Source organism: Psychrobacter cibarius, assembly GCA_030686115.1.
Classification (GTDB): Bacteria; Pseudomonadota; Gammaproteobacteria; order Pseudomonadales; family Moraxellaceae; genus Psychrobacter; species Psychrobacter cibarius_C.
In genome coordinates this window covers 1,786,845-2,248,217 of record CP131612.1, presented here as the reverse complement: position 1 = coordinate 2,248,217, position 461,373 = coordinate 1,786,845, and the positions used below count along the sequence as shown (strand labels likewise).

At 43.2% G+C, this 461,373-nt stretch carries 409 protein-coding genes, 2 tRNA genes, 1 other RNA gene, 2 pseudogenes and 2 riboswitches (1 of these 416 cut by a window edge); of the genes and pseudogenes, 237 read left to right on the top strand and 177 right to left on the bottom strand.

Annotated elements, in window-relative coordinates; all coding sequences use genetic code 11:
• Positions 1-108 precede the first annotated feature (108 nt).
• The 4 genes from Q6344_09515 to queC form a co-directional block, all read right to left on the bottom strand.
• Entirely contained in the window at positions 109-1,605 is a 1,497-nt protein-coding gene (locus Q6344_09515) for a dihydrolipoyl dehydrogenase (protein ID WLG12844.1), read from the bottom strand.
• A 193-nt stretch (positions 1,606-1,798) separates the two neighbouring features.
• Positions 1,799-2,296, bottom strand: coding sequence for a peroxiredoxin (locus tag Q6344_09510; GenBank protein ID WLG12843.1), 498 nt, complete (start codon positions 2,294-2,296; stop codon positions 1,799-1,801).
• Positions 2,297-2,486: 190 nt separating this feature from the next.
• Positions 2,487-2,816, bottom strand: coding sequence for a hypothetical protein (locus Q6344_09505; GenBank protein ID WLG12842.1), 330 nt, complete (start codon positions 2,814-2,816; stop codon positions 2,487-2,489).
• Between the two features lie 236 nt (positions 2,817-3,052).
• A complete protein-coding gene (gene queC / locus Q6344_09500; protein ID WLG15191.1) occupies positions 3,053-3,769 on the bottom strand; it encodes a 7-cyano-7-deazaguanine synthase QueC in 717 nt (238 codons plus the stop codon).
• A gap of 430 nt (positions 3,770-4,199) precedes the next feature.
• Between queC and ttcA the strand changes: the two genes are divergently transcribed.
• Positions 4,200-5,360, top strand: coding sequence for a tRNA 2-thiocytidine(32) synthetase TtcA (gene ttcA, locus Q6344_09495; protein WLG12841.1), 1,161 nt, complete (start codon positions 4,200-4,202; stop codon positions 5,358-5,360).
• A gap of 154 nt (positions 5,361-5,514) precedes the next feature.
• On the opposite strand, the gene Q6344_09490 is transcribed toward ttcA, so the two are convergent.
• The 6 genes from Q6344_09490 to ccoN all read right to left on the bottom strand — a co-directional run bounded on the left by Q6344_09490 (position 5,515) and on the right by ccoN (position 11,765).
• On the bottom strand, positions 5,515-6,096 hold the full coding sequence (locus Q6344_09490; protein WLG12840.1) for a FixH family protein: 582 nt from the start codon (positions 6,094-6,096) through the stop codon (positions 5,515-5,517).
• Positions 6,097-6,431: 335 nt separating this feature from the next.
• A complete protein-coding gene (gene ccoG / locus Q6344_09485) occupies positions 6,432-7,841 on the bottom strand; it encodes a cytochrome c oxidase accessory protein CcoG (protein WLG12839.1) in 1,410 nt (469 codons plus the stop codon).
• Between the two features lie 479 nt (positions 7,842-8,320).
• Positions 8,321-9,457: a cytochrome-c oxidase, cbb3-type subunit III gene (gene ccoP / locus Q6344_09480; protein ID WLG12838.1), complete on the bottom strand. Its 1,137-nt coding sequence runs from the start codon at positions 9,455-9,457 to the stop codon at positions 8,321-8,323.
• Complete coding sequence (locus tag Q6344_09475; protein ID WLG12837.1) at positions 9,454-9,636, bottom strand: CcoQ/FixQ family Cbb3-type cytochrome c oxidase assembly chaperone; 183 nt, start codon at positions 9,634-9,636, stop codon at positions 9,454-9,456. Before Q6344_09475 ends, ccoP begins: the two co-directional genes overlap by 4 nt.
• Positions 9,636-10,274 (bottom strand): cytochrome-c oxidase, cbb3-type subunit II, encoded by a 639-nt coding sequence (gene ccoO / locus Q6344_09470; protein WLG12836.1) that lies wholly within the window; start codon positions 10,272-10,274, stop codon positions 9,636-9,638. The genes Q6344_09475 and ccoO overlap by 1 nt, the downstream gene beginning before the upstream one ends.
• Positions 10,275-10,283: 9 nt before the next feature.
• The gene (gene ccoN, locus Q6344_09465; protein WLG12835.1) at positions 10,284-11,765 is read right to left on the bottom strand and encodes a cytochrome-c oxidase, cbb3-type subunit I; all 1,482 of its coding nucleotides are present in this window, start codon (positions 11,763-11,765) and stop codon (positions 10,284-10,286) included.
• Positions 11,766-12,626: 861 nt separating this feature from the next.
• Between ccoN and Q6344_09460 the strand changes: the two genes are divergently transcribed.
• Complete coding sequence (locus Q6344_09460) at positions 12,627-13,016, top strand: SCP-2 sterol transfer family protein (GenBank protein ID WLG12834.1); 390 nt, start codon at positions 12,627-12,629, stop codon at positions 13,014-13,016.
• Positions 13,017-13,146: 130 nt separating this feature from the next.
• Here Q6344_09460 and Q6344_09455 read toward each other — a convergent pair whose 3' ends face one another.
• Entirely contained in the window at positions 13,147-14,121 is a 975-nt protein-coding gene (locus tag Q6344_09455; protein WLG12833.1) for a hypothetical protein, read from the bottom strand.
• Positions 14,122-14,574: 453 nt separating this feature from the next.
• On the opposite strand from Q6344_09455, the gene Q6344_09450 reads away from it, so the two are divergent.
• From Q6344_09450 to Q6344_09440, 3 genes are all read left to right on the top strand, one after another.
• Positions 14,575-15,810 carry a lipoprotein-releasing ABC transporter permease subunit gene (locus tag Q6344_09450; GenBank protein ID WLG12832.1) on the top strand — a complete coding sequence of 412 codons (1,236 nt, stop codon included), beginning with the start codon at positions 14,575-14,577 and terminating at the stop codon, positions 15,808-15,810.
• Positions 15,811-15,903: 93 nt separating this feature from the next.
• Positions 15,904-16,584, top strand: coding sequence for a lipoprotein-releasing ABC transporter ATP-binding protein LolD (lolD, locus tag Q6344_09445; GenBank protein WLG12831.1), 681 nt, complete (start codon positions 15,904-15,906; stop codon positions 16,582-16,584).
• Positions 16,585-16,919: 335 nt separating this feature from the next.
• Entirely contained in the window at positions 16,920-17,231 is a 312-nt protein-coding gene (locus Q6344_09440) for a hypothetical protein (GenBank protein WLG12830.1), read from the top strand.
• 183 nt (positions 17,232-17,414) lie between these two features.
• On the opposite strand, the gene Q6344_09435 is transcribed toward Q6344_09440, so the two are convergent.
• Positions 17,415-17,990 carry a DUF2062 domain-containing protein gene (locus Q6344_09435; protein ID WLG12829.1) on the bottom strand — a complete coding sequence of 192 codons (576 nt, stop codon included), beginning with the start codon at positions 17,988-17,990 and terminating at the stop codon, positions 17,415-17,417.
• Between the two features lie 323 nt (positions 17,991-18,313).
• Between Q6344_09435 and Q6344_09430 the strand changes: the two genes are divergently transcribed.
• The 4 genes from Q6344_09430 to Q6344_09415 all read left to right on the top strand — a co-directional run bounded on the left by Q6344_09430 (position 18,314) and on the right by Q6344_09415 (position 24,502).
• On the top strand, positions 18,314-21,349 hold the full coding sequence (locus Q6344_09430; GenBank protein ID WLG12828.1) for a ComEC/Rec2 family competence protein: 3,036 nt from the start codon (positions 18,314-18,316) through the stop codon (positions 21,347-21,349).
• A 206-nt stretch (positions 21,350-21,555) separates the two neighbouring features.
• Positions 21,556-22,611 (top strand): signal peptide peptidase SppA, encoded by a 1,056-nt coding sequence (gene sppA, locus Q6344_09425; protein WLG12827.1) that lies wholly within the window; start codon positions 21,556-21,558, stop codon positions 22,609-22,611.
• Positions 22,612-22,746: 135 nt separating this feature from the next.
• Complete coding sequence (locus Q6344_09420) at positions 22,747-23,637, top strand: alpha/beta hydrolase (protein WLG12826.1); 891 nt, start codon at positions 22,747-22,749, stop codon at positions 23,635-23,637.
• A 76-nt stretch (positions 23,638-23,713) separates the two neighbouring features.
• Positions 23,714-24,502 (top strand): CPBP family intramembrane metalloprotease, encoded by a 789-nt coding sequence (locus tag Q6344_09415; protein WLG12825.1) that lies wholly within the window; start codon positions 23,714-23,716, stop codon positions 24,500-24,502.
• 66 nt (positions 24,503-24,568) lie between these two features.
• Here Q6344_09415 and dusA read toward each other — a convergent pair whose 3' ends face one another.
• Positions 24,569-25,543: a tRNA dihydrouridine(20/20a) synthase DusA gene (dusA, locus tag Q6344_09410; GenBank protein ID WLG12824.1), complete on the bottom strand. Its 975-nt coding sequence runs from the start codon at positions 25,541-25,543 to the stop codon at positions 24,569-24,571.
• A 95-nt stretch (positions 25,544-25,638) separates the two neighbouring features.
• Here dusA and Q6344_09405 point away from each other — a divergent pair, with 95 nt between their 5' ends.
• Positions 25,639-26,838, top strand: a complete 1,200-nt coding sequence (locus Q6344_09405) for a tyrosine-type recombinase/integrase (protein ID WLG12823.1) — start codon at positions 25,639-25,641, stop codon at positions 26,836-26,838.
• On the opposite strand, the gene Q6344_09400 is transcribed toward Q6344_09405, so the two are convergent.
• The 17 genes from Q6344_09400 to Q6344_09320 all read right to left on the bottom strand — a co-directional run bounded on the left by Q6344_09400 (position 26,810) and on the right by Q6344_09320 (position 34,616).
• The gene (locus Q6344_09400; protein ID WLG12822.1) at positions 26,810-27,079 is read right to left on the bottom strand and encodes a pyocin activator PrtN family protein; all 270 of its coding nucleotides are present in this window, start codon (positions 27,077-27,079) and stop codon (positions 26,810-26,812) included. The genes Q6344_09405 and Q6344_09400 overlap by 29 nt on opposite strands.
• Positions 27,072-27,317, bottom strand: a complete 246-nt coding sequence (locus Q6344_09395) for a hypothetical protein (GenBank protein WLG12821.1) — start codon at positions 27,315-27,317, stop codon at positions 27,072-27,074. The genes Q6344_09400 and Q6344_09395 overlap by 8 nt, the downstream gene beginning before the upstream one ends.
• Positions 27,310-28,035 carry a nucleoside triphosphate pyrophosphohydrolase family protein gene (locus tag Q6344_09390; protein WLG12820.1) on the bottom strand — a complete coding sequence of 242 codons (726 nt, stop codon included), beginning with the start codon at positions 28,033-28,035 and terminating at the stop codon, positions 27,310-27,312. The genes Q6344_09395 and Q6344_09390 overlap by 8 nt, the downstream gene beginning before the upstream one ends.
• Positions 28,028-28,237 carry a hypothetical protein gene (locus tag Q6344_09385; GenBank protein ID WLG12819.1) on the bottom strand — a complete coding sequence of 70 codons (210 nt, stop codon included), beginning with the start codon at positions 28,235-28,237 and terminating at the stop codon, positions 28,028-28,030. Before Q6344_09385 ends, Q6344_09390 begins: the two co-directional genes overlap by 8 nt.
• A complete protein-coding gene (locus Q6344_09380) occupies positions 28,234-28,542 on the bottom strand; it encodes a YopX family protein (GenBank protein WLG12818.1) in 309 nt (102 codons plus the stop codon). Before Q6344_09380 ends, Q6344_09385 begins: the two co-directional genes overlap by 4 nt.
• 219 nt (positions 28,543-28,761) lie before the next feature.
• Entirely contained in the window at positions 28,762-29,313 is a 552-nt protein-coding gene (ssb, locus tag Q6344_09375; protein ID WLG12817.1) for a single-stranded DNA-binding protein, read from the bottom strand.
• Positions 29,300-29,866 carry an HNH endonuclease gene (locus Q6344_09370; GenBank protein ID WLG12816.1) on the bottom strand — a complete coding sequence of 189 codons (567 nt, stop codon included), beginning with the start codon at positions 29,864-29,866 and terminating at the stop codon, positions 29,300-29,302. The genes ssb and Q6344_09370 overlap by 14 nt, the downstream gene beginning before the upstream one ends.
• 20 nt (positions 29,867-29,886) lie before the next feature.
• Positions 29,887-30,384 carry a siphovirus Gp157 family protein gene (locus tag Q6344_09365; protein ID WLG12815.1) on the bottom strand — a complete coding sequence of 166 codons (498 nt, stop codon included), beginning with the start codon at positions 30,382-30,384 and terminating at the stop codon, positions 29,887-29,889.
• On the bottom strand, positions 30,384-31,367 hold the full coding sequence (locus Q6344_09360; GenBank protein WLG12814.1) for an ATP-binding protein: 984 nt from the start codon (positions 31,365-31,367) through the stop codon (positions 30,384-30,386). Before Q6344_09360 ends, Q6344_09365 begins: the two co-directional genes overlap by 1 nt.
• A gap of 2 nt (positions 31,368-31,369) precedes the next feature.
• Complete coding sequence (locus tag Q6344_09355) at positions 31,370-31,531, bottom strand: hypothetical protein (protein ID WLG12813.1); 162 nt, start codon at positions 31,529-31,531, stop codon at positions 31,370-31,372.
• A gap of 11 nt (positions 31,532-31,542) precedes the next feature.
• Positions 31,543-32,121 (bottom strand): hypothetical protein, encoded by a 579-nt coding sequence (locus Q6344_09350; GenBank protein WLG12812.1) that lies wholly within the window; start codon positions 32,119-32,121, stop codon positions 31,543-31,545.
• On the bottom strand, positions 32,118-32,375 hold the full coding sequence (locus Q6344_09345; GenBank protein ID WLG12811.1) for a hypothetical protein: 258 nt from the start codon (positions 32,373-32,375) through the stop codon (positions 32,118-32,120). The genes Q6344_09350 and Q6344_09345 overlap by 4 nt, the downstream gene beginning before the upstream one ends.
• A complete protein-coding gene (locus Q6344_09340) occupies positions 32,372-32,605 on the bottom strand; it encodes a hypothetical protein (protein ID WLG12810.1) in 234 nt (77 codons plus the stop codon). Before Q6344_09340 ends, Q6344_09345 begins: the two co-directional genes overlap by 4 nt.
• Positions 32,605-32,817, bottom strand: coding sequence for a hypothetical protein (locus Q6344_09335; protein WLG12809.1), 213 nt, complete (start codon positions 32,815-32,817; stop codon positions 32,605-32,607). The genes Q6344_09340 and Q6344_09335 overlap by 1 nt, the downstream gene beginning before the upstream one ends.
• Before the next feature lie 11 nt (positions 32,818-32,828).
• Positions 32,829-33,185 (bottom strand): hypothetical protein, encoded by a 357-nt coding sequence (locus Q6344_09330; GenBank protein ID WLG12808.1) that lies wholly within the window; start codon positions 33,183-33,185, stop codon positions 32,829-32,831.
• A gap of 64 nt (positions 33,186-33,249) precedes the next feature.
• Positions 33,250-33,495 (bottom strand): hypothetical protein, encoded by a 246-nt coding sequence (locus Q6344_09325; protein ID WLG12807.1) that lies wholly within the window; start codon positions 33,493-33,495, stop codon positions 33,250-33,252.
• A gap of 380 nt (positions 33,496-33,875) precedes the next feature.
• Positions 33,876-34,616 (bottom strand): XRE family transcriptional regulator, encoded by a 741-nt coding sequence (locus tag Q6344_09320; GenBank protein WLG12806.1) that lies wholly within the window; start codon positions 34,614-34,616, stop codon positions 33,876-33,878.
• A 115-nt stretch (positions 34,617-34,731) separates the two neighbouring features.
• On the opposite strand from Q6344_09320, the gene Q6344_09315 reads away from it, so the two are divergent.
• The 22 genes from Q6344_09315 to Q6344_09210 all read left to right on the top strand — a co-directional run bounded on the left by Q6344_09315 (position 34,732) and on the right by Q6344_09210 (position 43,499).
• Complete coding sequence (locus Q6344_09315) at positions 34,732-34,941, top strand: hypothetical protein (GenBank protein WLG12805.1); 210 nt, start codon at positions 34,732-34,734, stop codon at positions 34,939-34,941.
• Between the two features lie 2 nt (positions 34,942-34,943).
• Positions 34,944-35,324, top strand: coding sequence for a hypothetical protein (locus Q6344_09310; protein ID WLG12804.1), 381 nt, complete (start codon positions 34,944-34,946; stop codon positions 35,322-35,324).
• The gene (locus Q6344_09305) at positions 35,321-35,476 is read left to right on the top strand and encodes a hypothetical protein (GenBank protein ID WLG12803.1); all 156 of its coding nucleotides are present in this window, start codon (positions 35,321-35,323) and stop codon (positions 35,474-35,476) included. The genes Q6344_09310 and Q6344_09305 overlap by 4 nt, the downstream gene beginning before the upstream one ends.
• Positions 35,466-35,696 (top strand): hypothetical protein, encoded by a 231-nt coding sequence (locus tag Q6344_09300; GenBank protein WLG12802.1) that lies wholly within the window; start codon positions 35,466-35,468, stop codon positions 35,694-35,696. Before Q6344_09305 ends, Q6344_09300 begins: the two co-directional genes overlap by 11 nt.
• On the top strand, positions 35,680-35,937 hold the full coding sequence (locus Q6344_09295; GenBank protein ID WLG12801.1) for a hypothetical protein: 258 nt from the start codon (positions 35,680-35,682) through the stop codon (positions 35,935-35,937). Before Q6344_09300 ends, Q6344_09295 begins: the two co-directional genes overlap by 17 nt.
• A complete protein-coding gene (locus tag Q6344_09290) occupies positions 35,934-36,398 on the top strand; it encodes a class I SAM-dependent methyltransferase (GenBank protein WLG12800.1) in 465 nt (154 codons plus the stop codon). Before Q6344_09295 ends, Q6344_09290 begins: the two co-directional genes overlap by 4 nt.
• Before the next feature lie 8 nt (positions 36,399-36,406).
• The gene (locus Q6344_09285; protein ID WLG12799.1) at positions 36,407-36,577 is read left to right on the top strand and encodes a hypothetical protein; all 171 of its coding nucleotides are present in this window, start codon (positions 36,407-36,409) and stop codon (positions 36,575-36,577) included.
• Positions 36,567-36,773 (top strand): hypothetical protein, encoded by a 207-nt coding sequence (locus Q6344_09280; protein WLG12798.1) that lies wholly within the window; start codon positions 36,567-36,569, stop codon positions 36,771-36,773. The genes Q6344_09285 and Q6344_09280 overlap by 11 nt, the downstream gene beginning before the upstream one ends.
• A 70-nt stretch (positions 36,774-36,843) precedes the next feature.
• The gene (locus Q6344_09275) at positions 36,844-37,500 is read left to right on the top strand and encodes a Rha family transcriptional regulator (GenBank protein WLG12797.1); all 657 of its coding nucleotides are present in this window, start codon (positions 36,844-36,846) and stop codon (positions 37,498-37,500) included.
• Positions 37,500-38,366: a replication protein gene (locus Q6344_09270; protein ID WLG12796.1), complete on the top strand. Its 867-nt coding sequence runs from the start codon at positions 37,500-37,502 to the stop codon at positions 38,364-38,366. The genes Q6344_09275 and Q6344_09270 overlap by 1 nt, the downstream gene beginning before the upstream one ends.
• The gene (locus Q6344_09265) at positions 38,257-38,934 is read left to right on the top strand and encodes a hypothetical protein (GenBank protein WLG12795.1); all 678 of its coding nucleotides are present in this window, start codon (positions 38,257-38,259) and stop codon (positions 38,932-38,934) included. Before Q6344_09270 ends, Q6344_09265 begins: the two co-directional genes overlap by 110 nt.
• A complete protein-coding gene (locus Q6344_09260; protein ID WLG12794.1) occupies positions 38,931-39,308 on the top strand; it encodes a hypothetical protein in 378 nt (125 codons plus the stop codon). The genes Q6344_09265 and Q6344_09260 overlap by 4 nt, the downstream gene beginning before the upstream one ends.
• Positions 39,305-39,628 carry a helix-turn-helix transcriptional regulator gene (locus tag Q6344_09255; protein ID WLG12793.1) on the top strand — a complete coding sequence of 108 codons (324 nt, stop codon included), beginning with the start codon at positions 39,305-39,307 and terminating at the stop codon, positions 39,626-39,628. The genes Q6344_09260 and Q6344_09255 overlap by 4 nt, the downstream gene beginning before the upstream one ends.
• A gap of 135 nt (positions 39,629-39,763) precedes the next feature.
• Positions 39,764-40,153, top strand: coding sequence for a hypothetical protein (locus Q6344_09250; GenBank protein WLG12792.1), 390 nt, complete (start codon positions 39,764-39,766; stop codon positions 40,151-40,153).
• Positions 40,150-40,566 (top strand): RusA family crossover junction endodeoxyribonuclease, encoded by a 417-nt coding sequence (locus Q6344_09245; protein WLG12791.1) that lies wholly within the window; start codon positions 40,150-40,152, stop codon positions 40,564-40,566. Before Q6344_09250 ends, Q6344_09245 begins: the two co-directional genes overlap by 4 nt.
• Positions 40,567-40,648: 82 nt before the next feature.
• Positions 40,649-41,170, top strand: coding sequence for a DUF3310 domain-containing protein (locus tag Q6344_09240; GenBank protein WLG12790.1), 522 nt, complete (start codon positions 40,649-40,651; stop codon positions 41,168-41,170).
• A 34-nt stretch (positions 41,171-41,204) separates the two neighbouring features.
• The gene (locus Q6344_09235) at positions 41,205-41,468 is read left to right on the top strand and encodes a hypothetical protein (GenBank protein WLG15190.1); all 264 of its coding nucleotides are present in this window, start codon (positions 41,205-41,207) and stop codon (positions 41,466-41,468) included.
• On the top strand, positions 41,468-41,863 hold the full coding sequence (locus tag Q6344_09230) for an HNH endonuclease (GenBank protein ID WLG12789.1): 396 nt from the start codon (positions 41,468-41,470) through the stop codon (positions 41,861-41,863). Before Q6344_09235 ends, Q6344_09230 begins: the two co-directional genes overlap by 1 nt.
• Positions 41,856-42,338 carry a hypothetical protein gene (locus tag Q6344_09225; GenBank protein WLG12788.1) on the top strand — a complete coding sequence of 161 codons (483 nt, stop codon included), beginning with the start codon at positions 41,856-41,858 and terminating at the stop codon, positions 42,336-42,338. Before Q6344_09230 ends, Q6344_09225 begins: the two co-directional genes overlap by 8 nt.
• Positions 42,338-42,748 carry an antiterminator Q family protein gene (locus Q6344_09220; protein WLG12787.1) on the top strand — a complete coding sequence of 137 codons (411 nt, stop codon included), beginning with the start codon at positions 42,338-42,340 and terminating at the stop codon, positions 42,746-42,748. Before Q6344_09225 ends, Q6344_09220 begins: the two co-directional genes overlap by 1 nt.
• A 421-nt stretch (positions 42,749-43,169) precedes the next feature.
• Entirely contained in the window at positions 43,170-43,301 is a 132-nt protein-coding gene (locus Q6344_09215; protein WLG12786.1) for a hypothetical protein, read from the top strand.
• A gap of 18 nt (positions 43,302-43,319) precedes the next feature.
• Positions 43,320-43,499, top strand: a complete 180-nt coding sequence (locus Q6344_09210) for a hypothetical protein (protein ID WLG12785.1) — start codon at positions 43,320-43,322, stop codon at positions 43,497-43,499.
• On the opposite strand, the gene Q6344_09205 is transcribed toward Q6344_09210, so the two are convergent.
• Entirely contained in the window at positions 43,484-43,687 is a 204-nt protein-coding gene (locus Q6344_09205) for a hypothetical protein (GenBank protein WLG12784.1), read from the bottom strand. The two genes, Q6344_09210 and Q6344_09205, sit on opposite strands and share 16 nt — an antisense overlap.
• Entirely contained in the window at positions 43,680-43,925 is a 246-nt protein-coding gene (locus tag Q6344_09200; GenBank protein WLG12783.1) for a hypothetical protein, read from the bottom strand. The genes Q6344_09205 and Q6344_09200 overlap by 8 nt, the downstream gene beginning before the upstream one ends.
• Before the next feature lie 171 nt (positions 43,926-44,096).
• Between Q6344_09200 and Q6344_09195 the strand changes: the two genes are divergently transcribed.
• The 23 genes from Q6344_09195 (at position 44,097) to Q6344_09085 (ending at position 61,142) form a co-directional block, all read left to right on the top strand.
• Positions 44,097-44,600, top strand: coding sequence for a hypothetical protein (locus Q6344_09195; GenBank protein ID WLG12782.1), 504 nt, complete (start codon positions 44,097-44,099; stop codon positions 44,598-44,600).
• Positions 44,575-45,972 carry a PBSX family phage terminase large subunit gene (locus Q6344_09190; protein ID WLG12781.1) on the top strand — a complete coding sequence of 466 codons (1,398 nt, stop codon included), beginning with the start codon at positions 44,575-44,577 and terminating at the stop codon, positions 45,970-45,972. Before Q6344_09195 ends, Q6344_09190 begins: the two co-directional genes overlap by 26 nt.
• A gap of 11 nt (positions 45,973-45,983) precedes the next feature.
• Positions 45,984-47,285, top strand: coding sequence for a DUF1073 domain-containing protein (locus Q6344_09185; GenBank protein ID WLG12780.1), 1,302 nt, complete (start codon positions 45,984-45,986; stop codon positions 47,283-47,285).
• A complete protein-coding gene (locus Q6344_09180) occupies positions 47,245-48,165 on the top strand; it encodes a phage minor head protein (protein ID WLG12779.1) in 921 nt (306 codons plus the stop codon). The genes Q6344_09185 and Q6344_09180 overlap by 41 nt, the downstream gene beginning before the upstream one ends.
• Positions 48,166-48,320: 155 nt before the next feature.
• Positions 48,321-48,560 (top strand): hypothetical protein, encoded by a 240-nt coding sequence (locus tag Q6344_09175; GenBank protein WLG12778.1) that lies wholly within the window; start codon positions 48,321-48,323, stop codon positions 48,558-48,560.
• Positions 48,561-48,917: 357 nt separating this feature from the next.
• The gene (locus Q6344_09170) at positions 48,918-50,087 is read left to right on the top strand and encodes a DUF2213 domain-containing protein (GenBank protein WLG12777.1); all 1,170 of its coding nucleotides are present in this window, start codon (positions 48,918-48,920) and stop codon (positions 50,085-50,087) included.
• The gene (locus Q6344_09165; protein ID WLG12776.1) at positions 50,087-50,518 is read left to right on the top strand and encodes a hypothetical protein; all 432 of its coding nucleotides are present in this window, start codon (positions 50,087-50,089) and stop codon (positions 50,516-50,518) included. The genes Q6344_09170 and Q6344_09165 overlap by 1 nt, the downstream gene beginning before the upstream one ends.
• A 3-nt stretch (positions 50,519-50,521) precedes the next feature.
• A complete protein-coding gene (locus Q6344_09160; protein ID WLG12775.1) occupies positions 50,522-51,514 on the top strand; it encodes a DUF2184 domain-containing protein in 993 nt (330 codons plus the stop codon).
• Between the two features lie 64 nt (positions 51,515-51,578).
• Positions 51,579-51,908 (top strand): hypothetical protein, encoded by a 330-nt coding sequence (locus tag Q6344_09155; protein WLG12774.1) that lies wholly within the window; start codon positions 51,579-51,581, stop codon positions 51,906-51,908.
• A complete protein-coding gene (locus Q6344_09150; protein ID WLG12773.1) occupies positions 51,895-52,143 on the top strand; it encodes a hypothetical protein in 249 nt (82 codons plus the stop codon). The genes Q6344_09155 and Q6344_09150 overlap by 14 nt, the downstream gene beginning before the upstream one ends.
• Positions 52,140-52,622 carry a hypothetical protein gene (locus Q6344_09145; protein WLG12772.1) on the top strand — a complete coding sequence of 161 codons (483 nt, stop codon included), beginning with the start codon at positions 52,140-52,142 and terminating at the stop codon, positions 52,620-52,622. Before Q6344_09150 ends, Q6344_09145 begins: the two co-directional genes overlap by 4 nt.
• Positions 52,622-52,999 (top strand): DUF1320 family protein, encoded by a 378-nt coding sequence (locus Q6344_09140; protein ID WLG12771.1) that lies wholly within the window; start codon positions 52,622-52,624, stop codon positions 52,997-52,999. Before Q6344_09145 ends, Q6344_09140 begins: the two co-directional genes overlap by 1 nt.
• Positions 52,996-53,442 (top strand): hypothetical protein, encoded by a 447-nt coding sequence (locus tag Q6344_09135; protein ID WLG12770.1) that lies wholly within the window; start codon positions 52,996-52,998, stop codon positions 53,440-53,442. Before Q6344_09140 ends, Q6344_09135 begins: the two co-directional genes overlap by 4 nt.
• Positions 53,443-53,459: 17 nt before the next feature.
• The gene (locus Q6344_09130; protein WLG12769.1) at positions 53,460-54,236 is read left to right on the top strand and encodes a hypothetical protein; all 777 of its coding nucleotides are present in this window, start codon (positions 53,460-53,462) and stop codon (positions 54,234-54,236) included.
• Between the two features lie 9 nt (positions 54,237-54,245).
• On the top strand, positions 54,246-54,665 hold the full coding sequence (locus Q6344_09125) for a hypothetical protein (GenBank protein WLG12768.1): 420 nt from the start codon (positions 54,246-54,248) through the stop codon (positions 54,663-54,665).
• A gap of 39 nt (positions 54,666-54,704) precedes the next feature.
• Positions 54,705-54,905, top strand: coding sequence for a hypothetical protein (locus Q6344_09120; protein ID WLG12767.1), 201 nt, complete (start codon positions 54,705-54,707; stop codon positions 54,903-54,905).
• 78 nt (positions 54,906-54,983) lie between these two features.
• The gene (locus Q6344_09115; protein ID WLG12766.1) at positions 54,984-56,633 is read left to right on the top strand and encodes a hypothetical protein; all 1,650 of its coding nucleotides are present in this window, start codon (positions 54,984-54,986) and stop codon (positions 56,631-56,633) included.
• Positions 56,630-56,974 carry a hypothetical protein gene (locus Q6344_09110; protein WLG12765.1) on the top strand — a complete coding sequence of 115 codons (345 nt, stop codon included), beginning with the start codon at positions 56,630-56,632 and terminating at the stop codon, positions 56,972-56,974. Before Q6344_09115 ends, Q6344_09110 begins: the two co-directional genes overlap by 4 nt.
• A 1-nt stretch (position 56,975) precedes the next feature.
• Entirely contained in the window at positions 56,976-57,200 is a 225-nt protein-coding gene (locus Q6344_09105) for a hypothetical protein (protein ID WLG12764.1), read from the top strand.
• An 8-nt stretch (positions 57,201-57,208) separates the two neighbouring features.
• A complete protein-coding gene (locus Q6344_09100) occupies positions 57,209-58,108 on the top strand; it encodes a hypothetical protein (protein ID WLG12763.1) in 900 nt (299 codons plus the stop codon).
• Position 58,109: 1 nt separating this feature from the next.
• Positions 58,110-58,439: a hypothetical protein gene (locus tag Q6344_09095; protein WLG12762.1), complete on the top strand. Its 330-nt coding sequence runs from the start codon at positions 58,110-58,112 to the stop codon at positions 58,437-58,439.
• Positions 58,440-58,457: 18 nt separating this feature from the next.
• Positions 58,458-60,905, top strand: a complete 2,448-nt coding sequence (locus Q6344_09090; GenBank protein WLG12761.1) for a hypothetical protein — start codon at positions 58,458-58,460, stop codon at positions 60,903-60,905.
• A gap of 3 nt (positions 60,906-60,908) precedes the next feature.
• A complete protein-coding gene (locus Q6344_09085; GenBank protein ID WLG12760.1) occupies positions 60,909-61,142 on the top strand; it encodes a hypothetical protein in 234 nt (77 codons plus the stop codon).
• Here Q6344_09085 and Q6344_09080 read toward each other — a convergent pair.
• A complete protein-coding gene (locus Q6344_09080) occupies positions 61,139-61,402 on the bottom strand; it encodes an Arc family DNA-binding protein (GenBank protein WLG12759.1) in 264 nt (87 codons plus the stop codon). The two genes, Q6344_09085 and Q6344_09080, sit on opposite strands and share 4 nt — an antisense overlap.
• A 167-nt stretch (positions 61,403-61,569) precedes the next feature.
• On the opposite strand from Q6344_09080, the gene Q6344_09075 reads away from it, so the two are divergent.
• The 8 genes from Q6344_09075 (at position 61,570) to Q6344_09040 (ending at position 67,699) form a co-directional block, all read left to right on the top strand.
• The gene (locus Q6344_09075; GenBank protein ID WLG12758.1) at positions 61,570-62,103 is read left to right on the top strand and encodes a KilA-N domain-containing protein; all 534 of its coding nucleotides are present in this window, start codon (positions 61,570-61,572) and stop codon (positions 62,101-62,103) included.
• Between the two features lie 56 nt (positions 62,104-62,159).
• Positions 62,160-62,480: a hypothetical protein gene (locus Q6344_09070; GenBank protein ID WLG12757.1), complete on the top strand. Its 321-nt coding sequence runs from the start codon at positions 62,160-62,162 to the stop codon at positions 62,478-62,480.
• Entirely contained in the window at positions 62,477-62,794 is a 318-nt protein-coding gene (locus Q6344_09065; GenBank protein WLG12756.1) for a hypothetical protein, read from the top strand. Before Q6344_09070 ends, Q6344_09065 begins: the two co-directional genes overlap by 4 nt.
• Before the next feature lie 92 nt (positions 62,795-62,886).
• The gene (locus Q6344_09060) at positions 62,887-63,534 is read left to right on the top strand and encodes a hypothetical protein (GenBank protein WLG12755.1); all 648 of its coding nucleotides are present in this window, start codon (positions 62,887-62,889) and stop codon (positions 63,532-63,534) included.
• Between the two features lie 12 nt (positions 63,535-63,546).
• Positions 63,547-63,831, top strand: coding sequence for a hypothetical protein (locus Q6344_09055; GenBank protein WLG12754.1), 285 nt, complete (start codon positions 63,547-63,549; stop codon positions 63,829-63,831).
• A gap of 66 nt (positions 63,832-63,897) precedes the next feature.
• Positions 63,898-66,774, top strand: coding sequence for a tape measure protein (locus Q6344_09050; protein ID WLG12753.1), 2,877 nt, complete (start codon positions 63,898-63,900; stop codon positions 66,772-66,774).
• A 46-nt stretch (positions 66,775-66,820) separates the two neighbouring features.
• On the top strand, positions 66,821-67,144 hold the full coding sequence (locus tag Q6344_09045; GenBank protein WLG12752.1) for a phage holin family protein: 324 nt from the start codon (positions 66,821-66,823) through the stop codon (positions 67,142-67,144).
• 51 nt (positions 67,145-67,195) lie between these two features.
• Positions 67,196-67,699 (top strand): glycosyl hydrolase 108 family protein, encoded by a 504-nt coding sequence (locus Q6344_09040; GenBank protein WLG12751.1) that lies wholly within the window; start codon positions 67,196-67,198, stop codon positions 67,697-67,699.
• A 492-nt stretch (positions 67,700-68,191) separates the two neighbouring features.
• On the opposite strand, the gene Q6344_09035 is transcribed toward Q6344_09040, so the two are convergent.
• Positions 68,192-69,493 carry an MFS transporter gene (locus tag Q6344_09035; GenBank protein ID WLG12750.1) on the bottom strand — a complete coding sequence of 434 codons (1,302 nt, stop codon included), beginning with the start codon at positions 69,491-69,493 and terminating at the stop codon, positions 68,192-68,194.
• 321 nt (positions 69,494-69,814) lie between these two features.
• Positions 69,815-71,455 (bottom strand): phospholipase D family protein, encoded by a 1,641-nt coding sequence (locus Q6344_09030; protein ID WLG12749.1) that lies wholly within the window; start codon positions 71,453-71,455, stop codon positions 69,815-69,817.
• Positions 71,456-71,934: 479 nt separating this feature from the next.
• On the opposite strand from Q6344_09030, the gene Q6344_09025 reads away from it, so the two are divergent.
• The 4 genes from Q6344_09025 (at position 71,935) to Q6344_09010 (ending at position 76,011) form a co-directional block, all read left to right on the top strand.
• Positions 71,935-73,224: an O-succinylhomoserine sulfhydrylase gene (locus tag Q6344_09025; GenBank protein WLG15189.1), complete on the top strand. Its 1,290-nt coding sequence runs from the start codon at positions 71,935-71,937 to the stop codon at positions 73,222-73,224.
• A gap of 251 nt (positions 73,225-73,475) precedes the next feature.
• Positions 73,476-73,805, top strand: a complete 330-nt coding sequence (locus tag Q6344_09020; protein WLG12748.1) for a YbaB/EbfC family nucleoid-associated protein — start codon at positions 73,476-73,478, stop codon at positions 73,803-73,805.
• Between the two features lie 119 nt (positions 73,806-73,924).
• Positions 73,925-74,518 carry a recombination mediator RecR gene (recR, locus tag Q6344_09015; GenBank protein ID WLG12747.1) on the top strand — a complete coding sequence of 198 codons (594 nt, stop codon included), beginning with the start codon at positions 73,925-73,927 and terminating at the stop codon, positions 74,516-74,518.
• A gap of 158 nt (positions 74,519-74,676) precedes the next feature.
• Positions 74,677-76,011 carry an HRDC domain-containing protein gene (locus Q6344_09010; protein WLG12746.1) on the top strand — a complete coding sequence of 445 codons (1,335 nt, stop codon included), beginning with the start codon at positions 74,677-74,679 and terminating at the stop codon, positions 76,009-76,011.
• Between the two features lie 39 nt (positions 76,012-76,050).
• Here the strand turns inward: Q6344_09010 and Q6344_09005 are convergent, their stop codons facing one another.
• The 5 genes from Q6344_09005 to gcvT all read right to left on the bottom strand — a co-directional run bounded on the left by Q6344_09005 (position 76,051) and on the right by gcvT (position 82,537).
• Entirely contained in the window at positions 76,051-76,740 is a 690-nt protein-coding gene (locus Q6344_09005) for an alpha/beta fold hydrolase (GenBank protein WLG12745.1), read from the bottom strand.
• Positions 76,741-76,884: 144 nt separating this feature from the next.
• Positions 76,885-79,782 (bottom strand): aminomethyl-transferring glycine dehydrogenase, encoded by a 2,898-nt coding sequence (gene gcvP / locus Q6344_09000; protein WLG12744.1) that lies wholly within the window; start codon positions 79,780-79,782, stop codon positions 76,885-76,887.
• Positions 79,783-79,857: 75 nt separating this feature from the next.
• Positions 79,858-80,640, bottom strand: coding sequence for a nitroreductase family protein (locus Q6344_08995; GenBank protein WLG12743.1), 783 nt, complete (start codon positions 80,638-80,640; stop codon positions 79,858-79,860).
• Positions 80,641-80,899: 259 nt separating this feature from the next.
• Positions 80,900-81,280 (bottom strand): glycine cleavage system protein GcvH, encoded by a 381-nt coding sequence (gene gcvH, locus Q6344_08990; GenBank protein ID WLG12742.1) that lies wholly within the window; start codon positions 81,278-81,280, stop codon positions 80,900-80,902.
• Between the two features lie 69 nt (positions 81,281-81,349).
• A complete protein-coding gene (gene gcvT / locus Q6344_08985; GenBank protein ID WLG12741.1) occupies positions 81,350-82,537 on the bottom strand; it encodes a glycine cleavage system aminomethyltransferase GcvT in 1,188 nt (395 codons plus the stop codon).
• Positions 82,538-82,725: 188 nt separating this feature from the next.
• A riboswitch (glycine riboswitch) is annotated at positions 82,726-82,885 on the bottom strand.
• Between the two features lie 54 nt (positions 82,886-82,939).
• A riboswitch (glycine riboswitch) is annotated at positions 82,940-83,077 on the bottom strand.
• Positions 83,078-83,312: 235 nt separating this feature from the next.
• Here gcvT and Q6344_08980 point away from each other — a divergent pair.
• The 5 genes from Q6344_08980 (at position 83,313) to Q6344_08960 (ending at position 88,777) form a co-directional block, all read left to right on the top strand.
• Positions 83,313-83,633 (top strand): YcgL domain-containing protein, encoded by a 321-nt coding sequence (locus Q6344_08980; protein WLG12740.1) that lies wholly within the window; start codon positions 83,313-83,315, stop codon positions 83,631-83,633.
• Between the two features lie 307 nt (positions 83,634-83,940).
• The gene (locus Q6344_08975) at positions 83,941-84,546 is read left to right on the top strand and encodes a hypothetical protein (protein WLG12739.1); all 606 of its coding nucleotides are present in this window, start codon (positions 83,941-83,943) and stop codon (positions 84,544-84,546) included.
• A 420-nt stretch (positions 84,547-84,966) separates the two neighbouring features.
• On the top strand, positions 84,967-85,830 hold the full coding sequence (locus tag Q6344_08970) for a MoxR family ATPase (protein WLG12738.1): 864 nt from the start codon (positions 84,967-84,969) through the stop codon (positions 85,828-85,830).
• 81 nt (positions 85,831-85,911) lie between these two features.
• Entirely contained in the window at positions 85,912-87,135 is a 1,224-nt protein-coding gene (locus Q6344_08965) for a VWA domain-containing protein (GenBank protein ID WLG12737.1), read from the top strand.
• Between the two features lie 445 nt (positions 87,136-87,580).
• On the top strand, positions 87,581-88,777 hold the full coding sequence (locus Q6344_08960) for a globin domain-containing protein (GenBank protein ID WLG12736.1): 1,197 nt from the start codon (positions 87,581-87,583) through the stop codon (positions 88,775-88,777).
• Between the two features lie 150 nt (positions 88,778-88,927).
• On the opposite strand, the gene Q6344_08955 is transcribed toward Q6344_08960, so the two are convergent.
• From Q6344_08955 to Q6344_08935, 5 genes are all read right to left on the bottom strand, one after another.
• Positions 88,928-89,743: a phosphodiester glycosidase family protein gene (locus Q6344_08955; protein ID WLG12735.1), complete on the bottom strand. Its 816-nt coding sequence runs from the start codon at positions 89,741-89,743 to the stop codon at positions 88,928-88,930.
• A gap of 72 nt (positions 89,744-89,815) precedes the next feature.
• On the bottom strand, positions 89,816-91,618 hold the full coding sequence (locus Q6344_08950; GenBank protein ID WLG12734.1) for an FMN-binding glutamate synthase family protein: 1,803 nt from the start codon (positions 91,616-91,618) through the stop codon (positions 89,816-89,818).
• A 207-nt stretch (positions 91,619-91,825) separates the two neighbouring features.
• The gene (gene rtcA, locus Q6344_08945) at positions 91,826-92,929 is read right to left on the bottom strand and encodes an RNA 3'-terminal phosphate cyclase (protein ID WLG12733.1); all 1,104 of its coding nucleotides are present in this window, start codon (positions 92,927-92,929) and stop codon (positions 91,826-91,828) included.
• A 70-nt stretch (positions 92,930-92,999) separates the two neighbouring features.
• Positions 93,000-94,643, bottom strand: coding sequence for an LA2681 family HEPN domain-containing protein (locus Q6344_08940; protein WLG12732.1), 1,644 nt, complete (start codon positions 94,641-94,643; stop codon positions 93,000-93,002).
• Between the two features lie 42 nt (positions 94,644-94,685).
• A complete protein-coding gene (locus Q6344_08935; protein ID WLG12731.1) occupies positions 94,686-95,957 on the bottom strand; it encodes an RtcB family protein in 1,272 nt (423 codons plus the stop codon).
• A gap of 292 nt (positions 95,958-96,249) precedes the next feature.
• On the opposite strand from Q6344_08935, the gene Q6344_08930 reads away from it, so the two are divergent.
• Positions 96,250-97,254: a DUF4062 domain-containing protein gene (locus Q6344_08930; protein WLG12730.1), complete on the top strand. Its 1,005-nt coding sequence runs from the start codon at positions 96,250-96,252 to the stop codon at positions 97,252-97,254.
• A complete protein-coding gene (rtcR, locus tag Q6344_08925) occupies positions 97,244-98,962 on the top strand; it encodes an RNA repair transcriptional activator RtcR (protein ID WLG12729.1) in 1,719 nt (572 codons plus the stop codon). Before Q6344_08930 ends, rtcR begins: the two co-directional genes overlap by 11 nt.
• Positions 98,963-99,035: 73 nt before the next feature.
• Here the strand turns inward: rtcR and Q6344_08920 are convergent, their stop codons facing one another.
• Complete coding sequence (locus Q6344_08920) at positions 99,036-99,863, bottom strand: IclR family transcriptional regulator C-terminal domain-containing protein (GenBank protein ID WLG12728.1); 828 nt, start codon at positions 99,861-99,863, stop codon at positions 99,036-99,038.
• A gap of 176 nt (positions 99,864-100,039) precedes the next feature.
• Here Q6344_08920 and Q6344_08915 point away from each other — a divergent pair, with 176 nt between their 5' ends.
• The 3 genes from Q6344_08915 to Q6344_08905 all read left to right on the top strand — a co-directional run bounded on the left by Q6344_08915 (position 100,040) and on the right by Q6344_08905 (position 103,706).
• Complete coding sequence (locus Q6344_08915) at positions 100,040-101,224, top strand: acyl-CoA dehydrogenase (GenBank protein ID WLG12727.1); 1,185 nt, start codon at positions 100,040-100,042, stop codon at positions 101,222-101,224.
• A 177-nt stretch (positions 101,225-101,401) separates the two neighbouring features.
• The gene (locus tag Q6344_08910) at positions 101,402-102,601 is read left to right on the top strand and encodes a CaiB/BaiF CoA-transferase family protein (GenBank protein ID WLG12726.1); all 1,200 of its coding nucleotides are present in this window, start codon (positions 101,402-101,404) and stop codon (positions 102,599-102,601) included.
• A 55-nt stretch (positions 102,602-102,656) separates the two neighbouring features.
• Positions 102,657-103,706, top strand: a complete 1,050-nt coding sequence (locus tag Q6344_08905; GenBank protein WLG12725.1) for a histone deacetylase family protein — start codon at positions 102,657-102,659, stop codon at positions 103,704-103,706.
• Positions 103,707-103,768: 62 nt separating this feature from the next.
• Here Q6344_08905 and Q6344_08900 read toward each other — a convergent pair whose 3' ends face one another.
• Positions 103,769-104,533, bottom strand: coding sequence for an IclR family transcriptional regulator (locus Q6344_08900; GenBank protein WLG12724.1), 765 nt, complete (start codon positions 104,531-104,533; stop codon positions 103,769-103,771).
• Positions 104,534-104,795: 262 nt separating this feature from the next.
• On the opposite strand from Q6344_08900, the gene Q6344_08895 reads away from it, so the two are divergent.
• From Q6344_08895 to Q6344_08885, 3 genes are all read left to right on the top strand, one after another.
• Positions 104,796-106,271 carry an NAD-dependent succinate-semialdehyde dehydrogenase gene (locus Q6344_08895; GenBank protein ID WLG12723.1) on the top strand — a complete coding sequence of 492 codons (1,476 nt, stop codon included), beginning with the start codon at positions 104,796-104,798 and terminating at the stop codon, positions 106,269-106,271.
• Between the two features lie 183 nt (positions 106,272-106,454).
• A complete protein-coding gene (gene gabT / locus Q6344_08890) occupies positions 106,455-107,717 on the top strand; it encodes a 4-aminobutyrate--2-oxoglutarate transaminase (GenBank protein ID WLG12722.1) in 1,263 nt (420 codons plus the stop codon).
• A 310-nt stretch (positions 107,718-108,027) separates the two neighbouring features.
• A complete protein-coding gene (locus Q6344_08885; GenBank protein ID WLG12721.1) occupies positions 108,028-109,470 on the top strand; it encodes an APC family permease in 1,443 nt (480 codons plus the stop codon).
• Positions 109,471-109,565: 95 nt separating this feature from the next.
• Here Q6344_08885 and Q6344_08880 read toward each other — a convergent pair whose 3' ends face one another.
• From Q6344_08880 to Q6344_08855, 6 genes are all read right to left on the bottom strand, one after another.
• Complete coding sequence (locus Q6344_08880) at positions 109,566-110,939, bottom strand: NAD-dependent succinate-semialdehyde dehydrogenase (protein WLG12720.1); 1,374 nt, start codon at positions 110,937-110,939, stop codon at positions 109,566-109,568.
• An 83-nt stretch (positions 110,940-111,022) separates the two neighbouring features.
• On the bottom strand, positions 111,023-112,150 hold the full coding sequence (gene aguA, locus Q6344_08875; GenBank protein ID WLG12719.1) for an agmatine deiminase: 1,128 nt from the start codon (positions 112,148-112,150) through the stop codon (positions 111,023-111,025).
• Positions 112,151-112,202: 52 nt separating this feature from the next.
• Entirely contained in the window at positions 112,203-113,075 is an 873-nt protein-coding gene (aguB, locus tag Q6344_08870) for an N-carbamoylputrescine amidase (protein WLG15188.1), read from the bottom strand.
• Between the two features lie 117 nt (positions 113,076-113,192).
• Positions 113,193-114,686 carry a Na+/H+ antiporter NhaC family protein gene (locus Q6344_08865; GenBank protein WLG12718.1) on the bottom strand — a complete coding sequence of 498 codons (1,494 nt, stop codon included), beginning with the start codon at positions 114,684-114,686 and terminating at the stop codon, positions 113,193-113,195.
• Positions 114,687-114,889: 203 nt separating this feature from the next.
• Positions 114,890-116,251 (bottom strand): FAD-binding oxidoreductase, encoded by a 1,362-nt coding sequence (locus Q6344_08860; protein WLG12717.1) that lies wholly within the window; start codon positions 116,249-116,251, stop codon positions 114,890-114,892.
• A 1-nt stretch (position 116,252) separates the two neighbouring features.
• Positions 116,253-117,596: a glutamine synthetase family protein gene (locus Q6344_08855; GenBank protein WLG12716.1), complete on the bottom strand. Its 1,344-nt coding sequence runs from the start codon at positions 117,594-117,596 to the stop codon at positions 116,253-116,255.
• 467 nt (positions 117,597-118,063) lie between these two features.
• Between Q6344_08855 and Q6344_08850 the strand changes: the two genes are divergently transcribed.
• Together Q6344_08850 and Q6344_08845 are read left to right on the top strand one after the other, a co-directional pair.
• The gene (locus Q6344_08850) at positions 118,064-118,804 is read left to right on the top strand and encodes a gamma-glutamyl-gamma-aminobutyrate hydrolase family protein (GenBank protein WLG12715.1); all 741 of its coding nucleotides are present in this window, start codon (positions 118,064-118,066) and stop codon (positions 118,802-118,804) included.
• Positions 118,779-119,537, top strand: coding sequence for a cupin domain-containing protein (locus tag Q6344_08845; GenBank protein WLG12714.1), 759 nt, complete (start codon positions 118,779-118,781; stop codon positions 119,535-119,537). Before Q6344_08850 ends, Q6344_08845 begins: the two co-directional genes overlap by 26 nt.
• A 163-nt stretch (positions 119,538-119,700) precedes the next feature.
• On the opposite strand, the gene Q6344_08840 is transcribed toward Q6344_08845, so the two are convergent.
• The 8 genes from Q6344_08840 to carA all read right to left on the bottom strand — a co-directional run bounded on the left by Q6344_08840 (position 119,701) and on the right by carA (position 131,349).
• Positions 119,701-121,050: a glycosyltransferase gene (locus Q6344_08840; protein ID WLG12713.1), complete on the bottom strand. Its 1,350-nt coding sequence runs from the start codon at positions 121,048-121,050 to the stop codon at positions 119,701-119,703.
• A 149-nt stretch (positions 121,051-121,199) separates the two neighbouring features.
• Complete coding sequence (locus Q6344_08835; protein WLG12712.1) at positions 121,200-122,072, bottom strand: TIGR03915 family putative DNA repair protein; 873 nt, start codon at positions 122,070-122,072, stop codon at positions 121,200-121,202.
• A gap of 57 nt (positions 122,073-122,129) precedes the next feature.
• On the bottom strand, positions 122,130-123,398 hold the full coding sequence (locus Q6344_08830; GenBank protein WLG12711.1) for a putative DNA modification/repair radical SAM protein: 1,269 nt from the start codon (positions 123,396-123,398) through the stop codon (positions 122,130-122,132).
• 117 nt (positions 123,399-123,515) lie between these two features.
• Positions 123,516-124,130, bottom strand: coding sequence for a hypothetical protein (locus Q6344_08825; protein WLG12710.1), 615 nt, complete (start codon positions 124,128-124,130; stop codon positions 123,516-123,518).
• Between the two features lie 184 nt (positions 124,131-124,314).
• Positions 124,315-125,283 carry a hypothetical protein gene (locus Q6344_08820; protein WLG12709.1) on the bottom strand — a complete coding sequence of 323 codons (969 nt, stop codon included), beginning with the start codon at positions 125,281-125,283 and terminating at the stop codon, positions 124,315-124,317.
• A 485-nt stretch (positions 125,284-125,768) separates the two neighbouring features.
• The gene (greA, locus tag Q6344_08815; protein ID WLG12708.1) at positions 125,769-126,245 is read right to left on the bottom strand and encodes a transcription elongation factor GreA; all 477 of its coding nucleotides are present in this window, start codon (positions 126,243-126,245) and stop codon (positions 125,769-125,771) included.
• Positions 126,246-126,640: 395 nt separating this feature from the next.
• Positions 126,641-129,910 carry a carbamoyl-phosphate synthase large subunit gene (gene carB, locus Q6344_08810; GenBank protein ID WLG12707.1) on the bottom strand — a complete coding sequence of 1,090 codons (3,270 nt, stop codon included), beginning with the start codon at positions 129,908-129,910 and terminating at the stop codon, positions 126,641-126,643.
• Between the two features lie 206 nt (positions 129,911-130,116).
• On the bottom strand, positions 130,117-131,349 hold the full coding sequence (gene carA / locus Q6344_08805; protein ID WLG12706.1) for a glutamine-hydrolyzing carbamoyl-phosphate synthase small subunit: 1,233 nt from the start codon (positions 131,347-131,349) through the stop codon (positions 130,117-130,119).
• Between the two features lie 438 nt (positions 131,350-131,787).
• Here carA and Q6344_08800 point away from each other — a divergent pair, with 438 nt between their 5' ends.
• Positions 131,788-132,324, top strand: coding sequence for a gamma carbonic anhydrase family protein (locus tag Q6344_08800; GenBank protein WLG12705.1), 537 nt, complete (start codon positions 131,788-131,790; stop codon positions 132,322-132,324).
• 108 nt (positions 132,325-132,432) lie between these two features.
• On the opposite strand, the gene Q6344_08795 is transcribed toward Q6344_08800, so the two are convergent.
• On the bottom strand, positions 132,433-132,939 hold the full coding sequence (locus tag Q6344_08795; GenBank protein WLG12704.1) for a hypothetical protein: 507 nt from the start codon (positions 132,937-132,939) through the stop codon (positions 132,433-132,435).
• 210 nt (positions 132,940-133,149) lie between these two features.
• Between Q6344_08795 and Q6344_08790 the strand changes: the two genes are divergently transcribed.
• The 3 genes from Q6344_08790 (at position 133,150) to Q6344_08780 (ending at position 135,384) form a co-directional block, all read left to right on the top strand.
• Positions 133,150-133,851 carry an HAD family hydrolase gene (locus tag Q6344_08790; GenBank protein WLG12703.1) on the top strand — a complete coding sequence of 234 codons (702 nt, stop codon included), beginning with the start codon at positions 133,150-133,152 and terminating at the stop codon, positions 133,849-133,851.
• A 116-nt stretch (positions 133,852-133,967) separates the two neighbouring features.
• A protein-coding gene (gene prfB, locus Q6344_08785) for a peptide chain release factor 2 (GenBank protein WLG12702.1) occupies positions 133,968-135,063 on the top strand; the annotation gives its coding sequence in 2 pieces (ribosomal slippage) (positions 133,968-134,039 and positions 134,041-135,063; 1,095 coding nt in all).
• A gap of 36 nt (positions 135,064-135,099) precedes the next feature.
• Entirely contained in the window at positions 135,100-135,384 is a 285-nt protein-coding gene (locus Q6344_08780) for a pyrimidine/purine nucleoside phosphorylase (GenBank protein WLG12701.1), read from the top strand.
• Between the two features lie 108 nt (positions 135,385-135,492).
• Here the strand turns inward: Q6344_08780 and Q6344_08775 are convergent, their stop codons facing one another.
• Positions 135,493-135,945 (bottom strand): GNAT family N-acetyltransferase, encoded by a 453-nt coding sequence (locus tag Q6344_08775; protein ID WLG12700.1) that lies wholly within the window; start codon positions 135,943-135,945, stop codon positions 135,493-135,495.
• A 181-nt stretch (positions 135,946-136,126) separates the two neighbouring features.
• On the opposite strand from Q6344_08775, the gene Q6344_08770 reads away from it, so the two are divergent.
• The 8 genes from Q6344_08770 (at position 136,127) to Q6344_08735 (ending at position 149,032) form a co-directional block, all read left to right on the top strand.
• A complete protein-coding gene (locus Q6344_08770) occupies positions 136,127-137,281 on the top strand; it encodes a DNA topoisomerase IB (GenBank protein ID WLG12699.1) in 1,155 nt (384 codons plus the stop codon).
• 214 nt (positions 137,282-137,495) lie between these two features.
• On the top strand, positions 137,496-139,220 hold the full coding sequence (locus tag Q6344_08765; GenBank protein WLG12698.1) for an AMP-binding protein: 1,725 nt from the start codon (positions 137,496-137,498) through the stop codon (positions 139,218-139,220).
• Positions 139,221-139,309: 89 nt separating this feature from the next.
• Positions 139,310-140,101: an SDR family NAD(P)-dependent oxidoreductase gene (locus Q6344_08760; protein WLG12697.1), complete on the top strand. Its 792-nt coding sequence runs from the start codon at positions 139,310-139,312 to the stop codon at positions 140,099-140,101.
• 143 nt (positions 140,102-140,244) lie between these two features.
• Positions 140,245-140,835: a L,D-transpeptidase family protein gene (locus Q6344_08755; GenBank protein ID WLG12696.1), complete on the top strand. Its 591-nt coding sequence runs from the start codon at positions 140,245-140,247 to the stop codon at positions 140,833-140,835.
• Positions 140,836-141,269: 434 nt separating this feature from the next.
• The gene (clpB, locus tag Q6344_08750; GenBank protein WLG12695.1) at positions 141,270-143,867 is read left to right on the top strand and encodes an ATP-dependent chaperone ClpB; all 2,598 of its coding nucleotides are present in this window, start codon (positions 141,270-141,272) and stop codon (positions 143,865-143,867) included.
• A 189-nt stretch (positions 143,868-144,056) separates the two neighbouring features.
• Entirely contained in the window at positions 144,057-145,310 is a 1,254-nt protein-coding gene (locus tag Q6344_08745) for a PQQ-dependent sugar dehydrogenase (GenBank protein ID WLG12694.1), read from the top strand.
• A 176-nt stretch (positions 145,311-145,486) separates the two neighbouring features.
• Positions 145,487-147,139, top strand: coding sequence for a BCCT family transporter (locus tag Q6344_08740; protein WLG12693.1), 1,653 nt, complete (start codon positions 145,487-145,489; stop codon positions 147,137-147,139).
• A gap of 237 nt (positions 147,140-147,376) precedes the next feature.
• A complete protein-coding gene (locus Q6344_08735; protein ID WLG12692.1) occupies positions 147,377-149,032 on the top strand; it encodes a BCCT family transporter in 1,656 nt (551 codons plus the stop codon).
• Positions 149,033-149,155: 123 nt separating this feature from the next.
• On the opposite strand, the gene Q6344_08730 is transcribed toward Q6344_08735, so the two are convergent.
• The 9 genes from Q6344_08730 to dnaQ all read right to left on the bottom strand — a co-directional run bounded on the left by Q6344_08730 (position 149,156) and on the right by dnaQ (position 158,950).
• Positions 149,156-149,488, bottom strand: a complete 333-nt coding sequence (locus Q6344_08730) for a hypothetical protein (protein ID WLG12691.1) — start codon at positions 149,486-149,488, stop codon at positions 149,156-149,158.
• 319 nt (positions 149,489-149,807) lie between these two features.
• Complete coding sequence (locus tag Q6344_08725; protein WLG15187.1) at positions 149,808-150,164, bottom strand: DUF3144 domain-containing protein; 357 nt, start codon at positions 150,162-150,164, stop codon at positions 149,808-149,810.
• An 87-nt stretch (positions 150,165-150,251) separates the two neighbouring features.
• The gene (gene metK / locus Q6344_08720; protein WLG12690.1) at positions 150,252-151,418 is read right to left on the bottom strand and encodes a methionine adenosyltransferase; all 1,167 of its coding nucleotides are present in this window, start codon (positions 151,416-151,418) and stop codon (positions 150,252-150,254) included.
• A gap of 162 nt (positions 151,419-151,580) precedes the next feature.
• Positions 151,581-152,177, bottom strand: coding sequence for a DJ-1/PfpI family protein (locus tag Q6344_08715; protein ID WLG12689.1), 597 nt, complete (start codon positions 152,175-152,177; stop codon positions 151,581-151,583).
• 327 nt (positions 152,178-152,504) lie between these two features.
• On the bottom strand, positions 152,505-153,200 hold the full coding sequence (nth, locus tag Q6344_08710) for an endonuclease III (protein WLG12688.1): 696 nt from the start codon (positions 153,198-153,200) through the stop codon (positions 152,505-152,507).
• Positions 153,201-153,311: 111 nt separating this feature from the next.
• Entirely contained in the window at positions 153,312-154,160 is an 849-nt protein-coding gene (locus Q6344_08705) for an RnfABCDGE type electron transport complex subunit B (protein WLG12687.1), read from the bottom strand.
• A 109-nt stretch (positions 154,161-154,269) separates the two neighbouring features.
• Positions 154,270-155,295: an NAD(+) diphosphatase gene (gene nudC, locus Q6344_08700; GenBank protein ID WLG12686.1), complete on the bottom strand. Its 1,026-nt coding sequence runs from the start codon at positions 155,293-155,295 to the stop codon at positions 154,270-154,272.
• A gap of 252 nt (positions 155,296-155,547) precedes the next feature.
• Positions 155,548-157,230: a hypothetical protein gene (locus Q6344_08695; GenBank protein ID WLG12685.1), complete on the bottom strand. Its 1,683-nt coding sequence runs from the start codon at positions 157,228-157,230 to the stop codon at positions 155,548-155,550.
• A 160-nt stretch (positions 157,231-157,390) separates the two neighbouring features.
• The gene (gene dnaQ, locus Q6344_08690) at positions 157,391-158,950 is read right to left on the bottom strand and encodes a DNA polymerase III subunit epsilon (protein WLG12684.1); all 1,560 of its coding nucleotides are present in this window, start codon (positions 158,948-158,950) and stop codon (positions 157,391-157,393) included.
• A 448-nt stretch (positions 158,951-159,398) separates the two neighbouring features.
• On the opposite strand from dnaQ, the gene Q6344_08685 reads away from it, so the two are divergent.
• Together Q6344_08685 and Q6344_08680 are read left to right on the top strand one after the other, a co-directional pair.
• The gene (locus tag Q6344_08685) at positions 159,399-159,941 is read left to right on the top strand and encodes a hypothetical protein (protein ID WLG12683.1); all 543 of its coding nucleotides are present in this window, start codon (positions 159,399-159,401) and stop codon (positions 159,939-159,941) included.
• 92 nt (positions 159,942-160,033) lie between these two features.
• On the top strand, positions 160,034-160,339 hold the full coding sequence (locus Q6344_08680; GenBank protein ID WLG12682.1) for a hypothetical protein: 306 nt from the start codon (positions 160,034-160,036) through the stop codon (positions 160,337-160,339).
• A gap of 107 nt (positions 160,340-160,446) precedes the next feature.
• Here the strand turns inward: Q6344_08680 and Q6344_08675 are convergent, their stop codons facing one another.
• Positions 160,447-160,845: a YkvA family protein gene (locus tag Q6344_08675; GenBank protein ID WLG12681.1), complete on the bottom strand. Its 399-nt coding sequence runs from the start codon at positions 160,843-160,845 to the stop codon at positions 160,447-160,449.
• A 254-nt stretch (positions 160,846-161,099) separates the two neighbouring features.
• On the opposite strand from Q6344_08675, the gene Q6344_08670 reads away from it, so the two are divergent.
• Positions 161,100-162,377 carry an LD-carboxypeptidase gene (locus Q6344_08670; GenBank protein WLG12680.1) on the top strand — a complete coding sequence of 426 codons (1,278 nt, stop codon included), beginning with the start codon at positions 161,100-161,102 and terminating at the stop codon, positions 162,375-162,377.
• Positions 162,378-162,410: 33 nt separating this feature from the next.
• On the opposite strand, the gene Q6344_08665 is transcribed toward Q6344_08670, so the two are convergent.
• Complete coding sequence (locus tag Q6344_08665; protein WLG12679.1) at positions 162,411-163,433, bottom strand: helix-turn-helix domain-containing protein; 1,023 nt, start codon at positions 163,431-163,433, stop codon at positions 162,411-162,413.
• A gap of 245 nt (positions 163,434-163,678) precedes the next feature.
• Between Q6344_08665 and Q6344_08660 the strand changes: the two genes are divergently transcribed.
• The 6 genes from Q6344_08660 to arfB all read left to right on the top strand — a co-directional run bounded on the left by Q6344_08660 (position 163,679) and on the right by arfB (position 169,826).
• Positions 163,679-165,484: an acyl-CoA dehydrogenase gene (locus Q6344_08660; protein ID WLG12678.1), complete on the top strand. Its 1,806-nt coding sequence runs from the start codon at positions 163,679-163,681 to the stop codon at positions 165,482-165,484.
• 21 nt (positions 165,485-165,505) lie between these two features.
• Positions 165,506-166,513: an NADP-dependent oxidoreductase gene (locus Q6344_08655; protein ID WLG12677.1), complete on the top strand. Its 1,008-nt coding sequence runs from the start codon at positions 165,506-165,508 to the stop codon at positions 166,511-166,513.
• Between the two features lie 3 nt (positions 166,514-166,516).
• Positions 166,517-167,299, top strand: coding sequence for an SDR family NAD(P)-dependent oxidoreductase (locus Q6344_08650; protein ID WLG12676.1), 783 nt, complete (start codon positions 166,517-166,519; stop codon positions 167,297-167,299).
• 172 nt (positions 167,300-167,471) lie between these two features.
• A complete protein-coding gene (locus Q6344_08645; protein WLG12675.1) occupies positions 167,472-168,233 on the top strand; it encodes an SDR family oxidoreductase in 762 nt (253 codons plus the stop codon).
• Between the two features lie 273 nt (positions 168,234-168,506).
• The gene (locus tag Q6344_08640; protein ID WLG12674.1) at positions 168,507-169,352 is read left to right on the top strand and encodes a CoA ester lyase; all 846 of its coding nucleotides are present in this window, start codon (positions 168,507-168,509) and stop codon (positions 169,350-169,352) included.
• Positions 169,353-169,412: 60 nt separating this feature from the next.
• Entirely contained in the window at positions 169,413-169,826 is a 414-nt protein-coding gene (arfB, locus tag Q6344_08635) for an alternative ribosome rescue aminoacyl-tRNA hydrolase ArfB (GenBank protein WLG12673.1), read from the top strand.
• 101 nt (positions 169,827-169,927) lie between these two features.
• On the opposite strand, the gene Q6344_08630 is transcribed toward arfB, so the two are convergent.
• Positions 169,928-171,127 (bottom strand): sugar transporter, encoded by a 1,200-nt coding sequence (locus tag Q6344_08630; GenBank protein ID WLG12672.1) that lies wholly within the window; start codon positions 171,125-171,127, stop codon positions 169,928-169,930.
• Between the two features lie 404 nt (positions 171,128-171,531).
• Here Q6344_08630 and Q6344_08625 point away from each other — a divergent pair, with 404 nt between their 5' ends.
• The 4 genes from Q6344_08625 to Q6344_08610 all read left to right on the top strand — a co-directional run bounded on the left by Q6344_08625 (position 171,532) and on the right by Q6344_08610 (position 177,216).
• Positions 171,532-172,479 (top strand): LysR substrate-binding domain-containing protein, encoded by a 948-nt coding sequence (locus Q6344_08625; protein ID WLG12671.1) that lies wholly within the window; start codon positions 171,532-171,534, stop codon positions 172,477-172,479.
• Positions 172,480-172,707: 228 nt separating this feature from the next.
• On the top strand, positions 172,708-173,979 hold the full coding sequence (locus tag Q6344_08620) for an aspartate aminotransferase family protein (protein ID WLG12670.1): 1,272 nt from the start codon (positions 172,708-172,710) through the stop codon (positions 173,977-173,979).
• A 175-nt stretch (positions 173,980-174,154) separates the two neighbouring features.
• Positions 174,155-175,555, top strand: coding sequence for a VOC family protein (locus tag Q6344_08615; protein ID WLG15186.1), 1,401 nt, complete (start codon positions 174,155-174,157; stop codon positions 175,553-175,555).
• 170 nt (positions 175,556-175,725) lie between these two features.
• Entirely contained in the window at positions 175,726-177,216 is a 1,491-nt protein-coding gene (locus tag Q6344_08610; GenBank protein ID WLG12669.1) for an aldehyde dehydrogenase family protein, read from the top strand.
• Positions 177,217-177,315: 99 nt separating this feature from the next.
• Here Q6344_08610 and Q6344_08605 read toward each other — a convergent pair whose 3' ends face one another.
• On the bottom strand, positions 177,316-177,438 hold the full coding sequence (locus tag Q6344_08605) for a hypothetical protein (protein ID WLG12668.1): 123 nt from the start codon (positions 177,436-177,438) through the stop codon (positions 177,316-177,318).
• Between the two features lie 69 nt (positions 177,439-177,507).
• Here Q6344_08605 and nhaC point away from each other — a divergent pair, with 69 nt between their 5' ends.
• The 3 genes from nhaC (at position 177,508) to Q6344_08590 (ending at position 181,101) form a co-directional block, all read left to right on the top strand.
• Complete coding sequence (gene nhaC, locus Q6344_08600) at positions 177,508-178,968, top strand: Na+/H+ antiporter NhaC (GenBank protein ID WLG12667.1); 1,461 nt, start codon at positions 177,508-177,510, stop codon at positions 178,966-178,968.
• A 17-nt stretch (positions 178,969-178,985) separates the two neighbouring features.
• A complete protein-coding gene (locus Q6344_08595) occupies positions 178,986-180,272 on the top strand; it encodes an FAD-binding oxidoreductase (protein ID WLG12666.1) in 1,287 nt (428 codons plus the stop codon).
• 373 nt (positions 180,273-180,645) lie between these two features.
• Complete coding sequence (locus tag Q6344_08590) at positions 180,646-181,101, top strand: hypothetical protein (protein ID WLG12665.1); 456 nt, start codon at positions 180,646-180,648, stop codon at positions 181,099-181,101.
• Between the two features lie 144 nt (positions 181,102-181,245).
• Here Q6344_08590 and Q6344_08585 read toward each other — a convergent pair whose 3' ends face one another.
• Positions 181,246-181,884: a TetR/AcrR family transcriptional regulator gene (locus Q6344_08585; GenBank protein ID WLG12664.1), complete on the bottom strand. Its 639-nt coding sequence runs from the start codon at positions 181,882-181,884 to the stop codon at positions 181,246-181,248.
• 316 nt (positions 181,885-182,200) lie between these two features.
• Here Q6344_08585 and Q6344_08580 point away from each other — a divergent pair, with 316 nt between their 5' ends.
• From Q6344_08580 to Q6344_08535, 10 genes are all read left to right on the top strand, one after another.
• Positions 182,201-183,352 (top strand): acyl-CoA dehydrogenase family protein, encoded by a 1,152-nt coding sequence (locus Q6344_08580; GenBank protein WLG12663.1) that lies wholly within the window; start codon positions 182,201-182,203, stop codon positions 183,350-183,352.
• Positions 183,353-183,454: 102 nt separating this feature from the next.
• A complete protein-coding gene (locus tag Q6344_08575; GenBank protein WLG12662.1) occupies positions 183,455-184,663 on the top strand; it encodes an acetyl-CoA C-acetyltransferase in 1,209 nt (402 codons plus the stop codon).
• Between the two features lie 65 nt (positions 184,664-184,728).
• The gene (locus Q6344_08570) at positions 184,729-186,954 is read left to right on the top strand and encodes a 3-hydroxyacyl-CoA dehydrogenase NAD-binding domain-containing protein (GenBank protein ID WLG12661.1); all 2,226 of its coding nucleotides are present in this window, start codon (positions 184,729-184,731) and stop codon (positions 186,952-186,954) included.
• Between the two features lie 52 nt (positions 186,955-187,006).
• On the top strand, positions 187,007-188,110 hold the full coding sequence (locus tag Q6344_08565) for a CaiB/BaiF CoA-transferase family protein (GenBank protein ID WLG15185.1): 1,104 nt from the start codon (positions 187,007-187,009) through the stop codon (positions 188,108-188,110).
• Between the two features lie 71 nt (positions 188,111-188,181).
• Complete coding sequence (locus Q6344_08560; protein WLG12660.1) at positions 188,182-189,867, top strand: AMP-binding protein; 1,686 nt, start codon at positions 188,182-188,184, stop codon at positions 189,865-189,867.
• A 403-nt stretch (positions 189,868-190,270) separates the two neighbouring features.
• Complete coding sequence (locus Q6344_08555) at positions 190,271-191,194, top strand: ABC transporter ATP-binding protein (protein ID WLG12659.1); 924 nt, start codon at positions 190,271-190,273, stop codon at positions 191,192-191,194.
• 64 nt (positions 191,195-191,258) lie between these two features.
• Positions 191,259-192,953: an iron ABC transporter permease gene (locus Q6344_08550; GenBank protein ID WLG12658.1), complete on the top strand. Its 1,695-nt coding sequence runs from the start codon at positions 191,259-191,261 to the stop codon at positions 192,951-192,953.
• Between the two features lie 102 nt (positions 192,954-193,055).
• Positions 193,056-194,060 carry an ABC transporter substrate-binding protein gene (locus Q6344_08545; protein WLG12657.1) on the top strand — a complete coding sequence of 335 codons (1,005 nt, stop codon included), beginning with the start codon at positions 193,056-193,058 and terminating at the stop codon, positions 194,058-194,060.
• A gap of 141 nt (positions 194,061-194,201) precedes the next feature.
• A complete protein-coding gene (locus tag Q6344_08540) occupies positions 194,202-195,344 on the top strand; it encodes a TIGR03364 family FAD-dependent oxidoreductase (GenBank protein ID WLG12656.1) in 1,143 nt (380 codons plus the stop codon).
• Positions 195,344-196,090 carry an HAD hydrolase-like protein gene (locus Q6344_08535; GenBank protein ID WLG12655.1) on the top strand — a complete coding sequence of 249 codons (747 nt, stop codon included), beginning with the start codon at positions 195,344-195,346 and terminating at the stop codon, positions 196,088-196,090. Before Q6344_08540 ends, Q6344_08535 begins: the two co-directional genes overlap by 1 nt.
• A gap of 218 nt (positions 196,091-196,308) precedes the next feature.
• Here the strand turns inward: Q6344_08535 and Q6344_08530 are convergent, their stop codons facing one another.
• From Q6344_08530 to Q6344_08515, 4 genes are all read right to left on the bottom strand, one after another.
• Complete coding sequence (locus Q6344_08530) at positions 196,309-196,839, bottom strand: heme-binding protein (protein WLG12654.1); 531 nt, start codon at positions 196,837-196,839, stop codon at positions 196,309-196,311.
• A gap of 70 nt (positions 196,840-196,909) precedes the next feature.
• Entirely contained in the window at positions 196,910-198,121 is a 1,212-nt protein-coding gene (locus tag Q6344_08525; GenBank protein ID WLG12653.1) for a CynX/NimT family MFS transporter, read from the bottom strand.
• Between the two features lie 152 nt (positions 198,122-198,273).
• The gene (gene cynS / locus Q6344_08520) at positions 198,274-198,744 is read right to left on the bottom strand and encodes a cyanase (protein WLG12652.1); all 471 of its coding nucleotides are present in this window, start codon (positions 198,742-198,744) and stop codon (positions 198,274-198,276) included.
• Between the two features lie 113 nt (positions 198,745-198,857).
• Positions 198,858-199,520, bottom strand: a complete 663-nt coding sequence (locus tag Q6344_08515) for a carbonic anhydrase (protein WLG12651.1) — start codon at positions 199,518-199,520, stop codon at positions 198,858-198,860.
• A gap of 138 nt (positions 199,521-199,658) precedes the next feature.
• On the opposite strand from Q6344_08515, the gene cynR reads away from it, so the two are divergent.
• Complete coding sequence (gene cynR / locus Q6344_08510) at positions 199,659-200,567, top strand: transcriptional regulator CynR (GenBank protein ID WLG12650.1); 909 nt, start codon at positions 199,659-199,661, stop codon at positions 200,565-200,567.
• Between the two features lie 47 nt (positions 200,568-200,614).
• Positions 200,615-201,001: a DUF6122 family protein gene (locus Q6344_08505; GenBank protein ID WLG12649.1), complete on the top strand. Its 387-nt coding sequence runs from the start codon at positions 200,615-200,617 to the stop codon at positions 200,999-201,001.
• Between the two features lie 211 nt (positions 201,002-201,212).
• Here the strand turns inward: Q6344_08505 and Q6344_08500 are convergent, their stop codons facing one another.
• Together Q6344_08500 and Q6344_08495 are read right to left on the bottom strand one after the other, a co-directional pair.
• A complete protein-coding gene (locus Q6344_08500) occupies positions 201,213-201,701 on the bottom strand; it encodes an META domain-containing protein (protein WLG12648.1) in 489 nt (162 codons plus the stop codon).
• Between the two features lie 304 nt (positions 201,702-202,005).
• Positions 202,006-202,455 (bottom strand): PACE efflux transporter, encoded by a 450-nt coding sequence (locus Q6344_08495; protein ID WLG12647.1) that lies wholly within the window; start codon positions 202,453-202,455, stop codon positions 202,006-202,008.
• A 90-nt stretch (positions 202,456-202,545) separates the two neighbouring features.
• On the opposite strand from Q6344_08495, the gene Q6344_08490 reads away from it, so the two are divergent.
• From Q6344_08490 to Q6344_08460, 7 genes are all read left to right on the top strand, one after another.
• A complete protein-coding gene (locus Q6344_08490; GenBank protein ID WLG12646.1) occupies positions 202,546-203,424 on the top strand; it encodes a LysR family transcriptional regulator in 879 nt (292 codons plus the stop codon).
• 646 nt (positions 203,425-204,070) lie between these two features.
• The gene (locus tag Q6344_08485) at positions 204,071-204,961 is read left to right on the top strand and encodes a hypothetical protein (GenBank protein WLG12645.1); all 891 of its coding nucleotides are present in this window, start codon (positions 204,071-204,073) and stop codon (positions 204,959-204,961) included.
• 24 nt (positions 204,962-204,985) lie between these two features.
• Complete coding sequence (locus tag Q6344_08480; protein ID WLG12644.1) at positions 204,986-205,570, top strand: YqiA/YcfP family alpha/beta fold hydrolase; 585 nt, start codon at positions 204,986-204,988, stop codon at positions 205,568-205,570.
• Positions 205,571-205,808: 238 nt separating this feature from the next.
• Entirely contained in the window at positions 205,809-206,450 is a 642-nt protein-coding gene (locus Q6344_08475) for a hypothetical protein (GenBank protein ID WLG12643.1), read from the top strand.
• 74 nt (positions 206,451-206,524) lie between these two features.
• Positions 206,525-207,250: a hypothetical protein gene (locus Q6344_08470; GenBank protein WLG12642.1), complete on the top strand. Its 726-nt coding sequence runs from the start codon at positions 206,525-206,527 to the stop codon at positions 207,248-207,250.
• A 144-nt stretch (positions 207,251-207,394) separates the two neighbouring features.
• The gene (locus tag Q6344_08465; protein ID WLG15184.1) at positions 207,395-208,108 is read left to right on the top strand and encodes a hypothetical protein; all 714 of its coding nucleotides are present in this window, start codon (positions 207,395-207,397) and stop codon (positions 208,106-208,108) included.
• Positions 208,109-208,985: 877 nt separating this feature from the next.
• Positions 208,986-211,322 (top strand): FepA family TonB-dependent siderophore receptor, encoded by a 2,337-nt coding sequence (locus tag Q6344_08460; GenBank protein ID WLG12641.1) that lies wholly within the window; start codon positions 208,986-208,988, stop codon positions 211,320-211,322.
• Between the two features lie 256 nt (positions 211,323-211,578).
• Here Q6344_08460 and Q6344_08455 read toward each other — a convergent pair whose 3' ends face one another.
• From Q6344_08455 to Q6344_08440, 4 genes are all read right to left on the bottom strand, one after another.
• Positions 211,579-212,349 (bottom strand): ATP-binding cassette domain-containing protein, encoded by a 771-nt coding sequence (locus Q6344_08455; GenBank protein WLG12640.1) that lies wholly within the window; start codon positions 212,347-212,349, stop codon positions 211,579-211,581.
• Between the two features lie 100 nt (positions 212,350-212,449).
• A complete protein-coding gene (locus Q6344_08450; GenBank protein WLG12639.1) occupies positions 212,450-212,974 on the bottom strand; it encodes an iron chelate uptake ABC transporter family permease subunit in 525 nt (174 codons plus the stop codon).
• Complete coding sequence (locus tag Q6344_08445; protein WLG12638.1) at positions 212,950-213,144, bottom strand: hypothetical protein; 195 nt, start codon at positions 213,142-213,144, stop codon at positions 212,950-212,952. Before Q6344_08445 ends, Q6344_08450 begins: the two co-directional genes overlap by 25 nt.
• Before the next feature lie 117 nt (positions 213,145-213,261).
• Positions 213,262-214,305 carry an ABC transporter substrate-binding protein gene (locus Q6344_08440; GenBank protein ID WLG12637.1) on the bottom strand — a complete coding sequence of 348 codons (1,044 nt, stop codon included), beginning with the start codon at positions 214,303-214,305 and terminating at the stop codon, positions 213,262-213,264.
• 493 nt (positions 214,306-214,798) lie between these two features.
• Here Q6344_08440 and Q6344_08435 point away from each other — a divergent pair, with 493 nt between their 5' ends.
• The 3 genes from Q6344_08435 (at position 214,799) to Q6344_08425 (ending at position 217,163) form a co-directional block, all read left to right on the top strand.
• Entirely contained in the window at positions 214,799-215,734 is a 936-nt protein-coding gene (locus Q6344_08435) for a TonB family protein (GenBank protein WLG12636.1), read from the top strand.
• Between the two features lie 123 nt (positions 215,735-215,857).
• Positions 215,858-216,547, top strand: coding sequence for a MotA/TolQ/ExbB proton channel family protein (locus Q6344_08430; protein ID WLG12635.1), 690 nt, complete (start codon positions 215,858-215,860; stop codon positions 216,545-216,547).
• Positions 216,548-216,761: 214 nt separating this feature from the next.
• A complete protein-coding gene (locus Q6344_08425; GenBank protein ID WLG12634.1) occupies positions 216,762-217,163 on the top strand; it encodes a biopolymer transporter ExbD in 402 nt (133 codons plus the stop codon).
• Between the two features lie 373 nt (positions 217,164-217,536).
• Here the strand turns inward: Q6344_08425 and Q6344_08420 are convergent, their stop codons facing one another.
• Positions 217,537-218,559, bottom strand: a complete 1,023-nt coding sequence (locus Q6344_08420; protein ID WLG12633.1) for an alpha/beta hydrolase-fold protein — start codon at positions 218,557-218,559, stop codon at positions 217,537-217,539.
• 315 nt (positions 218,560-218,874) lie between these two features.
• On the opposite strand from Q6344_08420, the gene Q6344_08415 reads away from it, so the two are divergent.
• The 3 genes from Q6344_08415 (at position 218,875) to Q6344_08405 (ending at position 222,127) form a co-directional block, all read left to right on the top strand.
• Entirely contained in the window at positions 218,875-219,543 is a 669-nt protein-coding gene (locus Q6344_08415; GenBank protein ID WLG12632.1) for a hypothetical protein, read from the top strand.
• A 138-nt stretch (positions 219,544-219,681) separates the two neighbouring features.
• On the top strand, positions 219,682-220,485 hold the full coding sequence (locus tag Q6344_08410; protein WLG12631.1) for a TonB-dependent receptor plug domain-containing protein: 804 nt from the start codon (positions 219,682-219,684) through the stop codon (positions 220,483-220,485).
• A gap of 511 nt (positions 220,486-220,996) precedes the next feature.
• Positions 220,997-222,127, top strand: a complete 1,131-nt coding sequence (locus Q6344_08405; protein WLG12630.1) for an SIP domain-containing protein — start codon at positions 220,997-220,999, stop codon at positions 222,125-222,127.
• Between the two features lie 612 nt (positions 222,128-222,739).
• Here Q6344_08405 and Q6344_08400 read toward each other — a convergent pair.
• Complete coding sequence (locus Q6344_08400; GenBank protein WLG12629.1) at positions 222,740-223,069, bottom strand: LysR substrate-binding domain-containing protein; 330 nt, start codon at positions 223,067-223,069, stop codon at positions 222,740-222,742.
• Between the two features lie 95 nt (positions 223,070-223,164).
• On the opposite strand from Q6344_08400, the gene Q6344_08395 reads away from it, so the two are divergent.
• Positions 223,165-223,536 (top strand): WG repeat-containing protein, encoded by a 372-nt coding sequence (locus Q6344_08395; GenBank protein WLG12628.1) that lies wholly within the window; start codon positions 223,165-223,167, stop codon positions 223,534-223,536.
• A 305-nt stretch (positions 223,537-223,841) separates the two neighbouring features.
• On the opposite strand, the gene Q6344_08390 is transcribed toward Q6344_08395, so the two are convergent.
• The 3 genes from Q6344_08390 to Q6344_08380 form a co-directional block, all read right to left on the bottom strand.
• Positions 223,842-225,005 carry an MFS transporter gene (locus Q6344_08390; protein WLG12627.1) on the bottom strand — a complete coding sequence of 388 codons (1,164 nt, stop codon included), beginning with the start codon at positions 225,003-225,005 and terminating at the stop codon, positions 223,842-223,844.
• A 222-nt stretch (positions 225,006-225,227) separates the two neighbouring features.
• Positions 225,228-225,842 (bottom strand): nitroreductase family protein, encoded by a 615-nt coding sequence (locus Q6344_08385; GenBank protein WLG12626.1) that lies wholly within the window; start codon positions 225,840-225,842, stop codon positions 225,228-225,230.
• 107 nt (positions 225,843-225,949) lie between these two features.
• On the bottom strand, positions 225,950-226,912 hold the full coding sequence (locus Q6344_08380; GenBank protein ID WLG12625.1) for a DMT family transporter: 963 nt from the start codon (positions 226,910-226,912) through the stop codon (positions 225,950-225,952).
• Between the two features lie 171 nt (positions 226,913-227,083).
• On the opposite strand from Q6344_08380, the gene Q6344_08375 reads away from it, so the two are divergent.
• Positions 227,084-227,602, top strand: a complete 519-nt coding sequence (locus Q6344_08375; protein ID WLG12624.1) for a MarR family transcriptional regulator — start codon at positions 227,084-227,086, stop codon at positions 227,600-227,602.
• A 365-nt stretch (positions 227,603-227,967) separates the two neighbouring features.
• Here the strand turns inward: Q6344_08375 and Q6344_08370 are convergent, their stop codons facing one another.
• Positions 227,968-228,891 carry a LysR family transcriptional regulator gene (locus Q6344_08370; GenBank protein ID WLG12623.1) on the bottom strand — a complete coding sequence of 308 codons (924 nt, stop codon included), beginning with the start codon at positions 228,889-228,891 and terminating at the stop codon, positions 227,968-227,970.
• Between the two features lie 95 nt (positions 228,892-228,986).
• Here Q6344_08370 and Q6344_08365 point away from each other — a divergent pair, with 95 nt between their 5' ends.
• Both Q6344_08365 and Q6344_08360 read left to right on the top strand, forming a co-directional pair.
• Positions 228,987-229,556, top strand: coding sequence for a DMT family transporter (locus Q6344_08365; GenBank protein WLG12622.1), 570 nt, complete (start codon positions 228,987-228,989; stop codon positions 229,554-229,556).
• 392 nt (positions 229,557-229,948) lie between these two features.
• On the top strand, positions 229,949-230,515 hold the full coding sequence (locus Q6344_08360; GenBank protein WLG12621.1) for a hypothetical protein: 567 nt from the start codon (positions 229,949-229,951) through the stop codon (positions 230,513-230,515).
• Between the two features lie 229 nt (positions 230,516-230,744).
• On the opposite strand, the gene Q6344_08355 is transcribed toward Q6344_08360, so the two are convergent.
• The 4 genes and pseudogenes from Q6344_08355 to Q6344_08340 form a co-directional block, all read right to left on the bottom strand.
• Positions 230,745-231,062, bottom strand: coding sequence for a hypothetical protein (locus Q6344_08355; GenBank protein WLG12620.1), 318 nt, complete (start codon positions 231,060-231,062; stop codon positions 230,745-230,747).
• Positions 231,063-231,072: 10 nt separating this feature from the next.
• Entirely contained in the window at positions 231,073-231,366 is a 294-nt protein-coding gene (locus Q6344_08350) for a hypothetical protein (protein ID WLG12619.1), read from the bottom strand.
• Positions 231,363-232,606 (bottom strand): annotated as a pseudogene (locus tag Q6344_08345) (DUF3596 domain-containing protein). Before Q6344_08345 ends, Q6344_08350 begins: the two are co-directional and overlap by 4 nt.
• Positions 232,607-232,622: 16 nt before the next feature.
• On the bottom strand, positions 232,623-232,838 hold the full coding sequence (locus Q6344_08340; GenBank protein ID WLG12618.1) for a hypothetical protein: 216 nt from the start codon (positions 232,836-232,838) through the stop codon (positions 232,623-232,625).
• 196 nt (positions 232,839-233,034) lie between these two features.
• Here Q6344_08340 and Q6344_08335 point away from each other — a divergent pair, with 196 nt between their 5' ends.
• Entirely contained in the window at positions 233,035-233,262 is a 228-nt protein-coding gene (locus tag Q6344_08335) for a helix-turn-helix transcriptional regulator (GenBank protein WLG12617.1), read from the top strand.
• Positions 233,263-233,689: 427 nt separating this feature from the next.
• Here the strand turns inward: Q6344_08335 and Q6344_08330 are convergent.
• Positions 233,690-233,764, bottom strand: a tRNA-Gly gene (locus Q6344_08330).
• A gap of 261 nt (positions 233,765-234,025) precedes the next feature.
• On the opposite strand from Q6344_08330, the gene Q6344_08325 reads away from it, so the two are divergent.
• The 3 genes from Q6344_08325 (at position 234,026) to Q6344_08315 (ending at position 238,215) form a co-directional block, all read left to right on the top strand.
• Positions 234,026-235,696, top strand: coding sequence for a thiamine pyrophosphate-binding protein (locus tag Q6344_08325; GenBank protein ID WLG12616.1), 1,671 nt, complete (start codon positions 234,026-234,028; stop codon positions 235,694-235,696).
• A 193-nt stretch (positions 235,697-235,889) separates the two neighbouring features.
• The gene (locus tag Q6344_08320; protein ID WLG12615.1) at positions 235,890-236,225 is read left to right on the top strand and encodes a GlpM family protein; all 336 of its coding nucleotides are present in this window, start codon (positions 235,890-235,892) and stop codon (positions 236,223-236,225) included.
• A 214-nt stretch (positions 236,226-236,439) separates the two neighbouring features.
• Positions 236,440-238,215, top strand: coding sequence for a potassium/proton antiporter (locus Q6344_08315; GenBank protein ID WLG12614.1), 1,776 nt, complete (start codon positions 236,440-236,442; stop codon positions 238,213-238,215).
• A 32-nt stretch (positions 238,216-238,247) separates the two neighbouring features.
• Here Q6344_08315 and Q6344_08310 read toward each other — a convergent pair whose 3' ends face one another.
• Positions 238,248-239,147, bottom strand: a complete 900-nt coding sequence (locus Q6344_08310; protein WLG12613.1) for a LysR family transcriptional regulator — start codon at positions 239,145-239,147, stop codon at positions 238,248-238,250.
• Positions 239,148-239,380: 233 nt separating this feature from the next.
• Between Q6344_08310 and speB the strand changes: the two genes are divergently transcribed.
• From speB to Q6344_08280, 6 genes are all read left to right on the top strand, one after another.
• Positions 239,381-240,349, top strand: a complete 969-nt coding sequence (speB, locus tag Q6344_08305) for an agmatinase (GenBank protein ID WLG12612.1) — start codon at positions 239,381-239,383, stop codon at positions 240,347-240,349.
• Positions 240,350-240,472: 123 nt separating this feature from the next.
• Positions 240,473-242,206, top strand: coding sequence for a 5-guanidino-2-oxopentanoate decarboxylase (locus Q6344_08300; protein WLG12611.1), 1,734 nt, complete (start codon positions 240,473-240,475; stop codon positions 242,204-242,206).
• 157 nt (positions 242,207-242,363) lie between these two features.
• Positions 242,364-244,181, top strand: coding sequence for a D-lactate dehydrogenase (gene dld, locus Q6344_08295; protein ID WLG12610.1), 1,818 nt, complete (start codon positions 242,364-242,366; stop codon positions 244,179-244,181).
• The gene (locus Q6344_08290) at positions 244,162-245,568 is read left to right on the top strand and encodes a YjiH family protein (protein WLG12609.1); all 1,407 of its coding nucleotides are present in this window, start codon (positions 244,162-244,164) and stop codon (positions 245,566-245,568) included. Before dld ends, Q6344_08290 begins: the two co-directional genes overlap by 20 nt.
• Positions 245,569-245,747: 179 nt before the next feature.
• On the top strand, positions 245,748-247,286 hold the full coding sequence (locus Q6344_08285) for an aldehyde dehydrogenase family protein (GenBank protein WLG12608.1): 1,539 nt from the start codon (positions 245,748-245,750) through the stop codon (positions 247,284-247,286).
• Between the two features lie 185 nt (positions 247,287-247,471).
• Positions 247,472-248,083, top strand: a complete 612-nt coding sequence (locus Q6344_08280) for a helix-turn-helix domain-containing protein (protein WLG12607.1) — start codon at positions 247,472-247,474, stop codon at positions 248,081-248,083.
• A 193-nt stretch (positions 248,084-248,276) separates the two neighbouring features.
• On the opposite strand, the gene Q6344_08275 is transcribed toward Q6344_08280, so the two are convergent.
• The 10 genes from Q6344_08275 to Q6344_08230 form a co-directional block, all read right to left on the bottom strand.
• Entirely contained in the window at positions 248,277-248,930 is a 654-nt protein-coding gene (locus Q6344_08275) for a DsbA family oxidoreductase (protein ID WLG12606.1), read from the bottom strand.
• Positions 248,931-248,958: 28 nt separating this feature from the next.
• Positions 248,959-249,513: a carboxymuconolactone decarboxylase family protein gene (locus Q6344_08270; GenBank protein ID WLG12605.1), complete on the bottom strand. Its 555-nt coding sequence runs from the start codon at positions 249,511-249,513 to the stop codon at positions 248,959-248,961.
• Between the two features lie 236 nt (positions 249,514-249,749).
• Positions 249,750-250,559, bottom strand: coding sequence for a sterol desaturase family protein (locus tag Q6344_08265; protein WLG12604.1), 810 nt, complete (start codon positions 250,557-250,559; stop codon positions 249,750-249,752).
• A gap of 24 nt (positions 250,560-250,583) precedes the next feature.
• Positions 250,584-251,219: a CDP-alcohol phosphatidyltransferase family protein gene (locus Q6344_08260; GenBank protein WLG12603.1), complete on the bottom strand. Its 636-nt coding sequence runs from the start codon at positions 251,217-251,219 to the stop codon at positions 250,584-250,586.
• Between the two features lie 64 nt (positions 251,220-251,283).
• Positions 251,284-251,916: an ATP-binding cassette domain-containing protein gene (locus Q6344_08255; protein ID WLG12602.1), complete on the bottom strand. Its 633-nt coding sequence runs from the start codon at positions 251,914-251,916 to the stop codon at positions 251,284-251,286.
• A 100-nt stretch (positions 251,917-252,016) separates the two neighbouring features.
• Complete coding sequence (locus Q6344_08250; protein WLG12601.1) at positions 252,017-253,804, bottom strand: ABC transporter permease subunit; 1,788 nt, start codon at positions 253,802-253,804, stop codon at positions 252,017-252,019.
• Positions 253,801-255,108, bottom strand: a complete 1,308-nt coding sequence (locus tag Q6344_08245) for an ABC transporter substrate-binding protein (GenBank protein ID WLG12600.1) — start codon at positions 255,106-255,108, stop codon at positions 253,801-253,803. Before Q6344_08245 ends, Q6344_08250 begins: the two co-directional genes overlap by 4 nt.
• A 51-nt stretch (positions 255,109-255,159) precedes the next feature.
• Complete coding sequence (locus tag Q6344_08240; GenBank protein ID WLG12599.1) at positions 255,160-257,346, bottom strand: FAD-dependent oxidoreductase; 2,187 nt, start codon at positions 257,344-257,346, stop codon at positions 255,160-255,162.
• Positions 257,347-257,589: 243 nt separating this feature from the next.
• A complete protein-coding gene (locus Q6344_08235; protein WLG12598.1) occupies positions 257,590-257,994 on the bottom strand; it encodes a hypothetical protein in 405 nt (134 codons plus the stop codon).
• A gap of 377 nt (positions 257,995-258,371) precedes the next feature.
• The gene (locus tag Q6344_08230) at positions 258,372-258,905 is read right to left on the bottom strand and encodes a DUF2058 domain-containing protein (protein WLG12597.1); all 534 of its coding nucleotides are present in this window, start codon (positions 258,903-258,905) and stop codon (positions 258,372-258,374) included.
• Between the two features lie 36 nt (positions 258,906-258,941).
• On the opposite strand from Q6344_08230, the gene Q6344_08225 reads away from it, so the two are divergent.
• From Q6344_08225 to Q6344_08190, 8 genes are all read left to right on the top strand, one after another.
• Positions 258,942-259,139 (top strand): hypothetical protein, encoded by a 198-nt coding sequence (locus tag Q6344_08225; GenBank protein ID WLG12596.1) that lies wholly within the window; start codon positions 258,942-258,944, stop codon positions 259,137-259,139.
• A gap of 62 nt (positions 259,140-259,201) precedes the next feature.
• Positions 259,202-260,065, top strand: a complete 864-nt coding sequence (locus Q6344_08220; GenBank protein ID WLG12595.1) for a universal stress protein — start codon at positions 259,202-259,204, stop codon at positions 260,063-260,065.
• Between the two features lie 124 nt (positions 260,066-260,189).
• Positions 260,190-260,858, top strand: coding sequence for a cupin domain-containing protein (locus tag Q6344_08215; GenBank protein WLG12594.1), 669 nt, complete (start codon positions 260,190-260,192; stop codon positions 260,856-260,858).
• Positions 260,859-261,802: 944 nt separating this feature from the next.
• Positions 261,803-262,774, top strand: coding sequence for an OmpA family protein (locus tag Q6344_08210; GenBank protein ID WLG12593.1), 972 nt, complete (start codon positions 261,803-261,805; stop codon positions 262,772-262,774).
• A gap of 58 nt (positions 262,775-262,832) precedes the next feature.
• Entirely contained in the window at positions 262,833-270,740 is a 7,908-nt protein-coding gene (locus tag Q6344_08205; GenBank protein ID WLG12592.1) for an Ig-like domain-containing protein, read from the top strand.
• A 144-nt stretch (positions 270,741-270,884) separates the two neighbouring features.
• On the top strand, positions 270,885-272,423 hold the full coding sequence (locus tag Q6344_08200; GenBank protein WLG12591.1) for a TolC family protein: 1,539 nt from the start codon (positions 270,885-270,887) through the stop codon (positions 272,421-272,423).
• Positions 272,424-272,469: 46 nt separating this feature from the next.
• The gene (locus Q6344_08195) at positions 272,470-274,713 is read left to right on the top strand and encodes a type I secretion system permease/ATPase (GenBank protein ID WLG12590.1); all 2,244 of its coding nucleotides are present in this window, start codon (positions 272,470-272,472) and stop codon (positions 274,711-274,713) included.
• A 2-nt stretch (positions 274,714-274,715) separates the two neighbouring features.
• Positions 274,716-275,885 (top strand): HlyD family efflux transporter periplasmic adaptor subunit, encoded by a 1,170-nt coding sequence (locus Q6344_08190; protein WLG12589.1) that lies wholly within the window; start codon positions 274,716-274,718, stop codon positions 275,883-275,885.
• Positions 275,886-275,910: 25 nt separating this feature from the next.
• Here the strand turns inward: Q6344_08190 and Q6344_08185 are convergent, their stop codons facing one another.
• The 3 genes from Q6344_08185 to Q6344_08175 form a co-directional block, all read right to left on the bottom strand.
• Positions 275,911-276,600 (bottom strand): hypothetical protein, encoded by a 690-nt coding sequence (locus Q6344_08185; protein WLG12588.1) that lies wholly within the window; start codon positions 276,598-276,600, stop codon positions 275,911-275,913.
• Positions 276,601-276,824: 224 nt separating this feature from the next.
• Entirely contained in the window at positions 276,825-277,568 is a 744-nt protein-coding gene (locus Q6344_08180; GenBank protein WLG12587.1) for a siderophore-interacting protein, read from the bottom strand.
• Between the two features lie 98 nt (positions 277,569-277,666).
• Positions 277,667-279,892 (bottom strand): TonB-dependent siderophore receptor, encoded by a 2,226-nt coding sequence (locus Q6344_08175; protein WLG12586.1) that lies wholly within the window; start codon positions 279,890-279,892, stop codon positions 277,667-277,669.
• Positions 279,893-280,248: 356 nt separating this feature from the next.
• Between Q6344_08175 and Q6344_08170 the strand changes: the two genes are divergently transcribed.
• The gene (locus Q6344_08170) at positions 280,249-281,751 is read left to right on the top strand and encodes a PepSY domain-containing protein (protein WLG12585.1); all 1,503 of its coding nucleotides are present in this window, start codon (positions 280,249-280,251) and stop codon (positions 281,749-281,751) included.
• 116 nt (positions 281,752-281,867) lie between these two features.
• On the opposite strand, the gene Q6344_08165 is transcribed toward Q6344_08170, so the two are convergent.
• The 5 genes from Q6344_08165 to Q6344_08145 form a co-directional block, all read right to left on the bottom strand.
• A complete protein-coding gene (locus Q6344_08165) occupies positions 281,868-283,580 on the bottom strand; it encodes a multidrug ABC transporter permease/ATP-binding protein (protein WLG12584.1) in 1,713 nt (570 codons plus the stop codon).
• Positions 283,581-283,692: 112 nt separating this feature from the next.
• The gene (locus Q6344_08160) at positions 283,693-285,981 is read right to left on the bottom strand and encodes a TonB-dependent receptor (GenBank protein ID WLG12583.1); all 2,289 of its coding nucleotides are present in this window, start codon (positions 285,979-285,981) and stop codon (positions 283,693-283,695) included.
• Between the two features lie 359 nt (positions 285,982-286,340).
• Positions 286,341-287,468 carry a siderophore-interacting protein gene (locus Q6344_08155; protein WLG12582.1) on the bottom strand — a complete coding sequence of 376 codons (1,128 nt, stop codon included), beginning with the start codon at positions 287,466-287,468 and terminating at the stop codon, positions 286,341-286,343.
• Positions 287,469-287,816: 348 nt separating this feature from the next.
• Positions 287,817-289,091, bottom strand: a complete 1,275-nt coding sequence (locus Q6344_08150) for an HmuY family protein (GenBank protein WLG12581.1) — start codon at positions 289,089-289,091, stop codon at positions 287,817-287,819.
• Positions 289,092-289,193: 102 nt separating this feature from the next.
• On the bottom strand, positions 289,194-291,374 hold the full coding sequence (locus Q6344_08145; GenBank protein ID WLG12580.1) for a TonB-dependent receptor: 2,181 nt from the start codon (positions 291,372-291,374) through the stop codon (positions 289,194-289,196).
• A 480-nt stretch (positions 291,375-291,854) separates the two neighbouring features.
• Here Q6344_08145 and Q6344_08140 point away from each other — a divergent pair, with 480 nt between their 5' ends.
• From Q6344_08140 to Q6344_08105, 8 genes are all read left to right on the top strand, one after another.
• The gene (locus Q6344_08140; protein ID WLG12579.1) at positions 291,855-292,988 is read left to right on the top strand and encodes a ChuX/HutX family heme-like substrate-binding protein; all 1,134 of its coding nucleotides are present in this window, start codon (positions 291,855-291,857) and stop codon (positions 292,986-292,988) included.
• Between the two features lie 150 nt (positions 292,989-293,138).
• Positions 293,139-293,996: an ABC transporter substrate-binding protein gene (locus Q6344_08135; protein ID WLG12578.1), complete on the top strand. Its 858-nt coding sequence runs from the start codon at positions 293,139-293,141 to the stop codon at positions 293,994-293,996.
• Positions 293,997-294,043: 47 nt separating this feature from the next.
• A complete protein-coding gene (locus tag Q6344_08130; GenBank protein ID WLG12577.1) occupies positions 294,044-295,030 on the top strand; it encodes an iron ABC transporter permease in 987 nt (328 codons plus the stop codon).
• A 15-nt stretch (positions 295,031-295,045) separates the two neighbouring features.
• Positions 295,046-295,903 carry an ABC transporter ATP-binding protein gene (locus Q6344_08125; GenBank protein WLG12576.1) on the top strand — a complete coding sequence of 286 codons (858 nt, stop codon included), beginning with the start codon at positions 295,046-295,048 and terminating at the stop codon, positions 295,901-295,903.
• 332 nt (positions 295,904-296,235) lie between these two features.
• The gene (locus Q6344_08120) at positions 296,236-297,477 is read left to right on the top strand and encodes an efflux RND transporter periplasmic adaptor subunit (protein ID WLG12575.1); all 1,242 of its coding nucleotides are present in this window, start codon (positions 296,236-296,238) and stop codon (positions 297,475-297,477) included.
• Entirely contained in the window at positions 297,474-298,757 is a 1,284-nt protein-coding gene (locus Q6344_08115) for an ABC transporter permease (protein ID WLG12574.1), read from the top strand. Before Q6344_08120 ends, Q6344_08115 begins: the two co-directional genes overlap by 4 nt.
• An 88-nt stretch (positions 298,758-298,845) precedes the next feature.
• A complete protein-coding gene (locus tag Q6344_08110; GenBank protein ID WLG15183.1) occupies positions 298,846-299,553 on the top strand; it encodes an ABC transporter ATP-binding protein in 708 nt (235 codons plus the stop codon).
• A gap of 360 nt (positions 299,554-299,913) precedes the next feature.
• Positions 299,914-301,596 carry an NAD-dependent malic enzyme gene (locus tag Q6344_08105; protein WLG12573.1) on the top strand — a complete coding sequence of 561 codons (1,683 nt, stop codon included), beginning with the start codon at positions 299,914-299,916 and terminating at the stop codon, positions 301,594-301,596.
• A gap of 242 nt (positions 301,597-301,838) precedes the next feature.
• On the opposite strand, the gene Q6344_08100 is transcribed toward Q6344_08105, so the two are convergent.
• The 7 genes from Q6344_08100 to Q6344_08070 form a co-directional block, all read right to left on the bottom strand.
• Positions 301,839-301,915: transfer RNA gene (locus Q6344_08100), tRNA-Ile, on the bottom strand.
• 95 nt (positions 301,916-302,010) lie between these two features.
• On the bottom strand, positions 302,011-302,196 hold the full coding sequence (locus tag Q6344_08095) for an SDR family oxidoreductase (GenBank protein WLG12572.1): 186 nt from the start codon (positions 302,194-302,196) through the stop codon (positions 302,011-302,013).
• Complete coding sequence (locus Q6344_08090) at positions 302,190-303,377, bottom strand: tRNA nucleotidyltransferase (GenBank protein ID WLG12571.1); 1,188 nt, start codon at positions 303,375-303,377, stop codon at positions 302,190-302,192. The genes Q6344_08095 and Q6344_08090 overlap by 7 nt, the downstream gene beginning before the upstream one ends.
• 208 nt (positions 303,378-303,585) lie before the next feature.
• The gene (locus tag Q6344_08085; GenBank protein WLG12570.1) at positions 303,586-305,907 is read right to left on the bottom strand and encodes an NADP-dependent malic enzyme; all 2,322 of its coding nucleotides are present in this window, start codon (positions 305,905-305,907) and stop codon (positions 303,586-303,588) included.
• A 359-nt stretch (positions 305,908-306,266) separates the two neighbouring features.
• The gene (locus Q6344_08080) at positions 306,267-307,733 is read right to left on the bottom strand and encodes a YdiU family protein (GenBank protein ID WLG15182.1); all 1,467 of its coding nucleotides are present in this window, start codon (positions 307,731-307,733) and stop codon (positions 306,267-306,269) included.
• A gap of 323 nt (positions 307,734-308,056) precedes the next feature.
• Positions 308,057-309,235, bottom strand: a complete 1,179-nt coding sequence (locus Q6344_08075; protein WLG15181.1) for a fatty acid desaturase — start codon at positions 309,233-309,235, stop codon at positions 308,057-308,059.
• Between the two features lie 449 nt (positions 309,236-309,684).
• Complete coding sequence (locus tag Q6344_08070) at positions 309,685-310,413, bottom strand: glycerophosphodiester phosphodiesterase (GenBank protein WLG12569.1); 729 nt, start codon at positions 310,411-310,413, stop codon at positions 309,685-309,687.
• Positions 310,414-310,851: 438 nt separating this feature from the next.
• Between Q6344_08070 and Q6344_08065 the strand changes: the two genes are divergently transcribed.
• Positions 310,852-311,787: a hypothetical protein gene (locus Q6344_08065; GenBank protein WLG12568.1), complete on the top strand. Its 936-nt coding sequence runs from the start codon at positions 310,852-310,854 to the stop codon at positions 311,785-311,787.
• Between the two features lie 156 nt (positions 311,788-311,943).
• Here Q6344_08065 and Q6344_08060 read toward each other — a convergent pair whose 3' ends face one another.
• Positions 311,944-312,540 (bottom strand): cob(I)yrinic acid a,c-diamide adenosyltransferase, encoded by a 597-nt coding sequence (locus tag Q6344_08060; protein ID WLG12567.1) that lies wholly within the window; start codon positions 312,538-312,540, stop codon positions 311,944-311,946.
• Between the two features lie 217 nt (positions 312,541-312,757).
• Between Q6344_08060 and cysS the strand changes: the two genes are divergently transcribed.
• From cysS to pdxH, 5 genes are all read left to right on the top strand, one after another.
• Positions 312,758-314,218 carry a cysteine--tRNA ligase gene (gene cysS / locus Q6344_08055; GenBank protein ID WLG12566.1) on the top strand — a complete coding sequence of 487 codons (1,461 nt, stop codon included), beginning with the start codon at positions 312,758-312,760 and terminating at the stop codon, positions 314,216-314,218.
• Between the two features lie 239 nt (positions 314,219-314,457).
• Positions 314,458-316,470 carry a mechanosensitive ion channel family protein gene (locus tag Q6344_08050; GenBank protein WLG12565.1) on the top strand — a complete coding sequence of 671 codons (2,013 nt, stop codon included), beginning with the start codon at positions 314,458-314,460 and terminating at the stop codon, positions 316,468-316,470.
• Between the two features lie 402 nt (positions 316,471-316,872).
• Positions 316,873-318,345 carry an IMP dehydrogenase gene (gene guaB / locus Q6344_08045; protein ID WLG12564.1) on the top strand — a complete coding sequence of 491 codons (1,473 nt, stop codon included), beginning with the start codon at positions 316,873-316,875 and terminating at the stop codon, positions 318,343-318,345.
• A 213-nt stretch (positions 318,346-318,558) separates the two neighbouring features.
• A complete protein-coding gene (gene glmM / locus Q6344_08040; GenBank protein ID WLG12563.1) occupies positions 318,559-319,929 on the top strand; it encodes a phosphoglucosamine mutase in 1,371 nt (456 codons plus the stop codon).
• A gap of 43 nt (positions 319,930-319,972) precedes the next feature.
• Complete coding sequence (gene pdxH / locus Q6344_08035) at positions 319,973-320,617, top strand: pyridoxamine 5'-phosphate oxidase (protein ID WLG15180.1); 645 nt, start codon at positions 319,973-319,975, stop codon at positions 320,615-320,617.
• Positions 320,618-320,768: 151 nt separating this feature from the next.
• Here the strand turns inward: pdxH and Q6344_08030 are convergent, their stop codons facing one another.
• The 7 genes from Q6344_08030 to Q6344_08000 form a co-directional block, all read right to left on the bottom strand.
• Positions 320,769-322,058, bottom strand: a complete 1,290-nt coding sequence (locus Q6344_08030) for an HlyD family secretion protein (protein WLG12562.1) — start codon at positions 322,056-322,058, stop codon at positions 320,769-320,771.
• A 107-nt stretch (positions 322,059-322,165) separates the two neighbouring features.
• A complete protein-coding gene (locus Q6344_08025; protein WLG12561.1) occupies positions 322,166-323,782 on the bottom strand; it encodes an MFS transporter in 1,617 nt (538 codons plus the stop codon).
• A 503-nt stretch (positions 323,783-324,285) separates the two neighbouring features.
• Positions 324,286-324,915 carry a glutathione S-transferase gene (locus Q6344_08020; protein ID WLG12560.1) on the bottom strand — a complete coding sequence of 210 codons (630 nt, stop codon included), beginning with the start codon at positions 324,913-324,915 and terminating at the stop codon, positions 324,286-324,288.
• Between the two features lie 46 nt (positions 324,916-324,961).
• Positions 324,962-325,639: a type 1 glutamine amidotransferase domain-containing protein gene (locus Q6344_08015; protein ID WLG12559.1), complete on the bottom strand. Its 678-nt coding sequence runs from the start codon at positions 325,637-325,639 to the stop codon at positions 324,962-324,964.
• A 240-nt stretch (positions 325,640-325,879) separates the two neighbouring features.
• Positions 325,880-326,929: an NADP-dependent oxidoreductase gene (locus tag Q6344_08010; GenBank protein ID WLG12558.1), complete on the bottom strand. Its 1,050-nt coding sequence runs from the start codon at positions 326,927-326,929 to the stop codon at positions 325,880-325,882.
• A 156-nt stretch (positions 326,930-327,085) separates the two neighbouring features.
• A complete protein-coding gene (locus Q6344_08005) occupies positions 327,086-328,306 on the bottom strand; it encodes an iron-containing alcohol dehydrogenase (GenBank protein ID WLG12557.1) in 1,221 nt (406 codons plus the stop codon).
• A 208-nt stretch (positions 328,307-328,514) separates the two neighbouring features.
• Positions 328,515-329,117 (bottom strand): TetR/AcrR family transcriptional regulator, encoded by a 603-nt coding sequence (locus tag Q6344_08000; protein ID WLG12556.1) that lies wholly within the window; start codon positions 329,115-329,117, stop codon positions 328,515-328,517.
• 420 nt (positions 329,118-329,537) lie between these two features.
• On the opposite strand from Q6344_08000, the gene Q6344_07995 reads away from it, so the two are divergent.
• On the top strand, positions 329,538-331,028 hold the full coding sequence (locus Q6344_07995) for an aldehyde dehydrogenase family protein (protein ID WLG12555.1): 1,491 nt from the start codon (positions 329,538-329,540) through the stop codon (positions 331,026-331,028).
• Between the two features lie 94 nt (positions 331,029-331,122).
• On the opposite strand, the gene Q6344_07990 is transcribed toward Q6344_07995, so the two are convergent.
• Complete coding sequence (locus tag Q6344_07990; protein ID WLG12554.1) at positions 331,123-331,353, bottom strand: hypothetical protein; 231 nt, start codon at positions 331,351-331,353, stop codon at positions 331,123-331,125.
• A gap of 200 nt (positions 331,354-331,553) precedes the next feature.
• Between Q6344_07990 and Q6344_07985 the strand changes: the two genes are divergently transcribed.
• The 3 genes from Q6344_07985 to Q6344_07975 all read left to right on the top strand — a co-directional run bounded on the left by Q6344_07985 (position 331,554) and on the right by Q6344_07975 (position 335,216).
• Complete coding sequence (locus Q6344_07985) at positions 331,554-332,966, top strand: DASH family cryptochrome (protein ID WLG12553.1); 1,413 nt, start codon at positions 331,554-331,556, stop codon at positions 332,964-332,966.
• Between the two features lie 198 nt (positions 332,967-333,164).
• Entirely contained in the window at positions 333,165-334,406 is a 1,242-nt protein-coding gene (locus tag Q6344_07980) for an NnrS family protein (GenBank protein ID WLG12552.1), read from the top strand.
• Positions 334,407-334,706: 300 nt separating this feature from the next.
• Entirely contained in the window at positions 334,707-335,216 is a 510-nt protein-coding gene (locus Q6344_07975) for an Rrf2 family transcriptional regulator (GenBank protein WLG12551.1), read from the top strand.
• A 94-nt stretch (positions 335,217-335,310) separates the two neighbouring features.
• Here Q6344_07975 and Q6344_07970 read toward each other — a convergent pair whose 3' ends face one another.
• Positions 335,311-336,057, bottom strand: coding sequence for a hypothetical protein (locus tag Q6344_07970; protein ID WLG12550.1), 747 nt, complete (start codon positions 336,055-336,057; stop codon positions 335,311-335,313).
• A 301-nt stretch (positions 336,058-336,358) separates the two neighbouring features.
• Here Q6344_07970 and Q6344_07965 point away from each other — a divergent pair, with 301 nt between their 5' ends.
• On the top strand, positions 336,359-337,150 hold the full coding sequence (locus Q6344_07965; GenBank protein ID WLG12549.1) for an ankyrin repeat domain-containing protein: 792 nt from the start codon (positions 336,359-336,361) through the stop codon (positions 337,148-337,150).
• A 136-nt stretch (positions 337,151-337,286) separates the two neighbouring features.
• On the opposite strand, the gene Q6344_07960 is transcribed toward Q6344_07965, so the two are convergent.
• Positions 337,287-338,276, bottom strand: coding sequence for a hypothetical protein (locus tag Q6344_07960; protein ID WLG12548.1), 990 nt, complete (start codon positions 338,274-338,276; stop codon positions 337,287-337,289).
• Positions 338,277-338,688: 412 nt separating this feature from the next.
• Between Q6344_07960 and Q6344_07955 the strand changes: the two genes are divergently transcribed.
• The 8 genes from Q6344_07955 (at position 338,689) to mmsB (ending at position 350,280) form a co-directional block, all read left to right on the top strand.
• Positions 338,689-339,888: an MFS transporter gene (locus Q6344_07955; protein ID WLG12547.1), complete on the top strand. Its 1,200-nt coding sequence runs from the start codon at positions 338,689-338,691 to the stop codon at positions 339,886-339,888.
• A gap of 177 nt (positions 339,889-340,065) precedes the next feature.
• Complete coding sequence (locus Q6344_07950) at positions 340,066-341,736, top strand: fatty acid--CoA ligase (GenBank protein WLG12546.1); 1,671 nt, start codon at positions 340,066-340,068, stop codon at positions 341,734-341,736.
• 207 nt (positions 341,737-341,943) lie between these two features.
• On the top strand, positions 341,944-343,998 hold the full coding sequence (locus Q6344_07945; GenBank protein WLG12545.1) for a propionate--CoA ligase: 2,055 nt from the start codon (positions 341,944-341,946) through the stop codon (positions 343,996-343,998).
• A gap of 349 nt (positions 343,999-344,347) precedes the next feature.
• The gene (locus Q6344_07940) at positions 344,348-345,832 is read left to right on the top strand and encodes a CoA-acylating methylmalonate-semialdehyde dehydrogenase (GenBank protein ID WLG12544.1); all 1,485 of its coding nucleotides are present in this window, start codon (positions 344,348-344,350) and stop codon (positions 345,830-345,832) included.
• Positions 345,833-345,895: 63 nt separating this feature from the next.
• Positions 345,896-347,056 (top strand): acyl-CoA dehydrogenase family protein, encoded by a 1,161-nt coding sequence (locus Q6344_07935; GenBank protein WLG12543.1) that lies wholly within the window; start codon positions 345,896-345,898, stop codon positions 347,054-347,056.
• 81 nt (positions 347,057-347,137) lie between these two features.
• Positions 347,138-347,920, top strand: a complete 783-nt coding sequence (locus Q6344_07930; protein WLG12542.1) for an enoyl-CoA hydratase — start codon at positions 347,138-347,140, stop codon at positions 347,918-347,920.
• Positions 347,921-347,981: 61 nt separating this feature from the next.
• A complete protein-coding gene (locus Q6344_07925) occupies positions 347,982-349,211 on the top strand; it encodes an enoyl-CoA hydratase/isomerase family protein (GenBank protein ID WLG12541.1) in 1,230 nt (409 codons plus the stop codon).
• A 124-nt stretch (positions 349,212-349,335) separates the two neighbouring features.
• Positions 349,336-350,280, top strand: a complete 945-nt coding sequence (gene mmsB, locus Q6344_07920; GenBank protein WLG12540.1) for a 3-hydroxyisobutyrate dehydrogenase — start codon at positions 349,336-349,338, stop codon at positions 350,278-350,280.
• 75 nt (positions 350,281-350,355) lie between these two features.
• Here mmsB and Q6344_07915 read toward each other — a convergent pair whose 3' ends face one another.
• Positions 350,356-351,114, bottom strand: coding sequence for an IclR family transcriptional regulator (locus Q6344_07915; protein WLG12539.1), 759 nt, complete (start codon positions 351,112-351,114; stop codon positions 350,356-350,358).
• A gap of 627 nt (positions 351,115-351,741) precedes the next feature.
• Between Q6344_07915 and Q6344_07910 the strand changes: the two genes are divergently transcribed.
• The gene (locus tag Q6344_07910; protein ID WLG12538.1) at positions 351,742-352,635 is read left to right on the top strand and encodes a hypothetical protein; all 894 of its coding nucleotides are present in this window, start codon (positions 351,742-351,744) and stop codon (positions 352,633-352,635) included.
• Between the two features lie 119 nt (positions 352,636-352,754).
• Here Q6344_07910 and Q6344_07905 read toward each other — a convergent pair whose 3' ends face one another.
• The 3 genes from Q6344_07905 to Q6344_07895 form a co-directional block, all read right to left on the bottom strand.
• Positions 352,755-353,555, bottom strand: coding sequence for a 4'-phosphopantetheinyl transferase superfamily protein (locus Q6344_07905; protein ID WLG12537.1), 801 nt, complete (start codon positions 353,553-353,555; stop codon positions 352,755-352,757).
• Between the two features lie 121 nt (positions 353,556-353,676).
• The gene (pal, locus tag Q6344_07900; GenBank protein WLG12536.1) at positions 353,677-354,195 is read right to left on the bottom strand and encodes a peptidoglycan-associated lipoprotein Pal; all 519 of its coding nucleotides are present in this window, start codon (positions 354,193-354,195) and stop codon (positions 353,677-353,679) included.
• A gap of 155 nt (positions 354,196-354,350) precedes the next feature.
• Positions 354,351-354,947 carry a DUF6231 family protein gene (locus Q6344_07895; protein WLG12535.1) on the bottom strand — a complete coding sequence of 199 codons (597 nt, stop codon included), beginning with the start codon at positions 354,945-354,947 and terminating at the stop codon, positions 354,351-354,353.
• Positions 354,948-355,342: 395 nt separating this feature from the next.
• Here Q6344_07895 and pepN point away from each other — a divergent pair, with 395 nt between their 5' ends.
• Complete coding sequence (gene pepN / locus Q6344_07890; protein ID WLG15179.1) at positions 355,343-357,943, top strand: aminopeptidase N; 2,601 nt, start codon at positions 355,343-355,345, stop codon at positions 357,941-357,943.
• Between the two features lie 150 nt (positions 357,944-358,093).
• On the opposite strand, the gene Q6344_07885 is transcribed toward pepN, so the two are convergent.
• Entirely contained in the window at positions 358,094-359,176 is a 1,083-nt protein-coding gene (locus tag Q6344_07885; protein ID WLG12534.1) for a 3-deoxy-7-phosphoheptulonate synthase, read from the bottom strand.
• A 427-nt stretch (positions 359,177-359,603) separates the two neighbouring features.
• Between Q6344_07885 and lpxB the strand changes: the two genes are divergently transcribed.
• From lpxB to Q6344_07870, 3 genes are all read left to right on the top strand, one after another.
• The gene (gene lpxB, locus Q6344_07880) at positions 359,604-360,911 is read left to right on the top strand and encodes a lipid-A-disaccharide synthase (protein ID WLG12533.1); all 1,308 of its coding nucleotides are present in this window, start codon (positions 359,604-359,606) and stop codon (positions 360,909-360,911) included.
• A 73-nt stretch (positions 360,912-360,984) separates the two neighbouring features.
• Entirely contained in the window at positions 360,985-361,839 is an 855-nt protein-coding gene (locus Q6344_07875) for a ribonuclease HII (protein ID WLG12532.1), read from the top strand.
• 272 nt (positions 361,840-362,111) lie between these two features.
• Positions 362,112-363,335, top strand: a complete 1,224-nt coding sequence (locus tag Q6344_07870; protein ID WLG12531.1) for a CAP domain-containing protein — start codon at positions 362,112-362,114, stop codon at positions 363,333-363,335.
• A 287-nt stretch (positions 363,336-363,622) separates the two neighbouring features.
• Here the strand turns inward: Q6344_07870 and Q6344_07865 are convergent, their stop codons facing one another.
• Positions 363,623-364,288: a DUF924 family protein gene (locus Q6344_07865; GenBank protein WLG12530.1), complete on the bottom strand. Its 666-nt coding sequence runs from the start codon at positions 364,286-364,288 to the stop codon at positions 363,623-363,625.
• A gap of 90 nt (positions 364,289-364,378) precedes the next feature.
• Between Q6344_07865 and Q6344_07860 the strand changes: the two genes are divergently transcribed.
• Together Q6344_07860 and Q6344_07855 are read left to right on the top strand one after the other, a co-directional pair.
• Positions 364,379-365,617, top strand: a complete 1,239-nt coding sequence (locus tag Q6344_07860; protein ID WLG12529.1) for a carboxynorspermidine decarboxylase — start codon at positions 364,379-364,381, stop codon at positions 365,615-365,617.
• Between the two features lie 285 nt (positions 365,618-365,902).
• Positions 365,903-367,177: a saccharopine dehydrogenase family protein gene (locus Q6344_07855; protein ID WLG12528.1), complete on the top strand. Its 1,275-nt coding sequence runs from the start codon at positions 365,903-365,905 to the stop codon at positions 367,175-367,177.
• A 104-nt stretch (positions 367,178-367,281) separates the two neighbouring features.
• Here Q6344_07855 and htpX read toward each other — a convergent pair whose 3' ends face one another.
• Positions 367,282-368,196 (bottom strand): protease HtpX, encoded by a 915-nt coding sequence (gene htpX, locus Q6344_07850; protein ID WLG12527.1) that lies wholly within the window; start codon positions 368,194-368,196, stop codon positions 367,282-367,284.
• A gap of 325 nt (positions 368,197-368,521) precedes the next feature.
• On the opposite strand from htpX, the gene Q6344_07845 reads away from it, so the two are divergent.
• The 4 genes from Q6344_07845 (at position 368,522) to Q6344_07830 (ending at position 370,599) form a co-directional block, all read left to right on the top strand.
• Positions 368,522-368,983, top strand: a complete 462-nt coding sequence (locus Q6344_07845) for an isoprenylcysteine carboxylmethyltransferase family protein (protein WLG12526.1) — start codon at positions 368,522-368,524, stop codon at positions 368,981-368,983.
• Between the two features lie 61 nt (positions 368,984-369,044).
• Complete coding sequence (locus tag Q6344_07840) at positions 369,045-369,374, top strand: DHCW motif cupin fold protein (GenBank protein ID WLG12525.1); 330 nt, start codon at positions 369,045-369,047, stop codon at positions 369,372-369,374.
• A gap of 73 nt (positions 369,375-369,447) precedes the next feature.
• Entirely contained in the window at positions 369,448-370,254 is an 807-nt protein-coding gene (locus Q6344_07835; protein WLG12524.1) for a PhzF family phenazine biosynthesis protein, read from the top strand.
• A 12-nt stretch (positions 370,255-370,266) separates the two neighbouring features.
• Positions 370,267-370,599, top strand: a complete 333-nt coding sequence (locus tag Q6344_07830; protein WLG12523.1) for a YnfA family protein — start codon at positions 370,267-370,269, stop codon at positions 370,597-370,599.
• An 88-nt stretch (positions 370,600-370,687) separates the two neighbouring features.
• Here the strand turns inward: Q6344_07830 and Q6344_07825 are convergent, their stop codons facing one another.
• Complete coding sequence (locus Q6344_07825) at positions 370,688-370,810, bottom strand: hypothetical protein (GenBank protein WLG12522.1); 123 nt, start codon at positions 370,808-370,810, stop codon at positions 370,688-370,690.
• Between the two features lie 397 nt (positions 370,811-371,207).
• Between Q6344_07825 and Q6344_07820 the strand changes: the two genes are divergently transcribed.
• The 11 genes from Q6344_07820 to radA all read left to right on the top strand — a co-directional run bounded on the left by Q6344_07820 (position 371,208) and on the right by radA (position 382,337).
• Positions 371,208-371,831 (top strand): 6-carboxytetrahydropterin synthase, encoded by a 624-nt coding sequence (locus Q6344_07820; protein ID WLG12521.1) that lies wholly within the window; start codon positions 371,208-371,210, stop codon positions 371,829-371,831.
• Positions 371,824-372,348, top strand: a complete 525-nt coding sequence (gene tsaE, locus Q6344_07815; GenBank protein ID WLG12520.1) for a tRNA (adenosine(37)-N6)-threonylcarbamoyltransferase complex ATPase subunit type 1 TsaE — start codon at positions 371,824-371,826, stop codon at positions 372,346-372,348. The genes Q6344_07820 and tsaE overlap by 8 nt, the downstream gene beginning before the upstream one ends.
• Positions 372,349-372,438: 90 nt before the next feature.
• On the top strand, positions 372,439-374,289 hold the full coding sequence (gene mutL / locus Q6344_07810) for a DNA mismatch repair endonuclease MutL (GenBank protein WLG12519.1): 1,851 nt from the start codon (positions 372,439-372,441) through the stop codon (positions 374,287-374,289).
• 86 nt (positions 374,290-374,375) lie between these two features.
• Positions 374,376-375,524 (top strand): tRNA (adenosine(37)-N6)-dimethylallyltransferase MiaA, encoded by a 1,149-nt coding sequence (gene miaA, locus Q6344_07805; GenBank protein ID WLG12518.1) that lies wholly within the window; start codon positions 374,376-374,378, stop codon positions 375,522-375,524.
• 487 nt (positions 375,525-376,011) lie between these two features.
• Entirely contained in the window at positions 376,012-376,542 is a 531-nt protein-coding gene (hfq, locus tag Q6344_07800) for an RNA chaperone Hfq (GenBank protein ID WLG12517.1), read from the top strand.
• Between the two features lie 229 nt (positions 376,543-376,771).
• Positions 376,772-377,764 carry a KpsF/GutQ family sugar-phosphate isomerase gene (locus tag Q6344_07795; GenBank protein ID WLG12516.1) on the top strand — a complete coding sequence of 331 codons (993 nt, stop codon included), beginning with the start codon at positions 376,772-376,774 and terminating at the stop codon, positions 377,762-377,764.
• A gap of 99 nt (positions 377,765-377,863) precedes the next feature.
• The gene (locus Q6344_07790) at positions 377,864-378,430 is read left to right on the top strand and encodes an HAD hydrolase family protein (protein WLG15178.1); all 567 of its coding nucleotides are present in this window, start codon (positions 377,864-377,866) and stop codon (positions 378,428-378,430) included.
• Entirely contained in the window at positions 378,427-379,011 is a 585-nt protein-coding gene (lptC, locus tag Q6344_07785) for an LPS export ABC transporter periplasmic protein LptC (GenBank protein ID WLG12515.1), read from the top strand. Before Q6344_07790 ends, lptC begins: the two co-directional genes overlap by 4 nt.
• A gap of 186 nt (positions 379,012-379,197) precedes the next feature.
• Positions 379,198-379,680, top strand: coding sequence for a lipopolysaccharide transport periplasmic protein LptA (gene lptA / locus Q6344_07780; protein ID WLG15177.1), 483 nt, complete (start codon positions 379,198-379,200; stop codon positions 379,678-379,680).
• Between the two features lie 79 nt (positions 379,681-379,759).
• Positions 379,760-380,539, top strand: coding sequence for an LPS export ABC transporter ATP-binding protein (gene lptB, locus Q6344_07775; protein ID WLG12514.1), 780 nt, complete (start codon positions 379,760-379,762; stop codon positions 380,537-380,539).
• 358 nt (positions 380,540-380,897) lie between these two features.
• Positions 380,898-382,337 carry a DNA repair protein RadA gene (gene radA, locus Q6344_07770; protein WLG12513.1) on the top strand — a complete coding sequence of 480 codons (1,440 nt, stop codon included), beginning with the start codon at positions 380,898-380,900 and terminating at the stop codon, positions 382,335-382,337.
• A 171-nt stretch (positions 382,338-382,508) separates the two neighbouring features.
• On the opposite strand, the gene Q6344_07765 is transcribed toward radA, so the two are convergent.
• On the bottom strand, positions 382,509-383,123 hold the full coding sequence (locus Q6344_07765) for a septal ring lytic transglycosylase RlpA family protein (protein WLG12512.1): 615 nt from the start codon (positions 383,121-383,123) through the stop codon (positions 382,509-382,511).
• A 920-nt stretch (positions 383,124-384,043) separates the two neighbouring features.
• Entirely contained in the window at positions 384,044-385,186 is a 1,143-nt protein-coding gene (rodA, locus tag Q6344_07760; protein ID WLG12511.1) for a rod shape-determining protein RodA, read from the bottom strand.
• A 263-nt stretch (positions 385,187-385,449) separates the two neighbouring features.
• Here rodA and Q6344_07755 point away from each other — a divergent pair, with 263 nt between their 5' ends.
• Both Q6344_07755 and Q6344_07750 read left to right on the top strand, forming a co-directional pair.
• Complete coding sequence (locus tag Q6344_07755; GenBank protein WLG12510.1) at positions 385,450-386,394, top strand: D-Ala-D-Ala carboxypeptidase family metallohydrolase; 945 nt, start codon at positions 385,450-385,452, stop codon at positions 386,392-386,394.
• 183 nt (positions 386,395-386,577) lie between these two features.
• Positions 386,578-387,153, top strand: a complete 576-nt coding sequence (locus Q6344_07750; protein ID WLG12509.1) for a hypothetical protein — start codon at positions 386,578-386,580, stop codon at positions 387,151-387,153.
• 154 nt (positions 387,154-387,307) lie between these two features.
• Here the strand turns inward: Q6344_07750 and Q6344_07745 are convergent, their stop codons facing one another.
• The 3 genes from Q6344_07745 to Q6344_07735 all read right to left on the bottom strand — a co-directional run bounded on the left by Q6344_07745 (position 387,308) and on the right by Q6344_07735 (position 390,685).
• The gene (locus tag Q6344_07745) at positions 387,308-388,855 is read right to left on the bottom strand and encodes a pitrilysin family protein (protein WLG12508.1); all 1,548 of its coding nucleotides are present in this window, start codon (positions 388,853-388,855) and stop codon (positions 387,308-387,310) included.
• Positions 388,856-388,924: 69 nt separating this feature from the next.
• A complete protein-coding gene (locus Q6344_07740; GenBank protein ID WLG12507.1) occupies positions 388,925-390,436 on the bottom strand; it encodes a pitrilysin family protein in 1,512 nt (503 codons plus the stop codon).
• A gap of 84 nt (positions 390,437-390,520) precedes the next feature.
• Complete coding sequence (locus Q6344_07735; GenBank protein ID WLG12506.1) at positions 390,521-390,685, bottom strand: hypothetical protein; 165 nt, start codon at positions 390,683-390,685, stop codon at positions 390,521-390,523.
• Positions 390,686-391,551: 866 nt separating this feature from the next.
• On the opposite strand from Q6344_07735, the gene ftsY reads away from it, so the two are divergent.
• Complete coding sequence (gene ftsY, locus Q6344_07730; GenBank protein WLG15176.1) at positions 391,552-392,463, top strand: signal recognition particle-docking protein FtsY; 912 nt, start codon at positions 391,552-391,554, stop codon at positions 392,461-392,463.
• Between the two features lie 78 nt (positions 392,464-392,541).
• Positions 392,542-393,114 (top strand): methylated-DNA--[protein]-cysteine S-methyltransferase, encoded by a 573-nt coding sequence (locus Q6344_07725; protein WLG12505.1) that lies wholly within the window; start codon positions 392,542-392,544, stop codon positions 393,112-393,114.
• A gap of 101 nt (positions 393,115-393,215) precedes the next feature.
• On the opposite strand, the gene Q6344_07720 is transcribed toward Q6344_07725, so the two are convergent.
• Complete coding sequence (locus tag Q6344_07720) at positions 393,216-393,965, bottom strand: YebC/PmpR family DNA-binding transcriptional regulator (protein WLG12504.1); 750 nt, start codon at positions 393,963-393,965, stop codon at positions 393,216-393,218.
• Between the two features lie 400 nt (positions 393,966-394,365).
• Between Q6344_07720 and Q6344_07715 the strand changes: the two genes are divergently transcribed.
• On the top strand, positions 394,366-395,196 hold the full coding sequence (locus tag Q6344_07715; protein ID WLG12503.1) for an ion transporter: 831 nt from the start codon (positions 394,366-394,368) through the stop codon (positions 395,194-395,196).
• A 48-nt stretch (positions 395,197-395,244) separates the two neighbouring features.
• Here the strand turns inward: Q6344_07715 and Q6344_07710 are convergent, their stop codons facing one another.
• Both Q6344_07710 and aroQ read right to left on the bottom strand, forming a co-directional pair.
• Complete coding sequence (locus Q6344_07710) at positions 395,245-396,546, bottom strand: AarF/ABC1/UbiB kinase family protein (GenBank protein ID WLG12502.1); 1,302 nt, start codon at positions 396,544-396,546, stop codon at positions 395,245-395,247.
• A gap of 134 nt (positions 396,547-396,680) precedes the next feature.
• A complete protein-coding gene (gene aroQ / locus Q6344_07705) occupies positions 396,681-397,217 on the bottom strand; it encodes a type II 3-dehydroquinate dehydratase (GenBank protein WLG12501.1) in 537 nt (178 codons plus the stop codon).
• A gap of 477 nt (positions 397,218-397,694) precedes the next feature.
• On the opposite strand from aroQ, the gene Q6344_07700 reads away from it, so the two are divergent.
• Positions 397,695-397,910, top strand: coding sequence for a cold-shock protein (locus Q6344_07700; protein WLG12500.1), 216 nt, complete (start codon positions 397,695-397,697; stop codon positions 397,908-397,910).
• Between the two features lie 291 nt (positions 397,911-398,201).
• Positions 398,202-399,356 (top strand): DEAD/DEAH box helicase, encoded by a 1,155-nt coding sequence (locus tag Q6344_07695; protein ID WLG12499.1) that lies wholly within the window; start codon positions 398,202-398,204, stop codon positions 399,354-399,356.
• A 149-nt stretch (positions 399,357-399,505) separates the two neighbouring features.
• On the opposite strand, the gene Q6344_07690 is transcribed toward Q6344_07695, so the two are convergent.
• The 9 genes and pseudogenes from Q6344_07690 to ilvA form a co-directional block, all read right to left on the bottom strand.
• Entirely contained in the window at positions 399,506-400,408 is a 903-nt protein-coding gene (locus Q6344_07690) for a sulfite exporter TauE/SafE family protein (protein WLG12498.1), read from the bottom strand.
• Positions 400,409-400,616: 208 nt separating this feature from the next.
• The gene (gene ccoS, locus Q6344_07685; GenBank protein WLG12497.1) at positions 400,617-400,913 is read right to left on the bottom strand and encodes a cbb3-type cytochrome oxidase assembly protein CcoS; all 297 of its coding nucleotides are present in this window, start codon (positions 400,911-400,913) and stop codon (positions 400,617-400,619) included.
• A gap of 125 nt (positions 400,914-401,038) precedes the next feature.
• Positions 401,039-401,812: a YdcF family protein gene (locus Q6344_07680; protein WLG12496.1), complete on the bottom strand. Its 774-nt coding sequence runs from the start codon at positions 401,810-401,812 to the stop codon at positions 401,039-401,041.
• Complete coding sequence (gene murB, locus Q6344_07675) at positions 401,802-402,908, bottom strand: UDP-N-acetylmuramate dehydrogenase (GenBank protein WLG15175.1); 1,107 nt, start codon at positions 402,906-402,908, stop codon at positions 401,802-401,804. The genes Q6344_07680 and murB overlap by 11 nt, the downstream gene beginning before the upstream one ends.
• A 134-nt stretch (positions 402,909-403,042) precedes the next feature.
• A complete protein-coding gene (locus Q6344_07670; GenBank protein ID WLG12495.1) occupies positions 403,043-403,540 on the bottom strand; it encodes a low molecular weight protein-tyrosine-phosphatase in 498 nt (165 codons plus the stop codon).
• A gap of 206 nt (positions 403,541-403,746) precedes the next feature.
• Entirely contained in the window at positions 403,747-404,187 is a 441-nt protein-coding gene (locus Q6344_07665) for a S4 domain-containing protein (GenBank protein ID WLG12494.1), read from the bottom strand.
• Between the two features lie 125 nt (positions 404,188-404,312).
• Positions 404,313-405,005: an FMN-binding negative transcriptional regulator gene (locus tag Q6344_07660; GenBank protein WLG12493.1), complete on the bottom strand. Its 693-nt coding sequence runs from the start codon at positions 405,003-405,005 to the stop codon at positions 404,313-404,315.
• 29 nt (positions 405,006-405,034) lie between these two features.
• Positions 405,035-405,187 (bottom strand): annotated as a pseudogene (locus tag Q6344_07655) (excalibur calcium-binding domain-containing protein).
• Between the two features lie 353 nt (positions 405,188-405,540).
• Complete coding sequence (gene ilvA, locus Q6344_07650) at positions 405,541-407,094, bottom strand: threonine ammonia-lyase, biosynthetic (GenBank protein WLG12492.1); 1,554 nt, start codon at positions 407,092-407,094, stop codon at positions 405,541-405,543.
• A gap of 199 nt (positions 407,095-407,293) precedes the next feature.
• On the opposite strand from ilvA, the gene Q6344_07645 reads away from it, so the two are divergent.
• The 5 genes from Q6344_07645 (at position 407,294) to rpiA (ending at position 411,037) form a co-directional block, all read left to right on the top strand.
• Positions 407,294-407,650, top strand: coding sequence for a metalloregulator ArsR/SmtB family transcription factor (locus tag Q6344_07645; protein ID WLG12491.1), 357 nt, complete (start codon positions 407,294-407,296; stop codon positions 407,648-407,650).
• 55 nt (positions 407,651-407,705) lie between these two features.
• Positions 407,706-408,110, top strand: a complete 405-nt coding sequence (arsC, locus tag Q6344_07640; GenBank protein WLG12490.1) for an arsenate reductase (glutaredoxin) — start codon at positions 407,706-407,708, stop codon at positions 408,108-408,110.
• Complete coding sequence (gene arsH / locus Q6344_07635) at positions 408,100-408,846, top strand: arsenical resistance protein ArsH (protein WLG12489.1); 747 nt, start codon at positions 408,100-408,102, stop codon at positions 408,844-408,846. The genes arsC and arsH overlap by 11 nt, the downstream gene beginning before the upstream one ends.
• A gap of 81 nt (positions 408,847-408,927) precedes the next feature.
• On the top strand, positions 408,928-410,238 hold the full coding sequence (locus Q6344_07630) for an arsenic transporter (GenBank protein ID WLG12488.1): 1,311 nt from the start codon (positions 408,928-408,930) through the stop codon (positions 410,236-410,238).
• Positions 410,239-410,377: 139 nt separating this feature from the next.
• A complete protein-coding gene (gene rpiA / locus Q6344_07625; GenBank protein ID WLG12487.1) occupies positions 410,378-411,037 on the top strand; it encodes a ribose-5-phosphate isomerase RpiA in 660 nt (219 codons plus the stop codon).
• Between the two features lie 132 nt (positions 411,038-411,169).
• On the opposite strand, the gene argF is transcribed toward rpiA, so the two are convergent.
• The 3 genes from argF to dnaB form a co-directional block, all read right to left on the bottom strand.
• Positions 411,170-412,087, bottom strand: coding sequence for an ornithine carbamoyltransferase (gene argF, locus Q6344_07620; GenBank protein ID WLG12486.1), 918 nt, complete (start codon positions 412,085-412,087; stop codon positions 411,170-411,172).
• A gap of 189 nt (positions 412,088-412,276) precedes the next feature.
• On the bottom strand, positions 412,277-413,383 hold the full coding sequence (gene alr / locus Q6344_07615; protein WLG12485.1) for an alanine racemase: 1,107 nt from the start codon (positions 413,381-413,383) through the stop codon (positions 412,277-412,279).
• A 149-nt stretch (positions 413,384-413,532) separates the two neighbouring features.
• The gene (gene dnaB, locus Q6344_07610) at positions 413,533-414,936 is read right to left on the bottom strand and encodes a replicative DNA helicase (protein ID WLG12484.1); all 1,404 of its coding nucleotides are present in this window, start codon (positions 414,934-414,936) and stop codon (positions 413,533-413,535) included.
• Between the two features lie 338 nt (positions 414,937-415,274).
• Between dnaB and pdxA the strand changes: the two genes are divergently transcribed.
• The 3 genes from pdxA to Q6344_07595 all read left to right on the top strand — a co-directional run bounded on the left by pdxA (position 415,275) and on the right by Q6344_07595 (position 419,242).
• Positions 415,275-416,363, top strand: coding sequence for a 4-hydroxythreonine-4-phosphate dehydrogenase PdxA (gene pdxA / locus Q6344_07605; GenBank protein WLG12483.1), 1,089 nt, complete (start codon positions 415,275-415,277; stop codon positions 416,361-416,363).
• Between the two features lie 1,076 nt (positions 416,364-417,439).
• The gene (gene rsmA / locus Q6344_07600) at positions 417,440-418,303 is read left to right on the top strand and encodes a 16S rRNA (adenine(1518)-N(6)/adenine(1519)-N(6))-dimethyltransferase RsmA (protein ID WLG12482.1); all 864 of its coding nucleotides are present in this window, start codon (positions 417,440-417,442) and stop codon (positions 418,301-418,303) included.
• 96 nt (positions 418,304-418,399) lie between these two features.
• Positions 418,400-419,242 carry a symmetrical bis(5'-nucleosyl)-tetraphosphatase gene (locus Q6344_07595; protein WLG12481.1) on the top strand — a complete coding sequence of 281 codons (843 nt, stop codon included), beginning with the start codon at positions 418,400-418,402 and terminating at the stop codon, positions 419,240-419,242.
• Positions 419,243-419,343: 101 nt separating this feature from the next.
• Here Q6344_07595 and Q6344_07590 read toward each other — a convergent pair whose 3' ends face one another.
• From Q6344_07590 to Q6344_07555, 8 genes are all read right to left on the bottom strand, one after another.
• On the bottom strand, positions 419,344-421,824 hold the full coding sequence (locus Q6344_07590) for a site-specific recombinase (protein ID WLG12480.1): 2,481 nt from the start codon (positions 421,822-421,824) through the stop codon (positions 419,344-419,346).
• A gap of 405 nt (positions 421,825-422,229) precedes the next feature.
• Positions 422,230-424,014 (bottom strand): acyl-CoA dehydrogenase C-terminal domain-containing protein, encoded by a 1,785-nt coding sequence (locus tag Q6344_07585; GenBank protein WLG12479.1) that lies wholly within the window; start codon positions 424,012-424,014, stop codon positions 422,230-422,232.
• A 320-nt stretch (positions 424,015-424,334) separates the two neighbouring features.
• Positions 424,335-426,128, bottom strand: coding sequence for an acyl-CoA dehydrogenase C-terminal domain-containing protein (locus Q6344_07580; protein WLG12478.1), 1,794 nt, complete (start codon positions 426,126-426,128; stop codon positions 424,335-424,337).
• 393 nt (positions 426,129-426,521) lie between these two features.
• Positions 426,522-428,234 carry a sensor domain-containing phosphodiesterase gene (locus tag Q6344_07575; GenBank protein ID WLG12477.1) on the bottom strand — a complete coding sequence of 571 codons (1,713 nt, stop codon included), beginning with the start codon at positions 428,232-428,234 and terminating at the stop codon, positions 426,522-426,524.
• Positions 428,235-428,288: 54 nt separating this feature from the next.
• On the bottom strand, positions 428,289-429,182 hold the full coding sequence (locus tag Q6344_07570; GenBank protein ID WLG12476.1) for a 16S rRNA (uracil(1498)-N(3))-methyltransferase: 894 nt from the start codon (positions 429,180-429,182) through the stop codon (positions 428,289-428,291).
• 178 nt (positions 429,183-429,360) lie between these two features.
• Complete coding sequence (locus Q6344_07565) at positions 429,361-430,206, bottom strand: methylenetetrahydrofolate reductase (GenBank protein ID WLG12475.1); 846 nt, start codon at positions 430,204-430,206, stop codon at positions 429,361-429,363.
• Positions 430,207-430,219: 13 nt separating this feature from the next.
• On the bottom strand, positions 430,220-431,644 hold the full coding sequence (gene ahcY, locus Q6344_07560) for an adenosylhomocysteinase (GenBank protein ID WLG12474.1): 1,425 nt from the start codon (positions 431,642-431,644) through the stop codon (positions 430,220-430,222).
• 354 nt (positions 431,645-431,998) lie between these two features.
• Entirely contained in the window at positions 431,999-433,945 is a 1,947-nt protein-coding gene (locus Q6344_07555; protein ID WLG12473.1) for a TonB-dependent receptor, read from the bottom strand.
• A gap of 502 nt (positions 433,946-434,447) precedes the next feature.
• Here Q6344_07555 and Q6344_07550 point away from each other — a divergent pair.
• Positions 434,448-436,367 carry a mechanosensitive ion channel gene (locus tag Q6344_07550; protein WLG12472.1) on the top strand — a complete coding sequence of 640 codons (1,920 nt, stop codon included), beginning with the start codon at positions 434,448-434,450 and terminating at the stop codon, positions 436,365-436,367.
• A 159-nt stretch (positions 436,368-436,526) separates the two neighbouring features.
• Here the strand turns inward: Q6344_07550 and Q6344_07545 are convergent, their stop codons facing one another.
• From Q6344_07545 to Q6344_07525, 5 genes are all read right to left on the bottom strand, one after another.
• A complete protein-coding gene (locus Q6344_07545; protein WLG12471.1) occupies positions 436,527-437,159 on the bottom strand; it encodes a DNA-3-methyladenine glycosylase 2 family protein in 633 nt (210 codons plus the stop codon).
• 157 nt (positions 437,160-437,316) lie between these two features.
• The gene (locus Q6344_07540) at positions 437,317-438,048 is read right to left on the bottom strand and encodes a Smr/MutS family protein (protein WLG12470.1); all 732 of its coding nucleotides are present in this window, start codon (positions 438,046-438,048) and stop codon (positions 437,317-437,319) included.
• 68 nt (positions 438,049-438,116) lie between these two features.
• The gene (trpC, locus tag Q6344_07535) at positions 438,117-438,995 is read right to left on the bottom strand and encodes an indole-3-glycerol phosphate synthase TrpC (GenBank protein WLG12469.1); all 879 of its coding nucleotides are present in this window, start codon (positions 438,993-438,995) and stop codon (positions 438,117-438,119) included.
• Between the two features lie 70 nt (positions 438,996-439,065).
• Positions 439,066-440,187, bottom strand: a complete 1,122-nt coding sequence (gene trpD / locus Q6344_07530) for an anthranilate phosphoribosyltransferase (protein ID WLG12468.1) — start codon at positions 440,185-440,187, stop codon at positions 439,066-439,068.
• Positions 440,188-440,295: 108 nt separating this feature from the next.
• Positions 440,296-440,919, bottom strand: coding sequence for an aminodeoxychorismate/anthranilate synthase component II (locus Q6344_07525; GenBank protein ID WLG12467.1), 624 nt, complete (start codon positions 440,917-440,919; stop codon positions 440,296-440,298).
• 771 nt (positions 440,920-441,690) lie between these two features.
• Between Q6344_07525 and glnA the strand changes: the two genes are divergently transcribed.
• Both glnA and Q6344_07515 read left to right on the top strand, forming a co-directional pair.
• Entirely contained in the window at positions 441,691-443,100 is a 1,410-nt protein-coding gene (gene glnA / locus Q6344_07520; GenBank protein WLG12466.1) for a type I glutamate--ammonia ligase, read from the top strand.
• Between the two features lie 193 nt (positions 443,101-443,293).
• Positions 443,294-444,091: a DUF4124 domain-containing protein gene (locus Q6344_07515; GenBank protein WLG12465.1), complete on the top strand. Its 798-nt coding sequence runs from the start codon at positions 443,294-443,296 to the stop codon at positions 444,089-444,091.
• A gap of 160 nt (positions 444,092-444,251) precedes the next feature.
• Here Q6344_07515 and Q6344_07510 read toward each other — a convergent pair whose 3' ends face one another.
• The gene (locus Q6344_07510; protein WLG12464.1) at positions 444,252-444,968 is read right to left on the bottom strand and encodes an SIMPL domain-containing protein; all 717 of its coding nucleotides are present in this window, start codon (positions 444,966-444,968) and stop codon (positions 444,252-444,254) included.
• Between the two features lie 265 nt (positions 444,969-445,233).
• Here Q6344_07510 and ffs point away from each other — a divergent pair.
• The 12 genes from ffs to msrB all read left to right on the top strand — a co-directional run.
• Positions 445,234-445,330, top strand: an RNA gene (ffs, locus tag Q6344_07505) — signal recognition particle sRNA small type.
• 196 nt (positions 445,331-445,526) lie between these two features.
• Positions 445,527-446,123 (top strand): LemA family protein, encoded by a 597-nt coding sequence (locus Q6344_07500; protein WLG12463.1) that lies wholly within the window; start codon positions 445,527-445,529, stop codon positions 446,121-446,123.
• 58 nt (positions 446,124-446,181) lie between these two features.
• Positions 446,182-449,274 carry a M48 family metalloprotease gene (locus tag Q6344_07495; GenBank protein WLG12462.1) on the top strand — a complete coding sequence of 1,031 codons (3,093 nt, stop codon included), beginning with the start codon at positions 446,182-446,184 and terminating at the stop codon, positions 449,272-449,274.
• Between the two features lie 135 nt (positions 449,275-449,409).
• Positions 449,410-450,273: a hypothetical protein gene (locus Q6344_07490; GenBank protein ID WLG12461.1), complete on the top strand. Its 864-nt coding sequence runs from the start codon at positions 449,410-449,412 to the stop codon at positions 450,271-450,273.
• Between the two features lie 122 nt (positions 450,274-450,395).
• Entirely contained in the window at positions 450,396-451,505 is a 1,110-nt protein-coding gene (gene serC, locus Q6344_07485; protein WLG12460.1) for a 3-phosphoserine/phosphohydroxythreonine transaminase, read from the top strand.
• A gap of 251 nt (positions 451,506-451,756) precedes the next feature.
• On the top strand, positions 451,757-453,589 hold the full coding sequence (locus tag Q6344_07480) for an extracellular solute-binding protein (GenBank protein WLG12459.1): 1,833 nt from the start codon (positions 451,757-451,759) through the stop codon (positions 453,587-453,589).
• A 105-nt stretch (positions 453,590-453,694) separates the two neighbouring features.
• On the top strand, positions 453,695-454,474 hold the full coding sequence (gloB, locus tag Q6344_07475) for a hydroxyacylglutathione hydrolase (protein ID WLG12458.1): 780 nt from the start codon (positions 453,695-453,697) through the stop codon (positions 454,472-454,474).
• A gap of 90 nt (positions 454,475-454,564) precedes the next feature.
• On the top strand, positions 454,565-455,632 hold the full coding sequence (gene yejB, locus Q6344_07470) for a microcin C ABC transporter permease YejB (GenBank protein ID WLG12457.1): 1,068 nt from the start codon (positions 454,565-454,567) through the stop codon (positions 455,630-455,632).
• A gap of 68 nt (positions 455,633-455,700) precedes the next feature.
• A complete protein-coding gene (locus Q6344_07465) occupies positions 455,701-456,732 on the top strand; it encodes an ABC transporter permease (protein ID WLG15174.1) in 1,032 nt (343 codons plus the stop codon).
• A 109-nt stretch (positions 456,733-456,841) separates the two neighbouring features.
• Entirely contained in the window at positions 456,842-458,464 is a 1,623-nt protein-coding gene (locus tag Q6344_07460; GenBank protein ID WLG15173.1) for a dipeptide ABC transporter ATP-binding protein, read from the top strand.
• 222 nt (positions 458,465-458,686) lie between these two features.
• Entirely contained in the window at positions 458,687-459,985 is a 1,299-nt protein-coding gene (locus Q6344_07455) for an iron-containing alcohol dehydrogenase (protein WLG12456.1), read from the top strand.
• 255 nt (positions 459,986-460,240) lie between these two features.
• Positions 460,241-461,373 carry the 5' portion of a peptide-methionine (R)-S-oxide reductase MsrB gene (gene msrB, locus Q6344_07450; protein ID WLG12455.1) on the top strand. Its footprint extends 73 nt past the window's final position, so the window shows 1,133 of its 1,206 coding nt (coding positions 1-1,133); it begins with the start codon at positions 460,241-460,243; the stop codon falls past the right edge of the window.

Sequence of the window (461,373 nt, the reverse complement as noted above, 5' to 3'; positions counted from 1 at the left end):
CCATGCAGAGTTTTTTAAAGTATCTCAAGTCGTCAGTGCTACCAAACACAACATGAGTGATGATTAATACGGCACATCCTTGTTTTGAAAGTGTAGCTGAGCTGATGCTTAAAAGCTATCTTCCTGTGTGTCTTGGTACTGATAAGGTATTGCCATTTTGTGTTGAACATCGCGTAACGCGGTACGTAAGCCCTCTAATATCGTAGGATGATAAAAAGGCGTATCGAGCATGGCCTTAACACTCAAATCATTGGTAATCGCTGCCGCTAAAATGTGTCCAATATACTCGGCATCAGGACCCACCATACTAGCGCCTAAGATTCTATCAGTTTTTTTACAGCCATAGATATGTAGTAGACCACAGTTGACGCCCATCACGCGACTACGTCCTTGATTGTCGAAGCTAACGCTACCGATGACATATTCTAAGCTTGTATCCTGCTGAATGTCTGGTAGAGACATGCCGACGTTAACGATTTGCGGTGAGCAAAACACAATCGAGAAGGGCGTGGCGGGCGGGCGAATATGAGCGGCGTCTTCATTTTCGCAGACCATACTTCCAGCGCTATAGCCTTCATCGCTGGCCACATGCAATAGTGGAAGGTTGGCGTTGGCATCACCAACGATATAGATATCTAAATCACCAATCTGACCTGTTTTTTTATTCAAGTGCTTTGGACGATTTTTGTCGTCAAGTTTAACGCCTAAGTGTTCAACTCCCAGCGGCTTGATATTATTGCGGCGACCAGTCGCAACCAGTACATACTCACCTTGCCATTGTTGCGACTCTCCAGCACTGTCTTCATAATCGATGAACGCGGCTGAATGGTCACTATCCGTGGCTGTTTGCACGCCGACATCGTTGATTTTGCTACCCAAATGCATGGTCAATTCGCGGCTTAAGCAATCGATAGCTTTGTTATTGATATCATCGTCTTTGAGACCTGCAACACGTTTGACACGATTAAACAAAGTTACTTCTACGCCTAAGCGTTTAAAGGCTTGCGCAAGCTCTAATCCGATAGCACCTGTACCGACGACGGCCATTGTTTTTGGTAAATTTGTGAGCTCAAAGATCGTATCAGAGGTGAGCATGGCGTCACCAAGCTTATCTGCCCAGCCATCTGGGATAAATGGAGAGCTGCCCGTGGCGATGATGATTTTGTCAGCGGCAATCAGCGCATCATTGACTTCAATAAATCCTTGGTTATTGATATGAGCGCGTCCTGAGATTTTTTTGTGATTAGGCCAGCTATCTACTTGAGCTATGACGTAGCTAGCAAAATGAGCACGCTCGTCCCGAACGCGCTGCATGACTTGCTTGCCATCTATCTGGACAGTGGCATGGACGCCAAATTCAGCAGAGTGATTGGCTTCATACGCGCGATCAGCGGCGGCAATCAATAGTTTGCTTGGCATACAGCCGACCGCAATACAAGTGGTCGTCCAGAATCCATCATTAATAATAACAACATCATCATGGGTTTTACTGGCTTGACGAAAAGCATTTTGCCCAGCAGTACCTGCACCGATAACGGCAACAGATACTTGGCGAGTAGCTTTGGATGCTGTGTTATCCGCTGCAGTATCGGATTGTTTATTCATATGATTCTCAAGTTATAAGATGTTTAGTATTCAGGGCTGTTTTTTAGATGAGTTTTTTAAGAGATTCCTCTGATAAGAGATTGCTCCAAAAAATTATTAAAAAAACAATTTTAGCCTCTATTATCCAGCGTTTATCCTAATGATTATTAGCGTCTATTTTAAAATGCTTTTTTATGATTCTTGGCTTTATTGGTTAAGGTGCTAAAGTTTCAAGCAAACGTTCAGTGTAGCCTTTGGCACGTAAATTTCGCTGAGCATGAGTGAGCGTGCCATCTTTATCAAAGACAAAGGCTGAACGGACCAGCCCTAACGTTATTTTGCCGTACATATTTTTTTCTTTAATAACGTCAAAGTATTGGCATAATTTTTCGTCAGTATCGCTGATAAGGGCAATGTTTAAATCATATTTGGTGATGAATTTCTCGTGAGATTCAACACTATCACGTGAGACGCCGATAATGTCATAGCCTAAATCATCAAACTCATGGAGATGAGCAGTAAATTCGGTTGCTTGAGTGGTACAGCCTGGCGTACTGTCTTTTGGATAAAAGTACAGAATAAGTCCTTTATCAGTATTGGCAATCATCTCTTGGAGATTGATTTCATCATGGATAAAGTTGCCGGCAAGCTTTCGTACTATCGTCACTGGAAAGTCAGGTAAGGTTAGGTTTTCTGTGGTTGGTTTTGCCATTATAAAATCCTTATTCATTTTTGTTTATATCAGTATTTACGTCAGTGCTTACGTCGATTGATAATCTATGCTGTGTACTTATTATAAGCAGATTAGCAGCGATTCATAATCAGTTTTACACTTTGCGCCTGTATTGACAACAAAAAAGACTGGCAATAGCCAGTCTTTTGTATATCAAACGAGATGTGTATTACGCTGGTTTTTGTGGCTGTTTTAAATCTAAGCCAACGGTGCATTGCTGCAAATCTTTTTGCATTTTTTTGACGTAAGGCAGTCCAGACGGATCTTTTTTGTCTTGGGCATAGCTCTCAATTTCCCACATCTGACCGATGGTCATGTTGCTACGCACGCCAATAGTGCAATTGCATAGTTTGGTCGCATCGCCTTTGTCAGCGACTTTATACTTGACCGCACCATTAACGCAGGTATTGATGTTATTTTGCTTAATATCGGCAGCGTTTGCTTGTGGCATCACAAAAATGGCAGCTAAAGCTAGGGGTAATAATGGCAACAACTTCATAAATATCCTCTTACGGGTAGCATCAATTTTCTAAATCTTGTACTCAAAGTAAAGCAAAAGTACTCATAGCTCGTTGACTAATGTGGTTACTTATATCTTGTGATAAATACAATCGCTCATACCATAACAAGTATGTGAGTTAAAATACAACGGCGGCGTGCTGTGTTAATGCAAGCGAATGTTTCGCTAATGTTGATTGCTATCACGCTTTCATGCAAGTGCAATCCCATCATTAACTAAGATTGATAATGGGTTGGGTCAGTGATGCCCGCCTGAGCAAATCCTTGACGGCGTAGGGCACAGCTGTCACATACACCGCAAGCAAGACCTTGTGCATCGGCTTGGTAGCAAGATATGGTTTGCCCATAATCGACGCCCAATGACAATCCAAGCTCAATGGTTTTTGCTTTTGACAGTTGCTGTAAGGGCGTTTGAATGGATAAGTGATGACCGGTAACGCCTGCTTTGGTGGCAAGATTGGCCATATGCTCGAAGGCGGCAATATACTCTGGACGACAGTCAGGGTAGCCTGAATAATCGACGGAGCTGACGCCAATGACGATATGATTGGCATCGGTCACTTCAGCAACGGCTAGCGCATAAGACAAAAATATCGTATTACGTGCAGGCACGTAGGTGTTAGGAATAGCGTCGTTATCGATCTCATCACGCTTTTTATTAGGGAATTTATCCGTATCGCCATCAGGAACAATCATACTGTGATCTGTCAGCGAAGAGCCACCAAGCTGAGCGATATCAATATCAATGATTCTATGATTGACCTCGGCAGTCTCAGCGATGGCTTTTGCCGCGACCAGCTCACTATTGTGGCGTTGACCATAATTAAAACTGACCGCAGTCACCGATGCATAACGTGCCTTGGCCCAATACAAACAAGTCACCGAATCAAGCCCGCCTGACAGTAGCACAACGGCATTTTGGCTTTTATGCAGAGCATTTAAGTCAGTATCGAAGGCTTGATTATTAGAGGTACTTTGCGAAGTAACATTAGTCATAGTGGTATCTATTATTGGTTTGCGAAATGGGTTTGCGAAAAACGCCTATTTTAGCAAAAATACGCTCATTACAGAACCACGAAGCCATTATAAATACGATATGAAACCTTAATCAGCTCAAAAGAGAAATTTGTTTATAAAAGTGTGGAGCTATCAGCAGTGCTATGGTCGAATGTTCAGCATGCCCTGAGCTAAGCCATAAAAAAGACTGAATATTTAATCTGATAGTTTAATCTCATCTTTTCAATCTGTTAGCAAATTTTGTTATAATCGCTGCTTTTAGAGCCACTGTGCTATTACTTCCTTGCTAAAGGCTTTATCCTTCCATTTTTTAGCAAAATTCCCTTGTAAAGATATTGAGTAACTTATGACCGCAGCAACCTTGTTTACGCCACAAATTACGCCTGAAATCGATGATATGTCAGCTGATACAGGTTTGGATAATCATGCTTGGGACACTGATGGCGATAGTATGGAATATGAGGATGTTGCTGACGATCATACAAATGAAGAAGACAGTATCGCCGCTGCACCGTCAACGTCTACTGAATCAGCAGAGTTCCGTAAACTACAAAAGAAGCTGCGTAGACAAGTCTCTTGGGCGATTCGTGATTTTAATATGATCGAAGACGGCGATGTGGTGATGGTCTGTGTTTCAGGTGGCAAAGACAGCTATACCTTGCTGGATATTTTACTATTACTCAAGCGTATCGCCCCGATTAACTTTGATATCGTCGCGGTCAATCTCGATCAAAAGCAGCCCGGTTACCCTGAAGATATTTTGCCGGCTTATTTGAACGAGCAGGGTATCGCGCATTATATCTTAGAAAAAGACACTTATAGTATCGTTAAGAGCGTGGTGCCAGAAGGCAAAACTTATTGCTCGGCGTGTTCACGTCTGCGCCGCGGCTCGTTATACGGTTTTGCTAAGCAGATTGGCGCAACCAAAATTGCGCTGGGTCATCATCGCGATGATATGTTGGCGACTTTCTTTTTGAATTTATTTCATGGCGGCACTCTTAAATCGATGCCACCGAAATTGCTCAGTGATGACAAGCAAAACCTACTTATTCGTCCACTGGCTTATGTCGAAGAAAAAGACATCATCGAATATGCTCGCTTAAAAGAATTTCCAATTATTCCATGCAACTTATGTGGCAGCCAAACCAACTTACAAAGGGCCATTATCAACGATATGTTGCGGGAATGGGATGATGCTCATCCGCAGCGTTTGGCCTCTATTTTTAAGGCCATGCAAAATGTTGCGCCCTCGCAATTGGCGGATCGTGAGTTATTTGACTTTGAAACCTTGAGTCTTGATCGTGATGACAATGAGCGTTTGTTTGAAGGGGATAACATTCAAGCTGGGCAGACCGAGAGCTTGGCTGAAATTGGCTTACCTGTATCGCCAAAAACCCAAGCGTTCAATCCGAAGTTTGATCGTAAGCTGCTTTCGACAGAGTCGGATAATTCAGCAGAAAATAAGCATACGAATCAGAAAATTCCAACAATAAATCCTGTTATTTAACGATTCGCTTATTCGATATTGTTCAATGACATTTATAAAAAATAGCATAAACCGTTAGTGTAAAAAACCAGCTCATTATTGATAAATGGCTGGTTTTTTTTATGTGTTAATAAATTGATTATTAATCATGGTTATAACAGAAATTTTGTTAAAATCAACTTTCTGCAAAAACAGGTAATGGGTCAAAGCTAACTTTTGAACGTGGTAATTTCGCCACATCTTGCATGCGCCAGTCATCTTTACCATCACTACTTACTTGTAGATAATATTTTGCTTTTAAAGGATCTATATCTACCTGCGCACTGTATTTATTGCCTTCGACATGTTGAAGTACGACATCGTGATCTTTTTTGATATCGGTTGCATGCGAGATAGACAGCTCTAGTTTTTCAGGATAAGCCAGAGGACTACCATTCAGCAGTTTACCTGATTGCAGACTCTGTTCAGGATAATTTAGATAGAATACAACATCACCATTATCTGCAAACTGCATTTCGCCGTGCAAATCTAAGTCATAAGTCAGTTTGTCACGTGACACATCATGATAAAGCGTCTTACCATCCATATACCAGTCGTCACGTACCACGCTATCCCGAATTTGATAAGAGTAATAAACAAAAAAGATACAGGCCACTACGACAAATGCTGGCATGCCAATAACAAAAATAACCACCATGTAATTCTTATACCATGGCTGAGTATCTTGATGCTTAAAATTTGATGCTGGAGTAGACATAAAATACCTATTAATCAGATATCTGCTTATCAGATATCTATACACTGTATCAATGGATAAGCTGACAGCGAAACAGCTGCCAGTTTAATGATAAATCGTCCACCTGCTAGCCACTGACTCACAGGTGAAATATAGAATTATATACTAGGGCGCATCCTCAGTCTGAATGAAAGCACCTAAATGGATTAAAAATGGTTAAATTTTGCCAAACAGCTGGTTAATATACCGATATTATCTATACTATTTTCCCAGTTTGGCTGCCATTTATTGCATTTCTATTACCACTTTTAAAATGAGGACGCGCCCTAGCTAAGCTATCAATCGCTCATAAAAACCTACTGCCCTTGAGTAGTAAATACGTTTTGTTTACTGACTTTATACTGACCATCTTCACTGGTCACATTTAGGGTCACTGATGTTTGTTCAAAATCGATGACCTTAGGATCGCCATAAATACTCACAGGCATATCAAAGCTTTCACCTGCTTCTAATGGTACATCGTTGAATCGCAGCGCCAAGCTCAAACCTTCTTGTGGAGCAAGGGTTATTGTATAGGTATGCGGCTCTTGTGTTTTATTAGTCAGCTTGACGATATAGCTGTTTTCAATCATGCCTTGATTATTCACTGAAGACAACTGATTACGGTCACGGCGAATATCAATCTCTAACGGTACACGGTCCGTCAATGCATAAATAACGCCACCACATAAAATAGTAATAACGGCTAAATAAGCAAATAGACGTGGACTGATGACGCGGGTATTTTCTTTTTCTGACAACTGTCGTTCTGTCGTATAACGAATGAGTCCACGTGGATACCCGACTTTATCCATAATTTCATTACAAGCGTCAATACAAGCAGCACATTGGATGCAACCAACTTGCAAGCCATCTCGAATATCAATTCCAGTCGGACAAACCTGTACGCACATGGTACATTCGATACAATCCCCTAAATGTTCAGGATGGGTGCCTTTTTTACGTGCCCCGCGAGGTTCGCCACGTTCATAATCATAAGACACAACTAACGTATCTTTATCAAACATAACGCTCTGAAAACGACCATAAGGACAGATCTGTACGCACATCTGCTCACGCATGTAGCCCGCATTGGCATAAGTGGCAAAGGTAAAGATAAACATTGATACCCATACCCATGTTGGCCAATCAGGAATAGGAATAAAACCAATGGTTTGCCAGCTTTGATATAAATAATCTGTGCCAGCGACGTAACTGACAAAGGTTGCCGCGGTAATCACTGAAAATACTAACCAAATAAAATATATCAAAGAACGTTTAAAGGCTTTTTTTGCACTCATCGGTTCTTTATCAAACTTAATACGCTTATTACGATCACCAATGACCCACTTTTCAACATATTGATAAAGATGTGTCCAAATCGTCTGAGGGCAGGCATAGCCACACCAAACACGCCCTGCATACACAGTCACCATGAATAAAGTGAATGCGGCAATAATCGCAAAGGCGGCAATGAAGTAAAAATCTTGGGTCAAAAAAGTCATGCCAAAAATATAGTAATGCTGCGACGGAACATCAAGCCATATTGCTTGCCTACCATTATAACGTAACCACGGCAAAAGCAGAAAAGCGGCTAAAAGCGCATACATCGTGACGACACGAATGTTTTGATAAAAACCGGTGACAAACCTAGGGTGAACTCGATGCTTGGTCGCATCAAGGTCAATTTGCTGTACAGGAATTTTATTGGGTTGTGGTGCTGACATAAACGTGCCTCTTTTAAAAAAGAATCAGTTTGCTGGCATGATGAACAAACATCTTTAATCATCAGATGTATGAGTGTGTGATGTTATCAATGTCAGTAAGTAGCGGATAAAATATTGAACAGAAAAATATTTTAACCCATCTACCAAATGATCGATTGCAAATAGCTTAATGAGAATGGGTGACTATCTTCTAAATTCGCCACTAATAAGTGGTTTTTAGGTACTGTCATTTTAGCATTCTCCCTATTATAAATGGGGTAATAATCTTAAAAACCAATCAATATATCAGCATAATGATCGATATATTGGTCGTGCTATATGCAGTATTAAACCGCATTTCATTTACTACTCAAATTTTGATAATGCGGTAGCAGTTAATAAACTCTCATCAAAGAATTTATAAAAAAAGGAGAACTGCAATAACAGTTCTCCCTTTATCAAATCTTATCCACTGATGCTATGACAACTCTCTTTAAATATTAGTTAGCCGTCGTTTCTACAGTGGTTGCTACTTGAGTAGCGGTTGGTGCTTTAGCAGCAGGTTGAGGGGTTTTGTCTGATAATGAGTAAACATAAGCTGCAAGCAGCATAATACGCTCATTACCCAGTTTGGTTTCCCACTCAGGCATCACACCAGCACGACCATAACGTAAGGTTTCGCGGATGGTCTCACGATCACCACCATATAACCAAATGTCATCTGTCAAGTTTGGCGCGCCAGTAGAAGTCATACCTTTGGCGTCTGCACCATGACAAAGTACACAGTTAGTCGGCTCATTAAAGATTGCCTCACCTTGAGCGACTTGAGCTTTATCAAGCTCGTAACCAGGTTGGTTGCCAGATATTGATAGCACGTATTCAGATACCGCACGTACCCCATCTTCACCGATTTGATCACGCCATGCAGCCATACCACCAACTCGACCTTTATGTAGCGTGGTCAAAATGTTTGACGCTTCTCCGCCATATAACCAGTCATTGTCAGTTAGATTTGGATAGCCTACCGCACCTTTGGCGTTAGAGCCATGACAGACCGCACAGTTCTGTAAGAACAAACGACTACCAACTTTTAAAGCATTCGGGTTTTCTGAAAGCTTTTCTACATAAGGGGATAGTTCTGCAGTTTTCTCATCAATTTGAGCTTGCAGATCTGCTGGTGGTGTTTCACTGCGGCGCATCGTTGCCTGTAACTCAGCAAGTGCCGCTAAGGTCTCTGTCGCACCACTAGCATCCGCTTTTGCTAAAATGTTTTTCTCAAAGTTATCCGTAAATACTTTGTTATTACTCTCAAGCTCGCTATATAGCTCGTTCTTAGAGGTCCACGGTACAATTTCGCCATCGACTTCTACAGTGGCAATACCTTCCCATTTTGATGGGAAAATACCTGGGAAAAATACCCAATAGGCAACACCCCAAGCGATAGAGCCAAAGAATATTACGAGCCACCATTTAGGTAATGGCTTGTCGTACTCTTTGATACCATCATAAGCGTGGCCTGTCGTACCGTCATCTTCTAGTTCTGGCTTGTACTTCAATACCATTAGTAAGACACCGAGGATAGCAGCCCAACACATGATACTTAGTATGGTAATCCAAGAACTCCAAAAAAATGTCATCGTTTATCCTTATTGCGCTGCTCTTCAGACAGAGATTTTATATCCTCGTCATCAAGCGCAAGTTGTGCATCTTCTTCGAAGCGTTTTTTGTTTTTTGGCGAATACGCCCACCATGCAACACCTACGAAGGCAACAAAGGCAGAAACGGTCGCAATTGTTTGTAATTCACCAATACCCATTAGCGCTGTCCTTCCATCGCGGTGCCCAGTTGCTGTAGATAAGCAACCAAAGCATCAAGTTCAGTGGCACCAAGTACAGCATCTGGTGCTCCTTCGATATCCTCTTCAGTGTAAGGTACACCAAAGCGATCACGGAATAGACGCATTTTAGTTTGAACGTTTTCACCATTCACTTCGTTGGTAGCAAGCCACGGGAAGCCAGGCATTACTGATTCAGGTACTAGTGAACGTGGCGCAATTAAATGCTGCTTTTGCCAGTCTTCAGAATAACGACCGCCAACACGTGCTAGATCAGGTCCAGTACGTTTTGAACCCCATAAGAATGGGTGATCCCACGTAGATTCAGCAGCACGTGAGTAAGGTCCATAACGTTCAACTTCAGCACGTAGTGGACGAATCATTTGAGTATGACAAACGTGACAACCTTCACGAATATAGATGTCACGACCCTCAAATTCTAGTGCAGTCCATGGCTCCATAGAGGGCAGGGGAGCATTCACCCCACCTTCTTCAGGACCCTTGTTGTCATATATCAATGGTACGATTTCAACTAGCGTTGCAAAGCTAATAGCAATAACGATACCGATAACCAACAAGCCTGTATTTTTTTCAATAATTTCATGCGGTGTACCAGACATGATCGCTCCTTATACGTTAGCTGCTGAAGGTTTATCAACACTAGGTTCATGATCAGTAGGATCTGCGATATCGACAGGCTTACCTTCTGGCATTTTAAGTGTTTTATAAACGTTATATGCCATCACAAACATACCCGATACATACAAGAAGCCACCAAAAGCACGACCAATATATGGGAAATGTGAGAACTCAACTGTATCAACGAAGCTATATACCAATGTACCGTCTGGATTAGTAGCCAGCCACATCATGCCTTGGCCAATACCTGAAATCCACATAGATACGATATAGAAAATAGTACCCGCTGTCGCCAACCAAAAATGCGTGGTGATTAAGCTGATAGAATACATCTTAGGTTTGTTATAGATACGTGGTAACAGTACATATAGCGAACCAATGGTAATCATACCTACCCAACCAAGTGCACCTGAGTGTACGTGACCGACTGTCCAATCTGTATTATGCGATAACGCATTCACTGTCTTAATCGACATCATTGGACCTTCGAACGTCGACATCGCATAAAACGACAATGCCACAATCATAAAGCGAATGATCGGATCGGTACGCAGCTTATCCCAACTACCTGATAGTGTTAGTACACCGTTAATCATACCACCCCAAGATGGCGCAAATAGGATGATTGAGAATACCATTGCTAGAGACTGCGTCCAATCTGGAAGCGCTGAATAATGCAAATGGTGACCACCAGCCCACATATATGACGCAATAAGTGCCCAAAAGTGAACGATAGACAAACGGTAAGAATAAATAGGACGACCAATCTGTACTGGAACGAAGTAATACATCATTCCTAAGAAAGCTGCCGTTAGATAAAAACCTACCGCATTATGTCCATACCACCACTGTACCATCGCATCGGTCGCACCGCCAAATAACGAGTAAGACTTAAATGCGCTAACAGGAATCGCCATGCTGTTTACGATATGCAGTAATGCAATCGTAATAATAAAGGCTGCAAAGAACCAGTTAGCCACATAAATATGTGAGGTTTTACGTTTGATGAGCGTACCGAAGAAAACAATGGCATAAGAGATCCATACCAAGGCAATCAAAATATCGATTGGCCACTCAAGCTCAGCGTATTCCTTGGTCGATGTTAAACCTAAAGGTAGGGTAATAACCGCTGATACGATAACGGCTTGCCAACCCCAAAAGGTAAACCAAGCTAAATAAGGAGCAAATAACCTTGTCTTACAGGTACGCTGAACAATATAGTAAGACGTTGCGAACAGGGCAGAGCCACCGAACGCAAAAATGACCGCATTGGTATGTAGCGGTCTTAAACGACTAAATGTCAGCCATGGAATGTCAAAGTTAAGTGATGGCCATGCTAACTGTGAAGCAATGAACACACCAATACTCATGCCGACGATGCCCCATACCACGGCCATTATCGTAAAGAATCTTACGATAGTAATTTCGTACTCACGGTCAACTGGGGCGACTGCTGTGTTTTGTAAACTCATTGGATGATTCCTTTACAGCCCGAATTATCAACAGAATTAACTAACTCTCCGCGCTATCTGCATCATAAAAGTAATAGTCAGATAAAAATAGAATCGCGGTACATGCTGTTTTTTGTCTCGCTTATCACCACAATATTATTAACTATCAATCTAAGCTTTCGCTTTATATCAGCTGGTATTGAGGCATAAAGGCGTTTTAAACGCCCGACACTCACAGCTGGTCGATAGTAGGATTGTTAATAAATCATTAAGGTGAATAAGAAGATGCGCCGTTTTTGAGCATCAAACATCTAAAGAGGTGAAGTATTTATCTTAATTATTACCAAAAATTCTGTACTAATGAAGATAGATACCAATATCCATAGGGCCATAAAAAGTTACTGACCATAGACGTATGCTAGCGGCGGCTGACAAAAAAACATGTTTGCGTAATGTTTAGTTAAAACTCCCGACTCTGTTTAAGGGTATTGTAACGCAATCCTAATCAAATATCATCAGAACTATGCGGCAAAATACAAACTCTTTGGTAAAAATCTTAGCAAGCAACTTATTATAGCTATGCAATTTGTCTATTTTATACTCAATTTTATCACGATTCTAGGAATACATTTTGGTGATAGAGGGACAGTAATTACTGCGCTTAGATATCATGACCAGCAGCATTTTTGTAACAATGGCCGCATAGGCACTCTAAATAAGTTTTACTTATCATCAAGTCGACCCTTATAATGAGGCTAAATATAAGTGATGATAGCAGTTTTCATACTGCTATTATGAGCAACTATTTTATCACTTGATATCCAGTCAGGCGAGTGAGCCAAACAACGGTAGCCTGAAATAACATCAATTAAGGACAATAATATGGCAGTTTTTTTGACAGATGAGTGGTTTGAGCAAGTTGAGCAAATGGGTAATGAGGCAGGCGAGCTAAATTTGCCGCCAGCACTGGCGAATATGATCGTCAATCTAAAAGTATCTGACACTGAGCAAGACATCGAAGCGAACTTTGCAAACGGTTTATTGCATCGCGGCTTGAACGACGCCGCGACAACCACATTGTTGCTTGACCGCAGTATCTTGCAATCAATCATCACTGATTTCGATACCAATGAAATTATGGGTGCTTTTATGGGTGGTAAAATTCGTGTTGAAGGCGATATGTCACAACTGATGGCAGTACAAACGGCACGCCCAAGTGCTGAACAAAAAGAGCTATATACTCGTATCAAATCAATGACGACCATGGCTTAATTTTATATTTTCAGGGTTTTATCCTGACGATTGTAAGAAGACAAAAAGCCCCTAATGCTTATTAGGGACTTTTGATTTGATGATACATTTAATGGTCATTCTTAAAAGTAGTGGATGACTCGTAAAGTAGTTAACTGGCTTTTGATTGCTGCGCTGCACTTTGCTGGTTTTCTTTATAGATGGCAGCTTGTAGCCAGACGTTCGCTTGTACGTAGTCATGCACTTTAATAGAAGCCGTCTCTGGCGTGTTGAGCGCGCCGATACGAATCACGAAAGGATCGGCATCTTGTTCGCGTAGTATCACGACATCAAACAGGATAATGGATTTATCATTAAATGTTGTTTCTTGCTTGCCGAGCACCTGACCTTGGCACCATGCTTCATCTTCTTGTCCCAAAGTATCACCAAATAGATAGGCACACATGTGACCCAAGTTGATCTCAACTGGCGCCATTTGTGCTTTGGTCTCTGGTTTCCATTCTTTGATTTGCTCTTGCAGATCATCGGGTATTTTTCCATCATTGGCGGCAACGATGTCGTTAAATGCACGGTGGTAGCGGATCGCTTCTTGATCTTCGACCATGATGACTTCGTTTTGCTCACTTAGCTTAATCTCATGTGCCCAAGCGCTAAAGTTCACAAAGTAAGACGTGTCTCGCTGATATAAATGGCGATTGGTGGTGTAGAGCTGGTCAAAGGCGTAAATAATACTGCCATCAGCGGTACGCAAGCGTAATACAGCATCGTGTGAATTGTCATTGGCAATGATGCGCTCAATCTTACAATTGAGTCCATACGGGCTATCGACACAAGGATAAGCATTGATAAAGCATTCAGGCTTACCATTTTTCATGGCTAATACTTGATTGATATGACAAGGCTGATTTTCAGACAGCAATAGGCAGCTGTCTTGAGCGCTGACATTACTATTGAGACCTTTAGGCATGGCCGCCTTTTCGATCATTTTTTGTAGCCATTCTGGCACGTCATGACTCATGTCATCGGTCAGAATACTCCAATGATCGGCGTGACCTGCAGATTGCTCATCAGTCATGGTGATTTTGGTGGGAGATTGGACGTTTTTATATTGATAATTAATGGTCATGAAGATACTCAAAATTAGTCAGCGTGAGGTTTGGACCTGAAACGGCTATTGCTGGCTATCATAAGGCTTTATTTAACACGATAGATTTATGATAGTTGGCAACGTTGTCATCAGTAAAGGGTCAACAAACCACAATGAATGGTTAATGACAATTGTCCTTAGCATACAATATATAGGTATTGACGCAAGTAATAGCAAGCCCCTCATAAAAAATAGTAACAAAAGCCAGTTTTTTATTAAAAAATACGCCCAGTTTTTGCTAATGACTGGCACATATCAGCCAAATTGTGTCAAACTAGCTCCCTTTTGACGGCTGTCTTTGGCTCGTCTGAAACCCTGTTTTTGTGTTCGATTTATATGTGACTATGGCAAGTGCAGGTGTGAGATGCATTTGCTGTTGCTCGTTTTATAGTATATATAAAGTCGCACGTAGATAAGATAAAGAGTTTGAATATGTTTCGTCCTTTAGCGTTGTTTATCGGCTTACGATACACCCGAGCAGAGCGTAGTAATGGTTTTATCTCCTTTATCTCGCTTATCTCGATGATTGGTTTGACTCTTGGGGTTGCCGTATTGATCACGGTGCTATCAGTCATGAATGGTTTTGATCGGGAGTTAAAAACCCGTATTTTGGGTATGGTCCCGCAAGCAACGGTCGTTTCCACCGAGATTATCAGTGATTGGAAGCAATTGGCTGATAAAATTAAAGAAGATCCTGAAGTGGCAGCTGTAGCGCCCTTTATTCAACTGCAAGGGATGTTGACGTCAAACGGTCAGGTTGCAGGGATTATGGTCACTGGTGTCGATCCTGAATACGAAAAAGATGTCTCTATTATCAATGAACATATGGTTCAAGGCAGTATTGATACTTTACAAAGTGGTGAGTTCAATATTGTGCTGGGTGAAGAGATGGTACAGTCTCTAGGTCTGCAACTGGGTGATAAAGTGACGCTAGTGCTGCCAGAGGCATCGCCTTCACCAGCTGGCGTGATACCACGATTCAAGCGCTTTACCTTGACAGGTATTTTTACCATCAGTCCAGAAGTGGATAGCCTCATGGCATTTATCCCGATGGGTGATGCGGCAAAACTGTTGCGTCTGCCAGATGGCGCGCAGGGTGTGCGTATGAAGCTTAATGACATCTTTACCGCGCCGATGGCAGCAGAAAAAGCTGCCGCTATTGCCCCTCAGCAATTGTATCCTAATGATTGGACACAAACGCATGGCAACCTATTTGGTGCGATTCAGATGGAAAAAGCCATGGTCGGCTTACTGCTATTTTTAATTATCCTAGTAGCAGCTTTTAATATTGTTTCAAGTCTAGTGATGCTCGTTACCGACAAAAAAGCGGACATTGCGATTCTAAAAACTTTTGGTGCATCTCCTCGTTTGATTACCCAAGTGTTTATGGTGCAAGGTGTGGTGATCGGTGTGATTGGTACGATTGCTGGTACGATACTGGGCGTGATATTTGCGCTTACAGTGAGTGATATTTTAGGCTTTATTAATCAAGTCTTTAATTTGAACTTGTTTGATGCGTATTTTGTTAATTATTTACCATCAGAGTTGCGTGTACTAGATGTGGTATTGATTACAGGTGCGTCTTTCGTACTGAGCTTTTTGGCAACCATTTATCCGGCACGCCGAGCGGCTAAGATTCAGCCTGCCCAGACACTACGCTACGAGTAATCTCAAATGCCTAAGTATGGGACTAAATACTGAACTAAGTATCAGACTCAGTATTGAAATCAGTATCGAAAAAAATAAAATAAAGGAAGCGCTATGTCAGCCATTTTAGAGGCGAAAAATATCAACAAGATATATGATGAAGGGGCGGTTAGTACGCAAGTACTGACTGGCTTGGATTTGACCGTCCATGCTGGCGAGCGCATCGCCATCGTTGGCACCAGTGGTTCAGGCAAGAGCACTTTGCTACACTTGCTTGGTGGTCTTGATACGCCAACCAGCGGCGAGGTCTGGCTACATGGTCAATTGTTAAATAGCATGAATGAAACTGAGCGCGGTGCCATGCGTAACAAGCATTTGGGATTTATTTATCAGTTTCATCATTTGTTAGCCGAATTTACTGCCATTGAAAACGTTGCAATGCCGTTATTGATGCGACCAGAGGTCTCAACGACTTCAGCAAGAGAGCAAGCAATTGCGATACTAGAAAGTGTCGGACTTGAGCATCGTCTGGCGCATAGACCTGGTGAGCTATCGGGCGGCGAGCGTCAGCGTGTGGCTATTGCCCGTGCTTTGGTTACGAAGCCGTCGCTTATTTTGGCAGACGAGCCAACTGGTAATTTGGACTATGACAATGCGCAAAGCGTGTTTGGATTATTATCAGAGCTGCAAAATACCATGCAAACCGCACTATTAATGGTGACACATGATCGCAATCTAGCAGCGCTGGCGGATCGTCAGTTATTGCTACGTAATGGTCATTGGGAGCAGTATTAACTGTTTTTTAACGCTGTATTTTTTAGCGCTTTAAGTTTAATAGCGTAAATGGTTATGGTTGCTAAGTAGTAGGGTGTGTCCTGATTTAAGTCAATGGATATCTACATGGGCTAAACTTTATCAAACGTCGTTGAACTGAACTGCTGGTTAATATCACTATGATCTGTAGTGTTTCTCTTGTTTGACGGCAATTTGTCTCGCTTTTATCATCATTGCTAAAGTGAGGATATACCCTAGAACGACAAAATTTATGTTCAACAGGCACTAAGTTTTTAATAAAAATAAACGCAAAATGGGGCTGCAAAATGCCGCCAATTGATTGAAGAAGGACTATTATGATGGATAGAGATGACGACCCAATCGCTGCTTTTGGCAGTGCCGAAGAAGGCAATGAACCGTTAAAACCCTATATGGATGCGACGTTATTCGAGACAATTGATAAACAGGCACAAATAGATCTATTAACACCCGTTTTTGATGCCATTACTTTGGCTGGCGTTGATTATGATCTAAAAGCTCAAGACAGTGCAACGGGCAAACGCTATACATTGCTTAAAGATGAAAAAGTGGTTGAAGTTTTCGTGATGGACACTAGCCTTACGGACAACATCCTTGCGGCCATAGAAAAGAATAAAGAAGCAGAGTGATTGGTATCAACAAAGAAAATGGCTTTTGTTTTTAGGTCATAGCCAGCTTAAGGTGATATCGAGACATAGCATAGAAAAATCGAGGATAGATGGTGACCTAGATTGCTATCGTTAGCGAATGGTTAGCAGTAAAAGGTGGTTCGCTACGTTATGGTTACCATGACTTGATAACAGCAGCATATATTAGATTTTAGGTGATTTATCAGAAGGTTCTTGCTGACGTTTTTGCCAGCTCACGACGGTTTTGTAGCGCCAAACCGCCTTAAATGCCAGTCCACAAACGATGCTGGTCACAATCGCTAAGATCGTCAAGCCTATGCAAAAAGCAGCAATCGATACCGTACCGCGATAGGTAATAAATGGATTTGCGCCATCTGACAGTGCCCATAAGCTAAAATCAGCAATCATCCTGCCGATAAGCCGCAGACTAATCATCGGTACGTCAAGGATTTTGGCACCGATATAATAGCCTGCATAAAAGATGGGCAAGCTCGTGAGTGGATTGGTAATCCAAGTCAAGCCGAGTGCCATGGGAACATTGGCACGAAAAATTAATGAGCCAACTAGAGCCAGTAGCATCTGCCCTGGCAATGGGAAAAATGCACTAAGCACCCCGATATAGACCGCTTTATTTAAGCTATGTCGATTAAAGTGCCATAATCGTGGATCAGCCAAATGCGGTGCGAACAGTTTTAAGGTGCGACTTTCTAAGATTTTCTCTGGCGTAGGAAGCAGGTCTTTCAGACGTTTTTGGGGCACAGGATCGCCTTTTGTAATCGTTAGCTACAGTCCGCTCAATCGCATTGATGGTCTGCTATAAAGTAATATTATTCATAAAGTGTACAGCTGAGGATATAGAGGATAATGATGTCAGATTATCATCATCGCAATATGTCAGTCAGTATAGGGTAATAGTTATATAAATGCTATTGCATGACGTATCAGTTGTTGTTTCTGGTTTTAGTATCAATCTGTTTTTTAGCATTCCGGTACATTTTCGTCGTATTAAGTGGCTATTTATCATAATAAATGGCTTTATTTAGGCAAAAACTAATATTCACCTCATCAAGCAAGGAGCGCTGGTGTACTGGTTGATTGGTAGCTTGATTATTATCGCCATGATGGGCGTTTTGGCAGTCGCAGATAGTATGGCGATACCCACTAGTTCATCGTTAATGGATATATTGAATACTCCCACCTTATCTTTGTCGCTCATTATTTTTGCTATTATACTGATTGTTATTGCCCAGTTTAATGTACCTTCTGCAAAACCCAGCCATTTATCGCAACATACTGCGGGTCTCTCTTCACGTAATCCTTCATATAATATTTCACATAAATCTAAACTCTTCTTTCGTATCTTGACTCATGTTTTAGTTGCTGTATTGGCAATTGGATTAATCATTGGCAGTGGGCTGCAAGCCCTGATTAGCCATCAGCAAGCAGAACTAACAGAAATCACTGAGCCAATGCGTGTACAAGCATTAGTCACCATCGAAGGAATAAGTGACAGCGTTTATGACGTCGCCACGGACAGTGGCTATCGACAAGTTGCTGTCATTAGTGATATATCACCCTTGGTGTCGGCGTTGGCGGTTGAAGATTTAGATGCCATGACCAGTAACTTTCTAATAGATGAAAATAATAGCCTAAGCAATAATAGATTGTATGAAAATAACTTAAATAACAATAACAATAACAATAACAATAACGGTAAGGATGGCACGTACCGTGTATTGCTCAATGGTTATCCAAAAAATCCATCAAAACAATCATCCAAGAAAAATTTGGACAACAATCCGTTTGACCGCTTAAATTACTTACAACCTGGCGATCAGCTGTTTATGAGTTTAGCGCTTGCACCACTGGCGACCTCTGAGCAAGCGTTGAGCAATCCATCTGGTTTTGACAGTTATCGCTGGCTGCGAGGTCGTCATATTGATGGAGTCGCTAATATATTGACCGTTGGCACATCAAATGTCACCAATACTGAGGTATCAAAGCCAGCATTTTCCTCTTCTTCATATCTGCAGCGTTTTCAGACTTATATCAACCAAGGACGTTGGCAATTACGCCAGTATTTTTATCAAGATTGGTCAACACAGACCACAGCAGCGCAACAGGCAAAAGCGGTCACTTTAAGTTTGCTCACAGGTGATCGCAGTTTAATCAATCGCGATACCAAAGATCTATATCAGCTGGCTGGTATTTCACATTTGCTGGCTATCTCTGGCACTCATGTATTGTTTTTAGCGATTATGCTGGCGGGTGCGGCGGTGTTGCTTTTTGATCGGTTATGGCCAAGGATTTATCGTTATGTACCGCGTTGGCAAGTGCGCTGGTGGGTGATGATCGCTGCTGCTTTTATTTATGCGTTATTTACTGGTTTTGATGTACCTGCTGCTCGTACCGCATGGATGTTATTCGCGATAGGTTTGGTACGTTTAACATTATTGCCGGTTAGTACGATGCGGGTGTTGTTTGCCTTGGCAGTGTTGATGGCATGGCTTGATCCCTATGTATTATGGCAGGCAGGGTACTGGCTATCTTTTATCGCAGTGGCATTACTCCTTAAATATGATGATGCATCATATACGCAATCAGCTGTCGTATCAGAAACGGCATCTGCTCATAATGCCAGTGTAGTAGAGACTGCGTTCAAGCATATTTGGATAATAGGCAAACGTGTATTCAAATTACAATTTTGGCTATTTATTACTTTATTACCTATTACATTGCTATTATTTGGCAAGGCGTCGCTGTGGGGTCTTGTCATCAATCTATTTGCTATCGGTTTATTTGGTTGGGTGATTGTGCCACTTAATCTGTTGGCAGGGCTTTGCTATCTTTTATCACCTGCTATTGCTGATAGTATTTGGCTGCTTGTTAGCGCCATTGTCGCGAAATTGCATGAACTGATAACGTGGTTAACCTCATTACCAGTATTGTCAGAAGCGTGGCTTTATACCCCCGTGAATGTCGCCATATTGCTGATGGTACTATTAAGTATGTTGCCATGGCTACTACCACGAGGATTTATCAGTCGTTGGCTGGCACTGCCGCCGCTAACCTTATTAATGATGACAGTATATGCCAATCAGCAATCACTAACGACGATACCGACCTTGTATATCTTACCAACGGGTGACCCCTATATAAGCGCTGCTTTGTTACAGTATCCTGTTACCAATAATAAGCAGTCATCCACAACAGATACGCATAAGAACAACATCAGCTGGCTATTTTTATCTGACCACAGACCCAATGTCGCACGAACGATGCCCAGTAATCTAACGGCGAATAAGCTGTCGATGACATTGGCGCAGCAGCTGGGTAGCTTGTCAGTTGATACACTAGAAGGTATAGTCGTGCAGAGTAGTAGTGCTGGATTGACGGATACGCTTACTACTGATAAGAAGTATTTAGCTTCTAATGCTTCTGCTTCTGCTTCTGCTTCTACTAATGCTAGTGCTTCTGAGCTGTTGCCTTTGACGGTTTTTCAGCTTAATCAGCATTTACCTATTAGTCAGTATTGGCAAGCAGGGCGCTCTGATCATTGGTCTGCATTTCAGCAAGCCTATAAAGTCACTAGCCAATCCAAGGACATTACGAATATTAGTGTGCAACGTTGTGAACAAGGCAAAACGTGGCAGTTGGGCAATGGTGGTTTGTCCATACAAGCATTGACAGGGTGGAGCAACATAGACAGTCCGAGTGTTTGGGATTGTACGGTGGCTATAGATGCCAGCTTGCCCATAAGGGTATTAAAATATAATGCGGCTGATCCACTCAAATCAATACCTGCCACTGCGCAGACACTCACATCAAGTAGCCAGCCACCGACTCATCAAGCCAATATGCCTCGGGCACGTCTGATATTAAATGCAGATACTCATCAGCGTATTTGGCAAATGTGGACATTGTTATGTCCAGTTGAACCACCTGAGCAACCACGCACTTTTCGTAATGTGACATGGGTAGGACATAGCACATCACAGATAACTGCTAAGGTGATAAGTCGTCAAACCATCAATGAAATGATCACTTATGACGACAAAATGCCAGAAGCAACGTTGTCTCTCAATGCGGCAGTAGATACTACCAATACGATGCCATAAAAATATTGCTTATCTAATCAATGTTACAATATAGTGATATTTCGCAGTTATACTATTGAACCATGATTGAAATACCACCATACTTAGCAGCCTATGAATATAGATGACTGTGACCGTATTTGGAGTGAGAAGCAGCTCCTTATTACTGACTGTATTTCTATCTTCTCTTTTTATTGCTTTAGACTGTTTCTGACTTAGGAAGTTATATGCCCAACTGGCCACCAGACCCTAACAAACGTCCTGACAATTCGGCAAATCAGCCAGTACCGATGTCGCCGCCAAGCCAGCCGAGTGGACAAGAATGGCAATTGCTTGAAAACACTTTATTGGCTAGTGTGGTCGAGCAACGCCGCGCCCGTCGCTGGAGTATCTTTTTTAAACTATTGACCTTTGGTTATATTTTACTGATATTTCTGACGCTTGGTCGTAGTTGCAGCAGCAGCGCGCCAACGGGTCTAGATGGTGTTGACACTAGCAAGCCGCATTTAGCCGTGGTTGAGCTACAAGGTGTCATTAGTAGTGGCGATGTGGCCAACGCTTATGATGTCAATGAGGCATTGACCCGTGCTTTTGAAAACAGCAATTCAAAGGCGGTAGCATTGGATATCAATTCACCTGGTGGCTCACCAGTACAGTCTGATGAGATTTGGCAGACTATGATGGATTTGCGTAAAGAATATCCAGACAAAAAACTCTATGCAGTGATTGGTGATATGGGTGCTTCTGGCGCGTATTATATTGCTTCTGCGGCGGATGAGATTTATGTAAACCCATCAAGTTTGGTTGGCTCTATCGGCGTGATTATGCCAAGCTATAACATCAAAGGTTTGATGGATAAAGTTGGCGTAGAAGATCGGACGATTACTGCTGGTGAATACAAAGACATCTTAAGTTTGTCACGTCCGTTAACGGATTATGAAGAAAAACATGTCGAAAAAGTATTGGACAACACCCACAAGCATTTTATTAATGCAGTGAAAGAAGGTCGCGGTGATCGTCTCAAAAATCCTGAACAAAATAAGCTGTTCTCTGGATTATTCTGGACAGGCGAGCAGTCGATTGAGCTTGGCTTAGCCGATAAGAAAGGCAGCATCGCTAGCTTAGAAAAGCAGTTAGAGCTGGGTAATGTCATCAATTATAGCCCAACAGATCCGTTCCAATTATTCATGGACCGCTTTGCTGTTAAATTGGGTGCGGGCATTGGCTCTAGTGTCAGTCTTGATGTTTTACCGCAAGAAGAAGGTAATGCGCAGATGCGTTAAGCGTTTTATGTTTGAGATTTACTGTGTATGATTGTTGAGGCTGAGCGTATGATTATGCTCAGCCTTAATTGTATATGAGATTCAATGATTATAAAAAATATCCTAAATAGCGACTTAAATCGAAGAGAGCTTGTCATGAGTGATGAAATTAATTTGCCAACTTTTACTGCTTTACCTGTCTCTACAATAACCAACAAACCTGTCCTGCATTTTGCTCATGCTAATGGGATGCCAAGTGCTGTTTATCAGCCATTTTTTGAGAAGTTAGCAGAATTTTTTACCATTGAATATATTGCCATGCTGGGTGCAACGCCTGATTATCCAGTCGATGATCATTGGCGTAGTCTTACACAGCAGATTATTGATAGTGTCAAAAATACCTGTGAGAAGCATGGTGTGACGCAAGTAGTGGCAGTGGGCCATTCGCTGGGTGCAATGTGTACCTTGCAGGCATTGTATCGTGCGCCGCAGTACTTTGCCCAAGCGGTACTCATGGATCCACCTTGGATTTATGGCAAAGTGAGCTTGCTATGGCATTTGGCAAAGACGGCGGATAGATTGCCGATGATGAATAACCGCCTGATGGATAAACTGTCACCAGCTGGCGTGTCTAAGCATCGCCGTGATGTCTGGGAGAGCCGCGCAGATGCATATGATAGGATGCGGCATAAAGGCTTTTTCAAAAACTTTGATGAACGCAGTTTTCAAGGCTATATCAAGCATGGACTACATGAGCGTGCGGATGGCAAAGTGACATTGGCGATTCCGAAAGCCAGTGAGGTCGCTGTCTTTCGCACCAATCCATCTTGGTATTGGCTGGCACCAAATCATGGCCCAAAGCCGCCTGTTACTTTGATTATCGGTCAAGACAGTATCTTTTTAAAACGCCGATTTCCGCAACAAATAAAGTCGCGTTTGAATATTCCTTATGAGACCCATGCCGGTGGTCATATGTTCCCACTTGAGTATCCAGAGTCGGTCTCTCAGCAAGTATTATCATTGATTGAGCAGCAACTACCAACATAATCGCTGATGACTATTTATGCTCATTATTGCTTATGTTAATGCGAGCTGACAAAATATCCGTTTGAGTAATGACTTTATGCTAAAAAATGCTACTGGTTCGCACAATCTTAATACGCCGCCTAAGCGCACGCCGCTATTTTCACGATTGGGTGTCTTTCTACTGACTGTTGGTATGCTGATGGCATTTTTTATGAGTCAGCTGCTAGGCGTGTATATTGCTGGCAAGTTAGTATTACCGGCTTCTAAAAATTCAACCATGGCTGATATCTTCTTTTTTGGTAGTAACGATGGCACCGTGGTCAGCCTCTCTATTATTATAGGCTGCGTGCTATTGATCGCTATTAGCCTTTTGGTGATCCGTGTAAGAGGCGGCGATAGTCGGCAGTATTTAGCGTTAAAGCCGTTCTCATTTGCGGTGGGTATGGGATTGCTTGGGCTGCTATTGATATTTATGATTGGCAGTCAGGCATTGACTTATTTACTTGATAAATCGCCACTGCTCTTCGTCGATCCTTTATATCAGTCTGTCAGCTCAGTATGGCTGTTGATGTTTGCAATGGTCATTGTCGCGCCAATCTATGAAGAGCTGATATTTCGTGGCCTATTATGGTCAGCGATCGCAGAGCAATTTACCTCGTCAACTTATTCAAAGCATCGAGGGGCGATCGTAGCAAGTGTCGTGACCAGCTTGATATTTGCGGTGATCCATGTGCAGTATGGTATTTATGAAATCAGTACCATTGTGGTACTGGCATTGATATTTTGCTACGCGCGTATCAAGTCAGGCTCGCTGTTACTGCCGATATTATTGCATATCGTGAATAATGGGGCGGCGATGTGGCAATATATTGCGCAAATCGCCTAAATAAACAATGGCTATTTCGGCGTTATTATTACACTTTTATAGCTGTCATCATAATGATGAATTTTCTTAAGTATCAGGATTTAGTAGTAACACCTCATCCGCTGCCCGTTTAATATCATCGATTGTTAGCTGAGGTTTGCCACTTAACGCCTGTCGCCATTTGCGCGCACCCGTCAGTCCTTGAAACAGCCCTAAATAATGTCTTGTCATCGTTGGCAGTGCTTCACCTTTAGCAATCTGCGCCTCCATATACGGATAAAGCTGCACTAAAATATCTGAGCGCTTAGGTGCTGGTTCGTTCCATAAGCTATTGGTTTCTGCTAATAGGTAAGGGTTGTGATAAAACGCGCGACCAATCATCACGCCATCCACATGCTGCAAATGTGCTTCGATGTCTTTAACGGTATCGATGCCGCCATTAATCTCGATATCAAGCTGTGGAAAGTCTTGTTTGAGACGATAGACATCCTCATAACGTAGCGGTGGTATCTCGCGATTTTGCTTGGGGCTAAGCCCTTGTAGCCATGCAGTACGTGCATGGACAATAAAGCGTGTACAACCCGCTGCTGCCACTTTTTCTACAAAATCCACCATAAACTCATAACTGTCAAAATCATCGATACCAATACGATGCTTGACGGTTACTGGGATATCGACCGCCGCTTGCATGTGTTTGACCAAATCAGCGACTGTATTAGGCTCTGCCATGAGGCAAGCACCAATCTTATTATGCTGTACGCGATCCGAGGGACAACCAACATTGATATTGACCTCATCATAGCCATGCTGCTGAGCAAATTCAGCGCATTGCGTCATCTCGCTAATATCTGCGCCGCCCAGCTGTAGTACCAGCGGATGCTCAAGCGTATCAAAGCGCAGATGCCGTGCACGATTGCCATGTATCAGCGCGCCCGTACTGATCATCTCGGTGTACAAATAAACATGCGGATTGAAAAGCCGAGCAAAATAACGATAATCCGTCGTTGTCCAATCAATCATGGGTGCAACTGATAGGCGCTTATTATTCATTAAATCAAGCATTTAGCATTAAAGCCTTATTTGGTATAGGTTTGATGGTAATAATCATCGTGGGTTTGCGTGTCTTTACATGACTTTGCGTGACTTTACGTGTGATTATGTTGTACCGTATTTGCACCACAACCGCAAATATGAGAATGGTACAAATGGGAACGATAGCGCAGCGCAAAACTAAAGATGGTACAACACGGTATAGGGCAGTCGTTCGTATCGACCGTGACGGTTATCCACCTTTTAGTCAATCAAAGACATTTAGCAAAAGAGCGTTAGCCGCCGCTTGGATAAAAAAGCGTGAATCGGAGATTGAAGCTAATCCCGATATTATGCTCAATCGTGAAGCTAAGTCAATGCGATTGCAAGACGTTATTATAAAGTACATTGACGAGCTTGGCGATCAGTTTGGACGTACTCATAATTTGAGCTTGCTACTGATAAGTAGATTGCCTATTGCAGCAAAGCAAATTGGTAGTTTGAGGCGTGAGGATTACACCGCATTTGCTGATGGTCGATTGTCAGGCAAGTATGAAGGTTTATCACCTATCGCACCTGCTACTCTCAATGGTGACATGATAGGCTTGCGCTCCGTACTTAAGCAAGCAAAATTAGCTTGGGGTTTAAATGTCAATCTAGCAGAATTTGAGGATGCCATGCTTGGCTTAAAGTACAGCCGCAAGGTTGCAGCAAGCAAACAGCGCAATAGAACACCAACCAGTGACGAGTTGCAAGCATTGACCACGCACTTTTATAAAAACTTTCGCCGTGGTAGATCAGCATACCCTATGCACCTGATTATTTGGCTTGCTATCTATACAGCCAGACGACAAGAAGAATTAATACGATTGCAGATATCGGATTATAAAGACGGCTGGTGGCTCGTTAGAGACGCAAAAAGCCCACAAGGTTCTATCGGCAACCATATCAATACTAAGGTCGGCGATAAAGCTGTGGGCGTAATAAATGCGCTAATGGCGGATGATATAAAGGCTAGTATGAGGCGCAACAATTTGTTGTGGGATGACAAGCGACTGTTGCCATTGTCAAATAGAAATATCTCGAAAATGTTTACCGATGCTTGCCGTATGCTCGCTATCGATGACTTGCGATTTCATGATCTGCGACACGAGGCGGCAACCAGATTATCAGAGCAAGGGCTAACTGTGCCACAAATGCAACAGGTGACTGGTCACGAATCATGGTCAAGTTTGCAGCGATATGTCAGCGTAAAGCCTCGCAAAACCGTGTTGGATTTTGACGAGGCGATGATGGTTGCTATGCGTTCATTGCATGGTGGTCTTTAGCGGCAACCTCTGCTGCATTATCAATCCACTGTACCAATGCCTTGACATGGACATGGTATGTAGTTGCCTTGCCTTTGCCGTTAATTACGACTGGAAAGGGTAGGTTGCTGTCACGCGCTTGCTTCTCGTACTGCTTGATAGTCGTATCTCTAAGATAGTCTTTAGCGACCAAATCAAGCGGTATGAGTGGGTTAAACCCATAGCGCATGATTAGCATTTGCTCTGTGTTAAAGTTAGTCATCTGTCACCTCATCTAATTTAATCATAATGTCGCCATACTCAGGCGTGCTTGGTTCAGGTAACTCTTGACCACTAGCCGCATATATTTTTAGTGCGTCCATACAGGTGTGTGCAGCATCAACAAAAGATTTATTTTGACCGCCACTAATAAAAGGCATATCTCGCAAAAATACTCTGTAGCGAGTTCCACTTATTTTGCTAGTCATTTCTTTAAATTGTGCTGGGTATAATTTACTCACAATCACCCCTTTTATGCAGATTTTGCATAGTGCTAATAAATGGCGTTAAATCAGGTTTGCTATAACTGTCAGGCTTCATAATCTTGCCGTTAGCATCAAACTCAAACTTGCCTTTGACCATCTTACTATTGTTTGAGCGTATGACCTCTTTCAATGCGCCTTCAATATCAAAGCCCATCATATAAGCAACACCAGTAGCGGTCACGATTTGGTCGCATAGCGCGTCTAGTAGTTCGATGTGGTCATGTGGTTGCGCTGAAAAAGCTATTTCTTCTAAAAAGTTCTTATAACCTCTAGCGCAGTTGTCAACGGTTTTTGATGCTAGATGTTCATCACCATGACAAGCCACCATCATTTCGCTAACTTCTTCATAATGGCAGCCGATTTGTGTCAGCCTATCTTTATCAGTCGGCTCAGGCTTTGCTCTCTTAAACCAGTCTGTAATATCGGTTATCGAGTCGGGCTTAAAATACGGCTGCATCTTGCTGGGGTAGTGGTCGGTTTCAATCCAGAGCTTAACTTCTTCGATTGATTCAAACCCTTCCTTCTTTCCGTGCGAGCCTTCCATTTGGTCATGCCAACGTGTGCCAAAGTCGCTGTCAACTGCACCATAAACGGTATAAAAGACACCTGCGCCTTGTGCGTGTTCTACAAATATTCGCTTATCTTCTGTGTGCATAGCATTCCACGGCAACACCTTCAACGGTAAATTACTCATTGTTCGCTCCATACTTATTATGATAGTTTTGCGCCCACTGCTTAGCTGCTTGTACGCTGTCAAAATCGCTTGATTGAAAAGCAGGGTAGTCGCCTTTTGCGCTGTAAATCACACGATGACTATTGCCTATCGTTTCGATTCGATAGCTATGACTATCGGTATTCGCTACATCGTTTTTTGACCAGTTTAGTTTTTTAGTCATTGGTTTTGCTCCAAAAGTTCGGGGTTTTGATGGATGTTGCCGATGACAGGCATTTTCACGCCACGATTCCATTCTGGGTTTTGTATGACCTTGCTATGCTGCAACTTAAATCTCGCCCAAGCGCTATCAAAAACAACCAAAAAGCGTTGATCGCCTTCTTCTAGGATATCGCCCTCGTAAATCTCAACACCGTTCTTGTCTTTCAAACCTGTGAATTGCATAAAAGAAAACACTTCATCACTAACTAGGCTTTCATTAAGTTTTCTATTGTTGTGAATAGTTAGCAACTCCTCGGGACTTATCATTTCTTCCGCTTCATGGTCAAAACATCTAAACTTAATCTGTCTCATTTTTATTATCCTCATTAATAAATAGATGACCTGTATCGTAGGTCAATCGGCTTTGCCTCGACTGCTTTTTCAAAGCTCATGCTAAGCACGTAAGGAGTGTCAATCTCAGCTGCTGATGTTATGCGTCACTGTCAGCGATAACGGCGTGTATTAGCTCCCACGCAGGATAATTAGTTAAAACTGACCGTCGTAGAAAGGTGCGAATGGGATATCATCATCTGTTGGACCCGGCGGCATAGTTGATTGCTGCTGATTGTTCGCTGGCACATTGCTTGGCGCACTATTGCCTTGCTGATTTTGCTGTGGCGGCTGACCTTGATTGCTCGTTTGATTATTAAAACCTTGTTGCTGGTTTTGTGGCTGGTTGTAGTTACCTTGCTGATTATTACCGCTAGCACCATCTAACATTTGCATCTGGTCGGCGCGTATCTCAGTCACGTAGCGGTCACTGCCGTCGTCAGCCTGATACTTGCGAGTTCGCAGGCTGCCTTCGATATAAACCTTTGAGCCCTTACGCAAGTATTGCGCTGCAATCTCACCCAAGCGGTTAAATAATGAGATACGGTGCCACTGAGTATCTTCGCGTTTCTCGCCACTTTGCTTATCTGTCCACTGCTCAGACGTTGCGACTGAGATATTGGTCACGCTACCGCCGTTATTAAACTGACGGTGTTCAGGGTCATTGCCAAGATTACCGATGATGGTTACTCGATTAACACCTTTCATATATATATTCTCCATTCTCATTACGTTGTCGTTGTTTACCTGCTATTTCGTCTTGTAGTCTGTGCAACTTCATGTGACCAGAAAGCGTCATCAAGCAAAGATTGTCTATATCGTTATTCGTCTTACTGCCATCAATATGATGTACGCACTCACCATCAACCAGTTTTCGACCAAGCCATGTTTCCATGACAAACCTATGCACAAATTCACCTTTATTTTTACCGCGTGTAAATCTCGCATATCCTTTGGATGTATCTATTCCAGCGCTATTTTTCTCACCAGCCGCAACCTTTGCTTTTGCTAAGTTGTCGCACCATTCCTGAGTAAATTCTCGCCTAACACCCTTATTGCTAGACATCCTACCTCTATCAGCAGCACCTCTAACGCCATCTGCTCGACTTCTTAATATCCCAGCTTTCTTAAACCTAAACCTTAGTGTTGAAAGCGGTATTTCTGTGCGCTCACTTACTTCAGGTATAGACATTCCGGATAGGTACATATCAAATTCATCCCACCCCGTTTCATCGATGATTACTTTATTAACTCCGCGCATAATATTCTCTCTTATTTGATTTAGCCAAAACGGATGTGCTGACCTTTGGTGATTGTTACGCCTTGAATATCAAGACTGTCTTTGTCTGCTAGCAATGCCTTTTTATCGGCTTTAATCTCTAGCACTTGGTACTTACTAGGCAAGCTATTTGGGTTCTCAACCGTTACGCTATACTGGCTATTTGCTTGCAGACGTACTGGCATAATATCGTCATGCACCTTGTCGATTTTTAGCAGCTCCATAGCAGCGATAGCAGCGTCTTTGAGTGCTTTGATGTGGTTATCAATACCGCGCTTACGAGCTTGCAATCTAGCCACCTCTGCGCTAATAGCTGAGCTACTGGCATCAAGGTTTTTAACGTACTTGCCGATATTGACGACCTTTGCACCGATGTTATCTTGCAAGTCGAGTAGGGCGATTGCTTGCTCATTACTGACCTCTTGACCATCTTGTAGCAGATAACCCAACTTAGTGAGTCTTGCTGTATAGTCGTCGGTTAATTCATAGATAGTTGCCATCAAGCACTCTCCTTGTTTCGCTCCATAGCAGCACTATTTAGCAGCTCTTGATTATCCATTGGCACATAATCACCAATCGCACTAAGAGCGATATCATCATCAACTTGGTTTGCTTGCTCAATCTTTGCCTGTTCTGCTTCGTGCTTATCAAGCATAGTCTGCAATCCGTTGTCGATAGTTGAGAACTTGCTATCAGGCTCATTTGCAAAGTTTGGGTACTTGGATCTAACGAGTAGCTGTTTGTCCTCTGGTAGCTTGTTTAGCTGCTTATTCAGTGCTACAAGGTTGTCATCACTCATGTAGTAATTACTGCTACTGTTGAGCCAGTCGTTTAAGTTCGCGCCAGTTTCAGGTGTTATCAAAAATGGCGTGTTTTGGTCAAACAGACTGGTTCTGTCTTTGCTGACCATTGCGTAATGGCCTTCGTGTGATAAGTCAAAAACGGTTGTAAATTCATACTCAAAGCCGTCACGCATGATGTACTTCATACCAACTTTGAAAACCTTGTTGCCTTCTTTGACGATTTCAGCCTTACTACGCACAGTTGCTATCAAGTGGATTTTGCTAGTAACAATCTTCTCTAGTAGCTTTTGATGACGTGGTGTAACCTCATTCCACGCAGCGTATGAGTTGTTTTTGTACTTGGTGCTAGCTAACATAGCGTTAATCTCTAAACAACCACCTGTACCGTCCCACTCATGCGACATACTATCTATAATTACCGTCTCATAACCTGCCTTCTCCGCTGCCTCAATAGCCTCAATATATCGCTCAGGCGTGTAAGGCGCTTCGAGTTCCAGCACGTCAAAATCAAACTTGTCTGAGTAAAGGCTAGATGATCCATTCTCAGTATCAATCATGGCGATTTTGCCACCTAAACCTCTTGCGATTTGAAGTGCTGCTGTGGTCTTACCGCTACCACTTACGCCAGCTATTGCTAATCTCAACTTTGAGCGTTTGCGCTCTGCTTTATTAAATTGCATGATTAAATTCCTTGTCTTATATTCTGTGTTTGTTGAGCTTCGATAATCACATCATCAAAGCTCTCTGATTGCTGCCACGCGCTGATTAACTTGCGTTCCTCATCATCGGTCAGCCTGAACGTCAGCGTGTCGTGATGGTCGTACGCTTGCCATTGGTGGCTCATAGTCTTATTCCTTATAAACCTACATCGGCTGCTGTTAGTGGTTCGCCTTGGTTGTTGATTGGGATAGGGTTTTCGTACATAGCGCCAAAAGAGTAGAACTTGCCGTCTTGAAGTGTGTCGATGATGACGAGTGCTCTTAAAGCTCCAACAACACACATAATGTAATTATCCCCACGCTCCAACATCGCCCTGCATAAATCACTACCCGTCAGCTCACTACTCAAATCAACCTCTAGTAGCTCTTTTGCTATGTCACGTTCGATTAGCGAGTTTTGCTCAACTGTATATTCAGATATAGCTGCTTCTAAATCAGATATTGCGCTATCGTAAACTTTGTCTAGTATGAATTCAGATTCATTGTTTGATGCTGCTTGTAAGATCTGTCCAACAGTATCGTCTCCTTGCTCATCGCATAAATCTCTAGAAAATCCGTGAGCAAAAAAAGATATGAAGCAAGACGCTCTGCCTTTTTCTTTTATGTTGCTAGCTATAGTTTTTCGCTCTGCAATTAATTTATTTTTCAGCTTAATAGTCTCTGCAAGCTCTAACAGCTCGTTTTCACCGATAGACCCAATCGTTAAATTTCTCATAACTCACCACCCTTAATTTTTCTCAATGATTCATTCGCAGCCTTAACCGTTTGATACTGCTCAGACTGCAAATATTCGTCCGTGTAGCCTTGCTCAGTCGTTGGTTGCCACTCATTGCTCACAAGTAGCTCACCGTCAATCTCAACGAGCGTGTAGGCTTTGTCGTCAACGATGACCGTTTGAGCCATCGCTAGTGACGCAGCCATGGCGCCAAAAGCAAAGTAGATAGCCATTGCCAGGATTAGTTGTTTCATCGGCAGAACTCCCTATCTATTGCGCTGTTTTGCCAATCGGTTGTATTAGACAACCTGCCAACATACTTAGACTGACGCACTATCCATGGACGTATAACGTGCTCGTTGTCTACTCGAGATAACTGGTCTTTTTTGACGTTATGCCAATAAACTTTCTTATCAGCATTGACAGCCGCACTTTTAACCAATCTAGGCGCATTAGCAAAAATTGATTTTGGTAGCTTACTCATCACACCACCTCGCTTTCATAAACCACAACATCAAGACCAATCTCACGACTCAGCATCTTGCTAAAGTTCTTGATATCCCAATCATCAGTAAGCGGAAAGCGTACCGACTCAGCACCGCCAAGCTCTAACTCATGAATGACGGCTGTATCACCGTCAGTCTCGTAGTAAAAGATTGCGGAGATAATCCCCATATCTACTATTTTCTTTAACATGGTCGCGCTCCTTATGCTGCGTAGTGGTCGTAAGCTGGTTTGTGTTTTGGCTCGATGTAACCGCAAATCACCGCCTTGATTAACTTGATAACCTGAACCTTGTCCGATTCGCTTATCACTGTGCTATCGAGTGCAAAATCATCATCAGTTTCAGGGTCGTAAACTCGTGTGATTTGCAGATTGCGAACATCGTCAACCTCAATCCAACTATCACCCTCAACCGCTAGATGACCGCCCCAATACTCACCGCGCTCACCATCTTCGTGATAATCAGCATCAAACTTGACCTCCATGCCGATATTGTCTTTGATGACGTAAACATAGTTGTCATCACTATCTGCTTGTGGGTCTAACATAATCTGTGTCATAATTACCTCGCTTATTAGTAAGTAAAGCCCTGCGTCTTGGTCGATGTTCAGGGCTTTTTTGTGCCTACAATTTAGTGTTTATTGTCACGTATAGCTCAGCTATACCTTGTGCTTCGTATTCATACAGACTATTAATGCTCGGGTTTTTCTCGATGCTTACTGAGCAAAAATCACAATAAACAGTTAAATCAGCTTGAATACCCTCTGCTGAAAAAACAAAGCTACCTTTTTCATAAGTCTGAAAATCTAGCTCTTGATTTTTTTGCTCGCTTGAAAGATTAGCTAGCAAGTCACGAAGTCTCTCAACCATACCTTTATCTCCTAGTTAGTACGCGATAGCCGTCCGTGAACGGCTATGACTTAATAACTTCTTGTTGTCTCCGTCTGTTAAATAACTAATCGCTGCATCGTCTGCGTTGTTCGTTGCGATGTGGTTATAATATCGTGATTACGATATAATGTAAACCCCTATGATGATATTTTTAACGTATTTACGATATTATTATGTAAGTGTATTGTTATTACGATATTGATAGGTACAAAAAAACCGCCCAAAAGGACGGCTTTATTGTTTGTTTGAGCGATCAGTCTAAATCTATAGCCTCTCTATAGACGCACCAACCAAAAGGAAGTTGTTCAATCAAGTGCGAGTGCTTAACTATATGGCACACCCATAAATAATCCCAGCTATTAGAATTCGACATATTTACCCACCACTTTACCTACTAGATTGCATTCACCCATGGGCACCATTTTTTGCTCATGCCAGTTTGGGTTAAGAGGGCGCAAATACATATCTTCTGATTTTTCACCTAAAACCAACTGCTTGAAAGTCGCTTCTGTGTCGTCATTGCATTGGACTATAACAAGATCATTATTCTTTAATGCAAAAAGTCCAGTCTGAGGCTCAACGTAAATAATATCCTCTGGCTCAAACTTGGGTAGCATGCTTTCACCCCGAACGATTAACGCAAAACCTAACTTTGATAAGTTGGGCGGCTTGGGCGCTTTACCTAAAGAGTCCGACATTGTCACTGGATCAACATTTGACCAGCTGCCAGCGGCAACCCAGCTAAGTATTGGAACTGTACTGGAATCACTGGAAATAGATATATGCTGCGTGTCTGTAGGAGCATCAAACAGGTCACCACCACTTTGCTCCTGCATAGCTTTTATTTGTGCTCTTAAGTCGTCAATAGATGGCTTCTTGTCTACATCAAGCATTTCGCCTTGGTTTTTAATCAGCCAGTCGGTACTTACGCCAGTAACTTTGGCAATATCATACAAACTAGACGAATCTTTATTTCTACCGTTCTCAATATCAGATATAGCACCTTGTGATGTATCGACTTTTTTAGCGAGCTGAATTTGGGTTAGACCTGCATGTTTACGGGCTTTTCTAACCCTATCTCCGAGCTTTTCGTTATTCATTTTAGTACCCCTTATCAAATATCGTAATTATGATACAAATAAATATCGTTTTGACGTTTGATTAAATAACGTAATTACGATATTATGATTATTATTAAACGTTGGAGCGATAATTATGACTAACACTATTAACTGGACGTCTATTGTCCGAGACCTATTGAAAGACCGAACGCAAATTGAGCTGCAAGAAATCACTGGCGTACATCAAGGTGTTATCAGTGATTTAAAAAGCGGTAAGCCTAAACCACACCTTACATACATCAATGGCGCTGCACTTATTAAAGCCCATCAAGAGCTATGTCAAAACGAACTAGAGGAAGCCTAATCATGTCCACAAAACGATTATCACCTGAACAAGCCGCATGGTCACGCAATATGCAATCTCAGATATTGCAAGCCATTGATACCACAGGGCAGCTCGTTGTAGCTAATTGCCTCGACGTTGACAGCAGCACTATAACCAAGATGAAACAAGCACACGGCACAGCAAAGCACAGCGACATAGAGCGTCTTTGTCACTTACTTGCAGCTTGTGGATTAAAGGTTGTCGATAAGGATATGCAGTGCTACGCCAAAGAGCATGTCAGTTTGTTATTTGGCATGGCAAAGCTCGGCATGAACCGATCAATAGACGTTGATGATTTTTTACATGCAGACGCAGCTATGCAGATTGCAGAGGGTACATATCAACCACGGAGCGACCTATGACCTGCAACGACTGTCCAAACCAAGCCGATGAAGCCGCCTTTGTGCGAGAAATGCAACACGCAGAAATGATGAGCAACGCCCGACCGCTAACCATACTCGAACTTATCGAGCTAAAACGAAACGAAATTAAGGACGACAACAATGAAAAATGAGTATGACGAAATGACTAGCTGCAACAAATGCGGTGGGCATAACAACTATAACGCAGAAGCATTAGACGGTTACACCATTTTAGAGGCATTTACTATTTGCAGCGTTTGCAAGTTTAAAGATTACTGGGCTTATGGTGCTTTTGAATCGCGCTTAGAAGGCTTTGATAACTCTAAAAAATATACCACTGAGCAGGACGACAACAATGAAATCAACCGATAAAAATCTATTTGCTTGCGAGACATGGAGTGAATATCAAACCAATTTACTGCTAGAGCAAGATAAAAAGTACGTAGCACAAGATGTTTTACGTGAGCGCAATCATCGCTCAGAGCTAAACAAGCAGCTTGAGAAACAGCGAAAGAATAGCGAATTTTGGCACCGCGTCATGAATGTGCTGACAGTGATCGCAATAGCAGTTGTTATTTACACACTAATTCATTTTGCATGGGAGTCGTTATGAAAACAATACTCGACCCATGTTGTGGCAGCAGAATGTTTTGGTTTGATAAAAAGGATGATAGAGCAGTGTTTACAGATAAACGAAGCGAGCAGCACACGTTATGTGATGGACGTGAATTGATTATTGAGCCGGACATGGTAATGGATTTTACCAATTTGCAGTTTGATGACGAGCAATTCCACATGGTCGTTTTTGACCCACCACATTTAGACAAAATCGGTGACGGTGCATGGATGGCCAAGAAATACGGAAAGCTGGATAAGAATTGGCCATTGATGATTAAAGATGGTTTTGCAGAATGTTTTAGAGTTCTCAAGCCCAACGGTACATTGATTTTCAAGTGGAATGAGACGCAGATTTTAACCAAGGACATTTTAGCGTTGACAGACCAAAAGCCAGTGGTCGGACACATAAGCGGTAAGCGAGCCAATACACATTGGATATGTTTTTTAAAAAACTAGGAATCGTCATGTCAACCAGTCAATCAGACGTAGAGCAGCACATTAAGCGTCACGGAGTTAGACAGCTCACAGCAGCAGACAACACGGGGCTTTACTGCAAATCAAACCACTACAGCAAAAAGACTAAGCAGATTGTGATTAAACAAACAAAGAAATGGAGTAAGAGTAATGGTCGGTAGAGCGATTAAATCAGGCGCACGTATCAAGGCAGAAAAGGCGGTCATCGAAGGCACAAACAATGAAGGGTTTTTACCTAAAGACAAGGTTAATCACCTGCTTAACAAAGAAGTGCTTAGAGGCGTTTTGGTTAGATGGGGTTATTCAGCCAAGTACAACCATTTGAATGCACCGCAAGGCTGGATTTGTAAAAGGTAATAAAAAAGCCCTAATCAGATGCAACTGATCGGGCTTCAACAAACTTAACACGTAATCGGAGTATATATTCATGCAAAAAATTATGCAAGTAAACGAAATCAATAAAACCATGAGCAGCCGTGAAATAGCCAAGCTAGCAGATAAGCAGCACGGGCATGTTGTTCGAGATATTGAGTTACTCAATGAAACTCTGGCTCAGGAGTCACTATCCATAATTGGAGAGTCGTTTTTTACAGCCGATAACGGTCAAACCTACAGAGAATTTTTACTAACCAAAGAGCAAACCATCGACTTAATGACTGGGTACAACAGAAACTTGCGAGTTCGCATCAATCGCCGCTGGGCTGAACTAGAGCAAAAGACACAACCACAAATACCGCAATCATTCGCTGAGGCGTTACAGCTTGCAGCCAACCAAGCTCTACAGATTGAGCAAAACGCACCAAAAGTCGCGCATTACGACAAGGTGGTTGACCGTCACACGCTACTCACTGCTACACAGGTGGGTCAAAAAATCGGTCTATCAGCAATCATGCTTAATCGCGTACTTAGCGAAATAGGCGTTTATAACAAGGCTCACAAGCGCGGTAAAGCCTTTAAGCAATGGTTTGTCGATAAAGGGCTTGGCGAGATGAAACAAACTGATATGGGCTACTCACAGCCGTTATTCAGCCTGAAAGGTGAAGCATGGGTAATTCAGCACCTAGCAAGTGAGGGGGTCGCGTAATGCAAGCAATTAAGAGGCAAACAATGAAAGAGACAGGTTACACGCGAGTAGACAACAAGATATTTGACGCGCAGCCGTTCTTATCGCCAGTCGCGTTTAGCGTGTTAATGCGAATGGTAAGAATGATTGATGGTTACGGAAATGACGATAAAGGGCTGTCTAATACCTTTCTTCAATCTAACTGCAATATGAGCAAAAACACAGTTTCAAAAGCTGTAAAAGAGCTAATCGAATTTGGTTTCTTAGACCAAAAAAGACAGCAGAGAACGACGACTATTTACAGTTTAAATTATGAAAATATTGCTGATTTTGATGCTGGAAAACATGGTCAGAATTTAGCATCCCAAAATCTAGCATCCCAAGATATGACCATTAGATTCCCAAAATCTGACCATCAACTAGGTCAAAATTTGGGAGGTAATAAAGAAAAGAAAGAAAAACCTTTAAAGAAAAATATAGAAAAAAATAAACCAAAAAAAGAAACACCGAAATCTTACTCACCTGAAAAACCTGAATCGGTATCTGATCAGATTTGGAATGATTTGTTAATTCTCAGAAAAGACAAAAAGACTTCAAACACCAAAACAGCTTGGACAACGATTTTCAACGCATTGGAAAAAGCTCAACAGGCAACTGGTCACACACTGGATCAAATAATCGCCTTTTGGATAACCAAGGATTGGAAAGGATTTAACGCTGATTGGTATCTGAACGCACAGCCAAAACCACAGCAAACAAATTATCAGGGGAATAATCATGCAAACCATCAATCAGCTAATACCCAACATCAGCCAAAACAATCAGCAGCCGATATTTACGCAGCAAACATTGCAAGAGAACTCGAAGAATACGAAGCAGCTCATTAGCAAGCAGCAAGTAGGCGAAATGTTTGCCAAGTGGAAGATTTACTTCAAGTCAAAAATGAAAGATGAAGAATGGGGTTTAACGAATATCTTGCTATGGACAGCGGTACTCAATGAGTTTGATGTGACAGAGCAAGAGTTGATCGAAGGTACAACCAAGGCATGTTTTGCAAGAGAGCTTAACGGTTGGCCTCCTACCACAGCCACAGACTTTATCAATATTTTTAGAGTAGAGGCAGCAAGCGAATATCCAACAGCACAGGCAGCATTTACCACAGCTTGCCAAAATTGCGGCATGAGAGGCGACGTTAAGCGCAACTGGAAGCATGAGGTGATATACGAGACAGCAAACCGCATTGGTTGGGGGTCGCTAGCCAGTGCAACCGACCGTTACTTCAAGACCTTTCAGGGCGTGTATGACGAAGTGGTCAGAGAGCATAAGAACGGTACGCGCTTTGAGGTACCGCAAGAACGACAGTTGGCTTACGAGCGCACAGTGGTTAAAGCAGGTAGTGACGCGGATAAGCAAATCACAGCGAAGTTAGCAGAACTACGGAGATTGAGCGCATGAGCAACTTAATAGGTCGATGGGTTAGAAAAAACAAGAATGTGCAAGTGGTGTGCAGCTCTTTTGATGAGCATAGAGACACCTCGAACCATACCGTTAGGCTCTTATTTCGTAATGGTCACGTCAGACATATGCAAGAACAGCAATTCTTGGACGAGTTTATCAATCTTGACGAGCTACTAGCAGATATAACCGAAGGCACTAGATGGGTAAATATTGAGCATGGGTATTCAATCCAAGTGTCTGATGTGAGAGTGAGAGCCGCAGCTGTTATGTACCGCATTGATGGTGTGGCAGAAGAATACTCGTACGGTGGCGTTGATATTCAGCGGTTCAAGAAAATGTTCAAGCCTGAGACAAGCGGAGAGCAAGCATGAAAAACACAAGAGTTGATTGCGGACTAGGTGTTGAGCTTAAAACTATACGAATGAACAACAACATGACGCTGTTAGATATGAGTAGCGCGATGAATATGACCCCTGCTCAACTATCAAACTATGAGCACAACATAGGCGCATTGAGCAACCCAGTACATGCAACAGCTATAGATAGATGGTGTGTCGAAACTCGAAACCTGCTGTCTGATAGCGCCATTATCTTATCGTACAAGCCAGTGATAACTGATATTAGCAAGTCACTAGCCATGGTTGAGCGTTGGCGCAATGGGGATTTTAGTGACCAAGAGGGTGAGTTATGAAAAACATAATCAACAAAAAGACGGTGCAAAGTACGGAGTGGATTAAAAGCGAAACCGTGGTCATCACGTATAGCGACAGGTCAAAAGAGACCATGAGTAGAACGACGTTTAATTAGATTGTTAAGGGGTAGGGTGATGTTAATTGTTGAAACAACAAAGGCGATACTTCCGAGGTTTAAGCGATTTACTAGCCAGAGCGTGACAGGCGGCGCTAACAATTATCTTTGTTTTGCGATGCTTGGTGTGCAAGTCACAGTAGTGCGTGATGCTAAAGCGTTTCGTGATGCGGTCAGGCGCTACGCACAAGATGATTGGTCTGAGCATAGGCAAGTGCGACTGGCAGCTAAGAAAGCACGCAGCAAGGCGAGAGCACAAGAACGTAAATGGGTCGCCGAGGATTTGCAGAGATGGGAAAAGCTTTTTAGTGACGAACGAGAGGCGCGAATGAAAGCGGATGACCTTGCATGCGAGCGCTATAAGACTATCCAGGCGATGAAATTGACGTTTGAGGAGTTGCAAAAATGACCGAGCCGTTTTTCAAAGCGAACCTGCCAATGCCACCATCGGTCAACCACTACTGGTCAAAATCAGTTAAGCGAGCAAAGGGCAAACAGTACGTCCACGTCAGATTGTCCGACAGAGCGACGAAGTTTAGAAATGACGTAGTTGCACAGGTAGCAGATATTGCACAGCGTCACGGCTCGATTAGGACGCATAACGGACGAATTAAGGCAGTGGTTACGCTGCATGGAGCGACTAAGCGTAGTTTCGATGTTGATAACTATGGTAAGGGGCTGTTTGACGCTCTGACTTACTGCAAGGTTTACAAGGATGATAGTCAGATAGACCAGTTAGAGATTAAGCGGGGCGAAGTTATCAAGGGTGGTCGAATAGATGTTGAGCTGTACGAGCTAAAACCGCAAGCATTGCAAAAATAACAAGGGTACACGCGCTTTAAATACCTGATTGATGCAAAGGTACTGAAAGTGATTTAAGGCAGCGCAAAACGGAGATATGGGAATGAGTGACAAAGTAGAAGTTAATTTACCGTCGGTTGCTAGCATTTCTTGCATGAGGTGCAAAGAGGCTCACCCGATAAACTCGATTGAATATGCGTGTTTTATGGATGGTAACTGTCAGAAGTGCAGAGCAGAGCTAAGCGGCAAGTTTGCAGATGGTAAGTCGCTAATGGTTGGTGCAGACATGGTAAACCATCCGCCACACTACAAAGACGCAAGCGGAGTCGAGTGCATTGAAGTGACAAGGCATATGCAGTTTTGCGGTGGCTCATGTTTTAAATATTTATATCGCTGTGGCAAAAAGCATGACGATATCGAAGATTTAAAGAAGGCGGTTAAGTATGCAGATTGGGCGTGGGAGAACGAAGAAGTGGTGCTGATAAAACCTATGCGCTTGATTGAGAAAATAGCGGTACATCGTGAGGGCAATATTAAGCAAGCCATGCTGTATATCGCAGAGGATTTTTGGGCGATGGCTAAGCGGAGTATTGAAGCTGAAATCGCAAGGCTAGAAAGTGAGTAAGCGCGATAACGACAGGCTAAAGAAAATAAGATTGATGGATTGCTGCGAGTGCGGCGCTGATGCACCAAGTCAAGCCGCACATTCAAACTTTGGGATTCATGGCAAGGGCAAAGGTGTTAAGGCGGATGATAGATATACCTTGCCGATGTGCCAATCCTGTCACAGCAAGTTTGATAAGTACGAAATGGGTATGAATCGTGAGCAGTCACTTGAATGGTTTATACAGAAATGGCGTGAGACAAATCGATTGCTGAAATGGCAGGAACGGAAGGTTGAGCAAAACGGAGTTGATTACTAATGAGATTAAACAAAGTACAGCGCGAAGATTTAAAGAACAAGTACGGCGGCCACTGCGCTTATTGCGGTGAGACTCTAGGTGATAAATGGGATGCCGACCATTTTATACCAATCAAAAGAAACTGGATTATTAAAAACGGCAAACAAGTAACCACAGACTGCATAAACCCCGAGAACGACTGTATTGCAAATATGATGCCGTCTTGTAAGTCATGCAATAACGATAAAAGCAGTTTAAGTATCGAGAGCTGGCGCTCAATGATTGCTAATAAAATAGCTTGCTTAAACAGGGACAGCGCAACTTATCAAAAAGCTAAGCGATATGGATTAGTGGTTGAGACTAATATCGAAGTTGTTTTTTACTTTGAGAAATGCGAGGCAGCTTCTAATGAGTAAGAAAATAAAGCGATGGATTAAAACCGATGACGACAGGCAAACACTAATCACGTTTATTGAAAACCAACCATTACCATTTACGAATACGATTGAAAAGGGCGTGATAGAAAAACGCTCAACGGATCAGAACAGACTACAACGACTTTGGGTGAATGAGGCTGAGCAGCAAGGTGATATGACAGCAGAGGAATACCGCGCTTACTGCAAACTTCACTTTGGTGTACCAATACTGAGAAATGAGAGTGACACGTTTGCAGAGCTTTACGATTCAAAGATTAGGGATAGGGTGCCGCCATATTCTTATGAGCAAAAGCTGGAGTTTATGGCAATCCCGTGGGATATGCACGTAACAAGGCTGATGACGATTAAGCAGCACGATAAGTACCTAAACATGATGCACGACCACTTTACGAGCTTAGGTATGATTTTAACAATACCAAACGACATTGATTGGGAACAAGGACGGGATTACTGATGATTAACGATATACAAGAAGTATTGCACGCTTGGGGTGCTTGGTGCCGTGATGACAGCATGAGCTTAGACAGCAAGAGTCCTAGCGAAATAATTATGCGTTCAGCACCTCATGCCGAGGCAAGCGAGACAGCACCAGTTACACGCTGCCAGAGTGATTATATTAGTGATGACATGGCTTTACGGATAGACCGCATAGTAACAGTGCTTTTGAAGTATAAGCCGATAGAGGGCAAATGCTTGCGTATGAGGTACATACAAGGCAAGTACCCAGAACATATCGCACACACCTATCTGTCAGAGTTGAAGTACGGAAAAGGCAGTAAGCGCAAAGTAAGTAAGTACAAGGCGAGTGAGTATATTGCAAGCGCAGAGGGATTTGTACTAGGTCGGATATTAGATGCGATTTAGTGCTTGACAAAGTATCTTAGCTTTGCTAAAGTTGTGCAACGCTAAGGGATTTATCACAAAGCGAACTAATAACACAGCCGTAACGCCTATCTAAGAAGCGCAACCTTTACGGCTATTCTAATTAAGTGCGGACTCTAACGTAAAAAGAGAAAGCCTAATTGACTGACAAAGCGTCCGATTGATACCGTAAGTTATAGCAGGTGGTGAAATAAGCGGGAACAAAGCGAAATAGACGTAGGAATCGGCTAGCCACCAGTGAATTGTAGATGAAGCTTTAGTGATGAAGCAGTAGAGGTGTCAATCGATTGGCATACAACTCTAGGAATACGGTTAAACTCCGTGCGTCTACCCCAATTACTTAACGCCCCATTATTAACGTGATGGGGCTTTTTTATGTCTAAAATTTAGCGAGGGATTGATTATGGGTCACATAATTGCAGAGCAAAAAGCAAAGTCAGCAGCATGGTCTGCAATGATGAGTAGTGGTTCTATCGCAATACTGCCTAAAGTCGACGCTAAGTTGCCTGACGGCGATGGCAAGCAACATAAATAACTAATTGGCAGGGATGCTATGAGCGATTACTCGAAATCACATGAGTGGGTCTATAACGAATACCACAAGACAGAGAACGTGGTCACTAAGCGGTCTTATCTCGACATACTGATTAGACGCGCAAATAATGGCAGTAAGAAAGCCGCTGAGTTAGTCGCCAAGATACAAGGCGAAAAACCCCGCTATTTAGCGAGGTAGTTTGTAACTTGGGTGAGTAATGATTGCCAGTCTTGCCATTTCATTGTTCGTGAGCCGCTAGAGTGATGATAAAACGTTTGCTCTGGTATTTTAAATTGGCGGTAAAAATCAGCATTGGATAACTTTGTTAGCTCAACCAATGCTTTGTAATTATTAGGCGTATAGCCTTGTTCGGGTAGATTAAGCATAAACTTCGCTTAATGGTTCTTCGATATAGACCCATAAGTCTTGGCTTGTTGAGTAATTGCGCTCTGCGTCTGCTTTTTCGTATGCTGCGATGCAATCAACAATCATTTGCGCTTTTTCTTCGCTTAGGTTGATGTCGAACGCACCGTCTGCATAATCAATTAAATACTCTTTAGTTAATTCGCTGCGGCTGTCTGCTTGATCGTTTGCTGCTTCGTAGATTTCGTATAATGATTTCATGATGTTTGCTCCGTTATGTTGTTGGTATTGCTTAGTTGATGAGTACATAACACTATCCATTTTGGATAGTGTCAATAAATTAACGCAAATAAATTAAAATCATTTAATAACCAGTTTGCCTGCTATTGATTTAGACGGGCATTTTTTATACCGATGAACGCTGGAGGGCGTATGAAAGACGATATGCTCGACAGCGTTGTGAGTGAAGAAGTAAACAAGGGCGGTAGGCCAACAATCTACAACGAGGAAGTGTCTCAAGATATTTGTCGCTTATTAATGGTTGGTAAGTCATTGCGAAAGATATGTGATTTAGAGGGAATGCCTTCGATTACTACTGTAATGCGATGGCTGTCAGAAGAAAAAGGCACGTTTCGGGAACAGTACGCACACGCAAGAGATATTCAGGCAGAGTACCTATTAGATGAAATGATTGATATTGCCGACGACAGCATTAACGACTACGAAATAGTTGATGGTCAAGAGCGTGTTAATCATGAGCATTTAAACCGATCAAAACTTCGTATTGACGCTAGAAAGTGGGTTATTGAGAAACAAGCGCCTAAGAAGTATGGCAGTAAACAACAGATTGACCACACCACAGGTGGCAAAGAGATTAAAGCAGGCTTAGGCCACTTCTACGGCAGGGGCGATGATGACGGAGATAGCGACACTTAACCCAGCACTAGAGGATTTTTGGAAGGCGCCAGCACGCAACAGAATACTATACGGCGGCAGAGCATCATCTAAATCATGGGATGCGGCAGGTTTTGCAATCTACTTGGCTAACACTTATAAATTGCGGTTTTTATGTGCAAGGCAGATTCAAAACAAGATTGAAGAATCGGTTTATACGCTGCTAAAGACGCAGATTAACCGCTTTGGACTGCAAGCTAACTTTACCATCTTAAAAAACAAGATCATAAACAACGTAACAGGCACCGAGTTTGTCTTTTATGGCCTATGGCGGAACATTGAGGAAATCAAATCGCTTGAGGGTATTGATGTCTGCTGGATTGAAGAAGCTCACTCATTAACTGCTAAGCAGTGGGAGATACTAGAGCCGACGGTGCGTAAAAACCATTCGCAGTTTTGGATATTATTTAACCCTGATTTGGTCAGCGACTTTGTTTATCAAAACTTTGTGATTAATACGCCGCCTGACACCATAAAGCGCCATATCAATTATTTAGAAAACTCTTTTTTATCCAAAACAATACTCAAGGTCATTGAGGCTAAAAAGCAAAAAGACTATGAGGATTATGAGCACGTCTATCTTGGCGTACCCAAATCAGATGACCAGTTGGCTATTATCAAGCGCTCATGGGTCAGTGCTGCAATAGACGCGCATATCAAACTAGGATTTGAGCCAGTAGGTAACAAGACGTTAGGTTATGACGTAGCTGATGCTGGTGAGGATAAGAACGCCACAGCAGGCGCTCACGGCTCAGTATTGCAATCGGTTGATGAATGGAAAGGCGGCGAGGACGAGCTACTTAAAAGCTCTACTCGCGCTTATGGTCAGGCTAAAGACGCCAGTGCCAAGATTATCTATGATGCTATTGGTGTTGGTGCTAGTGCAGGGGCTAAGTTTGAAGAACTAAATAAAGCGCCTGAAAATATCAATCTCAAAGACATTGAATACGCTAAGTTTGTGGCTGGCGCTGGGGTTGCCAATCCTGATAAAGAGTACGAGCCAAAAGTAACCAATAGAGATATGTTTGCCAACCTAAAGGCGCAAGCATGGTGGGATGTTGCAAGGCGATTAAAGAACACAAAAGACGCTATCGACAATGGCACGGTTTATGATCCAAGCGACTTAATAAGTATATCAAGCAGTATTGGCGCTGATTATCTTGAGCAGCTAAAGAACGAGCTATCAACGCCAAGACAAGACCGTGATAACACAGGGCGTGTCAAAGTTGAGAGTAAAGCAGACCTCAAGAAGCGCGGTATTGACTCTCCCAACGTGGCAGATGCTGCAATCATGGCCTTATCTCCTCATTTGGTCGCCTTTAAGAAAAAATCCGTATTCGATGTCGTAGGCTAAGAGATAACTTTATGCTAAACAAATTATTTAACATTGCTGACAGCACGCTGGTTAATCTAGTGAGTAAGCTCGGCACCAGTAGAGATAAGGCAAGTCATGACCAGTTCGCTTGGCATGTGCCTAAGTCGGTTTTTGAGCTTGATAATATTTACAAGTCCAATGCCACCGCATCAAAAATTGTCGATAAGCCAGTGCAAGATATGTTTCGTCAGGGTTATTACTTTGGCGGTATCGCAGGTAAGGAGCTTAAGAAATTAAGCAATGAGTTTGACCGATTAAAGTTAGATGTACATTTAAGCCGCGCTATGCGCTTATCACGTTTGCATGGTAAGTCTTATATCCTACTAGCCACTGCTGACAACATGGAGCTTAACGAACCACTGAATAAGGTTAACGAGCTTAGCTACATCACCACATTATCAGTCACGCAATTAGCTGCTGGTAGTGAGATGCGTCCAGCAAGTGAGGCAGGTGGTTGTTATGACAAGCCCGTTTACTATCGATTGCAAAAAGGTATCGGTTCGACTGGCACTGAGATTATCCACCATAGCCGCATCATTGAGATTAAATGGGCGGATGGTGACAGCGTGTTACAGCCGTTGATAGATGCCGAGCTTATCCGCTTTGCAAGTGTCAACGAAAACACTGCGTCACTAGTCCATGAAGCTAAGATTGACATTATCAAAACGCCTGACTTAGCCAATCAAATTCAAGACAATGCTGATTCAATACTAAAGCGATTTGCATTGGTCGGTATGCTCAAGGGCAACAACGGCACAGTATTATTGGATAAGGAAGAAGATTTCCAAAGCAAGTCTTATAACTTTTCTGGCCTGCCCGATTTAATGCAAGAGTTTGCTATTCAGCTATCAGGTGCGGCAGATATACCTTATACAATCCTATTTGGGCGCTCACCGTCTGGGCTTAGCGCTACTGGTGAGCACGACTTAAAAAACTATTACGACACGGTAGGTAGCTATCAGCGCGATTATCTGCGACCAGTGTTGCAAGAGCTGCTGAATATGATTAGCGGTTATCTGCTACCCAATGAAGATATTACTCTGATATTTAGCCCGCTGTGGCAGATTGACGAGAAAACGCTATCAGAGATTGAGAAAAACAATGCTGAGCGTGATGTTAAATATCTTGAGAATGGCATTATCACCGAGGCTCATGTGGCTAAGCAGTTAGTCGAGCAAGACACTTACACGGTCATCGATGACGAGCATATCGCACTGCTAAGCGGTTTAAACTTTGATATGGGGCTAGACGATGTTAAACCAGTTAAAGCCGTTAATACAGCAGCAGAGTAAGTCTAAGCGAGGTCGTAAGGCTAAAGCAAAGCCTATCCATGTCTCACGTAAGCTAGAGCTTGACTATACAAGGGCATTGCTCGCTATCGTTGATGATATGCACACTGAGGCAGTCAAGGCGCTCATGCCGTTAATTGAGCAGCCTAGTGTTGGTGATAGTAAGCGCATTGTGAATGACGGCTTATTCAGCGACTTTAAATCCGCATTTAGCCAATTATCTCTATCTATCAGAAACAAAGTGTCGGGCATTGCGTCGGCTTTGGTAGAGGTTATTGTAGGTAAGCAAGCAGCTGAGATAGACAAACAGCTTGTCGATTTAATTAAAAAGCAAACTGGCTTAGGGTTAAGCGGTTTAGTGGCAGATGATGCGGTAAAAGAAGCTATGGATGTGGCGAAAGAAGCTAATATCGCGCTTATCAATTCGATACCACAGCAATACCTCGATAGGTTAGAGCAAGCCGTAACTAACGCCATACAAATAGGCGCAAGCTCACCGCTAGATGAAATAGATGCGGCTATGGATGATATTCTTCGTATCACTAAAAACCGAGCTAAGTTAATAGCAAGCGACCAGCTAGGTAAGATCACTGTTGCTATATCAAGGGCTAAGCAAGCCGCACTGGGTATAACTCACTATACATGGGTGACAATGCGAGATAGGTCAGTTAGGGGTAATCCTAAAGCGACTTACCGCAGTTTTTACAGTCACTACAAGAGAGATAACAAGGTTTTTGCTTGGAATAATCCACCGCCCGACGGACACCCTAGTTTCCCAATTAACTGTCGATGCTTGGCGATACCTTATGTCGGTCATCTAACAGGTGGATTGACAGGCGAGGAAATGATGGCTCAGCAGCCACCAATGTCAGAGTTGATGTAACGGAGTGATTTATGGATAAGCGACAAAAGATAATTAAAGCGGTATTGCTACTCGCTGATATAGCGCTGACGCTGTATTCCAAAAGACGAAATAAAGATAAGCCATAGCCGCCTTAATTGAGCGGCTTTTTTATACCTAAATATTAAGGAACGACAATGAGCTATTTTCTAGTGCTAGGTGAAACTTGTGTTAACGCAAGCAATGTCTCTCAAATTATATTAATGCCTTTAACAAAAACCAATAAAGATGATGCCTTTACCACTACTAACTACCGCGCTGTGCTTACCAAAAGTGACGGTTCAACAATCGTGCTCATACAATCCGAAGATAGAGCGCAAGTGCTTAAGTTTATAAATGAATCTTGTGGCAAGTTAAATGCCGCAATAGATTGTTAGGGTGGATAATTTGATAGGTGCCGATTCATTTAACTACTGCGGCGGCTTGATTACTGGCTTTGCTATAGGTGCGCTTGGATATTTGCTTATCAGTTACTTCAGAAGGTGAAATATGAAAATAAAAATTAATTGGCTAAGGCGCTTAATTTGCGATTGCGATTGCCAAAAATCACAGCACAAGAAGCGTAGTAAGTACGCACCTGAGCGAGATATTGACACAGTGCAAACTGGTGGCTATACGCCTCGATCAATAGCAGGTGAGCGTCCAAAAAAAGAACCTATGGAGCCGGACTACGATACTCCCCCTGCATTAGACGAATGCTATTTAAGGCCATTGCCACCGGGCAAGGAATAAATATGAAAATCAAAACTAATCAGGTCATCGACTTAAAGCCGACAAGCCGAATCAAGACACCGCAAGGTTTTATGATTTGCAAAGACGTAACACTCGCAAAGCCAATGGTCAAAGAGTATTACGCGGGTGAGCTAGGTATTGTTGACGGGTTTGAGCCGACCGACATTATCAATATCTACACGCCGCCTGATGTGCTGTTTGGTCAATCAGTGATAGACGGATTTACCGCGTCCGATGTGGCTATGCAGCACCCTAAAGGCAATCAACTTAACAGCGACAACTACAGAGAACATGTGATTGGTACGGCTAAGAATGTACGAGCTGAGAACGGTTACCTAGTTGCTGACTTGACCATCAAAGACAAGTGGGCGATTGAGTCAATCGAGCATGAGGACGTTAAACAAATATCTTTAGGTTATGCCGCTGAGCTTGACATGACAGCAGGTACGACTGAGGCAGGACAGGCATATCACGGGCAATGGGTAGGCATGGTTGCTGACCATGTTGCTGTTGTCCCTGAGGGCAGATGTGGTGATGACTGCAAAATAGGCGACAAACAAACTGTAATTATTCCAGAGGCAAAGAGTATGAAAGTAAAAATCGGTAATTTAGAGTTTGATGTGGGCGATAACACTACGCTTGCACAAGCAATCCAAGCGCAAAGCCAAGAGCTTGATGCACTAAAAGGTAGTGAACTGAAAGTGGGCGACCAAGCGTTTAGCTTGTCTGAGCTGACAGCGACACAAGCCACTATTAATAAGTTAGTAGGTGATAACAAGTCGCTATCAGATGCTAACAAAGAGCTGAGCGAAAAACAGACCACGCCTGAGCAAATCGAAGCATTGGTTGCTGACCGTGTGGCAACCATCAGTAATGCTAAGAAGCTGAACGACGCTATCGTAACTGATGGCAAGTCTAGCGAGCAGATCCGCCGTGACGTTATCGCTGCAAAAGCTGATGATAATTTAGTTAAAGCTATTGTTGGTGATTCTGTTGCCGATGCCGAGCAATCAGCTATTGATACAGCATTTAAGGCACTGTTAGCTACTGCTGATAGTAAGCCACAAGTTAACGCTGCTGATAGTGCGCTTAACGGCTTAAATGACAAACAAATAAGTGATGGTGCAGACAAGCCATTTGACAAATCTAAAATGTGGGAAGGAGTTAAATAATGACACCATTACTAAAAGGCGATGACGCTATTGCTGTTGCAGGTATGCGCGTCAAGTCAATGCCAGAAGAAGTATTAAGTTTGCCATTAATGGTTGACCCTGCTTATCCAGTTGTTGACGGCTCGGTTATCTATCTGACTGATGACAAGAAAGGCTGCACCACGACTCAGAACGTAAATGCTGGTTATGTTGGTATCGTCGTTCTTTATGGTCCAGTTGATAGCTACAAGAAAGGCGATGTTGTGCCAGTAATGGTCAAGGGTAAAATCTGGTCGCCATCTGTTGCTAAGATTACCGACCTAACAACCGTTGTTGGTGCTAATGCCACAGGTCAAATCACAGAAACCACAACAGCTGTTGAAGGTATGCGTTTTGGCGGAACATCGGTTGGCAGCCAAAACCTAACCGTTATTGAAATCTTGGGAGCTTAAAGAATGAATAAATTACAACACATGATGCTACGGTTACAGCCAGTAGCAGATCACATTAAAGCAAGTCCATATATTGGCGACGCATTCAATCTTGAATCATTAGCTAAATTGATGGTGCAAGTAGAAAGTATTAACGGCATGACTCCGCAAATGATGGAATTGATGGAGTATGCAAAATACATTCCAGTCAACGACAACATCAATGCTGTGGTCGGCACTTCGCACAGCTTACAACGTAAGCAAGGCGTTGGTGAGGGTAAGGCGTTTAGCGGCACTGGTATGGATATTCCATTAGCCGAAGTCGTATTCGATGAAATTTCGCTACCTACCAAGATGGGTACTATTGGCTATCAATACTCTATCCATGAGATTGCGACGGCAATGGCAATGGGTATCAATCTTGAAGCTGACAAAATTGCTGCTGCACAAATGGGCTTTGAGCGCCATATGAGCAAGGTTGCTTGGAATGGTGAAGCTGAGACAGGCATTAAAGGCTTTTACAACCAAGACGGCGTAGCACTTGATACTCGCACCCTAAACTTTGCGACTGCGCCAGTTGCGGCAATCATGGATTTAATCAACACGATTATCTATGATAGCGCCGATGCGTCTGCTTTTGATAGTGATGTGGCAATCAATACTGTTATCTTGCCGACTAGCATTGCGCGTGAATTAGCAGGTCGTACTGTGTCAGCCACCAATGAAACGCCGCTTATCAAGTACATTCGTGAAAACAACGAAGCAGCACTTGAAGGCAAGCAGATTGAAATCACAGCCAATCGCCGTGGTAATGGTGCAGGTGCTACTGCCTCTGACCGTATCGTGTCGTACAACAAAAACCCTAACTGCATTGAGATGCGTATTCCGCAAGAGCTACAGTTCTTGTCAGCACAAGCTAAAGGCTTTGATGTGTTTGTACCAGGCTCTTACACCTATCAAGGCGTATGGCTGAAACGTGTTGACTCAATGCGTTACTACGATACCAAGAAAACCTAAATAAAACGGTAATTAAGCGTCTATTAAGGCGCTTTTTTATTGTCCAGAATTCGAGGTAATAATAATGAGTAAGTTTACATATAACGGCAACAACAGCTCTATTCGGGTGGCTGGCTTTTTGTTCGTAAAAGGTGTTGAAACTGAATTGAGCGACGAGCAAACCGAATTATTGAAAGCAGATGGATTTGGCAAGGCGTTTTTAGAAGACGGTAGCTTTGTCGAGACCGAGCAAGCTGATAAAGAGCCTGACGCTAAACCAGTTAGCAAAATGAAAGTTGAAGAACTTGAGGCTTACATCATTGAAAACGGCGGTGAGTTTGCCGAGTCTGACAATAAACCTGAGCTTTTGGTTATCGCTCAAGCCATAGAGGAAGCTAAAAATGCCAAAGATTAAATACGTGGGCGCACATGACAGCTACACGGTAGCAGATATCGCCTTTAAAAAAGGCGTGGCTATCGATTTAGCAGATGACCAGATTGCCAAAGTTAAGAATAACGGCATTGGTGCCAAGCTATTCGCAAACGGTGATTTGGTTGTAGATAAAGCCGCCAATAAAACCGTGGTTAATCCTGATCTGAAACCTGCGCCTAAAGCCACAGTAAAGGCAGACGCTAAGACCGAAAAATGATAGTCGCTCAGGTCACTCAAAAAGACAATGGTCTTTTAGATCGCATCCGAAGCATAACCAACAAGTATCAAGCCACTATTGAAGTTGGTTACGACGCAAGGTCAATGTACAAACACCCGATAGGCGCAAGGCGTGATCCGAACCCCGACCCGATATCTATGAAGGATTTGGCACAAAATCATGAGGAAGGTCGTGGCGTTCCAGCCCGACCATTCATGCAGCCCGCGCTTGATGCCAATAGGCGTAAGTACGGTCTAATGGTGAAAGCCAATATTACACCAATATTTAGGCGTAAAAAGACGTTGCAAAGGTCTTGGAATGAATTAGGGCTTGTTGCTATCGAAGATATTAGGTCTTACATGAAGGTTCGAGGCAACTTCAAACCGTTAGCAGAAGAGACTATATATCGCAAGCAGGGCAGCACACCATTACTAGATACTGGTCAGCTACGCGAAAAATTGCAATTCAAGGTGAAATAATGATTACTAGAGATGATTTAGTAGACAGATATGGCGAGGCTGACATCGCAGGGTTAGAGCGCAATATCAATGACCCTGATGCGACTGCTACGCGCATTGCTGATGCCACAAGGTACGTTAACAGCTACGTGTCCGATTACTTGCCACTAACGACCATTCCAAGCTCATTAAAAGATGCTACGGCTTTGGTTGCTCGCTACAAGCTATTCAAAAACAAGCGTCCTGATGATGTTAATGAGGATTACAAAAACCTTGTTTTGTGGCTGGACAAAATAGCGTCTGGGAAATTAGCTTTGATTGATGATGACAGCAAAGTGATTGACAAGACAGGTGATTTTTACGATGAAAGTTTTAGATCGGGGGCAATGGTCGTATGAGCACCTTAGAGTATTTTGCTGTTGAGCCGATACTGGTTGAGCACATAAAAGCCAATGTTGCAGGGCTTATCGATGTTGATACGCCTTTTAGTATTGATGAGATGCTTGATAATCGAAATAACGCGCCATCCGTCAGCATTATCTGGTATGGCGAACGCTTTAGCGAGCAGGTAGGGCGTAATGGTCCAGCTAAATCAATCCAGTATGACCAATGGCTAATCGTCTTAAAAATCAATGATACATGCGCTCAGTCTGTCGATACCCATAGCATACGAGCACTTGCTGACCCTTACATCATGCAGCTACACGATTGCATGATGGGCTTTAATCCAGAGCTAAAAGGTTATGGCCGCTTTGATAAAACCGCCTCACCAGTAACCAATGGCAGTGATAGCGGCTTTGCTTACTTTCCGTTCATGTTTGAAATTTTACGCAAAATCTAATTAAGAGAGAAAATACCATGGCTAGAAATGAACATTTTAAGTCGCTACAAGGCTCGCTGATGATTGCGCGTATTGTAGATGGCAAACGTACCACAATCCGCGAACTTGGCAACCAAACGTCGGTTGAGCTAAGCGTATCTACTGAAAGCACGACCATCAAAGAAACTAAAACTGGCAAACGTGCAGACGCTAAAATCCTAACCACTGGTCGCACGGTTGAGCTATCAGCAACGACTAACGAGCTTGTACCGGCAGACGTAGCACTGGCATTTGGTGCTGAGCTAATCAGCAAAGGCTCACATGCTGTTGTTGATGAGGTGATCGCTACCGCATTGGCTGGTGAGTCGGTTAAGCTGAACGGCGTTAATATCTCACTGTTAACTATTACCGATAGTACAGGCACACCTGGCACGCTTGTCGAAGGCACTAACTACACACTAGATGCGGATTATGGTGTAATTACTTTCAAAGAATTAGGATCGTTTACGGGTCCATTTAAAGCCAGTTATACCGAGGGCGATATCACGGTATCTGAATTTTTCTCAATGCCTGATAATGCTGAATACTATGTGTTCTTTAGAGGTGTTGATTCATTCGGCGGTGATCCTATGTCGTTTGAGTTATATCGTTACAGCCCGAAAACTGATAACTCGATGCAATTTATCAACGAAGAAGTTGGTGAACTTACATTTGGTGGTACGGCGCTTATTGTGCAAGACCAAGTACAATCAGATGGTAGCTTGCTAGATGGCTATGGCCGCATTATCAACATCGTTAAAAACCCTACACCTTAAGGATAACTCATGGACACCAAGCTCACTAATACCATCACAGGCGCTATTATTGAGCTTGATGACGAGTTATACCCTAGCGACGAGCATGAGTGGTCGTCGCTGGCATCAAGCACCAAGTACGCATTAGACGGTACTATGATTGTCGAGCAGTCTATTAGAAAGGCTGGCAGACCCTACACGATGCAAGCGCCTAGTGATATGGGTTTCCTCACACGTAGTACGGTCAATGCGCTCAAAGCAGAGCGTGACAAGTTGGGCGCTACCTTTTGGCTTGATTATCGAGCCGATGGCACAGTTAAGCGCGTAAAAGTCATGTTTGACACGACAGGCGAGGCTATCAACGCCAAACCGCTTAAAGATTTTATCAGCCCATCACTGGACGACCTATTTTCTGTAACGCTTAAGTTTTTAGAGATACCGAGCGTGTGAGGTGGTATAATTGGTTATAATTTACAAGGAGTTATAGCCATGAGTGATAACAAAATTCAAATAACCACCAACGATCAGAAACGTCCAGAGTGGCTAGATGACGATGACAAAAAGCTGCTAGGCGATATTGATATGACTCTCAATGCAACATGCGATAAAGATTGGATTTATCATGCAAACGGTGAAATATGGGGTAGGTGTATCATAAGGCCGCTAACAGAAAGTAGTAATAGTATTTAATAAAAACCTAATTAGCAAAACCACAGCCCACCCTAACAAGGTGGGTTTTTTAATGCCCAAAATTTGACGGATGATGACATGGCGATTACTCAAAACGATTTAGAAATACTAAAAAGCGAGGTCATGGCAGATACGCCTGATGGCGGCGGATTGCCTACAGGTATTGACGTCATCGATGGCGTGTCTAACAATCTATTCCCTGATGTGTCAGACATTGACGCACTAGAGGGTCGTGTGCGCTTGCGTAAAGTATTCCCGTCCGTCTTAACGCCTAGCACTGACTTACTACAAGCGTCACGTGTGTTGATTACAGAGATACCTAGCAACCCTAACGCTTCGGTGTTTATGTTTGCTGCCACAAGTTTTGCTGATAGACGTACTGATGCTGTGGAATACATGCAAAGCTATACTACAGCTGATATTAATATCCCTATGCGCTACTTGGGCAAGCAGTACAAAGGAGTGAGAAGTATTGAGTTTATTGCAAACAATATTATCGCCATTCAAAATCTTGCGATAGGTGATGTTTTGCTGTTGACGCAGCCAGACGGCATGGCAGAGGGTAAGCAGCAATACGTGAAAATCACAAGCGTTGTTAAAGAGCCTTATGATGACACACAGTATGAGTCGGGGATGAATCAAAAACTAACAATAGGATTCGACCAATATTTAAAATTTGATTTTGGGCAGATAGAAACAGCGACGCCCGGTGTGATATTCGCAACAAGTAGACCTCCTGATTTGCGATTTTACAGCGCTTCAAGACTTGCAGCGTCGGCGGTTACTGGTGAAACGTCTATCTCGCTAACATCAAGCAACGTTAGGATTGCACCGTCAGGCATATCTTTATCTAGCGAAAAGGTTGGCGTAGATTTATTTCGATTGCCAGACGACGGTTTGATTGAGTTTGTTGTAGCAGGCGACTTAGTAACAATTACTGAATTAAAATCGATGCAGCTACCAACCAACGCGCCAAACGACACGTTTGATTTGGGTTTTGAGCGTCTATCCGATGTAAATGTGGTTGATGCCAATGATGCAAGGGTTAGCTTTGATTATCTTGATATTGATTTAGACGCGGGCACATTGCAGCTAAACGGCATGTTTGATATGTCAGGTTATACAGCGCCATTGACTGCTAAATATCGCATCATGGACTTAGGTAAAGTGGCATCAATTAGCGATCAAACAGTCAATCTACTAAACCCTATTACCCACAACTATACAGATGCAGCAGTATTTAGCACCATGTTGCTTATGGGTGATATGCAAGCACGAGCGTTTAACGTCTTTAGCCAAAAGTCGTGGACAAAAGAATTTAGCGATCAGTTGATTGGCGATAGGGCTGAGGCTCAATTACAGATAGCTAATAACCCTATTGTTGTGACTAATCGTGATGCGATTGAAGAACGATGGGCGCTAGTGTTTACGAGCGCTACCGCATTTCGTATCGTTGGTGAAACAGTGGGTGAGATTGGCACTGGCTCAACAACAACACTGACAGCACCTATTAACCCCATGACTGGCTATCCGTATTTTACGATACCAGTAGCAGCATGGAGCACGGGTTGGTCAGCAGCTAACGTGGTGCGACTCAATACCGAAGCAGCAAAGAATCCCGTATGGTTCGGCAGCGCTATCCAACAACATCAGATAGACAGCTTAAATACTTACGACTTCACTATTGGCTATCATGCCAACATTGACCGTGTGCGAGGTGCAGCATGATATTAAGTGCTGATGCAAAAAATGCAGCCCTACAAGGGATTGCTGATAGATTAAATGCCGGTACTAATTCGGTGTTGTCGCTCTATGTAGGGGCAACACTTGCCGCTGAGTTTGCGCTACTCAATCCAGCTCAAGAGTCGATTACCAATGCGGTCATGACGTTTAAAGTGCCGCCTAAAGTCTTAGCTGTCACATCGGGCGTACCCACGGCGGCTAAAATATTTGCAGCTGATGGCACGCTAGAGGCGACGCTTGATGTGGCAACCGAGCTATCGCTTGACAAGCCACAAGTATATCAAGGCGGCTATGTGACATTAACGGCGCTAACAATGGGCGTGTGATATGGCAACGATAAACGGTAGAGCAAAGCGATTTGACGGCACAGCGATTGATTACGTGTCTATATTCTATTGGAAAACAGGCAAGTGTATTGCTCAGATGATACCAGATGGTGCTGGCAATTGGTCGTTTGAGTACGATGCAAATATGATAGTTGGCATTACTTACGTTGCTGATGGGTGCGAGCCGATTACACACGGACCATATGAGTTCGTACTAAATAAATAAGGACAATTATGAGTTTTTTAAATCCAGTAAATGAACCAGTGCTACGCTTTAAAAGTACCGATGCAGGTGCTCCGCAGATTAACTATAACGCGCGCGTGGCAGGTGACGTAAAGGCTGTGCTAAAGGCGTGCTTGGTTACAGGCTACGGCGCTGTAACGAGTGCTGGATGGTCAATCGTCAATGAGGTTGGCAGTGTTGCTGAGTTTGTAAGTCCTAGCGCAGCTATGAGCGACTATCGCTTGAAAATTAGCGACAGCTCTACTGGCACCACCACATGGAGTTACTTTTATCAAGGAACCGCTACAAGCTTTCCAAAGGGAGCTGTGTCCAAAAGCTTCTCCAGTATGGATAAAGCATCTTCAGAAAATGGTTGGCAACTACTTGTTACTCAGTTAGGTGTATTGTTTGTTGAGATTTTAGTCAACCCTTACAACAACAAGCGCATGGCAAGGGTGACAAACTGGGGGCAAATCAAATCTGCCGCAGCTAGTGATACTGGCGCTAACATTGGGTTTTGGCATGCAGGGGTTTCGGGTTCAGCAAACTTTACTAACGATTTTTACGGGTACGCCGCTGAGACTTATTATAATGTTGGCGGCGTAAAAACTACAACGCTATCATCTGCAAATATCGTTGCGCTAACCAAGACAAACGAATCATACGGATTAATAAACGTTGATTTAACGAGCGACCTATATCTATATTCAGGCGCTACGCTTATCGGACAACAAGTCGGCTTGTTAGTCGGCACGGTAGCACAAGAGGTTGATTTGTTTGGTGTGTATGATGACACTTTGGCTGGTCGCCCAGTGCTAAAGCTGTGTCTAGGGCGCGATGACTCACGTAAAGATTATTTAGTTAAGTATTGCAGCGTCATGTATTTACATCTCGACTATTGGGGGTATTGATATGCAGGTAATTGCAAAGGTCTATACATCGCTATCGCTTGCGCATAGCGGTTATATTGCAGGTAGCGGCGATGGAATCGTGACAGTGGCTGGCAAACCTGCATCTCGTAAAATATGGCTGCTCAACGCACAAACAATGGCAGTTGAGCAAGTCATTACTTCGCTTAAAAACGGTCATTATATGTTTTTGGGTCTTAATGCTGCTAGCAGGTATTTAGTGATAGTGCGAGATTATAAAAAAGAGTTTGAGCCGTTTGCGTGGGACGAAGTACCACCTGCTAATGATTTAACCATCATTGAGCAGCAAGCTCTTAGGGCAACTTGGCAGTAACTTAAATTGAGGTGTTAAATGTCTAATCAGTTACGCCTCTTACTTGAGCGCTACCTATTAGCACAACCAAAAGCCAACAAGCTATCGTTATCGATTGATCGAAATATTGGTGACATAACGTGCTACAAGTATGTTTTAGCTAATGCATTACCGTTACGTATGGAGCGATTAAGCACCGACCAACCAAGTGCTAATGCGCTCACTTTATCGATGGTTCAGCCGCTAGGTACGATAGCCCCACCGATTTACTTTATATCGAGCAGCTTGCCGCTCCCCTTGTCTTTAGAGGCGAGCGAGCAACCAGCATCAATCGAATTACCGCTAGGGATGACGCGCAGACTTGGCACAGTTGTTGGTGTGCCAGTTACACCGCCTGATGTTAGTGATGATGTGACGATTGCTATCACTGCCATAGCTAATATAACGCCTACAGCGTCAGCTACATTGACAGTTGATGAATCTGAGAACGATGTAAACGTTAGCATTGTTGCTTATGGAAATCTAAACCCGACAGCAAGCGCTGCTATCAGTTATGATTCAAACGTAGAGAGGTCATCTTTTTTTGAGATAGGCATCAAGTTTGAGCAGTCAAAAACAACTGGTATTAGTAAGCAGTCAGGATTTGATTGCACTGCAAGACTTAGTGACAGCGTAACAAGCAAAGCTGAGCAATCAAAACTCGTGGGCGACACGGTACAATCAGGTTTTGATAATAATGATCAGCTGCATATCAATCTTAAGTCAAAGACTGAGCAATCAAGATTAATTGGTCTGGGCCAAGCGCAGGGTTTTGAGTCTCAAAAGCTCATAGGTAAAAGTAAGGCTATTGACACCGAGCAATCTGCGTTGGTTGGTCAAAGCAAGTGGTATAGTTTTGAGTCCATGGCTAGGCGTCAAATTGCCAGAGCGATACACACCGAGACCGCAAAGCTAATAGTAGATAGCAATAGGATTGTCTTTGAAAGTAGCACGATCCTAAGTCTGCAAGAAGAAGTGCTAACCGAGTTTGCAAGGCTGCCATTCTCAAAACTGCGCTACGTACCGCCTAATTTATCACAGACAGTCATACTCAAAGAGCAAATAATTGAAGGTTGGGAGTGTGGGTCAGGTGCATTACGCCACTATGTTTACAATGACGAATTAGCATTACCAATGACAAGACGCATTGCTGATAGGGGTGCGTCTAGTAGTTTAGCCATGCCGTTATCCATGCCACGTGGCACATTGTTAATGTCAGCTACTGATGCTGATGCCATGGACACGTATTTATGTAAGCGCAAAACATTGGCAGTCAATCCGACGCTTGATGTTGTGATGTGCAAGCCCAAAGTGTTTGGTCAATCATCGGGCATGGCGGTAAACGCAAATACTACGTTTGACGCAATCGCATGGCTCAGTCTGCTCATTGGCGAAAAAGGCGAGGCATATAACAAAGGAGTTATATTTGTGACAAACAGTGTCTCATTAACGCGCTCCGATGATGGGCGTGAGATTAAGTTGCTAGGCTTTAGCGTTGGCATTGATAGTAATAGCTATACATGGTCATTTAGTGCCACTGTGCCGCTGTCAGAGCTATCTAAAGTCAATACGGCATATGAGCAACAGATAGGCGTGGAATTTACTTGTAACGGCAATCTGTGGCGATTCATCTTAGATGGTTGTGATGACAGCGCGTCATTCGGTGAAAGCTCATTGACCATCAAAGGTAAGTCACGCGCAATGCTGTTGGCACATCCGTATTACAAGCATCGTGGCTTTAAGTACGACACGCCCATGACAGCTAGGCAGATTGCAGATGAAGAATTAAACCGCTTTGGTGTGCCGTCAGGCTTTACACTTGACTGGCAATTAGCAGGTGTAAACGGTTGGGATGTGCCAGCCAATACTTACAGCTATACAGGTCGAACGCCGATCAATAGCTTGCAATGGATAGCGGAGGCGGCAGGTGGGTTTATCAACGCTCATATGAGCGAAGATATTATTCATGTGCTGGCTAATTATCCGATACCATCATGGGAGTGGGCAGCGCAAGAGCCTAGCATTAGCTTGCCAATATCGCTTATCACCAGTCGTAGCCGCGGTCGTATCAATAAGCCTAGCTACAATGGTGTGACGGTATATGGCGAGCGTGAGGGCAGCATAGGCGCGTTGGTTAAGCGCACAGGTACTAGCGGAGGTTATCAGCCATCAATGGTCACTAGCGACCTAATAACCGAGCAAGCAGCCGCAATTAGCCGAGGTATATCGATATTGAGTGACACTGGTGATATTGGTAACATCGGTATATCAATGCCATTGCATCAAGATATCGGTGTGTTAAAACCATCGACCTTGATTGAGGTCAACGATGGTGAGCAATGGGTTGGTATGGTCAGGGGTACGACTATCACAGGTCGTTTATCCAGCAATAGAGCGTTAGAGATTGACCAGTCCATCGAGGTTGAGCGTCATTTTGATAAGGGGTAGATTATGGCTAGTGGCAATTTATGGGCGCTATTTAAAGGCGTGACCGAGCAGGGCGCTAAGCAATTAGCAACCGTCACTGCTCGTACTGGCTCAAACTATACCGTCACCATGCAAGGTGGCGGTACTACGGTCGTACAATCAAGTGGTGCTTACGAGCTACAATCAAAAGTCTTTATTCGTGATGGGCAGATTGTAAGCGATGCGCCCGACCTGCCCTATGTGGAGATTGATGTTTAATTAAAGGTATTGAGTATCGCGCTATCTCTTAGTGCTAGGTCGTCACGATTGATGGCATCAATTAAAGCGAGCTTTGCTTGATTGTATTCACTGTACGCGTCACGAACATCGCCATGCTTGACCTCGTTATCAAACGAGGCTTGCAGACGGTTTATAATCTCATTGGTAGTCGAGCGATCATTAATGGTTGCCGCTTCCTCAAGTTGGTCTTTTAGTGATTGAGGTAAGCGAAAATTTACCTGTGCTATCTGCTTTGACATTGTTATTCCTTATGTGCTTTATTGATGTTGCATGACTAGGGTTTGTGTTATATACTATACTTGCTTTAACGATAAAGCACAATATCAGCAAGACAATAAAAAGCCCCATAACATTACTTTCGACGGAATTGTTATGAGGCTGCTAACCCTAGTCTAAAGGAATTAACATGAGTAGTTTAACAGCTATAGAACCAAAAATCACTATTCTTGACCAAGATGTAAATATGGTCGATGGTCTTTATTCGCTTAATGATATGCACAGAATAGGCGGAGGTGAGAAAAGACACCAGCCGTCACTATTTTTAAGAAATAGAGAAGTGATTGATTTGGCAGATGAAATAATCCACTCTACGAATATGCAGAGTGACCAAGTATTAAGGCGTATCAATGGCGGTGAAAATCGCGGTACTTACGCTTGCAAGGAAATAGTTTATCGCTACGCCATGTGGATAAGCGCCAAGTTTGCACTTGTGGTTATTCGCACATTCGATGAAGTGATGACCAAGCGACTAGCAAACGAGCAGCTTAATAACCTATGCTATGATTTGTCGCTAGTCACTCAGAGCCTAACACACGCAGGTCGCTATCTGTCAGTAGGCGGCAATCAGATTAAACCTGCGTTAGAAAAGCAAATTGACTTACTGATGAATGAGATACAGCCGCAACTTACTGGCTTTAATGATGCAAAACTAATTAATTAAACATTACAGCTCAGGTGAGTGTAATGTGAGTTGCACTCATGGGCTAGGGGATTGAAATGGAACGCAAAGATATTATTATTGACGCATTAACAGCGCAAATTGAAACCATGAAAGAGGATAGCGAGTATCGAATCGCTGACCTAGAAACCACGCTAGAGAGCGCTAATAAAATGCTTGATATAGTGCTTTATTATTTCGCTCACATTAATAAAAATGCGTTTGCTGAGCTAGAGGCAGATATAGACAAAAAAGAAATCTCAGTTAATGGTTACATTCTTAGCCAAGCTAAAGCCATGATTAATTACAGAGTTACAGAAGAATTAGGCATCAACCTTGAAGATATAGCGAACCAAAACAACAAAGGCGGTGAGCTATGAGAAAAATAAGCGTAAGCCATGTAGAAAAAGGTTCTTATGGTGACGGATCTGATAAAGAGTATATTAAATCGCTTAATCACAAGCGGTTGGTTGTGCCTATATCTCATGCACTTTTTGACCATATTAAAAACACACTAAATGACTATATTTACATAGTTAGGTTTACTGGCACAGTCTGGCGAAAGACAAAGCGAAAAGACTATTATGAATATTATGATGAAGATAACCATGAGTGGCTTGTTGATAGCAATATGGATGATAGTTACCTCGAATACATGGACTGGGGCGAAACCCTAAATAGATTTGTAAAGTAACAACCCTTTTGTCAGCTAGGCAGCGCAGCCGAAACCACGTTACGCTAACGTGTGCTGACAATCCTATTAGCGATTACAAGGCGAGTAATGACATGAATATAAAAATGATGGCTGCGATATTATCGGTCACACTATTGCTATCAGGTTGTTCAGACCCGAAAAATGTTAAATTACCGCAAAACGTAAATGAATTTAAAGACTTCCAAGTTGAAATTGAAAAGTTAGAGGGTGAAGATAAGCGCCTGATTAATGATTTTATGGGCGATAACTTTTTAGCCATGTCTATTGGTAATGTACCGTCAGGCATGACAGTTGGTGACGCTATCGCCATGCAAAAACAGCAAGAGGATAAAGCAAAGGCAAAAGCGGCAGCCAAGCAGGGCGCAGTAAAAGCCATGAATGACGTTATTAATGTCGAGTATGTGCATTATGATAAATCTGATGCAGCAGGTTATTCTGTTTATCAATTTACAGTCGAGATGACCAACAAACAAGCTAAGCCAGTTATCGGCGTTAAGGGTAGATTGATATTTAAAGATTTGTTTGGTGAGGACGTTGGTAATATCGGCGTTGAGTCTCAAACATCTTTAGATAAAGACCAACCTAAGTATGTAGAGATAAGATCAATGCCGCTTGCCACTCAAGGCGATAGTTTCAAAGATGGAAATTACAAACCTGAAGATGTGCGTTTTGAACCAGAGGTTATCGTTTTTGCTGACAAAACAACATTGTCACTATAAAGGATTGATAAGATGATAGATACAAACTACGTTACACTTGAGCAATTCCCAAAAGCCCACAAAGAATGGGGCGATAAAGGTTTTGAGCGTATCAACAAATTATTGGATGATGCCGTACATTTGATTAGCGTACTATCAAAGCGTGACGACTTGGATTATGCGGGATTATCTGAGGTTAAAAGCCAAGATAATAAGCCGGTCGTATTTATAAATTTTGATAATTTAGATCGTTACTACGTTGACGAAAAAGACGTCAAAGACTTTAAATTACCCAAGTTAATTAAGTCAGGATTATAACTGCCACCAACCAAAACCAAGCCCTCTTAATCGAGGGTTTTTTATTGCCCAAAATAAGAGACGACTATGGCTGACCTTGATTATCTCATTAACTTTAATTCGAACACCGCTGGAATTGACAAATCTAAATTTGCTATCAATAAGTTGGCTGGTGCAATGGCTGCGCTCGGCGTGGGCTTTGGCGCTAGTGAGCTTGCAAGCGTGGCTGACGAGTTTAGTAATATTGCTGCATTTGTCAATATTGCCGTTGGTGAGACTGGTGACTTTGAACAAGCAATGACAGGTGTGAAGGATGTTGCACTTGCGACCAATACCAACTTAACAGCCACCACTCAGTTGTTCTATAAAATCAACGAAGCTGGTAAGCAGATGGGTCTTACACAGCAAGATAGTTTAGAGCTTACTGAAACCATCAACAAGGCTATGCAGCTGGGCGGTGGAGCAGCTGCATCGAACGAAGCGGCAATCATTCAGTTGACGCAGGCATTGCAATCCGGCGTATTACGTGGCGAAGAATTTAACTCCATCATGGAGCAAGCACCTGGCATCAGTAAAGCATTAGCAGCGTCATTGGGCGTAACCACTGGCGACCTTAGAGCCATGGCGAACGAGGGCAAGCTATCAGCCCAAACGGTCATATCAGCACTACAAGAGCAGTCGACGGTTATTGCAAGCGAGTTTGACAAACTACCTATAACAGTCGATAAAGCACTACAAAACATCCGCACTCAATGGACGGTGCTAATTGGTGAGTTTAACCAAGAAAGCGGAGCGACAAGCAAAGTCGTCGAGTGGCTTGGTGTTCTTGAAGACAATATGTCAGTGCTGGAAACCGTCCTAGCTGATGTTGGCGAAGGTATCTCATGGGTGGGCGACCAGATAAGCGGTATCGACACTGGCACCATCGTAGCAATGAAACAGGCGTTTGAGTCAGCTTATGAAGCGCTCAAGTCTATGGCCACAGCAGCTGGCGAAGGTCTTTTGCTTGTTGGCGATACCTTAGAATTTACATTAGGCATGCTGTTTGATTTTGAAAGCGGCTTAACCGATGTGGAATCTAAAACAGCGGGCTTTACCAAAGCGATTCAATTTCTAAATGTTGCACTAGGTTTTATCAGCGACGGTTTTGTAGGTATCACTGTCGCGTCAAAACTAATCACTGGCGCATTTTATGAGATGGCGGCATCATTTCAGCAGCTAAAATCTAACTTTGTTACAGGCTCATGGAAAGACGAAGCTATAGCAAATATGAATGCTATGCAGGTCAAAGCACAGGAGATGTATGACAGTGCAAGCGAAGCAGCGCTTAATTTTAAATCTAAAGGTATTGAAGCGCTTGAGGATATAAAGAAAACAGAGGCGCAGGTAAATGCTGAAACACTAGCAGACTTACAGGCAAATTTCGCAGAGAAGGCTCAAGCTTATCAAGATTTTACTAGCTTTGAGACCAACTATGCAGCCGAAATGATCGCGCTTGAGCAAAAAATTAATGAGGCTCGAAGTAATGGTGACAGTGCTCGTATCGCTGAATACATCACCCAACTTGACATAGTTACAGAAAAAGAGAAGGAATCGGCGGAAGCAAAACTCTCTTTTGAAAAGTCAAAAACAGAGGCAGCGCAAGAATACGCGCAACAAGCCATTAATTCCAATAAAGGTGTTTTGGATAGCGCAACTAAAATTGAGTTAGCCACTCAAAACTATATTGCGACGGTTGACGAGGCTGGCAAAGTAACCGTCACGGCTTTTGGTGGAATTGAGAGTGCTGCCAATGAGGCTGGATTATCGATAAAAGACGTTGCACTAAATGCCGCTAAAGGCTTGGGCATTGATGTAACAGAGGCGCTCAATCAGGTATCAAGCGGTTTTGATCGTAACGCTGAGGCAGTTAGGCGGGTCGCTGATGGCTATGGCGAGCTTAAGCGCGATGGTCTGGACGCCAGTGGCTTGTTGTATGCCAGTCTTGAAAAGCTACTTGCAGGTGCAAAAAGTCAGGCTGAAATTGACGAAGTTAGAAAGCTATATGTGCATTTTGGTAAAGACGGCAAGATATCTACTGAGCAAGTCGAGCGCGGTATTGACGCAATTAACGGCAAGCTCGAAAAGACACCCGAGTTACTGGACGAAACAGCGAGAGCGTTTAAAGAGCTGGGTATCATCAGTCAAGCCGAAGCAGACAAGCAAGCCAAAGCCGCCATTGCCAACTACGAGTTAGTTAAAAAAAGCGGTCAAGCGAATGCCGGACAGTTAAGTGAAGCGCTAGACGGTATTTACAGTAAGATTAAGACTAGCGGCGATAGTACGCTTGAGACTTGGTATAACAATCAAACAGCGTCGCTAGGGTTTAGCAACTCGCTAAAAGAGGTTGAGCGATCGGCAACTAGAGCCACGACAGCTATCAAAGAAAACACCGCTGCCAGAAAAGAGCAATCAACCGCCACATGGAACGCTAAATTTGCAACTGATGAAGCGACTAAGAGCGAAAGCGCAAGCCTTGCATTTACGCAGCGGAATACGCAAGTCATTAAAGACAAGATTAGCGCCTTAAATGCACTAAGCGGCACAGCAGACACGACTGATGAGTCATACGAAAAACTCATGAAAAGCATGGGTTTTTACGAGGGCTACAAATGGCTAAGCCTAGCAGACTATGCTCGTGACATGGAGCGAGTCCAAGCTGCCGTTGATAAGCAAGCTGAGAGCTATTCCGAGAAAAACAACAAGAAACATCGTGGCAGCAGTGAAAACCCTACTACCAACGCAACTCCAAGTACCAGTCAGTACGCGCCTACCAGCACCACAAGCGCACCGGCAAAAACAATAGTGGTGGAGCTAAGGTCAAATACTGGCACAGTCAATGCAACAATACCAGAATCACAAGAGGCAATGCTTGATGCGTTCGTTAAGCAGCTGCAAGAAAGCAAGGCATTAGCAGGTCAATAACCACTCATTGAGTGGTTTTTTATTATCTAAAATTTGAGGACGGCGTATGCTCGACAAAGACCCAACAACCTATAGCCTATTGACATATATATGGGTATTTTTACTAGCAGTGACGGGCGGACTGGTCGCATTTATCAGACGACTAAATCTATCACGAAAACCGCTGCCACTAACGGAGGTGTTTGTGCGATTACTTGGTGAGCTGATTATCAGTGGCTTTGCAGGTGTTCTAACATTTTATCTATGTGAGTATTGGGAGTTTGACCAATTGCTTACGGCAGTGCTGGTTGCTATCAGCGGTCATTTAGGCGGCGGTGCTATTGATAGAATCGCCAAGGTATGGGGTGCGCTAATTGAGAAAACACCCTAACAATCAGTATTAAATACCGCTCCTTTTTAGGGGCTTTTTTTGGAGCTAAAAATGGCTAATTTTGAGAGTTTATTTAATAGGCTGATGGAACATGAGGGCGGTTATGTCAATCATCCAAGTGACCCTGGCGGTGAAACGATGTGGGGAGTAACTAAGCGTGTTGCTCGTGCTTATGGTTATAATGGCTCGATGCGTAATTTGCCAAAAGCCACAGCTCAAGCGATTGCCGATAAAAACTATTGGCAGGTTGTCAGAGGTGAGGATTTGCCAGATGATGTCGCTTGGCAAGTTTTTGATGCAGCTTACAATCACGGCAACCGTCAGGCTATCAAGTTTCTACAGCGAGCAGTAGGCATTACCGGTAAAGACGTGGACGGTATCATCGGCAATCAGACGCTAAACGCAGTCAAGTGTATGGATTCAGACCGCATTGTTATGCTATTCATTGCTGAACGCTTAGAGTTTTTTACCAATCTTGGCACATGGGCGACGTTTGGTAAAGGTTGGTCACGTCGTATCGTCGGTAACTTGCGATGGGCAGCTAAAGATAATTAGCCGCATTTAGCTACGTTTAGCTGCTATAATAGCTATGTTGGCTTGGTCGCCGGGACTGTGTGAAAACTCGAGTAAAGTAGCGCAGAAAAAACTAACAAAGCCCATTCGTTAATTCGGATGGGCTTTATTTTTTTGCCTGAAATTTGGTACCCTCATTCATGACGGTACCAAATTATAACTAACGAGGATTAATCGATGGTTGGTCTAAAGTCGTCTAAGTTGGTCTAAATGCTTGCACCATATTTACACCATGAGATATTGTCGAGACCGTTAAAGCTATGCCAGATATGAGTTTAAAAACCTTGGTAGATACTATCAATCATGGGTGCAACGGAAAGACGTTTGTTGGTCATATCAACCATGGTTTTGAGCCTTAATATTTTAATATTGGTGTCTTAAATAAATGAACAAGGTGCAATGTATGAGACATACGATTGCACCTTAATTTTTTAATTTCAATCGTTATGCAGATAATAGGCAGCTACCTACTAGCTAAATAATGTGGTCGATTTTTTTGAATTCAGGCAAATTATAAAAATAAATACCCATTATTATGCCGATAAAACCGATAAATGCAATGTAGAGCGCTGGTGAGAAACTCACATACAGAGTGGCATAACCCAGTCCAAAAGGCACAAGCACTCCAACAATACCGTAGGCGATATTATAACAAAAAGCCATTCCTGTTAGTCGTACATTGGTCGGAAATAACTGTACAAGGATGGCAGGTATCATCCCAACGATGCCAGCACAAAAGCCTAAAAGCGCATACATAATGAGGATGTAGTCACCGCTGGCTTGCAGATGGTAAAAAAAGGCAAACATCTGAGCGATCAAAAGAATAGAGCCAACCGTCAGAATCTTACCGAAGTTTTGATGGTTGGATATTATCCCATAAAAAATACAACCAAAAACCATGAACACAATACCCAGACTGTGTGAGAATCCAAATAAATCGCTGTCTAAGGTAAAACGTAATTCAATCAAATCGGGTAGCAATAGCACAACAACGGTCGTGATGCTAGAAACAATAAGCGTGAGAACCATGCCGATAAATAGCGAGTGTTTACAATGCTTAAAGAGTAAATTGAAGGGTTTGGCAACATAATCGCTTGGTTTTGAGTTTTTCATTTCCAGAAAAAAGGGTGACTCATCTATCCATCGCCACGCCAATAATGGTAATAAACTCAGAATAGCCGCGATGAAAAATGGCAAGCGCCAGCCGTAATTAGCCAATTGCTCAGTCGTCATAGAATTGGTTAACCAAAGAAAAAAGGCATTAGAAAACAGCACGCCTACATAAAAACTGGCGGTGACATAGCTACAAGATACTGACGAATATTGGCGTGGTACATGCTCTGCCACAAAAACCCAAGCGAGTGGCACATAAAGACCAAATGCCATGCCTTGTATCAGCCTCAAGACTATAAATAAGGTTGGTGCAATCAGCCCCCACTGTCCATAGGTCGGTAAGCATGCCATCGCCAACAAGCTGACCGCCGTCACTAATATACTGATCAATAGTATGGGTTTTCGGCCTTTGATATCACCATAACGACCAAAGATGATACCGCCAAGTGGGCGTGCCAAATAGCCAATTGCAAATAGACCAAGCCCTTGCACCTTCGTAATAGCTGGGTCGATATTAGCAGGGAAAAAAGCGGTCGCCATGATATCTGCTAGATATAAATAAATCAAAAAATCAAAAAACGCGACTGCGCTGCTAAAGCAGATAAACAGTACGGTGTTTCTGTCTTTAGAAGACATCATTGCATATTGAGAACGAGAAGGCATAATAGGTCGCGCATCCACATATAATAGTATTCGTTAAGCCGATTATTATCTGGATAACCGGCTATAATAAAAAACGACAAATCAATATGAAAAATAATGATTTGCCGAAAAAATAAAGACGTTTGAGCTAAAAGTTTTTGGGCAACAAGCCTCGGAGTTAAAAGCACTTGAATGAATAGTGCTTAAATGAAAAGTACTCAAATTAAAAAGTACTCAAATTAAAAAGTATTCAAACTAAAAAAAATTGGGCAAAAGAATCACTCGATAACGCTGTTATTATGTAAATATGACTAGGTTTTAAAGTGCTTTTGATGGTGGCAGCTATAGCAACCAATCAATAGGTAGCCATGACATGATAGTCAGCCAGACATGATCGCTGATATCGACGCGTGGCTCTGAATCATAAACCACTTTTTTATCGTCTTCCATAGTATGCCACTGTAGCTTACCATTATCTGATAGTTTGACTTCATAAGCCTGGTTTAGCAGGTCATCGCTCAGCGCACCATGCAATTGTTTTGCCAGCTCATCATCATTGATGATCACACCCATCTCTGTATTGATATTGGCAGAGCGAGGGTCGACATTATAGGAGCCAATGAACACTTGATAGTCATCAACGGCAAACGTTTTTGCATGTAAACTGGTTGAGGATTGACTACGAGCTTTCCAAAGCTTGTTTTCGCGTTTTTCTTCAGAGGCGGTGGATTTTAGCTCGTATATTTTGACACCGGCGCGCAGCAAATTAGGTCGCCATTGACTATAGCCAGAATGCACAGCAGTCACGTCGGTCGCATCAAATGAATTGGTCAAAATCTTAATCTCGATACCAGCTTCAGCCAATTGCACTAAAGTATTGACACCATCTTTGGTGGGTACAAAGTAAGAGGAAATGATGGTTAGCTTTTTGGTTGGACTGCCTAATAAGGTACGCAATTGATGCACCAAATTGGTATCCGCTGGTACTGTTTTGCTTAGTTTGCCCACATCATCACTCAAAAACTGCATGTCTGTCCAGCGAAAAGGCACGCGTTTATTGACCAAGTCACTATCTATCGTTGACTCTTCTAGCGCTTCTTTATACACCGTCAAATGATTGTCGCTACCTTTTTCATCCTGACCGAGCTTGTCCAGTGCCGCTAGGAAATCAGGCGCTGTATTGTTATCAGGCTTCACTAAAGTTTCGATGTCAAATGACAAAGGCGACGACCAATAGCTTGAAAAACTGTTGTCAATATCTGCGACGACTTTACCGATGAGTAAAACATCCAAATCCGCAAATTGACTATTTTGGTCATTGCTTAAATATTCATTGCCAATATTACGTCCCCCAATGATGGTAATCTGCTTATCAAAAGTCATGCTTTTATTATGCATGCGGCGATTGATACGTGGCAGACCTGTGACGTAGTTTAATGTTTGAAACTTACGATGCATCAGCGGATTGATGATTCGTACCGCGATATTCGGATGACTGGAAAAACGTAATAAATGCTGATCGAAAGTGGCATCATTATTAAAATCATCTAATAGTAAGCGTACAATGATGCCGCGTTCAGCCGCTTCCCACAGATCTTTCAATAGTAGCTGACCAGCTTGGTCATTATGCCAAATATAATACTGCGCATCGATATTACGTGTGGACATGTCCGTTAATATGCTGCGAGAAGCAAAAGCATTGGCACCAGTTACAATGGGGTGATAGCCAGATAAATCTGGGTGAATATCATTCTGCTCGCTAATCGATGCTACCAAATCAACGTCATTGGTTGCTACTGTGTCACTTTGTCCAGTTTCTTGATTGTCTTCTTGTTGATATAAATCATGTACTCGTGCTGATAATGCTTGGCTCTCAGGTAAGTGTGGCTGTTTTGGCAAAACCTGACATCCACTAAGACCTAAGGTTAGTCCGAGTGTTAGACTCAACGATAAGTTGCTTGGTTCTATACTGAACATCGACATAAATGAATTACCTTAGTGTGCCTTACATAAAGAAGTATTTGTTAAAAAGTAAGCGAGAGAGCACGTCCTTATTTTTAGCCCATTAAAAAGACTATCAATTGAATGAAGGACATGCGCTAGTGCATCGTTTATTTTACCGATGATAGCACTGATTACGAAGCGTATAACAATATCGCCCAAGGCAAAAATTAAATCGCCGCTAAGCTTATCAGCTGTCGTCATCTATGCCTATTATAAATACGTTATTTTTGTTAGATTCAGCGACTTATTCAGTCATTATTTACTTATCGTCTCTCTTTCATCTGTTGTTGAGAAAGAGATAGATGTGTATTCAAAAATAATATTTAGCCATCGCTTGAAACCAGCTGTGTGGAATAAGTTGACATGATATGATAACGCTGATGCATTCGGTCGATAATCAGAAGAATAAGCAGTCATTTTATATCAATGAAAATACCAATCAAAGCAACGGAATATTTATGAGTCAGTCGCAAGCCCATGATGATAAAAATGTAGATAAATTAGATCCAAACTGGCGCAGTGACGCGCTCAATTTAGCTCTCGATTATGGTATGCAAACCATTGCTGTACGGGCAGGGCAACATCGTACCGATGAGGGTGAGCACTCAGAGGCTATTTTTACCACCAGCTCATACGTTTATACCTCAGCGGCAGATGCCGCGGCACATTTTAATGGAGACAAGACGGGCAACGTGTACTCACGCCATACCAATCCGAGTGTGCGTACCTTCGAGCGTCGTTTGGCAGCGCTTGAAAACGGTGAGCGCGCAGTGGCGACAGCCTCTGGCATGGGGGCGATTTTGACTATGTGCTTGGCATATCTGAAAGCGGGCGATCATTTGCTTGCTGCCAATCAATTATTTGGCTCATCGATTGGTCTATTTAATAATTATATGGCAAAGTTCGGTGTGGAAGTCAGCTACGTTGATTGCTTCGATAATGAGGCGTGGGCAAACGCCGTTCAACCAAATACCAAAGTCATTTATTGCGAAAGCCCTAGCAATCCATTGGCACAGATTTGTGATATCGGCTTTTTAAGCCAGCTGTGTAAAGCTAATGATATCCTACTCGTTGTGGATAATTGCTTTGCTACCCCAGCTTTGCAGCGTCCGCTTGATTTGGGTGCCGATGTGGTGATTCATTCTGCAACTAAGTATCTAGACGGTCAGGGTCGAGTACTCGGCGGCGCATTGGTCGGCAGTGATAAGCTCATGCAAGAGGCGTTTACCGTGGTACGCTCGGGCGGTATCAGTATGAGTCCATTTAACGCATGGGTATTTACCAAAGGGTTAGAGACGCTGAAACTGCGTATGCAAGCGCATTGTCAAAATGCCAATCAAGTGGCAGAGTTTTTGGTTAATCATCCCAATGTTAGTGCCGTACATTTCTCAGGTTTGAGTGATCATCCCGCTCATGAGCTTGCGACGCGTCAACATCATATGACAGATGGCTATGGTGCTATCATGGGTTTTGAAGTAAAGGCTTCTGACAGCACTGATTCAAATAGTCGTGATTCGAAATCTGCCGCTTGGCATGTCATTGATTCCACCCAAATGGTTTCTATCACCAATAACTTGGGCGATGCCAAAACGACGATTACCCATCCTGCAACAACGACCCATTTTCGTTTGAGTGCAAAAGAGCGCGCAGAAGCGGGCGTAAAAGATGGTCTTATTCGTTTGTCAGTAGGCTTAGAAGATGTAGAAGATATCATCAAAGATTTGGCGCGTGGTTTAGACAGTTTGTAAAGATAACGGTATAATCGCGGTTAGCACTTTATATTAGGGCGTGTCCTTATTTCAAAAATGGTGATAAAAATGAGATAAATTGCCGTCAAACGAGGAAAATAGCGCAGATAATATCGGGATATTAACCAGCTATTTAACGATGTTTGGCAAAATTTAGCCATTTTTAGCCCGTTTAGATATGATCAATTGAATTGAGGACACGCCCTAGTAAAATATCAATCATTTATGATTAAAAAACAAAAGAGGCAACTATGAATATTCAAGCATTAATGCAACAAGCACAAACGATGCAAAAGAAAGTCGAAGCAAACGTTGAAAATGCTAAGAAAGAGCTTGCGAATAAAGAAGTACAAGCTGAAGCGGGCAGTGGTCTGGTAAAAGTCACCATGACGGGTCGCCATGTGGTTAAGCGTTTAACCATCGATCCAAGCTTGCTAGAAGATGAGCCAGATATGATCGAAGATCTTATCGCTGCTGCTATCAATGACGCCGTTCGTCAAGCAGATGCGCTATACGAAGAAACCATGGCTGGCGCGACCTCAGGCATGGGTCTACCACCTGGTATGCAAGGTATGTTCTAAGTCGTTATTTTTTAAGCCAAACACGACATATTAAAGATAAAATGGGGTTGTTATCGACATGATACGACCCCATTTTCATAGCTACGGTTTATAAATTAAGTTAAATAAAGGAAGATGCTTTGCTGACAGCCAAATTTGATCAGCTGGTTAAACAGCTGCGTATTTTGCCGGGTGTGGGTCAAAAAAGTGCCCAACGTATGGCACTGCATTTGCTTACCAAAAAACGCCCACAAGGCATCGCACTCGCCCAAGCACTTGATGAGGCGATGCGCGATATCGTCGAATGCCAGCGTTGTCACAGCTTCAGTGATGATCACATCTGTCCGCTGTGCCAAGATCCGCGCCGTGATGATGCCTTGCTATGTGTGGTCGAAACGGCAGCAGACGTGATGGCTATCGAACAAACCGCAGGCTACCGTGGCCGCTACTTTGTGTTAGGTGGTCATTTATCACCGATTGATGGCATTAGCGCTGATGATTTGAATATTGAACAACTGGTCTGGCGGGTCAAGCAAGAGCCTGTTGAAGAGTTGATATTGGCGACTGGTACGACTGTCGAAGGGCAGACCACCGCGCACTTTATCAGTGCAGCGGTTAGTCGTCATGTTAATAAGGTCACACGTTTGGCACAAGGTGTACCAATGGGCGGCGAGCTTGAATATCTTGATAGCATGACCCTTGGACAAGCGATACAAAATCGTTCATTTTTATAGCACACTGACATTTTTTCTATAACTTCTTTATAAAAACCAAGTCTTGTCCATTTTATTTCATGAAATTGTTATAATTGATTCACTAGTATCTTGTTATCTACTTTTATTGAGACGCCCTTTAGCGTTTTATTTTTTCCTATTTATGCAGGTATCTGCCCGTGTCCAACCATGCTCCAACAGCTTCAACTGCTGCCATCCAATCAAACCTTGCAGACAACATTACCATTGCTGCTTCTGATGATTTATTAGAACCATCAATCAATTCTAAAATAGAGTCAGCAGATATACCTTCAGAGCCAGATATTGAGGCGCTGCTAGATAGTGCCGACGAAGCTGCTGTCACGTGGGTGCGTGAGCAAAATGGTTTGGCTGAAGTTATCGATGCATTGGCAACTTGCGGTCGGGTAGCGTTAGATACCGAATTTATCAAACGTGATACTTATTATCCGCGCTTGGCATTGGTGCAACTAAATACTGGCAATCATATTTATTTATTAGATGCCCCTCAGTTGCAACTGACCGAATTGTGGCAGGCACTGGCCAAAGTTGATGTGGCGATTTGGCATGCCTGTGGTGAGGATTTAGGGATTTTTTATCTACTCTCTGGTTGTCCGCCATTGACCAATATATTTGATACGCAAATTGCGTTGTCTTACTTAACGGGTCAATTGCAAATGGGCTATCAGCAAGCGCTTGACGACCAGCTAGACATGCACATTGATAAAGAACAAAGCCAGTCGGACTGGCTGCAACGTCCGCTCTCAGATGAGCAAGAGCAGTATGCGATTGATGACGTACGCTTTTTGCCAGCACTCTATTTGAGTCTTGAATATGCGCTAAAAAAGCAAGGTTTGTACGATTATGTATGGGCAGATTGCCAGCTTTATGCCAGTGATTTGTATGATGCTCAGCATGTTGAAGACAGCGCAATGTACCTAACAATGGCAGATTATCGTTATACTTCACAGCAGATGGCGATACTGCAGGCGGTTGCGACGTGGCGCGAGGAGCTGGCGCGTTCGACCAATCAGCCACGTACGTTTGTGATTAAAAAACAAGCAGTACGTGAGATCATCACTGAAAGACCAAGTAATATGCGAGAGCTTGCGCACAAAACCACGATGCATCGCAGTATGTTACGCTTATACGGCGAAGAGCTGCTAAAAGTGATAAATCAAGCAAAAAACCTGCACCCTGCTGAATTTCCTGATTGCCTATTACCGCCGTATCGCTCAAAAAATAAAGTACTGTCAAAAGCAGTGCAGCAAGCGATTGATGAGCATGCACGTACTATCGGCGTTCCTGCTAGTGTATTGATGCGTAAAAAATGGCTAGGGCAGTTATATGAAGTCATTGCCTTTGATAAGGAATTAAGTGAATTGCCAGAGGGCTTAAAAGGTTGGCGGAATGACTGGGTCATGAATACCCTGATTCCAGTCATCAAAAAACATAAAACTGAGTTGCAGCAGGGTATGGGGATCAATGTTCGATAAGCCATAAGATTCTATCATTGATAAAAGATGATGCTTTTCTCAAGACGTAAGCTTGTTATGCTCGAATTGTCCATGTTGTAAAAAGTATTTGGTTTGCGCGGCCACGGTTTTATCGACCAGCATCCCAGTATGCGACACTGGTAATACGATATGATCCGTGGCTGCTTCTATTTTGGTTTCTGCTACATATACGGTGCCATCATGTAGCAGATGTTCTACTGATGGCATATTATCTGCTCGACGCAATTTTCGATTATGATACTGTAAAAACAGCTGACCCAAACCGTAGGGGCGATTACCCGCAATCACACCTAAGGTAATATGCTCCGGTAAGGGTGCGACCGTTCCATCTAGCGCATCGATGTAGGAGCGCCCCACCACAGCTGGGGTCAAGCGCCAAATGTAGTCAGCACATACACTGCCTACATGCGGTGTTCCAAGCGTTACGCAGCGTCCGATTTGCCACTGCGGATATGCAGTGACAAAATCACGAATAATCAGACCGCCCAAACTATGACCAACCAAATCTATCGGTTGGTCAGGGTGATGATGGTTTTCTAGCCAGTTATTTAGGCGGGCACTATTGGTTTGAATACCGTCACGCATACTACGATAGCCAAATTGATGAGTGTCAAATCCTGCTGCTTGCAAGCGTTTGGCCAGTGGTCGCATGATCCAAGCGGTTTGGTGCAGACCATGGATGAGAATGACAAGATTGTTTTTCTGCATAGTTAATTCTAACCAAGTAAATAATGTGAATAGATTGATAGCCATTTTATTATAGCGTTAAATATTAGCCGCAAAATAAACCTCCAAGTCAGCAGCTGATTTGGAGGTTTATTTTTATATTAACTGTACATACTTATTTGAAAACTACATATAGTTTTCGATGCTTGGGCAAGAACACATGAGGTTCTTATCACCATAAGCGTCATCGACACGTGCTACACTCGGCCAGAACTTATGGGCGCGGATATAAGGCAGTGGGAATGCTGCTGTGTCACGGCTGTATGGGTGCGTCCATTCGCTGTTGGTGACCATCGCCGCGGTATGCGGCGCGTTGACTAGTGGGTTGTCTTCTAACGTCCAACCCTCTTCGCCAGCTTTGGCTTTCATTGCTTCGGCTTTGATAGATTTTAGGGCACTGATGAAACGATCTAATTCTTCTTTAGATTCAGACTCAGTTGGTTCAATCATCAAGGTACCCGCAACTGGGAAGCTCATCGTTGGTGAGTGGAAACCGTAATCCATCAAGCGCTTAGCAATATCGCTTTCACTGATGCCCGTCTCTTCTTTCAACGGACGAATATCGATGATACATTCGTGAGCAACGCGACCGTTTTTGCCCGTATAAAGGACAGGGTAGTGGTCTTTTAATTGAGCAGCGACATAGTTAGCATTTAATAGCGCAAGCTCAGTGGCTTTTAGCAGACCATCACGACCCATCATGGCAATGTACATCCATGAAATTGGTAAAATACTTGCTGAACCATAAGGGGCTGCTGATACGGCCGAGCAGTCTTTTTGCGCATTATGCACAGGGCTCAATGTATGATTGGCCATAAAGGGTGCTAAATGCGACTTCATGCCGATAGGGCCCATGCCTGGACCGCCGCCGCCATGCGGGATGCAGAAGGTTTTATGCAAGTTCATGTGTAATACATCAGCGCCAACGTCAGCCGGTTGCATCATGCCAACCTGTGCATTCATATTGGCACCATCCATATAAACTTGACCGCCATGTTTATGGATAAGGTCACAGATTTTACGGATGCCTTCTTCAAACACGCCATGCGTTGATGGATAAGTAATCATCAATGCACCTAGATTGGCACTGTTTTCTTCACACTTAGCAGTTAGATCATCGATATCAACGTTACCATTGTCATCAGTTTTAACCACGATTACTTTCATACCCATCATCATAGCCGTCGCAGGGTTGGTACCGTGCGCTGACTGAGGGATTAAACAAACATCACGGTCAGTTTCACCCAATGATTCGTGATAACGGCGAATCGCTAGCAGACCAGCATACTCACCTGAAGCGCCAGAGTTTGGCTGCATAGACACATCATCAAAACCAGTAATGGCTTTCAACTGGTCTTGCAAGCTATCAATCATGGCAACATAACCTGTGACTTGGTCACGTGGTGCAAAAGGATGCACATTAGCAAATTCAGGCCAAGTAATCGGTAGCATTTCACTGGTGGCATTCAGTTTCATGGTACAGCTACCCAATGAAATCATGCTGCGGTTCATTGCCAAATCTTTGTCTTCAAGCGATTTTAAATAACGCAGCATTTCATGTTCGGTATGATGCGAGTTAAATACTGGATGCGTCAAGATAGCGTCAGTACGCAAGTGCGCACTATCAAGAGAAACGCGAGCGTCTTCTGGTAGGTCATGTGCTTTACTAACAAACAGCTGAGTTAATACGCTAAAGTCATGTTGATCGCTGGTTTCACTAAACGCGACGCTTAATTTGGTTTCACCAAGACGCCATAAGTTATAGCCTACATTGTCAGCATTTTCGAAAATTTGAGTGGCCAGTTTTTCTGATCCACAATCAACGACGACGCTGTCAAAGAATTGGTCATGTACGACATTTAAGTTGCTGTCGTTGGCATTTTTGATGATATCAGCAAAGGCAGTCGCAAAGGCATGGATACGAGTAGCGATACGCTTCACGCCACCTGGGCCATGATAAACGGCATACATACCGGCTAGGTTGGCAAGCAATACTTGTGAGGTACAAATGTTTGAGTTGGCTTTTTCGCGGCGGATATGCTGCTCACGAGTTTGTAGTGCCATACGTAGGGCAGTATTACCTTGTGAGTCTTTAGAGACGCCGATGATACGACCAGGAGCTGAGCGCTTAGCTTTGTCAGAGAAGGCAAAGTAAGCAGCATGTGGACCACCAAAGCCCATTGGGATACCAAAACGCTGCGTGCTACCTAAAGCGACGTCTGCGCCCATATCTGCTGGTGATTTTAATAATACTAAGCTCATGATGTCACTGACGACACTCACGTAGGTTTTGTTTTTCTTCACAGCAGCGATGACGTCGGTTAAATCTTTAACATCGCCTTCAACACCGACATATTGGAATAGCGCACCAAAATAATCGCCTGATTTAGCCAGTTCGAAATCACCAACCACCACTTCCCAACCAAAGTACTTGGCACGGGTATTAATAACATCTAAGGTTTGTGGATAGATACGGTCATCAACAAAAAACTGCGTTGATTTGCTTTTGCTGACACGCTTTGACATTGCCATGGCTTCTGCGGCAGCCGTTGCTTCATCAAGCAAGGATGCGCCAGCAAGCTCAAGACCAGTCAAATCAATACATACTTGTTGGAAGTTAAGCAAGGCTTCTAAGCGACCTTGGGCAATCTCTGCCTGATAAGGCGTATAAGCGGTATACCAGCCTGGATTTTCAAGTACATTGCGCTGAATGACCGCAGGCATACGCACAGGCGAGTAGCCTTGACCGATATAGCTTTTATTAACAGTGATGTCATCTGCCATGGTACGCAATTTGGCAAGCGCGGCATGCTCACTCATCGCCACTGGCAAATCTAGCTCTTTATGCAAGCGCACGGGCTCAGGCACGGTATCGTTGATGAAGCTCGCCATGTCTTGATAACCAACGGCACTGAGCAGGTCAGCTTGCTTGGTCTCATTAGAGCCTAGATGACGATAGACAAATTCAGCTTCGTTGAATAAACCTTTAAAGGTATCAAACGTTGGGTTTTGCGAGATAGTCATGACAATCCTTGGTTAAGGGAGTAATAAAGGGTGGCTAAAATAAATAGTAATAACAACTAATGACGATTTAAGATTTTATACGTAATGAACAAATTGTTTTTGGTCAAAGCGGAACTGGCTGTTGTAAACGCCATTATCAGCGCGCTCACCAGCACCAATCATCATAATGATATGTTGATCGTTACTTAAATTTAATAAGCGCTTCATGGCAGGCTCATCAAAGCCACCCATCGGACAGCTATCAAAGCCATGCGCGCGTAGGGCAAGCATTAGGTTTTCAGCCGCAAGGGCAGTATTGTTGGTTGCCCAGTTTTTGGTGTCTTCAAAAGTATAGTAAGGTGATTTAATCGGACCTTTTACCCGTCTGACCACTTGAGTCGCACCCCATTTAGCCGCTGATACCACATTGGCAGGTCCTCGTAAGAAGTCCATGGCAACGACTTTGGTATAATAGTCTTTGACTTTTTTTGGTACTGGCTTATCAGGGTATTCGCGCAATATTTGCTTGGCATGGTCATGCCACACATCGGTGCGCGCAACGACTGCGATTAAACGAGCGGCGGTTTTCGCTGCATTTTGATTCATGCAGTTTTTCACCGCGCGTTTGCGCTTGTCCGCATCATCAATCACATAAAATTCCCACGGCTGTAGATTGCTAGAATTTGGCGCAAGCATGGCCAAACGCAAACAGTCTGCTAACACATCATCAGGTATCTTTGTGTCGGTAAAGCGGCGGACTGAACGACGTGATTCAACCACCTCGCGAAACGCTTGTAGCTGCGGTGTATTATCAGGCGTGGCAAATTTTTCTTGAGAACTTGCTTGAGCGTTTGCTTGATTATCAGTGTCAGGGGTCATATGAGAATCCATGCTGGAGATTAAGTGATCAACTTGGGGCAGTATTGAGTACGTCTCTTTAATAGCGCCTGACAAGTAATTGATATGAATAAATCAGATAGCGATTGGACGCAATAAATTGAGCGATAAGCATTCTAAGAAAAAGTGTACAGATATCAGCTGACGCCAATATCTGTCATAACAAGCTATGTTTTTTAAGGTTATAAGTAGCGGCATTTAAATAAAACATCGCTTTTAAAGCGAGAGAGTGAAGCTGATATTACAGCTCGCTTTCGTACTCATCAGCGGTTAGCAGTGCTTCATAGTCAGCGATGTTGTCAGGCTTCATTCTAAAGAACCAACCTTCGCCATATGGGTCAGAGTTGATGATTTCTGGATCGTCTTCTAGGGCTTCGTTGATCGCAACGACTTCACCTGAGATAGGCGCATAAACGTCAGAAGCAGCTTTTACTGATTCAACAACAGAGATTTCGTCATCAACAGCGATGATGTCGCCCACGTCTGGTAATTCAACAAACACCACGTCACCCAATAGGTCTTGAGCATGGTCAGTGATACCAACAGTGATAGTACCGTCGTCTTCTAAGCGTAACCACTCGTGGCTGGCGATGTATTTTAGTTCTGCTGGGATATTGCTCATGGTCTCTCTCCTAAGTGATAGAGGATGGTTAACAAAAATAGTGGACGTTAATAATAGGGTTTATAATGCCTACGAGTCAAACTGCTGTTTGCCATTACGGACAAACGGTAGCTTAAGAACACGCACATCAACGAACTTGCCTTTGCCGCGCAGATCGACCTGAACGCTATCATCATCTGATACGCTGGCAGGCACACGGGCAATCGCAATTGAGTTTTTTAGGCTAGGGGAGAAGGTGCCACTGGTGATAATGCCCGTTTGCTCATTGTCCGTGCCTTGATTGATGGTGACTGTCATGCCTTCACGCAATACGCCGCGCGTCGTTAGCAATAAGCCAACTTGCTTCATGGCAGAGCTATCGTCTTTTGACTGTTGGCGTTTACTAACTAAAGCATCACGACCGACAAAATCACGCTCGTCTTTAAGCGCGAGTGTCCAGCCCATGTTGCATTCGTAAGGACTGACGTTGTCGTCCATGTCATGACCATAGAGGTTCATGCCAGCTTCCATGCGCAAGGTATCACGCGCGCCAAGACCGGCAGGTTTGATGCCATTGGCTTTTAATTGTTCAAAAAACGCTGGTGCATCATCACCATGCATAATGACTTCGACGCCATCTTCACCGGTATAGCCAGTACGAGCGACGAACCAATCTTTGCCTTCGATGTCCGTTAAATCAGCACCAACGAAAGGCTTAAGACCAGCTAAAGTATCTGCCCAGCTAGGTTTGGTTTGCGCGAGTTTTTCAACAGCGTTTGGTCCTTGCACGGCAATCATCGCAAGCTCTGGACGCTCAGTGATGCTGATGTCAAAACCTTCGGCGACTTTATCAAATTGCGCCATGTCTTTATCACGAGTAGCAGCGTTTGAGACGATACGATATTCAGTAGCGTCTTCGTTCATTAGGTAAACGATTAAGTCATCGATGACGCCACCTTGCTCGTTGAGCATGCCAGAATATAGCGCTTTACCGACGGTTTTGAGTTTATCGACATCATTGGCCAGTAGCTTTTGTAGCCATGCTTTGGTATCGCTACCTGTGACATCAGCGACGACCATATGTGAGACATCAAACATACCAGCATCAGTACGCACCGCTTCGTGCTCTTCGATTTGCGAACCATAATGGATTGGTAATTCCCAACCAGAAAAATCCACCAGCTTGCCGTCACTATCAACGTGAGACTGATAAAGAGGTGTGCGTTTAGGGGTTGAATTGTTGGCGCTTTGAGCAGTATTATCTTGAGTAGTGGTCATAACAAATCCTTATGTGGACATCAGCTGCATTCGATAACCAGTCGTAAAAACAAGTATCAAAGTATGAGGGCTGATGTGCCTTATCATAGTAGCGAGAAGCAATATTGCAAGGTGCAAACATTGCAACCAAGGGTAGCACAGAAAAATAGCGCAATCCGCCAAACAAACGCTGAACGTCGGTTTAAGCAAAAGCCCTATCTGTCCTGTAACCTGAGATTTTCAACACGAACCATCATTGCACGTTTTTAAAAGCATCAGCCTTAAAAAACCAAATTAAATGATGTCGCATTTTCTCCCCTTCGGTGGGTAAGGCGTCGTCCGTCCTTACCGCTCTCCAGATTTGTTATGCCTTATGTTTGGGTGTGCTACGCAATTGACGGTAGACAGTGAAACAGTCGTGACATGTGTTTTTCAGTCCTTTTACCTGAGCGATTGGCAGGGTGGATGCGCCTTCGGTGGTCAAGTAGCAACTATCAGCGCCAGCTCATTAATATGAACGCACCTGATATTGTGCTCAAGACTCTCTCCTGAAAAACGCTTTTATTATGAAAGGTTCACCGCGCTTTTACAAGTCATCTAGGCGATTAAAGTGAATAATTTTGGCAAAAATGATTTTTTGTGAGAATAATCAATACCGTATCGATAAGTAAAGCGTTTTACGTTTGGTAGGTAGTAGTCAATTTAGCACGAATGCCCATCGTAAAACGTAAAGCGACTACTGATATTCACCCAAAATATGCTAATCTATGGCGATAGTTTCTGGTAGGTCATTATTATGCATTGTGATATTTATAAATTCCCCAAACATAACGATATGTATGTCTATATTGCCCGTCCTGATTATCCTGACGATACCGACGAGATTAAAGATTGGCTTGGCGTATTACCAAAAGATTTTCGTGCCAGTTTAGGGCGCAGTAAATTTGTGATGCACTTGGACTTAGCCACTACGCCGACGCTTGCGCGCGTTGATAAAGCAGAGGTACTGGCAAAATTACAGTCGCAAGGGTATTTTGTACAAATGCCACCGCAAGATGTGATGCGCCGCCAAGCGGAATTACGTGCGCGTGAAGCACAAGACAATATTTATGATTAATGGGTATTTTTGAAGCGAGTTTTTAATCAGCCTCTTTTGACTATGTTGCATGACAGCCAGCAAGAAAAAGTTTACGACACATTTGCGCTCATGCATTTTGGTAGAAAGTCGTGATAAACTAGCAGGCTATATGAGTGACAAGACAAAAAATACGTGGCGAGGCAAAAGGTCGTTTTTCAAGTGCTTATGTCTTAATTGCTTTTGACGATAATGTATTCGATATTATGGTTCGTTGAAATAGCACACTGTCTATCGTTAAGCGCGTAAACGCGCTGCACAATTTATAAACGCAGGTAACTACACACGCATGGACTGGTTAAAAGGTATTATAAACAGCTTACCGCTGGAAGCCATTAGTGATATTCTCGGCGAAATTGCTATTTGGTGGGGACAGCTGGTAAAAGACGTGCCACCCGCAGACTTACCGATGTACGCGTATTTGGGTGGTGTCGTTATTGTGTTGGTATTGTGGTTGCTGGTCGCTCGTATGCTGCCGCGGCCGTTGGGCGGTATGAGTTGGATGATATTGTTTGCTGTGTTATTGGCACCAGGTACTGCCCTTGGCGATCCAAGTGTGATTGCCCCTGCTAGTATCGCCGTGGTTTATGCGATTATGATGAAGGACACGGCTGGCGCGATTACCAATATGCTGCCGATACTCGTCGTGTTAGTGGTTGGCTTGTTTGTGGGCTTCGTCTGGCAGCTTATTCGCGGTGCTTTTGAGTCAAGTCTAGACAAAGCGCGTAGTCGTACCGCAGAAGATACACAAGCGACCATGCAGCTGACGACTGGCAATTATTTGACAGAAGGCACGACTTTAACCGACCAAGCCACTGTGGCTGAACCGTCGAATAAAACGCCTTTAGCGGCTAATCCTAAAGCAGACGTTAGCTTAAAAAAAGACAGTAGTTGAGCTAAAAAGCCTAATATGGAAAAGCTTGATAAGTAGTAAATTAATATTAACAAAGTGTCATCAGAAAAATGACGTCAGTAAAGTGATATTAAAGTTTTGCTAGCGATGGTTGGATCTGTGCTTTAGGTTCATAGTGGCTACATAAAAGACGCTATCAATAAAAATATTGTGAATGAAAAGCACCATAAAAAAGACACCATGCGTGTCTTTTTTTATGAAAAAATGTTTTATGACTGTGCCGACCAACCGTCAAAAGGCGTTCAAGGCATCTATTGTTTTTCAACAACTGCGAACGCATGAGTATTTTGGCAATCAATCATGCTGTGCTAATCTAAATGATTATTTATTTGCCATCAATTGCCTTTAATTCTTTCCTGGCTCTTGATAGCCCTAATCTATAACAATAACTGAGACTTGATTATGAGCACGACTGATAAAACGAAAAAAAGCTTTACTGGTACGCAAAATTATATTGCCACTGACGATTTGCAGTTGGCGGTCAACGCCGCGATGACGTTACAAAAACCACTATTGATTAAAGGCGAGCCGGGCACCGGTAAGACATTATTGGCGGAGGAGGTCGCTGAAAGCTTAGGGATGCCGCTGATTACATGGCACATTAAGTCAACCACCAAAGCGGAGCAAGGGTTGTATGAGTACGATGCCGTATCGCGCTTGCGTGACTCGCAACTGGGTGATGATAAGGTTTATGAGATTGGCAATTATATCAAACCCGGCAAGCTATGGGAGGCATTTACCAGTAACGAGCGTAGTGTGTTGTTGATTGATGAAATTGATAAAGCCGATATCGAGTTCCCAAATGACTTGCTGCATGAGCTTGATAAAATGTCTTTTTATGTCTATGAGACGGGAGAAACCATCACTGCTGCGCAGCGTCCTGTGGTCATTATCACTTCAAACAATGAAAAAGAGTTGCCCGATGCTTTCTTGCGTCGTTGCTTCTTCCATTATATTGACTTCCCAGAAGAAGAAACCATGCGTCAAATCATCGACGTTCATTTCCCTAATATCCAAGAAAAATTGGTCAATGATGCGCTGGATATTTTTTATAAACTGCGTAATGTCCAAGGGCTTAAAAAGCCACCATCAACCTCAGAATTGGTCGATTGGCTGACGCTGTTATTGGCTGATGATATGGCTCAAGCAGAGTTAGAAGAAAACTTGCGCGGTGAGAAGTCTATTCCGCCGTTATATGGTGCGCTACTGAAAAACGAAGCCGATGTGAGTTTATTGCAGCGTTTTGCCAATATGATGCGTCGTTAAGCAACAGCTCGTTTGTCATCATTGACGCTAATGAAGCAGTCCAACTCATAACTAGATCAGCCAATAAGTGATGCGACTTTTATGTTTATCAAATTGTTCTATACCTTGCGTACTTACGGCGTGCCAGTCAGTACGCGTGAGCTGCTTGACCTAAATGCTGCGTTAGATCAAGGGCTGATGATGCAGCCGCATCCTGAAAACCCCGAGCTGTCTACCTTTGGCAGTCGCGAGGATATGTATCGACTGATTCGGCTTTGTATGGTCAAAGACGAGCGTCACTTTGATAAATTTGACCGTGCCATGGCAGATTATTTTGAGGGTGTCGACAGCCTTGATATGGATGAGCTGCTCGCAAAGTTGACGGACATTCCTAAAGAGTGGCTGGAGTTAAAGCTTGATCCAAAAAATCTGACCGAAGAGCAGCGGCGCTTGCTAAAGAAATACGGTTCATTAGAGGAGCTAATGAAAGCGCTAGAAGAGCGTCTGAAAGAACAAAAAGAGCGTCATCAAGGCGGTAGTAAATGGGTCGGCACTGGCGGCACATCACCATTTGGTGCCTATGGTGACCATCCAGAAGGCGTGCGCGTTGGCGGTGAGTCGCGTAAACGTAGCGCTGCTAAAGTCTGGGAGCAGCGTAAATATCGCAATCTCGATGATGACAATCAGCTTGGTACCCGTCAAATCCAAATGGCACTACGAAACTTGCGCCAGTTTGCCCGTACCGGCAGCGCCGATGAGCTAGATATTCACGAAACCATTAAGCGCACCGCCAAAAAAGGCGTGCTCGATATCCATATGCAAGCTGAGCGCCGCAATCGCGTCAAAGTACTGATGCTGTTCGATGTGGGCGGCAGTATGGATGTTCATGTTGAAGCCTTAGAAAAGCTATTTTCAGCGGCTAGAAATGAATTTAAAACCTTAGAGTTTTTTTACTTTCATAACTGTCTTTATGACTATGTTTGGAAGGACAATGATCGTCGCCATAGTGCCCCCATGCCAACGTATGAACTGCTCAACAAATACGGTCGCGAGTATCGCGTTATCTTCGTCGGTGATGCCTCAATGTCGCCATATGAGCTGATGACAGTTGGTGGCAGCGTTGAATATATGAACAATGAGGCGGGTATTGTTTGGCTCAAGCGGGTGCTCGCGCATTTCGATAAAGTCGCTTGGCTCAACCCTGAAGATCCAGCGTACTGGCAATATACCCAAACCATCGTTGAAATTAAGAAACTATTCGACAATAAAATGTATCCGATGACTTTACATGGGATAGAAGAGATGACCAACTATCTAGCGCGTTAATTTTGACGTTTGGATAAAGATACGCCCTAATTTATAAAACCTGTTAATCCCTATATTTTCTGATAAAAGCAGCCGTTATGACAGCATAGCGGCTGCTTTTTTGTCGAAAATAATCAGTTTTGCAGTCACACGGCATTGGTATAAGCAGCAAAATATGATAACATTCATTTTAAATGAATCTTCTAGAGGCGTTTTGACTGGTTCGGCAAAAAATTTGATGACAAGAATTTGATAATTGTTTGTAAAAATCAGTCGTCGTTACTTATTTAAGCACTTCATTTTTCATATGTAAATCAACCAACCAACCAATCAATGTAATGAACTTATGCCATTTCCAATCATTTTAGTAGCAAAAAAGCGCGTGCAAGTACTACATTCAGTAGACTAAACGAGTTTGACAGCGCTCCTCATATGTTTTGGAATTGGTACTAATAAGAGAGACAGTATGGCTTCACCAAAGACTTTAGAAATCGTCACCGCAACTGTTCCCGTCCTTGAAGAGCATGGAACGGCAATCACCACGGTGTTTTATAAAAATATGTTTGAAGAGCATCCTGAGCTGTTGGACATCTTTAACGAAACCAATCAAAAATTGGGTCGTCAACAGACGGCTCTAGCGACGACCGTGTTAGCCGCTGCTAAGCACTTGGATAAATTGGCGACGTTATTGCCACAGGTCACGCAAATCAGCCATAAGCATCGTGCTCTACAGATTTTGCCTGAGCATTATCCTATCGTTGGTAAGCATTTAATCGGTGCAATCAAGGAAGTGCTGGGGGAGGCTGCCAATGACGATATCATCGATGCTTGGACTGAAGCTTATGATGAGATTGCCTCAGTATTTATCCAGATTGAACATGGCATGTATGAGGAGGCGATGTGGCAGGGTTTTGCGCCTTTTGTAGTGACTAAAAAGGTAGCAGCTGCTACCGATATTGCGGCCTTTACAGTTGTACCAGCCAAGGATAATGCAGAAAGTCATCAAGAGATCGACCTGAGCAAATTGACTTTAACCGCAGGTCAGTACATCACAGTGAAAACAGATCCAAAAGACAGTGACCATGTTGCGCTACGTCATTACTCTTTGTACTCTGCTAGTACCGATGCAGGCATTCAGTTTGCGGTCAGACGCGATAACCGCAATGAGCATCATGGTTTGGTCTCTAACTATATGCACGACCAATTAGAAGTGGGTGACACGGTTTTATTATCGGCACCAGCAGGTGACTTTGCGCTCAATCAAGACTTGGTACAGCAAAATGAGATTCCGCTAGTATTGATGAGTGCTGGTGTTGGTGTAACCCCTGTGCTATCTATGTTGGAGGCACAAGTATTAGCCAATCCAAAACGACCTATTATCTGGGTTTATGCTTGCCAAAATGATGTGCATCACGCTTTCAATACTGAAGTGGAGACGCTGTTAGAAAAGGCTGAGACTGTAGAAAAGCATGTCTTCTATTTTGAGTCTGGACAACTATTAGATGAGGCGTGGCTTGCTCAATTACCTAAGCCTGCTGATATTTATGTCTGTGGCTCGATGCCATTTATGGAAAGCATGATCGATGGGCTAGTGACGCTAGATCATGGCGTCGATAGCGTTCATTATGAACCGTTTGGTCCCAAGATGAGTTTGGGCGGCTAATTTTAGCTATTGTTAGCCATTAACTGTTGCTATTAATAAAAAAAGCACTTGGATGACAAAGTCGTCTCAAGTGCTTTTTATTCAGTGCAATTTATCTTATTTTTATCACTATTTTAAAAATGGATACATCTTTAAAAACAAATACATCGCCTAATCTTTATTTTCAACCAATCCAACCATCACACCCATCTCTTTTTTATCATGCTTATCAATGCTGGGCGCATATAATGCTGACGCAATCCCGCCATCTAAAAACAGAGCATTCGGACAGTTTAAGTCATTCTTAAATAACGATGCAAATTGATAAAATGTCACCGGCTCATCGCTATTGACAAATTTTATGTGGCCGTCATCGCAAACACCTGCGCCATTACGAATCTTGAATGAGGTGCTATCAGGATTAAACTGTGGATGTATCTCGTTATTGATAACCAACATAGGACCTGATTGGGTGGCATACCAAGGCTTCGCTTCGCCGCTGTTAAGCTGCTCGTTTAAGGCGTTGCTTTCCGTAATTTGCACGTTGCCCAATTTATCCCACCACATCACGCCGTTGGGTAATAAGTGAAAATTGCCACCGCCTTCTTTGAGATTTAGCGATTTGATCTCTTCACCATCAATGATGGTATAACCAATCGGTGCATAGTTCTCATTGTACATACCTGCATTCATAGCAAAGCTCAGCGCTTGATTTGAGGGCAATGTGGCTAATAACGTCTCAAAGGTGAGTAACGATTTCGTACTATCAGGCTGCTGCCAAAACAATTTCAATGAATAGCGGCCATCCGTCAAAGCTTCAGCATCAATGCTACAAACACTATAAGAAAATGGTGCATCTTGAGTCTGACACGACCATTTTTGTATCTCGCTGTCAGCAGCATCAGTGCTTATCGGTTGGCAAGCACTGACACTTAGCAAGAGTAGGGCGACTGCTCCTAAAGGTAAGGGAAGAGCGAAATTTGGCATCAATGATATATCTTTTATAGTATGGAGTGAGATATAAATAGTCAGGGCTCACGGATTTTTAATCGCTATTTCTTAATCACTGCTAGGCGGAAATTCGCGAAAAGTATTGTTGACGTTACCGATTAACTGCCCACCGCCAGTGATACTCGCAAAGTTGCCAAGGCTCTGTTCCACCGATGTGGTGGTTTCTCTACCTTTATCCCGTGAGTCTTTATTATAAGCAATGAGGGCGTCATCATTGGCTAAAAAGCTATCTGGGTTCGCCATTACCCACATCTGATTAAATACATCTGCGCGGGCGCTATTATTGAGTAGCGCTCCCTTATCCGTAAAATAAAAGAACTTCGATAATAGTTTTATCTGCCCATCATCGAGGCGGCGCGCGATATGATACGGTTGTAATTGGCTTGGGTGTTGTAAGCCGACCGCGCCAACGATACTGGCTAGGGATTTTAGGGTGTTTTTATGGAAGCTTGCGACGCGCTCAGCTTTGCTTGGTACATCCAGCGCTTTTTGACGATACGGGTCTTGGGTGGCAACGCCAGTCGGGCAAGTGTTGGTATGGCACGAACGTGACTGAATACAGCCAACAGCAAACATAAAGCCGCGCGCTGAATTACACCAGTCTGCGCCCAAGGCAATCATACGAGCAATATCGAAACCAGAGACGATTTTACCGCTCACACCAAGTTTGATTTTATCGCGAATGCCTGCGCCGACTAAAGTATTGTGTATTAATAAAAACCCTTCAACCATCGGCATGCCGACATTGTCCATGAATTCGACAGGCGCCGCGCCAGTACCACCTTCTGCGCCATCGATGACGATGAAATCAGGGTAGTTATCGGTTTCGATCATGGCTTTCACAATGGCCATAAACTGCCAAGGCTGACCAACACAAAGTTTGAAGCCCACAGGTTTGCCGCCTGATAACTCGCGCAGTTGTTGCCAAAAAGCCACCAATTCTCGCGGGGTACTAAAGGCGGTATGCGACGAGGGCGACACACAATCTTGACCTGTCGGTACTTGACGGGTATCAGCGATTTCTTGGGTGATTTTCTCCGCGGGTAGCACGCCACCTTTACCAGGTTTTGCCCCTTGAGATAATTTGATTTCAATCATTTTTACTTGTGGATCAACCGCTTTTTCGGCAAAAGACTGCGGGTCAAAATTGCCACTATCATCACGGCAACCAAAATACCCTGTACCTAGCTCCCAAATCAAATCACCACCGAACTTGCGATGATAAGGGCTGATAGCCCCTTCACCCGTATCATGAGTAAAGCCGCCCATTTTTGCGCCTTGATTGAGCGCCATAATCGCGTTAGCCGATAAGCTGCCAAAGCTCATCGCCGATATATTAAATACCGACATATCATGGGGCTGCTGACAACGCTCACCGCCAACCATAATACGAAAATCTTTGTTTTCTAAAGGTTGGCTAATCGCTGATTGTAAAAACCATTCTTTACCATTGGTGTATAAATTATCTAACGTACCAAAGGCATTGGTGTCGCTGACGTTCTTAGCACGTTGGTAAATTAGCGCCCGCTGCTGGCGTGAAAACGGTACTTGCTCTTTATCATTTTCTAGTAAATATTGACGAATTTCAGGACGAAAGTCTTCAAGCACATAACGAATATGTCCGGCAACGGGATAGTTTTTCAAAATAGCATGCTTTGATTGTATGACGTCATAAATCCCCAAGCATACCCCAAACCCACCGAGAATAATTAACCACCAATTTAGCAATAGTAGACCTGCTAAAAATATTAATATAGCAGCGCCAAAGGTGCTATAACGCAGCAATAAGCCGACCAAATACGGAGAGTTGGTTTTAGGTTCAGGATTTAGATTGGTACGAGATTGGGGCATGGCTACACTCAACAGTAATACATAAATATTAAAAAGGTGACAATGATTTAAAGAGAGAGTAGGGTAAAAACCACCCTCTTATGACCATTATTGTTAGACACTGACAAAGCGCTCAGATTTATCGCCTACATCATACACATATGATATCACTGCATAGCAGTAATTGGGTAACAGAGTGCTACTGTTAATGTTGCTAGTGGCGTGATTTTAACAGACAACTTGTACCAAAGTTTTCTGCTCGTCGATCACTTTAAGCTTAATCTCAACGGGCAAAAATTGCTGAATGAGCCATGCTTGGGTTTCAGTGTGCTTACTAACGACACGCGCGGTAAACTCGCCACCGCCTGCTAAAGTCAAGGGTAAGAGTAATTGATCGGTTAAGTATTCATCGACCAGTGAGTCGGTGTTAAATATATAACGTTTGACTAAGCCTGATAAACGACAAACTATCTTTTCCGCTGAGCTGCGTTTTTCTCCTAGTAAAGTAAACACCTCGGAGTGATATTCTTTATGATTTTGGGTGTCAGAAACCTCATGAGTGACTTGTGCATAGCAGCTATTGCCTTCACCAATGCCTTGCAATTTATGACTATGAGTGGTTATCAGCGTTTCATCAATTCCCGATTCGACCAATGATGCTTTTGCGCTGGCAAGCTCACGTTTGCAAATGTCGTACTCTAGATTGAGCACGCTCGCGACCAGCTCTATACCGATAAGCTTACCGCGTTTAGTCAGGTTAAATTGTGAAGCGCTTGCATGGCGCATAAATGGCGTTATCGTCGCTTTAATCATGCCGCCACCAATAGGCGCAAACCCTGCTTGCACGCATTCGATACCCACGTGCATACCCAATTTCGCTAATGTAGGGACGAACGCTTGCTGCAAAAAGTCCGTGGTTGGCGCGAGTGGATTGTGCGTGCCGCCTTTTATTGTTACGGTTGATACCGTTTGCGTGTTGGTATTGGCAAACAATAACGTTGGCAATAGTGTTTGCAGCACAAGACTGGTGCTGCCTGCTGAGCCAATATCAAACGTATAATTGCCAGATTGTATAGTATTAGGAGTAAAGCGGAACGATGCGCTGCCCAAAACTGCACCTGTCACGGTGGCATTTGATATTTGCTGCGAGGCTTGTACACACATCAAGTGCTGACGCATCAATCCCGATTTGGCTCGCCCAGCGCGGATATTAAACATTTCAATGGGTATACCTGTCAACATCGATAATGATAGAGCGGTACGAATGATTTGTCCGCCACCTTCGCCAGTGCTGCCGTCGATTTTTAGGGTTTTGGGTTTTGTTGTAGTCATGATTATTTATTATCTTTATTGGCAAATGAATAGGGCTTCTGCGAGTTTCATTTTGGTTCTCTCTTATTTTTCATTTTCTAAGTATATTTTTTTGTTCAAGAAACTTATTTTTAATTAAAATATCAGGGATGTTGTTAAGAGCTTCCCTCTCAGATTTGATCCTAACTGCAAAGACGAAGGAAAAAATAGCTGAACGCGTCAATTGCAAAACATGTTCTACACTTTCAATAAATTCGGACTCAGAAATAAAAACTGGTTCTTCATAATAAGTTAATGAGGCTTCAGTACTTTCAGGTTTTTCATTCTCATAAACAAATACGAAGCTATGTTCCAAGGCGTTTCGCCACTGCTTGTAGAAACTAAGCTCGCCTTCCAACTTATGGTTTAAATCACAAGCTATACTATATAGACCAATCAAACCTTCATTATCATAAGCTTCGAACTTTTGCAGTCTGTCTTCATTTTCAAGTTCCCAGAAAGTATGAAAAGATGAATGTCTGACTTTACCTTTATTGTTTTTAGACTGTAAATCAAACAATAAGGCTACAGCATTACCTATCTTGTCTAAAATACCAAAGCAAACTCTAAAAGCAGTACGGAGCTTTTCGATGTTTGTTCCTAGTAGCTCGTTGTCATATAGCTCTGCATAGCAAGCATCATCGTCGATATCGATATCGATATCGCTCTTAGCAAATTTATATTCATATAACATTAATCTGGCAAGACCAAATTCAGATTTAAGCCTATTTAGTACCTTTTCCATTGGTAATATGAAATCCCCAGAAATTGCTCTAGTAGGCATTGGAATATGTAAGTTATCACTTGCACTTCCATAGCATTTACAATATAAACCGTGTTCACTAAGGCTGAGAAAATTATCTAAACACCATCTGCGAAATTCTGATAACGATTGGTATTCCTGCTTATCTAAATGGCTATCATCTTCTATAGCTATTCCCATATCCAAACAATCTTTTTCAATATCACTATCTATTTTCTTAGCTCTTACGAGATAGGATTTCGCCCAATCAGGAGGTATACATTTTGATTCGCTTGCTTTTCTGTAACCTAAAGCTATTTCTTTACCCTGCTGAACACTATGCATTTTAGTAATACTATTCAGTGAAATTAAACATTCGCTACGGTTTACCCAAGCTTGAGCGATATCCAAATTCATTGCAATAACTTGATCATATAAAGCTAAAGCCTCAGAAAATCTATATTGCTGTTTAAGATTATTTGCTAAATTCACTAAGTATTGCGGTTGAACATCTGTTCTTTCTACTCTACAAGTTAATATAGCCTTCAAAAATAGAGAGCTAACTTCTGAGAGCTGCTTTATTAGCTTTACATTATTATGGCCCTGCTTATCAGAGGGTCTCTGAATCAAATTGCTCTTCGCATTTCCCAAATTATAGTAATAACTATTGCGAGTTAAACAGCTTTCAAAGCTATCAGATTCCATTATTTCTAAACCTACATAGCTAGCTTCATTTTTTGAAGCCATGTGGCCTATATCGACAAACAACATTCCTAGCTTATAAAGTAAGTAAGAATATTGAATATCATCTTTGTTCACCGTAGTACGTAAAGTTGTATGTATATCTAAACATAGCTCAAAACTTTTTGTAAAATTTCCTAGGTCAATCATTCTTGAAGCACTTTCTATCTGAAAATTTATATTTTCAAAATCATTTTTATCGTGATATTCCATGGAACTATCTCCAGTTTTTTGAACTATATATGTATGCTCGATTTAACCTTTAACACAAACCACCTGCCGCAAGGTATGTACCACTTCTACCAAATCACTTTGTGCTTGCATCACATCATCAATATTTTTATAAGCCGCTGGAATCTCATCAATCACATCCACGTCCTTTCGGCATTCTACGCCCGCAGTCTGTGCAATTTGATCGGCGACTGTAAATACCTTTTTCGCCTCAGTACGTGACATGATACGACCTGCGCCATGCGAGCAAGAGCAAAACGATTCTTCGTTTCCTTTACCGCGCACGATAAATGACTTGGCACCCATTGACCCCGGAATAATTCCGTATTCACCAACACGGGCACGCACTGCGCCTTTACGGGTCACAAATACTTCCTCGCCATAGTGTTCTTCTTTAGCCACATAGTTGTGATGACAGTTCACCGCTTTTACCGCAGCATCAAACGGCTTAGGTATGATGTGACGTAGGGCTTTAATCGCTTTTTCCATCATGATTTCGCGGTTTTTAAAGGCAAAACGCTGCGCCCAACCAACCGCAAACCAATAATCATCAAAGTGCTCTGTACCCTCGGCAAAGTAGGCCAAATCTTTATCTGGCAAGTTGATAAACCACTTGCGCATGTCCTCACGTGCCAGCTCAATAAAGTAGCGTCCGATGGCATTACCCACACCGCGTGAGCCTGAGTGCAACATGATCCAAACTTGGTTGGTTTCATCAAGGCACACCTCGACGAAATGGTTACCCGTACCCAGCGTACCCAAATGATTAAGGTTATTGGTATTTTTAAGTTTAGGGTGCTTTTGAGTTATATAATTAAAGTCATCAACCAGCGTTCCCCAACCGTTCATTACCGTGTCGTCAGGGTTTGCCCATGCACCGACATCACGGCGTGACCCGCGACCACGCGTTTTACTACGACCATGTGGAATCGCTTTTTCAAGCTCCGTACGCAGACCAAGCAAACTATCTGGCAAATCGTTTGCGGTTAGAGTAGTTTGCACTGCCATCATCCCGCAGCCAATATCGACACCAACGGCAGCCGGAATGATCGCGTCTTTGGTGGGCAATACCGTACCGATCGTCGCGCCAATCCCAACGTGTACATCGGGCATCACCGCAAGCCATTTATATACAAACGGCATTTTTGAGGCTTTGATCAATTGCTCGTGTGCTTTTGGGTCAACGGGTACGCCCTTGGTCCAAAGTCTGATAGGCGTTCCACCGTCTTGAATAATATGATGAGTAGTTGGTTGCATGTTATGTTCCTTAGCATTGCAAAGTTTGTTTATAGTCATTCCCCTATAAAAGTATTACAGCGTTACCCTCGCTTGAAGTATCACATATACATCTACACTCGGTTGCCTTGTACTACTTTTAAATTGAATCGACTATATTATGAAAGAGGATGCTTGCTTTATATAATGCTAAGGGTGTGCCAAGTTTTTAAAATAGTTGGAATTTATTTATAAGTATTTGATATATTTAAATAAATTAAAAAATTAGAACTGATTGTTGACATAAGTTATAATTAAGTGAATATAATATTTTATAAAAATATAGAAAATTAACTATAAAAGGACGGTGTATATGGATAAGAGATACCAAGTATTTGTGAGTTCCACATTTGCAGATTTACAAGATGAGCGAAGCAATGTTATTCAAACACTTATGGAAATGGACTGTATACCCGCTGGGATGGAGCTATTTACTGCTCTAGATGAAGAACAGTTTGAATTCATAAAGAAAGTTATTGATGATAGTGATTACTACCTACTTATCGTAGGTGGTCGATACGGCAGTTTGTCTGAAAAAGGTATTAGCTATACAGAAATGGAGTATGACTACGCAATTAAACAAGGCATTAAGGTTGTTGCGTTAGTTCACGGTAGTCCTGAAAAATTAGCGGTTGAAAAAGTCGAAATGGATTCTGAAGCACGACAAAAACTACAAATTTTTAGAGAGAAGGTAACGACTAATCGTTTGGTAAAATTTTGGGATGATGCAAAAGAGTTATCTGGTTTAGTTGCGCTTAGTTTGCCCAAAACGATTAAAACTTATCCAGCTGTTGGATGGATAAGAGGAAATGAAGCAACTGATAATACTGATTTATTAAAGCAACTGAATAAACTTAGACAAGAAAAAGATGAGCTTGAAAAACAGGTTCAGGTTTTACAAGCAAATAATACTGAAATATTAGACTTAGCTCAAGGTGAGGATATTTTGACTATTAGTATTAGACATAACGTTAATAGAGGAGGTAAAAGAGAAAAAGTAAAGTTAGAATACTATATTTCATGGAATGAAATACTAAAGTTTATTGTTCCTAAAGTTTTACAGCCTTATCCTGAAAGAGCTATTCATGCAAATTTCACAAGTTATATAGCTTCTAAATATCCGGATGATTTTGATATTGTTTCAATAGATACAATAGACTTTGAGAATATTAAAATTCAATTATTAGCTCTTGAATATATAAGATTATTAGGCGATCCGATGGATATATTCTGGGAGATTATGCCTAGTGCGCGAAAAAAAATAGTCAGGTCATTGGCTTTAAAAAGATATGAGAGTGACCTAACTAATGATGAATAAAACCGCCGTCATCGGCTTCCTCGGTACTACTTTAGACAATGGTTTTAATGATAAGCGTTGGCAACGATGGCGGCCAACCGTGAGCTTAGGTATGCATGATGAGCTGTTGGTCGATGAGCTGCATATCTTGTATAGCAAGCGTGATAAGCGGCTGTTTAAAATAGTTGCCGATGATGTGGCGCAGGTTAGCCCTAATACTAACGTGATTGGTCATCATGTGGCATTGAGCAGTCCGTGGGATTTTGCCGACGTTTATGCTGAGCTGTATGATTTTGCCGCAGGGTTTAACTTTCAGGACAATACCGACTACTTACTGCATCTGACCACAGGTACGCATGTGGCGCAGATTTGCTGGTTTTTGTTGGTAGAAGCAGGATTTATTCCAGCAGATTTGATTCAAACCTCGCCTTGTCCAAAGCCAGACCAAGCTGATCCGAAAGGTCGCTATCAAGTGATTGACTTGGATGTCTCACGCTATGATGGACTACGTGAACGCTTTGAAGCAGAAAAACAGCAACATTGGCAAACCTTGCAAGCCAATCTAGTCACCCAAAATGCCGCTTATCAAAAGCTCATCTCCGATATTGAAAAGGTGGCAACGCGATCAACCGCACCCATATTATTGATGGGCGCAACAGGGGCGGGCAAGTCTCAATTGGCAGGCCAAATCTACGCGCTCAAAAAAGCCAAAGCTAACAGCACGCAAGGCAAAAACACGCTTGAAAAATTTGTTGAGGTAAACTGCGCCACGCTGCGTGGTGACACCGCCATGAGTGTATTCTTCGGTCATGTCAAAGGTGCCTTTACGGGCGCTGCGACGAGTCGAGATGGGCTGCTAAAATCAGCTGATGGTGGTTTGTTATTCTTAGATGAAATTGGTGAGCTTGGGCTTGATGAGCAAGCGATGCTATTGACCGCACTGGAGGAGCAGCGCTTTTATCCGCTTGGTAGTGATACACCGATTAGCGTGTCGTTTCAGCTCATGGCAGGCACTAATAAAGATTTGCGGCAAGCGGTCGCTAATGGTGAGTTTCGAGCGGATTTATTTGCGCGTCTTAATACATGGACGTTCTTTTTGCCATCACTCAAAGATAGGTTGGAAGATTTACCTGCCAATATCGATTACGAGCTGGCGCGCTTGGGTAGCGAGCAACAGCAGCAATATCGATTTACGCCAGAAGCAAGACAGCTGTATGAAGCTTTTGCGATGAGTGCAAATGCGACATGGCAGGGGAACTTTCGTGATTTGACTGCCAGTATGATTCGCCTAACCACGCTGGCTGAAAGTAAAGTGATTCGCAATGATGACGTACAAGCGGAGATTGAACGCTTAACACATCTTTGGGAATTGCCTGACAGCTTGAATGGCTCGAATAGATTGAGTAATGATAATAAAGGCAATAACGCAAATAAAAATAGCCTAAGTAATAACAGTCCAGATGCTACTTTAAATAGCGAAACTATCGAGCAGGGTAGCCATAACATCTTACGCCAATATCTCGATGAAGACATGCTAACAACTATTGATCTATTTGATGCAGTGCAACTGGCGTATGTGATTGAGGTTTGTATCAATCATAAAAACCAAGCGGCGGCGGGGCGCTATCTGTATGCCAACTCACGCGATAAGCTAAAAAGCCCTAATGATAGCGATAGATTGCGTAAGTATCTAATGAAGTTTGGGCTGAGGTTTGATGGGTTAAAATGAAGCATTTTTCATAAAATAAAACCCATCAATTAAGCCAAGATGCTCGTACTATAGATTTATGGTCTATTGTCTTTTAAACGCCCGAACCAATCCGCTCCGCCAACGCCTGTAATTTCGGCACTATCATCGCAGCATACTCATCCGCTTCCCAATTAGCGCTTGGCACACTGGCATTGAGCGAATAAGTATATTGCCCAGTCGCGACATCATATACCCCAACCGCGACTGCCAGTATGTCGTTAGAAAATTCACCATCTGATATCGTATAGCCGTATTTTTCATAATGCTCTGCCGCGCTGGCTAGGGCGGTTTGTGCATGGTCATAATCCTCGGTAGATAACTGTTCTTGTAGATTTTTAATGATGACAGCCTGTCTCGCTTGCGTACTTGTCGCATAAAAAGCACGTCCGATGGCAGTGCGTGCCACAGGTACAGCGGAGCCAACCTGTAAATTGACCGATAGGCGAGCAGGGCTACGACAACAAGCGTGATAGCGCATTTCTCCTTCGACTTCGGTCGCCAGATTCACTGATACTTCATTTTCGCTAGCGAACTGACGCAGTAAGGGCTCAGCCGCTGCGACCATGTCGTGGCGACTCCACGCGGTCGCACTTAGACGTACAGCACTACTGCCCAATTGATACTGTCCGTGCTCAGTGACACGTAAAAACCCAAGGGTCATTAAGGTATGGATAAGGCGAGTAATGGTCGCTTTTGGTAGCGCTGTCATCTGACATAATTGCTGATGAGTGAGCCGATCATCATGTTCAAATGCTGCGAGTAAAGACAGCCCGCGACCCAGTGCTGTAACGAACTGTCGATCATTATCTTCCTTGCTTTGCTCAAGCAAGGTCGTCATTCGTTCCAATAGCGGAGTAGCTGTTGATAAGGATTTTGTCATTTTATGCTCATATTTTTTGTATAAAGGTTTACAGCGCGGCGAAAGTTTGCTTAAATGGTTTTAAATTATGAAACAAAGTTTCGCACAGCGGAATTATGAAGTCAATAGCCTATTAATCCAAACCCTTTATTAATCACTACTCGTCGGTCAGGATGACTGATATCAAGGAGCTCCACATGGCAACATCTACTCGTCCAAGTTTTGATTGGGAAGACCCATTTTTATTACGTGACCAGCTCACTGATGAAGAACGCATGGTGACCGACAGTGCGCGCCAGTTTTTTCAAAATGAGCTCATGCCTGGTATTTTAGAGGCCAATCGCCACGAGAATTTTGACCGTAATATCATGCGTCAAATGGGTGAGATGGGCTTACTTGGCGTCACGATTGAAGGTTATGGCTGTGCCGGTTTATCTAGTGTTGCTTATGGTTTGATTGCTAAAGAAGTAGAAGCCGTTGATTCAGGCTACCGCTCAGCGATGAGTGTGCAATCAAGCTTGGTGATGCATCCTATCCATGCATACGGTACTGAAGAGCAAAGAGAGAAATATTTACCTAAGCTTGCTACTGGCGAATATGTTGGCTGCTTTGGTCTGACTGAGCCAGATTCAGGGTCAGATCCAGCCTCAATGTCGACACGTGCACGAGCGGTTGATGGCGGTTATGAGCTGACCGGTAATAAGATGTGGATTACCAACAGTCCTATCGCTGATGTATTTGTGGTTTGGGCAAAAGATGATGCTGGTGAAATTCGTGGTTTTATCTTAGATAAAGGTGTGAAGGGTTTATCAGCACCGAAAATTGAAGGTAAATTCTCACTGCGTGCTTCAGTCACGGGTGAGATTGTGATGGACAAAGTATTTGTCCCTGAAGCCAATGCTTTCCCAGATATCCGTGGACTAAAAGGTCCATTTGGCTGCTTAAATAAAGCGCGTTATGGTATCGCATGGGGCGCGATGGGTGCGGCTGAATTTTGCTGGAAAGCTGCTCGTCAGTACACGCTAGATCGTAAGCAATTTGGTCGTCCACTAGCCGCGACGCAATTAGTGCAGCTGAAACTTGCCAATATGCAAACAGAAATCACACTAGGTCTGCAAGCAGCGCTACGTGTTGGTCGTCTGATGGATGAGGACAATGCTGCTCCTGAGATGATTTCACTTATTAAACGTAATAACTGCGGTAAAGCGCTAGATATTGCGCGTGTTTCTCGTGATATGCATGGCGGTAATGGTATCTCTGATGAGTTCCATATCATTCGTCATGTGATGAACTTAGAAGCAGTGAACACTTATGAAGGGACGCACGATATTCATGCGCTCATCTTAGGTCGTGCGCAGACTGGCATTCAAGCGTTCTTTTAAGTACTTTTAGCTCATACAATTGTATTCTACGACGGACGTTGCTGCTTGGCTTCTTGTTAAAAGAGCATTAGCAATAGCGTACGTTCTTCAGTTGTTCTTCATGATTTAACTACTGAAAAATTACATCCTGAAGAACAATTTTATTGTCAAAAATACGCGACACAATAAGGGATTATTATGACGGATATGGCAAAAGGTGCATTGCATGGTATCAAGGTGCTTGATTTATCGAGAGTGTTGGCAGGTCCTTCTTGTACTCAAGTACTCGCAGATTTGGGCGCTGAAATCATCAAGGTTGAGCGTCCGCATATCGGTGATGAAACGCGCCATTGGGCACCGCCAACATTCAGCGATGACACCTCTGCTTACTACGCTACCATCAATCGTAATAAAAAATCTCTCACCGTCGATATCACCACGCCAGCAGGACAAGCTATCATTAAAAAACTGGCCATTGACAGTGATATCTTGGTAGAGAATTTCAAAGTGGGTGGTCTGAAAAAATATGGCTTGGATTATGACAGTCTAAAACAAGACAATCCGCGCCTGATTTATGCGTCATTGACAGGGTTTGGTCAGACAGGGCCAGATGCCGCGCGCCCTGGTTACGACTATATTATTCAAGGGTTGTCAGGGCTGATGAGTATCACGGGTCCGAGCGATAGCGAACCGCATAAGGTTGGCGTGGCAGTGGTTGATTTGTTTGCAGGCTTACAGCTGACCATTGGTATCCAAGCCGCTCTATTGGCGCGTCAACATACTGGACTTGGACAGCATGTCGATGTGGCATTACTTGATAGTGCGCTTGCGATGCTCGCCAACGTTGGTATGAATTATTTGGCATCCGACAAAGTCCCGCCAAGACTCGGCAATCAGCATCCTAATATTGTGCCTTATCAAGTATTCGCAGGTCAGGGCGAGCAGCACTTTATCTTAGCCTGTGGTAATGATAGTCAGTTTGCCAAACTTTGTGATGTTCTTGCAGTTGATTGGCATACCGATGAGCGCTTTAGAACCAATCCACAACGCGTTGCCAATCGTATGCTGTTGTGTGCTGAGCTGAGCAAAAAATTTGCCGAGCAACCACGTACTTATTGGTTGGAGGTGTTAGATCAAGCGGGTATCCCATGCGGAGCGATTCATAATGTCGCTGAAGCCTTGGCAATGCCGCAAGCGCTGGCACGTGAGATGGTGGTTGATTTTGCCACGCAAGGCAGTCCGGTAAGAGCACTTGGCAATCCTATCAAGTTATCCGCATCACCCGTCACTTATCGGACACCGCCACCGAAGTTGAGCGAGCATACCGATAGTACGCTTGCTGATTTGGGCTACGACAGCGACATGATAGCCAAGCTTAAAGCCGATGGAATTGTTTAGTTAGGCATCAAAAAAAGCGCCATTGGAAAAAATGTTAAACAAAGGAATGTTGAGCATGAAAATATATAGCCATGAAAACCTAAGCTTGCACAGACCACTCCCTTATTTTTCTTATGGAAAGATGCATGAGCCGTTAGAGATACCAGAGCGTATGGTTGAGTTCTTAAAAGCACCAGCAGCGTTAGGGTTAGAGGTGACGACAGCTACTGATGTCGGCATTGGGCCTATATTAGCGGTTCACGATTTTGGTTATGTGGCTTTTCTCAAGCATGGCTATGATCAATGGATGGCAGTTGAAGAAGATTTAGGCGCGCAGGTACAGACGGGGATTTTTGTGCCGTATGACAATCCCGGTATCGGTATCATGGCAAAAGCAGCAAAGTATCAAGCGGATGATAGCGCGCCTATCAGCGAGCATTCTTGGACATCTATTTATTGGTCTGCGCAGACTGCACTCAATGCGGCTGAAGCATTGCTGAACGATGATTTATCAGATACCGAGCGTGCCGAAACTCATATACAGCTTTGCTTCTCACGGCCTCCTGGTCATCATGCTCGCAAAAGCGCCGCTGGCGGATTTTGCTATCTAAATAATGCAGCCATCATCGCCGAACATCTGCGGCAGAAATACGCAAAAATCGCCATTATAGATACTGATATGCATCACGGACAAGGTATTCAGGAGATATTTTATGATCGCAGCGATATTCTTTATACCTCGGTTCACGGTGACCCCGTTAACTTTTATCCCGCAGTGACAGGGCATGCGTTTGAAAGGGGCACAGGCGTGGGTGAAGGCTATAACGTTAACTTTCCAATGCCGCACGGCACCGATGAAGCTGGGTTTTTTGAGTATGTTGATAAATCTATTGAAGCGATGACGCTATTTGACCCTGATGTCATTGTGCATGTCTTAGGCTTTGATGTTTATGAAAATGACCCAGAAGCCAGATGTGCGGTCAGTACAGAAGGGTTTAAGGTGTTGGCACAAAAGATGAAAGCGTTAAATAAACCACTGATTGTTTTAGTCGAGGGCGGTTATTACTTGCAAAAGCTCAATGACAATTTGCAAGCATTTTTATCAGGGCTTATTTCAGAAGGTTAACAGTTATCATCAAAATAACTGAAAGAGTTTGAAGTAAGCAAGAAACTAGCAGCGTTTTAACTTTATTTATTATCAATAAAACCCAAACGCTGCTCAATTTGCTGCGCCAATTCAATCAATACCGCGCTGACCTCAGCACGCTTGGACTCATATTCGCCTTGCAAAAAGCTAACCGCCATACCCGCAACGGCATTACCTGACGCATTGCGAATATAAGTACCCAAACAATACATCCCTTCGCGAAGTTGCCCATCATCGAGTGAGATGCGACTGTTTTGAATGGAGGTCAACTCGGTGGACAAATCGCTAAAGTTATCAACACCGTGTTGGGTAATAGGTGCGGGGAAACCGGTAGCGTAGATAGATTTTATATTGTCCATAGAAAAGGTTGAGAGCATGGCTTTGCCCGTGGCAGAGAATACCGCTGGTACGCGAACACCAGCGCGAAAGGTAAAGCCAAGCGGGGCAGGCGCTTCATGACAGGCTAAAAACACCACTTCACCTAAATCAAGCTTAGATAAAGTGACTGTATGTTGAAGAAGAATCGGATACTGGACAATGAGGTCTTTAAATAACTGGATGACGCCTTGCTGCTGCTCATACTTACCCGCCCAATACATCAAATAAGAGCCTAAATGAAAGCGGCTATCGCTGTCTTTATAGATGACATGCTTGGTCAAAAGACTTTGCAAAATATTGTGGGTTGAGCTACGTGGTAGATTGAGCTCTTTCGCAATATGAGCTGCCGTCAAAGGCTGCGAGCTATCAGTAATTAAATCTAAAATCTGAAAGGTTTTGTCCAAGGCAGGAACAGCAGTTGAGCTCATAAGGAACCTATAAAAGTCAGTAAAATTGGGAAAATATAAAAATAACACGATAAATCATCATTAAAATGAGAATAGGGGTTGCAAATAGCTGGCTATCATTCTTATAATGATGTCTCATATATAGAATATATGTTCAGTATATTGAACAATTAACAAGTTATCAATAATTATTTAAATCATAACCTTCTATTTATTGTCATTCACTTATCGCTATAAATCTGCGAATCCTATTTGCAAACCTCAATTGACAAGGAGCGTCACAATGTCACAACTGTCACAGTCTACGCTACAGCTATCGAACCCAGATCTACTTAAACAGCAGTGTTTCATCAAAGATGGCTGGCATGCCGCTAGTGATGACTCGACTATTGATGTGAGCAATCCTTTCAACGGCGATATCATCGGTACGGTACCAAGCCTAACGACCGACGATGTGAACGACGCGGTTACCGCCTCTCATGAAGCCCAAATCCTTTGGGCAGCCAAAACCCCAAAAGAGCGTGCTGAGCTACTACAAAAGTGGGCAGACCTCATCGATGCCAATAAAGAAGACTTGGCTATCATTATGACCGCTGAGCAAGGCAAACCTCTAAACGAGTCGCGCGGTGAAGTGGGCTATGCCAATAGCTTTATCCGCTGGTTTGCCGAAGAAGGCAAGCGTGTTTATGGCGACGTTATCCCTGCCAATAGCTCGCAGCTACGTCATGTGGTACTCAAGCAGCCCGTTGGCGTTTGCGCGGCGATCACGCCTTGGAATTTCCCAGCAGCGATGATTACCCGTAAAGCCGCGCCAGCATTGGCAGCAGGCTGCACGATGATTATTAAACCTGCGACTGAAACGCCATTTTCTGCGTTAGCACTCGCTGCACTGGCTGAACAAGCAGGTATTCCAGCAGGCGTTATCCAAGTAGTGACGGGCAAATCCTCAACCATCGGCGATATCCTAACGGGCGATGCACGTATTCATAAGCTTTCATTCACAGGCTCTACCGAAGTCGGTCGTACCTTGATGGCTCAATGTGCGACAACCATCAAAAAACTGTCATTAGAGCTGGGTGGTAATGCGCCATTTATCGTCTTTGATGACGCTGATCTGGAAAAAGCGGCTGAAGGCTTAATTGCTTCTAAATATCGTAACGCTGGTCAAACTTGTGTTTGTGCCAACCGTGTCTATGTGCAAGACAGTATTAAAGATGAATTCCTAGATGTGTTTGTGAAAAAAGTCGCTGAGCTAAATGTCGGTAACGGTATGGATGAAGGCGTGGATATTGGTCCTTTGATTAATCAAAAGGCGCTAGAAAAAGTGCAAGCGCTACTTAAAGATGCTTTAGACAAAGGCGCGACGCTTATCGCTGGCGGCAGCACCAATGACGCCTCAGAGCTTACTTACAATCCAACGGTCATTACCGATATCAGTGCTGAGATGGATATCGCGCACGAAGAAATCTTTGGCCCTATTGCGACTATCTTTACCTTTAAAGATGAAGCAGACGTTATTCGTCAAGCCAACGATACTATCTACGGCTTGGCTGCCTATTTCTACAGTGGCAATTATGCACGTTCATGGCGCGTCACTGAAGGTCTTGAATACGGCATTATTGGTCATAATACGGGTCTGATTTCTACCGAGGTCGCCCCATTTGGCGGTGTCAAGCAGTCTGGCTTTGGCCGCGAAGGCTCAAAATACGGCATCGAAGAATATATCGTGACCAAATACTGGTGCTCTGACGTCAGCTAACCGTTTAGCGACATGCTCTCTCTTTTAAGGTTCTAATTGTCACACCGTATCGAACGGGATTTAGCACCATGAATCCCCTCTATAGCTAGCAACTAATAATTGTTAACTATTAGATAAACCATTCCTCAAAACCGCCATTCAATCATTGGCACTTATGTTAAAAATAAAGAAAAGGACATTCCTATGACGACTACCAATAAATCACTACTTGAGCGCCGTAAAGCTGTGTTACCAACAGGACTTGGCGTTGCTTATCCCATCTTTGCAGAAAAAGCCAAAAACTCAGAAGTTTGGGATGTTGAAGGCAATCGTTATATTGACTTCGTTGGTGGTATCTCAGTACTGAATACTGGTCACAGCCATCCAAAAATTACCCAGCGCGTGCATGAGCAACTTGACAAGTTTACCCATACTGCGGCGCAAATGATCAACTATGAATGCTATGTAGATCTTGCCGAAAAACTTTGTGAAAAAGCCCCTATCAGCGGTGAGAAAAAAGCCTTCTTTTTAACGACTGGTGCAGAAGCCGTCGAAAACTGTATCAAGATTGCTCGTGCGAAAACTGGTCGTCCAGGTATCATCTCTTTCGTTGGTGGTTGGCACGGTCGTACTTTAATGTGCATGAGTTTGACAGGTAAAGTGCTGCCGTACAAAAAGAACTTTGGTCCAATGCCAGGCCCTGTATTCCATGCGCTATTCCCAGCTGAAGAGTTGAATGTCACAGAAGCACAAGCGCTGCATAGCCTTGAGATGATTTTCCAAGCGGATATCGATCCTAGCGAAGTGGCAGCGATGATTATCGAGCCAGTACAAGGCGAGGGTGGCTTTCATCAAGTCACCCCATCATTTGCCAAATCTCTACGCGATATCTGCGACGAACATGGCATTGTCTTGATTTTTGATGAAGTGCAATGTGGTTTTGCCCGTACGGGTACGTTGTTTGCCACCGAGCAGTTGGGCGTTGAGCCGGATCTAATGACCAGTGCCAAGAGCTTGGCGGGTGGTTATCCTATCTCTGCGGTTATCGGCCGCGCTGATATCATGGATGCGCCGCAGGTAGGCGGTTTGGGCGGTACATACTCTGGTAATCCACTGGCTTGTGTGGCTGCACTCGCTGTCATGGAAGTCATCGAAGAAGAAAACCTACTTGAGCGCAGTATTGAGATTGGCGACAAAATCGAAGCCTTCTTGAAGGGCTTAAACTTAAGCAGTATCGGTCATATTCGCCATAAAGGCGCGATGCTCGCGTTTGAATTAATCGATAGCGAAGGTAAGCCTGATGTGGAAGCGACGACTAACCTAAAAGCCAAAGCGTTTGAGCAAGGTTTATTATTAGCATCTTGCGGTATGTATGGCAATGCCATTCGCGTGATGGTGCCATTGACGGTTGAAGATGAAGTGCTCCAAGAAGGTCTAGATATTATCAAAGGTATCCTAACCGCTTAATAAGTATTCAGTATTTATTTATAGTGAAATACATCACTTTTAATCAAGCCTCGATCTTGGTTAGAAGGTTGTCTCTAATAGCACAGCAAGATTGCCCATATGGCACTCGCTTTGAGTACATTTTTTACAACGGCGCCTTGCAAGTCAAGACGCCGTTGCTGTTTGTACTATTTGAATATGAAACAAGTAGTGCCTAACAGCTTCGATCAAAAGGTATATATGATAATTATGATGGGTACTATCCCACTAAACAAAAGATAGTGTGACCGTCAAGGGTTAACACGGATGACACACAGACAAGGAGCAGGTTATGTCTGAATTAAAAAAATCGTTAGGGACGCTAGATATTATCGCCTTAGCATTCGGTGCTATGGTTGGTTGGGGCTGGGTAGTCTTGGCTGGTGGTTGGATTTTATCTGCGGGGACGTGGGGCGCAATGCTGGCGTTCTTGATAGGCGGTTTGGCAGTGATACTGATTGGTGTGACTTATGCCGAGCTTGCCGCATCGATGCCGATTACGGGCGGTGAGCATACCTATACGCATAGAGCACTGGGGGTAAATGTCTCCTTTATCTGCTCATGGAGTATTCTATTTGGGTATTTTTCGGTGGTCGCGTTTGAGGCGGTTGCCTTGCCGACAGTCGTAGAGTATTTTATCCCCAATTACAATCAAGGGTATCTCTGGACCATCGCTGGTTGGGATGTTTATGCCACTTGGGTGGGCGTTGGGATGCTAGGCTCAGTCATCGTCACTTGGCTAAATATCCGCGGTATGGAAGTCAGTGCGTGGTTCCAAAAGACGGCCGTATTGGGCATCTTATTTGTGGGTACGTTGCTGTTCATTGGCGCAGTCATGTTTAATCCTGAAGGCTCGAACTCAGTACAAGCACCTGCATTCATCGGTGGTATTGGCGGTATGATGGCCGTTATTGTCATGGTGCCGTTTATGTTTGTCGGCTTTGACGTTATTCCGCAAGCGGCAGAAGAAATTGATCTGACTCGTCCTAATATTGGTAAATTTTTGATTTTATCGATTGTCGTTGCGGTAATGTGGTATGTGGGTATCGCTTGGAGCGTTGGCACGACCTTGCCACTCTTACAAGCCGAAAACTCAACGCTCGCCACTGCGGATGCGATGACCAATGCTTGGCATGGCAAATGGGCAGGTATATTGTTAGTGATTGGCGGTGTGCTTGGTATTTTATCAAGTTGGAATGCCTTCTTGATTGGTGGTAGCCGTCTACTTTATGCCATGTCAAAAGCACGTATGTTGCCCGCATTTTTAAGCAAGCTACATCCAAAGTATAAGACGCCGTCGAATGCCATTTTATTGATCGGTGGTTTGGCGACACTAGCACCCTTGTTTGGTCGTAAAATGCTAGTGTGGATCGTAGATGCTGGTGGCTTTGGTATCGTTATTGCTTATACCTGTGTCGCTATCTCATTCTTAGTACTCCGCTACCGCGAGCCTGATATGGTACGCCCATTTAGAATACCAGCAGGTAAGCTCGTTGGCATGGTCACGATTGCGCTAAGTTTTGGAATACTCATGCTGTATATGCCAGGTATGCCATCCGCACTAACCCCTATCGAGTGGTGGATTTTCTTTGGCTGGACGGTCTTAGGCATTGCGTTATATGGCTATGCAAGGGTGAAGTATCCAGGTATTAGCGAGTCAATTATGGCAGAAGAGCTACGTGAATTAAAAATCGTCAATCAATTATGGTTAAAAGACAATCCACCTAAGCAATAGTTTTTTCGATGGGTTATTTTTAATAAAATTGTCCTACAAAAAAAGCCTAACAGTCAATGTTAGGCTTTTTATTTTTCTAAAAATGACTCTATCGATTACGACTTATCACGAATCAACTTATAGTTTAAAAACTCAGTAATACCAAGAGTGCCAAGCTCGCGACCAAATCCTGAGCGTTTAACGCCGCCAAACGGGGTATTGGCTTCGCTACCAGAAGGCGCATTGATAGTGACCATACCGACTTCTAATTGCTCAGCAATCTCAGCAGCTAGCGCAGCATCTTGTGTTTGGATAGAAGCGCCAAGTCCGAAAGGCACATCATTAGCTATCTTGATGGCATGATCGATATCACAAGCTTTATAGACGACTGCCACAGGACCAAATAACTCCTCTCGATAAACATCCATGGATTCAGTTACATCTGTTAATACTGCAGGCTTAAACCACGCACCCGGGTTGTCTTTGATCATGCCGCCTTCGACCAATACGGTCGCGCCTGCTTGAATGGCGCTATCGAGCTGTTCTTGCAAGTTAACTGCGGCTGCCTTTGAAGACATTGGACCAATGAAAGTACCTTCATCAAGTGGATCAGCGAGTGCCATGTTACTGACGGCATTAGTAAACCCTTCAACGAATTTATCATAAACAGATTCGACGACGATAAGGCGTTTGGCAGCATTACACGCTTGTCCTGTATTGCCAAAACGACCAGAAATAGCCCCTTTTATAGCTTGTTTGATATCCGCATCAGCTGCAACGATAAAGGCGTCTGAACCGCCAAGCTCTAGCACGACTTTTTTCAGCGCGCCGCCTGCTATTTTAGCAACCGCTTGACCGGCGCGTTCAGAGCCTGTTAGCGAAACGCCTTGTATGCGGTTGTCTTCGATGATTGTTGCCGCTTGCTCATTGGTAGCAAACACATTGTTATAGACACCCTCAGGTAAGCCGGCATCTTTTAGGATGTCAGCGATGGCTTCTGCAGTCTTAGGACATTGCGGTGCATGCTTTAGAATAACGGTATTGCCCGCCATAAAGTTTGGCGCGACAAAACGTGCCACTTGATAGTGCGGGTAGTTCCACGGCATGATACCTAACAGAGCGCCCACAGGACGTTTTTCTACTGAAGCTGACCCTGAGTCAACATCAATGGTACTAGGTGCAAGTAGCTGCTCAGCGTTGTCTGCATAATAGCGATAGATATCGGCAACTAGACCGATTTCACCTTTTGCTTGTGCAACGGGCTTGCCCATCTCATTGGCAACGATGCGAGCCAGCTCGTCTTGACGTTCAAGATAGATATCGGCAATTTTATGAAGTATGGCACTGCGCTCATCCAATGAAACCTGACGCCAATCTTGATAAGCGGTATCGGCTTGTGCAATAGCGTTCAGGATGTCCTGCTCAGTTGCCGTAGGGTAGGTGGCTTCTACTTCGCCAGTGGCTGGGTTATTAACTTGATAATCGCTCATAGCTATGTCCTTTTTTAAAATATTATTGGGTTCAAAATCCATTTGGGTATATATTTTTATGCGTGTGTTTTTAATTGATGATTTTAGTTAATGCTTTTAATTGATGATTTTGGCTGCTGCTGAGTAATACAGTGAATATTACCACCGCCAAAGACAATCTCCTTTGTGCGTACTCCCACTACCTGATGCTGAGGAAATACTTTTTCAAGCTGCTCGATGGCTAATGAATCATTTTCATCATCATATTGCGGTACGATGATAGCCTCATTACAAATTAAAAAATTGGCATACGAGGCGATACAAACATCGCCAGTATGACGCGCCTTGGCATCGTCAGATTGTTCAATATCATGATGTTCAGGTAAAGTAACAGGTTGCTCGGTACAGCAAAGCTTATGGACTTTTAGGCGGCGACCTTTGGCATCGGTCATATTTGAGAGCTGCTCATAGGCTTTTTGTGTTGCTTTATAAAATGGATGCTTAGAATCATCAGTGTATAAACAAACCACTTCACCAAGGCGCGCAAAGCAGGCAATATCATCAATATGACCAGTGGTTTCGTCAGGATCGATACCGTCATCAATCCACAGTACTTTTTGCACATTGAGATAGGCTTTTAACTTGTCTTCAATTTGATCTTCGGTTAGGTGCGGGTTACGTCCAGGGCTGAGCAAACACATACGTGTGGTCAGAACCGTGCCTTCACCATCGACATGAAATGCACCGCCTTCCATCACAAAGTCATTCGTTCGATAGCGTTTGATATCTAGATGGTCACATAAGCGTTCAGCCAGCTTATCATCGTCATCCCACGGCGAGTATAGTCCGTCATAGTCGCCGCCCCATGCATTGAATGTCCAATCACAAGCGCGTAGCTCACCTGCTTCATTGATTAAAAATGTCGGCACAGTATCACGCGCCCAAGCATCATTGCTAGGCATGGCGATAACGTCGATGTCAGCAGGTAGACTATCGCGGCATGATTGATAATTATCAGGATTGACCAGTACGCCAACCTCACAAAATCTGTTGATTGCTAATGCGACATCAGCATAAGCTCTCTGAGCAGGAGCGGCTTGCTGTCGCCAGTTATCAGCACGATATGGCCATACCATCCATATTTTTTGTATAGTCTCAAATTCTGCTGGCATGTAAAAGCCGTCTTGCTGTGGTGTTGAGCCAGTGATTAATCGGTTCGGTAATAATGACATATAGAGCACCTTATTCGACGATAGCGCGAGTGAGCTTGCTTGTTAACAAACTTTATCCATGAGTCAGCAACGTGCCATACATCGATGGACGACGATCACGGAAAACGCCCCATTGCTGACGTTCGATAGCCAGTTGATCTAAGTCAAAAGTCGTACTAAGTATCTCTCCTTTATCTTTAGATGCTTCTTGGATGATCTCACCGCGGCCATCCGTGATAAACGAGCTACCGTAAAATGCCATGACGCTATCGTTTCCGTTTTGAGTAATCGTCTCAGTGCCAATACGATTGGCAGCTACGACTGGCATGAGATTAGCAGCAGCATGACCTTGCATACAGCGTTGCCAATGGCCTTTTGAGTCGATGTCCAATGTTGGCTCATCACCAATCGCAGTCGGATAAAACAGTATTTCTGCACCCATTAATGCCATGCTACGAGCACACTCAGGAAACCATTGATCCCAGCAAATACCGACACCGATTTTGGCATACTTGGTTTGCCAAACCTTGAATCCAGTATCGCCGGGGGCAAAGTAGAATTTTTCGGCATAAGGAATGCCATCTGGTATATGCGTTTTACGATAAGTGCCAAGTATCTCGCCATCGGCATCAATCACGGTCACGCTATTAAAAAAGGTATTGCCTGATTTTTCATAAAAGCTAATAGGCAATACTACATCCAAGTCTTTAGCCAACTGCTTGAAGTGATTGATGGCCACATTATCCTCAACTGCGGTCGCAAGGCTAAAGTAATCAAAGTCATGAACTTGGCAGAAGTAAGGCGTCTCAAACAACTCTTGTAGCAAAATGATATTGGCACCCGCTTTGGCGGCTTTGGTGACCAAGTCAGTAGCAGTGGCAATATTTTGTTGTATATCCCAACCACATGCCATTTGAGTCGTAGCAACGGTAACATTGCGCATGATCTAAATCCTTATCGTATTTATTAGTGACTACCATATAAAAGGGCTGTTTTTATTGACTAACGAACCATCTCTCATTGCCCGTTAGTCAATGATTAAAATAATAGCGCTAAGGTTGGCTTAAGCCATCATATAACCCAATCCTAAGAAGGTGACGACGGATAAACCCGCACCGAGCATAGCATAGGGGAACTGGGTAAAGGCGTGCTGCATGGGGGAGCAGCCAGCACCTTGCGCGGCAAGTAGCGATGAATCACTAAAGAAGCAAGCATGGCTACCAAATGATGATGCTGATAACAATGCGCCAATCATAAGAGGAGTGCTAACGCCTAATGCAATAGAGATTGGAAAGACAATCGGCATGGCAAGGACATACAGCCCCCAGCTTGATGATGTGGCAAAAGTTAAAAAAGCCATGACGGCAAAAATGACGGCAGGGAAAATAATAATCGTCATATAAGGCGTGATAGCCTCAATCACATATGAGGTCATACCAAGTTCATCATTGATGGCTTTTAAGAAAAAACCGCCGATGACGGTTGAGAGCGGATAAAGCATGACTTTAAAGCCTTTAAAGATGGCTTCAACTTGCGTCTCAAAACTTAAAATGCCTTGCATCCAATAGACAACGACGGTCACAAAACAGGTCAATAATGCACCGCGTAATAGATCGATTTCGAAGTAAACCGTCGAGACAATTAACAAAATCATTGGGAAAGCAAAGTTTGCGATATTGGCTTTGAACGACAGCTTACGCTTGGCTTGGACGTTTGAGATCAGTTGCTCTTCGACAAAGGCTTCAGGAACAGGATTACCCGCTTTGGCGCGTGCCTCGGCTTTTTTCATCGGTCCCCAGTCACCCAAAATGCCATAGGCGACCAAGAATACAATCAAAAGTGCAAACCAAGCATATGCCATATAAGGAATCGCGCTGATATAAAGCCCAATACCTTCGCCATCGCCAGCCACACCGTTTTCTTCTAAAAGACCGGCAAAGTAGACCGCCCAAGTAGAAATAGGCACGATAATACACATCGGTGCGGCAGTTGAATCGACGATATAAGCAAGCTTCTCACGAGAAACGTTATAGACGTCAGTGAGTTTTTTGACGGAGGTTGATACGGCTAGACAGTTTAAATAATCATCAATGAAAACCACCACGCCCAAAGCAAAGGTGGCTAATAATGACTGACGGCGTGACTTAATGATTTTTTGTAGCCATTCACTAAAGCCATCTAGACACCCACTGATCTCAAGCAGTTGAATGAGACCGCCCATCAGACCGCAGACCAGAACAATCCAAATAATGGTCTCATTACCTAGCACCATCGACATGTTGTCTGCAAAAGGGGAGACCAAATCAAAAGGATTGAGCATCACAAGGCCAGCGACACAGCCTGCGATCATGGATTCGAATGGTCGCCTAGAGACAATGGCCGTGACTAATACTAGTAATGTTGGTAGTAAAGATAAGGCGCCCCAAGATTGGTCTGGGGCACGGCTGGTAGATAGCCAAGCAAAAGCCAGATAGATGACGACGGCTACTATGACGGTGAGAAATACTCGCTTATTATGATACTGTCCTTCGACTGCATCATTGAGCTTCATGTTCATATTTACGCTCCCTGTAAAACCTCATTGTTTTTTTAAACAAGCTCTATTCTATGGTTGACGCGCGACAGACAGTAGGACAGTAGCGAATCAACTGTCTATCGCGCCCCATCACAACAATCCGTTGCTATGATAGGTCACTGTAACGACCGCTTTTAAAATAAAAATACTTTATTCAATGTTTATTATTCAAAGCTTTTATGTGTTTACATGCCAGTGGTATCTTTTAGCGCATACCACCATGAGCCCATGACAGAGTAAGGGACTCGCAGCGCTCGACCACCTGGGAATGGAATCCAAGGAATTTGTGCAAAAGCATCGAACTCTTTGGTTTCACCATTGATAGCATCGGCTAATATTTGTCCAAATAGATGCGAGCCTGTCACGCCATGACCACTATACCCATGGGCGAAATATACTCGCTCATGTAGTTTGCCCATTTGTGGTACGCGAGAAAAAGACAACGCAAAGTTCCCACTCCACGCATAGTCGATTTTGACGTCACGTAACTCTGGAAAAATCTTAGTCATGTTTGGTCTAATTTTAGCTGTGATGTCGGCGGGGTCTTGACCACCGTAGACTGTACCACCGCCGAATAACATGCGCTTGTCTGCTGAGAGGCGATAGTAATCCAAAATGTAGCGGACATCTTCGACACAAACATCGGTTGGCAGTAACTGGTCTGCTAAATCACCCAGCGGCTCGGTGGCGATAATTTGCGTCGATACCGGCATAACACGGTCAGTCAGTTTAGGGATGACTTTATTGAGATAGGCATTGCCGCATAGCACCGCTTGCTTACAAGTTACGGTGCCAAACTCGGTGATGACTTTGATAGCATCGTCAGTATACTCAATATCAACCACTAAGGTGTTTTCATAAATGGTGCCGCCGCCTTGCTCAATGGCCGCTGCCTCACCTAGAGCAAGATTCAATGGATGGAAGTGTCCACCGGAGTGATCGATGACTCCGCCCACATAGGCATCTGATTTTATATGCTCTTGGATACCGCGCTTATCGAGCATTTCTCGATCATGCATACCATGGCTCTCCCATAGTGCATGCGTTTCTTGCAAGTCTTTTAGCTGTCCATTATTTAATGCCGCAAAGATATTTTTTTCTTTGAGATCACAGCTGATATCGTAGTCTCTAACAAAACGACGAATAATTTTGCCACCGCGGGTCACGAGCTGACCGACGAAGTCTGCATTTTCTTGACCATAAGACTTTTTGATTTTTTGTAGGCTCGCATTTAGACCATTGACAATTTGACCGCCATTACGCCCTGATGCGCCCCAACCAATTTGCGCGCCTTCCAGTACCACGACTTCATGGTCGGTTTCAATGAGATGCAGGGCCGTGGATAAACCGCTATAGCCGCCGCCAACCACACATATTTCCACTTGGATGTCATTCTTTAGTGTTGGTCTATCCGGCTTAGGATTACGACTGGCTGCATAATAGCTATCAGGATATTGTCCTTTGTCTGAATAATGCGGAATATTACGCGTATTATTCGACGATAAGTTTTGGTTCGTTGCTGCATTGCTATTTGAGTTATTTGACATATCAAACATCCTGTAAATAGGTGAGGTATTCAAGGTTGGTCACTTGCTGAGCAAAGCGTTTGGCTTCTTGCTTTTTGACCGCGATCAACAGCTCAATCATCTCGCTTGGGAACAGCGAATCAATCACATCACTGCTTTCAAATTTGCGGATGGCGGACAGCCAGTCTAATGGCAAGGTCTTAAGTTCGGCTTCGTCGTAAGTAATGCTATTAATGGGTTCTGGCGCTTCCAGCTTGTTCTCGATGCCATACAGCATACCTGCCAGTACCGCACTACAGACCAGATAAGGATTGGCGTCAGCGCCAGAGACACGGTGCTCGATACGGCGCGCTTTTGAGTCACCACCAGGGATACGTACTGCCGCCGTGCGGTTTTCATAACCCCATGACACATTGTTTGGCGCTAGCGTACCGGGTGTAAAGCGGCGATAAGAATTCACATGTGGGGCAAACAACAATGTGCAATCTGACATGGTCTTTAACAATCCAGCGACTGCATGGCGCAAGATATCTGAGCCTTCATCTGACCCATCATCAAAGACATTATTGCCGTTTTTATCTAATAAGCTGCAATGCACATGAAAACCATTACCCGACTGCAGACCAAAAGGCTTTGCCATGAATGTCGCGGTGAGTTTACGGCGAGCAGCGACGGCTTTGACGACCTGTTTGAACAAAATCGCATCGTCAGCGGCTTTTAGTGGATCGTCTACGTGTAATAAATTAATCTCAAACTGGCCACAGCCATTCTCTGCCAAAGCGGCATCTACTGGGATATCGAGCTTTTTGCACTGTGCATAAACTTCGTCTAAAAATTCATCGAATTGTAATAGATCATTGATGCTCAAAATTGAGGTTTTATTCAGTCTTAGCCCGCTTTTGGGGCGGATAGGTGGTCTTGGGGTTTCGCCTTCAGTATAGTCAACCAAATAAAATTCCAGCTCAGTTGCCATCACTGGAGTCAAACCAAGCGCTTTGAATTTTTTGCTAATGTAATCCAAAACGTGTCTGGCATCACCGTAATAAGGCTCGTTATTTTCTGTATAAAGCCAAACGGGCAATAGCGATGAAGGCGCACTAGTGTTGAGAAGTGGATAGGCGGCACGACCCGTAGGACGGGCAATGGCATCTATATCGCCATTACATTGAGAAGACTCGATGACATCAGCACCCCAAATATCAACGCCTAAGATAGATAAAGGCAGTCGTATCGCACCGTTTTCTGCTTTTTCCATTTGATTGAAAGGGATGCGCTTACCACGAAGTAAGCCATTAATATCACCTGCCGCAACATACACGTATTCTGTGTTGTTTGCAGATTCGACCATTCCATTGGTTGTCGTCATGTCTATTCTTCCTATGAATTTTTAGAATTACTGGGATTATTGTCAATACGGATACTGCTGGCGCATCGTCTTTTAGTGATATTTCTGACCAATGCTTGGTAAAACAGCGATTGATTACCTCTTATTTAAACAGTCTTTATGTGTCTCTTTATGTTTCTCAAAACAGATTTTATTAATAATATGAATTCTTTAGATTTCGCTGTTCTTAGCCCTTAACATCGAGATATAAACATCAACCCTTGTTTAATGTCTCGCTGATGACTTCCAATATATGTGTGAAAAATATAGTTGTCAATTTTTATTTAAAATTATCTTAAATTAATGCATTTATTCGATTTTATTATTAATATCGGCAATATTGAAATTTATAGTTTACATTTTATGGGGTTCTGTGTTAAATTTTAGCTAAATAAAGGATTGAGCAATATAGACTATGAGGTCTATTTGTTATAACTAGGGAAGACGGTATGAAAAATTCTAGACCTATTATTGCTATTGTTTCTTGTCATAAGATGGTTGATGGGCAGCCAGCACAAGCGGTGTATCAAAAATATATCGATGCCGTGAATTTTTATGGTGGCAATCCCATACTGCTGCCAAACACTGCTGCCGATAGCGAAAACTTTGAGGCGCTACTGGATATCGCAGATGGGATTTTGTTAACGGGCAGTTATAGTAACGTGGCACCAACGCGTTATGGCGCGACGCATATCGAAGCGAAACAAGACTTGGGTCGTGATGAGCTGAGCTTTAAATTGTTGGATTATGCAGACAAGACTGGCACTCCATTACTGGCAGTTTGCCGAGGATTGCAAGAGATGAATGTGCATTTTGGTGGCACGCTACATCCTGATTGGCGGGAAGTAGAGGGGTTTTGTGAGCCACATTTAGAGGACAATACTCAGCCACTTGAAGTGCAGTATCAGCCAGTTCATGACGTGATTATTCAAGCAAATGGCAGGCTTGCCGCCTTTGGTGAAAAATGGCACGTTAACTCGCTACATAAACAAGCAATCCATAAAGTAGGCAAGCGTTTATTGGTTGAGGCTCTAGCGCCTGATGGTTTGGTCGAAGCCGTCAGCTTGTTGCAACATCCATTTATGATTGGTGTACAATGGCATCCTGAGTTAAATTATGCACAAGACGACTTGTCCAAATTTCTATTCACGGAATTCATTCACTATGCCAGCAAACCCCAAACTGAATAGCACTACTGAAGGCAATGTAGACAATGCCAGCACTGACATTGATATTAATAACAGCATTGACGCTGATGTTGCCAGCGATAAGGCGGCTGATATCGATACAGATGACGACATCAGTGGTGATGATGAAGATGAGCTGACAGACTCTGAGACAGCGATGTCAGCCGAAAATGACGAGTCGCCAGAAGAGGATATCGGTAAAAAGATCAATCAGCTGCGCCTCGCAAAAGGCTACTCGCAACGTAAGCTTGCGAAATTGTCGGGATTAACCAATACTTCTATCAGCTCCATTGAGCGCAATAAAGTCAGTCCAGCAGTGAATACGCTAAAGGCAATTTTGGCGGTATTGGGTTCTGATTTGACCACGTTTTTTAGTGATGAATGGAAGGAACCAAAGGCGAGAGTCGTGGTAACGCCAAAGGATTTGTTGGAGCTGAGCGAACCGAGTAGCAGAGTGTCACTAAGACAGGTATATAACTGTAGCACTACCAAGAATTTGGGTTTTTTGATTGAGGTGTATCAACCGAACAGCTCAACGGAAGAAAAAATCGCCCACGAAGGTGAAGAGATTGGCACCGTTATTGAAGGCAAGATTCTTATCCGTATCGATGAGACGACGTATTTATTAAACCAAGGTGATAGCTACGTGATTGATACCATTCGCCCGCATACTTTTATCAACCCTACTGATGGCGTGACTCGCATTGTTAGTGCGCACACCCCGACGACTTATTAGGTGAGCATTTTAATAGCCATTTAATTTGATGTTTAAATAACCATAGTGATTTCCCGCACGGCTTTTAAAAATAGAAGCCGCGTTTTTTTGTATGAACTAATTCATTTTGAAAACACGCCCCAGCAAGCTGTTAGATATTAGCCTAAGTAACAAAGTGGTAGGCTTACAGGTCTTTATGATCTTGAAGCGTTTCTGAGTCAGTAAGCGGATTTGAAGTACTCATCGCTTTAGGTTTTTCTTTGATAAGCTTTACTTTAGTTTGTTTATCGGCTGGTGCAAGCGCGACATAAGCAGACTCAGGCTTCTTACTAGTGGGTTTAGAGGACTTTTTTAGCGTCTTTTTAATTCTTTTGACAGCAGCGGCATCGCTTGCAGCTTGTTCCTCTGCGAGCGAGTCGTCGTATAAACCTTGGTAGACAGCGAGGGTTTCTTCAATCATCTCACGCATGGTGAATTTATTGGTCATTTCAGGGCGTGTGATGCTTTCTAATTGATTTCTCACTGCTTTACATAGCGCATTGGCATTGTATTTTTTGACCAGCCCTTGAGGATATAGCGGCTGTAAAATCTCACTAAATGCGGCCTGATCCCAACCAATAACGGGCGTGCCTAAATGAATCGCTTGTAAGGCGTTGATGCCGATTGATTCAGGTTCATTCGCAAGCGCCATCACGATATTGGCGGCTGAGAGCCATTCACGCATGTCATTACGTTTGCTACCTACATAAGTAATTCGATCAGCCAACCCTAATGTATTAGTGCGTTGGCGGAAATCTTCATGCGCGACGTCACCATCTCTATAATCATCATCCATGATAATGACGTGGATGTTAGGGAACTGCTCTTGCAAGTTGCCCAAAATATCAATCAGCCATTCCTGACCATATTCGTTGCCAATAATGGTTGGAAATACCAGCCATTTTTTATGCTCAAGCTCAGGATATTCAGCAAAAGTATGCCGTAACCAATAAACAGATGGATTATGACGATAAGGATAGCGGCGCGTATCGATACCACGGTAGATGCGTTTGATGACTTTGGGGTCTGCATCTTCTCGGCGCAGGCCTTTTTTTAGATAATTGGTCACACTATCGGAGACAGTAATGATGGTATCGACATCGAGTAAGGCTTGAGAGTATTTATTGATTGGATAAAAACCATACATGGTTGACACTAGCTTTGGTATCCGCTTGACACGGGCGCGGCGCAATGCCAAATGCAGTATCCATGCAGGTGTGCGTGAGTGCACATGGATCACGTCAGGATCGTACTCTTCAATTAAACGCCGCAGCGCCGTGACTTGTAGTAACGACAGCCAAGACTTTTTATTCATGTGTAGCTGATGATAGTTATTGCCATCACGCTTTAGGCGTTTGACCAGATCATTATCTTCATCGGCGCTAGAGACGATGATGGAGGTATGGCCATTTTTGACCAATGCGCGCCCAAGATGAAAAATACCGCGCTCGGATTCATCATGCTTTAAAGACGATAATAAGCGCATAACTTTCATAATGGCATTGGTGACCAGTTGATAATAACAAGTGGCTATTGTCAGTTAAAAGCCGCCAAAACTCAACCATCAAGATAAAAAGATAAGGTTATATGGTCGAGTTTCTAAGAGAGAGACGCATAAAGGCTTGAATCGAAGGATAAAAGTCATTAGCGACGTTTCTGTAAATGCTCAGCATTGGGAAGTACTTGTTTTTCGCTTAAGTATTTCCAATAGCGCTGCGGCAAGTATTGCTTATGCAAACGTGGGTTTTTACGCTCTTTGATATTGACGTTGGTAAAGTAACCTTGCCAAAATTTTTGATAGAGCTGCTCATCCTCGCTATGAATACTGGCAGGATTGCGCAGCACGGTATCATCTAAATCAGTGATAGTTTGCAAGGTCGCAGGTCGTGATGGCGTGCTTTGGCTCTTGTCATAATAAATGCCATAGCCACGGGATAAATCATAAATCGCCCAGTGTTGGTCTTGGTAGCGCTGACGAAAATGCTCACCAATCAGCGGCAATACATTAAAATCAGGCTCTACTCGCGCAAAATAGATATCGTCAGTGGTATGCTCAAAACGTACAAAGGCTTCCATACGATGCTTCTCACGACCAACAGACTTGACCGTTTGCACCAGCTCTAAGACATTGAGATTACCCAAGTCTTCCATAATAGGGCGCCTAGGATAATCGATAGCATATTTGACCACTTGAAATAGAGTCGTGCCGATATTGTCTTTTTCGGATAAAAATCCCCACAGAATATTGCGCATACCTGAACGACCTAATAACTTATGAAGCTTGGTCAGTACGCGTTCGGCATTGTATTCATCAGTAGTAACGCTAGTCGCTTGTGCGATTAATGAAGGTAGATAGCAGTCTTGAGCGATTAACTGTAGAGAATCATCATTTTGCAATTTATTGGCATAGACATAAAATACCGCACTCAGCCAACCCTCAAAACTTGGTTCGTAAAGCACGATGTTGGGTGTTAAGTGACCGACAGTATAGTCGTGGCTTTGCAGCAGTTGTGACATCTACACTCCTATTTAAAATAGTAATTATTGAAATAATGCTAATTACAACAGTGCTATTTAAAACAAAGCCAGTTGCCCATTACGCTGGTCTTTATACTTGGTCTGCGTCTGTGCCAATACATATTGCCGGAAGTTATAACGCGTTAAATGCGCTAAATGTTCGTTCTTACCCGTCGTCGCGATAAAGTACTTAGCACGATTGACCGCTGCGCCCATTTTCTTCAAATGATAAAGTGTCAGTTGATTAAATTTGCGTGCTTTCACTATTTTTTTAGCCGTTTTGGTGCCGATACCCGGAATACGCACAATCATCTCGTAAGTGGCGGTTTGAATATTAATGGGGAAGTGCTCACGATGGCGGATTGCCCAAGCAAGCTTTGGGTCGCAGTCTAAGTCTAGAAATGGCGAGTCTGGTTCAACGATTTCATGCGCGCCAAAACCATAAAAACGCATCAGCCAGTCCGCTTGATAAAGACGGTTTTCACGTATCATCGGCACTGGCGTTCCAATCGCTGGCAGGCGACTGTCTGACAACATCGGTACATAGCCAGAGTAGTAAACGCGCTTAAGATCATACTGTTTATAAAAATGACTAGATAGCTGAATCACTTGCAAGTCAGTCTCGTTACTCGCGCCAACAATCATTTGACTGGTTTGACCTGCTGGCACAAATTTCGGTGCTTTTTTATGGGTTTTACGGCTCTCTTTGATCGTAATAATTTCAGTTTTAACCGTTTCCATCGGTGCTTTTAATTCATCATGTGATTTTTCTGGGGCGAGCAGTGCTAGACCTGATTTGGTCGGAATCTCGATATTAACGCTTAAGCGGTCAGCATACAGACCAGCTTCTAATAGCAGCTCTTTTGATGCACCGGGAATGGTCTTTAAATGGATATAGCCATTAAAGCGTTCACGTGTCCGCAATATCTTAGCGACCTCAACCAGTCGCTCCATCGTATAATCGCCACTTTTAAAAATACCTGAGCTCAGAAACAGCCCTTCGATATAGTTACGGCGATAAAACTGCATGGTTAAGTCAACGACTTCTTCGACACTAAAAGCAGCACGCGGCGTGTCATTGCTTTTGCGTGAGGTGCAATACGCGCAGTCGTATATGCAATGATTGGTTAAGAGGATTTTTAACAAGCTGACGCAGCGACCATCTTCAGTGTAGCTGTGACAAATACCAGTTGCAGAAGCATCGCCAAGCCCACCGCCTTGGTTTTTGCGCGTACCAGCGGAGGATGAGCAAGAAACATCATATTTAGCAGCATCCGCTAAAATATTGAGCTTGCCTTGTAGTCGTTCATAATTGATGGTTGCCATAAGATTACCAATTCATTTATTAGCTATTATTTTAGCAAATAGGATTGTAAGTCACTGTAATTATTGAAGAAATATTGATTTAATGCGACAACTGTTGTCGTGCGATTTATGAAGTTTTTAATGAGAGGAGCAGGGGTTAGGCAAGGTTTGAACCACTTCCTCTGAGAAGTGGTTTTTGATAATCAGACGTCCTTTTTTATCGAACTCAGCATCGTACTTGGGATAAATCGCAGATTCACTATTGCCATGAGTTGAAGATAAAGCTACCTCTTTATCGGAGAAAAAATGACGGGCAACCCAGAGCTTTTGGTCATTGTTATACTCAACACTACACTGACTTTTTGTATCAAAGTCAAAGTATAGGTCAAAATTTTGTTTTTTATCCCCACGACCAAATAGTATATTAGTGCCGCACGGACTACCACAGCCGATATAGACATGATAAGTATCTTTATCGATTCTTTTGAGCGAAGTATGGTTCCAGCCGTAGCCACCCATGTCATCCATAAGCACGGTTTCTATTACTTCGCCATTATTTAAGGTTTCGCTTTTAAGGATATAACCATCATCGCAATATTCATGACCGTCTTTACTCATATATACAGTACAAATTTTCGACATATAAAAGCTAGCATCAAATTTTGGTTCGGCAGCTTCAGCCCAAGATATAGAACTCAAAATACAGCCATAAATGATAAAAGCCAATGAATAGAGAGGAGTAAATTTATACATGGAAATAATGACCGGATATTTGTTTTGAGTTAATAGCACTATAGCAAAAGGTTGGTTGTTAAGGAATGAGGTACGCTCATCAAAAAGGTCTTGCTGACTAGGAAATTAGCCGGCAAGACCTTTTATTAATTTTAAGATTTATTAAATAACAATACTTTCAAATCTAAACTTTCAAATTTAATTTTTACTGAACCTTCGCACGTATAACAACCGTTTGCGGTGCGTTAGCAGGAAGATCTACCAAGTTCCATTTGAGTCCAGAGTAATTTTCTGTGATGACTACAGTATTGCCCACTTGTTGGATAGTCTGATAACTGTCGCCGCCTGTTGTCGCAAGCGTTGGTAGTGGGCTATTCAATGATACCAATTGCACGCCATTTGGTAGTGACACCATGGCATTGATGTCAGTGACGGGTTGTGCCGTGGTATTGGTATAAGTGGTGTGGTATTCGATGATGTCGCCAGGTGCAATATGGTTCGCAGGTACAGCCACTTCACGACCATCTTTGTTTTTTAATATTTTCATCACTTTGGTTTGTGCATTCACCACGTCAGGCGTACTAAAGGTCGGGGTCAGTTGCAGAGCATCTAAAGACGTAGATACTATTTGCGTCGTTGCAGGTTGGTTCGTCACTACGGTTGTCGTTGGCGTATTGATGACTGGCAATTGGGTAGCCGTCGTCACAGGCAATACTTGCGTCACGCTAGTCGTCGGCACAGCTATGACATCAACTTTGCTTGTTTGATTAGTGACTTGGTTGGTCACAGGTACGCTCGTAACCGTGGTGCTGCCTTGGGTGACGACTGTATTGCTCGCACCATTACTGGCGACTTGGCGAACCGTATAGCGAGGAACGTTAGTTACTTGAGTCACAGCATAAGGCATGCCATCTTGCATGGTGATGCCGTGTGGTGTCGCCGTAATGGTCGCAGTTTTACCGTCAGAATACTGCTCAACGACGGTAGTGCTACTACCAGCAGACGAAGTGATGGCGATTTCAGGCGCAGCATGTGCGGTAGATACCGTCAATAAAGCGCCTGCTAAAATTGTTGGAATAGCAGTGCTTATCACGCTTTTTTTGATGAGGCTGTGCTGGGTAAACGCCTTCTTATCTATAGTCAGTAACGCTGGCATATCGATGTGTATGGTCATAATAGATTCCTTTAAAATAACAGTAAATAAAGCCGCTAATGTAGTAGCAAAAAGCAAAGCGTAAAAAATAACGCTTAGAAAACAACACCTAGAAAAGAAAAACCCCCGTCAAATGAGCATGTAAACCATGTCAAATAACGAGGGTAAAGATACTAATGATAGCCAACGTTCGCTATCTCTCCATCATTATTTTAGTCAGTTGCTAAGCACTTATGTCTAATGCTTATCATGAGACACTTGTAATAGTCACAAGGCTCAGCATCTATACTCGAGCAATTATGCGCTAAAACAAACAGACTAAAAAAGCAGCGTTGTGTAACTTCTACTCTATTCATAATGAGGTTGTGTACTGCTTTCTACGCTCATTTGCTAAGCAAATTTCTAGCTTGTTCGCGTTAAAATACTGCTGTCATCAAAAGCTTTTTGTTTATCAAAGAATTGCCTATCAAAGGCTTTCTATCCAGATATTTCTCAAATCGGGAAAATTAATCGTAAATCACTTTCATGATTTCGTATTCGACCACGCCTTTTGGCGTTTCAATACGGGCTTCGTCGCCTTCAGACTTACCAATTAAACCACGCGCGATAGGCGAGTTGACTGAGATTTTGCCAGCTTTAAAGTCTGCTTCGTCATCACCAACGATTTTGTATTGTTTTTCTTCTCCGGTGTCCATGTTTTCGATAACGACGCTCACGCCGAATATCACACGACCATCTTTTGGTAATGTTGCAGGATCAATCACTTGCGCGCCGCCAAGTTTGGCTTCGATATCACGGATACGCGCTTCACAAAAACCTTGCTGTTCGCGAGCAGCATGATATTCAGCATTTTCTTTCAAATCGCCGTGTTCACGGGCTTCAGCGATAGAAGCAGTGATGCGTGGACGGTCGATACTTTTTAACTGTTTTAATTCGGCTTCTAGAGCCGCATGTCCTTGCGGAGTCATGGGATAACGTTGCATGTTTTTTCCTTAAACCAATAACACCACACCATCTCCTACTCTTAGTGAATAGTGAGATGGTGTCAGTGTTGTTGCAATGAGTATGTGAAGATATAAAAAGAATGAGGTTTAGACTGCGTAACAACTAAACACGCGCTTATCTGTGAGCATGGATACACTGACAAACAAGGCACTTTAACCTTACGTAATAAAAAGCATAGTCGCAGTTTAGCCACTATGCTTTTTAGGTCTATCTTTTTAAAACTTTATTTTTTTAAAGTACTGCTTTTTTAAGCCGTACGTTTTTTTAAAGCACTACTGTTATATAAAAATCGATAACAAGTTTTGCATCCGCTGTTAAACGAGCGTTGCCGTTATGCTTAATCTACTGAAATTATGCTGCTAAGTCAATAGAGCTAGGCAATAGTCTTTGCTTGTTCGTGCAAATCTTGTAGCTTATAGACCTCAAACGGTAGGTCAATGGCATAAGATTTACAAACCGCGTCTGCCGCCCCTAAAGTCGTCACATAAAACACTTTACCTTGCAGGGCGCTACGGCGGATAGAGAATGAATCCTCTTGTGCCTGTTTGCCTTCAGTGGTATTGATAATAAGGTCGATTTTACCATTTTTCAAGGCATCGACGATATGTGGGCGACCTTCGGTAACTTTATTGATTTGCTTACACTCGATACCGTTATCGCTAAGTACTTTTTGCGTACCCGTGGTGGCAACGATTTTGAAGCCATAGTCGATAAGCTGACGGGCGATAGGGGCGACTTGTTCTTTATCGCTATCACGTACCGAGATAAAGACAGTTTTGGTTTCGCCCTCAACAGGTAGACCTGGCAGACGCTCGTTACTACCGATAACCGCTTTGTAGAATGCTTCGCCAAAGGTTTTACCAACGCCCATCACTTCACCGGTTGATTTCATCTCAGGGCTCAAGATTGGGTCAACACCAGGGAACTTAGCAAATGGGAATACTGCTTCTTTTACCGCGAAAAATGCAGGAACAATTTCAGTGGTAAAGCCTTGGTCTTTTAATGACGTGCCAGCCATACAGCGCGCCGCGATTTGTGCTAATGACGTACCGATACATTTAGAGACAAACGGTACGGTACGCGCCGCACGTGGATTGACTTCTAAGATATAAACCGTTTCACCTTTTACCGCAAACTGGACGTTCATTAAGCCGACAACACCAAGCTCTTTTGCCATCGCCACGGTTTGCGCGCGCATCACATCGCACAGCTCATCTGATAATGAGTAAGGTGGCAATGAGCAAGCTGAGTCACCAGAATGCACGCCAGCTTGTTCGATATGCTGCATGATACCGCCAATCACCACGTCTGTACCGTCGCTAACACAATCGACATCGACTTCAATAGCATCATCTAAGAAGCGGTCTAATAATACGGGCGCTTCGTTTGATGCTTGAACCGCCGTACGCAAGTAGTGTCTTAACTCATCTTCGTTATAGACGATTTCCATCGCACGACCACCAAGGACATAAGACGGGCGTACGACCAACGGATAACCAACGTCTTTTGCTTTGACCAAACCATCTTCTAAGCTCGTCGCTAAAGCATTAGTTGGTTGGATAAGATTCAACTGTTGAATCATATGCTGGAAGCGTTCGCGATCTTCAGCGCGGTCAATCGCATCAGGACTAGTACCGATAATTTTTACACCAGCGGCTTCAAGTGCGCGGGCAAGTTTCAATGGCGTTTGACCACCGAACTGTACAATCACGCCATCGGGATTTTCGATACGGACGATTTCTAACACGTCCTCTAACGTGATTGGTTCAAAGTAAAGACGGTCGGAGGTGTCATAGTCGGTTGAAACCGTTTCAGGGTTACAGTTGACCATGATGGTCTCGTAGCCGTCTTCGCGCATCGCAAGGGCTGCGTGTACACAGCAATAGTCAAACTCGATACCTTGACCGATACGGTTAGGACCGCCACCGATGACCATGATTTTCTTGTTATTCGTTGGGTTTGCTTCACATTCGCTATCGTATGTTGAGTACATATAAGCGGTGCTGGTGGCAAATTCTGCGGCACAGGTATCGACGCGCTTATAGACTGGATAGACGTTTAAGTCCCAACGCTTTTTACGTAGTTGCTTTTGTGAGACACCAAGGAGTTTTGCTAAACGTAAATCTGATAAACCTTTACGTTTAAAGCTGCGTAAGTTCTTCTCAGTTAAACCACCAAAACCCAATGCTTTCACCGTTGCTTCAGTTTTCACGATATCTTCGATTTGTACCAAGAACCATGGATCGATTTTGGTTAAGTTGAATACTTCATCGACGCTCATACCGATACGGAAAGCATCGGCAATATAATAAATGCGTTCAGGCGTTGGAATGGTCAAGCGATTGGTAATCTCGCTTCGTGCCTTTTCAATGCTCAGATTACCGTCTTTGATAGCAGCAAAGTCAATTTGCTCATCAAAACCATCATTGCCAGTTTCCATACCACGTAATGCTTTTTGCATTGATTCTTGGAAGTTACGACCAATCGCCATGACTTCACCAACCGATTTCATTTGGGTTGATAAAACACTATCTGCTTGTGGGAATTTTTCAAAGTTAAAACGTGGAATTTTTGTGACCACATAATCAAGCGCAGGCTCAAAGCTGGCTGGCGTTTTGCCACCTGTAATGTCATTTTGCAATTCATCAAGCGTATAACCAATGGCTAATTTTGCTGCGATTTTAGCAATCGGGAAACCAGTGGCTTTTGACGCCAATGCTGATGAGCGTGACACACGTGGATTCATCTCGATGACGACCATACGACCAGTATCAGGGTTAATACCGAACTGAACGTTTGAGCCGCCTGTTTCAACGCCGATTTCACGCAGTACTGCCAATGAGGCATTACGCATAATTTGGTATTCTTTGTCGGTCAAAGTTTGCGCTGGCGCAACTGTGATTGAGTCGCCAGTATGCACACCCATTGGGTCAAAGTTCTCAATCGCACAGATGATGATGCAGTTATCATTTTTGTCACGAACCACTTCCATCTCATACTCTTTCCAACCGATTAATGATTCATCGATGAGCAGTTGATGGTTTGGCGATAAGTCAAAACCGCGTTCGCAAATCTCGATAAATTCATCGCGGTTATAAGCGATACCGCCGCCTGAGCCACCCATGGTGAACGACGGACGAATGATACACGGATAGCCCATTTTTTCTTGGGTCGCAAATGCTTCTTCCATCGTCTCAGCGGTTTCAGCGCGCGGGCATTCAAGGCCGATACGCTTCATGGCTTTATCAAATAAATTGCGATCTTCTGCCATCTCGATTGAGTCTTTGGTCGCGCCAATTAATTCGCAGTTATACTTGGTCAACACGCCATGCTTGTCTAATTCTAAGGCACAGTTTAGCGCCGTCTGACCACCCATGGTTGGCAAGATCGCGTCAGGACGTTCTTTAGCAATGATTTGTTCAACCGTCTGCCAAGTAATTGGCTCAATATAAGTCGCGTCCGCCATGGTAGGGTCAGTCATGATAGTTGCAGGGTTTGAGTTGACCAAGATGACGCGATAGCCTTCTTCTTTTAGTGCTTTACAGGCCTGTGCACCCGAATAATCAAACTCACATGCTTGACCGATGACGATAGGACCTGCGCCTATGATAAGAATGCTTTTTATGTCGATACGTTTTGGCATAGTTAGGGCTACCTTCGTTAGTATGATATTTTAATTGATTTATATTCGGCTAAAATCGTATTTGAACAGTGCTATATTTTAATAAAACACCACTTTAATAAAACGATATTTTGCGTGGCTCAGCTTAAACCATCATGCGTGATCTAAGCTGCATAACGAATACTTACTGTGTGCTAATGACTGATACTTAAAAGCTGATTAACTGCTTAAGCTTTAGACTTTGCCATCATATCTGCAAACTTATCAAACAGTGGCGCACAATCATGCGGGCCGGGGCTGGCTTCTGGGTGACCTTGGAAGCTAAAGACTGGCTTGTTGGTCAGCTCGATACCTTGGTTGGTACCATCGAATAATGAGCGATGGGTAGATTTAACGTTAGCAGGCAGCGTGTCTTCATCAACCGCAAAACCATGGTTCTGACTGGTAATCATCACCGTGCCAGCTGCTAAGTCTTGAACTGGATGGTTGGCGCCGTGATGACCGGTTTTCATTTTAATGGTGTTTGCGCCGCTAGCTAGACCAATCAGCTGATGACCTAAGCAGATACCAAAGGTTGGCACATCAGTTTTTTCAATGATATGACGTACGGCATCGATAGCATAGTCGCAGGCTGCAGGGTCGCCAGGACCGTTTGATAAAAAGATACCATCTGGGTTCATCGCCAGCACATCTGCGATAGGCGTTTGTGCAGGAACGACGGTTACATGACAGCCGCGGTCAACTAGCATACGCAGGATATTGGTTTTGCTACCGAAGTCATAAGCGACGACATTGTATTTAGAATCGATGTGAGTGCCGAGTTGCTTGAAAAATCCGCCTGTACCGCTATCATGACTGCCAATGGCATCACGGTTAAGTAGGGTATCTGATAAATCCCACGTACCTGCTGTCCATTCGAACGTCTCTTTAGTACAGCATTCTTTTGCCAAGTCCATGCCTTCGATACCAGCAAACTCTTGTGCCAATTTGATGGCTTGTTGCTCGTCAGCAGCGCTGATTGTCTCGCCGTCTGAGGCGGTCATAATACAGCCGTTCTGTGCACCTTTATCACGTAATAGGCGGGTCAATTGGCGCGTATCAATCTCAGCGATTGCAACGGTATCGTTACGTGATAAATAGTCGCTTAATGATTCTGAGTTACGGAAGTTAGAAGTAACCATGGTGGCATCACGGATGATAAGACCGTCGGCCCATACTTGATGACCATTGCCAGACTCAGTGTCCTCGCTATTGGTACCGGTATTGCCGATGTGCGGATAGGTTAGGGTGACCAGCTGGCGCGCATAACTTGGGTCGGTTAGGATTTCTTGGTACCCTGTCATGGCTGTATTAAACACCACCTCACCGACACGATGACCGAGACTGCCGATACTCACACCGCGAAAAATCGTACCGTCTGCTAATGCCAAAATTGCTTGTATTTCTGCCGATGAATTCAAGGTTTGCCTCCGCTGTTATTAGTGAGTGCCATAATTTTTTATGATGTAATTTTGGATTGAACGCGGCTTTTTGTATCGCAAAAATTGCTATTAATGGATACTAAAAAATGCCTAAACCCAAAATTTTTCCACAAAAAAGCGAGAAGACATTATTGATGGAAACTACAAAACCCACTAGATAGTGAATAGGTAACTTGCATCATGTCCGCTCGCTTAGGCACAGATTTTGCGCATTATATACAATATGCCCGCAGATAGCCAGCCGATTTTTAGATTGAAAAGTATGCCTTTAATTATTAGCCATTAATAGCGCTGGATTTTCCCTTTTGGCTTTGCCACAATGGACAGCAAATCAAGATATCTGGTTTTCATGATTAGTTTTCATGACTAATTTTCATGATTGACCTATTTCATTACTATATATAACAAGGAGCCGTTATGATTTATCAATATTTAGACAAGGTGCCCGAATTCGCGGTACCTTTTAATGGTTGGGTCGCAGACTCAGCACAGGTTATAGGTGATGTATATTTGGGGAAAAAAGCCAGTATTTGGTTTGGGGCAGTGCTTCGCGGAGATGTCGGTCACATTCATATTGGTGACTATAGTAATGTACAAGAAAACAGCGTTATTCATACTGATGTTGGTATAGAGGTTAAAATCGGCAACTATGTCACTATTGGTCATTTAGCGATGCTGCACGGCTGCGAAGTCGGTGATAACAGTTTGATTGGTATTGGCGCAGTGGTATTGAATAATGCCAAAATTGGTAAAAACTGCATCATTGGTGCTAAGGCATTGGTCACCGAAGGCAAGGTGATTCCAGACAATTCACTCGTCATGGGCGCCCCTGCCAAGGTGGTCAAAACCTTAACGGACGAGCAAGCCGCCATGCTAAAAATGTCAGCGCACCATTATGCTGAACTTTGTGAGACTTATAAAGAAGGGTTGACTGAAATTCCACTGCCTAAATAAAGCGCTAGCCAAATCATAGAGTCACGCAAAACATAAGCGAACTGTCTGATATTGATCTATTCTCTATGTTTATGCAAATGATGCAAACGCGCCTTATATAGAGGTTCTTTATGTCATCAGCATCATGACCAGCCAAATGATGGCAAAAATGATAATACCAATAATCAGTCCGCGAAAAATATCGTGGCGTATAGAATAGTCATTAAGGTAAGCGTTATGATTGGCTGTTTCGTTGATGTTGAGCGCATTGACGCTTTCAGCGCCAGCATTTTTACCAACGATAAAACCCATGATTGCGCCTACGACCAACATAAATGGGGTGAATAACCAAAAAACGTCGCCATTACCTATACCAGCTATTGAGCGAATAACCACGATAGCAAGATCGATCAGTAAACCGCCAACGCCGTACATCACACCATTTAAGAGCGCATACAGTATACGGTCGAAAGGTGATTGATAGCTTTTACCCAGCTGACGTTGTCTGATTTCTTTGATCGAACGGGCAGGGCGACGCGTTTTACTTGGCAAGACAGTTTTGACATCAGGCGCTTCCATGCGATTCTCTATTTTTATGATGAAGTAAGCAAAAAAGATACTAGGGCGTGTCACCATTTTTAGCCCATTTAGGCGCTTTCGTTCAGATTGAGGACACACCCTAACCACAAGTTATATAAATAAAGTTACCATAATTTTGTTTGGTAAACAGTAGCATTCACGAAAAATTATTGAGAAATTTTTCATATAAATATCTATCTCCAAAGCGGAAGTTATTAAAAACCAGTTGTATTTCTATCTTTCAACAAACAATAATAAGGTCTCATTATGCAGGCAACACAAGCACAAATTTTTCCAAAAGAGCTGGCACTTTTTGATTTAGATCATACTTTGCTCGACGTCGATAGCGACTATTTATGGGGCGAGTATATCGTCAAACACGACCTCGTCGATGAAGCGCAATACCGCACGGCCAATCAAAAGTTTTACCAAGACTATATCGAAGGTACGCTTGATGCGACGGAATATAATGAATTTGTGGCGCAGTTTTTGAGTAGCTTGCCGATGGATAGATTGCATGAGCTACGAGAAGACTATATTAAAAGTGAAATTGAGCCGCACATACGCCCAAAAGCGATGGAAGTGCTCTGTCAGCATGTTGAAAAAGGTCATGAGGTGGTGATTATTTCTGCGACCAATGATTTTGTAGTATCAGCCATTGCCAAGCGTTTTGGTATCGAAGGTGCCAATGTGCTATCAACGCCGCTTGAGATAAAAAATGAGCGCTATACGGGTAAACTTACCGACAAACCAAACTTTAAAGAAGGTAAAATTTACCATCTGAATAAATGGCTAGAGAAGCAGCAATCAGCGGGCACGACTTTTGATAAAACTTATGCCTATTCAGATTCCAAAAATGACATTCCATTGCTTGAGTGGGCGGATGTGGCTATTTGTGTGTCACCCGACGATGCGCTACATGCTCATGCGTTGTCGCATCGCTGGGCAGTGGAGGATTGGTCGATTTAGGCTGTTTAACGTTATTTAATATAAAGCCAGTCATAATTAGCCAACTATTTATCGTCAATCTCATTTAAAATAGCGCCATATCAGTGAGATATTTATTTAAAAAGACAGGAAACCTTATGGAAATCAATCCGTATCAAGAACGAATCAAAGATTTATCAGAGCGTGGGCAGGACTTGCGGAGGTATCTTTGACTTCGATGGTAAGCAAGAACGCTTAGAAGAAGTCAATTTAGAGTTAGAAAACCCCGAGCTATGGAATGATCCAGAGCGTGCGACTAAAATTAATAAAGAAAAAAGCCAGCTTGATGGCGTCATCGATGTTGTGGTGTCGCTTGAGAGCACATTGGAAGATGCGTCTGCCATGCTGGAGCTGGCGGTAGAAGCAGAGGACGAGTCTTTGCTGGCGGATGTGCAAGCAGAGCTCGACAATGCGGAGAAACGCGTCGCGGATTTAGAATTCCGTCGCATGTTTAGTGGTGAGATGGATCCTAATAACTGCTACTTAGATATCCAGTCGGGTAGTGGCGGCACCGAAGCGCAAGATTGGGCGGAGATGCTGTTGCGTATGTATACCCGCTGGGCGGAATCGCATGGCTTCAAAGTTGAGGTCATTGAGGTATCTTCTGGTAGCGTGGCTGGTATTAAATCAGCAACGATTGAGATTAAAGGGGATTACGCTTTTGGTTGGTTACGTACCGAAATCGGCGTGCATCGCTTAGTCCGTAAATCACCATTTGATAGCAATAACGGTCGTCATACCTCGTTTGCTGCCGTTTTTGTGTCGCCTGAAATTGATGATAATATCGAGATTGATATCAATCCAGCAGATTTGCGTATTGATACTTATCGTTCATCTGGCGCAGGTGGTCAGCATGTGAACACGACCGATTCTGCGGTACGTATCACCCACGAGCCAAGTGGCGTGGTGGTCACTTGTCAGAACGAGCGTAGCCAGCATGGGAACAAAGCGACGGCGATGAAGTTGCTGCGTGCTAAGCTTTATGAGCTTGAAATGCAAAAACGGATGGAATCTCAGCAAGCGGTCGAGGATGGCAAGTCAGACGTCGGTTGGGGCAGTCAAATTCGCTCTTATGTGCTCGATGATTCACGTATCAAAGACTTGCGTACTGGCGTTGAAACCTTTAATACTGGTGCGGTACTCGATGGCGACCTCGATCAGTTTATCGAAGCGAGTCTAAAAGCAGGATTATAAAATAAAATAGTAACTAATATTTAATTAAGGAAAATTATGCCAAGCGTTAACAGTTATTTTGATAATAAAGTCACTTCTATTGCCTTTCAAACGGCAACTAAGCCTGCAACAGTTGGCGTGATGGAAATTGGCGAGTACGAATTTGGCACCAGCGAATTTGAAACCATGAGCGTGGTCAGTGGTGCATTGACGGTCAAATTGCCAGAAAGTGATGAGTGGCAAACCTTTAATGCAGGTGAGCACTTTACCGTTGAAGCCAATCAGAAGTTTCAAGTAAAAGTAGCAGTAGAAACGGCTTATTTATGTGTTTATGGTAAATAAGCATTTTTAGAGTAGTAGTCAACAGATTAACGCCAAGTGTTTAACGCTTGGCGTTTTTTTATGGTTGCATTTTGAGATAAATTTGAGTCATAAAGCATTGGACAACCATTATAAGTTTTTACGATATTGCACCATATCTGTTTGAGTGGCGATTGCGTCATAGAGTTTGCGCGCCGTGGTGTTGCCCTCTTGTGTCGTCCAATACACACGGTTGCAGTTTTTACTACGAGCGAACTCATATACCTTTTCAATTAGTGCGCGTCCCACGCCTTGCCCGCGCACAGACTCACTAACATAAAGATCCTCTAAGTAACAGCATTCAGTGATATTCCAAGTATTGGGGTGTAGCACCACATGGGTGATACCTACTAACTTGTCGTCCTGCCAAGCACCAAACCCATAAATCGGCACGTTGCTATCGAGCAAACTGTGCCACGTGTTTTGGATGGTACTTGATGGCAAACTGGTCTCATAAAATTTTAGATAGTTTTGCCACAAAGGTAACCAAAATTCGTAATCGTCTTTAGATAATGCTGCTATCTTTATAGAAGTATTTTTCATTGTGTTTTATTCAAATTAAAATGTGATTGTTGTCAAATTATGGCTCAAAAGCTCATTATTTAGAACCCTTTTAAGCATGTTTTTTTACACATCGATTACACTTTGCTCGTGGCAAATAAACAGCAAAAACCATCGCAATTCATTATGCTAAAACGACTATTTTATCAATCGAGTATCTATTATGGCGACGCTAAATGACCAAACAACCACGCAAGACATACGCCATGATTATGAAAAACTCGCTCGCCTTGCTAATCTGCGCTATGTCAGTGATGATGAGCTTGGGTTTACGCGTAGGCGTTGGGGGCGCGGGTTTACTTATAAAGATGCCACAGGCAAAACGGTCAAAGACAAAGCCTTGCGACAGCGTTTTAATGCGCTAGTGATACCACCGATGTGGTCAGAGGTTTGGATATGCCAAGATGATAAAGGGCACTTGCAATCGACAGGGCGCGATGACAAAGCACGAAAACAGTATCTGTATCACCCTGAGTGGGATCGTGTACGTGACCAAGCCAAGTTCGATGCCATGATAGGCTTCGCTAGAGCATTGCCGAATCTACGTGCGCAAGTCGAAAAAGACTTGAAAGCTAAATCATTATCCCGTGAAAATGTCTTATCAGCAGTGGTCAAACTATTAGAAACGACCTTGATTCGTATCGGCAACAGCCGCTATGCCAAGCTCAATAAAAGCTATGGTTTGAGTACTCTACGCAGTAAGCATGTGAGCGAAACTGATAACGGACTGGCGTTTGATTTTGTCGGTAAAAGTGCCAAAGAGCATCATATTGAATTGCAAGATGAGCGTTTGATTGAGATTGTACAGGCATGTTCTGAGTTACCTGGTTATCAGATTTTTAAATATTTAGATGACGATGGTCACAAGCAAGTCGTCGACAGTAGCGATATCAATGACTATCTACGCATGCATACTAGCGGTCATAGTCATAGTCATAGTCATAGTCATAGTCATGACAGTGAGATGTATAGCGGTAATTTATATAGCGCAAAGGACTTTCGTACTTGGATGGCCAGTGTCCTTGCTGCCAGTTACCTGCATGATGAGCTACAAAGCGCTCAGGGCAAAGCAATATTAGCCAGTGAACCTGATAGTAAAGCGCGTCAGCAGCTGGTGACTGATATGGTAAAAAGTGTGGCTGATGAGCTGGGCAATACCCCTGCTGTCTGCCGCTCTTCTTATATTAATCCCATTATTATAGAGCGCTTTTTGGCGGGGCAGTTCTTTGAACCTTATAAACAAGCGCGCCGTGGTCGTACTAAACAGCATCAAAGTTATGAAGAAAAGGCGCTGCTAGGATTTTTAAGTGGCTGCTGAGTGCTTTGAAATAAAGTTCCATCAGGAGTTTGTGATTGAATTATAAAAATGATACGTTATGTATTGAAATAAATATTAAAATGCGTTACTAATAGAGTCTATGCACATTGATATGTGCGAACAAGCAGAAAGAACAGTTGCTAGGATATGCCTGTTTTTCTGCTGACAATTCTCTTATTTCGCCCGTTACCTTCTATTGCTAAAGGATTAGCTTATGAACACCTCTTCTTCCGACCCATCATTCGTAAATACCGCTTCAAATCATACTGCACACCCGCCAATGAGCTACAGCGATTACTATCATAACTTTGATATGAACGCGCTATTGACAGAAATATTTGGCGAGCATTTAGACGATCGCTTGAATGCTTATATGGCATGTTGCGGTCGTCATGTGCGTGATGGTCGCGGTGATAATATTGCACTGGTGCACGAAGATACAGCGGGTAATGTAACGCGCATGAGCTTTGCTGAGCTTGATAAGGCAAGCGCACAAGTCGCCAATTTATTGTTGTCTTATGGCGTAAAAGCTGGTGACCAAGTGGCAACCATGCTACCTCGCACTCCTGAGCTGCTCACCATTGTACTCGCGACTTGGCGGATCGGTGCGGTTTATCAACCGTTATTTACCGCCTTTGGCTATGATTCGATTAAGTATCGGATGGACAAAGCCAATACCAAAGTAGTTTTTACCAATCAAGAAAATCGTGGCAAGTTTGACGACTTGGCCAAACAAACCAAAATGGTGCTGGTTGGTAGCAAGGTAGATGCGCAAAGCTGGGGTGATGATAACTACGCTGAAAAGGTCGCAACGCAGTCGCAAACGGTAGAACCAGTATCGCTAAATACTGATGCACCATTTTTACAGATGTTTACCTCGGGTACGGTTGGCAAATCAAAAGGCGTTAGTGTGCCGCTAAGTGCGCTCTCAGCGTTTTATCTCTACATGCACTATGCGATTGACTTGCGAGCGGATGATAATTACTGGAACATGGCTGATCCAGGCTGGGCATACGGTCTTTATTATGCGATTACAGGACCTTTGTTATTAGGGGTAACAACGTATTTTAATGAAGCTGGCTTTGATGCACAAAATACTCGCGATTTTATGGTCCGTCATAAGATTAGTAATTTGGCGTCCTCACCGACAGCGTTTCGTATGATGAAATCGAGTGGCGTGTTTGAAAAATCTCACCATGACAATAATAATGACAATGAGGCTAAACTATCACTGCGCTGTGCCAATTCAGCAGGCGAGACCTTAAATACCGAAGTGGTCAATTGGGTTGAAACCTATTTAAACTGTAAAGTCTGCGATCAGTATGGGCAAACCGAGACTGGAATGACTTGCTGTGAGCACCATGCATTAGCACATGAATGTCCGGTTGGCTCGATGGGCATGGCGCTACCGGGGCACACATTGGTAGTGTTAGATGATGATATGAATATATTGGCTGATGGCGAGCAAGGACAGCTTGCCGTAGTGGTCAGTCAATCGCCCGCGTTTTATTTCCGCGGCTATAGCTGGAACGAAAAAGATGCTTTCGCTGATGATTACTATTTAACAGGCGACGTGGTTGAGCGTCACAGTGATGGCAGCTATTGGTTTTCAGGGCGTGATGACGACATTATCATTACCGCAGGTTACCGAGTTGGACCAACCGATGTTGAAAATACCGTGCTTGAGCATGAAGCAGTCGCAGAGTCTGCTGCTGTCGGTGTGCCAGACGAAGTGCGTGGTCATACCATTAAGTCGTATGTAGTACTAAAAGACGGTATCGAAGGCACAGACGAGATTGCTAAAGAGATTCAAGACTTGGTGCGCAGACGTTTATCAACTCACGCTTATCCACGTGAGGTTGAGTTTGTAAAAGAGTTGCCAAAAACCCCAAGTGGTAAAATTCAGCGCTTTTTGCTGCGCAGTTTGTCTGCGGCTTAATAAAGCGTAATGCATTCATATCGTCAGGTTAAGATAAAAATCGATGACTGATAAAAATAACAGTAAAAAAATTAATAAAAGGAATAATTATGCACATTGAACAACAGAGCTTTTTGGTCACAGGCGGTGCATCAGGTTTGGGAGAGGCAGTGGTTCGTGCTATTGTCAAGCAAGGTGGTAACGTCGTCATCGCAGATCTGAATGAATCAGCTGGTCAAGCGTTGGTGGCGGAACTAGGCGATAACGTTCGCTTTACACGCTGTGATGTGACCAGTGGTGATGAGGTGCAAGCGGCTGTGGATACAGCTGAAAAAGAATTTGGCGGTTTGCAAGGGTCTATCAACTGTGCGGGCATCGCTGTGGTACAAAAGCTGCTGGACCGTGATAATAACCCAGCAGATCTCGATGCTTTTAGTCGCGGCGTCAATATTAATCTTGTCGGTTCTTTTAATGTCGCGCGTTTGGTCGCAGCCAGTATTGCAAAGCGTTTAGCAAATGCCAATAACGCAGACAGCTCTGTAGAGAAGAACGCTGATAATGGCGTCATTATTAATACGGCTTCTATTGCCGCTTTCGATGGGCAAGTAGGACAAGCAAGCTATTCATCGTCAAAAGCAGGTGTCGTCGGTCTGACTTTACCGCTAGCACGTGAGCTGGCACGTCATGGTATTCGCGTCATGACTATCGCGCCGGGCGTCTTTGCCACACCGATGATGGAGACCATTCCTGAAAAAGCACGCGAACAACTAGAGGCGGGCGTACCTTATCCTAAGCGTCTGGGCAATCCCAATGAGTTTGCCAAGTTGGTCATGCATATCATTGATAATGCCTATCTCAATGGAGAAGTCATTCGCTTAGATGGCGCGATTCGTATGGTGTAATGGTATTAACGAAGTTTTTATGTCCAAAAGATCCTAATGTTATCCATGAAATTTTCACAAAAACTGGCATGGTGCTTTGGTAAGTTAATAGCGTGGTATGTTGCCATTTCACTCTCTAACGCTAAACGGAATTATTAAAGCCTATGTCATTTTTTTCTCTGAATTTCAGCAAAAAGCCGCGTCGATTGTTCGTTGTGATAGGACTGGGACTGACCACTATTATGAGCACCAGTGCGATAGGGTATGTCAAAACAGCCTCCTCGGATGCAAAAAGTACAGGCAATAATGGTCAGCCTATTTCTAGTACGGTGGTTATCGATAAAGTTTTTGTAGATAAATCCGACCGTATTTTGCAGCTATTGAGTGGTGATAAAGTGATTAAATCCTATCGTATTGCGCTAGGGGATAGTCCGGTTGGTCATAAACAGCAGCAAGGCGATGAGCGCACACCCGTGGGGGCGTACATCTTAGATTATAAGAATGAGAACTCTATTGCCCATCGCTCCATCCATATAAGCTACCCCAATGCTGCGGACAAAGCTCGGGCACGATCACGCGGCGTCCATCCTGGTGGCGATATTATGATTCATGGGCAGATGAACGGCTTCGGTCATCTAGCGTGGATTAACCAACAACGTGATTGGACCGATGGTTGCATTGCCGTCACTGATAATGAGATGGATGAGATTATGGCGGCAGTTAATGTTGGCACATCGATAGAAATTGTAGAATGAGCGTTATGTTAATGCTGACTATCGTGTAGTACATTTCTAGCAGTTACAGCGCATTAAAATCTCTGCTATCGCTGTCTCTTGCTTGCCTTTCATTGTTGAGCAAGCCTCTCTTTTAGTTGTTTTTTTTATTTATCCTCTTGAAATACTCTCTTAGTGTGCCTATTGATAGTTTGTGATAATATCATTGCTATGGGTAAGGTTTTTACCTATATAAAATCTTACTATCTTTCAGTATTTACTAATAAGTCATAGAAATTGATTGACAACTTGCACAAGTAGGTTGAAATCTTGTATGTTATACCCTATATATATAACAACTAACGGTGATTGAAGCACGATAAAACTAACGATAAGCGCTATGTTTAAATGCTGCGCGTTCGGTGTTTTATGTTGCATCCACTGACTGATAATACTAATTATAAAAGGATACAATTATGAGGTTCGAAAAATTTACCCAGAAACTACAATCAGCCATTCAAGAAGCACAGAGCCTAGCATTGGGACGTGACCATACAGGTATTGACCCTGTGCATCTGCTTGCAGTATTGCTACAGGATGAGTCTAATTTATCTATCTGCCAACAAGCAGGCGCGTCTATCCCTGCGCTAAAGAATGGTGTGGCAAAGGCGCTCGACAATCAAGCAACGATTAGTGAGCCAACAGGTGATGTAAATTTAAACCCAAATTCGGTTAAAATTTTGAACTTGGCAGACCGTCAAGCGCAGAAAGAAGGCGATGATTTTATCGCCACTGAATGGGTGATGTTGGCGCTCGCTGAGCAAGGTGAAACCAAAAAGATATTTGAGAGTGCGGGCGTAACAGCGAGTAAATTAAAAACAGTCATTGAGCAATTGCGAGGTGATGATACCGTGAATAACCAAAATGCTGAAGATCAGCGTGATGCGCTGAATAAATATACGATTAACTTAACTGAGCAGGCGGAACTTGGTAAGCTTGACCCTGTGATTGGTCGCGATGAAGAGATTCGTCGTACCATTCAAGTACTGTCACGTCGTACCAAAAATAATCCAGTACTGATTGGTGAGCCAGGTGTTGGTAAAACGGCTATCATTGAAGGTTTGGCACAAAAAATCATCAATGGTGACGTACCAGAAGGACTACGCCGCAAAGAAGTGTTGTCGTTAGATTTGGGCTCATTGATTGCGGGTGCAAAATTCCGTGGTGAGTTTGAAGAGCGACTCAAAGCGGTACTCAGCGATTTATCAAAGCAAGAAGGCAATGTCATCTTATTTATCGATGAGTTGCATACTTTAGTAGGTGCTGGTAAAGCCGATGGTGCGATGGATGCCGGTAATATGCTAAAGCCTGCGCTTGCGCGTGGTGAGCTACACTGTGTCGGTGCGACAACTCTCGATGAGTATCGCCAGTATATCGAAAAAGATGCGGCTCTTGAGCGTCGTTTTCAAAAGGTACTGGTCGATGAGCCAACGGTCGAAGACACCATTGCGATTTTGCGTGGTCTAAAAGAGCGTTATGAGCTGCATCACGGTGTTGATATCCAAGACAGCGCGATTATTGCTGCTGCGCGGATGAGCCATCGCTATATTACTGATCGCAAACTGCCGGATAAAGCGATTGATTTAATTGATGAAGCGGCGAGTCGTTTACGTATGGAGATGGACAGCAAGCCTGAAGCCTTAGGTAAGCTTGATAGTCGCTTGATTCAGTTGAAAATGCAGCGCGAAGTGCTTAAAAATGAAGAAGACGCTGGTGCTCAAGCCGAGCGTAAAGTGCTTGATGCACAAATTGAAGAGCTAGAAAAAGAGTACGCTGACCTTAATGAGATTTGGCAAGCAGAAAAAGCATTGGTCAAAGGCAGTCAGCAGCTAAAAGACGAGCTGGATAAAGCGCGTATCGCCTATGACAAAGCCAGTCGTGAAGGTGATTACGAGACCATGAGTAAGCTGCAGTATGAAACGATTCCGCAGCTAGAGCGTCGCATTACTGAGTCTGATTTGGCAGAACAAAAAGAGCAGACAGGCGAAGGTAGTGGTGTAAAACTACTACGTAATAAAGTCACGGATAATGAAATTGCCGAAGTCGTAGCGGCAGCAACAGGTATTCCTGTGAGTAAAATGATGCAAGGCGAGCGTGACAAGATGATAGCGATGGAAGAAAAGCTCCATGAACGCGTCATCGGTCAAGACGAAGCTGTCGAAGCCGTTGCCAATGCGGTACGCCGTAGCCGTGCTGGTCTGTCTGATCCGAATCGCCCTTCAGGTTCGTTCTTATTCTTAGGACCAACGGGTGTTGGTAAGACTGAATTGACCAAGTCACTGGCGAACTTCTTATTCGATAGTGAGGATGCGATTGTTCGTATCGACATGAGTGAGTATATGGAGAAGCACAGTGTCAGTCGTTTGGTGGGTGCGCCTCCAGGTTATGTGGGCTACGAAGAAGGTGGTGCATTAACGGAAGCGGTACGCCGTAAGCCTTATAGTGTGATTTTGTTTGATGAAGTTGAAAAAGCGCACCCTGATGTGTTCAATATCTTGCTACAAGTATTGGACGATGGTCGCTTAACGGACTCACAGGGTCGCGTGGTGGACTTCAAAAACACGGTCATCATTATGACCAGTAACTTGGGTTCGCACAAAATCCAAGAGATGGTCGGTGAAAGTTACGAAGACATCAAAGCTGAGGTGATGGAATCAGTTGGGCAGCATTTCCGCCCAGAGTTTGTCAACCGTATCGACGAGATTGTGGTATTCCATCCGCTCGGTATGTCGCAGATGTCAGGTATTGCTGCGATTCAGTTGGATCGCTTGCGCCAGCGTTTGCATGAGCGTGAGATGGATATTGAGTTATCAGCTGATGCGATGAACAAACTGGTTGCGATTGGTTATGATCCTGTCTATGGCGCACGCCCACTAAAACGTGCGATCCAACAGGAAATTGAAAACCCATTATCATTGAAGCTATTGGCTGGTGATTTTGGCGCAGGAGACATCATCAAAGTCGATGTCGGCGCAGATGATAAGTTGGTGTTTGAGAAACGTAGCATGAATTAATATCTAACCCTAACTGACCGTGGTTTAAAACCAACCTCTTACTTGCCTATTTTTTCTACAGGCAGGTAAGGGGTTTTTTTGTGCGCTATTATTATTTACGGTTTGAGTGCTTTGACTATGTTATAAATAAACTAAGCACTAAAAACTAAGCAATAGGAATAAGACGTCAACAGTTACGGAGACGACAAAATGACGATCATCAGTATGCAGTACCTAAGCACGCCATTAATGTTACCGATAATGATCAGCGCACTGCTGTTTAGTGCTCCCGCTTGCTCCAATCAAACTGCCGTCAATACCCATGAAGACCTGACAGACTATAAAGAAGGGCAAGCCTCTGCTAGTGAATCGCTAGCAAGTACCGAAAAACCTACCTTTATCACCAAAAAAATAGCCACGTTTGATGAGCCTTGGGCAATGACAGCATTACCTACCGTTAATAATAAGCCCCCTAAATTACTTGTCACCCAAAAGACAGGAGAGTTATTCATTGTTGATACGGCAACAGGTGCCAAGACAACCATCAGTGGTATACCGAAAGTGGCTTATGGTGGGCAAGGCGGTCTTGGCGATATCGTTCTTGCACCAAATTTTGCTACTACTAATCATGTCTATATGAGCTACGTTGAAGCAGGGAATGGCACTGATAGTAATAAGTTTGGTGCTAAAGTCATCAAAGCGACATTGATAGGGTTGGATACAGCCAAGCCTCGTTTGCAGGATCTTACGCCCATTTGGGAGCAAATACCGAAAGTAAAAGGGCAGGGGCATTATAGTCATCGCTTGCTTTTCTCGCCTGACAGAAAATATTTATATATCAGTTCAGGCGAGCGCCAAGAAAAAACACCAGCACAAGATATGAGCGTCAATTTGGGCAAAATTATTAGATTAAATCCTGATGGCTCAGTGCCAGCAGACAATCCTTTTGTAGATAATAGCAATGACATTGCCGCACAGTTTTGGAGTATAGGACATCGTAATGTATTGGGTATGGCATTCGATGAAAAAGGTAGGCTTTGGGCGCATGAGATGGGACCACGGGGCGGTGATGAATTTAATCTGATTGAAAAAGGTCATAACTACGGTTGGCCAATCGTCTCAAATGGGCGTAACTATACAGGAACGGATATTCCTGACCATGAGACGCGTCCTGAGTTTACGCCGCCCAAAATTAGTTGGACGCCAGTGATATCACCGTCATCGATGAGTATTTATAACGCTGGAAAATATAATGATTTCCCAGCGTGGCAAGGTAATGCGCTCATTAGTGGTTTATCATCTAAAGCACTGATAGTCGTCGATTTTGATGAAAATAGCCGCGCGACTGAGCGCTATCGCTATGATATGGGCGAGCGTATTCGTAGTGTGTTAAATGTAGATGGACAAGTTTGGGTATTAGAAGATGGCGATAATAGTGGATTATTACAATTGATTCCGCAGTAGTGATTAGTAGCCATTGCTCTTCAACTTTCCAAGCGTTTGCACTATTGTAGGTTAGGCTGATAAATGGTTTGGGTCTATTTCTGTCAATAAGAAAAACGTAAATAGCTAATTAGATTTGATAGTTGAGAGGTATCTTGTTAAGGTATTCTTCCTAAAAAACTAAGGCTAACAAACAAATGCATCATGTAAAAGTTGGCAGGTTAGGCCCTTTTCCACGGGTAAGTAAACCTGTGTTTATTACTTCAGCGCTACTTATTATTGGATTTATTATCTTTGGTGCATTCTTTACTGAAACCGCTGGTGTGTTATTTAGCTTTTTGCAGAACTTTATTACGGATAAGTTCGGCTGGTTATTTATTATTTTAGTAAATTTAGCATTGTTGCTTTGTATTTATCTCGCGATGAGCCGTTATGGCGATATTCGTCTAGGTGCACAAACTGAGACGCCACAGTACAGTTTGTTCTCATGGATAGGGATGTTGTTCTCTGCTGGTATTGGTATAGGATTGGTGTATTGGGGGACAGCTGAGCCCTTGTATCACTTTATGGCACCACCACTCGGAGAAGCGGAAACGATAGAAGCCGCTAAGCAAGCCATAAATTTTACATTCTTGCATTGGGGCTTACATGCATGGGCGCTATACGCGATTGTTGCATTGTCTTTGGCTTATTTTCACTTTCGCCGTGGCTTGCCGTTATCGATTCGCTCAACGCTTTATCCTCTATTGGGGAAAAAAATCTATGGCTCGTGGGGACACGCCGTTGATATCTTAGCGGTATTTGGTACGATGTTTGGTGTGGTAACGTCGCTTGGTCTTGGCGTTATGCAAATTAATTCAGGACTTGAGCGACTATTTGGTGTTCCTAATAATCTAACGATACAGATCGGTCTGATTGTTTTCGTTACTATTTTAGCTGCTTTTTCCGTCATGATGGGCTTAGACAAAGGTATTAAGCGCTTGAGCGATATTAATATCGGACTGACGGCAATCCTACTCGGGTTTATGGTCATCTTAGGGCCGACGCTTTTTATCTTTGATAGCTATCTTGAAAATGTTGGCAATTATCTGTCGGTAGTTGTACCGCTAGGTCTGTGGGGTGAATCGTATGAAGGTCAAGAAAACTGGCAGTCATCATGGACGATATTTTATTGGGCATGGTGGGTAAGTTGGGCACCGTTCGTTGGCGTATTTATCGCACGTATCAGTCGTGGTCGTACTATTCGTGAGTTTATATTGGGTGTTTTATTGATTCCCATGCTGATTTTGTTCTTTTGGTTCACCACTTTCGGTGGCGTTGCTATCCATATGGAGCTCTTAGCTGCTATTGATCCCGCTATGGCCAGCCCAGGATTGCTAGAAGCCGTGCAAACGGATTTTGGTAGTGCAATTTTTAAATTGGTTGAGTTTTATCCATTGGCACAACCAGTCACCTTAATGATTGTCGTTATGATTGTCCTTTGGTTTGTGACGTCATCCGATTCAGCAAGCTTTGTGATTGATATGTTGACCGCAGGTGGTGATACCAACCCACCAAAAATCCAGCGTTTATTCTGGGCAAGTACGGAAGGTATCATTGCTGCTGTTCTGCTTGCTGCTGGTGGACTAAGTGCATTACAAGCAGCGGCTATCGTTGCAGGATTACCCTTTGTTTTAGTAGTATTTGCGATGATGTATGCGTTACTTCGTGGTTTGAGCCGAGATCGTTTGATACTGTATCGCGCTCAGCAGCACTTTATCACCGAAGAATCCGCAGATCACAACTCAGCCAATGAGTTTGCTGATGAGCACTTATTAAAAGGACCACCTAAAATCGTGAAAGGTGATTAGCAGATTCTATATATCAGCTTTAATACTGTTTTTATGAAATGAATCAGGCAGTTAGCTTCTTATTTTTTTACGTAAAAACACAATATAACAATTGTGATTTGAAATCCTAAGATGCATCGTTATCTTAGGATTTTTTTTATTTGTTGACCAATAGCAAGGTTATAAAGTGTCTGATTCGATTTGATAGTTGTGCAGTATCTTGTTAAGGTGAGCCCCTTCAAAAATTGAGATGACTAAATGGATCATGTAAAAGTTGGCCGCTTAGGCCCTTTTCCACGGGTAAGTAAACCTGTGTTTTTAACTTCAGCATTATTAATTCTTGTGTTCATTATTTTTGGTGCTCTTTTTAATGAGCAAGCAGAATTGTTGTTTGGTCATGCCAAAGCATTCGTGTCTTTGCGTTTTGGCTGGTTCTTTATTGTGGTGGTCAACTTAACGTTGGTGATGAGTATTTACATGATATTTAGTCGTTATGGCGATATCAGGCTTGGTCATCAAAATGAAAAACCAGAGTATAATATAGTTTCTTGGATTGGCATGCTATTTTCCGCGGGTATCGGTATTGGACTGCTCTATTGGGGTACGGCCGAACCCTTGTACCATTTTATGGCGCCGCCATTAGGAGAAGCTGAAACAGTGGCTGCCGCCAAGCAAGCGATGAATATCTCGTTCTTGCACTATGGTTTACATGTGTGGGCACTCTATGGCATGGTCGCGTTGTCATTGGCTTATTTCCATTACCGAGTGGGCTTACCGCTGGCCATCCGTTCGACACTATATCCTATATTGGGCAAAAAGATTTATGGTGGCTGGGGTCATACGGTCGATACACTAGCGGTATTTGGTACGATGTTTGGAGTAGTGACCACTTTAGGTCTTGGGGTATTGCAAATTAACTCAGGTCTTGAGACGTTATTTGGCATACCCAATAATATTACAGTGCAAATTATTTTGATTGCCTTAATCACTATGTTGGCAGGTCTGTCTCTATTTATGGGGCTAGATAAAGGGATTAAGCGCTTAAGTGATACCAATATATTATTTACTGTGATATTGCTCAGCTTTGTGATTATTTTAGGCCCGACCCAGTTTATCTTTAATAGCTTTGTAGAAAATATTGGCAATTATTTGCATCAAATTGTGCCATTAGGTCTTTGGACAGAATCGTATGATGGTCAAGAAAACTGGCAAGCGTCATGGACGATTTTCTATTGGGCATGGTGGATAAGCTGGTCGCCTTTCGTCGGTGTGTTCGTAGCTCGTATCTCTCGTGGTCGAACCATTCGTGAGTTTATCTTAGGGGTGTTATTAATTCCTATTACTATTTTGTTCTTATGGTTCACCGCTTTCGGTGGTTCAGCCGTTAATATGGAATTAATGGCAGCCGCTGATCCCAACCTCATCAGTCCTGGCTTGATTGAGGCTGTCCAAGCAGATACTGGCAGTGCCATCTTTAAACTGATGGAATCTTATCCATTTACGTCAGCTTTGAACTTGCTTATCGTAGTGATGATTGTGCTTTGGTTTGTCACGTCATCGGATTCGGCCAGTTTTGTCATTGATATGTTGACCTCAGGTGGCGATGCCAATCCACCTAAAATTCAACGCCTATTTTGGGCAGGTACAGAAGGTGTCATCGCTGCCGTACTATTAGCAGCAGGTGGCTTGAGTGCGCTACAAGCGGCTTCCATTGTGTCAGGTTTCCCTTTTGCGATTGTGATAGTCGTTATGATGTACTCCTTATTACGCGGCTTGAGTCGAGATCGTTTGATACTGTATCGCAACCAGCAGTGGTTTGTCACCGAAGAGTCAGCAGAGCATAATTCAGCCAATGAATTTCGTGATGAAGATTTACTGACAGGTCCACCTGATATTGAAAAACCTGAAGGTTAGATTTTATTGATCTGAAAAATAATAAAAAAGCACCCGCCTATGATTAAGCGGGTGCTTTTTTATATGATTTAATTGTCTTTTTTAGTTTGATATAAAGTATTTACACAAAGTTATAAAGCAAGGTTATGAGCACTGTCCTTTAACATAACCTACTGCTGCCGTTGTGCCACATGCCGAACATGAGTTGCCTGCAGTGCGATAACTAAATCCTGAGCTGGTTTTTACTTTGACACACACAGGATCATATTGCGCGGTACACATCGTTTGCTCAGGGTTGTAAGGTGGGCACTTGATAAAAGGGTTGTCGCTGTTCTGTTGGCTGTGCCCAGTGCTATGAATAGGGGCGGTGTCAGGCGTATCGATGCTTTGGATGTTATTACAGCCAGCTAAGGCAATAGTGACTGATAACCCTAATAATGACAGGCATAATCGCCATGATTTGAATAAGTGGTTCATAATCATATGTCCTTATAAATAGTGTTCGGTAAGTCCCTGTTATCGATAGCTGGTTGCAACCATGTGATGAACAAGGTGGTTTTAATTGATAGTAGCCTATTTATCAGCAGTCATCTACCAAATCATGATTAATAAAAAACCCAAGCCTATGATTAAGCTTGGGTTTGAGCATCACTATAGTCATTCCACTATAAAAATATTACTGCGTTAACCTCGCTTGAAGTATTAAATATACGTCTACACTCGGTTGCCTTGTACTACTTTTAAATTGAACCGACTATACCAGCCGTTTTATAAATGCCAGCTAAAGGCGATAGAACTATTTGGCTGCTTTGTCATCTTGATTAAGCTGAACATATTTATCAAAGTTCTGCGCATAATCAGTCAGGTTGTCGCTCAGCATTTGGCGATATTGTTTGACATAAAATTCAACGATATCATCTTTTTCTTTGGCAAAGTCATCGCCTTTGACAAAGCCGATAGAAGCGACTGACGCGCTATAACGTGCGGCTGCATATAATAAAGAAGCACCTACTTGTCCTGAATGCGCTTCAGAACCCAACTGACTGTTTGCGATACCGATAATGGCATCAGCACGTTGATAAAATGCCTGCATTTCAGGGGTAATCTCAATGTTAGCGTCAACATTGCTGTCTTGAATGTTGCTGTCTTGCATATTGTCTTGAGACATAAGCGACTCCTAATAAGTGTCGGTAATTTTAAATTTATAAAGAGGGTTTGTAGGTGGTGCAAAGTTATATTTTTACAAACCAGCGTCTGCTTTTAAGATCTCAGCTTTGTCTGTTTTTTCCCACGTAAAAGCAGTTTCAGAGCCAGGACGACCAAAATGACCAAAAGTCGCCGTTTGCTGATACATTGGTTGTAATAAATTTAGCATACGGGTAATGCCATAAGGGCGTAGATCAAAATGGGTGCGAATCAGACGGATGATTTCATCATTGCTGATTTTATTCGTACCAAAAGTATTGACCGAGATAGAGGTTGGCTCAGCGACACCGATGGCATAGCTGACCTGTATTTCACAGCGCTCAGCAAGTCCTGCAGCAACGATATTCTTAGCCACATAACGCACGGCGTACGCAGCACTACGATCGACTTTCGATGGATCTTTACCACTGAATGCACCGCCGCCATGACGCGCCATACCGCCATACGTATCAACAATAATTTTACGACCTGTTAATCCAGCATCACCTACAGGCCCGCCAATCACAAACTTACCCGTTGGGTTAATATGATAGCGCGTGCCAGCATGCAATAATTCAGCAGGCAAGACTTGTTTGATGATAGATTCCATTATTGCTTCTTGCAGATCTTTTTGCGAGATACTTGGATCGTGTTGTGTTGATAGCACCACAGCATCAATGGCAACAGGCTTGCTACCATCATATCTTAACGTCACTTGCGCCTTGGCATCTGGACGTAACCACGGCAACTCGCCTGCGCGGCGCAGCTCAGATTGGCGTTCCATCAAGCGGTGAGCAAATTCGATAGGGGCTGGCATCAAGACATCAGTTTCATTGCTGGCATAGCCAAACATAAGACCTTGGTCACCTGCGCCTTGCTCTTCAGGGTCGCTACGATCGACACCTTGAGCGATTTCAGGAGATTGTTTGCCGAGCATATTGATGACCGCGCATGTTTCGCCATCAAAGCCTAAGTCTGAGTGGTGGTAACCAATACCGTTTACAGTATCACGCACGATACGTTCAACATCGATATTTGCCGTCGTGGTGACTTCACCTGCTAGTATCACAGCACCTGTCTTAACCAAGGTTTCGCATGCCACGCGTGCATGCAAATCTTCACGTAAGATGGCGTCAAGGATGGCATCTGATATTTGGTCAGCCATTTTATCAGGATGACCTTCGCTCACAGATTCTGAGGTAAATAAGTTGTATTCACGCATAATGGGATCGCTTAATTGCAGGGACTGTATTCTACGAACTCAGTCATTATTAAATGTATATAAAAATAAAAGGCGAAAACGAATAAAAAAATTAGCACATTTTACCGTGTATCGAGGTAAAACTCTAGCGATGGATAATACTAAGAAGTAACTAGGCATGGATTAACCATGGTAAAAGTCATCAATCTCGCTATTTTCTTGCCAGCGATATTCAGTATAGTGAGCGATCTGGCGCGCTGTATCGATGTCATGTCTGTCGGCGATAAAACCAAGCGCCATGTCCATACCTGCACTGACACCTGAGGACGTATAAAATTTGCCATCAACAACCCAGCGTGCTTGCTCAGCCCAATGGACTTTGTCAGATTGCGCTATCACCCATTGCCATGACAGTTTATTAGACGTTGCGCGCTTGTCATCTAAGACGCCAGCCTTAGCCAACAATGCGCTACCCGTACAAACGCTAAGTACCCAATCAGCATGGTCAACCAAGATTGTTAACGTCTGCAAAAATGGTCGGTGATTGATTTGCTGGCGAGTACCCATGCCGCCAACCATCAATAAGATATCAGTCTGATGCGCTAACTCGCTGATAGCGACTGTTTGCATCGCAACGCCATGTTTACTATGAATAATGCCGCCGTTTAAAGAGGAAAATTGCAGACGATAATGCTCAGGTAAGCAGCCAAGCATCTCGATAGGTCCAAATAGATCTAAAGTCTCAAAATCATCGAATAATAGCGCGGTCAGTGTCTGCATCTAGCTTCCTGATTTTTAAAATAACGTTTACAAAGATAAGTGGCGGTCTATGGCGTCTTGTAACCACGAGATTTATGTTTTATTCATATAAAGTAGATCAATTAAACCTTTTATAACTAGGGCGTGTCCTCATTTTAAAAATGGTGATAAAAATGAGATAAATTGCCGTCAAACAAGGAAAATAGCGCACATAATATCGAGATATTAAGAAGCTGTTTGACGATGTTTGGCAAAATTTAACCATTTTTTGCCCATTTAGAAAGTAATCGATTGAATTGAGGACACGCCCTAGAGCAGTTATCGTTCTAAAAGCGATCGTTCTAAAAATTATAGCTCCAAAAACTTGGCTTTGTCTTTAAACATACATTCGTCATAAACAGGACACGCCCCGCATTTGGGTGTACGGGCTTGGCAGGTATAGCGCCCGTGCAAAATAAGATAATGATGCGCATCCACGATGAAGTCATCTGGGATACGCTCGACCAACTTATTTTCAACGATCAAGACGTTCTTGCCAGTGGCAAGTCCTGTACGATTACCTACCCGAAAGATATGAGTGTCGACCGCCATGGTTGGCTGACCAAAAGCGGTATTTAAAACCACATTGGCAGTTTTGCGCCCAACGCCAGCGAGTGATTCTAAATCTTTGCGGTTATCAGGGACGGTGCTGTCAAATTTCTCAATTAAGTCTCGGCAAGTTTTGATGACATTTTTGGCTTTGGCATTATATAAGCCAATATTTTTGATATAAGATTTTAGACCGTCTTCACCCAATGCCAAGATTGCTTCAGGTGTATTTGCTACGGGGTATAATTGCTTGGTGGCAATATTGACGCTCACATCCGTCGCCTGCGCAGACAAGATGACCGCGATCAGCAGCTCAAAATTACTCTTATAATTCAATTCCGTAACTGGCTCATCAATCGTCGCTGCCAGCTTTTCAAAAAATGGACGCACGTCACGATTGGGCATTCGTCTCGATGGCGGGGTATCGGCAGTTTTATGTTTGACGGTTTTACTCATAGTATTCTTACTATTTTTTGGCTATTGATAGTTAATAACTGATACAAGATATCGGGATAAATTCATTTTAGCGATGTTGGGTAGACTGTCTAACAAATGATAATTACGCTGTTAAAGCTGACTTAACTCCACTTGCAACGCGTCAAGCTCTACTTGTTTGCTCTTATTTGGACGGACACTTAGCTGCTTTTCTAGCTTTTTAATTTTACTACGAAGCTTCGCTGCGGCAATGGTGTTTTTTGCCTGCGCTTCGCTGATATTCAACGATTGACTAGCGGCATTGTTCAGTTTTGCTTCAACCATGCTGACCACAGGTCTACTATTGCTACTATCAGCCAGCTGCTCGGTGACGCGTCTTAAATGAGTATGATAGCGCTGTCTTAAATCTTCTTGCTCTGTGGTACGTTCAGAGCTAGACAGCTCCCGTTCAACAGTGACCAAGTCGATACAGTCGACTGGACAAGGAGCGATGCAAAGCTCGCAGCCCGTACATAAATCCGTAAAGATAGTATGCATGTGCTTACCAGTACCGACAATAGCATCGACTGGGCAGGCAGGTATACATTTGGTGCAGCCGATACAATCATCTTCACGGATCACCGCACGTACCTCAGTCGGACGTTCAGAGGTTGCATCTATTGGCCACTGAGAAGGCGCCGCGCTAAGTATCGCTTCATTACTATCTATATTAATAATTTGAGCAATGGCCTTGGTAACGGGTTGACCACCGGGTACACATTTATTGTATGGCTCATTGTCAAGCACGATAGCGGCGGCATAGGGCAAGCAGCCGTCTGGGTGCTCGCAAAGTCCACATTGTGTTTGCGGTAGACAAGCATCAATATATGAGATTTTCGCTTGTATGTCCGCAGGTAAGCGCTCTATATCCAAAGTGTCGAACAAGATTGGCAAATTGGTGAGACGGATGTGGGTGCTATTTTTACTAGTGGTGCTTTGCATATGCTTTAAAACCTTAATATCAGTGCTAAGTGCTAAGTGTGCTCTGAGCGCTGACATTAGAATAATAGGATAATAACGATATTGATAAATGCTGCATTGATATTATAAATTAAAGCAAAATACCTTGCTCATTGGCAATTTGTGCGATCAGCTCGTAAGCAATGCTACCTTTTGAGGGTATTTTGGGCAAATTTGATAGATCAAAAAAATCGGCGTGCGACAGCTCATCTTCTTGGATAACAATTTCGCCAGCTGCGTAAGAAGCACGAAAGCCTAGCATTAAATTAGACGGAAATGGCCATGGCTGACTGCTGACGTAACGAATATCTGATAGGCTGATATTCACCTCTTCTGCCACTTCACGCACCACCGCGTGTTCTAGGCTTTCACCCACTTCTACAAAGCCTGCAATCAAACCGTATAGTAACGGTTGTGGCGACTGTAATAAATGAGGCGCTGTTTTTCGCTGTCCATAACGATGATGATGGGCTAGCAAAATCTGCATTTCACCGGTTTGCGGATTCGGGCGAGTAATAGCTGTGATGACACAGGGTTGTACACGTGGGTATTGGCGCAATCGGCACACTGGACAGACCATCGCACGCTCATCTCGTTTGGCATGAATGGTTGGGGCAGCACAGCGACTACAAAACTGTGTATCTGTTTGCCAGCGCAATAACTGTATCGCTTGGCTAAGCTGATCGGACAAAGCTGCGGGCAACTGAGTAATCAGCTGGCGATAAGGAACAAACGCATTGCCGCTGCCCTCAGCAATGATGGGCAGTGCAATATGATGTGCAATTGCATAGTCATAAGTAATGGCGCTAGCCGCTTGCGCAGTAAAGGTGTGGGGAGTATTAATCGAACTGTCGGCACTTTCTAGAGTATCGGAACTTTCTAAAATATCGGCATACTTCAGAGTATCTACACTCGCGTTAGTATGCTTGACATCAGGCGACCAGTGACGCGGTGCTAGGCTTTCGAGTAGCGTGACATGACCAACTTGATAAGCAAGCTGGGTCTCCTCGTCTGAATGTGTAGCGGATGGGGGTAATTCAAGCTGCACTGGCCACCATCCATTAGGTAGCTGGCGGCATAAAACAGTATCATCACTAAATACAAAAGCGCTGGTCATAGGTAAAATTCCAAACCGGTTACGGTCAGTACGCATCAGTGTTGATACAGACTTTTTTTAATTGAAGTAAAGTCAATCCTATATCATTCGGATACGGTGTCAGTCAGGCTCGCTCAGCACTACTATTTTTTGTAGTGCTTTCACTCACCTTGTTTATATCCAGATTATATGGGATTGACTATATATAAATGAAGGGCTATGGCAGCAAAGCCGCCATTTAAATATCATTTTAGTGCTTAAGCGTGATAGAAATTAGGCTGCCAGTAGATGACTCAAGCTCTGCTGTCCCACATCTAATGCTTGTTTGCTGACCGGACGATTATGCTCAAAACCATCTAGATGATGATCGACGGCCATAATGACATCAGCGATACAAGCGAGCGTACTGTCTTCAATACGTTGTCCACCTTCGATACGTTGCTGAAGATAATTGGCCAATTGACTGAGCATGCTGGCAGGTGTTGGTAGCTGTAAGAAGCGCACAGCCCCTGCCACTTGGCGCATCATCTCAGGTATGTTCTGAATATTGAGCATATCGCGCTCTGGCTCAGCCAAATAATCGTTAATGGCTTGTTCTGCACTGGCAATAGCGGAACGACTTTCTTGTATCAAAGTATCATTAGCCGTATTGAGCTGATGTAAAGAGATATGCGGGTTATTCAGTGGCAAATAGATGGCCCCTGGTGTGTGCATTTCTGCCATTGCAATAGTGGCGTTTTCCGCATGCATTAATGCCAATAGCAAGTGATCGAAATCATCAGGCGAGGGCGTTTGCCAATGACTAACAGCTTCTGCTGCTACGCTGAGACTATTGGCTGCATTTGATAAACCAAGCAAGCGTAACGCTGAGCTCAATTCTGTTAGCTCTTCGATAATCTGTGCGGTTTGCATATCGACAGGGTTCAATGAATCACCACGTGCGTAGCTATCCACATTTTCTTTGATGGTATTAATTTGAGTCTGAATGATGGTGTTCAGCGTATCGGTCAGGGCGCGATTAGGACCGAATAAGAAACGTTTCATTTGCTCAAGTTGCGCGCTTTCCAAGTGGTTGCTGGCATATTGCTCACGCAGTCGTTGCGCCGCATCACTGTCACGCTGGCAAGCAAAACTGACCAAATCAGCAAACCGTTTGTCCATCACAGGCAAGTAGCTTTGAAATTGCTGCTCTAAATAAATCAGTGTGTGTTTTTGACTCAGGTTTAACGGTAATATTGTGGCAATGTCCGTGACAGCTGCGGTGGCCGCTTGCCAAAATAGACTGCTGGTGTTTGATGCTATCAAAGCACACGCTGCACTCATGGCGTCAAGTTTCTGCTGATCGTCTGAGCTAACGTTGCCATCTTGATTGAGCAGAGCGACTCCAAGACCACTACGATAAGCATAAGTTAGTAGTTCAGTGTCTAGGTTAAGCTCGTCAAGTGGTTGGAAGTTTTGTTCAGGGTTGGCAATGATGACACTACTGCTACCAAAGGCTGCAAAATAGTCTGCTGTGATAGGGGTTTCTTGCCCGTGAGCATTGAGTTTATTGATAACAGGCAGTAACAAGGTTGGCTCTACCGACTCTGTCAAAAGTACAAACTCGATATAGCGATCCAGTGTCATAATGGCTTCTGATAAGTCCATAATCAAGCTGGTATCGTTATTATCACCATTATCATAGAGGCGCTGTAAACCATTGACAATAGCGGTATTCAAAGCCTCTGCACCAACCAAAGATATCAGCTCAAAGATGCAAGACAGCTGCTTTAGCACAGTGATAGAATCTAATAATAAAGGGGCTTGACTATTATCATCATTAAATTCACTCAGATGAATCTCAGTATCTTTTAAGGTTACGATGATCTCATCATGCAACAAATGTAGCGATGGTAGATTGAAATCAGTAACACTAAGCGTTGGGGCCGTTAACTTCATTTGCGCAGACTGGTTCATAGGTGTTTTTCCATAATGTACTGATGAGAATGGCGATGGTTTAGATGATGATCGAAAAAGCACTTGCTGGTAACGTTTTAACGCTTAATATAACAATAATCAAGCCTATATTATACAAATGTTATTGCTCAAAGATTGATATCATCAGCTTATACGGCGACTACATATTGGCTTTTAGCTCAGGATACGCTTCTGCGAGCGCGGCATACCACTCTTGATTGGTATTTTCATCCATAGAAGACTCTAGCAACAAAGACGCTAAATTGGCAAAACTGGCGTGTGCTGTCTGCCCGCCATCTGTTTGCGTGTCTTCTTCAATGGCGAGTGTAACCTGCCCACCTGTCATCGCCAGATAAACTTCTGCTAAAATCTCTGAATCAAGTAAGGCGCCGTGAAAAGTACGATCTTGCTTTCCCACATTTAGGCGACGCACTAAAGCATCTAGGGTGTTTTTTTGCCCAGGATATTGCTGCTTTGCCATGACCAGCGAGTCAGTCACTTGTACGCGCTCGGCAAAGTCGTTCATACCAACTTTGGCAAACTCCATGTTTAAGAAGTTCATATCAAAAGTGGCGTTATGAGCGATGATTTCTGCGCCGTCCATAAAATCATAGAGCGACTGAGCAACTTGATCGAAGGTAGGTTTGTCGGTCAAAAATGCCTCAGAAATACCATGGATACGAATGACCTCGTCATCCATGCCGCGCTGTGGATTGATATAAACGTGGAGCTTTTCACCCGTAAATTTACGCCCGATCATCTCCACGATACCGACTTCGATAATACGGTCGCCTTTTAACGGATCAAGACCTGTGGTTTCAGTATCCATAATGAGCTGGCGATCAGACTCATGACGATGGATAGGTTTGGGTAGCAGCGGTATGAAATACGGATTGGCACGGCTGGTGTCGCCGTCAAATTTTGGTGTATTAGCTTCTTCTATGCCAGTAACGGTAGCAGGCACATGATCATTTATCGTTGCATCAGTCATAGACGTTTGGGTTTCCGGCATCTCTATTTTACTCATCATATCATCGGCAGGGTTTGTATCGTTATCAGTGTCTATGACATCTTCGTCAAGCTCATCATCTGTCATATCCAGACCCAGTGGATCGAAACTTAGCCAGTCATCGTGAGCAGCATTTTGCGCTGTATTAGGCATTATTTGCCCTTTTTTTTTAGCCGTGTCTTGCGGCTCTATGCTCGATAATTCTTCACTGCTGGACGTCACGCCTAAGTTTGCCAGCTCGTCCGCTTTTTCATTGCCTGCATGTCCTGCGTGACCTTTTACCCAATGCCAGTCAACATCGCGCTGCTGGCATAGCTTGTCTAATTGCTGCCAAAGGTCTTGATTGGCGACGGGTTTTTTACTTGCCGTTTTCCAGCCTCTTTTTTTCCAACCCTCTATCCATTCGGTGATGCCTTTTTTGACATAGCTTGAGTCTGTCCAAATCTCGAGGTTGTGCTCATGCGGGCTATGGGTCAATGCTTGTATCGCGCCCATCAACTCCATGCGATTATTGGTCGTCTCTTTATCACCGCCGTACAAATCTTGTGTACGTCCATCACTAAAAATGAGGTGTGCGCCCCAGCCACCCGCGCCTGGATTGCCTTTACAGGCACCATCCGTATAGGCCACGGTGGTGTTTGATTTGGCGGCCAACGGATTCATCGCGTTACTGGTGTTGAATGGCTGCGCTGAGGTGCGATTGTCTGACATAAAAAATTATTGACCTAAAAATTGATAAAGATAGGGAGGGTTGGAGGGATTTTGCTAGCGTTGTTTTTACACCAGCGATTCCGTTATATTTTGGGAATGAGTATAACAAATCTATCGTTGATGTGGGCAATCGTAATGCACAAAGTCGCCAAAAGCACAGATCATAATAGTAACCTTGCTATTTTCTGTTAAAATGAGCTGTGTTGCGACACACAGTATCAAACAGTATTGACTACGCAGCAGAAAAAAACAGTGGTTTTCAGGCGTCAATTAGTAGCGCAAATCATTCGACAGTGCTAATAGTTGATGAAAACATGCCCTTAGTTGATGAAAACATGCCCTAGAAAATCACGTTAATATTAAGATTGTCGTCATCACTGTTTAAAGATAGTTTTTTTAAAGACAATTTTCATAAAAGTTTAATGCATGAATGCAGGATAACCCTATTATGTCCTTACGCTCAAACATTTTTTATAAAAGGCTGATGTGCTTACCAGTCGGCATAGCGGTGAGCAGCGCACTATTTTTAAGTGCTTGCAACGATAGCAACATTCAAGCTGATACTGGAATGGTCGAAGCGGCGACAGACTTATCGGTTTTTGAAGGTTGTTACACGGTTAGTCATGACGAGCCTGCCCAAATAAAAATCAGTCAACAGGATGGCTCGTGGGTGATGCAGATGAAAGAGCCGGCAAGTGCGAAGCGCGTTTGGGATGACGCTGAGCCGCTAGAAGTGATTGAAAATAGCGAAATCCCGCAGTTTTTCTCTATTGATCCTGACAATGTCGATGCAGTGATTGGTCGTCCTGATCGCGTGCTGGTATTGGCTCATGTGAAGCCTGCCTATGCCAATATCGATCCACTCTTAGATAGTGAATACTTATCCTATATTTATCGCGGTGCCAATACCATCTATCGTGTCGAGTGTGATGATGTTAATACCGATATTTTAGCCAATATTGTGATTGATAATGTTAATGAGAGCCTCTAAGCAAGCACGGCTCATAAACAGAATTGATGATCGCTAGTGTAGATTTTAAACAGTGTTTTGCTATAAACCGTACGTCATTAGAGTTAAGCAATATGAATTTTTTTAGTTACGTGGTATTGGGCGGATTTTCTTATGCGGCTGGTTGGGCAATCAGAACCTATGTACTTGATAAGGAGCCTGAACCTGAGCAACCTTATAATCTAAAGCATCCTGCAATTTTGGCGTACTTAGGCGGTTTCTTTATTATTATGCTGATTGTCTCGTGGCTGATTGGTCGCTATGCGCTTGGGCATGCTGCTATCGATTTGCCGTTTATTATTATCAATAGCCTCGTTGCAACCTTTGTCTATTCGTTCGGTCTCAATCCAGAAAAAACGCGTTATGATGTTCCAGATTAACTCATATAAATAATTGTTATTAATGAATAAAAAAGCCACGGCTGATACATTGATTGTCAGTCGTGGCTTTTTATAACGATCATTTCAGGATGCTAGCTTGTACAAAGTTACCTGTTTTTCTTTAAGTCAGTAGCGGTTTGTTTTTTTTTCCAAGTTTGATATTTTTGCAAATCTTTTTCGACCAACTTCAAGCAAAAGGTGAGGACTAGCGCATCGTCAATATGACCGATAAAAGGTATGAAATCTGGAATGATATCGATTGGATTGAGAGTATAGAGCAGTCCAACCACACCTGCTGAAATGGTTTTATAGGGAATATCGCGATAGTTTCCTTGATAATAGTCTTTAATCAAGCTCATGAATAGCATCAAATCTTTGGCAAAACGCTCAAGATGGCTACTGTCTTTTAGCTTTTCTTGCAGTTTTTCTTCTTCGTTAATGAGGTACTCTAAATCGGTATCCAATATGTCCTCTTTTTTCTGTTTATCAATCGCTTTCTCAGCCATTATTATTATCCTTATTTAACCGAAATCGGTATTCTCATACTACAACAAAGTCGCGGAATGTGCCAATAAGGCTAGGTTTCTGGTATGTATCATGGCTAGCATGGCGAAAAATTAAATAGTGGCAAGGGTTGGGCAACTATCATAGCCAAAAAAGCGTTTACAATATGCTGCTGTGCGGTTTAAGCAAGTAGCCTGCAAAAATAAAGATGATGCAAAAGTATATTAAAATAAAAATGATAAGGTGGCAGAGAGAGATGTTTTTTAAGAGTCAGTTATTAACAGATGATAGAAACAAAAATGAGCATACAGCGATTGCAACAACATCTGGGCTAAACCGTCGGCAGTTTTTGCGTCGAGTGGGTATCAGTGCGGGTACTGCTGCATTGGCGACGCAAGGTGTTTCTCAGGTATTTGCCGCCAGCCCTATCGACCCTAATAATAGTCCGCAGCTCACCAAGGATGATTTGCCAACCGCGTTATTGGGTGAGCGTTCATCATCACAGCCGTCACTCACGCAAACACGCTGTATTACGCCAACGATTGAGACGCGGCTGTTTGCCAGCTCCAATGTTGGGGGTAGCGATGACCGCAATCAATTGGCATTAGATCGTGTGGCCTGTGCAGGTTTCAAAGTAAATAATCCTACGATTACCAATCGGCAGTATCTGCGTTTTGCTGGTACGGATTCGCAGCGAGCGAGTGACTTACAGAATATCGCTACGGGTGCGATAGCCGCTCCAAAGCTGTTGTTGGGTGTGCGCGGTGGTTACGGTGCCATGCGTTTGTTGCCGATGGTTGATTGGTCGACGCTAGGACGTATTATGAAGGAGCACGGCACGATACTGGCTGGCTTTAGTGATGTGACTGCTATTCAGTGTGCGCTATTGGCAAAGGGTGATATGAGTTCGCTTGCGGCACCGATGCTCTATAGTGAATTTGGCAAAACTGTCCCTGATCAAGTCAGCTGTCGACAGTTTGTTGAAGCGCTCACCAATTCCAATCTAACTATCAACATATCAGACGCGTCTTTAACCAGTCAGCAACTGCCTAGCATCTTGACAAGTACTGAGCCAAAAACCATCACTGGCAAGATGTGGGGCGGCAATCTAAGCGTGGTGTCAGCGCTGGCAGGTAGCGAATATTTACCACGTATTGACGGCGGCATTGTATTTTTGGAAGATGTGGGCGAGCAACCTTATCGTATCGAGCGCATGCTGTACGACTTGTATCTAGCAGGTATCTTTAAGTATCAACAAGCCATTGTGTTTGGTGCATTATCGGGTACAGGGGAGGACAGCTACGACAAATGCTATGATGTCGCGACAGTGATTCGCCAGCTGCATAAATTAACAGGGTTACCCATTTATAGTGGCATGCGCTTTGGTCATATTGGACAAAAACACAGCTTTCCACTCGGAGCGACTTGTCAGCTGACGCCTAATATCGATGGCGGCTACCAGCTAGCATTTACAGATTACCCAACCATTAAGACTGATGCTATCCAAGCAGAAGGCTTGTGGCAGAATGCTTAAGCACTAATCTCTAACTACTATGCATTGCCATAACTAAATCGCTAACCGCGAAAATTTATCTTGATATTCTTTGGGAGTTAGCTCTGTCGCACGTTTGAATAGGCGTGTGAATGAGGAGATATCATCATAGCCAACTTGCTCGGCAAGCGACTTTATCGATACATCGCCTAATTCAAGTAAGCGTTTGGCCTGCTCAATGCGCACCGCTTGAATATACTCAATCGGGCGCATCGCAACGCAGGACTGAAAGCGTCTATTTAACGTGCGTGGGGTGATATTTACCATGGCTGCCAAGCCGCTAACTTGAATAGATTGCTTGAAGTTTTCCTCGATAAACTCTTGTACTTGCTTAACCAGCTGATCTGAATGTGGTTTATGCAACGTCACATTGGTATAGCTGTTTTGATTGCCTCGTTTACTATCGATGATTTGGGTTTTGGCTACTTGAGTAGAAATCTCACGTCCGCAGTAACGCTCTATTAATAACAATCCCAAATCATAAAATGCACTACCGCCCGCCGCACAAAATATATTACCCGACTGGCTATCTGACTTGCTCCTTGAGTGAGTGACAAACTGGTTTTCTTGTAAGTCAACGAGTGGAAAATCTGCCTTGAATTTACTGGCGTAACCCCAGTGCGTGGTGGCGATTCTATTATCTAATAATCCTGCTTTTGCCAAAAAGAAAGCACCGCTACAGTTGCTGGCTATATCTGATTTAGTGTCTGCCAACCGCGTTAGATGGGGTATCAAATCTGCATTTTGGCTCAGTGCCTTATCGATTGAATCACCAATCGTCGGAATCAATAGTAAGTCGCACTCGGCCACGTCCTGAATATCGCAATGCGCTTGCATGATTAAGCGGTTGCTACATCTGATATCTACGCCACCAACGCTTGCTATCTGCACGTTGAATCTTGGTTCTACTGGCTCATCTAAAAATCGTTGCCAGCTGACACCCGTAAATGAGAATAAATCTAACGCACCTGTCAATGCACTGCCGAGCACACCATCGAATCCAATGATGATGACTTTAAAGGGTTTGAAATAGGGCATAGATGTCTATTCTCCTTTTACTTGGCTGACCAAAAATATCAATTTTTTGACCAAAAATATCAATTTTTTGACCAAAAATATCAATTTTTTGACCAAAAATATCAATTTTTTATCTAAATTTTATAATTATAAGTACTATTTATGTCGTATTTGACCATAATTATGTCATAAATGACAATACGGTAAGGCGTTAAATTAGATTAATATCGATTGATAATCAAATTTAATCAGTTAACGAGAATACTATGGCAGCAGATACGCTAATCAATGACTTTGAGTTACCGTTCCAATTGTATGATGTATTGGGCACTGAAAATTTAACCAAGCATGCTAAGTTTGCAGAACATAGCCGCGAAACGTTTGACGCAGTACTGGATACGGCCAATAAAATTGCGACTCAGCTGTTTTTGCCGCATAACCATGTAGCAGACAAGAACGAGCCACAGTTTGATGGCAAAAAAGTCAGCATGATAAGTGATGTAAAGGTCGCTTTTGATGCATTCCGCGAGTCAGGGTTCATCGCAGGTCGCTATAGTTTTGAAGACGGCGGTATGCAGCTGCCTGAAACGGTAATGACAGCCGTGGCAGGTTATTTTATGGCCGCCAATCCTTCAACCACTGCGTATCCGTTTTTGACGACTGCTGCGATTAATGTCATCTCGCATTTTGCTAGTGATGAAATTAAAACTGCCTTTATGCCGCGAATGCTGACAGGTGAGTTCACCGGAACCATGGCATTAACAGAGCCGCATGCAGGTTCCTCACTGGCAGATATCAAAACCACTGCGGTAAAACAAGATGATGGCTCTTATCGCGTCAAAGGCAGCAAAATTTATATCTCAGGTGGCGATCACGAACTGTCTGACAATATTGTCCACTTAGTGTTGGCCAAAGTGCCAGGTGGTCCAGGTGGCGTGAAGGGTATCTCTTTATTTGCTGTCCCCAAGTATCGTTTAAACGATGATGCATCGGTCGGCGAGCGTAACGATGTGCATTTGACAGGACTCATTCATAAGCTGGGCTATAGAGGCACGACGTCGACGGCATTGAGCTTCGGTGACGAAGGCGAGTGTTATGGTTATCTGATCGGTGAAGAGCATTTCGGCCTGCGCTATATGTTCAAAATGATGAATGAGGCGCGCATCGCTGTTGGTTTTGGCGCATCGATGGTGGGTTATCGTGGTTATCAGTATTCACTTGATTATGCCAAAGATAGAACGCAAGGCAGAATCGCCCCGAACAACAAGCCTGAAGATGCGGCAACCGCCATCATCAATCATGGTGACGTAAAGCGCATGCTACTGGCGCAAAAAGCGTACTCTGAAGGCGGTATTTCACTGTGTTTATACGGCTCAAACCTGATTGACCGTATCAACACTTGTGAAGACGAAATCCTAAAAAACGAGCTAACAGAATTACTAGACTTGCTAACCCCAGTACTTAAAGCATGGCCATCTGAGTATGGGCCAAAAGCCAATGATTTGGGTATTCAAGTATTGGGCGGTGCAGGTTATACGCGTGAGTATCAGGCTGAGCAGTTTTGGCGTGACAATCGTCTCAATCCCATTCATGAAGGCACAAATGGCGTGCAAGCGTTAGATTTGTCATTCCGTAAGTTATGGCAAAACAAGGGTCTTGGTATTCAAATCCTAAAACGTGAAATCACACAGGATTTGGAAAGCATCACTACACCAGAAACGGCTCAATTGGCAGGTAAATTGATGCCTTACATGGGTCACTTGCATGAAGTATTGGTGCATCTCAGCAAAGTTCTACAAACTGAAGAAGCAGTGACATTGACGGGCAACGCGCAAGCACTCATGAATATCTTTGCCTCGATTGTGCTGAGCTGGATTTGGATTCGTCAAGCGAGTAAAGCTGAGCAGCTATTAAGTACCACGCAAGATGCTGAGCAACAGAATTTTTATAAAGGCAAGATACAAGCGGCCAAATATTTTATCGATTGGGAATTACCATTAGTTAAACGCGACATCGAATTATTAATCAACACCAACTCTGTTTGCACTGATATGCAAACAGAATGGTTCTAAAGACAACTCAAGGAAAGAGACATGACAACGATAAATAAACAGTGGCGATTAAAGGCGAGACCGGTAGGCGAGCCTAGTGCCGAGACTTGGGATTATACCGAGACAGAAATACCGACTATCACCGATGGTCAGCTACTGATTAAGATTGAATATATCTCTATCGACCCGGCGATGCGTGGTTGGTTGAACGATGCCAAATCTTATATCGCACCTGTACAGATTGGTGACGTCATGCGCGCCGGTACTGTAGGCGAAGTGATTGAAAGTAAGCATGAGAAGTTTGCGGTTGGTGACTATGTCGCAGGTCACGATGGCGTGCAGTCTTATGCCGTCAGTGATGGTGCTAATCTGTATAAAGTTGATCCAAATCTAGCACCACTGTCTTACTATTTAGGCGTACTCGGTATGCCCGGTATGACAGGGTATTTCGGTCTGCTAAAAACAGGTCAGCCAAAAGCGGGCGAGACTGTAGTCGTCTCTGGTGCTGCTGGTGCCGTTGGTAGCTTGGTTGGTCAGATTGCCAAGATCAAAGGCTGCCGCGTCGTTGGTATCGCGGGCGGTGCTGAAAAATGTAAATTTTTAGTCGATGAGCTTGGGTTTGATGCGACGATTGACTATAAAAACGAAGATGTGAAAAAAGCACTAAAGAAAACTTGCCCAGATGGCGTCGATGTGTACTTTGACAACGTAGGCGGCGATATCTTGAATGACGTGCTCACACAAATAAATCTGCATGCGCGTATCGTTATTTGCGGTGCGATTAGTCAATATAACAACACCACAGAAGTCAAAGGCCCCTCGAACTATTTATCATTATTGGTCAATCGTGCCCGCATGGAAGGCATCGTGGTATTCGATAATCTCAAAGAATATCCAGTCGCCATGAAAGACATCGCTGGCTGGATTCAGTCAGGTGATATGAAAGTAAAAGACCATATCGTTGAAGGTATCGAGACGTTCCCAGATACCTTGATGATGCTCTTTAAAGGTGAAAACTTCGGCAAACTAGTACTTAAGGTAGAGGGATAGATCATGACACTGAATACAAACGGAATTGCATCAGATGTAACGGGCAAACGAATTTTGATTACTGGCGGTGCCTCTGGTATCGGTGCAGCAAGCGCGCTATTACTAGCCAGTCGCGGCGCAAAAGTCGTGATCGGTGATATGGCAGAAGAGATGGGGGCTGCGGTTGCTAAGCAAGCTCAAGACGCTGGTAACAGTGTTGTCTTCAAAAAAGTAGACGTGACCAGTGGCGACGAAGTGCGTGCGTTGTTCGACTTTGCAGTAGAAACGCTTGGCGGTCTAGATGTGGTGGTAAACAATGCTGGTATCGACCATAAGCCTTCGCCAATGCACGAGCTAAGCGATGAAGATTTTGACCGTAATATTGCGGTTAATTTAAAAGGCGTCTGGCATTGTATGCGCGCTGCGGTTACTTGTATGGCGACCAATGGCGGTGGTCATGTGATTAATGTCGCGTCTATTGCTGGTTTGCGTTCTGCACCATTACTGTCAGCGTATAGCGCTGCCAAACATGGCGTGATGGGTCTGACCAAGTCAGCTGCCCATGAGTACGCGCGCGCCAACATTCGTTTCAACGCGGTATGCCCAAGCTTCATTGATACGCCAATGGTTCGCAATACCATGGCAAAAATGGATGAGCGCGCGCAAAAAGCCACTATTAATGCCAGTCCATTACGCCGTTTGGGAGACGTTAACGAAGTGTCAGGCGCGATTGCTTGGCTGGCTAGTGATGAAAGCAGTTTTATGAACGGTCATGCGTTTACCCTTGATGGTGGCATGTTGGCTTAATAGTCAAATAACTGCTAAATCATTACGGTGTTAGCCTCGCTCGATGTACTATGCGTACTATCTACGCTCAGCTGCCTTGTAATGGATTTGCAGTTTTTCGACTATAATTTATTAAGTGGTTACGATAAAAAATTGAAAACTGAATAGCTAATTCAAAATATAAGGGATAACGATGAAAGATTTATTCGATTTAACCGGCAAGATTGCTTTAGTCACTGGTGCTAGCCGCGGTATTGGCGAATCTATTGCTCGTTTATTAGCATCAAGAGGCGCGCACGTTATCGTCTCTAGCCGTAAGATTGATGCTTGCCAAGCAGTCGCTGATAGCATCGTCGCTGACGGTCACAAAGCCAGTGCCTTTGCTTGCCACGTGGGCGAGATGGCGCAGATTGATGCGATTTTTGAGCATATCAAAAGCGAGTTTGGCCAAATCGATATCTTAGTTAATAACGCCGCAGCCAACCCATATTATGGTCATATCTTAGATACGGATTTAGCCGCTTTTGATAAGACGGTTGAGGTAAATATCCGCGGTTACTTCTTTATGTCGACAGCCGCTGGCAAAATGATGAAAGAGCAAGGTGGCGGCGTCATCTTGAATACCGCATCGGTCAATGGCTTGGTTGCAGGCGACAAGCAAGGTATCTACTCAATCACCAAAGCAGCTGTTATTAGCATGACTAAAGCCTTTGCCAAAGAATGTGGTCCATTGAATATCCGCGTTAATGCTTTATTGCCAGGCTTGACCGATACTAAGTTCGCCTCGGCGTTGACCACCAATGATAAAGTGTTAAAGATGGCGCTGCATGCAATTCCATTAGGTCGTGTGGCTGACCCAGATGAGATGGCAGGCACCGTATTGTATCTAGTGTCTGATGCGTCAAGTTATACCACTGGCGCAACGATAGTCGTTGATGGTGGGATGTTGGCCTAGTTAATTTCTCGTAAATAAAAAGTAGATTTATCTTAAAACCGTATGCTTATAAATGGCATACGGTTTTTTATTTAGTTATAGTAAGTACTAATGCTTTAAATATATTAGAGTCACTTTAAAACCAATACAACACTGCTGAGATAAATTTTTCTTGCTTGCTGTGTGCTTCGCACTACAGAGGCTACGAAAAATTTATCTCAGCAATACTTGTTTATCAATGTATCGATTTTATATCGTACTGACTATAAATAGTATTTATGAGCGGAGCCAAGCATGCAAGTATCTATTATTAAAAATTTTTCCAATATTAAAACATGGTTATTTGTTCCCGCTACTCGTATAGATAGAGTGGCAAAGGCGTTTGCTAGTGGTGCTGATGCGGTGATTGTTGATTTAGAAGATGCCGTTGCTGACGTTGATAAAATACAAGCTCGTACATCAATAAAGAATTATTACGATAGTAAAGACTATCAGCCTATTTGGGTGCGCATTAATCAAGCAGGTAGTACAGATTTTGAGGAAGACTTAAAAATGTGCCAGCAGATGCCAAATCTTGCTGGACTGATACTACCTAAAGCAGAGCAATCAGCAGATATTGAACAGCTTCATCACGCGACTGGTTTGCCAATTATTGCATTGATAGAGACAGCGCGTGGTTTATATCAAATCGATAGCATCGCAAAAGCATCAGGACTGCTCGCGTTTAGTTACGGCTTTCTAGACTTATGCAATGATTTGCGAGTACAAGTGAATACATCTGCTGCTGATATCGTTGCCAATCAGATTCGCTATCAGTTGGTGTTGACCTCTAAAGTACATGAGCTAGCAGCGCCCATAGACACCGTTTATCCTGATTTCAATGATGAAGTAGGGCTAAATGCCCGAGTGCAACTATGGTCACAAATGGGTATGTTAGGAATGCTGTGTATTCATCCCAAACAAGTGGCTGTTGTGCAGCGCGCCCTTAAGCCGACAGAGAGTGAACTATCATTTGCTAAGCGTGTGGTCGAAGAATATGAGCGAAGCGGGCAGGCAGTGTTTGAGATAGATGGTCAAATGGTAGACGCGCCAGTGATTGAGCGTTGTCGCCAGCTATTAGGTTATTTATTGACGAAGTAGAAGGGGAGCAAATAATGGTTTATTATGCATCATACTTATTTATGATTTAAAAAGAGCTCTATGATTTTTATTAGTAACAGTATTAGCCTGAATGATAGTGATGTCGAGATTAGCGCCATACGCGCACAAGGCGCTGGTGGACAGAATGTCAATAAAGTGTCGTCTGCTATCCATCTGCGTTTTGATATTCATACCTCAAGCCTAAGTGATGAGCACAAACAGCGTTTATTGGACAGTAAAGACAGCCGAATCACCAAAGAAGGCGTGTTTGTGCTTAAAGCGCAGCAGTTTCGTACGCAAGAGCGGAATAAGATAGATGCCTTTGAGCGGCTGCAAAGCTTTATTATAAAAGCCACTCATGTCAATCAAACCAGAAAGCCGACTAAACCTAGCAGAAATGCTAAGCGTAAACGCGTGGATCAAAAGACCCAGCGCGGCAAAACAAAAGCCTTGCGCGGTAAAGTGAATTTTTAAATGGGTGGCTTATTTCTTATTTTTAAATGAACGAGAAAGCAAAATGCCCGCCCATTTAAGTGGCTGGCATTTTTTATGCTTATTTACTATCAAGTTTTTAGCTAACCAAGTCTTCTGCTTAATTCAGGAAAGCGCTTTATCATAAATAACATCAAGAGCAGCGACACACTGGCGATAGCGGCGCCGACATAGCCGACGCTTGATATTGAAATATGGGTCACTGCATAACCACCAAACAGCGCACCGGCGCCAATTCCTAAATTAATAATGCCTGAGAACATTGACATCAGCATGTCTTGTGCTGTGACATCGACCATGATGACTTTGGCTTGCATGGAGATAATCAGCAGCATAAGCGCCGCGCCCCACAGTAACGCAATCAAGCTGAGTGCCCAGATGGAGGTCACGGCAAACAATAGAACCAGCATAGAGATTAACATTAATATTATCGATATCAGCATCAATCTGGTATTAAAACGATCACCCCAGCGACTGAATATCACACTGCCCGCAATTCCTGCCACCCCAAACAATAGCAAGACAACAGTTGCGGCGTTTTCACTGATAGCGCCGACTTGACGCATAAAAGGTTCGATATAAGAATAAGCGGTATAGTGGGCGGTAAAGACCAGTAAAATGAGTAGATACAAACAGACCAATAAGGGGTTTCTAAGCAATTCTGGAATCTTTCTAAACGAGCCTTCAAACATACTTGGTAGCGTTGGCAATAGCCTTGCTTGTAGAATAAATACGATGAAAGCAATCACGCCAATACCACCAAATGTTGCTCGCCAGCCAAACCATTGACCGACCAAGCGCCCTAATGGCACGCCAAGTACCATCGCCAATGAAGTGCCGGTCGCAAGCACACTAAGTGCCAGTGCTTTTTTGCCTTCTGGTGCTACGCGTATCGCAATCGCCGCGGTGATTGACCAAAATATCGCGTGTGATAGCGCAATACCAACACGACTAATAAGCAATACATCAAAGCTCCAAGCAAATACGGACAATACATGACTGGCAATAAATACCACAAACAAGCCCAAAAGTAAGCTTTTGCGCTCAAAGCGGCTGGTGAGCAGCATCAATGGCAATGACATCGCCGCGACAATCCACGCATACAGCGTCAACATCCAGCCAGTTTCTGCTGTAGTGATGGAAAAATCTTGGGCAATGTCACTTAATAGGGCAACGGGGACAAATTCGGTGGTATTCATAATAAAGGCGCTGACGCCCATTAAGAATACTTGGAAATACTGAGTTCGGCGAGCATTTGCGCTCACCTCAAGGTTATGTTTCATATGATCCAATACAAATAAAGAAGGCGCTAATAGTGCAAATTAGCTGAAAAATAATTCATGAGTTTAAGAATAACGGCGGCATAGGTCGTAATGATGAAAAAGAGGAGGGCAAGATAGCAAATCAGTTGCGGTATGTGAGAGCCTATCATCAGACCCTACTATTTTATCAGCAATCGACGGTGTTTTTTGTAGGAAAGTCTTTAAAATTAGTGACCGAATAATTGGTTGAATGCTTAAGTAAATCCGATAATGACATCAGTGTCAGTTACATAGTGCTTATAGTGAGGTATCGCTATTTACGCTTGAGTATAGGTATGATGACGCCATAGGCTAGGAATGCCTGATAACGTGATTTTAAATAATCATTGATATTTTATTAAGATGGGATAAAAGAAAAACAATCTATGAAAACAGACACCAATAAACAATTAGCCTTTAGAAGATACCCTTCAACGACGGCGCTGCAATGTTTTGAGACCGCTGCCCGTCATTTAAGTTTTACCAATGCGGCGCAAGAGATGCACATGACCCAAAGCGCCATCAGTAAGCAAGTGGCGCAGTTGGAGGAGATGCTAAACCTGTCTTTGTTTTATCGGACGCCGCACCGGATTTCATTGACCCCTGCTGGCAAGTCATATTATCTTGAAGTGTTAGAGATTTTAAAACATATCGAGGTGGCAACCACCAATTTGATGTCGCATAGTAGTAATACTGAGCTGCTAAAAATTGTCTCGCATCCGACATTTTGTGCCCGTTGGTTGATTCCAGCACTCAGTGGCTTTAGTCAAAAATATCGGCTTATCAACCTAGATATCAAAGAGCTGGTAGGGCCGTTTTTTTCTGAAGACCAAAATGTTGATATTGCTTTTTTATATGGCGATGGCATGTGGGGCAATATGGAGGCCATAAAATTGTTCGATGAATATTGCGTTGCGGTCTGTCAGCCGCAGTATTTGCGAGATAAAACACTGAGTACCGAGTGTTTAGATGACTATGTCCTATTGCAAATAAGCTCGCGTTTAAGTGCGTGGTATGAGTACTTTAAGCAACAAGATATCAGCGTCGACGGCACCTTTGTAGGACCACGTTTTGAGACTTTTCATGCTTGCATCTCTGCCGCCTTACTGGGCTATGGTATAGCCTTGGTGCCGTTGCGTTTGGTTGAGCCTGAGCTACAATCAGGCGCTTTAGTCATGGCGTGGGATTATGCGGCAAAGGGTCGCGGCAGCTATTATGTGACTTATCCTGTTTCTTCGGGACAATCGCATAAGGTCAAAGCAGTTTTAGAATGGATTACGGCTTATTTAACAATCTCAGATCAGCGTGAAAAGGCGTTAGGGCTTGCTTTATAGTTTATATCTTATTATTGTATTCTACAAAGTTATCTGCTGTAAGAATTTAACAAGCTAAACAAAAAAACTGCCTTAATACGCAGTTTTTTTGTTTTTTAAAGGATTCGTTTAGGAAGTTGATTCACTGGTAATGACAAAAAGGAATGCCACCACAACTATTATTCGTTTGCTGCCGGAATGATGTTTTGTTGAAATGAGTCTAACTCAAGGAAGAGATAGAGATTCATCATGGACAAGTTTTATAACGTGACCGATGCCTTTACGATGGTGCATCCGCTCACGCTCGTCAAAGGCAAAAATGCCAGAGTTTGGGACAACAATGACCGCAGCTATATCGATTTTGTTGGCGGAATTGGTGTTTTAAACTTTGGTCATTGCCACCCTCACATCGTTGACGCCATCATTCATCAAGCCCAGTCGCTGATTCACTATGCCTACAATGCGGCAGCACATCAGCCTTATCAAACCTTTATGCCTCGATTGTGTGAGCTGGTGCCTATCAACGGCGAACTGGCAGGCATGCTGACTAACTGCGGTGCAGAAGCGACCGAAAATGCCATAAAAATCGCTCGTCTAAAGACAGGGCGCACAGGTGCCATTGCCTTTGATGGTGGCTTTCACGGGCGCACACTGGCTGCTGTCAATCTAAACGGTAAAGTTGCGCCTTATAAGCGCGGGCTTGGTGCATTAGGGAGCGGCGTTTATCATATTCCTTTTCCCAGTCCCGATAACAATATCAGCGACGAGCAAGCGATTGATGCGCTCCAGCGTTTATTTATGGTAGAAACCGATATCGACAATATCGGTGCCATTATCGTCGAACCTGTACAAGGGGAAGGCGGTTTTCAATTGCTGTCGCCCACCTTTGCGCAGTATCTACGTAAGTTTTGTGATGAGCATGGCATGTTACTTATCATGGACGAAATCCAATCCGGTTATGGTCGTACGGGCACGCCGTTTGCTTTTACCCATTTAGGGATTGAGCCTGACCTTATTTTACTTGGCAAAAGTATCGCGGGCGGCTTGCCATTAGGCGCAGTCATCGGCAAGGCTAGTGTGGTCAATGGTTTGCCTAAAGGCAGTTTGGGCGGCACTTATTCGGGCAATCCAGTTGCTTGCGCCGCTGCCAATGCCACGCTTGACATCATGCAAGCCGATGACGTCTGGCAGTCAGCCAAGCATTATGCCCAGACAATTGAGATGACCATCAGCCAATGGCAACAAGAAGGTATCTCGCCTTGGTTATTTGGACTTACCGGTATCGGTGCCATGCGTGGTATCGAGCTGCGTCATCCTGAGCATGATGTGCATCCGAGTGTGATGGCGCAAGTATTAGTGCAAGCACGCAAGCGTGGATTGCTGCTGATGCCAAGTGGGCAATATCGCCATATCATTCGGTTATTGCCGCCACTAACCATAGAACCTGACACCCTAAAAGAAGGGTTAGCTATTCTAAAAGAGGTGCTTATCGCGCTTCCTGATGGATTGCCTGCCGCTTAATGTTTAGGAGTGCTTAGGATAGATAGCGCATCGTCATAACCAAATGCTCGAAATCAAATATCAATTACTTAAAAATTTATTAACTCTATTACAAGGATGTTTATTTGTGAAAAATAGTAGCGTCAGTCCAGATAAGGATTTTATCTGCAGCGATGATATCCGCCATCATTTTTCTATGGCCATGTCAGCGATGTACCAAGATGAGGTGCCGCTATACGGCGACTTGGTTGATTTGGTCAGTGATGTCAATACCGAAGTATTAACCTCACATCCCGATATTAAATCACAACTGCTACATACGGGTGAGATTGAACGTCTAAGCATGGAGCGCCACGGGGCGATTCGGCTAGGTACCGCAGCAGAGCTGAGCATGATGCGCCGTCTTTTTGCCGTGATGGGTATGCACCCTGTCGGCTACTACGATTTAGCGCCTGCTGGTGTGCCCGTGCATTCAACAGCTTTTCGCGCACTTGACTCGCATTCATTGCATAAAAGCCCCTTTCGCGTTTTTACCTCGTTATTGCGTTTAGATTTGATTGCCGATGACACCTTACAACAAGAAGCCACGGCCACATTGGCGCAGCGTCAGATTTTTACTGCCGGTGTCATTGAGCTTATCGAGATTTTTGAGGTGCAAGGTGGTTTAACTTCTGAGCAAGCACAGCAGTTTGTCCAAGAAGCGCTAGAGACATTTCGCTGGCATGATAAAACGCCGGTGGCAAAAGCGCTCTATCAGCGTTTATTAAATCAGCATCCGCTCGTCGCTGATGTGGTTGGCTTTAAGGGTCCACATATCAATCATTTAACGCCTAGAACCTTGGATATTGATGCCGTACAACAAGGCATGCAAGCTCGCGGTATACCCTCAAAAGCCATCATCGAAGGGCCACCGCGCAGAGCTTGTCCTATCTTATTAAGGCAAACCAGTTTTAAAGCGCTACAAGAAGCGGTTGGCTTTAAAGTTGCTGATAATTTAGACGCTAGCCATGAAAAGTATGAGCAAGGGCATCATACCGCGCGCTTTGGAGAGATTGAGCAACGCGGTGTGGCGTTAACACAAAAGGGCCGCGCGCTTTATGATGAACTACTGGCCGCAGCTCGCCGCCAGCTTGGTGCGACCCCAAATGAGGACAATGCGGCTCAATACAATCAAATTTTGACTGAGATATTTACCGCTTTTCCTGATGATTATCAAACTCTACACGATGAGGGGCTGGCGTATTTTTATTACCAGTTGACGGATAGCAGCCTTGATTCTGAAGATGGTCAAGCATTATTGGCCACTACATTAACCAATGATGATTTGAATAAAGTGCCTAATGCTAAGTTGACTGCTCTGATTAATGACGAGGTGCTTCGCATTGAACCTATCGTTTATGAGGACTTTTTGCCCGTCAGTGCCGCCGGCATTTTCCAATCGAATCTGCAACAGGCGCAGCCGAGTCACTATGACGGTTACTCAAGCCAACAAAATTTTGAGCGTGATTTGGGAGCAGCTATTCACGATGAGATGGCATTGTATGAAGCGATGCAAGCTCAAAGTCTTGAGCAGTGCCTGTCTAGTGTCAGTGTTTAGTAAAATTTAGCCTAGAAATGTCTAGCGTATAGCCGACTTATTAGCACGTCATTCCAAAAAGGAATGACTGCAAGAAATTTATTATTTTGCAACTTAGTAGGTAGCAGGGTAATTTTATAAGTCAGTCAAGGACGTAGTAAACCATTATACCAATATGCAAGGGATTGATTATGATTAAGCAATATATGTCTGCAATGGGCGTAGAAGAAGCACACTATCAAAATGGCGACTTTGAAGTCACCACCCCAATTGATGGCTCAGTCATCGGTAAAGTCACGTTAGATACAGTGGCTGACGTCGATACTAAAATCCAAAATGCCAAACAAGCCTTTCAAGAATGGCGTGTCGTTCCTGCCCCTAAACGTGGTGAGTTGATTCGTCTGTTGGGTGAAGTCCTGCGTGAGCACAAAGAAGACCTAGGTATCTTAGTATCATTAGAAGCCGGAAAAATCAAAGAAGAAGGCCTTGGCGAAGTACAAGAAATGATTGATATTTGTGACTTTGCCGTGGGCGTATCACGTCAGCTTTATGGTCTAACCATCGCCTCAGAGCGCCCAGGTCACCACATGCGTGAGACATGGCATCCACTCGGCGTCATCGGCGTCATCTCTGCCTTTAACTTCCCCGTTGCCGTTTGGTCTTGGAACACGGCATTGGCCATCGTTTGTGGCAACCCTGTTATCTGGAAACCTTCAGAAAAAACCCCACTTGTCGCCTTAGCTTGCCAAGCGTTATTTGAAAAAGCCTTGGCAAAATTTGGTGAAGCACCAGCACATTTATCGCAAATTATATTGGGCAAAACCGATATCGGTAATGCGCTGGTTGAGAATAAAGACATTGCTTTAGTCAGTGCCACCGGCAGTACGCGCATGGGCCGAGAAGTCGGGCCAAAAGTTGCTGAGCGTTTTGGTAAATGCTTGCTTGAGCTTGGCGGTAATAACGCCATGATTTTGGCACCCACTGCCGATTTGGATTTGGCGCTACGAGGCATTCTATTCTCAGCAGTAGGAACGGCAGGCCAGCGTTGCACCACCTTACGCCGTCTGTTCGTTCATGAGTCGGTCAAAGACGATATCTTACCGCGCGTTAAGTCTGCTTATGAGACGGTGAGCATTGGTCATCCGCTGGAAGGCAATTTGGTCGGTCCACTGATTGATGAAGACAGCTTTAATAACATGCAAGCGGCGTTAGAAAAAGCCCGCAATACTGGCGGTAAAGTCACAGGCGGCGAACGGGTGCTGATGGATAAATTCCCCGATGCTTATTATGTGACCCCTGCGATTGTTGAGTTTGATGAGCAAAATGACGTAGCACGTAGTGAGACGTTTGCGCCGATTTTATATGTCATGCCTTATAAAGAGTTTGACGATGCACTAGCGATGCAAAACGATGTGCCACAAGGATTGTCTTCTTGTATCTTTACCAATGACTTACGTGAAGCTGAAACGTTCCTCAGCGACCGCGGTAGTGATTGCGGTATCGCTAACGTCAACATCGGCACCAGTGGCGCTGAGATTGGCGGCGCATTCGGCGGCGAAAAAGAAACCGGCGGTGGCCGTGAATCAGGTTCAGACGCCTGGAAAGCTTATATGCGCCGTCAGACCAATACAGTCAACTATTCAACCGAGCTACCACTGGCGCAAGGCATCAACTTTGGCTAATAACAATGTGACGTGATGTGATGTGAGACTTGTTAAGTAGGCTCAGCGCCTATTTAGCAAGCCAACTATCAGTTGTTTTGGTCGCCAATTATTAAGTATTTATTGTTTTAGTATGAAAGCCTGCGGAAGTGATGAATAACTATTCATGATTTCAAAAACAGGCTTTTTTACTCCCTTTGCCGTAATCTTTTTCGCACTTTTTTCAGCATTATCAGCAGCCATGGATTGGTTGTTTCCACTACTGTTATATCTATGACAGCAGTATCCACTACTAAGGAAGGTAGGTGTCTTATGATGGATGATAAACCTTATGACGAAGCTAAAGATGGCTACGGTCCGTCTTCTAGTTTTTTATTAGATATTGCACCTCTGGTGTTGACTGCCATTATTCTGATGGTGCAGTTTTTTGTATTCAAAGATTTTACCCCTCACATTCCCTTAGCTTGCGGTATTTTAATCACCGGCTTGTTTATGAAGCTGCGTGGCCGTGACTGGGATGGCATGGAACAACGCTTTTTAAAGGTTGTCAAAATTGGTCTACCGGCCATGATTATCTTGATGGGCGTTGGTATGCTCATCGGCGCTTGGATTATCGCTGGTACCGTTCCTACAATTTTATACTATGGTTTTAGCGTTTTTTCTCCTTCATCATTCCTAGTCTCTGTCTGTATCATCTGTGCCATTATTTCTGTCGCCACAGGCACTTCGTGGGGCACGGTTGGTACGGTCGGTCTTGCCATGATGGGTATTGGACTAGGCTTGGGTATTCCGCCGTCACTAACGGGCGGTGCTATCGTCTCTGGTGCTTTTTTCGGTGACAAGATGTCTCCTTTGTCTGACACCACTAACTTGACGCCAGCGGCTGCTGGTGTTGACCTTTGGGAGCACATCCGCGGTATGTTGCCAACCACGGTACCTGCCATGGTAACTGCATTGATTATCTATGCTTGGATTGGTATGGGTTACGGCGCAGAAAATGTCGATTTAACCTCAATTAAAGAAATTCAAACCTCGCTAGCGGCCAATTATAACTTGAGCATAATTACGTTATTACCTGCTGTTGTCGTTGTCATTGCAGCGGTGATGAAAATGCCTGCTATTCCAACGGTATTGTCTGGTGTGGTGGTCGCAGGATTGGTCGCGTTTTTTATGCAAGGCGTGGGTGTGCACGACATTTTTACGGTCTTACAAAATGGCTTTGTCAGTGAAACGGGCTTTGCTGTCGTGGATCAACTGCTGTCTAAAGGCGGCATTATGTCGATGACGTGGGTCGTGACTTTGACCATCTTTGCTTTAGCATTCGTCGGCTCAATTGAGCATTACGGTACGCTAAAAGCCATCATGGCAAAAATTAATAAGATGGTGAAATCGAGATTTGGTTTAGTAATGACCACGTATGCCAGCACGCTTGGTGTCGGTACGCTCATCGGTGACGTCTATACCACCCTGGTGTTGCCAGGTCGTTTATTAAAAGACAAATATCAAGAAATGGGCTACAAGCGTACCACGCTTACTCGCTCTATTGAAGATACCGGAACCCTGTTATCTCCGCTTATTCCTTGGAACATGGGTGGTAGTTTCGTCGCGGCAACACTAGGTATTGCGACACTCACTTATGCACCATTCGCCTTTGCCTGTTGGTTATCACCGCTATTTGGTTTGTTATGGGTGTTCTTAGACAAATTTATCCCCCGTGAAGAACCTATCATCAATAACGACCCAAGCGCGCTCTCCACTGTAGACAATGCGTAATTTAGAAGGAGTATGAGATGTTGCAAGAGCAATGTTTGTGGAATATGACTGCGCCCCTTATTGATACCTACAATCAGATGACTAGCGACACCGAAGCGACTATTTGTATCATAGGCGGCGGTTATACAGGGTTATCGGCGGCGATTCATTTGGCCGAAAAAGGCGTCAAAGTTATCTTGCTTGAAAGCCAAGCAATTGGTAATGGTGGCTCAGGTAAAAGTGTAGGATTGGTCAATGCAGGCACTTGGGCGCGCCCTGATGATTTGAATATTGCGCTAGGCGAAGCGGCAGGTGAGTGTCTGACAGAAGCCCTTGGACAAGCGCCAAGCTTAGTGTTTGATTTAATCAAGCGTTATAATATCGACGCCCAAGCCACTCAAGCCGGTAATATCCACATGGCACATAACGCCAAAGGTGAAGCAGATGTCGATATCAGATATGAGCAGTTGAGCCGCCGCGGTGCGAATGTTGAAGTGCTAACTGGCAGTAAATGCCATGAATATTGCGGGACGACAAGTATCAATAAAGCATTACTAGATCATCGGGCTGGTACGATAAATCCGCTGGCTTATGTCAGAGGACTTGCAAAAGTAGCAACCAGTCTTGGTGTCACTATTTATGAGCATTCCGCCGTAGAAGCACTAGAAAAAGTAGACGGTCATTGGTATGCAAGGACTTCTAAAGCGCGCGTGAAATCTGAGCGCGTCATTATTGCGACTAACGCCTATACCGAAGGCGAGTGGACAGAAATCAAAAAGACATTTTATCTGGTTTATTACTATCAGATTGCATCAGAGCCACTTAGTGGCGAGGCGGCAGATCGTATTTTGCCATATAAAACAGGGGCATGGGATACACGCTTGGCCTTGTCTAGCTTTCGCCGTGATGACGACGATCGCCTATTATTGGGAACGGTGGGTGGTACACAGCTTAAACCAAAATCCTTTTATCAATCATGGGCCAATGCGGTGCAAAAGAGCTATTATCCAGATTTGCCAGCATTTAAATGGCAGTATGAGTGGACGGGTAGCTTTGGTTTTACGCAAGATCATATTTTTCGAGTCATGGAGCCCGACGAGGGCTTGCTGACCGCAACGGCTTATAATGGTCGCGGCATTACCACAGGCACGCTAATGGGTAAGTGCTTCGCAGACTATATAATGAGCGGTAATAGAGATAGTATTCCCTTACCATTTAAGACCTTAGAAGAGGCAAAAGTTTCTTTTGGCGGGATGAAATCTGGCTTTACTGAGTTGGGGCTAACTTTATATCATGCAGGACAATGTCTAAAAATAATTAGGTAGCTTTGTTGAGTCATTATCTAATTTTTTCTACCATTTTTAAATATAAAAGTATTCAGACTTTGACGGCGATAGAGAGACCGTAACAATCGTGTGATTACCAAAGCGTATTAATATCAGTATTTATTTTCTATTATCTGATATGCTATCATCTTTAAGTCATTATCGTGGGTTTAACAGTTTTGTCATCGCCAGCCATTATCGTTATAAATGGCGGCGTACAAACCTTGCAACTTCCAGCACGATATAAAATAATTCTGGTAAAGCGCATGAGCCTGTACTCCGACATCCTCATTTGTGCCTGATTTTATTTGCCTATTTGGGCGTATTTCACCCTTTTTCGTCGGAGTTACAGGAGTCTAAGGTGTTCAATATCATGAGCCACATTGCTAACCAATCCAAATATACCCGTCATTACCACCCACGCCATCTTCTTGCCCAGTATGCGATCAATCAGATAGCGACACTTGAGCTGCGTTCGCAAGATATTGTTAAAGCCATGGGCTATCCTATCAAGCATACTATCCCTGCTTGTGAGCGCCTACGTCATGTATTATCGAATAAATACCTTGGGCTTGATGGCAGCTATATGGATAAATATTTTACCGCTGAAGAATTTTTAGCCACGCTATTTGCTGTGCTGGATATCCCTTATACGCCGTTTGCAGAAGACATTGCCCAGATCAAAGATGTTGCTGTGCACGCTCAGCATGATAATAAAAATTCGTCCTATGGTAGTGTGAGCAATGGATATCAACAGATCAGTGAACAAGATTATGAAATGGTTGATAGGGTAGAAGAATATAAGCTAAAAAAATCTAAGGAATGTTAATTTCTAAGCATTAGTTTTTAAGCATTAAGTAAAGCCTCACTACAAAGTGAGGCTTTTTTTCGTTGTGATCTTTAATGATGAAATTGAAAATTGGCTGGTATGAATATTTCATAATATCGTACAAGTGATTGTATATCGAACTGATTATATGTCAGGCTTTGATATGGCTCGCCATAAAATGACGAACAGCGCATCAAACTCTGCATTAATGGGTGTATCGGTCTGGCGAATGATATGCATCAAGCCAAGACGGCTGATAAAACCCATAAACACATCAAAAAGTATATAAAGGGGCACGGTGTCATTTAGTACCCCGCGGTTTTGACCATCTTCTAATACATTCAAAAATGCGCCAATCAGCTCTTTATTCTCATAAATTGCAATATTACGTATACGCGATGCCGACACCGAAGACAGTACCATCACCGCATCGGGATGTGAGTCTACAAAGTCAAAACAGACCCATAATGTCTTGCGCAGCCGATCTTGCACACTATCAATGCCTTGCAAATGATCCATGATGCGCGCCGCCAACCTGCCTAATACAATATCCATGATGGTATAAAACAGTGTTTGCTTATCACCAAAATATTTATACAGCGTCTGTAGTGAGACATTGGCAGACTTTGCAATCTGCGCCATGGTCACCTCATTAGAGTCAAAACCTGCAAACACTTTACGAACGGCTTTTTCAATTTTTTCTAAAGTAGCAGGGCGCATATCGGATAAGGGTGCCAAAGCTCGGGCTGTATTCATACTAGATGTCTGATTGATAGATTGCATGCTTGATGATTCCTGTACGGTGAGAATTTTTAGACTGTGCTACAGCGTCTTATTTAACGGCTGATAAGCTAGAGTTGAAATAGGTAATATAAATTACCATTGTTTGTTAATAGGTTGCGCATTGTCTTTCACTGTCCTAGTATAAGTCTTGCATGATATTAAATATAAAGAATACTGAGATTTTATATAACGGTAATTAAAATTACCACAAATAATATGCTTACACTCAATAGTATTTTATATTAGGGTGTGTCCTCGTTTGAATTGAGGACACGCCCTAGCTACTATCAACTTCCCCTCGTCAAGGATAGACAATATGAGTATTGAAAGTTTTACCCCGAATTGGATGACCGAAGAACATCAAATGGTGCATGATAGCGCGCTTAAAATGTTTCAATCGTGGGAGCCAAAGGACGAGCAGTGGCGCAAAAACGGCATGATTGACCGCGCCGCGTGGGAAGAGGCAGGTACGATGGGTTTTTTATGTGCATCGATTCCAGAGGAATATGGCGGCGGCGGTGGTGACTTTGGTCATGAAGCGGCGCTTCTTTATGCGCAGGCTGAGGCCAATCAATCTGGATTCGGTGGCATGGTACATTCAGGTATTGTCGCGCCTTATATCTTGAGTCATGGTACGGAAGCGCAGAAAAAAGAATGGCTACCTAAGATGGCGACGGGTGAGTATGTGGCTGCGATTGCTATGACCGAACCGGGTACTGGCTCAGATTTGCAGAACATCAAAACCTATGCCGTAAAAGATGGTGATGATTACATTATTAATGGCTCAAAAACCTTTATTACCAATGGTCAGCATGCCAACCTAATTTTGCTCGCCTGCAAAACCGATCGTGAAAAAGGTGCGCAAGGTGTTTCGCTTATCGTGGTAGAAACGGACAAAGTAGAAGGGTTTGAGCGTGGTCGTAATCTCGATAAGATTGGTCTGACCTCACAAGATACTTCGGAGTTATTTTTCAGCAATGTACGTGTGCCGCAAACAAATTTGCTTGGTACAGTAGAGGGCATGGGTTTTATTCAAATGATGCAAGAGCTGCCACGTGAGCGTTTAATTATTGCCTTAACGGGCGTTGGTGCGATGAAGCTCGCGATTAATTTGACCCTAGATTATGTCAAAGGCCGTGAAGCGTTTGGTAAGCCTATTTGGAAGTTTCAAAATACGCGTTTTAAAATGGCAGAATGCTACGCCGATTATCTCGCTGCCAGCACGATGTGTGATGCCGCTGTCGATGCCATGTTAGAAGGCAAGTTGACCGTACCGCAGGCGTCTTTGATTAAATATTGGGTGACGCAAAAGCAGTGTGACGTGATCGACGAATGCGTCCAGCTGTTTGGCGGTTATGGCTACATGACAGAATACCCGATTGCTCGTTTGTACGCTGATGCGCGAGTACAAAAAATCTACGGCGGCACCAATGAAATCATGAAAGAGCTGGCGTCACGCTTTATGTAAGCGGCTGATTTGCTTTTTGGTTCTACTTCTTGATTCTAAGACATAGATTATATTGCCATCATCCATCATGGTTATTTATTCAAAAAATAAAAAGGGATTTTTATGACTGAGACTGCTTACATTTATGATGCTATCCGTACCCCGCGTGGTAAAGGCAAAAAGGATGGATCTTTGTATCAGGCGTCACCGATTTGGCTTGCCCGTACCTTGTTAAAGGAAATGCAACAGCGCCATCATTTGGATACCAGTTTGGTCGATGATGTGGTGCTTGGTTGCGTGACACCCGTTGGCGAGCAAGGTTCTGATATTGCCCGTATAGCCGTCATTGATGCAGGATGGGCGCAAAGTGTCGCGGGTGTCACTTTATCTCGGTTTTGTGCCTCAGGTCTGGAGTCTATCAATCTAGCTGCCGCCAAAATCATGTCAGGTATGGAGGATATGGTAGTCGCAGGTGGCGTTGAGTCCATGAGCCGCGTACCGATGGGATCTGATGGCGGTGCATGGTATATGGATCCACGGGTTAATGAAGCGACGCATTTTGTCCCGCAAGGCGTTGGCGCTGATACCATAGCGACGCTAAAAGGCTTTAGCCGCACCGATGTTGATGCGTTTGCTACCGAGTCACATCGCCGCGCCGCGCATGCTTGGGAGCAGGGCTATTATGATAAATCGGTCGTTCCCGTCACCGATATCAATGGCATGACATTATTGGATAAAGACGAAACCATTCGTCCTAACACCAATGTCGAAACTTTAGCTGGTCTCAATCCTTCTTTTATTATGCCCGGCAAGATGGGCTTTGATAGCGTTATCTTGGACAGATATACCACCATTGAAAAAGTAAATCACGTGCATCATGCGGGCAATTCGTCAGGCATCGTTGATGGTGCTGCAATTTGCTTAGTGGGTAGCGCTGCTGCTGGCAAAAAAGCAGGTCTAAAACCACGTGCCAAAATTACGATGGCTGCAGTGATTGGTTCAGAACCCGCCATTATGCTGACAGGGCCAACGCCTGCCTGCCAAAAAGCGCTCAAAAAAGCAGGTATGCAAGCTTCAGATATAGATCTATGGGAAATCAATGAAGCCTTTGCTGCCGTTCCGCTGAATACTGCCGATGACTTCGGACTCTCGCTTGATATCGTCAATGTCAATGGCGGCGCTATCGCTATGGGTCATCCCCTTGGCGCAACGGGCGCGATGCTCATGACGACTGTGCTTGACGAGTTAGAACGTCGCGACCTAAAAACCGCGATGATCACCTTGTGTGTCGGTGGTGGTATGGGCATCGCTACTATCATTGAACGTATATAGATAGCTCAGCATAAATATATATTGGCAGTAAAATCTTATATAAAAGATCATTTAAGGGATATAAAATGACGATAAATAACGATACAACAGACAGCGCCAAAGCGGGTGTTAAAAATAATATCAAAGACAGTGTGGCTACTATTAATCAGCTAGCGAATTTCTCTGCCCAGCGTGATGATGATGCCATTATCACCGTTACGATTGACCAAAGTAGTCGCAAAATGAATGTCATCGGCGACGGTTTCACTGATGCTTTTGCAGTGATGACCGATAGCTTTATTAACGATGCGTCTGCCAAAGGTTTGATTTTAACCTCTGGCAAAGAGACCTTTGTCGTCGGTGCTGATATTGATCTGTTGGCTAATATTAAAAATGCTGAACAAGCCTTTGAGCTGGTCGAAGAGCTGAAAGCTAGCTTACGCAAACTAGAGAAATCAGGTAAACCTGTCGTCGCTGCTATGACTGGAACGGCACTTGGCGGTGGTTTGGAGTTGGCATTGGCCTGTCATTATCGTATCGCGATTGATGCTCCTAAGACTAAATTGGGTCTACCTGAAGTCAAGCTGGGTTTACTACCGGGTGGCGGAGGTACTCAGCGTTTACCGCGATTGGTTGGTATTCAATCAGCGTTAGAGCTTATGACCCAAGGTAAAGAGCTACGTCCAACGGCTGCTAAAGACATGGGTTTAATTGATGCTGTTGCCACTGACAAAGCAGATATGCTCAAGCAGGCGACAGACTGGATTAACGCCAATCCCAGTGCCCAGCAGCCATGGGATAAAAAAGGCTTTAAAATCCCCGGCGGGGATAGTAAACATCCTAGTATTGTACCGATATTTTCTATTGCACCAGCCATGGCCAATCAAAAGTCACATGGCAATTATCCTGCGATTACCCATATCATGTCTTGCGTATTCGAAGGCTGCTTAGTGAATATCGATACCGGTCTTGATCTTGAGTCGCGTTACTTCGCCGCTTGTGTGCTGTCTGCTGAATCTAGAAATATGATCAACACGCTATGGACGCAGCTGAATAGTATTAAAAAAGGTCAATCTCGTCCTGATGGTTTTGAGCGGACACAAACCAAAAAAGTTGGCATTCTAGGTGCTGGCATGATGGGTGCAGGTATCGCTTATGTCTCAGCCAAAGCAGGCATAGAAGTGGTACTTTTAGATACCGAAATGGCAGGCGCTGAAAAAGGCAAAGCATATTCTGCCACCATTTTGGATAAAGCCATTAGCCGTAAACGCTCAACAGAAGATAAAAAGCAAGCGTTACTCAATCGCATCAAGCCGACAGTATCTTATGATGATTTGGCAGACTGTGACCTTATTATTGAAGCGGTGTTTGAAAATCGTGAGATTAAAGCCAAGTGTACTCAGCAAAGCGAGGCGGTGATTCCTAACACGGCTGTCTATGCGTCTAATACGTCGACACTGCCCATTACTGGATTGGCTAAAGCCAGCACGCGTCCCAATCAATTTATCGGATTACATTTTTTCTCTCCAGTCGACAAGATGCCGTTGGTTGAGATTATCATGGGCGAGCAAACGGATGACGCCACTTTAGCAAAAGCCTTTGATTATGTGCTGCAAATCGGTAAAACACCTATCGTCGTTAATGACAGTCGGGGGTTTTATACCTCACGAGTATTTGGTACTTATGTGTCAGAAGGGGTGGCGATGTTAGGTGAAGGCGTCCATCCGCGCAGCATCGAGGTTGCTGGCATGAAAACCGGCATGCCCATGCCGCCACTGGCATTGCAAGATGAGGTGTCATTAAGTTTGGCGTTGCATGTGAGCGAACAGCAGCAGCTGGATATGGCAGCAGAAGGTAAACCCATTGCTGTGCGTCCCTCGTACGAGATACTGAAAACGCTGGTCAAAGAACACAATCGCGAGGGCAAAAAGAACGGCAAAGGCTTTTATGTGTATGCCGATAAGGGCGACAAATACTTGTGGCCTGAGCTGATGAATTTATACCCATCAAAATCAGAGCAGCCTTCTCAGCAAGATTTAATCGATCGTTTGATGTTTATCCAAGCCAACGAATCCGCTAAATGTTATCAAGAAAACGTCGTCCGCTCTGTCGCTGATACCAATATCGGTTCCATTTTTGGTTGGGGCTTTGCGCCACATCAAGGCGGTACGCTACAGTTTATCAATGCGATGGGGTTAGAGACGTTCATCACGCGTAGTCGTGAACTTGCGGCTCAATACGGTGAGCGTTTTGAGCCAGCAAAAATTCTGCTAGACATGGTAGATAAAGGCGAGGTATTTTCTGATGAATGAGTTGATGGTTAATTCTACGATTCATTCTGCGATTAATACGAGCACTGGTTCAATGATAGATTTAATGGCAGATTGCTTACAAGGGCTGCGCGTCGTTGATTTGACTCGTAATTTACCGGGACCCTTTGCCACACGTTTGCTTGCAGATTTGGGCGCAGAAATTATTAAGATTGAACCTAAAAATGGTGATCCTGCCAGAGCCTTTGGCGAATTGTTTAAAGCATTAAATCACGGTAAAACTACTGAAAGTCATGACTTCCGTGACCCCCAAGGTATTGCTGCGATCAAAGCGCATCTTAAAGATGCTGATGTGATGTTAGACAGCTTTCGCCCTGGTGTCCTAGAAGGTATGGGGCTAGATGCCAAAACATTGCATGCGATTAATCCAAAGCTAGTCATGGTATCGATCACCGGCTATGGAATCACGGATAAGGCATCAGAATCTGAGAGTGGTACCAATCATAAAGGAATTAATCATAAACAAATCAATCATGACTGGGCTGATAAAGCTGGTCATGATATTAACTTTATGGCGATGAGCGGTGTTTTAGACCAATTAAAGACGGCGAGTGGCGAGCAGGCGATGCCTAACGTTCAATTTGCAGATTTGGCAGGCGGCAGTGATACCGCTGTGATTGCACTGCTTGCTGCTGTATTCGCCGCCCAGCGGACGGGCAAAGGTCGTCATGTTGCCGTTAGTATGACGCACAGCTTGTACCAGCATATGGTCATGCCAAAGGCAACGGGAACGCTGGTGAAAAGTTTCTCAGGGCAACAACCAGCACCGCAGCATGATTTTTTGGGTGGATCATTGCCTTGCTATCGCCTATACAAAACTTCAGACGAGCGCTATATGGCCGTTGGTTCGTTAGAGCTGAAATTCTGGCAGGGCTTGTGTAGGGCATTGGATTTGTCTGCGCTCAAAAACAGCCATTGGCAACTTGGAGTTATGCCAAATACCTCTGAAAGCCAAGCGGCGGCTAAGACGGTAAGCGATAAATTTGCCAGTCAAACATTTGAGCATTGGCAGCAAGTTTTTGCGCTCGCTGATGTCTGCGTCACCCCTGTGCTTAGCCTCAGTGAAGCAAAAGCACATCCCTTATTTGCCCATCAAGATGCGTATGATGCAACGTCAGGATGGCAGCAGGTTCAGTAGTTATGTTTTTTATGAGAAATGCTTCAAAGCCATTGAGTTTTTCATAAGTTGATTACCAAGGAAGGTAAGTTATGGATCAGTTTTGGACGCAGCATTATCCTAAAGGGATAAATGCACAGATAGCGCCGCCACATAATACATTGATTGACATGTTTGATGACAAATTAACAGAATATGCCAGCCATAAATTTATCACCAACATGGGTGTTACTTATTCTTATGGGCAAGTGGATAGCATGTCATTGGCTATTGCGGCTTGGGTTCAAAGTCTGGGTCTAGCAAAGGGTTCGGTCATAGGCATCATGATGCCCAATGTCAACCAGTACCTGCCTATTGTCATAGGGGTAATTCGCGCTGGTATGGTCACAACGCTCATCAATCCGCTGTATAGTCCTCGTGAATTGAGACATCAATTGGCTGACTCAGATACTGCTGTATTATTTATATTAGAACCATTTTGCAAAACGTTAGAGAAAATTATCAAAGACACGCCTGTCAAAACCGTGGTCATCAGCAAGATTGGCGATATGTTAGGAGTAGTGAAAGGTGCGCTTGTTAATATCGCTGCCAAATATGTCAAAAAAGCCATTCCCCGTTATCAGTTGAAATCCAATTCTCATTATACCGTGACTCGCTATAAAGCCGTTTTAAAACGCGCCAAAAAATTAAGTTATTCTCGTCCTACCATTCAAGCGGACGACTTATTAATGCTGCAATATACTGGCGGTACGACAGGTGTTGCCAAAGGTATTTTGATTACCAATCAAAATGTTGTGACCGCCACTTACCAGTTTGTCGAATGGTTCAAGCCAGTCTATGACGCCATGTCTGATAGTACTCAAATAAATACCATTGTCGCTTTACCGCTGTATCATATTTATGCGTTTATCTGCTCAATAGTTGGGTTGAGTGTGGGTCAGCATCTCACACTGGTTACCAATCCACGTGATATTGAAGGGTTTATCAAGATATTGCGCAAGCGTCCTTTTCATCTATTGCCTGGTGTTAATACTTTGTTCCAAGCCCTGCTGATGAACCCAAAATTTAAGGAGCTGGATTTTTCCGCATGCAAATTAACCCTAGTTGGTGGTATGGCAGCGACCCCTGAAACCGCTAAGCGCTGGCGTGAAGTCACAGGTCTGCCTATCCTCGAAGGCTGGGGTATGTCTGAGACGCTAGGCGTGGGTACCGCCAATCCATTTAATGGCACTGAATATAGTGGCAATGTAGGGTTACCACTGCCTAGTGTCGATATCAATATCCGTGATGACGATGAAAATATTCTCGCCATAAATGAAGTTGGTGAGATGTGTATCAAAGGTGACAACGTCATTACTCATTATCATAATATTGACAATACGACGTTTTTTACCGCTGATGGTTACTTAAAAACAGGTGATATTGCTTCTATGAACGAGCAGGGTGCTATCAAAATATATGACCGTAAAAAAGACATGATTATCGTCAGTGGCTTCAACGTTTATCCTAACGAAGTAGAAAACATCATTGAGGAGCACCCTAAGGTTGCCGAATGTTCAGTGGTGGGTATCGATGATGAGTTGCAGGGTCAGTCGGTCAAAGCCTACGTTGTAAAATCTGATGACAGCTTAAATGAGGATGATATTAAAGCGCTGTGCCAAGCAAATTTGGCCGCCTATAAATGCCCGCGTCATATCGAATTCATAGACGAGTTACCCAAATCAACTGTCGGAAAAATACTGCGTCACAAGCTGAGAAAATTGGCTCATGAAGCGTAACAACTACTCAAGAGAAACATTGCATGACCATTTTACTACTACAGCATGACCATCATCAGTCGCAATAATTAATCACCAATTACCATTATTTATACCGATATTCAATGAGAGTAAAAGCTCTTGATACAATTTACCGCCTCCAATCAATGACGCTCACGGTTAGTTTGTTCCGTCTGAAAATGTAAATGATCGATTCGCCAGCTATTTCCGTAAGACCTCATTTAATGGTATTAAATGAGGTCTTATTTTTAGCCCATTTAGAGAGTAATTGATTGAATTGAGGACACGCCCTAACGTTGTTTGATGTCATCGTATTGTCATGGCTCTTTAACCAAAATGTCACAACTACTGGCTACACTGCTGACCTAGGCAATACAAATAATAAATGATCAGGTTGGTTGATATGTTAGAGCTTAGAGGTGTGACGAAAAAGTATGAGAATAAAGTTATCTTTGAAGATATTTCCCTCAAAATTAATAAGGGCGAAATTGTCTCAATCTTAGGGCCTTCTGGCTGTGGTAAAACGACTTTATTGCATATTATCTTAGGTTTGACAGGTATCAATGGCGGTCGTCTTGCTTATAACGGCGAAGACATTACACGAGTGCCGATGAAAAAAAGAGGCTTCAATATTGTCTTTCAAGACTATGCACTGTTCCCCAATTTAAATGTCAAACAAAACATCGAATACGGTTTACGCAATAATCCCCATATTAGCACGCAAGCAGAAGTCGATGAACTGGTCGACTTACTCGATATCAAAGCCCACCTAAATAAACGTATCAACCAGTTGTCAGGCGGTCAAAAGCAACGCGTGGCACTCGCACGCACTTTGGTGATGAAGCCTAAAATTCTGTTATTAGATGAGCCTTTATCTGCGCTAGATGGTGTCATCAAAGAAACCATCAAAGCACGTATTCGCGAGATTTCCGTTCGCTATCAGTTGACGACTTTAATAGTCACTCATGATCCAGAAGAAGCCATGACGTTATCTGATCGTATTTTACTGCTCTCAGACGGCAAAGTGGCACAGTTCGCGACCCCAACGGAAATCATTCGCAACCCAGCCAATGATTTTGTCAAAAACTTCATTCTCAATCAGCTCAATATTAAGCGTCGCAATATCTTAAGTTTATTCGCGGATGATGGCGCAAACATCGACCCCTTAAGCAAATATACCCAGCGCCAACATTACGGTCAGGATGACAGTGTGGTGACTCATCGTTATGACGATATCGATGGTATTGACACTATCGATAATACCGACGATCTTAACGTTATTAAAGACAGCGATCAGCAAAAACGAAAAGATGCCACCATCAATTAATATTGATTAAAAATAAAAATGTTGTGAATGAACGTATTTGACCATTTGATCGTCTTGGATATTTATGAAATTGAGCAATTCACCCCTCGTAAAAGCAATTTGGCTATTCGTTGCTGTTTTATTCGTTATGTTTATGTTTGTGCCATTAGTCAAGCTGCTGGCACTGTCTTTAAATGTCGGTGATGCATTAGGGCTAGAAAACTACACCAGTATTTTGAGCAGTGATGGCTTTTTGCAGACCATGCAAAACAGCTTTTTTGTGGCGACGATGAGTGCGCTTAGCGCGACGTTTTTGGGCTTTATTTTGGCTTATACCGTGCATTGGACCAATTTGCCCAAAAGTTTTAAACAATTTATTAAGCTAGCGGCATTATTTCCTATGTTGTTGCCAACCGTCACCTATGGCTTTGCCATTATTTATACCTTTGGCAAACAAGGCTTGCTGACTCAGATTCTTGGCTTTCAGCTGTTTGAGGACATATATGGCTTTTATGGCATGTGGCTTGGTTATACCATTTATACCTTGCCCATTGCTTTTTTATTATTGAACAATACGTTCCAATATTTGGACAAAAAGTTTGTCGTTGTATCAGAGTTGATGGGAGACTCTCCTTATCGCCAGTTTGATATGACTGTGGTGCGCCCTCTAATCGGCACCTTTGCAGCAGCGATGATTCAGTGTTTCTTTTTAGCCTTTACAGACTTTGGTATTCCAGCGTCGATTGGGGGGCAATATAGCGTCATCGCCACTGAGCTTTATACCCAAATCTTAGGCGCGTCACCTTCATTCGAAAAAGGCGCAGTGGTTGCGCTACTTATGCTGGGGCCATCCATCCTAAGCATCGCCATACTATGGTACGTGGCACGCTTCAATGTGCGCTATGACTCAGTTGAAATGATTGATCTGCCCACCTCAAAAATCAAAGACCGTGTTTTGGCGGTGTTATCGAGTGTGATTTTAGCCTCACTGTTACTGGTATTTGCCGTGATATTCATCATCCCATGGATTAAATCATGGCCTTATCAGATGGTCTTCACCACCGAGATTGTCAGCGAGGCTTTAGAGTCTGCCAATCTGATGCGGGTCTATAAAAACTCATTACTTGTGGCGGTATTAACAGCGGTGTTTGGCACTTTGATTACGTATTTTTCAGCCCTGTTATACGAGCGCTCAAGCCTTTTTAAACTGGGTAAATTCAGTATTGAAAGCTCGGCATTAGTGACCAATACGGTGCCTGGAATGGTCGTAGGTATTGCCTATTTGATGGTGTTTTCGGGGTCGGCGGTCGCCAATACTATTTTTATCATCGTGATTAGCAACATCATTCATTACTTTGCCACGCCTTATTTGATGAGTAAAAACGCACTGTCTAAAATGAATTTGGGCTGGGAGACGACGGCTGGTCTGTTGGGTGACTCATGGTTTACATCGTTACGCCGCATCGTCGTGCCCAATTCGTTTTTTACGCTGATTGAAGTCGCTTCATTCTATTTTATCAGCGCCATGGTGACGATTAGCGCGGTTATCTTTATTTCAGGTGCCAAAACCATGGTACTCACCACCAAGATAGTCGAGCTACAGCACTTTGCGCGCTTCGATGAGATTTTTATCTTGTCGCTGATGATATTGCTGACCAATATTGGCGCACTGATGTTGTTTGCTATTGTCCGTCATATTTATAGCAAAAGGCTCTCTGGTACAACGGCAATAAAAACCAAGAAAAAACCTAAGTCAATGGTGGTACCAACGTCTTCTTAGTCTTACCCATCGGTCAAGTGCACTGATAAGACTTATTTTCTTTTTATATTTTAAGCAACAATTTTTTCATTATTAAAACATCAACAAATAATAGGAAAAATAATGTTTTTATTCAAAACGTTAGTGGCAAGTTTCGCGTGCGGGATTGTCTTGGTAGGTTGTAGTTCACCTGAGTCGGAAGGAGGTGCTTCTAGCAATATCGAAGAAGTCGTCATTTATAGCAATGCCGACGAAGAAGCGGTCGAGGTCATCCAAGAGGTTTTAGACGAAGCAGGCTATGAGGGTCAGTATGTCTTTCAGTCTTTTGGGACAGGGGAGTTGGGTGGGCGTTTGCTGGCAGAAGGCGATAATACAGAGGCTGATATGGTGACGATGAGCTCGTTCTACTTAGAAAGTGCCCAAGCCAAGCATCCTATGTTTAAAGAATTGACCTTTGACGTTGACCCGCAAGTGGCGGTCCCAAATTACTATGCACCAATACTGGGTTTTACGGGCGCTATTATTTTAAACACAAAAGAGATGGCGGCGCAAAATCTGCCCAGACCAACCAGTGCCAAGGATTTAGCAAATCCGATCTACAAAAATAAAATTGCGATGGTGGATCCTAATGGCTCATCGACAGGTTGGCTCTTTATTCAAGACGTCACCGCTACTTATGGAATGGGCGCTGAAGGGCAGAAAATTATGAACGATATCCGCACCAATGCGGGTCCAAACTTGGAGTTGTCAGGCTCAGGTCCGATCAAAAAAGTGATGGCAGGTGAGGTACCGATTGGTTTTGGCTTGCGTCATCAAGCAATCGCAAACAAAGCACAAGGCTTGCCTATTGATTATGTTGACCCAAGTGAAGGAAATTATACGCTAACGGAATCGGTAGCCGTTATTGATAAAGGCGAGAACACCAATCCAAATGCGATGAAAATGGCTGAAATCATTGTTGAAAATGCGCGTCCAAAATTATTGACGATATACCCAAATGTGATTTATGACGGTGAAACAGTCGCTCCTGACAATCAAATAAAAAACAGTAAAACGTACGGCGAGCCACTGACGGCTGAGCTGTTAGATAAGCACAGAGCGTTTTTCCATGGACAAACTGAATCGTAAATGAATCCATAAAAACCGTGATGAGTAGTTATTGTTCAATTGCACTATTTCATTGGCTAGTGAAATCCTTAAAACAAGGATTGAGCCGCTAAAACATAAATTGAGTATCATTTGTAATCAATCATAAAGAAGAAAAAAGCTATGACAGGGACAAGTAAATTATCAGATAAACAGTATGATGTGGTCGTCGTTGGGGGCGGTATCGTTGGTCTTGCCAGCGCTTATGCTGCCGTAAAAAAAGGGCTGAAAGTGGCGCTGGTAGAGCGTGAAGCACAGAATAAAGATGCCTCGATTCGTAACTTTGGCTTTGTGACGGTTAGTGGTCAGCGTAGCGGTGAGCATTGGCAACGTGCCATGCACTCACGCAATATCTGGGCGGACATTGCGCCAAAAGCCGGTATCAAGGTTGAGCATACCGGTCTGCACATGCTGGTTCAGTGCCCTGAAGCGATGAGCGTTGCCGACGCATTTTTGAAGACTGAAATGGGCGAGTCCTGTCGCTTATTGAGCCAATCAGAAATACAGGAGCAGTCGCCTTATCTTAGAACAGGGTTGGGCGTTTTATATAGCCCGCACGAGCTGAGAGTCGAGTCAAATACCGCGATTGGCAAATTGGCGGACTGGTTAGCACAAGTGCATGGCGTGGATTTTTATAACAAAACCACGGTTCAGGTGGTTGACTTGCCCACTGTTCATACCAGTCGAGGGACATTACATACGGCGCATTGTGTGATCTGTCCTGGGGCAGATTTACATGGCTTATATCCTGATACTTTAGCGCAGTCTGATGCCAAACTCTGTACCCTCAATATGATGCGCGTGATGCCAAGGCAAGCGTTCAAACTAAATGCTGCTGTCATGTCAGATCTGAGTTTTGCTCGTTATGATGGGTTTGCGCAGCTACCAGAAGCTCGTGCGCTTATCAGCTTACTAGATGACACCCAAGCTGCTGAGCGCAAGGCTGGCGTACATTTAATCGTTGTTCAATCAGCGGATGGCTCACTTATCATTGGTGACAGTCATAATTACTGTGATAAAGAGCTGCCCTTTAGAGACACTTATCAAGATAACTTAATCATCAACGAGTTCAAAAAAGTCATGGATATCGGTGAGGTAGACATCACCCAGCACTGGTTAGGGGTCTATCCAAGTGCCGACAATGTCGTGTTTAAAGCATTACCAGAAGCAGGAGTTGCCATCGGTACCATCACAAGCGGCACAGGCGCATCAACGGGATTTGCCTTTGGTGAAGAGTTAATTAATTTAGTATTGGAGTCAAAATAATGAATACAGATATTCATCGTATCAAAGCGCCATTCGACGCGATCAAACTGTGTGTCTTTGATATGGCAGGCACGACCGTCAATGAAAACAATTTGGTTTATAAGACCGTATGTGATGCGATCAATCACACCCTACAACAGGTTGGTCAAACAGACATTCAGGTTAATCTAGAGGTGTGTTTAGAGTTTGGGGCTGGCAAAGAAAAGCGACAAGCCATTAGCGATATACTCAATGAAGTATGCAAAAATGACAATACCGCGACCGCTGATAGTGAAAAATGGACGGATGCTGCCTTTAATACGTTTAAATCAGCATTGGCATTAGCCTATACCAAGGACACGGTAGCAACCTTCGATGGTATGCTAGATTTTTTCAATCAGTTAAAGCAGTCAGGTAGAAAAGTCGTGCTAAATACGGGCTACGATATTCAGACTGCCAATAAAATATTAACCATTTTAGGATGGTCAGTGGGTCGTGATATTGATGCTTTGATTACAGCGGATGATGTGCACAATGGTCGTCCTGCGCCAGATATGATTACCCTTGCTATGGGCAAGTTTGGGATTGAGCATTCGCAACAGGTATTGAAAGCAGGGGACAGCGGCATCGATATCGAAGAAGGCAAAAATGCCCATTGTGGTCTATGTGTTGGGGTGCTGACTGGTGCTCAAACCCATGTGCAACTGGAGAAATATTCACCAGATATCGTGCTTGAGCAGCTCACGGACCTAGCGGCATTGATCTAGAGTATATCCTCAATTTAATTGAGGCGTCTATATGGGCTAAAAATGGCTAGATTAAGACATGGGGTGCTTTAATGGCGCATTTTAGAAGGAGAGAAATCATTACATGGTTTCTCTCCTTCTTCTTTGATAGAAGTAACGATAAAGATAAGGACAGGTAGGCTTATCAATTTTCGAACAGCATAATGTGTGGGATATTTGTCTTAATATTTTAGCCCGCGCTACTGCTGCTCTAATGCTTTTAGACCCGCTTTGGCGATGTGTACATCTTCGCTGCCATGTGCGCCGCCTACCCCGATACCACCGATATAAATGGGTACGCCGCCATCTAAGATAAGGATGTTTTCATCCAGATAGCGTAGGTCTTCAGGAATCGTGCCGTCTTTGATGCCTTTGGCGATGACCGCCGTTTCTCTTTTTTGTGAGTTTGCGGTATAGGCTTTTTTATAACTGGCACGCACGGTATGCACGCCTGCGCGGTGATCTCTGAGCACTGCTAAGGTTTGTCCAGAAGCGTCAACGACGGTCACAGATACCATCAAATTGTTGCTTTTGGCTTCTAATGCGGCGGCATTCACCATTTTTTGTGCCATCTCGCCAGTCAATAATGGAATGGTTGCCATCTCTGCTCCTTGGGTTATTACGTTTGATTTAATCGCTTGCGCTTGATACTGTGAGTGCGAAGTGTTGGCACACGCGGAGATGGACAACAGTGAGGTTGCAAGCGCGGCATAGATAACGAGTTTTTTCATAATCAGTCCTTTCATAGTTAATACTTGAGGTTGTTTTGAATATCGTATGACGTGACTCAATACGCCTGAATCAAAGCTTAGACAAGTTAATTGCCTGATGATAACTTGCTGGGGCAAACTTGATGGTGACAAACAGCATGCCGATAAGGCTGATCAATAGCATCCACCAAACCGCTTCAAAACTGCCAGTCGACTCGCGCAGCACACCTGCGATATAAGGCGCGATGGCGGTAATAATAAAACCAATGCCTTGGACAAATGCTGCTAGTGCCCCAGCGAGTTTGGGCTTGAACAAGTGATCTAGCGCGACGGTCAATGTTAATGAAAAGCAGGCACCAAGACCACAGCCGATCAAAGCAACCCACAAGATCAGCAAAGCTGCTGGCAGTGTAATCAGACCTATAAATCCAACGATCTGTATCCCTACGGCAAAAAATAACCAAGGACGACGGTCGAGACGATGAGCGGACAACATTGGAATAACCAGAGCACCAACGACCTGGAAAATCGTCATGATACCGATCAGCTCGCCACTATTTTGCGCGCTCCAGCCCAAAGTCTGCGCATAGCTTGGCAACCATGCAATCATACAAGCATATCCAGCGTTTGCCAGACCGAAATAACTTGCCAATAGCCAAGCACGGCGATTGCCAAAAAAGTTGATTTTTACCCCATCGTCTCGATTTTCCATCTGCTCAGAGGGGCGCCGCCACCAAAGCACGAGGGCAAAAACTGGCACTATCAGCCAAATACCCAAACCGGATTGCCAACTGCCGTAATGTTGAGCGACTACCGGACTCAAGATAGCGGCAACCCCGCCACCGGTCATCAGTGCGGCAGAGTAAACGCCCATAGCAAGTGGCACGCGCGCAGGATACCAGCGTTTGACCACACCAGGTGCCATTGCTTGCACGATGGCGATACCTGTACCACCTATCAAGGCGCTGACAATCAGCATCCCTCCCGTGTCTAACCACAAGCGCCATAAACCCGCTAAGGCAATCGCCAACAGACCGCCTGTGATCCATGCACTTTCACTAAATCGTCGCCCAATCCAAGGCAAAAGTAGCGGAAATATACCCATACACAGCATCGGCAGCACTACCAATAAAGAGGCGGCTTGCAAACCCATACCTGTGCTTAGGCGAATCTCTGTCAGCAATGGACCAGTAGAAGTGATCGTTGGACGCAGCGTCATCGCCAACCCAGCAATCACCAGCATAGGAAACAACAAGGTCAGTATCGACGAACGCGCCGTGGAGGAGATATGATCGGTACTCATGAATAATATAAAATCCGTATTAAGAAAGGCAGTACCAAAAAATCACCGCCTGAGTCGCCAAAAAAGCCGACGTCACTATATGCCGAACGCCGACTTTTTCAATAAGTGCTACTTTTACAAACCACTGATTAAACTGCTGTTTAAAGCGTCATTTAAAAAGGTTTGAACGGTAGGAATTTACCATCTAGAGTGATCACTGCGCGGTCACCACCTTCAGGGTCAGCCACTTTTTTGATATCCATTTTGAAATTAATGGCACTGATGATACCATCACCAAATTGCTCATGAACCAAGGCTTTTAGCGTGGTGCCATATACCTGCATCATCTCATAAAAACGGTAGATTGTCGGGTCAGTAGGAATCTCACTACCAACGCTGCCTCGTGATGGAATGCATTGTAGTAACGCGATGGCGTCCTCATCAAGTCCTAAAGTTTCACCAACTTTTTGGGCGGCATCAGCAGGTAACGGATGCTGACCTAGCAAAGCGGCGGTGATAAAGACATCACTCAAGCCTGTTCCTGAAGCGATTTGCTCAAATGACAGGTTCTTTGCCGCTTTGGCAGCAATGATGGTGTCAGTTAATGTTTGACGTGCGGTGTTGCTTACTTGAGACTGAATCATAATAATACCTTTTGAGGTTGGTGGTGGTTATTGGGTTAATGATGCTTATGAATCATTTGGGTTAATTGATTTTCTGATTATGCATAGTCATTGATAATGACAGTTATATAATGCTAAACGGCGACTGCCAGCGGCGATATCGGATAAGCACGAACCTCAGTGTGCGTTGCCAATGAGACAAATTCATTGGTCACGCCATCTAAGGCATCGATGTCACCGGACTCGATATCGTAAACCCAGCCATGTAGTGCCAAACGATTTTCTCTTAGCGCCAAACGTATAGACGGATGGGTTTTGATGTTTTCGATTTGAGCGATGACATTTTCACGAACCATAGAGGCGACTCGCTCGCTATCACTGCCGTGGTCACGGGCTTCATTGACCACTCGTGCTGAGTCGGCGTAGCGAAGCCAGCTGCCCACCGCTGGCATATGATCCATGCAGCTGCAGTTAGCAATTGCAGTCATCGCACCGCAGTCAGAGTGTCCGCAAATCACCACATCCGTGACTTTCAAAGCGGTAATAGCATACTCAACTGACGCCGATACCCCGCCAGGCTCAGGACCATAAGATGGCACAATGTTGCCCGCATTGCGAATCACAAACAGACCACCGGGTTCGTGTTGAGTAACGAGCTCTGGCACTAAGCGGCTGTCTGAGCAAGAAATAAACAGCGTGCGTGGGTTTTGTTTGGTCGCTAAGTTTTTGAATAAATTGGCGCGCTTAGGATAGGCGTCACTGTGAAATTTTAGAAAACCTTCAATAATATCTTTCATCGCGTTGGTCTCTGTGGAGTCGATAAAAGGAATGATACGCCGCTATCGTTATAAGGTAAAATACTCGTATGTTATGATGTCGATAATAATTACTTATGAGAAAACCTTGATCAATCCCTAATCCACACGAGATGACCCATGATTCTTCGGCACATTAAGTATTTCTTGGCAGTGGCAGAGTACCAAAGCTTTACCCAAGCAGCAGCGTCTTTATACGTGTCACAGCCAGCGTTATCACAGCAGATTAAACAGTTGGAGGAGGGTCTAGGCGCGACTTTATTTGATCGCTCTGGTCGCCGTGTCACATTGACCGATGCCGGTGATGTCTATGCGCGCTATGCCCATAGAGCCTTGCAGGATTTGGAGGAAGGACGGCGCGCCATTCACGATGTGCAGGATCTCAGTCGCGGTGCGTTGCGGATTGCGATTACGCCTACTTTTACCACGTATTTGCTTGGACCTTTAATCAAAGCGTTTCATACTCGTTATCCGAGCCTTACGCTAAGCGTGCAGGAGATGTCACAGGAGCAGATGGAAAAGCAAATACTCGATGATGAGTTTGATGTGGGTATTGCTTTTGAAGATGTGCAGTCTGCCGATATCGATACACAAACCTTGCTGATAGAGACGCTCGCACTGGTTGTTAGTAAACATCACCCTCTTGCCAAGCAAGCGGCGATTGATTTGCCAACGCTAAACGCGCAGTCACTGGTATTGCTGAGCCGCGAATTTGCCACGCGCGAACAGATTGAGCATTATTGTCGTCAGCATGACATTGCGCCAAACGTACTGATGGAGGCAAACTCGCTAAGCGCAGTGATCGAAATGGTTCGCCATACTCAACTGACCACCTTATTACCTTCCAACATCGCTCATAATTATGATGAGCTGGTGGCGATTACCTTAGCGCCGTCTTTGCTCCAGCGTACAGCGGTATTACTACAACGAAAAGGTGCGTATCAGAGCGCTGCTACTAAGGCATTTGTTGCGTTGGCACATGAGGTTTGTTCGAACACGGTTGAATCCAAGGCACTGTTTTTCAAATAGAATAAACTTAGAAAACGAACGGTCACGATGAGATAGGCAAAAGGTCAATGACGCAAACTTTAATTCACTACTTTTTTCACTTCGGCATGCCTTTAATCGTGGCTTATGTGTTTTTCCGCAATGATTACAAAAGGGTTTATCTGATACTGCTCGCCACTATGTTGGTTGATTTGGATCATCTGCTAGCAACGCCTATTTTCTCGCCCAATCGCTGTAGTATTCACTTTCACCCACTGCACAGTTATTATGCAATGGCAGTATATGTGGCTATGTTAGTGCTGCCTAAGCCATATAGAGTCATAGGTTTGGGCTTACTATTGCATATGCTGACGGATCTGAATGACTGTGTTATGACGTATGCCCAAATCCCCCAAGCGTTGGATAATGCGCCAGCTCGTGAGCTGGTCATATGGCTAGCAAATAGGTTTAAGTAGTATTTTTAACTTTTCATCGCATGCTCATTAATTCCGTATTTATTATGGGCACACTATATTTTCTAAAGAATCGGATTATTTACTGAGGATTTAGTTCTGCGCTAAGCCTAAATTCAGTATTCAGACAATAAATATAGACAAAAAAAGCCTCACTATTAATAAGTGAGGCTTTTTTATTGAGTGGCTGGTTTAGCATTCTATACGGCAATAACTATTTAGCAACCGCTTTAAAATTCGCTACTTGGTTCGCATTGGTAATGGTCAAGACAGGCACGTTATTGGCATTTTTGCTCATGCTATATTTACCATTTACGGTTGCTAGTGTGGCACTATCAAAGCTGGCTTGTGGGGCAGGGCAAGCCATTCTTGTGCTTCTTACTGGACCCAAGGTTACCTCGCCATTTGCTACCTTATATTCAGCACTCATATTGTTACAAGTATTCATCAAAGTAACGATATTGCTCCCATTCGCCGTCACAAAATCGAGGGTTAATGGTTCGGCTGGATTAAAGAATAATGGAGTAATGGTCTCGCCCTTGGTGTTTTTGGCATCCACGAGTTGCCAATGATAGGCTTGCAAGGCATCCGAGGTAATAGGCTGGGTAACGGGTGCACTTGGCGTAGATGTGGTTTGACAACCTGCTGCCAATGTTCCCACTGCTAAAACGCTTACCATCATTACCTTGGTCATATTTTTCATATAAAGTCCTTTATTGCTTCAATTATGATATAGAGACATTTATCTCAAAATTATTATGCTCGCTGCCCCAATAACTGACATGAGACACTAGCAGATGCAGGCATTATTACAAAGCAATGATAGCGATACAAGCGCCAGTAACCATTTAAATACCAAGTTGTTTTTATGTTGATATAGTTGGTTCAATATAATTTGGATACAAGGAAGGCAAGCGAAAGTACTACAAATAGTAGACTAAGCGAGCCTGACACCGTATCTGATTTATATAGGATTGACTATAAATCTTTAGCACGGCTCATTGCTATTAGGCGACCACATCATTACGTTGAGATAGCAGATGGTTTGCTGGAATAGGAAACACATTGTCATAAATCCAGTTATAAACAAAAGCATGTACCAAGTAGAAAGTAGCCATTGTAATATCCATGAGAAAGGCTTGCCAAAGGCTGATGCCTAAGTGCCACGCAATTATTGGTAGGAATAATAACAGCAGACCACCTTCAAATAAAAACGCGTGCAACATTCGTAGTGGAACCGTCTTATGTACATTGCCGCGTAGCTTCAGCATGCTGTGGTCAAACAACAGGTTGTAAAAGTAGTTCCACAACGTCGCGATAATCGAAGCAGCCACGGCGATAAGACCTATCGACTGAATATCAAAGCCAAATAACCAGCTTGCCAACGGTACAAATATAATTAAACCTATTATCTCAAAACCCAAAGTATGACGAATACGATCTTTCACGGTGCGCATGAAGCTTCCTAGTTGAATCAGTTATTTTCGCGCCTATTGTATCTGTTAAACTATTACAACCAAGTTAGAACCTATAGGATTTTTAGATAGATGAGCCTTTCATTAGAGCAACTGCAAGCCTTTGTCGCCACGGTAGAGACCGGTTCTTTCTCAGCCGCCGCCCGTTATCTAGGCAAGGCGCAGTCTGCTATTAGCACGGCGGTATCAAATTTAGAAATTGATTTGGACAACAGCTTATTTGTCCGCAGTGGACGCTATCCAATCCTGACGCCAGCTGGAGAGCGCTTACTGGTAGAGGCGCGAGTGATACTAGAGCGTTGTGAGCATTTTCGCGGGGTGGCCAAAAGTCTGGGCGAAGGAGTAGAGAGTCGATTGGTACTGGCGGTTGATGAGCTGTACCCCGAAGCAACGCTAGGCGGCTTGATGGAAGAGTTTTCGCGCCGATTTCCTAGTGTGGAGCTGGAACTATTGTTTCCGCTGATGGAAGATGTCAGCCGCTTGGTGTTAGAAGATCGCGCCGATTTAGGCATTATGTGGCGTCAAGAGATACTACCTTCAGCGCTGAATTTTCATGGGCTTGGTTGGGTGTCGATGAAAATGGTGTGCGCGCCGAACCATGAGCTAGCTCGTCAGCCAGTGGGGTGGGAGGAGTTGAAACGCTATCGGCAATTGATGGTGGCAACACGCAATCATAGCGAAGAAAAAGCACGGTTGCGAATAGCATCTGATGTCTGGTGGGTTGAGAGCCAGTGGGTTATCGTTGAGCTGGTACAGCGCAATCTAGGCTGGGCATTCGTGCCCGAACATGTGGTAGCCAGTGCCTTGGATAATGGTTTTTTAGTCGAGCCAATATTGGACTTTAACGATCATGATTGGCCAGTGGCTTTAGAAATTGTATGGCACAAGCAGCGTCCTCTAGGTAAAGCGGCTGCTTGGTTGAAGTCGGCTGCGATTGCGCTAAATAAGTGATATTAAGCGGTCAATAATAGCGAGTTTTAAAGGGTCGTCCATTTATTGCGGGTGTACTATCTATAAAGTTCATAATTTGCCGATAGATTTTAATAGGCTATAAGTTTGAGTAGGTTATAAATATATAAGTGCTTTAGTGGTCAAGTTATACTCTGCTTCAATCCAAATTATGTTTTTAACTTAAGTATTCGATACCGCTGAGCGACAGCAGTTGTCGCCCGCTTTAATTAGACGCTTTATCTTTCTCAATTTTTATATTATAGTTACTGAGTTAGGACGTAATTCAGTCAGGAAAACAGCAACATAGAGTTAACCCTCGAGGCGCAACGCTTCACCCTATAACTTCGCTATTGCTGTTAAATATCAATACTCTGGCTGGCATGAATCATTATTTTTCTAATCAACTAAACCCAAGCTACTCATAAATTATAGCTGTCATATCAATGATGGCACAGATTTCATATTGTTAAAAATAAGTTTAAATAACTTCTAAAATAATCATTGAAACACTCATTTTACTTTTTAACGTTGCTCTAAAAGCGGCGGACAAGCTCGGCTGACTTAAATTTGCTTTGAGAATCAAAAAAAATTAAAACTACTACAAGCTACTGATATTCAAAATAAATTAAAAAATAAGGACAATATTATGACAAATATAACCAACACTTTTGAGCAAAAACGTATCGATAATTTAAATTGGTCAAGTGGATCAAAACTGCCTAAATCCATTCAAGATAAGGTCCAAACTAAACCAAAGATACCGTTGTTTTATCTGCATAACGAGTCTATCGATAACTATGAAGATGATATCTACTTTGTGAATAATAGCGATGAGACATTGAGCTTTGTTGCTCCTTATGAGCTGATGAAGAGAGATTTAGATTGTTCTGAGGTAGTGGTTGCCGCCGAACCAAGTGAACGTGACATATCCCTCACTTATACTGATGTATTGCCCAAGCAAGGCGTGAGAATTGATCGTCAACATATCATCTATGATAGTGATTATCTCAATCAGATTATTGTCTATACCATGAGTCGTGCTAGCAAGGAGATGTGGGGAATATGGCGTTTGAATATGTGTGAAAAAGGCATGTTTTCGTCATCGTACCCATTGCTCTGGGAGGAGGGTATGAAACCCTCACACGTTGTAAGTGCCGATAAACTGAATGATCCCAAAGATCGTCCTGTTTTGCCTTGTGTATTGCCCATACGTCAGCAGTTATACCAAGAGTGGATCAATCATTATGATAAGGCGAGTGCAAGCTTGATGAGGTCTATCACCGATATGATCTATCGTTATGACTTTGGTATTGTGGGATGTTATTACAATGATACTTGGGATGAGTACAGCAGTGAGGCGGAGCAGATTGCTAATCGTCTGATTCAAGGTGATGCCGATAGCGCAGATGAGGTTCTCGCGATGATGACTAGGGTCTATGACGTGTCATTTGGTGCTGGATATACGAGGATTCCTATGGATGTCGCTGAGCGCATTTATGGCCTATGGTTGAAGCATAAAAGTAATGCTAATAAATAAAAAAATCCTTAAAAGGAGAGGACTATGATGTTTCCCATTGAAAATAATGACACGTTTTTACTGTTCTTTCACGGTCTTGATTCGAGTAATGAGACCAGTAAATATAGTTGTATTAGCCGTGAGCCCAAAACCTGCCAAACCGTCAATTATCGAGATAATTTCAACGAGATTTTCGATATTTATGAGGCGTTAATTTTAGAAAAAATGCGCGAGTATCCTCGAGTCGTCTTGGCAGGGCATTCACTTGGTGGCTGGTTCGCCAATTATTTCGCCCACAAATACAATTTGCGTGCGCTATTAATAGCGCCTTGCATTTATCCCAGTGAGGTTTTAGCAGACCGCATACCAAAAGTGGCTGATATGAAATTGTCATTTCCTACCTCGAATACTGAGATGATAAGAGTCATGGTTGAGGTTGATGATGAATGCTTAGATGTAGCCGTCGCCAGACGCACGTTGGTCAACTTACCTGAGAGCTGGGAAGTGGAGTATTTTGAGCGTGGTCATCACCGTATCGCCCGTAGCGAAGACATTTGGTATCACTTGGTTCATCTGTGCGAAGACCCCATTATCTGGATGGATGACGCGACATATCATGGTGAAGATTAAATACCATCAGCCTTGCAGTAAGGCCTTATTAATTACTATTATAAAGAACTAAAAAACTATCGTGGGTTTAACGGTTTGCCAAGTTTTTCAAAAATCGCTTAGCAAACATTGCAACTTCCAGCACGATATAAAACCACTCTGGTAAAGCGCATGAGCCTGTACTCCGACAAGGCTATCCATGCCTGATTTGACTTGCCTATTTGGGCTTATTCTTATTGTCGGAGTTCAGGAGTCACTGATGTCTCATATCAATAGCCAAAATCTCACGCCTTCCAAATATACTCATCGTTATACGCCGCGGCATCCTTTGGCAAAAGAGGCGGTTAGCCAAATAGAGAAATGTGAACGACGTTCGCAAGATATTGTCCAAGCCATGGGTTATCCGCCAAAACATATCATATCTGCCTGTGATCGTCTGCGTCATGTATTGTCTAGCGACATACTAGGACTTAATGCGACAGATATTGATAGCTACTTTACTGCTCATGAATTCTTAAAAGCACTATTATCCGTGCTCGATATAAAGTATGACACCTTTGCAGAGGATATTGCGCAAATCCAATATGACTTGGCGCATTATCCTTATCCGCTACCGCAATATCAATTGCGAGCGGTCATCGACTTTACATGGAGTGAGGGCGCTAACTGGATGTCGCGCGGCGTGGCTAGCAGTAAAGCTGTTGCGTATTTACCGCAAAATATTGCCAAAATGAATGCGGCAAAGCGTGAGTTGGTGATTCAACAATGTCTGGCTGCGCATTATGCAGAATATAACGGTCACTTGCCGTATAATGGCATGATTAACGGTTATCAACTTATCATTGAACAGCGTCATGAGATGGTTGATAGCATCGAGTATGATCTGCCGCAGTGTGAGTAGGATGTGATACATCACTCATCAATTGGTAGCATTAACATTTAACACAGCATACCCAAATAAAAAGGCCGTCCCAAATGACCGATACTAATCCTTATAACCCGTATAATTTTGCACCTTTGCAGCCAACTGGTAGAAACGAGACCAATACTACCAATACCTATGCGCCTGAAGACATGATTAAAATATATGAGCAGCAGTTTCTTATTCCAGTACCTGAAGAAAAGCTGACCGAGTTTTTACCCGCGCTAAAAAGCTTCTATGATATTGACGATCATACGTTAGATGTCAGTGCCATTATTTTCGACGCAATCGCAGACGCCTCTATCATTTACAACCATAAGGTCAAAGTGGGCGACTATCAAATATTAGGTGGATTGATAGAGGAAGCAATTGAATACGATGAAGACAGTGATGAAAACAATAAAGATGACCAAGCCACTGAAGACAAAGACATTCAAGCCTATACACTAGAATGTAAGCGCACTTTTTTCATTAATGAGGTAGAGATACCTTATCATTTCAACTTGTTTATTTATGGTGACGGTTATTCTACTTTAACCAAAAAAGAAACCGTGCTAGAAAAAATGTACTGGTTCGTTAGAGGGAGATTTGAAGAGAATCTATTAGACGAGACTGAAGATAATGACAGTTTAGACTCGATCAATGAGCAGCTAGCCAGTTTGGGTATTCGGGAAATGGATTTGACCACGATAGACGAGATAATAAGCTATGTGGAAGACAGTATCATAGATGATGCCATGGTAGAGGCGCTTAACAAGTTATTAGATGCTGCTGAGTAGGTAGCTATCCGTAAAATTGATGTCAAAACAATACGTTTTAATGTCAGTTTTTATAAGAGCCGTTGTAAAAGAATATTTATATAAGACTAGCTATAAAAGACTATTGATATAAGGCACATTGCTATGCAACAAACACAGAATTCTGTGGATCAAAGACAAGATATTGTAGAACACAGACCCGTATTTATGCCGAGAACCAACAGTGACAATCTGGTAAAAACAGACATGGTTAGATTTGAGCGGCATGTGGGGTTTGCCAGTCGCCAAAAGAAAAAATCCATCAATGATATGCATCAAGTCATTCGCAAAAAGTATGGCTTTAGTCATGTCCTTGAGCTATCGAGCAAGTCTGGTAATAAATTGAGTTTTCCGCTGAGTCCATTGAGCTTGAAGCTAACGAATGAACAAGATGGGCAGCAGTACAGTGTCGAAAATGCCTTTCAAAGCAGTATGGTTTTTGAAGATGGTGGCCCCTATACTGACTTGTTAAGTGCGCCGCCAAGACAAGCCAGAAAGGACGAGCGCTTAATGACCTCGGGTGAACTGATTGGCTATAATTATTTTGGCATAGAGTGGAGCGTAGAGCCATTGACCACATTTTATGATTGGCTCTATGTGAATGCCCTAAAGCAAAACCCGCATTTGCATGAAGAAGTTGTGCAATATCAAGCCTTTACGGATCGTGAGTTTAATCCTAAAAAGTCTATCCATTGTGCGGCTTATGCACTGGCGATGTTTGTGGCGCTCAATAAACGCGAGTTGCTCGATAACATTGAAGACCCCGCAGTATTTTTTAATTTATATCATGAATTCAAAATAAGTAATACTGAGCAGCTTTTAGAAGCGGGTTGGGTTTGATCGTTAAAGCGGTAATTTATGTAGTAAAAATTATCAAGATAAACTTATGCTAACCAAGTGACTTTATAATATATGAGAATAGCCAAGCTTGTCTTGGCTTTTTCATGCCTAAAAATTTTCATACCTAAAAAATCAAGCACCTTAGTCTGGTTGATTTTAGCGTTATATATTTCAACAGAACGCTTATTACTCTTAATTATGTAGATGCGATGTAAACTTACGAATACTAGGGCATGTCCTCATTTTAAAAATGGCGATAAAAATGAGATAAATTGCAGTCAAACAAGGAAAATAGCGCAGATAATATCGAGATATTAAGAAGCTATTTGACGCCGTTTGGCAAAGTTTAGCCATTTTTAACCCATTTAGATAACTATCGATTGAATTGAGGACACGCCCTAAATATGACTATAACTCTAGAAAATTAGACAAAAAAATCCCCACTTATTATTTAAGAAATACGCGTTTTAGAAATATAGAAGAGGCGCGACAAGTGACCTATCCCGTCAAATCCGTAGACCTCAATTTGGGAAACTTTAGCTACATGATATGAAGATAGGTGTAGTGGTTAACTGACTTAGTATACATAAAAATAATGCAAATACTAATGATAACTATTATCATTAGTATTTGCATTATTTTTATAATGTTGCTAAAGTGTGCACTCTTTATTAATAAGCATCGATCAGTTCTTTGCGTGCTCTATTTTCAAGGTCTTATCGATATCAATGCTTCATTTATTCTGTTGTTATAACATTAAAAAATAACCACTTTTGCATGCTTTTCTAGTGCTTACCCATAATGTTATAGCGAATCTGCTCTATCAGAAAATTTGCAAAGTATTGGTAAACACTAAATATTTCTAGGATTTTCATCTATGCCAACATTACCAATTTCTTCTGCTTCTATAAATGCTCTTTACCTACCAAAGCCGTTACGCTTAGCGACTGGCAAAGCTTTGCTTGGCATTGCTATCGCTTCTATTTTGAGTACAACTGCATTCGCTGCTGAGATAGATAGCCGTAACGTACCACAAATAGCAGCGCAAGAAATTGATGAACAGCAGGCAATGCCTTCTGTTGAGCTAGATACCATTGTTGTTAAGGCGGCAAGAGAGGAGCTTGAACAAGCAGCTGGGCTTTCAGTGATTAGTGAAGAGGCTATCAAAAAAGCTTCTATTTCCAATGATATTGCAGAGATCGTGCGCAAAATGCCTGGGGTTAACCTATCTGGCTCGTCTACTTCTGGTCAGCGCGGTAATCAGCGCCAGATTGACCTACGTGGTATGGGCCCGAATAACACGCTGATTTTAATCGACGGCCGTCCTGTTACTTCTCGTAATGCCGTTCGCCCTGGTAGGGCTAGCGAGCAAGATACCCGTGGAGACTCGCAATGGGTGCCGCCGAGCGCTATTGAACGAATCGAAGTATTGCGTGGTCCAGCCGCGGCTCGCTATGGTTCTGGTAGTATGGGCGGGGTAGTCAACATCATTACTAAAGCGCCTACTAAAAAAGAATTTTCGGTCACTGGTCACTACGAGTCCCCAGAGAGTGACTTGGAAGGTAAAGACTGGCGCACCAATATCAATATGGCTGGTTCTTTAAGCGACAAGCTGTCCTTCCGTACTACGCTTGGTTACCACGACAGTGAAGGCGATGACCCTTATATCAATGCCGAAGACGCCCAAATTGTAGATGGGCGTGACGGACCAGTCGCTTCTATTGCAGCTGGGGTTGAAGGCGTAGAGAATATAGATGTCCGCCAGCTCTTTGAATACGCTATGGATGCGATGAACACGGTAGGTTTTGAAGTCAACTATAGTACCCAGGATAATCGCTGGGCGGGCGACTCACAATTTCAAAATGTCAATAATGATTTGGTCGAAACCTTAGCTGGAGAATCTACCAATAAGATGCGACGCTATGGTGCTGCCATCACGCACCGTGGTGATTATGACAATACCCGTAGCAATAGCTATTTAGAGTTTAGCCGTACCAATAATGAGCGTTTGGCTGAAGGCACGGCTGGTGGAGGTGAAGGTCAAATTAAACCACCAGCCGCAGGCGAGGACTATAACTGGAACGAGGCGACCTATGACACACTAAACGCCAAGTCAGAGTGGGATATATTCTTTGATCGTCATACGTTGACTGCAGGCGCTGAGTTCCGTGGTGAAAAACTGACCAATCCTTTAGTGTCTGACTTAACCTTTGATGATGGTTTTGACTTCGGCGATGTCGAAACTGACCCTGCTAAGCGTGATCCAAAATCAGATGCTTACCTCGTCGGTGCTTATGTAGAAGATAACTACCAAATCACTCCAGACTGGTATGTAACGCCAGGGTTACGTTTTGATTATCACAGTGAAGCAGGGAGTAATTGGTCACCAAGTATCAATACCACGTGGGATTTTAGCCCTAACTGGTCAGTTAAAACCGGCATTAGTCGCGCTTTTAAGGCGCCTGAGCTCTACTTATTAGATCATAACTACATCTATTACACCAAGGGTAATGGCTGTCCTTCTTGGGTGCCTGAAGATCAACGGGGCTGTCAAGTGCTGGGCAACCCTGATCTTGAGCATGAAACTTCTTGGAACAAAGAGCTGACTTTTACCTATGATGATGGCACAGGGCTGAATGCGGGCTTGACGTATTATCATAATGCCTATGATAACCGTATTGGTGCGGGTGTAGACCGGGTAGCAGTAGATTCGGCGACTAACCGTTCTATCTTCCAGTGGGAGAACCAAGGTGAAGCCATCATTGAAGGTCTTGAAGGCTTTGTCACAGTTCCAGTGACTGACGCACTCTCTTGGTACACCAACGTTACGGGAAATCTGCGTTCAGAACGTAAAGATACGGGTGAGCCGCTATCGCTAATTCCTAAATTTACTGTAAATTCCAATGTTAACTGGGACATTACCTCTCGCTGGAATGCCGACTTAGGCGTCAGCTATTATGGCACCATTGATGCACCTGAAATTTCGGTTACTACTGGTGATGAACTGAGTACCTTAAAGTTAGACCGTAAGCCTTATGCGCTGGCAAATATCAGCACTCGCTATAATCTAACCGACAGTGTTACCGTTGGAGCAGGGATCAAAAACCTATTTGATAAGCAAATTAAGCGCGAAGGCACGGGTACCAATGCGGGTGCTCGAACCTTTAATGAGCCAGGCCGTGCTTATGTGTTTGATGTTAGTTTTGATTTCTAATCTTTAGATATAGTATTTTCTTTAGGACGCAAAAAGGTCTGAACTAATTGTTCAGACCTTTTGATTTGTACAACCAATCTTACTTATGATCTTACAAACAATCATTAAAACAGATAACACATAGCCATCATCTTGTAGTTCTTAATTGAATTTGGTTGAAAAAATAGTTAACAGTCATTTCTATTAAAATATTACCTATATTTTATGAACAGCATTTCTTATATGGATTCATCTTTTTAATTTATTAGACAGCAGGTTATAAGCTATCGACAATCACTGGGCGACCTTGATGATTGAGTACGGTAACATCGACGTTATACAGATCCTTCATGGTTGTTTGGGTGATGACCTCTGCAGGTTGACCGACAGCCATTACCTGACCCTCTTTCATAGTGACCACGGTATCGGCGAACTGCGCAGCTTGATTGATATCGTGCAGCACAATGACCACGGTTTTTTGCTGGCTATGACTCAATTCGCGCAGCTCACGCATCAGGCGACCAGCATGATACATATCTAAATTATTGAGCGGCTCATCGAGCAATAAGTAAGGCGTATCTTGGCAAACAATCATCGCAATCAATACTCGCTGACGCTGACCACCTGATAGTGTCGATAAAAAACGCTCGGCTAACGGCGCAAGCTCAAAACGTTCGATAATTTCTTGCACTTTTTGCTGATCATCAGCCGTCGGTTGCCCTTGATGATAAGGATAACGCCCAAACATCAGCAGCTCATGCACGCGAAGTCGTCCTTGTACTTGGTTGTCTTGTCCAAGCATCGCCACAGTTTTGGACAAGGTTCGCGCATGACAACTAACAATATCACGTTCCTCATTATCTACAGCGAAACTGACCTGTCCCGACTGTAGCGGTTGCAAGCGTGCCATGACCGAAAATAAAGTAGATTTACCTGCGCCATTGGGACCAATCAGGGCAATCACTTGTGCGCTTGGTAACGACAACGTAATGTTATGAAGAATTTGCTGTTTGCCAATATGGTGCGAGATGTTATTGAGTTTAATCATAGTGGTTCTTATTTTTACAAAGGATCTGATTTTTCATTACTATATCAATGGTTTTTAGATGATTGGCTACTAGGTCAGTGATGATTAAATAAGCACGATATTAACGACGCTGAGTCATAAAAATTAATATTAAGAATACCAAGCCACCAGCCAATTCAATGACGACCGATAGCACACCCGCCATGCCCAATAGTTGCTCAAATATCGTCTGACCGAGTACCAAGCAAATCATCGCCACCAAACAGACCAATATCAGACGCTCGCTGTGATACATATGCCGAGCGATACGATTGGTTAGCGCACAAACCAACAGCCCAAAGAAGGTCACTGGACCGACCAATGAGGTTGCCGTGGCGACCAATACCGCAATGACCGTTAATAGCCCAAATGCCAAGCGTTGATAGTTGATACCGAGGTTAATGGCTTGTGATTTGCCAAGCATCAATACGTCACATTGATAACGCCAGCGCCAGATAAACAGTGCGCTAATGGCACAGATAACAATGCTGATACCAAGCAGCTGAGGATTGACTGTATTGAATTGTGCGTAACTGGCAGATTGCACGACGACGAAATCATCAGGATTGATCAATCTGGCAATCAGGGCTGATAAGCTGCGAAACAAGACCCCATAATAATGAGGCTGCCCGTGTTGATGACCCACGGCGGTATAGAAGCACGGCGATTTTTAGAACTTAGACCACGGCTTGCGCTTTTTTGCCAACTCGTTGATGCGGCTGGTAAAGTAGGGCGGGCTTTGACGCTGGTCTGCGCACGAGAGGAAAATAATGGCATATCAGCTACTGGCTTAAAGTGAGGGTTGGCAACTGACAGTGATGACAGTTGCCTAAAAACGAATGACGCTTATTTAACATGTTGCTTGTTTAGCATATTACTTATTTAACGCATCATTTATTTAGCGTTAGCAAAAGCCTCTTTAATGGTCGTCAAATCCTGCATCCATTGATAATAACCGCCAAAGGCAAGGTATGAGTCTGGGCTAAGATAGACCACTTGATTGTTACTCCATGCGTTGGTTTGCGCGACCAGTGGATTGTCCAATACGGCTTTGGCACCAGCACCATCTTCACCAATGGCAGCACTGCGATCGACGACGAATAACCAGTCTGGATTGGTTTTTTGTATGTATTCAAACGAGATTGGCTGACCGTGATTACCATCTTTAATTTGATTATCTGCTATTGGGATATTAAGTACGGTATGAATAAAACCATAGCGTGACTCAGTACCATATACGGACATTTTATTGCCATTGACCATGACCACTAAGCCTTTACCTTTATCTTTGGTGGCAGCTTTGGTTTCTGCTAACAGACCATCGATGTCACCTTGTAGTTTTGCCGCTTGCTCGCTTTTACCGAATAAAGCGCCTAAGTCAGACAAGCGACGTTTGCTCGATTCATAAATATCGGCAGTATCGACACTCATATCAAGAGTAGGAGCAATACTTGCTAATTCATCATATTTTTTAGCAGTGCGACTCCCAATCAATATTGCCTGTGGTTGTAGTGCATTCAAGGCTTCAAGATCCGGTTCAAACAATGTACCTACTTCTTTTGGCTCCGGTTGATTTTTTGCTTGCAGATTGTCTAACAACATATTGCTTGGCATACCTTGAATAGGTACTTCAAGAGCCGCTAAATCTTGCATTAACGTCATGTCATATACTGCAATGGGTGACGGATTAACTGGTAAGCTTATCTCACCTTTTGCAGTATCAATTTTTATACTAGTGGTAGATTCGCCATTATTCGTAGCATTCGATACGGTATCTGCCGTTTCATTCTCTGTTGTAATCGTTGCAGTTTCAGAATCGCTAGAGTCGGGTGAGGTACAGCCTGTCAAGCTGGCGGTAGCTATTAATGTTGCCATCATAGTTGTTAATAAAGGACGTTTGAATACGGGCACTGGTATAGAGAGTAAATTAGTAAACATAGGTAACTCATTATATTACAAGTTATAGAAAGTTGATTAATCAAATGACTGCAAAATATGGGATGGTTAGTAAAGAGGCTGCATAGCAGTATTCATAACGGCGCTCTTCGCCATTTAATTTGTCTTTAAGGCTATTGACTACTTCAGGATTAATGCTTACTTGAACTTTTTTAAAGTTCAAAAGAGTAAACAGCGATTATCATAAAGTAGTTAACAGTATTTATCAATGATAATGAGAATTATTATCATTTTTGATTTTATAGCTTCATAGGCTGAGGTATTTAGCTCTAGCGAGAATTTTCAGTAGTGACTTAGTGGTAGGAAGAATTCTTCTTGAGTACATGAAGATGAGAGAGGGTGCTTTGTAAGCGGGAATAAATATTTAAAAGATAGTTATTAAATTTATTGATAATAGTTATCATTTGCATTAACATTGCTATTACATTTTGTTTAATAAAATTATTAGGCTGTTATGGGTTCAACAAGTTTCAATATGCCATCAGTTAAATTAACATCCACAGTTATGGGTTGTGTTGTCGCATTACATTTGCTGACAGCAATCGTATTGGTGATGGTCAAAACCCCTGTGATTACTATTAAGCCACTTGAAATAACACCGCCTATAGAAATACAGTTTGTGTCAGAAGTTACGACAATTGCAGAGCCAGTGATGGCAGTCGCAGAAGTCGAACCTATTAAAGCGCCTAAACCACAATCTGTTAGCGTACCTGAGGCAAAACCAGAGCCAAAAAAAGCAGTGCAACCAGTTGTGAGGAAGGAGAAACCAAAGCCTCAGGTTGATACTAAGCCAGATACTACGACAACAAAAATAGTAGAGAGCAAGCCTGTCATCAAACAACCAATAAAATCACAAGAATCAGACGCAGCAGCTCAAGCAAGCGCTTTAGCAGCCGATAACGAACGTAAAATATTGGCAGCACAGACTGAAAAGGCTAATCAACAAACGCATGCTAAAGCTATGCGCGAGGCTCAGGCTGCAGCGGATACCAAAGCAAAGGCAGATCGTGAAGCGCAAGCCGTATCCGATGCCAAAGCTGCACAAGCCGCCCGTGCAAAAGCTGAAGCCGCGACTCGTGAGAAAGCTAATCAACAAGCTGCTGCTGCAAGTAATACACCAGTCAATTTCACTGCGACCAACGCTAACTGGGCATCAGCACCGAGTTTTAGTTTTCCTGCTCGTGCCAGACGAGGTGCTAGATCAGGGGAAACCTTTAGAGTTGTCTTGGTACTACAAGTTAATAAGCAAGGCAGCATAGATAATGTGAGCTTAGCGCAATCTTCTGGCAACGCCGCACTCGATAGGGATGCTCAACAACAAGTACTTTCTGGTAAATTTAAACCCTTTACGAAAAATGGCGTACCAGTGGTGGGTAATGTAACTTTACCTATCAGTTATGCAGCACCATAAAATTTAGTTATTTAACGAGCCTATTATTTTTAGAGCATCATTACTGATGATTTTTCATGATAAGTGGATATGCGGTACTCGCAACAAACTCATATGATTGCATAACATATTAAGGAGTCTGATATGAATTTTACAAGCTACTGGCAATACAGCGATTTGGTGACCAAAAGCTTGTTTTTCTTGCTATTGGTCTTATCGGTGCTCTCTTGGGTAACTGGTATTATTCGTATATTACAAAGCCGAAAATTGGCCGCCTGTGTTGCTGATGATTTGAGTCAGCAGGTTGAGATGAAGCGTTCAGCTGTGATTAACTCTGATGCTGCTATGCATCGATTAGTCATTGAGCAAGCATTATTAAAGCATATCGGGCGTTACCGTTTTGCTAGCGAACGCGGCCTACCTATTTTAGGTACCACTGCAGCGATCGCGCCATTTATTGGGTTATTTGGTACAGTGTGGGGTATTTTTCACGCGTTACATAATATCGGTACCAGTGGGCAAGCAGGACTTGGACAAGTGGCAGGACCAGTTGGCGAGGCGCTCATTATGACAGGTCTCGGTATTGCCGTCGCAATTCCAGCAGTGGTGTTTTATAACCTTGCCGTACGTATCAATCGACGGGTAATGTACCATGCCAATGATAGAGCCCATGATTTATTGGCGCAGTCTGTTGATTTAGCAGCAATGCAACCTTCAATGGAGCCTCATAATGTAGCTGAAAAGCAAGGCATAACCACTAATGTCACTTTTAGTAAGAGTGCTCATAGCAATAGTAGTATTCATACTGATACACAAGAGGCTTACCAACAGTAGCATTGCTAGATTTTATTTATAGTCAGAGCACTTTTAAACCGATACGGTGTTGCCCGCCCTAAATGTACTCAGTGTACTATCTGCGGTCGGTCGCCTTGTAGCGTTTCTAAAATTCCTTGACTATATAAAGTTGTTGTAAATGCCAGCGCTGGATGGCTTTTTTAAAGCAAAAGTTTATGATTTTGTATAAGACTGACACACGATAGAGAATATTATGGCATTTCAGTTAAGTGATGATAACGTCCAAAGTATGAATGAGATGAACCTCATTCCACTGATTGATATCATGTTGGTATTGATGATTATCTTTTTATTGACAGCGACTGTTTTGAATCCAACAGTACCGCTCGATTTACCCAAAACCAGTGCGCTAATCAATGAGCAGCCACCTGAAGCAATCCAAATTAGTATAGATAAAGATGCTGGTATTTTCTGGGATAGCGATCCTATTAGTATGGAAGAACTAGGGGTGCGTCTACAACAGCAAAGTGGAGCTGGTAAAGACCCTTCCGTGCTATTAAGAGCAGATAAAGAAAGTAGATATGAGACGGTGGCGCAGGTACTGGCGGTAGCCAGTCAAGCAGGGCTGAGCAAAATAGCCTTTGTAAATGAATAGTAATGAAAACTAGGAGCTATTTAGCAGAGTTGGCTTTCAATATAATCAATCCCGCTATTATTAAATACAAATAAGATAATAATAAACATAAATATCATAACAACCTTTCTCTCCCGCCTTGCTTGGGTAACCTAGCGAGGTTTTTTTATCTAGTAGATAAGGTCTGAGTGCTAAATGTATCTTGAACATACTCAATCTTAAAATCACTCATCGCTAGGAGGTCTAAACCATAATTATTAAGGTAATGATTTTTTAAGAAATAGGTATCATTCCAATTGATAGGGGGAGTTGAAGAGTCTTAAAGTATAGGTTTTAAAATATCTGCTATAGATCAATAAGAATAAGCCTACAGTTTTTCTATTAAAAGTCAGTCTTAGAAACGTTTTAAGCTCTCCAATAGAGAGGTTGTAAATACTTCTCCGTGTGATTGATTGTAAAACTGATAACTACAACTCTTCTCAAAGTGGTCACAGACTTCCTTGGCGAATTCTTTTTTACTCATCAGAGCGGGCGCTACTACTGGCATAGTGGTTTGCTCTGCAGAGTGACCAAAAGTGAGTCGTATCTGTTTGTGTTTATTATTGGATATATCTGCAAGTTGCGCTTCAGGAAGGTTTTGATACGCTTGCCAATAGTTAATCATCTCTCCATCTTGCCACCATAGTGAAGGATCAGCACTGAAGTACTGCTGATAAGCTTCAGGGTGCTTGAACAAATTATACAATACAAACAAACCACCGTAAGAGTGTCCCCAAATGGCTTCTTGCTTCGGTTTCTCGCCCAACTGTTCATATACCCAGGGTTTAATTTCTTTTTCAATCAACGCATAAAAGTGTTCTGCACCGCCATTTAATCGCTCTCTACCTTCTTCTTGAAAAGCACCGTTATCTGCAGTGTTAGCTAGCAAGGGTGGTGTATAGTCATACGCTCTGGCATCGACATCAAAGCGATAAGGTATTTGGTAACCTATAAGGACCAAAGCAGGCGCTGATTTTTTTGGCGTAGACTTGGATAAGGCGCGCAGCGTTTCTGTATCTAAATCATCAATAGCCGCATTACCATCAAGCATATAAAGTACTTTACTAGGAGTTTTTACAGAATTGTTAGAGAGTTGATGATCGGTTGTTTGCTCAGGAATAGCTAACCATACTTGATAATGACGAGGTTTTGCATAGGCTTGCAGCGTTTTCAATTGTGAATCTGTTACGCTATAGGAGGGTAGTTCTGGTGCAGGTGTAATGAAGGTATGATATACGAAACGATATCCGGTATCTTTGGCATGCAATAAGCTCATATCTACTGTCTTGGTCAAGTCAGGTTTAGCATAGCTTGGTGACATCATTACTCCTGCTATGGTTATCGTTATAATTGCAAGTTTTGTCTGAAATTTTGACATACCTATCCTTTATCATATTCAAAAAGCCTTGAGCATAGTATTGCTTATATGAAAACTGTAAGAGAATTAACAAATGTATTTTATATCCTTGATAAGGATTGACAACTAGTTACATTATCGTAATAATAATGCATATGATAATCGTTATCAATTACAATTTCTTTCTAGTAGTTCTGCATTTCACAAAAATCCTTCTTATGAGATTAAATTATGTCACGTTCAACTCAGTCATGTTTCAGCAAAAATCTATTATCTAAATTTTCAGTTTTATCTATTGCGCTGTTATCTTTAGGGATTGTAGGATGTCAAAATACGATGTCACCATCGAGCGCAACGCCTGTATCTACTTATCACTCTGTGACAAACGGTCTCATGAAAACGCAAAGCAGTTATGCTGATACTCGTTATTTGACGATTGACGGCAAAGACTATCCCGTTTCTGAAAACTCTGCTCGAGTAGTCATCAATAAAGCGAAAAATGCACCAGAATTGGTCGCAGATATTTTTGATGGAAAAGGTAAAGTTGTGGTACCAGGTTATAAAGTGATGTTGATGGCTCGAACCAATTCAGTCGCTGTAGAAGCCAGAAAGCTAGATAATGGTAAAGTTATCGATAATCGCATGATTCACCGTGGCAGCAAGTCTCTTGTTGGTATTCCTGTTGTCAACGGACAAGCAAAACTTGATCAGGCACAATTATTAGATTTCGATATTATTTATGATGATTTAACGAAAGTCGTTGCAGAGGGCGAAGTGGTCAAACCACGGGGTACAAAATTAACCAAAGCAGAGACACCCATTACCAATAAGAAAGTGGTCGTGCATTCACTGACCTTGCCGAACATTGCTAGCGGTGAAAGTGCAGGTGGTGGTGTTAATTTCGAAGCCAGTGCAACGGTAGACGGTAAAGTTGTCAAAACTGGCGCTAATAGTGCCTTCAATATCTTTTATACCGCTACTAGTGATAATGCTAGAGGATTTTAGTTGTTGAGTGCTAACCGGTAAGAGCAGGCTCTGACTTCACCAGATGAAGTTAGAGTTGTTTTTATTTAATAGCTATCTGTTTTTAATGCCATTAACAAACCCAATGGGTTATCTACTATGGCTTTAAGGAATACTAACGTGATTCATAATACCTCAAATCAATCCTCGAATTTCAGACTGTCACCGCTGTGCTATTCTATATTATTTTTACTCTTTATGTCGTTACCAGCGATAGCGGCTGAATCAGAAGATAGTGCTGATGCATTGCCTAGTATCACTTTAGATACGATTGTGGTAACCGTGAACCCTTTATATGCCGTTGATCCAAGTGAAGATAATGACTTATATAATGCCAATGTCGCGAAGGTCGGTACCAAGATACCAGATTATCTAGAAAATATTCCCCAGTCTATCAGTGTGATCACCCAAGCAAAAATTGATGACTTAAATCTTGATACGTTAGACCAAATTGCTAAGCGCACGACCGGTTTACGAGTTCTGAAAAATGATGATGGGCGCTCATTTATTTACTCTCGTGGTTATGAATATGATCAATATAGTATTGATGGGCTCGCATCTCCCATGGCAAGTATCAATGACACCTTGCCTAATTTAGTCGCATTTGACCGAGTAGAGGTTATGCGCGGAACTTCTGGCTTGTTTAACTCAGCGTCAGAGGTGGGCGGTGTGGTGAATTTGGTTCGAAAGCGTGGTAAAGCCAATATTAGCAATCCAGAATGCTATGGCGTATCTGCTGGTCTTCAGGGCAGCTTGAGCGCCGATGAGAGTCTCGTTGGTCGCACGGTGCTGCAATACAATCAGCGCTCCAATTCAGTAGTTGATGACATCTGTGGTAAATACAATCAAAACGGTACGACCTACGTCAGTGTTGATAAGCAATTGAATGATACCAGTAAATTTGGTCTGGGTTATTTGATGTAAGTTCGACAAATCACCCCCAATAATGGTCTGCCTACCTTTGCTGATAAATCTTTAATCTCCCTACCTAATAATGATTTTTATGGGGCTAAGTGGAACGACTTTAACAGTCAGAGCCATGATGTGTTTGCTGATTTTGAGCATCGTCTGGCTAGTGCTGGTGTCATAAGTGTCGGTATTCGCTATTCTGATAGAGAGGCTGATTATCATTATGCCTAAGTTGCAGGTATCTGGTGGTTATAGCTATCTAGATAGTGATATCAAACAGACCTCAATACCGGTCAATTAAACGTTTATAACCTGTTAAATAAAGACCGTTATGTCCGCGTCGGCTCACTCAATACCTCTAATATGCCAGGTGATGAGCGTGAAGTAAAAGCGTCGCTGTCTTATAAGTTCTAGTTTTGATTCTAGTTAAAAGTATTGTTATCACACAATATTAATGGATCAGGCGATTGAGTGAATCATGCGCCTTGTCTTTTTTATAAAACCAACTTTTTATAAAGGGTGCATTATGTCCCAAGTTTTTGATCAACATCATACAGACAAAATGCCATTACCCATGGTAGCTAAAATAAAGTTCATGAACCATGTCAATGATGAACACCAAGACGAATTGGCGCTGTTTGTAGAAGCATTTGCTGACACCAAGCTCAGTAATGATATGGCAGTTGTAGTAGCAGAGGTTTATAGCAATGGATTATTGCTCGAAGCATCAGTCCAAAATGTAGAAGCTTTGCCAAATCACAAAGTAGAAATGTTATCTGATGGCATCAGCCAGTTTTTTATTGAATTTGAAAATGTGATTGATGAAACCATTACTTTGAAGTCGCAATATATTAACCTTTTGCAAGTGGCTTCAAAGAAACTTGGCAAGCTCGCGATAAAACAGCAAGAGCGTTATTTCACTGTGATTGATGGTTATTACGCCAGCCCGAATATGTTCCGATTGGTAGTCGCTGCACCTGCTGATACGCCACTGAATTATGCAGGATACGCCTATCTGTTTGAAATGAATACTGACGTATCAATTAGTCATAACTCTGCCGCCGCCTCGGAGAAATTACAGCGTTACTATACCTTGCGAAAAGCATGGCAAGATGCAGAAACTCAGCAAATACAGGGTTGGGTGGATATTTATATTCATGGGGATACCTCTGGTGGTAATTGGGCGAGAGCGGTTCAAGCAGGAACACAGCTTAAAAGTGTACGCGATTATCCAGAAAGGATTGCGCATTTAAATGATGGTCAGTGCCTGCTTCTGTGCGACGAAACATCTATGCCGACAGTCGCTAATTTATTAGAAAACTGGCAAAATCCGATAGCGCCAATCGTCATTGTCATGACGAATGATGGTGCAGAGCTGTCTTATCTACAAGAGATCGAATTAAGTCAGACATTGGCAGAGATAAATAGTTTTAAACAAGACAATATAGTGCATATTTTGAATACACCTTCTATTGATCTTCCTGATGCTATTGTCTCAGCTATAGATACACGTTTAGAAGACGGCTCTATTCTTATAGAGAAGGTTTGGGGCGCGCTTAGCGCAGCTGATGCCAAAATATTAAGGCGCCAATTAAAAACTAAGTTTGATTTATCTCGCCAAGATATGGTTATGAAGGTGTATTGGCGAACGTCTTAAGGAGTAGGTGTATCTTATTATTGAATCTCATACTTATTCAAATAAAAATAAGGCTAATAAAAATAAGGCTAATAAAAATTTGTATTTTCAAAATTACAATAAGGAGATAGTCATGGATAGACGAAGTTTCCTCGAAATTGGTTCAGGATCTTTAGCGATCAGTGCAATGAGTATGAATAGCACTGCATCGGCTCTGCTCAATTGTAGTTTACATGACTATTAAGGCATACAGCAATGTGATGCTAGTATAGATAGTAGACTAGCTTTTATGAGTGCAAGAGTCCAAAGAAATACTCAGTGGTGCTGGTGAGCTATGCTGAAGGAATCTTGGAGAAGAAGTTGGTAAACTAACGACTCTATGAGGAGTTTATCATGACTAAGAAAACCAGAGTCTATAGTACAGTTTCCAAAGCTGAAGCTGTTAAATAAATAGAAGGCAACAACAGCAATGTTTCACTGACTGCAAGGCAGCTAGACATATCGGGTCTTCGACGGTACTGGTGCTGTTCAGTTATAAGTGGTTCCATTATACCAATCTGTTATAAGTGGTATGTTAATAGGTTTGAAGGGTGAAATAGCTGGTTCCCTTGGGGTATAGCTATTACAGACTAATCAACCAATAACCAAGTTTTCAATAAACCACTCCCATACCGCATCTACAGCAGGTCGTGATACTGATGTGCGTTTACGAATAAGGTAGTAATCAGGCTCAACAGTTAAATCTAACTTACTAACTTGTACCAAACGCCCCGCAGACAAATCTGCTTGTACGAACGCCTGACAAGTAATCGCAACTCCCTGTCCTGCTAAAGCAGCATCTAAAGACAGCGCGGTTTGGTTAAATACTGCACCTGACAGCTTATCTGCCGTGTTAAGAAAACGTTGCCAATGGTTGTGTGAATCATGTAGCAGTGGCATCCCTTTTAATTGCTTGAGTGACATAGGAACCCCTAAATTTAATACCCATTGTAGCAGTGTTATATAGGCCAGTTTTTATCAATGCTATATCGTTTCCACACCTTATAACCGAGATTAAGATGAAAATATATAATAAAAAAACGTCACTGGTTTTAGGTCTCTGTGGCGTATTTGCGATATTACCTGCTGTAGCCGCATTGCAGAGTTTTGAGGTAGAGAATAATAATGATTTTAAGTGTGGCTATAAAAATGATAATGGGAAGGTTTTTGTACCTGCAAACTATTATAGTTGTGGTGATTCCTCTGAGGGCATGGCTCGTGTCTCATTAATGAAAAAGGGCAATGTCAAAGGTTACGATGGCGCTGAGGATTACAAAGACTATTTATATATGCAAGGCTATATCAATGAAGCTGGCAAACTAGTCATACCGGTTGAACATCAAGCACCGCTTTTTTATGGGGTGATTATTGACTATCGTGACTTTAAATAAGGCTTGGTTGCCGTCTACAAAAACGGTAAATATGGCTACATGAATAAAACGGGTAAAATGGTCATACCCTATGCTTACCAAACGGTAGGCGATTTCAGTGACGGTAGGATAGTCGTCAGTAAAAATGATAAGTATGGCGTCATTGATAGAACCGGTAAGACCATAGTACCTTTTAAGTTCAGTTGGTTAGACGATTGCTATGAAGGTTTGGCTAGATATAATACCTTGAGCATAGCTCAAATAAATTGGTGTCCATAATTAGAATATATCCTTTCTTTTAGTTCCCACTTTTATCTTAAAGTATACTAATAACGAACCACAAAATCTTGTGGAGAGAATTTATTACAAATAGTGAATAACAGCAAAACCCCAATAATCATTCCAATCCATGCTCCCGTTAACTCACTTGAAGCATCAATTAAAACACCTGCCATGAACGGGAATACTGAAGCAATTAAGTATCCACCACCTTGCACAAAAGCTAATAAAGTCACGGCTTGCTTGGTGTTAGAGGCGTAATCAAGCGCTATGATTAAAGATAAAGGAAATAAAGCACCAATCCCTAACCCTAAAATTATGACGGTTAAAAATGCAAGCTTTGAGGGGATATAGATAAGCAATATTAAACCAACTAATATGAGCGATAGAGTGACAAACAATGGCTTTCGGCGATCGTTGAATTTTTTGATAAATATAGAAATTAAGATGCCAGAAACTACTTCTGCCACCGTTAAAATACTTAATAAAGCGCCAGAAGCACCTCTACTCCACCCAAGCTGGGTGTAATTTAGTGGCAACCAAGCTAGAACCAATGTGTATGCACCTGTCCCTATGCCAAAGAAAAGCATCAACAGCCATGCATTTCTAGATTTTATAGGTAGAGGCAAATAGCCGTTTCTACTGCTCTTGATATGTGGCATACCAGAGCAAAACAGTATAATTGCCAATATGGCAGGGATAGCCATAATCGATAAAGCGATATTCCAGCCAAATACTCCTTCTAAAGGAGAGGTTGTAGCAGCTGATATTGCAGCCCCAGCCATAATACCTGTTGTAAATAACCCCATAAAAACGCTAGCATTGTCTGGCGCAATTCTTTTTAAATAGGCGGGCATTAGAGTTTGGATGATTGCTATACCAATACCTCCAATGAGAGAAGTCAGTAGTAGAAGTAATGTAGAGTCAGCAAAAAATCGGTAGCCACAAGAAAGCGCTATCGCCAACAATCCAGCTAATATACCTATATACTCGCTTACTCTAGATTGAATTCTGGGACCTAAAAGCGCAAAACAACCCATCATTGCAACTGGCAAAGTAGTCAATAATCCAGCAGTTTGATTATTGATTCCTATAGCATCTGCTAAAACGGGTACGATTGGAGATATCGAGGCCATAATAGGCCTAAGATTAAGACCTACGATTATTGTTATGATGGCTAATATCCATTGGTTATAACCAAACTTACTCATTTCTTACCTCGCACTATCGGCTATGTGTCTTTTTTGAGTTATGAGTCGATGCAGCATCACAACTTTAATTGGTTATCTTTTGCAGTAGCAATAATCAAATATACGCTAGCATTTTAGATCTAAAAAATCGTAAAAATTAAGGGCTCTGTCTACTGTATATATTCGAGACAATCTGACTTTAGGATGTCCGGACATACTGACATTAGCACCAAGGCCTTGTTACTACAGTCCAAACACTCTGATACGCTCACTGGCTGACTGATAGGTTTTTTCGCCAGCTGGCTCAACGATGTTACCAAATGGCATTTGAGCAACCAGTTCCCACTGCTTAGGAATTGAAAAAGCTGATGCAATATCATTATTGATTAGTGGATTATAATGCTGAAGATTTGCACCAATATTTAAAGCACTTAATTCTAGCCACATAGCATATTGATGCATTGCTGAGGTTTGCTGCGCCCAAATAGGAAATCTATCAGCATATAGCTCAAACTTATCTTGCAACGATTGTATAACCTCCTTATCTTCGTAAAACATAACTGTACCCACAGCCGCACGAAAACCATCCATTTTTTGTTTACTACCTGAAAAGTCGTTCCTGCCAACTGCCTTACGTAAATGGGTTTCGGTGATATCCCATAGCTGCTTATGCTGCTTACCAAACAACACTACCAGACGTGTCGTCTGTGAGTTGAAGGCTGAAGGGGTATTTAGTATTGTGCGCTCAGCAATATCAATAATTGCTTGTGGTTTTACTGGTAAGTTGCCACCTAAAGCATAAATGGACCGACGTTTAGTGAAGGCTTGTTGTAGGTTGGCTGAATTGGATTGCGGCATATTTTTATCCTTTTAAATTTTGTTAAATAGAATGTTATTTATATCGTGTGATTAAGGTTGGTCAAGCTTATTGAATAAACTTACAAAGGAAATCAAACTTTTTAAATTCAGGTCTTATCAGGCACTTCAAGTTTTTGTTTCGATAGTGTCATCATTTTCATACCACCCCATGTAACAAGTGCTACACCGAGTGCAATCAAAGAGGCGCCTAGAATGAGCCCGTCCGGTGGAGATTCACCTTGTAAAAAAACAGCGACAGGGACACCTACAATTGCTCCAACAGATCCTAATAAGCTTAATAAAACCGGGCCACCCGTTTTTTGAAGTAGAAACAATAATTGAAACTGACCGGCGAATATGAAGGCCTGTAAGGTAATTAAACCAAGTGGCAGGAAACCTCCCAGTGGAACAGTCAGTGAGAAGTTCGGTAGGAGGCTTGTTGCGCCAAGTAATATTACAGCCGCAATAAGCATGCCTGGAGCAAGCGCATTGGGAGACACTCCTTCCGGCCAACGCAATGTACGATAGAGATTGCCAATAGCGAGCAAAACAGGGCCACAGAGTGCTATCAAAATCCAAAACACACTGGCATCTGGTGCAGAAAATTTACGGGCAGCTAGTACACCTGCACCGGCAAGTGCAGCTGCAACCCCAAGAGCTCGAACCGTCTGAAATCGCTCCATCCCTAACGCTAGTGCCCCAAGATAGGTAAGAAGTGGTGGTAAGGAGATAATTAGGGCTACAAAACCGGCACCGACATGGGGAATAGCAGAGAAGAAAAGTAAGTTAGAGCCTGCAACGCTGACCAAAGCAGAGATAAAGTAATATTCAAAGCTGCGTTTATTGAGAGGTGGAAGTTCATGGCGTAGTAACGCAATGACCAACAAGATTGTGGCAGCACCAGCAATTGACCAAAATAAAAAGGCAAGCGGAGATAAACCGATTTCACCCGCATATTTTGCAACGTTGGTAGAGATACCAAGTAACGCGCCTCCAACTAGAAGACAAATTAAAGGAACTAGCCATACACTTTTACAAGGAGAGCTATTTCGCTCTGTAAACTTAGTCATATAATATCCTAACGGCCGGAAATGACCTTGATGTCAGAATACCATTTAATATCTTGATGTCAAGATAAAAATATTGCTATTATTACTGCTTATAAGCAGTTTCTCAGTAGGTATAGACGTTTTAATATCTCCAAAATCATAAGTGTTTTGATCATAACGAGGAGTAAATCAATGCAAACTGAAGGGTGTACACCAGAAGATGCAGTACAGAAGATTATTAGCCAGTGGCAAAACCAAGGATTTGCTACTGATAGTTTGTTAGCAATGGAGACTATAGGGCGTATAAAGCGGTTAGAGGTGATATTAATGCGAAAGCTATCTGCTAACTATAAGATAAATTATCAAATATCACATTGGGAGTTTGATGTGTTGGCGACATTACGACGCGCAGGCACCCCATATCTAATGAGCCCAACCGTTTTATTTGATAGCATGATGGTGAGTTCTGGTACGATGACCAATCGCTTACAGCATTTAGAAAGGAAGGAGCTCATTGAGCGTATTGATAACCCAGAGGACAAACGAAGTTTATTAGTCAAACTAACCCCAAAAGGTCTTGAATTGATTGATAGAGCCGTCGCATCACACGTGCAATTGGAGAATGACTTGATGAGTGATATGAGTGAGGAAGAGCTACTTATTCTCAATTTATTATTAAAGAAAATTGAGAATAACCTGCCTATTGTTTAGATATAAAAAATATCTTTATGTAGAGATAAATAGTAGGTAATCGAAAACAATTGAACTTATCCTCGAAAAGCTTACTTAATGTGCATTACAAGTAAACCGTAATTCCATACCTTACGGAAGATATCAGTAGCCTACAGCCTAATATACAAGTCCTCACTAAGGTACAGAACTTATTGAATCAGTTCAGCAATTATCAGCTCATTAAATTGATCAAGTGGAATGTACAGTCATCGAAATATTAATGTTATTTTCTACATATTTAACAGCATAGGTCAGAAAGCGCTATGAATACATTGATGATCAGCAGGCTATTATTAATAATAGGTATACGTTGTTAGATTGAGTCATTGTTCTAGATAGTTCTATTAACTTCTTTCGTTAAGTTCTGAATTAAGCACACTAATAATTAATTGCCTCAGCCAGTTATGCGCCGCATCACCCTCACGGCGTTGATGCCATAGTAATTTAAAATCGAATGATGCAATTGGAAAAGGCGGTTCGAATATTTGGACCTGTGAGTTGCTATCAGTCATATCAAAGCTACGCCGCGCCGCTGTCAAAATCAGATCGGTACCAGCCACTAATTGATTGGCAATTCCCCAATGTGGCAAAGTCATTACAACATGACGACTTAACCCTGCGTCACTAAGTGCGCGTTCAATTTCATTATTAGCACCTGATTGCATGGCAACGAGGATATGCGGTCGAGCCAACCAACTATCTTTATCGAGAATACCAGTCTCTGGCAAAGTTTTTTTGTCTGCTAAACAAGCAAAAGACTCAACAAATAAGGTGTGCATACGAAGCGCTTCTGGCACTTTATCTGGGAATACACCGAAAGCCATGTCAGTTTCACCATCGAACACATCCGCCATCATCGCTTCGCGGCTTCCTTGACTCACCTCAAGCTCAATGCCAGGCGCAAGCACTCTTAATGAGCGCACCAAACTAGGCATAAATACACGCGCGCCATAGTCAGACATAGCCAGACGAAATACTCGCTTCGCACTGAGAGGGTTAAATTCTGGGGTCTCAATCAACGCACCGAGCTGCTCTAGAACATCAGTCAAGGGCAGGATTAACTCGCTCGCTCGCGAAGTCAATTCCAATTTTCCTGAACGTCGCACCAATAGAGGGTCATCAAATAGGGTACGCAAATGGGCCAGCGCGTGGCTAACTGCCGGCTGACTTTTATGTAACCGGAGAGCGGCTCGTGATACGTGCTTTTCTACTAATAATGCGTGCAACGTCACGAGCAAATTAAGGTCAATACGTCTTAAGTTATTCATATGACGAATAGTGAAGTAAAAAAACAATAATTTCAATTCAAATTTTTAATATGAAATAATTATTCCAGAAAATTAAATAAATCTGGAGCAAACGTATGAATCTATCACTTACTGGCATCTCTTTTGCCATTATCGCCTTAGTTGCTGGCGCTTTAGTCCCTCTCCAAGCTGCGAGTAATGCTGAATTAGGCCGTGCTCTTGGACATCCTCTTTGGGCAACGGTAGTGTCGTTATTGGTGAGTGTATTTATAGCGATACCTGTCATTCTTTCTATGCGTGTCCCTACGCCCATATTGAGTGAAATCGGACAATTACCAATGTGGGTCTGGTTTGGTGGCATAGCTGGCGTCATCTATATTACATCCGCATTAATTCTAGTCCCTCGTTTAGGCGCAACTCGCTTTATTGTTTGCGTGATAGCGGGTCAAATGCTTATTTCATTAATATTAGACCAGTACGGTCTTATGAATTTACCGGTGAAAGAAATAAATGCTGGGCGTTTAGTAGGTGTTACTTTTGTTCTACTAGGCATGATCATGGTGCTGTGGCTCACGCCCTCATCTACCAATTCAAGTAACGTTAAAGCTAGCATAGCTGGCAATTTAAATACCATAGAAAGTACGTCGACAAGTAGTGCTAAGTCTGTTTCTCATTTTGAAAGCTAGTCATATCTATATCAATGCGTAAACAATGAGAATTAATTATTCAAATACTATTTGGTGATCTTGTTAAGCCTGTATTTGAAAAAAGATAACTGGGGTATGCTATTAAGTCCCTAGAACCAAACTTGGGAGATTTTAATCAAGCGGCGTTGCAATAAAACTCATGATAAACCTGTCTAGGTGATTTTATCCCCAAATCCTTTTGAATTATAGTTTGATTGTATTTAAGCTCAATATAGAGCTTGTAAGACTTGACCAAACCTTATCAGGTTATTATTTTAATAAGTAATTTTAGAAAAAATTATTTAACTTAATTTATGTAGAATTAAACAAATGTACTTACCGTACTATAATTTCCGTTTTCTGTACTGACCGCTATTAAAAAAGGAATTCTTATGAAAAATCTTGCGGCTTATCTTTGTTTTGCCTTGGCTTGCATCTCTACTTCTCATGCTGAAACCATCGCTGGTTACAGCTTTGAAAAATACCCGGCTAAAATCTATAACGCTAAACAAGCACCCTTAAAATTAGGTGACTGGAGCTCTTTTCGTACTCGACTGAAAGCAGCTCATAAAGATGGTGAAATTAACTTCGCGGGTAACTATATCGTAACAACCTGGGGCTGTGGTACAAGCTGTGTATCAGGGGCTATGATTGATAAACGTACTGGCAAAGTATACGGTATCCCACTGGGTGAAACTGAGGATAGTGTAACCCCTTATGAAAGTGGCGCAGAATGCTTCGCAGACGGCGCAGAACTTGATGACAACGAGCGTTTGGCTTTCTATCCCAATAGCCGCTTATTTATCAGCCGCAATTGTGAAGGCGAGCAAGTCAACGAAACCACCGGTAAACAACTTATCACCTATTATGTCAACATTTGGGATGAAAAGACCAAGACATTCAAACTAAAAAAGGTTCAGCAATCTAAACTCGTTAAAGTGGACTACAGTCAATTTTAAACTAACTTTTTCCTGTATTTATCTTTTAAAGCCAAGTTTTTAGCCTAAACTTGGCTCATACTGCCCTCTACCTTTTTTAGAGGTCTTAGCTTGGGCTATCTTGACCAAAAAAATAAACCATCTCGACGTTGTAGTGGCACACTAAATTTAAGCTGTATTTAAGAGAAGATCTGCTGCCCACAAAAAAGCCAGGCAACTCAAGCTGCATGGCTTTAAAATTTCTAATAATTTATCTATGATTATGTTCCCGCCACACAGCATGCTCACATACCTCACAGCACCAACGCTCTTTTGAGCGCATATACGGAATGTCTGCTGGTATCTGTAAAGGGCACACATAGCCGCAGTACTCACAAAGCACATCATCTAAATAAGCAAAACACTCACCGATTGTCTTGAATAGTACTTGAGGGCTAATCTCATACTTTTCACAGACGGTTTCTACATGCGCGATATAATCACCTTTATTATCATATGCCCAGTAATCCTCACATATTTTGATATCATATGGGCTCTGCATCATATTAGGCTGAAGCTTTATACTCATCATTTTATCCTCAATAGCCGACATATTCAGAATGCGGTAATAGCTCATAGAGCTCGCTCTGAAGCTGACAATGCATATCCTCAACCACATAGCCAAGACTCGCATCCAAGCGCTTCTGCACCCATATACGCATCGCCATATCGTTATCAAAGCACCGCTTCACTCCTAAGAAGCGTGCTATATTATGACCAGAGGAGATACACAGATCACGTATTAATGAGTTAGCAATCTCATTCGCATCCTCACTGATTGCACCATCCCGTTTAAACTCAGCAAACAGCTCTTCATAATTGATGGTTGTCATTGTGACGTCTCCTTGTCAGTCTGTTTATTCCTGATGAGTGCTTCAGTGTCAGAGCTATTCGATGCGCTTGTCAGTTTCTCCTTACTCGCAAGCAGCAAGTTATCCATCGCTGAGCCATCTTGACGGGTAATATCAGGTACATAACGGCTATACACCCGAAACAGCATCTCTGTACTACTGTGACCCATTTGCCGAGCTATCCACTCAGGGTTCTCACCAGCAGCCAACCAAAGCGTCGCTGCCGTGTGCCGAGTCTGATAAGCACGCCGGTGTTTCAGGCCAAGTAAGGCAAGCGTGGGTTTCCATACCCATCTATTCACATTACGGTACTCCATCGGATTACCTTGTGAGTTGCAGAAGATAAACTCAGACTTACCAAAGGTGCGCGTCTTCTGCTCTAGTAGGGCGTCATAGACCAACTGTGACATCGCAATATCACGCTGTGAGCCTAACGTCTTAGTCGGACCCATCTCCCCATTCACTAATGCCCATCTAATACTAATCTCACGTCGATCAAAGTTAATACAGTCCCACTTAAGCCCATCAATCTCACTGGTACGCATTCCTGTAAAGAAGCGAATAGTGTAGTAAGGCCTATAATCAGCACGAACATGCTTTAAAATCAGCCATACCTCACTCAATGTAAAAGGATTCACATCGGGTCGCGCTTGCTTGAGATTCTTAATATTCTTGTAAGGCATCTCAAACTCATGGCGATCTGACGCTTCTTCTAGTATCATACGAAGAAGTATCATGATCTGGTTGATTCGTGCTACTGACAGACTTGACTGACCCTCTTTACCGTAACGAACTTTGGCGAGGGAGCTACGGAAGGTCAGCAAGTCTGGTTTTTTATGGCATGTACCGCTTTGCCACCAAACTCAGGTAGTAAGTACTTATTTAAGATAATCTGCGTCTTTTGCCGATAGCTCGGCCGCCATTCAATCTTCTTCTCCTCATACCAAATCTCGGAAAACTGCCTAAAGGTTGGATTACGACTGATACAAGCTTCCGCTCTATCAGCCAGTGCTGTCATTTCCTGCGCTCGTTCACTCTTTGGGAAGTAAGACGCGTAGTCAAAGATACCTAGGGTGATTTCAGCTTCCATTTTTTTCAAGACTTGCGCTAATTTTTTACGATTAGCTGGATAGTCTTCTAAACTGGTCTTTTCTCGACAGCGCTTACCTAAGTAGCGGAAGTCAACAACCAGCTTGCCAAACCGTCCTCGCATAGTAGCCATAGTAATTCTCCTTTTATTACTGAAGTGCCATACCGTTGATGGCGCTCATAACTGGCTTACACATGTCTTCCTCGATACGCTCCCATACGTACAAAATCTTGCGGCCGCCGAAAGGACGAATGTAATGGATGTTTTCAATCAAAACTGTGTCTTTCATTTGATTGCGGATAGTACGTGCGTCGTACTTGATACGGTCGGCTAACTCATCGGTTGTTAAATAAGTATTGCTCATAGTGTTTACCTCTTTTCAGTTATTAAGTCGTTGCATTAAGTGATAGAATGAAAACTATTTTATCAGCCTGTAAAAATGCATCTTTGAAGTATCAGCTGTTATTTACCCGCTTAAAGGTAATTAATAACCGATTTGTGTAATATATTACCTTTTTACCGCAATGTAAAGCATTTTTACCCGAAAAGAGGTAACAATTATGATTGTGTCTAAACTCCCTGTGATTCTGGCAGAGAAAAAGTTGCGTGTAGCAGATGTTGTAAGAGCAACAGGTATGAGTAAATCAACACTTCATAAGCTATACAATGAAGAGTCATCAAGAATTGACTTCAATACCATCGACCAGTTATGTGAGTTTTTAGATGTACAGGTGGGTGACTTATTTATTTATAAGTCAAATAATAATAAAGATGATGAAGAGTCTTGATGATCTACAAAATTGAAAAAGATGTGCAGAGGAATAAGTGGTAGAGCCTTATATATATGACGTTCCAAGGCCTAAAATTAAGGTTGGGGTTATTTTAAAAACTTACTTTTTCATGATTTGGTCACGTTTTGGTCACGCTATGAGGTCAATCTACAAAAGTAATGGAAAAGAAAAAACAACGTTAAGAAAATATTTTTTAGCGTTGTTTTTTATAAGGGTAGGAATGTAAGTTGGGGTCAATTATAGAATCAGTGTTTATAGCGTGGGCACGAAATGGTCACGTTTTGGTCACGGTGCTGATTTTTGAGCTTTTAATATATTAGATAAACTTAGCAATTAGACTGAATAACTAATACTGGAAAACGCTGTAGCCCTTAAAACTCGGACAAAAAAAAGCCTCACTGTTAAGTGAGGCTTTTTAAGTATTTGGAGCGGGAAAAGAGATTCGAACTCTCGACCCCAACCTTGGCAAGGTTATGCTCTACCACTGAGCTATTCCCGCTAATTATCAATTAACTATCGTCAGTTGATGAAGGCGTATTATACGCAGTTTTTTGAACGTGTCAACAGTTAGTATGAAAAAAAGTAAAAGATAGTTAATTGGCATATTATCCTAGCCTTCATCTGTGATATAACAGATTGTTGTAATCTATATTCCAAAAGCTTTGCTTTCTATAAATAGGCTGGAATACAGTTTTATAATGACTTTAACCATATTAATCATTTTCATGATTTATAAAGATAACACTTAAGGATAAGTACTATGAGTCAACAATATACCATCGCTGATTATTTGTTTGATCGTGTCGCAGAAGCAGGCGCATCAGAGATATTTGGCGTACCTGGTGATTTCAACTTAACGTTTTTAGACAATATTATTGCCTCTGATAAGCTGCGCTGGGTGGGTAACACGAATGAGTTAAATGCAGGTTACGCAGCGGACGGCTATGCACGTGAGCGCGGCTTTGCGGCGATGGTGACGACCTTTGGGGTGGGAGAATTGTCAGCGATTAACGCGACCGCAGGCTCTTTTGCTGAGTATGCACCAGTGCTACATATCGTGGGCGCGCCAAGTACGGCTCTACAAGATTCAAAGCGCCGCATCCATCACTCACTTGGTGATGGCGTGTTCAATCATTTTATTAAAATGGTAGAGCCGGTCACGGTAGCACGAGCACAGCTTACCCCTGAAAATGCTGCCTCAGAAATCGACCGTGTGATTCGTTTAATTCTTAAAAAACATCGCCCAGGCTATCTGTTACTATCGCCTGACGTTGCTCGTCAACCTATTTATCCACCGACTACAAAGCTTGTTGATAGCCAAGAAGACATCACCAGTCAAGCAGCATTGGCAGACTTTAAGCAAGCGCTCATAGAGTTTTTGCCAAACAAAACCACGACGCTGATGGCAGATTTGATGGTGCATCGTTTGGGACTACAGCCGCAGCTTAAGGCGTTAATTGCCGATACGGATATTCCTTATACGACGTTATCGTGGGGCAAAACTTTGCTTGACGAAAATAGTGAGCGCTGGGCAGGGACTTATGCTGGCGTGGCATCACGTCCCGTGGTCAAGGATGCAGTCGAAAACTGTGAGTGCTTAATAAAAATAGGTGTGCAATATACCGATACCACGACGGCAGGTTTTAGCCAAGACATTGATGAAAATACAGTGGTTGATTTGCATTATGAGCGCGCGAGCATTGCTGGCAAAAACTTTGCGCCCATTGCCTTAAAAGACGCCCTAAAAACGCTACATGAAGTCTTGACCTCAGATATTAATATTGTGCCAAAGCAGTTCTGTAAAGAAGTCAAGCCGCATGAGCAGCAGGGTAAGGACAGCGAGGCTATTCTTCAAGATGATCTATGGCATATCATTGCCGATCATTTAGACCATAATAATTTGGTGTTTGCAGAACAGGGAACGGCGTATTTTGGCATCAGTGATGTGCGTTTACCAGAAGGCGTGACTTGTTATGGACAACCAATGTGGGGTTCGATTGGTTATACGCTACCGGCAAGTTTGGGTGCGGCTATTGCATCGCCAAATAAGCGCAGTGTCTTATTGATTGGTGATGGCTCAGCATTATTGACCATTCAAGAAATCGCGGTGATGATTCAAGAGCATATCAATCCAGTGATTGTACTGATTAATAATGATGGCTATACCGTGGAGCGGGCGATTCATGGCGAAAACCAGCGATATAATGACATTCCTAAGTGTAACTGGCAGGTGATGCCAAAAGCTTTTGGTGCCACCGATGATAATAGTCTGCTGCTAAAAGCAGAAACAGCAGGCGAGTTAAAAGCGGCTCTTACGCAAGCAGCGGCTGTAAAAGACAAGTTGGTTATGTTGGAGGTCATCGCTGATAAGCATGATATCCCGCCACTACTCGCCGATATCAGTGCCGCACTGAAGCCAAAAAATGATTAAGTGATTAATAAAAAACTCGCTTCATAAAAATGAATAGCCCCATTTAGCACCATTGCTAGATGGGGCTTTTTGCACTTTTTTATCATATAGATTAATTAATCAGCTATCACTCTTATGTCGGTTTGCAGACTTTAGTATCATGGTGGATTGGGCTATTTCCAGCCCTTATCATTCCATAGGAGATGACCCCGTCGTGATTTGGTTAAAAATGCTTATTGGTGCTCTAATGGTATTGGCGATTCAATTATTCGCGCAAACCAGATTTTTTTATTTGGCAGCACTCGCGCCACTGTTCCCCACATTTACATTAATCAGTCACTTTATTGTTGGTACTGAGCGTAGCCCCGCTGATTTAAAAGTCGCATTAATATTTAGTATGCTCGGTGTCATACCGCACCTTATTTATACCTTTGTGGTGTTTTTTAGCATCGGTTACGTCAGCTTATATAAGGCATTACTGTTCGGCGTTGTCGCTTGGACAATAGCCGCAGCGATTTTGGTCCTTACATGGCAGTACATTCAGGCTTAGTTGTGGTTAGAAAAAAACGTAAACTCTGTCAAAGGGCAATATATCAAAGGTATATATAAAATTCGGTACATATTTCTACAGATAATTTTTATAGATTCGGTCGTAGATGTTATGCTTAAGAGCGATTTTATGGTGTGACCTGTAGCAAACTAAGATTAGAATTATCACGATAACTCCACTCATTACAATTTATAAAAATAGGGCTTAAAAAAAGATGGATACCTTAAATATCATCTATCTCGTAGGGGCATTGTTAATTTTCGCCAGTATTATGGCAAGTACGTTATCGGCGCGCTTGGGCGTTCCGCTATTGCTGTTGTTTTTGATCGTAGGGATGTTGGCTGGCGAAGATGGTATTTTAGGTATCGAGTTCGCCCAATACGGGCTTGCTAATTTCGTTGGGCAGGCGGCTCTTGCTTGTATCTTGTTGGATGGTGGGCTACGCACGTCTTTTAAGTCATTTCGAGTGGGTCTCAAGCCTGCTATTACCTTAGCCACTTGGGGCGTACTTGCGACGGTAATAATACTGGGTATATTCGTCACTTGGCTACTCGATGTCGATTGGCGACTTGGTTTGTTGATGGCGGCCATTGTTGGTTCAACCGATGCAGCAGCGGTGTTTTCATTGCTGCGTAATGGTGGCGTCAAACTCAACGATCGTGTACAGGCTACATTGGAGCTAGAATCGGGCGCGAACGATCCTTTGGCTATTTTGCTGGTGACAGGATTAATCGCTTTAAATGTTGATCCCGCTGGACAGACAATACTGGGCTTTTTAGGGTTGTTATTACAGCAGCTTGGCTTTGGTTTGGGCATGGGCTTACTGTTTGGTTATTTATTGGCAAGGCTATTACCAAAAATACACTTGGCAGAGGGTATGTATGCCATTTTGATCATGTCTGCGGGCTTGGCAGTTTTTGCCGCGACTAATCTGATTGGCGGTAGCGGATTTCTGGCAATTTATCTCACTGGTGTGCTAATTGGCAACCATAAAGTGCGCTCAACTGAGCATGTGATGCGGGTGATGGATAGCTTTGCGTGGTTGTCACAAGCGGTATTGTTTGTGGTACTAGGGTTATTGGTGACGCCATCGCATGTGATTGATGTTTGGTATTACTCCGTCGCGATTGCCGCTTTTATGATTTTTATTGCTCGCCCTATTGCGGTCTATATCAGTGTGAAACCCTTTAAATTTAAAGATAGAGAAATCGGCTTTATTTCTTGGGTTGGCTTGCGCGGTGCGGTTCCTATTACGCTTGCCATATTACCGGTGATGGCGGGAATAGATGGCGCTTTTATGTTGTTTGATATTGCTTTTGGCGTGGTGGTTTTGTCTTTGGTTTTACAAGGCACAACCATTCCTTTTATGGCAAATTTATTCAAAGTGCGTATTCCTAGTAATAAAGACCCAGAAGAAGAGCATGAGGTTTGGGTATCTGACAAAGCAAGCATTACTTTATATGAGTTTGAAGTAAAGTCAGGGGCATTTGCGATTGATCGTCATCCAATGGCCATCTCTAAGCGCATAAGCCCTAATGAAATAAGTGTCTTTGCCTTGGTACGCAGGCAGCATATTATCGTTGTTGATGAAAATACCAAGCTCAAATGCGGTGATAGGGTGTGGTATGCGATGACAGGGAACCACGCCACCCAAATTGCTAAGATTTTCAATGACACGACCCTTGACCATAAAGCCATGGATGATTTTTATGGCGATTGGCTGCTATCCCCAAGTGTGAAGCTTGGAGATTTACCGTTTTTTACCAGTATTATGGCGTCTGAGTCGCTTGTCGATAAACTCAAATCCAAATCTGAAGACAGCGCCAAAAGCATGTGGGATCAAACAGTCGCTGAATATATCAATGATAGCTTAGAGATAAAGCCAGTATCGGGTGATACGGTCGATATCAATGACGAATGGTCGTTGGTCATAAAAGAAGTGGATGATAAAGGAAAGCTTAGAACGATTGGTTTAAAGCATCTAAAGTGATTAACAGTAGGGTAGCTATTTGCCGTCATTATTCACAAAAGACGCGTCATTTGACTTAAGAATTCGGCGACTTGTTTGTGTAAGTTTTCTCGATAAGCCCAATGATGCTTGACCTCGTAACTGGCCTCATTGGGCAGTAGTATTTTCATCAGCCCCATTTCTTCATAACGCTTGGCTAAATCATTGGGCAAGTAACCAACATGATGACCCGCCAGAATGAGCTGCGCAGTTGCCTCCATGTGATAAGTGGTGGCACTCAAAGTTTTTGGGCGGACATGATTGATACTCAAATCGGTAATATAGCCTCGTTTTATCCATGGATAGTTTTGTTCCAAATCCTCAAATGTTAACCCTTCTGATTCATAAAACAATCGATGCTCGCGCCCACAGCACACCACTTGTTTTTCAATAAACGCTGGTTGAAAAGTGAGTAGTGGTGGAAAACTGCCAAAATATCCCACACCAATATCACTCTCGTTGCTTAGCAGCTTCTCTAGCATGCTTTCAGGGCTTTGCACATCGATAGAAAAGTGAATAAGGGGATTGTCACGATAGCTAGCAGCCAAGCATTGGCGCAAGGCGTCATAAAAAAACGTCGGCATCTGGTCAATGAGACACAGTCGGATATGACCGCCACGCACCGAATCCAATTGGCGAATATAGTGCAGTTGATGCTGAAAACTGGCAACCGCTTCGGTAAAACTCAAGCAAGCTTCATATACTGCTGCACCATCTTCTGTGAGCTTAAAACCCGCGCGTCCGCGATGACAAAGCGTCATGCCTAAGCGATCTTCTAAATGGGTCAAATGACCACTAATGACAGAGGTCGTCACATTTAAGCGAGACTGTGCGGCTGTCACGCCCTGACATTCTACGATTGCCATAAAGCTACGCAAGGTTTTGATGTCTATTTTTATCAATTCATCTAGCATCGGTCATTATTCCTCAGTACCTCTGATGCCCATCAAAACGCATCTTCTATTTATCACTTTTCTAACATCAAATTTATATCAAACTTCTGATAATAACGGTTAAATCTAAATTACTACGAAAAATCAGAAGTTTACTTCTAAATTTTACCATGGTCTGACTTCAAATATTTAGGTATTGTCAAAGCATATAAAAAATTGCCTATTTTAAACAAACTGAAACAAGGATGTGATTTATGAAATTCAATCAACCATTAAGCGGCAACGATATGCCAAGATTTGGCGGTTTTGCTTCTATGATGCGCTTGCCAACTCAAGCTGATGCAGAAGGGTTAGATGTGGCGTTTGTGGGTGTGCCTTTAGATATTGGTGCGTCAAACCGTAGTGGTGCGCGATTGGGTCCACGACAAATTCGTGATGAATCACGTATGATTCGTCCCTATAATGTCGCCACTCGTGCTGCGCCTTTTGAATCTTTACAAGTTGCTGATATCGGCGACGTGCCTATCAATACTTTCAACTTGCTAAAAAGCATTGATATCATCGAAAAATTCTATACTGATAAAATCGTGAATCATGGGGCTATTCCATTGACTTTGGGCGGCGATCATACCATTGCCTTGCCTATCTTGCGTGCGCTTGCCAAAAAACACGGCCCTGTCGGCATGGTGCATATCGATGCGCATGCAGATATCAACGATGAGATGTTTGGCGAAAAAATCGCTCATGGTACACCGTTCCGCCGTGCTGTCGAAGAGAACTTAATCGATGGCAACCGTGTGGTACAGATTGGCTTACGTGGTACAGGCTATAGCGCCGAAGAGTTTGATTGGTCAACCCAACAAGGCTTTCGTGTTGTCCCTGCCGAGGAATGCTGGTACAAGTCTCTGACACCATTGATGGCAGAAGTACGCGAAAAGCTCGGTGATGGCCCCGTCTATTTAAGTTTCGATATCGATGGTATTGATCCTGCGTTTGCACCGGGTACGGGCACTGCTGAAATCGGTGGCTTGACCTCAACGCAAGCGATAGAAATCATTCGCGGTATGCGCGGACTTGATGTGGTGGGTGGCGATTTAGTAGAAGTGTCACCGCCGTATGATCCATTTGGTAACACCTCAGTATTGGCGGCAAACTTGCTATTTGAGATGCTATGTATCTTACCGGGTGTGCGCTATGACGATAAGGTAAAGGCGGTGTATTAAGAATGATTTGTAATCGCAAACTGCTTTTATTAAGCTGCTTTTTATAAGGGATTAAAGAGCAGTTTGGGTTTAACACTGAACAACTTATTTAAACGCGATTGAACTTTTTAGGATGATTAACTCATGACGCAAACGCTTCAAACATCTTCTTCAGCGCCCGCCACGCCGTCTCTGACATGTGGTGAGTTGCTCGTACAGTGGCTAGAGTATTATGGGGTAGAGACCGTATTTGGTATTCCGGGTGTGCATACGGTCGAGCTATATCGTGGTCTGCCAAACACCAAAATTCGCCACGTGACACCGCGTCACGAGCAAGGTGCGGGGTTTATGGCTGATGGCTATTATCGCGCGTCTGGTAAAGTGGGGGTTTGCTTTATTATTACAGGCCCCGGTATGACCAACATCATGACCGCAATGGCGCAGGCGTTGGCAGACTCCATTCCGATGCTAGTGATTTCTAGTGTTAATAAAGTGGCAGATACGGGCAGCGGTGAAGGGCACTTGCATGAATTGCACGATCAGCAAGGCATGGTCAGTAAGGTTGCACTCACGAGCAAAACTATTTGGCAGCCTGAATCGTTACCCAAGGTCATCGCTGAAGCGTTTGCATTATTTAATGGCGCACGTCCGGGGCCAGTGCATATCCAGTTACCCATTGATGTGATTACCGCCGATGCCAGCCATGTCGCAAAGCCTTCTGATTTAACTCCTTATTTAAATAACTTTGTAAAAAATTCAACTGATGCACATGGTTTAACGTTACCTCAAGTAATGAGACCGCTGCCCAATCCTGCGCAATTAGATTTGATCGTTGAATCTCTAAAAGCGGCAAAAAATCCAGTGGTGCTTTATGGCGGTGGCTGCGTCGATGTCGATCATGACGCGCAAAACCTAGCAGAGCTTATCGATGCACCGACGTTTTTGACCATCAATGCCAAAGGTTTGCTGCCACCTAGCCACCCATTAAGTTTGGGTAGCAATCAGTCATTAGAGGCAGGTCGCGCCGTTATTGCTGAGGCTGATTGGGTGTTGGCGATTGGTACTGAGCTGGGTGAAACTGATTATGATGTGTTCTTTAATGGTGAATTCAAAATCAATGGCACGCTGATTCGTATCGATTGCGATGCCCAGCAATTACAGCGTCCTTTTAGAGCCGATATCGCGGTATTGTCCGATGCGCAAATGGCGGTAAGTGGTCTATGTAGTCGTTTAAAGGGTCAGGCGTTAAATCATCAAGCGGCATCACGAGTAAACGAGGCAAAACAAGCACTATTAGCAGGAATGACACCAGACTTTGCTGGGCAAAATGCGCTACTTCAATTGATTCGAGATGAAGTGAAAGACGTCATCTTCGTTGGTGATTCAACGCAGCCTGTCTATAGCGGCAATCTTGGTTTTGAGGCATTGGCGACGCGTCGATGGTTTAATTCATCGACTGGATTTGGCACGTTAGGTTATGGTTTGCCTGCTGCCATTGGCGCCATGATTGGTTCCAACAGTCCAGTGGTCAGCTTGATTGGCGACGGCGGTATTCAGTTTACCATCGCAGAACTTATCTGCGCCGCCGAGCTTGAGCTGCCATTGATTGTGCTGCTGTGGAACAACCAAGGCTATGGCGAAATTCGTCGTTATATGGAAGAGGGTGGTTTGCCACTAATCGGGGTTAATATTAAGACGCCGAACTTTGAGCCGCTGGCAGCAGGATTTGGTGCAGGTTATCGCAGAATCACAGCCAAACAGCAATTGCTCGACGCTTTAAAAGAAGACATCAAGGGCAAGCAACCCATCATTTATGAAGTTGATGAAGCCGACGACTTTTTGATTGAAATGGGTATGACGTTTACCTGCTTTAGCTAACAATATAGTTAATCCTATATAAATCAGATACGGTGTCAGGCTCGCTTAGTCTACTATTTGTAGTACTTTCACTCGCCTTCCTTGTATCTAAATTATATTGAACCAACTATACCAACACTAAGCATAATAAAGGCTGGTCGCTCAAGGAAGAACGTCTATGATGCCACATGCTAACCGCTCGTCTGGTCGCTTAAGTACCTCGCTGGCAAGCTTGTTAATGGATTTATCCGCCGTTGTTGGCACGACCAATGTATTGACCAAACCCAGCCAGCAGCAGTCGTATACACAAGGGGCGATTGCTTCTATCACGGATGTTGTCGCGGCAGTTGTGATACCAGACTCTCTTGTGGCACTATGGCGCGTCATTAATCTCTGTGCGGCGGCTGATGTGATTATTATTGCACAGGCTGCTAACACAGGGTTGACCGGAGGCTCGACACCGTATGGAGAGTACGATCGAGCAGTCGTTGTGATTTCTATGCAACGATTGGGCGGTGTTCATCTGCTCAATGATGCAGCAGAGCTTATTGCCTTGCCAGCAGCTAGCCTTCAGCAGCTTGAGTCTGAGCTTGCGCCGTTAGGGCGTGAGCCGCATTCAGTGCTGGGCTCAAGTTGTGTTGGTGCTTCGGTGATTGGCGGTATTTGCAACAGCTCTGGCGGTATGTTGGTGCAGCGTGGTCCGGCGTATACCGAGATGTCGCTATTTGCCAAACGTAATGCCATGGGTGAGTTTGAATTAATCAATCACTTGGGCATTGATTTAGGTGCAGATCCAGAAGAGATGCTTAGAAACTTACAAACTGGCACGTTCAATAAAAATCCAGAGAGTGCCAACAGTAAGTCCTGTACAAACCACCATTATCAACACAAGGTGCGCGATTGCGTGGCAGACACACCTGCTAGATTTAATAATGACCCTAACGGATTATATGAAGCCTCTGGTTCAGCAGGCAAAGTCATCGTCTTTGCGGTTCGAGTCGCGACATTTGCCAAACCGACGCAAGAGCAAACGTTTTATATCTCGACCAATGACGCCAATACTTTGACCACACTCAGACAACAGTGGTTAAAAAGCGAGCTAAACCTGCCTATTTTGGCAGAATATATGCACAAAAATTACAACGATATTACCATGCGCTATGGTCGCGATACTTGTTTGAGTATGCGAAAACTGCCAGCCAGTAAGATAGGAGCGCTGTATCGGTTACAAGCCAAGATTGGCTATTATTTGGATAAATGGCGACTGCCTCAGACTTTACCAGATCGGATGCTACAAATGACTGGTGTTTTCATGCCGCCGTCATTACCCAATTCTTTGGCAGAGCAGGCGAGCTCCTATCGTTATCATTTAATCATTAAAGTCGCGGATGGCAATAATACGGACGATGATAATAGCAATGGCAATAATAGCGGCAGTCATGGTCATATTGCCGCCGCTCAAGCATTTCTACAGTCCCATATGCAGCAGCATCAAGGCGTCGTGCATCTCTGTACAGCAGCAGAATCCCAAGCATTATTGGTGTTTCGTAGTGCGGCAACCGCTGCCATGTTTCGTTATCACAACCTTAACCACACAAAGTTTGGAGAGCTGTTGTCTACCGATATTGCCTTACCAAGGAATGCCGTAGATTGGGATGAAGTGCTACCTATTGACTTACAAAAGCAGGTCAGTAAAACATTTTATTTAGGACATTTTTTCTGTCATGTCATGCACCAAGACTATCTGCTACACCCTGAAGTAAATGCAAAAAAATTCAAGGATGAGCTGTTGGCGTTTTATGATCGACGTCGTATAGAGTACCCTGCTGAACACAACGTGGGTCATGTCTATACCGCAAAACCTGCACTACATACTTTTTATAAAAAACTAGATCCGACCAATTCGCTAAATCCAGGCATTGGTCAGACAGCAAAATGGAAAAATTGGCGATCGTCGCCCATCAAGGAGGAATTAAATGACGAATTATCTCGATAAGTCGCAGCAACCGATATTAGGAAACGATGTTGTCGATTCAGAAACGCCGCAAGGAGAGCAGTGGCGTGCGTCAATGTGGAAGTTTTTATTGTTTTCAGCATTGGGTATTGCACTATTTATAATACCGTTTCAATGGGACGGAAAGGTTACGATTTTATTGGGTGTGTTAACGGACGCTTTGCAAGCTTTGCTGGGCGGTTCTGTCGTTTATGTGGCAATGGCAATCGTGACGACTTCCTTTCTTGGGGCATTGGCTGTGAAGGTGTTAAAGCCCAACCTACATGAAGACGCTATGGTCAAAAAACTCTTCGATGTTGATTGGTTTTGGCTCACTGCCCGATTGTTAGGGATGGTGTTTGTCTGGATGATTTATCTCCAAGTCGGCCCTGAGTTTATTATTAATCGTAATACGGGCGGCGTCATTTTCGAAGATTTGATTCCAATTTTGATTCCTTTGTTTTTCTTCGCCATTTTATCGTTACCGTTTTTGACGGATTTTGGTTTGATGGAGTTTTTGGGTACACTGGCGAGCAAAATATTTGTCAAGCTGTTTAAGTTGCCAGGACGCTCAGCGGTAGATGCGATGTCCTCTTGGTTTGGCGCAGCTTCTATCGGTCTACTGGTCACTATGCAGGAGTATGATAAAAGCTACTATAGCCAGCGTGAAGCGGCGATTATCGCGACGACTTTTTCGGTGACTTCGATCGCTTTTACTTATGTCGTCGCCAAAACCATCGGCGTGGACGATAACTTTGTTTATTTTTATCTGACCATTGCTTTAACAGGCTTTATCGCTGCGATTATTATGCCGCGTATACCACCACTTTCCTTAAAGCCTGACACCTATCATTCTGGAAAAAGCATGCTCGATGAAGGGATTCCTGCTCAGTACACGACCTACCAATGGGCGGTCAATCGTGCTGTGACGCGCGCGCACTCAATGCCAAGTCTGGGTCAAGTGTTCAAACGTAGTGTAAAGAATTTATTCGATATCTATTTTGGGCTAATCCCCGTAATTTTCGCAATTGGTACGATTGGTCTGGGCTTAGCCGAATATACGCCTGTGTTTAAATGGTTGTCTACACCGTTGGTACCGCTGCTTGATTTGTTACAAATTCCAGAGGCAGCAGAGGCGGCTCCAGCGATGATTATGGGCTTTGCGGATATGTATTTGCCAGCCTTGGTCGGCAAAAGTATTGAGAGTGAGATGACAAGATTTATCGTTGGTGCATGTTCTATTACTCAGATTATTTATATGTCTGAAGTGGGCGCGCTGATTTTGAAATCAAACATTAAGCTTAATGTGTTAGAGCTGTTTATGATTTTTATTCTTCGTACTCTGATCAGTTTGGTGGTGATTACCTCCGTGGCGCATTTACTTTATTAGCCATGTAGCCAATATCAACCCAGCCTCTAGCATAACGATAATGTGCCAAATAATTGGTTTATCTAACTAAAGAATAAACTGATTATTTAGCGAATGATTTATAGAAACACTTATAAATGCAATTAAAGACAATAGGTATAACAACAATTATATCAAACCATATAAGGTGATTGACCATCATGGAAATGACGAATGCTAACAGTTTAACGAGAGAAAGCGCCATCCAAACGGTTCACGATGAAGTGATGTTAAATGCAGCCTATATAGATGGCAAATGGATGACTATTATTGAAGCGCCTGCTACCGATACTGCTGACGCTGATAGCTATGATTCGAATCATGATTCAAGTTATGATTTATATGATTCAAATTCGGGAACAATCATCAGTACTACTCGATTGTGTACCAAGGTACAGGTAGAAATGGCAGTCAATGCGGCTTCTGCGGCGTATCCATCTTGGTCGCAAACCGCCGTAAGCGAGCGCGCATCGTATCTCAATGCCATTGCCGAGACGATGGAGCAGCAGTTTGACAAATTGGTTGGATTGTCTGTGTTAAATAATGGTAAGCCCATTGAAGAGGCAAAAATAGACGTGAGCGATGCCATTGCCTGCTATCGCTATTATGCCAATCTCATCACAGCACAAGCGACTTGGTCGGAGGTATCTACTAGCGAGTCAGGCATACGTTTGCTAAAAACGTATGCACCTATTGGTATTTGCGCCCTTATTGTCCCGTGGAATTTTCCAATGGTGACCACTGCTTGGAAGTTAGCTCCTGCATTGGCTGCAGGCTGTACGGTGCTATTAAAGCCCTCCGAGGTGACATTATTGCCAGAGTTGATGCTGGGCAATATATTGTCTGCTATTAAACTACCGAAAGGAGTCGTTAATATTTTACCGGGTGCAGCTGAAGTGGGCGCAGCCATGACCTGCCATCCATTAATCGACAAAATTTCTTTTACTGGTAGCAACGCCGTTGGTGAAAAGGTAATGAGCCAAGCGGCAAAAGGTATCAAAGATATCAGTCTAGAGCTGGGCGGTAAGTCAGCCATCGTCGTATGTGCAGATGCTGATATCGACCACGCTTGTGATTTAATCATCGGTGGCATATTTACCAATGCCGGTCAGATCTGTTCAGCCACCTCAAGACTGCTCGTTCATGAAAGCATTGCTCAGTCGTTGTTCGATACATTAAAAGTTAAGACAGAAAATTTGCAAATGGGTGATGGCTTTGACACTGACACGCAAATGGGTCCACTGGTTAGTGAGCAGCAACTAAATCAAGTAAAAAAATATTTCGACCTTGCTACTGCCGAAAACCTGATTTGTCTCACAGGTGGTGAGGTCTTAAATCGGCAAGGGTATTTTGCGATGCCGACGATTTATACCAATGTTCCAGTGACCAGTCAGTTATGGACAGAAGAGGTTTTTGGGCCGGTCTTAGTGAGTCAAACGTTTACCGACCATGCCGAGGCGATTGCTTTAGCCAATGATAGCCAGTTTGCTTTGGCCGCGAGCATTGTCAGCGCTGATGAAACGGCGGCCGTAGAGATGGCGCTACAGATTCAAGCGGGTCATATCTGGATCAATGAACAGCAAATTGTACTGCCAGAATCAGGATGGGGCGGGTTTAAGCAAAGCGGTATCGGTCGTGAGCTGGGTGTAGATGGCTTGTCTGCGTATCAAAAAAGTAAGCATGTGCTGTTGAGTCATTAAACGTTGGGTGCTTTCATATCTTATTTAGCCAGTGACATTGTTACCAATGGCTAAATAAGATATTTGCTTTGTAAATTAACTTTACTGGACTAAGAATGCCATTCGATATAAAATTGAGCAATCATTCAAATTTTATCGCTGTGCTTATTTTTATATGAGATTACAGCTTTTGAGATGGAAAAACTATGTCACGTACCGCACTTTATAACCGTCAGGATGCCTTAGAACGCGCGTTACAGCTTTTTTGGCAAAAAGGCTTTCATGCTACTTCGTTAAAAGACATAGAAGAGGCGCTCGATATGCGTCCAGGAAGCATTTACGCTGCGTTTGGCAGTAAAGATGGATTATTTCAAGAAGCGTTAGACTACTATGCTCGCCTAGGTTTGAGTGAGCTTGAGCGGGTAATGGGCGCTTATCAATCGCCGCTGTTGGGGTTAGCCGCTTTCGTGCGTCAGCTGGGCGGTATTCGTGATAAAGGGCTGCCGAGTCAGGCTTGCATGTTGGTCAAAAGCTTACTGGAGCTTGGTGCTCGTGAGCAGACAGCGCTACAAAAAGTTGAAATGCTGCTGGCAGGTATGGAGCTGCGTTTTATAAATTACTTTAACGAAGCACAGCGGCTGGGTGAATTGGATAGTAAGTTGGATCCGACTAGGCTTGGACGACGACTACAGGCGGAAATCATGGGGCTGCGTGCTTTTGCGCAGCGTGATGTCGAGAGTGCAGCGGTGCAAGCGTTGGCTGAAGATATGGCGCTCTCTATAGAAGCGCTGCGTATTGATGAGCCTGTTGGCGAGTAGTGCATGTTGACTATTTGCAAATAAGCACTGCTAAAGGGTTATTGCCGATTAAGTAAGGCTGATTGCTAAGATGTTTTTGGTATGAAAAAAAGGGTTTTAGAGTTACTGTATAGTCTCGGGCTATACAGTAACTCTAAAACCCTTAGCTTTTCTAAAACTCTCAGCTTTGAAGACTAAACCATGACTTCATGGTTTAGTCTGGCATGTCAGCTAACTGCTGCAAAATGCTTTTATAATTTTCAATACCTTGTGCGCCGCTAATTAAATGACGCTCATTGAAAACCATAGATGGCACACTTTGAATGCCTTGTTGCTGCCAATGCTGCTTTTCTTTTTCTACCGCTGCAGCAAATCGCTGCTCTTCTAAGACCGCTAATGCTTCGCTACGATCCAGTCCAACATCGGCCGCAACATCGGCAAGCACACTATAATCTGATATATTTTGATTATCGACGAAGTGTGCGACGAACAATGCTTGCTTTAGCTCGTGCATACGCCCTTGTTGATCAGCCCAATGCAGCAACTGATGCGCATTAAAAGTATTGTAAGTACGAAAGTCATCGGTAAACTGAAAATTAAATCTAGCTTCAGCACCTACTTCTGTCATTCTAGCTCGGTTCTCTTGAATGTCCTCAGCAGTCGTACCGTACTTCTCCATGATATGCTCACGATAGTTTCGTCCTTCGTGCGGTGTATTAGGATTTAACTCAAATGGATGCCAGTGAATCTCGTGTGGAGTGTTGGTTTGTTTTAATGCCTCGGCTAGTTGACTATAGCCGATAGCGCACCAAGGGCAGACCACGTCTGACACGATATCTATTCGTAATGGTTCTTTTAAATTACTCATAGTGGCTCCTTATTTGGTTCTTATATAATTAGACAGCTTTATGCCATTCAAACTTTTGGAAAGGCTTGTCGATTGGCGTGTTGGCCAAATGGTTGGTGTAGTTACTCATCACTTTTTGAGCCGCTGCAAGAACCACTTCCAAAATCTGACGTTTAGTAAAGCCTGCATCTAAGAACGCTTGCACTGCGTCATCATTTACATTACCACGATCACGAACGACCGATAGCGTAAAGTCGCGTAATGCTTCTAGTTTTGCAGTTGGTAGAGGTGTCTCATTACGTAATGCTTCAGTAATGGCGTCGTCTACTTTCATGCTTTTTGCGATACCAGTATGAGCGGGTACACAGTAATGACACTCATGTTCGACGTTGATGGTTTGCCATACGACCGTGACTTCCTCATCATCAAAACTGCTGTCTAAAAACAACTGATGCAGACGTTGATAGCCTTCGAGCAAGCCAGGCGCTTCAGCCATGACGGCATGTAGATTAGGTACCATACCAAACGCTTTGATAGAAACGTCAAGTAAGTCTTTGCTTGCTGCTGGGGCTGTGTCTTTGTCGTGTAGGGTAAATTCAGTCATATTAAAACCTTTTAATCATTATTAGTGAATTTTTATAAAAGTAAGTGTATAAGCGACTTGAGAACCTATTATATAGTTGAGTGAGTACTCAATTATATAAGTGAGATTTTCGTGAGTCGCTCAACAACTGCAGCCACTATAATCCATTTTGAGCAATCGTTCAAATAATATTTGAGAGAATGCTCAAGTTGTTTGTAAATTTCGTTTACATTCAAAGCTAGGCGGCATCACGACAGTTATTTGTTTTTCTTAACCAAATTATTGCTAAATGGCATGGTTAACAATCCCCATAGCGAGGCATTTTGTTTGGCTGCTGGGTATTCTTTTAGCCCAATATCTAGCTCATTATCAGACTGCTTTGCTTTACCCTTATAACTACCAAAAATCCAATCCCACCAAATGACACTAAAACCATAGTTTGAGTTGGTCTCACTAACGCGTTGGCTATGGTGAATACGGTGCAAAATCTGCGTCATTAATATTAGGCGCAGCGGTTTTTCAAGCGCAGGTGGCAGGCGAATATTGGCATGGTTAAATATCGCTAAGCCATTTAAAGCAATCTCAAATATCAATACGGCGATGGCAGGAACACCCAATAAGCTGATGGCAACGAGCTTCACTAGAATGCTTAAAACGATTTCAATGGGATGAAATCTAAGTCCTGTACTGGCATCGACATGTGCATCAGCGTGATGGACTTTATGTAAACGCCATAGCATAGGCACGCGGTGAAATAATCGATGCTGCCAGTAAATGATGATGTCGAGCAATATTAAGCTTAGTATGACGACGACGATGCTTGGCAAATTGATGATATTAAACAGACCAATCCCATGCTGCTGATTATACAGCGCCGCAGCCGTTAGACCGACAGGCACCGCTAGACGAGCAATAAATGACGAGATAAAAACCAAGCCAAAGTTAGCGAACCAGCGTTTGCTGCTTTTGATCGGTGCTTGACGTGCAGGCATGCGCCATTCTATCAGCATCATAATCACTAAAATGCTTAAAAAGAACCCAAGCCGCCACCATACTTCGTTAGTCATTAGCTGCCTCTTAACTTATTCTATTTATATACTGTTTTTATCTATTTCTAGCTGTTTAAGGGTATGGTAGCCGCCATGGATACGGGTAAAAATCGTAATCGCGCAGGCAGTGGCAAAAATGCTGGCGAGTAATACAAAGTGCTGTGGCCACAGGCAAAAACCGACAAACAGTGCGATGGTTTCGGTGCCTTCCGTCAAACCGTTTAAATAATAAAAGCTTTTATATTTAAACTGTGGTTTATCCAGTGTAAACTTTTCCGCAGCAATGGCAAACGCTAAGAAGCTAGAGCCTGTGCCAATAAAGGTCGCGAGTAATAAAGCGCCAGCAATGGCATTCTGTTCAGGATTTGCCAATATAAAACCTAGCGGGATGGCGGCATAAAAGAGAAAGTCGAGCGTAATATCTAAATAGCCGCCTGCGCTTGAGCTTTGCTTTGCATAACGGGCTAAAGCGCCATCAAGACCATCAAAAATACGATTCAATGCAATGGCTGCCAGTGCGCCATACCAAAGCTCAAATGCGAGTAACGGCAAGGCTAACATACCGATTAAAAAGCCTGCCACCGTGAGTTGATCAGCCGTAATACCGCGTTTATGCAATACAACGACGACAGGGCTTAGTATCGGCTTAATCATGGGCGTAAGAAATTTATCTAGCATGCGCTTGCCTTTTGTATTTCGCTTTGACGTTTAAGATTTTATGTATAAAACTAGAACTCTAAAACTACAGTTCTAAATGAATGACTTTACCGTTTGCGGCTTCAGCATCGCTATAATCGTGGGTGACCATGATGGCGGGAAGTTTATGAGTGCGGATTTGCTCAAACACCAGTTGCCGCGTATCTACTCGAAGTTGGGTATCAAGCTTGCTAAAAGGCTCATCGAGTAGTATCGCTTTTGGTGCGCTCAGTAGCGTTCTAAGTAGTGCCACTCGCGCTTGTTGTCCACCCGATAAATTATCGGGATGGCGATTTCCCATGCCTGCTAAACCAACTTGTTCAAGTGCCTGCTCTATTTTTTTACGGCGCTGTTTTCTATCACTTTTAGGCATCGCAAAAGCAATATTACCTGCGACCGATAAATGCGAAAACAGCAGAGCATCTTGATACAGTACCCCAATATGGCGCAGGTGCGTCGGCAGATGGCTTACATTTTCATTATTTAACCAGACCTCACCAGTAGCGGTGAAACTACTTGATAAGGTACCTGTTAGCCAGTTCAATAAGCTCGATTTGCCACTACCAGACGGACCCATGACGGTTAGTATTTCACCACCAGTAATCTGCTCATCTAGGCTCAATAATAGCTCGCCTTGTCGATATAACTGCAAGTTTTTTATCTGTAAAGAAGATTGCATCAAGAGCCCTTTATCTGCGTTTTTATGGTGAGTTGTTTTTCAAAATCAGTGCTATTTAGAATCAGTGTTCTTCAAAACGAATGTATTTTAAAAAACAGTTTTAACGACTGCTATTTTTACCACTTTTAAAGAAGTACTTCGGCAATACCCACGCCAATATAAACCCAATTAACGGTAGCGCCATTTGGATGATGGCATACACCGCACTGGTGCGTCTACTGGCACCATTGGCGAGGGTTACGGCTTCTGTGGTGATGGTGGCGATACGTCCGCCGCCTGCTAATAATGTCGGTAAATATTGACCAAAGCTAATCGCCAAACCAAGAGCAATGGCTATTAATAATGGCGCAAACAGTTGTGGTAATTTGACCTGCAAAAATACTCTAGCAGGAGTTGCACCAAGGCTTGCCGCTACATGAGAAAAACGCGGGTCTAGACGTCGATAACTGCTAGCAAGCGATAAAAAAACATAGGGCAGCACAAAGAGCAGATGGATAAATGCCACATTAAAAAATGCCGTTTGATTATTTACCAGTTGCTGTAGCCATACTAAGCCAAATAAAAAAGCAATGCTCGGCACTAAGAGCGGCAAATAGATAATGAAACTGGTAAATGTTGAAAGTGGCTTTTTACTTAATTGCTCAGCTTCTAAACACAATAAAGTCAGCACAATGGCAAATATCGTACTCACGATACCGATAGTAACGGTATTAAATAACGGTGTACCCATTTGTGTAAAGGCGCTTTGAAAATGCAATAACACCAACTGCTCTGGCAATACGGCGGGAAAGCGCCAAAAACCAGCCACTGACCACATTGCTAGACCAATGAGCGCTAGCAAGATAAAGCCAATTACCACAGTGGTCAACGCTGCGGTGATTTTTTGCCATATGACATCGGCATAGTGGCGCTTGCCGTTTATCAACGTACCATTAAAACAAGTTTTAATGATTCTCTCAGCGCCTAGCCACAAGCCGATTAAACCACCCGTCAAAGCCAGCTGTAATAACGCGCCCGCCGAGGCTTTTATACGTAGGTTTAAATCTACATCGTTAAACCATTGCATGATAGTGACCGCCAGTGTTGGCGGCGTGTTTGGACCGAGTATCAATGGCATCTCTACGCTGGCACTGGCATAGGCAAGCACGGCTAAGATAGGCAAACGTAAAAATGGATAGAGGACAGGAAGTACCGCTTTAAAAAAGGCAGTGATGGGATAATAGCCGAGATTTAGCGCAACTTTATACTGCTGCCGTAGCTTTTTACCAAGCTCAGGTTGTGCCAAAGCGCCCAGTGCCATGAGTAATAAAAATGGCAGCTCTTTTAAGGTTAAACCCAAGATAATGCTGATGCCGTAGGGATCATATGGAAATATACCGTCCGGAGCCAATTCCCAGCCACTTAGCCATGGTGATATAAGGCGTGAAAACATACCAGAAGGCGCAATTAAAAAACCAACCGCAATGGCTGCCGCTGCATGAGGAATGACCAAGATTGGACTCAGTAAACGCTCAATACGAGTCAGCCAAACGCTATTAAAAAACGCCGCCAAAATCATTAAGGTCATGACAAAAGCGAATAGCGTGCTGATTAATCCAGTAGCGATGCTTAAAGCGACCATTTGGATAAGACCGGGTGTCTGCCAGAGATCATGGAAGCCTTGTAGATTAACAGTCGTTTTCTCAAGTGCAGGCACCCAGCTAAAGGCAGGTAACAGCACGCACACCAAACCACCGAGTACCGGTAATATCAGTAGCAGCAGTAAAAATGTCGGACTCAAGGATACAATGCGCGTAAATAGGTCTGTTTTATAAGGCGCGGTTATACCAGTAATTGTTGCAGAATAGACTTTTTCCTTAGTCGTTTTATTATTAGAATCTTTACTCATGGGCTAACCCCATAACGCGCTTGCCAGCCTTGCATAATGGCATCAACCCAGCTTGGATGTGGTTCACTCACGGTACGTTTGATGCTATCAAAGGGCAGGGCGCTAGGGTGTGGTTTATTGTCTTTGAATAGCGCTTGTTGCTCAGGGTTGAGCGTAGAGGGAACGAGTACGGTTTTATCACCCCATATATCAGGGGTTTGCTTTTTGGCCTGTGCTTCTGGACTCAGCAAAAAGTTGGCGACCAGCTGCGCGGCTTGCGGATGGCTGGCGTTATAAGGAATGGCCACAAAATGGGTGTTACTTAAGCTGCCATCACTCATTGCATAGCTACGAATGCTCTCGGGTAAGTCATAACGCTGCACGGCCGCGGGTACTTCAGGTGCAGAAAAAGTAAAGGCCAAACTCAGCTCGGTATCATCGACCAAACGCCGCATGTGCGCGCCCGTTTGCACAAATTGCTCACCCTTGCGCCATAAGGTGGGATGCAAGTCATCTAAAAACGTCCATAAAGGAGCTAATATAATATCTGTATTTTGCTCAGTGGCTGGCAAGTTGAGCTGTGCTTTGGTATTTTCGCCTGTTTTCGCATCTTGCTGCTCGTGCAGCATGACTAAAGCATATTTTAAAAAGCTCATGCCTAAAAAGTCAGGCGGCTTTGGATAACTAAAACGCCCGGGATTTTGCGCTGTCCAATTGACTAGCTCATTTAAAGTGGTTGGAGGCTTATTCGTCGATAAACTGTCGTAATAAAAGGTCAGTGAGGCTTGACCCCATGGTGCTTCCATACCATTGGTCGGTACACCAAAATCAAAGTTAACGGCAGGATTATTCTCTGGATCGGTCAAGGAAAAGTTAGGCAGCTTGTTCGCCCATTGTTTTAGCAATAATGAATTCTCACTCATGGTGGCAAAGTTGGCGCCATTTATCCAGATGAGATCAACGCTGCCTTTATCGTTGTTGTTGGCGGACTTTTCTGCAAGTACACGACTGACGGCTTCACTGGTGTCGCTCAGTTTGACATGAACCAAGTTAATATTATATTTGTCATCGACTTGTTCGGCGGCCCACTGTAGATAGGCGTTGATCTGTGGATCACCGCCCCATGCATAAAAGTAGACGTCTTGGTTTTCCCCTTGCGCCTCTATTTGTTGCCAAGATGATAAATTTTGATTAAGGTTACCAGTAGTGGGTGAGGCAGTGCTTGCTGATATACCAACACAAATGCTAAGCACCATAGCATAGGTGCTATAGCGGCTTAGATTTTTTAACGTGGTCAAAGCGGGTAGAGATTTAATAACGTACATTTAAGTTTCCGTTATGATGATATATTTTTAGCGCAGTGAATAAAAAACCAGCTAACCTCGACGCCATGTATGGTATTTCTCAAGCCAGTTTAATACCGTTTCGGGCGCATGATTACGTTTCCATTCACCAGCCGCGTATTTATTAGCCTCTGCCCACGTTGGATACATATGGATAGTGCCGAGTATTTTGTTCAGCCCTAAACCGTGCTTCATCGCCAGTATAAATTCTGGCATTAAATCCCCAGCATGTTCAGCGACGATGGTCACGCCAAGTATTTTATCTTTGCCTTTAGGGGTAATGACTTTGATAAAGCCATCGTTGGCGCTTTCCGTCACCGCGCGATCTAAATCTTTAAAGTCGTAGCGGGTAATCTCAAAATCGATACCTTTTTCGATAGCCTCTTGCTCATTTAAGCCCACGCGTGTGACTTCTGGATCGATAAAGGTTGTCCACGGAATCACGCGGTAATCTACTTTAAACTTCTTTAAATGTCCAAATAAACCGTTTACGGCAGCGTACCATGCCTGATGGGAAGCCACATGAGTAAATTGATAAGGGCCGACGACATCACCTGCGGCGTATATATTGGGGTAGAGAGTTTCTAAATAGTCATCCGTATCGATGGTACGTTCCGTTTCGATGCCCAAATCTTCAAGACCATAACCTTCTAAGCGAGCACTACGTCCAACGGCACAAAGCAATTCGTCATATTCAATCGCGATTTCTTGCTTATTTTGACGGTCTTGCTTAACGGTACTGCCGCCTTGCGCTTCAACGATAATGAACTTTTTACCATCGCGAGCTTCACAGCGAATCGCTTGATGCGAGGTTAAAACGTTTACGCCGCTCTCAACGAGGACTTTCTGCGCAAATTCTGAGACTTCCACGTCTTCTTTTTTCATAAGACGCGCGCCTCTTTCGATTTGAATCACATTAGAGCCTAAGCGTGCAAAAGCTTGTGCCAGCTCAGAGCCAATTGGTCCGCCGCCAAGTACCACCAGCTTTTTCGGCGCTTCTTCTAATTCGGTAAATTTATTCCATATGGTGTCGCTAGTCACATAGCCGGTTTCTTCTAAACCAGGTAAGTCTGGGATAAATGGGCGCGCACCAGTAGCGATAACGATGGAACGTGCGGTGAGTGTTTGCGTGCCGCCATCGTTTAACGCAATCTCTACTGTCCATGGGTCGATGAATTTGGCATAGCCTTTTAATACTTCGACACCCAAGTCTGTATAGCGCTCGACGCTGTCATTTGGCGCGATGTCAGCGATGACTTTATGGATGCGGGTCATAACGTTCTTAAATGAGAACTCTGGTGGTGTATTTTCCAAGCCATAACGCTCAGCATGGCGCATTTGTTCTGCGACTTTTGCGCTTTTAATCAGGGCTTTACTGGGTACACAGCCATAGTTTAAACAGTCGCCACCCATTTCACCCGCTTCGATTAAGGTCACTTTTGCTCGGACGGTCGCCGCGATATAGCTAGTGACTAGCCCGCCAGCACCTGCGCCAATCACGATCATGTTCCGATCGAATTTTTTAGGTTTTCTATAGTTTTTATAGACGCGGCGTTTTTTTAGCATATTTAATATGCCTTTTGCTATTAATGGGAAGAAACCTAACAATGCAAATGAGACAATTAAATTAAACGATAAAATTCCTGACAAACTGTCAATTTGCGCCAATTGCGTACCAGCATTAACGAATACAAAAGTACCCGCGAGCATACCGATTTGGCTTACCCAGTAGAATGTCCTTGCTTTAATCGCGGTGACACCCATGAGTAAATTAATCAAAAAGAACGGAAATATCGGCACTAAGCGTAGGGTAAATAAGTAAAATCCGCCTTCTTTTTCAACGCCAGCATCAATGGCTGCTAAGCGCTCAGGAAAGCGCTGTTTAATCGTATCACGCAGTAAGTAACGTGAGGTTAAAAAGGCGAGTGTTGCACCAATACTGGAGGCAAATGAGGCGACCAGTAACCCTTGCCATAAACCAAATAATGCACCAGCTGCCAACGTTAAAATAGCGGCACCCGGTAAGGATAGGGCGGTGACGACGATATAAAGTAAAAAGAATCCACCGATAATCAATAATGGTGATTGCGTTTTATAGTCGTTAAATTGCGCCATTGAGCCTTTTAAACCGTCAAGCGTCAGTAATTGATTGAGGTCAAAGTAGAAAAAGCTTGCTGCCAATATTAATATTAACAGTATTAACAATATTCTTTTAATCATAAAATATCCGGCTAATTAGTAGAGCGAAGGCTAAAGTCATCGTCATTCTTTTATGATTAAGAACCTTGACCATGTTAGTGGTAACGACAATTACGTTAAGTTTTTTGCATGGTTTGTGCATTTATATACAATAAAACAGCTCACTCAGTAGTCTTTATAGTATAGAGCTTGAGTTTCGGAGGCTAGTATTTATATTTTTGCATGTTCAGCCCAGCCCAATCTAACGATAAATATGACTGATGTTTAGGCTAAAGAAACTTTTTTGCCCAAGGTTAAGGTATCCCAATCTCTCATTAAGAAAAGCGCTAAACACGCAGCCAACATCGGCCATGCTGCAAAGAACAACAAGTTATCAAAAGGCTTGAGGTATAAGCCGAAGGTTGAGAGCGTTGAAATCGCATGAAGTAGCAAGATGATGCCGTAAGTCCAAGTTTTGAATAATCCTGTGACAAACAACAGAATGAGGATGAATTGAGCCGCGCCAATGACATAAAACACGGTGTCGCCTATACTTTCAAAACCATAAAAACTAGAAAAGACGCCTGCGGCATGATCAGGATTAATCAGCTTATCTAAAGTCCAAACTAAAAAAACAATGAAAATACCCAGTCGAAGCAATAACAGTGAAAGAGGGAGATGTTTTGGCATAAGTTATTTATTCTTAATAAGCGTTAAAAGTGAGTGCAAAAGAGCTTGGCAAGTCTAATCAATGAAATATCTGGCAATGACTACTATTGTCAGGCAGTAAGCATGAATAAAGTGTTTATTTTGAGTGATTACTCAAAATTAGACAAAATATTACCGCTCAGTAGGTTAATAAACCGCATTGTAGTTGTTATTGAATGGTTGTTCAAGTTCGTAGCCTCAAGCATGCTACTGTTCCAGAGCATCGTTACGTTTTTCAACCAAAGCAGCAATGCTGGGTTAAAGGTTGTTGCTTTTCGTACAATAAAAAGCCCTTCATAGACTGGGATAGTCCATGAAAGGCTTTTGGCTTATATCATAAGTATGATGAAATTAAGCGGTTACCACATCAAATCATCTGGAATCACATAGGCGGCATAAGGATCATCTTCTGCCAGTACTTCTTCTGATGTATCGTTAGACACGACCATGAAGCCCTCCATTTTTGCATCGATGCGATCTGCCAACGGACGAGGAAGTAGGGCATAGCCTTCTTCTAAGCGTGCAATCACCACATGACCGGCGACGATTTGGTCATATAGTTTTTGAGTGACAAAGATTTTTTTAACCTTAGCATTATCGACAAATTGATAATTAACATCGCCATTGGTATCGGCAATCTGATGCTGCTTAATCATTTGGACGATATTAGCCTTGAGCATCTTCTCTTCTAAAATACGTTGCTTTTCTTGATTGAGCTTTTGATCTTTCTCTAGTTTTTTTGCTTGGGCTTCTGCCAACGCTTTTTTCGCTTCCATGCTTTCTGAGTCACCAGTACGCTTGGCATGCTGAGTCTGCTTGCTGATTTTCTTGGCTTTTTTGCTATCCACCAATCCCGCTTTTAATAACTGAGCCTGTAGGGCATTTTTTGCCATAATTCTATCACCTAGATAAGGATACTTAAATCATAAATGCTAAAAAACCATTGTAGCAAAATTCGCTACGGCATGTTGTTAGACGATGACAAGACTTTTTTAATTATGGTAGAAGTGGGCACACATCGCTGGCTGAAGCCGTTTAAATTGGTTATTATCAAGGCAATGGATATGATTTTTTTGCCGCTATGTTCTTTGGTAACCATGTTCTTTGGTAACTATGTTTTTCGGTGACCATATTTATAGTGGGTATAGAAAGCTGTATAGGATTAAATCGTTAAATTTAAGGATGGAATATGACAACATCACAGCACATTTTAGCCTGTATAGACGGCTCGGCAGTGACTGAATCGGTTTGTGACTATGCAGCATGGTATGCCAGAAAGTTAAATTTACCCGTAGCATTGTTGCATGTGAGTGAGGTTCCAGCCTCCACCAGACGCGATTTGTCAGGCGCAATAGGAGTCAATAGCCGCCAGTTTCTATTAGAAGAATTGACGCAGTTAGACGAGCAAAGAGCGAAGGTGGTGAACAGTTATAGCAATGCTTTGGTACAAGACGCAAAAAGCCATATCCAAGGCAACTTTACTCAAGTCGATATTCGTATCTATCAACGTCGCGGCAAGCTGTTACCTGCCATTGAGCATTTTAAAGCAGAAAATCGTGCCATCGTCATGGGACGCCGAGGTGAAGATCACAAAAGCAGCCGTATTAATATCGGTAGCCAAATCGAAACCGTTGCCCGCGCATCTGACGTTCCTATATTGATTTGCTCAGAGACGTTCAAAGAACCCAGCTCATACATGATAGCTTTTGATGGTAGCAAAACGGCTATCAAAGCAGCATGGATGGTTGCGAGGAGTCCTGTGCTAAAAGGTTTACAAGGGCATATCGTCATGATAGGCAATCATAACGACGCGTCAAAACAAAGCTTAAGCGCCGCAGCGGCACAATTGGAGGATGCAGGTTTTAGCGTCGCGGCACATCATTTATCTGCCTCCGATGCCGTCGACGGCTTGTTAAGGTTTCAGGTAGAAAACAACATTGATATGATGGTGGTGGGTGCTTACGGGCATTCGAAATTGCAACAATTATTCCTTGGTAGTACCACGACAGAAATTATCGCCAGCACGCTATCTCCTGTGATTTTAGTACGTTGAAAACTCGGTAAGGTTTATAATAGCGAGGTGCAATCATTGCGCCTTTAGCTGTCGATGACGTTCAGTGAGCATATCTGACGTTTGCTAAAGGATCATCTCATCATACTATTTTTGGACATGGTTTATGCTTATTAATGCAGACTTTACTCGCCGCGCTGCCCTTACACCTGAACAACACCAGTGGATTAAGTCACCACAAAATGGGGTAGAGCGCGTGATGCTTGACCGTGTGGGTGCAGAAAAAGCACGTGCCACTAGCCTTGTACGCTATGCACCCAATTCTTATTTTCCGCATCATCTACATCCATATGGTGAAGAGATTTTAGTATTGTCAGGTACTTTTTCTGCAGATGACAAACATTACCCAGCAGGTTGGTATTTGCGCAATCCACCGACCTCAGGACACAAGCCCTATAGTGATGAAGGCGCAGTGATTTTCGTCAAGCTACGTCAAATGCCAGCTGATGAACCTCATTATGTGGCTATCAATACTAAAGATAAGGCTCATTGGCAACAACAGGGCAGCCGTGATGTTTGTCTTCTATTCTCGGGTGATAATGAGCAAGTGAGTTTGCAGCGTATCAAGGCAGGCGAGTTACTGTTTAATGAGGCAGTCTGTGGCGGTGCAGAAATACTGGTGTTAGCAGGCGAGTTGATAGATGAGGGTCAAGTTTATCAGCGCAGCGGCTGGATACGTCTGCCAGCAGGTGAGCATGCGCAAATACAGGCAGGATCTGAAGGAGCTACAGTGTATCTCAAGACAGGGCATTTAATGCAAGTGATAGGGTTGTAAGCATTTTTCTGAGCTGAGCATGCGGTGCGCGTGAATAATCCATAACCAAGTTGTTTGGTTGTAGATTATTCACGCTGGCTTTAGGCACTATATTATCTACGTACAATCAATGCCGCACTATCAAAGTCGCTTTCCACTAAAAATCCTATCTCATGAGTATCAAGTGACAGTGACCATTTCATATATTATTCAATATATAATATTCGACTAATCATAAATTTTATTTATACCTATATAGCTTTTTTATTAAAAAAATTGTTGAATAGCCATATCTAATGGGTATTTTCCAACAACCATTCCTTTCGTTTACTGGTCTTTTTATTAATAAAAAATCCTAGACAACGACACTTTCTCTACCGAAGTAGTGCGATAAGTCGTCATGCTGAGTCATTGATTGAGATTTCTCATCTAACTTTTTATACCTTATCGCTTTATCGGTACTCACTTAGCAGTTTTATGATAAATATTTACGTCGAAAAAATTCAGCTACCAGCTAAGCATTCCTGCATGAGAAACGATCTTAAGTCCCCTATATCTCGGTGATAAAAACGCATCCTCAGTTATTAAAAAAAGCCTATAGGAGTTAATCTATTCTTATATATTCACATATTTGAATAAATTAATTTCAATGATAGAAAGCGAAGAATAAACAGTAGGTTATGCCAATTAATGATTTCCATAGATTTAATGATTGATCGTACAAAGCTAGCTCAAACAGTTTTTTTATATTCGAAAATAAGAATATTTATAAAATTTAAAAAAATTATATGATTGCAATAAAAATATAGCGAGCTATAATAAAGTTTATGTTGTGGTAATAATAAAAAAGTAAGCGCTTTATAAAAAAGCGTATTAGATTTTTTTGTTTGGTTATCTAGAAATACTAAGGTGAAAATAAAGGGATAGATCTTTACTGAATTTTTCGTTTATTAGGATGAAATGCTATGGATAGCAGAAATTTACTATTACCAGTAACACTTTGTGCAGCAATGAGCCTATTAGGCTGTCAAACGGTAAAAAATGAGCGAATGTCATTTGATTCTGACTCTCATTATCAAGTTAAACAAGCTGTGTGGGACAAAAATGGCGAATTGTTTCGCGTACCCATCGACAGTAATTTGAAAACCAATGAGAGTAGGATTGTTGTTTTTCGTCATGCTGATGATAGTGAGAATCAAAATAATATCAATATAAGTATTGGGCGTGATGAGGTTTTTCATACCAGTCTACAGAATGGCTACTATTCAGAAAAAATTATTTGCCATGGCTCTCAGCTTATCAGTGCTTCTATCTTAGATAAAGAAAGCGGTAAGATTGTTTCTTATTCTGAGAGTTATCCGCTTGTACCTCAAACAACGACGTATTTAAAAATAAGTCTATCAAAGGCAGGTAACCCTGCTATTCAGCAAGTATCAGCTGATGAAGCCTTGTCATTATTAAATCAAAGTATGCGTCAAAACCATCAAATAAGCCGTGTTTTATCAAATTGTAATACGGCAAACCAAATGCTACCGCAAACCTCTCTCCAAAGTTCTTCGACTAACAATCAAATAAAAATTAAAAATCCTAAGCAATTCAATATATTGTTTGATTTTGATAGTGCAGATATGACAAGTAATAATCATGCTGTGCTAGATGGTATGGTGGATTTTATTCATTCTTATCCAAAATCGGACGTTACCTTAGAAGGTCACACCGATAGCAGAGGGTCTGAAAGTTATAATCTCAAGCTTTCTCAGTCCCGTGCAAACCTCGTTAAAGATATTTTAATAGATCAATATGGTATTGAAGCTATGCGTTTAAGCGCTATAGGTTATGGCGAATCTATGCCTATCGACACCAATGACACTGAGCAGGGACGGCAAAATAACCGCCGAGTTGTTGCTACTGTTAGCCAAGACAACCAACCAAATTAACTCATCATTCTAAATTGATACTTATTTCATTTAGAATTAATTAATCAAGGATGATTTTATGAGCACTATCACTGTCAAAGTAAACACGCAAAATGAAACGGTTGCTGAACACAAGGTCGTCACAAAGCAGGGCACACCTACTACAATAAAAGCCGCCGATAAAATTAATTATGAGCTCCTTGATGAAACAACTGGTCGAGCTCCGAACCATATTGTTACTAAGCGAATAGATAAAGATCTTCATATTTCTTTTGAAAATGACAGTCTAGATCCTGATCTCATTATTGAAGGATTCTATGATGATGTTGATAGCGCGCTCATTGGCGTCGCTGAAGATGGTAGTTATTATTACTATGTTCCTGATACAGGTGAAGTGGCAGATTATGTCACTGAGCTACAGATAGGCGATATACAAGGTCAGGCGCTAGGTGGGAATGCCCAAGCGACTCCTTGGTGGGTAGGTGCTACAGAAGCTGAGAGCTTTGATGCATTGCCATGGCTAGTTGGTCTTGCAGGAGTAGGGTTAATAGGCGCTGCTCTAGGTAGTAGTGATAATGATAACAATAATAGTGACAATAGGCCTTCAATTGATATCACAGCTCCCGATGCGCCAACAGATTTAGTAATCAGTGAAGATGGTAGTAAAGTAACGGGTAAGGGTGAGCCAGGTGCCAACGTTGAAATAACAGATCCAAATGGTACTACCATTGGGGAAGGTATAGTTAATGAAAATGGTGAATTTGAAGTTGACTTGGTTCCACCGCAAGTAGATGGAGAAGAAATAGAAGCAACCTTAACAGATAATGCAGGGAATACTTCTGATTCCACCAATATAGTGGCTCCTGATTTAACCGCGCCTGATGCGCCAACCGCTGAGATTAATCCTGAAGGTACGCTTATTACAGGAACTACTGAGCCGGATGCCATTGTTAGTGTAGACACAAATGGTGATGGCGCTCCTGACTATACAGTGACTGCCGACGAAGATGGTAACTATGAGGTGGACACCAGTGATATGCCACTAGTCGATGGTGAGACTATCACTGTGACGGCCACTGATATAGCGGGGAATAAGTCTGAGCCTACTGATATTTTGGCAGAAGACACCGCCGCGCCTGATGCGCCAACCGACATTACCGTCGGCAATGGTGACGGCTTCCTCAGCACCGCAGAAATTGATATTGATGGCAACGTAGACGTTGTCATAGGCCTTCCTGATAATGCCGTCGCTGGTGATACCCTCATCGTCAATGGTGAAGAGCAAGTGATAACCGACGCCGACATCACCGCAAATCAGGTGACCGTAAAAGTCCCAGCACCAGCTGAAGGAGACACCCTTGATATCACTGCCAGCATTAAAGATGCTGCTGGTAACGAATCCGCAGCATTGACCGAAACCATCGGTGTGGTAGACACCACCGCGCCTGATAACACCAGCACCACAATCACCATCGACAGCCTAACCGATGACAACATCATCAACAGCCAAGAAGCCGCCGCTCAGGTCACGATTACCGGTCAAGTGGCAGGGGACGTCACCATAGGCGATGCCGTTACCGTAACCGTGAATGGCATCAAGAGCACTGGTATAGTTGGTGCTAATGGCCTATTCAGTGTTGAGGTTGCCGGTAGCGACCTTGCTGCTGATACCAACGTGCGCGTGAGCATTGAAGCCACGGATGCAGCAGGCAACACAGGGACAGTGACTCAGGACAAAGCCTATACTGTGGACACCGCCGCGCCTGATGCGCCAACCGACATTACCGTCGGCAATGGTGACGGCTTCCTCAGCACCGCAGAAATTGATATTGATGGCAACGTAGACGTTGTCATAGGCCTTCCTGATAATGCCGTCGCTGGTGATACCCTCATCGTCAATGGTGAAGAGCAAGTGATAACCGACGCCGACATCACCGCAAATCAGGTGACCGTAAAAGTCCCAGCACCAGCTGAAGGAGACACCCTTGATATCACTGCCAGCATTAAAGATGCTGCTGGTAACGAATCCGCAGCATTGACCGAAACCATCGGTGTGGTAGACACCACCGCGCCTGATAACACCAGCACCACAATCACCATCGACAGCCTAACCGATGACAACATCATCAACAGCCAAGAAGCCGCCGCTCAGGTCACGATTACCGGTCAAGTGGCAGGGGACGTCACCATAGGCGATGCCGTTACCGTAACCGTGAATGGCATCAAGAGCACTGGTATAGTTGGTGCCAATGGCCTATTCAGTGTTGAGGTTGCCGGTAGCGACCTTGCTGCTGATACCAACGTGCGCGTGAGCATTGAAGCCACGGATGCAGCAGGCAACACAGGGACAGTGACTCAGGACAAAGCCTATACTGTAGACACCACCGCGCCTGATAACACCAGCACCACAATCACCATCGACAGCCTAACCGATGACAACATCATCAACAGCCAAGAAGCCGCCGCTCAGGTCACGATTACCGGTCAAGTGGCAGGGGACTTCACCATAGGCGATGCCGTTACCGTAACCGTTAATGGCATCAAGAGCACTGGTACAGTTGGTGCTAATGGCCTATTCAGTGTTGAGGTTGCTGGTAGCGACCTTGCTGCTGATACCAACGTGCGCGTGAGCATTGAAGCCACGGATGCAGCAGGCAACACAGGGACAGTGACTCAGGACAAAGCCTATACTGTGGACACCGCCGCGCCTGATGCGCCAACCGACATTACCGTCGGCAATGGTGACGGCTTCCTCAGCGCAGTAGAAATTGATATTGATGGCAACGTAGACGTTGTCATAGGCCTTCCTGATAATGCCGTCGCTGGTGATACCCTCATCGTCAATGGTGAAGAGCAAGTGATAACCGACGCCGACATCACCGCAAATCAGGTGACCGTAAAAGTCCCAGCACCAGCTGAAGGAGACACCCTTGATATCACTGCCAGCATTAAAGATGCTGCTGGTAACGAATCCGCAGCATTGACCGAAACCATCGGTGTGGTAGACACCACCGCGCCTGATAACACCAGCACCACAATCACCATCGACAGCCTAACCGATGACAACATCATCAACAGCCAAGAAGCCGCCGCTCAGGTCACGATTACCGGTCAAGTGGCAGGGGACGTCACCATAGGCGATGCCGTTACCGTAACCGTGAATGGCATCAAGAGCACTGGTATAGTTGGTGCCAATGGCCTATTCAGTGTTGAGGTTGCCGGTAGCGACCTTGCTGCTGATACCAACGTGCGCGTGAGCATTGAAGCCACGGATGCAGCAGGCAACACAGGGACAGTGACTCAGGACAAAGCCTATACTGTGGACACCACCGCGCCTGATGCGCCAATAGCATCCTTTATTGTTACTGATAACGTTGCCAATGATGGCAGTGGAGATATCTTAGATATTCCAGAAATCATCCAAGCAGGTGAGGTCACCAATGACAACACCCCAAGTATCACCATTCCTGCTGGCACCTTAGGCGTTGATGAAATTGCTCAACTAGTTGTTGATGGTAAAGTGGTTGAGGCAACCATCGTAGAAAATGCTGATGGTACCATCACCTTGACTCCAAATACTGCCTTAGCAGAAGGTACGCATGATATCAGCTACAACCTTAAAGACAGTGCTGGAAACGAAAGTGGCAATGGCCCAGTAGTGAATATCACCGTCGACACTACTGCACCTGGCGGTCAAGACGGCGCCACCCAAGTTGCCCCAGTCATAGCCATACCAGAAGCTGAGGAGGGCATCAACGCTGACGAGATTGCCGATGGCATTCAAACTCAAATTACCCTGCCGACAGGTACTCTAGCAGGTGATAGCATCACTCTAACCGTGACGCCAACGGGTGGAGGCGCTCCAATAGAAGTCACGCACACTGTCACAGCTACTGAAGCCACATCTGGCATCTCAGATGTCACCATACCTAGTGACCCTAACGGTATTATCGAAGATGGCGATTATAGTATTGTTGCCACGGTAACAGACAAAGCGGGTAACAGCAGCACGCCAAGTACCGCATTAGATATCATCATTGATACGGTTGCAGTATTAACTGTCGACAGACCTATTGCAGGCGATAACGTCGTTAATGCTGACGAAGCCATCGATGGCTTTAATGTGACGGGTACTGGTACGGCAGGCGATACGATTACCTTAACTTATGGGATAAATGGTGAGCTTGGTACAGCCGTTGTAGGAGCTAATGGCAAATGGTCTATTACTGTCACTGAGCAAAACATTGCCAACATGAATCAAGGGCTAGAAACCTTGACGATCACTGCTAACGATCCAGCAGGTAACGTTAGTTCTGAGACCGCTGATATTACTATTGTTCCAGCTACGGCCTTGACTATTACCTCTCCAATTGCTGGTGACAATATTGTCAATGCTGATGAAGCCGTTAATGGCTTTAATGTGACAGGTACTGGTGCGGTAGGCGATACCATCACTTTAACCAACCAAGCAGGCGATATTATTGGCACTGCGGTTGTGGGAGTCAATAACAAATGGAGCATTGCTATTGGCTCGGCACAAGTTGCTGCCATGGGAGAAGGCGCTGAGATTCTGACAGCGACATCTACAGTTGGCTCTGATGTTACTAAAGCGACGATTACTATCGATACCATTGCTCCTAATGATACTACTACTGAGATTATCATTGATGATGTGACTGGCGATAACGTTATCAATGCGATAGAGGCGGAAGGTAGTATCGCTGTTACTGGCACCGTTTCTGGTGATTATCGTGAAGGCGACGCTTTGACGATGACGGTTAATGGCGTGATCTATTCAGGTGTGGTAGACCTTGCTGGTAATTTTAGTATTGAAGTGCCAGGTGCGGCTCTGGTGGCCGATGCTGATAAGCGTATTGAAGTGAGTATTACAGCAACCGATAAAGCAGGTAATACAAGTATTGTAAATACCACCAAAGACTATGTAGTTAATACTACTGAAATCATCGCCGCCGCTGATAATTTTGTGGATTTACAATTAGTTGCTAATCCGCTAGAAATACCGAATGAGAAACCATCAGATTTGAATAAGACAGGCTTTACCGTGGTTGGTGCAAGTTTAGGGCCAGTACTAGGAGCAGGCGTTGTCGCTGATGTCATCAAAAACTCAGTGGTACTTGAGGTAGGTGAAAATCAAGTGCGCGAAGTGACTGTCAAAGGTAATGCTGGCGGTGTACAGGTTGTTGGCACTATGGACTTGAGCTTATATAAATTGAACGAGTCTACAAATGAATGGGAGCTACAGGAAGTAAAAGAAAACTGGGTGGTGTCCTATTTATTAGGTGGGGTGTCCAAAGATACTGATTTTAGCTTAGATGAAGGTCAATGGCTCTTTGTGATGTCTGGTGGTGAAGGTGTCTCGGCACTGACAGGTTATACTTTACAGTTTGAAAAAGATGTGGTTTTAGACTATTCCCAAGCAACGGAAGTCAGTGGCTCAGTTACAGGAAATATTTTAGATGATGAAGACTCCAGCTTTAGTTATGACGAATTGCCAAGTGGTACCACAGTTATTTCAATAACTTCTGTGAATGGTGTAGAAGAACTTGAAACAGGTAGTAACACCATTCAAGGACAATATGGAACACTGACAATATCGCCTGATGGTACTTATGATTATAAGGTTAATGACGACTTCCGTGGACCTTATGGCAGTGAGGAGAGTTTCACTTATACGATTGCATCACCAGACGGTAATACCGCGTCTGCAGATCTCACTATTCAGTTGAATATACTCCCTGCTGACAAACAAATTAAGATAGATGAAAGCTTAGTCGTCGATATTGAGCCCACCGTAACCTTAGATACAGCGGATTCTGACATTAAAGATGCTGTTGGTTTTGGGGTTCTTGACTTAAGTCTTGGATCGTCGTCAGTGTTGGATCTTGAGCTATTAGGAGGCAAGCCGCCACTTGAGTTTACGGTCGGTGATAACCAAGTGCGTGAGCTCACCTTACATGGTAGCGGTGGTGGAGTAGATATTGCAAAAACTTACAGCATGGCTGTTTATAAGCTAGATGAAAGTACGGGGCAATATGTACAAGTGCACTTTGAGAAAAACTGGTTCAATGTTCCATTGCTTGGTGGAAGATCAGATCCATTGACTCTAAAGTTTGGTGAAGGTGACTATAAAGCCGTTTTATTAACCGCAGGCGGTGTCGGAGTACTCAGTGGCAATGGCTTATATGTAGATTACGATAAAATCTATGACTACAACTCACCATCTAGTTTTATGGGTCAGATAGCAGGGGATGCAACCCCAGATGCTAGTACCGTGATACTCAAAGTTGGCGAAACGTTGGTCACTTCAGGCTCGCCTATGACTTATCAAGGTAAGTACGGACAGCTCACCATCGATGCAAATGGCGAGTACACCTATAGCGTAAACAATAATGCTAGTGATCCTAATTGGCAGCCGCCGTATGGTGAGGTTGACTCATTCAGGTTAGTGACTAAAGACGCCAATGGTAAAGCTACGGTTGAAACTCTAAATATCAAGATCAGCACTCATACTGCGGTTGATGATTTTAATAAAGTGGCAGTACAAACGCAAAATACGGTAACCAATATCAGTATTAATGAACCAGACAAAATAGGTGATTATGGCAAATCTTATTCAAAAGAATTTGAGATCGCTGAACATGATGCCGCTGCCCCAATTGTTATAGAAGCTACCGCTAGTTCTCTTAATATTCTTGGTGGTTCTAATATAACTATTACCTATACATTATTAAATACCACAACTGGTGAGAGCTTTACTGGATCAGTGGAAGGGACAAAAGCCAGTGCATCATTGAGCGCTTCATTACCTGATTTGCCTGCAGGTAATTATGAGCTGACGATTACTACTAACAAAGGCAACTTACAGAGTATATCTTTTGATACCACAGTCATCCATTCAGCAGATTATACAGCCGATGACGTGATTGCTGTTGCTGGCTCCTTGATTGCTGGTAATGATAATGATCAAGGGCTGAGTAATATCACTGAAATCAAAGTTGGGAATAAGTCTGTCTTTATCAGTGACCCAAATCAAGGCGCAAAATCGATTGATATCGAAGGCTTGTATGGCACTTTGACTGTTTCTAAAGATGGTAGCTATAGCTATCTACCAAATGGTGAGAGCTTTGGGATTGAAAGTTTTACTTATCAAACCACCTCTGTGACAGGTGTCAAAGGAACTGCTTCATTAGAAATAAATGTTGGCAAAAACATAACAGCTTCTATTTATGATGATATCGCAGTTGGATCTGCTGCCGATGATAGTTTCACTATGGGGTCAGGTGCTGACACCTTAATATTTAATAATTTAAATGGCACAGAAGGTGGTAATGGCAATAACGGTGTTGATATCTGGACCGATTTTAGCGAAGCGCAAGGTGATAAGATCGACCTTACTGGATTACTTGATGGTAACCAAACATCAGGTAATATCGGCGACTACCTTGCTTACGAAAATGGCGTTCTTATGGTAGATCGTAATGGTAATACCGAATATGAAGCGTTGTTGCAAGTGACAGCGACGGATCTCAACGAGTTATTAAGCAGTATTGATTGGCAAGTCGGTGTGACAGGCAGAGCAATTGGTGAGGACGGTATCGAGACTGCCAATAACAATGCTGACGTATCATTTATGAGCTTCAATGAAGACACTGATGTTTTCAATTTGACGGGATCTGAGCAGACCATCAGTTTCTCAGATATCTTTGAAACCGAAATGATTGATATCAGTGGAACTGGTGCCAATACTTTAAATATTCGAGAGGAAGATATCGTCAACGCCAAAGTGTCAAATCCTATCTATGTTAAAGGTGACAGTGACGATACTGTTGACTTGCAAGGTAGCGATTGGGCAAATACAGGTCAAACAGTGACTGATAATGCAGGACAGACATATAACGTATGGCAGATAGAAAACAACCTTTCTTCTCAAGTTTACATTGATACTGAAATTGCCAACGTCATCTAATTTAATTGCGATTTTAAAAGCGCTTCCAGTAAGGGAGCGTTTTTTACACTTGTCTTTTGCTACTAGCATTAGGAAGTGCTTAGTTTATAAAAATCACATAATCACACAGAAAAATATTTATAGAATCACTCACTGAATCCTAATATGAAAAACCTGTTCAGCCCGAAAAAATTATCTCCTGTCCGAATGTTATGCCGTCAGATTGCGATTTTGGCAGTTGGTACATGTTTTGCCATGAGCACACATGCAGCCGTAAACGATTTACGAGTCGACAGTTTAATTACGCAAGCCATTCAGACGCATCCTTTAGTCTGGTCAGCCAAAGCAAATCAACAATCGACGATAGAAGGTATTAATGCTGCCAAATTAAGTCTGTTGCCGACGCCAAGTGTAAGCTCAGGCTACGATAGAGACAATGATTTTGTCTCACAGGTAACTGTCCGCCAGCCGTTATGGACAGCTGGTAAGCTGACAGCTGATGTCAATCAAGCGATATTCGATGATAAGGCCGCGGTAGAATATATTTATGAGCAACAAAACCTAGTGGCCAAAACGACGATCGATGCTTGGCAGAGTTATATTCAGGCCATCGCACAACAAGAGATTCATGCTAATGGCTTAAAGTCGCTTAACGATTTTGAAGCCATGATGCAGCGCCGTGTCAGTCAGGGTGTGTCTGCTCGGATTGAGCTTGATTTAGTGACTAACCGTATATTGCAGGAGCAAACTGCCTATCAAGCGGCCGTTGAACAGCAACGTATCGCCGCCGCCAGACTTGAGCAGATTATTGGTCAGCCACTGTCTAACGCCAGTGCAATGAGTCTACCGAATATCAAGGTGTTGGTGGATCAAGCCAAACAGCAGTCAGCGGATTTTGAAAAAATGGCTTTTGATCAAATCAGTTTTTATAACCCCATCATCGTAAAAGAACACTTTCAAATTGAATCCGCCAAGCAAGGCGTTGAGGCACAGCAGGCAGCACGATATCCTACTATTTATGCCCAATACGAACATGCTTACTATCATGAAGACAGTGAAAATGATGGAAAATTCTCATTAGGCATGAGTTATACACCAGGGGCTGGCTTTTCTAACCTTTCGTTAGCACGAGCATCACAAGCACAAGTTGATAGCCTAGTGCAAACCCAAGAAGCATCGCGCCGTGGCGTAATAGAGAACATTCAGGTGCAATATCAGCAGTTTGTGAGTGCCAAAGACCGAGAGACCTCATTAGTCGCTGCCGTGGCAGGTGCACAAATTGTGGTGAGCTCTTATCGTAGGCAATTTATTGCTGGCCGTAAATCGTGGCTTGAAGTGTTAAATGCCGTGCGTGAACACAATGATTATCAAGTACAGCTGGCGCAAACACGTGCAGATATACTGGGTGCTTTCCATAGATTACAAGTAGATTTTGGCATTATGCAATGGCAGAAATTTGGACACAACCGTAAGCCTGTGACACTGTTTAGACCGATAGATCCCGTAAAAGAATGGCTCAACAAGCAAGATAAAAAAAATTCGAGCCCTACCATGGGTTATCGACCAGAGATGAATGAAGAGTATATAGAAATCAGGCTGCCTGCTGCTATGGAAGAGAGTCTTAATAAAGGCGACCTTATTATGCTGAATGAAGATTACAGCATTACACCTATAGTTGACCAAAATGATGTCAGAAATAATTAAGGCTTCTACGCATGTGTCTGCCCCAAATATTAAATAAGCGATGAATATGAGTCCAAATTTGCAACCGACAGAGGCTGTCTCTATCCATCATGATGATCAGCCGTCCAATCTCGATCAAACCTCGACTCTAATAGAAGCGATCAGACATCTACTTAGTCAACAAGGCTATCCGGTAGATAATATACGTCTAAACGATATTGTAAAACAGCATAGTGAGTTGCCTAAAAATAAAGGCCAAACCATTCACCAACTAAGCGGTATCATTGCGATTTTGCAAGGTATCGGCATAAAAGATATGCCGGAGATATTAGAGCAGCCAGATGCTGCCTTTTTGCCTCTATTGGCATATCGAGCAGATATAGGGTGGGGCATTATCGACAGTCAAACCCCGCAAAAGAGCTGGAATTTCAGGCAAGAACACAACCACGTACATACACTTGCCAATCAGTTGTCATTAATTCTAAGAATTCGTTTGAAAGACGACCCTATTAAGCAGCGCAAAGTTTCTTTTTCTGAATTATTGAAGTCTGATTTAGGCAATTACAAAGGTATTTTATTCGAAGCTATTATCGCCACTTTTTTAATCAATATGCTGGCATTAGCTGTGTCGTTATTCTCAATGCAAGTATATGACCGAGTTATCCCAACACGTAGTGAATATACGCTTATTATCTTAGCAAGTGGTGTGTTTATAGTCATTATTTTTGAAGCATTCATGAAGTTTTCACGGTCAAGAATCATGGACAAGGTAGTCGTGGGACTCGATCAATACTTGTCTCGCGAAGTTTTTCAGCGACTGCTCAAAGTTCGTATTGATCAGATGCCAGGATCGGTCGGTTCTATGGCAGCACAGCTGCGTGGTTATGAGCAAGTACGCAGTTTTTTCACAGCCAGCACCTTGTTTGGCTTGGTCGACTTACCAATGACCATTATTTTTATCAGTTTAGTGGCTTTTATAGGATCGCCACTTGTTGCTGTTGTTCCCGTTATTGCCGCAGTGGTTGCTATTTTGATGGGATTATCGGCACGCAAGCGTATTGATGCGATTGCTGCTGAAGGGGCCACTGCTTCTTATTATAAAACAGGTTTGTTAGTCGAGGCTGTGGAAGGCGTTGAGACGATCAAAGCAGGCGGTGGAAACTGGAAATTTTTGTCTCGCTGGCTCGATGTGATGAATACCACCATCAAAAACGACTTAGACATGAAGCACGCGAATGATAATTTAACGTACTTTACTCAACTGCTACAACAGGTTAGCTATGTCGGTATCGTGATTGTAGGCTCATTTGTGGTGATGCAAGGTGATATGACCATGGGTGGACTGATTGCCTGCTCAATATTAGGCGGAAGGGTGTTGGCGCCTGTTATGATGCTGCCCAATTTACTGGTTCAATACTCACATGCCAAAGCCGCTAAGCTCAACATTGAAACTTTGTTTGAGTTAGAGCAGGACAACCATGGCGTCGCTTATCCTTTGTCACCCAGTCGTATTAATGGTTTTTATCAATGTGATCATTTGGTATTTAACTATAAAGACAACGATAGACCCGCGATCAATATCAATAAACTAACGATTCGTCCTGGTGAGCGCATAGCCATACTTGGGCCTATAGGATCAGGAAAGTCTACCTTGCTCAAAGTGCTGGCAGGTCTGTATGCACCTACTAAAGGACAAGTTTTGTTAGATGGTTTAGACATACATCAAATAAGTCGTGAAACCTTAAGTGAACGTTTGGGGTACTTGCAACAAGACCATCGCTTGTTTCAAGGCACCTTAAGAGAAAACTTGCTCATAGGTATGGCGGCACCTGATGATGATGTGCTCCAAGAAGCATTGATAAAAACAGGACTGATCAATTTGGTTGCCAGTCATTCAAGCGGTCTTGATTTGCCCATTAGTGAAGGCGGGCGTGGACTATCAGGTGGACAAAAACAGCTTGTGGCTTTTACCCGCTTATTATTGACGAAACCCAATGTATTCCTACTCGATGAGCCTACCGCTTCTATGGATAATCGTCAGGAACAGCGCTGCTTGCAAGTGCTTAAGCAAGCATTAATAGACGGGCAAACCTTTATTGTGTCCACTCATAAAACAGCGTTATTAGAATTGGCAGATCGGCTTATTATTATGGACAATCAACGCATCATTATAGATGGCCCAAAACAAGCTGTGCTTGATGAATTAAGAAAAAATGAGCAAATGAAAAGTCAGACAAGCCGATCGGATAATAAGCCAATGAAGATTAAGTCTATGACGACCAAAACTTCAATAAATGCTCAAGGTAAGTAGATATGGCAGACTACAAATATACACCCACTAAGCTTGAAGTTGGCCGTTCGAGACTGAGTATCTGGATTGCGTTAGTTGGTGTAACTGTTTTAATTATATGGGCTTCTTTTGCCAAAATCGATCAAGTGACTCGTGCCAAAGCAACAGTGATTGCCAGTGCCCGAACTCAAGAAATTCAGGCATCAGAAGGTGGTGTATTAACAGAGCTTGCAGTTGTGGAAGGTCAAGAAGTTAAAGCAGGGCAGTTACTTGTCGTGTTAGAAGAGGAGCGAGCAAAAGCGGCAGTAGATAACTCTGCCTCTAAAACAGCTGCATTGAAAGCCAAATTAGCACGACTAAATGCGGAGATTTTTGAAAAACCTTTGATTTTTACGCAGGATGTTAAAGATTACCCAGAGTACGTACAAAACCAAACGGCACTTTATAATCGGCGTCGCCAAGCCATCAATGAAGATGTCTCGTCTTTGGAAAAAATGTTGGTCTTGGCTAAGAGAGAGCTTAGCATGAATGAGCCGCTACTGACGTATGGTGATGTCAGTCAAGCAGATGTGATAAAACTGCGTCGCCAAGTCGCAGATATTGAGGCGCAGATTAATAATAAGCGCAATAAGTATTTTGAAGAAGCTCAAGCAGAGATGACCAAAGCCCAAGAGGAGTTAGATACAGAGCTTGAGCAGTTAAGAGACCGTCTGCAAGTCTTAGATGAAAAACGTCTATTGTCACCCACAGAAGGTAAGATTAACAATATCAATGTGACAACTATTGGCGGTGTGGTCAAGCCAGGCGAGGTCATTATGCAGATTCTACCAACCAGCAGTGACCTTATTATAGATGCAAAAGTCAGCCCTGCAGACATTGCTTATATAAAAGAAGGGCAAGATGCAACAGTCAAGCTTGATGCCTATGATTATTCAATATTTGGGGCAATGACTGGCACTGTAAGTTACATCAGCCCAGATACTTTAATGGAGAAAACACCCAAAGGAGAAGAGCCATACTATCGAGTATTAATCGTTATCACGGGTGCTGAATTTAAAGGTCGAGAAGATAAAATAGTCATCAAACCAGGCATGACAGCTTCTGTCGATATAAAGGCGATGGAGCGCACAGTATTGTCTTACCTAACAAAGCCTATTACTAAAACGTTATCGGAAGGTTTGGGTGAAAGGTAGTAATGTATAATAAAATCGCAATTAATCACTGAGTAATGGTTTGATGGTCTTTTTTGTCAAAGTCATTTTTTAGTTGCTCCATCTCATTAATCTTTTGCTGATTACGCTTTTTCACTTCATTGATGGCTGAGCTTAATTGATGGTTAATTTCTTCTGCTTCAGACTTTACCGAAAGATAGTTTTTATCTGTATTAATCGCATTTTTCTCTGTTGGAATGTCTATATTTAATAAACCTGCCCTGTTTCTCATATCCTCTATAGACTCGATATTATTTGCCGCTAGAGACACAGTTGTTTCGTTTGCTGGATATTTTAGCGTGTCACTTTCTTGAATTCTCTCTTTCGGTAGGATTGCAGGTGTTTTATAAGGAGTAGGGCTGTTTTTTTTAGAATCTAAAGAAGAGATTGTTTTTGCTTCATTGGATGGTGCCATTGTGTTTTTATGGGTTATTTGCTTCGTGTCTTTAGGGTCATTATCAAGGTTGTTAGGAGTTGTAGTCTCACTGAGGGTAGGCAGATAGGTTTTTCTGGTGATGGGTTGAGAGTCATGGTTTAGCGCTTTAGCCGCTGATGGTTTAGCGGTATGTGCACTGCTACTGGTCAGCTGCGTCGATGTTTCCTTATGTATATTGAGATAAAAAAGGTAGAAAACTCCTATGTGCACCAATATTGCAAGACATAATGCCCATAGCCATTTTTCACGGAGTTTTAGCATGATTTGGCTTTACCTCTTCGATAGTAGAGCATGTGGCAGATATATCGAGATTATCAAATAATGAGGCTCATTACTATTGATAGGAATAATAATCAATGTTGAGTTTGGGCATATTATTTAGGGCATCTTGCACTTGAAGAAAGGTTTTTAGTTTGAGAAAAGCGATAAATTTAAGTGGTTCATCGCTTTTAAAACAGTTCAAAAATACAAAACGTCATTGTTTATCATTCTATACTTTCGGCATCCTCTCGTTTGACAATTTTATGCTGGTCTTCTGTGCTATCGACTTTCCAATAGCTAGATATGTACAAATGTGTTTTAGGTATTGGGCGATCTACCTTAAAATAATGGCGTAGAGCGCGCATACTATGGAACTCGCAAGCCGCCCAGACCGCAGGTTGTCCTGCTAGCCAAGTAAGCGCTTTAACGTGATCAAGCAATGGGCTGCTTTCTGCATTTGGATGTGCATTTATCACCCAATGAATGTCAAGGTTGTCTGGCTTTTCGAGTAGTTGCTTATCTGCTTCAGTGGTAATCTCAAGGACTGCATAGCCATGTGCGTCAGCAGGTAGCTGGGCAAGATTGACGGTAATCGCCGGCAGCGCTGTCATATCACCGATCAATAAAAACCAATCAGCCTCATTGTTAATCAGCTTCTTTGGTCCAGGACCGCCTACCGATATTTGCTCACCCACTTGGGCGTTACGTGCCCATGTTGAAGCAGGGCCTTCTGTCTCATGCAACGCAAAATCGACATCTATTTCGTTATCTCGTTGAACGCTGACGGTATAGGTGCGCATCAATGGTCGAGCCTCATCGCCTTGAGGGAATATCAGCTTAATGTAAGCGCTTTCTTGATCTGCCGGAAAATCAGTCAATCCAGCCCCGCCAAGCGTGACGCGGCACATATGTGGCGTGAGGTATTTACTGCCAATTACATCTAGCATTCTTGGGGTAGGTTTTGCCATATTAATACTTTCCTTTATTTAACTGTTTCATATTTTTAGCCCATTTATTAGATTTGGTTCAGATTGATATTCTCTGGTAATGGTAAGTTCTACATTGCCTAAAAATTGGCTTTTAGGCTGACGGACATTTGGCGCTCAGGTCCCATCCAGCAATTGTTAATATCGTAACAAGCGCCGACATAGGTCTTATCAAAGAGATTGTTGACACTCGCGCCGACAGTGAGCATCGGATTAATTTCGTAATTGCCACCGATATCTACCAAAGTCACGCTTGGTAATTCGTCTGAGTTTTGCTTATCAAGTTGCATACCGCCTTCATAGCGCACGCCAGCATTGAGACTGAGCTTGTCAGTAGCATAATAATCTGCCCACAATGTTGCCTTGTGCTTAGCCGTTTGCGCAGGGGTATTGCCGACCACATCAGGGTTGTATTCATCTTCTGTAATCTCAGCATCGGTATAGCTGTAGCTTGCCGCGACATCTACCCAGTCGTTGAGCATATGACTGCCTGATATCTCAAAGCCTTTGGAGGTAATTTCACCCGTTTGAACTTTTTGTTGATAATTAGATGGGTTCGTCACTATGACATTTTTTTGAGTGATATCAAATACCGCAAGCGTTCCTTGTGTGGCGCGATTGGCAGAGAGATATTTGACACCAGCCTCTAGCTGATCGGCAGTCGTTGGCTTAAATGGCGCATTGGTAATAAAGTTACTACCGACCACTGGCTGAAACGACTGCGAGTAGCTTGCATAAGGAGATAGTCCATTATCAAAGTCATAAATGGCTGCGAGACGACCACTGGTTTCTGACGCATCATTGTTAATTGTTTTTTTATTATAAATGACGCCTTTAGTGGCTTCGGTTTGCTCAGTACTACTGTCAAAATTATCGTGACGTAAGCCTGCTACCACTGTCAAATCTTGCCATTTCATCTCATCTTGTACATAAAAACCAAGCTGGCTTTGTTCGATGTCTTCATCTTGACGGTAAGCATCTAAAGGCAACGTATCGGCATTGATTTGCGAAAAATCTGGGTTAGATAAGTCAAGATTTGGCGTGCCATCTGCACCAGCATCATAATAAGTGGCGGTGCTGTCGGTCTCTTGATACTCGATACCGAACAATAGATTGTGTGAGGTGTTGGCAGTATTGAACTCATAAGCAAGTTGATTGTCCGTGGTCCAGTTGTTCATGCTCTCATCGGTAGTATAGGCTACGCGGTTGAGTATCTTATCACTGCCGTTTACAAACCCGCTGTTGTACATATTACGTTGCTCTGCCTCGGCATCGGTATAGCGTAGGATATGCTTGAAGGTTAATTTGTCATTGATAGCCCAGTTGACAGTCACACTCGGCATGAGTACTTCTTTGCTGAAGTGATTCCACTCATCGCCGGCATAGGCGTCACTGCCTAATTTGCCATAGCTGGCATGGTAGACAGTGCCAACGGCAGGCAGTGGGGTGGAAGGCACCATTTCTGGATCATCTTGATAAAACAGATTGGCAAGAACGGACACATCTTCTGTCGGTCGCCATTCCAGTGACGGATTGATCAGGGTACGTTCTTCTTCTGTGGTCTGCATCTGCCCATCTTTTTGTCGTTTTAACGCCACCAAACGATAATTGAGCGTGTCTGAGATAGGTCCTGTCGTATCGACCGCCACTTCTTTTAGGTTTTGATTGCCAACTCGCAACTGTACCTCAGATGCTTGAGTGCTTTTTGGGGTTTTGGCGACTTGATTGACCATGCCACCTGGAGATGCATAGCCATAGAGTGAGGATGCGGGCCCTTTGACTATTTCGACTGCTTCTGTTGCGTAGATATCGACTTGCGGCATCAGATTCCAAGCTCCATCGTAGGGCAGTCTTAATCCATCGTAAAAATTGGAGTAAGTTTTAAAACCGCGAATATTGTATTCATCAAAGATGGACACGGTACCGCGACTCTCAGTACTCACCCCTGGTTCATAACGTAACGCTGCATTGACACTGTCTGCTTGACGCTTTTGTAACAGCGCTTGATCGATTCTCGTATAGCTCATGGGCGCGTCATTGGGATCTAATGCTGTTTTGGTGCCCGTACTACGGTAGTTGTCGGCATAGACAGTAATGGTATCCAAGGTGGTCGATGGTGTCACGGTCTCATTATTATTAACATCATTACCAATATCATTATCGACGTCGTTCTCAACACTATTTTCGATGTTATTCGGCATTGTCTCAGCATAAGCTGCATGGCTCAAACCCATTGCCAATCCCAGTTGCACGGCGAGAGTTAAACGTTTTTGACGAATGGATGTAGACGTTGAGATAAAACGCATCATATTTCCTTGTAAGTTATCAAATGCCGAAAGCGAAAGAAAAGGAATAATAACATTAATGATTATCATTATCATTAAAAATTTACAAACAAAGCGTTCTTAGTAAGATGTCGAGTGAAGTAGCCTCATTTTTAGCCCATCAAGATAACTATGATGCAAACATGAAGATTGAGGAAACGCCCCAATATGACGATAATTTTTGACTATAAGCAATGGTGTTTACAAGGCTTTTCTCGTATGATGCAGCCGTCTATTTGGAATCAACTTTTAGATCAACAGGCAGACAGGATTTATTACTACTATTAATAGGTCTAGGTCGTTCATTGAGCAACCAAAGATTGTTAAAGGTCATATTTATGAACAGACATACAAGTCAATCAACCAATACTCAACGCTATTTTACGGTATGGCGTTGGCATTTTTATGCGGGAATGTTTATAGCACCTTTCTTAATTATCCTAGCTTGCAGCGCACTTGGCATGCTGTTGATGTCTAACATTACAGGTCGTGATGATGACCGCCTCACCATTACCACCCCAGATTCAGCGGTGACGGCACCTATTTCTACGCAAGCTAAAAACGCGTTGAACACTTTACCTAACAGCACGCTGGTGAAATATATCGCGCCTCGTGATACGGACACTGTTGCCTTGTTTCAAGTTAAGTCAGCCAGTCATGAGAATATGGTGGCGGTGAATCCTTATACGGCTGATATCGTCAAAAGCACGCCGACTAATAGTGGTCTGTACTATACCTTTAATGATATTCATGCTGATTTACTATTGGGCAAAGTCGGTGATTATATCCAAGAAACCACTGCCTCATTGACGATTTTAATGATTCTAACGGGTTGGTATCTATGGTGGCAAAAACGCAAATCACTCAAAGCCATGCTTATACCCAATGATGCTGTAAATAATAAGAAAAAACGCTCATTCATACGTACCATCCATGCGACATTGGGCAGTTGGATATCTGTGTTGCTACTGTTTTTCTGTATTTCAGGAATGGCATGGGCAGGCATCTGGGGCGAGCGTATGGTACAGGCATGGAGTCAGTTTCCTGCGGGCAAATGGGGCGTTGCGCCAATGCCGCTTTCCATTGATCACAGTCAACATCATGTTGGTATGGATATGAATAACGCTGAAGCCACGCCGCACGTTCATGGAGCAACACCAGCCACAGCACCCACGCATGGTGATGCACTAAATACGGGTAGTACCAAAGATGTGCCTTGGGTGCTTGAGTTGACACCAATGCCAGCATCTGGCACTGTCGCTGGCAAGGATGGTATCGCGTCCAATATACCGATTATGATCGATACTGTAGATCGATTTGCCCGTGAGATTGGTGTTGTCGGACGTTACCAATTAAATATGCCACAGGGTAGTACGGGTGTCTGGACGATTAGCCAAGACTCAATGAGCTATGATATGAAAAATCCAATGGCTGATCGTACGGTACATATCGATCGTTATTCGGGCAATATTTTGGCAGATATTCATTTTAATGATTATAATGCTTTTGGTAAATTTATGGCGGCAGGCATTGCGATTCATATGGGGACGCTTGGATGGTGGAGCGTATTGGTCAATGCCCTATTTTGCTTATCAGTTATTGCTATTTGTGTGAGCGGTTACATGATGTGGTGGCAGCGCCGTCCACGTCATGCCAGTGAAAAGGTTGGACTGAATCCACCAGCGCGTGGTCTCAGTTTTTCTATATGGTGGCCGTTTGCCATTCCTTTGTTAGCAGTGGCAATCATATTCCCAACCGCCATCATCGCGATTATTGCTATCGGATTACTAGATTTCTTAGTCATTTCACGGGTTGGTTTTTTACAGAAACTATTATTTTAAAATTAAATAAAAGAGCCATTCAAAAATTCATTCTTATTTACACAAAATCGGGGCAACTTTCTAAAAGATGCCCCGATTTTTTATTGTTCGCCATTAATTTTTTACTAAGCCAGCATTTACGTCAACATAGCAATAGCATCGGCACTAGCACGTTGCCGCTCTTCAGCATTTAACTCAATGAGTCTGCCTTCTTTCATCAGTAATAATCGATCTGCATGCTCAAAGTAACCATCATCATGACTGATGATAAACAGCGTTTTACCCAAGGCTTTGAGTTCAGGTATCAGTGTTTGGTAAAACACTCGGCGAAAGGCAGGATCTTGGTCAGCCGCCCATTCATCGAGTAGCAGTATGTCTTTTTGTTCAGCCACGGCAATGAGCATGGCCAAGCGCTTGCGTTGTCCTTGTGATAGCTTGTCGGTCGATAATTGGTTATCAGTTACGCTGACTTTATCTTGTAAATTGAGCTTGTGTAGCCATGTATTTACGAGTGCTTCATCAGGCTGCTTTCCCTCTCTACCAATCAGTTGTTTAAAAAGATGCTGATCGCTAAAAATGGCAGAAAAAAGCTGTCGATAATCGGCATTATTCTGTGAATCAACGCGCTGGCTGTCTATTTTTACAGCACCGATGCTAGGGGTGAAAATGCCTGTAATAATCTTGGCAAGCGTAGATTTTCCGCTACCATTTGCCCCGATTAAAAACACCACATCGCCACGTTTCAAAGTCAGATTAACCGATTTTAGGATATCGGTAGAATTTTCATTTTCTTTGACCACTACCTCGTTTGCATCGGTATCAATACTTGCATAACGATAGCCAATATCATTGAATGATATGGACTGCCAGTTGTTTACCACAATATCCGTCGTAAAGGTTGATTGGTACTCCGCCAATTCTAAAGATTGTATTTTATCCAGCGCCACTTGTGCCGTTTGTAAGGTCGGATACGCACCGACGGCATGGAGGATGGGTGATTGCATGAATAGGATGGTTAAAGAGAAAGTGGTGGCAATACCCATTGGAATAGCAAGATAATTTGACACGGCAAACACCACACCAATGGCTGCGAACATCATAATATTCGACCAATTCACTGCGGATAAATGATAGGTATCCGATTTAATCACTCGATGTTGATAAGACTTGGCATGATTTAAAAAATCATGTTTGTAGAGTTTTTCGGCGCGGTGTTGATTAAGCGCCAGCTCTTTGCGACCATCTATAATGGATTGATAGTCCTCATATAAAAGATCATTGATCTCTCTGAGCTCTCTTAAATGAGTATAGACATGCTTCACTAAAATGGTGCTTATCCAAATCGTCATCGCAATCCAAAACATGACAATCAATAATAATGGCAGCGACAGCCAGCCTAAATAAAGGGCGACACCAACCGATAAAATAACGCCTTGCACCAGCTCTGGCATACGCACAAAGGCGACGGTAATTGATTGGATGTCTGAGGACAGGCTGGCGAGTAATCGTGCGCTACCCAAATGATCTATTTGCGGAACTTTAGTGTCGATGATTTGTTTGACCAGCTTGGTTCTAAGCTCGTAGACGAACTGATGCCCCAAACGAGTCAGTGCATATTGTGATGCGAAGGTCGTGACTAACAGCAGCACCACCAAAGCTGAAAATTGACCCAAGCTCGCCCACGATAAGGTATTAAAAACAGGCTGACTGATAAAGGTGTGATTGATATAGGCAATGATGCCCACACTGACCGCCGCATTCACCAAATTAAGGAAAATAACTTTAAGAAAGGGCAGGCGATAGTGTGCCCAAATCATCTGATATAAAGAAACGGTGGCGTGAGAGGACATAATGGCTCAATAATAGAATGGTTTTTTGCGTATTTTTGATGGCATAAAAGGGAGTAGGTTGTGCCTAATCCCTTTTATTTAAGTCTTATAAACGTGGTTTAATCTGCATGTCTTAAAAGTCGAAAGTCGCTGATACTTTTAGGGCAGTAGGCTCACCGGCATTTAAATACCCAGCACCCGCATAACCACCCACTGATTGCCAATAGTCTTCACCAGTAATATTAGTAACTACTCCTTTTAGCGTCACGTCTTGTCCAGCGAGCATGGTTTTGTAGCGAGCACCTAGATCTAGCGTGGTATAACCGTCAACTTTTAAGCTGTTGGCGGCATCGGCATAACGTGCGCCTGTGTGAATGATATCACCGGTCACCGTCAATCCTTCAACTGCTGCTAAATCATATTCTAGGTTGACGTTGCTTTGTAGTGTGGGCAGTCCGATGACTCGGTTGCCGTCGAACGTCACATCGCCCGTGTCTTTTTGCTCAGCATTTAAGTAAGTAACACCAGCATTGAAGCGCATGTTTTCGCTTGGGCTACCAAATACAGTCAATTCCACCCCTTGATGTCGATTTTCTCCAGCAGCGGTAAACGTATTGGCGTCATTGAAATAAGCACGCGGCTCATTAGTGCGGAATATTGCCAAACTACTGCCAATCAAACCATTGTCATACTTAACGCCAACTTCAGTTTGCTCACTCACATAAGGGTCTAAATTTTGACCACCATTGGTGACAGCACCACCATTATTAGTCAGAGGTGCCCTTGCACCTGGCGCTAGGCTTTCGATATAGTTACCATAAACAGACCAGTCCATGCTCGGTTGATAGACAATACCAATACTTGGTGTCCACTCGCTTTTATCGTAATCAGCAGTTTGTACTTGAGTATTAGGATCATAGCTGGTGGTTTTTAAATTCTGATGACGCACGCCTAAAGTGGTTTTTAGTTTGTCATCGAACAGTGATATGGTATCGGCTAGCGCAAAGCTTTGGAATTGCTTCTCGTTGGTTAGTTTTGGATCGTCTAAGTTACCACCGAAGATTGCTGTGCTTGTAAAAGGGACCTCAGCGTAGTCGGTGGGATGGTACAAATTGGTTGCGGGTTGATTACCAAAATCATAGGCGAACGCCCCTTTTTCTTCTTGGTCATAGAGATCCGCTGCTAGTACCCAATTATGAGCCACTTCACCTGTTTGCCATTTACCACGCAGACCGAGCTCGGCACTTTGTACCAAATCTTTTCTAGAATTATCAAAGCGATAAAACGTGCCCGCACCATCAACATTGTTGACGGTTAGATTGGCCAGTGAGTTTTCTTCCTCGCCTCTTCGCACACCGTAAGCACCATAAGCGGTGACGTTATCATTAAAATCATATTCTCCTCGAATGGTACCAAAGACATCTTCTTCATCTGAATACGTCCAAGGCTGCGCCCAATTCTTTGAGCCGTCTGGTGCTTTTGGTACTCTAGAAACACCAGCAAGTGTGACACTAGGACGGGTCTCTTTGAGTTTGTTGTCTTGCCAGCCCAAATCAGCTGATAGTCGATACTGATCGCCTCTATAATCTAATCCTAACGCTGCCAGACCCAGTGTTGAAGATTCATCATCAATCGCGCTGTCGCCATCTTGATAAGCGGCATTAAAGCGAACGCCAAACGCATCATCAGTACCAAAGCGATCACTGACGTCTACGGCAACTTTGCCTTGATCGCCCTGACCATAACCGAGTGTCACCTTACGTAGCGGGTCATTGCCAGCTCGTTTGGGCAGCAGGTTAATCGTACCACCGGCGTTACCACCACTGGGTGCTGCGCCATTGAGCATGGCGGATGCCCCGCGCTGAACCTCAACACGCTCGAACAATTCCGTTGCGATATACTGCCTTGGCAATATGCCGTATAGACCGTTATACATAGTGTCATCAGAGGTTGTGACAAAGCCGCGCATAAAGTACGCTTCTTGAAAGTTGCCAAAGCCTCTAGCGACACGAACAGTCGGGTCTTTTTTGAGCAGGTCGCCCACACTTTGGGCTTGTTGATTGCCGATATACTCATTGGTATATGAGGTAGTGGAGAACGGCGTGTCCATGATGTCTTGATTGCCCAAGATTCCGACGCGGCTTCCGGTTGCTACTTGACCACCTTCATAGGCATCTGGCAACCCATCGGCTGATGCATCAGCACTACTGGTCACGACAATCTCATCGAGTACCACGCTTGGGGTATCGGATTGAGCGTCAGCATTTAAATCTGTTTGTGCCCACGCGGCTTGGCTTGCACCCAGTAGTATTACCGATGTGGACAGACAAGATGAGCACAGTGATTTTAATGACAAGGGATGACGAGACATATTCAATAGAGTAGGGCGAAATAAAGCAGAGTATAAGCGAGACAGTTGCATGAATATTTCCAGCACATAAGATTAAATGCTTATTATAATGATAATCATTTTCATTACAATATATTACTGGATTAAATCTCAATATATTTTTATCGTATTAAGTGTACGTTTTCGTTAGGCAAAGTAGTAAGTCGTCTAAAGTTGGTCAGTCACGCTATGTTGATTAGTCGCGCTATACCAGCAGCAACGATTGTTATTAGCTCAATTTAGCAGTCAGCATAAGCGGTCGGTACGTGGCTAAATGCTTTCTGTTTATGACTACATGTTTGCTACTTATTAAATGTTTGCTGTTTACAAAAAATGCCACTTATGAAAAGGTGCTGTTTATAGAGATATGCTACTTACAAAAAACATAATGATTATTGAGCTCGCCAATAGACTTTAATAACCATATCCTGACGTGATAACCTAAGGGTTGCCTTTAGTTGCTGTCGTAATGATTTGATATCCGCTGCTTCTAGCGCGCCCCATACTTTGTCAATTTTGACAGGCAGTCGCGCAAATTGTGTATTTAATAATGCCATTATTTGCTCAGTAATATTAGTTGTTGGGGTATTAACCAGCTGGCACACATTATCTTGCAAAAAATGCGCATTATGGCGTAGTTGATTACTGAGTGTGAGGGTGTGTAAGTAACGGATATCGTCTGGATCATTAGTGATGGCAATGACGAGGGGCGGCAATGGATTCTGCCAGTTTTCCAATAGATTGGCCACCGTAGGCAAAGAGGTTTCATCACAGATGAGTAAGCACTGACCAGTGCTGAGATGTTCTATTTTCTCTGGATATTCACGTACTGTTTTGATTTGAGTGCCACAGTCAAGCGCGCGCACCCAATTGCCTCCTGCCGTATCGCCATGAGTATAAACGTCTATCCACGCTTGGACGGACGAGCTGCTCGAATCTCGCCATGCTTTTCGCAAGGTATAGTAGCGCTGTAAAGGTTTGTCGCTATCTTTGGGCTGGTGCTTTGTAGCAGATAGACCGTCCGCATCCAGCTCAAACAAATACGCGTAGCCCGGATGAGAGAGTGGCGTACTATCGGGTGCGGTTACCAGCAGTCGATACATATTGGGGCTGGCATAATAGCCATTAATGACCGTAAAACGCTGTTCTTGAAGCTTAATCGTGCGCTTGCCAAGCTTATTGGCAGATGTTTGCAGTAGCGTTATATATTGCTCTTGTAGCGTCATAGAGTCACTAATAGGAACTGTAAAATCGATAAAATATTGACGGCTGAGCTTGCTGCTGTTTGTTAAGGTATCGTAGTCATGATGGGCGGTTGTGACATCCATTAGTATCCCATCAGTATACAGCTCTGTTATCGAGGCGATCTCGTGCTCACTCACTGCTGTGGTAGTAAAGGCATTGATAAACATCGCGAGTTCATCTTGATGCTCTTCATTGACATGACTCATAAACTGGGCTTTGTCAGCCATGTCGAGCAGTGTTTTATCGAAATCGTACTGAGTAAGTGGTTGAGCCATAAGATGTCGTCCAAGCCAAAATTCAAATAATTGTTCAGCAAAATTTTTTTTAAAAATGATTGGCTGCTGGTTAAGGGCAAGATGGAAATGTAATAGTTAATAAGCATAAAACATGAAAATGTTAATGATTATTAATGTCATCTAGATTTTTATTACGATAATATACCATAGGTTAATTTATTTACAATCATAAAAGGACTGGTGTTATCGAATGACTAATAGCTTTCTTGTAATGATTGGCAGTGGTGACTCTTAAACTGTATATAAACGTTATCACCCAACCCGTTTTTGCAAGGTTTGATAGCTTACAAAAAAGGGTTGGGCGAGCTAAAGTCGAACAGTAGAGTGTTAAGGAGCAGGCTGAATGTCTATTTTAAATTCCCATGAGGTCGCAGTCGTCGCTGAGCTATCAGGGTAATTGATTTTATCCAAACGCACGCGGGCATAGCTATTGCCTTCAGCAGATCTAATGAGCGCGCCTTGAGCGCTGTCAACCGCTTTGGCATTTAGTTGATGGGTCATGCCATTGTAGGTATACCAGCCAAAGTCTAGGTTCGGGAAATTACCCGTATAAGCAGGGTTGAGATCCGAGCCTTTACTATCAATGACCCAGCTTCTGGCACTCATCGGTTTATCGTACACAGCGGTGTTGGTAAGGTCGGTTAAAGTCGCCGCACTACCATCGGTCATAAACTTACTGACAATGGGTTCACCTTTATCATCATAATACCCTATTGGTGTTTTTGATAAGAAGCCACCAACTTTGCCTTTATTAGTGCCAATCGCAGAATCGCCACCATTTAAAATGACGCTATTACGCTTAAAGCCAATCTGCCAAGAGCTGTTTTTATCGGCGCTACTTTGTCCTGTGGTTAGATCAAAATAGACCCAGTTATCATTGTTTGAGGCATCGATAGTTTTCGTCTGTACCTTGTTCGGTAGCGCCGTATCAATCCAGCGCAGAGTAGGGTAGCCCGAGGTTCCAGCATTATTATAGTAGTTGGTAATCTGCATGGCATAAATAGGCTGCTGGACGCTGCTGTCTGTCATGGCACTGCTATTATCTGTGGTGACAAGGTAGACACGATTGTTCGGGTAGAGCTGATGGTTGTCTTTTAAATTGTATTCAAACCAAGGCTGTGCATCAAAAATACCACCACTACGGTCTTCATTGTAGTGCATGGTAATATCACGACTGGTATCAGGATCTTGAGTTGCATTGCTATAACGACTCAGATCTGACCAATCGATTAAACCAAAAACGCCGCCTTTACCTGCGCCAGAATCACCGCTATTTGACCAAAGCTTGACCGAACGCGCTTGGTTATCAAACTTGATATCCCACTTATCCTCAGCACACGAGCTTTCAGCTTTGGCATCAAAGTCATAACAGGTTGCAGTATCAGGCGCTAGATTGGTGACTTGCCAAGTAGCCGTTTCGCTAAAGCTGGCAGTGCTAACAGGCGGCGTGTTACCACCATTATCGCCATTTCCGGTATTGCCACTACTCGAGCCATCACTGCCGCCTCCGCAACCGGTCATGCTGAGTGCTAAAATACTGCCACTAAACAGTAATGCCAATTTGGTCGGCTTGGTGTGAACTGCTGGGAGAATGAGGGTCATATCAGCTTCCTTGATGGTTGTGGTTTCAGATAGAGGGTACAAAATAAGGGTAAAAATAGCGGTACAAATACACTTGCTTTAGAATGATTGTGACGTAAAAGCTTACCAATGGTAGCTGGCGCCAAGTAACCACTCGCGATTATCAATGGGACGGTAGTCACTGGTATCGGTAACATCACGCTGCACATCAAAGATATTATTAATCGCTGCATACAAGCTCAAGTTTGCAGTTGCGTCATAATTGAGCTTGCTATCGAGTGTCCACCAAGAGGGTGAATACGCTTGCTCGCTGGTACTAATCAGCTGTTTGGATTCATAATTGAGGCGCGGGATCAGCTGTAATTTGTCATTGATTTGATAATCTAGTGCCAGCATCGCTTTGTGATTGGGCTTATAGGTCAGCTCGGTATCGGTGACATTGTTATGCGTCTTGAGGTAAGCGTAGCTGGCTTGTAGTTTGGCGCGCTCGTCCACTTGCCAGTCAAGGCCAATATCGCCGCCATAGGTTTTGGCACTATCGACGTTCATATATTTATAAATGGCGATATTTCCCTCAAAGCTCGCATTGTCTTCATCGGTCTGAATCAGGTCATCTATCTCGTTATAAAAACCATTGACCGTCAAATTCATGGTGTCGCTCAGCTGACCTTGATAGCCGATCTGGTAACTGGTTGAGGTTTCAGGCTGCAAGTCGGGGTTGCCCATGACTTTATAACCCAAATTGCTATGGTCAAAGACGTAGTAGCGTTCTTTCAGGTTGGGCACGCGATAACCACCGCCAATGCTGCTACGAAAGACATGGTCGCGCCCGCTTGCATCCAAATGGTTGTATTTGAGTGACACTTTTGGTGCAGTATGGCCACCAAAGTCTTCATCGTTTTGATAGCGAATACCGCTCAATACTTCCCAGTTATCGCCGATCAGCCAATCATCTTGTAGATACAGCTCACCGACATCACGGCTGACGTCATCGCTGATAAGCTCGCTGACTTGGTTTTTCGTTTGGCTTAACTTGTCTTGCTGAACCTGACCGCCGACTTGGATAAGATGAAGGTGCTTATCGGATAGCAATAGCTCAGGTAGATCGAGCTGGGCTTGCGCCAACGTCGTACTAATCTCTGTATCACGGGCACTAGTGATGGCTTGTTGTGTTTTAGTATTGGATTCGCTTTGATATTCCTCATGCAGCGCTTGAGCTGACAATCGATAAGTCTTGCTGCGATCATCGACATGCGGCGCGATATCAGCGCGTGCCCCGACACTAAAGCGCTGCTTGGTGATGTGCTCATCTCTTTGCTGTGCCAAATAGCGCGGCGCGACATAATAATTAAAGCGACTAATATCATCTTCTTTATAGTGGCTGGCTTCTAGCCAATATTGAGAATTTTTGACCAGTCGGCTATCGTTGCGGTCATTGTTATTACCTGATGTGTCGTTACCGTCAGGGCGGTAGCTGAGGCGGGCACTGACTTGTGATTGCTCGCTGGCATCTTTTAATCTGGGCCATGCTTCATGATCTAAGCTTAAACCATTATTGTCCAGATACGAGCCTGATAGACGCGCGTGAAAGCGCTGGTTTTTATCCAAAGCCCCTTCCACGCTGGCTTCTACATAGCGCTTATTGGCATCTAGCTTTCTACCAGATGGATTTTGCTGCCCATTGCTGGCAATCTCGGTGGTGATATGTCCTGTTGCCGCGCCAATGGGTTTGGTGATGATATTAATGACACCGCCCATCGCTGCGCTACCAAACTGCGCTGATGCCGCTCCTTGTACCACCTCTATCTGTTCGATATCCATATTCATATATTGATTCAAGTTTACTGTCGAGCCAGTGCTTGCTGTAATCGGTAAACCGTCAATCAACACCAATACTTGATCACCTGTGAAGCCTTGCATGCTGACTTCGTAACCTGTCTTGCCGTGGACTTCACGTAAGTAGACATTGGGCAACAAGGCCAGCGCTTCTTTTAAAGTATGAGCATGGTTGTCATCGAGCTGCTGGCGGCTAAGTACTTGCAGGGCAACTGGCGAATCACTTAAAGCGCGCTCAGAGCGAGTCGCCGTTACCACGATAGGGTCTAAACGTGTGCTCGGCATGGCTGCATCGTCGGTCATATCACCATTCGTCTCTGCGAAAATAGGCGCTGCTTGGGCTAAAACTGACGTGAATGCAAACAATGCTAATGCCACACTTATGGCTAATGGGCTACGACGCAGCAGTGAGGGATGGGTGTCTAGTCCCGTATGAGTCAACGATAAATCAAACGCTAAAATTGACATAAGTAAAACAGCCATCGTAAAAAGAGAAAGTAAGAAAGTCGCGCTGCTTAAAGACCTTTTGCTACAAAAAGAGCGATCTAAAGCGACCGTTTCATAGTATTAATTATTAAAGGTTTGGTTACTTGATTCACTAGATTAAGTAACAAAGCCCAGACATAGTATTTCAAACGATAATAATTATCAAGATGTAAATGATAATTATTATTATTTACAAAGTGAAAAAATGTTGCCATAATGATTTCGTCTGAAGCCTAGAGATAAAATTATAAATGATGAAATAGAAGCGATAATTGCTAACAGCCTGCTTGATAAATATACCCTTGCTGCATCATTGCGGGCACTGTAGTACAGCAGGCATTATTTTTATCAAATATTAATCATAGGCATCGTCGCTGCTATTTTCTGAAGATGTTCATATCTCAATACTACATAGCCAAGATCATTGGCTTTTTTACTGCTATTTATTTTATGGAGACCATCATGAGTCAACCGTTATCGTTAACCAAAAAAAATACTGAGCTGTGGCAACAGTACCAAGCATTAAAAGCAAAAACGCCGATGCTATTTCCCACAGAAGGCGCGGCTGCATTAGGTATCAGCGAGTTTGAACTGATGTTAGCCTCGCCTTATAGCCAGTATATTGGTGATCAGTGCAAAACTGTATTAAAGCAATTTGAGAACTTTGGTGACATGGAAAGCATCGTCAGAAACGAGCTAGCCGTGCATGAAAAAACCGCGCCATATCATAATCTTAAGCTTGGTGAAAAGATGGGATTGGCACTCAATGTGGGTGGTCTAGATTTGCGATTCTTCATGTGGCAATGGCAGCATATGCTGGCGGTAACGGATACCAGCCGCGCCGATAAACCCTCTTATAGTATTCAATTCTATAACGCGCAAGGCGGTGCGATTGATAAAGTCTATCTACGAGAGTTAAGCGCTGAGACTATTGCGCGCTGGCAAGCGATGATTCAGGAGCAGCAGCAAACGGTGAATAATGAGACGCTGACGTTAGAGGCACAAGAGCCGCTAAATGACTGGCGTTACAAGGCATTAAGTGAAGAGGAGCGTACGCAGTTACAGCAAGGCTGGCAAGCAATGACAGACGTGCATCAATTCCACTCATTATTAAAAAATCTCGATATCGATCGTGCTAGTAGCTACTATCAAGCACCAGAGCAGATGACGCAGCAGCTTGATATTAGCGCGGTCGAAGCGGTATTTGAGCAAGCGCGTGATGCGAAATGTCCGATTATGATTTTTGTCGGTAATAGCGGTCTGGTGCAGATTCAGACTGGCACCGTGCAGACGCTCAAGCGCATGGGCGATTGGTTCAATATTTTAGATAAAGACCATAATGACTTTACGCTGCATTTAAAAGACAAAGCATTGGCGCAACTGTGGAGTGTCAAGCGCCCAACCAAAGACGGCATCGTGACTTGTATCGAAGGTTTTGATGATCACGGCGTCAGTATCTTTAGCGTGTTTGGTCAGCGAATTGAAGGCACGCCTGAGCTTGAAGCCTGGCAGCAAATTGTCTCGACGGTCATCGAAGCGCATCCATATGCAGAAGCCTTAGCAGCAGTTGCAATGCCTGAAGAAGAGAGCGTGTAAACCCGTCATAAAAAATCAGCAAATTTTGCGATATTGACACTCACATAACGGATAAGTCATAGCTGTTGTGTGAGTTATTTGGGATGCTTAATACACGTTAATGGTTCTGTTAATAGTGTCATTTTTTACGTTAGCAAATTAGGAATGCTTATGTCTTCTGCATTATCAAAAACAGTAATCACTCACGCAGTGATAAATAAAAAATTGATGAGTCGTGCTATCAGTACTGCGGCTATTATTGGCGCATTTGCCGCGCCCTCACTTTCTGCCCAAGCTTATGATCGTATTGTCGCGATGAGCCCCGATGTTGCAGACGTCGTGGTGGCACTAGGAGCGACCAATAAGTTGGTTGGTAAAGATGCGACCAATCATAATCCAGCGTTAAAGAGCGTGCCAGCCGTGGGTATGCACCGTAATATCACCGCCGAGTCTGTGTTGGCGGTCAAGCCTGATTTAGTGCTCGGCAGTTATATGGTACAGCCAGTGAGCATTTATCAGCGCTTAAACGGCTTAAAAGTTAAAGCCGTCAATGTCGCGCCTAAAGAAGAGGTAAGCACCTTTGCCAACAGTATTAAATCTATCGGCAGTTATGTTGATAAAAAAGCTGAAGGGTCGCAGCTTGCGAAGCGTTGGAATACAGGGATGAGTCCAATGGCAAAGACGGGTAAGCGTTATTTATTAAGTTACGATGGTCGTATTGTTGCAGGTAAGGGTACGGTAGGGGATGAGTTGATTCGCCGTGCGGGTGGGATAAATGCTGCCAATGTATCTGGGTTAAAACCCATGTCACGTGAAGGCTGGCTGGCAGCCAAGCCCGATGTGATCATTATTGCTGATCATAATCAGGCAGTGGTCGGCGGGGTCAGTAAATTTAGCAAACGTCCAGAGATTGCAGCAAGTGCCGCAGGCAAGAAGGGCGGCGTACACTTTTGGCCAGCCGATGACTTTCTGCGTTATGGCTTGCATTCGCCTGACGTCTTAAAAAAGCTGAACACTGTAGCAAAATAGCCTAAGCAAAAATCCTTTATCTCATATTCAACAAAATGACATCTCACATGGCAAATACGATTTCTGCTTCTATCTCTACACAAACTGGAAAACATAAACCTAGCATCTACTATATTACTGCCGCTGTCATATCTGTGCTACTAATTTGGTTGGCGCTTGGTATTGGCTTTGGCGAATGGTCAAGCCCTAGCCATCTTGACGATACTATTTGGCAGCTGCGTTATCCGCGTGTGGTGACGGCATTACTGGTTGGTATGGCGTTGTCAGTTAGTGGTGCAGCATTACAGGCTTTATTTGAAAATCCTTTAGCGGACCCTAGCTTAATCGGTACATCAGGTGGCGCAGCGCTTGGTGTTGTTTTGGTTCTGGCATTGGGGTTTGGCGGCATTGGGATACCGCTTGCGGCGTTTACTGGAAGTGTATTGGTGTGCTTGTTTATTCTCGCTTGTCATCGGTTTTTGGGTGGTGGGCAGATGGGCTTGCTGATATTGGGATTTGTCATCAGTGCTTTTTGTGCGGCGGTGGTCAGCCTAATTTTATTCATGTCTGATGACATGGTGCTGCGTTCCGCGACCAATTGGCTGTCAGGCAGTATGGCGGAAGCGGGCTTTGTACCGCTGCGTTATTCGATTGTCTCTATGTTATTGGGGTTAGCAATTTTATTGCCATTAGGTCGTCAGTTGGATGGACTGATGCTTGGTGAAGCCGCTGCTAAATCTTTGGGTATCAAAGTGGGTGTGGTTCGTTGTTTGGTCGTGATTGCCTCGGCATTATTAACAGGGGCAGCGGTGTCTTTAGCAGGCGTCATTGGTTTTATTGGCATGATGGTACCAAACCTATTAGCTATTCTGTTTGGTGGCGGACGTATGCGTCTCATGATTTGGTCTGGCTGGCTTGGGGCGATATTATTACTCGTCATTGATGGCGCGGCGCGGCATGTTGCTTATCCAGTGGATGTGCCCGTTGGCATCGTTTTAGCGTTGCTTGGCGGTCCATTCTTTATTTGGCTGTTTGTGCGTAGTAGCCGCCGCTAATTGGAGAGAGTATTTATGTTTCATTCATTTTTTACGGCTATATCAAAGACATCACCAGCGAGTCGAGACAGTCGTATAAATAGTAGTGATATCAAGAGTAGTGATGCAGGCGAGCTGTTGTCGATGCAAGATATTCATATCTCGCATGGTCATAAAACATTGTTAAAGATAGACAAACTAACCGTGCCAAGCCAAAAGCTGGTCGCCTTTATCGGACCAAATGGCGCGGGTAAAAGTACGTTGTTGCATACGGTTTTAGGTCAACACACAGGAACCGCGCTTAAAACGGATGGTCACATTACGATTTACGGTCAGCCGATCAACGAGGTCATGAATGATGGTCATATCGCTTGGGTTGGACAACATGAGCGTTTTGAGCTGCCGTTAACGGTATTGGATTATGCGCTGTTAGGAGTCTCGCCAAATCTTGCATGGTATCAGCGCCCAAATAGCCATCATGTTGAGCGCGCGCAACGTTTACTACAAGATTTTGAGTTATCAAGTTTGGTCAGTGCCCGCGTGCAAACCTTATCAGGCGGTGAAAAGCAGCGCTTGGCTATCGTAAGGGCGCTAATGCAAGACACTAAAATCATGATGTTTGATGAGCCGACCAATCATCTTGATATTCGCCATCAGCGTTTTTTACTTCATTATTTGCATAATTTGGTGCGACAGCAACGCAAAAGTATCTTGGTTGTGTTGCATGATTTGACCCATGCGCATCGCTATACTGATGAAGTGGTGCTATTAAACGGTGGACAAATGGTTGCACAAGGAACGCCTAGTGAAGTGATGACACGCTCGCAACTAAGCGATGTTTATGATGTCGACATTAAGGTGCATCAAACTGAAGATGGCTTGGTGTTTGTATGATTCTGAGCACTTGAGCTATTATTTTGACTTTACGATAGGTATTTGATGATCAACTTGGCTTTTTAATCTGTATATATCGCACTGATTTATTCGGCAGTAAAAACCCTTTCATGCTATATAAATAATAGTATGAAGGGGTTTTTTACATCTTAACTATTGTAGTGAATCAAATACTCTTAATATAACCATGCAAAATATAACCATACTAACAGGATGATTTTCAGTTAATAAATAATTTTAAACCTAAAAAATGTTGCAGTAAACTCGCATAACGATCGGATTTAGTAGAAACTGTAAACCACTAGATATTTGTTCTGAACGGGAGAAACTCATTGCGCGCTATTCCTTATAAACTGATTGTTAGCGCACTACTGCTCATCATTGTTGCGGGCTTTTTTGCCTTTCGCTGGTGGCAAGGACCACTATTACCAAGCTATAGAATATCTTCGATGCCTTTGGTGCAGACGGTCGTAGCGACTGGACGGATAGTTGCCGTATCGAATACTGACATTGGTAGCGAGATATCAGGTGTTATATTAGAGCGACGGGTAGCAGAAGGCGAACAAGTCGCTGCAGGAGATTTATTGTTGGTACTAAGCTCCGATGACGTTGCAGCCCAAGTGCGGCAAGCAGAAGCCGAGTTGGCGGAATTGATTAGTAGCACTCGTCCACAAGCAGTGGTGGATTTGACCAATGCCAAAGTAGCGTTGGCGCAAGCTGACCGTAATGTCGAGCGTAGGCGCGAATTGGCTGCTATCTCAGCCATCTCTGATGAGGAAATGGAGCAAGCGATTCAATCCCAAGCCCAAGCACGCAATAATCTTGAAAATGCACGCCTGAGAGCGAATGCACTCTCCTCTGGTGGTGTTGAAGAAGATTTATTACGTGCTCGTATCGCAGCATTGCAGGCTCAGCTCAATAAAGCGCAAGTACGTAGCAAAGTATCAGGCACTATTCTGACCCGTAATGTCGAGGTAGGTGATTTGGTGCAACCAGGTCAGAGCTTGTTTACTATTGCCCTCGATGGTAAGACTGAAATAAGAGTACCGCTTGATGAACGTAATTTATCTCGGTTGGCTTTGCAGCAACCAGCTGTTGCTATTGCCGATGCCTATCCGGATAAACCGTTTCCCGTACGTATTAGTTTCATTGCACCAAGTATAGATCCGCAACGCGGTACGGTAGAGGTGAGATTGTCCGTCGATCCTGTACCTGATTTTTTGCGTCAAGACATGACGGTATCAGTGAATATCGAAACGGATCAACGCGCAAAAGCCTTAGTCATTCCTAATGATGCACTAGCCAATGTTAAAGAAGACAGCGCCGAAGTATTATTATTGCGTGATGGTAAAATACAACGTCGAGTAGTGAAATTAGGGTTACGCGGGCTATCAGCATCAGAGGTGCTCTTAGGACTGAGCGCAGGCGATGAGATATTGGGTGATGCGACAGTCTCACTGGCTGATGGAAAAAGAGTGAGAACCGCGCTTCAAGCAGCACCTTTTGCCGCTCCTGATGCTGACAAGATGAAGACTATAAGTGATAAGAGCCAAGCAGCGGAGACAGTCAATTGACGGCTTTTTTCGGTAGACTATGGATTGATGCCAACATTGCCATCAGTTTTTTACGCGAGGGACGCATACAGTCGTTGATGATTACTCTTGGAGTGGCGATAGGTGTTGCCGTTATTATATTTATCACCGCACTCATCCAAGGATTACAGACCAACCTTATTGACAGTACCCTCGGCAGTCAGGCACATATTCGCTTAGTAGCGCCAGACGAAGTCAACCTAATAGCGCCATCTGCTGATGATACGCTGCAACTGATACAAGAAGACAAGCGTCCACAGCGGCTACGTTCTATTAATAATTGGCAGCAAATCACTGACACGCTAGATCAACTGCCCTTATTAACTGCCGTATCGCCAAACGTGTCTGGGCCTGGGTTTGTCCGGCGTGGTGAGGCATTAGAGTCGGTAATACTAGTAGGTACTGACTTGGTGCGTTATCAGAATATAATCCCACTTAATGAATACTTAATCAGTGGTGAGCTGCGAGTGGGCGCAGATAATGTATTGATTGGTAGCGAGCTGGCTAAAGATTTGGGTGTAGAGGTCGGTAGTAAACTGCGCTTAGATACTGGTCAAGACGATGGCGATAGTAGTCCCAGTAATAATTTGAGTAACAACCTTGGTAGCAACATTAATAACAACAGCGCTGTAGTCAATATCGCTGGTATATTCGAGCTCGGCGTACGAGAGCTTGATGCGCGCTACGTGTATCTAGACCTAAAACAAGCGCAGTCATTACTCAACCTACCGGGCGGTATCACAGTCATTGATTTGACGGTTGAAGATATCTTTGAGGCGGAGGAAATCGCTGCACAAGTGGGTCGTTTGACCTCATTGCAAGCAGAAAGCTGGATTGAAACCAACGCCCAACTGCTGAGTGGTCTCACGGCTCAAAGTTTATCTAGTAATATGATTGTCGTTTTTGTGGCGATCTCAGTAGCTTTTGGCATTGCCAGTGTGCTGTCGGTCAGTGTGGTTCAGCGTACGCGCGAAATTGGTATCTTACGAGCCATGGGTGCAACTCGTCAGCAAATCCTACGAATATTCTTAATTCAAGGGGCTATATTTGGCTTGTTAGGCTCTATTGTCGGTAGTGGTGTCAGCTATGTATTGGTCTGGTCTTTTAATACTTTTGGGCCCGACATATTTACCATTCCCATATCGATAAACCTGATCTTAGTGACTATGTCGTTAGCCACGCTAACTGGTGTGATAGCAGCTGCTATTCCAGCGCGGCGCGCAGCAGCACTTGATCCAGTGGTGGCTATTCGTTATGTCTAATCATGATTCTAGCGACACTTTTAATAATGAATTTAACAGTGAATTTAACAATGTTTCTGCCAATCCTTTTAATAAGACGTCAACTCCTATGTCCAGTCAATCTCACGAAGTTCTGCGTTTAGAGGCACTAAAAAATTCTTATAATATCGGTCAACCTAATGAGATTGAGGTGCTGCACGGTATTGACTTAACCATCAGCAATAACGACTTTGCTGCCCTGATTGGTCCTTCTGGTTCAGGTAAAAGCACTTTGCTAAATGTACTAGGGTTACTAGATCAGCCAACCAGCGGTGAGCTATATCTATTGGGTCAAGCAACCAGCGCTATGAATGATGCTGGTCGCACCGCTTTGCGTGGCAGTAGTATTGGCTTTGTCTTTCAATTTCATCATCTGATTCAAGCGTTTAGTGCATTAGACAATATCTTAATGCCGCTAACATTGACAAGGGGTCGTCCAAATAAGCTTGCTATCCAAAAAGCGCGCGAGCTACTGGCAGCGGTTGGGTTAGAGCGCTTTGCTGACAGTAAACCTAACGAGCTATCAGGTGGTCAGCAACAGCGTGTTGCCATTGCACGCGCCTTGATAACCGAACCGGCATTGCTATTGGCTGATGAACCTACAGGTAATCTGGATACCGTGACGGCTAGAGAAGTGTTTGAGTTGTTCCGCAAAGTCAATCAGGAACGTGATTGCGCGGTATTGCTGGTCACCCATGATCCACGCTTGTCAGCATCTTGTGATCGAACGATTAATTTGGTTGATGGTCGTATTGATAGTGATAGTTTAAATAATTGAAAAATATCGTAGTGATAATAAAAGTCATATTGGCGGATTACTTATCTGCTTAACAAAGATTTCTATAAATACCGCCGTCAATACTGACATCAATAAAGGTAGCGGCTTCGATTGTATGAAATCTCATAGAAAACACCCAATAATCAAAAACCCTTTTTTATAAAAACTTAAGGTAAAAGCTAAATATATCTATATTTCTAGGTCAATGTATTCGTGCCATCACCTTTAGAGTCATGTTCATTCAAAATGATTTTGTTATCTATTGTTAAATACCAGTAGATGCTATGTATAATGCAGCACTAGCATAGCTTTCACTCAGTATGGCTTTCACTCATATGCCTTTAATAAGAAGATTACATTATGTCAAACAAGCGTCCTTTATATATTCCCGTTGCAGGGCCCGCTCTTTTAGAGACTCCTTTACTAAATAAAGGCAGTGCTTTTTCATCAGAAGAGCGCGATAGCTTTAATTTAACTGGGCTATTACCTCATAACATTGAGACAATTGAAGAGCAATCACTACGCGCTTATCATCAACTGCGCTCATTCACTAATGATATGGATAAGCATATTTACTTGCGTAACATACAAGATACCAATGAAACCTTATTTCACCATCTAATTGAGCAGCATATTGAAGAGGTTATGCCGCTCATTTATACCCCGACGGTTGGTCAAGCATGTGAAAAATTCTCGCAAATTTATCGCCGTAAACGTGGTTTATTTATCTCATATCCTGAGCGCCATAAAATCGATGACATGCTGCAAAATGCTACCAAACAAAATGTGAAGGTAATCGTTGTCACTGACGGCGAACGTATATTAGGTCTAGGGGATCAAGGTATTGGTGGTATGGGTATTCCCATTGGTAAATTGGCTTTGTACACCGCTTGTGGTGGTATTAGCCCAGCTTATTGCCTACCAATTTTGTTGGATGTTGGTACCAATAATCAACAGCTACTTGACGATCCTATGTACATGGGCTGGAGAAACCCACGCATTTCTGGTGATGAATATAATGAGTTTGTCGACTTATTTATTCAAGCCGTTAAACGTCGTTGGCCTGAGGCATTATTACAATTTGAAGATTTTGCCCAAGAGAACGCGACACCATTATTGAATAAATATCGTGACCAATTATGCTGCTTTAATGATGACATTCAGGGCACTGCTGCGGTTTCAGTCGGTACTTTAATCGCTGCGTGCTTAAATAAAGGCCAAAAGCTTAGCCAACAAAAAATCGCATTTTTAGGGGCAGGGTCTGCTGGTTGCGGTATTGCTGAGCATATCATTCGCCAAATGCAGCGTGAAGGGTTGACGGAGGCGCAGGCTCGCAGCCAAGTATTTATGGTTGACCGCTATGGCCTGCTTACTGATAACATGACGGAGCTACAAAAGTTCCAAGAACCGTTAGTACAAAAAGAATCCGCTATTGAAAGCTGGGATAAAAGTAAGAAACTCGGTTTAGCGCAAGTGGTTAAACAAGCAAAAATAACCGTATTATTCGGCGTCAGTGGACAAAAAGGTCTGTTCACCCAAGAGGTGATTGAATCTTTGTGTGTTAATACTGAACATCCTATTGTATTACCACTTTCAAACCCCACGTCTCGTGTGGAAGCGACCCCGCAAGAAGTGACTAATTGGAGCAAGGGTCAGGCAATTGTTGCAACAGGTAGCCCTTTCCCTCATACCACTTTTGAAGGTCAGTCTTTCGAGGTTTCTCAGTGTAATAACAGCTATATTTTCCCCGGTATTGGTCTGGGTGTTTTAGCAGCACGGGCAACGGGTATCAGCGATAATATGCTCATGGCGGCAAGCCAAGCCCTTGCAGATATATCAATGGAATACGAAAAAGCACCTGGTGCCATCCTACCGCCGATTAAAGTTATCAGAGAGATCAGTGAAAAAATAGCGTATGCGGTGGCATTGCAAGCGGCTCAAGATAAGCTAGCACTACCTATCACAGCGGAGAATTTACAACGTCGATTAAAAGCGAATTTTTGGTTGCCTGAATATCGTAATTATCGCCGTACTTCTTTCTAATGTTAGAAATTAGATATAACAAATTCTAATATTAGGCACATTATCTAAGTAAAACACTAAATGAAAAAAGGTTGCTAACGCTATATTACATATAGTGTTGGCAACCTTTTTTACTGCTATCCAATCTATTAGTTTAGCAAGTTTACTTTTACCGGTTTTTCAGCATAGTTCAATGATTGTTTTCTATTAAATTCTAGACAATAAAAAACCCTTACAAGCCAATGGCTGTAAGGGTTTGAATTTGGTGGGCCCAGTAGGACTTGAACCTACGACCAAAGGATTATGAGTCCTCTGCTCTAACCAACTGAGCTATGGGCCCTAACGCTAGACGGACAATGATACCTGAATTTTTTAATTTTTCAAGTAAAAGATAGGTAGTAATCAAGATATTTTTTATGATGCTCTACTTTTCTATCAAATATGACTATCAGCCAATGTCAGGCTGCGACCACCATCAACAGTAATAATCTCAGCAGTAACATAATTTGCCTGTACTAGGTACAACACATGATGGGCAATCTCGTCAGGTCGACCTATACGCTGCATAGGAATTGAGTCAATGATATCGCGCTGCTGCATCTTTTTAAATTTTCTTAACATTGGTTTCGTACTTGCAAGTGCTCAATTCTGGCTTGTCGTAATGCCGTACCAATCGCAGGGCCTGTTAGTGCTGAGTCAATATCCTGCATACTAATGGCATGAAAGCTATTCAGTGCTAGCATCATCTGACGGTGCTGTGTTGCCAATTGCAACACGTGGCTGGTCACTAATAGCTGCGATAACTTATCAGGCTCTTTATGAGCGCCGCAAGTTTGTATGAGATCAATTTTTTCAGCCGCGCTTAAATGGTGTATTGTGCTTAGCTTTGCGACTTGCTGAGCGAAGAGAGTCGAAAATTGAGTGTGTGCCTTTGGTACCTTAGCGGCGTTGCCTATACCATTGATACCTTTTATATTGGCTGCTTTATTTACGTTTTCATTTGTATGTTCTGAGGTAAATAAAAATGAATTAAGGCTACTCATTAATAGCGCCCAACGTTGTGACAAGTTCAATTTCATTTGCCCTGCGAAATATAGCGCAGTCTGTACCGTTTCACGTATCTGAGTATTAGTCCAAGCTTCATGTAGTGGGGCAAAATATTCTGTGAGCGCACCAATCTCAAACAGTTGTTGCCAGTATACGTGCGGCGATAGCTGCATGGTTGCACGGCTAGATTCTTGCCAAATGCGCTCTGCACTTAAATGCGCAAGCTCTCCAGAGTCAACCAATTGGCGCATCAACGTCAAAGTTTCATCAGCAATGACAAAACCTAGGTCATAATAACGGCTATAGAAGCGAGCGGTTCGAAGCACTCGTAGAGGATCTTCGCTAAATGCACCTGATACATGACGCAAGGTTTTGCTTTCTATATCAGCCATGCCACCATAATAGTCAATGACGTCACCGTTGATAGGCGTATCATCAGTTAAGCTGGTGACTTCTATCGCCATGGCATTAATCGTCAAGTCTCGACGTTGTAGATCCTCTTTTAAGCTGACGTCAGGACTGGCATGTACGCTAAAGCCTTTATACCCCAAGCCTTCTTTGCGTTCAGTGCGTGCCAGTGCGTATTCTTCATGGCTACTAGGGTGCAAAAATACAGGGAAATCTGCACCCACTTGCTGGAACCCTGCATCAAGCATTTCTGCTACAGTTGCACCAACGACGACAAAATCTTTATCTTTAATAGGACGTGCTAACAGTTGATCGCGTACCGCACCGCCGACAAGGTAAATTTGCATGAATGCCTCTATCTTTTATTTTTATTGAGCAAGTGATGACTGATATTGAATAAGGCTACGTTGCGTCTTAGCCAATGTATAACAAGCAAAAAAAACCAGCCAACGCTGTTTAATAGCATTGACTGGTTTTAGTATAGCAGACGGTCTCTATAAATGAATAATAGAGACCATCTCGATAACACATACTACCTAGGTAGCGCAGGATGAATTACTGATTTTCGCTCGCTAAATCTTGAGCTTCAGTAACGGAAAGAGCAGTCATATTGACGATACCACGTGCAGTTGCTGATGGTGTGAGAATATGTACCGGTTTGCTAGTACCTAATAAAATAGGACCAATAGAGGCACTACCAGTTGCTGTCTTGAGTAAGTTGAAGGCAATATTTGAGGCGTCAAGTGTTGGTAAGATGAGCAGATTTGCAGCACCTTTTAATGGACTTGATGGCATGTTGTTTAAACGAATATGTTCATTCAACGCGGCGTCACCTTGCATCTCGCCGTCGAATTCAAAGTCTACATTCATGTCTGTTAGCAGTTCATAGACCTTGCGCATTTTTACAGCACTGGTGCGATTTGAAGCGCCAAAGTTAGAATGAGAAACGAGCGCGACACGTGGTGTAATGCCAAAGCGACGTAATTGATCAACCGCCAAGACAGTCATTTCAGCCAATTGTTCAGCCGTTGGATCTTCGTGGATATAAGTATCGGCGATGAAAATATTACGATCTTGCATGAGTACCGCATTCATAGCATAGAAGTCGTTCACACCTTCTTTTTTGCCAATAACGCTTTGTACATATTTTAAGTGCAACTGATAATGGCTAAACGTACCACATACCATGCCATCTGCAGCGCCATTTTCGACCAATAGTGAGCCGATCAATGTGGTCTTACGACGAACATCACGACGAGCAAGTTCAATACTCACACCAAGACGTTTGTTCTTCTCGTAGTAACCCTGCCAGTAGTCTTTATAACGAGGATCGTCATCGATATTGACGATAGAGATGTTCACACCATCTTTTAGACGTAACCCTAATTTTTCGATATTGGCTTCGATGACTGAAGGACGACCAATTAAAATAGGTTGGGCTAGCTTTTCATCAACGACCACTTGCACAGCAAGTAAGATATTATTGTCTTCACCTTCACAGTAAACGATACGTTTCGGATCGGCTTTAGCGCGAGCAAAGATTGGTTTCATCACGAATGCAGAGTTATAGACAAACTCAGACAGACGCTGACGATAAGCTTGCATATCAGCGATAGGTAAGGTTGCAACGCCTGAGTCCATCGCAGCTTGAGCGACCGCAGACGCGATCTCGATGATTAGGTTTGGCTCTAAAGGTCCTGGAATTAGGTAATCACGACCGAAACTTTGCATTTTTTCAATGTTTCTAGCGCTGGTGGTCGGCGTTGCTTCAACGTGTGCCATCGCAGCAATAGCTCTTACACAAGCAACTTTCATCTCTTCGTTAACAGTCGTGGCACCAACATCTAATGCGCCGCGGAAGATATAAGGGAAGCATAAAGCGTTGTTTACTTGGTTTGGATAGTCTGAGCGACCCGTTGCCATGATGACATCTGGACGTACGGCGTGCGCCAATTCTGGCATGATCTCAGGCGTTGGGTTAGCAAGTGCAAAGACGATAGGGTCTTTTGCCATACGGCGAACCATATCTTCAGATAACGTACCAGGCATCGATAGACCAAGGAACATATCGACATCATCCATCACTTCGTCGATAGTGGTCGCAGTCGTCTCACGCGCATAGCGCTGTTTGGTTTCGTCAAGATTTTCACGGATAGTCGTAATGATACCGCGTGAATCTGAAACAAAGATATTATTTTTGTTTACACCAAGTGCGCAAATAATATCTAAACAAGAAATGGCAGCAGCACCAGCACCTGAACAGACGATTTTAATCTCTTCGATTTTTTTGCCAGTAATCAATAGCGCGTTGAGCATCGCTGCTGCAACAATGATTGACGTACCATGTTGGTCATCATGAAATACTGGAATGTTCATGCGCTTACGTAATTCACGCTCAATTTTGAAACATTCTGGTGCTTTGATGTCTTCTAGATTGATGCCACCGAAAGTAGGCTCAAGAGAGGCAACAGCTTCGATGAATTTGTCTGGATCATTTTGTGCAATTTCAATATCAAAAACATCGATACCTGCGAATTTTTTGAATAGAACCCCTTTACCTTCCATTACAGGCTTCGATGCCAATGGCCCGATATTACCTAGACCCAGTACCGCTGTACCGTTGGTGATAACACCAACCAAGTTGCTACGGGCGGTATATTTAGCCGCTAACGTCGGATCTCTTTGAATCTCAAGACAAGGAACTGCCACACCTGGTGAATAGGCAAGTGCTAAGTCACGTTGGTTTGCCAACTGCTTAATAGGGGTGACAGAGATTTTGCCTGGACGTGGGAACTCATGATAATGTAAGGCAGCTTGTTCAAACTGCTCTTTTTCTGTACTAAGGTTATCCGTATTCAAAGTGGTATCGTCATTCATAATAATTGCCATGGTTAGAATAAATTGGAATAAAGTAAATGGAGATAAAAATAACGTTTTACCCTCAAAAAATCATGGAATAATAATCCTCTAAGGGCAACGTGACGCTAAACAGTTAATAATTTAAAGTGTCAGGAGTAGCGATTAAGCATTGAGCCAAAAAAGTAATCTAGTGGAATAGTTATTCTAGCACTATTGCCAATTCACTGCCTAGTCAGCTGCCGTGAACGGCGAGAATAATATAGTAAAATGATATTCATTATTTAGCCAATTAATAATGCCAAAAAATAGGGTTAAATATCAACCTTAATCTCATAATGTTTCAAAATATTACAGAATAGCAGTTTAATAACATATCATTAAGACGAGCAACTAATCGGCATTTGCGGCGCATGTGGGGTAGGCGGCATTGTGTCGAGAAGGGTAGCGATGGCTTGTACCTGATAAGGGTTAGCCAGTAAATCGAATACTCGACTCACTTCTTCGAACTGTCCTTGTTCTGCTGCCGTAATGGCACGCTGCGCCATACTATTACGCAGTACATAAACAGGATTGTTGGCTGTCATATCATCGATAACTTGCTCAAGTGGCAGCTGTTGTATTTGAGCCACATAACGAGTCGACCAATCTTGCCAGACTTGCTGGGCATCATCGCTAAGCTCATTCGTCATGATTGACAATAGGTGCTCTTCATAATGGTGCTCATTCGGCGCGACCAAACCGAGTAGCGCACGGAAGCTATTGGTATAGTCCAGCAAGTTGTCTTCTAACAAGGTTAGCCATTCGAAAGCCAAGGTTAGACTCTCTTTTGCATGCGGCAGCCCAAGTCTACGGCACAATCCTTGCTGATAATGCTGCATAAAGGTAGCCTCATAAGGCGCTAGACAGTCCGCTAACGCCTCACGCGTTACGCCCTCTAAGCGCATAAAATGTGGCAGCCAAGCATTGAGATTCCAGTGACCAATAGCAGGTTGATTCTGATAAGCGTAGCGACCAGTATGATCAGAGTGGTTGTTGATCCAAGCAGGGTTGAAGCGCTCCATAAAACCAAATGGACCAAAGTCTAAGGTGCTACCAGTGATAGAGAGGTTGTCAGTATTCATCACGCCATGCGCAAAGCCAATCAGTTGCCAGTCAGCGATCATTCGTGCGGTTCGCTCAACCACCGTGGTTAAAAATGTCAGTATGGGAGCGTCACTATCACGGCACTCTGGATAATAAGTGTCGATCATATAATCAGTGAACTCAGCGAGCAAATCAGGAGCAAAGCTGGCAATCCACTCGATATGACCCAAACGAATGTGACTATCAGCCACGCGCATCAATGCCGCACCTGCTTCCATGCGCTCACGGCGCACCCTCGTGTCGGAGACAACAAATCCCAAAGCATTAGAGGAGGGAATACCCAATTGTGTAAGGGCATGACCACATAAATACTCGCGAATAGTGCTGCGCAAGACAGCACGCCCATCACCCATCCGCGAGTAAGGCGTCAGACCAATGCCCTTAAGGTGCAAGTCTTGCAATTGATTATTGTTATCGAGCACTTGTGCCATCAGCAAGCCGCGCCCATCACCCAATTGACCTGCCCATTGCCCAAATTGGTGACCCGCATAAACCATGGACAATGGCTTAAAATCCGCTGGCACGTATTGGCCACCAAGTATCTCTACCCAATGTGTCATTAAATCTTCATCATCTGTCCAGCCTAACTGCTGCGCAACTTGCATGTTGAAGTGTCCAGCACGTGGATTGTCCAGCGGCGTCGGCGGTTGCTCATGATAAAGGCGAGTGTCTAGATTGACATAGATATTTTGATAGCGCATACAAGCCGTTCCTGCTTTTGAAGTATAAGTAAAGTGTAGCGGAGATAAAAGCACTATAGCATAGCCTTGATATTACATCGTTTCACTCTGTCCATCTCTTGTAATAGCGCACCCAAAAACCATGAGTAATATTGAATGCATTTAGCCTATCAAACAAAGATATTGCTTCCACTTGTCCTTTTTATTTTTATAAATCAATGTTCGACACGATCTATAAAGGATGAGCAAAAAAATCCCTCTATCTGCTACAGATAGAGGGAAGGAGAAGCTTTACAATTATCGTTCATCACAAAGGTAATAAAATACAGTTTAATAATCAGCGATTATGCCGCTTTTTTACTGATACCAATCGAGCGAAACGCGGTTTTTAAATTGCTATTATGCTCAAGAATTTTTTGTTCAATCTTAGCATAGTCGTGCTTTAGCTCATCTTCCACTTCATGCAAGCGATCGGCATATTCTGTCTTTTTCAGCTCAATCGTTTTGGCTTTGAGTGCCTGCCATTCTTCAACAGTCTGCATAAAGGCATCATATTCAAACTTAATACGATCTTGGAAGCTTTTCATGGCATGAGGAAGATCAAGACCGCCCACTGCTGCCGTATCAATCTGCTGCTGAGCCGCTTTAAATTGCATTTGTACTTCTGCATGCTTGATAGTGGTGTCATCAACGGTACGTAGCTCACTGGTTAAGCCCAGCTTCGATAGGCCAGAAATCAACCATTTAGTAGGATCATACTGCCACCATTTTACCCCGTTACGATAGTCGTATTGGAAGAAGTGATGGTAGTTATGGTAACCCTCACCCCACGTAAAGATAGCTAAGAAGAAGTTATCACGGGCAGTATTGGTATCCGTATAAGGACGCGTGCCAAACATATGACATAGCGAATTAATAAAGAAGGTAAAGTGATGCGTCAGTACCAGACGTAGTAAGCCTACGATGACCAAAGTACCCCAAACATCACCCAATAACCAACCGATCGCAGCGACCACACCGATGTTCAATGCCGCAACCCATAAACCGTAATATTTATGCTGAATTTGCAGCGTTCTATCTTTGGTTAGGTCAGGGATATTTTTATAGTCAAATTTACCGCTAGGATAATTGCGTAGCATCCAGCCCATATGACTAAAGAAAAAGCCACGCTTTGCTGAGTACGGGTCTTCTAAGCGGTCATCGACATGACGATGATGCGTACGGTGACCAGAAACCCAATCAAACGCTGAACCTTGTACGGCAAAGGTAGAACCTAGCAATAAAAAGTTTTTGACGATTGGATGCGCTTTATAAGCACGATGCGATAGCAGGCGATGATAACCCGCGGTAATACTAATGCCTGTCCATACCATAAAGGCACCAAATACGCCCCAAACTGGCGCGCTAACATCATGAGTAAACAAATACCATGGTGTAATGATCGCAGCAGCAATAGGTGTGGCTACCAAGATAGTCGCTGGAATCCAGTTGATCGGCGCTTTTGTAAACTCAAACTCGCGCATATCAATGCTGTCTTCTTTAGTAGAGACATCTTGCTCTCCCGCAACATGAGCGTAGTTGCGTTTGGCAACAGGCTGCTCATTAAGCGAGCTTGCAGTTTTACTCTCGTCAAAACGTGTCTTAAAACGTGTGGCTTGAGTGCTGGCGGCTTTGATAAGCGTATCACCAGATTTGATAGCGAAACGTAAGCCTTTAAGCGGTAAGCCAAGTGCTTTTTTTGCAATCATATAATATCCCTAGCGGTATTAATTTAAGCCTATATGATACCTTAAAAAATCAATAAAGTGAACAGTTATACACTGTAAAAATATTGCTAAATAACAATAACTTGTATCGATTATGGAATGTATTGACGAAAATAATGGATGACTTATCAGGCATTGAGGAGAAGTGTAAGTAACACCGTAGATATGTAGATGATTTTAAATAAATCAAATAAAGGCGATGCTTATTAACCCAGCAGTAAATGACTTGGATAATCAGTGATGATGACGTCAGCTTGCCATGCGATCAGCTGTTTAATCGTGTCAATATCATTGACCGTCCACGCACTCACTGGCAAGCCATAACGGTGGCTATGTTCAATGACTGCTCGACTAATCAGCGGATAGTGGATACCTAATTGAATACAGCCAAGTTGCAAGGCGGTATTCGGTGCAGTCATTAAGACTTCAGGTGTGCGAATGAGCAAGCCGCGAGAGATAGGCTTTAGTAATGGATGACGTTGCAAGCGAACATGTAGCTCTACATCAAAGCTGGTCAGCACAATGGGTAGTTTGGCAAGTGGGCTATCGATAAGGTTGCGTGTCAATGCTTTTACCAATTTAGCATAATCAGTACGGTCATGCGTTTTAATCTCCAGTTCAATATTAGTAAAGCCCTTTAGCAACGGTGCTACCTGCCCTAATGTCATAATCTGATGACCAAACTGCGAATGGCGTTGAATCTCAGTAAGATTCAACTGATCAACACGTGCTTGCTGACCACACATGCGTTGCAGCGTGTCATCATGAAACACGATTAAATGACCATCCGCGCTCAGTTGTACATCAAACTCAACTCCTGCTAGACCCTGAGTGTTGAGACGTTGAGCGTACTCAAAGCCTGAAAAGGTATTTTCTAATGCTTCGCCACGCGCACCGCGATGACCCAATAAAAGCGTGTTTTCGAAATTTATCATAATTTATATGGTTGGTTAGTGATACGCGCAATCATATAGTGCTAAAACAACAGCGTCTAATAAAATTTGCTTAGTAGAGCAATATTACTATGTGGTTCTTTTTATCCAAAAACTTTATAGATATGAGCTGAGCGAAATCTTAGAATATGTTTAATGTCTATCAAGCATTCAACAGACCTTAGTTGATCGCGGTAGTCTAAAAGCGTATTTATAGCGAATTCATAAGTATGTATTTGTTATGTTTTTGCAACTAAGTACAGGTTTTACCTATAATGAGGGGCGTTATTTGTATATCCATGGGCTACACTAATGAACATTTTATTTAAACACCGTATAATAATCTGGTTTTCAAACCTAGGGCAGCTAGGGTTGCGGTTTGAACATCAAACACTGTCCATCAGTGGCGGTACGTATTAGTAAATTGGGAGCAAAAGAAATATGAGCGTAGCAAATAAAAACGTGAGCAAGTGGTATAAAGTGGCTGGTATTGGCATGGTATGTGGTTTAGCGCTTGCTGGCTGTGATCGCTCAGAGAAGGAAGATACCACCGAGACGGCAGAGCTCACAGAGCAAGAGTCTGCGTCTACTGAAAACACCGCAGCTACTGCGGTGAGCTGTGATGACCCAATGGTACAAGATCGTCTCAAAACGGCTCTGAAAAACACGCTTAATCAACAAGCACAAACGCTGGCTGTCAACTACGCAAATGATGCAGAGATCAGTCTCGCTAGCGGCGCTATCACTAATAAAACCAACGGCATTGTGATTGATGTACAAAATGCAGCAGTATTACAAGCAGCCAATGACAATGGTATGACGACTTGTCAGGCAAGCGTGAGCATGACGTTACCAAGCGAAGATTTGTATCAAGCCAGTCAAGTACAAGCAGCCAACAATCTACCGAGCCTACAATCACGCTTAGCGCAAAATAACATCCGTATCAATAACAACATGTTGGTTGATGATGCCTTTACCTATGTCGTTGGTACTCAAGGCGGTCAAGTACGCACACGTATTGCTGGGCAGCCAGCATTGATTACTGTGGTCGCCGATGTGATGGCAGGTTCTGTATTTAAATCAGCGATGGATGAGCAGCGCGCCCAACTTAGCGCAGAGCGCCGTGCAGCACAAAACGATGACAGTCAGTCAGCACCCGTTCGTCAGCCTCAAGTAGTCAAGCCAGTTGAGCCGATTCGTCCTACTCAGCCTGCCACGCCGCCGACTATTAATAATCCAAGCAGTAGTAATACGGATAGCAGCGCGTCAGCCACTCCTGAGGTCAAAACTCCAGCCACACCAGCTGTACCGAAATCAGTACCTAAAGATGAAAGTATCGATATGGTCATTATTGAAGATGACAGCGCTACTTACTAATTAGTAAGATTTAAGCTGTTTTCGAACCATATTGTCGTTACTGAATAGTATCGATTAGTCAATAAAAAGCCCGCAGTGTTAAGGTTGCGGGCTTTTTTATATTTTATTCTAGGGTTTGCTTTTAGCGTTTTAGTCCACTAAAGTAGTCCTGCGTAATTATTTTTTATCAGCGAATTTTTGTAATACCTGACTGTCCCATAAGACTTCAGAGACTTTGTTGGGATCTGTACAAAAGCGAGCAGCGACAAACAACCAATCCGATAAGCGATTGATAAAGCTCACGGCCGTACTGCGAATCGCTTGTGGACGCTCTTGCTGTAATAGCACTGCTTGGCGCTCAGCACGGCGACAGACTGTACGCGCAACGTGCAGTTGGCTGACCAATACCGAACCTGTGGGCAAGATAAAATCTTTTAGCGGCGGCAAGGTCGTATTCATCGAATCAATTTGCTGTTCTAACCATGTAATGTGAGTGGCATTGACGCCTTCATATTCTGGCATAGCCAGCTCACCACCGATATTAAACAATAAATGCTGAATGATGACTAACGCTTGAGAAAACTCTTTCTCTATAGATTGCCCTTTATTATGCTGTAACTGAGCACGTACCAGACCAATGTGTGAGTTAAGCTCGTCGATATCACCCATTACGCTAAATAGATTGTCTGCTTTGCTGACGCGGCTGCCGTCTGCCATGCCAGTGCTACCGTCATCTCCAGTACGCGTATATATTTTGCTTAAACGATTGCCCATATCTAAATCCTTAACAGTTTTTATGATTGAATGATGTTAGTTGCGGGCTCATTGTAGTATTTTATGGCTGTTTTCGCTAAGATAATGGGTTAGGTTTTATGTTGCCGTTGTTTTTACAGTTATAACGACCATAGTCAGTGCTGTTTAATATCCAAACATTGATTATATTTTTGTTTTTATTTTATCTATTTTATTTATATTAAAAGGCTTTTTAACCATGACCACACCACTTGCCGATGCGATGTCTCAGCTTGCTATTCATGACTCACTGACTGGCGGAAAACGTCAGTTTGTACCACTCAAATCAGGGCAAGTAGGCATGTATGTGTGCGGTATGACCGTTTATGATTATTGTCATATTGGGCATGCGCGGGTGATGGTTGGTTTTGACATGGTAGTGCGCTGGTTGGCTCAGTTAGGCTATGACGTTAATTATGTGCGCAATATCACCGATATTGATGACAAGATCATCGCTCGTGCCACCGAAAACGGCGAAGAGATTGGTACGTTAACGCAGCGTTTTATTGAAGCCATGCACGAGGATGCAACCGCTCTTGGCTGCGAGATGCCAGACGCTGAGCCGCGCGCGACGGATCATATCGATGATATGCAGCAAATGATTGAGACCTTGGTCACAGGTAATTATGCGTACGCAGGCGACAATGGTGATGTCTACTATGCCGTCGATAATTTTGCAGATTATGGTAAATTGTCTAAGCGTAATCTCGATGAGATGCAAGCAGGTTCACGTGTCGATGTCGAAAATGATAAGCGCAATCCGTTTGATTTTGTCTTATGGAAGGCGGCAAAACCTAATGAGCCACAATGGGCGTCACCATGGGGTCAAGGGCGTCCAGGTTGGCATATCGAATGCTCAGCGATGTCGACTAAGTGCTTAGGTAGCACCTTTGATATTCATGGCGGTGGTCATGACTTGCAATTTCCGCATCACGAAAACGAGATAGCGCAGTCTGAAGCAGCGACTGGCTGTGAATACGCGCGTAACTGGATGCATGTCGGTTTCATTAATGTCGATGGCGAAAAAATGTCCAAGTCGTTGGGTAACTTTTTTACCATTCGTGACGTGATGGCAAAATATTTACCTGAAACGGTGCGCTTTTTCTTATTATCAAGCCATTATCGCAGCCAAGTCAATTTTTCTGATAACGCATTGGATGAAGCACATAATAGCCTAAGCAGATTATATAATGCGTTAAAATTGGCCGAACAACAAAAAGGGCGGGCGCTCGTCGTCAATGATACGCTGATAAATGATGCTTATAGCAGCAGTGCTGGACAAGATTTCATCAAAGCCATGAACGATGACTTTAATAGTTCAACGGCGATTAGTGTATTGTTTGGGCTGGCGCGTGATATTAATAAAGCTATTAAAGCCGAAGACGTAGACACCGCATGGCAATTAGCAGAGCAGCTCAAAACGTTGGCACAGGTACTCAATATTTTACAGCAGCCAGTTCAACAGTTTTTGCAAGCAGTGATTGGTGACAAGGCGGATGATGGTTTAACCGATGACACTATCGATGGTTTAATTATTGAGCGTGCGGACGCCAAAACCAACAAAAACTTTGCGCGTGCTGATGAGATACGTGAGCAACTAAAAGATGCTGGTATTGAGCTTGAAGACAGCCGTGCTGGCACAACATGGCGCCGCGCTTAAGGCAATCATGTTACAGAACACTCATATAGATAGTCATAAACTAAGTCAGCTTTGAGCTGGCTTTTTTTATAGGCTAAACTAGGGTATATCATCATTCTAAAAATGGTGCTAAAAACAAGATAAATTGCAGTCAAACAAGAAAGATGAAGCTAAATTGGCTATGTAATATATGTAAGAACAAGCTTTGTAGGCAAACTTCAAGAGATGCAAACATCAAGTGAATTAATGGCTTTTAAAATATGAATATTCTCAAAAAAAGCATTGTTGGCGGTCATTGTATAGCAATTGATACCGACAGTGACCACTATGCTAACCCCCAGCGTTGGAATGTGCGCGCCAGTACCTTGTCATTACTATTGGTTTTTTTTATAGTCAGCATGAGTGCTGTGTTTGCACCCGCTAATGCCGCAAGCACTAGTGATAGGCAAAGCGATAGCGAACAAGCTGCGGATGAGCAGTCTAGCTCGTCATCGAATTCAGTCAGCAAGCCCGATAATCTGGCTGAATATGCCACTCAAAAAATCAATACAATTAAAGACGAAAGCCTCAGCATCTCTGGCGTTGCAGAAGAAATATTTGATCCTACCGAGCGCAATGCAGTAGAGCAAGCGGGTAATTTGCAGGGCGATTCTGGACTGACGGGTGAATACAATGAAAGTTATTATTTGCTAGACAAGCTCAATGTAGGCTTACCGCCGTTGTCTGAGCTGCCAAATTTGACCACGCCACTGGCGACTTTAGAGTTTTTTCAGTCAGCGGTCATGAAGCAACAATACGACTTGGCTGCTTATGCACTTAACATGAATTTAATCGATCAGAAAATTCAGCGTAACCACGCGCTCGAGTTATCAAAACGGTTGGATTTTTTGTTAACGGAAAAAGAGCTTTACGTTTTTGATGATCTGCCAGATCGCCCAGATGGTTTAATCGAGCCGCCGCTTGGCAATACCAGTAGTATTATGGGCATTCCTAGACGTTCGATTCAGCTAGGCTATATTGACTATCGTGAGCGCCGTGTCCCCATTTATTTGCAACGAGTACGGGTTGGTGAGGCTGCGCCTATTTGGGTATTTTCTGCACAGACAGTTGATAATATCGACAATCTCTATGAGCAATATCATCCAGCGGAATTTGAGCGTTATTTACCTGGATGGTTAAAACTTAAGATTTTTAGTATTGCACTATGGGAGTTTTTGGCATTAGCATTGTTTTTCTTAGTGACCATGGGAGTAGGGTGGTTACTCAGTAAAGGCACGGAAAAAATAATCAGCCGTTATATCGATGATGAGAAATATAGTAATTATGTTGTTAGTACTAATGGCGTGGCAGATTTGGTTAATAAGCTGACCGTGCCGTTGACTTTTACCATCAGTTTTTTGCTCGTCTTTACTTTGGTGTCAGGCGGTTTTCCTTATTTGGATGCAGTAGCTTCATCGACTCGTCCGCTTATCTGGATTGGGCTAGTATTTAGCACCTTATGGCTTGGCATTCGTGTTATTAACTTTTTTGCTAATCGCTATCAAAGCCTACAAATTGAAAATCTGGCTGAAGAGCACTTTGATAAAGAGCGCCGTCGCCGTACTTATGTATCGATATTTCGCCGCGTCTTTATTTTTGTCATGATTTTGGGCAGTATTTGGATTGGTCTCAGTGAATTTGCCAACATGGAAGGCCTTGGCAAAACGCTATTGACCTCGGCTGGTATCGCAGGCGTGGTCATCGGAATTGCCGCGCAGCCGATACTGGGTAACATCATTGCTGGGGTACAGGTGGCAGTGACCCAGCCGGTACGGATTGGCGACAGTGTGATAATGGATGGCAATTTTAGTACCGTTGAAGACCTGCGTTATACGTATGCGGTACTCAAAACATGGGATGAACGTCGATTGATCGTGCCGATGCGCGAACTGATCACCGAAATGGTAGAAAACTGGTCACATACCGAGGTACATCAGACCTGTCCTGTGTTTTTATATGTAGATTATGGTGCAGATATTGATGCCATTCGCCAGCAATTTATATCGGCGGTTAAAGACAATAAGCTTTGGGACAACAAAACTGAGCCTGAAATGTTTGTCGTTGAGGTGACTGCCAACATTATTCACCTGCGCGGCGCTGTTTCAGCGGTAGGTCCCATAGAAGCATGGACACTGGCCTGTGAGATACGTGAGCAGATGCTGAATTATCTATATAGCAAACAAAAAGCTTATCTGCCTGCTGAACGTTTGATATTGAAAGGTCAAGACCAGTAACCGACGATTGAGTATATTTTCTATGCTTTTAAATAGCAGAGCTTTACAGACGTCGATATTGATAGATAAGCGCTAGCAAAATAAGCTGACAAATATAGCATGCGATTTGTCTGATTATTTGTTATAATATGGCGTTATTTTTAAGGGATAAATGAGCGATTAAGAGTAGGGGCGCGCTATATTTGTGCAAACTTATTAGCATCAATCAATTGCAATTTTCGAGTGTCTCTGTTTGTTTAATCACAAACATCGGCTGGCTCATTGCTGATTATCTAAAACTTTGTGATACGAGGTCTTTAATTTTGAGACTTTAGCTTCATAAAGTCATATCGGTGATTTTGGTTGATTGTCTTAATGCCAAAAATATCCCACCCATCAAAATAACCACCACTAGGGGTCTGTATGTTGCGAATTGTCGATGAAGCCTTAACCTTTGATGACGTTTTATTGTTGCCAGCTTATTCTGAAGTCTTGCCAAAAACTGCCGATCTGACGACCCGTTTGACCAAAAATATCACGCTGAATCTACCGCTGATTTCTGCCGCGATGGATACCGTGACCGAATCTGAAATGGCCATTACCATGGCACAGCTAGGTGGTATGGGTATCTTGCACAAGAGCATGGATATCGCCAAGCAAGCCACACAAGTACGCCGCGTCAAAAAATTTGAAGCAGGTACGGTCGTAGATCCGATCACTGTGCATCCAGAGATGACGATTGGTGATCTGCTACAGCTGACGCAAGACAATAATATCTCAGGCGTACCTGTGGTAGAAAGAGGCACTGATAATGTCGTGGGTATTGTGACTCACAGAGATTGGCGCTTTGAAACCAATCTGTCTTTGCCAGTTAGTAAAATCATGACGCCAAAAGATCAGTTGGTGACAGTACATGAAGGTGAAAGCAACGAAAACATCAAGCGTCTGCTACATGAGCACCGCATTGAAAAAGTCATTGTTATCGATGATTATTTCCGCTTACGTGGTTTGATTACGGTTAATGACTTTGCAAAAGCTGAAAACAATCCAAATGCTTGTAAGGATGAGCAAGGTCGTCTGCGTGTTGGTGCTGCCGTAGGTACGGGTGCAGATACTCAAGCGCGTGTTGAAGCGTTAATCGCTGCTGACGTCGATATCATCGTGGTTGATACCGCACATGGTCATTCAAAAGGCGTGATTGATAAGGTGTCTTGGATTAAAAAGCACTATCCACACGTACAAGTCATCGGTGGCAATATCGCAACAGGGGATGCTGCACTTGCACTACGTGATGCAGGCGCTGATGCGGTAAAAGTCGGTATTGGCCCTGGTTCTATATGTACTACGCGTATCATCGCTGGTATCGGTGTGCCGCAAATCTCAGCTATCGATAACGTCGCTAGCGCATTAAAAGACAGTATTCCACTGATTGCTGATGGCGGTATTCGCTATTCAGGTGATATGGCAAAAGCCATCGCCGCTGGTGCTTCGTGCATCATGGTAGGCTCATTGATGGCTGGTACTGAAGAAGCGCCGGGTGAAGTTGAGCTGTTCCAAGGTCGTTACTACAAAGCTTATCGCGGTATGGGTAGCCTTGGTGCGATGTCAGGCTCAAATGGCTCATCAGATCGTTACTTCCAAGATGCTAAAGATGGCGTAGAAAAATTAGTGCCAGAAGGTATCGAAGGCCGAGTTCCTTATAAAGGTCCAGTTGCTGGTATTGTTAATCAGTTGGTTGGCGGTTTGCGCTCATCAATGGGTTATACTGGCTCTGCGACCATCGAAGATATGCGTACCAATCCGCAATTCATTAAGGTGACATCGGCGGGTATGAAAGAGTCGCATGTCCATGATGTACAAATCACCAAAGAAGCACCGAACTATCGTGTGAACTAAAAGGTGTTTTATAGTCCTGCATTATCTCAATGATAGCTATTTTGCAGGGCTGCAGTGACCTTAAGATACAAACAGCCAACAATGCCTTGTTATTGTTGGCTGTTTTTTTTGTAAAATACACAAGCGGATTATAATAATAACTACTTAGACTGTTTATACGTTATTGTTTGCGTATTCGTCTGGTTTTCACTCTTAGATTTGGGAGCATACATAATGAGCTACTTTGGCACCGATGGTATTCGCGGAAAATTCGGTGAGTCGCCGATCACACCAGACTTTATTTTAAAATTGGGCTATGTGACGGGACGTGTGCTGATAGAGAATAATGACAATCCTGCGCGCAAGCCAAGCGTGGTCATCGGTAAGGATACGCGGCTGTCAGGTTATGTGATTGAAGGCGCATTGCAAGCGGGGTTTAATGCCGCTGGTGTCGATGTGCATATGCTTGGACCATTACCCACACCAGCGATTGCGCATTTGACTCGTAGTTTTAATGCAGATGCTGGGGTAGTTATTTCAGCGTCGCACAATCCTTACTATGATAACGGTATCAAGCTGTTTTCAGGTGATGGCAAAAAGCTGACTGATGAGATGCAAAACTCTATTAATGACAAGCTAAAAGCGATTATGAGTGCCTCTGAGGCGGACAATAACGTGATCATGCCTATTCTTGATCCTGCACAATTGGGGAAAAATAATCGAATCAATGATGCCAAAGGTCGCTATATCGAATTCTGTAAAGGCAGTTTTCCCTATCAGTACGACTTGAGTCATCTGACTGTCGTCGTAGATTGTGCTAATGGTGCAGGCTATAGCGTGGCACCAAGAGTCATGCGTGAGTTGGGTGCCAATGTGATTGCTATTAACAATACGCCTGATGGCATCAATATCAATGCCGACTGCGGCTCTACCCATCCTGAAGGCTTACAGAAAGCAGTGATTGAGTACGAGGCAGATGTTGGTATCGCACTAGACGGTGATGGTGATCGTATTGTGATGGTTGATGAGGCTGGTAATCTGGTTGACGGCGATGGCATTTTATACGTACTTGCTACCCAAGGTCAGACTAAGGCGAAAGGTGTGGTTGGTACGCTGATGAGTAACATGGGCTTAGAGCTGGCACTCAAAGCAGCAGATATTAAATTTACGCGTGCGAAAGTAGGCGATCGTTATGTGATGCATGAGCTTGAAGCGAATGGCTGGATACTGGGTGGCGAACCATCGGGTCATATTCTATGTTTGGATAAGAGTCGTACGGGCGATGCCATTATCGCCGGCTTGCAAGTGCTTGCGGTGATGGAAGCACGTGGTAAAGCGCTCAGTGATTTGACCGAAGGCTTTGAAAAATTGCCACAGAAACTGGTCAATGTACGCTTAAGTAAAATGCAAGATCCGTTTGAACATGAAGAGCTGGTTGCTGCTTTTGCAAAAGCACAGGCTACTTTAGAGGGTCGTGGTCGTCTGCTCATTCGACAGTCAGGTACAGAGCCTATGATACGTGTGATGGTTGAGTCGGATGATGAAATAGAATGTGATGTATTGGCAAATGATTTGGCTGACCATATCAAAGCAATATTGGGTTAAAGTCATAATATAGTTATATTAAAATAAGGAATATTTTATGAGCATGGATTTTACCGATCAGCGTTTGTCATACGAAAAAGGTGAGCTTGATCAACAGTCCGTCCCAGACTCTCCATTTGAGCTACTAAAAGAATGGATGAATGAGGCAATAGCACAAAAGGTGCAAGAGCCTTATGCGATGAGCTTGGCGACGTGCGGTGCTGATAATAAACCTAGCGTGCGCATCGTACTTATGCGTGAGATTACTGAAAATGGTGTGGTGTTTTATACCAACTATGAAAGCGCTAAAGGTCAAGATATTGCCGAAAACCCGAATGTCGAAGCGCTATTCTTTTGGCACGAGCTGGAGCGTCAAGTACGTATTAGTGGCAGCATTGCTAAAATCGATGCTAATAAGTCAGCTGCTTACTTTCAAAAGCGTCCTCACGACAGTCGAGTGGGTGCGTGGGTCAGTCAACCTCAAAGTGGCGAAGTTGCTGATCGTGAGGTGATGCAATCCAAGTTTGATGAGCTACAAAACCAGTATCCAGAAAGTAGCCAAGTGCCAACACCAGAGTTTTGGGGTGGTTATGAGATTAGCATTCATGAGATTGAGTTTTGGCAAGGTCGTGCCAATCGTATGCATGACCGTATTGTCTATACTAAAGACAATGGTGAAAGCTGGACTACCAAGCGCCTTTTGCCGTAACCTAAGCGCGCTATTCATATTTTCATAGAAGTAAAAAAAGCCAATCTAGGCGTCATAGTGATTATGACATCTGGACTGGCTTTTTATTTTGCGGTTTGTCTGGAGCAATTTTAGAAAATAGCAGTGCCTATTTGTGAATGTCCAACATGCTCTAGTTCGGTTTAGTATCGACATCGACCGATACCGACATACCGGGGCGCAATTGCGCAAGCTCAGGTTGTCCTTGCTCCAAATCTATTCGTACCGGAATACGCTGAGCGATTTTAATATAATTGCCAGTCGCAGGGTTTGCCGCGCCCGCGCTAAATTCACTGCCAGTCGCTGGCGAGATATTGCTGACATGACCTCGAAACGTAGCGCCGCCTAGCGCATCCACATGAATCGTTGCAGGCTCACCGACAGTCATATTTGCCACTTGGGTTTCTTTAAAGTTGGCAATAATCCACACGCCTTTTGGCACCACATACATGAGCTGTGTGCCCGCGCTGACATATTGCCCCGCTTTGACGCTGACTTGACTCAGTTGTCCTGATTCCGGTGCTCTGATAATAGTATTGTCTAAATTAAGCTGTGCTTGCTTAGCAACTGCTTCTGCATTTTTAATATTGGCATCGAGTGATGAGCGGCTACCACTGGTTTTTTTGCTGGCCTCAAGGGCGACTTGTAAATTGGCTTCTGCTTGCTGCACGCCAGCTTGTGCTTGAGCGAGCTGAGCTTGGGCATGAGCAACTTCTGCTTTGGATACTGCGCCAATCGCATCAAGTCCTTGATAGCGCTTTACATCTTCGCGTGCACTATCAACGCTGACTTTGGCACTATATAAGTCCGCTTTACGTGCTTCGATTTGTGCCTGACTGGTGCCCGTATCTTGCGCATTGCTTGAGCGGTCGGTCATAGCGACTTCGATATCGGCTTGTGCTTGTTCGAGCTGCTGCAAAAAGGCACGGTCGTCTATCTTGACCAATAAATCACCTGCTTGTACATTTTCAAAATCTTGCACTGCCACTTCTGTGACATAGCCAGAAACTTGCGGGCTGATAATCGTTGTTTGACCTTTTACAAAGGCATTATTAGTCTGTTGAACCGTAGGCGTAAAGGGCGGTAGCTTCCACGCATAAAGAATCAAAAGGACGCCAATAATGATTAGTGCAATCAATAAGCCTAGGTTAAAGTAAGATTTCTTTTTAGGCGACCAACCTGTAGCGTCAGGAATAGGCTCTTTTGGCGGCATTGGCGTTTCATCAGCATCAGCAACGGACGTTATTATCGAGTCCTCTGTTTTCGGTATAGTCACAATATCATCATTTTTTGATTGGCTTAGAGGAATCTCTATTGCTGCTGCCTTGGATGATGTCTGATTGTTTTTAGCAGTATTTTGGGTGGCATCTTGAGCGGTGTCTTGATTATGGTCATCAAGATCATTTAACTTGTCTTCGCTCATGATGCGCTCCTAAAGAGATTAGTAAACATAGTGGATAACTTTTTAAAATATAGTAATTAGCATAAGAAGAAAAGGTAACAGCAAAAAATCGATATTATTGTCACCTGTTATTTTTTGCCCATCATTTCTGCCAATGCGGCAAGTTCTTTACCAAGTGGATTGCGTTTATGATAAAGGTAATAAAAATAAACCATCAATAAATATAGCGCGGTGATAGTGGCGCCCACGGCCATCAAAAAGAATAAATCATCATAAGCGGCGACCGTTGCTTGACGTTGCACACCCTGTAGCATTTGGGTCATCGTAGCAGGATCAGTGGTATTCATTGAACTGACCATATCGGCATAATGCATCTGAGTACGAATGGTGGTAAATGCTTGAATACCTGCCGCGCCTGCCAAACCGCCGACAGTTTGTGAGATACCAAAAATCACCGAGAAGCTAATAATATAGGCAGGTCCGTTAGCAATGGCGCGAAACATACCTTCAAATACCATTGGTCCCATGAAGTAAACGGCAGCAAAAGCGATTATAAACTGACTGAAATAGAACATATAAGGGGCAGAGTTTAGTGACACACCCGTATCTATCCATGCACCAATCGCAATCAATGCAACCGCAAAAATCACGGGTCGGCGCAGATCCGTCGCTTTGGTGGTAAAAATGCTAATCACTAATGCCAGTATGCTAGCCACCAAGATGATGGCATAAAAAACAATCAGCTGGTCATTACCATAACCAAGGTTTGCTAATAATCCTGCGGCACCCACACTTTGCTCAGACAGCAAAATGCGCATGACGGCACCAGTAATCATAAAGGCAATAATGGTGCGACTACGCATCCAGCGCACTTGTAGCATTGGGTTTTTGCGATGGGTCTCAATCCATAAAGCAATCGAGATAGTCACGACGGCAATGATCAATGGATAGCTAAGCCAAGGCATCGTCCACCATTGAATTCTACCTTGTACTAAAAATACCGATAGGGCGGCAAGACCACTGGCAAAAAAGCCAAAACTCACCAAATCAAGTTTTTCAAAGACCTTTTCCGTGTTGCCCGGTGGTAGCTCAAGAATGTTAATAAGCCCAAAGCAAATCAGCGATAATCCCACTTGAAATAAAAATAAACCTTCAAGCTGACCATCAACGGCTAAATAAGGCGAGATAATCCGTGACAGTGGAATGCCAAACTGCACCAAGCCGAACCCTAATATCAGTCCGCTGATACGCCGAGCAGTTGGCATGCCTTGTAGACAATAAAAAATAGACAATACCGTCATCGCACTAGCCACCACACCACTAAAGCCACGGGCGAGCAGTTCTAAATAATAAGGCTCAATGCTAATCCCAATCGTCGTACTGAGTAGATTGCTACTGACCAACCACTGCATACTGGTGGCTGCCAATAAAAAGAACAAAGTGATTTTGCTAAATAACGACATGCCAAATTGCTGGCGAATTTTGTACAGCAGCACCGTGACACAAGCATTGGTCATATTGTAAGCGACTGATATCCAGCCACCTTCTACTGGTGTTAAGCCCATTTCACCTTGGATTTGAGTGAGATTTGCGACCAATAGACCGTTCTGAAAGCTGGCAGTTAAGCCTATAAAAATACCAATCAGTAAATAAAATACTTTACGGCGCACAGGGTGATCAGGGGTGGCAGGCGAGCCAAGCATGAATGGTCGTTCATGGGGCTTAAACTGGTATTCAGTACTCATGGATGGATAATCTGCGTAGAGGGATAAAATGGTATATAGCAGTTGTTAAACAAGCATCACGCTCGTCGGATAGTCACGAAGCTCAAGACGTTCAAAGTCATTTAATAAAAAGCCATTTAACAGAAAGTCATTTAGTAGACTGATAAAACCAAAAAAGTATTCTAAACCCTGTTTTGAATATTTTATCATAATTTTTGTTGAGCATTTATCACGCATAACTAACACATTGAAAATCAAGTTAAAAGATAGATACAGCTGTCTGTCAATGATAGACGATAAGAAACACAGTGCTATAGTCAGAGCACTTTTAAACCGCTACGGTGTTACCCGCCCTAGATGTACTCAGTGTACTATCTGCGGTCGGTCGCCTTGTAGCGATTCTAAAATTCCTTGACTATATGTCACATAGCTACGACTCAGGTCATTTTTACCCATAAAAAACAGCTCTATAAAGAGCTGTTTTTTTATACATTAAGTAGTCGATAAACAGTTAGACCATGGTACTAAATTGAGTGATCATAATTCGCCTCTAAACGCATGCTGCGCTGATAGCTATCAAGACTGGCAAGCTGTAAAGCATACTGCTTGATATGCGGATAATCATCTAACGCTTCACGCTTAGCCAGCATGATTAAGTCAAAAGACAGCATAAAGTCAGCGCCGCTTAGCTTATGACCAACGATAAATGGCTTATCTGCAACTTCCTCGTTTAGATAGCTCAACAGTCTGTGTTTTTCTTGACTGATATAACCATCTAAAAACTCGTTATCGACAATACCGGCTTTTTTGGTAAATAGCTCCAGTAATAACGGCAACATGAGCGAGCTTTCAGCAAAGTTAATCCATTGCAGATAATGGCCATAGTCTACGCTATCAGTCGTAGGACGTAAGCGCTCTGGCGCAAATCGCTCAATCAATAACTCAGTGATTGCACCCGACTCGGCATAAAGTTGACCATCCATCTCGATAACCGGAGATTTACCGAGTGGATGTACCGCCTTTAAACTGTCTGGTGCCAAATGAGTATTAGGATCGCGTTGATGACTAATGATCTCATAAGGCACGCCCAGCTCTTCTAAAAGCCATAAAATACGTAATGAGCGAGACTGGTTGAGATGATGTAAGCGAATCATGATAGTGGCCTTTTGCATGGTCTATTATATTAACGTTAAAAAGATATTAACCTTTCAGCTTAGTGATTAAGCGCTTGGCAGCTTCTTCTGATGACGCTGGGTTTTGCCCAGTAATCAGCAAGCCATCTTCGACCACAAATGATTCCCAATCAGCGGCTTTTTCATAGTTACCACCATTGGCTTTTAGTGCATCTTCTACTAAGAATGGCACGACATCTGTGAGACCAACGGCGTCTTCTTCTGAATTGGTAAAGCCAGTCACTGTTTTGCCTTTGACTAAATACTCACCGTCAATTTTGACATTTTTAAGAGCGGCTGGAGAATGACAAACAAAGGCGACAGGTTTGTCTTGTTTGACGAAAGTCTCAATCAAATTGATCGAATTTTTATCAACTGCCAAGTCCCATAGTGGACCATGACCGCCTGGATAAAAGACTGAATCAAAATCTTCAGCGTTCATATCAGCGAGTTTTTCAGTATTGGCAAGATGCTTTTGAGCGTCGCTGTCTTCTTTAAAACGCTTGGTATCTTTCGTTTGCGTGTCTTCAGTATCGCTGCTCGGATCAAGCGGTGGCTGCCCGCCAGCAGGAGAAGCAAGTGTCACATTGACGCCCGCATCGATAAAAGCGTAATAAGGCGCGGCAAACTCTTCTAGCCAAAAGCCCGTTTTTTTACCAGTATCGCCCAACTTATCATGTGAGGTTAGTACCATTAAAATATTCATAGTCGTCCTTATTTATTATTAATGTTGTTCTTAAATCATGGGTTGTTAGCAGTCATGCTTAATTGGTCATCTGTAATCAATATGAGTATTTGCAATGACTGCTAGCGGTATTCATAGAACTGCTAGCGGTATTCATAGAACAGTATTCATGGTTGAGAGGTCATTTTCAGTGGTTGTCTTAGCAAGTTATGTTGTTAAGTCGTTATTTGCGATTCAACCAACTGATAACCATTGGCTCTGTTATTCAACCTCAGAAACTTTAACCACTGTTTTACCAAAGTTATCGCCATTTAGCATGCGAACAAAGGCGTTTGGTGCATCGTCTAAGCCTTCAGCGATATATTCTTTGGTTTTAACATCGCCTGACTCGACCCATTTACTCATGGTTTTTAAGAATTCTGGGAAGTGATCGCCATATTCTTCAAAAATAATGAACCCTTTAATGGTGAGACGACGGCTTAGAATGTTGCCCATTAATACGCCTAAACGATCTTTGCCATCAGGCAGCTCGGTGGCGTTGTATTGCGAAACCAGACCACAGACTGGGATACGTGCATGCGCATTTAATAATGGCATAACGGCATCAAATACTTTGCCACCGACGTTTTCGTAATAGATATCGATGCCATCTGGGCAAGCCGCTTTTAATTGCTCGGCAAAGTCATCCGCTTTATGGTCAATACAGAGATCAAAGCCTAGCTCATTGACAGCAAAGTCACATTTCTCTTTGCCACCAGCCACACCAACGGTACGTAAGCCATATTGGTTGCCAACTTGACCTACTGTTGCACCAACGGGACCCGTTGCAGCAGCGACGACCAAAGTTTCCCCTTTTTGCGGCTTACCGATGTCGGTCAAACCCATGTAACCGGTAAAGCCGGGCATACCTAGTACACCTAAACCATAAGAAGGATTTGACATGTTTTTGTCAAGCTTTAAGACGCCTTCGCCATCACTGACGCTATAGTCTTGCCAGCCTGAGTTTGAGACCACTAAGTCACCCACAGCAAATTTATCGATATTGGATTCAACGACTTGGGCAACCGTGCCACCCATCATGACGTCACCCACTTCTAGCGGATCAGCATAGCTTTTTGCATCGCTCATACGTCCACGCATGTATGGATCTAATGATAAGTAAACGGTACGCAGCAGCATTTCATTGTTATTTGGCGATGGGATATCGCTGGTTACCATATCAAAGTTTTCAGCTTTTGGCTCACCTGTTGGACGGCTTGCCAATTTGATTTGACGGTTTATTTTTTGATTTTGTTGTTTATCAAAGCTCATTATCAGATTCCTTTTCTATTTATTGATTTTAAGATTCTATTGATTTTAATATTTACTGGTTTTGATATTTAATAGTGAATGGAGTAGTTACTCAGTGCTGAGCAACTACTATAAATAGCATAACAATATGTGTTTCTTATTACGGTGGTGTTTTTATTAAGCAGCTTTGCTACTAATAGCACGTTGTAGAATACGGCGTGATACTTCTAAATCATTGTTGCTGTGCTCGCCCAGTTTCACCATGTTGTGTACTTCAAGCTGCTTGATAATCGGGTCAATAGCTGACGCATCAAGTTCTGCATCTTCTAAACTGACGGGCAAGCCAAGCTCGCGGAAGAAGTTTTCTGTACGGACAATAGCGTCTTCAATGACAGCGTCTTCGTCTTGATGAGTATCATCGAGCGTAATATTCCAGACATTATGTGCATATTGAAGTAGTTTCTCTTTTTTGCTGTCTTTCAACTCACGCATTACTGAGGGTAATAAAATGGTTAGGGTGCGAGCATGATCGATGCTGTGTAACGAGGTTAGCTCATGACCGATCATATGTGTCGTCCAGTCCTGCGGTACGCCTGCACCGATTAGACCATTGAGTGCCATGGTCGCTGTCCACATAATATTCTTACGTGTTTCTAAGTTTTCTGGATCTTGTTTAACGATACGACCTTCATCAATAAGGATTTTCAGTAAGCTCTCAGCAAAGGCATCTTGCACTTTTGCATTGACTGGATACGTTAGGTACTGTTCCATGACATGGACAAAGGCATCCGCAACACCATTCATCACTTGACGCTCAGGTAATGTCAATGTTTTGATTGGATCTAATATTGAGAACTTAGGGAAGGCAAGTGCGTTGCCAAATGGTAGCTTAGCTTGACGTTCACTATAATTGATGACTCCGCCTGAGTTCATCTCAGAGCCAGTGGCTGGAATGGTCAAAACAGCACCCAAATCGTTGGCAGAATCAATGTCTCTGCAATAGCTGGTTAATGCATTCCATGCTTGTTCGCGTGAGACTGTCGTGCCATCTTCTTCAGTAAGGGACGATACCAATGCCACAAATTTACTACCATCAATGACTGAGCCACCACCGACCGCTAGCAAAAAGTCAATATTGTGCTCATTGACCATGTCTGCTGCTTTTAAAAGAGTCGTGAATTCTGGATTGGCTTCAATACCACCAAATTCGAATACGGTACGTGTACCACTTGCAACCAAGGCTTCTTTTACTTCGTCTAGCGTACCTGTGCGCTGTGCCGAACCGCCACCATAAGTGATAAGCACACGGGCATCAGTCGGGACCAATTCTGATAGTTGTTTGATTTGACCCTCACCAAAGACGATACGTACTGGATTGTAATATTGGAAATTATTCATAGTATTCCTAAAATTATTAAATATTTGTGTTGGGCGTATGGGGTGCAAAAATCTCAGTGGCAAATTAGCCATTCATTTTTGCAACTGTGGGCATTGTACATTAAATAGACCAGTCGTCTAGTATTTTTTACAAAACTCTCTTATAACTCAATTTTTTGCTTTAGATATAGGGATGTATAAATGGCTAAAAAGCGTTTAACGCACGAAATTAGCGTCCCAATTGAGAAGTAGTCATCTGCCATACTTCTGCAAGCGGTGTATTGGTTTGGCTAATCTTGGCGATTAAACTGGCACCAAGCCAAGCAAAATACCAACGTTTTGCCATGCTCTCGGCCGCGATATTGTCAGGCTGTGGTACAGAGTCATCCGCCCAGCCTGCTTTGATTTGTTCGGCAAGCCAGCTGATGGTCTGCTGGTAACCAGCATTCAGTGCGATGCGCATAGGTTCAGACAGATCTGCAACCTCAGCGCTGAGCTTCACCACCAAGCACTTTTCATGATCACAGCCATTTTGCTGGGTGTCATACCAGCTTTGAAAGTAATCATAAATCTTTTGCTGAGCATTAACTTTTTGACGACCAATGGTGTCTAAGCGTATCTTATAGTCAGTGAAATAATGACTGATGATAGCTTCACCGAACGCTTCCTTTGAGGCAAAATAATGGTAAAAAGAGCCTTTAGGAATACCGGCTGTGTCTAGTATTTGTTTGATACCGACGGCAGTAAAACCTTTTTTGGAAATCAGTTGATAGCCTGTTTCTAACAGATGCGTTTTGGTATCTGGTGGGATTGTGGTTGAGGCCGCAGACATAATGGTAATGTCCTCCTATATTTTTTATGAATGTATTTCAGAGATAAGGTATGGCGAATAATGCTACTTAGCGCGCTATTAACAATTATTCATGATACTTTCTATGGGTCGATGCAGATTTTTATCTTTGCTTATAATGAGTGCTTATTGTAAGGGTTGATTTGTAAGGGTTGATATGGTCACGTTACGTTTTTTCAACAATACTTGCTGACGAAATACGCTTATTTGTATGAGGTCTATGGTAGCATTAGACCAGTCGTCTAGCAAGTTTCGTTTTGATGTGCTTAATCAAATGTCGCGAGCGCAGGCTATTTAATATAAATAACTTTGTTAATAGTTATTTTTTATCTGCCTCAATTTGCTAGTCATACTGTTTTATTGACAACCAACATAACATCCATAAAATAAATGAGAAAAATTATGTCACCTGATACCGATAATACCAAAGCCAATGCCTATAATGATTTCCACCTACAGTACATTGCAGGGGAATGGCAAATTGGTCAAGACGATAGCGTCAATACCAATACCAACCCCTACAATGGCGATACACTTGTAAAGATTCAGCAGGCGACAGAAGCGCAGCTTAATGAAGCTTATCAAGCAGCAAGTGCGGCACAAAAAGAGTGGTCACAGCAAACGCCAGCGACACGAGCAGGTGTGCTATATAAGGTGGTTGAGATTTTAGATCAGCGCCAAGATGAAATCGTCGATTGGCTCATTAAAGAGTCGGGCAGTACCCGTGTTAAAGCCATGGTTGAGTTTGCTGCTACCCGCGCCATTACCCTTGAGGCTGCGACTTTCCCCAGTCGTGTACATGGCGAGATTCGTCCCTCTAACACCCCTGGCAAAGAAAACTTTGTTTACCGTGAGCCCATCGGTGTCGTCGCTGTCATTAGTCCGTGGAACTTTCCATTACATTTGACCCAACGTTCTATTGCACCAGCTTTAGCACTTGGTAACGCTGTGGTACTAAAGCCTGCGAGTGATACCCCAGTGACTGGTGGTTTGTTGCTAGCAAAAGTATTCGAAGAAGCAGGTTTACTAAAAGGCTTGCTCAACGTGGTGGTTGGCTCAGGCAAAGAGATAGGAGATGCTATCGTTGAACACAAAACCCCAAGCTTTGTATCATTTACTGGCTCTACTTCAGTCGGTAAGCGCATTGGCGAGTTGGCCAATGGCGGCGACTACATTAAACAAGTAGCGCTTGAGTTGGGTGGTAACAGTCCATTTGTGGTACTAAAAGACGCTGATATTGAGCAAGCGGTCAAAGCAGCTGCCTTTGGGAAGTTCTTACATCAAGGTCAAATCTGTATTGCTATTAATCGTATTATCGTTGAAGACGAGATTTATGATGACTTTGTTGAGCGTTTCTTGGCGCACGTCAAAACGTTAAACGTCGGTGATCCGAGCAAACAAGACACGGCGGTTGGTCCGATTATTAATAAAAAACAAGTCGAATCGTTGAAAGAGAAAATCGCTAATGCGCAGCAAGAAGGCGCAAAAATGAGACTAAGTGGTGAGATTAAAGGTCAAGTGGTACCGCCGCACATCTTTACTGAAGTGACGCGCGAGATGGATTTGTCACGTAATGAGGTGTTTGGACCATTGGTCGGTATCATCCGTGCCAAAGATGAAGAGGATGCATTATCGATCGCCAATGACTCAATGTTTGGTTTGTCGAGTGCGGTATTTACAAAAGATATGGCAAAAGGCATGCGCTTTGCTCGCGGTATCAGAGCGGGCATGACCCATATTAATGATATTTCAGTCAATGATGAAAGTAACTTACCATTCGGTGGCGAGAAAAACTCAGGTATTGGTCGTTTTAACGGTGAGTGGGTGCTAGAAGAGTTCACTAGAACGCACTGGATATCTATGCAACATGAGCCACGCGAGTATCCGTTTTAAGCGATGTATATTTTCAATGCTCTAAATTAAAGTTTTAATAATAAAAAAGCCTGCAAATAAGCGGGCTTTTTTTATGGGAACGTTGAAAGTGTGATTATTTAAGGTGAAAGCCTAGCAAGCCTTGTATCTCCTCGACGGTCATATGTCTAACGAGCGCCTGATCTTCTACCGACAAGCGATGAGTGTGCTCTTTTATCATAGTATGGATGCTACGAGCGACCTCAGAGGTGCTAGCATAATACATTTGCGGCTCTTCTTTGGTGAGTTTCATCAAAAACTTATCGATGATTTTGCGCTTTTCATGGGAAGCGTGTTCTTGAGTCATGACATTCTCCTAGTTATAAACCATCTAAGCAGTCAGCTCAGTGATAGTCAATGCTTATGGCTAGTATAACGCAGATAACAACGAGGGTAGCGACTTAAGTTGAACGGGTAACACGCTTTATACTGTGTGTCACATTCTAAAATATTATAGTTTAGACTCAGCTTCAAGTGAGCGCGTTTAACTACTTGGGAATCGAGAGTATGTCAAACCACCAATCAGACAACGCATCAAATAAGTCAGTCAAAAAAGCGGTATTGGTCTTATTTCATAACGATTTGCGCATAGAGGACAATGAAACGTTAGTCAAAGCGGCGACATTGACTAAAAGTAATCAAGGCAACCTGATGCTCATCTATGCTGATTTTTTGGCTGATTGCATTGAACCGAAAGAGAGCCGTCAAGCTTACCACTTTAATGAGATGGGTGCTGCTCGTCAGCAGTTCTTGTCTGAGAGCTTGGCTGATTTGGATCGATCGCTTCAGCGCCTTGGTAATCGATTGCTGTATCTGTCGCCAAGCTATTTATCAAAGAGTCAGTTGTCACCAGATAAGGTGGAGTCTGCCTTAAACACCTTTACTCAGTTATGCCAGCTCATTGAGCAGCAACAAGTCACCGATATCTGTGTCAGCCACACGGCAGATTATAATCAAAATAAAGGCTATGCTGCCTTGCAGAGCAAATATCCGCAGATAATATGGCACAGGCAATCAACCAATACGCTATTCGCTGATTTAACGACACAAGACCTGCCCAAAAGCTTTACCCAGTTTCGTAAAAAGGTTGAAGCAAGCCATGATTTATTGAATGCTGACGATGAGGTGGCTGTTTCTCCTACACCAAAGTCGCTGCCGCCAATGCCTGATGCGTTGATAGCTCATAGTAAATATCTTTTTAAAACAAAACCATCTGATGAGCAAGCACAGCAAGCGCTTAGCTTTAAAGGTGGTGAAACAAATGCAATGCTTCATTTAACTCACTATTTTGATTCTGCTGCGCCGCGCACTTATAAAACCACACGTAATGCACTGGATGACTGGACGCATTCCACTAAATTCTCGCCTTGGCTAGCAAATGGTTGCTTGTCTGTGAAAATACTGTTGAATCGCTTACGTCATTATGAGCGTGAGGTTATCGCCAATGAGTCAACGTATTGGATATGGTTTGAGCTGCTGTGGCGCGAGTATTTTTATTGGTATGCGATTGAACATGGTAGTAAGCTATTTTTGTTTAAGGGGATTGGTCATCAATTACCAGCTACTCATTTTGACGATCAGCGTTTGCAGCAATGGCAGAATGGCAGCACGCCATATCCTATCGTCAATGCTTGCATGAATCAGCTAAAGCAAACAGGGTATATGTCCAATCGAGGCAGGCAAATCGTTGCTAGCTGCTTTATTCATGAGCTGGGTTTAGACTGGCGTTACGGTGCAACCTATTTTGAGCAGCATCTTATCGATTATGATGTCGCGAGTAATTGGGGGAATTGGCAATATCTAGCGGGCGTAGGCGCTGATCCAAGAGGATGTCGGCAATTTAATCTTAGCAAGCAAACCCAACAATATGATTCCAATAGTGGGTTCATTGATAAATGGCAAGGCGGTCATATAAGTTAAAGCGGTTTATGGATTTTAGAGCACAAATACTAAATAGCACGTGCTAAACCGCTAATAGTCTTATCAGTGGTTGTTTTTTATGCTAATAGCAAACCGTTATAATGAGTTATAAAATTATCCCTATTGTATAACCTATAACATTCATTTAAAATGAATCTTTAAGTTAAACTCTATTCACATGCTTCTAAGAAGAGTGCCATGCAATCGATCAACTTACCCAGCAAGCCGCCCAGCTCTCCGCATCCTATTCTGAACTTAAGCTTTCGAATATTTTTTAGTGCTGCCGCGCTATTTGCCGTGATAACGATGCTGCTATGGTCTTTTGTATTTACTGGTCATACAGATATTGACGCACAAGCACTGAACCCATTGTATTGGCACGGTCATGAGATGGTCTATGGTTATGCCTTGGCAGTCATTGCAGGATTTCTCCTCACGGCAGTGAAGACGTGGACAGGGGTAATGATGCCGCATGGTTATAAGCTGCTGGCTATATTTGGCTGTTGGCTGTTGGCACGTTTGAGCTGGGCAGGTTTTGGGCTTGGTATGACGGTTGCGGGTAGCAGTATATCGTTGTTATATGTCGCCGCAGTATTTGACTTATTGTTTATCGCCTCGATGGCATTTGTGATATGTCGAGCGGTATTACAGGTCAAGCAGTATAAGCAAATGGGTATTTTAGCGAAATTGGCATTATTGACCGTTGGCAATGGAATCTGCTACTGGGGTATTATCAATGCCGATATGAGTATGACTAAAATAGGTATTTATCTAGGGTTTTACTTAATTATCGGCTTCGTGCTGACCATTGGTCGCCGCGTGGTGCCATTCTTTATTGAACGTGGTCTGAGTGTTGGAACGACGGAAGTCATCAAGTTGCGCAATAGTAAAGTACAGGATATTGCGAGTTTATTGTTTTTCTTAGTCTTTTTTATCAGTGACTTGTTTTATCCTAATCAGTATCTGCTGACTATTACGGCGCTTGGCGTAGCAGTGGTTAATATCGTCCGTTTGGTAGGCTGGTATCATCGCGATATCTGGCAAAAACCATTGCTTTGGTCATTATATGTTGCATTTTTGGGCATGTGTTTGAGTTTTCTGCTGTATGCGCTGCAACCATGGTTGGGCTATACTCATAGTATTGCGATGCATGGGCTTGCCATTGCATGTGTTGGTATGATGACCGTGGCGATGATGACGCGGGTATCGCTTGGCCATACGGGACGCAGCATTCATCAGCCGCCCAAGACGGTGAATATTATGTACGGTCTGATGGTATTGGCATTTGTCAGTCGCGTGCTGTTGCCGCTTGCCGATATGAGTCACTATCTACTATGGATCATGATTGCCCAAGGGGCGTGGATTGCTTGCTTCGTGCTATTTTGCATCAGTTATTTGCCGATGCTGGCACGTCCTAGACCTGATGGTCTGTTTGGTTAGAGTCTGTAGAGCCGTTATAATACTATCGCCAAAAGAATAGGGGATTTATCCAAGTCTATCGACTGATTGTTGACGTTTTTGAGTAGGTTGTTTTGCAAATGTTATAAGGTTTTGAGACCTTTGTTTTCCAGACACTGTTTGTTTAAAATACAGTTTGTTCAAAATACCGTTTATCCGAAATACCGTTTGTCTGAGACACTGATTCTTCAAGACTCTCATTTTCAAACTCATAGAATTACATTGCTAAAATTTAGGCTGATACATACTTGAGAGATTTATATAAAATAGGAGCGCAAATAAATGCGATTGACCAATTATAGCGATTATGCACTGCGCTCATTGATTTACTTGGCAGTGAGACCAGAGCCGCCATTACTCGCAAATATCAGTGATATTGCCGACAGTTATGGCATTTCTAAAAGTCATTTGACCAAGATTATTCATCAGTTGGGTCAGCTTGGTTATATAGAAAGTGTGCGTGGTAAAAATGGTGGTATACGTTTGGCTCGTGCGCCAAAAGACATCAATTTGGGTGTATTAATTAAACAAATAGAGCCAGACTTTGATTTGGTCGAATGCTTTGCGACCCCCGCGAATGGCAAGAGCAGTGATGGTCGACAGACTGGTTTGCCTATTACGCTTATTGATGAAACGACAAATAATGCTAGAGGCTGTGTCATTAGCCCAGCATGCCAACTAAAAAGTGTGTTCTTTGAAGCGCTGACGGCATTTATTAACGTCCTTGAACGCTATACCTTGGCAGATATCATCAATAACGAAGATGAGCTAGCGTCTTTATTGTTTCGTTAATAACTTTTGATGTTGATGGCATCATTGCAAAAAAGGGAGCGACCATCTTGGTCACTCCCTTTGTTATGCTTCTAATATGAGATTATACGGTCAATTAAGCTTTTTCTAATTTTGGACGGGCTTTATCAATGGCTTTTAATAGTGCCACTTCAAACTCACCGTCATTGAATGTCACTAAATAGGAATGTGCAGCGCAGAAATTACGCACATCGCGCCATTCATGTGCCAAATTGCTTGCCCAATCGCAATATTGCTTGCCTGCATTGGGCTCATTTTTTAGCGCTTTTTTGGTCGTTGGGTGTAGTATCAGTTCAGGTAATATCGCCTCTAATAACTTCATCGGTGGACTCATAAAGGTATCATCGACGTGCAAGCTTTGACTGGTAGGATGATAGGCTAATAGTGAGCCTGCATGAATCATCTCATTGGGTGAGATATAGTGGATGCCTTGTGACATTGAGAACTTAAGCTCAGGGTAACGCTTGGCGACCGTATCGCTTTCAACCAAGTCATCTGCCCATTTTACTTCAGGTGCTTTTTTATGGTGGCGGCTACTGCCATAAAAGGTCGCCTGCGGGAAGTCTTTTGCCATTTGTGCACAGTGCACCGTATGGAATGGGTGGACGTTCAGTACTGCTTCGACATCTTGACCATTATTGGTTAATGCCATCACCTCATCGCGTACGTCACCAGTCAATGAATAACTATCCAAAAATATAAACTTTCCTGAGTTTAACTGTATAAGTGAGCAGTGAGTACCAATGTTTAGAACACCACCAATGCGAAAAGATCCGCGTATATTCCAAAATCCTGCCCCTAAATCATGAATTTTATCGGTCATCGAAATTATTCCTTAGTGTTTTTATTTGAGTTTCTTGATGTCTTAGCAATTTTAATAATGAATATTTCTCATCAATAAATGACAATTTATTATAAACGACCTCTTATTATGGTGAGTCATGTACCTAAAGTCTGTTATAAAAAAGATGTTGATTGTTAGGTTCAGTGTATAGCGTTAAAGTCTGATATAAGCCTATATTAACCGAGGGTCATTGTCATTCATAGCTTATAATTTATAGATTGTTATTTAATGAATCTGTATAATACCTCTCACTATTTAATTTGTATTTGAAGGTTGAGTGATGAGATTTTTTGGAAAAATGAGCGCATCAGCGGTTATGGCAACGATGTTATTAGCAGGTTGCTCAAGCCTAAACAATGATAACAGCGTCACTAAAATGGACACTATCCAAGCTGCTCAAACTGCACCAGTCCCACAAGTGGGTTTTCGTTTCAGCACTACTGAGAATTTTGATCTTGCCAATCAAAACAAACTTTCTTGGCGTGTGTTTTATGACAAACCTTCTACAGGTGCAGATGCTACTTGGTTTGACGCCGTAAAACATGGTGATCTAGCCACGGTCAAATACATGGTTAACAATGGTCAAGACTTAGAAGTAAAAGATACAGGTAGCCTAAACCAAACGGCGTTAGGCTGGGCTGCCTTTATCGGCTATGAAGATATGGTAGATTATTTAGTCAGTAAAGGCGCTGATATCTATGCTAAAGATGACGGTGATGTGTATAACGTCATGAAATCTGCTGTACTGGGAAAAAATACCAATATTGTCAAAAAAGTACATACGTTATTGAATGAAAAAGCGCCTGTGGACTTAAATGATCAGACGGTAGAAAGTGATGGTGAAACCTTGATTATGGTTGCAGCTAGTAATAATCGCCTTGAAACTGTCAAATATTTATTGGCGCAAGGTGCTAATCCAAATCTAGTGGCAACGACCAAAGACAAAAAAATGGGCTCGTATAATCAAGGTACCTATTCATATGCGTGTTCGCGAGATTTGGTTGATATGCAAAAGCTATTAGCCGCCAATGGTGCTGTGAATCATCGCACTGGCAAAGCGAGCTGTGAATAATTGCGTCAATGACTTTACAAAAAAGGCTGCCATTTCGGTAGCCTTTTTCTATGCTAAGCGCTCCTAAGTCAGAGATTGACCAGCAGATTGTTTATCAGTACCTAGTTTATAAGTGCTTTTCTCATGAGTGCCTTGTTTATGAGCAGTTTTTATAGTCGTAAGCGGATATACGAGGATTGTTGCCATAGTTGTCGTTACTACATAAAAACTGATTAAAGCGGATATCGCCATTAATATAGCGATGCATCCAAGCAATACCTGGCTTGCTCAGCAATATCTCATTAAAACGATAACTTGGACAAAAATGGCTACCATTCTTTATCTCAATCTTCATTTTTGCGCCTGTAGCTTTATCATAAAAACGACTGCTGTATTTTTTATTTGAGGCGATACGGTCATTTTGGCAAGTAATGAATAAAGCAGGCGTGTTCATTTCGCCATAGTCTTTATCGTGATAGGGCGTTTGCGGAATAATCGCTCGAACCGTCTGACGTTTTGTCGCTAGCTCGAGTGCACCGCCGCCGCCCATTGACCAGCCAATAGCACCCAAGCGCGTACTATCTATCTGAGCGCCTACCGTATCGTCATGAAGCATATGATCAAGCGCGGCACTTAACTGCGCCGCACGGCTCTCTGGGTCATCATAAATGGAGTTGGTATCGATGGTGATAACCACAAATCCCCAAGATGCCAAACGCGGCCCCCACCATTTAATAGAAGATTCGTAGGACACATAACCGGGTACTACCGCGATTCCGCCTAACAGACCACAGCCACCTGCATCGGTTGGATAATAAATGGTTCCGCCACCAAAGCCATTGGCTAACTGACGAGGAACAGCTTTCTTAGCCACCGAAAAAGGCCCCTTATCACGCGTATCTGACAGATTAGCCGCTGTAATAATACTGTCAGCGATACAGTTTGACGGCACGGCTGGTGTTGATACAGGCGATGTTATTGCAACCGCTGACGCTATCGGGGTGGATACTATTTTGGTCGATTGCTCTTTAATTATGAGCTTGTTCGTTGCGGCTACTTCGTCTAACGTAACTGCCGACGCATTTATAGAAAAAACCAGTGCACCTATAGCGACAATCCATTGCGAATAAAAAGGGTATTTGGGCATGATAGAGAATCTGTTATAGGTGAGTTGGATTTTGTCGCAGGTTATATTTTGTGGATATAAGTTTTTGTGAATCGCATTTATATATAATAGATCAAAATAATAGTAGACAGTAATCTGCTTGCTGTCAAAAATATACGTCACCTACGCAGTATACAAAGCAGCAATTTTTAGTGTTCAACAGACCCTAAGCATAAATAAAGCAATACCGATAACACACCGAAACCAGAGTCTGGTATTTGGTGTGCTAAAATCATACATGACGGCTATCCCTAGCATCAGCCATTATTGTCATCATTGTTTTTGTCATTATTTCAGCTATTATCGTCCTATTTCTATTACTCACGCCAGATCATCCGCGTCCAACATAGCCTGTATCCCTGTGAAAAATACCATCAGTAAACCCCAAAATAATATGCCAGAACCTCTATCTACGCCAATCAATAATGCAACATCGTGGGTCTTAAAACTTACCGTTGGCTTGATTGGGATGTTTGCTTTTTTGCAAGTGTATTCTATTCAGGCCATTTTGCCCGTATTAATGGTAGACCTTTCTGCAACTGAAGTGCAAGCTGGCATGATCGTCGGTGCAACGGTGATGGCGATTGCTATTATGTCGCCATTCTTGGGCATGCTGTCTGACGCTGTGGGGCGTAAATCCTTTATCGTTGGCGCGTTATTATTTTTAGCGATACCAACTGCTTTAATTGCCCAAAGTCCGAGTATTGGTTGGATGGGCATGTGGCGGTTTATGCAAGGGTTATCTGTACCGGGCATTACCGTGGTGACGATTGCTTATATCGGTGAAGAGTTTGAGGGACGCGCTGTCACGGAACTGATGTCGTTCTATGTCTCAGGCTCGGTACTTGGCGGCTTCATGGGGCGATTTTTGCTTGGGCATTTGCACGAGCTTATCGGCTGGCGTGCAGGCTATTATGTGATGGCAGCGATGACCCTTATTGGTGCGCTGTGGGTCGGCAAGATGCTGCCATCATCACAGCAGTTTGTGGCCAATCCGAATTTTCGTTCCGCGATGCAGACGCTCGGTGAGCATTTAACCAATCGTTATGTGGTAACGGCGTGTCTGCTAGGGGCGTGTGTTTTATTCTCACTCGTGGGTTGTTTTACCTTTATCAATCTACATCTTGCTAAGACGCCATATGAGTTGAGTACGGGTGCGCTTGCCAATATTTTTGCCGTTTATTTGATAGGCGTTGTCATCACGCCATTGTCGACGACTTTGCTACGTCGCTTTGGTTCAGCGCGCACAGTACGCGTGGCTGTTTTCGTTTCTATGATTGGGGTGCTGTTAACACTAGTGACGCCGTTATGGGGCATTATTATTGGTCTTGCTATTATGTCCTCAGGTGTCTTTATCACCCAAGCTGCCACCATCAGTTATATCGCCGTCAATGTCAAAAAAGGGCGCTCATTGGCGTCTGGTTTATATTACATGGGGTATTATGCTGGCGGTACGATGGGTGCGTGGTTATGCGGCATGACTTATGCGCGCGGGCAGTGGTCGCTCACAGTATGGCTGCTCTTATTTGTACAGATTTTGGCATTACTGGTTGCCAGTTTTGGTATGATTAAAACAAAATCACGCGCGGCTTGATGGCTGTTTTTGAGCAATATTCATCAAGCTATTGCAGCTTAGGATGTTTACGTAAGGTCGCTTTACATAGCACCGATTTTTTCTTACTATCGATATAGCCTGCTCAATACGCCATCAATTATCCATGATTCACCCGCATAATAACTTATCCGCATGACCAACAAGGACGTCACATCTATGTCAAATATTTACCACAGCGCCCCTTCTGCTTACGATTATCCCTTATTAGTCAAGCAGCTATTGAACCGTGCCAAAACGGTGTCGCTTGAGCAAGAAATCGTTTATGCTGACAAAAAACGCCTTACGTATAAAGATTTATTCAATCGTATCAATCGCTTGGCCAATGTCTTAGCAGGTTTAAATCTAGATGCAGGTGATATAGTGGCGGTGATGGATTGGGACAGCAATCGTTATCTGGAGTCGTATTTTGCTATACCGATGTCAGAGTATATTTTACAAACCGTTAATATCCGCCTATCGCCAGAAAAAATTCTTTATACCATCAATCATGCTAAGCCAAAAGTGCTGCTGCTCAACTCTGAGTTTGCGCCATTGGTCAAAAGCTATCAGTTTGAAAACTCTAGTATTGAGCACATTATTTGGCTAGATGATGATGGTGCGACATCTGAAGGAGTCTTCGGTGGTAATCAAAACCGCGTAGTAGGTGAGTATGAAGAATTATTACAAGCTGCTGATAGTGAGTTTGACTTCCCAGATTTTGATGAAAATACCATTGCCACAACGTTTTATACCTCAGGCACGACGGGCGATCCAAAAGGCGTGTTCTTTAGCCACCGCCAGTTAGTATTGCATACTCTTACCGAAGCGGCGACACTAGGTATGCTGCCCGACAAGCAAGGCGTCAGTTACGGTGATGTCTATATGCCGATGACGCCGATGTTCCACGTTCATGCATGGGGCTTTCCATTTACCGCGACCATGGCTGGTCTGAAGCAAGTGTATCCAGGACGCTATGCACCAGATGTGTTAATGGATTTGATTATTAATGAAAAAGTCAGTATTACCCATTGTGTCCCAACGATTTTGCAAATGGTGCTCAAAGAAGCGCAAGATCGCGGTGCTAGCTTTAATGGTTTAAAAATGATCATCGGTGGTTCAAGATTGACTGAAGGTCTGGCAAAAACCGCCATGGCACAAGGCATCGAAGTATATACTGGTTATGGTATGTCAGAGACAGCGCCCCTTATTAGCTTGACAGAATTTAGTCTCGACGAGCCTGAAATGAGTGAAGATGAAGATATCACTCGCCGTTGTATGACTGGTAAGCCAGTATTGATGGTGGATGCTCAAATATGGAGTAGCAATAATGAGTCGGTTGGTACCGGTCAAGACAATACTGGCGAGCTGGTATTACGCGCACCTTGGCTAACGCAAAGCTATCTAAAAAATGACGATGCGGGCAAAGAGCTGTGGGAAAACGGCTATATGCACACCCAAGACATTGCTTATATACGTCCTGATGGTTATATTAGAATTACTGATCGCTTAAAAGATGTCATTAAGTCAGGCGGCGAGTGGATATCGTCATTAGAGATTGAGACGATTTTGTCGTTACATCCAGCGGTCGCTGACGTATCTGTGATTGGGGTACGTGACAAACAGTGGGGCGAGCGTCCATTGGCCTTGATTGTGTTAAAACCTAATGCTCAAGACACGAGCGTTGATGATATCAAAGCCATTGCTGAGAAAGCTGTAGAGCGGGGTATTATCCCGAAATATGGTGTGCCAAGTCAGTTTAAGTTCGTCAATGAGCTACCAAAGACTTCTATTGGTAAACATGACAAAAAAGTGATGCGTGAGATGTATGCTGATCAAACTGAGGTATAGGCTTAAAGTGGCTTAACTATTGAGCAGATAACTGGCTTAATAGTTGACCTTTATTGTTAGCTCTGCTACATTTTAAACCGATACCTACTAAATCGATACGTAGTGTATCGGTTTTTGTTCTATTAGAGATAGCTGGCAGGGATAGCCAATCTTTACTATGACAATATTACATCGTATTACCCATCATTTATGCTAAGGACAGCTATTATGAGCGAGCAAACCGCCACTTCAGTGACCAACCAATCGTCAGAGCAAGCTCAGACTTCTCAAGCGTTATCTAATACCACTCAAACCTTTGCTGAGATTTATCAGTCTTCTATTGAAAATAAAGAGCAGTTTTGGGCAGAGCAAGCAAAGCGTGTCTATTGGCATAAAGAGCCTGAACAAATCCTTGATGACAGCAATCTGCCATTTGCGCAGTGGTATGTCGGTGGCGAGACCAATCTTTGCTATAACTGTGTGGATCGCCATCTTGCAGAGCGCGCAGAGCAGGATGCTTTTATCTGGTTATCCTCTGAGATTAACCAAGAGTTAATCGAAACCTTTCCTGCAGTCGTCGATGCGTTTAAAGACTTGGGTAATAACGTTGAGCTTTATACGGACTATACCAAGCGTCGTCTGACCTATAATGACCTATATAAAGAAGTCAATTATTTTGCTGATGTGCTACAGCGTCATGGTATTGGCAAGGGCGATCGCGTTGTCATTTACATGCCGATGATTCTAGAAGCCGCTTATGCCATGTTGGCTTGCGCTCGTATCGGTGCGGTACATTCGGTGGTATTTGGTGGTTTTGCGGCTCATAACTTAGCCATTCGCATGGATGATGCCGAAGCGAAAATGGTCATCACGGTGGATGCAGGTTTGCGCGGTGGTAAAGTTATTAATTATAAAAATCTTGTCAATCAAGGGGTCGAGCAAGCAACAGTTAAACCCGAGCATGTATTGGTCATTAATCGTGGCATTTTACCATTTGAGCCAAAAAATATTGATGTTGATTATGCAACCCAGCGCCGTATCAGCTGTGAAGCCAATGCGATTGTCGAGCCAGTTTGGCTTGAGTCAAATACGCCATCATATTTACTTTATACCTCAGGCACTACGGGTACGCCAAAAGGTGTGCAACGTGATACCGGTGGTCACGCGGTTGCGTTAACGACGTCGATGGACTATATCTACGATGGCAAGGCGGGCGAGACATTTTGGGCGATATCAGATATCGGCTGGGCGGTTGGGCATTCTTACACCATTTACGCACCATTGCTGGCGGGCATGACGAGTGTGATGTATGAAGGTCTACCGCATCGCCCCAACCCCGGTATTTGGTGGCGAATTGTCGAAGCAAACAAGGTCAATATCTTATTCACGGCACCGACGGGTGTCCGTATGCTGAAAAAACAAGATGAGACATGGATGACACGCTATGATGTCTCCAGCGTAAAATCCTTCTTTTTGGCAGGTGAACCACTGGATGAATCGACAGCCAACTGGCTGACTAAGCATTTAGGTGTGCCAATTTTAGACCATTATTGGCAAACAGAGTCTGGCTGGCCCATTCTGAGTAACACGCCCAAATTCAATCATAAGCCGCACAAACAAGGCTCACCTGGTTATCCCATGTATGGTTATGATGCGCATGTCATTAATGAAGAAACTGGCGAACCTTGTAAAGCTGGCGAAAAAGGACTGCTCGCGATTCGTGCACCATTGCCGCCCGGTTGTCTGACCACGGTATGGCGAAATGACGAACGCTTTATTAGCAGTTATTTTGGTCTGTTTGATGGCAAGCAATATTCAACCTCAGACTATGCCGTGACTGATGAGGAGGGTTATTTTTATATTTTAGGCCGCACTGATGATGTGATTAACGTCGCCGGTCATCGTATTGGCACGCAAGAAATTGAAGAAGCGATTAGTACGCATCCAGAGATGGCAGAATGTGCGGTTGTGGGTATTCATGATGAATTGAAAGGAGAGTTGCCGATAGCCTTTTGTGTGCTGAGAGATCATGAACAAGTCACAACCACCGAAAATCGTTTCCGTATTGAGCAGCAGGTCATCGGTGCTGTGGTCAAATCCCTTGGCGGTATCGCAAGGCCAGCGGCAATTTATTTCCCGCAAGCACTACCAAAAACGCGCTCTGGCAAAATCTTACGTCGAGCCATTCGTGCTTTAGCAGAAGGCAACGAAACAGGAGATATGTCAACGCTTGATAATCCAACAGCGATTGAGGCGATTAAGCAGTCTATGAAAGACTACTAATACGATGGCGTATTAATTGAAAAAAGCCATCTAACGTTAATATTGAAAAAAAGCTCATGCACAATCATGGGCTTTTTTGTTTTCAATTTAAGGCGTCTCCTAATTTTTATCACTACTTAGTCGCTTTCGCTCAAACTGAAAATATACCTTACATAAAGTTTTTTTCGTTAACATAAACTCAGATAAAATTTTGACAAAGCGCTTGACCCTAAAAATGGTTTATTGGTATAGTCAATAACGATACGAAATAAATCATTTTAAAATTATATAACAAAATGATAAATTCAAAACTTTCAAGATTCTAAGACGTCACCTAATGGCAGTCTTGCAAACAAGATAAGGATATCTTATGCACCACGTTCAGCAGCTTATAAATGGTCAATTTGTTGATTCTAATACCAGCGAATGGATTGATATTACCGATCCTGCTACTCAAGAAGTCATCGCCAAAGTCCCACAAACCACAGATGATGAAATCAATCAAGCGGTCGCTGCCGCTCAAAAGGCATTTCAAACGTGGCGCAAAACACCGATTACCACACGTGCCCGTATCTTTTTAAAGTATCAAGCACTGATACGCGATCATATGGATGAGTTAGCAGAAATCCTGACCGCAGAGCAGGGCAAGACTATTGCTGATGCACGCGGTGATGTGTTCCGTGGTTTAGAAGTAGTTGAGCATGCAGCGGGTATTGCCAACTTACAGATTGGTGACTTCGTTGAAAACGTTGCTTCAGGCGTGGATACCTATAGTATTTGGCAGCCACTGGGTGTTTGTGCAGGCATCACGCCGTTTAACTTCCCAGCGATGATTCCACTGTGGATGTTCCCAATGGCGATTGCCACGGGTAATACTTTTATCTTAAAACCTTCTGAGCAAGACCCAATGGTAACTATGCGTCTGGTTGAGCTAGCCGTTGAGGCAGGTTTACCTGAAGGCGTGCTAAACGTCGTGCATGGCGGTAAAGCAACGGTTGATGCGATTTGTGACCACCCAGATATCAAAGCGGTTTCGTTTGTTGGTTCGACCAACGTTGGTAAACACGTTTATGAGCGTGCCAGTCAATCAGGAAAACGTGCGCAGTGTATGATGGGCGCAAAAAATCATGGCGTTATCCTGCCAGATGCCAATAAAGAGCAAACGCTAAATCAGCTAGCAGGTGCTGCATTTGGTGCTGCTGGTCAGCGCTGTATGGCGCTATCTGTCGTTGTCCTTGTCGGTGCAGCCGGTGAATGGATTGATGATATCAAGGCCAAAGCTGAGGGTTTAATCGTTTCAGCAGGTAAGCATGATAAAGATCTGGGTCCATTGATTTCTCCTGCGGCAAAAGCGCGTGTTGAGCATTTGATTGGTACGGGGGTAGAAGAAGGGGCGAGCTTGATACTTGATGGTCGTGGCATTACGGTTGAAGGTTATGAACAGGGTAATTTTGTTGGTCCAACTATTTTTGATAATGTCACTGCAGATATGCAAATCTACAAAGAAGAAATCTTTGGACCTGTCCTGTGTATCATGCGTGCCAATAGCTTAGATGAAGCGATTGAGCTGCTCAATGCCAACCCACATGGTAATGGTACGGCTATCTTCACTCAGTCAGGGGCTGCTGCGCATAAATTTCAACAAGATATCCAAGTCGGTCAAATCGGTATTAACTTGCCGATTCCTGTGCCACTACCGATGTTCTCATTCTCAGGCTCACGTGCTAGTAAGCTTGGTGATTTGGGTCCTTATGGTAAGCAAGCAGTGCAGTTTTATACCCAAACTAAGACGGTTACGGCGCGCTGGTTTGATGATGAAGCAAGTCGCGGTGTTAATACGACTATTTCAATTTAATGCTGAATCACCTATATTTGCATTGACGACTTAACACACTCTATTCAGCATAAGGATGACCCCATGGATTTTTCATTAACCGATGACCAAATTGCCTTTCGCCAAACCGCTAGACAGTTTGCCCAAAAAGAGCTAAAGCCCAATGCTGCTGAATGGGATCGTACTTCGCATTTCCCAATTGATGTGATTAAAAAATCAGGCGAGCTCGGCTTTTTAGGGTTATATACCAACCCTGACTATGATGGCTTGGGTCTGCCGCGTCTAGATTCTGCGATGGTGTTTGAGGAGTTAGCATGGGGTGATACGGCTGTTGCTGCTTATATGAGTATTCATAACATGGCTGGCTGGATGATTGGTGAGTTTGGCAGTGATGCGCTGTGCAAAAAATATTTGCCAAATATGGTTAGTGGTGAATGGCTGGGCAGCTATTGTCTAACGGAACCTAATGCCGGTTCTGATGCCGCATCACTGCGTACCAAAGCCGATAAGCAAGGCGAGCATTATATTCTTAACGGCGAAAAAACCTTTATCTCAGGCGCAGGCTCCACCGATGTGTTGGTCGTTATGGCTCGTACGGGCGGCGCAGGCCCAAAAGGGGTTTCTGCATTTGTGGTAGACGCTGACAGTGCTGGTATCGAATACGGCAAAAACGAGCATAAAATGGGCTGGAAAGCACAGCCAACGCGGACGATTAGCTTTAAAGACGTCAAAGTGCCAGTAGAAAACCTCATCGGCGAGGAAGGCCAAGGTTTTCGTATTGCTATGAAAGGCTTAGATGGCGGCCGGATTAATATTGGTATCTGTGCAGTAGGGACAGCGCAAGCGGCGCTTGAGACAGCGACCAATTACGTGCAAGAGCGTAGCCAGTTTGGCAGCCCGATTGCTAGCCTACAAGCAGTACAGTTTAAGCTTGCTGATATGCTGACTCAAACTATCACTGCACGGCAAATGCTCTATTTGGCAGCTAGCAAAGTCGATAATAATGATGCACAGGCCTCTACTTATTGTGCAATGGCAAAGCGTTTGTCTACTGACTTGTGTTTCGATGTCGCCAATGAAGCTCTGCAACTACACGGTGGCTACGGTTATCTCAATGAGTATCCGCTTGAACGTCATGTGCGAGATTTGCGGGTCCATCAAATCTTAGAAGGTACCAATGAGATTATGCGCGTGATTGTCTCGCGTCAGCTCTTACAAGATAATGCGTTAAGCCAGTTACGCTAATCATTTTATATGAATAGATGATTTGCCTATTCGAATTTATGGATAAAGCAGTTTTATAAAAAATTATAACAAGGATATTTCATGACGGATTATACCAACTTAAAACTATCAATTAATGGTCATATTGCGACGCTAACCCTAAATAACCCACCTGCTCATACGTGGACGATGGATAGTCTACAGGCGCTTAAGCAACTGGTCACTGACCTCAATACCAATGATGAGGTATATGCACTAATTGTTCATGGCGATGGCGAGAAGTTCTTTTCAGCAGGCGCTGATTTAAATAATTTTGCCGATGGTGATAAAGGCCGCGCGATCAGTATGGCGATCGCCTTTGGTGAAGCATTTGAGGCACTGTCAGCCTATCGCGGCGTTAGTATAGCGGTTATCAATGGTTATGCGATGGGCGGTGGTCTTGAATGTGCGCTCGCTTGTGATATCCGTATCGCAGAAGACCATGCCCAAATGGCATTGCCTGAGACTGGCGTCGGTTTGTTACCTTGTGCTGGCGGTACGCAAAATCTAACAGCTTTAGTAGGTGAAGGCTGGGCGAAGCGCATGATATTATGCGGTGAGCGCGTCGATGCGAACACTGCCTTGCGTATTGGTTTGGTTGAAGAAGTCACTGCAAAAGGTGGCGGTTTATTAGCAGCACAAGCACTGGCGCAAAAAGTTGCTAAGCAATCACCAGTTGCCGTCAGTTATTCCAAAGCGCTTATTCAAGCAGCAAGACACACACCGCCTGCGCAAAATCTTATCCATGAGCGTGAAGCCTTCGTTAAATTATTTGATACCAAAGATCAGCGTGAAGGCGTGCAAGCATTTTTAGAGAAGCGTAAGCCCGTTTGGAAAAATAAATAAACGCCATAAAATCAAACTTAATGATACTATTTTTTTCTTTTAATATTTGTAGGTCACCTTTATGACAACAGCTATAGAAGGCAAACTAGAAGCGCCTGTACTATTCAGCACCGAGCCGACAGATTGTGGTCACCTGATTGGAATAATGATGTTAAACACACCCAAATCTCTTAATGCCCTTAGCGTTGAGATGTGTCAGTTATTAGCCCAGCAGCTAGAGCAGTGGCAAAATGACGATCGGATAGTAGCATTGGTATTAAAAGGCGCAGGCGATAAGGCATTTTGTGCTGGCGGTGATATTCGTAAGCTTTATGACAGTATGTCTAGTGATGCACCGCTACCGAATCCTTACGCGACAGAATTTTTTGGTCATGAATATCGTCTTTATCGGCAGATGCACTTTTATTCCAAACCACTAATACTCTGGGGTGACGGCATTATTATGGGTGGCGGCATGGGCTTGATGGCAGGTTGTAGTCACCGCTTGGTCACAGAGCGCACGCGCTTTGCCATGCCAGAAGTGACTATTGGGCTGTTCCCTGATGCTTCTGGCAGTTGGTTTTTGCAGCGTATGCCAGCTAAGACGGGCTTGTTTTTAGGGTTAACGGGCGCGATGTGTAATGGCAATGATGCGCTATTAGCCAATCTTGCAGAGTATGCCGTCGCCAGTAGTGACTATGATGCCGTCATACAAAGTTTAAAACAGAGTGATTGGCAGGTTGCCGCTAGTCGTACGGATAAATGCGATAACAATAGTGCTCATAGTATCGTTAGCCGTGTGCTTGCAGCGCAACCAATTGCCGAGTTGCCTGCTAGTAAATTGGCAATCCATTGGCAACCTATCCAGCAGTTGATGAACAGCGGCGGACTTGGTGATATCGATGCTTTATTACAAAGTGATGCAGCACTCGAAAAAATAGATACAGAGTTTGCTAATGATAGCTGGACGCGGCGAGCAGTAGACACTTATCGCCATGGCTGCCCAGTGACTGCGGCGTTGACCTATGCGCTTTATTATAAAGTCACTGACTTATCGCTAGAGCAAGTTCTGTATTTAGAAGCCAATGTAGCCGTACATTGTGCCGCCAATCCTGACTTTAAGGAAGGGGTACGTGCGCTGCTCATTGATAAAGATCGTAATCCACAATGGTCGCGTTCACTAGCAGACTGCCTGAGTAGCGAAGGGCAGACGTACATACAGCAGCATTTTGTGAATCCTTATGCTAAAGATGCGCATCCGTTAGGCGATTGGTTGGGTGATAATGCTTTAGGCAGTCAGTCTGTGCGTTAAAAATTGAATTTATCAATTCAATATAGACATCAAATTAAAATTACACTCAATTAAATAGTTTACAGCTATATGTGTAGCAATGCCTGCACGCATGATCAATACTTAACCATCAAGGAATGATGAGATGAATACAAAGGATGTGAATGTCACCAGTAGCGATACTACTAAGCCAAATATCGCCTTTATTGGGCTTGGTAATATGGGCGCACCGATGGCAGAGAACTTTTTAAAAGCAGGTTATACGTTATCGGTTTATGATTTATCCGCAGAGGCGACCACGCGCTTGCAACAAGCGGGTGCTAATGTAGCAGATAGTCCTAAAGACGCTGCACGTCATGCACAGGTCGTTATCAGTATGTTGCCTGCTGGCAAGCACGTCCATTCAGTCTATCTAGGAGATAATGGCGCTGACGGTCTACTTGCAGAGTTACCGAAAGGTACTTTAGTCATTGATAGCAGTACCATTGCAGCGGCTGATGCAAGAACAGTGGCGGAGGCGGCAAGCAAGCTTGGCATAGACTTCTTAGATGCCCCAGTCTCTGGTGGTACGGGCGGTGCTATCGCTGGTACGTTAACCTTTATAGTCGGTGGCAGCACTGATGCCTTTGCCAAAGCTGAGCCGATACTGGCTGTGATGGGCAAAAATATCTTTCATGCAGGCGAGCATGGCGCAGGACAAGTGGCAAAAATCTGTAATAACATGCTGTTAGGTATTCTGATGGCAGGAACGGCAGAAGCAATTAATCTGGGCGTCAAAAACGGTCTCGATCCAAAAGTGCTATCGGATATCATGCTACAAAGCTCAGGTCGCAACTGGACGTTAGAGGTCTACAACCCTTATCCGCAAGTGATGGAAAATGTCCCCTCTAGCAATGGCTACCAAGGCGGCTTTATGAGTAAGCTGATGCAAAAAGATCTTAACCTTGCCATGCAGACTGCTGAAGATACTCAGGTAGAGACGCCGATGGGCGCTAAAGCGACTGAGCTTTATGCTGCACATACTGTCGAGAATGGTGATAGAGATTTCTCGAGCATTATGGCGCGTCATGACAGCTCTGTATTGACTTAAATTATCAAAGTACCTATGAAAAAGGTCTGCATTATTATCTTAATGCAGACCTTTTTTTTGCTTATATTGCATCATCTAGCTGGGTAGGTCATAGACTAGAGACTGAATATCTTGCGCTGCTTTTTGCAGTCGTGGGACATGGGTTAAGAGATCATCTAAAGACACTCGTATGGTCGGTGCATGAAGATATAGCGAAGCAAGGTAGCGCGACTTTCTATCCCGTATCGGTACGGCGATTGCGACCATCTCAGAGATAAACTCCTCATTATCGATACCGATACCTGTTTCAGCGATGCGATCAAGCTCAGCGTTTAGCGCATCGATATCGGTGATCGTATTTTTGGTAAACTTATCCAATGAAAGGTTTTGCAGTATTTTGTCGCGGCTTGTGCGCGGCAACTGACTTAAATACAGCTTACCAGTCGCTGTACACCACATTGGTGATTTTGCGCCCACTGGCAAATAAATCTGTATCGGCAAGGTCGTATTTGCACGGTTGGTATAGATCATATTCATCTGATAAGGCACACCGATCCCGCAGGTCTCTTTTAGCTCATCAACCAGCTTTTGCAAAATCATTTGTCGCTCATTAAAGAACAATCGCTGCTGCCAAAGCTCAACACCCAAGTTTCGTACTCGCTTGCCCGGTATAATGCCGCCGCCAATATCCACAGTCACAAACCCTTCATCGAGCAGATTTTGAATCAATCGATGAATGGTCGGCTTGGGAATATCAAGCTCTTGCGATAGCTCAAGTGGCGAGAGCGGTTTTGAGGCATAGGACACCGCCTCGATAATCTCTAACACACGGGTAATCGACGATACTTTAGGCATATGAGTGGCTCAATAAGAATAAAAAGAATACAGTAGGAAATACAACAAGGCATTAACAGATAAAAGTAAATACGCAGCCTTGCGACACATTTTCCCTAACCTCTAATTTAGCATAATATCAAGCCTAGACAAGATCTAGTTACTCTATATGCCAATACTAAATGTATCAATACTAACGTCACACAGTCATACAATATTGAAAACTGATACCAATACTTTTTTCTGAAAAGTTTTCTAAAAGCAATAATTACTACACCATCTCACAAAATACAACAAACTGTAGTAATAAGCTATATAACTGTTATTGAGTTAAATAAAGAGGTAGGTCATTATAATGACATATTTTGTAATATCCTTACATGAAGATTAAGCTAACCAATATTCATGTTTGCGCTGCTGAGTTACTTTAAGAGCATTGTGTAACAGAAAGTCGAAGTTTTGCGGATTGGTGTAGTAATTATTACAATATCTATGCAATCTTTACATAACGGCAAATAAAAAGCGCTCCTAGAGGGGTGACTTTTCCGGCCAAAATTGTTTTAATCTGCTCAACAAAATGATCGATTTAAAAAAAGCTAAATTGTCATTTTTTATGGGCGACTTATTCCACACTTTAGGAGAGTATTTATGAGACTTATTAAATTAACAGCAATTTCTGCTGCCGTTTTAGCGTCAACTGCTGCACTAGCTGCTGAACCTGTTATCGTTGTTGATGGTAACGATGCAGTTGTATATGAAGCTGAGCCTGTTGCTGTTGCATATGAAGCTGAGCCTGTTGCTTATGCATACAATGCTGACGCTGGTATCGTTCGCAATACTACTGGTGCTGTTGTTGGTGGTACTAAGACTTTCTTCCAAACTGCTATCAACCCAGCTTCTGTTAGCGCTGAAGTTGGTACACTAGGTTATGGTGCTAACATCGGTTGGTCACTAAATGAGAAAACTGAATTACAAGCTGGTTGGGCTGGTGGCGATGTTGCTGACCTATTCGGCGGTGACTTTGACGCAAACGACGTAAACTATGACGTTGATTCTGACTTCAGCAACCCGTACCTAGGTGTGCAATTACGTCCTACTGGTAACTGGTTTACAATGGGTGCTGGTATCATTGTACCTGACAACGACATCGACGTAACTGCTAATCCAGATGGCGGCGTATACAAAATTAACGATAGAACGTTTGTTGCTGATGGCGAAAACGGTGTAGGTTCTTTACAAGGTACTATGGAACATCGTAACAAACTAGCACCTTATGGTACTATCGGTTTCCGTCCTAACATCGGTAACAACTGGGGTGTATTCGGCGAAATCGGTGCAGCCTATATGGGTAAAACTAACGCGACTGTAAATGCAGTTGACCCAGAAAGAAATGTGAATATTGATAATGGTGTTACTCCAGGTGGTGTAGATTCAGGCTTAAATGCTGGTCAAGTTGCTAAACTTGCTGAGCGTGAGCTTGAAGATAAAGACTATCTTGAGTGGATGCCAATTGTTAAGCTTGGTGCAACTTACCGTTTCTAATCTAATCACAGTTTAAGTACTGTTATTAGAAGAATAGTAAGAAAAAACGATCCTTTTTAGGGTCGTTTTTTTTGTTTGTGAAAGGGTAGTTGTTAGAATGAATCATATGTATAAATAATCTAGAAAATAACGATGGTTTGTTGCGCTGACAATACCGCGATACGGTAATCGGACTTAATGTCTGCTATGACCATTAAAGGTGATGGTTCTCTAATAGCATGAATCAAATCAGCAATCAGGTAGGAGTAATCTACTCCTAACCCTTGTGCCAGTTTGTATTGATAAATTTTGATAAAACTTTCTTTTATTTGCCATAGTAATTTAGCGATAGTCTCACGCTGAAGTGGTGATAGTGCTTGTAAAGCAGCTATTTCATGCTTAGAGTAAAACCGATGTGCTACGTGCCATGCTACATGATTGGTTTCAATATCAATACCAATGGGACGGTGACGACTAATGACCACTGTTACTTTACTGTTCAATGATTTATTGATTGTCTGAACAGTATTTTGATTAATATCATGATTCTTGCTGCCTGTATGACTAAAGCATACGTAATATTCACTGCTGCTAAGCCGATACGGGAAATTTGACTCATCCAAAGTATCGCGCAACTTTAGCTCAGCCAGTAATTGTTGTAGCAATAATCGAACGCCTTTGCGTTGTAGGCGACGTTGATGCTGCGCCATTTCACGTGTTGATAAACTTACTGGTGACAGGCAGTAATGCCAATTAAGCTCGTAAAATTTCTGAAAATTTACTTGCGATATATTGTTAGCGGATGACCACAGTAATTCATCCCACAGTCTTTTGAAGTTGAGGAATGAACGCTCGCTCACTTGTGCAGTGGCGCACCACGTTGCAGGATCGAGCTGGGTATATTGGACATGGGTCAGGTTTAAGATAGAGCTTGGCATCATTGATTATATCTATTGGATTCGTTCGCTTAGTAATATGCAAAAAGCCCAGCGATATATTATTGCTGGGCTTTCAATTATAAAATATGTTGAGCTTTATCGACTGTGATTAGTTTTACTGGTGTTAGTAAGACAATTCAGCACGGCGATTTAGTGCATAAGCTTCTTCAGTATTACCAGCGGCAGCAGGGCGCTCTTCACCATAGCTGATGACGCGGATATTGTTTACTGCGACGCCTTGAGTAGCAAGGTAATCACGTGCTGCAGCAGCACGGCGCTCACCTAGTGCCATGTTGTATTCACGGCTACCACGATCATCAGTGTTACCTGCGATAACAACGCTGGCTGCTGGATTTGAGTTGAGCAAGCTGGCATGTTGATTAAGAATGCTTGCTGCTTGTGAAGTAATTTCGCTGCTATCAAAAGCAAAGTAAACAACCGCCTGTAGGTTTTCAGCGCCCATAATAACCGCGCTTGAGTTATCTACGATGACTGCGCCAGTGTATCCAACTTGACCACCTGGGATACCTAGTGGGGCAACCACGACTTCAGAGGTAGCACGTTTGGTCGCACAACCTGTGGTTAGTGCCACAGCGCTTGATAATACAGCGAGGGCTGCGATCTTAGAAAAACTGGTTGACATAATGAGCTCCTAAAATTTTAATTAATTAAAATTGTTTTTTTGAACTGCTTACGATAAAACTTAGGCAATTGCTATCTATCATATACTAAATGTTACTTTATGTAAGTAGTATTACTGTAAATAATGCTAGAATTTACAGATAGATATGAGATCTACTACCAGCGGTGCTTGCCCCAATTTTCAGGATTGGCCCAATAATCCGCATTTAACCAATTTGGCAGCTGTTTATAATCATATAAATTGAACTGCCAAAGTCTGGCGGACGCTGATGACTTTACAGATAAAGGCTGCTCTGTTTGCTCAGTAGTATTCATCTCTAAAGATGGCTCATGCAAGATATCAAATGGGGTAAAGCCATAAGCTTTTAAATCTAGGGTGCCATCAAGGGCGATGAGCAGGTGTGCCGCATAAAGATCTCGATAGCGCATGAGCAGCGGAATATACTGCTGCAGCAACTCTGGTGAGAGTGTGGGTAACCAAAAACAGGCGAGCTCATAACGTTCAGGCAATTGTCGTTGATTGAGCTCTAATAGTGTCGATATTTGTGGTGAGCGGGTATTTTTTAGTAGTGTCTTTAATGCTAACCGCGCATTTTGGTCTGGGACGACCCACAGCAACTCAGTGTCATTATCAGTAGATTCAATGGTTGTGGATGCGTTCGCTTGTATGGTTAGTGAGGGCAAAAGAGCTTCAACGTAATCTATCAATAATGGTAACGTAATGTCTGAGCGACTGGCAGTTTGCTTTATCATATAATAGGCCGTTTATCGAGTGTTGGTCATCAGTGACCCTATTAAATCATTTTAATCGCGATTATCCAATGGGTGATTGATGCTGATTATGCTGCTCTTTTAATATGTCGACTCTCTCATTCTTTTGATATATCGACTCTCTCATTGCCATCGCATTTTGATAAGTGTCATGGACGATGGACATAATAAAATTGGGACCTGCTCTTGAAATTTGGCAGTTTAGGTCAATGTAGCAAGATACCATTATCATGTTGATGGTCATAAGATTATGCTAATTGACGACCTGCCTTAACCTAAATTATCACGCTTTTTACCATATATATTTTTTGCCATAAATAATAATAGGAATACCCATGTCTATTGCTGAAACTGATGCTCAAATCATTAATCCTGATATGCCAGATGTGCCACCGCATACACCAAGTAAAATTAATTTAAAAGATTACCAGAAACCTAGCTTTGATGTGGAAACGGTTGATTTAGATATTAAACTGTTTGAAAATCATGCACAGTTAGACAGCACACTGAAGATGGTACGTCAAACAGCAGGAGATCTCGTATTGTTTGGTGAGGAGTTGGAGCTGATCGCCATTACGATGAATGATAAGCCATTGACGGCTGAGGATTATCAACAACAAGCAGGCACGTTGACGATTGCTAATGCACCTGATGAGCTTGTTTTAGAGATTCAAGTACGCATCTGTCCGCAGACCAATACCGCACTTGAAGGGTTCTATATGGCGGGAAGTGGTGATGAGACGATGTTTGTCACCCAGTGTGAGCCGGAAGGTTTTCGCAAGATTACCTTTTATCCAGACCGCCCCGATGTATTGGCGATATTTACCACGCGTCTTGAGGCGGATAAGCGTTATCCAACACTATTGGCCAATGGTAACTTGGTTGAAGCGGGTGAGGTGGCAGATGCCCCAGACCGTCATTATGCGATATGGCATGATCCAACCAATAAACCAAGCTATCTATTTGCCTGCGTTGTCGCTGATTTAGACGTATTAACGGATTATTATACCACCAACGAAGGTCGTGAGGTGTTGCTGGAAATATACGCAAAGTCTGCTGACATCGATAAATGTGATGTCGGTATGCAAGCGTTGAAAGATTCGATGAAATGGGATGAGGTCAATTATGGTCGTGCGTATGATTTAGACCGTTATATGATTGTTGCCGTGAGTCAATTTAATATGGGCGCAATGGAAAACAAGGGTCTAAATATTTTTAACACCGCTTGTGTGTTATCCAGTCCTGAGACGACAACGGATGCGCGTAGCTTTAGTGTGAAAGCCATCATTGCCCATGAGTATTTTCATAACTGGACAGGCAATCGCATCACTTGCCGTGATTGGTTTCAATTGTGCTTAAAAGAAGGCTTTACCGTTTACCGCGATCAATCATTCTCAGCGGATCAGCAGTCGAGTGCCGTACAGCGTATCGACGATGTGGCGACCTTGCGTGCTCATCAGTTTGCGGAGGATGCAGGACCATTGGCACACCCGGTACGCCCTGAGAGTTTTGTCGAGATTAATAATTTTTATACGACGACTGTTTATGAGAAAGGCGCTGAAATCGTACGCATGATTGCCAATACGTTAGGAGCCGAGAATTTTCGTAAAGGCACGGATGAGTATTTCCGTCGTTATGATGGGCAAGCGGTGACGGTTGAGGACTTTTTGTCAGCGCTTAGCATCACGGATAGCAAGATTGAAAGCTTCATCGACTGGTATCGTCAGCCGGGCACACCAATGGTTTCTGGTCATCAATATTATGACCATGCAGCGCAGACACTGATGATTACGTTAAGTCAGCAAACCCGTCATGTCAGTGGCTTTGCTGCGCCAAAACCTTTGCCTATTCCGGTAGCGACTGCGCTATTTGATAAAGACACTGGTGACATTGTGGCTGAGCGTATGCTGCTACTCGATCAAGCCACGCAAACCTTTACCTTCGAACATGTAGCGCGTGAGCCTGTTGTATCTTTGCTACGTGATTTTAGTGCGCCAGTACAGCTCAATTATGATTATCAAGATGCAGATTTGGCATTTTTGCTCAAACATGAAACTAATGGTTTTAACCGCTGGCAAGTGACGCAGATGCTGGTCAATCGTATCTTGCTGCAAGGTCAAGGCGAGAAGAGCAGTCCTGACATCTATCTGCAAGCACTAGCGCAGACATTGCCTGTGCTCGCGGCTGAGGATGCGATGTTGGCTGCCCGCTTGCTTGATATTCCATCAGCGCAAGAGCTGGCGTCTGCTATTCATAAAAATTACGATCCAGCATTGGTGAAAGCGCAGCGCGACGACTTGTATCAGCAGCTTGCAGAGGCGCTAAAAGATCAATGGTCTGAGCTTTATGAGCAGCTACCTATGCAGTCTTATGAAGATAATGCCGAAGCTCGTGGCATCCGTGCCTTGCGTAATGTGGTGCTCGATATGGCGCTGACCGCAAATGTCGATGGCGCAGATGAATGGGCGCAGCAGCAGTATGATGATGCAAGCTGTATGACAGAGCGTTTCGGTGCGTTGAAAGCGATGGTCAATCATCAACTGCTAAATGCTGATGAGTATTTGGCGGACTTTTATAATCGTTTCCAAAATAATGATTTGGTCATCGATTTATGGTTTAGTGTGCAAGCGTCTGCTGATACTGTCACCGCTGATACTATCCAATCCTTGATCGCTCACGCAGATTTTGATTGGAATACGCCCAATCGTGTACGCTCAGTGGTCAGCGCCTTCACCTCGCAGCCAACGACTTTATGGACGGCAGAAGGGTTAGAGCTTTATATTGGTGTGATTAAAAAGTTGGATGATGCCAATCCTGTTTTGGCGTCGCGCTTATTGCAAGTGCTAGCGCGTTGGAATACCTTGGCTGAGCCACGTCGTCAAATGGCGCATGAGCGGTTGATTGAGTTGCAAAAGCAGGCTTCTTCTAAGCATGTACTTGAAAGTCTAAACAGTGTTTTAGGATCAGCGAGCGAGTAGGGTAAATTAAATGACTCTATAACAATAAACTAAATTATTTTATAAGAAAAAGCCCGTCCGATAATAGTATCGGACGGGCTTTTTTATTGAACGCTTAATAATGCTTAAAAAACTTAATAACCTGTGTTTATGGGCAATCGTTATTAAAAATTAACGATTCGGCAAAACGTCTTTGACCATATCACGTAGATTATACAGGGCAGTGACCGTACTATCCCAATCTAAGCAACCGTCAGTGATAGACTTGCCATATTCGAGCTGGCTTAAGTCAGCCGTCAGTTTTTGATTGCCGCCCTTTAGATGACTCTCAATCATCATACCAATGATAGATTTATTGCCGTTTTGAATTTGCTCTGCAACGTTTTGGATAACCATCGGCTGTAGATATGGGTCTTTACCTGAGTTGGCATGGCTTGAGTCAATCATAATCTTGCTATTGGTTTTGCCTTTTGCCAGCTCGTTTTCCACTTGTGCAACCGCAGTCTCGTCATAGTTGGGCTTGCCGTTACCACCGCGAAGTACCACGTGCGCGTAAGGGTTGCCTTTAGACTTGATGATTGAGACTTTGCCATCTGCAGATAAACCCAAGAAGCTATGACCTTCTTTTACGGCTTGCATTGCGTTAACAGCGACCGTCATGCCGCCGTCTGTTCCATTCTTGAAGCCTACTGGGCACGATAAGCCTGAACTCATTTCACGATGCGTTTGGCTCTCAGTGGTACGTGCGCCAATCGCTGACCAGCTGATCAAATCCTGCATGTACTGCGGGGTATTCGGGTCTAATGCTTCGGTGGCGCAAGGCAGACCTTTTTCATTCAAATCGAGCAGTAGCTTACGGGCAGTACGCAGACCTTTTTCAATATCGAAGCTATCGTTCATATCAGGGTCATTAATCATGCCTTTCCAGCCAACGGTTGTGCGCGGCTTTTCAAAATATACGCGCATCACAACGAACACGCTATCTTCGATTTCTTTTGCTAATATGGCCAAACGATCGGCATATTCGTGAGCGGCTTTGATATCATGAATAGAGCAGGGGCCGATGACCACAAAGAGGCGCTTGTCTTTACCGTCCAAGATGTTTTGGATGGTATTACGACCGTTTAATACGGTTTTATAGGCTGCATCTGATAAAGGTAGCTCAGTTTTTAGCTCAGCGGGAGTGATCAAAGGAATGAACTTTTCAATATTCACGTCGTCAATATCTGCATTATGGGTAACTGATGTTGTCATGGTTATATATCGTCTAGCTGATTTATAGGGAGTTTCATTATGCGGACAAAAGTGTTGGTTGACAAGGGCAGTCGCGCAGTTAATTGACTGATAACTGGAATGAGGAAACCAAAACTTAGTTATACTTGTTCAGCGCTAATCGTATATGAGCGCTTCAACAAGCAAGATTGTTACTCAATTTATCTGTCCGTATAGAAAAACGAACTAACCCGTTAAGTGGTCATTTCTGGCTTTTATCAGCTAATTTAGCTATTTGTATCATCGTCACGTATGATGACAATATAAAAGGTATGACGATAAAATAGTGAGTATGGCGAATGCTTAGGTATCACAGAGCTTTCGCGCAGATTTTATGCGTCGTATTTTATAATAATCATTCATTTATTTTATATGCATTTATTGTATTTTTTAATATCGAGAGCTTGTCATGACAGATTCTGCTACGCCTGATCAATATCATAACTTTATAGACCAAACAGAGACTGAAATTCGAAGTGCTGAATTACAGACTGTGCCATTGGTCATCGGTATCGTCGCAGGTGAGGTGTCAGGGGATAGCTTGGGCGCAGACTTCATGCAGCAAATGAATAATCTACGCGATGATATTGTGTGGGTCGGCGTCGGTGGTACAAAGATGCAAGCGCAAGGGCTGCACAGCATTTTTCCGTTAGAGCGTTTGGCAGTAATGGGTTTGGTAGAAGTCATGGCGCAATTACCTGACTTGCTTAAAGCGCGCCGTGAATTACTGAGCGCATTTAAAGCCGCTGATATTGATTGGTTTATTGGCATTGATGCGCCTGATTTTAATCTTAGAGTGGCTAAAAAATTAAAACCGCAAGGCGTATTCTGCGTGCAGTATGTCAGCCCTTCTATTTGGGCATGGCGTGAGTCACGTATTCATAATATCAAAGCGGCGACCGACCTTGTGTTGTGTTTGTTCCCCTTTGAGCTGTCCGTTTATGAGCGTCATAATCATCCAGCAATATGTGTTGGTCATCCGCTGTTGCGTACGATCGATCAAACATTATTAGAGACACCGATCAATCAGCGCCGTAGTGAGCTGGTTTGGCACAACGATGGCTTGCAGCAGTTTTTTATTGAACGATTTGACGATGTCAGCCAGCTTATTTGTGTGATGCCAGGCTCTCGGCGCGGTGAAATCACGGCTATTTTGCCATTGATGTTAGATGGTATTCAAAAGTTGATATTGCTTGACCCCAAGCTGTGCTTTATCATTCCGACCGTCGATCAGAATCACCAATATATCGTCCAAGATGTTATTGATCAGCGCTCAGAGCAACTACGTGCTGCCATCGTTGTGGTTTATGATGTTAGCCAGCCAGCCTTTAGCCAACAAGCGATGGCAGCCTCAGATATTGTAATGCTAGCATCTGGCACTGCAACGCTAGAGGCGATGCTGTTAGAGCGACCGATGGTGGTGGTTTATCAATTAAATAAGCTCACCTATCAGATTGCCAAACGCTTGGTCAAAGTGCCTTATGTGGCGCTGCCCAATATTTTGGCTAATACTGCAATCGTTCCTGAGCTGATCCAAGAGCAGGCGAGTGGTGACAATATCTGTCGTACGGTCATGCGGCTATTGCAACCGCGTGCCTATGCTGAGCAATTAAAAGATCTCGTCGCCACAAAGTACTTATTACAACAGCAGAGTAATCATGATCCTGCTAATAGTGTGATTGAGCAATGGTTTATCCAAGAGAAACATCGGATTTAAGCCATTATTGATTGCGATCATTTCTTCTTCTATTAATTACAAAGATACCTAATAACAAAGATACCGCGCCCCTATGAGTAACCAGTACCAAACCCACAACTCTGTCACCCCGATTGAAGTAAGTATTGAGCAAATTGATATCAAAGGTCAATATCTACAGCTGGTTGAGCCTATTCGTTTATCGGGTCAGGTATATATTGATGAGCTACTTACTCAGTATCCGATCAAGGTGGAACAAGGCTTACAGCAGTCAACGCTACAAATAGGCGTTGATGAAGCAGGACGTGGGCCGTTGCTCGGTAGCGTCAATGTGGCTGCTGCGATATTGCCTAAAACTTGGTCAGGATTGATTGAGATGCAGCCATTAAAGGACACGCCATTATCTATCTTGACCGACTCCAAGCAGCTGAGTGAAAAGAAGCGTGACCGTCTTTATCCGTTGGTTCAGCAGCATGCTATTGGTTATGTTGTCGCCGAGATCCCAGCAGCGGTCATCGATCAAGTCAATATCTTGCAAGCGACGATGCTCGGTATGCGCTTATGTACCGAAGTGTTGTTAAAAGCCATTGCTCATCATCTTGTCAACTCTATGAGGCAGGTTGAAGTTTTGTTCGATGGTAATCGCTGCCCTGAATTAAATGAGGTAATGCTCGCTGAACTGGGTATAGAGAAATCGATTATCGATTGCCAAGCGTGGGTAAAGGGCGATGCGCGTCATACCAGCATTGCTGCCGCCAGTATATTGGCTAAAGTCAGCCGTGACAAAGCCATGTATGCGCTTGATGCTGAGCATCCAGAATATGGTATCGCCAAACATAAAGGCTATCCAACACGCGCACACATGGAGGCAATCGAAAAATACGGCGTATTATCTGCGCATAGACGTAGTTTTGCACCAGTCAGGAAGTCATTAGAGAAAGCTACTTAAGAACAAAGCACTTAAAAATAAACGTTGAGCTGAGCGTGCTTCTTTAAAGTAGCCTAAGTGGAAATAGTCATAACTAAAAATAAGACAGTCTATAATGAACGTATCAGTATTCAACAAACACCAAGTAAAAATTTTTGGACTGTATTACAATGTCATAACAAATAAACTCAATACTGTGATATTAGCAGTTTAAGTCTACTTAGCTTATATCCGCATATTTAACGCTGGCTTTTATTGACTTATATACGCGCTATTATTCTATAGGATAAAAAATGACGCTCAGTACGCTATTAATCAGTACACCACAGAAAAATCTTGCTGCAGTGCTTTTTTTGACAGTATTTATAACGGCTTGTGGTGGTGGCTCTGATAGCAGCTCTAATACCAATGCGCCAAGCCCGAACCCACCTGCTATCGAGCCAAACGATCAGCCCAATGGTAATACAAGTGACAATTCAAGCGATAATGTTGGCGACCAACCTGATAGCACTATTGCTACTAATGATGAGGCAAAGGCTGCATTGATTACCAACAATAAGTTCAGTTTGGCGCGTACCAGCTGTGGTCTGAGCGGTTTATCTGTTGATACCGCGCTTGATGATGTTGCCATTAAACATGCAAATTATATTAAATACGTCTTTGCCAATAGCTCACCGACCGCATTCAGCGCGCATTACGAAAATAAGATTGCAGATATTTCGGGCGTTACCAGTAGCAATAATCCATTTTTTGGTGGGTTAAGTTTTACCGATCGCTTATCAAATGCAAATTACCCAAATGTACGATATGGTGTGACTGAGAATATCGCCCAATCTATTCACTATAGTTCAGCAGGCAATCTTATTCGCTCGGATGTTGTGGCAGGCTCGATGGCAAAGTCCTTGCTGGCAGCACCTTACCATTTGCGTTCATTAATGATGCCTAGTGCAAGCGTGACGGGTACTGGCGTGGTTATCTATAAGCCATACAATAAAGAGGCGGCGAATAACCAAGGTTATGTATTGGTCAACCATGCAGCAGCAACCCAAGCGACTAAAGATAATACGGTTAAAGGCGTATTCACTTATCCATGTGAAGGCGTGACGGATACAGTAACCGCGCTATATAATGAGACACCAGATCCTGTCAAGCATACAGGGCGTGACTTGAGAGTGGATCCTATCGGGCAACCCATTTATATCAATATGCCAGCCGCTCAAACGATTGATATCAGCAATGTGAGATTTCATGATATCCAGCGAAATATCGATGTACCGATTGAGCTGCTAGACTATCGCCAAGATCCCTATAAAAATACGGCAAATGCGCTGCCAGCAAACGAAGCTTTTATATTACCAATCACTGATAATTTAAAAAGCTGCCAGATTGCCAGTAAAAAAGGCAAAAACTGTGGTTTACATGGCAACAGTGACTACCGTGTCAGCTTTGATATTTTAGTGGATAATAAAACTATCGAGCGTGAGAGCTTTACCTTTATGACAGGGATAGTCAACTAATAATTAGGTGTACTAAGACGTGTTCTTAATCTGAATAAAAGCACCAATCTGAACGAAAGTATCTAAAGAGTAAGTAAAATAAAGCAAGGGCTGAACCAGTTATCTGATTCAGCCCTTGCTTTATTACCATAGTCAATCCCTTGCACTATAAAAGAGTTCGGCGTTCCTCTCGCTTGAAATAGTGTATATGCCTATACTTGGTTGCCTTGTACTTCACACTTCTTTTGAGTCGAAGTAACTATATTACAATAAATCATATTGCAATCAATCATATAGATATATAAGCGCTAAAACGATGAGTTCGGTTGTTGCAAGAAGGCTTCTTCTTCATCCGTTGACTCGCGATCTAAAATGTCATTGCGATGCGGATAGCGACCGAATTGTTCAATGATATCTTTATGACGATTTTCGAAATCCAGCGTATTGTCATCATGTAATTTTTCAAACAATGGTAAGTAGCGCTTATGGATCATCAATGATTCAGAATGCATAAATGGCATGATGATAAACTTGCGCCATTCAGTCGGTAACGTATCAAAGTGTGGTTGTCCAATAGCCTCTTGTGCCAATGCGATAGCCATACTATCTTGTGCAAAAGCGCCTGCTTGCCCGCGACATAAATTACGCGAAAACTGATCTAAGACAATAATTTCTGCTAGTCTGCCTGCCAACGCCGTGATGGAGCTATTGCTATCGGTTGGCGCGTTTGCGATACGCCACGTCACGCATTCACCTTGCTTTGCCGCGTGCCAGATGTCACTGAATTTATCCTTTATCTGCTTATCAAAAGCATCATTTTGCGCAAACCAATATTGCTCATTTTCTTTGTCAAACCAAAACTCCAGTACTGCACGCGCATTAGCATCAAGATGCTCTAAATGAATATTTTTTGGGTCGAGCTGCGATGAATAAGCTTGGCTAGTAGCAGTGGAATAATCGGTTGATAGTGACATAAGATATTCTAATTATGATGAATTTAGTCTACTATAGCGCAAATATTTATGTCTGTCATGATGCCAACAGCAGCTATTAGGTAACCTCTTATGAATACAAAAACTTCACTAAACACCACCCAATCATCTCTACCGCCCACGCCTTATTATTTGCTCGATGAAGCGGCAATCGTTGCCAATATGCAGATTATCTCACGGCTGTGTGAGCTATCAGGCGCTAAAGCATTATTGGCGCTCAAATGCTTTGCCACTTGGGGCGTGTTTGATGTGATGCAGCCTTATTTGCACGGCACAACCTCATCGTCACTCAATGAAGTGCGTTTGGGCTACGAGACTTTTGGTAAAGGTAAAGACAGTGATAATAAAAAAGAAACTCATGCTTACAGCGTCGCCTATAGTGCTGATGAGATCGATGAAGTATTGAGCTATGCTGATAAAATTATCTTTAACTCTATCTCGCAACTAAATGCTTTTAAAGATCAAGCGGCGGCAAAAAATATACCAGTGGGACTGCGCTTAAACCCAAAGACCAGCAACTCGTCATTTATCATCGCTGATCCTGCGCGTCCTTTTAGCCGTTTGGGTGAACATGATAAAAACAAGATTGCAGTGGTACTTGATGACATTACTGGGGTAATGATTCATAACAACTGTGAAAATGACAGCTTTGAAGCCTTTAGTGCAAGCTTAGCCGATATCGAAGACAGATTTGGTGATGTTTTAGCGCAGCTTGAGTGGGTGAGTTTGGGCGGTGGTATTCATTTTATCGCGCCTGATTATCCACTAGAAAAACTGGCTGACAGGTTAAAAGGCTTTAGTGAAAAATATGGGGTGCAAGTTTATCTTGAACCGGGTGAGGCAAGTATCCATGGTGCTGGGTCATTGGTCACGACCGTCTTAGATACCATGCATAATGAAAAAAATCTCGCTGTAGTAGATTCATCCATTGAAGCGCACATGCTTGATTTGTTAATTTACCGTGAGTCAGCGCCGATAGCGGCTGTTAATAGTGATTTAATGAATATTGCCTCTCTTGATATCGACCCGACCAATATTGCACCCATAAGCGAAAATACTGAATCAGCTGATAATACCATTATTTATGGTCGTTCTTGCTTAGCAGGTGATATCTTTGGTGAGTATGCCTTGCCAAATAACTTAACAATAGGTGATACCGTAACCTTTGGTAATGCCGCAGGTTATACCATGGTGAAAAAGAACTGGTTCAATGGTGTTAATATGCCGGCGATTGTGATTCGTCGTCTAGATGGCAGTATAGATGTGCAGCGCGAATTTGATTATCAAGATTACAAAGCCAGCTTGTCTTAGTTTAATTGTGTCGATAAATTGATTTAAATTTTAGAAAACAAAGACTTAAGTGTGTTTTTGAATGACTTTAACTCGTCTGTTTTTTATACATTATTTTTACCGATGTCTTCATAAAAATTGTTATAATCGCCACGGGCAAAAGCCAACAATCAAATGGTGCTTTGCCCGACGGGTGCGTGGGTTTTCCTCGGTCTTCCTTTTTAATTCACGCATATCATTCACTCGTTTCTGTTTTGACTCGCCACTATCGATGGTATCGACAGAGACACAAAGGAGGATTGTTCATTGAACACAAACCAACAAGCCAAATCTAGCAAAAAAGACGTACTCATCATCGGAGCCGGCGGTGTCGCTCAAGTGGTCGCGCATAAATGTGCGATGCATAACGATATCCTTGGCGAGATTCATATTGCCTCGCGCACGCAAGATAAATGTGATGCCATCGCCCAAAGCGTGAAAGATAAGAATAGCTTCAAGCAGCCTGCAGTATTGCATACGCATCAAGTGGATGCTATGGATACTCAAGCGCTGATACAGCTGATTCAAGAGTCGGGTATCCAAATCGTCATCAATGTCGGTTCGGCATTTATCAATATGACGGTATTGGAAGCTTGTATCGAGACAGGTGTTGCTTATATCGATACTGCCATTCACGAAGATCCACGCAAGATTTGCGAGACGCCACCATGGTATGACAATTACGAATGGCAGCGCAAACAGCGCTGTGCGGACAATAATGTCACGGCGATTTTAGGGGCAGGATTTGACCCCGGTATGGTCAACGCCTATGCGCGTCTTGGCTATGACATGATGGATGCAGGTTCGGTGACGGATATCGATATCATTGATATCAATGCTGGCAGCCACGGTAAATACTTCGCTACTAACTTCGATCCTGAGATTAACTTCCGTGAATTTACCGGTACGGTTTACTCTTGGCAGGACAGCAAGTGGCAGTCTAATAAAATGTTCGAAGTGAAGCGTACTGACGATTTGCCAGTGGTTGGCGTGCAAAACAGTTACTTAAGTGGTCATGATGAAGTGCATTCGTTATCCGCCAATTTAGACGTACCAAATATCCGTTTTTGGATGGGCTTTGGTGAGCATTATATTAATGTATTCACTGTGCTACAAAGTTTGGGTCTACTCTCTGAGCAGCCGGTGATGACTGCTGAAGGGCAAGAAGTAATTCCGTTAAAAGTAGTGAAAGCGGTTCTGCCAGACCCAAGTTCACTTGCGCCAAACTATACGGGCAAGACCTGCATCGGTGACAAAGTCAAAGGCAAAATCAACGGCGTTGATAGCGAGGTATTTATTTACAATATCTCAGATCATAAAGACGCTTATAACGAAGTCGGTAGCCAAGGTATCTCTTATACCGCAGGCGTACCACCCGTCGCTGCTGCGATTCTGGTCGCAACTGGTGAGTGGGATGCTGGCAAGATGGTCAACGTTGAAGAGCTGGATGCCAAGCCATTTATCAATCTGCTAAATAAGATTGGTTTGCCAACGCGTATCAAAGATAGCGAAGGCGACAGAGCGTTAGCGTTTGATATTTAAATAACGAGTTTGATTTAGAAAAGCCTATCTTTAATAGATAGGCTTTTTTTATGTCTGGGTTTTTACGTTAATTTTACGAGGAGGTAGGGGAGCTGATCCTGTCATTACCCTTCATTAGGATTATAATTTCTCAACGCCGCAATACGGTCATCAAGCGTTGGATGTGAGCGGAAAAGGTTTGCGATACTAAAGCCCGTAGACTGTCCTGATGAAATAGCAAATGCTTTCATGCTCTCAGGCATTTGATCTGGACGCTGCTCGGAAGGACGCAAGGCATCAAGCGCACTAATCATTTTATCTTTGCTAGCAAGTTTTGCTCCCATCTGATCGGCACGGAATTCGCGTAGACGCGAGAACCACATTACGATGGCAGACGCCAAAAATCCAAGCAAAATATCCATCACAATACTCGTGATGAAGTAACCAATACCTGGGCTATCACTGGTGTTTTTAAACACCGTCCGATCGACGAAGCTACCAATGATACGCGCAAAGAACATCACAAAGGCGTTTACCACCCCTTGGATGAGCGCCAGCGTGACCATATCACCGTTTGCGACGTGACCAATTTCATGCGCCAATACCGCTTCTACTTCATCGGGTGTCATGCTTTGCAGTAAGCCAGATGAAACAGCGACCAACGCTTTGTTTTTATTCCAGCCTGTGGCAAACGCGTTTGGCTGAGAATTATTAAAAATCCCCACTTCTGGCATGCCAATATTTACCGCTCGCGCTTGTCTAGCGACCGTATCTACCAGCCATTTTTCAGTGGCATTGCTTGGCGTTTCAATAACCACCGTTCCCGTTGATCTTTTGGCCATCCATTTCGAGATAAATAGTGATACCATCGAACCAACCATGCCGTACACGCCGCACATAATGGCAAGACTGGTGTAATTTAGCCCGCCCGCACCATGTACGCCACCAATTCCAAAAAATCTGGATAAAATACCAAACACGATGCTAAATACCACAATAACCGCTAAGTTGGTTAATAAGAACAATCCGATGCGCATCATGATGCCAGTTTCCTCATTTAAATTTAAATACAACTTTAAGACATAATACTCTATGAGGTATTATATTTTTATATATGTTTTTACTTTACATAAATGGCGTTATTTTGATAAATAACAATCCCAGTTAACCGTATAAATACAGTGATATGGTTAGCGAGCAAAGAATAAAAATAAAGAATAGCGACATCTAAAAGGTAAGAATAATTGTTTTTTGACGGTTTAAATAGTCAAGGGCTAAAAGTAAAAATTAAAACGAAAATAGTGAGCAGGTATAATGAGCACTCACTGTTGAGGTTTTTCATTTAACGCTCTATGAGGTCTAATCATGAACGCTCTAACACTTAAAGTCCCTCCAGTCGCCCAAGTCATTATTACTGCTGCTGCTATGTATGGCATCTCTAAAATGGTTCCTGCTTTGACGTTCTCACTCAACGGCTCAACTACACTGGCAGGGTGTTTGGGTGTGATAGGGCTGAGCTTAGGTATTATGGGTGTGACTCAATTTAGAATAGCTCAGACCACGCCCAATCCACAAGCGTTAGAGAAGGTCTCTAGTTTAGTGACCAGCGGCGTATATCAGTATAGCCGCAATCCGATGTATGTTGGCTTGGTGCTTATACTATTAGGCTGGGCGTTCTATCTTTCTCACTTTCTGGCGTTTGTATTATTGCCTATTTTTATACTTTATATGACGCGCTTTCAAATCCAGCCAGAAGAGCGAATGATGGCACAGAAATTTGGCAAAACTTATCAGGATTATCTAAATAAAGTGCGGCGCTGGATTTGAGGTATAGTAAGTAAAGATTTTATGATAAATGAATGAACAATAAAATCAGGGAGATGACGTTATGGAAATGAAAAATATACCTTTTGCTATTACCGATTGGACGACAGTAGAAGCGGTAGAAAACAGAGGTGAAACGGGCACGGGGTATTGGAAGACTTGCGAATTTAACAATATCAATGTGCATATGGTTGAGTACTCCGCAGGCTACCTTGCCGATCACTGGTGCGATAAAGGACATATTTTATTCTGTGTTGAGGGCGAGCTGAACACCGAACTAAAAGATGGGCGCACTTTCACCTTAACAGCGGGCATGACTTATCAAGTGGCGGACAATACGATTGCCCATCGTTCGTCAACGAAGATAGGCGCTAAGCTATTTATTGTTGATTGATATTGCCAGTAACACCATAAAATTCATAAAGCTATAAAACCATAGATCTATAAAAATAAAGCGAGAACATAAAATGCAACTAGAAATAAATGTCGTTGATGCTTTTACGGATACCGTTTTTAAAGGCAATTCAGCGGCGGTTATCATTACAGATAATTGGTTAAGTGATGATTTGATGCAGTCTATCGCTTTTGAGAATAATTTATCTGAGACAGCTTTTATTGTGGTTGATGACAAAGACATTTGTCATATCCGCTGGTTTTCACCATTCACTGAGATTGCATTTTGTGGACATGCAACGCTAGCGTCAGCCTTTGTGTTATTTAACAAAAACCCCAATGTAGAAAACATTAAATTTTCAGCCAAAGCGGTTGGTGTTTTGACCATTGTGCAAACAGACGATGGCAAGATACAAATGGACTTTCCTAATACTAAGCCTGAGAAAGTTGACAATATCCCTGATAGCTTGCTTGCAGGACTATCTATTGCACCCGTTGAAGTCTATAAAAATACTCAAGCCTATTTTGTGATTTATAATGCTGAGTCCGACGTCTTAACAGTAGCGCGTGATAACGAGCAGCTAAAACAGCTTGCGCCTTTAGATGTGGTGGTGACTTGTCAGGCTAAGTCTGCTGACTACGAAAACTATGATTTTATTTCACGTTATTTTTGGCCAGCCAATGGTGGCGATGAAGACCCAGTGACGGGTTCAGTGCATACTGGTCTTGCCCCATTATGGGCTGAGCGTTTGGCTAAAAATAACTTGGTCGCTTATCAAGCATCACGTCGCGGCGGGGTTCTAGACTGTGTGGTCGCTGGCGATAGAGTCATTATCTCTGGTCATGCCGTACAGTATATGACAGGATTTATCACCGTTTAGGAGTAGATGGTTTTGACTGAATTAAAAACCGTTGGATTGTTCGCACTGACCGCATTAGCAGAGATTGCGGGCTGCTATTTGCCTTATCTTTGGCTGCGAGAAGGTAAATCTATTTGGCTGCTTGTCCCTGGCGTACTAAGTCTGGTCGCTTTCGTTTGGCTGTTGTCTTTACATCCTACCGCAGCTGGTAGAGTCTACGCGGCTTATGGCGGCGTGTATATTTCGATGGCTATTTTATGGTTGTGGGCGGTGAACGGTATCAGGCCGACCACGTGGGATATAGTAGGTTCTGCGGTTGCGTTATTAGGCATGGCAATTATTATGTTTGCGCCGCGCGGTGCTTAGCATAAAGACCGCACCTAGCATAAAAAATGCCAATCAAACCGTGAGGTTCGATTGGCATTTTTTAAATGGCACAATGATACACTAAATATTAATGTTTACCTAAGATACTGCCGTTGTCGTCTTTCTTAGATTGTTTGGCGGCTTTTTTCTCTTTTGCCGTTAATAGCGGTTTCTTTTTTACGTTCTTTTTACTGTCTTGACCTTTACTCATGGTTTTTTCCTCTTGAGATAAGCCGTAATACCTTTTAAGCCAATGTAAATAGCTGAAAGGTTAGATTAACGCTGATGACGCAAATAGTGCGTACTGCAATGAGTATATGCTTAAGGTCTCGAAATAGATAGCGCTAGCACAATTCACCTACGATTTGAGTCAATCCTGTATCCATCCCTTGTTTAATACTACTTTTCAAAAATTTGTCTGATAAATAAATTTTATAAGTAGATTTTCGATGCCATGAATTTATTTAGTCAATACTGCTATTAATAAGTGCTTACTTACGGAGTCATCATGATTTGCTATAATAAGCCACAAGCCGATAGGTCGTCGCGGCAAACTTTTATAATATTCATATTTAGCATAAAAATGCTTACTGTTTTGGTTGATTGTTATGCGTATCCGTAAACTTTTTAAATTTGAAAATGCACATATTGTGCGTAATTGTAGCTCTGAGCGCTGCAAACACTCTATCCATGGTCATAGTTATCAGATTGAGCTGATTCTTGAGGCTAAGCGCTTAGATCATGGGCAAATGGTCTATGATTTTGGCTTATTAAAATCGTCTATCAAGGACATTATCGATAGCTTTGATCATGCGATTTGTTTTTGGAATAAAGACGACCCTGAATATGTCGCTGCCTGTAAAAAATTCAGTGCGCGCTGGATAAGCTTGCCAGTATCGCCATCGGCAGAGCAGTTTTCACGCGTGATATTCTTTTGGGCGCAAGAAATTCTAAAACAAACCCAAATGCAAAACGGTGAATCTGATGTCAGCGTTTACTCGGTGATTGCACACGAAACCGCTACTGGTTACGCGCAGTGCTTTGCTGATGATGTGGCGAACGAGCAAATGGGTAAGCTTCATCTAGAAGCGTTTGAGTTTAGCGATCAAGTCAGTGCCGAGTGGCACGACCCTGAGCTATATGCCAAATTGATCCGCGGTGAAAGCTTTATCAACCCAACGGTGACTATGCAGGTACAGACGCAAGTGCAGGCAGGTAAGCCCGATGCCTAATAGTACAACAGAGGACAAAAATGCTAAGACGCTGACACTGTATACAGAAGCCGATACTCAGCGTTTGGCTGCACAATTGGCAGCTTTACCTTTGACAGGTAGTGTCTGGTTGGCAGGTGATTTAGGGGCAGGTAAAACGACTCTGACTCGCTATTGGTTGCAGGCGCTCGGGCATGCAGGTGCCGTCAAAAGCCCGACTTATACTTTGGTTGAGCCTTATAGCATCGAGCAAAAAGATGGCTCAATCAAGCCAGTTTACCACGCGGATTTATATCGTCTGCAAGACCCAGAAGAGCTGTCTTTTATCGGTTTTGATGAGTATTTGGATGAGCCAAATGCGTTGGTTGTCATCGAATGGGCAAGCCGTGCGGACAGCTATTTACCGCCGCCCACCTTGTTTATTAATATGACGCAAGCTACTAGCACTGATAAGGATAATGAGTCTCGTCAAGTTGAGCTGCGGCTATCGAAGGCTGGACAAGCGCAAGGCTTGGATTTATCCTTTATTAAGATTTAATTATACATTTGAATGTTCAATAGACCCTAATATAAATCATCAATATCTGCCAGTACTACTTATCATCACGTAAAACAACGATACCTCTTAATGCCGCAAATGCCAGACAATCATTCTTATACTCGCATCAAAAAACTATCGCCGCTGCTCATCAATCAATTGGCAGCGGGTGAGGTAGTGACACGCCCAGCAGCCGTAGTTAAAGAGCTGCTAGAAAATGCCATTGACGCTGGTGCGACTAATATTGAGATACATATTACTCAAGGCGGCATGGGTATGATTGAAGTGGTCGACAATGGCGTGGGTATTCATCCCGATGATATGGTCATGGCGATCACCCGTCATGCAACCAGTAAAGTCGCGGATGTCGCTAACTTACAAGGTATTACGACGTTGGGTTTTCGCGGGGAGGCGTTGGCGGCGACGGCGGCAGTATCTCGGCTGACTTTAACCAGTAGCCATGATGACAGTGGCATCGGTCGCCAGTTGCAAGTCGCGGGTGTGTTAGATGATGCGCCAAAGCTTATGCCAGTTGTGCATCATCGTGGTACGACCATTACGGTTAAGGATTTATATTTTAATGTACCAGCACGCCGTGGCAATTTGAAATCTATTGCGACGGAGTTCGGTTATATCGAAACGATTGTGCGCGAAGTAGCTTTGGCGCGAGCAGATGTGGCATTGGCGCTCTTTCATGACCATAAAAAACGGTTGTCACTTTCTTCAAGTGCGATGTCTTTAAGTACGATGTCTTCAACTACAAGGCTTTCAAATTCAAAGTCTTTAAGTGCCGTTTCTACAAATGCTAATGGCAATAATAATGTCAATCCTTTGCCATTGGCACGTCTTGAGCAAGCGACTGGATTGTCGTTAACCAAAAAGGCGTTAGAGATAGCGATAGACCTCACCAGTTTAATGCAGTCACCTAGAGAGTATGTTAATAATAGCTTTGGCGATCAAGCAAGCGTTAATGGTTGGTTATGGCCTATCACTGATTCGCAGGATACCTTACCAAAGTTAATCTATGTGAATGGCAGACTGGTCAAAGAAGCATTGATAAGCAATCAGCTACGCCAACTTGCTCAAACTGCTCAGTTGGTGGGTATTGGCTATGCGCTTTATTTTGATTTGCCCACTCAGTGGCTCAATATCAATGTGCATCCATCTAAACAGCGTATTAAAATAAGTCCGCTCAATAATATTATGGCGCATGTAAGCCATGCGATTCGGGCAAAACTTAAGACGGTAGTGACTACAGAGACGATCAGATCTACCAATGCTAATGATACTATTCAAATACTAGGTAATAGTCAGATAGTAGATAGCAATCTGTCTATCGATAATGCATTCGCTACTGTAATGCTAAACACATCAACGACCATTCATTCAAGCAAAAGCCATCAGGTAAAAGCGCCCAAACAACCCTATCAGTTGTCAGAAAATAGGTATTCGCCTCAAACCTTAAACGTATCAAGTGTTTCTGAGAAAATAAGTCAAAACACCACAGATATCGCTAACGATGTCGCAATACATTCGACATCTTTGCCTTATTGCCTAGACGTTGTTACTCATTTAAATGAGGCATTAACCGAATCTGTTGGTACAACATATAGTGAGGACAAAGCGCTGCCTTGGTTGTTATTTTATCATCAAAGCCAATGTGTATTGATCGGTGCAGAGAATTGGCAATCAAAGATGCGTTCATTATTTGAGTCAAGTTTACTTAGTAATAGGGCAGGTAAAAAAGATCAATGGTTGCACAGTGCAAATGACATTAATCAGCAACTTGCCGCCGTGAGCATGCAGATGTCAAAGCAAGATTTGATGGTGTTCTTGGCGGATATCGATGCGTTACTGACTCAGCATGCGATTAAAGCGATAGATGGTAATCAATTAGCAACATTGATGCTATTATCTGCGCCTGAGTCAATACAGCTATAACGACAAAAAATATAATAAGCAAGTTTTAGCGATGACACCGCTCAAAGTTATTTATTGCTACTAATATCATTAATAAAGGCAAGCCTATGCAACTTTCATCTGACAGCTCATCTTATCGCCTAAACGCCAATTTAGCGGATAATAGCGTGGTGTGTTTGATGGCGCCGACAGCAAGTGGCAAGACTGCACTGGCTTATGAGTTATATGATACAGGGCGTTATGAGCTAATTTCAGTAGATTCAGCGCTGATTTATCGTGATATGAATATCGGTACAGCAAAACCAACCGCTATTGAGTTGGCGCGTTATCCACATCATTTGGTTGATATTATCGATCCTATGCAGAGCTATAGCGTCGCCGAATTTGTGCATGACGTTGCCCGTTTGATTGATAGCTGTCACGAGAATGGCAAAATACCGTTGCTGGTTGGCGGTACTATGATGTATTACATGGCGCTGCTAGACGGGCTATCTCCAGTACCTGACAGTGATGATAGCGTTCGCGCACGTGTGGAGCAGTGGCGGCAAGATGAAGGCATTAGTGCGCTTTACGACTATTTGGGTGAGATAGATCTGATCAGCCATGAGCGCCTTAATGCGACCGATACTCAGCGCATCACCCGAGCAGTTGAAGTTTATCTACAAACTAATATCCCTATAAGTGACTGGCAGCGCAAGCCCAAGCAGGCATTGGCAAATAATCCCAATCAGCAATGGCATGCATTGACAGTCATGCCTGATCGTCCATGGTTGCATACACGTATCGAGCAGCGTTTAGATATCATGTGGAATGACGGGTTAGTAACTGAGGTCATTGATCTGCTGGAGCGCTATCCTTTAACACCAAATCTACCATCTATGCGCTGCGTTGGTTATCGACAAGTACTAGAATACCTAGTACATATCGATCACCCAGTATTTGAACAGCCTCATCTAGACAAAGCGCAATTTTACAGTACTTTTGAAGTGCTCCAGTCTTCAGCTCAATCAAGCTTATCTGATGGTGCGACCGAGGCACTTGCTTGTCAGCAAATGCAAAATAAGGCATTATATGCGACAAGACAATTGGCAAAACGTCAGTACACATGGTTACGTAAAGTCATGCAATTACCTAGTAATTCCATGGATGGGGCGATAGCAGCCGATACCTCTAGCGAGGAAGGCTATTCTATAGACCGCGATATGGTGGTAAAAGCATTCACTACCATGGCGCAGGCAAGAGACTATTTATATTAAATCTCTCAATGATACTAGGGCGTGTCCTCATTTTAAAAATGGTGATAAAAATGAGATAAACTGCCTCAAAATATAGTATGAGTTAATACCTTATAAATACAATATAGTGTACTAAAAATATAGTATTGCAAAAAGCTCTATGCAACAATTAGAAAGTAATGACAATTAGTATCAAATTATATCGTAGATAGCTGTTATAATTTAAATTCATCAAAATAGTAGGTGTAATACTAGCCTAACTGTGTATTTAATCAATATTAATTGACGTTTGTTGATAAAAACAACTAATGAAACAACTAGTTACTTAATTATTTACAATAATAATGTATTCGCGATAAAGTGGAATCACTTAAGAACAAGTAGCGTTTATTTAGATACGTTTTATAAAGAAAATTTATTATTGTATCTGCCGTTAGCCATTATAATTAAATGAACACTTAAAATAATTGGCACTAAAACATAATTAATAATATTTAGGAGAGCTCTCATGTCAAAAGGACAAACTTTACAAGATCCGTTTTTGAACTCGCTGCGCAAAGATCGCATTCCTGTCTCTATTTTTTTGGTCAATGGTATCAAGCTGCAAGGTCAGATTGAATCATTTGATCAGTACGTGGTATTGCTCAAAAACACTGTCAGTCAAATGGTATACAAACACGCTATCTCAACCGTCGTGCCGGCACGTAATCCACGTAGCAGTACGACGACAGGTACGAGTACCCAACCGCAAAGCGCTGCTCCAGCAGGTTATCAAGGTGGTGGGTTTGAACGCGGTAGTAATCCTGCTAGCACAGGTGGCTTTGAAGAGCGCGGTTTTGCGTCTAATCGCAGTGGTTTTAATCGTGGCGGCTTTAGCCAAGGTCAAGATCGTGGTTTTGAGCGTGGTAGCTTTGGTCAGAGTCAGGAGCGTGGCTTTGAGCGTGGCGGTTTTGGTCAAGACCGTGGTTTCGAAAACCCAGCAGATAATACGGGTTTTGAGGAAAAACCAAATGATGGATCTAATGATAATAATGGTTAGAGACTAAGGGTTAGAGAGCAAGATTCATTATTGAAGGTGCATTACTAATACGTGATTTATCCGATCAAAACCTGCTTTTTATAGTGGGTTTTTTTTGTATAAATAAACGTATAATAATGGTCTAAAATGACGTGCCGAGTTGTTAGTGATTGGTTTCGTAGATTATTATTAATATTGGGCATAGTATAGTAAAATACAGTATTGATTCATTATAAAATAGAGCGAATCCATGAGTAATACCCAAATCAATCTAACCCATGAGCAGTTTATTAGTAAGGCCATCGAAGCGATTAACACTGAGATATCGGCATTGGCTTTACTAACAGAGCAGATAGACGATAGGTTTGCACAAGCATGCGATATTATTTTGGCTTGTAAGGGTCGAGTCGTGGTCACTGGTATGGGTAAGTCAGGATTGATTGGGCGTAAAATAGCGGCGACGTTTGCCTCTACTGGCACGCCAGCCTTTTTTATGCACCCTGGTGAAGCTGGGCATGGCGATTTAGGCATGTTGGTAAAAGGTGATGTACTGCTTGCTATCTCTAACTCTGGTGAGTCCGACGAGATTAAGATGCTGCTGCCAGTGGTCAAACACCTAAATATTCCACTGATTAGTATTAGCCGTGATAAGCGCGGTATGTTGCCTCGTGCCGCGAGCATTGTATTGACGCTTGGTAAATCGCAAGAGGCTTGTCCACTTAATCTTGCTCCTACTTCTAGTACCACGGCGACCTTAGCGCTTGGCGATGCATTGGCCGTTGCCTTAGTCCATGCGCGCAACTTTACCTCAGAGGATTTCGCATTATCGCATCCAGCAGGCGCATTAGGTCGTCAGCTGCTAACGCGAGTTGAAGATTTAATGCATACTAAGTCGGAAGATTTGCCGCTCATTCATCAGCAAGCGCCACTGCAAGAAGCGCTTTTTACTATGTCTGCTGGGCGCTTAGGAATGACGGTGGTGACCGATGATAATGATAAGGTGGTTGGGGTATTTACAGATGGTGACCTACGCCGTGGTCTAGAAAAAGGCATCGATTTGCAAACGCCGATGGCTGAAGTAATGGTTAGTAATCCACGGCGCATTAGTAAGACCATGCGCGCATCAGATGCGCTCAGTGTGATGAATGAAAATGGTATTAGCCAGTTGCTAATTATTGACGACCAAGATCGTTTAGAAGCGATTATTACGGTACATGATTTGCTACAAGCCGGTGTAAAATAAATAGCATTAATAAAGATATCGGTTTATACAGTATAGATTCGCACAGTATCGATTTATAACAATAAAATGTAAAAAATAGCCTTAAGAAAGAGGGATATGATGCAAGACTTAATCAAAAAAGCCGGACAAGTAAAGCTGTTGATAATGGATGTCGATGGTATTTTATCAAACGGTCAAATTATCTATGATGCCAATGGTATCGAGACCAAGGCCTTTTCTGTCCATGATGGCGTAGGCGTTAAGTCGTTAGCACGTTATGGCATTTTGACGGCTATTATTACAGGTCGTAGCAGTGCTATGGTAGATAAGCGCGCCGCGGAAATGGGCGTTAATTATGTGGTGCAAGGTCGTGATGATAAGCTGGTTGCTTTAAATGAGCTGCTAACCATACTTGATTCAGCGCTCAATATCACGGCTGCTGATTGCGCTTATATGGGCGATGATTTACCAGACATTAAAGCGATGCAGACCGTTGGATTTGCTGCAACAGTACCCAATGCGCATGCTGAAGTCATCAATCGCAGTGACATGGTCACCACCCGAGCAGGTGGCACTGGCGCTGTACGTGAAGTATGTGACCTCATTTTGAAAGGTCATGGACACTATCAAGACTTCATCGCGCACTATACGCTTGATGCAGCCGAAACTCAGGATAATTTGTCGTGAATACTCGTGTTCTAATAGTTCTTGCCTTGATTATTGCTGGTATTGCAGGTTGGTTTTTTCAACAGCAAGGAGAGATAGCGCCGCCAGTTAGCATGGAAGCGACCGATGTTGATTATGAAGCAACAGATATCAAAGCGGTACAGACTAATGAGAAAGGCGAAACTGAGTATGAGCTGACTGCCAAAACATTGACGCACAATCCAGAGACCAATTTAGACGAGATGTCAGGCATCACTATGAATTGGGAGCCATCGGCAGAGCAGCGTTATCGTATTGAAGCGGGTAGTGCTGCTATCAGTCAGCAGACGGGTGAACTCAGCTTGTCAGGGGGCTTTTCACTGGTTAGTGAAGGCAATAAAGACGCGCCAGATATTGAACCGATAAAGGTGACAGGTAGTATCCTTAAAGGCAATACTAAATCAGGGCAAGTATATAGTGACGCGCCTGTTAAGATAGAACAAGGCATGAATCGGTTTGAAGCTTCTAGCATGACCGCCAACCTTGAGACCGGTGAATATGAGTTTGGTCAAGTTGCCGTCGCTTTTACTCCAGCTGAACGCCAAGATAAAGCATTGTTTTGATCGCAGTAACTCTTATTGACTATGTAATAAAAATAGCAGCTAGCATAAAGTTTGCAAATCCTACTACCCATTATAAAACGAGTGATTTTTATGACATCTAAATTTTTGCCTACTTTGCGCTCATCATTAGCACGCTTCAATCTAACATCGTGCCGCTTGCGTCAATTACATGTGCTGCCAACGGTTATGCTGCTGGCACTGCCACTTTACAGTCATGCGCTGCCATCAGATGCCAATCAAGAAATCAAACTATTGGCTGATAAAGCGACCTATAGTGAGCGTACAGGCGTTACCAGCTATTCAGGTAGTGTCATTATCACTCAAGGTACGTTTAAAATGACCGCTGATAACATTACGGTCAACCTATCACAGGGTCGCAGTATCAACTCGGCAGTAGCGACCGGACGCCCTGCAACCATGCAACAGGTAGTCACACAAGAAAAAGGGCTGGCGAAAGGTCAAGCCAATAAGATTGATTATAATGCGGTCACTGGTATTGTTACTTTGACGGGTAATGCTAAGTTGGTTCAAAATGGCGCCAGTTTTGCGGGTAATGTCATTCGTTATAGCCTAAAAGCTGGTGATGTTGAAGCAACTGCTGGCGGTAATCAGCGCGTAGAGTTGGTGTTTCCGCCCAGTAGTAATGGTAGCCAAAGTAGCATCCGCTAAAAATCTGAATGGTTAATGTAACTGTATCAACACCCTTTAGTGTATCAGTGCTTGAATTTTGCAACCGTATGAGTAAGTTATGAGTGATAATAAGAATACAAACCCTTTGGTAACCAACAATAACGCAGTACCTGCAACGCGACTATCAATGCAAAATCTAGGCAAACGCTATGGTAAGCGCTGGGTTGTGAAAGATGTCTCTTTCTCCGTAGAACAAGGGCAGGTCGTTGGTTTATTAGGTCCAAACGGTGCAGGGAAGACAACCAGCTTTTATATGGTGGTAGGGTTGGTCAATATGGATAAAGGACGTGTTACTTTAGGAAAAATGGATCTGTCTAAATATGCCATGCATGAGCGTGCACGGGCAGGAATTGGTTACTTACCACAAGAGGCGTCTATTTTTCGCAAATTGTCTATCGAAGACAACATCTTAGCTATTTTAGAAACTCGCAAAGAATTGAGTAAAAGCGAGCAAAAGCAAGAGCTGGAAAAACTAATCGGTGAATTCCATCTAGAGCATGTACGAAAATCATTAGGCATGAGCGTATCAGGTGGTGAGCGTCGTCGCTGTGAAATTGCCCGTGCATTGGCGGCTGACCCAAAATTCATTTTATTAGATGAGCCATTTGCAGGCGTGGATCCTATCTCTGTTGGTGATATCAAAGACGTTATTTTGACCCTCAAAAATCGTGGTATTGGTGTTTTGATTACCGATCATAACGTTCGCGATACCTTGGCTATTTGTGAGAAAGCTTATATCGTCTCAGAAGGTGCTATTATTGCTGAGGGTACTTCTAGTGAAGTGTTAGAAAATGAATTGGTGAAAGCCGTTTATTTGGGTAAAGACTTTCACGTATAAATGAGGATGTGTTGAACATTGTACTTGTCTCGAATACATTTTTTTGCTAAATGCGCATCGATTAGCTCTGCGTATTTTTAAATGTTCAATACACCCTTAATATCTTAACGTGTTTTTCGCGCTACTATTTACGCTGTCTGTTAAACTTATAATTTCCATTAAGTTCTCAAGACAGCGCTTGCTACTTTTCCTATATCTAGCTATTCATCACATTTAGCATCACCTCTTCTATAAGATCTAGTCCATCATACTGATGGCTAATTTATCTCAAAGATCATTCTCAAATTAATGCTTATCAGAGCGTCACGATATTTTATCAATTAATCTTGATTGGACACTTGAATAAGGTTCATACGTTATGGCAAAAAATAAGAGCAGTTATGTCTGTCAGCATTGCGGCGCGCATTTTGGCAAGTGGGCAGGGCAATGTACCGATTGCGGTGAATGGAATAGCTTGGTCGAAGCACCAAATGTGAGCATGCCGCATCACAATAAAAACGTTTCTAAACCAGCAGCAAATCGATCAGCCTCTCGTGAATTAGGTGGTGCACCATCAGGAAATTATTCGGGTACGCATAGTGCGGTCATGCCGCTTAATGCTGTGAGCGTAACGCTAGACACACGCTTACCAACTGGTATTAGTGAGTTTGATCGTGTACTTGGTGGAGGATTGGTTGCTGGTTCAGTCGTTTTAATCGGCGGTGATCCTGGTATCGGTAAATCGACGATTTTGCTGCAAACTGCGACTAATATGGCACGTGCCGACTCATTGGCAGGTAGCGCCTTGTATGTGACTGGTGAAGAATCATTGGCACAGGTTGCTATGCGCGCTAGGCGCTTAGATTTACCGGCTGATAGATTACGCGTACTGGCCGAAACCAATGTAGAGACTATTTGTGCCGCCTTGACTCAAGAGCAGCCCGCCATCGCTATTATTGACTCTATTCAAACCATTTATACGGATGCAATCAATTCTGCACCTGGCGGCGTCAGTCAAATTCGAGAGTCTGCGGCTATCTTGACTCGCTATGCCAAACAGACTGGCACCGCGCTATTCTTAGTGGGTCACGTGACCAAGGAAGGCACGCTCGCAGGGCCGCGCGTTCTTGAACACATGGTTGATACGGTCTTATATTTTGAAGGTCAATCAGACTCACGTTTTCGGATGATTCGTGCCGTCAAAAACCGCTTCGGTGCCGTCAACGAATTAGGTATTTTTGGTATGACAGATATGGGACTGAAAGAGGTCGCCAATCCATCAGCGATATTTTTAAGTCGCTATGACAAACCCGTTGCTGGATCTGTCGTCATGGTCAGCCGCGAAGGCACACGACCCTTGTTGGTGGAGGTGCAAGCATTAGTGGATGATTCGCAAGGCTCACCTAGACGAATGGCATTAGGATTGGATTTTCAGCGTCTGTCCATGCTGCTGGCCGTCATGCATCGACACGGCGGTATTCATACTAGCGGACAAGATGTGTATGTCAACGTCGTCGGTGGTGTCAAGGTTATAGAGACTGGGTCTGACTTGGCAGTATTGTTGGCTTGTGCCTCAAGTATTAAAGAAAAAGCCTTGCCATCGTCATTGGCTGTATTTGGTGAAGTGGGATTGTCGGGTGAAATCCGTCCTGTACCAAACGGTCAAGAACGTTTAAAGGAAGCGATGAAACATGGATTTAAGTATGCCATTATCCCAAAAGCCAATGCGCCTGCTAAGGATGCTCCTCAATTTAAAGGCATCAATGTGATTGCCGTTGAACGTCTCGATGATGCCATTGAGAGTGCATTTGAACTGTAAGGTGTAAGGGTTAATCATTTTGATTACACCTTGTTTTATAAGTTATTGCTAAGCGCTACAGCTTTATTTGTAGCCTAATGGATACAATAAACTGAAACTATAAAAAAGCGCCTAACACTGATGTGTTAGGCGCTTTTTATGCTCTAATACAAATAGACTGTTTTTTTAGAATTATGGTCCTGAAACGCGCTCAATAGCAACATTACCCACACCTTTACCCGTAATACCGAGTTTTTTGGCAGCACCATAAGACAAATCTAGCACACGGTTACCATGGAATGGACCACGATCATTCACTTTTACCACGACGCTTTTACCATTGGTCTTATTCGTGACTTTAACATAGCAATTCAATGGCAGTGAACGATGCGCCGCTGTCAAACCATTCATATCGAATGTTTCACCACTGGCTGTTTTACGACCATGGAATTTACGACCATACCAAGAGGCTAGACCTGTTTGCTTAAATTTACTGACCGAGTTAGAGGCTACGGCTGTCAGACGCTCTAATACATCTTCATCATTAGTCAGTTGAGAGGTGTCACTGGCTAACAGCGAGCTGCTAAGTGCCAACGAGGTTGGTTGGCGTGCTGACTTCACCAAACTTGATGCGCCATCATGTTGACGGCTAAGCTCACCAAGTACACGATCGATATGGGAGGCGTTATCTTGTGAAATCATCGCAAGAGAGGTTTTGGCTTCTACAGCATTTGCATTAGTAGCAACTGCGGAGCCAGCAAACAATACTGCTGACATGGTAAGTAAACCAGATAAACGCTTATTCATAGATACCTCTATAACTTATACTTTAAAATCTAACTCTAATAGTTCTAGACTGAGCGTGGCAATGTTAGACCAATCTAACAGCGTCACAAACTCTAAAGCCGCATCATCAATATTTTTTTCATATAATTATTGATACTAAACGTGGCTTTTATAGATTTTAAGGTATGGTAATTTTTCATTTTATTATCATAAGCGGGTCAGGATAATACGACCAAAGATACTTATGAAACGCTCAAATGACAGCTAACGATATTAGTAGAATACCCAATTCGAATACAAAGGTTGAGTACCGAGTCCGCTATATGTGCTATTTACAAACTTTCTAACATTGCTAAATTAATAAAGGTTTTAGAAGGCCTTACGTGTGTCTTTGTTATTAAACCGTTAATTAAGTAGTGTATTTGAAAGCTTGGAATCAACAATTCGCTAACTATACGTACGAGCTACAACCAAAATATAATTAAATGCAAAGTTTATTAGTAGCTATGTACGGGTTATGTATCAAAGTACAGTTAAACGAGGTTAACGCAATTATTTGTAAAAAACAAGGATTAAAATCTATCAGTACCAATTGGCAACGAAGTGTTTTAATGAGAGGAAATATAAGGGTGTTTTTAATTATTTCAATTAAATCAATGGCTTGTATTTATTATCAAAAGTAGATAGGAGGGTTTTTATGGCAAGTTATAGGACTTGCCATAAAATGATGAAACAATAAAATTTGTTAGAAACCTTTAATTTGTTGTTGATTTATATTTATTTTCAACCATTTTGCATGTAACAATGATTTAGATAAAGGCTTTAATTGGCTGATTCATCCGCCTTACAACTTTTATATAGCCTGTGTCTTTTGATTTTTAACATGAATAGCATTAAGATAAAGTTTGAATGTTCATTAGAGAATCACTGGTAACTGTGCGTCAACTGGGCTTATGAGTGTGAATGGACATAAGTAGTCCAAATCCTGCCATCAAAGTGACGATTGCAGTACCGCCATAGCTAATGAAGGGCAGAGGAACGCCAACGACGGGTAAAATACCACCAACCATACCCACATTAACGAACACATAAACAAAGAAAGACATGGCAATTGCACCCGCTAGTAATCTACTGTATACATCAGGATGGGTGAAAGCGATGTATAAAGCGCGCAGGAGCAAACAGGAATAAATGAACATTAATAAAATCACGCCCAACAAGCCAAACTCTTCTGAAAAAGCCGCGATAATAAAATCAGTATGACCTTCTGGTAAAAAATGTAAATGCGACTGCGTGCCTTCTAAATAGCCCTTACCAGTGAGTCCACCCGCACCGATGGCAGTTTTTGACTGAATGATGTTCCACCCAGCCCCTTGTACATCGGCTTCAGGATTGAGCAGTGTTAAGACACGGGTACGCTGATAATCATGTAATAGAAAATTCCAAGCAATCGCAATAAGCGGTATCGCTAATATGGCGGCAGCTGAAATCAATCGCCAAGACAACCCTGCCAAAAAAAGCACAAAGATACCACTGGCTGCCACCAATAGCGACGTCCCAAGATCAGGCTCTTTTGCAATTAATAGTACAGGGACGATAATTAAGGCTAAGGTAATGACGATGCTTGATAGAGAGGGCGGTAGATCACGCTTGGATAAAAACCAAGCACACATCATTGGCATCCCAAGTTTCATAAATTCTGAGGGCTGCACACTGCCAAACCCTGGTAAATTAATCCAGCGCTGAGCACCCATACGTACTTCACCAATGATATCGACCAATACCAATAAAATTAATCCCATTACATAAAAGATGGGTGTAAAAGTGCGATAAAGGCTAGGCGGTATCTGTGCCATGATAAACATAACCGTAAAGGCCACACCATAACTGACCATTTGACGTAATACCATACCGACATCTTGACCGGCCGCACTATATAAAATTGTCAAACCAATGCAGCAAACCGTCAATAAGAGAAGGGTCAACCATGGATCGATATGTATACGCTGCCATAACGATGGTGCATGGCCTTGGCCTAAATGATGGCTCTGACGTGAAAAACGGTATTGCGGATTAGAAGACATAGGCAAAGTGTGTCTGGCAATTGAGGTAAGAGGGAAATTTCAAATCAGATCAACATTTAAAGGTAATCGCACCATATCTATATCTATGCAAGTAAAATATCGTAGATAAAGTAACACATAAGAAATAAAGTCACATAATTATAAAAATTATAAGGATAAGTGTTAATTACCAATAACACGCCTCTGATTAGAGGCGATAGTTTAGCTTGCTTGCTGAAAATTTGATAGTATCGATAAAACGTTTTTAGCGGTAGCTTGTTGCAATGACCAATACAAAAAAATATCCTTATGGGCAGATTCACAAGCCTATGCTTGCACTACTCATGTGTGCCAGTAGCATCTCTGTTCATGCCGCTATTATCAGCGACAATAGTGAGCGCCGTATCCAAGTACGTCAAGGTAGTAGCAGTAATGCTCACATCAGACCTTCGGCGAATACTACAAGCTATAATTCTGGCGTTACCATGCTGAGTGGCGATAGCATGCAAGGATTGATTGCTCAAAAGCAGCGTGATTTTGATTTCGATGACAGTCTGTCTATTGAAGAAAATAAGCGCATGAATGTCAATCGGCGCGCGCCTGCTTATAATACAACTTACAGTAATAACAGCTACAGCACGGCGAACAATACTTACAATAGTACTTATACTGATTCTATTAGTATGGATTTTAACGCGTGGTTGAATAGCAATAGCTACCGTGCTAGGCAAGTAGCAGATTTTCAACGCTACCTAAATTCGCGGGTAGGCGCACAAAATGTACCGCCTATGTCGCAGTTGCTCACAACAGCACGAAGCTGGAGCAAATGTGGTTATGAGCCTTATCAGTTGCCACCGCAGGAGTTATGGGCAAATATCGTCCCAACATTACGTTTGTACGGCGAATTGAAGCATCAAGGAATTCTACCTATCAGTAGTGAAATACGCTCGGTATATCGCAGTCCTGGTCTTAATGACTGTGCAGGCGGGGCCGATAGTAGCAAGCATATGAATGCCAGTGCTATTGACATCTGGGTGCCAGAGTATGAAGATAACTTATGGCGGCTCAGTACGATGCAAGATGGCTTATGTCAATTTTGGCAATATCAAGGACAATCTCATAATTTCGGTTTAGGGCTATATGCTACGGGTGCAATACATCTAGACACGGATGGTTATCGTAAATGGGGCTTTAATCATGCCAGTAGCTCATCTTCGTGCCGCTATTAAGTCATTTATGATCTATCAAAAAATCAAATAAATATAAGCCAGAGCGAATTAAAATAGAGTAAAAGCGCTATAATAATACTGATGAAAGGCAGCGCTAAATGATAAATAGTTTAGTATTAAAAAACTATGGCTAATGATCATTTAGTTTATGAAATCACATAGCGTCTATTGTAAGTAGGATTTATGAAGAAGCGGTATTCAACGATGGTGAAAACACATAAGTCTGATAAGCCAAAAAAAGTGTTTTTGCAATCAAATAACACGTATATGGCTTTGTTTGGTTCAGTTTTGCTCTCTCTTTTATTGGTCAGTGCTTGTAGCCCAGAAACCTTTTCTGAACAAGGCTCTCTAACGGCAGAAGATTCCGCTACTGATCCTGACAGAAACTTACAGGACGTTGAGGATATTGAAGATAATATTAAGAACTCTTACGCTCGGCTGGCTTCAAAGCGCTCAGATATCTGTCCAAAATTCATACAAGAAGAAGTAGGTAGTCAGGTCGTTGAGCGTACTGCAGAAGTGATGGTGAATAATCATTGTGATTATTTCTTATACCCACGCAGTGGTCAGCAGATCTCGGTTAGCATTAACGACAGTCAAATTGAAGCGCTACTAATAGTGCCAGCCCTGCATGATTTCGCCAATGGTGATTATCAAGTAGACTCTTATGACAAGCACGTGATTCGATTGACCTATAATGGTGCAACTTATAAGCCTGAAAATTTCATGTATGACGTGGCAGTGACTATTTCTGGTTAAGAGCATTATTTTTTGTATGGACAACCCATTATCGACTTTTAGTACCACTCATAAACAGTGCTACTCATAATTTATTACCACTCATAAAGAGTGCCAACCTATAAAGAAATGCTGGGCAATACTAAATAGTGTTGCCCAGCATTTCTTTGTGCGGCTATTTATTGGTCTTTTTATCTTTCCAAGGATCCTCTTGTCCAACGGTGACAATCAGGAAATCATCAGGCTTAAGGGTGTCACGCATGGTTTGATTGACTTCTGATAGCTTTACTTGTTCAACACGTTTGACATAATCAGTCAGATAGCTGTTTGGTAATTGATAAAAATTCATCATCCCAAGTAAGCCATTAATTCCTGCATTGCTCGCAAAACCCATCGGAAAGCTATTCTTAAGATTGTCCGTCGTTAAGCGCATTTCATTGCTGGTAATACCTTTTTCTAAAGTGTCATTGATAACGGCTAAGCTGGCATCAATGGCCGCGCGCGCCTTGTCATTACGCGTTGAAAAACCGATTTGGTACGGTCCTCGTGCCAGCATGGGATTCATAGAGCCTGATATGCCATAAGTGTAGCCCAAGTTTTGTCTAATCTCAGTCATGAGTCGCGCATTAAAATCACCGCCCGCAAGTACCTCATTACCAACCGCAAAGTTGGTTTGCTTCTGCTGAGACTGGGGATCGGTGGCGCGCTTATCTCCCAATTGTCCCATGAGTACGGTGGTTTGAGTACTTGGAAAGGGAATATGAATGTGCTTGGCTTGGCTCAGTGGTTTTGGTTCAGGCAGCTCAGTTGCAGGCTGACCCTTCGGTAATTTGCTAGTGATATCTTCCGCCAGTTTTTTTGCCTGTTCTAAGGTTAGATTACCAGTGATGGCAACAGAGGCATTCGCTGCGACTAAGTAGCGGTTTTTGAAATCTATCAGTTGTTGCTTTTCGATAGTAGGAATGCTTTCAAGCGTACCCGCTGATGGATGGGCGTAAGGATGCTCGCCATACAATGCTTCGCTAAATGCAATGCTAGCAAGGCTGTTGGGATCTTGTTTTTGCTGCTGTAAACCAACCAATAATCGTGCTTTATTACGTGCTAGGATGCTGTCGTCAAAAGCGGGTTCGCTGAGCATCTGAGTCATTAAATCAACGGCTGGAAGTAGATGCTTATCATCATATAAGCTACGTAGCGACACAATAAACATGTCTTTATATGCACTACTATTTAGATTGATACCCAAGGTTTCGACAGCGCGAGTAAATTCATTTTCGTCTAAGCGTTTAGAGCCTTGCGTCAACATAGTGGCAGTCATATTAGCAATACCAAAGCCTGTGCTACTAATACTGCCATCACGGGCGCTACCAGCGTTAAAACGCAAGTCGATATCGACAATCGGTAAGGCTGTTGTTTGTACAAAACGTACGGGAACGCCTGCCTTGGTTTTGAACTGCTGAATTGTTGGGATGGTAACGGTTAACGGTTTATCATCGTCAAGGCTGGTTAGCTTTGATAATGCGGCAATCGGTGCGCTGGTATCCACTGCCGCAGAGCCACGATATTCTTCAGCACCTGTTGTGTTTGCTTGTGCTGTCAACGTTGTTAGACCTAGCAAGATGCCAACACTAAGATGCGACAGTTTTTGCATGGTGGCGGTTGCTGATGGTATTGAGCTGTAAGCCTTTTTTCTATTTTGCAACAAATCACTATTTTGAGTCATGGTTTTCTTCTTATAAATAAGGTCTTTATGATTGGCGCTTGTATCGAATAAAGAGCTAACACGACACGATTATTTCTCTGTCGCTGCTTGGTCTTTAGGTGGGATGACATGCATCACTGTTAAATTGTCCTTTACCAAATACTTTTTGCTAGCAGCTTGTATGTCAGCAATCGTCACGCTATCGAGTTTGGTGGGCAATTCAGCAAGCAGCGTATCGTCAAGACCGATAGACTGTAAGGAGCCAATCATCTGCGCCTGACCTTCCATACTGTCTTGCGCATAGACGAGCCCTGTGACCGTATTGGTTTTGGCACGCTCGATTTCATCGGCGGCGATGGGATCGGTTTTGAGCTTTTCTATTTCAGCCATAATGGCTTGTTGTGCTTGCTCTAAGCTGACACCTTCACGTGGAGTCGCTTGTATCAAAAACAGTCCATCTCCACGATCTAGCAAGTCATATGAAGTGCCCACTGTGGTCAGTAGACCTTGCTCGCGTATCAATCGACTCTCAAGGCGCGCAGAGAGACCACCGTCTAATACATCTTGAGCCAGTGAGAGCGCATAAGCTTGTTTTTCATTAGCTGCACCAGCAGTGACGAGACTGGGTACGTTATAACCCATTAACAATACTGGTACTTGTACGGCTTGCTCGGAGTCGACTTGCTGATAGCCACGGAAGCCTTTTTGACTGACGGCAGGACGTTTAGGTAGATCGCTTGGTGTTAGCTCACCAAAGTAACGTTTGACTTGAGCCAACACCTCTTGCGGTTTAACGTCGCCAACGATGACTAACGTTGCATTGTTTGGTGCGTACCATGTTTTATACCAGTCTTTTAAATCTGTAAGGGTAATGGATTCAAGCTCATCCATCGGACCAATAACGGATTCGCCTTTTGGACTATTCGGGAGTGCCAATAAGCGAAATGACTCATAAGCCTTGGCAAGTGGATTATCATCAGTGCGTTGGCGGCGCTCCTCCATGACCACTTGGTGCTCTTTGGTAAATTCCTGCTCATTAAACAGTAGGTTTTTCATACGATCCGCTTCTAGCTCTAATGCCAAAGGAAAACGGTTGGCAGGGAATAGCTCGTAATAGCCCGTATAGTCGTAGCTGGTAAACGCATTATTGACGCCGCCAAATTTAGCAATCAAGCGCTCATAGTCGTCGCTCGAAACGTTAGTAGTGCCTTTAAACATCATATGCTCAAGCAAATGCGAGATGCCCCCTTTATCCAGCGGCTCATCTGCTGACCCAACTCGATACCAGATTTGAGTCATTACCACAGGTGCACGATGGTCTTCTTTTACCACTACCTTTAGACCGTTTTCTAATTGATATTCGTGTCGACCTGACATATCCATGGTCAATGCTGATGAGGGCTGAATGTCTTGACCTGATTTAGCGGTATTTAGCCCATCTTTACCCAAGGTATTTTGAATGACTGGCTTCTGAGCAGCCGACAATGTGTTGGCGCTGATAGTACTGGTTTGGCAAGCAGCAAGAGTCGTTGCTATTGCTAAGGCACAGGCAAGACGTAAAGAGGCGGTAGGTAAGGGGGACGGTGATAAAGGCAGTGGCATGGTATATTCTACTTATAGAAAATGGCAACTTGTAAATTGATCAGTGGTTAGATCACTCTAAATACTAGCGATAGATAGCAGGTTTTATAAAGATTTATGTGCCCCAACCATCACACTGGCTGTTGGCTTAAATTCTTGGGTGGTATTACAGCCTGTCGCGGATAGTACCAGTGTCGCTACTAATACAGCTGCGCTGATGCTGATTGCTTTTTTACCGTACGTTTTGTCAGTATTAGATAGTGATGGCATAGATAATTCCTAAAAATGAGGGTTGAGTGAGCAATAGTGAAGTAGTTGGTAAGCTTTGGAATAAGGCTTGTTCTACAATAAACTCTGGTAGAGTAGGCGAAGTTTAGCATGTGTAAGGTCAGATTTTTGTTGCCAAATCTTAAGCGAAACTTTCTAAAGAGATGGTGTGACTTGCCAGATTTGCAAAAATTGACGATAGGCTATGATGGTAAGGTCTGAGCACAACTCGAATTATGATAAACTAGGCTAAAAATTGACTGTCGTGGGTCATGATCCATGACAAAAACATGACGATATACCAACCCATTTAAAATAATCAAATAACTGACCGTGATAACTTTTAGGGCAAGCTTATGAATAACTCCAATAATAGCAGTCGTGTAATCATTAATCTCGATGGCAATCTTGATGACCTAGATGACGATGATATTACCTTACCCAGTCTGCCTTCGCAATCTGTGCCCATTATCGATGAGAAAGAAGATGCAGGCTCTATCCAAGCGCCCAATGATCAAAGCATCGAAGATCAGCAAAAAGACAGCACGATAAACAAAGATGTCTCAAGTGCTGATGCGGCACAAAACATTGCTTTGGGTGCGCCAATTGTGAGGACAGAAGAGCAAAGCACGTCTAAAAATGCCTCTGAAAGCTTTATAAGCGCTTTCTCAACTGATAACGATAATAATAAAAATATTGATACTAAGCTTAGCACTATTTCTACTGCCCCAACCATGCCATTACAAGAGCAACTTGGCGATAGCCCAAATGTCAGTCCTGCGAGTAGTGCGGTACAAGCGACCACTCAACCAGAAATCGAATCTACAGAGCTACAAGAAAACAAGAAAAAAGGCAGCTGGTTTAACCGCATGAAAACGGGGCTAAGTAAGTCACGTAAAAATCTTGCCGAAGGTATGGTCAGTATTTTGATCGGTGGCAAAGAGATTGATGATGAGCTATTGGAAGAAGTTGAAGATCAACTGCTGGTCGCCGATATCGGTGTCAACGCGACCAATCGTATTATCAAAAGTCTGACCGAGCAGACAGACCGTGGTGATTTGATTTATGCGCATTCATTATATAAAGCGTTGCAAACTGAACTGGTTGATATTTTAACGCCAAAAGTCGCACCACTCATTATTGATACCAGCAAAAAACCTTTTGTGATTTTAGTTGTGGGTGTCAACGGTGTCGGTAAAACCACGACGATTGGTAAACTTGCCAAGCGCTTACAAGGCGAAGGTAAATCCGTTATGCTGGCTGCTGGCGATACCTTCCGTGCCGCTGCTACTGAACAGCTACAAATTTGGGGTGAGCGTAATAACATTCCTGTCGTCGCTCAAGGTCATGGCTCTGATAGTGCCTCTGTTATCTTTGATGCCATGCAGTCTGCCAAAGCAAAAAATATCGATGTATTAATCGCTGATACTGCTGGACGCTTGCAGAATAAAACCCACCTGATGGCAGAGCTTGAAAAAGTGGTACGCGTCATGCGTAAAGCTGATCCAAGCGCACCGCACGAAGGTATGATTGTCCTCGATGCTGGCACGGGTCAAAATGCGATTAATCAAGTAGAACTCTTTAACAAAGTCGTACCATTAACAGGTATTACCATTACCAAACTAGATGGCACTGCAAAAGGTGGCGTGGTCTTTAATATCGCTGAAACCACGGATGTGCCGATTCGCTATATTGGTGTTGGTGAGTCGATTGATGATTTACGTGCCTTTAGTCCAAAACAATTTGTCGCCGCATTATTTGAGACCGATGATAAAGAGTAGCGCTCGATAGGTCATTTTAATAGATCATTTTAGTCGATGAACGATTTTTGAAAAAATCATCATTTGAAAGGAAGCATCATGATAGTCACCACAGCCGCTTTTGGAGCACACCAGCTAACGTTAATTGCGAGTGTCAATGAGCATAGTCGCCCTAAGCTAGTAGAAGTCAATTGGCTGATAGCAGGTGACTCTTGGCATAGCTCAAAATCTATTTCCAAACTTAAGAAACACTATGGGCTTGTCGATCAGAGCTTTACGTTTATCAATGAGGATAGCTTAAGCGGAAATGAGCCTGCCCAAGCGCTACTCATAGAGACTATAGCGCAATTAAAATCGTATTTTAAAGGTGATCGTCAGGCATTCGATTTGCCATTAGATATAAGCTTAGGAACCAAGTTTCAGCAACGAGTTTGGCAAGCGTTACAAGATATTGGCTATGGCGAAACAATAAGCTACGCGACACTGGCACAAAATGTCGCTAGTCCCAAAGGGTTTCGCGCGGTTGCTAATGCTAATAGTAAAAATCCTTTTAGCATTATCGTTCCGTGTCATCGAGTCATTGCTAGCGATGGTAAGCTTGGTGGTTATACAGGTGGACTAGATAAGAAAACATACTTGCTAGCGCTTGAAGGTGTCACTTGCAAAACTTAGTAGGAACGAAGCGCTCGTCACATATTTCTAAACAAAAAAAGCCAAACATTTAAAACGTTTGGCTTTTTGATGTGTGACACATAAAGGGTTGCTAAATAAAACTATTGCTCAAGCTGGGTCATTACGTCAGCAGAAAAGTTTACATTGCTATAAACCTCTTGCACATCATCGATATCTTCTAACATATCAATCATTTTCATAACTTTTAGTGCATCATCGACATTGTCTATTTCAGCACTGGTAGACGGTGCCATGGTCACTTCAGCATTGTCAGAGACCAAACCTGCAGCATTAAGCGCATCTTTGACGTGACCGAAATTTTCCCATTCAGTGATGACGAGCAAGCTTTCACCATCATTCTCGATATCAAGCGCGCCTGCATCTAATGCCACTAGCATGACTTCATCTTCTAGGCTTGTATCATTAAAGATGATTTCACCGCGCTTATTAAATAGATAAGCGACCGAGCCAGTAGTACCTAGATTGCCTTCATTTTTGGTAAAGGCGTGGCGTACTTCACTGACTGTTCGGTTAAGATTGTCAGTCAAGGTTTCGACAAGTACTGCAACGCCGCCGATACCATAGCCTTCATAGCTTACTTCGTCCATATTGTCATTGTCATCACCGCCTGTACCACGAGCTACTGCACGGTTGATGGTGTCTCGTGTCATATTGACAGATAGGGCTTTTTCAATGACAGCACGTAGGCGCGGATTCTTGTTAGGGTCAGGATCACCTTGCTTGGCAGCAGAAACAATTTCACGAATAATTTTAGTGAATACTTTACCTTTTACCGCATCCTGACGGGCTTTACGGTGTTTAATATTTGCCCATTTTGAATGGCCTGCCATATAACATCCTTAAGTTTTGCGTATTATTTATTGTGCTTAAAACAAGTGTTTAATAACAATCTTTTACTATGAGTGTGTCATGAATAAGAGTATTTATACATTTTAAGATTTTTCAATCTGCATGATGACACACCTCAGATCACCTGTTTCTATGATATAGCTTGCACTATCTCTTTAAAGTAACAGAGCTACCGACACGTTAACGATTTGTATTTTGTTGAGAGTGCTTTTTTGCTACACTGTGGCAACTTAGTGATTGTATTCACATGTGACCTGTGAGCAATATTATAAACCAATTTTATCTATTTTGACTAACTTGGCCTTATCCAGCGTATTTTAAATCATTGGTTGCCATCAAGCCATTATTTTATATCGCTACTGACTCGATACTACTGACTATATGAAGCAACCGACGGCTGAAGCCATTACCCACCTGCGTAACCGCATTCATATCATTATTGAAGGCACAGATACCCGCTTGGGTAAACTTTTTGATATTGTATTATTGATTGCGATTTTGACCAGTGTGGCTGTGGTCATGCTTGACAGTGTGCTATACATGCGCCTGCAATATGGCACTATATTCTTCTATGCTGAATGGTTTTTTACCATTTTATTCACGATAGAGTATGCGCTCAGGTTGTTTTCAGCGCCTAACCGCGTGCGTTACGTCTTTAGTTTTTTTGGGGTAGTCGATTTATTGTCTGTGCTGCCAAGTTACCTAAGCCTCATGTTTGTGGGGGTACAGTATCTATTAGTGATACGGGTTTTGCGTATTTTACGTGTGTTTCGCGTACTCAAGCTCAAAGCTTATATGCAACAAGCGGGATTTTTGGCCTCGGCGCTTAAAACCAGTCAGCAAAAAATCACGGTATTCTTTTTGTCGCTGGTATTATTGGTCACGATTTTCGGCTCGATTATTTACGTGGTAGAAGGCCCTGAAAATGGCTTTACCAGTATTCCGCTGTCTATCTACTGGGCAGTCGTCACCATGACCACGGTCGGTTACGGTGATATGTCACCCAAAACACCGCTAGGTCAAGCGATTGCGAGCATGGTCATGATTACGGGTTATTCGATAATTGCAGTGCCAACGGGGATTTTTACTTCTGAGCTGGCACGTAATATGCGTCCGCAACTCAATCCCGTCACCTGTCCTAATTGTGGCAAGTTCGGTCATGCCATTGCAGCAGAATTCTGTGATCGTTGTGGACACGCTTTGCATATTTAGTAGTGTTTGTGCGTTGTCTGCTTTCGTAAATATTTATATTTTATATCGTTACACATCAATGTATTCACTAACGAGCGGTGATAAGTCAATCTCAACACCGAGGTTGACCAAGTTCCAGTATTGTCCTGACACTGTGCGATCTAGCATCATGGTGGTTGCAGAAGGTTGGAATTGACCAAAGTACTTCAACGACGTCCGCATTTGAGCAATGACTTCGTGATGAACCTGACTTTGACCAAAATCAAAAGCGCCTTGTTGATAAGGTTGAATAGACAGAGGCTTTAGCCCAATGGATAGCCATTTCTCATAAAACTCTCCGGGGATATTTTTATCGTCATCACGGCGAATATCAAGAGCGATGAGGTCCTGCTCAAGGGCAGTCACATCTCCTTTAATGGCATGCTTAGCAAAACGGCGAAACAATTGAACTTCGCTGTCACTATAGCTACGAATGCCGCCAAAATCATAAGCCACCACACTGCCATCTTTGCGAAAGGCAAAGTTGCCGGGATGTGGGTCACAGTGCATACGGTATAAGCCAAATAGTTGTCCTGCGGTAAAGTGGAACAGGCGCTTGGCTATATGTTGTTTGATATCATTGTCCCAAGTCGCCGCGACAGTTAGTGTTTCTCCCATCTCTTCTGTTAAGGTTAAAACCCGTTTAGAAGAGTGGCTGCTAATGACTTTAGGAATAATAAGACCTTTGTCTTCTGCATGAAATGCGCCAAACACTCGTAAGTTATGCGCTTCTTTAATATAGTCCAATTCATCATGTAAACTTTGGCGAATCTCGTTGAATAGTTGCTCTTGCAACTGCTTGCTCATATTGAGTACACCTGCAATTTTTAGTGCCATGCGTACTTGTTTGAGATCACTATCACAGTTTTCATCGACATCAGGATATTGAACTTTAACCACCACTTTTTGACCAGATGGCAAAACGGCTTTATGCACTTGACCGATGGAAGCCGCCGCAAACGGTGTTTCTTCAAATTCGCTAAATAATTCTGCCACAGGCGCTTTAAGCTCGCGCTCGATTTGTGCACGTATCTGCGCATAGGGCATGGGCGGCGCATCTTTTTGTAGCTTTTCTAACGCTGTCGCTACTTCTGGTGGGAACACGTCTTTATATTGCGAGGCAATTTGCCCGACCTTCATCACCGCGCCTTTCATTTCACCCAACGTTTCGGCTATCTGAATGCCCACATCTTGCATCAGCTCTGAGCGTGCTTGCAAACGTTTTTCTTCGTCACTTGAGAGGTGCTTAAATGAGTTTTTAGCTGCTTTGCCGGCAATGCTTGCTGTCATGCCAGCCAATTTCATAAAGCGCTTTCCAGACGATTTTGCCATTCATATCACCATGTAGTGGGTTGTTTGCTCAGTCATAATTTTAGTATTTTAGTCAAACAATTGCTGTTTAACTCGTGTGCTATTGATAAAGCATAGTTATACAATTCATGATTTTCGGTAATCAGGATTAAGCATTAATCGCTGATTGTGACAGAGTAGAGGCTATCAAGCCAGTAGGACAATGCCATTTGATAACCCAGATGCCCCAAACCAAAAATAACACCGACGGCGATATCGCTTAGATAAGAATGATGGCGAAAAGGTTCGCGCGCATGCACATTGGATAAGTGTACCTCGATAAACGGTTTTTGTGTGGCCAAGAGCGCATCACGTAACGCAACCGAGGTATGAGTAAAGGCGGCGGGGTTAATGATAATGGCATCTACTTGCAGCGCGGTATCCGCTAAAAGTCCATGATATTGGATGTCATCTATCAGTTTACCTTCATGATTGGATTGTATACATATTAATTCGATACCGTGCTGAGCTGCACGTGCGATCAGACGTTCCTCGATATCTGCTAGTGTCGTATGACCATAAATCTCAGGTTCGCGCTTACCCAATAAATTCAAATTGACCCCATTAACCAGCAATAACTTATGAGTGAGTGTTTTATCGGCATTTTGCTTTGAAGGCGTGACGGTTGGTATAGACTGAGAAGGAGAGGTCATAATGGTCTCTATAACGATGAAACGAGGTTGAGGATTTATTATTTGTTATAAGGTTTAGATACTATATAAGCATAAAATGGCATAAGCGTAAAATTGCACAGTTTAATCAAACCTTTCTCTTTATGATAACAGCTTGATGGCAAGGTTATAAAAAAATTACATGAAAAATAAAGCTAAAGGTAAAAAATCATGTTAAAAGTCTTTATGTTGCTAAAAACCCGTGCTATGATATTTTTTATGCAATAATTATTGCAAGTTTGTTGCTACTGCCGAAGTAGAGCAATCAGTAAGACAGTCGTTATGTTTGTAAATACTCACTGTGTTGGTACATACCGTTATTTGCTATAGATGCGGTATGTAGGTGATAGTAGTGAGGATAGTACTCTTAAGTTTTTGATTTCATCATCTTAGATCCCGTTTATATGCAATGTTGCAAAGGAATTTGGGGCTAAGCGGACTTTTTTAGGAAGCAATATTATGTCAGCTCGTGAGCAAGGTATCGTTAAGTGGTTTAATGACTCAAAAGGCTTTGGTTTCATTCAACGTGACAGCGGAGAAGATATTTTTGTCCATTTCCGCGCGATTCAAGGTGATGGCTATCGTTCTCTAAAAGATGGCGAAAAGGTCGAATTCAGTGTGGTAGAAGGTGATAAAGGTCTTCAAGCTGAAGAAGTCAGAAAAGTAGAAGAGTAATCTATCCATTCATTAGAGCGGTTTAGCTATAATGTCTGTAGACACTACTGATATACTACTGAGTCAAGCCCGTTTTATCTTACCCATGTTGAGTCAAAATCAGCATTTTTGGTGGGATTAGGCGTTAGGCTTGGCTTTTTTATGCCCGTATCTCAGTCAGCTGTATATAGATTTCATATTGTTGTTGCTGCTTAATTTAGATAGCAATATAACGGGTTATCATGAGCCTATTTATCATGAGTCTACTTATTATTAGTAATGAACAAGTGATTAATTTAAAAGGATATTTTTTTGAGTAATTTTACCACGTTTACTGATTTGCCACTTTCAGCACCGACCTTACGTGCCGTAAGCGATCTAGGTTTTACGGCATTGACGCCCATTCAAGCACAAATATTACCGCATACGCTGGCAAATCAAGATGCTATTGGACAGGCGCAGACGGGTACTGGTAAGACGGCAACCTTTCTATTGACTATTATGGAAGCCTTGCTTAAACGTCCTTTTACCAATGATGAAGAGCGTTATTTGGGTGAGCCACGCGCAGTGGTTATGGCACCCACTCGCGAGCTTGCTCAGCAAATATTTGATGATTGTATAGCTTTGACCAAATATACTTCGCTACACAGCGTTTGTATTATGGGTGGCACCAATTATGAGACTCAGCAGCATGAGCTTGAGCGTCAATATGTCGATATTTTAGTAGCGACACCTGGTCGTTTGATTGATCTTGCCAATAAGGGTATGGTTTATTTAGATCGAGTGGAAGTACTAGTGTTAGATGAAGCAGATCGCATGCTAGATATGGGTTTTATCCCTGACATCAAGCGTTTGGTCGGTCGGATGCCAGCCAATACAGACCGTCAAAGCTTACTGTTTTCTGCCACCTTTAACCAAGATGTGATGAATCTAGCCTATCGCTGGTTGCATGAGCCGCAGTTTGTTGAAATCGAGCCAGAACATAAAACCAGTGAGTTGGTCGATCAGCACTTTTACTTACTGACAGAAGATCAAAAATTAGAAGCGTTGCAGCGTATCATCAGTGATACGGCAGTGGATAAAGTGATTGTCTTTGCCAATCGTAAAGACCAAGTCAAGCGTCTCTATCATAAGCTGCGTCAAGCACATAAAATTGTGATGTTGTCAGGCGATGTCATTCAACAAAAACGCGAAAAGTATTTACAGCGTTTTAAAGATGGTCATGCTTCTATCTTGGTGGCAACTGATGTCGCAGGACGCGGTATCCATGTCGATGATGTTAGCCACGTGGTTAATTATACCTTGCCTGACCAGCCAGATGATTACGTGCATCGTATTGGTCGTACGGGTCGTGCTGGACAAACAGGTATCAGCATTAGTTTTGTGAGTGAAGATGATGCTTTTAATATTCCCGCGCTAGAGAAGCATTTAGATACTAAGTTTACCCTTGAGCAGTGGCAAGAATAGTGATTTATAAGCCGTCAGTTCTACTATAGTGTACAGCTGTCGGAATCATAAAAGCCCTCAACATCATGATTGATGTTAAGGGCTTTTTTATATGGCAGATTTTGATGTTAAATGATTTTATATTTTAACAATATCTATTGTTGATGATTCTATTGGGCTTGTTCCATCATTTCAGAATGTTCATCGTGGTTCGTGTTGATCGCGCCATCACTCATATCATGCATACTATGATCCATACTTTGGGGAGTTGTGCTGTTATCAGTTGGCATCATATGATGGCTGCTGTGATCCATATTTGTATCCATTGGCATATCCATCATTTCTGAATCGCTCATTTGCATATGATCGCCTTGCATGGTGGACATATCATGTCCACCATGCATGCTAGACATTGCTATAGGGACAAACACAACGGCTAAGCCAGCTAATACCATGACAGCGCCATTAAGCTGTCTCAAGCGAAAACGTCCAATCTTGTCACGTAACCAGCCAACGGTTTCGTGCGTGGCGACTAGCATCGGTACGGTTCCTAAGCCAAACACAAACATGAGTGCGGCGCCGCTTAGTGGATTGTGAGCGACTACTGCAATCAATAATGCACCGTAAACCAATCCGCAAGGCAAAAATCCCCAAAGCAGTCCAGCCGTTAATGCTCGCGGAAAGGTATTGAGTGGAAATACTTTTTGACGAAGTGGGCTGAGATATTGCCAAAATCGCATACCAAAACGCTCAAGATTTTTTAAAAATGGTGCGCCAAGCATGGTCACGCCGACGAACACTAACACCAAGCCTAGCAAGATACGTGGCGTACTATTACCTTTCATTAAGGGCTCTAGTACAGTGGTGCCAATCAGGCCTGCCATCAAACCCAAAAATGCGTAACTGGTCAAACGACCTAAATGGTAAGTTGCCACAAGAGCACGGCGCTTGGTAGGGCTGACGTCTTTCATCGATAGCCCAAATGCTGTCACCAGACCGCCACACATGCCTAAGCAATGCGGTGAACCAAAAAATCCCATTAGTAGTGCCGCAATAAGTAAAGCGGTGGTCATGGGGCGATTCTCCTAAAAAATGAAAAGCAAACCTACGCATACAATCGGCATTTAACCAACACTTAACAGTAGGCTGCGCAGATAGTCCAAGCCTTGATAAGTGGTTATGGCATCCACCTCGTTCAATGTACTAAGTCGTACTATTTGCGCTCGGTTGCCATATATTCACACTTTCAATAGCTTCTACTATAGATAAAGTGGCTCAATGCTAGATTTTTGGCTGTTTATCAAGGTCAGCATGATCAATTGACTCTATATCAGGATGGCTCACCTTATCATCAGCGACTATATCAGTCACTGTGGTATCGTCATTCTGTGAAATAGGCGCTGAGTAATCATAAGCCTGTATGGTTTGCCGTCGCTCTTGGCGATCATCCAATATGATGCGCTGTGATGCATTGTCCAAATCTTCAAACTGATTTGATTTGACCGCATAGCGTACTGCCCAAATGGCAACCACAAATAGCATGAGACTTAATGGAATTAACAAAAATATACTGAGCATGGTAACTCTCTTAAATAGCATTTTCTTTTGTTATTATACACTCATCACAAGTATAGTGGATGACCGGTAGTGATTAGGGTGAGTTCTCAAAAGATATTGAATTGGCTACCTGCTTGTATTTAACTTTATTCGTCAGGTTTTTTTGCTGCGTTACCTCTAGGGGTTAACAGCTGCTGTGAGGTCACGTCGTTGGCATGACGACAATTCATTTGAGGACGTATCACATCGCGTAAATAAGCGGCAACCTCATAAACAGCGCGCCGAGAATGACTTAAGTTTTGCGCAGGTTTCATCCAGTCACGGCTCACTGGTAAAGGGGCGCTAAGTGGTGTGCTATTGATACCGTTTAAGGCAAACTGTCTACGAGCACGTGCCATATGGTAGCTGTCAGTAATGAGATAGACATGACGCAGTGGAATACGTTTGGCGGTAAAACGCGCATTTTCGCAGGTATTCATACTGGCATTTTCACTTATCAGCCCATCAATACCATGCTCAATGAGCCATTGACCGAGCCACGGCGCTTCAGCACCGCTTAGTACAATAGGTAGGGGTAAGTCGTGATAAGCGCTGGCAGCGGTACGGGCACGGTTGAGGCTGTAACTATTAAGAATAGTTTGATTGTCATGATCATTGGTTAGTCCGCCGCCTAAAACCACATAAGCGGTAGGCGGTGAACTCAAGGCAGCAGAGGGTAGGCTGGGCAATGGCAAAAGCGTAAATAGATAAACAATCGCTTGGGAGAACAGCGGCGTGAATAGGCTGATGAGTACTAAAATAACAGTCGTTGAACCAAGTAAAAAGGTAATATTAATAATACGAAATAGCTTTATCATACGCTCAGCTGAACGCAAGTAATAACGCCATAGTCGCTTAGATAATAGCCGCTTAGACCACATGCTCATCATACCCAATAGAGCCGTCAGTATTTACCCAAACTGGCTCACGCGCTAACTGAATCGCAAATTTTTCATAAACCGTATTGACGATATGTCGTTGGGCATCTGCTACATTGTCTTGAGTGGCGTGATAAGGGGCATGATTGGTCAGCACCAAGGCTTGCTGCTGATGGGTGATAATCGGTGCAATACCACCACCTTTCAAGCCTGTCTGGTCAATCAACCAGCCTGCCGCAACCTTTACCATGGCATCAGGCATAGCGTAGCCGACGATAGCAGGGTAGGTTGATTGTAAAGCAGTAAAGTGTGATTGAGGAATAATGGGGTTTTGAAAAAAGCTACCACAATTTGGCAGATGCTTGGGATTAGGGAGTTTTTGTTGACGAATATCAATAATCGCTTGCATGATATCCGCAGGCACTGGCTGCGTACGATCGTCTTGCTCGGCATAGCGTTGTGCAACGGTTTGCACATCACCATAGCTGGCTAGGATTTTGGTTGCATCGGTATGTAATCTAAATCCAACACAGCTGATTAGCCAGGTATTAGGTGCACGTTTAAAAATGCTGTCACGATAGCCAAACTCGCAGTCGGCGGCTGTGAGATGATGCCAAGTTTGAGTGGGTAAGTGATAGGCTCGTACATACTGTAAGCAGTCTTCTAATTGGACACCATAAGCACCGATGTTTTGTACGGGTGCAGCGCCAGTTAGACCGGGTATCAGCGCCAGATTTTCTAGCCCGTACCAACCTTGATTGACCGTATATACCACCAAGTCATGCCAGTTTTCGCCTGCCATCACTGCAATATCGACGTGGCTATCTGTCTGAGCGGTTAGGCTGATACCTCGCATTTGGGGCTGTAATACGATAGCATTCAGGTGCGCTGGCAATAACACATTACTGCCGCCAGACAACACAAATAGCGGCTTGTTTTGCGCTATGTCTTTTGCATGATTTGCCATAAAATCGTCAAGCTGTGTTTCATTCGTCAGTGTCACGACAGTATCAGCGACACAGGCTAAGGCCATGGTATTACCATGTGACAAATCGACTAATTCACGGGTCAATAAGCTCGCTGGCAAATCAGTTGTCATGGCAAATTGAGTACTAGAGTCCAAGCGTGAAACTGAGGTCATAACATAGCCCATGTGGCAGATAGATAATGAATTACACAGTGTTTATTATAAAGGATGCAAGACATAAAGGTGGCATAAAGTTAACTTTATCGTTAGCAAGCTTTCCAGCTTTCAATCCACGCTTGTGCGCTTGACTCAATACGTTCAATCACTTCTTCAAAGTCATCGCCATCGCCTTTATAAGGATCTGGCACATCGTCGCCGCCATAAGTAGGATCTTCTTCACTAAATAAAGCCAACTTGGCCAAATGGTCCTCTGTGTCTGTCAAGCTGTCCTTGATGGCTTGTAAATCAGCTAAATTCTGTGTATCCATCGCTAGAATTAAGTCAAAATTACGAAAGTCATCGGTACTGACTTGGCGGGCGACCAGTTTGTTGATTTTATAACCATGCGCTTTTGCATGGCGTTGCGAGCGAGTGTCAGGCGCATGACCAATATGCCAGTCACTTGTCCCTGCTGAATCTACTTTGATTGACAATCCAGCAATCGCTGCTTGCTGACGAAAGACTTCTTCAGCCGTTGGCGATCGGCAAATATTTCCCAAACAAACCAATAATACAGAAGACGGAGTACAGGTTTTCATCAGCATAATATGACCTTGTATAACAAAAAAACATGCTATAAGAGACCGGCATGTTAGTGCGGCTTTTATTAGCATGCAATTAATTAAGTAAATCGGCCGTCAGCGTAACGGTTAATGCCTTGAATGGCAAGAGTAGAAGCTAAACAATACGGTCATCTGTTCACGAATTTTCGATGATATTATTTATCATCTAAGGTCGTACTTTGACCAGCTTACTCTTGTTTGTGCTTAAAGCGTTGAAGGTCACGGCGCTCTTTTTTGTTGGGTTTATTATCAGGCCGTGCAAGATTGGCAAGTTTGCGCTGCTCAGCATGATAAGCGCGGCGCTCTTCGCTTTCTTCAGTTTCTGAATACAAGACTTCAGCAGCGAGCGCATTACCACGTTGCGCCGTTAGTGCTTCAACGACGACGGTCTTTTCAGTCATGGCAGTGGCTGAGCCTTGACGAATCTGTAGTTCATCGCCAACCATAATCTCTTTACTGGTCTTTACGCGGCTACCCGCATAATGTACCCGTCCGCTTTCGATGGCTTCTTTGGCGAGAGTACGTGTCCGATAAAATCGTGCTGCCCACAACCACTTATCGAGACGCATACGCACGACATCAGGTTGGCTATGGTTAGGCTGATTGTGGTTTTTGTTGTGTTTACTCATCAAAACCTCATCGATATCCATAAAGTAAGATAATAATAATGGTGCTTTTTTTACAAATTGAAAGAGCCCTGCGCTATCAAAATGTTTAAAAATAGATTTTTATGGTGAAGAGCGAAAGTCTCGTCTTAGCCATTATTCTGATTGGCAACTTTCATCGCCATTTCTGCCGCATCATTTGTCTTTAATTGCGCTAAACCATTAATCACCCCTGTGATATTTTCTACGGTTTTATTTTGGCTTAATTTAAATTGGGCTTGTATAGAATTGATGGGCAGCTTAAAGCCAATAATCCCTCGGCACATAGCATCGATATAAGTAGCAGGTGCCTCATCTAATGACCAAGGATGGTCGGATAGCACCTCTTGCCATGCAGTCATGGTTGCTAATATCCATTTCAGCGTCTCGGCGTCTTCAAGCAGCTCAATTTTGGATTGAATATGAACACTTTGATAGTTCCAAGTGGGCACTTCTTTATGGGTTTTCGCTTTGCTAGGATACCAGTTAGGGCTAATATAATGTCCAGAATCTTGAAAAATAATTAACCACGCAGTATCTGGTAAGGTGTTCTGATAAATAGGGTTTTTACGACCAAAATGACCGTAAAGATAGCCGTACTGAGCATTAGAGTTAACACCAACACCAACACTAGCACTAGCACTAGCATCAGGCATAAAGTTATCGTTATGCCAGAAGAGCGGTATATGGCAGGCTTCGATGCCATCTTTGGTTTGAGCAACCAAGGTCGCTAAGGGATTGGCTGCGATAAATCCAATGATATTTTCTAGATTTTCTTCGGCAAAAATAGCAGGAGTATGCATGCTGTTCTCAGTTTATATTTGACATGAAATCAGCGACACCACTGCTGCTCACATGGGATACCATCATTATTACCATCCATTTTGGTATTCGGGCAATGTTGTACAAAGTAAGTGGCTTCTGCGCATGACGTCATCTGAGAGCAATGCTTTCTACCATCACAGGTAAAGCTTGATGCTGATGCTGACGACGTGAGTACTGGTTTTACTGCCGAGACTGATGTCGACGTTGCATCTGAGTCGACGTACGTTGGCGGTATATCATCCAGATCAGTTGAGGTAAAAGCAGCGTCAACTGGAGTATCAGTCGCAACGTCAGCGATAGGGTTACTGGTCGAGTTTTTAGGTTGCAGCATCTTATAACCCAAAAGTGCTAAAACCAGTAATAATACAAAGATCAATATCTTTTGAGTCACGGTTTACCACCTCATCATGGTCGCTATGAATTAATGAAAGCTACCAATGCATAATCATTGTTCATTCATCAATGGCTTTTTAGTGATTAACAAACAGCCATTGATGGATTGATAGTCTATTTTTATTTCAAAAATAATTGATAACCGATATTGTCATTGAGCATGGTGCAGTCATAGCCGATATCGAGTAACGCGTCTTGTAATTGACGAGAATTACCTTCAGACGCTTGCAAACCGACCAATACGCGACCTTCGGCGGCACCATGATTGCGATAATGAAACAAAGTGATATTAAAGTCATCACCCAGTTTTTCTAGAAACTTCAGCAATGCCCCTGGACGTTCAGGGAAAACCACACTTAATAATTGCTCGTTTGCAACATGTGCATGACCACCAATCAAATGGCGGATATGCGATTTGGCAATATCATCATCGGTCAGATCATGAGCCGTGTAGCCATCAGCTGCCAATTGGGTGCGAATGGTTTTGCGCTCTTTGTCGCCTTCTTTTAGTGCGATACCGACAAATATTGATGCAGGTTCCATAGAGTCAGGTGATTTTTTACTATCGGCGCGATAATTAAACTCAGTGATATTGCGTCCATGTAAGCTACGACAGAAATTTAAGAAAGCGCCTGTCTGCTCAGGAATCGTCACACCAAAGATGGCTTCTTTTTTCTCACCAATCTCAGTACGCTCAGCGATATAGCGTAGGCGGTCAAAGTTCATATTGGCACCGCAAATAATACCGACGCAGTTTTTACCTTGTAGATTATGGGCTTCGATATATTTTTTCATGCCAGCAACGGGTAACGCGCCCGCAGGCTCAACGATACTGCGATTTTCTTCAAAAATGTCTTTAACCGCCGCACATACTTCGTCATTGGTACAAGTCACGACTTCCAGCTCGACTAAAGGACCTGATTTATCACTCTTTTGCATGCGGACAATTTCAAATGGCAATTCGCCGATTTGAGCAACTGCCACGCCATCGACGAACAGTCCAACTTGCTCAAGCTTAACGCGCTCATTGGCTTCAAGCGCCGCTTTAAGAGAAGCTGATTGCTCTGCTTCTACCGCAATCACTTTGACGTGCGGCGCAACTTCACCTAAGAATGCCGCGACACCTGAGATGAGACCACCACCGCCAACCGCGACAAACACATAATCCATATTGCGCCATTGCTGGGTGAGCTCAAGACCAATGGTGCCTTGCCCGGCAATGACCAATTCATCATCGTAAGGGGGGATAAAGGTCAGACCTTCTGTTTCAGCGCGATTGATTGCATAACGGTTGGCTTCATCGAAGCTATCACCATACAAATCGACATTGCCGCCCAGTGCTTTAACGGCATCTACTTTGATGTCAGGGGTGGTGGTCGGCATCACGATGATATTGTTTAGGGCAAGTTTACGGGCGGAGTAAGCAACCCCTTGTGCGTGATTACCTGCTGATGCACAAATGACGCCGCGGGCTTTTTGCTCATCACTTAATTGACTAATTCGATTATAGGCACCACGCAATTTAAAGGATTTGACCGGTTGCAAGTCTTCGCGTTTAAAACGAATGTCATTAGCAAAACGTTGGGTCAGCTTGGGCGCCGCTTCAAGTGGTGTTTGAATTGCCACGTCATAGACGGTGGCTTGCAAGATGGCTCGTACCCAATGTGACAGCATAATGTTCCCTAATAAAAAGTATGGATGAATAGAAAATTAAATAGATTAGCCTATGCTGATTTTAACGGTCTTGCAAGACCCTATTGCAGTTTTTGCAGCGATTTCAATTTTTGATGAAAGATAGGGTGATTTTATCTCAATATTTTTTAAATAAAATATTGAATTATTTCCATATGTCTGTATTATTGGACATATGGAAATGATAAATGCTATCGCAAGCTTTGCTGCGCTCTCTCAAGATACTCGTCTAAAAGCTTTTAGGTTGCTTGTCAGTCAAGAGCCTGTCGGCCTACCTGCGGGTGAAATAGCTCGCAAACTGTCCGTGCCACATAACACGATGTCAGCGCATTTATCAGTGCTGGCACGAGCAGGGTGGGTGGTGTCTCAACGGCACAGTCGGCAGATAATTTATCGCGCCTCACTATCACATATGGAGGAGGTTATTCAGTTTCTGTTGCAAGATTGCTGTGCGGGACATCCAGAATTGCGTGCGTCTCTTATGGACAGTCTGAGCGGATGTGGGGTCGTTAATACTAATGACGTAAACAGTGAGTAATATAGCTATATATTCAGAACTCAAACAACATATTCAGACAATAAGTGAGATTGCTATGAAACCATTAATTTTTCACAATCCAAAATGCGGTACGTCTCGCAATACATTGGCCATCATCAAAGCATCAGGCGAAAGTCCAGAAGTAATTGAATATCTTAAAACCCCACCAAGCCGTGATTATTTAGTTGAGCTGTTGGCAAAGATAAACCTTTCACCAAGAGAGCTGTTACGAAGCAAAGAGCCTGTCAATGATGAGTTAGGATTAGACAATCCTGAATTGTCTGACGATCAAATCATTGATGCGATGATTGCCCATCCTATTTTAATCAATCGTCCTATCGTGGTCACCAATAAAGGCGCAGCATTATGCCGTCCCTCAGAACGCGTATTTGAATTATTAGAGAATCCCGTGAGCAGCTTCACTAAAGAAGATGGGGAAGTGATTTATCATGGCAAATAAAACAGCAGATTTAGATGTGATCGATTTGTGTGATTTGCCCAATATTGATGCAGACAGTATACAGCCTATCGATATTGAGTCTTTAATTGGAACAAATGACCCGCGCCATGCGCCAAGAATATTGGTGCTATATGGCTCTCTACGCCAGCGCTCATTCTCTAAACTGGCCAGTGAAGAAGCGAGCCGTCTATTGCGTTGGTATGGTTGTGAGGTTCGAACCTTTGATCCGACGGGTTTACCATTGCCTGATGCTGCTGATGCAGATCATCCAAAAGTACAAGAGCTGCGAGAGTTGGCGCAGTGGTCAGAAGGTATGCTGTGGGTGAGCCCAGAACGTCATGGCAGTATGACCAGTATTATGAAAGCACAAATTGACTGGATTCCATTATCATTAGGTGGTGTGCGTCCAACCCAAGGCAAAACTTTGGCAGTGATGCAAGTCAGTGGTGGCAGTCAAAGCTTCAATACGGTCAACCAATTGCGCATTCTTGGGCGTTGGATGCGGATGATTACCATACCCAATCAGTCCTCTATTCCTAAAGCTTTTTTAGAATTTAATGACGATGATCGTATGGATAAGTCTCCTTTATATTTGCGTCTCGTGGATGTTTGTGAGGAGTTGGTAAAATTTACTTGGCTGACCCGTGGACGCTCAGACTATCTGACTGACCGCTACTCTGAACGAGTAGAAAGCGCAGAGGAGCTTTCGCAGCGCGTCAATCAAAAATCACTCTAATGTATCCTCTGATCATTCATTTTCTAATAATTGCTCTTACATAATTGTTCTTATAATAATTAAGCCTAAAAAGGTTACTCAATGATCGCATTGATTATATTTATCGTGACTTTGGTTTTAGTGATATGGCAGCCCAAAGGACTGGGTATTGGCTGGAGTGCAATGGGCGGTGCGTTGATAGCCTTGGCTTTTGGCGTGGTAAAGCTCTCCGATATTGGCATTGTGTGGGACATCGTTTGGGATGCAACTTTTACCTTTGTGGCGCTTATCATCATCTCGCTTATCTTAGATAAAGCCGGATTTTTTGGGTGGGCAGCACTGCATGTGGCTAGGCTAGGCAATGGGCAAGGACGATTATTGTTTCCTATGATTGTGATTTTAGGTGCGTTTATTTCGGCATTGTTTGCCAATGATGGGGCAGCATTGCTATTGACACCGATTGTCATCGCTATCTTACTGCGTCTCAAATTCTCACCACCATCTGCTTTGGCTTTCATTATCGCAACAGGTTTCATTGCTGATACCGCAAGTCTGCCGTTAATCACTTCTAATCTGGTCAATATTGTTAGTGCCAATTATTTTGACATTGGATTTGGTCGTTATGCAGCAGTGATGATACCGGTCAATATTGTTTCTGTATTGGCGACGCTCGCCGTATTATGGGTGGTCTATGCGCGGCACATTCCAAAACACTACTCCATTGCTGATTTGAGTGCGCCCGAGTCTGCGATTGAAGATCCGCTGGTCTTTAAGGCGGCCTTTCCACTGCTCGCGTTGCTACTTATTGCCTACTTTACGACTGAGTCATTGGGCATGGCCATCTCCTTGGTGACAGGAGTGGCGGCGTTAATATTAATGGCAATTGCAGGTCGCTGGTGGCAAGGGGGTCGTGATGCCGTTGTTTCTGTATCTGATATCCTGCGTCAAGCGCCTTGGCAAATTGTACTGTTTTCAATTGGTATGTACTTGGTTGTTTATGGCTTGGGCAATGCAGGATTGACTGCCTATGGTGCTCAAGTATTGAATTGGTTGGGGCAGCAGGGTATGGTCATCGCAACAGTAGGAACTGGATTCCTCTCCGCTATTGTAGCCTCTGTCATGAATAATATGCCGTCTACTTTAGTAGGTGCATTGGCGATTGATAGTGCGCAAGTACCTGCTGCCACTCGCGAGCTCATGATTTATGCTAATGTGATTGGTAATGATTTGGGGCCGAAATTCACACCTATCGGTAGTTTGGCGACTTTATTGTGGCTCCATGTATTGGCAGAAAAAGACTATAAAATCAGTTGGGGGCAGTATATGAAGATTGGACTGCTCATTACCCCGCCCGTACTATTGGTCACGCTACTGGCTTTGGTTGCTTGGTTGCCTTATCTGTCTTCATTTTAAAATTTGAGTGAATGTCTTGCGATTAGCGTGGCTATTACGCTGACATTCATTAAACTCATCGGGTATAATGGCAGCGCATTTTACCTTTTTACCCTTTACTTTTCTTAAAGCGATACGTTTATTTTGCCAAGGACTTATGATGAGTGATCAGCAAGCACAAAAGCAAGCCGCAGCCAAAGCGGCTCTAAGCTATATCGAAGATGACATGATACTTGGAGTAGGCACAGGCAGTACGGTCAACTGTTTGATTGAATTATTGCCAACTGTAAAGCTTGCTGGTGCGGTGGCTAGCTCACAGGTCACTGAAGACAAACTTCGTGCCCTTGGTATTGAAATCGTTGATTTGAACTTTGCTGGTACGCTTGATATTTATATCGATGGGGCAGATGAGGTCAATGAGCATTTGCAATTGATAAAAGGCGGTGGCGGCGCGCTCACTCGTGAAAAAATCGTGGCAGCGGCTTCTAATAAATTTATATGCATGGTTGATGAGAGCAAAAGCGTTGAGGTGCTAGGTCGCGAGTTTCCTGTTCCGATTGAGGTACTGCCGCAAGCACGTTCTTATGTCGCACGGCAATTAGCCCGTATGGGCGGTGAGCCAGTTTACCGCGAAGATTTTGTGACTGATTATGGTAATGTTATCTTAGATACTTATGATTTGGACGTTAGTAATCCGATAGCGCTTGAGAAAGAGCTGAATAATATTGTGGGCGTAGTTTGTAATGGTATATTTGCAGCTAATCAAGCTGATGTGTTGTTAAAAGCCGGTAGTGATGGCGTAACGACACTTATTCGTTAAAAAATGCTTACTCGTTAAGAATCAGTTAAGCAGTGGCTTATTATTAATCAGAAACTAAAAAGGCAGATCACACTAAATGTGGTCTGCCTTTTTCGTACTTACTCTTCCATAAATAGGTTATGGCTATATTGTTTAAAGTTTGATTTTGTCTTGTAATAAGAATTCCATCAAGGCTTTTTGCGCATGTAAGCGGTTCTCTGCTTCATCCCATACCACTGAGCGTGGGTCGTCAAGCATATCATGAGAGATCTCCTCACCACGATGCGCGGGTAGACAATGCATAAATACCACTTCAGGATCGGCTTTGTCCAATAGCGATGGCGTTACTTGATAAGCGGCAAAACGGCGCGCACGAGTATTTTGTTCAGACTCTTGTCCCATGCTTGCCCATACATCGGTGACAATTAAATTTGAATCTTTCGCGGCTTCTTGTACGTTTTCGACAATACTGACGCAATGCGAGAAGCGTTTCATCAGCTCAGGGTCAGGCTCAAACCCATAAGGCGCAGCGACGCGTAGCTCAAAACCAAATTGATGAGCCGCTTGCATATACGATGCGCACATATTATTGCCATCACCAACCCAAGTGACAATTTTATTTTCGATACTACCGCGATGCTCATAATAGGTTTGCATGTCTGCCAGTAGCTGGCAAGGATGAAATTCGTCAGTTAAAGCATTGATAATAGGCACGCTTGAGTATTCAGCAAAGGTCTCAACTTTTTCGTGACCAAAGGTACGAATCATGATGATATCAACCATGCTAGAGATCACACGGGCAGAGTCTTCTAGCGGCTCACCACGCCCAAGTTGGGTATCATTTGGCGACAAAAAGATAGCACTACCACCAAACTGACCCATACCCGTCTCAAATGAGATGCGCGTACGGGTTGAGGATTTTTCAAATATCATGCCAAGCGTACGACCAACAAACGGCTGATATATCTCGCCTGCGTGTTGCATCTTGCGCAATTCGCTGGCACGCTTTATAAGGTTTTCTAATTCTTGTTTGGTTAAATCAGATAAGGTCAAAAAATGGCGCAAACTCATAGTAATCCTAGCAGTCGATCGCAGTCAGTGAAACGTCATCAGTCTTTAATAGCATCGCGTCAGTGCGTATACTGGGGTGACAACAAACTTTTAGTATAGCGCAATTAGGCTTAATGTAAATGTCCAATTTGCCGTGATTTATAAGTCTGGCAGACAGACATTACATGAATAGTGATAAGGTCAGCATAATTATACTTGTATGCGATTTGGGCGAATGCTTAGGCGGCATAGTAGCTCATAGCTAATAGTACCTGCATGTGCGGCGACTTCATCGACGTGCGGGGCATCGCCCCACAGAATTACTTTACTGTCTAACGCAATGTCTTCTGGCGCGGCACTGACATCAATGACAATCATATCCATTGCCACGCGTCCAATGACTGCGCATCGGTAGCTTTGATCGTTAGTAGTATCTATAACAGTGACATAGGCTTCATCGCTGATGACACGAGGGTAACCATCGCCGTAGCCGACACTCACCAGCGCTGTTCTAGTGTCTTTCTGCGCTGTCCAACGACTGCCATAGCCAATAGCATTGTCTGCCTGAACTGTTTGCAGGGCGATAATTTGTGCGCTGAAATCCATCGCTGGCTGTAAGTCTAACTCATGTGCGCTTTGATCAATGACAGGGGCGCTACCATATAAAATAATGCCGGGACGTACCCAGTCATAATGATGCTCTGGAAAATTAACGATACCGGCTGAATTGCATAATGAGCCTTTGATATCAGCGCTAATGGTCGCTTGTAAGGTATCTAATACCTCCGAAAAACGCTGAATTTGCATTGAGTTTAATGGATGAGTGCTGTCATCGGCATTAGCAAAATGCGTGGCTAGTATCAGCTGATATCCCGCTTCATGCAGGCGCTTAGCCGCTGCCATAATACCTTCAGCGTTGAAGCCTAGACGGTTCATACCAGTATTATATTTAAGCCAAACCACTCTGGTCGCACTATTGGCTGGTGGGATATTGTCGAGTGCCCACTGCAATTGCGGCGCATGGTGAATCACGCAGCTAATATCATGCTCAATGGCTTGCTGCCACTCATCAGCGCTAAATGCCCCTTCAATCAAACCAATCGTTTTGTCCCAGCCTAACTGCCTAGCTTCTAGCGCCTCAGTCAAGGTTGCAACACCAACACCGTCTGCTTGTTGCAATGCAGGCAATACCGCTGCCACGCCATGTCCGTAAGCATTGGACTTGACCATGGCTAGGATTTTAGAGTTTGCTGCCATTTTCTTAACTTGGTTTAAATTGTGGGTAATGGCTTGTGGTTTGATTGTGATAGTACGCATAATTGGCTTCTTTATAAGTAGAATTATGAAATTATAAAGCCAGTACTGCATCAATTAGGCTAATGCAGCACTGGCTATTTTATTAAAAACTATTTGTTCGCTTATGATTAAGCTTCAGTCTTTATCAGGCTTAAGTTTTATAAGATTAATCATTCGTCGTTCTCGAAACTGACATTTTGATAGTATTCTGGCGTTAGGTTAATAAAGCGGGTAAATTGGCCTTCAAAGCCCAAACGTATGGTGCCGATAGGGCCGTTACGCTGCTTACCAATAATGATTTCAGCCACGCCTTTGTGGTCTGTATTCTCATTATAAACCTCATCACGATAGATGAACATAATCAAATCGGCATCCTGCTCAATCGCACCTGATTCACGCAAATCCGACATGATAGGACGCTTGTTAGGGCGGTTTTCTAGACTACGGTTAAGCTGCGACAAAGCGATAACAGGGCATTCAAGCTCACGTGCTAGCGCCTTGAGACTCCGTGAAATCTCAGAGATTTCCCCAACACGGTTGCCATCTAGGTTTGGCACTTTCATCAACTGCAGATAATCGACGACGATGGCGCCAAGCTTGCCATCATGGTTTTTAGCGATACGGCGGCAGCGTGAACGCATCTCAGAGGGTGGCAAAGCAGTACTATCGTCAATATAAAGGTGCTTAGATTGCAAGTGCTGAATGGCGTTCATCATTTTTGCCCATTCATCTTCATTCATTTGCCCAGAACGCAGATGCGTCTGATTAATCGCGCCCCATGAGGACAGCAAACGCATGACGATAGACTCAGCAGGCATCTCCATCGAAAACACCACAACAGGCAGATCTTCGTTAAATAAAATACCTTCTGCCAAGTTCATGGCAAAGGTGGTTTTACCCATAGAAGGGCGCGCAGCCACGATGATTAAGTCACCTGCCTGCAAGCCTTGGGTTTTATTATTCAACTCAGCAAACGGCGTCTGTAAACCAATCATGCCATCGGGATTGGATTTTAGCTCTTGAATCTTATCAATAACGTTGGTCAAAACAGCAGTAATGCCCACAGGTCCACGTTGTTCAGCGCGTTTATTGTGCTGCTCATTGATGCTAAATATCTTACCCTCAACACTGTCTAAAATATCACTGACGCTCTGGTCTTTAGGATTATAGGCGAGCGTGAGCATCTCATTGCCAGTCGTAATCAGTTGGCGTAGAGTAGATAGTTCACGGACGCGCTGAGCATAGGCGGTCAGGTTAAACAAGGTCGCAGGGCTTTGGCTCAAAATATCTGCCAAGTAGCTATCGCCGCCTGCACTTTTAAGGAGTTTTTGTGCTTCTAGCCAGTCGTGTACCATGACCGTATCATAGGGTTCGTTGACTGCTGCTAAATGAGCAATAGCATCAAAAATATACTGATGTCGCCCTGCATAAAAATCATCTTTGGTAACGATATCAGCAATCTTGTCGTACGCCTCTTCGATACTCATTAAGGACGCGAGCAATGCCTTTTCAATGTCGATATTGTGCGGCGGTGTCTGATTGAGTAAGTCGTCGGTTTTTTCGTTGTCTGCCATGATTGCCTAATGTGTCAAAAGTCGATATAAAAGAGGGTATAAATGGGTATGTGACATCAGGGTTTCATTGGGTGCTGATACAGCAAATAAAACGCCACGTGCCACTATAGTTGAAGTACCAAAACCTGATCTCTGTGTTGACCGGTAAATGCTATAATGAAAAGCGAAAGTTTAACACATAATAGGCTTTTTTCGGCACCGATAGGCAACTATCTATTCTAGATGACGGTTGTAATAAGTAAAAAATCATCTATATAATATAAGTGTCAGTACTTATTTTTCCCATAAAAAATACAATAAAATTCACGACTCAATATAAATATAAAGGCGTAGTTACGATGCAAGATATACAAAAAAAATTGCCATTATTAATCACAACTGGTGAGCCTGCTGGTATTGGAATGGATATCGTGCTGCTATTAGCGGCTGAGGGTAAATTGCAAGATTTTGAACGCCCAATTTGGGTCACTGCCGATAGCACTGCTATGACAAAGCGCGCAGATGAGTTGGTTGCAGCTGATATATTGAAAAACCTTCCCATCTGGCAAACTATTGATATCGATGCCGATGACTTTAATTTTAACGTTGTAGAGCAGATATCGCAGCCAGATACTGACGTGGATAGTTCTTTTATTCTGCTTAATATATCTTGTGCTGAGCCAGTTGTCTGCGGAGAAATTAACACGCGCAATTCGGCAATGGTTGCTAAGCAGTTAGACATTGCCCATCAGTTGGCAACCAATAAAACAGTGGCGGCTATCGTCACTGGACCATTGCAAAAGTCTGCATTGATAGAAGCCAGTATTAAGCTATTAGATGGCACGATGTTTAGTGGTCATACAGAGTTTTTTATGCAGCAAAGTGGCTGTGATAAAGTGGTTATGATGCTCGCCAATCAAGCCATGAAAGTCGCGCTTGTCACCACTCATTTACCGCTAAAAGATATCCCTGCTGCAATCACGTCTGACAATGTACGCCAGACCGTACAAATTGTCGTCGATGAGATGAAAGCAAAATTTGGCTTAACCCAGCCGCGTATATTGGTCTGCGGTCTCAATCCGCATGCAGGTGAAGGCGGACATCTGGGTATGGAGGAGATTGATATTATTAATCCAGTCTTGCAAGAGTTTATCAAAGCAGGCGTCGATATATCAGAGGCGATGCCAGCGGATACGTTATTTACACCCAGACATCTAGCCAACTGTGATGCGGTGATTGCTATGTATCATGATCAGGGGTTACCAGTGCTCAAGTCACACGGTTTTGGTGATACCGTCAATCTTACTTTAGGACTGCCGTATATCCGCACCTCGGTTGATCACGGTACGGCGCTTGATTTAGCGGGGCGCGGCAATGCTAGTGCCACTAGCTTGTATCAAGCATTAAAAATGGCAAACGAGATGGCAGATAAATCGCTTATTAAATAGACCTCTTGCATAAGCCGGTACCTTAGCGACATTTATCACGCAGTATTGGGTAACTTTAGTGTGAGTAATGGCTATTTATGAATTATCAAACAGGGTCTACTTAATGTTAGCTAACTAATACTCATTACTTATTTTGCAGTTATATCTTATTGATAATTTATATTGACTAAGGATAGATATGAGAAATCTGGGATTAGAAGAATGGAAAAATATTTTTAATATTGGCTTCTTTTTAGTTGTAAGTATAATTGGCATATTGTCTTATCTTCAAGCTCGGAAAACACTATTTTCTCCAATAAAAACTGAGATATTCAAGTTATAAGTAGAGAAAATTCATAAAGTAATAGAGATAAACAGAAGTAACTTAACTCTTATAGGTGAAGTTCTTACTGAAGCTGCGAAAAAAATGCCAATTAAATATACAACAATTGATCAGACTATTAAATTTGAACCAACTTGGATTTGGAACGAATACAATTCTTCTTGTGAAAGTTTAGACCAAAGTGTTAGTGATATTCTGAGCTACATCAATAAACACCTAAAAATAAACGAAATAATGAAGTAGTCATATAATAAGTATAGAGGACTTTATCAATGGTGAAGTAATTGTTGTTGAAGCTTAATTACCATCAACTAAATACGCCATAAATAAATTTTCATAATGAGGGTTTATCACGCAATTGTTTTACCCAGAAGTCAGCTTACTATGAGCAGGCTTCTTTGTTTTTTGCTACCACTTTCGTAGCAAGCACATCATGAAGTACACTCCGAATATTTCAAGTAATCAAACCGCTGATATCATCAGCTTACAGCCGGAGGTTCAAGTCCTCACTAGGGAATCATGCCTATTTCCATAAATAAACGTTACAGTAAATAGTTCTGAGCAAAAAATTCGCTGTTTCGATTATGCTAAGGTATGAGCAGTTTATCGATAAAATGTCTCAAAAATACAGCAAATTTACGAGCTGTGGTATAATTTCGTATTACAAAACGAGCCAATAAAAGCGCCTATAAAACCAGTATATTGCTGCCATAGCGCTATAGCCCATTTATCTTTTATCGATTAAGACCTTTTTATGTCCAAAATTTCGTTTGATGCTCAGTCTATTACCAACAGCCTACGCGCTGCCAAACACCAACCGCGTAAGCGCTTTGGTCAAAACTTCTTACATGATCGCAGTGTCATCCGTGAGATTGTTGAGAGCATTCGCTTAGAGCGCGATGACAATTTGATTGAGATTGGGCCAGGGATGGGCGCACTGACTGAGCCATTATTGGCAGAAGTGGATGCGATGACTGTGGTCGAGCTGGATCGTGATTTGGCAGATAGCCTGCGTATTCGTATCGGTGCCAACAGCCATCGAAACTTTACGATCATCAAAGACAATGCCATGCATGTCGACTATCGCGAGCTGTATAGCGATGAGCGTGGTAAGCTCCGGGTAGTCGGTAATCTACCGTATAATATCTCTACGCCTATTTTGTTTCATTTGCTCAGCTATGCCGATGTGATTCAAGACATGCACTTTATGCTGCAAAAAGAAGTGGTCGAGCGTATTACGGCGGATGTCGGTAGCAAAACTTATGGTCGCCTATCTGTCATTATGCAGTATCACTGCCATACCGATTATCTACTGACCGTACCACGTGGTGCTTTTAATCCGCCACCAAAAGTAACCAGTGCGGTTTTTCGTTTGACGCCGCATATCATTAAGCCAGTCGTCGCAGAGGACGAAGAGTATTTCGCGCTTGTGGTACGTGAAACCTTTAACCATCGTCGTAAGACGCTACGTGCCATCTTTAAAAAATCAACGTTGCTACCGACACTGAGCGAAGAAGATTTTGCAGCGTGTAGCATCGACCCACAAGCACGTCCTGAAGTCTTAAGTGTGAAGGATTTTGTGAATTTGAGTAATCAAGCGCGTAAAGTAGAGGTTTAAATCGAGTTACTGCTGATTGGTCGTCAAAGACATTTATATGGAAATGACGACATAAAACTTTCACATAAAAATATCACGTAAAAACACTGAGGATTTATGAGCTTTCGCCATCAGTATGTCATCGGTGACCTGCAAGGTTGCTATGCGGCGTACCTTCATTTACTTGAAATATTGGATTTTGATCCTGCACAAGACAAGCTATGGTTTGCAGGGGACTTGGTGGCACGTGGTGAAGACTCGTTAAGTACCTTGCGTCATGTCAAAGCACTTTGCGAGCAAGGGGCAGCCGCGACAGTACTCGGCAATCATGATATCAATTTGATCGCTGTCTGGCGCGGTGCGGTAAAGATTAAAAAAAAGGATCAGACAACGCCTATTTTTGCTGCCGATGACTGCGATGAATTGCTTGAATGGTTACGTGATCAGCCATTATTGGTTTATCCTGATGAGCAGACGGTATTGGTTCATGCTGGCATTCCACCGCATTGGACGGTTGAGGCGGCCGCAAATCACGCGCAGCAATTAGAGTCACAACTGCAAAGTAGTTTAAAACAGCTGGATCGTTTATTGCCACATTTATATAGTAAGACTGCTAATGACTGGCATCCAGATATTAATGGCTTTACCAAAATGCGTGCAATTGCCAATTATTTCACTCGTATGAGGCTGTGCAAACTAGATGGCACGTTAGAATTTAGCTTTGCAGCAGGGTTAGAAGCGTCTATGCCAGAGGGTTTTTTGCCTTGGTTTGAATGGCAAGTACCGCGGACTCGCAAGGTATTATTTGGGCACTGGGCAGCGCTGAAAGGTGAGGTAGACTTACCGCATGCGCGTGCACTTGACGGCGGCTGTGTTTGGGGAAATGATCTATTGGCGTATCGCTTGAGTGATGAAAAAATCATCAGGTCAAGTGCGCACTGCTTACAGCCAGATACATAATATTAGGGCATGGGCTCATTTCTATCTCCGTTTTTAAAATGAGGTCACGCCGCAACTATTTTACTTATCCAAACGATTTATTAAACCACCGAACCTTCCCATTAGCTGGGTAGGTTTGGTGGTTTTTTGGGTTTAGGTAGTGAGGTTTTAGCATCGCCCGTGGCCTTATTTTCAGGGTTGCTGTTATCGCTTTCAGGATGGGCAGTCGTCTCATTACCCTCAGTAAAGGCGTTATGCGCTTTATCATATTGAATATCACTACTATAAGGAACGCTATTGAGCTCCTCATCTATCAGCCCATCATCGAGTTCAATGGTTTTTTTGGTACTGATATGATTGGTGGTGCTGTGTGTTTCCCGGCTTTTTAGCGCAGCGTCAGTGTCAGCATTTGAGATGTTATTATCGTAATCTATGTCTGTGATAGCCTGTTCATTTTGCATGCTTTTTTGCTTGGATTTAGGTAGGATTTTTACGTCAGACAAACGGCGCACTACATAATTATTGGGAATAGTTTGTCCCCCTTTATGAGCGCTGGTATCGTCAAAAATCATATGTCCTTGGCTGTCGATACGAGCATACTTCATTGGCTTATCACGTGGCCAGAAAAAGTCTGAAGGATGGGTCAGCATATGGCTGAAAAGCTGCTTGGTTAAACGACTCCACTCCATGAATTTGACTTCTTTAGAGCGCAGTGCCACAAATAAGGCGAGCGAAAAGCTGACCATGAGGTTCACCATGCCGATAAGGGCAACGCCTAAAATAGAAATAAACACAATCTGCCAATCCCACTGGTTGGCAGATATATTAAACAGTCCATGCGCCAAATTCGCCGAGGCAAACGCAATGTGGCGAATATCAATCGGTAGGCCAAATAAATAGCCAATTGTTGCAGTACTACCTAAGAACACCCCGAACAAAAAATTGCCCATAATGGCGCCAAGGTTGGCTTCTATAAAACCGCCTAAACGCTGTAACCAACTTTTTGGTAGTAGGTATTGAAGTAGTTTGTGGCGCTGAATACGGGCACCGATTTGGTTATAGACCGCCAAGTTATCGTAGTAACCAGCAATAAGACCCGATAAAAATAAATACACACCAGCGATTGCCGCATGGGGTAGTGCCAGTGAATGAAAGGGGTCAAGATCATGCAGTAAGTGTGCAGCCTTGTCGGTATTGATCATCGGCGCACCAGTATATTGTAGCCATGCAAAAGAGATAATCAGAGCGACTGGTATCGCTAGCATAATATTACCCATAATCGCCACAAACTGAGTACGTAAAATATCGACCACCAATTCTGATAGTTTATTTAACTGGTGTGACTTTTTACCAGAACCGTCCGAGATAGTAGAGGCAATAGCCGCCGCCGTCATAGCAGGCTGTTTGGTAGCAACCGTACCATGAACGATATGGATAAAAACAAAACCCAATCCATAAATCATACTATTTACAAAGGCGCGTCCCATCGGTGCAAGGGCTAGGTTATAGGCTAATATCTTAAGCGTTGCCATAAAAGCAATAATAAAACCACCAATAGAGGCTTTCTTGAACATTTTTTGGTAGCCCGATTTATCGGTACTAATATAATGTTCACCCACACGGCTGGCATTTTCAGTGACTTTGCGCGACAGCAGCTTGGTATTATTATCAATTAAGTATCCAATACTATAACGGCGGCTCGCAGTGGTAATCAGCGCTTGAATCAACTCAATGAGCGCCTGATCACGCTTATCATAATTATCTGCTACCAGTTCAGTTAGGATGCGCATACGCTGCAAGCTTTGGTCTAAACGCAGCATCATGTTGGTCAGGCGAATAGAGATTCCCGTTTTATAGATGCGCTTGCGTATGGTGGCAACGATATCTTCGCATTGTTCAATCATGACCAGTAACGGCGCAGGATCTACTGCTTTTTCGGGCGTAATATCCGTTAAAGTATCAAGCTCATGCGCTTCTCGGTACTGATTGACGTATAAGACCGCCTCTTGATTTTGTGCCACAAATGACGCTGAATAATTCAGCATTTGCGGATAAAATTCCATCAAATCTGGATGCAAGCCAATACCGCTGATACGGTATGACAAAATGATAATCGCGTTCAAAATACTGTTTTTTGCTGTCGCAACTAAGTTTAAATGCTGCTCATCGACTTTGAGTAGCTCAACCAGTTCATCCCATTTGTCTTTTTTAATATTGGCAAGCCAGCGCTCATCAGAGCGTTTATCAAATAAATAACCGACCAATTCTACGACAGAATCTTCTTGTGGCAATAGCGGTAAAAAACGGTGTCCGATAAGGCGACGTAGACTATTAAAAAAGCCCTGATCCGACATGATGCCGGTATCGGTATATAAAGCAATTTGGCGATATTCAATAATCAGTTTCAAGACGAAACTTGACAGTCCATCTGCATATTCTGGATGTTGACGTAAAATATCAACCAGCTCTTGAATGTTTTGATTGGCTAACGTGGGCTCTTTATCACTCACTCGTAGCTCATCGATTAAGCGCTTGAGTACCGCAGGATCTGGCACATCACTTAAGGCTGTAATTTGTTGTAAAATGTGTTTTATTTCTGACACATTGCATCCCTTGTGGTGGTTATTTCAGTCATTGTTATTATTGAGTATGAGCAAAGATATAAGCGCTTTGAATGGCTATATTGGTTATCAATGTCGCGATATCTACCACTATTGATGGTTAGGTTTCTAATTTGCAGCTCACTAATTTGGAAGTCATTGGTTCAGAGCTTATTGGTTTCGGCATTAAAGATATTTGTAGCAATCTTAATGTTGTGACTTTGCGTTATTTTAATCGTAACAATGCCTGAGCGGTTAATTATTTTGTTAGCAGTTATTTTGTGGCGCTCATTATATCGATTGTGGAAACCATCACTGTGATGATATTTTTGGCAAAAAAAGGGACAGTAGCGTGACTGTCCCCTTATCGTAGTGCGGTATGGCTTACTTTATTATAAAAGTAAGAAATTAGCTAGCAGGTACATCAAAGTAGCTAAGATCAAAGTTCATCATTGGATCACTACCAGCTTGAACCATTTGTGCATGAGCATCAATGCGTGGCAAAATACGCCCGACGAAATAATCGGCAAGCTTGGCTTTATTGGTATAAAACTCACCTTCTTTACCGTTAGCGGCTTCTACCATCAACGCAAACATATACGAATAAGCGAGGTAACCAAAGGCATGCATGTAGTCAACGGCACAGCCATTGACTTCGTTTTTACGCTCGCTAATGTTGCTAAGCACAGTGTTTGTCAATGCTTCAATCGTGTCGGCAGCATCTAGCGTTGCTTGTTTGATGCCATGATCCGCTTGCATGTTATTGACGAAATCACGAATTTCACCTAAGAAATGGGTAACGTATTTGCCGTTATTTTTCGCCACTTTACGACCCAGTAAGTCAAGTGCTTGAATACCGTTGGTACCTTCATAAATCTGCGCAATACGGGTATCACGAACGATTTGCTCCATACTCCATTCGCGGATGTAGCCATGGCCACCGAATACTTGCTGGCAATCAATGGTGGCTTCTAATGCTTTATCAGTCAAGAACGCTTTAGCCACTGGCGTCAATAGAGCAACACGTGCGGCAGCAGCTTGCGCAGCCTCTGGATCAGTACTAAATTTCTCTTCATCAAGATTTTTAGCCACGTACATCGCAAAGCAACGTGAGGCTTCGGTATTGGCTTTGGCATTTAATAGCATACGGCGCACATCGGCATGATGAATGATGGCATCGGCTGGTTTTTCTGGACTTTGTAGCTGAGTATCGCTACGACCTTGACCACGGTCATTGGCATATAACGCCGCATTCTGATAAGCAAGCTCAGAACCACCAAGGCCTTGCAGACCCATAGTGACACGCTCATAGTTCATCATAATGAACATTGATGACAGACCCGTGTTTTCGGCACCAACCATCCAGCCTTTAGCGCTGTCAAAGTTCATGACACAAGTGGCTGAGGCTTTGATACCCATTTTATGCTCGATAGAGCCGACTGCTAGGGTGTTACGCTCGCCTAAGCTGCCATCTGCATTGACCAAAAATTTTGGTACGACAAATAGTGAAATACCTTTTGAGCCTTCTGGCGCGTTAGGGGTTTTTGCCAATACCAAATGAATGATATTTTCGGTTAAGTCATGCTCGCCGCCAGTGATAAAGATTTTGGTACCAGAGATATCATAGCTACCGTCATCATTAGGGATAGCTTTTGTTTTGATGATACCTAAGTCAGTACCAGCATGTGGCTCTGTCAAGCACATGGTGCCCGCCCACTCGCCGTTGTACATTTTTTCTAGGTAAGTTTGCTTTTGTTCTTCAGACGCCGCTGCGTTTAGGCAAAGCGTTGCACCAACGGTTAGGTTTGGATATAGCGCAAATGATTGGTTGGCAGTGAATACCATCTCTTCAGTCAGCATAGTCACCATTTTTGGGAAACCTTGACCACCGTATTCAGCGTTACCGCTTAAGCCAACCCAGCCTGATTCAGCATACTGTTTATACGCTTCTTTAAATCCAGTAGGAGTCGTGACGACGCCATTACCTTCAAAGGTTGCGCCTTCTTCATCGCCGCTGCGGTTGATTGGCAAGAGAATGTTTTTTGACAGTTTTGCCATTTCTTCCAAAATCATATCGACGGTTTCCATGTCGACATGAGCTAAGTTTTCGTTGTTTTGCCAAAATTTAGGCGCGTTAAATACATCATTTAAGATAAAGCGCATGTCATTCAGAGGGGCATTATAAACAGCCATAAACATTCCTTTGGTTCAAATAAATAAAATTAAAGTTGTTAAAGATATCAATTGTTCTTTTGGTCTAACCTTAGCGGTTAATAATCAAAGTTTAGCAAATAAGCTTGCGCACGGGTGTGTTTCTTCGTGAATTGTGCGTACACCAAAAGTATTGATAAAGGATAGCCTTTATAAAAATAAGAATAGGTTTTTACAAAAGGTTAGGTTTTTTGACAGTGTTGACTCTACTCGTTATTAATTTTAATAGCGCTAAGAAAATCGGCAACACACCTGAGTATGTTGCCGATAAAAATACAGTATTAGCAGTATTTAACGTCTAATTAAAAAGCGAACTGATCAACGTCCATGCTCATGTATGGTTCAACACCAGTGCTGATACGCTGTACGTGAGTGGTGGTACGTGGCAATAGCTTAGCAAAGTAGAACTGCGCGGTTTTTACTTTCGCGTCGTAGAAGGCTTGTTCGCTAGTACCGTTAGCAAGTTCAGTTTGTGCTACTAATGCCATGCGTGCCCATAAGTAGGCTAGCGTTACATAACCGCTGAAATACATGTAATCAACCGCAGCGCCGCCAACTGCATCTGGGTTTTCAGTGGCTTGCATGCCGATGCGTGCAGTCAAATCACCCCATTCTTTAAGGTGTTTGGCAAGTGGGCGAATAAACTGACCCATCTCGTCGTTTTCTTTATTTTCTTCACAGAATGTCTGAATGATTTTAACAAAGTTTGCAAGCAGTTTGCCTTGTGAGCCCAATACTTTACGACCTAGTAGATCGAGTGCTTGGATTTCAGTAGTACCTTCGTATAAGCAAGCAATACGCGTATCACGCACGTTTTGCTCCATGCCCCATTCGCTGATAAAGCCATGACCACCATAAACCTGTACGCCATGGTTAGCCGCTTCTAGACCCGTTTCAGTCAAGAAAGCTTTAGCAATAGGTGTCAATAGTGACAACATTTGATCAGCAAATTTAAGCGCATCGCCTTCGCCTTTTGCGACGGTATCGGCAAAATGTGAGAGGTAATAGACTAAAGCACGACCACCTTCAGCAAAGGCTTTTTCAGTCAACAGCATGTTACGAACCGCTGGATGAACGATGATAGGGTCAGCTGCTTTTTCAGGGGCTTTAACACCAGATAATGAACGCATCGCTAGACGATCTTTGGCATAAGTCAATGAGCCTTGGAACGCATATTCTGCTGCGGTTAAACCTTGCACTGCGGTACCAATACGCGCCACGTTCATAAAGGTAAACATGCATTGTAGACCACGGTTTTCAGGGCCAATCAGATAACCCGTTGCGCCATCAAAGTTCATCACGCAAGTGGCTGAGGCTTTGATACCCATTTTGTGTTCGATAGAGCCACAAACGACGTTATTGTTTTCACCTAGGCTACCATCTTCGTTGACCGTTACCTTAGGAACGATAAACAGTGAGATGCCTTTTGTGCCAGCAGGCGCGCCTGGTAGACGAGCCAAGACAATGTGAATGATATTGTCCGTTAAGTCATGCTCACCCGCTGAAATGAAGATTTTTTGACCAGTGATGCTATAGCTGCCATCTTCTTTAGGCTCAGCTTTGGTACGGATAATACCCAGATCAGAACCTGCATGTGCTTCAGTCAAGCACATGGTGCCTGACCATTCACCGCTGATCATTTTTTCTAAATATATGTCTTTTTGCTCATCCGTACCGTGATGCTCGATGGTTTGAATGGCACCATGCGATAAACCAGGGTACATAGAGAATGACCAGTTAGCCGTACCAACCATTTCATTAATGACGGTCGATAATGAAAACGGCATGTTTTGACCACCGAAGTCTTCTTCAGCAGATAAGGCTGGAAAACCAAGCTCACAATACGCTTTGTATGCTTCTTTAAAGCCCTTTGGCGTAGTGACTTGACCATTGTTAAACTGGCAGCCTTCAGCGTCACCACTTTGATTCAATGGTGATAGCTCATTTTCAGCAAAGCTTGCCGCCATTTCAAACAGGCTGTCCATTAGCTCGCGATCCGCTTCTTGGAATGCTGGCAGGGTTTTATAATGGCTTTCGCTGTCGAGTAACTCATGCATCACGAATTGAATGTCACGTAAGGGCGCTTTGTATTGCATAACTTCCTGTCCTTTTGAGAATATAACCAATCATCATCAAGGGTAGGCACATGACTGCACTGTTATTTAGTGCACAAGTCCAGCCCATATTAATCTAACGAGCCCATATAATTGCTAGGCAATAATGCAGATTGACGATGTTGTCGGCTATATAAAATAGTATTGAAAAGAATGGCGATGGTCAGAGTAAGCTTGAAACTTAATAAGCTCTAACAAATTCACTATAAAAGATAGGCTTTCAGAGGGGATTATACAAGTTTGGTGACAGCACTGATAAGTCATGAACCTATCTTGCATCGGTTATACAATCGACGTTAGGCGTTAAGAGGACATGCGAATAAGCATATGAAAATACTAATGATACTGGATAAATAAACATCCGTTAAAGGGGGTTTATTTGGCGGCGTACTGCTGAATCAACATCTCAGTCGCAGCCTCTGCTGGCACTGGTTTGCCAAACCAATAGCCTTGACCCTGTTGACAGCCCATTTTTAGCAACACATCGCGCTGTTGTTCGGTTTCGATGCCTTCGGCGACTACCTGCATATCAAGTGCCATTGCCAAGTCTAAAATAGCTTTTACAATGGCATGTTGGGTACGATCGGTGTCGATGTTGGATATAAAGCTTTTATCAATTTTAATAAAATCAAACGGATATTCTTGTAAGTAACTCAAAGAGGCATAACCGGTGCCAAAGTCATCCAACGCCAGACAAATTCCCAGCTCTTTGAGCAAAGTAAGCTGTTTTTTGACATTTGCATGACGCTGAATTAACGATGATTCAGTGACTTCAATATGTAGCTGATGCGCAGAAATATGGTGTTGCACCAGTAAACTGCTCACCATCTCAGAAAACTCAGGGTGGCTAAATTCGGCGGCATCTGCATTGATACAGATATGTTGACAAAACCCTTGCTGTTGCCAAGTCGATAACTGCTTAGCAATTTGAATCGCCATGTGCGAGAACAACTCAAACGACAGTTTATGAGTGATAATGGCATTGATAAAATGTATCGGCTTTAGCAGTCCGCGAGTCGGGTGTTGCCAACGTACCAGCGCTTCAAAACCAATAATGATGCCCGTAGCCAGCTCAAACTTTGGTTGATAATAAGGAACAAACTGATTTTCAGTGGTGGCGGCTCTAAGTTCTGTCTCTAACTGCAAGCTACCCGCAGTGGCTTCGTCAATGGCCGTATCATACCAGCAAATGTCATCACCGCCTTGCTGCTTGACATAATGCAGGGCTTTTTCAGCCTTGGTCAATAATCCTGTCACTTCGTCGTCGTTAGTGGGAAAGTAACTGACCCCGACGGAAATATGACAATAAATCTTGGCATCTGTCGCAGTGTTTTCATCTAAGGAGAAGGGGCGTTCACACATTTGCATCAAGCTATCTAGCTGATGACGTACCATATTAGCGTCATTGGATTCAAATAATAACGCAAAATCATCGCCGCCAAAATGAGAAAAACAATGTAAATTATCGAGCTTGAGGTTCTTCAGGCGTGTGACAAAGTTCTTTACCAAGGTGTTGATGCCGTCAGGGCCAAGCAAGCTTGCTAGATTGCGATAACGGTCAATATTGAAGCGCACAATTACGACTTCTTGATAACTGTCCAACAATAGGTCGCTGGTCTGACTCAAGAAAACTTTACGGTTTGGTAACCCAGTCAATTGATCATAATTGAGCAAATGAGCCACTTGCTTTTGATCTTTGACGACCGCGGACATATCACGCACCATACCGATATAGTAAGTTCTATGATTGACACAGATTTTGCGATAAGTCATGTGACAGTCAAGTATTTGTCCATAACGGTTCAGCATCGAAAAGTCGTTTTCATAAAAACCATTGCAGTCTAGATGGTCAGTGATATCTGCTAAGACAGCTCTTTCTTCATCTGATAAAAATTCTGCTGCATAAACACCAAGTGGTCTGCCAAGCAAAAATGACTCACTGTAGCCAATGATAATCTCATAACTGGCATTGACCGATAGATAGCGTAAATTGGCATCCAAGATGAATATAGCATCATCAAGCTGCTCACATAACTCGGCCAGCAGTTGCTGCTTGTCTGCGATTGAAATAGGGGCGAAAGCAGTCATAGTTGGACTCATCACGTCGAAATGGAACAGCAATTAGGATTACGCATAGGGTATTTACCCATAATAGCTCAAAGCATGCAGAGTCGCCAACGCCACCACGGGTGCGGTCTCGGTGCGTAAGATTCTTGGACCAATTTGCCAAGGTTCAAAACCAGCTTTGGCTGCTTGCTGGCATTCATCAACACTCAGACCACCTTCAGGGCCTATTAGCAGCTCAATATAAGGAGACTGTTGCGTTAAGACTGTTGGTAGCGACTTAGGCATTGCTGGTTGTCCTGCAGCTGGTACGCTCAGTTGCAGACGCAAATCTGCTGGTTGTTGTAATATTTGATAATAAGGGTCTTGGCTAAGGGTTGTGACAATAGTACTGGTAGTAGGAGGGCGAAGGTTCATTTGCGCATCGGCAGAGTGAGTCACTGATTGTTGTAACCAGTCATTTATGGACACAGGCGCAATAATAAGCGGTGGACGGTTAAGACCGCATTGTTCACAGGCGGCAATGGCAATTTGCTGCCAATGTACCAGTTTTTTTTCTACTTGGGCAGGCTTTAGATTGACCTCGCCATGATGGCTACTTAGCAATTGAATGGCAGTGACACCAAGCTCGGTGGATTTTTGAATCGCATAGTCCATGCGTTCACCGCGGCTCATCACTAGACCGATTTTAGTGAAGACAGCGGCACTTCGGTCAATATCTACATGTGCTAATAATGTCACAGTGGCGTGTTTTTTGCTGATGGCTTGTAGCTGCACCTGATACTCGCCGCCAAAGCCATCGAATAATATGCCTTGATCGCCAATATTGGCACGCAATACACGGCACCAATGATGGACGATACTCTCTGTTAATTCGGTACTATCTCCAATAGCCAAGGTGCTAAGTTGAGGATGGAGTGAGCTTCTTTCATCGCTGATGTCATTGCTGGTGTCATAAAAAAAACGTCGCACAGTTGCTTAGTCCTATTGTTTGAATAATATTTTCAAATATCTTAGCAGAATATCGTTTGAGAGGGTAAAGGGATTATCTTTAGTAGAATTTGCATTAGTGCAATTCTTATACCAAAAAGACTGGCGCTCCTAGGAACGCCAGTCTTTAAAAAATATATTCGATAAATACGATGAGCAATTAAGCTAAGCCGAGTGCTTCAATCAAGCGCTTGTTTGGCTCAACCTTATTCATGCTATAAAAATGCATGGCAGGTACGCCCTCAGCAATTAAGCGCTCGCATAAACGATAGACGACATCAAAACCAAATTCACGAATGGCTTTGCGGTCATCGCCAAAGTCAGACAACTGCTTACGTACATAACGCGGAATATCAGCGCCACAGCTATCGGCAAAGCGTACCAAATTACTTGAGTTAGTAATTGGCATGATACCAGCGATTAAAGGCTGAGCAATCGTGTCAATACCACGCTTCTCTAAGGTATCACGCAAATATAAGTAACTATCAGCGTTATAGAAAAACTGGGTGATTGAAGCATTGGCACCTGCTTGGTATTTATTGACCAAGTTGTCAATATCAAACGCAAAGCTACGCGCTTGTGGATGCATTTCAGGATACGCTGCGACCTCGATATGGAAATGATCGCCTGAATATTCACGGATAAACTTCACCAAGTCTAACGCAAACGGCAGCTCGCCCATACCGACTTGACCTGACGGTAAATCACCACGCAGGGCGACTAAGCGCTTGATGCCCAAACCTTTATACAGATCGAGCAATTCAGCGATTTCCGCCTTATCATCACCGATACAAGATATATGCGGCGCAATGTCAGTATCGCCGCGTGCGCATAGTGCTTGGACGATATCTAAAGTGCGATTTCGGGTTGAACCCCCAGCACCGTAAGTCACCGAAAAATACGCAGGTGATAGCTTATTCAACTCATCATAAGTACTGAGTAGTTTTTCATGACCTAGCTCGGTTTTGGCAGGGAAAAACTCAAAGGAGAAAGCAGGCTTAGTCACAGTCTGGCTCCTTTTAGTATTTATAAGCGTCAGGCTTAAATGGACCTTCGACAGGCACACCCAAATACTCTGCTTGTTTTTCAGTTAGCTTCGTTAGAGTACCGTTAAAACCAGCAACCATCGCCGCAGCGACTTCTTCATCGAGCTTCTTAGGCAGTACTTTGACGTATAAATTGTCAGTACGTGCGTCTGCTGGCAAGTCTGCGAATTTCTCGTCAAACAAATACATTTGTGCCAATACTTGGTTAGCAAATGATCCGTCCATCACGCGTGATGGGTGACCAGTCGCATTACCCAAGTTTACCAAACGACCTTCAGCAAGCAAAATTAAGTAATCATTTTCATCATCTGAGCGGAAGATTTGATGGACTTGTGGCTTAATCTCAACCCAGCGCCAGTTATCACGCATAAACTGAGTGTCGATTTCGGTATCAAAGTGACCGATGTTACATACAACAGCACCAGGTTTCAGGGCTGCTAGCATATGTCTGTCACAAACATGGTAGTTACCAGTAGTCGTGACAATCATGTCAGTGTCTTCAAGCAGACGGGTGTTGATGTTTTCTGCGCCGCCAGTGTTATCACCATTGATGTAAGGTGATAATACTTCAAAGCCGTCCATACATGCCTGCATCGCACAGATAGGATCAACTTCTGAGACACGTACAATCATACCTTCTTGACGTAAGCTCTGCGTAGAACCTTTACCAACATCACCATAACCGATAACTAAGGCGCGACGACCAGCAAGGAACATGTCAGTTGCACGTTTGATAGCATCATTTAAGCTATGACGGCAGCCGTATTTGTTGTCGTTTTTAGATTTGGTAACTGCATCGTTGACGTTGATAGCAGGTACTTTTAATGTGCCTTTATTTAGCATTTCAACTAAGCGATGGACGCCTGTAGTCGTCTCTTCAGAGATACCATGAATGCTATCAAGAAGTTCGGCATAATCATTATGAATCAATGCGGTCAAATCACCGCCATCATCCAAAATTAGGTTAGCATCCCAAAGCTGACCTGAGGCTTCGCCGCCAACGTGGATTTGCTGACGTAAGCACCATTCGTACTCTTCTTCTGTTTCGCCTTTCCAAGCATAAACAGAGATACCTGCAGCAGCAATCGCAGCAGCAGCATGGTCTTGAGTTGAGAAGATATTACATGAGGTCCAACGTACTTCAGCACCTAGCGCGACGAGTGTCTCGATAAGAACGGCAGTCTGGATGGTCATATGGATACAGCCAGCGATTTTCGCGCCTTTAAGCGGCTGATCGGATTCGTAGCGACGACGCAAACCCATTAGGGCAGGCATTTCAGCTTCAGCAAGAGTGATTTCACGGCGGCCGTAGTCAGCAAGGCTAATGTCAGCGACTTTATAGTCAGTGAAAGAGGGGTCGATCGTATGGGCAGATGGGGTGTTAGACACTGCGTCCATAATATGCTCCTATCAGTGGTTAAGGTATGATAAAAAGAATAAAAACGCAGGTGCCGTTATTTGCGCTGTTAAACAATCAATGAGATTATTGTTTAACAGTTACCGAGCCTAACATAATGACTGATTAGCAGGGCTTTAAACCCTAAATGCACTATCAGATATTATGGCGCAACACCTCTCGGAGGTCGTTATTGTAATTGATGAGTCATGAATTGTCACCTGTTGGATAACATAAATAGCTGACGGTATAGGCACATAAGAAGGCGAGCAGTAATATGTAGCAATAAAAAAGGCCATCGATGGATGACCTTTTTTATTCTCAGTTCAGACAGTTTAAATAGTACCAAGAGAAAATTAGTACCAGTTATAGGTTAGAGATGTGAAGAAGTTGGTGCCGTCTTGATTGTAACGCGAAGCATATTGACCAAAACTCTCATTGGTTGAGTAATCTACGTTGGTCAAGTTGTTAATACGACTTGTCCATGTCAGATTTGGACTCAAGTAATAATTACCACTGATATTGAATAACGTATAGTCCTCTATAAAAGTGCTATTATCTGCAACATTATAGGTTTTACCCACATATTCTGCTTCAGTACGAATATCGAACTCTGCAGCTTGGTAACCTATATATACCAAGCCAGTATTTTCAGGGCGATAAACTAATTGTTTGCCTTTGTTAGCTCCTGAGTCCTCTTCAGCATTGGTGCGAGTGTATTGACCACCAAATAAAATATTACTGAGCTGCCAGTCTGAGGTAAAGCTATAACCTGACAAGCTTGCTTCATCAATGTTCAGTGCTTGATATTTATCAATACTACCATCGTATCTGTTATCAATAAGATTGTCGACATTACTATTAAAGGCAGTCAGACGTGTATTTTGCACGGTGGTATTAGACTCAATAAACACTTCTACATTTTTACTCTTTTCGACTTTTAAATCTTCATTTGGAACATAGTAAGCACTCTCAATGTATAAGTCATTGAGAGTAGGCGCTCTGTAGCCAGTAGCGAAGCTAGTACCTAGGCGTAGGCTAGGCGCTAGCTTTACAGCATAACCAAGACCAAATGTAGTTTCGTGACCAAATTGTGAGTTATCATCGAAACGAACATTGGCTTGAAAATCGTAAGCATCCTCATTTACTTGATAACCAGCAAAGCCACTCTTAATATCACGGTCATTTATTTTATAGCTGTCTTTACCACCGGCACTAGGAGTGTTATCTGTAAGGTCTACTTCCTGCTGCAACCATTCGGCACCTGCTTGAAATTGTCCTACAGGTAATTCATAAGTGCTTATCAAATTCGCCTGTTTCTGCTTGGTTTCAAAGGCATCGCCCACTTTGTTATCAATCTTATCCAAGCTCTGACCCGCTGATAGTCGTACTGTCAGCTTATCGTTTTCGTATTGTGAAAATGCTGATACGGCACCATTCTCTTGATCAATCTCTGCATTGGGACCTGGTCCAAAACTAAAGTTATCAAACTCTGTCGTTGACTTAGAAAAAAGTCCAGTTGCGCCAACGCTTATATTTTGAGTAATAGGCATACTAGCATTTAAGGCAAAGTTATTGCTCTCAAAGCCATCCTCATCTTTATCATTGCCTGTTCGGTTGTCAAGCGCGCTGATACCTTTGGTTTGATTCCGACTAGCGGAAAGACTAAGTTTTGCGCCTTGAGCATTTGCAAACTGCGCTGTTGCACCATAAACATAGTGGTCATGTGAGCCAACACCTGCGGTCACAGAAAAGTTAGTTTGGTCGACGTCACTGCCTTTAGTAAATATTTGAATGACGCCGCCCATAGCATCTGAACCATAAATGCTAGAGCCTGAAGCACCGTATAAAATTTCAATACGATCGATTTGATCGGTCGGTAATAAGGCTAAAGCGGGCTGACCTGTTGACATTGAGCCATAACGAATACCGTCTATTAGCACTAATACACGCTTACTATCATAGCCGCGAAGATAGAAATTACTGCTTTGACCCATACCACCATCTTGTTTAATGCTAAATCCTGGCTGCCGTCTAAGTACTTCTAAAACCGTCTGACCTTGAAAGCGTTTTAAATCTTCTTTATCTACAACCCGAGTTTGCGCAATTACATTGCTGGTTTTAGTAGGGGTACGGGTTGCTGTTACGATGATTTCATCAAGCTCAACTTGTGGTAGCTCGCTATCGTTAATAGTAGCAACGTCAGGTGTCACTGCCATTGCTGTGTTAACCGCAAGTAAACCTAGTGCGCTCAAGATACTCAAACGAAGGTAGGTACGTGAAGATGAACGTGATAAAGACATAGTCAATTCCAAAATAATCATATTAAAAAATGCAGAGAAAAAAGTAACCATACTGACGTTAATATGGCTAAAAATTACAAAAAACAGTGGACAAGCAAAACTGCGTTCATTATCTACAAAACAGACCGCTTTATAAACCACTTTAACCTAATGTTTATTCACGGTAAGCTGAGTAGTTTTCATGATAGATTGCGGTTTACTCATTTAACGATTATCACTCTTATTCATAGTAGGCATTTATAAGGAGTGTCGTGAAAGGTAATAAAAAATCAGAAGCCATAAGCAAAGGCGAGAGCAGATAACTCACATAGATGACCATAAAAACGTGTAATCAAAAGCACTGCTGTTATAAATAATTGCTATTATAGGGAAGCACTCATTTGTTCTTCGTTGTACCATTCATAATGCTAAGAGGTTTGTTTTGTCTATTAAGTATCGCCTGATTCCTATAATTCCCAGTCCCAAGTTGTCCTCACCATACTCAATCATCAAAATGTCACTAATGGCAATTTTGTTTTTGCTTGTGATGCTGTTGAGTGCGTTGTTGCCCAATAATGCATTTGCTGCTGAAGCCAGCGCATTGGGGATGGGTGGCAGCACCAGTGAGGAGTCGGCGAGTACGCCGATACCAGATTCATTCGGACGCGATACTCCGCGCCATACCGTGCAGGGCTTCATCAGTGCATTAGGTGAAAATGACTATCTGCTGGCGAGTAATTATTTAAACTTATCAAAGTCTGACAATCCAACCACAATCGTTCGTCAATTTAAGCAAGCGCTGGATGCAGGTGGGCGTTTTCAGCCTGATTTGCAGATTAATAATACGCCGGAGGGCAACCTAACTGATCAGCTACCGCCAAGCCAAGAAAACGTCGGTGCGATTAATGTGGGTGAAAAAAGTGTTCCACTGATACTTGAAAGAGTGGTGTCTAAGCAAGGAGAGCAGTACTGGCAGTTTTCTACGGATACGCTCAGCTCAGTACCAGAAGTCATAGAAAATACCGAACCAACGTTAGTGTCTCGCTATACTTTTGATTCATTAGAAGGCAAAAAGCTGTTTGGTTATCAAGTGGCGGATTTAGCCGCAGCGTTAATGATGACTGTCGGCAGCTTTGTGTTTACTTATATCATGGTATGGCTGCTGTACCATCTATTACGAATTGTCTATCCTCGTGTACGCGGCGTACCATTGCCATTACCTGATAAGGTCGTATTGCCACTGGCAGTGGTCATTATGGCGCTGATACTGTCAGAAGTGATGGTGTATGCAGGCGTGTCGGTGACGCTACGTGAACCGATCAATCGTTTTACCGAGATTGCATCTTGGCTTGCATTGACTTGGTTGCTGTTACGAGTCATCGATGCCATATTCACTCGTGCGGTAAACTTAAGTTATAAGAAAAATTATACTGAACGTGTCTCTATCTTGGGGCTGCTACGCAAAGTGGTCAAAGCGTTGCTGCTTATCTTTGCCGTGATTGTTATCTTCGGTAATTTGGGTTTCGATTTGACCACGGGTATTGCCGCCTTGGGTGTGGGTGGTTTGGCATTAGCACTGGGTGCGCAAAAAACCATTGAAAACCTTGTTGGTAGTGTCGTGGTCGTGGCGGATTCGCCCGTACGTATTGGTGATTATTGTAAGTTTGGCACTTATGAAGGCACAGTCATTGATATTGGTATTCGCTCATCACGTGTGCGCACCTTGACGCGCACTGTTGTGACTGTACCAAACGGTGACTTTTCATCAATGCAGATTGAAAACTTTACATCCCGCGATATGTTTCGCTTCTTCCATCAGTTATATATTAAACGCACTGCTGATATTGATGTGGTCTTTAAGATGGTCAAGGACTTGGATGAGTTTATAGATGAGCATTATTTGACCAACCAAGAATGGAATCAGGTCAATATTTTAGAGCTACGTCAAGACTGCTATATCATTCAATTACAGGCGTATGTTAATGCTAATGGTGTGACTGAGTTCTATGACAAACAGAACGTTTTATTTGTTGATTTATTGAACCAAGTGGCGAAATATGATGTCGAGCATGCTTTGCCAACGCAGCAGCTTATTGTCAATCAAACTGAGCTTGAGCATCACATAGAAAACGAAATTGAAGATAAGAATAAGGAAGACAACGTCGCGGAAACGACAAAAGATATGTCAAATGATGACCATGCTGATGATGATGCTAGCGACAATAAGGATAACAGCAACGATGATAAGCATGCCGTGGACTTGAGTAAAGGTAAAGATAACGTCAAGACAGATGAAAAAGGCAGTCAGAAAAAGACTAAATCCGTAGAGAGCAAAAAAGACAATGCGTTAAAGGCATTGAGAAATAAAAGCCATATGATAAAGAAAATCAAGTTCAAGTACGCAAAAAGAAAATCTGGCTTTTCTATATGGAACCAGCCATAAAATTATGGATTAAAAACGGTATAAGATAAGCACTTGAGGTAAGTATCAAGCGTTTATCTTATACCATTCATAAAAATTAGAGCAGCAAAGAAAACGAGTGCTAGACTAAGCTTAAGCTAAGCGAGTTTGACATAGTGAATCGTACTTTGGTGTTTGGCATTATAAAGGGACAGCGGTTTGATTACGTAATAAGCCGTAGTATGACCATAGCAACAAACTGGCAGCGCTGCGATGTGGTGACCAATCTTGTGTTAGATTCTTTAACTGTTTCGGCGTTGGACGTTCCATTAAGCCTAATAACGCCATCGCCGCTACTTTAATTGCTAGATCATCGACCGCAAGTACGTCTGCACGTTTCAGAGAGAATAATAAATACATCTCAGCCGTCCAGCGGCCAATACCAATAACGGCCGTCAGCACTTCTATTGCTTCTTCATCAGGCATGATTTCTAACGCAGCAAAGTCTATATCATGATCGACTAATGAGCGAATATAACGGGTTTTTTGTTTAGATAACCCTTGCGCTCTTAAGTCCTCATCTGTTGCTTTGATAATCGCCTGTGGATTCGTTAAGACGGCATCAAGTAATCGTTGCCAAATACTGGCTGCTGCTGCCACAGACAGCTGTTGACCAACCATTGCTCGCATCAACTGCTCAAACCCACCGACATTATGCCGTAGACTGGGCATGCCAACTTGTTCATAGATAGACAAAAATCTTGGCTCGATAACAATCAAAGCCATGATGTGTTCATGTAGCTGTTGCGTGTTCTGAATGGTCTGTATGCTCATAAATGCTTATCCTGATTTATGCAAATACCGCTATCGCTAGATGTTAAATATAGTGGCTGTAGTAGATAAGGATTAAATAATGATTTTATGAGCATAACAAAAAGGACTGCCAATAAGCAGTCCTTTTGATTCTTCATACTAACTCTAACACTAAAAACTATTCACCATCAGCTTTAGATTTTTTGAGCAGTACCAATACTGCACCGTTACCACCATCTTTTGGCGGTGCAGAGCAAAATGCCAATACTTCTGGTAGTTGACGCAGCCAACCATTGACGCAGGTTTTTAAAATGGCTTCACTGCCTTTACCATGGACGATTTTTACCATGGTCTCGTTTTTCTGTTTCGCTTGGCTTAGGAGTTGAGTCATGGCCACGCGTGCTTCTTCGATGGTACAACCATGAATATCTACGGCGTCATACCAACGTAGCTTACCTTTTTTAAGCTGATCAAAGATTTTATTCTGCAAAGTCGGCTGTTTGTAAGATAAATAGGCCTCAGCAGCGACAGGGTTGAGTAGTGCTTGCATATCTGACAAGCCAGCTCCCAAATCACTCGCTTCACTACCTTGCGCAGCAGCACGTTTAGACAAGGTGGTCGCATCAGGCTTGCCCGCTTTGCTAGCATTGGCAGGTGAGCGTACGTTTTTGTCTTCAAGCTGATTGACGCCATGCATTGCTTGCATAAACAGTACTTTGTCATCGTCAATATGCTCGCTAGCCATTTGCTTGACGGTCTTGTTTACTTGCTTTTGCGTGGGCAATGATACAGGCTCAGTAGGCTTTTGGTTTTCATCTTCAGGCGAATTGGTATCGCGACCTTTGCTAAGTTGGCCTTTTAGCTCTTTGAGCTGGTCTTGCATTTCTTTTGAAAATAGAGAGTTTGACATAGAAGTTAACGTATCGTTGGTTGATGAATGATGGATTGATTTAAACTGTTTAGTAGACTTAAGCCACTTTACCCGTCTGCTGCGACGCCCGCAAGTAAGGATTGTAACGCTTGTCCAGGATGGTCAGTCTTCATGAACTGTTCACCGATTAAAAAGTGCTGAATGTCATTATCTAACATCAAACGAATATCAGCGCTATTATGAATGCCACTTTCGGTGACGATAAGCGGTTTAAGCGTGCTATCCACATTAGCTGCCAGTGCGTCGATTAAAATATTTTTTAGATCCAGCGTGGTTTGCAAGTCGACATCGAAAGTATTCAAGTCACGATTATTAATGCCATAAATATTATGCGCTGAGCGCGGTAGCTGTAGTGCACGTTCAAGTTCGAATTGGGTATGGACTTCTATCAATACATCCATACCCAATTCGATACTTAGCGCATGCAGCTCTTGTACTTGGATATCGTCAAGGCAGGCCATAATGAGTAGAATACAGTCAGCGCCCATCAGATAAGATTGATAGATCTGGTACACATCTATCATAAAATCTTTACGCAGTATGGGTAAGCTTACCGCATTAGCTGCTTGAATAAGATAGCTATCATCACCTTGGAAATAATCGCGATCAGTCAATACAGACAGACAGCTGGCGCCCGCTTGCTCGTATTGCTTGGCAAATAGGGCTGGCGCGAAGTTGTGATTGATAACGCCCTTAGAAGGAGAGGCTTTTTTAATCTCAGCGATGATACCAATACCATGCTCTTTAGTGCTAGCCGCTCGCAGCGCCGCCGCGAAGCCACGACGTGGTTTGTTATCCGCCGCGACTTGTGCTTGTAAGTCTTCAAGAGATAATACCTTGCAAGCGGCGTTTACTTCTTCCACTTTAGTGGCGACAATGCGTTGCAATACGGAAGGAACATCTGTTTTGGTTTCTGTATGAGTCATGCGGGTATCCGAATATCGTTAAATGTAAATAGACAAAATAGCTAGAGTGCACAGTAATGGTGCTTAGCCGTTAAGCAGGAGTCACTAGTTGCTGCGTGTATGTGGCGAGAGACTCAAGCTTGAGTAGAGCATCACCATTATGAATGACTGTTTGTGCCCGGCTCACACCATTAGCATAGTTGCTGGCAAGTCCTGCGGTATATATGGCCGCGCCTGCATTTAATGCAATCATATCACGTGCTTTAAGTACAGCACGATCTTGAGAGTTTTTTCCTGATAGAGCCGCGCGAATCAGCTCAAGACTTTGCGCTGGAGAATCTACATCGAGACCGATAAGGGTTTGTGACTCAATACCTGCATCTTCTGGCATCATCTCATAGACGGATATCTCACCGTCTTTTAATTCAGCGACAGTGGTTGAGGTAGCGAGACTGATTTCATCCAAACCGTCTTTTGCGCCCACAACCATGACATGACGTGCGCCTAAGTTTTTCATGACTTTAGCGATAGGCTCGCACAGCTGAGCGGTAAAGACACCGATTACCAGATTGGGTGTGCCAGCAGGGTTGGTTAATGGTCCTAAAATATTAAAGATGGTGCGCGCTTTGAGCTCGCGGCGTACTGGATTGGCATAACGCATCGCACTGTGATGATTGGGCGCAAACAAAAAGCCGATACCTTGGTTTTCGATACATTCTTTAGATTGCTCAGGGGTAAGTGCCAGACTGATACCTGCTTGCTCAAGCAAATCTGAGCTACCAGAGTTGGTAGAGACGCCGCGGTTACCATGTTTGGCCACTTGCGCACCAGCGGCAGCAGCAACCAATGCTGATGCAGTAGAAACGTTGAATAAATTGGCACCATCACCGCCAGTTCCGACGATATCGACTAAGTAATTACAGTCGTTTGGTTCGATATTGGCTGCTAACGCACGCATTGCACTGGCAGAGGCAGTAATCTCATCGATGGACTCACCTTTCATACGTAGACCAGTCAAAATAGCCCCCATCATGGCGTCGCTACATCTGCCTTGCATGATAATCAGCATCACCTGATACATCTCATCAAAGGTTAAATCAATGTGCTGAAAAATTCGCCCCAAAGCTGTCGTCAGTAGCGTATGTGTCTCTTCATCAGACAGTTGAGCAATATTAGTTGGGGTAGGGCTTTCATTTGTTTTTGTCGTACTCATTGTGATCTCTCTTAATATTTTTATACGTTAATTTTAAATTATCAATAGAATAGGTTTTATTTTAATTTTGTTATTAACGCCCTTTTTAGAACATGCTTTAATAAACTGTTAGCCGACTTGTGGTAGTTCATCTGAGGTTAGTGCTGACAAATGATGCGTTTGCAAAAAATTGTTGAGCAGCTGATAACCTGCTTCGCTTAAGATAGACTCAGGATGAAATTGTACCCCTTCTATCGCAAACGTTTTATGACGGATACCCATGATTTCTTCAATACTGCCATCACTGTTTTGTGTCCATGCGGTCAGCTCAAGACAATCGGGCAGGCTGGTTTTATCAATGACAAGCGAATGATAGCGCGTGACTTGTACGGGATTAGGCAAGCCTACAAAGACACCTTGGTCAGTATGATAAACGGCGGATAAGCGGCCATGCATGACTTCACCAGCCTTGACCACTTGTCCACCAAATGCTTGTCCAATGGCCTGATGTCCTAGGCAAATACCTAGTATCGGTATCACGCCCTGAAAAGTCTTGATAGCTTCTAGAGAGATACCCGCCTGATCAGGATCGCAGGGACCGGGGCCAATGACGATCGCATCTGGCGCAAGGGTTCTAATATTTTCAATAGTGGTTTGATCGTTACGCCAGACGGTGATTTCCTGCTGTAATTCACCGAAGTACTGTACAATATTGTACGTAAAGCTGTCGTAATTATCGATCATCAGAATCATTAGCGTTCTACTTATTGAGTTCTACTTATGGAGATGGTTATATAACGCCGTTATCTTACCACTATTTTGTAGACTATCAAATGTAGGGTGCAGGCGACTTTGTAGACTATCAAATGTAGGGTACAGGCGACTTTGTAGACTATCAAATGTAGGGTACAGGCGACCCAAATAAGCGGTGAATATCAATACATTTTGCTTGTTAGATGATATTCGTTAACATCTCAAACGCACTAAAAAAGTACATAATTTTTATTTATGCACTAAATATGCACTAATTTAGTGCAGTCATGCGTTAGTAATGCCTCTGGGTAAATAATTTGCATGACACCTCTGATGATAAATATACGGCTGTAATATTGTCAAAGGTATTATAAGTTGCTGTAATTATTGTTAATAACTGTCCTTTTATCATCTATATTTTCAGCATTATAAAAAGCTGGCATAGCCTTTGCATTATTACTGTTATGATTATCTTTGGTGATAAAGTGGTTCAATAATTATTATTAACGAGTGCCTGAAGAGTTCAGCATAATGAGTGATATGTTGTTAGAATAATATCGAACCAAAACACTGGCGAGTCTTATTAAGCGCATAACTCAGATGGCTATCTTGACTAATAATATTGACAGTGCTGAGAATAAGCATAATATTAAACAGGATATTTAGCGCTAAACGCAGCGCTGACTGTTATCAAACCAGAGATTTTTAACCAACAGATTGTACCTATAATTTTAAATCGCAATAATCTAATCAACACAACGGAGACTATTTATGTCGAACAAATTACTAGATCTTATACAATCCTCTAATGCTAAATGGGTTGATTTTCGCTTCACTGATACACGTGGTAAAGAGCAACATATCAGCTTTCCAGCGCATAGCGTTGATGAAGAAGTGATGGAAGATGGCAAGATGTTTGATGGCTCATCTATTGCTGGTTGGAAAGGTATCGAAGCGTCAGATATGATCTTGCGTCCTGATCCAGAGACGGCTTTTCTTGACCCGTTCTTTGATTCACTTACCGTAGTTGTTACTTGCGATATCATCGAGCCATCAACGCTACAAGGTTATGATCGTGACCCACGTTCTATTGCGCGCCGCGCCGAAGAGTACTTGAAGTCAACGGGCATTGGCGATACTGCTTATTTTGGTCCTGAGCCTGAGTTTTTTATATTTGATGATGTGAAATGGTCAATTGATATGTCTGGCGTTAGCCATAAGATCACAGCCGAAGAAGCGGCATGGTCGACTAACAATGACTATGAGTGGGGCAACATGGGACATCGTCCACGTGTTAAAGGCGCTTACTTCCCAGTACCACCAATCGATAGCTCGCAAGACATGCGCTCTGTTATGTGTGAGCGTTTAGAAGAAATCATCGGTGAAGGCTGTGTCGAAGTTCATCACCATGAAGTTGCGCCTTGCCAGTCAGAAATTGGTGTCGCTTTCAATACGCTAGTCAAAAAAGCCGATGAAGTACAGCAGTTAAAGTATGTTGTGCATAATGTTGCGCATCAGTTTGGCAAAACGGCTACCTTTATGCCAAAACCAATCGTTGGTGACAATGGTTCAGGCATGCATGTGCATATGTCAATCTCCAAAGATGGTGTCAATACTTTCTCAGGTGATGAGTATGCGGGTCTTTCTGAATCTGCACTGTATTTTATCGGTGGTATTATCAAGCATGCGCGTGCGTTGAATGCGATTACCAACCCATCGACTAATAGCTATAAGCGCCTAGTACCGCATTATGAAGCGCCTATCAAACTTGCGTACTCAGCGTCTAACCGCTCAGCGTCTATCCGTATTCCACATGTTAGCAGCCCAAAAGCGGTACGTGTTGAAGCACGTTTCCCTGATCCAGCAGCCAACCCATACTTAACATTTGCAGCGTTACTAATGGCAGGTCTTGATGGTATTCAAAATAAAATACATCCAGGTGAAGCGGCTGACAAAAACTTGTATGACTTACCACCAGAAGAAGAAGCGCTCATCCCAACCGTTGCGGAGAGCTTAGAAGTTGCATTACAAGCCCTGCGTGATGATCATGAGTTCTTGTTAAAAGGTGATGTATTCACTGAAGACATGCTAGAGGCGTTCATCGCTTTGAAAGAAGAAGAAGTGCAACGTGTCAATGTAACCGTGCATCCCGTTGAGTTTGACTTATACTACAGTTGCTAATTTATAGCTAATACGCTCATAGCAAGCTCAATTCATAAAACCAGTTAAGGCAATCTTAGCTGGTTTTTTTACGTCTCAATAATAATTTACTAAATCAACAGATATGTCCTCTTTGAAATTATTACTGATTTAACGCCCAAAGTATCGCATAATAGATATTCATAATATTAAGTACTCATTAGGTTGACTGACTATGACTTCATTATCAAAACCGGTTTTTTCAAACAGTAAGTTAGGGTTGGCATTGATTGCTGCTACGATGATTGGCATGGCAACTCTCTATGCCCCTTTGGCAAATGCTGCGCCTATTTATAAAGTTATTGACGAAAAAACAGGTCAAGTCACCTTTACCGATCGCCCGCAAAATTATGAGCAGCAGGCAGGTAAAAAAATCAGCCAAACGGGTGTCACGACGAAAGAAAGTCGCGTCAGCTCAAGTAACAGTGATAACACGAGTAGTCAACCTCCTTCTAGTAATGTTAATACTACTATGCAAAATACGGCTGCTAAAAATAGCCCTGTCGCCAAACCAGCCGTCAATTATCAGCTTGCTATTACTGAACCAAGCGCAGAACGTGCATATCGTCGCCCAGCCCAAAGCATTGATGTTAATGTGCAAGTGAAGCCGAACTTACAAACAGGTGATAGTGTTAGTATTTATTTGGATGGTAATGAAGTCGCGCAAGGTCTTAGCGCCTCGATTGCAACGGTAGATGTTTTACCAGGATCGCACAAGATAAGAGCCGTGTTAAAAAATGAGAAAGGTCAAACACTCAAACAAGTAGAGCGTATGGTTTATGTGATTCAAAACAATACAACATTGCAAAATAATAAGAAAATCGCGCAACAGCTTTTAGCTTATCAAAATCTACCTTGGTATCAAAAAGTGCTGTTAAAAATGCGTCAAGAGGGCAAACAACCGAATATGCAATCATTTACTAAGCCTATAGTGGATAAACCCATGACGCTTGAGCAACCGGTGACAAATTGACTTGTAGTCAATGTGTCAATCATGGATAAGTATAAGAACCCATACAAAGTAGAGTAACTTTATAAGTTGATTTCTTCTATATAAACATAAAGGCAAGCGCTGCAATCAGCGCTTGCCTTTATGTTTATCAGGATATTTATCAATTCTATGTATTTATAGCTTATTTAGTCAATTCAATCGTACCATTAGCAGTCACTGAGATAGTACTATTGCCAGATTCAAAACTTTGGCTAGGTACTGACTCGTCGGCCGCGCCTGCTTTCATGCTCATAGCACTATACATCGGACGTGGGTAGTTGCTACCTGTATTTAGATTCACATTGACCACACGATAGCCACGAGCATCCCAAGCGCGTGTTAGGTTTTTAGCTTGTTGCTGAAAAGCACGAGACGCATTGGTCATCAGCTTTTGCTCAAGCGCATCCTTCTTGGTATCTGAGACACCAAAGTTCAGATTGTCCATCACCAGCGTTTCTTGTAGGTCAGCGATGAGTTGGCTGGTTGCTGCAAAGTCGGTGCTTTTTAAATCGATGTTTGCTTGTCCTGTCCAGCCAATGATTTTGTCATTTTTATCATAGCGAGGGTAGGTGCGCTGTTGTCCGGTACTCACGGTAACGGTTGGATAGCGCTTAGCAATTTTCATGGCATTATTGATTGAGGTGTTGAGCGTTGTCGCTAGAGTTTTAGAATCCGTTGCCTGCGCTTTTTTATATAAGCTGGCTCGTACTTCATCATTCTGGATTTCTTCTTTTACTTCTGTCTGAAAGGTAAGCTGATCGTAGCCTGTTGGTTCTGCATGCGCGCTACCCATCATGGCTGTGAGTAGAAATGCAGTACCAGTCGTTAGAGCGGCTTTATTAAGTAGAGTGGTTTTCACAATGATCTCCTGAGTGAGTTATATCAATAGTGTTTAGGTGAGCCATACCATAGGTAAGACTCGCCTTGATATGAGAAGCTGTCCATTTTATTTATTAGTTGATACCGAGTATGCTCAGCTTCCTCAACTAAAATAGCAAAATTTAACAGGCTTGCTGTGAGAATTTTGTCACCTAAGTTACAGGGCGTTTTGAGGTCATAGAAAGAGTTTTACGATAGGGGTTGTAATATTTAAAAATTCTTGTATAATTTGCAACTGGTGGCTCCATTGGTAGCCTCGCAACATTGTTCTATGAACCCCGCCAGGACCGGAAGGTAGCAACGGTAATAGTCACAGTGTGTGCCGAGGATTTGCTTTTGGAGTCGCTTTTTTTTGCCTAAAATTTGATACCTGTTTTGACATTTAATTAGAAATGCTCATTTGATCTATTAAGCCCTTCATTGTAAAGGGCTTTTTTTCGACCTTTTTTTGTCCGATTTCGACCTTTGGTTGATTAATGTGGGTTAAAATACAATGTACTAACTTTTATTAACATTCTGGACACTTTAAGGTTTTCTTATGAAGATGTTTGTTTGGTTGTTCATTGCCTTCGTGCTACTAGTGATTGTGTTTGGCGTATCTATATTTAATAAATTGGTACGCGCTCGCAACCAAGCGAAAAATGGTTTTGCTCAAATAGATGTGCAACTGAAGCGCCGTCATGATTTGATTCCAAATTTGGTTGAAACTGCTAAACGCTATCTAACGCATGAAGAAGAGACGCTGACCCGTGTGATTAGTGCACGTAATCATGCCCAGAGCTTGCAAGACTCCAATATACATCAGCCAGACTCGCTTGAGCATATGGCGCTATTTGCCAAAGCTGAGAGTATGCTGTCTAAAGCGTTAGGGCAGTTTTCAGCGGTTGTGGAAGCTTACCCTGAGCTAAAGGCGGACAGCATGATTAAAGAGTTGATGGATGAGCTGACCAATACTGAGAACCGCATTGGCTTCGCCCGTCAGCACTATAATGACAGCGTGATGTTCTACAACAATGACCGCGAGGTATTTCCTAATAATCTTATTAGTACGACTTTTGGCTTTCGCCCGTTAAGCCCGCTAGTTTTTGAAGACAGAAAGGTGATCGCTCAAGCACCTGTCGTCAATATGGGCTGATATTGAATTATATTCATATGTTTAGATGCGTTTAGCTATTTTTAAGTCAGGCATATAGATGGATTTTTTTGGTGAACAACGCACCCGTACCCAGCGAAGTCTGTTGCTCTATGGGCTATTTTTTCTCATTGTCTTTGCCCATCTGGCAGTAGCGCTGGGTATCATGGCGCTGCTGCTAACGATATTTACTGGTGGCATTTATCATTGGGTGTTGATACTGGTTGCTATCTGGACAATCGGTAGCTTTGTGATCGGTAGTTTTTTAGAGTACAGACGTTTAGAAGCGGGCGGTCGCGCTATTGCTCAGCGTGTGGGCGGGGTTCGGCTGTTTATCGACCACAGCCAAGATGCGTGGGAGCATAGTCAAGGGGTTGCCCATCAGCATGAGCCTATACCAAAGGTTCGTTTCAGCGCCCACCATATCGCAGTACGTAATGAGCGAGATTTTCCGCCTGTCTACCGTCGTTATTATGAGATTGCCCAGCAGCTAGCCATTGCTTCGGGTGTACGTATGCCGATTCTCTATATACTGCCTGATGAGCAAGGTATTAACGGCTTCGTTGCTGGTCGTCATAGTCAAGATATGGTATTGGTCGTCACTCAAGGCGCGCTTGATAAGCTGTCCGATGAGGGGCTATATGGGCTGATAGGGCATGAATATGGTCATATCTTGCATGGTGATGCGACATTTAATTTGCAACTGATGGTGGTGCTGGCAGGCTTGCAATTACTCTATGACTGGAGTGATTCTATTAATAATTTTGGCGCTGGTAATCAACGCAGTCATCAGAATAGCCATAACAATTATTTTGATGATGCGGTCAATCGACGCAATCTCTTGTCACAAAGGGTCGTCGATAGCCATGCGCGTAGCACTGAAGCTCAAACCGCCAATTTTACCACCCATAGTGAATGGGTAAGCTATTGGCAAAGTCAATCACAAAGCCAGCAGTCGTCAGCTAAGAGCCAGTCACGATGGCTACAAAATAATAATAAGTTCGATAGTCAAGCACCGCGCAATATTTGGACGTTGTTAATACATGGATTGAGTTTTTCGAGTATGGCCAGTGCGCAACTGATTAAACACAGCTTTAATCGCCAGCGTGAATTGCTTGCTGATGCCACCAGTGTGCAGCTGACACGCTCACCTGCCATTATGGCAACACTGAAAGCCATTCATCAAGATTCGCTTGGTTCGCGCTTAACCAGTATCGCCGATATCAATGGTCTTAGTCACTTCTTCTTTGCCAGTAGTGGTGCTGATTTGGGTGACGTCTCTTGGTTTGCCACCCATCCGAGCTTGGCTGAGCGAATGAGTGCCATTAATGCCAACGCTTATCATGATTTTGCGGTAAAAGTAGCTAAAGAAAAGCGCATAAATCAACAGAAAATAAAAGAGATATATGAGCAGCGGCGATTAGGGGATTGGGGCGTCATAAAAGCAAATAGCCTAAGCAAAAATAAACAAGAAAAAAATAGCCAATCATCAATATTTGAAACTCAATCAGGATTAGATAACAATAAAAGCAATAACGATAAAAGCCTTACTAATAACAGCAATGATGTTATAGACAAAGAAACTACTGCTTTTCCTGCAAATGAAATAAAGAATGAGTTGGACGAAGATAAGGGGCTAGAGTTTGTTATCGAGAAAGATGTCGTTGTTGCAGGACGTTTACAGGTTCAAGCGCAAAATACCGGTATTCATCAGTTGCTCAAGCCATGGCAAGCAAAACCTGATAGCGATTTGCCATCGGATACATTGATTGGTATCGACGATAGACAAAAAGTTTCACTGCCGCAGTATATACTCAATCACAGTTATCACCCGCTCGGGGCGCAAGCTTTGATTGAAGCAGTTATGTTATGCCATCAAGGTCGTATATTAGCAACGACTGAGAGTTATGACTTGACTGATATCTGGCTTGGAATTGCTAACGATAAAGCGTCTGCTGCTGAAATCAATAATAACGCTAGCGCTAATATTAGCAGCCACCCCCAATTTTTAGCGCATACGATAGATCATAGATTATTAGCAGCAGTGGCACATCTTGATAGGCGTTTAGACAACGCATTGATTGCATTGGCAATAAAGCAATTGAATCAGCATAACCTGTCAGAAACTGCTATCAATGAATCACGCTTAAGATATGAAGCGAGTCATAGCAATCAAGATCATCAACATTATGTGCAGCAAAAAAAGTGTCGTACAATGCTGATGCGCTATCAACAGGGTATCATTGAGCTATTTGAACACTACCTAACGGCGGATTTAAGTCAACATTTCGCTGATAACATAGCCAGTGAAGATGGTGCTATGGATAAAATTAAGCCAGTATCAACGCACTCAGGAAAAATCGACTCTCGGTTGCCACCGATTTTATCATTATGGCAAGCGCTACAGTTGCAGCAATTATTACCTATATTGTCTACTGTATTGAACGAGGAACACGTGCATGCTCAGCCTCAGCTATTATGGTTATGGCAGCAAACATTGCAAGCGGGTAGAGATGATATTTATGACCAGCTTGACCCTTCAGGACAGGTATTTGATGGTCTCGATGTTGCCGCGAAAGCAATGCTTATTTTATTGGCTTATCGCCTATCAAAAGATGTCAAGGGTCAGGTCGTATCAGCACTAGATAGCTCAGTACACATTTCAGCACCTACTTCAGTACTCGGCTATAATAATGACAGTGTTGCTCACTATCTTGTGGATTTGCGGCGTCACGCACGTTTAATTGATATTGACTTAGCCGCTGTTAGTGACGCAAATTTGCAATGGCTACTATTGACTGCGCAAAATATAAATAGTATCCAGTTATTGGCAGTGATAGAAGCGGTGCCTATTTTTATAGCGCCTGCCAGTCAGTCGTCTGCATCAGAAGCCAAACGTAATGATAATTATCGACAGAGGCAACAGGGCAGCGATCAAATAGATTATAATGCTCATAGACAAGACGGCAATGCAGATAGTGTAGATAAGGCGGGCAATGATAGTCTGCGCCATTCTTATGCTTATCATACTTACCGGCAATGGTTGAGTACGTTGCATACGGTGATGTTGCACGATACGATAGTCAGTCAAGACGAATATGATTGCTTGACCGAGCTTGCCAATCATTGGTTAGGCGTTCGGCAGCTTTTTTGAGCAATTTAGTTGATGGTACTTAAGTAATTGTTTTGCTGGCAAGAAACGATATGTTCTTGACCTTTTCTTAATAGCATTTCTTTTGATAGTAAAAGCCTGTAAATTCATTTTAGATAAGTAGGATAGTAAATAAGCATGAGTGATATCCGAGACCCGCTAATTGTATTGCAGCAGCGCCAGATTTTAGCGATGATGGGTATCAATCAGTGGGTGCAGCCGAGCTCTAAGACATTGAGTATCGCAGGTATTTCTGCGCCTGCTCTGCTCGAGCAGACTACAGCTAATCCAATTTTAGCTAATCCTAGTATTTCTTCTGCGATTACCACTGAACAGCCAAGTATTGAATCTTCTAATATTGAATCCCCAAATATTAATGCCATATCAGATATGGTAGATGATGAGTCTATCAACCATTATTATAATGACGCTAATGATACAGATTTAAGCTATTCTGATCAGCAAAGCTCTGTTACTTATAGTTTTGACTCGACTGTCTCTGACATCTCTAAGCCCGCCGTGACTTCCCTTGTAAATACGGTCGTTCAGCAAACTTCTATTGCTGATATAGATGACGCTTCGAGCTTTGGAAATGGCAGTTTTAAAGAAGAGGGCTTTCAAGAGGAAAGCTTCAAAAAGGTAGCACCCTTTGATTTACAAGGTGGTCGCTATGGCAATTGGGTGATTTTGGTGGATATCCAAGCCCTTAATCATGACAGCCAAAAACTGTGGCAAAATATCACCCAAGCCTTATCCATCAGTTGTGAGACGACCTCATTCCCTATTTGTGAAGGTATGGATACGGCTGAGCTTGCCAATGCCAGCCTTGCTGGATACGTCTTTAAAATTGGCCGTAGCGAAGAGATACAGGTAGTGGCATTGACCGCACTTCCTGAAGGTTTGGAACATCCTAACCTGACGACTGCACCCACGTTGGATGAGATGCTTACTGATAGTAATCTCAAACGTCAGCTTTGGGAGCAGTTATCGAGTCAGAGTTAAAGGCTTGCCACTTACTATTATTACGACTACTACGACAGAGATTAAAAAGTAACGATAAAATTCACCTTCAACATTTAACCTTTAATAACCACGATGACTTCATCATATTTAGGATATTGATTATGACCACTAAAGCCGCTCCTAACCGCGTACCCAATTTTTCAGCGGGACCTGCTACTATACCGACGGCCGTATTATCACGCGCTCAAGAAGAGTTGCTTGATTGGCAGGGACGCGGTATGTCGGTCATGGAAGTGAGTCACCGTAGTAAAGAATACATCGCCATTACCGAAAAAGCCGAAGCCAAATTGCGCTCATTGATGGACATTCCAGATAACTATAAAGTGCTGTTTTTACAAGGTGGTGCTAGCTTACAGTTTTCAGCGATTCCATTAAACTTGCTAAATGGTGGGCGCGCAGACTATCTAACGACGGGTGCATGGTCTGGTAAAGCGGTCAAAGAAGCACAGCGCTATGCCAAACTAGGTCTTGGTGAAGTGAATCAGGTCGCAACGGGTAAAGACAGTAGCTTTACTGATGTGCCAGCCCAAAGCGAATGGAGCCTGAGCGAAGATGCTGCCTATTTTCATTACTGTGCCAACGAAACCATTCATGGTTTGCAAATATTTGAGCCGCCACAAGTCGATGCGCCAATTGTCGTCGATATGTCTTCTTGCATTTTGTCACAGCCAATCGACGTCTCTAAATTTGGCGTGATTTACGCGGGTGCGCAAAAAAATATCGGGCCAGCAGGTCTGATTATCGTCATTATCCGTGAAGATTTATTGGGCAAAGCGAGTGAATGGTGTCCACTGCTGATGAACTATGAGCACCAAGCTGAAAAAGAATCCATGTCAAACACACCAGCGACGTATTCTTGGTATTTGGCAGGGCTGGTGTTTGATTGGCTAGAGGAGCAGGGCGGCGTCGCTGCTATCGGCAAAATCAACCAACAAAAAGCCGATTTACTCTATAAAACAATTGATGATAGCAGCTTTTATAGCAATCCAGTTGATCCCAAATATCGCTCTATCATGAATGTGCCTTTTACCTTAGCCGACAGCAGCCTTGATAAAGTATTCTTAGAAGAGTCGGAAGCGGCAGGCCTCATGAATCTAAAAGGTCACCGCGATGTGGGCGGTATGCGTGCCAGCATTTACAATGCAGTGTCATTAGATTGGGTGCAGCAGTTGGTTGACTTTATGATTGCGTTTGAAAAAAAACACGCATAAATTATGTATAGACTTTAAAATAAAAGACGCAGCTTATAAAAGTTGCGTCTTTTTTTATACGCGTTAGTATTCTTTTAAGATAAATGATGCATCATGTAGCAACTCTAACGCTGCAAATCATTAGGTTAAAAAACCTAAGTTTGTTATGATAAAATTCTGCGGCACTCACTCTTTTTTAATTATATGGTAGCACTTGAGTAAAATTTCATCATATTCATTGGGCTCGCACAAGGGTTTGTTATAACTTTATTATGATAAAAAATACCATGCTAAAAGCCGTCTTACTTGCCATGACTGTAAGCTGGATACCTGCCAGTATCGCGGTGCCAATCACTACTACTGCGCTTGGTCATAATAGTACCACTGAGTATATTGACGTGCCCTTTATGCCTTATGCCAACCCAAAGGCACCGACAGGCGGTACATTATCACTTGAGGCGCGTGGTACTTTTAACGCGGCTAATAAATGGATGACCACAGGTGTGGCGATGGTTGGCACCGATTATCTCTATGACACCTTGATGACTGGCTCATTAAATGAAGCCTTTACCATGTATCCGCAGCTGGCAACCAAAGTAACTTATGATCCCGACGATACTAGTTGGATTATCTATCATATTAATCCTGCTGCCCATTTTTGGGATGGTACGCCGGTCACCAGCAGTGACGTCAAAGCGACTTATGATGCACTGTTAAATAAAGGTCCGATGTATATTCGCAGCTATTTGGTTGATATTAAAAATATTGAAATTATTAATGACCAACAAGTAAAATTCATCTTTAACTCTGATGACAATAAAGAGATTTTATTAACCGTCGGACAGTTTCCTATTTTTGCTAAGTCCTCTATCGATACTGACTTTGAAAAAATAACGTTGACGCCATTGATGGGCAGTGGACCTTATAAGTTAGGACGTGTCGATGCAGGGCGCTCGGTCAGCTATGTACGTGATCCCAATTATTGGGGTCGTGATTTGATGGTCAATCGCGGTCGTTATAACTTTGATATGATTAAGTTTGTTTATTATCAAAGCGATGAGATTGCCTTTGAAGGTTTTAAGTCTGGTCAATATCGTTTTCGCCCTGAGAATAAAGCGTCGAACTGGGCAACGGGTTATAACTTTCCTGCAGTCAAGGCAGGGATGATTAATAAAGAAACGATCAGCAGCGAAAACCCAGTACCAATGCAAGGTCTGGTCATGAATATGCGACGTCCCATCTTTCAAGATATTCGCGTTCGCCAAGCACTGAGCAAGGCTTATGACTTTGAGTGGATGAATAAGACCTTGTTTCATGGGCAGTATGAACGTTTGCAAAGTTTCTTTCATGGCTCCGAGCTTGCCGCAACAGGGATGCCATCTACTGAAGAGATGCAGGTGCTTACGCCTTTATTACCCAAGCTTGAACCGCTGCAACGTCAAGCCGTATTAGCAGAATGGCAATTGCCAACCAGTGATGGTAGCGGCTTTAATCGTACAGAATTATTAAAAGCAAGGCAGCTGTTGCTAGATGCTGGGTTTTATTATAACGATATGAGACTATATCAGCCCAATGGACAACTTGCTCAGATTGAGATATTGATGACAGGCGAAACCATGGGTCGGGTGCTGCTGCCATATATTCGAAATCTAAAGCGCTTGGGCTTTGATGCCACGTTACGTCAAGTCGATGGGCCACAATATTATGAGCGGGTACGCCGTTTTGACTACGACATGATAGTTGATAAATTTGCTCAGAGTTTATCCCCTGGTGCGGAACAAGTTGGTTTTTGGGGTAGCTCAGCGGCCGACCAAGCGGGCAATAGAAACACTATTGGCATCAAAAACCCAGAGATTGACGCGGTAATAGAGCAGCTTGGTAATGCTAAAACTCGCGACGATACTATATTATATACTCAGGTGCTCGATCGCCTACTACGTGCTGGTCATTATTTAGTGCCTTTATACGGCAAATCAGCGACCAATGTCGCCTATTGGGATCAATATCGTCATACTGAAAAACTGCCCTCTAATGCCATCGGTATTGACTACTGGTGGACGGACAAAGAAGCAGAAGCACGTATTAACCAATACTTGAAGCAATAATTTAGAACAATAAAGGAAATAACGCTTCATCTTAAAATTTTATTTCGTTTAAAAAAATCAATAAAAGACATCAGCAATAAAGATAACTACTGGTAAGGATTTAATATGACTATCCGTATTCACCCAATCAAAGCGTTCAATGACAATTATATTTGGACATTGATTAATGAAAATAATAAACAGGCGATCGTTATTGATCCTGGTCAAGCTGAGCCTGTCATGAGTTATTTGGAAGAAAATAAATTAGAGCTGACGTCTATCTGGACGACTCATCATCATCATGACCATATCGGCGGTGTCGCAGAACTGCAAGAGTCGTATCCGATGACGCATCTGGTTGCGCATACTGAGCATAATGTCGATGAAGATCAAACCATCAAAGATGGCAGTACCGTCAGTGCGTGGGGCTGTGCAGCACAAGTATGGGATGTGTCTGGCCATACTGATAGCCACGTGGCTTATGTTTTGGATATTGACGGGCTTAAACATTGCTTTTGTGGCGATACTTTATTTAGTGCTGGATGCGGACGGGTATTTACGGGGACGATTGAGCAATTACACAACAGCTTTAAGCGTTTAAATGGTTTACCAGCTGACACGCTACTATATCCTGCGCATGAATACACTGCCAGTAATCTGCGCTTTGGACTATCTATTGAACCTACTAATGTAGCAATGCAGCAAACTCTGGTTCAAGCAGAAGAAAAAACCGCCCAAGGTATTCCGACGTTGCCAGTCACTCTAGAACATGAGCGCGCAGTCAATGTGTTTTTACGGACGCAAGAGCCGAGTGTGATAGCAGGGGTGAAGTCTAAAGCAACTATCGATGATGATAAATCTTTGGCTGTATTTGCTGCGTTACGTGAGCTTAAAAATAGCTTTTAAACCATAACGGGCGCTTCGACTGACGTTTTGATAGTTATTAGCTGCGTATTCTTTCTGTCGTCATATTTATTATCTTAGGAAGCCACCGTTATGGGTCGTTATATCTTAAAAAGGTTACTACTGATATTACCGACGCTTTTTTTGATATTGCTCGCAAACTTTGTGATTGTACAAGCAGCGCCTGGTGGTCCTGTCGAGCAGCAACTGGCGCTTATTGAGCAAGGGGCAAAAGACAATGCACTTGGCGGTAATATTGGCGCGGGTAGTGCGGGAAATAACAGTACCTATCAAGGTACGCGTGGCTTATCTGAGGAAATGGTTGCAGCGATTAATGCCCAATACGGCTTTGATAAATCGGCACCTGAGCGCTTTTGGCTTATGTTAAAGAATTACGCTCAGCTAGATTTTGGCGAGTCTTTTTTTAAAGGACAGTCGGTAACAGATTTGATTATCGAGAAATTACCCGTTTCTATCTCGCTTGGGCTCTGGAGCACGCTGCTGATTTATATGATAGCGATTCCATTAGGTATCTATAAAGCCATGCATCATGGCTCGGGGATTGATAAAGTTACTGCCATGCTACTGGCTATCGGGCATGCAATACCTGTTTTCGTATTTGCCGTTATATTACTGGTGTTTTTTGCAGGTGGTAGCTACTGGAATATCTTTCCACTGCAAGGCTTGACCTCTGAGAACTTTGATCAATTAAGTGCGCTGGGTAAAATCAAAGATTACTTTTGGCATTTAGCGCTGCCGCTGCTGGCAAGTACGATTGGCGGTTTTGCGGGTTTGACCTACCTGACCAAGTTTAGCTTTTTAGAAGAGCTGGGTAAGCAATATGTGTTCACCGCCCATGCCAAAGGCTTGGGTGAGCGTCAAGTGTTATACGGACATGTGTTTCGTAATGCCATGCTGATTATTATCGCGGGTATTCCAGCAGCTATCGTTGGTATTTTCTTTGCCGGTAATTTTTTGATTGAGATTATCTTTAAGCTTGATGGTTTGGGGTTGTTAGCTTTTGAAGCCATTCAGCAGCGTGATTATCCGGTGATATTTGGCACATTGTTTATCTTTACCTTGGTCGGGCTATTATTACAGTTAATCAGTGATTTAAGTTATCACTTAATTGATCCTCGTATTGATTTTGAGGGGCGATAATGTCAGATAAAATATCAAATCATCCGTTACCTTCAACGCCTTCATCTGCATCTGCATCTCCTGTCTCTATGCCAAAAAAACGTCGCCTAAATCCTATCTGGCAGGCACGCCTAAACCGTTTTCGCCGTAATCGTCTTGGCGTCGTATCATTATTCATTTTTGCGCTGATATTCGTCATTTGTATGGCAGCCAATGTGATTGCCAATGACAAGCCGCTACTGGTGCAGTATCAAGGCGATTATTACTTTCCTGTCCTAAAAGCCTATCCTGAAACGGCTTTTGGTGGGGTGTTTGAGACTGAAGCCAATTATAAAGACCCTGCGGTACAGACGCTGATTGATGAGCAGGGTTTTTACATTATGCCGCCGATTCCATTTGCCGATCAGACACCAAACGTTGAGCTGGGTATTCCATATCCAGCAGCGCCCAATAGCCAGAACTGGCTTGGTACTGATGACTTAGGCCGTGATGTGTTGGCACGGATACTTTATGGCATGCGCGTGTCGTTATTGTTCGGTTTAGCATTAACACTTGCTGGGGCAGTGATTGGTATTATCGTCGGTGCAATACAAGGTTATTACGGTGGCTGGATAGATTTGGCAGGGCAGCGCTTCATGGAAGTGTGGGGCGGTATGCCGCAGCTGTTTATGATTATTATTTTGGTCAGCTTGTTTAGCCCTAGCATTACTATGCTATTTGCGATGATGCTATTATTCGGTTGGATGGGGCTGGTTGGTTTGGTACGGGCAGAGTTTTTGCGCGCGCGTAACTTTGATTATGTGCGTGCGGCGCGTAATCTTGGGGTGTCAGACAGTCAAATCATGCTAAGGCATATCTTGCCCAATGCCCTAGCGTCAAGTTTGTCACAGCTGCCGTTCATTTTAACGGCCAATATTATTGCGTTAACCGCACTAGACTTTTTAGGTTATGGCTTGCCGCCTGGGTCACCGTCGCTGGGTGAGCTGATGGTACAAGGGAAAAATAACCTAGATGCACCATGGCTTGCGCTATCTGGGTTTTTTAGTTTGACCTTTATTTTATCATTGCTGATTTTCGTTGGCGAAGCGCTGCGTGATGCGTTTGATCCGAGGCGCTCCTGATATGACAACTGATGATGTGATAACGACTAATATGACGACTACTGAGCAAAGTGTTACTGAGCACAATGCCCATTTAAATGATAGTCATAGCAATAACCAAAATAAGCTGATGCTGAGCGTCGATAAACTTAGCATCGTCACGGACGCAGGCAGCGTTCTGGTCGATAAACTATCGTATGAGCTACGGCAAGGGCAGACGTTAGCGATAGTAGGTGAATCAGGCTCTGGCAAATCCATTGCAAGTCTCGCGTTATTAGGCTTATTGCCAGACAGTTTGACCGTTAGCGGTGAGGTGAAGCTAGCAGGGTCAGCAGGGTTGACTGTGCTACCGATAGCCAATGCCAATGTTGGTGTTAGTGCTAAGGCACGTAACGCTGCGCTGCGCTCTATTCGCGGACAGCGCATCGGCATGGTGTTTCAAGAGCCGATGACAGCGCTCAATCCACTACATACGGTCGGCAAACAAATTGCTGAATCACTACGTCTAGTTGGTGTGCCCAAGAAACAATGGCAAAGCCAAACAATCGATTTACTAAATGATGTCAATATTACCAATCCGATTGATAAGTTGAACCGCTATCCGCACGAGCTATCAGGTGGTCAACGTCAACGGGTCATGATTGCCATGGCATTGGCACAGCAGCCTGATATTTTAATCGCTGATGAGCCGACCACCGCGCTTGATGTGACTCTGCAACATGAGATTCTCGCTCTATTAGATGATCTTAAGCGTCAGCATAATATGGCGATGGTGCTTATTAGCCATGACCTCAATCTGGTCAGGCGCTACAGTGATGACGTCATCGTCATGCACCAAGGGCAAACGATTGAGCAAGGGCAAACCGCAGCGGTGTTTAACCAGCCCAAAGCCGAATATACCCGCTCGCTAATCAAACAAGACTTTGGCCAAGCACTGAACTTCTCTAATGATGATAAAATTCAGCAACCCACCGTATTGCAAGTCAGCAATTTACAAATACAGTTTCCCATTGAAAAAAGCCTATTCGGTGGTACTAAGCGCTGGTTTGATGCGGTAAAAAATGTTGATATGACGCTACAGAAAGGGTGGGCGTTAGGCATTGTTGGTGAGTCAGGCTCTGGAAAAACCACCATCGCCCTCGCACTCAGTCAATTACTGAGCAATCAAGCGCGTGTGGGTGGCGAAATAATGGTCAATGGACAAGATATTACGGCATTTTCCAAACGTGATTTGCGCACCTTTCGCTCGCAAATTCAAATGGTGTTTCAAGACCCCTTTGCCAGTATCAATCCGCGCATGACAGTGATGCAAATCGTTGAAGAAGGATTGCTCGTACAAGGCGTTGATAAGGCAGCACGGCAGCAGGCAGTGATGTATAGCCTTACTACCGTGCATCTGCCAGCTGAGTTTGCGCATCGCTATCCGCATGAGTTGTCAGGTGGTCAGCGTCAGCGTGTCGCACTTGCGCGCGCCCTGATTATGCAACCAAGTCTATTGATACTGGATGAGCCGACGTCCGCGCTTGATAGTACCACGCAGGTCACTGTAGTTAGCTTGCTGCGTGAAATTCAACAGAAACTACAAATCAGTTATGTATTTATTAGTCATGACTTAAAAGTGGTGCGCGCCTTATGTCAGCATATTATGGTGCTTAAAGATGGGATATGTATTGAGTACGGACGTACTGAAGATGTTTTTAATAGCCCGCAGCATCCCTATGCGCAGCAGTTGCTGCAGGCGAGTATGATTTAGCTTAGCCAAAAAGAGTTAAGCAGATAGAGCCAAATAAGCAGAACATGGCAGTTCATATTAATTGCGATATCCTAAAAATAGCAGTGATACAATAAGTTAAACAGACGTTCACTTTAGTTAGAGGCTTAAATTTGTTTAATTTTTAGTTAAAGAGCCGTTTAAGTTGCTGCTTTAAAGGATTGTCATCGCTATTATTACCATCATTAAAAAGGATTTTTACTCATGAAAAAACAAAACAGTATTGCTAAATTAGTAAATAACAAGTTAGTAAATACCAATGGATTGCAGAATGTCGGTTATTTAGCCGTTGCTAAAACACGCGCTAAAGTCTTAAAAGCGTTCGCTTATGTTGTTCCAATTAGAAGACCAATGCTATTTGTCGGTGAGACCTCTTGTGAAGAGCTATGTGATATGGCCATCAACGAAGGCAGCACCAATGTATTTATCGTCACTGATACCGTGCTTAATAAGCTAGGTATCCCAGCCAAAGTGACTGATTATCTAGATAGCAAAAATATCAGCTATACCGTTTATGACGGCATTACCCCAGACCCTACTTTTAACGTTGTCGAAGAGGGACTGCGCAAATCTATCGATGCTAAGTGCGATTCGATTATTGCTATCGGTGGTGGTTCGGTCATTGATGCGGCTAAGATGATTGCGATGTCGCAAGGCAATAGCTGCAAGCCGCAACAGCTTATCGGCATTCTTAAAGCTAGAAAGCCTTCGATGCCGCTTTATTGTATTCCTACCACGGCTGGCACAGGTTCAGAAGCAACCCTTGGTGCAGTAGTATCAGACGATAAAACGCATCAAAAAGCACTGTCTATTGACCCAAGAATGGTGCCATTAGCAGCGGCTATTGACCCTGTTATTATGAAAGGCATGCCTGCTCATATCACAGCGGATACGGGTATCGATGTTTTAACGCACGCGCTTGAAGCTTGGATGAGTGCTAATGCGAGCGTAGAGACCGATTATTATGCGGCTTCTGCGATCAAATCTGTGATGCAAAACCTACCGCTGGTCTATAAAGACGGCGGCAATCTTAAAGCCAGAGAAGCAATGGGTATTGCCGCTCATTACGGCGGTATCGCCTTTAATAAAGCGGGTCTTGGTTACGTTCATGCTATCGCTCACCAGTTAGGCGCGCACTATAGTATTCCTCACGGTCGTGCCAATGCCATCGTGCTGCCGTATGTGCTTGATGTCAATTGTCAAGGAAGTAAAAAAAGACTGGCAGAATTGGCTAGAAAAACAGGTATGGTAAAATCGGGACAAGCTAGCAAGAGTGATGCTGAGATTGCCGACGACCTCATCGCGCAAGTACGTGAACTGATTGCCACCTTGAATATCGATCCAACGGTGAAAGGCATGCAAAGCAGTGATTTTGATAAAATTGCCAAAGCAGCTGCAAAAGAAGTTAGTGATACTTATGCAGTACCGGCTTATCTATCAGCGTCTGAAATCAAGGCTATTTTAACCAAGATTCAGCAAGCCAGTGATGAGCATACTGCTTGAAAATAAAAGAGTAACTAAGCTATATTGATATAATATAAAAGAGCACACTACACTGTCCGTAATGTGCTCTTTTTTTAATAATCATACTTTGTATCAAACTTATCTTATTAGGAAATTGTGTATAATTCAGAATTTTACTGTTTAATTATATTAAATAATATCTAATAACTATTAAATTTTTATAACAATATAGGTATAGTTTAGTGAGGTCAAAGAGTTATCATGGCTATATTATATTACTTTTAGGAGTTATCGATGAATCATAAATTAAAGACGGGCGCTATTGCGATGGCTGTAGCAGCCATCAGTATGGTTTTCGTTGGCTGTGCTGCCACCGAAAATACGCCCGCTGTAAAAAGTACTGCCATCGATAATCCTTATGCGCCAACGGACCCAAATCTCGCAGTCGCTACGGTCGCTGGCGGTTGTTTTTGGTGCGTGGAAGCGGGTTATGAAAAAATACCTGGCGTTGTAGAAGTGGTCTCTGGCTATACCGGCGGTCAATCGACCAATCCAACTTATAGCACTGTATCAGCAGGCGGCACAGGGCATACTGAAGCTGCGCAGGTCTATTATGACCCGACGAAAATCACCTATAATGGTCTCGTTCAAGCGTTATGGCGTATCGCCGATCCAACCGATGCTGACGGCCAGTATGTAGATCGTGGTACTCAGTATCGTCCTGCTATTTTTTATAATAATGCACAAGAAAAGCAGATAGCGGAAGCTGCTAAGCAATCACTGCAAGACTCTGGTGTCTATAGCAAACCAGTTGTGATTGAAATTGTTGCTGCTAGCAAGTTTTACCCTGCTGAAGAGTATCATCAAGATTATTATAAGAAAAACCCAATCCGCTATAAAGCTTATACCTTTAATTCCGGGCGCTATCAATTTATCGAAAGTGTCTATGGTAAAGACTACGAGCTGGATTTTAGTCAGTTTAAACCTACTGCGGCAGATAGCGTACAGGCAACATCAAACAATGCGTCAGCTACTAAAGCTAGCACAGGATTCAATCCAGATACCTTTGTGAAGCCTGCACAGGATGAGCTAAAGCAGTTGCTAAGTGATATTCAATATAAAGTCACTCAAAAAGACGGCACCGAACGCGCTTTTGATAATGAATATTGGGATAATAAAGCGCCTGGGCTGTATGTCGATGTGATATCGGGAGAGCCACTATATTCCTCTCGTGATCAATACAAATCTGGCACTGGCTGGCCAAGCTTTACCCGTCCATTGAGCACGGATATGGTCGTTGAGAAGGAAGACCGAGGGATATTCGGAAGCCGTACCGAAATCCGTAGCCGTTATGCAGACTCACACGTCGGTCATGTGTTCGATGATGGCCCAGCACCGACAGGCAAGCGCTACTGTATGAATTCAGC

Bases quoted from the DNA above. Each gene is read 5' to 3' on its own strand.
- Q6344_07585 (WLG12479.1), bottom strand. From the start codon at position 424,014: ATGGCTGTTTATAATGCCCCTCTGAATGACATGCGCTTTATCTTAAAT.
- Q6344_08400 (WLG12629.1), bottom strand. From the start codon at position 223,069: ATGTCACTCAAGCAATTAAAAGGGATGCCACTGCTACATGATTCACAC.
- Q6344_07595 (WLG12481.1), top strand. From the start codon at position 418,400: ATGAGCTTTCGCCATCAGTATGTCATCGGTGACCTGCAAGGTTGCTAT.
- arsH (WLG12489.1), top strand. From the start codon at position 408,100: ATGGCAAATAAAACAGCAGATTTAGATGTGATCGATTTGTGTGATTTG.
- Q6344_09460 (WLG12834.1), top strand. From the start codon at position 12,627: ATGGCAGTTTTTTTGACAGATGAGTGGTTTGAGCAAGTTGAGCAAATG.
- Q6344_09245 (WLG12791.1), top strand. From the start codon at position 40,150: ATGACCGAGCCGTTTTTCAAAGCGAACCTGCCAATGCCACCATCGGTC.
- Q6344_08975 (WLG12739.1), top strand. From the start codon at position 83,941: ATGGACTGGTTAAAAGGTATTATAAACAGCTTACCGCTGGAAGCCATT.
- Q6344_08850 (WLG12715.1), top strand. From the start codon at position 118,064: ATGAAAAATTCTAGACCTATTATTGCTATTGTTTCTTGTCATAAGATG.
- Q6344_09050 (WLG12753.1), top strand. From the start codon at position 63,898: ATGGCTGACCTTGATTATCTCATTAACTTTAATTCGAACACCGCTGGA.
- aroQ (WLG12501.1), bottom strand. From the start codon at position 397,217: ATGACCTCTCCTTCTCAGTCTATACCAACCGTCACGCCTTCAAAGCAA.
- guaB (WLG12564.1), top strand. From the start codon at position 316,873: ATGTTGCGAATTGTCGATGAAGCCTTAACCTTTGATGACGTTTTATTG.
- Q6344_09450 (WLG12832.1), top strand. From the start codon at position 14,575: ATGTTTCGTCCTTTAGCGTTGTTTATCGGCTTACGATACACCCGAGCA.
- Q6344_09105 (WLG12764.1), top strand. From the start codon at position 56,976: ATGGCAACGATAAACGGTAGAGCAAAGCGATTTGACGGCACAGCGATT.
- Q6344_07480 (WLG12459.1), top strand. From the start codon at position 451,757: ATGATAAAAAATACCATGCTAAAAGCCGTCTTACTTGCCATGACTGTA.
- Q6344_08060 (WLG12567.1), bottom strand. From the start codon at position 312,540: ATGGGCAATCGTTTAAGCAAAATATATACGCGTACTGGAGATGACGGT.
- Q6344_08525 (WLG12653.1), bottom strand. From the start codon at position 198,121: ATGAGTACCGATCATATCTCCTCCACGGCGCGTTCGTCGATACTGACC.
- Q6344_08435 (WLG12636.1), top strand. From the start codon at position 214,799: ATGCCATCAGTTAAATTAACATCCACAGTTATGGGTTGTGTTGTCGCA.
- arfB (WLG12673.1), top strand. From the start codon at position 169,413: ATGATTTTTATTAGTAACAGTATTAGCCTGAATGATAGTGATGTCGAG.
- Q6344_07965 (WLG12549.1), top strand. From the start codon at position 336,359: ATGAGATTTTTTGGAAAAATGAGCGCATCAGCGGTTATGGCAACGATG.
- Q6344_09030 (WLG12749.1), bottom strand. From the start codon at position 71,455: ATGTCGATGTTCAGTATAGAACCAAGCAACTTATCGTTGAGTCTAACA.
- Q6344_09365 (WLG12815.1), bottom strand. From the start codon at position 30,384: ATGGCAACTATCTATGAATTAACCGACGACTATACAGCAAGACTCACT.
- Q6344_09185 (WLG12780.1), top strand. From the start codon at position 45,984: ATGCTAAACAAATTATTTAACATTGCTGACAGCACGCTGGTTAATCTA.
- Q6344_08840 (WLG12713.1), bottom strand. From the start codon at position 121,050: ATGAAAGTTATGCGCTTATTATCGTCTTTAAAGCATGATGAATCCGAG.
- Q6344_08310 (WLG12613.1), bottom strand. From the start codon at position 239,147: ATGCTAGATGAATTGATAAAAATAGACATCAAAACCTTGCGTAGCTTT.
- Q6344_08175 (WLG12586.1), bottom strand. From the start codon at position 279,892: ATGCGTTTTATCTCAACGTCTACATCCATTCGTCAAAAACGTTTAACT.
- Q6344_08210 (WLG12593.1), top strand. From the start codon at position 261,803: ATGGATAGCAGAAATTTACTATTACCAGTAACACTTTGTGCAGCAATG.
- Q6344_09060 (WLG12755.1), top strand. From the start codon at position 62,887: ATGAATATAAAAATGATGGCTGCGATATTATCGGTCACACTATTGCTA.
- Q6344_08300 (WLG12611.1), top strand. From the start codon at position 240,473: ATGACGCAAACGCTTCAAACATCTTCTTCAGCGCCCGCCACGCCGTCT.
- Q6344_07460 (WLG15173.1), top strand. From the start codon at position 456,842: ATGCTGAGCGTCGATAAACTTAGCATCGTCACGGACGCAGGCAGCGTT.
- Q6344_08430 (WLG12635.1), top strand. From the start codon at position 215,858: ATGAATTTTACAAGCTACTGGCAATACAGCGATTTGGTGACCAAAAGC.
- Q6344_08530 (WLG12654.1), bottom strand. From the start codon at position 196,839: ATGAAAAAACTCGTTATCTATGCCGCGCTTGCAACCTCACTGTTGTCC.
- Q6344_08580 (WLG12663.1), top strand. From the start codon at position 182,201: ATGAGTATTGAAAGTTTTACCCCGAATTGGATGACCGAAGAACATCAA.
- Q6344_08995 (WLG12743.1), bottom strand. From the start codon at position 80,640: ATGACCCCTGACACTGATAATCAAGCAAACGCTCAAGCAAGTTCTCAA.
- Q6344_07735 (WLG12506.1), bottom strand. From the start codon at position 390,685: ATGCCATCACTATCTAATACTGACAAAACGTACGGTAAAAAAGCAATC.
- Q6344_08350 (WLG12619.1), bottom strand. From the start codon at position 231,366: ATGACAACCATCAATTATGAAGAGCTGTTTGCTGAGTTTAAACGGGAT.
- Q6344_09405 (WLG12823.1), top strand. From the start codon at position 25,639: ATGTTGTACCGTATTTGCACCACAACCGCAAATATGAGAATGGTACAA.
- Q6344_08630 (WLG12672.1), bottom strand. From the start codon at position 171,127: ATGAAACATAACCTTGAGGTGAGCGCAAATGCTCGCCGAACTCAGTAT.
- Q6344_09295 (WLG12801.1), top strand. From the start codon at position 35,680: ATGAAATCAACCGATAAAAATCTATTTGCTTGCGAGACATGGAGTGAA.
- Q6344_09020 (WLG12748.1), top strand. From the start codon at position 73,476: ATGAATATTCAAGCATTAATGCAACAAGCACAAACGATGCAAAAGAAA.
- Q6344_08770 (WLG12699.1), top strand. From the start codon at position 136,127: ATGGCGACGCTAAATGACCAAACAACCACGCAAGACATACGCCATGAT.
- Q6344_08595 (WLG12666.1), top strand. From the start codon at position 178,986: ATGTTGCAAGAGCAATGTTTGTGGAATATGACTGCGCCCCTTATTGAT.
- Q6344_08760 (WLG12697.1), top strand. From the start codon at position 139,310: ATGCACATTGAACAACAGAGCTTTTTGGTCACAGGCGGTGCATCAGGT.
- Q6344_08095 (WLG12572.1), bottom strand. From the start codon at position 302,196: ATGTTAAGAAAATTTAAAAAGATGCAGCAGCGCGATATCATTGACTCA.
- Q6344_08420 (WLG12633.1), bottom strand. From the start codon at position 218,559: ATGTCAAAATTTCAGACAAAACTTGCAATTATAACGATAACCATAGCA.
- Q6344_07985 (WLG12553.1), top strand. From the start codon at position 331,554: ATGTCAAACCACCAATCAGACAACGCATCAAATAAGTCAGTCAAAAAA.
- Q6344_08440 (WLG12637.1), bottom strand. From the start codon at position 214,305: ATGTTTACTAATTTACTCTCTATACCAGTGCCCGTATTCAAACGTCCT.
- Q6344_08490 (WLG12646.1), top strand. From the start codon at position 202,546: ATGAGCCTTTCATTAGAGCAACTGCAAGCCTTTGTCGCCACGGTAGAG.
- Q6344_09145 (WLG12772.1), top strand. From the start codon at position 52,140: ATGATAGTCGCTCAGGTCACTCAAAAAGACAATGGTCTTTTAGATCGC.
- Q6344_08755 (WLG12696.1), top strand. From the start codon at position 140,245: ATGTCATTTTTTTCTCTGAATTTCAGCAAAAAGCCGCGTCGATTGTTC.
- carB (WLG12707.1), bottom strand. From the start codon at position 129,910: ATGCCAAAACGTATCGACATAAAAAGCATTCTTATCATAGGCGCAGGT.
- dld (WLG12610.1), top strand. From the start codon at position 242,364: ATGATGCCACATGCTAACCGCTCGTCTGGTCGCTTAAGTACCTCGCTG.
- Q6344_08640 (WLG12674.1), top strand. From the start codon at position 168,507: ATGCAAGTATCTATTATTAAAAATTTTTCCAATATTAAAACATGGTTA.
- Q6344_09080 (WLG12759.1), bottom strand. From the start codon at position 61,402: ATGTCAAAGCAGATAGCACAGGTAAATTTTCGCTTACCTCAATCACTA.
- Q6344_07945 (WLG12545.1), top strand. From the start codon at position 341,944: ATGAGCGAGCAAACCGCCACTTCAGTGACCAACCAATCGTCAGAGCAA.
- Q6344_09220 (WLG12787.1), top strand. From the start codon at position 42,338: ATGATTAACGATATACAAGAAGTATTGCACGCTTGGGGTGCTTGGTGC.
- trpD (WLG12468.1), bottom strand. From the start codon at position 440,187: ATGAGTACGACAAAAACAAATGAAAGCCCTACCCCAACTAATATTGCT.
- Q6344_08795 (WLG12704.1), bottom strand. From the start codon at position 132,939: ATGGTGACACGCCCTAGTATCTTTTTTGCTTACTTCATCATAAAAATA.
- Q6344_09045 (WLG12752.1), top strand. From the start codon at position 66,821: ATGCTCGACAAAGACCCAACAACCTATAGCCTATTGACATATATATGG.
- Q6344_08190 (WLG12589.1), top strand. From the start codon at position 274,716: ATGGCAGACTACAAATATACACCCACTAAGCTTGAAGTTGGCCGTTCG.
- greA (WLG12708.1), bottom strand. From the start codon at position 126,245: ATGCAACGTTATCCCATGACTCCGCAAGGACATGCGGCTCTAGAAGCC.
- Q6344_08180 (WLG12587.1), bottom strand. From the start codon at position 277,568: ATGGCAAAACCTACCCCAAGAATGCTAGATGTAATTGGCAGTAAATAC.
- Q6344_09300 (WLG12802.1), top strand. From the start codon at position 35,466: ATGAAAAATGAGTATGACGAAATGACTAGCTGCAACAAATGCGGTGGG.
- glnA (WLG12466.1), top strand. From the start codon at position 441,691: ATGTCGAACAAATTACTAGATCTTATACAATCCTCTAATGCTAAATGG.
- metK (WLG12690.1), bottom strand. From the start codon at position 151,418: ATGCGTGAATACAACTTATTTACCTCAGAATCTGTGAGCGAAGGTCAT.
- Q6344_08745 (WLG12694.1), top strand. From the start codon at position 144,057: ATGACGATCATCAGTATGCAGTACCTAAGCACGCCATTAATGTTACCG.
- Q6344_08255 (WLG12602.1), bottom strand. From the start codon at position 251,916: ATGCAATCTTCTTTACAGATAAAAAACTTGCAGTTATATCGACAAGGC.
- Q6344_09330 (WLG12808.1), bottom strand. From the start codon at position 33,185: ATGACACAGATTATGTTAGACCCACAAGCAGATAGTGATGACAACTAT.
- Q6344_07580 (WLG12478.1), bottom strand. From the start codon at position 426,128: ATGCAATACAAAGCGCCCTTACGTGACATTCAATTCGTGATGCATGAG.
- Q6344_08960 (WLG12736.1), top strand. From the start codon at position 87,581: ATGGCTTCACCAAAGACTTTAGAAATCGTCACCGCAACTGTTCCCGTC.
- Q6344_09195 (WLG12782.1), top strand. From the start codon at position 44,097: ATGAAAGACGATATGCTCGACAGCGTTGTGAGTGAAGAAGTAAACAAG.
- Q6344_08860 (WLG12717.1), bottom strand. From the start codon at position 116,251: ATGTCAAATAACTCAAATAGCAATGCAGCAACGAACCAAAACTTATCG.
- Q6344_07750 (WLG12509.1), top strand. From the start codon at position 386,578: ATGAAGAAGCGGTATTCAACGATGGTGAAAACACATAAGTCTGATAAG.
- Q6344_07925 (WLG12541.1), top strand. From the start codon at position 347,982: ATGACAACAGCTATAGAAGGCAAACTAGAAGCGCCTGTACTATTCAGC.
- Q6344_09440 (WLG12830.1), top strand. From the start codon at position 16,920: ATGATGGATAGAGATGACGACCCAATCGCTGCTTTTGGCAGTGCCGAA.
- Q6344_07935 (WLG12543.1), top strand. From the start codon at position 345,896: ATGGATTTTTCATTAACCGATGACCAAATTGCCTTTCGCCAAACCGCT.
- Q6344_07690 (WLG12498.1), bottom strand. From the start codon at position 400,408: ATGACCACCGCTTTACTTATTGCGGCACTACTAATGGGATTTTTTGGT.
- Q6344_08090 (WLG12571.1), bottom strand. From the start codon at position 303,377: ATGCAAATTTACCTTGTCGGCGGTGCGGTACGCGATCAACTGTTAGCA.
- ccoN (WLG12835.1), bottom strand. From the start codon at position 11,765: ATGAGTTTACAAAACACAGCAGTCGCCCCAGTTGACCGTGAGTACGAA.
- Q6344_09210 (WLG12785.1), top strand. From the start codon at position 43,320: ATGAGCGATTACTCGAAATCACATGAGTGGGTCTATAACGAATACCAC.
- Q6344_08200 (WLG12591.1), top strand. From the start codon at position 270,885: ATGAAAAACCTGTTCAGCCCGAAAAAATTATCTCCTGTCCGAATGTTA.
- ahcY (WLG12474.1), bottom strand. From the start codon at position 431,644: ATGGACGCAGTGTCTAACACCCCATCTGCCCATACGATCGACCCCTCT.
- Q6344_09140 (WLG12771.1), top strand. From the start codon at position 52,622: ATGATTACTAGAGATGATTTAGTAGACAGATATGGCGAGGCTGACATC.
- argF (WLG12486.1), bottom strand. From the start codon at position 412,087: ATGAGTTTGCGCCATTTTTTGACCTTATCTGATTTAACCAAACAAGAA.
- Q6344_09120 (WLG12767.1), top strand. From the start codon at position 54,705: ATGAGTGATAACAAAATTCAAATAACCACCAACGATCAGAAACGTCCA.
- Q6344_08655 (WLG12677.1), top strand. From the start codon at position 165,506: ATGACAACGATAAATAAACAGTGGCGATTAAAGGCGAGACCGGTAGGC.
- Q6344_07875 (WLG12532.1), top strand. From the start codon at position 360,985: ATGAGTAACCAGTACCAAACCCACAACTCTGTCACCCCGATTGAAGTA.
- Q6344_08865 (WLG12718.1), bottom strand. From the start codon at position 114,686: ATGAACATGAAGCTCAATGATGCAGTCGAAGGACAGTATCATAATAAG.
- Q6344_09515 (WLG12844.1), bottom strand. From the start codon at position 1,605: ATGAATAAACAATCCGATACTGCAGCGGATAACACAGCATCCAAAGCT.
- Q6344_07885 (WLG12534.1), bottom strand. From the start codon at position 359,176: ATGACAACATCAGTTACCCATAATGCAGATATTGACGACGTGAATATT.
- Q6344_08560 (WLG12660.1), top strand. From the start codon at position 188,182: ATGGATCAGTTTTGGACGCAGCATTATCCTAAAGGGATAAATGCACAG.
- Q6344_08970 (WLG12738.1), top strand. From the start codon at position 84,967: ATGAGCACGACTGATAAAACGAAAAAAAGCTTTACTGGTACGCAAAAT.
- Q6344_07940 (WLG12544.1), top strand. From the start codon at position 344,348: ATGCACCACGTTCAGCAGCTTATAAATGGTCAATTTGTTGATTCTAAT.
- Q6344_08515 (WLG12651.1), bottom strand. From the start codon at position 199,520: ATGAAAGATATTATTGAAGGTTTTCTAAAATTTCACAGTGACGCCTAT.
- Q6344_08110 (WLG15183.1), top strand. From the start codon at position 298,846: ATGTCCAGTCAATCTCACGAAGTTCTGCGTTTAGAGGCACTAAAAAAT.
- Q6344_08485 (WLG12645.1), top strand. From the start codon at position 204,071: ATGACAAATATAACCAACACTTTTGAGCAAAAACGTATCGATAATTTA.
- Q6344_08535 (WLG12655.1), top strand. From the start codon at position 195,344: ATGAATACAGATATTCATCGTATCAAAGCGCCATTCGACGCGATCAAA.
- Q6344_09095 (WLG12762.1), top strand. From the start codon at position 58,110: ATGCAGGTAATTGCAAAGGTCTATACATCGCTATCGCTTGCGCATAGC.
- Q6344_08155 (WLG12582.1), bottom strand. From the start codon at position 287,468: ATGGCTCAACCACTTACTCAGTACGATTTCGATAAAACACTGCTCGAC.
- Q6344_08145 (WLG12580.1), bottom strand. From the start codon at position 291,374: ATGTCAATTTTAGCGTTTGATTTATCGTTGACTCATACGGGACTAGAC.
- Q6344_08505 (WLG12649.1), top strand. From the start codon at position 200,615: ATGACGCAAACTTTAATTCACTACTTTTTTCACTTCGGCATGCCTTTA.
- Q6344_08965 (WLG12737.1), top strand. From the start codon at position 85,912: ATGTTTATCAAATTGTTCTATACCTTGCGTACTTACGGCGTGCCAGTC.
- ilvA (WLG12492.1), bottom strand. From the start codon at position 407,094: ATGCTGTCACATTGGGTACGAGCCATCTTGCAAGCCACCGTCTATGAC.
- Q6344_08220 (WLG12595.1), top strand. From the start codon at position 259,202: ATGACAACATCACAGCACATTTTAGCCTGTATAGACGGCTCGGCAGTG.
- Q6344_08940 (WLG12732.1), bottom strand. From the start codon at position 94,643: ATGGAATATCACGATAAAAATGATTTTGAAAATATAAATTTTCAGATA.
- Q6344_08675 (WLG12681.1), bottom strand. From the start codon at position 160,845: ATGGCTGAGAAAGCGATTGATAAACAGAAAAAAGAGGACATATTGGAT.
- Q6344_09340 (WLG12810.1), bottom strand. From the start codon at position 32,605: ATGAGTAAGCTACCAAAATCAATTTTTGCTAATGCGCCTAGATTGGTT.
- Q6344_09315 (WLG12805.1), top strand. From the start codon at position 34,732: ATGACTAACACTATTAACTGGACGTCTATTGTCCGAGACCTATTGAAA.
- Q6344_08290 (WLG12609.1), top strand. From the start codon at position 244,162: ATGACGAATTATCTCGATAAGTCGCAGCAACCGATATTAGGAAACGAT.
- Q6344_08455 (WLG12640.1), bottom strand. From the start codon at position 212,349: ATGATTAAACTCAATAACATCTCGCACCATATTGGCAAACAGCAAATT.
- Q6344_08170 (WLG12585.1), top strand. From the start codon at position 280,249: ATGAACAGACATACAAGTCAATCAACCAATACTCAACGCTATTTTACG.
- Q6344_08650 (WLG12676.1), top strand. From the start codon at position 166,517: ATGACACTGAATACAAACGGAATTGCATCAGATGTAACGGGCAAACGA.
- Q6344_08725 (WLG15187.1), bottom strand. From the start codon at position 150,164: ATGCAAGACAGCAACATTCAAGACAGCAATGTTGACGCTAACATTGAG.
- Q6344_09305 (WLG12803.1), top strand. From the start codon at position 35,321: ATGACCTGCAACGACTGTCCAAACCAAGCCGATGAAGCCGCCTTTGTG.
- Q6344_08385 (WLG12626.1), bottom strand. From the start codon at position 225,842: ATGCCGCAATCCAATTCAGCCAACCTACAACAAGCCTTCACTAAACGT.
- Q6344_09285 (WLG12799.1), top strand. From the start codon at position 36,407: ATGTCAACCAGTCAATCAGACGTAGAGCAGCACATTAAGCGTCACGGA.
- ccoS (WLG12497.1), bottom strand. From the start codon at position 400,913: ATGCTCAGTATATTTTTGTTAATTCCATTAAGTCTCATGCTATTTGTG.
- rsmA (WLG12482.1), top strand. From the start codon at position 417,440: ATGTCCAAAATTTCGTTTGATGCTCAGTCTATTACCAACAGCCTACGC.
- Q6344_08880 (WLG12720.1), bottom strand. From the start codon at position 110,939: ATGAGCGATTATCAAGTTAATAACCCAGCCACTGGCGAAGTAGAAGCC.
- Q6344_08830 (WLG12711.1), bottom strand. From the start codon at position 123,398: ATGGCAACCATCAATTATGAACGACTACAAGGCAAGCTCAATATTTTA.
- Q6344_07835 (WLG12524.1), top strand. From the start codon at position 369,448: ATGCAACTAGAAATAAATGTCGTTGATGCTTTTACGGATACCGTTTTT.
- Q6344_09230 (WLG12789.1), top strand. From the start codon at position 41,468: ATGAGATTAAACAAAGTACAGCGCGAAGATTTAAAGAACAAGTACGGC.
- cynS (WLG12652.1), bottom strand. From the start codon at position 198,744: ATGATTCAGTCTCAAGTAAGCAACACCGCACGTCAAACATTAACTGAC.
- gcvH (WLG12742.1), bottom strand. From the start codon at position 81,280: ATGAGCAATATCCCAGCAGAACTAAAATACATCGCCAGCCACGAGTGG.
- Q6344_08930 (WLG12730.1), top strand. From the start codon at position 96,250: ATGGATAAGAGATACCAAGTATTTGTGAGTTCCACATTTGCAGATTTA.
- Q6344_08825 (WLG12710.1), bottom strand. From the start codon at position 124,130: ATGTATAAATTTACTCCTCTCTATTCATTGGCTTTTATCATTTATGGC.
- Q6344_09065 (WLG12756.1), top strand. From the start codon at position 62,477: ATGAGAAAAATAAGCGTAAGCCATGTAGAAAAAGGTTCTTATGGTGAC.
- Q6344_07670 (WLG12495.1), bottom strand. From the start codon at position 403,540: ATGCTGATGAAAACCTGTACTCCGTCTTCTGTATTATTGGTTTGTTTG.
- Q6344_08195 (WLG12590.1), top strand. From the start codon at position 272,470: ATGAGTCCAAATTTGCAACCGACAGAGGCTGTCTCTATCCATCATGAT.
- Q6344_07980 (WLG12552.1), top strand. From the start codon at position 333,165: ATGCAATCGATCAACTTACCCAGCAAGCCGCCCAGCTCTCCGCATCCT.
- Q6344_09355 (WLG12813.1), bottom strand. From the start codon at position 31,531: ATGAGCCACCAATGGCAAGCGTACGACCATCACGACACGCTGACGTTC.
- Q6344_08765 (WLG12698.1), top strand. From the start codon at position 137,496: ATGAACACCTCTTCTTCCGACCCATCATTCGTAAATACCGCTTCAAAT.
- Q6344_09420 (WLG12826.1), top strand. From the start codon at position 22,747: ATGAGTGATGAAATTAATTTGCCAACTTTTACTGCTTTACCTGTCTCT.
- Q6344_09175 (WLG12778.1), top strand. From the start codon at position 48,321: ATGAGCTATTTTCTAGTGCTAGGTGAAACTTGTGTTAACGCAAGCAAT.
- rtcR (WLG12729.1), top strand. From the start codon at position 97,244: ATGATGAATAAAACCGCCGTCATCGGCTTCCTCGGTACTACTTTAGAC.
- miaA (WLG12518.1), top strand. From the start codon at position 374,376: ATGCAACTTTCATCTGACAGCTCATCTTATCGCCTAAACGCCAATTTA.
- Q6344_09280 (WLG12798.1), top strand. From the start codon at position 36,567: ATGGTCGGTAGAGCGATTAAATCAGGCGCACGTATCAAGGCAGAAAAG.
- Q6344_09025 (WLG15189.1), top strand. From the start codon at position 71,935: ATGAGTCAGTCGCAAGCCCATGATGATAAAAATGTAGATAAATTAGAT.
- Q6344_08445 (WLG12638.1), bottom strand. From the start codon at position 213,144: ATGCCATTATTTTCCTCTCGTGCGCAGACCAGCGTCAAAGCCCGCCCT.
- Q6344_08335 (WLG12617.1), top strand. From the start codon at position 233,035: ATGATTGTGTCTAAACTCCCTGTGATTCTGGCAGAGAAAAAGTTGCGT.
- Q6344_08845 (WLG12714.1), top strand. From the start codon at position 118,779: ATGCCAGCAAACCCCAAACTGAATAGCACTACTGAAGGCAATGTAGAC.
- ttcA (WLG12841.1), top strand. From the start codon at position 4,200: ATGACCGCAGCAACCTTGTTTACGCCACAAATTACGCCTGAAATCGAT.
- Q6344_09225 (WLG12788.1), top strand. From the start codon at position 41,856: ATGAGTAAGAAAATAAAGCGATGGATTAAAACCGATGACGACAGGCAA.
- Q6344_08730 (WLG12691.1), bottom strand. From the start codon at position 149,488: ATGAACCACTTATTCAAATCATGGCGATTATGCCTGTCATTATTAGGG.
- dnaB (WLG12484.1), bottom strand. From the start codon at position 414,936: ATGGCAGACAACGAAAAAACCGACGACTTACTCAATCAGACACCGCCG.
- gloB (WLG12458.1), top strand. From the start codon at position 453,695: ATGACTATCCGTATTCACCCAATCAAAGCGTTCAATGACAATTATATT.
- Q6344_09380 (WLG12818.1), bottom strand. From the start codon at position 28,542: ATGATAAGTCCCGAGGAGTTGCTAACTATTCACAACAATAGAAAACTT.
- Q6344_08140 (WLG12579.1), top strand. From the start codon at position 291,855: ATGAGTCAACCGTTATCGTTAACCAAAAAAAATACTGAGCTGTGGCAA.
- Q6344_08495 (WLG12647.1), bottom strand. From the start codon at position 202,455: ATGCGCACCGTGAAAGATCGTATTCGTCATACTTTGGGTTTTGAGATA.
- Q6344_09005 (WLG12745.1), bottom strand. From the start codon at position 76,740: ATGCAGAAAAACAATCTTGTCATTCTCATCCATGGTCTGCACCAAACC.
- serC (WLG12460.1), top strand. From the start codon at position 450,396: ATGACCACTAAAGCCGCTCCTAACCGCGTACCCAATTTTTCAGCGGGA.
- Q6344_08415 (WLG12632.1), top strand. From the start codon at position 218,875: ATGTCACCATCGAGCGCAACGCCTGTATCTACTTATCACTCTGTGACA.
- Q6344_08215 (WLG12594.1), top strand. From the start codon at position 260,190: ATGCTTATTAATGCAGACTTTACTCGCCGCGCTGCCCTTACACCTGAA.
- aguA (WLG12719.1), bottom strand. From the start codon at position 112,150: ATGTCATTATTACCGAACCGATTAATCACTGGCTCAACACCACAGCAA.
- Q6344_08425 (WLG12634.1), top strand. From the start codon at position 216,762: ATGGCATTTCAGTTAAGTGATGATAACGTCCAAAGTATGAATGAGATG.
- Q6344_08500 (WLG12648.1), bottom strand. From the start codon at position 201,701: ATGAAAAATATGACCAAGGTAATGATGGTAAGCGTTTTAGCAGTGGGA.
- Q6344_08125 (WLG12576.1), top strand. From the start codon at position 295,046: ATGTTTCATTCATTTTTTACGGCTATATCAAAGACATCACCAGCGAGT.
- Q6344_09250 (WLG12792.1), top strand. From the start codon at position 39,764: ATGTTAATTGTTGAAACAACAAAGGCGATACTTCCGAGGTTTAAGCGA.
- Q6344_09110 (WLG12765.1), top strand. From the start codon at position 56,630: ATGATATTAAGTGCTGATGCAAAAAATGCAGCCCTACAAGGGATTGCT.
- Q6344_09345 (WLG12811.1), bottom strand. From the start codon at position 32,375: ATGAAACAACTAATCCTGGCAATGGCTATCTACTTTGCTTTTGGCGCC.
- Q6344_08645 (WLG12675.1), top strand. From the start codon at position 167,472: ATGAAAGATTTATTCGATTTAACCGGCAAGATTGCTTTAGTCACTGGT.
- Q6344_08260 (WLG12603.1), bottom strand. From the start codon at position 251,219: ATGCTAGATAAATTTCTTACGCCCATGATTAAGCCGATACTAAGCCCT.
- Q6344_08380 (WLG12625.1), bottom strand. From the start codon at position 226,912: ATGACTAAGTTTACAGAGCGAAATAGCTCTCCTTGTAAAAGTGTATGG.
- Q6344_08905 (WLG12725.1), top strand. From the start codon at position 102,657: ATGAAAATATATAGCCATGAAAACCTAAGCTTGCACAGACCACTCCCT.
- Q6344_09310 (WLG12804.1), top strand. From the start codon at position 34,944: ATGTCCACAAAACGATTATCACCTGAACAAGCCGCATGGTCACGCAAT.
- Q6344_09130 (WLG12769.1), top strand. From the start codon at position 53,460: ATGGCTAGAAATGAACATTTTAAGTCGCTACAAGGCTCGCTGATGATT.
- Q6344_08800 (WLG12705.1), top strand. From the start codon at position 131,788: ATGATTTATCAATATTTAGACAAGGTGCCCGAATTCGCGGTACCTTTT.
- Q6344_07840 (WLG12525.1), top strand. From the start codon at position 369,045: ATGGAAATGAAAAATATACCTTTTGCTATTACCGATTGGACGACAGTA.
- Q6344_08340 (WLG12618.1), bottom strand. From the start codon at position 232,838: ATGAGCAATACTTATTTAACAACCGATGAGTTAGCCGACCGTATCAAG.
- Q6344_07455 (WLG12456.1), top strand. From the start codon at position 458,687: ATGAAAAAACAAAACAGTATTGCTAAATTAGTAAATAACAAGTTAGTA.
- Q6344_08150 (WLG12581.1), bottom strand. From the start codon at position 289,091: ATGACCCTCATTCTCCCAGCAGTTCACACCAAGCCGACCAAATTGGCA.
- Q6344_08545 (WLG12657.1), top strand. From the start codon at position 193,056: ATGTTTTTATTCAAAACGTTAGTGGCAAGTTTCGCGTGCGGGATTGTC.
- lptB (WLG12514.1), top strand. From the start codon at position 379,760: ATGAGTGATAATAAGAATACAAACCCTTTGGTAACCAACAATAACGCA.
- Q6344_09265 (WLG12795.1), top strand. From the start codon at position 38,257: ATGCAAACCATCAATCAGCTAATACCCAACATCAGCCAAAACAATCAG.
- Q6344_09125 (WLG12768.1), top strand. From the start codon at position 54,246: ATGGACACCAAGCTCACTAATACCATCACAGGCGCTATTATTGAGCTT.
- Q6344_08660 (WLG12678.1), top strand. From the start codon at position 163,679: ATGGCAGCAGATACGCTAATCAATGACTTTGAGTTACCGTTCCAATTG.
- clpB (WLG12695.1), top strand. From the start codon at position 141,270: ATGAGGTTCGAAAAATTTACCCAGAAACTACAATCAGCCATTCAAGAA.
- Q6344_09070 (WLG12757.1), top strand. From the start codon at position 62,160: ATGGAACGCAAAGATATTATTATTGACGCATTAACAGCGCAAATTGAA.
- Q6344_08790 (WLG12703.1), top strand. From the start codon at position 133,150: ATGCAGGCAACACAAGCACAAATTTTTCCAAAAGAGCTGGCACTTTTT.
- yejB (WLG12457.1), top strand. From the start codon at position 454,565: ATGGGTCGTTATATCTTAAAAAGGTTACTACTGATATTACCGACGCTT.
- Q6344_08680 (WLG12682.1), top strand. From the start codon at position 160,034: ATGAATTTTTTTAGTTACGTGGTATTGGGCGGATTTTCTTATGCGGCT.
- Q6344_08235 (WLG12598.1), bottom strand. From the start codon at position 257,994: ATGCCAAAACATCTCCCTCTTTCACTGTTATTGCTTCGACTGGGTATT.
- Q6344_08160 (WLG12583.1), bottom strand. From the start codon at position 285,981: ATGCAACTGTCTCGCTTATACTCTGCTTTATTTCGCCCTACTCTATTG.
- Q6344_07545 (WLG12471.1), bottom strand. From the start codon at position 437,159: ATGAGCATACAGACCATTCAGAACACGCAACAGCTACATGAACACATC.
- arsC (WLG12490.1), top strand. From the start codon at position 407,706: ATGAAACCATTAATTTTTCACAATCCAAAATGCGGTACGTCTCGCAAT.
- Q6344_08065 (WLG12568.1), top strand. From the start codon at position 310,852: ATGAGCGTAGCAAATAAAAACGTGAGCAAGTGGTATAAAGTGGCTGGT.
- Q6344_09390 (WLG12820.1), bottom strand. From the start codon at position 28,035: ATGAGTAATTTACCGTTGAAGGTGTTGCCGTGGAATGCTATGCACACA.
- Q6344_08555 (WLG12659.1), top strand. From the start codon at position 190,271: ATGTTAGAGCTTAGAGGTGTGACGAAAAAGTATGAGAATAAAGTTATC.
- pal (WLG12536.1), bottom strand. From the start codon at position 354,195: ATGTCAACCAGTTTTTCTAAGATCGCAGCCCTCGCTGTATTATCAAGC.
- Q6344_08540 (WLG12656.1), top strand. From the start codon at position 194,202: ATGACAGGGACAAGTAAATTATCAGATAAACAGTATGATGTGGTCGTC.
- Q6344_07845 (WLG12526.1), top strand. From the start codon at position 368,522: ATGAACGCTCTAACACTTAAAGTCCCTCCAGTCGCCCAAGTCATTATT.
- Q6344_07715 (WLG12503.1), top strand. From the start codon at position 394,366: ATGAAGCAACCGACGGCTGAAGCCATTACCCACCTGCGTAACCGCATT.
- murB (WLG15175.1), bottom strand. From the start codon at position 402,908: ATGACAACTGATTTGCCAGCGAGCTTATTGACCCGTGAATTAGTCGAT.
- Q6344_08895 (WLG12723.1), top strand. From the start codon at position 104,796: ATGTCACAACTGTCACAGTCTACGCTACAGCTATCGAACCCAGATCTA.
- Q6344_09155 (WLG12774.1), top strand. From the start codon at position 51,579: ATGAGTAAGTTTACATATAACGGCAACAACAGCTCTATTCGGGTGGCT.
- Q6344_07795 (WLG12516.1), top strand. From the start codon at position 376,772: ATGAGTAATACCCAAATCAATCTAACCCATGAGCAGTTTATTAGTAAG.
- Q6344_07700 (WLG12500.1), top strand. From the start codon at position 397,695: ATGTCAGCTCGTGAGCAAGGTATCGTTAAGTGGTTTAATGACTCAAAA.
- Q6344_08715 (WLG12689.1), bottom strand. From the start codon at position 152,177: ATGCAGACACTGACCGCGCTATTATTCGATGATTTTGAGACTTTAGAT.
- Q6344_07630 (WLG12488.1), top strand. From the start codon at position 408,928: ATGATCGCATTGATTATATTTATCGTGACTTTGGTTTTAGTGATATGG.
- ccoP (WLG12838.1), bottom strand. From the start codon at position 9,457: ATGACATTTTTTTGGAGTTCTTGGATTACCATACTAAGTATCATGTGT.
- Q6344_08130 (WLG12577.1), top strand. From the start codon at position 294,044: ATGGCAAATACGATTTCTGCTTCTATCTCTACACAAACTGGAAAACAT.
- Q6344_07930 (WLG12542.1), top strand. From the start codon at position 347,138: ATGACGGATTATACCAACTTAAAACTATCAATTAATGGTCATATTGCG.
- tsaE (WLG12520.1), top strand. From the start codon at position 371,824: ATGCCTAATAGTACAACAGAGGACAAAAATGCTAAGACGCTGACACTG.
- Q6344_07575 (WLG12477.1), bottom strand. From the start codon at position 428,234: ATGACTGCTTTCGCCCCTATTTCAATCGCAGACAAGCAGCAACTGCTG.
- Q6344_07525 (WLG12467.1), bottom strand. From the start codon at position 440,919: ATGATTCTGATGATCGATAATTACGACAGCTTTACGTACAATATTGTA.
- Q6344_09090 (WLG12761.1), top strand. From the start codon at position 58,458: ATGTCTAATCAGTTACGCCTCTTACTTGAGCGCTACCTATTAGCACAA.
- nudC (WLG12686.1), bottom strand. From the start codon at position 155,295: ATGACCAGCGCTTTTGTATTTAGTGATGATACTGTTTTATGCCGCCAG.
- Q6344_08550 (WLG12658.1), top strand. From the start codon at position 191,259: ATGAAATTGAGCAATTCACCCCTCGTAAAAGCAATTTGGCTATTCGTT.
- Q6344_08980 (WLG12740.1), top strand. From the start codon at position 83,313: ATGCATTGTGATATTTATAAATTCCCCAAACATAACGATATGTATGTC.
- Q6344_08470 (WLG12642.1), top strand. From the start codon at position 206,525: ATGACCGATACTAATCCTTATAACCCGTATAATTTTGCACCTTTGCAG.
- Q6344_09190 (WLG12781.1), top strand. From the start codon at position 44,575: ATGATGACGGAGATAGCGACACTTAACCCAGCACTAGAGGATTTTTGG.
- Q6344_08855 (WLG12716.1), bottom strand. From the start codon at position 117,596: ATGACGACAACCAATGGAATGGTCGAATCTGCAAACAACACAGAATAC.
- Q6344_07860 (WLG12529.1), top strand. From the start codon at position 364,379: ATGAATACAAAAACTTCACTAAACACCACCCAATCATCTCTACCGCCC.
- dusA (WLG12824.1), bottom strand. From the start codon at position 25,543: ATGCTTGATTTAATGAATAATAAGCGCCTATCAGTTGCACCCATGATT.
- Q6344_08280 (WLG12607.1), top strand. From the start codon at position 247,472: ATGTCACGTACCGCACTTTATAACCGTCAGGATGCCTTAGAACGCGCG.
- Q6344_09240 (WLG12790.1), top strand. From the start codon at position 40,649: ATGAGTGACAAAGTAGAAGTTAATTTACCGTCGGTTGCTAGCATTTCT.
- Q6344_09455 (WLG12833.1), bottom strand. From the start codon at position 14,121: ATGACCATTAATTATCAATATAAAAACGTCCAATCTCCCACCAAAATC.
- Q6344_09385 (WLG12819.1), bottom strand. From the start codon at position 28,237: ATGACTAAAAAACTAAACTGGTCAAAAAACGATGTAGCGAATACCGAT.
- Q6344_08245 (WLG12600.1), bottom strand. From the start codon at position 255,108: ATGTACGTTATTAAATCTCTACCCGCTTTGACCACGTTAAAAAATCTA.
- Q6344_09335 (WLG12809.1), bottom strand. From the start codon at position 32,817: ATGTTAAAGAAAATAGTAGATATGGGGATTATCTCCGCAATCTTTTAC.
- Q6344_08185 (WLG12588.1), bottom strand. From the start codon at position 276,600: ATGCTAAAACTCCGTGAAAAATGGCTATGGGCATTATGTCTTGCAATA.
- Q6344_09235 (WLG15190.1), top strand. From the start codon at position 41,205: ATGGATTGCTGCGAGTGCGGCGCTGATGCACCAAGTCAAGCCGCACAT.
- Q6344_08735 (WLG12692.1), top strand. From the start codon at position 147,377: ATGGATCATGTAAAAGTTGGCCGCTTAGGCCCTTTTCCACGGGTAAGT.
- Q6344_07660 (WLG12493.1), bottom strand. From the start codon at position 405,005: ATGCATACTCCTGCTATTTTTGCCGAAGAAAATCTAGAAAATATCATT.
- Q6344_08585 (WLG12664.1), bottom strand. From the start codon at position 181,884: ATGCAATCTATCAATCAGACATCTAGTATGAATACAGCCCGAGCTTTG.
- Q6344_08225 (WLG12596.1), top strand. From the start codon at position 258,942: ATGCTAAAAAACCATTGTAGCAAAATTCGCTACGGCATGTTGTTAGAC.
- Q6344_08205 (WLG12592.1), top strand. From the start codon at position 262,833: ATGAGCACTATCACTGTCAAAGTAAACACGCAAAATGAAACGGTTGCT.
- Q6344_08395 (WLG12628.1), top strand. From the start codon at position 223,165: ATGAAAATATATAATAAAAAAACGTCACTGGTTTTAGGTCTCTGTGGC.
- Q6344_08935 (WLG12731.1), bottom strand. From the start codon at position 95,957: ATGACTATAAACAAACTTTGCAATGCTAAGGAACATAACATGCAACCA.
- Q6344_09505 (WLG12842.1), bottom strand. From the start codon at position 2,816: ATGAAGTTGTTGCCATTATTACCCCTAGCTTTAGCTGCCATTTTTGTG.
- radA (WLG12513.1), top strand. From the start codon at position 380,898: ATGGCAAAAAATAAGAGCAGTTATGTCTGTCAGCATTGCGGCGCGCAT.
- Q6344_08075 (WLG15181.1), bottom strand. From the start codon at position 309,235: ATGCGCGAGTTTGAGTTTACAAAAGCGCCGATCAACTGGATTCCAGCG.
- Q6344_07490 (WLG12461.1), top strand. From the start codon at position 449,410: ATGAGTGATATCCGAGACCCGCTAATTGTATTGCAGCAGCGCCAGATT.
- Q6344_08775 (WLG12700.1), bottom strand. From the start codon at position 135,945: ATGAAAAATACTTCTATAAAGATAGCAGCATTATCTAAAGACGATTAC.
- Q6344_08285 (WLG12608.1), top strand. From the start codon at position 245,748: ATGGAAATGACGAATGCTAACAGTTTAACGAGAGAAAGCGCCATCCAA.
- Q6344_08570 (WLG12661.1), top strand. From the start codon at position 184,729: ATGACGATAAATAACGATACAACAGACAGCGCCAAAGCGGGTGTTAAA.
- Q6344_08250 (WLG12601.1), bottom strand. From the start codon at position 253,804: ATGAGTAAAGATTCTAATAATAAAACGACTAAGGAAAAAGTCTATTCT.
- Q6344_08885 (WLG12721.1), top strand. From the start codon at position 108,028: ATGTCTGAATTAAAAAAATCGTTAGGGACGCTAGATATTATCGCCTTA.
- Q6344_09170 (WLG12777.1), top strand. From the start codon at position 48,918: ATGAAAATCAAAACTAATCAGGTCATCGACTTAAAGCCGACAAGCCGA.
- Q6344_09325 (WLG12807.1), bottom strand. From the start codon at position 33,495: ATGGTTGAGAGACTTCGTGACTTGCTAGCTAATCTTTCAAGCGAGCAA.
- Q6344_08365 (WLG12622.1), top strand. From the start codon at position 228,987: ATGAATCTATCACTTACTGGCATCTCTTTTGCCATTATCGCCTTAGTT.
- Q6344_08615 (WLG15186.1), top strand. From the start codon at position 174,155: ATGGCCATGTCAGCGATGTACCAAGATGAGGTGCCGCTATACGGCGAC.
- gabT (WLG12722.1), top strand. From the start codon at position 106,455: ATGACGACTACCAATAAATCACTACTTGAGCGCCGTAAAGCTGTGTTA.
- Q6344_07725 (WLG12505.1), top strand. From the start codon at position 392,542: ATGATAGTCACCACAGCCGCTTTTGGAGCACACCAGCTAACGTTAATT.
- pdxH (WLG15180.1), top strand. From the start codon at position 319,973: ATGGATTTTACCGATCAGCGTTTGTCATACGAAAAAGGTGAGCTTGAT.
- mutL (WLG12519.1), top strand. From the start codon at position 372,439: ATGCCGCAAATGCCAGACAATCATTCTTATACTCGCATCAAAAAACTA.
- Q6344_08030 (WLG12562.1), bottom strand. From the start codon at position 322,058: ATGAGCGAAGACAAGTTAAATGATCTTGATGACCATAATCAAGACACC.
- Q6344_08820 (WLG12709.1), bottom strand. From the start codon at position 125,283: ATGACCATACACATCGATATGCCAGCGTTACTGACTATAGATAAGAAG.
- Q6344_07990 (WLG12554.1), bottom strand. From the start codon at position 331,353: ATGACTCAAGAACACGCTTCCCATGAAAAGCGCAAAATCATCGATAAG.
- ccoG (WLG12839.1), bottom strand. From the start codon at position 7,841: ATGTCAGCACCACAACCCAATAAAATTCCTGTACAGCAAATTGACCTT.
- Q6344_08835 (WLG12712.1), bottom strand. From the start codon at position 122,072: ATGTCACAACTGCTGCAAAGCCACGACTATACTGTCGGTCACTTAACA.
- Q6344_08275 (WLG12606.1), bottom strand. From the start codon at position 248,930: ATGAGTAATTTAAAAGAACCATTACGAATAGATATCGTGTCAGACGTG.
- Q6344_09055 (WLG12754.1), top strand. From the start codon at position 63,547: ATGATAGATACAAACTACGTTACACTTGAGCAATTCCCAAAAGCCCAC.
- Q6344_08900 (WLG12724.1), bottom strand. From the start codon at position 104,533: ATGAGCTCAACTGCTGTTCCTGCCTTGGACAAAACCTTTCAGATTTTA.
- Q6344_07550 (WLG12472.1), top strand. From the start codon at position 434,448: ATGGCAATTTTGTTTTTGCTTGTGATGCTGTTGAGTGCGTTGTTGCCC.
- Q6344_09360 (WLG12814.1), bottom strand. From the start codon at position 31,367: ATGCAATTTAATAAAGCAGAGCGCAAACGCTCAAAGTTGAGATTAGCA.
- rodA (WLG12511.1), bottom strand. From the start codon at position 385,186: ATGTCTTCTAATCCGCAATACCGTTTTTCACGTCAGAGCCATCATTTA.
- Q6344_08050 (WLG12565.1), top strand. From the start codon at position 314,458: ATGAATATTCTCAAAAAAAGCATTGTTGGCGGTCATTGTATAGCAATT.
- Q6344_08015 (WLG12559.1), bottom strand. From the start codon at position 325,639: ATGAATATTTTAATGGTACTAACCTCACATGATAAGTTGGGCGATACT.
- pdxA (WLG12483.1), top strand. From the start codon at position 415,275: ATGCAAGATATACAAAAAAAATTGCCATTATTAATCACAACTGGTGAG.
- Q6344_08070 (WLG12569.1), bottom strand. From the start codon at position 310,413: ATGATAAATTTCGAAAACACGCTTTTATTGGGTCATCGCGGTGCGCGT.
- Q6344_08270 (WLG12605.1), bottom strand. From the start codon at position 249,513: ATGACTGAATTTACCCTACACGACAAAGACACAGCCCCAGCAGCAAGC.
- lpxB (WLG12533.1), top strand. From the start codon at position 359,604: ATGACAGATTCTGCTACGCCTGATCAATATCATAACTTTATAGACCAA.
- Q6344_07540 (WLG12470.1), bottom strand. From the start codon at position 438,048: ATGTCAAACTCTCTATTTTCAAAAGAAATGCAAGACCAGCTCAAAGAG.
- Q6344_08740 (WLG12693.1), top strand. From the start codon at position 145,487: ATGCATCATGTAAAAGTTGGCAGGTTAGGCCCTTTTCCACGGGTAAGT.
- speB (WLG12612.1), top strand. From the start codon at position 239,381: ATGAAATTCAATCAACCATTAAGCGGCAACGATATGCCAAGATTTGGC.
- Q6344_09490 (WLG12840.1), bottom strand. From the start codon at position 6,096: ATGTCTACTCCAGCATCAAATTTTAAGCATCAAGATACTCAGCCATGG.
- Q6344_08315 (WLG12614.1), top strand. From the start codon at position 236,440: ATGGATACCTTAAATATCATCTATCTCGTAGGGGCATTGTTAATTTTC.
- rpiA (WLG12487.1), top strand. From the start codon at position 410,378: ATGAGTGATCAGCAAGCACAAAAGCAAGCCGCAGCCAAAGCGGCTCTA.
- pepN (WLG15179.1), top strand. From the start codon at position 355,343: ATGCCAGATGTGCCACCGCATACACCAAGTAAAATTAATTTAAAAGAT.
- Q6344_09100 (WLG12763.1), top strand. From the start codon at position 57,209: ATGAGTTTTTTAAATCCAGTAAATGAACCAGTGCTACGCTTTAAAAGT.
- Q6344_08665 (WLG12679.1), bottom strand. From the start codon at position 163,433: ATGCCCTATTTCAAACCCTTTAAAGTCATCATCATTGGATTCGATGGT.
- Q6344_09205 (WLG12784.1), bottom strand. From the start codon at position 43,687: ATGCTTAATCTACCCGAACAAGGCTATACGCCTAATAATTACAAAGCA.
- Q6344_08695 (WLG12685.1), bottom strand. From the start codon at position 157,230: ATGAACCAGTCTGCGCAAATGAAGTTAACGGCCCCAACGCTTAGTGTT.
- dnaQ (WLG12684.1), bottom strand. From the start codon at position 158,950: ATGTCAGACAATCGCACCTCAGCGCAGCCATTCAACACCAGTAACGCG.
- Q6344_07955 (WLG12547.1), top strand. From the start codon at position 338,689: ATGCCAGAACCTCTATCTACGCCAATCAATAATGCAACATCGTGGGTC.
- rtcA (WLG12733.1), bottom strand. From the start codon at position 92,929: ATGACTACAACAAAACCCAAAACCCTAAAAATCGACGGCAGCACTGGC.
- hfq (WLG12517.1), top strand. From the start codon at position 376,012: ATGTCAAAAGGACAAACTTTACAAGATCCGTTTTTGAACTCGCTGCGC.
- Q6344_08590 (WLG12665.1), top strand. From the start codon at position 180,646: ATGAGCCACATTGCTAACCAATCCAAATATACCCGTCATTACCACCCA.
- Q6344_09320 (WLG12806.1), bottom strand. From the start codon at position 34,616: ATGAATAACGAAAAGCTCGGAGATAGGGTTAGAAAAGCCCGTAAACAT.
- Q6344_08955 (WLG12735.1), bottom strand. From the start codon at position 89,743: ATGCCAAATTTCGCTCTTCCCTTACCTTTAGGAGCAGTCGCCCTACTC.
- Q6344_09215 (WLG12786.1), top strand. From the start codon at position 43,170: ATGGGTCACATAATTGCAGAGCAAAAAGCAAAGTCAGCAGCATGGTCT.
- lolD (WLG12831.1), top strand. From the start codon at position 15,904: ATGTCAGCCATTTTAGAGGCGAAAAATATCAACAAGATATATGATGAA.
- Q6344_07755 (WLG12510.1), top strand. From the start codon at position 385,450: ATGACCAATACAAAAAAATATCCTTATGGGCAGATTCACAAGCCTATG.
- Q6344_07515 (WLG12465.1), top strand. From the start codon at position 443,294: ATGACTTCATTATCAAAACCGGTTTTTTCAAACAGTAAGTTAGGGTTG.
- Q6344_07710 (WLG12502.1), bottom strand. From the start codon at position 396,546: ATGGCAAAATCGTCTGGAAAGCGCTTTATGAAATTGGCTGGCATGACA.
- Q6344_08620 (WLG12670.1), top strand. From the start codon at position 172,708: ATGGACAAGTTTTATAACGTGACCGATGCCTTTACGATGGTGCATCCG.
- Q6344_07825 (WLG12522.1), bottom strand. From the start codon at position 370,810: ATGAGTAAAGGTCAAGACAGTAAAAAGAACGTAAAAAAGAAACCGCTA.
- Q6344_07665 (WLG12494.1), bottom strand. From the start codon at position 404,187: ATGAGTAAACACAACAAAAACCACAATCAGCCTAACCATAGCCAACCT.
- Q6344_08625 (WLG12671.1), top strand. From the start codon at position 171,532: ATGAAAACAGACACCAATAAACAATTAGCCTTTAGAAGATACCCTTCA.
- Q6344_07895 (WLG12535.1), bottom strand. From the start codon at position 354,947: ATGATAAAGCAAACTGCCAGTCGCTCAGACATTACGTTACCATTATTG.
- Q6344_07950 (WLG12546.1), top strand. From the start codon at position 340,066: ATGTCAAATATTTACCACAGCGCCCCTTCTGCTTACGATTATCCCTTA.
- Q6344_08610 (WLG12669.1), top strand. From the start codon at position 175,726: ATGATTAAGCAATATATGTCTGCAATGGGCGTAGAAGAAGCACACTAT.
- Q6344_08085 (WLG12570.1), bottom strand. From the start codon at position 305,907: ATGAATGACGATACCACTTTGAATACGGATAACCTTAGTACAGAAAAA.
- Q6344_07740 (WLG12507.1), bottom strand. From the start codon at position 390,436: ATGCCACTGCCTTTATCACCGTCCCCCTTACCTACCGCCTCTTTACGT.
- Q6344_09160 (WLG12775.1), top strand. From the start codon at position 50,522: ATGAATAAATTACAACACATGATGCTACGGTTACAGCCAGTAGCAGAT.
- Q6344_09270 (WLG12796.1), top strand. From the start codon at position 37,500: ATGCAAGCAATTAAGAGGCAAACAATGAAAGAGACAGGTTACACGCGA.
- Q6344_08105 (WLG12573.1), top strand. From the start codon at position 299,914: ATGTCAAACAAGCGTCCTTTATATATTCCCGTTGCAGGGCCCGCTCTT.
- Q6344_07555 (WLG12473.1), bottom strand. From the start codon at position 433,945: ATGTCTTTATCACGTTCATCTTCACGTACCTACCTTCGTTTGAGTATC.
- Q6344_08355 (WLG12620.1), bottom strand. From the start codon at position 231,062: ATGAGTATAAAGCTTCAGCCTAATATGATGCAGAGCCCATATGATATC.
- Q6344_09510 (WLG12843.1), bottom strand. From the start codon at position 2,296: ATGGCAAAACCAACCACAGAAAACCTAACCTTACCTGACTTTCCAGTG.
- Q6344_08565 (WLG15185.1), top strand. From the start codon at position 187,007: ATGATAGATTTAATGGCAGATTGCTTACAAGGGCTGCGCGTCGTTGAT.
- Q6344_08475 (WLG12643.1), top strand. From the start codon at position 205,809: ATGTCTCATATCAATAGCCAAAATCTCACGCCTTCCAAATATACTCAT.
- Q6344_07995 (WLG12555.1), top strand. From the start codon at position 329,538: ATGTCACCTGATACCGATAATACCAAAGCCAATGCCTATAATGATTTC.
- cynR (WLG12650.1), top strand. From the start codon at position 199,659: ATGATTCTTCGGCACATTAAGTATTTCTTGGCAGTGGCAGAGTACCAA.
- mmsB (WLG12540.1), top strand. From the start codon at position 349,336: ATGAATACAAAGGATGTGAATGTCACCAGTAGCGATACTACTAAGCCA.
- Q6344_08020 (WLG12560.1), bottom strand. From the start codon at position 324,915: ATGATTCGCTTACATCATCTCAACCAGTCTCGCTCATTACGTATTTTA.
- Q6344_07970 (WLG12550.1), bottom strand. From the start codon at position 336,057: ATGACCGATAAAATTCATGATTTAGGGGCAGGATTTTGGAATATACGC.
- Q6344_09035 (WLG12750.1), bottom strand. From the start codon at position 69,493: ATGCCTTCTCGTTCTCAATATGCAATGATGTCTTCTAAAGACAGAAAC.
- Q6344_07820 (WLG12521.1), top strand. From the start codon at position 371,208: ATGCGTATCCGTAAACTTTTTAAATTTGAAAATGCACATATTGTGCGT.
- Q6344_08080 (WLG15182.1), bottom strand. From the start codon at position 307,733: ATGCGCTATCAAAATATCTATGTCAATCTAGACACTCGCCTTTATCAT.
- Q6344_08230 (WLG12597.1), bottom strand. From the start codon at position 258,905: ATGGCAAAAAATGCCCTACAGGCTCAGTTATTAAAAGCGGGATTGGTG.
- Q6344_09400 (WLG12822.1), bottom strand. From the start codon at position 27,079: ATGACTAACTTTAACACAGAGCAAATGCTAATCATGCGCTATGGGTTT.
- Q6344_08370 (WLG12623.1), bottom strand. From the start codon at position 228,891: ATGAATAACTTAAGACGTATTGACCTTAATTTGCTCGTGACGTTGCAC.
- sppA (WLG12827.1), top strand. From the start codon at position 21,556: ATGCCCAACTGGCCACCAGACCCTAACAAACGTCCTGACAATTCGGCA.
- Q6344_09255 (WLG12793.1), top strand. From the start codon at position 39,305: ATGAAAAACACAAGAGTTGATTGCGGACTAGGTGTTGAGCTTAAAACT.
- Q6344_07865 (WLG12530.1), bottom strand. From the start codon at position 364,288: ATGTCACTATCAACCGATTATTCCACTGCTACTAGCCAAGCTTATTCA.
- nhaC (WLG12667.1), top strand. From the start codon at position 177,508: ATGATGGATGATAAACCTTATGACGAAGCTAAAGATGGCTACGGTCCG.
- Q6344_08240 (WLG12599.1), bottom strand. From the start codon at position 257,346: ATGATTAAAAGAATATTGTTAATACTGTTAATATTAATATTGGCAGCA.
- Q6344_08605 (WLG12668.1), bottom strand. From the start codon at position 177,438: ATGGCTGCTGATAATGCTGAAAAAAGTGCGAAAAAGATTACGGCAAAG.
- glmM (WLG12563.1), top strand. From the start codon at position 318,559: ATGAGCTACTTTGGCACCGATGGTATTCGCGGAAAATTCGGTGAGTCG.
- Q6344_08360 (WLG12621.1), top strand. From the start codon at position 229,949: ATGAAAAATCTTGCGGCTTATCTTTGTTTTGCCTTGGCTTGCATCTCT.
- Q6344_09475 (WLG12837.1), bottom strand. From the start codon at position 9,636: ATGGGTATTGGTGAATTACAAACAATTGCGACCGTTTCTGCCTTTGTT.
- Q6344_09200 (WLG12783.1), bottom strand. From the start codon at position 43,925: ATGAAATCATTATACGAAATCTACGAAGCAGCAAACGATCAAGCAGAC.
- ftsY (WLG15176.1), top strand. From the start codon at position 391,552: ATGAAAACGGGGCTAAGTAAGTCACGTAAAAATCTTGCCGAAGGTATG.
- Q6344_07765 (WLG12512.1), bottom strand. From the start codon at position 383,123: ATGAATAAGCGTTTATCTGGTTTACTTACCATGTCAGCAGTATTGTTT.
- Q6344_07645 (WLG12491.1), top strand. From the start codon at position 407,294: ATGATAAATGCTATCGCAAGCTTTGCTGCGCTCTCTCAAGATACTCGT.
- Q6344_08010 (WLG12558.1), bottom strand. From the start codon at position 326,929: ATGAGCTTTGATAAACAACAAAATCAAAAAATAAACCGTCAAATCAAA.
- htpX (WLG12527.1), bottom strand. From the start codon at position 368,196: ATGATGCGCATCGGATTGTTCTTATTAACCAACTTAGCGGTTATTGTG.
- gcvP (WLG12744.1), bottom strand. From the start codon at position 79,782: ATGACTATCTCGCAAAACCCAACGTTTGATACCTTTAAAGGTTTATTC.
- nth (WLG12688.1), bottom strand. From the start codon at position 153,200: ATGAGTAAAACCGTCAAACATAAAACTGCCGATACCCCGCCATCGAGA.
- Q6344_09180 (WLG12779.1), top strand. From the start codon at position 47,245: ATGTTAAACCAGTTAAAGCCGTTAATACAGCAGCAGAGTAAGTCTAAG.
- Q6344_09040 (WLG12751.1), top strand. From the start codon at position 67,196: ATGGCTAATTTTGAGAGTTTATTTAATAGGCTGATGGAACATGAGGGC.
- gcvT (WLG12741.1), bottom strand. From the start codon at position 82,537: ATGACCACTACTCAAGATAATACTGCTCAAAGCGCCAACAATTCAACC.
- Q6344_08000 (WLG12556.1), bottom strand. From the start codon at position 329,117: ATGTCTGCGGCCTCAACCACAATCCCACCAGATACCAAAACGCATCTG.
- Q6344_08265 (WLG12604.1), bottom strand. From the start codon at position 250,559: ATGACTAACGAAGTATGGTGGCGGCTTGGGTTCTTTTTAAGCATTTTA.
- Q6344_07915 (WLG12539.1), bottom strand. From the start codon at position 351,114: ATGCCTAAAGTATCGTCGATTACCCGTGTGTTAGAGATTATCGAGGCG.
- Q6344_07870 (WLG12531.1), top strand. From the start codon at position 362,112: ATGACGCTCAGTACGCTATTAATCAGTACACCACAGAAAAATCTTGCT.
- Q6344_08325 (WLG12616.1), top strand. From the start codon at position 234,026: ATGAGTCAACAATATACCATCGCTGATTATTTGTTTGATCGTGTCGCA.
- Q6344_07495 (WLG12462.1), top strand. From the start codon at position 446,182: ATGGATTTTTTTGGTGAACAACGCACCCGTACCCAGCGAAGTCTGTTG.
- trpC (WLG12469.1), bottom strand. From the start codon at position 438,995: ATGACTCATACAGAAACCAAAACAGATGTTCCTTCCGTATTGCAACGC.
- Q6344_08920 (WLG12728.1), bottom strand. From the start codon at position 99,863: ATGACAAAATCCTTATCAACAGCTACTCCGCTATTGGAACGAATGACG.
- Q6344_07465 (WLG15174.1), top strand. From the start codon at position 455,701: ATGCCAAAAAAACGTCGCCTAAATCCTATCTGGCAGGCACGCCTAAAC.
- ssb (WLG12817.1), bottom strand. From the start codon at position 29,313: ATGAAAGGTGTTAATCGAGTAACCATCATCGGTAATCTTGGCAATGAC.
- Q6344_08480 (WLG12644.1), top strand. From the start codon at position 204,986: ATGATGTTTCCCATTGAAAATAATGACACGTTTTTACTGTTCTTTCAC.
- Q6344_08005 (WLG12557.1), bottom strand. From the start codon at position 328,306: ATGAATAATTTCCAATATTACAATCCAGTACGTATCGTCTTTGGTGAG.
- alr (WLG12485.1), bottom strand. From the start codon at position 413,383: ATGCGTACTATCACAATCAAACCACAAGCCATTACCCACAATTTAAAC.
- Q6344_08405 (WLG12630.1), top strand. From the start codon at position 220,997: ATGTCCCAAGTTTTTGATCAACATCATACAGACAAAATGCCATTACCC.
- Q6344_08390 (WLG12627.1), bottom strand. From the start codon at position 225,005: ATGAGTAAGTTTGGTTATAACCAATGGATATTAGCCATCATAACAATA.
- Q6344_08915 (WLG12727.1), top strand. From the start codon at position 100,040: ATGGCAACATCTACTCGTCCAAGTTTTGATTGGGAAGACCCATTTTTA.
- Q6344_07680 (WLG12496.1), bottom strand. From the start codon at position 401,812: ATGTGGTCTAAGCGGCTATTATCTAAGCGACTATGGCGTTATTACTTG.
- Q6344_08780 (WLG12701.1), top strand. From the start codon at position 135,100: ATGCCAAGCGTTAACAGTTATTTTGATAATAAAGTCACTTCTATTGCC.
- lptA (WLG15177.1), top strand. From the start codon at position 379,198: ATGCTGCTGGCACTGCCACTTTACAGTCATGCGCTGCCATCAGATGCC.
- Q6344_09350 (WLG12812.1), bottom strand. From the start codon at position 32,121: ATGAGAAATTTAACGATTGGGTCTATCGGTGAAAACGAGCTGTTAGAG.
- Q6344_07720 (WLG12504.1), bottom strand. From the start codon at position 393,965: ATGGCAGGCCATTCAAAATGGGCAAATATTAAACACCGTAAAGCCCGT.
- Q6344_07905 (WLG12537.1), bottom strand. From the start codon at position 353,555: ATGATGCCAAGCTCTATCTTAAACCTGACCCATGTCCAATATACCCAG.
- Q6344_07500 (WLG12463.1), top strand. From the start codon at position 445,527: ATGAAGATGTTTGTTTGGTTGTTCATTGCCTTCGTGCTACTAGTGATT.
- Q6344_08375 (WLG12624.1), top strand. From the start codon at position 227,084: ATGCAAACTGAAGGGTGTACACCAGAAGATGCAGTACAGAAGATTATT.
- Q6344_09075 (WLG12758.1), top strand. From the start codon at position 61,570: ATGAGTAGTTTAACAGCTATAGAACCAAAAATCACTATTCTTGACCAA.
- ccoO (WLG12836.1), bottom strand. From the start codon at position 10,274: ATGTCTGGTACACCGCATGAAATTATTGAAAAAAATACAGGCTTGTTG.
- Q6344_08705 (WLG12687.1), bottom strand. From the start codon at position 154,160: ATGCAAAGCACCACTAGTAAAAATAGCACCCACATCCGTCTCACCAAT.
- Q6344_09415 (WLG12825.1), top strand. From the start codon at position 23,714: ATGCTAAAAAATGCTACTGGTTCGCACAATCTTAATACGCCGCCTAAG.
- Q6344_08575 (WLG12662.1), top strand. From the start codon at position 183,455: ATGACTGAGACTGCTTACATTTATGATGCTATCCGTACCCCGCGTGGT.
- Q6344_09260 (WLG12794.1), top strand. From the start codon at position 38,931: ATGAGCAACTTAATAGGTCGATGGGTTAGAAAAAACAAGAATGTGCAA.
- Q6344_09150 (WLG12773.1), top strand. From the start codon at position 51,895: ATGCCAAAGATTAAATACGTGGGCGCACATGACAGCTACACGGTAGCA.
- Q6344_09290 (WLG12800.1), top strand. From the start codon at position 35,934: ATGAAAACAATACTCGACCCATGTTGTGGCAGCAGAATGTTTTGGTTT.
- Q6344_08910 (WLG12726.1), top strand. From the start codon at position 101,402: ATGACGGATATGGCAAAAGGTGCATTGCATGGTATCAAGGTGCTTGAT.
- cysS (WLG12566.1), top strand. From the start codon at position 312,758: ATGACCACACCACTTGCCGATGCGATGTCTCAGCTTGCTATTCATGAC.
- Q6344_09165 (WLG12776.1), top strand. From the start codon at position 50,087: ATGACACCATTACTAAAAGGCGATGACGCTATTGCTGTTGCAGGTATG.
- Q6344_07960 (WLG12548.1), bottom strand. From the start codon at position 338,276: ATGCCCAAATACCCTTTTTATTCGCAATGGATTGTCGCTATAGGTGCA.
- Q6344_08670 (WLG12680.1), top strand. From the start codon at position 161,100: ATGTTTTTTAAGAGTCAGTTATTAACAGATGATAGAAACAAAAATGAG.
- Q6344_08685 (WLG12683.1), top strand. From the start codon at position 159,399: ATGTCCTTACGCTCAAACATTTTTTATAAAAGGCTGATGTGCTTACCA.
- Q6344_08025 (WLG12561.1), bottom strand. From the start codon at position 323,782: ATGAGTACTGAATACCAGTTTAAGCCCCATGAACGACCATTCATGCTT.
- Q6344_07910 (WLG12538.1), top strand. From the start codon at position 351,742: ATGAGACTTATTAAATTAACAGCAATTTCTGCTGCCGTTTTAGCGTCA.
- Q6344_08460 (WLG12641.1), top strand. From the start codon at position 208,986: ATGCCAACATTACCAATTTCTTCTGCTTCTATAAATGCTCTTTACCTA.
- Q6344_09135 (WLG12770.1), top strand. From the start codon at position 52,996: ATGAGCACCTTAGAGTATTTTGCTGTTGAGCCGATACTGGTTGAGCAC.
- Q6344_07790 (WLG15178.1), top strand. From the start codon at position 377,864: ATGCAAGACTTAATCAAAAAAGCCGGACAAGTAAAGCTGTTGATAATG.
- Q6344_08135 (WLG12578.1), top strand. From the start codon at position 293,139: ATGTCTTCTGCATTATCAAAAACAGTAATCACTCACGCAGTGATAAAT.
- Q6344_09085 (WLG12760.1), top strand. From the start codon at position 60,909: ATGGCTAGTGGCAATTTATGGGCGCTATTTAAAGGCGTGACCGAGCAG.
- Q6344_08950 (WLG12734.1), bottom strand. From the start codon at position 91,618: ATGCCCCAATCTCGTACCAATCTAAATCCTGAACCTAAAACCAACTCT.
- Q6344_09370 (WLG12816.1), bottom strand. From the start codon at position 29,866: ATGCGCGGAGTTAATAAAGTAATCATCGATGAAACGGGGTGGGATGAA.
- Q6344_07745 (WLG12508.1), bottom strand. From the start codon at position 388,855: ATGACTCAAAATAGTGATTTGTTGCAAAATAGAAAAAAGGCTTACAGC.
- Q6344_09115 (WLG12766.1), top strand. From the start codon at position 54,984: ATGGCGATTACTCAAAACGATTTAGAAATACTAAAAAGCGAGGTCATG.
- Q6344_07975 (WLG12551.1), top strand. From the start codon at position 334,707: ATGCGATTGACCAATTATAGCGATTATGCACTGCGCTCATTGATTTAC.
- Q6344_09275 (WLG12797.1), top strand. From the start codon at position 36,844: ATGCAAAAAATTATGCAAGTAAACGAAATCAATAAAACCATGAGCAGC.
- Q6344_08165 (WLG12584.1), bottom strand. From the start codon at position 283,580: ATGTCCTCTCACGCCACCGTTTCTTTATATCAGATGATTTGGGCACAC.